Consider the following 461,373-nt stretch of genomic DNA (forward strand, 5'->3'; position numbering starts at 1 on the left):
TAGCAACCGAATCCCAGAACCGGAATCGAGGTGGAACCGCCCTGCTTACCGGTGCAATTGCCAATCACGATCTTCAGCATCCGACGCTCGAAAACCCCGTTGCTTTGGCAGCCGCTGGCGCCTCCCGCCACGCAGGCGGCAACCTTGGCCCGCCAGTCGTTGTAGTCCTGTATTGCCTCGCCGCCCGCCGAGAGGTCGCCGTTGCTCGACGTGACGGCTTTGCCTTTGTATTGCGCCTGGGAGAGTGCATCGTTGTAGGTGATCGCCGGGGTGCCTGAGGCCGTGACCAGATCCGGTGGGTAGTCCGAAGAACTGACCGGGCCGTTGTAGATACCAAAGCGAGTGTTCAAGCCTTGGGAGGTCGGGCCGGCTTTATTGCCTGGCGCAGTCTGGACGTTATCCCCGACATTGCGGCAAACCGAGCCACCGCCGGCCAGGTCTTCACGGACTGCACTGCCGCCTGAGCCGAAATCCAGCAACTGGAAGTTGCCCGGGCCGATGGGTGATGTGTTCCCCGCAGCGGTTTTCAAGACTTCCAGGTCGCCAAATTGATACCCCCAGAAGTTGCCGGCGGCGGGGTTGTATTGAGTGGGATCGCCACAAACCATCAACGGCGCCAGGTCACAAGGCGAGGTCGGACTGGGCCCGGCAGTGGCAATCGCCGCGACTCGCTTGTTACCCAAGCCAGCGCTGCCCATCGTTTGCACGAAGCTCCAGAAAAACCCGCTCAATTGATAGCTGGACACCGACACCCGTACGTACTTGGCATCGGTAGGTCCTGGGTAGGAGAACGGGCCGTAGACGCTGCTGGACAACTCCACCACGGCAAACGCGCCGGGGTTGCCAGCAATCGCCGTTGCCAACTCGGTGTTACCGGCGGCGTTGGCATTCCTGTTGAGCGTGTCCAGGGCCGCCGCGCGGGTGGTGCTAGCCATGTTGATGCCGCCGCTGACCTGGCTCAGGGTCTTGGCACCGCCCAAGGCGGCGGCATCCACCGCATTTTGCAGGCGCGTCTTGTTCAGCAGCATGTGCCCGCCATCCAGGGCCAACGCCGCCATCATGGAAATCGCCACCAGCGCGATCACCATCAGAACACTCACCGCCCCTCCCTGGCGCCGGATATTGGCATTCATCATCGAGCCCTCATCTGCAACATTTGAGGATCGGCATCACCACGGCCCGGGAGAGCCTGGCATGGAGGCGTTATTCAGCGAACATTGATCACGCTGCTTTCAATCCCGCGGATCAGCGTGATCGACCCGCCTTGGGGCTTGGCACTGCGCTGCACCACAGGTTTTGGCGGCGCAGCGGCAGCCACCGCCATGACCGGCGCAGGGGCTGGCGGGGCAACGGCCACGGCCTTTTTCTCCAGGTTCAGCGGGTTGCGCAAGGCCAATTGCAGCTTGCCTTCGGTTTGCGCAGTGACCAGCGCTTCCGCTTCGCTGGCGGACATTTCCAGCGTCACGGCCCGCACCACCACCGGCTGGGTCTTGTCGGTGCCCGCCGTCTGGTCCACCGCCAGCACCCGCAGGTTTTCCAGGATGGTCCGCGACGTGGCGCTGTTGCTGCCGGCGCTGGTGGTCTTGGTTGCCAACACATCGACCCGGTTGCCCGGCAAGAGGAAGCCGCCCACGCCGACCACATCATCCACGCGTACCGATATGGCCCGCTTGTCCGGCGCGATCAGCGAAGCCAGGGTGCTGCCGCCCAAGTGCTCGCTCAGACGCGCGCCTCGCACGATGTCGCCGCGCAGGATGTCGAAGGTGGCAATCTTGCCCACAGCCTGTTCGCTGGAATCGAAGGCATCGTCCGGGATCGTGTCCATGGGCATGCGCACGGTGGTGACTTGCTGGGCCTCGACCATCTGCCCGAAGGGGATTTCCACCGTGGCGACCACCACGCTTCGCAGGTGATCATCGGGGGTCGCGTTGAGTCGCGCGCTCAGCCAGGAGTCAGCCATCCATGCGGCACCAAGGCCCATTACCAGGGAAACGCCTATCAGCGGAAGCGTACGAGAGCTCATGTCGGTATCTCCAGATCAAAGGAAGTCGAGCTGAACGAAGTAGTTGTGCCAGGCCCATTCCAGTTCTTGCGGCAACAGGGGGCCGGAACCGCCCAGGTAACGCTGGCGGTCGAGCGCCATGTTCAACAGGTCACGGGGATGGCAAGGCACCAGCGGCATGCCTTCGCCTGCATACAGCCGCTGCAGGACATAGCGCACCAGCAGCGGATCGTAGGGGATGCCCAGGCGTTCGCACTCCTGGCGCCAGATGCGTTCGTACTCCTCGGGCTTGAGGTAGCCGAACTGCACTTTGTAGCCAATGCGCCGCAGGAAGGCCTCGTCGGCCAACTCGAGGGGATTGAGGTTGGTGGAAAACACCAGCACCAGGTCGAACGGCAGCTCGCAATGTCGGCCGCCCCCCAGGTTGATGAAGTCGCGCTTCTCCTCCATGGGCACGATCCAGCGATTGAGCAATTCGGCCGGGGCCATGCGCTGGCGGCCCATGTCATCGATGATGAACAGCCCGTTGCTGGCCTTGAGCTGCAACGCCGCCTGGTATTGCCGGGTGAACGGGTCGTAGCGCACGTCCAACTGTTCCATGCTCAGCTCGCCGCCGGTGATGACGATCGGACGTTTGCAGCACAGCAGCCGGCGGTCGATGCCTTCGTTGAGCATCAGGTTGTTCGCTTGGCCGTTGTCATCCAGGCGCTGATGCACCTGCGGGTCGTAGATCTCGATCACCGACTCGTTGATGACGATGGCATGGGGCACCCAGATGGCCTCGGCGAACAACCGGATCAATCGGCTGCTGACATAGGTTTTGCCCGTGCCCGCAGGGCCGTAGATCATGATCGCCCGCCCGGAATTCAGGGCGACGCCCAGCTGGTCGAGCATGCCTTGGCTCAGCACCAGGCCGGCCAAGGCCTGGTGCATGTCCTTGGCGGTGATGCGACCATGGTGAATGGTCTGGATCTTGATCAGCGAGCGATAGGTGCTCACCGGGAACGGGGCCGCGCCGATGTAGCCGCTGCGGGCCAGGGCATCGCGGGCCGAACTGCGGCCACGTTCAGTCAAGCCATAACGCAGCGTCTGCACGCCCGTTTGTCCCAACTGGCCCAGCACTTCGACGCGACCGTCCTTGCGCAGGAACGCCAGGACTTCTTCCAGTACCGCGCCGGTCAAGGCCAGGCGCTCCACCAGCCGAGTCATGTCCAGCACACCGGCATCGTGCAGATGCTTGCATACCAACTCACCCAGGAAACTGTCGGTCAGGCCGGTGTCGCGAATGGTGCATGGCTGTGGCGCCAGGCGTTGCACCGCTTCCCGTTCGCTGGGGTAGGCATCGCTATCGTTGATGACGTGCATGACTAGACTCCCCAGCCGCTGGCGACCAGTTGCCAGTAAACGCTGTTCAATGTGCCGATCAGGATCGCAATCGAATAAGGAAAGGGTTTGCCGGCCACTTCATCCGAAGTCGGCGCCAGATAAGACTGGGCGCGCACAATCAGCCAGTAGCGCCCCAGGGTCTGGAGCAGTTGGCCGCGGGCCAGGACGATCAGGAAACCGCATACACCGCCGGCGATCAGGCTGAACAGCGCCGCCCACAGTGCGTAATGAAAAGGCAGAAAGCTGCCGACCATGGCCATCAGCTTGACGTCACCGGCGGCCATGCCACCGACGGCGTACATGGGCAGGAACAGCCCGAAACAGATCAGCATGCCCAGCAGGCTATCGCCCAAGCCGCCGATCCCGTTGGTATAGACCTGGCCGGCCAATCCCAGGGCAAGGCCCAACAGGACCAGTGTGTTGGGAATGCGGTGGCGAAGCAGATCGCTCACCACCGCCACACCCAGCAGTCCTAGCAGCAGTACCGTCGACACCAGCAGTTCCATGGACATGATGCGTCTCCCTAGAGTGGTTTTCGTTAGCAGGCGACGTTGCTATTGACGACCTGGCATAGCGCCCGGATCTTGGTATCGACGGCGCCGCCCAGAAGGACGAATGCCGCCGCCACCAACACCGTGATCAAGCCACCGGCCACCGCGTATTCAACGATGGTCAGGCCGTCTTCATCTTTGGCGAACTTGCTGATCGAAGTACTTATTGTCTGGAGAGTCATGGCATGGACCTCACGCTCGTAAGTAGTACTGCTACGAACTTAAGTTGGAGGGGACAGCGCGAAGTCCATTTGATTTATTCGTTGTACTCACTGCAAAAGAGTCGCAAGCGTTATTCCTTGAGAGTTGCCGTGTCCCCGTCAACGCAAGTGGCTGCTGTCAGCAGGCAACGTTGCCGTTGACCGCCTGGCACAGCGCACGGATCTTGGTGTTCACGGCGCCGCCCAGGAGAACAAACGCGGCGGCCACCAATACGGTGATCAACCCACCAGCCACGGCGTATTCCACAATGGTCAGGCCATCTTCATCTTTGGCGAACTTCAGTACCGAAGCCTTGATTGTTTGAAGAGTCATTTCGCACACCTCATCGGGGTTGTTTTCTCAAGGGGCAGTACATTGCGAACTGCCTGATGCAACCCTAGTCAGCAGGTGGTGATAGCCGTTAGGAGGATTTTGCACATCGCTAGGATTTTTTTGCGGGGGCGAGAACGGCTGCGAGGTCGGAAAACCCATCCGTGCCGCAGCGCAAACGGGCGCTCGCCAGCATTGCGTGGCAAGGGATGACGCTAAAAGATCGAATTTTTATAAAAATTTATTCGGCGAAGTGATAGCACAGTGACAATACTGCTAGCTAAAGGGCAGAAAGAACCTGTGAGTAGTCGTCCTATGGCGTCAATCCCGACTGAAAAGCCGAAGCTGTTATGGTTCGATCTGACTCATGATCGGTCCACCCAGGAACTCGTCGCCCAGTTCCAGGACGCGTGCGACTGCACGCTGGCAAAAAACGCCATGCTGCCCAGCGGGGAACAGGTCGACATGATCTGCATCCACTTCGATCGCCCGGACACCCCAGGCCTGCGGCGCCTGCTGGAGATCAAGCGAACCGTTCCCACCATCCCCATCACCATGTTCACCGTGCAGCACTCCGAAGAACTGGCGGTATGGGCCATGCGCTCCAGCGTCTGGGAATACATGGTGTTGCCCCTGTCTGTCGCCGAGAGAAAGCGCTACCTGACGGCCGTGATGCAACTGTGCGAGCTGCGCCGCACTGCCAATGGTCGGGGAAAGACCTCGCAGATCGATCACTCCCCAACCCTGCCCGACAGCATCCGCCTGACCGCAGGACACCAGAAGCACCAGGCCCTCAGCCACATCATGCTGTACATCGACCAGCATTTTCGCGAAAGCATCGATCAGCGCGATCTGGCCAAGCGCTGTGGCATGACGACGTTTCGCTTCAGCCGGGTGTTCAAGGAAGCCAATGGGCTCGGCTTCACCGACTACGTGCTGAACAAACGCATGAGCTTTGCCAAGGAACTGCTCGACAACAGCCAGATGCCCATCACCAGTATCGGTTATGAAGCAGGCTTCAAGGACCCATCCTACTTCGCCCGCGCCTTCAAGCAATACGCCAATTGCACCCCCAGCGAATACCGTCTCGCGTACCAGATGCGCAGTGCAAGTCCTGCTGCGCCGCCTCCGGATGAGGCGGCCCTTGAAGCGATTGAAAACCTGGTGCATAGCCTTGAGGGATAAAAGGGGCCCTCACTTCCTTTAGTTCCATTGTGCCCGCGCACTTGTATCCAAATAATAAAATTCGCACCCGCCAGATTAGAAAAAACAATACATCCCCCATATTTACGGCGCCTGGGCCGCCAAGCTGAAACAACATGAATCATCATGTCGTTATCGGTAATTCTTTTTAGACTGAAACCAACTCTGCCAGCCTTGCATAATGCCGGCCGTTTCCAAATGGATTAACAGGTTTCGTCCGTGGACCGCTCCAGGTACAGCGGAGCGAGTTCTCTAGTTGGCATGTTTTATCCAAAAATCAAATAGAGCGCTGATGTATATATGAAGGCAATCAGTTTAGTGAGCGCGCAAAAGTTGAGCTTGGTGAGTCTCGACGAATTCAAAACGCTGCCCGCCGATGGTGTAGAAATAGAAATCGTCCTGTCCGGCATCTGCGGAACAGATTTGGCGGTATTGTCAGGGCGCGAAGAAGGACAGGTGGGAATCGTTCGTGGTCACGAAGCGGTCGGCGTCGTTGTCAATGTAGGAACAGATGTTACCCGCACGCGTAAAGGTATGCGCGTGGTTGTAGACCCCAATGAATATTGCGGCAATTGTGCGTACTGCAACTCAGCCAAAACCCATCTATGCAGTGGTGGTTCAAATGCGGGCCTGAACATCGCCGGGGTCAACAAGCACGGTACATTTGCAGAGCGATTTATCACACACGAGCGTTTTGTACACGGCATCCCGGACGACATGAGCTGGGAAACAGCCGTCTTGATTGAACCCGTAGCGTGCATCTTGAACAACATCGAGCAGGCGTCCATCAAGGCGGGAGATCGGGTGCTGCTTCTGGGATCGGGCCCAATGAGCCTGGTCGCACAAATACTCTTGCGCGGCATGGGCGTCCATACCCGTGCGACCGATTTGAACACCTTTCGAATTGAATTCGGGCACTCCTTGGGTTTGGACATCATTCATCCCCGGGACCTTGAGTGCCTTGGGCCAAACCAAGAAAAATTTGATGTCGTCATCGATACCGTGGGTAATCAGCTCGAAACCGCCGCCAGTAGAGTCAGCCGAGGCGGCAGGATTGTCCTGTTCGGATTTAACGGGGACTACAAATACTCGCTCCCTGCAAAGCATTTTCTGGTCAATGCCATCAGCATCATTGCCGCGGGCGAATACAACCAGCACTTTCCCCTGGCGCTGCGTATTGCCCATGGGCTTCCAGAACTTGGAAAACTGGTCACCCATCTCTATCCCCTGGAAGCGTATTCAGCAGTCTTTGACAGTTTGTTGAATGATCCTTGCGCCCCCACGATAAAAAGCGTCTTCACACCCAATCCCAAGCACCTGTCACGCTAAAACTCACAAGTACTCCAAGTGGACTCGCCTTATGAAAGTTACTGTATTTAGTCAGATCTCCATTGACGGCAAACTGACGCTCGGCAATGAAGCATCGAGCAAACCGCTTTTCCAGCACTTCGACGATGAGGACATGCGTTTTATTCACAAATTCCGTGGGGAAGTCGATGCGATCATGGTCGGGCGCAACACGATTATCACCGACGATCCCCAATTGACCAATCGCTACGGGAGTGGTCGCAACCCGGTTCGCATCATTCCGACGACATCGCTGAACTTTCCAGCGTCGGCAAAAATTCTAAGTTCTCCCGAGCGAACGATCATCGCGACCACAGAACAGGCTCGTGACCACGAGATGATCGAGCAAATCCGCGCCCATGGTAAAGAGGTACTTTTTGCGGGCAGCGCACGCGTCGATTTCAAACAGCTTTTCCCGATGCTGGAAGCCCGCGGAATAAATCACATCATGGTCGAGGGTGGCGGCCAACTGAATTGGCAGGTATTCAACCTCGACTTGGTCGACGAAATCATGCTCATGCAACTCCCCATCATTATTGGTGGAGCGGACACCACTACGCTAATAGATGGCGAAGGCTTTCAAGATATTGAAATGACCAAATCATTCAAGCTGCATGAATTTGAAGCACGCTCGAACTATAACTTTCTGCATTTCAAGCGCGCCCCTAAACAGCAGAGCGCACATTGATGCGGGCTATTCAAGGCTTCATTTTTGATATGGATGGCGTTCTGGTTGACAGTGAGCCCGTCTATATGAAACAGGAAAGAGACGCTTATTCGCGTCATGGCGTAGTGCTCGATGAGGCAGAACTGTCACGTTTTGTAGGCACTACGCAGCGTCATATGTGGAGTACCATCAAAACCGAATACGGGCTTGCGGATTCCCTGGACTGCCTTATGACGGAGCATCATCGGCAGTTAATGGAGGTGTTACATTCAACCCCCTTGCCTCCCATGCCAGGGGTGACAGAACTTCTCGATGCATTAAAGAAAGCAGGAATACCCTGTGCAGTCGCCTCCTCTTCACCTCGAGAACTCGTTGAACTGATTTTGCGTAACGCCGGGCTACGAACTTTTTTCAATGAAGTCGTTTGTGGCAATGAGGTTAAGCACAGCAAGCCAGACCCCGAGATTTTTCTCATGGCCGCCAAGCGCTTGGGTATTGCGCCCTCTTCCTGTGTGGTGATTGAAGACTCCGCCCATGGCGTGGCGGCGGCAAAGGCCGCCACCATGTTTTGTATCGGCTTGCTCAACCCCAACTCTGGGCGGCAGAACCTGAGTGCGGCGGATTTATGCGTGCACCAGCACAGTGAAATAAGCCATTGGTTTTCCGGGCGATAAAAAATATGAAAACACTGAACATTTCAGACTGGACTTGGATTAACGTACCCGAGCGATCGACCATCAGCGATCGGGAAATAATTATCCACACTTCGCCCGACACTGACTTCTGGCGAGGCACTTACTATGGCCTGGAGTATGACAATGCACCGGCCATCGTGGTTGCAAGCCAGGAACGCTACTGGACATTGAAAGCCAAGGTATCCTTTTCCTCAGATACCTACTTTGACCAATGCGGCCTTCTTATCTATCAAGATAAAGACAACTGGATGAAAAGCGGCATCGAGTATCAGAAAAACGGTTTTCAACAACTGTTCTCTGTCGTGACCAACAATGGTTTTTCGGACTGGTCCATGGCTGACTTCGATCGTGTCACCCAGACCATGTATTACCGACTGAGCCGAAGAGGCAGTGACTTCCTCCTTGAAAACTCCGTTGACGGGAAACAGTTCTGCATGATGCGGATGTTCCACTTGTTTCATGCAGAAGAACTTGTCCAATTCGGTTTCTTTGCCAGTAGCCCAGGCGATTCATCTTTCGCAGCACATTTCTCAGAGATTGAATGGACTGAAGGCTGTTGGAAAGAGCACGGCGCTCCACGTTTCTAATCTCAAGAGTTCTATACCTGATGCTGTCTGCGCTCCCCCCTAGTCGCCACGCGCTCTACGCTTGTTATGCCGCCATGATGTGTCTGGCCATGGCACTCAATTTTCTGCCGGTCTATCTGACCACGTTCAGTGATGCCTTCGGCCCCTCGTCAGGGCTGACAACGGAGCAACTGGGACGAATTCCCGCAGTCATGTTTCTCAGTTTCATAATCGCCATTTTGATCACCGGGCCATTGGCAGACAGAGGGAACGCCAAGCTGATCATTCTCTCTGGACTGATGACCACTGCAGCAGGCCTGGGCCTTATGGCTTTCGCCCCCTCCTATGCCTTCCTGCTACTGGCCGTTGCCATCATGGGTTTCGGTGCGGGTGTGCTGGATATGATCCTCAGCCCCATTGTCGCAGCCCTACAACCCGAACGCCGGAGTGCCGCCATGAACTGGCTGCATTCGTATTTCTGCATCGGCGCGGTAAGTGCCGTGCTGATCGCAAGCATAGCGTTGAAGTGGGATATTTCCTGGCGCATGGTTGCCCTGGGCTTGATCATTGCCCCGCTTGCAACCTTTCTATTGTTCATGCGATTAACCTTGCCGCCCCTGATACAGGAGCACGTGCAGCGTGAATCCATGCCCACGCTTATCAGGCAGCCCTATTTCATTGCCTGCATGATCGCGATCTTCCTGGGTGGGGCTACGGAAACGGGTCTGTCCCAATGGCTACCCGCCTTTGCTGAACAAGGGCTGGGCTATTCGAAAGAAGTGGGTGGCTTTGCGCTTGCCGGTTTTTCAGTGGGCATGGCCCTCGGGCGCATGGCCGCCGCCTTGCTGCACGAGCGAATACCCGCCGTTTCACTGATGCTGGGCTGCTGTGCCGTTACCGTCGTCCTGTTTTTCGTGATCAGTTTTGCCCCCAACCCCGCAATCGCGCTAACCGCCGCCATCGCCGCAGGCTTCTCAGGGAGTTGCCTGTGGCCAACGATGCTCGCCATTTCGGCAGATGCCTACCCTCAAGGTGGCGCAACCATGTTCTCTGTGCTGACTGCTGCGGGTAATGCCGGGTGCAGTCTGATTCCATGGCTCGTGGGGATTGTTTCAGCGCATTCGAATTTGCACATCGGTTTGTTGACGGTCACTCTCTGCCCCGCCGCCATGATGCTCTTACTCGTATGGATGTCTCGCTGGCCACATAGGCTTGCCCATCCGTCCCGGAATTAGCCATGGCCGGGGAGCGACCTTGTCGATCGACCACTCCCCAACCCTGCCGGACAGGCGCCCCGACTCACGGGGCGAGCTTTCTTCTCTCGATAGGAATGGACAGGACAATGCTGGTACGCGTCTCTCCGTACGCATTGATTTTCGCAATGATGTCCTCGATCTCAGCCATGGATCGGGCGTAGATCCGGATCAGATAGGAATCGTTTCCCGTGATGTGCAGGCACTCGACGACTTCGGGTATGTCGGTGAGTGTCGCGATCAATTTGGCTTTCGCCGGCTTGAGGGTGGTGATGCCGACAACAGCCGATATGCCATACCCCAGCTTGGTTGGATCTAACTGAGCGCAATAGCCCTTGATGACCCCTGAGTCTTCCAGTTTGCGCAACCTGTCATTGGTGGCAGGAATAGAAAGACCCGCGTGCTTGGAAAGCTCTGTGATGGAAATGCGACCACAGTCCTGTACCTTACCCAGGATTTTGACGTCTATACGATCCATGTGCGTTTTCCCCGGTTAAAAGTATAAAATTTAATGAAAAGCCCGCGTTTTTCATTAAAAAAAGCATGCACCAAAATAAAGCATGGCGCTAGTCTATTTCCAGCCTGAAAAACCTGAAAAGAACCGGGCAATCAATAGCCCTGCTCTTTAGCGTGACGCACTCATAATAAAATGTTCTCTCCAGGGATGGTGTTCGCATGGAAGATGAAAAAATAAAGTGTGGAAAAAAGTCATACTCTTTCGCCCATTACATTGGCACGCAAGTCCTAAGTCTTCGCAGCTTCAAGAAGGATCAGGTCCTGATGTACCTGACGGGTGTCTGTTTCTTTTCGCTGGGTGCCAAATGTTTCATCATCAGTCAACTGGGTACCGACCCATTGGACGTCCTGATCATCTCGATCGATAAAATACTTATGCTTGGCATGGGCATCTGCTCGGCGATCGTATCCCTCTTCTTCCTGACATGGTGGATGCTCTGGAACAAAAAATACCCGCCGATAAGTCCCTTCGTTACAACTACGCTGACAGGCCTGTTGATTGACCTCTGGACAGGGTTGGGACTCGGAGAGTATTTGATCGCCAGAATGAATGAGTACACGTTATTGGCGACGGGACTGATCTTGTGCGCCTACTCTTCCGCATTGATCATCATGAGCGGTATTGGCATCAGAATCATGGATCTCGTGGTACTGACCATGGTCTCCAAATGGGGCTGGTCCTTCACCAAAGCCAAAATGATCATTGAAATTGGCATCTTTTCCAGTGGTTGGCTGTTAGGCGGTCCCTTCGGCGTGGGAACGATTGCATTTCTGTTAGTGATCGGCCCGCTTATTCAACCCTTCATGAATATGAATGCCAAGCGCTTTTCACTCAAGAATCATGGATTGATTCGCGCTTCGTCCGCTTACTAATACCTATGAAGATAACTGCCGTCCATGGCGGCTGGATTATTTCGCCTCGACTTTTTTAACCGATGATATCGATAGCAACTTCCGTGATGAGGAGTGAGAGATGGACACTACAAAAAATAAAAACTGGACCTTGGAAAGCAGCCCGGCAAAACTGGAAGAAATCCTTCCAGGGGGCGCCGTCAAGTGTCATCTTTCCCCACGAAACTGTGTCATACAGGAAGGCAAGGTAGGTTTTTGCAAAGTGCGCGGAAACCGAGGCGGCAGACTCGTTACATTGAACTACGGCAAAGGCGTTCATAGCACAGAAGAAACGATTGAAACCGAAGCCGTTTTCCACTTCGCTCCTGGGGAGCGGATCCTGTCCCTGGGCAATATCGGTTGCATGCTCAACTGCGGCTACTGCCACAACTGGAAAACCTCACAAGCCAAGTATGTAACCGACAAGGATGTTTACTACTACACCCCTGAGCAGGTTGTGGAAACCGCACTCAAGCACGGAATACGTGTCATTTCCTGGACGTATAACGATCCCGTTGTCTGGCATGAATTCATCCTCGACACGGCGAAGCTGGCCAAGGAAGCGGGCCTGATCAACCTGTATAAATCGGCGTTTTTTATCAGTGAAGAAGCCATTGATGAGTTATTGCCGGTCATCGATATTTTTTCGATTTCGCTGAAATCCATTTCCCCGGAGTACTACCGCAAGGTCACAACCGGCTGGGTAGAGCCAGTCCTGGCCGGCATCAAGAAAGTCTATGACGCTGGCAAATACGTTGAGGTCAGTACCTTGATGGTGACCGACATCAGCGATGACGAGGAAACGGCCAGGAAAATCAGCCAGTGGGTACTCGATGAACTGGGCCCGAATGTACCGCTGCACTTCGTCAGGTTCCACCCCGACTACAAAATGAGCAACAGCATCCGTACCCCCGTGGACAGGCTGCTCAAGGCACGGGAGGTGGCTCGCAGCATGGGCGTCGAGCATGTCTATCTGGGCAACGTGAATGATGTCGAGGGCACCAATACCAGCTGCAACAACTGTAACGCCCTGCTCGTCACCCGCTACGGTTTGAACGCTGAAATCATCGGGCTGGACAGCAAGGGTTGCTGCTCTCAATGCGGGCACGATGCGCATTTCAAATTACTGGGCGAACACCAAGCCAACATCACTGTCGAGCTGCCAGAGGATGAACTGAGCGCTCACGAGAAGCGAAAGTTCGAGTGGCATGGGGATATCGTGTCGCTGCACGCCCAAGTGCTCAATACCGAAGATTTCGAACAGACCGTCTACCTGCGGCGTAATTATACGGACGGGCACAACAGCGATTGGAAATCACTGACGCTGCGGCCGCATGAAAGCTATCGATTCATTATTGCCAAGGCTCGCATCGATGAAACCGGTCCTGAGGTCTGGCTACCCAAAGGGGTGAATTCGAATCTTCATGAAGTATTCGACAGGGCTCACTTCCCGACAGAGTCGATTGAAGAAATTGGTATTTCGCAAAATGACATTACCCCGACCATTGGTTATGAGGGCAAGCAAAACATGTATGAACAAGTCATCAAACTGGTCAGCCAAGCATGAAAGTGTCGACTGAAATACTTCATATCAAGGTGGATGACCGGGACGCCCGTCCTTCGGTAACGCCCATTTATCAGTGCAGCGCTTTCAGCGCTGACTCGGCCTTCTTCTACTCAAGGAAGGCCAATCCCAATGTGACTGAACTGGAGCAGGTTGTCGCGTCCTTGGAGGGCAGCGAATATGCCCTGGCCTACAGCACCGGGATGAGCGCCATCTACATGGTGTTGGAACTGTTGAAACCGGGTGCTTCGCTGGTCATCAACAAATACATCTATGGCTGCTCTTATAAATTGTTCCAGCGGTATGCGGCCCGCATCGGCGCGCACCTGACGATTCTGGATCTCACCACACAAGAGGGGCTGAAGGCCTTGCCGGCGAACGTCGACATGGTCATTTTCGAAACACCGACCAACCCTTTCCTGAAGGACATTGATATTCATGCGGTCAGCAGGGCCGTCAAGCAAAACAACCCCCAGGCGCTGGTGGTCGTTGACAACACCTGGGCCACGCCGATCTTCCAGAAACCGTTGAACTTTGGCGCCGACATCTCACTGTACAGCGCAACCAAATACTTCTCTGGACACAGCGATGTCATGGGCGGCCTGGTTCTGGTCAACAATCAGACGATTTATAACCGTCTCCTTGAGGGTCGCTTTTATTCGGGCACGATATTAACCCCCAATAGCGCATGGTTGCTGCGCAGAAGCATGCAGACGTTCAACCTGCGCATGGAGAAACACAGCCAGACCACAGCAAGCATGCTCAACTATCTGCGCGAGCTGCCTTTTATTGAGCATGTCTATTACCCACGAATCGATGGCAAACAATTAACCGGTTATGGCGGCATCGTGTTTGTTGATATTCGGCCCGATCTGGTTCCCTTCTACAAAACATTCACCAGCGCGCTCAAATGGTTCGGCACGGGCACGGGAATGGCTTGCGTGACGTCGATGGTCGCCCAGCCCTTCAGTGGCAGCCATGCCTCGATGACGGACCAGGAAAAAGCGGACATGGGCATCGAGAAAGGCCTGGTCCGATTGTGCTTTGGCCTGGAGGACCTGGAAGACCTCAAGGAGGACCTGCTGCAAGCATTCGAAGCCATGGAGCACAAGATCGATCAAGAAAGCTCTGTCGATCCGGCCTAGCGAGTGTTGATCATGAGCAACGGGCCTTCGATGGCTCGTTGCTTTTTTATGGAGAAACGAAAGTGTCCAGCGCATTCGAAAACACGATATTCGAAGACCCCATCCTGAACGTCATCCACCTTCTAAACTCCATCGCCCAAGAAAACCCAGCGGCCATTTCATTGGCCTCCGGTCGCCCTGATGATAAGCAGTGCGACCCTTCGCTCATCGACAGGGGCCTGGCCCGCTATAAACACCACGTTGCCGGCACCGAGCATTCGCTGGCGACGCTGCTTTGCCAATATGGAAAAACCTCTGGAATCATCAATGAAATAATCGCCACCTATTTGCGGGTGGATGAAGGGATAACCGTCTCCAACCCTGAAAGCATTGTGGTGTGCATGGGTTTCCAGGAAGCCTGCACCTTGACGCTCCTGTCCATCTTTGAAGGCGGCGGTGTTTTGTTAGTGCCTGACCCGGTGTTTTCCGGGATCACGGGTATCGCAAAACTGCTGGGCATAAAAATAGTCCCCGTCCCCATGGCGACTTTTCTCGATCCGAGCGCCCTGCGCAAGATCGTTGAAAACCTTGAATCCCGAGGGGAAAAAACCAAAGCACTCTATGCCGTCCCAGACTTCAGCAATCCGACCGCCGACAGCCTTTCCTGCTACGCCAGGAGCGCCATGCTTTCCTTGGCCAGTGAAAAGAACTTTTTCATTCTGGAAGACACGGCCTACCGTTACTTCAGGTACGAAGGTGATGCCATTGCGTCCATGAAGTCCATCGACAGCAGTCGGGTGTTCTTGCTGGGCTCCTTTGCCAAGTCGATTTTTCCGGGCTTGCGCATGGGCTATGTGGTCGCCCCAGAGGGCCCTGGGGTCATGTCCTTCAGCGGCCGATTGTGCAAGGCCAAAAGCTTGATCACCGTCAACACCCCTGCCCTGTGCCAAGCGGTCGTTGCCGGCTTGCTGATCGAGAACGACTACTCGTTGAAAGGGCTGAACCACCCCAGGGTATTGTCTTATACGAAGAAAAGAAACCACATGCTTGAATGCCTTGAGCGGGAATTCCCACTCAAGGTCGGCGCCCAAAGAACGGTCAGCTGGAATCATCCGGCAGGTGGCTTCTTCGTCAATGTGCAACTGCCTTTCGTCTTTGGATACTCTGAAATGCGCGAATGCGCCAAGCTGTTCAAGGTGATTGTATTTCCCACCACCTTGTTTTCGCTGATGAATGAGGCTGCCACCCAGGTCAGGCTGTCGTTCAGCAATGCAACAACCTCAGAAATCACCCAAGCGATAAGCCGTTTCAAGGCATACGTCGAGTTCAGGCTGCAATAAAACGTCCTACGGATACCAAGGCTTATACATCGCTCGGCGAGGGATAAGCCTTGTGACTCTCCCGATTCAGGTTCCTGTGGCCAACATGACGCCGGTGGCCACCTGGTAGGCCCCGAGGATGGTGATGGTTGCCCCTGAAAGATAGTTGATCAACCTTAGCTTTGATTGAGCAATCCGCGCCTTGAAAATGGAGGAGAACCCGCTCAACCCCAACCACCAGGCAGCCGAGCCGAGGAATATACCTGCCACCATCGGCAGCACGGAGTACTGGCTGCCCTGATCACTGGCCATGCCGTCACTCAACGCGGCAAATATCGCGATGAACGACAAGATGGTCATGGGGTTCGACAGGGTCAGGAACAGCGTGGTCGAGTAGGCCTTGAACATATTGGCCCGCTCACCCGCCATGGCGGTCGCGCCACCTTTCGACCGTATTGTTTGATAGCCGATGTAGGCGAGGAACAGCCCACCAACGATACACAACCAAGGTTTAAAACTGATGAGCGTCGCAATGATGGCCGTGATACCCAGGGCGCCGATGAATCCATAGATCGAATCGGCGGTGGCCGCCCCCAATCCCGTCGCGAAACCGGCTCGCCATCCAAGCATGAGACTTCTCTGTATGCACAACAGCCCAATGGGTCCCACGGGGGCTGCAATGCAAAGCCCAATGACCATCGATTTAACAAAAATCAGCATAAGTGCACCTCCAGAATGGGTACTGGAAGGTTAGGAGAAGCGCTTTTTTTTAGGAATGAACTATTAATCTTCCTAAAGGTTTTGCCTTAAGTTTTGTATGAAGTACTCGCGCTTTACCTTCATTATTAAGGAAAAGCACCACAGCCCCCCTCAGACAGCGAAAATCACTGGCTAAAGGCACGTGAGCGCGGAAATGGCTTTTTCACGCGCATAAAAAAACGCCGCTCGATGAGCGGCGTTTTTTTGAATTTGGAGCGGGAAACGAGACTCGAACTCGCGACCCCGACCTTGGCAAGGTCGTGCTCTACCAACTGAGCTATTCCCGCAAATGGCGTCCCCTAGGGGACTCGAACCCCTGTTACCGCCGTGAAAGGGCGGTGTCCTAGGCCACTAGACGAAGGGGACACGCTGCCCGGAACACATGGTGTGTGTTCCAGTGCCCAGATCCGCCTCCGAAGAGTTGGTTCTGGTTTCACTCAGCTTTGCCCGAAAGCAACGCTGTTTAAAATTGGAGCGGGAAACGAGACTCGAACTCGCGACCCCGACCTTGGCAAGGTCGTGCTCTACCAACTGAGCTATTCCCGCATTGGCGTCCCCTAGGGGACTCGAACCCCTGTTACCGCCGTGAAAGGGCGGTGTCCTAGGCCACTAGACGAAGGGGACACACGTACAACATTCACTGCTTACAGCGTTTGGCTGAGTGCTTTACGCTGTAAGTGGCGCGCATTCTATGGATGGATTGAAGGGTCGTCAACCCCCAGATATAAATTTATTTAAATCAATGACTTCGCCCTGTTTAAGGGACGTATCCGGACATTTTGCTTGTCTAGTCTCTGGCGCCTATATTCTGTCACCCGCCGGGGCGCTATAGTCGCGCCCGGCAAATGATGGCAATGTGCACCCACCCGGTTGTGCTTCCTATAAACAGCACGACGCCCGTCTAATCGCGTCGCTCGGGCCTATGCGCTTAAAAGCCAAGCCACTACACTCATGACATGCGTACCCTAATAAAGAGGTCTTACCGGTGACACCACTCATGATCACCCTGCTCGTCGTAGCCGGGATCGCCCTGTTGATCGCCATTGGCTACATGAACCACGTGGTGGAGAACAACAAGCTGGAAAAGGCCCGCACCAAGGTAGAACTCAACGACCGGATGCGTCGCTGCGGCGAACTCACCGAAACCTTCCCCGGGCAGTTGATGACGCCGGCCCTGAAGTTGTTGATGACGCGCCTTGAGATGAATGTCTGCCAGCGCCTGCTGAACCTGGATAAAACCAATTCCGCAGTCAAGGCACGCCTGGACGAGCTGAGTGCACTGGCCGCCCAGGGTGAATCGATCCCGGTGAACAATCCGCCGGCGCCGATCCAGACCGAAGCCAAGGCCAAGGACGTACGTTTCCTGCTCGAGGCCTTGCACGGCCAGATCACCCGCGCCGCCCAGGATGGTTTCCTGCCGCCTAACGAAGCCAAGCGCTGGATTCGCGAAGTCCGACATATCCTGGTGCTGCTGCACATCGAGTTCTTCAACAACCTCGGCCAGCAAGCCCTGCAGCAAGAACAGCCTGGACAGGCCCGCCTGGCCTTCGAGCGCGGCGTGCAGTACCTGCGCAAGCAACAGGAACCCCAGGTCTACGCCGAACAACTGGCCTACCTGGAGAAACTCCTGGCCCGCGCCAATGCCCAGGTCCTGGCCAGCACCCAGCCGGTCGAAGGCGAGGTCAACCAGTTGACCGAAGGTTTGAAGGACGACGAAATAAACGACGAGTGGAAGAAGAAAAAGGTCTACGACTGAGGTTGGAGGGCCGGATCGGGTTCCCTTGTGGCGAGGGAGCTTGCTCCCGCTGGGCCGGTCCGACGCTTCGGGCGCGCTAGCCCTTTAGTGATGGGGGCTTCGCCCCCAAACGGGAGCAAGCTCCCTCGCCACGGCTTACAACTTGAAATGCCCCACCATCCCCTTGAGCTCAACCCCCAACTGCGCCAGCTCAATGCTGGAAGCGGCATTGCCGCGCATCGCCAGGGAGGATTGATCGGCACTGGCGCGTATGCTGGTGACACTGCGATTGATCTCTTCGGCCACCGAACTCTGCTGCTCGGCCGCCGCCGCGATCTGTTGGTTCATCTGCTGGATCAACGACACCGCTGCCGCAATACTGCCCAAGGCGCTTTCGGTCTGCAGTGCATCACTGACGGCCATTTTCACCAACTCGCCACTGCTCTGGATCTGCTGCACGGAAGCCTGGGCCGCTGAGCGCAAGGCGCTCACCAGTCGCTCGATTTCCTCGGTGGACTGTTGCGTACGCCTGGCCAATGCCCGCACTTCATCGGCCACGACCGCGAAGCCCCTGCCCTGCTCCCCGGCCCGGGCTGCCTCGATAGCGGCATTGAGCGCCAACAGGTTGGTTTGCTCGGCCACGCTCTTGATCACGCTCAGCACCGTACCGATGTTCTGGATCTCGGCACTGAGGCTTTCGATGCTGGAACTGGCCGACGTGGCCGAATCGGCCAATTGCTCGATGCGCACCATGCTCTGACGCACCACCTGCTGACCGCTTTCGACCTTGTCGTCGGCGGTCTGGGCCGCTTGGGCCGCTTCTTCGGCGTTGCGTGCCACGTCATGCACTGTGGCCGTCATCTGGTTCATCGCCGTAGCGACCTGCTCGGTTTCCTCTTTCTGGCTGCTGACTTCCAGGTTGGTCTGTTCAGTCACGGCCGACAGCGATTGGGCCGAATTGGCCAACTGCTCGATACCGGCCTGCAAGCCGCTGACGATACTGCTCAGCCCCGCGCCCATCTGTTGCATCGCCTGCATCAACTGACCAATTTCGTCCCGGCGCGTCACTTCGACCGTGGCGCTCAAGTCGCCCGCCGCAATCCGCTGGGCAACACGAATGACACTGCGCAACGGCGTCACGATCAGCCGGGTGATGACCCACGCCGCGATCAATCCCACCAGCAACGCCAAGGCCGACGAACCGATGATCAGCAGCGAGTTTTTCTTCAGTTCGGCCTGCATGGCATGGTCTTCGGCACTGAAGGCCTGGTCCACCCGCTCCACCACCTGGGCGGCGCGCTCGTGCAGTTGCTGGTAGACGACTTTTTCCTTTGCCAACAGACCGGTGTATTCGGCCAGTTGATCATTGAAACCGCCAATATGCCCGGCCACTTCATTCAGAACGGTCTGGTAACCCGGGTCCTTGACGGTGGTCTTGAGCGCTTCGGCCAGTTTCATCGCCTGCTCGGCCTGCTCGATGCTGCCTTGCCCGGCGCCCTCGACATTGCCCTTGCGGCTCTGATCCAAGCGGACCCGCGCTTCATTCATGGCTTGCAACATCAACCGCGACACTTCGCTGACCTGGTTGGCCTGCTCGATGAACTCGGCCCCCTCCTTGCCTTCGGTGTCTTTCAAGGTATAGGCGCCGTCATCCGCCAGCCCGGCCTGCAACACGTCCAGGTTATTGGCGACGCTGGACACCGACCAACTGGCCATTTCCAGCGCCAGGTCCTTGCTCTGGCTCAATCCGACAAATTCGTCGAACGCCTTGCGATACGCGGCCAGCGCCTGCTCCACGTCGTTCATCACTGGTACGTTGGCAGCCGACTGCACCTTGAGTTCGTTCGCCTGGGCCACCAGCCCATCGACACCCTGGCGCAGGGCGTCGGCGGTCTTGGGGTCGGAACGCGAGGCGTATTCCTGCTCCAGCAGCCGGACCTTGAGCAATCCGCTGTTGAGGGACGACATCTGTTTCAGGCCGTCGAATCGATAACTGATGGTCTGCAGGGACCAGACACCGATGGCCGCGACCACGGCGGTCAGCAGCAACACCAGGACAAACCCGATACCCAGTTTCTTTGCCATACCCAGGTTGGCAAAACGTCCTTGCACGGCCGAAATCATTGCGCTCAGTCCTCTGCCAGTGTGTGTTGATCGCAGATTCGCAACGAGACGCCCTGCAACACAAGATGCTGGCGTCGGAATAATGGCAAAAAGCTACAGCCGCGTCGTTTTCAGGACACTCGAGGTCGATCCAGAGCCGTGGCCCGAAAGAATGCCTGCGCTCTGGGGTCCCGGGCATAGGCCACGTTGATCCGTAGCCAGTCGCTGTCGGCGCCCGAAGGGCTGAACGCTGTACGCGAAGACAGCTGCACGCCGAACCGCTTGGCCAGGCGCTGCACTCCAGCGTAGTCACACAATGGCGGTCTTGCCCAGATGAAAAGCCCACCGGCCGGTTTGCCAAAGACCTCCCAGTCGGCGTCCTCCAATACCTGCAACAACACCCCCATATCGGCGCCCAGGCGCTGGCGCTGGCGTTGGACCAGCTTGCGATAGGCCCCATTGGCCAGGAGGCAGGCAAGGACCGACTCACAGAACCGCGACCCACCCATGCTGGTAATGCCCTTGACCTCGCTCAGCCGCGCGATGATGGATGGCCCGGCCACCACGAAACCGACGCGCAACGAGCTGCTCAGGGTTTTCGAGAAACTGCCCACGTAGACCACATCGGGATCCAGCGCCGCCAGCCGGGTCCGTGCCGAGCTCTGGAAGTCGCCATAAGCATCGTCTTCGATCACCAGCACGGCGTGTTCCTTCGTCAGTTGCAGCAGCCGTTGAGCGACGGCCGGAGCCAGGCTGCTACCGGTCGGGTTATGGCAGGCACTGTTGACGAACAACGCAGCAGGCCGGTGCATCGCCAGCAGGTCTTGCAGCGCATCGACGTCCGGGCCGCGCGGAGTCCTGGGCAGTTCGATCATGTCGATCTTGTGCAGCTTGAGCAGGTCGAACAGGTTTGAATAGCCGGGACTCTCCACCACCACACAGGAGCCTGGCGGCAACAGTGTCCGTACGATGAGGTCCAACCCATGGGTCGCCCCGGTGGTGGTCAGGATCAGGTTTTTATCGGCCTCGATACTGAATTGTTTCAGACGCCTGGACAGTTGCTCGCGCAGGGCGGGCAGCCCCAACGGCGTGCTGTAGTTGAACAACCCCGCCATGTCGGTACGGGTGACCTGACGGATCGCATAACCCAGGTCATCACTTTCACGCCAGCTCTCGGGCAGCCCGCCACACCCCAACTTCAATTCCCGTTGCGCGCTTTCGCCCCCATCGGCAAGCGCATCTCGCTGTCGATTCTGGTCAGTGGGCTCGTGCACGGGGGAAAGGGGTGGTGCGACAAAGAAGCTGGAACCATGGCGGGACGCCAACAGGCCTTGGGCGACCAGGCGTTCGCACGCTTCATTGACGCTGGACTGGCTGAGCAGGTTCTGCCGCGCCAGTTGGCGGACGGATGGCAGTCGAGTCCCCGGTTGCACCGCATCCTGTCGGATCCAGCCCGCCAGCCCGTCGACAATTTGCTGCACGACGGGCACCAGGGCCTGTCGGTCGATTCTCAATTCCATGAGTAACCAAGCTCCTAAGCGTTTGTTTTATTTCCGGAAACAGTTAAGCACAGGCCGCCGCCAGACGATGTAAGACAACAACATCAAAACCGCTGATTCTCACTCTTTGAAACACATTGATGGTCCCTTCCAAGAACTTTTGCGCCGCCCAAGAAAAAGCCCGCAACCAGTGCGGGCTATTTCCTACAGTCTTGGCAGACCGTCCTCAGAAAGCCGTAACCCCGCCGTCCACCGCCAGGGAATGCCCTGTGGTGAACGCTGCACCATCACTGCACAAATACAACACAGCGCTGGCGATTTCCTCGACTTTGCCAATACGCCCCACCGGGTGCATGGCATTGGCGAACTCGCCTTTTTTCGGGTCCGCCTCATAGGCACGACGGAACATGTCGGTGTCGATCACCGCCGGGCAGACCGCATTCACGCGGATTTTCTTCTTTGCGTACTCGATGGCGGCCGATTTGGTCAGGCCGATCACGGCATGCTTGGACGCTGCATAGATACTCATCTTCGGCGCGGCACCCAGGCCAGCCACCGAGGCCGTATTGACGATCGCGCCGCCGCCCTGGGCGAGCAATAGCGGCAACTGGTACTTCATGCACAGCCAGACGCCCTTCACATTGACCCCCATGATCGCGTCGAACTCATCAAGGGTACCGTCGGCCAACTTGCCCTTCTCGATCTCGATCCCGGCGTTATTGAAGGCATAATCCAGGCGACCGTAGGTATTGATCACCTCGTTCATCAGATGCTGTACGTCGCTTTCCAACGTCACGTTGCAGCGCACGAATACTGCCTCGCCGCCCGCCTCCCGAATCGACTGCGCCGTGCCCTCGCCGCCCGCCACGTCCAGGTCAGCCACCACCACTTTCAGGCCCTCGGCCGCGAACGCCAGGGCAGTGGCGCGGCCAATGCCTGCGGCTGCGCCCGTGACCACGGCGACTTGTCCGGAAAACGTCATGCTCATTGTCTGTTCCTCGAAGAATGCGGGGGATGCCGACAGTCTAGTCACAGGTCTCGAGGACGCGGCAGCACTATCCAATTGCCGTTTGAGCATTCATGGGCGCCAGTGATAAGGCCCTGGGGCGAACTATCACCGGCTTGGATCGAACTGCATTCGCTGGATCAGCAAACCTTGCGGCAAACGCTTCGAAGGTCTATCAACAAGACTCCATTCATCTTGAGTGCCAGCCATGACTGCCCAGACCAATCGCCAGTTCCTGCTCGCCAAACGCCCGGTAGGCGCGGCGACCCGTGAGACTTTCACCTATCGACAAGTCCCGGTCGGCGAGCCGGCAGCCGGCCAGATCCTGGTAAAGAACGAATACCTGTCCCTGGATCCGGCCATGCGCGGCTGGATGAACGAGGGCAAGTCCTACATCCCGCCGGTCGGCATCGGTGAAGTGATGCGGGCATTGGGTGTCGGCCAGGTGATCGCCTCGAACAACCCTGGGTTCGCGGTCGGGGACTACGTCAACGGTGCGTTGGGCGTGCAGGATTATTTCCTCGGCGAGCCAAGAGGTTTCTACAAGGTCGATCCGAAACTGGCGCCGCTGCCACGTTATTTGTCCGCGCTGGGCATGACCGGCATGACCGCCTATTTCGCCCTGCTGGACGTCGGCGCGCCCAAGGCCGGCGAGACCGTGGTGCTGTCGGGTGCCGCCGGGGCGGTGGGGAGCATTGCCGGGCAGATCGCCAAGATCAAAGGCTGTCGTGTGGTGGGCATCGCTGGCGGAGCCGATAAATGCAAGTTCCTGATCGATGAGCTGGGCTTCGACGGCGTCATCGACTACAAGAACGAAGACGTCCACGCCGGCCTCAAGCGCGAATGCCCCAAAGGCGTGGATGTGTATTTCGACAACGTCGGGGGCGACATCCTCGACGCCGTGCTCAGCCGTTTGAACCTCAAGGCCCGCGTGGTGATTTGCGGCGCCATCAGCCAGTACAACAACACGGAAGCGGTGAAGGGCCCCGCCAACTACCTGTCGCTGCTGGTCAATCGGGCGCGCATGGAAGGTTTCGTGGTCATGGACTACGCCGCGCAGTTCGCCGCCGCCGGGCAGGAAATGGCCGGCTGGATGGCCAAGGGGCAGCTCAAAAGCAAGGAAGACATCGTCGAAGGGCTGGAAACGTTCCCCGAGACACTGACCAAATTGTTCAGTGGGGAGAATTTCGGGAAACTGGTACTTAAGGTCTAGTCACAAAACACCTGTGGGAGCGGGCTTGCTCGCTCCCACAAGGGATCTTCAGGGTTTACTCAGGCCAGCTCGGCCACGACCGCCGCCAACGCCTTGGCCGGATCGGCCGCCTGGCTGATCGGACGGCCGATCACCAGGTAATCGGACCCAGCGTCCAATGCCTGGCGCGGAGTCAGGATACGACGCTGGTCGTCCTGGGCGCTGCCCGCCGGGCGAATCCCCGGGGTCACCAGTTGCAGCGACGGATGGGCCGCTTTCAAGGCGCTGGCTTCCAGGGCCGAACAGACCAAGCCGTCCAGGCCGGCCTTCTGCGCCAGCGCCGCCAGCCGCAGCACCTGCTCCTGAGGCTCGATGTCCAGGCCGATCCCGGCCAGGTCCTCGCGCTCCATGCTGGTCAGCACGGTCACGCCGATCAGCAACGGTTTCGGCCCACTGCGCTGGTCCAGCACTTCACGGCAGGCTGCCATCATGCGCAGGCCGCCGGAGCAATGCACGTTGACCATCCACACGCCCATCTCCGCGGCAGCCTTGACGGCCATGGCGGTGGTGTTGGGGATATCGTGGAATTTCAGGTCCAGGAACACTTCGAAACCCTTGTCACGCAAGGTCCCGACGATTTCCGAAGCGCAACTGGTGAACAGTTCCTTGCCGACTTTGACCCGGCAGAGCTTGGGGTCCAACTGGTCGGCCAACTTCAGGGCGGCGTCACGGGTAGGGAAATCCAGGGCGACGATAATGGGCGTCTGGCAGGCGGACATGAGCGGGCTCTCAGGCAAGTCGAAATCGGCGCGCATTGTAGCGGAACCAGCGCCCGTGCGGGACCCGATAATCGGTAAATCATCATCGCGTCCAGAGCAGCATGGACGATACCGGCCTTTGTGTCTAAGCCGATACATTCATGACATGCGCGCAACACGCCGACACGCTACCGTCTGGCGCCGCAACCCGTCCTTTCAGCGCTTCACGCCCTGCGGCGCGAAGCCTATGCTGAAGCCTCAACCTCGCCGCCTTCTTTGCGGTTGGCAGCTTACCTGGCAGATGATGCATCCATGCAGAACACCCCTGTTGCAAATTCTGACGATCAAAAAGTGCCCGACGATGACAAGCGCTGGAGTACCCGCGCGCTGATCGTCGATGACGATGTGCCGATCCGCGAGCTGCTGATCGATTACCTGGCCCGCTTCAGCATACGGGCCAGCGGCGTGAGCGATGGCGCCGCGATGCGCCAGGTGATGCAGGCCGAGCACTTCGACGTGATCGTGCTAGACCTGATGCTACCGGGGGAAGACGGTCTGCAACTGTGCCGCTGGCTGCGTGCAGAATCGGACATCCCGATCCTGATGCTCACCGCTCGCTGCGAGCCCACCGACCGCATCATTGGCCTGGAACTGGGCGCCGATGACTACATGGCCAAGCCGTTCGAACCCAGGGAACTGGTGGCGCGTATCCAGACCATCCTGCGCCGGGTGCGCGACGACCGTACCGAGCAGCGGGCCAATATCCGTTTCGACAACTGGCGGCTCAACAGCGTGCTGCGCCAACTGATCTCCGCCGACGGGCTGGTGGTGCCGCTGTCCAACGCCGAGTTCCGCCTGCTGTGGGTCTTCATCGAACGGCCGCGCCGGGTGCTCAGCCGCGAACAACTGCTGGACGCGGCTCGCGGGCGCTCCATCGAGGCCTTCGACCGCAGCATCGACCTGCTTGTATCGCGCCTGCGCCAGAAGCTGGGCGACGACCCCAAGGCCCCCCAACTGATCAAGACCGTGCGTGGTGAAGGCTACTTGTTCGACGCCCGGGACATCGGTTGATGCGACTGCGCCTGGACTCCCTGTTCGGCCGCCTGTTTGGCGTGCTCCTGCTGGCGATTGTCCTGGCGCACCTGTTGGCCTTTGCCTGGTTTTTCCATTACGACCAGCCACCACCCGGGCCGCCACCTGGCATGAACCAACAAGGCGAAGCCCCTCCGCGATATGGCCCGCCCCCCAACCGTCCACCACGTCCCTGGTTCGGTGGCCCGGTGGTGCCGTTGACCTTTCAATTCGTGTTCCTGATCGTCGCGGCCTGGTACGGCGCCAAACTCCTGACCCGACCAATCCAGCGCCTGAGCGAGGCGGCCGAGCGCCTGAGCGAAAACCTCGACAGCCCGCCGCTGGATGAAAACGGGCCCCGTGAGGCGCGTCAGGCGGCGCATACGTTCAACCTGATGCAGAAGCGGATCCGCGAGCAAGTGCAGCAACGTTCGCGCATGCTCGGCGCCGTGTCCCATGATCTGCGCACGCCGCTTTCGCGGCTCAAGTTGCGCCTTGAGCAGATCGATGACGTCAAGCTGCAAAGCCAGATGCGCCAGGACCTGGACGACATGATCGGCATGCTCGATGCCACCCTCACCTACTTGCACGAACAGCGCACCAGTGAAGAGCTGCAATGGATGGATGTGCAGGCCTTGGCGGAATCGTTGAGCGAAAACGCCCAGGACCGGGGCGCCGATGTGCACGTCAGCGGCAGCTGCGCCCCCCTGCGAGTACAACCGATGGCGCTGCGCTCGTGCCTCAACAATCTCATCGACAATGCCCTGCGCTACGCCGGCCATGCAGAGATTACCCTGGAGGACCAGCCTCAACGGGTTCTGATCCGGGTCATCGACCACGGTCCCGGTATTGCCGCAGACAAACGCGAAGCCGTGTTCGAGCCCTTCTATCGCCTGGAAGGCTCGCGCAACCGAAATTCCGGCGGTGTTGGCCTGGGCATGACCATCGCCCGGGAAGCCGCCGAACGCCTGGACGGACAATTGACCCTGGAAGAGACGCCAGGGGGTGGGTTGACGGCGGTGATCAGCCTGCCTCGTACGTGAGAACACACCTATCACCTGTGGGAGCGTCGATCTGAAGGTTTTGTACAGCCACCGGTACAAACTCCACATACCCACGACAACTACCCCGCCGAGGCTGCATAAGCCGGTGCACCCACCGGCTATCCCAGCCCAAGGAGAGCGCCCATGATTGGTAGCGTCAGCAGTTACTCGACCTATACCAGCACCAGCAGTACCGCAACCAGCAGTGCCCGCAGCCAGCAGTTTCAAAAGGAACTGCTGAGCAAGCTCGACAGTGACGGCGACGGTTCGGTCAATCAGGAAGAGTTGAGCACCGCCCTGTCGCAAAAAAGCGACGATGGCATCCTGGTCAGCCTGAGCGACAATTTCGGCGACCTGGACAGTGACGGCAGCGGTGACCTGAGCGGCGAGGAAATGGCCGCAATGGCGCCGCCACCTCCGCCGCCACGAGACCAGGCGCCAAATACCGAACTGGCTGATGCGCTGCTCAGCGTCCTGGACACCGACGGTGATGGTGTGGTCAGCAGCGATGAGTTGAGCAACGGCCTGGCCAGCACGGACAGCGATGCCGACAGCCAGCAAGTGTTCTCGGCCTTGGACAAGAACGAGGACGGCACTGTCAGCCTTGACGAACTCGCCGCCAGCCTTGCGCCACCGCCACCACCGCAACAGACCTCCAGTGAAGAGCTGTTCAGCCAGCTCGATGCCGATGGCGACGCCACCGTCACCGCCAGCGAACTGAGCAGCGCCTTGCAGGCCAGCAACGGTACGTCCACGAGCACCGACACCAGCGCGATGCTGATGGAAGCACTCGACAGCGACAGCAGCGGTGGTGTCAGCAGCGACGAATTCAACAGCGCCTTGCAGGCCGGTCGCCGCAGCGACAGCTCCACCGAACAGGCCAATGTCAGCGAAGCGTTGAACAGAATGATCGCCAACCTCAGCCGGCAATACTCGCTGGATAACGTCGCCACCGTGGGTAAACACCTGAACGTGGCAACCTGATTCACCGGCAAGCCTGGATTGAAACTCACTTGTGGCGAGGGGATTTATCCCCTCGCCACAAAGGTTTGTGCTTGCCTCTGGGGTGGGTTACCGCGCCTGGCTTTTGCTCCAGTCCGTCAACAGGCTGTACGCCACCGCCAGCAAGGTCGGACCAATGAACAGGCCGATGAAGCCGAAGGCGATCAACCCGCCGAACACCCCCAACAGCACGATGACCAAGGGCAGGTTTCCGCCACGGCTGATCAGGTAGGGTTTGAGCACGTTGTCCACGCCACTGATGATGAACGTGCCCCAGATGCCGAGGAACACCGCCATCCCGTACTCCCCCTTCCACGCCAGCCACGCCGTGGCGGGGATCCAGACCAGGGGTGGCCCCATGGGGATCAGGCTCAGGAGGAAGGTGACGATACCCAGTACCAGCGCGCCCGGCACCCCGGCGATCAAGAAGCCGATCAGCGCCAGCACGGCCTGGGCCGCCGCCGTGCCAATCACACCGTTGACCACCCGCTGCACCGTACCGGCCACCAGTTCGATGTAGTAACCGGCACGGTCGCCGATCAGGCGCTCCAGCAAGCCGTGGACAAACACCGCCAGGCGCGGGCCGTCGCGATAGAAGAAGAACACGAACACGATGCTCAGGGTCAGTTCGAGCATGCCGCCGCCAATCTGCGCGCTGCGGGCCAGCAGCCAATTGCCGACCTGGCCCAGGTACGGCTTGATGGACACCATCATCGCCGCACCCTGCTGGTCGATGCTGTTCCAGATGCCTACCAGTCGCCCGCCTACCAACGGCACGCCGGCCAGCCAGTCGGGGGCTTCAGGCAAGCCGTCGACCTGCACGTCCTTGATGAACGCCGTGGCATCGCGTACATGGTCGGCCAGGTTGAACCCCAACCACACCAGCGGCACCGCCACCAGCAGCATCCAGCCCACCGTCAGCAACGCCGCCGCCAGGGATTCGCGGCCATTGACCCAGCGAGTCAGCAGGCGCATCAGCGGCCAACTGGCGAAAGCCAGCACCGCGCCCCAGAACAGCGCCGACCAGAACGGCGCCATGACCCAGAGGCTTGCGCCGAACAACACCAGTAGCAGGATCTGCACCAACAGCCGATCGTTATTGAGCATGTAGGGTCTCGAAAAAATGAACAGGACCGAAGCAACGCGGTGAAACCCGCTGCCCCGAGACAGCTTAGCGCAGCAACTCCAGGTGCAATCCCGCCGCTTCGCCGCTAGCGGTCTCCATCCGCGCCGCCCGGACACCCTGGCCCGCCAGAGCCTCGAGCCAGGCCTCGGCCCTGGGGCCGGCAATAGTGACCCGCAGGCCCGTGTCCAGGTTCAGCGCCCGGGACAACAGGCGCAACCAGGTGTCGTCGGGTTCACCGGCAAGACGCGGCAAGTCCAGGACTCCAGTGTCCTTGAGCTGGCGCAGCAGCGTGGCCGACGTCGGCAGCAGGTCCCCCAGCGCCGCGTTCGCCTCGAACTGCTCGACATGCAGGTAGGCCTTGCGATTGCCGCGGGTGATGGCATACAGCGCAATCAGCGTGTTGTCCGCCGGCGGCGCCAGGCGCAGCAACAAGAAGGCCTGGCCACTGTCGGCGCCATAGAGTTTGGCATTACCGAAGACGTCGTTGGCCCACAAGCTGCTTTCGCCGCAATCGCGGGCCTGGCACCAGAACAACAGCTCGGCCCCCTGTTTCTGCAGCGCTTCACGCGCCGCGGTAAAGGCCTGGGTAGCGGAATGCTCCGGCGGCAGTTCGTACGTGACCGAGGTGACATTGCCACGGGCATCGACCTGCCCGTCGAAACGCAGCTGACCGCTGATCTTGCGGATCGAGCCCATGGGGTAGACGCGTTCCAGGTCGCTGGTTTGCCGATAATCGACAATCTGCGCGTCGGGCATGCGCGGCACGCGCTCCAGGTCGCGGCTGCCCGGCACATCGACGGCGAACGACGCCGGGCTGAGGCAGGCCAGCACCAGCAGGACGAGTGAATGAACGGATACTTTCATTGGATCGGCTTGGCCTGGGACGCTTGGACGCAACGGGCGTCGTCGATGCAGCGCGAGGCTGCTAAACAGAGGTCTGTCATGGTTGTCTCCCTTTCAACCCGCTCAGCCTCGACAGTTGCCCGGCGCAAGTCAAGGAACGGTGAAGAACCGATTGAAACAGTCTGCTACAAGCGCGGCACCGGCCTCGTCGTTCAGGTGCAAATGATGACCGCCGGGCAACTGCTCATGACTGAAGGGTAGACGCTCCAGCAACTCCGGGTGCTGGGCCAGCATGCCATCGGCCGCCACCACCAGATGCGCCGGACAAGCGACCCGCGCCACGAATGCCATGGCCTGTTCATCGGTCAGGCGCAGGGGCGATGGCAGGGTCAGGCGGTTGTCGGTGCGCCAGGTATAGCCCCCGGGCACCGGCATCAGGCCGCGTTGGGCCAGTAATTCGGCGGCCTCGCGGCTGACCGCCACCAGCCCCTTCATCCGCGCCTCGATGGCCCGGTCGAGGGTTTTGTAGACCGGCTTGCGTTTTTGCTGCAAATCCAGCTGCGCCTGCAGGGCCATGCCCATGCGTTCGGCGGCGTTATCGCCTTTGGCTGTAGGAGGAATCACCCCGTCGATCAAGCCCAGGTGCGTCACCCGTTCCGGCAGGGAACCGGCCAGCACCAGCGACACAATGGCGCCCATGGAATGCCCCAACAGGGCGAAACGCTTCAAGCCCAGTTGTTCGGCGACTTGCAGCACATCATGGGCATAGTCCCAGAGGGCATAGCCGGCACCGGCTGGTCGATGCCCGGAGTGACCGTGGCCGGCCATGTCCAGGGCAATCACTCGCAGGCCCTCGAGCCTGGGCGCCAGGCGGGCGAAGCTGTTGGCGTTGTCCAGCCAACCGTGCAGGGCAATCACCGGCAGCCCGGCTTCCGGGCCGAACAAGTGGGCCGCCAGCTCGATGTGAGGCAGGCTCAGGCGGACTTCCTCGACCACACTCATGCGCTGCGCCCTTCCCAACGCTGGAACAGGTTCTTGAGCAGGTTGGCCGTGTCCTGTGGACGTTCGAGGGGGAACATATGGCCGCCGGGCATGCTCAGGGACTCACCATGGGGCATGCGCCCCACCGAACGGGTGTGATGACGCATCACCACGCGACTCTGCCGGCCGCGCACCACTGCCAGCGGCACCTTGAGCTTGCGGGGTCGCCCGGGACTGGTGTGCGGCACGCCGCGGTAGATACTGATTTCAGTGGCGGGGTCAAAGCGCAGCCGCAATCGGTCGCCGACTTGTTGCAAGCCGTGTTGCAGGTAGGCGTCGAAGCATTCCGGGTCAAAACCGCGGAACAGGGTCTTGCCGGCAAAATACTCTCGGGCCGACGCCAGGTCAGCGAACTCCTCACGCCGCCCCAGGGTCCGGCCAGCCGGGGTCAGGCGGTCGATGAAACCCAGGCGCTTGGCGGCCAGGATCACCCACTGGTCGGTACGGGTCAGCACCGGCGAATCGAGCATGACCACGCCGCGATACAGCTGTGGGCAACGCAACGCCGCGTGCAGGTGCAGCACACCACCCAGGGAATGCCCGACGCCCCATACCGGCGCCGGTTGCTGTTCCAGGTGATGGATCAGTTCATCCACCAGGTTGTGCCAGTTATCGTCCACCGGGAAACGCGGGTCATGCCCGTGCAACTCCAGATGCGCGACCTGGTACTGCGGCGCCAGGGCAGCGAACAGCTTGCCGTAGGTGGCCGAAGGAAAACCATTGGCGTGGGTGAAAAATATCTGTTGCGACATGACAGCCGATCCATTGGGGGAACTGGGGCAGATTGTCCGCAGAACCCGACGGCACGGCAATGACCGTAACTGACAGGAATGATGACAGTCGGGGTTGGGCTATGGGGCTATCAAGCTGTGAGCACTGCCCCATGTGGCGAGGAGACTTGTGGGAGCAAGGCTTGCCCGCGATGCAGACGCTGGGGTGGATCAGGTGTTGCGCGTCGACTCCATCGCGGGCAAGCCTTGCTCCCACAGAAAATCCCCTCACCACAGGATTGCATCCCACTAGAGCATCAACGCGCCGGCGGTTGCTCGCCCAGCGGCACCACCGCCATGGTCAGGCGCGACACACAGTTGACCTTGCCCTCGTCATTGACCAGGCGGATGTCCCAGACCTGGGTGGTGCGGCCCAGATGAACCATCCGGGCCGTGGCGGTCACCCGTCCGCTGCGCACGCCGCGCAGATGGTTGGCATTGATTTCCAGGCCCACGCAGTAGAACTTGCTGGCATCGACACAGAGATAGGCGGCCATGGACCCGACCGTTTCGGCCAGCACCACCGAAGCACCGCCATGCAGCAGGCCGAACGGCTGGTGGGTGCGCTGATCGACCACCATGCTGGCGGTCAGGGATTCGTCGTCGAAAGACTCGAAACGAATGTCCAGCACCTCGCTGATGGTGTTTCTACCGGCGGCGTTCAGTTGCTCGATGTTGGGGGTGGTGCGCCACAGACTCATCGTTGCCCTTCCTGTGTGATTGTTGTTTTGCCCAGTGCTGCAATCGACCGGTTCAGGGATACCTGATCCCTTTGAGCCTCATCGTTCCGGCCAGCGGCATGTCGCCTTCCAGCTCAGCCAGCCCGGCGGTTTGCACTTGCTCGGGGTGTTGCAGGTGGCCGTGTTGCAGAAAGCCCAGCAGGCTGCCCACCAAAGGGTTATGACTGACCAGCAGCACATTGTCCTGGTCCTCGAGGCGCTCCAGGACTTTTTGCGGCCGGGTGTCCGGCGTGAGCCAGTTCACCGTGATCAGCTCAGGCTGAAAACCCAGCGCTTCGCGCACCAGTTGTGCGGTCTGCTGGGCGCGCAAATAGGGGCTGGCGTAAATGGCGGTCAGCGGCTGGCCGATCAAATGCGCGGCACTGCGCAACACTTCCTCGCGACCGTGAGCCGTCAGGGCCCGCTCCGGATCGGGACGGGCACCGTACGGCTCAGCCTCACCATGGCGCAATACCCACAATTTCATAGCTTCGGTTCCTCGTCCCGAACGGGATGCGGAGCCGGTGCCACGGTGTGAGGGGCTTCGCCTTCAGGCGTGCGCGGAGTCGGCCAGTCCGCGAACGGCCAGGGTTTCTGGTCGCTGTGGAAAGTGCCGAAACGGCCGATCTGGGCCAGGAACTGGCTCAGGCTGTCGCCGAAATTCATCAGGCTGGCACTGGGCGCGCCGTAGATCAGCCGATAGATCAATTGCACCAGCACCACGGCACCGAGGATGAATTGCGCCACCTGCCAGACCAGCAGATAAATCACCATCCACAGCACACGCAGCAGGATGGATTCGTATTGGGGTTGCCCTTGCGGATCGTTCATGGCTCGCTCCTGCTTGCGATCAATAGCGGTTCAATTGAAACCGCTGGTGGAAATGAAATCGACGTCGGTCTTCGGTTCGCCACGCATCAACAACTCGATCACCTGTTCAAGCGTGCGCCCTTCGAACAGAATCGCGTGCAGCCCGGCGACCAGCGGCATGTACACTCCCGCCTCCTGGGATTTTGCCTTGAGCACCTTGAGGGTGTTGACCCCTTCGGCCACCTCCCCCAGGCGCGACACGGCCTCATCGAGACTCAAGCCTTGGCCGAGGGCAAAACCGACCTGGTAATTGCGACTCTTGGGCGAGGAACAGGTGACGATCAGGTCGCCCACGCCGGCCAGTCCCAGGAAGGTCATCGGATTGGCGCCCTGGCTGACGGCGAAACGGGTCATTTCCGCCAGCGCACGGGTGATCAGCATGCTCTTGGTGTTCTCGCCCATGCCCAGCGCCACCGCCATGCCGGCAATGATCGCATAGACGTTCTTCAACGCCCCTCCCAGTTCCACACCGAAACGGTCGGCACTGGCGTAGACCCGAAAGGTGCGGCCATGCAAGGCGGCCTGGACCCGTTGGCACAGCTCTTCATCTTCACTGGCGACCACCGTGGCGGTCAGGGCGTGCTCGGCGATTTCCCGTGCCAGGTTCGGCCCGGAGATCACACCGATCCGGGCCTTGGGTGCGATTTCTTCGAGAATCTCGCTCATCAGCTTGAAGGTCTGGGCTTCGATGCCCTTGGTCAGGCTCACCAACAGCTTGCCGCTCAAGCGCTCGGCATAGGGCGCCAGTACCGAACGCAAGGCGCTGGACGGCAAGGCGACGAAGAACAGGTCGCTACCCTCCAGGGTTGCCTGCAAGTCAGTCACCGGTTCCACTTCCGGGCGGATCTTGATGCCCTTCAGGTAACGCGGGTTCTCGCGGTTGACCCGGATGGCCTCGGCCTGCTCCGGGTCACGCATCCACTGGCGCACCGGGTGACCATTCTCGGCCAGCAGGTTAGCCACGGCGGTACCGAAACTTCCGCCCCCCAGGACCGCAATCGGGCGCTGTTCAGTCATATGCAATCCGTTCATCCATACCAAGTGGCAATGCGGGGCATTATACGGAGCGGCCAGATCGCGACCAGCCCCGGCAACAATTACCGCCAGCTGTAGGAAGCTGACCATCAATTCCTAGGAAAATGCTGTCAACGTGAATGGAAAAGTCGTTCAGCTCGGTTAACATGCCCGCCATCCTCCCATTATCAAAGGCTGTGCCGTGTCCGTTGGCCCCTCCCGTCCAGGTTCGTCCCTGTTATTGGCACTGATCATCAGCCCGCCAGTGCTAGGCGACGACTTGTTCGTGGACAGCCAGCCCCTGCCCCAGGTGCTGACGGCCACGCGCCTGAAGCAATCGCCAGCGGCGGTGCCGGGCAGCATGACCGTGCTCGACAGCGAGTTGATCAAGGCCAGCGGCGCCCGCGATATCAGCGAACTGCTGCGCCTGGTGCCGGGCATGATGGTCGGCAACATCAGCGGCAACCAGGCCACCGTGAACTACCACGGCACCAACGCCAGCGAAGCCCGCCGCATGCAGGTGCTGATCGATGGCCGCTCGGTGTATCGCGCCGGGTTGGCAACGGTAGACTGGAGCGACATCCCGGTGGCCATGGAAGACATCGAGCGGATCGAAGTCTTTCGCGGGCCCAACACCGTCAGCTACGGCGCCAACGCACTGATGGCAGTGGTCAACATCATCACCCGCGCCCCCGCCGACAGCCACGGCACCCGGCTGAAAATCACCCGGGGCCAACGCGGCATCAGCGACTGGTACGCCAGCCAGGGCAGCGGCTGGGAAGGCGGCGACCTGCGGCTGTCGCTGTCCGGCCAGGAAGACGATGGCTTTGACAGCGACCGCAACGGCGCCGATTACCGCGACAGTCGTCGCCTGAACCGCTTCAACCTGGCCGTCAGCCAGACCCTGGACGAACGACAGAGCATCGACTGGCAATTGAACGCCAAGGACGGGACCAACCAGCGGCCCTATACCTACCGCCCCGTGTTTGCCGGGATTACCGCTGCCGGGGATAACTCCGACGTCATCGCCAAGGACTACGCCGGCTCGCTGCGCTGGAACCTCGACCTGGACCCCGACCACAGCGTTTATGTACAAGGCTCGATTCAACACTGGGATCGCCAGCAGACCTGGCGCGCCTGCGATGCCGAGGTGTCCTTCAGCCCGCAACTGACCGACCTGTGGCAACTCAACCCCTACTATGCCGAGAAGCTGGCGCGCAATATCCCCAGCTACATCAACAGCGGCGCGCCAGCCGGCACGCCACAGGAACAGGCGTTGGCCAATCAGGTGCTCGACCAGTGGCGCAACGGCGCCTCGCAAACCCTGTGCGGCGATATCGACCAGAGCGCCCGGGAATCGCGTTACGACCTGGAGATCCAGGACACCCTGAGCCTGTCCGACAGCCTGCGCCTGGTCACTGGGGCCAACTATCGCTACGACCGGGCCGACTCGGAGACGTACTTCAACGGCACCCTGGACGACACCACCTGGCGCCTGTTCGGCCAGCTCGAATGGCGGGCCACCGAGCATTGGCTGTTGCAGGGCGGCGCGATGTTCGAAGACACCCGCCTGACCGGCAGCTCGCTGACTCCACGGGTCGCGGTCAACTACCTGATCACCCCGCGCCACGGCCTGCGGGCGGTGTACTCCGAAGCTGTGCGCTCCCCGGACATGTTCGAGAACAACGTCAACTGGAGCTATCAGGTCACCAACCTGCAACCCGCCGCCTTCGGCCAGAACAGTGCCCGTTACTTCGTCCGGACGCGCGGCCCGGGCAACCTGGAACAAGAGCACATGCGCTCCCGGGAACTGGGCTACAACGGTTATTTCGTGGACCTGGGGCTGGCGATTGACGTGAAACTGTTTCATGACGAAATCACCGGCATGATCAGCGAGCCGCTGCGCAACAATCAGTACATCGCCAGCAACGCCAACCAATCCCAGTTTTCCGGGGCCGAAACCCAGTTCGACTGGCGTGTGACCAGCGCCGACCGTCTGCGCCTGACCTACGCCTATGTCGATGCCCAGGCCAGCAACCCCCTCGACGAGCAACTGACCGCCCGCAACAGCGGCTCGGCCGGTTGGCTACGGGACTGGGGCCAGGGCTGGAACAGCGCGCTGTTCTATTACGGCGCCGACGCCCTGAACGGCTATCGCTTCGAACGGGTGGACACCCGCCTCGCCCGGCGTATCCCCCTGGGCAAGGCCAGCCTGGAATTGGCGGGGGTCCTGCAACAACGCCTGGACAACCAGCCCACCACCTTCAGCGACAACCGCTACGACTCCCGCCATGTCGTGTACTTCAGCGCGGAGTTGTCGTTCTAGATGTCTCGGCATCCACTCCGCAAGTCGCCATTTCATGGCCGCCTGACGCTGGCGCTATGCCTGGTGTTTACTGCGTGGCTGGCGCCCATCCAGGCTAGGGCGGCCGAAGTCCTGTTGACCGGTGCCGCGGACAGCCCCGGCGTGCAGTCTTTCACCCAGGCCCTGAAAGCCCTGCGCCCCGAAGACAGCGTGCGGTTTACCCCGCTGGCCAATCTGCCGGCACCAGACAAGTTGCCGGGCAATGTCCGCCTGGTCCTGCTTGACCTGCCCAGCCTCGACTGGCGCCTGCAAGACGCCCGGGGACCGGCCACCCTGGTATTGCGTATCAGCCGCCAGCAAGCCCGCGACCGCCTGGGCGAGACGACGCCGGCTCACCTGAGCCTGCTGTGGAGCGATCCACCGATGGCGCGGCAATTACGGCTGATCCGCACCATCCTGCCGCAAGTGCGACGCGTCGGCGTGCTTTACGACACCCACAGCGAATTCCTGCTCAAGGACATCCAACAAGCCGCGGCACCACTGGGCCTGGCCATCGTCAGCGAACGCTGGGACGACACCAACGACAGCCGCCCCCTGCACAACCTGCTGGGCCAGAGCGACGTGCTGTTGGGCCTCGACGACCCCGACTTGTACAACCCCAAGACCGTAAAGAACCTGCTGCTCAGCAGCTATGCCCGGCAACGCGCCCTGATCGGGCCCAGCGCCGCCTTCGTCAAGGCCGGCAGCCTGGCCAGTACCTACAGCGACCAACAAGACTGGCTGGCGATTCTCGACGAGTTGCTCGACCGCCCCGCCACGACCTGGCCGCGCACGCTGTATCCAGACCGCTTCAAAGTCCTGGGCAACCGGCAGGTCTCCCGCTCACTGGGGATCGAACCGATTGACGCCGAATCCGTCGCGGCAACGTTGGCCGAAGGAGAACACCGACCATGACCTTGCGTCGCCGTTGGGACATCAACACCCGTACCCAGCTCATCGCCCTCGGCCCGGCGTTGCTGCTGACCGTGCTGCTGATCAGCTTCTTTACCTTCGTGCGGATCCAGGACTTGCGCCAGGAACTCAATCACACCGGGCAACTGATCGCCAACCAACTGGCTCCCGCCACGGAGTACGGGGTGATTTCCGGCAACAACGAAGTCCTGGAAAGCCTGCTCACCGCGACCCTGGCGACCCCACACGTGCGCTTCCTGGAGGTCCAGGACAGTACCGACAAAGTCTTGGTGTACGTCGAACAACCCGAACAAACCCGCAGCCGCGCCCAGCAGATCGAAGTCTTCCAGGCCCCGGTGCGCCTGCAGCGCATTGCCCTGAACAATGATTTCCTGCAGGGCAACAGCACATCCGTCGAGGCGTCCGGCGAAGACTACCTGGGCCGCGTGATCGTCGGCATGTCCAGCGACGCCTTCAGTCAGCGACAGCAGGAGATCCTGTTCAAGGCCGCGATCCTGGCGCTGTTCGCCCTGTTGTTCACCTTCCTGGTGGCGCGTCGGCTGGCAACCAACCTGTCACGGCCGATCCGCGACATCGGCAATGCGGTCAAGGCCATCCAGCAAGGCGACTACAGCACCCCACTGCCCATCGTCGATGACGCCGAACTGGGGGCCTTGTCGCGGCACATCAACAACCTGGCCGGCGGTCTGGAGCAAGCCAGCCGCGAACAGCACCAGGCCATGGCTCAACTGATCAAGACCCGCGAAGAGGCCGAAAAAGCCAACAGCGCAAAGTCCGAGTTCCTGGCGATGATGAGCCATGAACTGCGCACGCCCATGAACGGCGTACTGGGCATGCTGCAACTGCTGGAAACCACCCGCATGACCGACGAGCAGCACGAGTACACGGCGCTGGCGTCAGAATCCACCGAACACCTGCTGAAGGTGATCAACGACATCCTCGACTTCTCGCGCATCGAACGCTCGGCCCTGGAACTGGAGCACATCCCGTTCAACCTGGCGGAGCTGGTGGGCAGTTGCGCGCAGTCTTTTCAGCACAGCGCCGCGCAGCGCAAGCTGGGCCTGGACTTGCTGGTCCCGGACGACATGCAGGCCCTGCAGGTCCAGGGCGATCCGACGCGGATACGGCAGATTCTGGTGAACCTGATCGGCAACGCCCTGAAATTCACCGAGCAAGGCCGCGTCACCGTGCAATGCCAATGGCAAGCCCTGGACCACGAACTGCTGTGGTTCACCTGCACGGTGCGCGACAGTGGCATCGGTATCCCGGCCGAGAGCCTGGAGCGCATGTTCGATGCCTTCCAGCAGGCCGACAGTTCGATCTCCCGGCGCTACGGCGGCACTGGCCTGGGCCTGCCGATCGCCCGTACCCTGGCCGAACGCATGGGCGGCACACTGCGGGCCCAGAGCGAAGAAGGTCGGGGCTCGGTGTTCACCCTCGAGATCCCGCTGGCCCTGTCGCGCCAGACGCCAACGCCCCTGGCGCCGCGACTGGCCGTCGGCAGCGGCGACGGCGAAGGCCGCAACGTGTTGCTGGTGGAGGACAATCCGGTCAATCAGACGGTGATCGAAGCCATGCTGCGCAGCCTGGGCTTCACCGTCAGTGTCGCCACCGACGGCGCCCAGGCGGTACGCAGCGCCGAAAGCCTGATTTTCGAGGCGATCCTCATGGATTGCCGGCTGCCCATCATCGATGGCTACGAAGCCACGCGGCAGATCCGTCAGTTGCCGGGCTGCGGCGAGGTGCCCATCATCGCCCTGACGGCCAACGCGTTGCAGGGCGACCGCGAAGCCTGCCTCGCGGCGGGCATGAACGATTACCTGGCCAAGCCGTTCAAAAGGATCGATCTGCAGCAGATTCTGCAGCGCTGGGTGAACTAGAACAGGTCACTGGACCATCTGTGACTGGCGTGAAAGGCGAAAGTGCGGCAGTCTTAGGCACCCGAACAAGCCTCGATTGGGGCTTGAATAAAAATTTCAGTGCACAGGTGTACATTCATTTCCCGTGTGCTGTGACTTTCACTACAACGCAATAGTCTATGAGTAGGCTGTCGATTCGAGGCATGAACGCTTCGATCGGCCGGGAAGATTTGCCCCACCCTGCCGCACGGGACTATTGAGGAGCTCGCATGACCAAACAAAACGCCTTTACCCGGGAAGATCTGCTGCGCTGCAGTCGCGGTGAGCTGTTCGGCCCAGGTAACGCGCAACTGCCCGCCCCGAACATGCTGATGGTGGATCGCATCACCCATATCAGCGAAGAGGGTGGCAAGTACGGCAAAGGTGAATTGGTCGCCGAGCTGGATATCACTCCGGACCTGTGGTTCTTCGCCTGCCACTTCGAAGGTGATCCGGTCATGCCGGGCTGCCTGGGCCTGGATGCCATGTGGCAATTGGTCGGTTTCTTCCTCGGCTGGCAAGGCCTGCCGGGTCGCGGTCGCGCCCTGGGCTCGGGCGAAGTGAAGTTCTTTGGTCAGGTCCTGCCGACCGCCAAGAAAATCACCTATAACATTCATATCAAACGCGTCCTCAAGGGCAAGCTGAACATGGCCATTGCCGATGGTTCGGTTGCCGTGGACGGTCGCGAGATCTACACCGCCGAAGGCCTCCGGGTCGGCGTTTTCACCTCCACTGACAACTTCTAAGGGTTATCCGCATGCGCCGCGTCGTTATCACTGGTCTGGGCATCGTTTCGTGCCTGGGCAATGACAAAGAGACCGTCTCCGCTAACCTGCGTGCAAGTCGCCCTGGCATCCGGTTCAACCCGGAATATGCTGAAATGGGTCTGCGTAGCCAGGTTTCCGGCTCCATTGACCTTCCCCTCGAAGAGCTGATCGATCGCAAGATCTACCGTTTCGTCGGCCATGCGGCGGCTTACGCCTACCTGGCCATGAAGGACGCCATCGCTGATTCCGGCCTGACCGAAGAGCAGGTTTCCAACCCGCGTACCGGCCTGATCGCCGGCTCCGGTGGCGCCTCCACCTTGAACCAGATGGAAGCGCTGGACATCCTGCGCGAAAAAGGCGTCAAGCGCGTCGGCCCATACCGCGTCACGCGGACCATGAGCAGCACGGTTTCCGCCTGCCTGGCCACGCCGTTCAAGATCAAGGGCCTGAACTACTCCATCGCCTCTGCCTGTGCCACCAGTGCCCATTGCATCGGTACCGCCATGGAACAGATCCAGATGGGCAAGCAGGACATCGTGTTCGCCGGCGGCGGTGAAGAAGAACATTGGAGCCAGTCGTTCCTGTTCGACGCCATGGGTGCCCTGTCCAGCAAGCGCAACGACACGCCGGAAAAAGCTTCCCGTGCCTACGATGCCGACCGTGATGGCTTCGTCATCGCTGGCGGCGGCGGCATGGTCGTGGTCGAGGAGCTGGAACACGCCCTGGCCCGTGGCGCGAAAATCTACGCGGAAATCGTCGGCTACGGCGCCACTTCCGACGGCTACGACATGGTCGCACCAAGCGGTGAAGGCGCCGTGCGTTGCATGCAGATGGCCATGTCCACCGTCGATGCACCGATCGACTACCTCAACACCCATGGCACCTCAACTCCGGTCGGCGACGTCGCGGAAATGAAAGGTGTGCGCGAAGTGTTCGGCGACAAGGCCCCGGCCATCAGCTCCACCAAGAGCCTGTCGGGTCACTCCCTGGGCGCCGCCGGCGTTCACGAAGCGATCTACTGCATGCTGATGATGGAAGGCAACTTCATGGCCGGTTCGGCCAACATCGATGAGCTGGATCCGGAAGTGGCCGACCTGCCAATCCTGACCAAGACTCGCGAAAACGCCACAATCAATACCGTGATGAGCAACAGCTTCGGCTTCGGTGGCACCAACGCCACCCTGGTACTGAAGCGCTGGCAGGGCAAGTAAGCCCCGCCGCTAACGCCACACAGAAAAACGCCCCGACTGGTTCGGGGCGTTTTTTTGCCTGGCAAATACACCTGGGTTCATTTGTGGGAGCGAGCCTGCTCGCGATAGCGGTATGTCAGTCGACATTTCTGAGACTGTCCCACCGCCATCGCGAGCAGGCTCGCTCCCACAGTTTTTGATCTGTGGTGGATGGATTCAGCGCACGACAAACCGCTGCTGCGTCAGCAGCCGATCCCCCTGGAACACCATGAACCGCCACTCCCCCGGTACCACTTCGTGGCTTTCGGTGAACTCGTAGGCCATCACATCCTGCGGCGCGCCAGGCACCAGTTTCTGGATGACTTCGAATTTATCGTGACGCACGCCATCGGGAGTGCGGATGCCGGGGGTGAAGTACAACAGGGTCAACGGCTGGTCATCGGCGACCTTGCCGGTCAACTGGTAGCGCATGCCGAACTTGGTGCCCAGCTTCGCCGGCACGCTTTCGGTCTGGCGGATCTGTTCGTTGCTGCGCCGCAGGACCCGCTCTCCCGATTGCAGCTCGGCTTGCGGCCCTTCGAAGACGCCGTATTCCACCGGACCTTCGACACGGACTTCGGCCTGTGCCAGACCGCAGGTCAACAACAGCGCGACCAGTGCGCTTGAACGGGTGAGGTGCATAGTGCGCTCCTTGATTGAGATGAGCGCGAGGGTATGACGCGGGCGTGACAGGCTGATGACACAACGGTGTTGACCCGCACACCAACACTCCTTTGTGGCGAGGGGATTTATCCCCGTTGGGCGCGAAGCGCCCCAATTGCCTGACATATCGCGGTGCATGGGCTGGAGGCTGCTGCGCAGCCTGACGGGGATAAATCCCCTCGCCACAATGTCTTTCCTATCTCGGGACAGCGCGAGGCAACACCGCCAGGAAATTATCCCGCGCCACCTTGTGCGCCACCACTTCGGGAAGGGCATCCAGGAACGGATCGAAGCTGCGCAATTCCTTACCCAGCTTGTCGAAACGCCCGACCACATCCGACCCCACCATGAAGCGCTCGGGAAAGCGCTCCACCAGCTTTACCCATTCGTCCCGGGGCTTGCCCGCCTCGTCCAGCAAGTACGGCGTGAGCACGCTCCAGGACAGGTCTATGTACAAATTGGGGTAGGCCTCGAGCATGCGACTCAGGGTCGGCAACAGAAAATCCAGGCGGGTCTGGTGGCGATGGATTTCCATGCTGGTGCCGGCGTGGGCCCAGATAAAGCGTGTGTGTGGGTGATTGCGCAGCGGCTCCTCGATTTCTGCCAGGTACAACGGGTTTTTCTCGCGCTTGGAAGTGATGTTGGAATGCAGCATCACCGGCAGGTCGTTCTCGGCCGCCAGGTGATAGATCCGCGTCATGGCTTCGTTGTTGGCCCGCGGGGTGTCGCCCGAGGTGAGCGCCGTGAGGTCATCATGGCGAGTGAATACCTCGCCGATGCCTTGCCACAATCCTGGGTAGAGATCGAGCATGCGTTGGATGTGGGCGGCGGAGTTCTTGTCGTTGGGATTGAAGCCCGACAGGAACGGATGAAAGTGCTGGCGTTGCTCGGCGGTCAGCTTGCTCACCGCGGCGGCGACAATCACGTCAGTGGCGCTGTACCAATAGGCATCCGCGTCGTCACCGGCGTAATAACGAGGACGCTTGGGCTCGTCCTCATGCCATTTCTTGGCCACCGGAACACCGGAAATCATCACATGCTCGATACGATTGTCCGCCATCGCCTGGAGCAGCTTGGGCATGCCGGCGGTTTCCTGAAAGAAATCGACGTAATGCAGATGCGCATCGCTGTAGGCATATTCGCGGGCCACGGCACCGCTACTCGAAACGACCAGCAACCAGGCGAAGATCAAACGGGTCAAGGGCATGGGGGTCTCCAAAAGCCATGAACAGCGTAGACCCCAACCGTCCCGCCGGGGTTCAAGGCGCCTCTGCCGCGTCTGCCGGCGGCGGGTTATGCTTGGTGCAACCGTTGTTCAACCTGGAAGACAACATGACCACGCCCCTGACCGTTCACCCCCGCGCCGAAGACGTCGAAGGCCAGCCGATTCTTCGTCCGCTACCCTCCGCCAAGTGCCGCAGTGTCGGGCCTTTCGTGTTTTTCGATCACATGCTGCAAACCACCTATCCGGCCGGCAGAGGCATGAACATCCGCCAGCATCCCCACATCGGCCTGTCCACCCTCACCTACCTGTTCGCGGGCAAACTCCAGCACAAGGACAGCCTCGGTTCCGACCAGGTGGTGGAGGCTGGCGATGTCAGCTGGATGACCGCCGGCAGCGCCATTGCCCATGTCGAGCGTACGCCCGAATCGCTGCTGAACAGCGCTTTCATCATGCATGGGTTGCAAGTCTGGCTGGCCTCGCCCAAGTCCCACGAAGAGGGCCCGGGGCACTACAGTCATCACCCGGCACACAGCCTGCCAGTCAGCGAGAACCTGGGGGTCAGCATCCGCATGATCGCCGGGTCAGGCTTTTGCCTGGAATCACCGGTACCGGTGCTGTCGCCTACGTTGTATGCCGAATTGAACCTGCAAACTGCGACGTCGCTGCTGATTCCCACCGAACATGAAGAGCGGGCGCTGTATGTACTCAGCGGTGAAGCACGGCTTGAAGGTGAACCGGTGGAACCCCATTCGCTGGTGGTCCTGCCGGTCGGCGAAGAGATGACGCTGTTTGCTGACAGCGACTGCCATGCCGTGCTGTTCGGCGGCTCGCCATTGGATGGGCCGCGACGGATCAACTGGAACTTCGTCTCCAGCGACCCGGCCCGGATCGATGAGGCCCGCCGGCGCTGGGCGGCCGGGGACTGGCCGACTGTGCCGGGGGAAAGCGAGCGGATCGAGTTGCCCTAGAACGGGTGCCATTGAACCTGTGGGAGCCGAGCTTGCTCGCGATGGCGGTGTGTCAGTCGGTATCAATACCGATTGATACACCGCCATCGCGAGCAAGCTCGGCTCCCACAGGGTTCTGCTTCAACCCAACCTCAGTCTTTGAACACCTCATCCAACAAGTTATGCATCGACCGGAACGCACGCCCGGCGACCTTGGCGTCGTACATCATCTTGCCCGGCACATTGGCCTGCGGGTCGGTGAACGAATGCACCGCGCCACCGTAGCTCAGCAGTTGCCAATCCACACCAGCGGCGTTCATTTCGTCTTCGAAGGCTGGCAGTTGCTCTTTCGGCACCAGCGGGTCGGAGGCGCCATGCATCACTAACACCGCGCCCTTGATGTTCTGCGCATCGGCCGGATTCGGTGTATCGAGGGTACCGTGGAATGAAACCGCAGCTTTGAGCGGCGCACCGCTGCGAGCCAGCTCCAGGGCACAGCAGCCACCGAAGCAGAAACCGAACGTAGCGAGTTTCGACGCATCGACCTCCGCTTCGCCCTGATTCAGCAATTGCTCGAGCGCCGCCTGCATGCGCTGGCGCAACAACGCCCGGTCATTCTTGAGCGGCATCATCGCTGCCCCGGCCTCATCGGCATTGCTCGGGCGTACATCCTGGCCGTACAAATCGGCGATCAACACGACATAGCCGTTAGCGGCTACCGACTTGGCGATCTCCTCGGCCCCCGCCCCTACGCCCATCCAATTGGGCGCCATCAGCAACCCCGGGCGCGAACCCTGCTGGCTGACGTCGAAGGCCAGGCGACCTTCATAATTTTGACCATCGATCTGATAGACCAGCGAACGAACCGTAACCTGACTCATGACGGACTCCTCTTGAACGGAACACCAGAAATGAAAAAACCCGCCGAAGCGGGTTTTTCCTGCACTTGCTTAAGCTGACAGTTCAACCAACAGCTTGTTCAGGCGACGCACATACGCCGCAGGGTCCTTCAGGCTGTCGCCAGCTGCCAGGGCCGCCTGGTCGAACAGGATGTGCGACAGATCGCCGAAACGCTCTTCGCTCTGCTCGTTGTCGAGTTTTTCCACCAGCGGGTGGGCTGGGTTGAATTCGAAGATCGGCTTGGAGTCCGGGACCTTCTGGCCGCTGGCTTCGAGGATCTGGCGCATCTGCAGGCCGAGGTCTTGCTCACCGATGGCCAGGATCGCCGGTGAGTCAGTCAGGCGGTGCGAGACACGCACTTCGCTGACCGCGTCGCCCAGGGCCGTCTTGATTCGCTCGACCAGACCTTCCTTGCTCTTGGCGACTTCTTCGGCGGCTTTCTTGTCCTCTTCCGAATCCAGGTTGCCGAGGTCCAGGTCACCACGGGCCACATCGACGAAGCTCTTGCCGTCGAACTCGTTGAGATAGCTCATCAGCCACTCGTCGATGCGGTCGGTCAGCAGCAGCACTTCGATGCCTTTCTTGCGGAAGACTTCCAGGTGCGGGCTGTTCTTGACCTGTGCATAAGTTTCACCGGTCAGGTAGTAGATCTTGTCCTGGCCTTCCTTGGCGCGGGCCAGGTAATCGGCCAGGCCAACGATCTGCTCGCCATCGTCACCCTGGGTCGAGGCAAAGCGCAGCAGGCCGGCGATCTTCTCTTTGTTGGCGAAGTCCTCGGCCGGGCCTTCCTTCATCACCTGGCCGAAGTTTTTCCAAAAGCTCTTGTACTGCTCGGGCTCGTTCTTCGCCAGCTTTTCCAGCATGTCCAGCACGCGCTTGGTCAGCGCCGACTTCATGGAGTCGATGATCGGGTCTTTCTGCAGGATTTCCCGCGAAACGTTCAGGGACAGGTCGTTGGAATCGACCACACCCTTGATGAAGCGCAGGTACAGCGGCAGGAACGATTCGGCCTGGTCCATCACGAACACACGCTGCACGTACAGCTTCAGCCCGCGTGGCGCTTCGCGCTGGTACAGGTCGAACGGCGCACGGGCCGGCACGTACAACAGCGAGTTGTATTCCAGCTTGCCTTCGACCTTGTTATGGCTCCAGCTCAGCGGGTTCTCGTAGTCGTGGGCGATGTGCTTGTAGAACTCCTGGTATTCCTCGTCCTTCACTTCAGTGCGCGGACGGGTCCACAGAGCACTGGCGCGGTTGACGGTTTCCCACTCCACTTCCGGTTTTTCTTCACCTTCGGCAGCGGCGACTTCCTTCGGCAGCTCGATCGGCAGCGCGATGTGGTCGGAGTACTTCTTGATGATGTTGCGCAGGCGCCAGCCATCGGCGAACTCGTCTTCACCGGACTTGAGGTGCAGCACGATGCGGGTACCGCGATCAGCCTTGTCGATGGTAGCGACTTCGAACTCGCCTTCGCCCTTGGACGACCAGTGCACGCCTTCGCTCGCAGCGAGGCCGGCACGGCGGCTGAACACTTCGACCTGGTCGGCCACGATGAACGCGGAATAGAAACCGACGCCGAACTGACCGATCAGGTGGGAATCTTTCTTCTGGTCGCCGGACAGGTTCTTCATGAAATCGGCGGTGCCAGACTTGGCGATGGTGCCCAGGTGCGTGATCACCTCTTCGCGGCTCATGCCGATGCCGTTGTCTTCGAGGGTGACGGTTTTTGCGTCCTTGTCGAAGCTCACACGGATTTTCAGCTCAGCGCCGCCTTCCAGCAGTTCAGGCTTGGAAAGGGCTTCGAAACGTAATTTGTCGACAGCGTCAGAGGCGTTCGAAATCAGCTCGCGAAGGAAAATTTCCTTATTCGAATACAGCGAGTGAATCATCAGGTGCAGCAGCTGCTTCACCTCGGTCTGGAAGCCCAGGGTTTCCTTTTGAGTTTCCACGCTCATGGTCATCAAACTCCAAGTGGATGGTGGTGTCCGCCTCGCTGAGATTGGCGGCGGGATGTCCACAAGGTGGGGGCAAAGGGGATGATTTCAAGGGCGCGCGGGTTTTGAAGGTTCCTGGATCTTGAAATGCGCCCGGGCGGTGGCGATGGGTTCGGCCTCGACGTCTTGCCAGGCGGTGATCGCGACGTTGGCGACCCGCCGACCCTGGCGCCAGACCTGGCATTTGGCGTAGGTGTCGCGAAACTGCCCGGTGCGTAGGTAATCCAGGGAAAAGTCGATGATTTTCGGCACGCCCGGTGCGCCGGTGGCGATCAACAGATGCACCGCAGCCGCCAGTTCCATGAAACCAGCAATGACCCCACCGTGGATGGCCGGCAGTAAAGGGTTACCAATGTTGTCCTTGTTGGCCGGCAAACGAAATACCAAATCGTCGCCCTGGCGCGTGCAGTCGACGCCGATGAGTTGGGCATAGGGGATCGAGGCGAGCAGCAGTGCGTAGTCGCCCTGCTCACAGGCGCGGCGTAGTTGTTCCTGGGTGGTATCGGTCATGGCTGGCCCACGGCGGTCATCGGACTGGCTTTTCCCATGCCCCTGGCATGCTGGCCCAGGCGCATGAACGTGCCCACCACATGGGCGATGGGTTGCTCGGGGTCGTCCTGATAGGCGAAACCGCGGGTGAAGATCACGTCCGGGGTCACCCGATAGCACTGGGCGAAGCCGTAGACGTCCTTGTGGGGTTCGGCGGCGTGCATGTAGTCGATGCGTAGGTCGAGGGTGGGGCAGACTTCGAATTGTGGCAGCACACACAAGGTCGACATGCCGCACGCGCTGTCCATCAATGAAGTCAACGCGCCACCATGGATGATGCCCGTCAGGGGATTGCCAACGATTTGCGGGCTGAACGGCAGGATGAGCGTCAGCCCATCACGACTGGCGCTGTGCAACTTCAAGCCCAACACCTGGCAATGCCGCAGGGCGGATAAAAAGCGCGTGGCACGCTCAAAAATGGGATCTTCAGCCATGTCCATCAATGCCCTTGTTTGTTTATAGGCCTGGCAACAGGCGTGTCCGCTAAAGTTCCGCGACCGTGCAAAGTTATATATCTGTAGCAAAAGAGGAACTTAACCTGAGGGGGGTCGCTCAAAAGGCCAGTAGTTATTTCCATAAGGAGAAACACCCCATGCGTAAGACTTTTGCTATTGCCTTGATGTTGGCCGCCTCCCTCGGTCTCGCTGCCTGCGATAAAAAATCCGAGGACAAGGCTCAAGATGCCGCAAAACACGCCGAGCAAGCTCAGCAAGACATGAACAAAGCACAGGATAAAGTGAACGACGCGGCAAAAGAAAACGCCGATGCCGCCAAAGCTCAGGCTGAATCGAACGAAGCAGCTGCGAAAGAAGCCCCTGCTACCGCGCCTAAAACCAACTAATACGGTTTTAGCAGTAAAAGAAAACCCGCCTGGTGCGGGTTTTCTTTTGCCTGGGATTTGGAGACGCCTGTCACGCCGCGTCCTTGACGACCTCGGGCGCTGGCGCTTCCGTGGGGGTATAGACCATCACATCCAGCACATCAGAATGAAATTCGCGCTGATACAGCACGAACACCACGCCAGCACTCATCAACATGAATAACCAGGGGCTGACGAACCACGCCAACATGGTCATGCCGAAGTAATAGGAACGCAGGCCGAAGTTGAACTGGTTGGCGGCCATGGAAATGACCCGCGCCGCCCTGAGTGCAAACGCCTTGCGCTCCTGCTCCGAGACATGACGCTCGCCGATCATCGGCGCCGAACCCACCAACACCGCTGCGAAGTTGTATTGGCGCATGCACCAACTGAACGTGAAGAACGCATATACGAACACCAATGCCAGGCAGAGCAACTTGACCTCCGCCATGCCCTGGGAAGCCTGTTGCACCATGGGTATGTCGGCCAACAACGACACCGCCCGATCAGACGCCCCGAGCACCGTCAGGATACCGGCCAGGATGATCAGCGTGCTGGAGGCGAAGAATGAGGCATTGCGTTCGAGATTGCCGATCACGCTGGCATCGGCGATACGATTCTCACGCAACAGCATGCGGCGCATCCAGTCCTCGCGGTACAGGTGCATCACACTGGCCAGGCAGGCCGTGTCGCGCGCCTTCCAGGTGGCGTAACGGGTGTAGCCCGCCCAGCAGATGATGAACCAGGCGGCGGCAAGCAGATGGATCAGGTTGGCTTGGATGAATGACATTCGATTTCCTGTGACGAAACAAACTCTGCGGCAATAATATCAGCGAACCCTGTGGGAGCGAGCCTGCTCGCGATAGCGATATAACTTTCACTTCTATATCGACAGTTCCGACGCTATCGCGAGCAGGCTCGCTCCCACAGTCCACGAAAAAAGACACCGCACCCAAAAAAAAATGCCCCGTATCGATTGATACGGGGCATTTCGGTTGTAGCCGGTGAATCTGCCTGAAGCTGCTTAAGCCAGTGCTTCGCTGCGCTTGCCCAGCAGACGATCACACACCACCGCGACCGCCAGGGTCATCACCGAAGGCACCAGCCAGGCCAGGCCTTGTTCGCTCAGCGGCAGGTGGGCCAGTTGCGTCGGCATCCAGTCCGCCAGCCCGGCGCCCTTGAGCGCATCGATCAGGCCAAACAGGAACGACACCAGCATCACTGGGCCAACGATGCGCCCCTGCTCGTGCCAGAAGTCCTTGCAGAAGCTCAGGGCCACCAGGGCGATGCACGGCGGGTAGATCGCGGTCAGGACCGGGATCGAGAAAGCAATCAGCTTGGTCAGGCCCAGGTTGGACACCAACAGCGAGAACGCCGCCAGGATCACCACCAGCGTCTTGTAGGACAGCGGCAGCACGCGGCTGAAGTACTCGGCGCAGGCGCAGGTCAGGCCGACTGCGGTCACCAGGCACGCCAGGGAGATCAGCACTGCCAGGAAACCGCTGCCCAGGCTGCCGAACGTGTGTTGCACGTAGGCATGCAGCACAGCAGCGCCGTTGGTCGCGCCCACTGCCACTTCATGGCTGCCCGAACCCAGGCGGAACAGGCTGACGTAGACCAGTGCCAGGCCCACCCCGGCGATCAGCCCGGCAATGATGGCGTATCGGGTGATCAGGGCCGGCGACTCGACGCCCCGGGAGCGGATCGCGTTGACGATAACGATGCCGAACACCAGCGCACCGAGGGTATCCATGGTCAGGTAACCATTGATGAACCCCTGGGAAAACGGCGCCGCAACGTACTCGGGAGTTGCCACGCCGATATCGCCAGCTGGCAAGGCAAACGCCGCGATCCCCAGCACGGCCAGGGCGATGATCTTCAATGGCGCGAGGAAACGGCCAACGGTGTCCAGCAGGCGGCCCGGGTAGAGCGAGATGAAGAACACCAGGAGGAAATACGCTGCACTGTAGAGCAACAGCGCCAGCGGGCTTTCACCGGTCAACGGTGCGAGGCCGACTTCGAACGAAACGGTGGCGGTACGCGGCGTGGCGAACAGCGGGCCGACAGCCAGGTAGCACACCGCTGCCAACAAGCCGCCGGCGACCTTGCCGATGGGGCTGCTCAAGGCATCCATCGCGCCACCGACCTTGGCCAGTGCGACGACGGTGATGACCGGCAGGCCGACCGCCGTGATCAAAAAGCCCAGCGCCGCCATCCAGACATGAGGCCCGGATTGCAAACCGACGATAGGCGGGAAGATGATGTTGCCGGCCCCGACGAACAGGGCAAATGTCATGAAACCAAGTGCCAGGATGTCCTGGCCTTTCAACACTTTCATTAAGGAAACCACACTACTGAATCGGAATTTAGAGAGGGATTTCCCTTATGGGTGAGGGAAATGCTGTCGATCCGTATAAGACCGACCCGTTTAGCGCGTCGCTTCCTTGTGGGCAGCAGTCGCAAAAATGGCTGCTAGCCTAACGAATTTGGCGATAAAACGCACTGTAAAGGGGCGAAGTATCCGATGTGCGACATTCGTGTGTCGCGTTTACGTATCTATTTTCCTGCGAAGCCCCTGTGGCAAGGGGATTTATCTGTGGGAGCAAGGCTTGCCCGCGATGCAGGCGACTCAGTTCTATCAGTCAGATCACGTCGATGCCATCGCGGGCAAGCCTTGCTCCCACAAAGCCTTGCTCCCACAGTGCCAGAAACGACAAAGGCCACCCGAAGGTGGCCTTTGTTGCTGGAACGAAAAGGTCAGCCGAAGCTTACTTCTTCATTTCCCAGCCTGTCAGCTCGGCCAGGGCCTTGCCGATGTCTGCCAGCGAACGCACGGTTTTCACGCCTGCGTCTTGCAGTGCAGCGAACTTCTCGTCTGCAGTGCCTTTGCCGCCAGAGATGATTGCGCCAGCATGGCCCATGCGCTTGCCCGGAGGAGCAGTCACACCAGCGATGTAGGAAACAACCGGCTTGGTCACGTTGGCCTTGATGTAGGCAGCAGCTTCTTCTTCAGCGGAACCGCCGATCTCACCGATCATGACGATCGCTTCGGTCTTCGGGTCTTCCTGGAACAGCTTCAGGATGTCGATGAAGTTCGAACCTGGGATCGGGTCACCACCGATGCCGACGCAAGTCGACTGACCAAAACCGGCGTCAGTGGTCTGCTTCACGGCTTCGTAAGTCAGGGTGCCGGAACGGGAAACGATACCGACCTTGCCTGGCAAGTGAATGTGACCTGGCATGATGCCGATCTTGCATTCGCCTGGAGTGATCACGCCTGGGCAGTTAGGGCCGATCAGGGTGATACCCAGCTCGTCGCACTTGACCTTGGCTTCCAGCATGTCGATGGTCGGGATGCCTTCGGTGATGCAAACGATCAGCTTGATGCCGCCGAACGCTGCTTCAAGGATGGAATCCTTGCAGAAAGGAGCTGGAACGTAGATCACGCTGGCGGTGGCGCCAGTGGCAGCTACAGCGTCTTTCACGGTGTTGAACACTGGCAGGCCCAGGTGCTCGGTGCCGCCTTTGCCCGGAGTTACGCCGCCAACCATCTTGGTGCCGTATTCCAGGGCTTGCTGGGTGTGGAAACTACCTTGCGAACCGGTAATACCCTGGCAGATAACCTTGGTGTCTTTATTGATCAGGACGCTCATTATTTGCCCTCCGCAGCTTTGACAACTTGTTGAGCAGCGTCGGTCAGGCTGGTAGCAGCGATGATGTTCAAACCGCTTTCTGCCAGTACTTTAGCGCCCAGCTCAGCGTTGTTGCCTTCGAGGCGAACAACAACCGGGATTTTCACGCCGACTTCTTTCACGGCGCCGATGATGCCTTCGGCAATCATGTCGCAACGAACGATGCCGCCGAAGATGTTGACCAGTACTGCAGCGACGTTGGTGTCGGACAGGATGATCTTGAACGCTTCGGTTACGCGTTCCTTGGTAGCACCACCGCCCACATCGAGGAAGTTGGCTGGCTTGCCGCCATGCAGGTTGACGATGTCCATGGTACCCATGGCCAGGCCGGCACCGTTGACCATGCAGCCGATGTTACCTTCCAGGGCCACGTAGTTCAGTTCGAACTTGGCAGCGTGCGCTTCGCGCGGATCGTCCTGCGACGGATCGTGGAAAGTCTTCAGCTTAGGCTGACGGTACATGGCGTTGGCGTCGATGTTGATCTTGGCATCGAGGCAGTGCAGGTCGCCGTCGGCCTTGATCACCAGCGGGTTCACTTCCAGCAGCGCCAGGTCGTGGTCCTGGAACAGCTTGGCCAGACCTACGAAGATCTTGGCGAATTGAGTGACCTGCTTGCCTTCCAGGCCCAGCTGGAATGCCAGCTCGCGACCCTGGAATGGCTGTGCGCCAACCAGTGGGTCGATGGTGGCCTTGAGGATTTTCTCAGGGGTGTCGTGAGCGATTTTCTCGATGTCCACGCCACCTTCGGTGGAAGCCATGAACACGATGCGGCGGCTCGAACGGTCAACGACCGCGCCCAGGTACAGCTCTTTAGCGATATCAGTGCACGATTCAACCAGGATCTTGGTGACTGGCTGACCGTTGGCGTCAGTCTGGTAAGTCACCAGACGCTTGCCCAGCCACTGCTGTGCGAAGGCTTTGGCGTCTTCTTTGCTGCGAACCAGCTTTACGCCGCCCGCTTTACCGCGACCACCGGCGTGAACCTGGGCTTTGACAACCCATTCGCTGCCGCCGATTTTGTCGCAAGCTTCTGCTGCCGCTTCCGGGGTGTCTACCGCGTAACCGGTGGATACTGGCAGGCCGTACTCAGCGAACAGCTGCTTACCCTGATACTCGTGAAGATTCATGCTTATTACCGTCTTCGTTAGGTACTGCGCATTCGGTGCTGCACCGTTCTGGTGCCGCACCACCTGTGACTGCTGCTTGCGTAGCTTTCCGGTCAACCGGTTCGGCTACGCAAGGCTGCGTCCAGCGGATATTCCGCGGTGAGTCTTGCTCGCAAGGCTCACGACGGGCCATACCGCCGTGGTTTCTTATTGTCTATTAACGCTTTTTGCGGTTGGCCACGTGGATGGCGCCGCCATTTACGGCCAGGGCCGCTTCGTGCAAGGCTTCAGACAGGGTCGGATGGGAGAAGACCATCATGCCCAGGTCTTCAGCGCTGGTGCCGAATTCCATACCGATCGCGCCTTGCTGTACCAGCTCGGCAGCGCTTGGGCCAATGACGTGAACGCCCAACACGCGGTCCGTCTTGGCATCGGCGATCACTTTGACGAAACCACCGGTATCGTTGGCTGCCATGGCACGGCCACTGGCGGCGAACGGGAAGGTGCCGACGTTAACTTCAACGCCTTCGGCTTTCAAGGCCTGCTCGGTTTTACCGACCCATGCGATTTCCGGGTGGGTGTAGATGACCGATGGGATCAGGTCGTAGTTCATCTGGGCTTTGTGGCCCTTGATGCGCTCGACGACCATGATGCCTTCTTCGGACGCCTTGTGCGCCAGCATCATGCCGCGTACCACGTCACCGATGGCGAAGACGCCTGGTACGGTGGTGGCGCATTGATCGTCAACCTGGATGAAACCGCGCTCGTCGATTTCCACGCCGCTATCGGCAGCCAGCAGATCGGTGGTCACCGGGCGACGGCCGACCGCAACGATCAGCTTGTCGAAGGTGATGGTCTGTTCGCCGTTGCTGTCGGTGTAGTTCACCAGGACTTCTTCACCGTTGACCTTGGAACCGGTCACGCGAGCGCCCAGCTTGATGTCCAGGCCTTGCTTGGTCAGGGTCTTCAGCGCTTCCTTGGAAACCGCGGTGTCAGCGGCCATCAGGAAGGTGTCGAGGGCTTCGAGCACGGTCACTTGTGCGCCCAGGCGCGACCAGACCGAACCCAGCTCCAGGCCGATCACGCCAGCGCCGATCACGCCCAGGCGTTTTGGCACGGACTGGAATTCCAGGGCGCCGGTGGAGTCGACGATCACGTTCTGATCGACTGGAGCCGGTGGAATGTCGATCGGACGCGAGCCAGGTGCCAGGATCACGTTCTCGGCTTCGATCACTTCAACCGAACCGTCTGGCTTGGTCACTTCGACTTTCTTGCCCAGCAACAGCTTGCCGTGGCCCTGGATCGAGGTCACGCCGTTGGCCTTGAACAGGGTGGCAACACCGCTGGTCAGGTTCTTGACGATACCAGCCTTGCGGCCAACCATCGCTGCGACGTCCATCTTGACTTCGCCGGTGGAGATACCGTGGACGTTGAAGCTTTCTTTCGCTTCCTTGTACTTCCAGGAGCTGTCCAGCAGCGCCTTGGATGGAATGCAACCGACGTTCAGGCAAGTACCGCCCAGGGCCAGCTTGCCCTCGCCATCGGTGTATTTCTCGATGCAGGCAGTGGTAAGGCCAAGTTGCGCGGCCTTGATGGCCGCTACGTAGCCGCCAGGGCCCGCACCAATCACTACCACGTCGAATTTCTGAGTCATGAGTCATTCCTTTTCGAATCAAACCGGACGGTCACTTGTGGTGACCGTCGTGGGGACGAAACCGGTTGTTTCAGCAAGAGGCCGGTCAACCGACCGGCCCTCGCGGCGAAATCAGATATCCAGCAGCAGACGAGCCGGATCTTCAAGCAGGTTCTTGATGGTTACCAGGAAAGTCACGGCTTCTTTACCGTCGATCAGGCGGTGATCGTAGGACAGTGCCAGGTACATCATCGGACGAATCACGACCTGACCGTTGATCGCCATCGGACGTTGCAGAATGTTGTGCATGCCCAGGATAGCCGCTTGCGGCGGGTTGACGATCGGGGTCGACATCATCGAACCGAATGTACCACCGTTGGTGATGGTGAACGTACCGCCGGTCATCTCTTCGATGGACAGCTTGCCGTCACGGGCCTTCTTGCCGAAGGTGGCGATGCCGCCTTCGATTTCGGCCAGGCTCATCAGCTCGGCGTTACGCAGTACCGGGACCACCAGGCCACGGTCGCTGGAAACCGCAACACCGATGTCGGCGTAGCCGTGGTAGACGATGTCGGAACCGTCGATCGACGCGTTGACGGCCGGGAAACGTTTCAGCGCTTCGGTGGCAGCCTTGACGAAGAACGACATGAAGCCCAGGCGTACGCCGTTGTGGGACTTCTCGAACAGATCCTTGTACTTCGAACGCAGGGCCATGACTTCGGTCATGTCGACTTCGTTGAAAGTGGTCAGCATCGCCATGTTCGACTGGGCTTCGACCAGACGCTCGGCAACCTTGGCCCGCAGGCGGGTCATCGGAACGCGTTTTTCAACACGATCACCGGCAGCGAACACCGGCGCGGCAGCAGCAGGCGCGGCTGGCTTGGCGGGTGCGGCGGCTGGAGCGGCTTTCTTGGCGGCAACGGCGGCAACCACGTCTTCCTTGGTCACACGACCACCCTTGCCAGTACCGGCAACGGAAGCGATGTTGATGCCGTTCTCTTCGGCGATCTTGCGCGCAGCAGGCGCAGCGACTGGATCGTCTTCGCCGTCGGCAGCTGGAGCAGCGGCCTGGGCGGCAGCCGGTGCAGCGGCGGCGGCAGGAGCGGCGGCGGCAGCGCCGCCTTCTTCGATCGAGCCCAGGACCTGGTTCGACAGAACGGTAGCGCCCTCCTCGGCAACGATTGCGCCCAGCACGCCGTCAGCTTCGGCCAATACTTCCAGCACGACCTTGTCGGTCTCGATGTCGACGATCAGGTCGTCACGCTTGACGGCCTCGCCTGGTTTCTTGTGCCAGGTGGCAACGGTGCCATCGGCAACCGATTCCGGGAATGACGGGGCTTTGATTTCGATAGCCATTATCTGTGGGTCCTTAAAATTCGGTTTCAGTCAGCGCGAAGGCGTTAAACAGTGAAAGCATCTTGCAGCAGTTTTTCCTGCTGCTCGGCGTGCATCGACGCATAACCACACGCAGGTGCAGCGGAAGCATCACGGCCAGCATATTCAAGGCCCAGGGCCTTGTTATGGTTGCCAATGCTGCGACGCAGATGATGCTGGCTGCTGTACCACGCGCCCTGGTTCATCGGTTCTTCCTGACACCACACCACGTGGGTGAGGTTGGTGTAAGGCGCGATGGCCTCCATCAGGTCTTCTTCCGGGAACGGGTAAAGCTGCTCGATACGCACGATGGCGATGTCTTCGCGGCCTTCGGCACGACGTTTTTCCAGCAGGTCGTAGTAGACCTTGCCGCTGCACAGGATCAGGCGAGTCACCTTCGCCGCGTCCAGGGTGTCGATTTCCGAAATGACGGTCTGGAAGGAGCCTTCGGCCAGATCTTCGAGCGTGGAGATCGCCAGTTTGTGACGCAGCAGCGACTTCGGTGTCAGCACGATCAACGGCTTGCGCAGCGGACGGATGACCTGACGACGCAGCAGGTGGTAGATCTGTGCCGGGGTGGTCGGTACGCAGACCTGGACGTTGTGCTCGGCGCACAGTTGCAGGTAACGCTCCAGACGTGCCGAAGAGTGCTCCGGCCCCTGCCCTTCATAACCGTGTGGCAACAGCATGGTCAGACCGCAGAGACGGCCCCACTTGTGCTCGCCGCTGGTGATGAACTGGTCGACAACCACCTGGGCGCCGTTGGCGAAGTCGCCGAACTGGGCTTCCCAGATCACCAGCGCATTCGGCTCGGTGGTGGAATAGCCATATTCGAACGCCAGGACGGCTTCTTCGGACAGCAGCGAATCGTACAGGTCGAAACGGGGCTGGCCTTTGTACAGGTGTTGCAGCGGGATGTAGGTGCTGGCGTCTTTCTGGTTGTGCAGCGCCGCGTGGCGGTGCGAGAAAGTACCGCGACCTACGTCCTGGCCGGTGATGCGAATCGGGTGACCTTCGAACGCCAGGGTCGCGTACGCCATGGTTTCGGCGTAACCCCAGTTGATCGGCAGGCCGCCGGCTTGCATCTTCTGCCGGTCTTCGTAGATTTTCGCGACCTGGCGCTGAACCACGAAGCCTTCCGGGATTTCCAGCAGCTTGGCGGACAGTTCCTGCAGGGTCTTGAGGTCGAAACGGGTGTCGTGACGCGCGGTCCAGGCATGGCCCAGATAAGGACGCCAGTCCACGAACAGCTCTTTGTTCGGCTCTTTGACCAGGCTTTTTACAACGTGCAGGCCGTTATCCAGGGCATTGCGATATTCATCGACTTTTTCCTGGACGCGCTCGGCATCCAGCACGCCGCCTTGGGTCAGGCGCTCGGCATACAGTTCACGGGTGGTGCGCTGCTTGGCGATCTGCTGGTACATCAACGGCTGGGTGCCGCTTGGCTCGTCGGCCTCGTTGTGGCCGCGACGACGGTAGCAGACCAGGTCGATCACCACGTCGCGCTTGTACTGCATGCGGTAGTCGATGGCCAACTGAGTCACGAACAGCACGGCTTCCGGGTCATCGCCATTCACATGGAGAATCGGCGCCTGGATCATTTTCGCGACGTCGGTTGCGTACTCGGTGGAACGCGAGTCCAGCGGGTTGCTGATGGTGAAGCCGACCTGGTTGTTGATCACGATGTGCACGGTGCCGCCGGTCTTGAAACCGCGGGTCTGCGACATCTGGAAGGTTTCCATGACCACGCCTTGACCGGCGAATGCCGCGTCACCGTGGATGGAGATCGGCAGCACCTTCTCGCCAGTCGGGTCGTTGCGACGATCCTGACGGGCACGGACCGACCCCTCGACCACCGGGGAAACGATTTCCAGGTGGGACGGGTTGAATGCCATGGCCAGGTGGACTTCACCGCCGGTGGTCATCACGTTGGACGAGAAGCCCTGGTGGTACTTGACGTCACCGGAGCCCAGCTCGACCTTCTTCTTGCCTTCGAACTCGTCGAACAGCTCGCGCGGGTTCTTGCCGAAGGTGTTGACCAGCACGTTCAGACGGCCACGGTGGGCCATGCCGATGACGACTTCCTTGGTGCCGTAGGAACCGGAACGCTGGATCAGCTCGTCGAGCATCGGAATCAGGCTTTCGCCGCCTTCCAGGCCGAAACGCTTGGTGCCCGGGTATTTGGTGCCCAGGTATTTCTCCAGGCCTTCACCGGCAGTGACGCGCTCGAGCAAGTGGCTCTTGATCTCGGCGGAGTACGTCGGACGGCCACGAACGCTTTCCAGACGCTGCTGGAACCACTGGCGCTGCTCGGAATCGGTGATGTGCGTAAATTCAGCGCCGATGGTGCGGCAATATGTCTGCTGCAACGCTTCGTGAATTTCGCGTAGGCTCGCTTCCTCTTTGCCGATGAACAGGTCGCCGGCACGGAAGGTCGTATCAAGGTCGGCATTGGTCAAGCCGTAGTGAGTGATCGACAGGTCTGCAGGTGCAGGACGCTGCCACAGCCCCAGCGGGTCGAGCTGGGCTGCCTGGTGGCCTCGCATCCGGTAGGCCTGGATCAGTCGCAGCACTTCAACTTGCTTCTTCTCGTGCTCGGAGCTCACGCTGCCGGCAGACACCGGTTGAGCGCGGCGCTGGTTCTTTGCCAGCAGCACGAAATGATCGCGAATCGTCGAGTGCGAAACATCAGTGGCAGAGTTACCGTCAGCCGGCAACTTCTGAAAGTAGGTGCGCCATTCTTCTGGCACAGCGTTAGGGTCGTGCAGGTAGAGCTCGTAGAGCTCTTCCACATAGGCAGCGTTACCACCGGAGAGGTGGGCACTGTTCCACATGCGCTGCATCACGCTTTCTTGCATGCTTGGTCACCCTCGATTAGGGGAACACCACCGGCGAAAACACCGAGCAAACTTGCAGAAGTCCGAGTGCAGCGACTAAAACAAGCCACTTAGGATCACGCTGATAGTCCGGGTACCAGCCCGGATGCCCCTGCTTGTCTCATTTCTTCAAAATAAGAACCGCCGCTTTGTGAGCGGCTGTTCTGGTTATAGCCAAGACGTGGGTTGAAGCCCACGCCCTGGCCTTTACGGGTACAGCGGTTCTACGGGTACAGCAGCTGAATCACACGCCGCTTTGCAGCAACATGTTACGTACGTGACCGATGGCCTTAGTCGGGTTCAGGCCTTTCGGGCAGACGTTGACGCAGTTCATGATCCCGCGGCAGCGGAATACGCTGAACGGGTCATCCAGTGCAGCCAGACGCTCGGACGTCTTGGTGTCACGGCTGTCTGCCAGGAAGCGGTACGCTTGCAGCAGGGCGGCCGGGCCCAGGAACTTGTCCGGGTTCCACCAGAAGGATGGGCACGAGGTCGAGCAGCAGGCGCACAGGATGCACTCGTACAGACCGTCGAGCTTCTCACGCTCTTCCGGAGACTGCAGACGCTCGATGGCCGGAGCCGGCGTGTCATTCTGCAGGTATGGCTTCACCTTCTCGTATTGCTTGTAGAAGATGCTCATATCGACGACCAGGTCACGGATAACCGGCAAACCTGGCAGCGGACGAACGATCAGCTTGTTGCCCTTGACCACGGCGGACAGCGGCGTGATGCAGGCCAGGCCGTTCTTGCCGTTGATGTTCATGCCGTCGGAGCCGCAAACGCCCTCGCGGCAAGAGCGACGATAGGAAAAACCTTCGTCCTGTTCCTTGATCAGGGCCAGCACGTCCAGCACCATCAGGTCCTTACCACCGGTATCGACCTGGAAATCCTGCATGAACGGCGCAGCGTCCTGATCAGGGTTGTAGCGATAAACACTGACTTGCAACATGGCGGCCACCCTTAATAAGTCCGAATCTTAGGTTCAAAAGTCGGAACAGTCTTCGGCGAGAAGTTCACGGCACGCTTGGAGACGCGTTTTTCACCCGGGAAGTACAAGGTGTGGCACAGCCAGTTTTCGTCGTCACGATCTTCGAAGTCTTCACGGGCGTGAGCGCCGCGGGACTCTTTACGTACTTCGGCAGCGATGGCGGTAGCTTCAGCCACTTCCAGCAGGTTCTGCAGTTCCAGCGCTTCGATACGGGCAGTGTTGAACGCCTGCGACTTATCGTTGATCTTCACGTTGGCGATTCGTTCACGCAATTGTGCCAGCTGGGCAATACCCTTCTGCATGTATTCGCCGGTACGGAATACACCGAAGTAGTTCTGCATGCAGTTTTGCAACTCGCGACGCAGGGTCGCCACGTCTTCGCCTTCGGTACGCTCGTTCAGGGCGGACAGACGCGCCAGGGCCGCTTCGATGTTGGCGTCGGTGGCGTCGTCGTACTCGATACCGTCGGACAGCGCCTTCTCCAGGTGCAGGCCGGCAGCGCGGCCGAAGACCACCAGGTCGAGCAGCGAGTTGCCGCCCAGGCGGTTGGCACCGTGAACCGATACGCACGCCACTTCACCCACTGCGAACAGGCCAGGGATGATTTCGTCGACGCCTTCGGCGTTCTGGGTGATCGCCTGGCCGTGGATGTTGGTGGCAACGCCGCCCATCATATAGTGGCAGGTTGGAACCACTGGAACCGGCGCAACGACTGGGTCGACGTGAGCGAAGGTCTTGGACAGCTCGCAGATACCTGGCAGGCGGCTGTGCAGCACTTCCTCGCCCAGGTGGTCGAGCTTGAGCATCACGTGGTCGCCGTTCGGGCCACAGCCGTTGCCGGCGATGATCTCTTTAACCATCGAACGAGCCACGACGTCGCGACCGGCAAGGTCCTTGGCGTTCGGAGCATAACGCTCCATGAAACGCTCGCCGTGCTTGTTGATCAGGTAACCACCTTCACCACGGCAACCTTCGGTCACCAGTACACCGGCGCCGGCGATGCCGGTCGGGTGGAACTGCCACATTTCGATGTCTTGCACCGGAACGCCAGCACGCAGGGCCATGCCGACGCCGTCACCGGTGTTGATCAGGGCGTTGGTGGTGGAAGCGTAGATACGGCCAGCACCGCCGGTCGCCAGCACGGTGGCCTTGGCGCGGATGTAGGTGGTTTCGCCGGTTTCAATGCAGATCGCAATCACGCCGACGAAGGCGCCGTCCTGGTTTTTCACCAGGTCAACGGCGTAGTACTCGTTCAGGAACGTGGTACCGGCCTTCAGGTTGCCCTGATAAAGGGTGTGCAGCAGTGCGTGACCGGTACGGTCGGACGCCGCGCAAGTACGCGCAGCCTGGCCGCCCTTGCCGTAGTCCTTGGACTGACCACCGAACGGACGCTGGTAGATGCGGCCGGTTTCGGTACGTGAGAACGGCAGGCCCATGTGGTCCAGCTCGAACACCGCGGCCGGGCCTTCCTGACACATGTATTCGATAGCGTCCTGGTCACCGATGTAGTCGGAACCCTTGACGGTATCGTACATGTGCCAGCGCCAGTCATCGTTCGGATCGGCCGAAGCAATGGCGCAGGTAATGCCGCCCTGGGCGGATACAGTGTGCGAACGGGTCGGGAAAACCTTGGTGATCACGGCAGTCTTGTGACCGCCCTGTGCCAGTTGCAGCGCTGCGCGCATGCCGGCACCGCCACCACCAATGATGATGGCGTCGAAAGAAATCGTTGGAATGTTAGCCATGGATCAGATACCCCAGAGAATCTGCACACCCCAGACGAAGTAAGCGAACATCGCAACGCCGCATACTGCCTGGAAGAGGAAACGTACGGCAGTCGCCGATTTGCCGAACGCCATTGGCGTCAGGTAGTCGGTCGCGATGGTCCACATGCCGACCCAGGCGTGAGCGCCCAGTGCGACGAGTGCCAGCAGACTGAAGATACGCATCCAGTTGTTTGCGAACAGTTCATGCCATTGGGCATAGCCCAGGCCAGGGTTTGCCACGACATATCCGATCAGGAAAATGAAGTAAGCCGCGAGAACGACCGCAGACACACGCTGGGCCATCCAGTCATAGAGGCCCGAACGCGAAAGGTTCGTGACGTTGGTTACCATATCCAGACTCCTGCCAGAACGATCAGCACCGCAGACACGGCGATAATGATTTTCGAGCCCAGCTTGCCGCCTTCCAGCGTCTCACCGATGCCCATGTCCATGATCAAGTGGCGCACACCGGCGACCAAGTGATACAGCAAGGCGGACAGGATGCCCCAAATCACTAGCTTGGCTAGCGGACTGGTCAGACACGCTTTCACCTGACCGAAGCCTTCTTCCGAATCGAGCGACTTGTCCAATGCATAAAGCATGATGGCCAGGCTGACGAAGAGGATGACACCGGAAATACGGTGAAGAATGGACGTGTAAGCAGTGACTGGGAGTTTGATGGTCCTTAGGTCTAGGTTTACAGGTCGTTGGCTTTTCACGGCTTTTTTTTCACACTGAAGAGCCCCTAACAATCAGGGCAAAGTTGTTGGGGCGCGCACTGGTCAGGTACTCACCACCCAGGGAGTGACGACCCCCAAGAAAGCAGGCCCAAAAGCCCCTGGCGGTCGGTGGCCGAGTATAGACAGTTAGGCTACTAATGACAACGCGTTCACCTTCCCCTAATAGCGCATTGCACATATGCGGCAAAAGGCGTAAACGGCAGGCAATTTCGCGGAAAAAGTCCGGTTAAAGCCTTCTGGAGCAAGACTTTAGGCAAATTGACATTCGGATTTATCTCACTATAGTGGTGCGGGCCCTGCGTGGGGGGTCTGTCTGATGATTTCAAGCATTAATAGGAGGCCACATGGCTGACAAAAAAGCGCAGTTGATCATCGAGGGCGCAGCCCCCGTCGAGCTGCCCATTTTAACCGGCACCGTTGGTCCCGATGTAATCGACGTACGGGGCCTGACGGCCACGGGCCGTTTCACCTTTGACCCAGGTTTCATGTCGACCGCCTCGTGCGAGTCGAAAATCACCTACATCGACGGCGACAACGGCATCCTGCTGCACCGCGGCTACCCGATCGAGCAACTGGCTGAAAAATCGGACTACCTGGAAACCTGCTACCTGCTGCTCAACGGCGAGCTGCCAACCGCAGAGCAAAAGGCCCAGTTCGTCAGCACCGTGAAGAACCACACCATGGTTCACGAGCAGTTGAAGACCTTCTTCAACGGCTTCCGTCGCGATGCCCACCCGATGGCCGTCATGTGCGGCGTTGTCGGCGCCCTCTCGGCCTTCTACCACGACTCCCTGGACATCAATAACCCCCAGCATCGCGAAATCTCCGCGATCCGCCTGGTGGCGAAGATGCCAACCCTGGCAGCCATGGTCTACAAGTACTCCATGGGCCAACCCATGATGTACCCGCGCAACGACCTGACCTATGCAGAGAACTTCCTGCATATGATGTTCAACACCCCGTGCGAGATCAAACCGATCAGCCCGGTACTCGCCAAGGCCATGGACCGGATCTTCATCCTCCATGCCGACCACGAGCAGAACGCCTCCACGTCCACCGTGCGCCTGGCCGGCTCCTCGGGTGCCAACCCGTTCGCCTGTATCGCCGCCGGTATCGCCGCACTCTGGGGCCCTGCCCACGGCGGTGCCAACGAAGCGGTACTGACCATGCTCGATGAAATCGGCGATGTCTCGAACATCGACAAGTTCATCGCCAAGGCCAAGGACAAGAACGATCCGTTCAAGCTGATGGGCTTCGGTCACCGGGTCTACAAGAACCGCGACCCGCGCGCCACCGTCATGAAGCAGACCTGCGACGAAGTGCTCAAGGAACTGGGGATCACCAACGATCCGCAACTCGAACTGGCCATGCGCCTGGAAGAGATCGCCCTGACCGACCCGTACTTCATCGAGCGCTCGCTGTACCCGAACGTCGACTTCTACTCGGGGATCATCCTCAAGGCGATCGGCATTCCAACCAGCATGTTCACCGTGATCTTCGCCCTGGCGCGGACCGTGGGCTGGATCTCCCACTGGAAGGAAATGCTCTCCAGCCCGTACAAGATCGGCCGCCCACGCCAGTTGTACACCGGCTACGAGTCGCGTGACATCACCAAGCTGGAAGACCGCAAGTAAGACCTGCCTTGCAATAAGGTCCCAAGCTGCACCAAAACAGCCCCTGCTTCTTATATAAGAGCAGGGGCTGTTTTGTTTGTGCCCTCCTTATCTGATCCAGAATCTGCTGTGACAGACCCGGCGCATCGCGAGCAGGCTCGCTCCCACACTGGAATGCACCCCCCTTGTGGGAGCGAGCCTGCTCGCGATGGCGTCATCACTCACACCACTGTTATCGCACACAAAAAAATACCCCAGCCTCTCGACCGGGGTATTTCTTCAAGCACTTACCACTACATCAATGGTTAACCGCCCCGCTCGCCCCCAAACCAGTCTGCGAACGCACGAACTGCGGGAAGAACAGCGCCCGCTCGTTTGCACCTTCAGCCGATTTGTCGGTGATGGAGAAGAACCAGATGCCGACGAAGGCAATCGCCATGGAGAACAGCGCCGGGTATTCATACGGGAAGATCGCCTTCTCGTGACCCATGATCTGCACCCAGATGGTCGGACCGAGCACCATCAGGCCCACGGCACTGACCAGGCCCAGCCAGCCACCAATCATGGCGCCACGGGTGGTCAGTTTCTTCCAGTACATCGAAAGCAGCAGTACCGGGAAGTTGCAGCTCGCCGCGATGGAGAACGCCAGGCCCACCATGAACGCGATGTTCTGCTTCTCGAACAGGATACCCAGGCCGATCGCCAGCACCGCCAGGGCGATGGTGGTGATTTTCGACACACGAATCTCTTCTTTCTCGTTGGCCTTGCCTTTCTTGATCACGCTGGCATACAGGTCATGGGACACCGCCGAGGCACCGGCCAGGGTCAGGCCCGCTACCACCGCCAGGATGGTGGCGAACGCTACGGCCGAAATGAAGCCCAGGAAGATACTGCCGCCCACGGCGTTGGCCAGGTGCACCGCCGCCATGTTGTTACCACCGAGCAAGGCACCTGCCGCGTCCTTGAAAGCCGGGTTGGTGCTGACCAGCAGGATCGCGCCGAAGCCGATGATGAAGGTCAGGATGTAGAAGTAGCCGATGAAACCAGTGGCATACAGTACGCTCTTGCGCGCTTCCTTGGCATCGCTCACGGTGAAGAAGCGCATCAGGATGTGTGGCAGGCCGGCGGTACCGAACATCAGTGCCAGGCCCAGGGAGAAGGCCGAGATCGGATCCTTCACCAAACCGCCAGGGCTCATGATCGCCTCGCCTTTAGGGTGCACCTTGACCGCTTCGGCAAACAGCATGTTGAAGTCGAAGTTGACGTGCTTCATGACCATCAACGCCATGAACGAAGCACCCGACAGCAACAGCACCGCCTTGATGATCTGTACCCAGGTGGTGGCCAGCATGCCGCCGAACAGCACGTAGAGGCACATCAGGACACCCACCAGGATCACCGCGACGTGGTAGTCCAGGCCGAACAGCAGCTGGATCAGCTTGCCGGCACCGACCATTTGCGCGATCAGGTAGAACGCCACCACCACCAGCGAGCCGCAGGCGGACAGACTGCGGATCTGGGTTTGCCCCAGGCGATAGGACGCCACATCGGCAAAGGTGTACTTGCCCAGGTTACGCAGGCGCTCGGCGATCAGGAACAGAATGATCGGCCAGCCCACCAAAAAGCCGATGGAGTAGATCAGGCCATCGTAGCCAGAGGTAAACACCAGGGCGGAAATACCCAGGAAGGACGCTGCCGACATGTAGTCGCCCGCGATTGCCAGGCCGTTCTGGAAGCCGGTGATCTTGCCGCCGGCCGCATAGTAGTCGGCCGCCGAGTTGTTTTTCTTGGATGCCCAGTAGGTGATGTATAAAGTCGCGCCGACGAAGGCCACGAACATCAGGATAGCCGCGACGTTGAGGGGTTGTTTCTGCACGGCACCGGTCAGGGCTTCAGCCGCCCAGGCGCCCGGAGCGAACGCTGCGATGCTCAATAGAGCCAGTAGACGCCGGATCATTGCTGAGCCTCCTTGAGAATCGCATTGTTCAGGTCGTCGAACTCGCCGTTGGCGCGCCGCACGTAAATACCGGTCAGGATGAAGGCCGAGACAATCAGACCGACACCGATGGGAATGCCCCAGGTAATGGTGGACTCAGGCGTGATCTTGGCCCCGAGAATGTGTGGCCCGTAGGCGATCAGAAGAATGAAGCCGGAATACAGCCCAAGCATGATCGCCGAGAGAATCCAGGCGAACTTTTCCCTTTTTCTCACCAGCTCCTTGAAGCGCGGGCTGTTTTGAATCGAGAGGTAAATGCTGTCGTTCATTGTTTTTATCCTCGCAGCACAGATTTAATTGGAACGACTCTACTCTATGCGGCTCAAGGCGAGGTTCCAGACGACCTTAGTATTAGAACGACATGACGGTTTTGCCAGTTTTCCGCAAACTTTAGCTACGCCCTCCTCAAGTGGGAGCGAGCCTGCTCGCGATTGCAGTAGCACATTCAGCATAGATGCAAGCAGATGCACCGCTATCGCGAGCAGGCTCGCTCCCACAAGGGATTTGCATGCACTTGAGAATTTCGGGCACAAAAAAACCGCATGACACACGCTCATGCGGTTTTCGGAACAGTCAGACCAGGTCGATTACTTGATCCACTCCGCCACGCGATCCGGGTGCTTGGCGACCCAGTCCTTGGCAGCGGCTTCCGGCTTGGCGCCTTCCTGGATCGCCAGCATGACTTCGCCGATCTCGTCTTTCGACGCCCACTGGAATTTCTTCAGGAACGCAGCCACTTCCGGGGCCTTGGTATCCAGCTCCTTGCTGCCGATGCTGTTTACAGTCTCAGCCGCGCCGTAGACGCCTTTCGGGTCTTCCAGGAAGCGCAGTTTCCACTTGGCGAACATCCAGTGCGGCACCCAACCGGTGACGGCGATGGATTCGTTTTTCTTCTCGGCACGGGTCAGCTCGGCGATCATGCCGGCGCCGGAACTGGCCTTGAGTTGATAACCGGTCAGGTCGTAATCCTTGATCGCCTGTTCGGTCTTGAGCATCACGCCTGAACCGGCGTCGATGCCGACGATGCGCTTCTTGAAGGAATCGTCGGTCTTGAGATCCTCGAGCGACTTGGCCTTGACGTACTCCGGCACGATCAGGCCGATTTTCGCGTCCTTGAAGTTGGGGCCGTAATCGACCACGTTGTCTTTGTTCTTGGTCCAATAGTCGCCGTGAGTCACCGGCAGCCAGGCCGAGAGCATCGCGTCGAGCTTGCCGGTGGCCACGCCTTGCCACATGATCCCGGTCGCGACCGCTTGCAGTTTCACGTCATAACCAAGTTTCTGCTTGATCACTTCGGCGGCCACGTGGGTGGTCGCGACGCTGTCGGACCAGCCGTCAACGTAACCGATGCTCAGGGTTTTGGTTTCGGCGCTGGCCAGGGTGGAGCTGATCGCCAGTACCAGTGCGGCACCTGCGCCCAAGAGTCGTCGCATCTTCATCGTTACTTCCCCGAAAGTGCTGCGCCCGGCGGATGCCGAGCGACGTCAACGTATTGTTATGGTGCTCAGCGCCCCCATCACGCTCACCTGCAAACCGGCCCGCACGCCAGTGGAGTACTGACTCGTTGATCATCAACCTGCGCCGATCCGGAACCTGCTCTGCCTGCGACGTCGAAACAACGAGAAACGACATCAGAACGCCATCCCCCCCTTTGTTCCAGGCATTAGCACCAGCGCCACACGAAAGATTTTGCGGTCAAATCCGGCAAACGCCAGATAACTAGCCGCCACCACGCCCGACCGTGTATCGTCCCGCTACTATCGCACCCCGTCCGCGCCTGTTTTGTGCCCGTCATGGCACTTGGCTCTGCTTCGGTGGTCATAGCCTGCGAACCTCATTCGGCACCTTCCTCTAAGGGATTCAGTCATGCTCCGTTCCTTGCGCTTCGCTGCCCTTCTCGGCGGCCTTATCCTGAGTGCGTCCGCGCTGGCGGCAGATATTGACGCCGCCAGCTATGGCTACCCCTTGACCAACCCGTTCGAGGCGACCATCGCCACCACGCCGCCGGACCTGCGTCCGGAGCTGCCGCTGATCGAAGACATCAACCAGGCCGACCACAGCCTGACCCTGCGCCCGGAACGCGAGTTCATCCTGCCGGACAACTTCTGGCCGGTGAAAAGCCTCACCTACCGCATGGCCACCCAGGACAAGCCCGCGCCGCTGATTTTCCTGATCGCCGGCACCGGTGCGCGCTTTGACAGTAGCATCAATGAATACCTCAAGCGCCTCTACTACAAGGCCGGCTACCACGTCGTGCAGTTGTCATCGCCCACCAGCTTCGACTTCATGAGTGCCGCTTCGCGCTTCGCCACGCCAGGCATTTCCAAGGAAGACGCCGAGGACATGTACCGGGTGATGCAAGCCGTGCGCGCGCAAAACCCCAAGCTGCCCGTGACCGAGTATTACCTCACCGGCTACAGCCTCGGCGGCCTGGATGCGGCCTTCGTCGCCCACCTGGACGAAACCCGGCGCAGCTTCAATTTCAAGAAAGTGCTGTTGCTCAACCCACCGGTGAACCTCTACACCTCGATCACCAACCTGGACAAACTGGTCCAGACCGAGGTCAAGGGCATCAACAGCACCACGACCTTCTATGAACTGGTGCTGAACAAGCTGACCCGCTACTTCCAGCAAAAGGGCTACATCGACCTCAACGACGCCCTGCTTTATGACTTCCAGCAGTCCAAGCAGCACCTGAGCAACGAACAGATGGCGATGTTGATTGGCACCTCGTTCCGTTTCTCGGCGGCCGACATCGCGTTCACCTCGGACCTGATCAATCGTCGCGGCCTGATCATCCCGCCCAAGTTCCCGATTACCGAAAGCACCAGCCTGACGCCGTTCCTCAAGCGCGCGCTGCAATGCGATTTCGACTGTTACCTCACCGAGCAGGTGATCCCCATGTGGCGCGCGCGCACCGACGGCGGCAGCCTGCTGCAACTGGTCGACCAGGTCAGCCTGTACGCGCTGAAGGATTACCTGCACGACAGCCCGAAGATTTCCGTCATGCACAATGCCGACGACGTCATTCTTGGCCCGGGCGACCTGGGCTTCCTACGCAAGACCTTTGGCGATCGCCTGACGGTTTATCCACTGGGCGGCCACTGCGGCAACCTTAACTACCGCGTCAACAGCGACGCCATGCTGGAGTTTTTCCGTGGCTAAATACCTGCTGCTTATCGCCGCGTTAATGAGTGCGGGCATGGTCCATGCCGACAACAGCAAGGCCAATGCGCCTGTGGTGGTGGATTCGGACGGTTTCAAGGAACCGCTGACCAAGCTCAAGTTCAACCCGGGACTGGACCAGCGCGAGTTCGAGCGCTCCACGCTCAACGCCCTGAACGTCTATGACCCGCTGGAGTCCTGGAACCGTCGGGTCTATCACTTCAACTACCGCTTCGACCAGTGGGTATTCCTGCCCGTGGTCGACGGCTACCGCTACGTCACGCCCAGCTTCGTGCGCACCGGGGTGAGCAACTTCTTCAATAACCTGGGGGACGTGCCGAACCTGATGAACAGCCTGCTGCAATTCAAGGGCAAGCGTTCGATGGAAACCACCGCGCGACTGTTGCTCAACACCACCGTCGGCATTGCCGGCCTGTGGGACCCGGCCACCGCCATGGGCCTGCCGCGCCAGAGCGAAGACTTCGGCCAGACCCTGGGCTTCTACGGTGTGCCCGGCGGCGCGTACTTCGTGCTGCCGATCTTCGGCCCTTCGAACCTGCGCGACACCTCAGGCCTGCTGGTGGACTATACGGCCGAATCAGCGATCAACTTCCTGAACGTCTCCGAAGTCAGCGGCAACCACCCGGAACTCCTGCTCCTGCGTGGCGTGGACAAGCGCTACCAGACCAGCTTCCGCTATGGGCAACTGAACTCGCCGTTCGAGTATGAAAAGGTGCGCTACGTGTACACCGAATCGCGCAAACTGCAGATTGCCGAATAACTTCTGGCTACCCCAAAACCCACTGTGGGAGCGAGCCTGCTCGCGATAGCGATCTGTCAGCCGACATGAAGCTGACTGTCAGGCCCTCATCGCGAGCAGGCTCGCTCCCACAATGGTTATGTATTGCCCGATTCAGCCTTTCAGCGCCTTCCAGACTTTGCCAACCGCCAGCACACCCACCAACACGGCTGCCCCCGCGACAATCCCCGCCACCGCATTCAATAACATCGGCACGATAAACCCGGCACCGCCGGCGCTGGCCGTCACGCCTTCGATCCAGTGATGCACCACTGGCACGCCATGGGTGAGGATGCCGCCGCCCACCAGGAACATCGCCGCCGTGCCGATCACCGACAGGCTTTTCATCATGTAGGGCGCGGCGCGCAAGATGGCACCGCCGATGTTTTTAGCGACTTGTCCGGGCTTCTGCGTCAGCCAGAGCCCCAGGTCATCGAGCTTGACGATCCCGGCCACCAGGCCATAGACGCCAACGGTCATGACGATGGCGATGCCCGACAGCACGATCACCTGCTGGGTCAGTGCGGCATCGGCAACGGTGCCAAGGGTGATGGCGATGATTTCCGCCGACAGGATGAAGTCGGTGCGTACGGCGCCCTTGATCTTGTCCTTTTCAAAAGCCACCAGATCGACCGCCGGATCCGCCACCGCCTCGACCAGTTGCGCGTGTTCGGCCTGGTCTTCGGCCGGGCTGTGGAGGAACTTGTGGGCCAGCTTTTCGAACCCTTCGAAACACAGGTAGGCGCCGCCCACCATCAACAGTGGCGTCACCAACCAAGGGACGAAGGCACTGATCGCCAGCGCCGACGGCACCAGGATCAACTTGTTGATGAACGATCCCTTGGCCACCGCCCAGACCACCGGCAGCTCCCGCTCGGCACGCACACCAGAGACTTGCTGGGCATTGAGCGCCAGGTCATCGCCCAGCACGCCGGCGGTTTTCTTGGCGGCCATCTTGGTCATCAACGCTACGTCGTCGAGCACGGTGGCGATATCGTCGATCAGTACCAGCAAACTGCTTCCGGCCATGGAGGGGCTCCTTGAACAATAATGCTGCGCAGCATACCGCGAGCAGCGCCCCCATAGGGCATTCTTGAGCGCCGCGCGAGGCCGGTGCTACCATGCGCCACCGCCAGAATAGGCAAGGAACCCCTGGGTTTATGAGCACGATCCGCGAGCGCAACAAAGAATTGATCCTGCGTGCCGCCAGCGAAGAATTTGCCGACAAGGGCTTCGCCGCGACCAAGACCAGCGACATCGCGGCCAAGGCAGGCCTGCCCAAACCCAACGTCTACTACTATTTCAAATCCAAGGAAAACCTCTACCGCGAGGTCCTGGAAAGCATCATCGAGCCGATTCTCCAGGCTTCGACACCGTTCAATGCCGACGGCGTGCCCGGTGAAGTGCTGAGCCATTACATCCGCTCCAAGATCCGCATCTCCCGCGACCTGCCCTTCGCCTCGAAAGTCTTCGCCAGCGAGATCATGCACGGCGCCCCGCACCTGAGCCCCGACCTGGTGGAACAACTCAACGCCCAGGCCCGGCACAACATCGATTGCATCCAGACCTGGATCGACCGCGGCCAGATCGCCCCCATCGACCCCAACCACCTGATGTTCAGCATCTGGGCCGCCACCCAGACCTATGCCGATTTCGACTGGCAGATCAGCGCCGTGACCGGCAAGGCCAAGCTCGATGAAGCGGATTACGAAGCGGCGGCGCAGACGATTATCCGGTTGGTGTTGAAGGGGTGTGAGGTGGATCGCTAGGCTCAGGACCGAGTAGCCGCCATCGCGAGCAGGCTCGCTCCCACAGGGTTCTGCTGTGAATGTAGATTCTGCGAGCAACCTAAATCCCTTGTGGGAGCGAGCCTGCTCGCGATAGCGGTAACTCGATTTCATGTCAAAGCCAAATGGCATCCCACAGCGGATAATCGCCAAGTCGCTTCACCAGGCCAGCCCGCAATGGGTTAGCGACGACATAGCGAGCCATTATTATCAACTCGTCCTCCCGCCGCAGGGCCCGGTCATGAAATCCTTGCTGCCAAAGGCTGACTTTATTACCCAGGCGCAGATTTACAGCTTTGGTACTCAATGATTTGGTCCTTTGCATCAACTCACTCAAAGATCCCCTGCGCAATTCGATCAACCAATGGAAATGATCAGGCATGACCACCCAGGCCAATGAGTCGGCCCAGCCTTGTTCCTGAGCTTTTCGAAATTGCTCAACGACCAATCTACCCAGGACAACGTCCTTAAAAACTGGTACGCGGCCAGATGTGTTGGTGGTCAGTAAATAAACCCGACTGGATTCGGCGTAGCGACCGAGGCGCAGTTTATGTGAAGCAGGTGAACCAGGCATTCCTTGCCCCTTTAATGATTGACTCATGAAGAAGGCTAGATCTGTGAATGCCTGGATAGGAGGCAAACTTTTTAGCTTGATGTGTCTGCTAGATGGCCATCGCGAGCAGGCTCGCTCCCACAGTGTGGATTTGCGGCGTTTGCAGAATCTGTGCCCAACTCCACCCTCTGTGGGAGCGAGCCTGCTCACGATAGCGAACGATCAACCACCGCAAATCAAATAGTAACCCCCACATCCGCCCTCAACAGCAGCGCCTCCACGGCCCTGACCGCCACCTGCTCATCCACATCCGAAACATCCCCACTGACACCAATCGCCCCCAGCACCCTCCCATCCTGATCCCTGATCAACACCCCACCCGGGGCCGGTACGACGCTGCCCTGCCCCAACCCATTCAACGCGGCAAAGAACGCCGGGCGTTGCTGGGCGTCCTGGGCGAGCAGGCGCGAGCCTTTGCCCAGGGCGATGGCGCCCCAGGCCTTGCCGATGGCGATTTGTGGGCGCAGCAGGCTGGCGCCGTCTTCGCGTTGCAAGGCAACCAGGTGCCCGCCGCTGTCCAGGACCGCGACGGTCAAGGGTGCGGCGCTGATTTCACGACCCGCGGCAAGGGCCTGCCCCGCCAGGTTGACGGCAATTTCCAAGGTTAGAACGCTCATGGGTGCTGTCCTTCTTTTGTTATGGGAGAGCCTTGCTGGCTTCACTTTCAGCAAAACCGAACACAACAAATAGAACACAACATCACATATTTTTGTATACAATAATTTTCTCAATTTCCATCAAGTGATGAAATACCGCAGCAAAACCTAGGTTCAGACGAATGAAACAGGCGCTTGAGGAAATGGATTGACCTACGCCGTTTGCCGTGAATACACTCTACGCAAAGCCACTTGTATACAATTACAAAACGTAAGAGGCACAAAACTATGAGCAAAATGAGAGCAATCGAAGCCGCCGTCCTGGTGATGCGCCGTGAAGGCGTGGACACCGCCTTCGGCATCCCGGGTGCTGCAATCAACCCGCTGTACTCGGCCTTGCAGAAGGTGGGTGGCATCGATCACGTCCTCGCTCGCCACGTTGAAGGTGCCTCGCACATGGCCGAGGGTTACACCCGGACCAAGGCTGGCAACATCGGCGTATGCATTGGCACCTCGGGGCCGGCCGGCACCGACATGGTGACCGGGCTCTACAGCGCTTCGGCCGATTCGATCCCGATCCTGTGCATCACCGGGCAAGCACCCCGCGCCCGCATGCACAAGGAAGACTTCCAGGCCGTGGATATCACCAGCATCGTCAAGCCGGTGACCAAGTGGGCGACCACCGTGCTGGAGCCGGGCCAAGTGCCGTACGCGTTTCAGAAAGCCTTCTATGAAATGCGTTCCGGCCGGCCGGGCCCGGTGCTGATCGACCTGCCGTTCGATGTGCAGATGGCCGAGATCGAATTCGACATCGACGCCTACCAACCGCTGCCCCTGGCCAAACCCGCGGCCAACCGCGTGCAGATCGAGAAAGCCCTGGCGATGCTCAATCAGGCTGAGCGGCCATTGCTGGTGGCCGGCGGCGGCATCATCAATGCCGATGCCAGCGAGCTGCTGGTGGAGTTCGCCGAGTTGACCGGCATCCCCGTCATCCCTACCTTGATGGGCTGGGGCACCATTCCCGACGATCATCCGCAGATGGTCGGCATGGTCGGCCTGCAAACCTCCCACCGCTACGGCAACGCCACCTTGCTCAAATCGGACCTGGTGCTGGGCGTCGGCAACCGCTGGGCCAACCGTCATACCGGTTCGGTGGACGTCTACACCGAAGGCCGCACGTTCATTCACGTGGACATCGAGCCGACCCAGATCGGCCGCGTATTCACGCCCGACCTGGGCATCGTTTCCGACGCCGCCTCGGCCCTGACGGTGTTCATCGAAGTGGCCCGCGAGTGGCAAGCCGCCGGCAAACTGAAAAACCGCAGCGCCTGGCTGCAAGACTGCCAGCAACGCAAGGCCAGCCTGCAGCGCAAGACCCACTTCGACAACGTGCCGGTCAAGCCACAGCGTGTGTATGAAGAAATGAACCAGGTGTTCGGCAAGGACACCTGCTACGTCAGCACCATCGGCCTGTCACAGATCGCCGGGGCGCAATTCCTCCATGTCTATAAGCCACGGCACTGGATCAACTGCGGCCAGGCCGGCCCGTTGGGCTGGACCATTCCGGCCGCGCTGGGGGTGGTCAAGGCCGACCCCAGTCGCAAGGTCGTCGCGCTGTCGGGTGACTATGATTTCCAGTTCATGATCGAAGAGCTGGCGGTGGGAGCGCAGTTCAAGCTGCCTTACATCCACGTCGTGGTAAATAACTCCTACCTGGGCCTGATTCGCCAGGCCCAACGCGGGTTCGACATGGACTACTGTGTGCAACTGTCCTTCGACAACCTCAACGCCCCGGAACTCAACGGCTATGGCGTGGACCACATCGCCGTGGCCGAAGGCCTGGGGTGCAAGGCGCTGCGGGTGTTCGAACCGGCCGGTATCCAACCGGCCCTGCGCCAGGCCCAGGCGATGATCGAGGAGTTCAAGGTGCCGGTGATCGTCGAGATCATCCTGGAGCGGGTCACCAATATTTCCATGGGCACCGAGATCAACGCTGTCAATGAGTTTGAAGACCTGGCGCTGGTGGGTAACGATGCGCCGACGGCCATTTCGTTGCTCGATTGAGCGCAGATGCCCTCCTGTGGGAGCGAGCTTGCTCGCGATAGCGGTGGGTCAGTGCCGGTGATGTTGGCTGTACCGCCGTCATCGCGAGCAGGCTCGCTCCCACAAAGGGCCTTGAAAATATTTAAAGGAGATCACCATGCCGCGTTTCGCCGCCAACCTGTCCATGCTGTTCACCGAGCAGGATTTCCTCGCCCGTTTCGAAGCCGCCGCCAAGGCCGGTTTCACGGGCGTCGAATACCTGTTCCCTTACGACTACAGCTCCGCCGAACTCAAGGCCTTGCTCGATGCCAACGGCCTGGCCCAAGTACTGTTCAACCTGCCAGCCGGCGACTGGGCCAAGGGCGAGCGCGGTATTGCCTGCCTGCCGGACCGGGTCGAGGAATTCCGCGCCGGTGTCGACCTGGCGATTGCCTACGCCCAGGTGCTGGGCAACACCCAAGTCAACTGCTTGTCGGGAATTCGTCCGCAGAACTGCTCTGAAACCCTGGTGGAGAAAACCTTCGTCGCCAACTTGAAGTACGCCGCCGAGAAGCTGCAAGCCAAGGGCATCAAGCTGGTCATGGAAGCCATCAACACCCGCGACATTCCCGGTTTCTATCTGAACAACACCGCCCAGGCCCTGGCGATTCGCGAGCAAGTGGGCAGCGCCAACCTGTTCCTGCAATACGACATCTACCACATGCAAATCATGGAGGGAGACCTGGCCCGTACCCTGGAAAGCAACCTGGCGGCGATCAACCACGTGCAACTGGCGGATAACCCCGGTCGCAACGAGCCGGGCACGGGCGAGATCAACTACCGCTTCCTGTTCGAACACCTGGACCGCATCGGCTACCAGGGTTGGGTCGGCTGCGAATACAAGCCGCTGACCAGCACCGAAGCGGGATTGGGCTGGTTGAAAACCTTGTGAGAGCGAGCCTGCTCGCGATAGCGGTAGTCCAGCCAGCATCTTTGTTGAATGTAGAACCGCCATCGCGAGCAGGCTCGCTCCCACAAAAAAACTGTCTCCCATTTGCTTGAAGCAATACAAAAACAAGAGGATTTCCCCATGGCTAAAATCGGATTCATCGGCACCGGCATCATGGGCCACCCCATGGCCTTGAACCTGCAAAAGGCCGGGCACAGCCTGTTCCTGTCCCAGCACCACGACGCGGCCCCGGCCGATCTGCTGGCCAGCGGCGCGGTGGCGTTGGCCAACCCGAAGGAAGTGGCCCAGGAAGCCGAGTTCATCATCGTCATGGTCCCGGACACCCCGCAGGTCGATGACGTGCTGTTCCGCGCCGATGGCGTGGCGGCTGGCGTGGGAGCGGGCAAGATCGTGATCGACATGAGTTCGATCTCCCCCACCGCCACCAAGGCATTCGCGGCGAAGATCAATGAAAAAGGCGCCCAGTACCTCGACGCCCCGGTGTCCGGCGGTGAAGTCGGGGCCAAGGCTGCGACCCTGAGCATCATGGTCGGTGGCGACAGCGCCGCTTTCGAGCGCGCTCTGCCGCTGTTCCAGGCCATGGGCAAGAACATCACCCTGGTGGGCGGTAACGGCGACGGCCAGACCGCCAAAGTGGCGAATCAGATCATCGTCGCCCTGAACATCCAGGCCGTGGCCGAAGCCCTGTTGTTCGCCGCGAAAAACGGCGCCGACCCCGCCAAAGTCCGTGAAGCCCTGATGGGCGGCTTCGCTTCGTCGAAGATCCTCGAAGTGCATGGCGAGCGCATGATCAAGGGTACCTTCGACCCGGGCTTCCGCATCAGCCTGCACCAGAAGGACCTGAACCTGGCCCTGCAAGGCGCCAGGGAACTGAACATCAACCTGCCCAACACCGCCAATGCCCAGCAAGTGTTCAGCACCTGCGCGGCCATCGGTGGCAGCAACTGGGATCACTCGGCGTTGATCAAGGGGCTGGAACATATGGCCAGTTTCTCCATTCGCGATAACTGACATACCCCATAACCCTGTGGGAGCGAGCCTGCTCGCGATAGCGGACTTTCAGTCGACATCGATGTTGGATGTCAGATCCTCATCGCGAGCAGGCTCGCTCCCACAGGTCATGCGTCACTCAGCCAATAATAAGAATCGGGAGCCCGCCATGTCGGTCGATCCGCAACAATTGCTGCGCGAGCTGTTTGCCACAGCCATCGACGCGGCCCATCCGCAGCACGTCCTTGAACGCTATCTGCCAACCGATCGCAGCGGTCGGGTGATCGTCATCGGCGCCGGCAAGGCGGCCGCCGCCATGGCCCAAGTGGTCGAGCGCTGCTGGCAGGGCGAAGTCTCTGGCCTGGTGGTGACCCGCTACGGCCATGGCGCGCCCTGCCAGAAAATCGAAGTCGTGGAGGCCGCCCACCCGGTGCCTGATGCCGCTGGCCTGGCCGTGGCCCAGCGGGTACTGGACATGGTGAGCAACCTCAGCGAAAACGATCGCGTCATCTTCCTGCTGTCTGGCGGCGGTTCTGCCCTGCTCGCCTTGCCCGCCGAAGGCATCACCCTGGCCGACAAACAATCGATCAATAAAGCCTTGCTCAAGTCCGGTGCGACCATCGGCGAGATGAATTGCGTGCGCAAGCATCTCTCGGCGATCAAGGGCGGACGCCTGGGCAAGGCTTGCTGGCCGGCGACGGTCTACACCTACGCAATCTCCGACGTACCGGGGGACCTCGCCACGGTCATCGCCTCCGGCCCCACCGTGGCCGATCCGAGCACATCGGTCGAAGCCCTGGCGATCCTCAAGCGCTACCACATCGATGTGCCGGCCTCGGTGCGCCACTGGTTGCAAAGCCCCGAATCGGAAACCGTCAAACCCGGCGACCCAAGCCTGGCCCGCAGCCACTTCCAATTGATCGCCCGTCCCCAGCAATCGCTGGAAGCGGCGGCGGTAAAGGCGCGCCAGGCTGGTTTCAGCCCATTGATCCTCGGCGACCTGGAAGGTGAATCCCGGGAAGTGGCGAAAGTCCACGCTGGCATCGCCCGGCAGATCGCCTTGCATGGCCAGCCACTGGCGGCGCCGTGCGTGATCCTCTCCGGTGGCGAAACCACCGTCACCGTGCGCGGCAATGGCCGTGGCGGACGCAACGCCGAATTCCTGCTGAGCCTGACCGACAGCCTCAAGGGCCACCCTGGCATCTACGCGCTGGCCGGCGACACGGACGGCATCGATGGTTCCGAAGACAACGCCGGCGCCCTCATGACCCCGGACAGCTATCGCCGCGCCGCCGAACTGGGCCTGAGCGCCAGCGACGAGCTGGATAACAACAATGGCTACGGCTACTTCGCCGCCCTGGATGGGTTGATCGTCACTGAACCGACCCGCACCAACGTCAACGACTTTCGCGCCATCCTGATCCTCGAGGAGCCCAACCATGACGCCTGATAAAAAGGTCAAGATCCTCGCGACCCTCGGCCCCGCCACCCGTGGCATCGATGACATCCGCGAGCTGGTACAGGCTGGCGTGAACATCTTCCGTCTGAACTTCAGCCACGGCGAGCATACCGACCACGCCCAGCGCTACCAGTGGATTCGTGACGTCGAGAAGCAGCTCAATTACCCGCTGGGTATTCTCATGGACCTGCAAGGCCCGAAGCTGCGGGTTGGCCGATTCGCCGACGGCAAGGTCCTGCTGCAACGCGGCCAGGCCCTGCGCCTGGACCTGGACCCGACGCCCGGTGATCAACACCGGGTCAACCTGCCTCACCCGGAAATCATCGCGGCCCTGGAGCCCGGCATGGACCTGCTGCTGGACGACGGTAAGTTGCGCCTGCGCGTGACTGCCAGGCACGCCGACGCCATCGATACCGAAGTGCTCAATGGCGGTGAGTTGTCCGACCGCAAAGGTGTGAACGTGCCCCAGGCCGTGCTCGACCTGAGCCCGCTGACGGCCAAGGACCGGCGTGACTTGAATTTCGGCCTGGAACTGGGCGTGGACTGGGTAGCGCTGTCGTTCGTGCAGCGCCCCGAGGACATCCGCGAAGCCCGGGCGCTGATCGGCGACAAGGCGTTCCTGATGGCGAAGATCGAGAAGCCATCGGCGGTGACCCAACTGCGGGAAATCGCCGAATTGAGCGACGCAATCATGGTGGCTCGCGGAGACTTGGGCGTCGAGGTGCCGGCCGAGAGCGTGCCGCAGATCCAGAAGAACATCATCGGCACCTGTCGCGCCCTCGGCAAACCGGTAGTGGTGGCGACCCAGATGCTCGAATCGATGCGTTTCTCCCCGGCACCCACCCGTGCGGAAGTCACCGACGTAGCCAACGCCGTGGCCGAAGGGGCCGATGCGGTGATGCTATCGGCGGAAACCGCTTCAGGCGATTACCCACTCGAAGCCGTGCAGATGATGAGCAAGATCATCCGCCAGGTGGAAAGCGGTCCCGACTACCAGTCTCAACTGGACGTCAGCCGGCCGAAAGCCGAAGCCACGGTGTCGGATGCCATCAGCTGCGCGATCCGGCGCATCAGCAGCATCCTGCCGGTGGCGGTGCTGGTGAACTACAGCGAGTCCGGCAGTTCCAGCCTGCGCGCGGCACGGGAACGGCCGACGGTGCCGATCCTCAACCTCACGCCGAACCTGCAGGCCGCCCGCCGCCTGACCGTGGCCTGGGGCGTGCACTCGGTGGTCAATGATCGGCTGCGGCAGGTCGATGAGGTGTGTTCCACCGCTCTGGAAATTGCCCAGGCCCAGGGCATGGCCCAGCGTGGCGATACCTTGCTGATCACAGCGGGCGTACCGTTCGGGCAGCCGGGGTCGACCAATTCGTTGCGCATTGAGACGTTGCTCTAGCGCCTGTACTGGCCACATCGCGAGCAGGCTCGCTCCCACAGGAGGTTTTGTGATCGCCGCAAATCCAGTGCGTGGGAGCGAGCCTGCTCGCGATGAGGGCAACTCGGTCCATCAGACATATCCGCCATGCCCCATACCCACTGCCCCGACTGGGCCACCGCCCTGCTCAACGGTTTCAGCCAGATCTTCCTCCAGCGCCATCCGCTGTGCGGCCTGCTGTGCCTGCTGGCGATTCTGCTCACTGCACCCGCCCTGGTCGGTGGCGCGTTGCTGGGTGGGGTGGCCGGGTTGCTCACGGCCCAGCGACGCGGTTACGCCAAGGCTGACCGGCAAGCCGGCCTGTTCAGCTACAACGGCATCCTGCTGGGCTTGTTGCTGAGTCTTGTATTGCCCTGGTCCGTGCTGTTACCACCGCTGATCATTGCCGCAGGCGGTCTCGGCGCAATGCTGACCCAGCAATGGCTCAAGCGCACCCGAGGCCCTCAGTGCCTGCCCGCCTACACCGCGCCCTTTGTAGGGTTGGCTTGGCTGCTGATGGGCTTCACCCTGCCGCCGTCCCCCGGCACCTCGATTGAAATGACGATACCCAACCTGCTGGCCGCTCATTTGAGCGGGCTGGGCCAAGTCATGTTTCTCGGCCACCCTGCCGCCGGTGCACTGATTGTGGTGGGCCTGCTACTGGCCGACCGTCGCGCCGCCGGTTGGGCATTGTTCGGTTCCGCCGCCGGCCTTGCCTGCGCATTGTTACAGCATGAGAACCCAACCGCCCTTTCCGGCCTGGGCGGTTACAACCCGGCGTTGGTGGCGCTGGCCCTCAGCCAACAACGCCGCCCATGGCTGCCGCTGATGGGCATCCTCCTGGCGGTTTTGCTCACGCCAGGCTTTATCGCCCTCGATCTGCCGCCCCTGACCGCACCGTTCATCCTCGCCTGCTGGTTGATCCAGGCCACCGGCCGAGCGTGGCGCCAGGCCAGCCTCGACAGCGCGCCTTGCGCTCTGCGGGGCAATCGCCCTAGGCTTCGCTGATTCCGATTCAGGCGAAGATTATGCAAAGCAGCGACAACTGGCGTGAACGCCTCTACGTGATCATCTTCCAGACCGACACCGTGGCCGGCCGACGCTTCGACAGCACCCTGCTGTTGATCATCCTCGCCAGCCTGGTGATCGTGATGCTCGACAGCATCGACAGCGTGCACAAAAACTATGCGGCCCTGCTGGCCGGTATCGAGTGGGGCTTCACCTTCATCTTCATCGTCGAATACGGCCTGCGCCTGTACTGCTCGCCCAAGCCGTTGCGCTATGCCTTCAGTTTCTATGGCCTGGTGGATCTGCTGGCGATCGTGCCGGGGATCCTGGCGCTGTACTACAGCGATGCCCAATACCTGCTGATCATTCGGATCATCCGCATGCTGCGGATTTTCCGCGTGCTCAAGCTCAGTCCTTACCTCAAGCAAGCCAACTACCTGATGGCGGCGCTGCGGGGCAGCAAACAGAAAATCATTGTATTCCTGGTCAGCGTCTCGACCCTGGTGACCGTCTTCGGCACGCTGATGTATGTGATCGAAGGGCCTGAGCACGGTTTCACCAGCATTCCCAAGGGCATCTATTGGGCTATCGTGACACTGACCACCGTAGGCTTCGGCGACATCGTGCCCAAGACGCCACTGGGCCAGGTGGTGTCATCCCTGGTGATGATCACCGGTTACTCGATCATCGCCGTGCCAACGGGTATTTTCACGGCTGAACTGGCCACGGCCATGCGCGGTGACCAGCTCAAGCACGATTGCCCGGTGTGCAGCAAAAACAACCACGAACACGGTGCCGCTTTCTGCTCCCGCTGTGGCAATGCGTTGTTTAAGAAATTGGAATAAGCAAAGCACTTTTTAATGCTTGATGGCCTATTAGCTTGCCGCTAGTGTGCTGGCTAATTGCCCGGAACCCCTTTCAAATAAAAAGGAATTCGCAGTGAAGAACTTCTTTGGCGCCTCCCTTCTCGCCGCTGGCCTGGCCTTTGGCAACCTGGCTCACGCCGCCCCGACCCTGCTCAACGTTTCCTACGACGTGATGCGTGATTTCTACAAGGACTACAACACCGCCTTCCAGAAACATTGGCAAGCCGAGCACAACGAAAACATCACCGTGCAGATGTCATTCGGCGGTTCCAGCAAGCAGGCGCGCTCGGTGATCGACGGGCTGCCGGCGGACGTCATCACCATGAACATGGCCACCGACATCAACGCCCTGGCGGACAACGGCAAACTGGTGCCCGAAAACTGGGTCACCCGCCTGCCGAACAACAGCGCGCCGTTCACCTCGGCCACCGTATTCATCGTGCGCAAAGGCAACCCGAAAGCACTGAAAGATTGGCCTGACCTGCTCAAGGACGGTGTGCAGGTGATCGTGCCCAACCCGAAAACCTCCGGCAACGGTCGCTACACCTACCTGTCGGCCTGGGGCTACGTGCTCAAGAATGGCGGTGACGAGAACAAGGCCAAGGCCTTCGTCGGTAAGCTGTTCAAGCAGGCGCCGGTGCTCGACACCGGCGGTCGCGCCGCCACCACCACCTTCATGACCAACCAGATCGGCGATGTGCTGGTGACCTTTGAAAACGAAGCCGAGATGATCGCCCGCGAATTTGGCCGCGACCAGTTCGAAGTCATCTATCCGAGCGTTTCTGCCGAAGCCGAGCCACCGGTGAGCGTGGTCGATAAAGTGGTCGAGAAGAAAGGTTCTCGCGAGGCCGCCGAGGCCTACCTCAAGTACCTGTGGTCGCCCGAAGGCCAGGAAATCGCCGCCGCCAACTACCTGCGTCCACGGGACCCGGCGGTACTGGCCAAATACACCGACCGCTTCCCGAAAGTGGACTTCCTGTCCGTGGAAAAAACCTTCGGCGACTGGCGCACGGTGCAGAAGACTCACTTCAATGACGGTGGGATTTTCGACCAGATCTACAGCGGGCAGTGAGGCACTGATCGCATAGGGTTGCCAGAGAGCTTTTGTGGCGAGGGAGCTTGCTCCCGCTGGGTGGCGAAGCCGCCCTGAAAAACGATGAGCGCTTCGCACTCAAGCGGGAGCAAGCTCCCTCGCCACATAAAGCACTCATCACAGCAACCATCATCAACCACAGGCATGTCTGATATCAGCCACAAAGCTCTGTTCCAGAGCGGCACAACTCTTTAGCCTCACGTCATCTTTCCTGTTCTGACGAGATTGCCATGAGTGCCCACCCCGCCACCCTGACCCGAGGCATGGTCCTGCTGTTCGCCTTCTGCTGCGGAGCCATCGTCGCCAACATCTACTACGCCCAACCGATCATCGAACTGATCGCGCCGGATGTCGGCCTGAGCAGCACCATGGCCAGCCTGATCGTCTCGTTGACCCAGATCGGTTATGCCTTGGGCCTGTTTTTCCTGGTGCCGCTGGGGGACTTGCTGGAGAACCGCCGGCTGATGATCCTCACCACGCTGGTGGCGATTGCCAGCCTGTTGGGGGCGGCGTTCACTGACCAGCCGAATGTATTCTTGCTGGTCTCCCTGCTGGTGGGGTTCAGTTCAGTGTCGGTGCAAGTCCTGATTCCGTTGGCCGCGCACCTGGCGCCGGAAGAATCCCGGGGCCGGGTCGTCGGTGGGATCATGGGCGGCCTGCTGCTGGGGATCCTGTTGGCGCGGCCGATCTCCAGCGTCGTGGCCGATCACTTCGGCTGGCGGACCATGTTCATCATCGCCGCCGCGTTGATGGCCGCGATCAGCATCGTCCTGGCACTGACCGTGCCCAAGCGCCAACCCGACCATAGCGCCACTTATGGCCAACTGCTGGGCTCGCTCGGCACCCTGCTGCGCCAACAACCGTTGTTGCGGCAACGGGCTTTCTACCAAGCCTGCATGTTCGCCACGTTCAGCCTGTTCTGGACCGCCGTGCCGCTGGAACTGTCACGCGTCCATGGCCTGTCCCAGACTGAAATCGCCCTGTTCGCCCTGGTCGGTGCCATAGGCGCCATCGCCGCGCCCATCGCCGGTCGCCTGGCGGATGCCGGCCATACCCGCATTGCCTCGCTACTGGCGATGCTGTTCGCCAGCCTGAGCTTCCTGCCAGCGTTCATCCATCCGCTCTACAGCGTGATTGGCCTGGCGGTGACCGGGGTGGTCCTGGATTTTTGTGTGCAGATGAACATGGTCCTGGGCCAGCGCACCATCTACGCACTCGATGCCAAGAGCCGCAGCCGCCTGAATGCGCTGTACATGACCAGTATCTTCGTCGGTGGCGCCTTCGGCTCATCGATTGCCAGTGCGGTGTACGAACACGGCGGCTGGTTGTGGGTGGTGATCGTCGGCAGCGCCTTCCCGCTGTTGGCCTTGCTACGTTTCTTGAGCGCCTCGCAGAAACCTTCCCTGGCAACGGCCTGAATACCCACGCATAAAAAATGCCCGGTCGTTCGAAGCGACCGGGCATTGTTGTGGAGCGGTCAAATCCGCACGTTGCCACGCGGCCCGGCAATCGCCCAGATGATCAGGCCCAGCACTGGCAACAGCAGGATCAGCAGCACCCAGAGGATTTTCATCCCGGTTTCCGCGCCGCTCTTGAGTACATTGATGATCGCCCAGATATCGAGCGCCAGGATAATCAGGCCGACCAGGCCGTTGAAGGTGGAACCCATGGTGTCGCTCCCAAATGGTGATAGGCACCCTTAGGATAGCGGGCCCCAGGCAAGGGTTCCGTTTTATTGCTTCAGACGTGGACCGCGATCTTGAGGGCTTCCAGGGACGGCGCGGCGGCGATGCCGACTTCGGCACACAGTTGCAGTACCCGCGGCACGTCGTTGCCGTAGACCAGCACCATTTGCAATTCATCGTCGAGCAACTGGCTGAAGTTCATCAGCACGTAGCCGCCGTTTTCCTTGTTCAGGCTGCTCATCTGGATCTGGATACGGTTGAGCGCGGTCAAGGCTTCGGTTTTCGCCAGTTGCTTGGGCTTGAGATTGAACGCCACGCCGGGGCCGAACGAGGCGACGATCTGTTCGAACAGGTCCACGTAGGTGTCGGCCTGGAACAGCACGGTGTCCGGCAGGCTGCCCACTACCACCCACTCACCCAACGGGATAGGGAAGGTGTCGTCGTAGTTGATATCGGGGTTGGCCGCCAGGAAAGCTGTCGGATCGGCGTAGGCCTGGGCCGCTTCGTCGGCGATTCGCTCGATGTCAGCCTCGCCAAGGCAGCCGGAGCTGATTTTAGCGATGAGTTCGATGAGGGCGGCTTTCATGAGGGTGAATCCTGTGGCGAAGGGTGTTTTGAGGGCGGGCAGGATAACGCATTCGCATGCGAATTAGGATTGGAGAAGGACCTGTGGCGAACGAGCATTTTGTGGGAGCAAGGCTTGCCCGCGATGAAAACAACACGGTCTCTCTGGAGCCCAGTGCCTTTATCGCGAGCAAGCTTTGCTCCCACAGCCTATCAGCCCAACAACTTTTCCAACTGCGCCGTGGTGTCCACCGCCCCCATGGTCCTGGCCGCATCCAGGGCCGAGACGCCGTTGGCGTCCTTGGCTTTCGGATCAGCGCCTTTGCCGATCAGGTAGTCGACGATTTCCACCCGGTTGAACATCGCCGCCATCATCAGTGCGGTACGGCCATCGAAGGAGGCGCCTTCCACCTGCGCGCCGCCGTCCACCAGCGCCGAAACCACTGCCAGGTCGCCCTTGAACGCCGCACCGGCAATCGGGCTCTGGCCGTTGTCGTTGCGGATTTCCGGATCGGCCTTGTGCTCCAGCAGCACCTTCACCGTTTCCACATGCCCGTGGTAAGCGGCCAGCATCAAAAGGGTGTCACCCTTGTGGTTACGCAGGTTGGGCGGCAGGCCCTTGCTCAGCAGCGCGGCCATCATGGCTGCATCGCCCTGGCGTGCGACGTTGAACACCTGTTCGGCAAACTCCGCAGCCTCTTCCGGGGTCATCTGGCGGCTTGTATCGGACATGGGAAACTCCACTCGGGTCTTCGCAAAACGGCTAGTTTCCCGAGGGACCCGGGCGCTGTCATCCCTTTTTTCACTGTGCCCGCCATAGCCAGAATCAATAACGCAGTTGTCCGTCCCGGATCCGGGTCGCCAGTTGCCGATCCACCCGCACATAAGTATCGGTGCCCGGCAGCCAGGCATAGACCGGTTCATCCCCGGTGACGCATGGGTCGAACGCTTCGGCCTTGAGGCGGGTCTTCTGGTACTTGAAGGTGCCGGTGGTGTCCATTTTCACCTTGATGCGCAGGAACAGCGGCACGGCATAGGCGGGCAACTTGCATTGCAAGAACTGCAACAGCTCGCTGAAATCCAGGGTCGCCAGGGATTCGGACGGAGTGATCGCCGCCATGCCGGCACGGCCATTGGTGCCGTTGATCTCCACGCCGTAGGCCACCGCCTCGGCTACCTGGGGATGTTGCAGCAACACATTTTCGACTTCCGTAGTGGAGACGTTTTCGCCCTTCCAACGATAGGTATCACCGAGGCGATCAACGAACTGCCCATGCCCGAAGCCAATGTTACGCAACAGGTCGCCTGTGTTGAAATAACGGTCGCCCGGCGCAAAGACATCCCGGCAGATGGTTTTTTCGGTCAAGGCCTGCTCGGTGTAGCCGTCCAGCGGCGCCTTTTCGTCGATCCGCGCCAGCAGCAGGCCCGGTTGGCCCCTGGGCACTTTTTGCATACGACCCTGCAGGTTGCGCAACGGCAGGCCACTGTCATGATCGTACTGCACCAGTTCCCAGCCCATCAGGGAAAAGCCGACGGTGTTGTCGAAATTCAGGATGTTGGTAAAGCCGATATTGCCGTCGCTGGCCGCATACAGCTCGCAGATGTGGTCGATGCCGAAACGTGTCTTGAAGGTCGACCAGGCCCCGGGCCGCAGGCCGTTGCCGATCATTTTCTTCACACCGTGATGGCGGTCATCGGCAGCGACAGGCTGATCGATCAGGTAGCGGCACAACTCACCGACATAACCCAGCGTGGTCGCCCGGTAACGACGTACGTCGCTCCAGAACCGGCTGGCGCTGAACTTGCGCCGGATCGCAAATCCCGATGCACCACAGATCGCCGCGCCCCAGCACACGCACAGGCCCGTGGCGTGATACAGCGGCAAGGTGCAATACACGACATCGGCGGGTTGCATGTCCAGGGCGATCAGACCGAAGCTGGTGGCCGTGCGCATCCAGCGGCCATGGCGAAACACCCCGGCCTTGGGCAGCCCGGTGGTGCCCGAGGTGTAGAGATAAAAGCACGGGTCGTTACAGAAAACCTGCCGGCTGCACGCGGGGTTATCACCTGGGTAACCCTCGCATCCAGCCATCAGGTCGATAAAACCGGACGGGACGTCGGCACTGTCCTGATCCGCGACCCACCAGGTCCTGGCGCTCGATAACGCCGTTCGCTCTCGCACATCGTTGAAAGCCGCAACCCGTTCATCCCCGACCACTATCGCGACCGGATTGACCAAGGCCAGGCTGTGCACCAGCGCATCGCCGGTTTGCGAGGTATTGAGCATGGCACTGACCGCACCCACCTTCGCCATCGCCAACACGCTGATCAACAGCTGTGGCCGGTTCTCGATGAATATCGCCACGCAGTCGCCCTTGCCGATGCCCTGGGCCAACAGGTAATGGGCGATGCTATTGGCCTGGGCGTTGACCTGTGCATAACTCAACACTGTATCGCCGCACAGCAGCGCCGGGCCGTGGGGATTGCGTTGGGTGGCCTGTTCGAAACACCAGCCCAGGCCACAAGGCTGGGTCGGGTCCTGGACGTTGGCCTGCTTCATGCCTTTGACGATCCGGGGGACGGCTTTGGCGATGACTGGCAGCTTGCGCAGCATCATGCCCCAGGTAATAGCGTCGCTGGGTGTACGACTCATGGTGATCTTCCCCGTTCGACCTCGTGGGTCTCGGTTCTTGTTATGGGCTGGCGGTGATTTTGGCTCGAAAGTACGCCCGCGATTGCGACGCTGTACACGCGGTTTTTGCAATGTTTTGTATCCGCTGGCCGAGACAGGCGAAGCGTGAGCGCCGGAAAACGATTTGGTTCCAAAAATCCTTGCCCGACCACGCAAAATGCAGGATGCACGATGGCTATTCATGCAAGTTGCACGAAAGCGAAAATCCAACAAAAACGTAACTTATTGTTTTTAAATGGTTTTTTAGATAAGAAAATGCTGGCATAGACAGTGCAACCATCCCTCCACGGTTTGCCATACCATGGAGCAGTCAACTATGAACATGATTCAAGAAAAGTTTGCATCCCTGTTTTCCAACTACGAAGTGACCACTCAGCCCCGCCCGGATGGCGGCATTCTGCTGACCTTGCGTAATAGCGACGGCAAGCTGTTCAAACGCACGATTTCCTATGCTCAATTGCATGCCGGGGATCAGTTGTCCTGGGCGATCAGCGCGATTCGTCGTGACCTGGCTGAACAGGCCAGCGAGTTGCCACAGATCACGCTGTTGCAGAGCCAGCATCGGTTTGCGCTGCCGACTTACCACAGCGCTTGAGTCTGCTGGAAAATCCGCTTTGCTGTTCACATAGAAAAAAGGCGCTTCTCTCAGAAATAGGAAGCGCCGTTTTTTTGGGGTGTTTCTTTTGGGGCCAAACGCGGATCAATCCTCCAATCGAGGAAACCGGCAAGCAATATCATCCCCAGTGAGCTCAGCAACCAACCCCTGCGGATCACCAGACAAACGGATCGTAACGAAATGCGGCCGCTCCCCCCCGTCAAACCAATGCCGCGTACCAGCAGGCACCGTTATCAGGTCGTTCCTCTCACACAAAACCGCGTAGACATAATCGCCGATGTGCAGGTTAAACAAACCACGACCGGTGACGAAAAACCGTACTTCGTCCTGGCTATGGCGGTACTCATCAAGCACCCCCGCTTGTTCCGGGTGATCGCTGCTGACACTGACCACATCGACCGCTACGTACCCCCGCTCAGTCATCAACCCATCGATCTGAATCTGGTAAGCCGCAATGAGGTCTTCCTCGCGGGCACCAGGCTGGATTTTCGCCGCCGCTTCCCAACGGGCAAAGTGAATGCCTTGTTCGATCAGTGTCGCGGCGATGTCTTCGAAGTGGGTCAACACCTTGTTCGGGATATCGGGGCTCGAAACGTGATAGACGGCGAGGCTGCTCATGACAATGGCTCCAGCAAATTAACGGTTCGAAGGCTCATGGCCGATCCTCTTGCATACGTGTGGCGATGATAACCGCTGCGGCGAAGGCCGCGAGGCTGGCGAGGCTGAAGGTCCAACTGGCGCCCAGGGCGTTCCAACTGTAGCCGGAGTACAACGCGCCCAAGGCCCCGCCCGTGCCCGCCAGCGCCGCGTACAGCGCCTGCCCCTGGCCTTGCTGGCGAGGGCCAAAGCTGCGTTGCACGAAATGGATGGCGGCGGCGTGAAAGCTGCCGAAGGTCGCCGCGTGCAGCACTTGCGCGAATAACAACACCCAGAGGAATTCGGCCAGCGAGCCCAACAACAGCCAGCGCAACGCCGCCAGCAGGAAACTCGCCAGCAATACCCTGCGCACGGAAAATCGCGCCAGGATCCGACTCATCAGCAGGAAGACCAGAACTTCCGCCACCACACCGACCGCCCACAGCATGCCGATCAAGCCGCGACTGTAGCCCAGGTGTTCGAGGTGCAACGTCAGAAAGGTGTAATACGGCCCGTGGCTCACCTGCATCAGGCCCACGCAGATGTAGAACGCCAGTACGCCAGGGTTGCGCAGTTGCCGCAGGAAGCCTTCCCCCGCGACTCGCGCCCCCTGCAATGGCTGGGCGTTGGGCACCCAGAAGCTGGCGAGGATGATGCCGGCCATGATCAACACCAGCGCCACCGGGTAGATGTCCAGGCTCAGCCATTCGAACAACCGACCAAGCAGGACCACGGTGATGATGAAACCGATGGAGCCCCACAGGCGGATCTGGCTGTAGCGCGACGCCTGGCCGCTCAAATGGGCCAGGGTAATGACTTCGAACTGCGGCAACACCGCGTGCCAGAAGAATGCATGCAGCGCCATGACCATCGCCAGCCAAGCGTAGCTTTTATCGATGAAGACCAGCGAGAAGGTCAACAGCGTACAGATCGCACCAAAGCGCACGATCGCCAGGCGTCGGCCAGTGTAATCCCCCAGCCAGCCCCAGATGTTCGGCGCCACACAACGCATCAGCATCGGGATGGCCACCAGCTCGCCGATGCGCGCTGCGTTGAACCCCAGGTGATCGAAATACAGCGCCAGGAATGGCGCCGTCGAACCGAGCAGGGCGAAATAGAACAGATAAAAACTGGAGAGCCGCCAGTACGGCAGTGCCGCCATGGTCGTCAGGCCACGGCGGTCGGCAGGCCAGCCATCAAAGCTGACCCAGCACCGGGGTGCCGACCCGCACATCGGCGTTCTGGCCGCGATGACGCAGCAGGTGATCCATCAGCACGATCGCCATCATCGCCTCGGCGATGGGCGTGGCACGGATGCCGACGCACGGGTCGTGACGGCCCTTGGTGATGACGTCCACCGGGTTGCCATGAATATCGATGGAGCGGCCCGGCGTGGTGATGCTGGAGGTCGGCTTCAGGGCCAGGTGAGCAACGATTGGCTGGCCCGAGGAAATGCCACCGAGGATGCCGCCGGCATTGTTGCTCAGGAAACCTTGCGGAGTCAGTTCGTCACGGTGCTCGGTGCCGCGCTGGGCGACACAGGCGAAACCGGCGCCGATCTCCACGCCCTTCACCGCGTTGATGCTCATCAGCGCATGGGCCAGTTCGGCGTCGAGACGGTCGAAGATCGGCTCGCCGAGGCCAGGCATCACGCCTTCGGCGACCACGGTGATCTTCGCGCCGACCGAGTCCTGGTCCCGGCGCAACTGGTCCATGTAGGCCTCGAGCTCCGGGACCTTGTCTGGATCAGGGCAGAAAAAGGCGTTCTGTTCTACCGAGTCCCAGGTCTTGAACGGGATTTCGATGGGCCCCAACTGGCTCATGTAGCCACGAATGACGATGCCCTGGCTGGCCAGGTACTTCTTGGCAATCGCCCCGGCCGCCACGCGCATGGCGGTTTCCCGGGCCGAGCTGCGACCGCCGCCACGGTAGTCGCGCTCACCGTATTTGTGGTGGTAGGTGTAGTCGGCGTGGGCCGGGCGGAACAGGTCCTTGATGGCCGAGTAGTCCTTGGACTTCTGGTCGGTGTTGCGGATCAACAGGCCGATGGCGCAGCCGGTGGTGCGCCCTTCGAACACACCAGACAGGATTTCGACTTCATCGGCTTCCTGGCGCTGGGTGGTATGGCGACTGGTGCCGGGCTTGCGCCGGTCCAGGTCGCGTTGCAGGTCGTCCAGGGAAATCTCCAGGCCCGGCGGGCAGCCGTCGACAATGGCGACCAACGCCGGGCCATGGCTTTCGCCCGCGGTGGTGACAGTGAACAGCTTGCCGTAGGTATTGCCGGACATGCAGGGTGCTCCGTGAAAAACGCTGAGAGACTCAACCTTGGATTCGTAGTGGGCGCCAGTATACGCAGGCTCCCCGCGTAGTTCATCCTCGAACCTTATCGGCGGCCGCCAGTCCAACCGGCACCTTCGCAACTAATGGCGTGATGATGTTAAAGCTGCTTGCCTTAAGCCTTACCTTGTTAACCGGCCTGTTTTGCGGCCTGGCCCAGGCCACGGTGCTGCAACGCCCGATCAGCCTCGACACGGGCAGTGGTGAACTTTTCGGCTCGTTGTTGCTGCCAAAGTCCGACACGCCAGTGCCGGTCGTGCTGATCATTTCGGGGTCCGGCCCTACGGATCGCGACGGCAACAACCCCGAGGGCGGGCGCAACGACAGCCTCAAGCGCCTGGCCTGGGTCCTGGCCAGGCATAACATTGCCAGTGTGCGCTACGACAAACGCGGTGTGGCCGCCAGCCTCGCGGCGACACCGGACGAGCGCAACCTGAGCGTCGAGGCCTATGTGGCCGACGCCGTAGCCTGGAGCCACAAGCTCGCCGCCGATCCGCGCCTGGGCCCGGTGATTTTGCTGGGCCACAGTGAAGGCGCGTTGATCGCCAGCCTTGCCGCGCCCCAGGCCAACGCAGCGGCGGTGATTTCGCTGTCCGGCAGCGCCCGGCCAATCGACCAGGTGCTGCGTCAACAACTGAGCAACCGCCTGCCACCGCCCCTGATGCTGCGCAGCAACGAACTACTCGACAGCCTCAAGGCCGGTCGAGTCGACGACAACGTGCCGGCGCAACTGCAGGTCATTTTCCGCCCCAGTGTGCAGCCGTACCTGATCTCGCTGTTCCGCCAGGACCCGGCCCGTGCCTTCGCGGCGCTGAAGATGCCGGCCCTGATCATCCAGGGCAGCAACGACATCCAGGTCAGCATCGATGACGCCAAGCAGTTGAAAGCCGCCAAGCCCGACGCCGAACTGGCACTGATCGACGGCATGAACCACGTGATGCGCATCGTGCCCAACGACGTGAAGCGGCAACTGGCTTCCTACAAGGACCCGAACCTGCCCCTGGCGGCCGAGCTCGGTGCACGGATTCTGCGTTTTATTGACGCGTTAGCCGCCCGTTGAGCGGTTTTAGTGGCAACTAGCCCTCCAGTCCTTTAAAAAACGGCCGATAGCACTGTGTCGGATAGCGCAATGGCTACCGACCAGCCGGCCTGGACAGGACTTTGCCGTTATGACTGAAACTCAAACTTCCCCCGACACCGCCGCCGAAGCCCCCGCCTCGTCTGCGGTGGAGTTGCCGTGGGCCGACGTGCACACCGAGCATCACAAGATGCTCCGCCTGGCCCCGCTCAAGACCGACCGCGCCACCGGTGTGCGGCCGCTGCGGTTTGTCGAGTTCAGCTATGTCGAGCGCCACAGCAAGGAGCGCAGCCTGCTGCGCATGAGCATCCAACTGCCGAACCAGCGCGTGCGCAAAGAACAGAATCACCTGGACGTCTGGGCCGACCACGTCGAAAAACGTTTGTTTTTTTCCCCGGACAATCTGCAAGTCGAGCCGTTTAACCGTGGCATCGGCCGCTTCCTCGCGGCCCAGGGCATTACCTGGGCCAAGAAACGCTGGTCGGCCTACCAGGTAGACGGTACCGACCTGGATAACAAGGACGCCCTGAACGAAGACACTCGCCTGCGCCGCGACCGTTTTCTCAAGGCCCAAGGCTTCGAAGTGGCCTACGCCGACGCCCAGCACCTCAAGGGCAGCGTCAAGCCAACCCACGTTGGCGATCTGCTGGGGGACTGGAACACCGAGAAGCTGCAGTTCGTGGAAATCCTTGAAGCCGCGCAGATGCTGCAACAAGCCGAGCAGAACCTGGCGGAACAGGAAGTCAAACTCAAGCAGCAAGAAGAAAAGGTCAACAAGTTCAAGCGTGAAGACACCGGCCTGCGCTTCACCATCACCTGCCTGGTGGCTTTCGCCATGTTCCAGGCGGGGTTGCTGATCTGGATTGCGACGCGGCACTGATTGCCGCTGCAAGTTGCCTGACACATACCTGTGGCGAGGGGATTTATCCCCGCAGGGGTGCGAAGCGCCCCTAAAACCAGATATCTACGGAGTATCAGGATACTTGTAGGGGGCTGCTGCGCAGCCCAGCGGGGATAAATCCCCTCGCCACAAGGACAGCTCCGTCAGGCCTATCGGATCACACTCGCGAAGCAAACACCGCCTGGTGCTGGCGGCACTGCTCGGCACTGAGCATGAACACACCATGACCACCGCGCTCGAAGTCGAGCCAGGCGAAATCGACTTCCGGGTACAACGCTTCGACGTGCACCTGGCTGTTGCCCACCTCGACAATCAACAGCCCCTTCTCGGTCAGATGATCGGCCGCCTCGGCCAGCATTCGGCGAACCAGGTTCAAGCCGTCATCGCCACAGGCCAGGCCCAGCTCCGGCTCATGCTGGTACTCCGGCGGCATGTCGGCGAAATCTTCCGCGTCGACGTAGGGCGGGTTCGACACGATCAGGTCGAAACGTTGCCCCGGCAATCCCTCGAAACCATCGCCCTGGACGGTGAACACGCGCTCGTCGACACCATGCCGCTCGATGTTCTGGTTGGCCACTTCCAGCGCTTCGAACGACAGGTCGGCCAGCACCACTTCGGCCTCCGGGAACTCATAGGCACAGGCAATGCCGATGCAACCGGAACCGGTGCACAGGTCGAGAATCCGTGCAGGCTCCTGGCCCAACCAAGGCTCGAAACGCTTTTCGATCAGTTCGCCGATAGGCGAGCGCGGAATCAGCACCCGTTCGTCGACGATAAAAGACATCCCGCAGAACCAGGCCTCACCCAGCAGGTAGGCCGCCGGGATGCGCTCGGCAATGCGTCGGCGCAGCAAACGCTGCACATGGACCAGCTCTTCGTCTTCAAGGCGGCAGTCCAGGTAGCTGTCGGCAATTTCCCATGGCAGGTGCAATGCGCCCAACACCAGTTGCCGGGCTTCGTCCCACGCGTTATCGGTGCCATGACCGAAAAACAGATCCTCCCCATGGAAACGACTGACGGCCCAACGGATATGGTCGCGCAGGGTACGGAGACGGGAAGTGATCACGGCGGCAAACTCCAGAAAAATCGACGGGCGAGTCTATCAGCCAAACGCGGTGCTGCCCAAACACGCGCCGATGACGAACGAAAATACCCGAAGCAATCGTAGGAATTATCCGTTTTTTGATTCACCTATTGAACAAGACGGGCATCTTGACAAGGCTGTAGGCCAGCAACGGCGGCCCTTGCGATGGAAGCGATTCACAGAACCGCTCAGCCAGAGGACAATGTCGCAAAAGCCCCACTCGAAGGAGCCCCAGAATGTCCGTTCCAAAAACGATGTTTCAACTCAGCGGCCGTGGTTATGCGGCGGCCAATCTGAGTCAAGCGACCCTGATCATCATCGATGCCCAGAAAGAATACCTCGCAGGTCCCCTGGCCCTGAGCGGCATGGATGCAGCCGTCGCGAACATCAAGCAATTGCTCGGTGCGGCCCGTGCAGCCGGTCGACCGATCGTGCATGTGCGCCACCTGGGCACCCATGGCGGGCTGTTCGATCCACAAGGCGAACGCGGGGAGTTCATTCCCGGCCTCGAACCCCAGGGTGACGAAACCGTGGTCGAAAAGTTGCTGCCCAGCGCCTTCCACGGCACCGAACTGAAAAAGCGCCTGGAAGACTTCGGCCCCCTGGACCTGATCGTGTGCGGGTTCATGAGCCATTCCAGCGTCAGCACCACTGTGCGCGCCGCCAAGAACCTGGGCTTTCGCTGCACCCTGGTGGAAGACGCCTGCGCCACCCGCGACCTGCCATACAAGGGCGGCGTCCTCAGCGCCGAGCACGTACAACAGACCGAAATGGCGATCATGGCCGACAACTTCGCCACCCTGGCCCTGACCCGCGACTTCATCTGATGCGCCTTGATGAGCGGCCCGCCCTGCCGCTCATCCGCAAAAGCCTCTCATTTGCCGCAATTGCCCTACCTTCAGGAACAACCCGAATATCTTCCGGTCGAAGGGCCGATACCCATTGAGGAAGGTCGGAATGAAGTTATCCGATGGTTTTGACGCACGTCGCTTGCGGCCCAAGGGCCCGAGCAACTGGCGGTTTCGTTTCGGCGCGGCGATCGCTGCGCTCCTGGCAACACTCGGTGTATTACTGGCCATGGCCGGTGCGGCCAGCCTGCTGGGCCGTCCCCCCGCACTGGGCGAGTTGAATGCCACCCCGCTGGGTTCGGCGATCATCCTGGCTGTCGGTCTTGTCGTATTGCTGTTGGGCGTCTGGCTCTGGCGCCGTTGCCGCCGTCGCGCCCGCCAATCCCTGGAGCTGGCCATGGCTCCGCACCTGATGAAAAAGCACGACTGACCCACCATCCGACGTTTTGTCGCGCCTGATCCCGCCAGAGTTGGGTAAACTGGCCGGCCTTCGCGGAGGCTGACATGCAAGACGACGACTTTTCCCTGTTCAAAAGTGCGATCCAGGGCGTAAAACCGATCAAGCACGACCGTGCCGAGACCGGCAAGCCCAAGGCTGATCGCGCACAGATCGCCAAGCTGCGCCAGGCCGCCACCGTACGCACCGACGCCACGACCGTGGACGGTTTGTCCGATCAGTTCGTGATCGACGTCGGCCCGGAAGACGAGTTGATGTGGGCGCGCGACGGCGTCCAGGAAAGCCAGATGCGCAAGCTGAAGGTCGGCCAGATCCCCTTCGAAGGCAGCCTCGACCTGCACGGCATGAGCGTCGAAAAAGCCCGGGAAACCCTCTGGGCATTCCTGGCCGAAGCCACCAGATTCGAAATCCGCTGCGTGCGCGTCACCCACGGCAAAGCCGTGCGCCTGGACGGCAAGCGGCCCATGATCAAGAGCCACGTCAATACCTGGTTGCGCCAGCACCCGCAAGTGCTGGGATTTACCTCTTGCCAGGCGAAACACGGCGGTGCCGGGGCGGTGTACGTGATGCTCAAGCGCACCATGATGGAAGGTCGCGACGAGTAGCCCGCGATTGCCGAGCTTGCAGCGCCGTGTCCGCCACCGTACCCTTGCCCTTTGCGTAAAATCCCACAGGTAGTTTCATGTCTCTGGAACAGAATTACACCGCGATTCTCGGCCAACTGGGCGAGGACGTTTCCCGCGAGGGCCTGCTCGACACGCCCAAGCGTGCTGCCAAGGCCATGCAGTACCTCTGCCGCGGTTATGAACAGACCCTGGAAGAAGTCACCAACGGTGCCTTGTTCAGCTCCGATAACAGCGAGATGGTGCTGGTCAAGGACATCGAGTTGTACTCGCTGTGCGAGCATCATCTGTTGCCTTTCATCGGCAAGGCCCATGTGGCCTATATCCCGAGCGGCAAGGTGCTGGGGCTGTCGAAAGTCGCGCGCATCGTCGATATGTATGCCCGTCGCCTGCAGATCCAGGAAAACCTCAGCCGCCAGATCGCCGACGCGGTCCAGCAAGTGACCGGCGCCCTGGGCGTGGCGGTGGTGATCGAGGCCAAGCACATGTGCATGATGATGCGCGGTGTGGAAAAGCAGAATTCCTCGATGATCACCTCGGTGATGCTCGGCGAGTTCCGGGAAAACGCCGCGACCCGCAGCGAATTCCTCAGCCTCATCAAGTAATCCGTGGCGTTTAAAAAACCGGCATGCATCGCCGGTTTTTTTTCGCCCGGGAAAAATCAGGTAAGCTGCGCGCCCTCTTCTTCCCTGCCGCGAGGCTTAATACCGTGATTGTCAAAGCGCTTCGAGTTGGCCTGGGCCAGCTCATCATCTTCATCGACTTCATCACCCGCCCCGGCAAGAAACAGCGCCCGGCCGAGGCCCAGGCGCAGGTCGACCAGGCCGCCCGCAGCCTGACGCTCTATCAATTCCACGCCTGCCCGTTCTGCGTGAAGACCCGCCGCACCCTGCGCCGCCTCAACGTGCCGGTGGCCCTGCGCGATGCGAAAAACAACGAGCAGGATCGTCAGACACTGCTGGAACAAGGCGGCAGGATCAAGGTGCCGTGCCTGCGTATCGAAGAGAATGGCCAGACCTCCTGGATGTATGAGTCCAAGGTGATCATTGATTATTTGGATAAGCGGTTTTCTGCGGTCTGATAATTGTGGTGTGTTTGCGGCCCCCTATCGCGAGCAGGCTCGCTCCCACAATGAAACTGTAGGTAACTGGAGAGCCCTGTGGGAGCGAGCCTGCTCGCGATGGGGCCCGCCCAGTCACCGCATGACTCAAGCTGCTTTCACCGCCAAAGCCCCCCGCACTACCCCCGCCAACCGCTTGAGCCCTTCATCCAACCGCGCCGGATCAATGTGGCTGAAATTCAAGCGCAAGTGCCCCGGATGCTTGTCCGGCTCCGGAAAGAACGGCTCCCCCGGCATGAACGCAACATCGGCCGCCAGCGCGGCGGCGAGCAAGGTGCGGGTGTCCAGCGGTTGTTTGAGAGTCAGCCAGAAAAACAATCCGCCCTGGGGCACGTTCCAATCCGCGATGTCGGAAAAATGCTTTTGCAGCGCAGCCTGGAAGCGGTCGCGACGGTCGCGGTAGAAATCCCGCAGCTCACTCAAATGAAGACGGTACTGCTCGGTGCCGATCCATTGCAGCGCCTGCCATTGACCGATGCGATTGGTGTGCAGGTCCGCCGACTGCTTGAGCCGCAGCAGGTGCGGGAACAGATCCGCACTGGCGATCAAATAACCCACCCGCAGCCCCGGCAACAGGGTTTTCGACACGGTGCCGGTGTAGATCCAACTGGCCTTCTTCAAGCGACTGGCAATCGGCGTGGCGCTGCTGCCATCGAAGGTCAGTTCGCGGTAGGGTTCGTCCTCGATCAGGGTCACGCCGAACTCATCCAGCAAGGCCGCCACCGCGTCGCGCTTGGCCTCGCTGTAGCGCACCGCCGAAGGGTTCTGGAAGGTCGGAATCAGGTAGATGAACGCCGGCCGATGCCGCTCCAGGCGAGCCCGCAATTGCTTCAGGTCCGGGCCGTCGGCTTCCAGGGGCACGGTGATGCAGTCGGCGCCGAACAGCTGGAAAATCTGCAACGCCGCCAGATAAGTCGGCGCTTCGAGCATCACTTCGGTACCCACGTCGATGTGCAGCTTGGCCGCCAGGTCGAGGGTTTGCTGGGAACCGCTGACCACCAGCACCTGGCTCGCCTCGCAGGCCAGGCCTAAGGAACGTGCCTGAGCCGCCAAGGCTTCGCGCAGGGCCGGTTCACCTTCACTCATGCCGTACTGGCCCATGGACAATGGCATGGCCGCCCACTCCACTTTCGGCAGCATGGCCTCGGCCGGCAGGCCGCCGGCGAACGACATCACTTCCGGGCGCTGCGCCGCCGCGAGGATTTCTCGAATCAAAGAACTTTTGAGGCGCGAGACACGTTCGGAAAAAGCCATGGGATCACCTGTAGCGGGTCACTGGAAAAATGAGTCAAACTTGTTGACCGAAATTACTCCGACCTCTCTGGATACGTCAACATGATTGACCTTAAAAACCCGACTTCCCAACAAATGGCCATGGAAGCGTTTTTCTTCGGTTACCAGGCGTTCACCGCCAAGGCCGATGAAATGCTCGAGCGTCGTGGGTTGAGTCGGGTCCACCAGCGCATCGTTTTTTTCATCGCCCGCTATCCCTCGTTGAGCGTAAAGGAGTTGCTGGCCCTGCTCGGAGTGAGCAAACAGGCGCTGAACATGCCGTTGCGGCAGTTGATGGAAATGCACCTGGTGAACAGCGTCGCGTCCGAGACTGACAAGCGTAAGCGCCTGTTGGAACTGACGGCCGAAGGCGAGCGCTTCGAGCAGGCGTTGCGGCGTGAGCAGGTGAAATTGCTGGAGCGGGTGTTTGCCGAGGCTGGGGAGGCGGCGGTGGATGGGTGGTTGGCGGTGAACCTGGCTCTGGGGAAGAGTCCTGTGCCTATTGACTGAGTTTTCCGCAAGATTTGTGGCGCCAGGGCTATTGCTATCGCGGGCAAGCCTTGCTCCCACAATCGAACTCATTGGGCACCGCATCCCTCTGTGGGAGCAAAGCTTGCTCGCGATAGCGTCCGCATGGGCGATATATCCCTATCGCCAGACATTTCGTCGACAACACAGAAAACATTATTTGCTTTATTTGTATACAAAAGCATAATTCGCTTCGTGCGAGTTCCTGACCAAAAGGTCAACATACTTCGCCAGCCTTACCTGCCTCAGCGCATCGCAGCCACCCCAGGGTGTGTGCGGTGCTGGAAATAACAATAAGACTCTTGAGGAGTACTCGCTGTGGAAAGCCGCAAACCCGAAGCCCAGACGCTGGACCTTTCGCCGCCACTACGCAGTGGCTGGCTGGAACGCCTCTTCAAACTCAGCTTGCACGGCACCACGGTGAAGACCGAGCTGATTGCCGGCCTGACGACCTTCATCACCATGGCCTACATCATCTTCGTCAACCCCAACATCATGGCCGACGCCGGCATCGATCACGGCGCGGCATTCGTCGCCACTTGCATCGCCGCTGCCCTGGGTTGCCTGTTGATGGGCCTGTACGCCAACTGGCCGGTGGGCCTGGCGCCGGGCATGGGCCTGAACGCCTTCTTCACCTACACCGTGGTCGGCACCATGGGCTACAACTGGGAAACCGCATTGGGTGCAGTGTTTATTTCCGGTGTGCTGTTCATGATCCTGACCTTGTCCCGGGTGCGGGAGTGGCTGCTCAACAGCATTCCGGTGAGCCTGCGGTTCGCCATGGGCGCAGGGGTCGGGTTGTTCCTCGGGCTGATCGGCCTGAAAACCGCCGGGATCATCGTCGACAGCCCCGCCACGCTGATCAAGCTCGGCTCGTTGCGCGAACCCGGTCCGCTGCTCGCCGCCGTGTGCTTCCTGATGATCGCCGTGCTCAGTTATCACCGGGTATTCGGCGCGATCCTCATCAGCATCATCGCCGTGACCCTGGCCGGTTGGGGCCTGGGGCTGGTGCAGTACAACGGCATCATGTCCACACCGCCGAGCCTGGCACCGACCTGGATGGCGATGGACGTCGTTGGCGTGTTCAACGTCAGCATGATCAGCGTGGTGCTGGCCTTCCTGTTCGTGCACATGTTCGACACCGCCGGCACGCTGATGGGCGTCGCCCAGCGCGCGGGCCTGGTGAAAGCCGATGGCAGGATCGAGAATCTCTCCCGTGCCTTGAAAGCCGACAGCGCCTCCAGCGTTTTCGGTGCCATGGTTGGCGTGCCGCCAGTGACCAGCTACGTGGAAAGCGCCGCCGGTGTGGCCGCCGGTGGCCGCACGGGGCTTACCGCCGTGACGGTTGGTGTGCTATTTATTGCCGCGATGTTCTTCGCGCCGCTGGCCGGGATGATCCCGGCCTACGCCACCGCCGGGGCCTTGATCTACGTCGCCATGCTGATGATGGGCGGCATGGCCCACATCGAATGGGACGAGGCGACCGACAGCATCCCGGCCATCGTCACGGCCATCATGATGCCCCTGACGTTCTCGGTCGCCGACGGCATTGCCCTGGGTTTCATCACCTATGTGGTGCTCAAGGCCGGCACTGGCAAACGCAAGGAAATCTCCGTCAGCCTGTGGGTGCTCTGCGCGATCTTCATCGCCAAGTTCATCTTCTTGTAAGCGATACCGTAACCCCCGCCTCACCCATTGGGTGAGGCTTTTGTCCATCAGGAGCAAAGCAATGAATCTGGAAACCTGGCTGTTGTTCAGCGGCGCCGCCTTGGTGGTGATCCTTATCCCCGGCCCGTTGTCGCTGTTGATGATCGGCAACAGCCTGAACTACGGCCTGCGCCGCTCGTACCCGGCGTTCCTCGGCGGAGTGATCGCCTCGATTTGCCTGCTGAGTGCCTCGGCGCTGGGGCTCGGTGCGTTGTTGCTGGCGTCGGAGCAGTTGTTCAGCGCCCTGAAGATCGTCGGTGCGCTGTACCTGTTCTACCTGGCCTGGCAGAGCTGGCAGCAATCGCGCCAACCTGCCCAAGGCGCTGAAGTGCCCCAGGCCGCCGCCGTTCCACGTTTTCGCGCCTTGTTCGGCCGGGCATTCGTGCTGGGCGCCAGCAACCCGAAGGACATCCTGTTCTTCGCCGCTTTCCTGCCGCAGTTCTTGAGCGCCGAGCAAGCGTTCCTGCCACAACTGTTGATCATGATCGCCACCTGGACTGTACTCGACCTGCTCTGCAAGCTGGCCTACGGCCTCGGCGCCCACGGTGCGGCGCGGTATTTGCGTACGGGCAAAGGCCAGAGTTGGTTCAACCGCATCAGTGCAGGATTATTTGGCGGTGCTGGCGCAGCCTCCTTACTGTCGACCCATTGAGGCGCGTTATTTTTTTAATCACTTCATCTCTTAAGGTTCAAGGCCCTCGCAAAACGTCGCAACAACCAATTGATATACACCTCTCAGAAAAATACTTTACATAGAAGGCCATTCATTATCGTTGAACAAGGAAGTTCACAATGGCCAAGGTGTTTCACCTCGACTCCGTTTCTCACGACACTGGCGTAGTTATTACCGATCTAGGCTTGCAGGCCAATGAACATGACGTCGAGACGCTCGACTTCCGGGCCGGCGATGAAACGCCGATCGACCCGCAACACAGACAAAGACAGGCCCAACTCGAAGTTGTAGATAAACTTTATGGCCCGCTACACATCGGCTCCGTGACAGTGACCCGTTCAGCCTTGGACGCCTTGGGTGCAATCACCGATGGACAGCCTCTGAATGGCGACAATACTTTTTTCCGCAGCCCCCATCGCGTTTTCGTGGACACCTTGCAGTTCAACCCGGTTGATATCCAAGCCTGTATAAACCGCACCGTTGACGCGAACGACTATCGGCTGCCAACGCTACTGTTCGAAATCGCCAGCCAGCGCCCACCCACCGCGCGCCCTTTGTTGCGGGAGATTCCAGATATACCGGCTGAACCCGGCGATTATCGAGGCTCGCTTGAAAGGCTTTTAAACGCCGCTCAAAAACTGAATACCTCTGTGCTCACACAACGAACCTTGAGTTGGGTGAATAAAACCAAGAGTAATCTCCTCATCCCAACGGGCCTCGGACTCCAGGCCTTCGGCATCTACAGCGGCTTACGCGGTTTGCAAGACGCCATCCGGAACAAGGACGCCTATCAGTCCGTCTTCAACGGGGCCAGCGTAACGGCCGAGCTGGCTTCAATTGGCCTCGAGGCCGCGATAACCAGGCAAGCCATGCAGATGCTCACGGCCGGCCAGAGCGCCCTCGGGAGTTTCGCCAAGACCTCATTCGCCTTGAGGCTAGGGCGCGCAAGTGGCTTGATCGCCAGCGTGCTGACGCTTCCCTTCGATATCATCGCCGCCGTTGATTCGCTCAAGGCCGCCGCCAATGGCCGTGACGCCACGGACCATTACGTCAACGCGGCATTGAGTATCACCAGCGCGGCCATGACCGTGACCATCGGCGTAGCGGCGCTGGCAGGGTTTACTTCAGCCGGTCCGGTGGGCCTTGCCGCAGGACTCATCCTGGCGGTGGGTTCGCAGATCTGGGGCGCGATTCGTGAAGTCGACGAGATCGACGACTACATAGAACTCACCGTCCATGAGCGCCTGCGTACAGGGTGGTTCGCCTTCTGGATGATCAGCCCTGATGACGATATTCAGCAGCGCTACACCACCGCCAAGACCACCGCTGAACATACCCGGCAACTTCGGGCCACTGCCTTGAAATTACTGCAAGGCACATTAAGAGACAGCACCGAAGCCATCGTAAACGGCAAGTTCAATGTCGAACTGGAAGCGGTGACGTACAACACCTGGAATTGGTGGACCGGTGAACGATACCAGGCGACTCGAGTCCGTCCCACGATCAAAGACAGCGACGACACTATTGACGCGCGCGACGGTGTCACTGTCGATACGCCCGGTGCAGTCCTTGGCACCTCGGCGGAACACAAGGGTATCCATTGGCATATCGGTGGAGGAAACGACACCATCTCGGGCGTTGAAAAAAAACCGAACGTCTTCCATTACGGCGCAGGCGTTAAAAAACTGACTGGAGGTGAGAAAGATGATGTTTTCATTTTCGAAGGTTCGCCGCAGACGCTCCGCACAAACCCGCCCTTGCCACCCAATCGGTTAGTGGGCGGAAAAGGCAATGACACGATCATTTTATCCGGCCGAACCAAAGGTCCCCAGGAACAACTCGGCTACCACGTCGATCTGGAAGCCGGGCACCTGTCCATCATCATTCAAGAGCAAGCGAAGGTGCACTATCCCCATGCAGTCCTGGAAAGCATCGAGCATGTAGAGATACAGGAGGGCAGGACCAACGTCATCAGGGGCACCGCCGGCTCGAACATCATTAAATCCCGCGGCAATGATTCAATCGAGGCCGGGGCAGGCGATGACCAGATTTTCCTTCTAGGTGCCGACAACCGCGACGCAGACGGTGGGCCGGGCAATGATGTCTATGCCATCGCCCATAAACCGGGCAGCGTATCGATCAGCGAGGACGGCATCGGCAATAGCGTGATTGCCCTGGACTGGAGGGCCGACCTGATCGAAGGCTGGAAGATCGAAGGGGACAACCTCGTCGTGACCTCGGGCTTTGACGCAGATGACTGGCAACTGCGGGAAGTGATCATCAAGAAGGCCTACCGACCCGTCGACAACAAGCGGCACATTCGAAACAACAAACTGACCTTCGTGACAAAGGATGGCTATCACTTGGTGCCCGACCTGCCCGATACGATCGAACAGAGCCTGCCCCTCGACATCGAAGCGGTCATCACCCAACAAGGAACACCGCGCAGCCCGATTATCTTGAACAACCAGAAAACGCACCGGGTCGCACATGACAAGGACACCAGTTATTACCTGTCACGCCTTACCGCGTCGACGACGCTTCAGGTCATACAACGCAGCGACTTCACCACCACGGTGCATCTGGATTATGCCAGCGCCGAACTGACGCGGATCGAAGCCCATTACAATGTCCAAGTCACCCACGACGATGATGATTGGAACACCGTAAAGTATGGGGAATGCGGCCTGACCTTATACTTCGGCGCGCATCAAGTTGCCCTGAAGAACCTGGCCAGCTCCGATGAGCGTTACACCGCACAGAATACCCGCACCAAGCGACGTGCATTTTCCGCCCTGGGTTCGAACCACCTCGTTACGCTCATCATGAATGACGGTGTGTCCTACCGCCTCGTCCAACCGACACCCGACTATGGCCTTCTACTGGACGAGACATTCATTGGCCAATCGTCGGTGGGCTGGAAAACCGACGTGTCATTGCCCCTCACGGCGACCAGAAAGAAATATATGCATCTTGCCCCCTCGGACAAGAGCCCTTATTACATGCGCAATCGAGCCACCTGCGCGCAGCTCACCTCCCCCTCGGAACAAACCGGTATTGAAGTTTTGATCGGCGAAGGCGCGACCTACCTCGTGCATCTAAGCCCGGACATGACGCTACGACTATCCACACCCGGTGCCCTGGCCGGGGCCAAGCCCCGATTGCCGAATGCCTCGATATGGGAGCTCGACGCCACGCACTTGGGGACGGTCGAGATCAATCTTTCTGCCAACCTGTTGCAGATAGGCACAACGATTATTCATCTCCCCACCTATGAGGCTGAAGACCTTGTCGACAAGATACGGGTCATCACTGCCCAAGGCATCGTGTATGCGGTCGATACCTTATTCGAACGGGTTTATGTAGAGGCGCTCGACGCTCGGTATTTCACTTTCCCCCTCGATCCCTCGGCGGCATGGCCCAGCGAACTGTCCGCTCTTGCCACCAGAGATTTGAAAGTACTGAATATCGCGCTCAAGGATGGCGCTCGCGGCGGTCTGAGCTACAGCCTTGAAACACGCAAATGGACCCTGGAGACCGATAAGACTCGCCCCATCGAAAGCCAGGATCTTCGAAAAACAAATCTTTGCGATCACCACCTCAACTTCTACCGGGATCTGGCGAGCGAAGGCCTTGGTCAAAACCCACCGACGGACGATGGCGCACTTCGCGTGCTGCGGGAAAAGTGCGTGGCACTGGCGGAAAGCCTCACGCTGGGCAATTCGAAATTCCTCTCGCAAACCCTGACGCTCAGCCTCGCGTTCGGGATGACCGCCCCTCAATTAAGCAGACTTCTTTCGTTGTATGGGTCCCTCCCAACCCTGTTTACAAGCCCCCCTATACATATGTAGTGCACGGGCTTGAGCAGTTTCAAGGAACATCCTCAAGCCGGTGACCTGTCGATGCGTAGAACGCAAGGCAGGGCATTGCTTCACGATGAATGAATGAGTCATTCATCACTCTCCAAACCTGAAGGAACAGGAATCCCAATGAGCCCAAGACGAAACACCCGCCCCAACCTTCCAACTTCGTCCCCCGACACGCCCCACAGCAGTCGCGATGCGTCACTGGAAACAGTGCCCAGAAGCCCCTCCCGAGGAGAAGGAACCGACCAGGCGCCCGTCACGTCGCCCGGACGACAACCTGAAGCCACCGAACCCCAGTCTCCCACCATCCAGTTCGCCGAAATCACCTCGCAGACGCCCATCCAGGAGTTCACCACGGCAGTGTCGCTGGACCATTATCATCTTTCACCCGAACTGGTCCCCCTGTTATCGGAGCCCGACGCAACCTCCGGCATCCGCACGTTCAGGACACGCACCTATGTGCAATTGTCGGAAGGCGGCACGGTGCTATTGGGTCGCGATGCCGACCAGAATTACCGGGCCCGGCTAGGCACTGAACTCATCGCCTCCGGACCACGCCTCGAACAAGTGGAAGGCAGTCTCCTGTGGCGACGCGTTCCGGACGATGCCACGGCGCAAGGCAACGATCCCCAACCCACCTCTTCGCGCCGAAGGCCGTCGGACGATGAGCCTGCGCAGGAGGTTGCCCCCAAGCGCGCGAACACCGCAACCGCCCCCTTCAAGCAACACTGGGAACTGCTGCCGTATCCACCGGCAGGGACCGCCTTCATCACGGTAGAGGGTACCCACTACAAGGTGCTGACACGCAGCGACGCACGGGAATATCCGATCACCTATATCCAGGCCCCGGACCATCCACACTATGAATTCGAGACGCTGGAGATAGTGCTCAAGAGTACCCCCGACGAGCAACCCCGAGGCGCCATGCGCCTGTCGCCCGACAATCGCTGGGAAATCGATCCCAGGCTTCCCTTCGACAAACCATTGACGGATTACGTCAAGGCAGCCTTTCCTGAATTATCTGCCAGGACGGCGGAGAACATCGCCAGGAAGCAATTCGAACTCGCGAACGATTCGTTGGTTGCCGACGCCGCGGGGTTGACTGCGCTCCGGCAGATTTATAGCAGTTGGCAAACGGGCACGCCGTCATTGCATCCACAATGGTCCGATCCGTTGTTGATGCTACCCATTACCCCGACATTACCTCCCACCACAGGCAACTCCCGCTCGATCCAACTGCCGAGTACGGTGTCGATGAGATCCCTGGATCGCCTGGACTTCGATCCCCAGCAGTTCCAGCAGCAATGGGACTACGTAGCCTCGTCTTACTCGCCCACAGACATCAAGCGTTTCATGGCCGACGTCCTGACTCGTAATGGCTATACCGTCCTCGAACCCAGCACCTTCAACAGTTTTGCCGCCCTGGTATTCAGTCGAAGAGGCCATGATTATCTGTTTTTCATTAGCCTGCATCGCACCAAGGGTCAGAAGATTTATCTGCCATCGCACACCGATCCGAACACGGCCAGCGTCAGCCTGGACCTGCAGGTCGGAGCAACTGCCGCGAAAGCCGTCAGGAGGGCCCATGAAAGGGGCGAGATCATCTGGCTCAAAGGCGGCTGCCAGATCCGGGCCGGCTACCCGGACACGGTTTTCATCATCCGGGATAACAATTCCAGGCTGTGAGCGGCGAGATAAAAAAGCCCGCAGTGTGAGCGGGCGAAAAACCAAAGAAGCGCCATGCGCAGTCGCTTCCAGGACAAGGCAGCTGCTTGGGGGTCAACTGCCTCGATAGGTGGAATAGGCGTAAGGCGAAATCAACAAGGGCACATGGTAGTGCTCCTGCTCGGCTGAAATGCCGAAGCGCAGCACCACCACGTCCAGGAACGCCGGATCGGGCAGTTGCACGCCACGGGCGCGGTAGTAATCGCCGGCGTGGAATTGCAATTGATAGACTCCCGAACGGTAGTCATCCCCTTGCAACAGCGGCGCGTCGCAACGGCCGTCGCTGTTGGTCAGCGCGCTGGCGACCAGTTGCAGTTGCGAACCTTCCACACGGTACAACTCGACCTTGATCGAGCTGCCCGGGCAGCCATGTGCGGCATCCAAAACGTGAGTAGTCAAACGTCCCATTGATTGTGCGCGCCTCGCTGCAGTGCAGTCCGACACGACGCCTCCTGAATCAGTTGAAAGACAGGCCGCACCGTTTCGGAGCACGAAACGCCACGGCGATGAACGAATTAAGACACTTTAAAAGAAAATTGTACACAATAAAAAACCGATATTTTGCCTATGCCTGTTCCGACCCTGGTTCCTGCCCAATCTCAAGTCGAACCAACGAATACGCTATTCTTACCCCTATTAATTGACCAGATGGGCAGGTTTCTTGCAGTGTAGACAAACCAGGGGCGGCAGTGAAAAATGCAAAAAACCGGGCTTACAAATCGCACATAAAGTTGTATACAATCACCCCATCGTCGTGACGCCAGCCTGTGCCCCATCGCCAGGAGCGCCACCCACATGGTTCGAACAAGAAGGAAGACTGCAGTGAGCGCTGACTACCCACGCGACCTGATCGGTTACGGCAGTAACCCTCCCCACCCCCAGTGGCCGGGCAATGCCCGCATCGCCCTGTCCTTCGTGCTCAACTATGAAGAAGGCGGCGAGCGCAACATCCTGCATGGCGACAAGGAGTCCGAAGCATTCCTTTCGGAGATGGTCGCGGCGCAACCGTTGCAAGGCGAGCGCAACATGAGCATGGAATCGCTGTATGAGTATGGCAGCCGCGCCGGGGTCTGGCGGATCCTCAAGCTGTTCAAGGAATTCGACATTCCGCTGACCATTTTCGCCGTGGCCATGGCCGCCCAGCGCCATCCGGACGTGATTCGCGCCATGGTCGCCGCCGGTCACGAAATCTGCAGTCACGGCTATCGCTGGATCGACTATCAATACATGGATGAGGCCCAGGAACGCGAGCACATGCTCGAAGCGATCCGCATCCTCACCGAGATCAGCGGCGAACGTCCGCTGGGCTGGTACACCGGCCGCACCGGCCCCAACACTCGTCGGCTGGTGATGGAGGAAGGCGGTTTTCTCTATGACAGCGACACCTACGACGACGACCTGCCCTACTGGGAACCGAACACCCCCAACGGCAAGCCGCACCTGGTGATTCCCTACACCCTGGACACCAACGACATGCGCTTCACCCAGGTGCAGGGTTTCAACAAGGGCGACGACTTCTTCCAATACCTCAAGGATGCCTTCGACGTACTGTATGCCGAAGGTACCGAGGCGCCGAAGATGCTCTCCATCGGCCTGCACTGCCGCCTGATCGGCCGTCCTGCGCGCCTTGCCGCCCTCAAGCGTTTCCTCGAATACGCCAAGAGCCATGAGCAGGTCTGGTTCAGTCGTCGCGTCGACATCGCCCGACACTGGCAAAAGACCCATCCGTATCCGGGAGCTTCAAACCCAGGAGCTTCGAAATGACCGCCTTCCAGACCCTCAAGCCGTCCACCTTGAGCCGCGAAGCGTTCGTCAAAGCCTTCGCCGATATCTACGAACATTCGCCATGGGTGGCCGAAAAGGCCTTCGACCTGGGCCAGGACTCGTCCATTGACCAGATCGAAACCCTGCACCAGCGCATGAGCGACATCCTGTTGAGCGCCGATCACGCCAGCCAACTGGCGCTGATCAACGCTCACCCGGACCTGGCCGGCAAAGCCGCCGTCCAGGGCCAACTGACCGAAGCCAGCACGAACGAACAGGCTGGCGCCGGTATCCACCAATGCTCGAGCGATGAGTTTCAACGCTTCACCGAGCTGAACGAGGCCTATAAGGCCAAGTTCAAGTTTCCCTTCATCATGGCGGTAAAAGGCAGCAACCGGCATCAGATCCTCGCGGCGTTCGAAACGCGCATCCATCACTCGGTAGACACCGAATTCAAATGCGCGCTGGCAGAGATCAACAAGATCGCGTTGTTCCGACTACTGACCCTTTAGCGAGCAGCCCTGAGACCCAGGCCCTGCAAGCATCCCCAGCCACTCATTAAAGGCAGACAAGAAGAATGAAAGCTTACGCCGTACCTTTCGAGAAGTTCGTCAACCTGGCCGACGCCCGCCTCGGCACCAAGATCATTTCGGTCACCGATGACTGGTTCGCCGACGCCAACCGTTTGTTCCAACCGACCCCGGCCGTATGGAAGGAGGGCGTGTTCGATGACAACGGCAAATGGATGGACGGCTGGGAGTCGCGCCGCAAGCGCTTCGAAGGCTACGACAGCGCGGTGATCCGCCTGGGCGTGGCGGGGTCGATCAAAGGCGTGGACATCGACACCTCATTCTTCACCGGCAACTACCCACCGTCGGCCTCCCTGGAAGCCTGCTTCCTGACCGAGGGCGAGCCGGACGAAAACACCCAGTGGACTGAAGTGCTGTCGGCGGTAGAGCTGCAAGGCAACAGCCACCACTACCATGAGATCAGCAACGACCAGGCCTTCAGTCACCTGCGCTTCAACATCTACCCCGATGGCGGCGTGGCCCGGCTGCGGGTCTACGGCATTCCGTACCGCGACTGGTCGGCCGTGGGCGACAACGAACAGATCGACCTGGCTGCGGCCCTTAACGGTGGTCGTGCCCTGGCCTGCTCCGACGAGCACTTCGGCCGCATGAGCAACATCCTCAACCCGGGTCGTGGCGTGAACATGGGCGACGGCTGGGAAACCGCCCGGCGTCGCACCCCGGGCAATGATTGGGTGATCGTCGCCCTGGGTCATGCCGGCGAGGTCGAGAAAGTCATCGTCGACACCCTGCACTTCAAGGGCAACTACCCCGACAGCTGCTCGATCCAGGGCGCGTTCGTCAAGGGCGGCACCGACAGCCAGATCGAAACCCAGTCGCTGTTCTGGCGCGAACTGCTGCCGAGCCAGAAACTGGAGATGCACGCCGAACACACCTTCGCCGAGCAGATCAAAGCCCTGGGGCCGATCACCCACATCCGCTTGAATGTGTTTCCGGATGGCGGGGTGAGTCGCCTGCGGGTGCTCGGCAAGGTCTCAAAATAAGCAGTGAGGCCAATCGCGAGCAGGCTCGCTCCCACAGGAGTACGCGGTCAAATGTGGGAGCGAGCCTGCTCGCGATAGCAATCGAACAAACAACTCAGAATTTTGGATAAGAAGACCAGCATGCGCACACTCAAGATCGAACCGTTGACCAAAGAAGCCTTCGCCCCGTTCGGTGACGTGATCGAAACCGACGGCAGCGATCACTTCATGATCAACAACGGTTCGACCATGCGTTTCCATCGCCTGGCGACGGTGGAAACCGCCACGCCGGACGACAAGGCGATCATCAGCATCTTCCGCGCCGACGCGCTGGACATGCCGCTGACCGTGCGCATGCTGGAGCGCCATCCGCTGGGCAGCCAGGCCTTCATTCCGCTGCTCGGCAACCCCTTTCTGATCGTGGTCGCGCCACTTGGCGATGCACCTGTATCAGGCTTGGTCCGCGCCTTCGTCACCAACGGCAGGCAGGGCATTAATTACCATCGCGGCGTCTGGCACCACCCGGTGCTGACGATCGAAAAGCGGGATGACTTCCTGGTGGTTGATCGCAGTGGCACAGGCAATAACTGCGATGAGCATTTCTTCAAAGAGGATGAGCTATTGATCCTCGCCCCCCACCAATAAGAGAAGGTCCGATCACGCGAATACAAGCGTGACGGGCGAGAGGTAAAGACTGTGGAAGCACATATGCTGGAATGGCTGAACCTGAGCGTGCGCTGGGTTCATATGATCACTGGCGTGGCCTGGATCGGCGCGTCGTTCTACTTCGTCTGGCTGGAAAACAACCTCAATCGCGTCAATCCCAGGAGCGGCCTGGCCGGCGACCTGTGGGCCATCCACGGTGGCGGTATCTACCACCTGGAAAAATACAAACTCGCACCACCGTCCATGCCGGACAACCTGCACTGGTTCAAGTGGGAAGCCTACTTCACCTGGATGTCGGGCATCGCGCTGCTGTGCGTGGTGTTCTACTGGAACCCGACCGTCTACCTGCTGGCCCCCGGCAGCGGCTTGAGCGGCCCCGAGGGCGTTGCCCTGGGCATCGGCTCGTTGTTCGTCGGCTGGTTCGTCTATTCCTTTCTCTGCGACTCGGCCCTGGGCAAGCGCCCTGCCCTGCTCGGCCTGATCCTGTTCGTGCTGCTGATCGCCGCGGCCTATGGGTTCAGCAAAGTGTTCAGCGGTCGCGGTGCCTACCTGCACGTGGGTGCGGTCATCGGCACAATCATGGTCGGCAACGTGTTCCGCATCATCATGCCGGCCCAGCGCGCACTGGTAGCCGCCATCGCCGAGAACCGCACGCCCGATCCTGCATTGCCGGCCAAGGGCTTATTGCGTTCGCGCCACAACAACTACTTCACCTTGCCGGTGCTGTTCATCATGATCAGCAACCACTTCCCGAGCACCTACGGCAGCCAGTACAACTGGCTGATCCTGGCCGGGATCGCCGTGGCGGCGGTGTTGGTGCGCCATTACTTCAACACCCGCCATGACAGCAACCGATTTGCCTGGACGTTGCCGGTCGGTGCCCTGGCGATGATCTGCCTGGCGTATGTCACCGGTCCCAAGCCCATGCCCAGCACACCGGAGGTGGCCAAGGCACCCGGCGTGATCGAGTACCAACCGCTACCGGAAACGGCAGTGGGTGGCGGCACTAAACCGGCGACGGCACCCGCCGCACCGGCAGCGGCGCCCGCTCAGGCCGCCAACGCCCAGGGCCCTTCGTTCGAGAAGGTCCACAGTGTGATCCAGGAACGCTGTTCGGTCTGCCACTCGGCCAAGCCCACCAGCCCGTTGTTCAGTGCGGCGCCGGGTGGGGTGATGTTCGATACCCCGCAGCAGATCCAGCAGCAAGCCGCGCGCATCCAGGCCCAGGCCGTGACCAGCCAGATCATGCCGCTGGGTAACATCACCCAGATGACCCAGCAGGAACGCGATCTGATCGGCGCGTGGATCAACCAAGGCGCGCGGACCAACTGAGCCGCGCCCCAAATTCGCCGCGAATGCGCCGTTGCAGGGCACTTGAGCCCATCAGGGCAAGCCCGTATCCTGCGCGGCCGTTCGCATCCGGGTGCCGTAGAAAAATCATCGGATCCTGACCGACACGCCAACTTATCCCGGCATCGCGGGGGATATCGGGCGACCCTGGAAAACACCTTTTCGACTTTTCCAAATAGCTGGACGAGCTTTTTACGGCCTTGGCTCAGCTCTTGCTATCAGCACCTGCCACAAGCGAAAAGCTGACCGAACGGATGTTTTTATCCGTGGAAAAAAGCGCCACACCAGAGCGCTGACCTGAAAAAAAAAAGCGGTATCACTTACCTTTGGGAGCAACCGAATGAACCACACGTGTACCAGCCTGATACTCGCAGGATCCTTGTTGGTCGCGGGCCAAGCGATGGCCGACGACCTGTTCCAGTGGCAGAACAACAGCCTGACCTACCTGTACGGCAAGGATTTCCAGGTCAACCCGCGCATCCAGCAGACCGTGACCTTCGAACACGCCGATGCCTGGAAGTACGGGGACAATTTCTTCTTCCTCGATCGGATCTTCTACAACGGCCAGGACGACAGCCAGTCCGGTCCGAACACCTACTACGGTGAGTTCAGCCCGCGCCTGTCGTTCGGCAAGATCTTCGACCAGAAGCTGGAACTGGGCCCGATCAAGGATGTGCTGCTGGCCATGACTTATGAGTTCGGCGAAGGCGACAACGAGTCCTACTTGATCGGCCCGGGCTTCGACCTGGCGATCCCCGGCTTCGACTACTTCCAGCTGAACTTCTACAACCGCCAGACCGAAGGCCCACGCGCCGGCGACAACGTCTGGCAGATCACCCCGGTCTGGGCCTACACCGTACCGGTGGGTTCATCGGACATCCTGATCGACGGTTTCATCGACTGGGTGGTGGACAACGACAGCAACTCCAAAGGCACCTACCACGCCAACCTGCACATCAACCCGCAGATCAAGTATGACCTGGGCAAGGCGTTGAAGCTCGGCGCCAAGCAGTTGTATGTGGGCGTGGAGTATGACTATTGGAAGAACAAGTACGGGATCGAAGACAGCGATGGCTTCAAGACCAACCAGAGCAATACCAGCTTCTTGCTGAAGTATCACTTCTGATCTGTTTCATTGGGATTTAAAAGCGTCCGCACAGCTTTTGTGGGAGCGGGCTTGCTCGCGAAAGCGGACTGTCAGCCAACATCGATGTTGAATGTTCAGTCGCCTTCGCGAGCAAGCCCGCTCCCACACTGGTTTGTGTGTTGGGCTCAGTTCAGCGTCCACCGCAAGCCCCCTGTGGGAGCGAGCCTGCTCGCGATAGCGGCGGACCTGCTTGCATCGCTTCAGGACAACCCCAAGAACCGACTCAGTTCCTCACGCTGCGCCAACGCATCCTGACGCCCCAGCTCGATCAGCTCGCTGCAATACCCCGCCTCGAACAACAGATAACTCAGCACTCCCGCGCCGCTGGTCTTGGTCGCGCCCGGCCCGCGCAAGAATACCCGCAACGCGCGGGGCAGCTCCTGACGATGGCGAGCAGCGATTTCATCGATCGGCTGGCTGGGTGAAATCACCAGCACCTCCACCGGTGCCGCGCCGAGGGCATGGGCCGGCACATCATCGGGCAGCAGGTGACTGAACCCGTTCAGGCGCTCGAGCAACTCGATGTCGCTTTCCAGGCTATCAATGAACGTGCTGTTGAGCATATGGCCACCGATCTGCGCCAGGGTCGGTTGCAGGCCGGTGTAGCTGCGCTCTGTGGGATCCTGCCCGCCGGCACCACGGGGGTTGCCACTGACACCGATCACCAGCACGCGATTGGCCCCCAGGTGCAAGGCCGGGCTGATGGGCGCCGATTGCCGCACCGCGCCATCACCGAAGTATTGCGGGCCGATCCTGACCGGCGCGAACAACAAAGGGATCGCCGAGCTGGCCAGCAGGTGCTCCACCGACAGCTGCGTCGGCACACCGATACGCCGGTGGCGTAGCCAGGCATCGATGGTCCCGCGTCCCTGGTAGAACGTGACGGCCTGGCCGGACTCATAACCGAACGCCGTCACCGCCACCGCTCGCAATTGCCGTTCGACGATGGCCTGCTCGATGCCCGAGGCGTGGAATTGGGCCTGGAGCAGTTCGCGCAGCGGCGAACTGTCGATCAGCGCCACCGGCAACTTGGCCCCCAGGCCCAGCAGGCTGTGGGTGATGAAACGCATTGACTGGGCCAGCACGCCGCGCCAGTCGCTGCGCATCACCTGATGGCTGCGCACCGCTTGCCAGAACGCCGTCAGTCGCTCGATGGCGCTCTTGAAGTCCATCGCCCCGCTCGCCAGGCTGACTGCGTTGATCGCCCCGGCCGAGGTGCCGACGATCACCGGGAATGGGTTGTCCGCACCGTCTGGCAACAACTCGGCAATCGCCGCCAACACGCCCACTTGATATGCCGCCCGAGCCCCGCCGCCGGAAAGAATCAAACCTGTAACCGGTTCAGCTGGGGTCATCGCAATGCTCCGTGCTCAAGGTGCTGCAAAAAAATGGCGGACTGCCGGGTCAACCGCGCTTGTCGTACAGCTTCGGCTCACCCGGCGGACGGCTCTTGAAGCGCCGGTGGGCCCAGAGGTATTGCTCGGGGCAATCACTCACCGAGCGCTCCACCCATTGATTGATGCGGATGCAATCGGCTTCCTCGGTCTCGCCCGGGAAATTGTCCAGCGGTGCCTGGATCACCAGACGATAACCGCTGCCATCGGCCAGGCGCTCCTGAACGAAGGGCACCACCAGCGCCTTGCCCAGGCGGGCGAACTTGCTGGTGGCGGTGACCGTTGCGGCCTGGATGCCGAACAGCGGCACGAACACGCTTTGCTTGGCGCCGTAATCCTGGTCCGGCGCATACCAGATCGCCCGGCCGGCCCGCAGCAGCTTGAGCATACCGCGCACGTCGTCACGCTCCACCGCCAGGGAATCGAGGTTATGCCGCTCGCGGCCCCGGCGCTGAATGTAGTCGAACAGTGGGTTCTTGTGCTCGCGGTACATGCCATCGATGGTGTGCTGCTGGCCGAGCAAGGCCGCGCCGATTTCCAGCGTGGTGAAATGCAGCGCCATCAGGATCACGCCCGAGCCCTCGCGCTGGGCCTGCTTGAGATGCTCCAACCCCTCGACATGGGCCAGTTTCGCCAGACGCGAACGCGACCACCACCAGCTCATGGCCATTTCGAAAAAGGCTATGCCGGTGGAGGCAAAGTTTTCCTTGAGCAGACGCTTGCGCTCGGCGGCGGACTTTTGCGGGAAACACAGTTCCAGGTTGCGACGGGCGATGCGCCGTCGGTCGCCGGCCACCCGGTACATCAGCGCGCCCAGCGCACGACCGATGCGCAGCAGCAACGGATAAGGCAACTGAACGATCAACCACAATAGCCCCAGGCCGCACCACAGCAGCCAGAAACGTGGATGAAAAAAAGCAGCTCGAAAACGCGGGCGATCCATTACAGCTTCCATTAGGACATGGGCCGCGCATTCTACATTGTTCGACCCGGGTTGCGGCTGGCGGACGATCTCGTTATAAGTCTCGGCACTTTTAGTGACAAGCCGTTGTACGCCGACCATGAGCCAAACCGAACCGCTAGACCAAGATCCCGTGTTCCAGCTGAAGGGCAGCATGCTCGCCATTACGGTGCTGGAGCTGGCCCGCAACGACCTGGAAAGCCTTGACCGGCAACTGGCGGCGAAAGTCGCCCAGGCCCCGAATTTCTTCAGCAACGCCCCGCTGGTACTGGCCCTGGACAAGTTGCCGGCTGGCGAAGGCTCGGTGGACCTGCCGGGCCTGATGCGCGTTTGCCGCCAGCACGGCCTGCGTACCCTGGCGATCCGCGCCAGCCGCATCGAAGACATTGCCGCCGCCATCGCCGTGGACATTCCGGTGCTGCCGCCATCCGGCGCCAGGGAACGTGTCCTGGAACTGAACCCGGTCGAAGCGAAGAAAACCCCGGAAAAACCACCCGAGCCCACCATCAAGCCAACGCGTGTCATCACCTCGCCAGTGCGCGGCGGGCAGCAGATTTATGCCCAGGGTGGCGATCTGGTCGTAGTGTCCTCGGTCAGCCCGGGGGCGGAACTTCTGGCCGATGGCAACATCCATGTATACGGCCCGATGCGCGGTCGTGCGCTGGCCGGCGTCAAGGGTGATACCAAAGCCAGGATTTTCTGTCAGCAATTGAGCGCTGAGCTGGTTTCCATCGCCGGGCAGTACAAGGTTTCCGAGGATTTGCGTCGCGACCCGTTGTGGGGAGCCGGCGTGCAGATCAGCCTGTCGGGCGACGTGTTGAACATCATTCGGCTTTAACGGATACTGCCGCATTTTCCAAGCATCTCTAAAACGAGCGAAAACGGCTTAAACGACGTAGGAAAAAGGATCAGGCAGTGTTTACCGGAGGTAGACCCTACCCGACATCCGATTCCAGCCAAGCCTGTCCAATTGCAGCAGTTTTCCAGAGATGTTTTTCAGGGGCTGACAAAGTCCTTTTTCCTTAGGGGTGAAACACCTTGGCCAAGATTCTCGTGGTTACATCCGGCAAGGGTGGTGTGGGTAAGACCACCACCAGCGCCGCTATCGGTACCGGCCTCGCTCTGCGCGGCCACAAGACAGTCATCGTCGACTTCGACGTCGGCTTGCGTAACCTCGACCTGATCATGGGTTGCGAGCGTCGCGTGGTCTATGACTTCGTCAACGTGGTCAACGGTGAAGCGAACCTGCAACAAGCCCTGATCAAGGACAAGCGCCTTGAGAACCTCTACGTGCTGGCCGCCAGTCAGACCCGCGACAAAGACGCGCTGACCCAGGAAGGCGTGGAAAAGGTGCTGATGCAGCTCAAGGAGGACTTCGAGTTCGTGGTCTGCGACTCCCCGGCCGGTATCGAGAAAGGTGCCCACCTGGCCATGTACTTCGCCGACGAAGCGATTGTCGTGACCAACCCGGAAGTCTCGTCGGTCCGTGACTCCGACCGCATGCTGGGCCTGCTGGCGAGCAAATCCCGGCGCGCCGAGAAGGGCGAAGAGCCGATCAAGGAACACTTGCTGTTGACCCGCTACAACCCGCAACGGGTCAGCGATGGCGAAATGCTCGGCGTCGAAGACGTCAAGGAAATCCTCGCCGTTACCCTGCTGGGTGTCATTCCGGAATCCCAAGCGGTACTCAAGGCTTCCAACTCCGGCGTACCGGTGATTCTCGACGACCAGAGCGATGCCGGCCAGGCGTACAGCGATGCCGTCGATCGCCTGCTGGGCAAGACCGTGGAGCATCGTTTCCTCGATGTAACGAAGAAAGGTTTCTTCGAGCGCCTGTTTGGAGGTAGGTAATGAACCTTTTTGACTTCTTTCGTGCCAACAAAAAGCCCAGTACCGCCTCGGTCGCGAAAGAGCGTCTACAGATCATCGTGGCGCACGAACGCGGCCAACGCAGCACCCCCGACTACCTGCCGGCCTTGCAGAAGGAACTGGTGGAAGTGATCCGCAAGTACGTCAACATCGGCAGCGATGACGTGCATGTGGCACTGGAAAGCCAGGGCAGCTGCTCGATCCTGGAACTCAACATCACCCTGCCGGATCGCTGATCGCTCCGGCTGGAGCCACGGCGGCTCGGGTCCCGAAGTCCTTCCCCCTGTGGGAGCAAAGCTTGCTCGCGATAGCCTCAACCGGATCTAACAGGCAGACCGTGTTGTTTATATCGCGAGCAAGCTTTGCTCCCACAGGATTAGGAAAAAGGGCCCGAGCCGCCGTTGGCGTTTGTAACGAGACTGTTTTCAATGCCCCTGTCCAACATCCGCATCATTCATCAGGACGCCGCTGTCCTGGTGGTCGACAAGCCGACCCTGCTCCTCTCCGTGCCCGGCCGGGCCGACGACAACAAAGACTGCCTGATCACCCGCCTGCAGGAAAACGGCTATCCGGAAGCGCGAATCGTGCACCGACTGGACTGGGAAACCTCCGGCATCATCCTGTTGGCTCGTGACCCGGATACTCATCGCGAACTGTCCCGGCAGTTTCATGATCGCGAAACCGAAAAGGCCTACACGGCGTTGTGCTGGGGCCAACCGGAACTGGACAGCGGCACCATCGACCTGCCCTTGCGCTACGACCCGCCGACCAAACCCCGGCATGTGGTGGACCATGAGCACGGCAAACACGCCCTGACCTTCTGGCGCGTGCTGGAACGTTGCGGCGACTGGTGCCGGGTCGAACTCACGCCGATTACCGGGCGCTCGCACCAATTGCGCGTGCACATGCTGTCCATCGGTCACCCGCTGCTGGGTGACGGGCTCTATGCCCACCCGCAGGCCCTCGCCGCCTGGCCACGCCTGTGCCTGCACGCCAGCATGCTGAGCTTCACCCATCCGCAAAGCGGCGAGCGCCTGCGCTTCGAGTGCCCGGCACCGTTCTAATTCCGATAAAGGCTTGGCATGCAGGTTATTGATTCTCAGGAAACACCCGTCAAAAAAGTTCGTCACCAACTGCTGTACCTGATCTACGGCGACAAGGACGCTTATCGCCACGAGGCTAAATTCAGCATCCTGACCGCCCTGGCCCGCGGCAATCCGTCGACCCTGCCCAGCATCAGGATCCTGACCGACCGGCCTGAGGATTATCAGGGCTGGCCGGTCGAGACCCTCGCGCTGAGCCCGCAATTGCTGACCGAGTGGCAAGGCAATAATGGTTACATTCACCGGCGCAAGGCCTGCGCCATCGCGGCCGGCCTGACGCTGGCGGAAAAAACCCTGTTCGTCGACACCGACACGCTGTTCCTCGCCGATCCCGAACTGCTGTTCAAGCAAATCCAGCCAGGGCAGTACCTGATGGACAGCTTCGAATACAACTGGGACTACGTGTGTGAGCGCGAGGATTACCGCAGGCTGGGGGCTTGCCTGGGCGCCCACGGCGTGACTCGGGAAAACAGTTTCAAGCTCTATAACAGCGGGCTGTGCGGGGTGACTGATCGCGATGCTTCGTTGCTGGCCGAGGCCATCGGGCTGATCGATGAATGGACCGAAGGCGGCTTCGACATCCACACTATCGAACAGATCGCGATTTCGTTCGCCATGCGCAACCAGACCATTAACGAAACCAACCAACACGTCTATCACTACTTCGCCGAGAAACGCTTCTTCCACACCATGCAGGCACATTTCTTTGCCCAGCACGGCGAGGCGTTCAGCGCGCAGTTGCTCGAGCGCTGCCATGACGTTCCGCGTACCCGGCCTTTTCCGTCGGCCTGGCGGCGGCTGAAGATCAAATGGAAATTGCGCCACCAGCGCGGCGCCTTGCACAGGATCGGTCGCGACCTGCTGTATGGCAGCGCGGCGCCGGAACATCCTTACTACAAGCTGTGTCGACACCATTGGTGGGACTCGGCCTCGCGGGAGATTCTTCGCCTGGACCCGCAGAGCCGGCAACAACTGTTCGGCCAACTGGAACACTGGCCGCAGCACCTGCCAGAACCGTCCAAGGCGCAGGACAAGTCCCTGATCATGGCGCATTTGCGCAAGCGGATCATGGCCTCGGGCTGATCGATACCGAGGTCGTAGAACGATCCGCGACGGGGGATTGGGTCTGCAATGCAGGCTGGCGATGGGGTAAACTGCCGCCCATTGCTGTCTGGAGTTACTTATGCGCGCAGAGTTGAACCAGGGCCTGATCGACTTCCTCAAGGCCTCCCCCACCCCGTTCCATGCCACTGCCACCCTTGCCCAGCGCCTGGAAGCGGCGGGTTATCAGCGTCTTGACGAGCGCGAGACCTGGGCCACCGAAGCCAACGGTCGTTATTACGTCACCCGCAACGACTCCTCTATCATCGCCTTCAAGCTGGGCCGCCATTCACCGCTGCACGACGGTATCCGTCTGGTCGGCGCTCACACCGACAGCCCCTGCCTGCGGGTCAAGCCCCAGCCGGAACTGCAACGCCACGGGTTCTGGCAACTGGGCGTGGAGGTCTACGGCGGTGCACTGCTGGCGCCATGGTTCGACCGCGACCTGTCCCTGGCCGGGCGCGTGACCTTCCGCCGCGACGGCAAGGTCGAAAGCCAGTTGATCGATTTCAAGGCACCGATCGCCACGATTCCGAACCTGGCCATCCACCTCAATCGCGAAGCCAACCAGGGCTGGGCGATCAACCCGCAGAATGAGTTGCCACCGATCCTCGCCCAATTCGCCGGGGACGAGCGCGTTGATTTCCGTGCCGTGCTCACCGACCAACTGGCCCGCGAGCACGGCCTGAACGCCGATGTGGTACTCGATTACGAGTTGAGCTTCTACGACACGCAAAGCGCTGCGGTCATTGGCCTGCACGGCGATTTCATTGCCGGTGCGCGCCTGGACAACCTGCTGTCGTGCTACGCCGGCCTGCAAGCCTTGCTGAACGCCGAAACCGAAGAAACCTGCGTACTGGTGTGCAACGATCACGAGGAGGTCGGCTCGTGCTCGGCCTGTGGCGCCGATGGCCCGATGCTGGAGCAGACCTTGCGTCGCCTGCTGCCGGAAGGTGAAGAGTTCGTACGGGCCATTCAGAAATCCCTGCTGGTTTCGGCGGACAACGCCCACGGCGTGCACCCCAACTATGCCGACAAGCACGACGCCAACCACGGCCCCAAACTCAACGCCGGGCCGGTGATCAAGGTCAACAGCAACCAACGCTACGCCACCAACAGCGAAACCGCCGGGTTCTTCCGCCACCTGTGCATGGCTGAAGAAGTGCCGGTGCAGAGCTTCGTGGTGCGCAGCGACATGGGCTGCGGCTCGACCATCGGCCCGATCACCGCCAGCCAGCTGGGCGTGCGCACCGTGGACATCGGCCTGCCGACCTTCGCCATGCATTCGATCCGCGAACTGTGCGGCAGCCATGACCTGGCGCACCTGGTGAAGGTGCTGAGCGCGTTCTACGCGTCTCGCGAGCTGCCGTAACCTGCTTGCACCAAAGGTATGCGGGACACTTGTGGCGAGGGGATTTATCCCCGCTGGGTTGCGCAGCAACCCCCTGCTTCCTACCGGATAATCACGGTGCTTGATGGATTCTGGGGCTGCTTCGCAGCCCAGCGGGGATAAATCCCCTCGCCACAACAGTGCTTGCCTCTGGATCGTGGGAGGTCGTGACATACATCATCACACCCCGGCCAAACCCCAACTAGACTGACCTTATCCTCCCCGACAAGGCTGTCGCCATGATCTCGATGTCTTCGTTCAACGCCATGCTGGTGCCCATCATTGCCGGCATGATCCTGCTGGCCATTGGCTTCAACTTCCGTGACAAAGGCGTCGGGGTCTTTGCCATGTGGATCGGCATGTTGCTGATCCTCGCCACGGTGGTGATCAAGATCCTGAGCAAGCTCAACGAGTCACTCTGAGCCTGTCTCAGGCGCCCGGCGATTGTTCCGGCACAGATTGCTCCGGCACATCCACACCGACATGGATCGCATCGTGTCGCCAGAACTCCAGGTCACAATCGATCAGCCGCTGGTGCTGGTCATAGTTGACCCGTGCAATCCGAAGCCCGGGGCTGCCCACCGAAACCTTCAACGCCGCAGCCGCTTCCGGCTGTAGAGAGGTGGGCACGATTTCAAACTTCACCCGACCGTAATGCAGGTCGTAATGACGGGCATACAGCTCGGTGATGGACTGGTTGAGATCAAACCCGAGGATGTCCGGAAAATACTGCGGGTTGAGGTAGTGCTCGACGTACAGCACCAGCCGCTCGTCGATACGCCGCACGCGGCAGATCTGGATCACACTGGACAGCGCCGGCAACTGCAACCAGGCACACACCGCCGCCGAGGCCGGTTGCAGACGCGCAGAAATCACTTGGGTAGAAGGCACACGCCCCTGGGCCGCGACCATGGCGTGGAAATGGCTGCGCTGCATCAGGTTGTAGGCCAGGCGGGGTGGTGAGACGAACCAGCCGCGGCGCTCCTCCCGATAAATCTGTCCCTGGGCTTCGAGCTGCAACAACGCCTCGCGCACGGTAATCCGTGTGGTCCCGAACAATTCACTGAGCTTGCGCTCGGCCGGCAACTTGCTGCCGGGCGCCAGCAACCCGTGGTCGAGCTGCTCTTGCAAGACCTGTCCGATGGCTGTCACCGCTTTGGTTGCATCGATGCGCATCAACGTTACCTATCTGGACTAGACCAGCACTGTTTCGGGGCGAGATCGCTTGTCCATCGATCCGCTTCTTGGTCCAGCAAGCCTAGGCACTGCATATGACTGACAGATGACAGAGCCGCCGAACGGTCGTCCTGCAAGCGTGCAAATTAACGGCCAAGTCCTTGCAGATCAGCTGTTTATCCATGGTCTACGCTTAATTCGCAGCCAACCTCCACGAGCCTGGCCTTTCCCGGGACATCCGGCACCGACATCAAAATGTCACAGGGCTCGCCTACATTGGCTCAGGTATTGCTGACCTAGACCAACACAACCGCAATCGCAGCGTTGAAAACGCCCATAGGAGCTTCGGATGAAACAGCTTTTCCTGGCATCACTGTTAGGCTCGACCATTGCCATGTGCACCGCCGCCATGGCCGCTGACACCGATCTGAAAACGTTGGAAGCCGCTGCGAAAGCGGAAGGCGCCGTGAACAGCGTCGGCATGCCCGATGACTGGGCAAACTGGAAAGGCACCTGGGACGACCTGGCCAAGATCTATGGCTTGAAACACATCGACACCGACATGAGCTCGGCCCAGGAAATCGCCAAGTTCGCCGCCGAGAAAGACAACGCCAGCGCCGACATCGGCGACGTCGGCGCGGCTTTCGGCCCGATCGCAGTCAAGCAAGGCGTGGTCCAGCCCTACAAGCCAAGCACCTGGGAACAGGTTCCAGCCTGGGCCAAGGACAAGGATGGCAACTGGGCATTGGCCTACACCGGCACCATCGCTTTCATCATCAACAAGAAACTGCTGCACGGTTCCGAAGCACCGACCAAATGGGCTGACCTGAAAACCGGCAAGTACAAAGTCTCCATCGGTGACGTGAGCACCGCCGCCCAGGCCGCCAACGGCGTACTGGCCGCGGCCTTGGCCAACGGCGGCGATGAGAAGAACCTCCAGCCGGCGCTGTTGATGTTCGCCGAGATCGCCAAGCAAGGGCGCCTGTCCATGGCCAACCCGACCATCGCCACCATGGAAAAAGGTGAAGTGGAAGTCGGCGTGGTCTGGGACTTCAACGGCCTGAGCTACAAGGCCAAGATGGCCAACCCGGATGATTACGTCGTGTTGATCCCGTCCGACGGCTCGGTCATCTCCGGCTACACCACCATCATCAACAAATACGCCAAGCACCCGAACGCCGCGAAGCTGGCCCGCGAATACATCTTCAGCGACGCCGGCCAGATCAACCTGGCCAAGGGCAACGCCCGTCCGATCCGCGCCGAGCACCTGAAACTGCCGGAAGAGGTCCAGGCCAAGCTGCTGCCGAACGAGCAGTACAAGGGCGTGACCCCGATCAAGGATGCGGATGCGTGGGAGAAGACCTCCAAGGCTCTGCCGCAGAAATGGCAGGAAGAAGTGATCATCAATATGCAGTGAGGCACTAGCTCCCGCTCGGATATCCACAGAGGATCCAAATAGTGGGAGCAAGCACTGTGGGAGCAAAGCTTGCTCGCGATAAACGATGACACGGTCTCACAGTTGCACCGTGTCGCCAGCATCGCGAGCAAGCTTTGCTCCCACTGGCCTGCTCCCGCATTGACCGAGGGGAATCCGAGTTTCCTGGTATCTGTCCGGAGTCCCGCTACCCATGAAGCACAACGTCATCCTGGTGGTGCTCGACGGCCTCAACTACGAAGTCGCCCGGCATGCCATGGGGCATTTGCAGGCTTACGTCGGCGCAGGACGCGCGGCCCTCTACAAACTGGAATGTGAGTTGCCCGCCCTGTCCCGCCCGCTCTACGAATGCATCCTCACCGGCGTCGTGCCCATCGACAGCGGGATCGTGCACAACAACGTCTCGCGCCTGTCGAACCAGCGCAGCATTTTCCACTACGCCACCCAGGCCGGCCTGAGCACGGCGGCCGCGGCGTATCACTGGGTCAGCGAGCTCTACAACGTTTCGCCCTTCGTGGCCGGACGTGATCGTCACACCGACAATCCCGACTTGCCGATTCAATACGGACATTTCTATTGGAATGACCACTACCCCGATTCCCACTTGTTCGCCGATGCTGATCACCTGCGCCAGCGCTACCTGCCGAACTTTTTGCTGGTGCACCCGATGAACATCGACGATGCCGGCCACAAGCACGGCCTCGACACCCCGCAATACCGCAACAGCGCGCGCTCGGCCGACATCAACCTGGCGGTCTACCTGCAGGCCTGGCTCGACGCCGGCTACCAGGTGCTGGTGACCTCCGACCACGGCATGAACAACGACCGCTCCCACAACGGCCTGCTGGCCGAAGAACGGGAAGTGCCGCTGTTTGTCCTCGGTGACGGCTTCAGCCTCGACCTCGCAGCCGCGCCCCGGCAGACCGAACTGTGCGGCACCATCTGCCAGTTGCTCGGCGTTGCCCACGACAAACCCTATTGCCAGGAGTTACTCAAGTGAACGCCATGACGCGCGGCAAATGGCTGGCAGCGTTGTGCCTGGTGCCCTTCGCGATTTTCTTCATCGTATTCCAGATCGCTCCGTTGCTCTGGGTGCTGGTCAACAGCCTGGAATCGGAAGAGTTCGGTTGGGGGCTGGCCAACTTCAGCAAGATCTTCAGTTCCAAGTTCTACCTGCAGGCGATCCAGCACAGCCTGGAGATCAGCTTCTGGTCAAGCGTGTTCGGTATCGTCATCGCGGTGCTCGGCAGCTATTCCCTGCGCCGGGTGGATTCGCGGTTGCGCAACTTCGTCAACGCCTTCGCCAACATGACCAGCAACTTCGCCGGCGTGCCCCTGGCCTTCGCCTTCATCATCTTGCTGGGCTTCAACGGCAGCATCACCATCATGCTCAAGCAGGCGGGAATCATCGAGGATTTCAACCTGTACTCGAAAACCGGGCTGATCATTCTCTACACCTACTTCCAGATCCCCCTGGGCGTGCTGTTGCTCTATCCGGCCTTCGACGCATTGCGCGAAGACTGGCGCGAATCCGCCGAACTGCTGGGTGCCAGCGGCTGGCAGTTCTGGCGGCACATCGGCTTGCCGGTGCTGACCCCGGCGCTGCTGGGCACATTCGTGATCCTGCTGGCCAACGCCCTCGGCGCCTATGCCACGGTCTATGCGCTGACCACGGGTAACTTCAACGTCTTGCCGATTCGCATCGCCGCCATGGTCTCCGGTGACATCTCCCTCGACCCGAACCTGGCCAGTGCCCTGGCCGTGGTGCTGGTGGCGCTGATGACCCTGGTGACCATCGTCCATCAGTTGCTGCTCAAGAGGAGCTACCATGTCTCGCGCTGAACCGGGCTCCGTCGGGCTCTATCATCGAGTGGTGGTGTACCTGCTGTTCGCCATCCTGCTGCTGCCCCTGGCCGGCACGCTCGTCTACTCCATCGCCAGCAGTTGGTCGGCCACCGTGCTGCCCAGCGGTTTCACCTTCAAATGGTATGTGCAGTTGTGGAGCGATCCGCGCTTTCTCCACGCCTTCGGTCAATCGCTGATCGTCTGCGTCGGTGCGCTGGTGCTCTCGGTGGTGTTGATCCTGCCGCTGCTGTTCGTGGTGCATTACCACTTCCCCAAACTCGACGCGCTGATGAACATCCTCATCCTGCTGCCCTTCGCAGTGCCGCCGGTGGTGTCGTCGGTGGGGCTGCTACAACTCTATGGCTCCGGGCCATTGGCGATGGTGGGCACGCCGTGGATCCTGATCGGCTGCTACTTCACCGTCGCCCTGCCGTTCATGTACCGGGCGATCACCAACAACCTGCAAGCGATCAACCTGCGCGACCTGATGGACGCCGCCCAACTGCTTGGCGCCAGCACCTTCCAGGCGGCATTCCTGGTGGTGCTGCCCAACCTGCGCAAGGGCCTGATGGTGGCGTTGCTGCTGTCCTTCTCGTTCCTGTTCGGTGAGTTCGTGTTTGCCAACATCCTCGTCGGCACCCGCTATGAAACCCTGCAGGTGTACCTGAACAACATGCGCAACAGCAGCGGCCACTTCACCAGTGCCCTGGTGATTTCCTACTTCTTCTTCGTACTGGTCCTGACCTGGGCGGCCAACATCTTGAACAAGGACAAAAGCCAATGAGCTACGTCAGCGTCCAACACCTGCAAAAAAGCTACGCCGGCACCCCGGTGTTCAGCGACATCAACTGCGAAATCGGCAAGGGCGAATTCGTCACCCTCCTCGGCCCTTCCGGTTGTGGCAAGTCCACGCTGTTGCGCTGCATTGCCGGCCTGACTGCGGTGGATGCCGGCCAGATCATCCTGGACGGGCAAGACATCGTCCCATTGAGCCCGCAGAAACGCGGGATCGGCATGGTCTTCCAGAGCTATGCCTTGTTCCCCAACATGACCGTGGAGCAGAACGTCGCCTTCGGCCTGCGCATGCAAAAAGTCGACGCCTCGGAGAGCCACAAACGGGTGCTGGAGATCCTGCGCCTGGTGGAGCTGCATGATTTTGCCGCCCGCTATCCCCATCAGCTCTCCGGCGGCCAATGCCAGCGCGTGGCCCTGGCCCGCTCCCTGGTCACCCGTCCGCGTCTGTTGCTGCTGGACGAGCCGCTGTCGGCCCTGGATGCGCGGATTCGCAAGCACCTGCGCGAACAGATCCGACAGATCCAGCGTGAGTTGGGCCTGACCACGATCTTCGTCACGCACGACCAAGAAGAAGCCCTGACCATGTCTGACCGGATTTTCCTGATGAACCAGGGAAAGATCGTACAGAGCGGCGATGCCGAAACCCTTTACACTGCGCCAGTCGATGTCTTTGCCGCCGGCTTCATCGGCAACTACAACCTGCTGGACGCCGACAGCGCCAGCCGGTTGCTGCAGCGCCCGGTGAACAGTCGGATCGCCATCCGCCCGGAAGCCATCGAGCTGAGCCGCGACGGCCAGGCCGATGCGCTGATCCGCAGCCACAGCCTGCTGGGCAACGTGATTCGCTACCGGGTCGAGGCCCGTGGCGTGGAGCTGGTGGTGGATGTGCTCAATCGCTCGGCCGCCGACCTGCACCCCGATGGCGCACGCCTGTCACTTTCCATCGATCCGTCAGCGTTGTGTGAGGTAGCCTGATGGCTTCGTTGATTTTGAAGAGAGAAACATTCTGATGGCCCTGGCAATTTTTGATCTGGACGAAACCCTGATCCACGGCGACTGCGCCACCCTCTGGAGCGAACAGATGGGACGCCTGGGATGGGTCGATCCCGAGTCGTTCATGCAGCGCAACAACGCGCTGATGGACGCCTACAGCCACGGCAAGCTGAGCATGGAAGAGTACATGGACTTCAGCCTGGAACCGATGATCGGCCGTACCCCGGAGGAAATCGAGCACCTGGTAGAGCCTTGGGTGGAAGACTTCATCGAACCGATCATCTTCAGCGACGCCACCAAGACCATCGCCGAACACCGCAAGGCCGGCGACCGGATCCTGGTGATCTCGGCCTCGGGCACGCACCTGGTCAAGCCGATTGCCGAACGCCTGGGCATCGACGAAATCCTGGCGATCAACCTTGAAGTGACCCATGGGGTGTACAGCGGCAAGACCGTAGGCACCCTGACCTACCGCGAAGGCAAGATCGCGCGGCTGCTGGATTGGCTGGATGCCGAGGAAGAGAACCTGGAAGGCGCGAGTTTCTATTCCGACTCACGCAATGACCTGCCGCTGTTGCAACGGGTGGACTTCCCCCACGTGGTCAACCCGGACCCGGTGTTGAAGGCCCATGCCGAACTGGCCGGGTGGCCAATCCATACCTGGAAATAAAACCCGACCCTGTGGGAGCGAGCCTGCTCGCGATGGCGGTGGATCAACCGGCATTGATCTAGCTGACACACCGCAATCGCGAGCAAGCTCAGCTCCCACAGGTTCAGCCCCTAGCCCAGCAACAGCCACAGACTCCAGCCAAGCAACAACAAACCGCAGATACGGCTGAGCCAGAGTCCCTGCGGCAGGTTTTTCTCCAGCAGGATGAAGGCACCGATCACGGCAACCCAGAGCAGATTCATCACGCCGACCACGAACAACAGGCCCATCAGGGCCCAGCAGCAGCCCAGGCAGTAAGCGCCATGGGCCAGGCCCATGCGCCAGCCGCCGCGTACGTCGGGGCGCCAGTAGCTGAGAAGAAAATGCAGCGGCCCGCGACAATGCTCAAGGCAGACCGCCTTGCTCGGCAGCCACTGATAGACGCCTGCGACCAGCAGCAGGCCGGCGCCCAACGCGGTACTGCTGACGCGCATCCCCGGACTGAGCAGAGTGAGCTGCTCAAGCGCCCATTGCAGCGCCGTGGCGCCCAGGGCGAAGCCAGCCCAGACCAAGCCATAAGCGCCGCAGAACAGCAGCAGAGCCAGGTGTCGCTGTGGTGCCGGCATGCGCTTGCGCAGCATCTGCTGGTAGATCAGCAGCATGGGCAGGGCACTGGGCAGCATCATGCCGATCATCATCACCAACCACATGGCGAACATCAGCAGCGCATCGGTCAGGCTCCAGGGCATGAGCATGCCGGCCATTGCCGCATCGGCCATGCCGCCCGGCGCACTCATGTCACGGGCCATGTGCAGCAGCACCAACCAAGCCAGGGCGGTCAACCCAAGCAGGCAGAACAGAAACAGCCACTGCTCGCCTGTCAGTCGCCTGCTCTGGGCCGCCACCTGAGGGGCTGCCATCTTTACGGCTCTATGCCATGGCCGGTGAAGTGCACGTGGGCGAGGTGGCTATGACTGTCCTGGGATTGCAGCTTGAGGGCTGAATGCGTCTGGTAACTGCCGCTGGCGACTTCAGCCTCAAGGAACTCGAAGCCATTGGGCAGGGACAGGCGTACTCGATGAGGTGAACCGTCGATCGGGCTGCGGATCGGCTCGCCGCTGGCCTGCAGCACGCCAGGAATGTCCAGGTGCGCCAAGCGCTGGTCGACATCGATGGATAAAGTGATGGGCACGAACAGCGGCTCGAATGCTTCAGTCATGGTGCTGCTGAACACCTGGAACACGTTGGCCCCGGGGTCGCTTTCCAAACCGGAGAGGATGGTCAGCAGGGCCTGGCGTTGCGCCTCGTCGGCGCGTTCATCGATGAACACCTGACAACTGCCGTTACCCTCATGGATAGCGCCCGGCCAAGCGAAAGTGGCGGCCCAGCACAAGCCTCCCAGTGTCACCTTATTGAAATACCCGTGTTCCACTCGCATCGACGCCACCGCCTGGCAGTGGCCATGGGTCGGCGGCGCATCGAATTGACAGGGGCAGCCCCAATTGCAGTTGCAGGCAACGAATTCGACGCCCTGCATGCGCCATTCGGCGATGGCCATGATCGACCTCTTCACCTGGCTGGTGAAATGAAAGTTGCGGTTACCCCATCCCCTCCATTAATTAACGCTAGCAGGGCGCGCGCATCGGATACGGGCTGCCGACCGAAGGTCAGCTTGCCCGCGGGCGCCGGTCAAAGGTTCAAGCCACCGTCGTAGGATGAGGGGACCAGTCATGTCGGCGCCGACATGCAAGTATTCCTGCAAATAAACAAACCTGTGGGAGCGAACTTGCTCGCGATGGCGGTATGTCAGCCAACATCAATGCTGACCGCATCCGACGCCATCACGAACAGGCTCGCTCCCACAGATTCGGCGTTTCCGAGATCGTCAACGCCTCTCACTAGAACCCGCAATACACCTGCATCGCGTTCAGGGCCGTATCATCCCCACTGCCTTGATCGGGCTCCACCCGGGTCCGAAATCCCTTCACTTTCTTGGCCCCGGTGCCATCGAGGCAGCTATAGAACCCGGTCCATTCCCCCCACGCGTTGGGTGGGTCGCCAACCAAAATCTGCGAACCGCAATTCATTTTGATATTGCCGGCCGCGGTATCGTCCTTCGAGCCCTTTTCCTTGTCCCTACCTTGAAACCGTTCCACCTGGATGGCAAATCCTATGACGGGATGCTCGCGACAAACATGGTCCTTACCCCAGCTTCCCCACTTCCCTTCAAGGCTTTGAATGTACGTTGCCTGTCCCGTGGGGCCGCTCTTGCAGATAAGCTGGATCGCATTCAAGGCAGTGTCGTCACCATTGCCCTGATAGGGCTCACTTTTGAGCCGAAAGCCCCAGACATACTGGCCCGCAGGGCAGGAAGCAGCCGCCCCCCAAATACCCCATTGTCCCTGTTCGGAAGTGTCTGAAGGTACTTGTGCTTGAGCAGCCTCAACAACTGTTAATAAAAGTGCAAAAACCAGCGCATGCAGGATGACGTGATCAAACATAACAGCGCCCTACTTGAATTTTGAAAAGGCTTTTGCCAGATCCAGAATGGCCTTTTCGTCTTGCCTGTCCATATCACCGTCACCATCGACGTCGGTTTTGACATTGACGGTATCGTAGGGGCCGTTCTTTTTTGAAGCAGAGACAAAGGTCGCAAACTGCAGTTTTTTGCCCTTATAGATTTCCAAGACCACTTCGGGCGATCGATCGCCGTCAATGTACTCTTGGGACATGCGCAGTTCTTTCGTAGCCATCACAACACCTCTTCTGTTAGCGGACACTAATCAGAGAGACATCTATTACTCTCGAACCCACTCTAGGGTGCCTTTCTTCGTGGTGTCTACTGTCAGACTTGACAGGGTGTATGCCTATCTAGCCCTTTGAAAATTGACGCAGGGTGCGGGCCAGGAGACACCACAACCCCTGTGGGAGCGAGCTTGCTCGCGATAGCGTTGGATCAGCCAGCATTGATTTAGCTGACACACTGCCAACGCGAGCAAGCTCGCACACAGGTTCTTGCGCGACGCCCGGATTAGCTCAGGCTCTCATCGATCACCAGTACCAACTTCCCCGATACCTTGTTGGTCGCCAGTTCCGCGAACGCCGCTTCGGCATCCTTGATCGCGAAGACCTTCGCCAGTTGCGGGCTCAGGCGTTTGTCGGCAAACAACGGCCACACCTGTTGCCCCAGCTCGCTGATCAGGTCGGCCTTGAACTGATCGTTACGACTGCGCAAGGTCGAGCCGAGCAATTGGATACGTTTGCCCAGCACCTGCGCCAGATCCAGTTGTGCCTCGCGCCCGCCCATCAGGCCAATGAGAACCCAGCGCCCGTCAACTGACAAAAGTTTCACGTTGAGTGGGGCGTAGTTGGCGCCCACAGGATCGAGGATCACGTCGAAGGGGCCGAGGTCGTTCAAACTCTCCAGGCCATCGGTGCGCACCACGCCGCCCTGGGCCCCCAGCGCTTGGCAATAACTCAGGCGATCAGCTGAGCCGACACTGACCCAACATGGGTTACCGAACGCCTTGCATAGCTGGATGGCAGCCGAGCCGACGCCGCTGGCCCCGGCGTGCAGCAGCACTTTCTCACCCGGCTTGAGCGCAGCCAGCTGGAACAGGTTCAACCACGCGGTGCTGTAGACCTCAGGCAGCGCGGCGGCTTCAGCCAATGACAGGCCCTCCGGGACTGGCAGCACATGCCGGCCATCGACCACCACTTCCTCAGCCATCCCACCGCCAGCGAGCAAGGCGCAAACGCGGTCGCCCACCTGCCAGGACGAACCCGGCCCAACCTCGCTGATCACCCCGGAACATTCCAGCCCCAGCACCTGGCTGGCACCGGGTGGCGGCGGATAAAGCCCGGCTTTTTGCAACAAATCGGCCCGATTCAGGCCGGCGGCCGCCACACGAATGCGAACTTGCCCGACATCACACGCCGGACTTGGCTCATCTGCCCATACCACTTGGCCTTCAACGCCTTGCAATGCTTTCACGGTGCCTCCATAGTGAGTCTCGACTGGGCCCGCTGCTTCAACGCCGGGCTTTCTTGCATTATGCGCCCGGGCCACATGGAACCGGCGACTTCAAAGACGGCCTAATATGCGTTATCAATTGTCCCTGCGTCGAATCAGCATGAAGCACCTGTTCCCCAGCACCGCCCTCGCGCTTGTCATTGGCCTTGGCCTGTTGCCGCTGTCGAGCGATACGTTCGCAGCCAACAGCTGGGACAAGCTTCAGCCCGATCGGGACGAGGTGATTGCCAGCCTTAACGTCGTCGAGTTGCTCAAGCGCCATCACTACAGCAAGCCGCCGCTCGATGACGCGCGTTCGGTCATCATCTATGACAGCTACCTGAAGCTGCTCGATCCGTCGCGCAGTTACTTCCTGGCCAGCGACATCGCTGAATTCGACAAGTGGAAGACCCAGTTCGACGACTTCCTCAAGAGCGGCGACCTCAACGCCGGGTTCACCATCTACAAGCGCTACCTGGACCGCGTGAAGGCGCGTCTGGACTACGCCATTGCCGAGCTGAACAAAGGCGTCGACAAAATCGACTTCAATACCAAGGAAACCTTGCTGGTCGATCGCAAGGACGCCCCTTGGCTCAAAAGCACCGCCGAACTCGATGACCTGTGGCGCAAACGCGTCAAGGACGAGGTGCTGCGCATGAAGATCGCCGGCAAGGATCCCAAGCAGATCCAGGAAACCCTGACCAAGCGCTACAAGAACCAATTGGCGCGCCTGGACCAGACCCGCGCCGAAGACATCTTCCAGGCGTACATCAACACCTTCGCCATGTCCTACGACCCGCACACCAATTATCTGTCGCCGGATAACGCGGAAAACTTCGACATCAACATGAGCCTGTCCCTGGAAGGCATCGGTGCGGTGCTGCAGAGCGACAACGACCAGGTGAAAATCGTGCGCCTGGTCCCGGCGGGCCCTGCGGACAAGACCAAACAGGTCAGCCCGGCGGACAAGATCATCGGCGTCGCCCAAGGCAACAAGGAGATGGTCGATGTGGTCGGCTGGCGCCTGGACGAAGTGGTCAAGCTGATCCGTGGCCCGAAAGGCTCGGTGGTGCGCCTGGAAGTCATCCCGGCCAGCAATGCGCCGAACGACCAGACCAGCAAGGTCGTGTCCATCACCCGTGAAGCGGTGAAGCTGGAAGAACAGGCGGCGAAGAAATCGGTCCTCAACCTCAAGCAGGACGGCAAGGACTACAAGCTCGGCATCATTGAGATCCCGGCTTTCTACCTGGACTTCAAGGCCTTCCGCGCTGGCGATCCGGACTACAAGAGCACCACCCGCGACGTCAAGAAACTGCTGACCGAACTGCAGAAGGAAAAGGTCGACGGCGTGGTCATCGACTTGCGCAACAACGGCGGCGGCTCCCTGCAGGAAGCCACCGAGCTGACCAGCCTGTTCATCGACAAGGGCCCGACCGTGCTCGTGCGTAACGCCGATGGCCGGGTGGATGTGCTGGAAGATGAAAACCCGGGCGCGTTCTACAAGGGGCCGATGGCCTTGCTGGTCAATCGCCTCTCGGCTTCGGCCTCGGAGATTTTCGCCGGTGCCATGCAGGACTACCACCGTGCGTTGATCATCGGCGGCCAGACCTTCGGCAAAGGCACCGTGCAGACCATCCAGCCGCTCAACCATGGCGAGCTGAAATTGACCCTGGCGAAGTTCTACCGGGTTTCCGGCCAGAGCACCCAGCACCAGGGCGTGCTGCCTGATATCGATTACCCGTCGATCATCGACACCAAGGAAATCGGTGAAAGCGCCCTGCCCGAAGCCATGCCGTGGGACACCATCCGGCCGGCGATCAAACCAGCCGTAGACCCGTTCAAACCGTTCCTGGCGCAACTCAAGTCCGACCATGACGCGCGCTCGTCCCAAGACGCGGAATTCGTGTTCATCCGCGACAAGCTGGCCCTGGCGCAGAAGTTGATGATGGAGAAAACCGTCACCCTCAACGAAGCCGACCGTCGCGCGCAGCATGCCGACATCGAAGCCAAGCAACTGGCGATGGAAAACCTGCGTCGCAAGGCCAAGGGCGAAGAACCGCTCAAAGAGCTGAAGAAAGAGGACGAAGACCTGATCACCGAGCCGGAAAAAACCAAGCCGGAAGACGATGCCTACCTGAGCGAGACCGGGCGGATCCTGCTGGATTACCTGAAACTCAACACGGCGATCGCCAAGCACTAAGGTGATGGCCATTTAATGGTGATGCTCGTCGGAGTGTCATCAAACTGACATCAGTCTGTCGTGAAATACAGGACTGGGTGCCGCGCACCCGGTCCTTTTTTTATCGCCAGAGATTGCCATGACCACGACAGAACAGCTGAGTGCCTTGAGTTCGATCCTGGCTCAAAGCGGTTTGCACAGCCTGTTCCAACCGATCATCTGCCTTTCCGAACGGCGCATCGTGGGCTATGAAGCCTTGACCCGCGGCCCCTCCAACAGCCCATTGCACTCCCCCATCGCACTGCTCTCGGTGGCGCGTCAGGCCGGTCGCCTCAGCGAACTGGAACTGGCCTGCCGTCGCAGTGCTTGCCAGCGCTTCAATGAACAAAAGCTGCCGGGCAAGCTGTTCCTCAACGTCTCGCCCGAGTCCCTGCTGGAGTCCGCGCACCAAACGGGGCGTACGCTGCAACTGCTGCAGGACTTTGGCATTGCGCCCAATCAGGTCGTGATCGAACTGACCGAACAAACCCCCATCGATGACTTCCAACTCCTGCAAACCGCCCTGCACCACTACCGGGCCATGGGCTTCTCGATTGCCCTGGACGACCTTGGCGCCGGTTATTCGAGCCTGCGGCTATGGTCTGAATTGCGGCCCGATTATGTGAAGATCGACCGGCATTTCATCGACGGCATCCATCAGGATGCCCTCAAGCGCGAATTCGTGGGCTCGATCCTGAAAATCGCCCGGGCCTCCCGGGCCCAGGTGATCGCCGAGGGCATAGAACTGCCGGAGGAACTGACGGTGCTGATCGAAATGGGCGTCGACCTGGTCCAGGGGTATCTACTGGCCCGCCCCCAGGAACACCCTTCGCGCGATGCCAGGGCGCTGATGCCCAAGCAGGACAGCGGTGTGGCGTCGCTGAACGATGAGCTCAACGACCTCAGCGCGCTACTCAACGAACAGCCCGCAGTGGCCCATAACACGCCGACAGCCACCGTGCTGGAGGCGTTCCGGCGCCAGGCCAACCTCAACTCCCTGGCGGTGCTGGACAATCAGAACCAGCCCTGCGGCATCGTCCATCGCCATTCACTCTCGGACGCCTTGCTCAAGCCCTTCGCCACCGACCTGTTCGCCCGCAAACCCATCAGTCGGCTGATGAGCGATGACTTCCTGGCGGTGGAACTGAACCAGTCGCTGCAACAAGTCAGCCGCCTGATCACCAGCCGCGCCCGACAACGCATCGAAGAAGACTTCATCATCACCCTCAACGGCGGCTACCTGGGCCTGGGCCGGGTAATCGATGTGCTCAAGCTCATCACCGAACTGAAAATCCAACAAGCCCGCTACGCCAACCCACTGACCCTGCTGCCGGGCAACGTCCCGATCCAGCAATGCCTCACGCGGCTGCTGCAACAACGGCAGGAATCGGTGATCTGCTACGTGGACATCGACAGCTTCAAACCCTTCAACGACATCTACGGCTATGGCCGCGGCGACGAAGTCCTGCTGTGCCTGGCCCAATGCCTGAACGAACGCATCGACCCCAGCCGCGACTTCGTCGGCCACATCGGCGGCGACGACTTCCTCCTGGTCCTCGGCCCGGAAGACTGGCGCAAGCGCCTGGACCAGCTACTCAGCGACTTCCAGACCCACTGCCGCCGCTTCTACCGCCCCGAGCATCTGGAGGCGGGGTGCTTCACTGCGTTGAATCGACAGGGCATTCGGCAGGAATTTGCGTTGTTGTCGCTGTCGATTGGGGTCGTGCATCTGCGTTCCGAGGCCTGTGGTGAGTTGGATGCCAGCCAGCTGGCGGAACTGGCTTCGCAGGCCAAGCATCATGCCAAGGATATTTTGGGGGGGAGTGTGTATTTGGTGGATGGGGTGGCTGAGCGGGAGGTTGTGGTGGAGTTGGGGGTGTCGGTGTAAACACCTGTGGCGAGGGAGCTTGCTCCCGCTGGGCTGCGCAGCAACCCCAAAACCGCTTATCTAGACGATTTTAGAAGTTCAAGCCGATATCACCACACCGAAGGATCCTCCATAGCGGCCCTCGAAATGTCAGTTCTCCAAATATCATTCGCCACATTAAAAATTTCCTCAAAAAAGCTACGTGGCGTATCAATTTCCGATGCAGACCAAGGCGAAGGGGATGGCTCACCCGCCTCGTAGTCATATTCAAATGCAGAAGAAAAATCGTAATTTTTATCTATCAATGCATTCTCCAACTTTTTGACAAGTAAAAACTTATGCCTATATGACAAGTACTCATATTCCTTGACAATATATTTTTTTATTATTTCCACCCGATCCACCCTGCTATTTGGATCAAGTCTCAACAACTCATCTCTGAATTCGGGATCACTATACTCAGTCTCAAGTCCCGCCAAAAACATGTCAACGGTGGGCTCGTATGGCAGCTCAGTGAATGGAGCTTTCAACATAACTGACTCCTCATACATTCATCAGTCAATTGGAAATGCAGTAAAAGGTCTATCCACCTGTTTCTTATCAAATTTAATCTCTGCCCCTTTCATATTTTCATTCAGTATTGGATTTTGACTATCCCTTCTATTGGGCTTATAACCACGACCTGCGCCTGGCAACTCTATCCTAAGAATAGGATTTCCCGCTCTATCGAAGCCCGTGTGGGCGGGTAACCCTCTGGCCTTTCTTGTTAAAGCCTCGTTTAGAGCATGCAGTTGCATCCTCCAACTTCTAAACTGAGAGCTTTTATTTAACCTACCCAGAGCCCCGCTTATTGGATCTGTTCCGTCTATTGCTCGTTGCCTAAGCACGACATCGGGAATGTGGGGCCCATGTTTGTCTATGGTGTGCATATCGTATTTTTCCTCCATTTCCACGACTCGTCGCCTAGCGTTTTCTTCAGAAAGCTCCTGAATTCTGACCCGCCGTTGCTCCGCCGTCATCGGCAGCGCCGGCTCCCCCTCATCCACCCCAACCTTAGCCGCCGGATCCTGATCCCCAACCGTCGGCCGACACCCACCCTTCCCCGGACAATCCACCAACCCCAACGGATCCACCCACCCCGTCGGGTTCAGGGTGTACCGATACCCATTGAGCCCACCCGCCAGTTTGCTCGGGTCGGGCGTGAGGTAGCGGCCGGTCTCGGGATTGTAGTAGCGGTGGCGGTTGTAGTGCAGGCCGCTTTCCGGGTCGAAGTACTGGCCCTGGAAACGCAAAGGTTGCTCAAGCTGTTCGCCGCCGCCGTGCTTGAGTTCGGTGAGTTTGCCGTAGCCGTTGTAGCGCGCCGACCAGACGATCTGTCCGCTGTAACTGGTCAGTTCCTGGGGCGTGCCCAGGTGGTCGAGGTGGTAGTAGAACGGGCAGGCGTTCAGGCCTTCGCCGTCGAGCATCGCCAGCGGGCGGAAGGTGCCTGGTTCGTAGACGTAGCTGCGGTGGTGGCGCGGGCTGTTTTCGGCGACCAACTGATCGCCCTGCCAGAAAAACTCCGTGGTCAGGCCGTCCACGGTTTTGCTGATGCGTCGGCCGAAGGCGTCGTAGCGGTAGGACGTTTCGCGGCCGTCCGCCGTGGTGACGCCGATCAGGCGGTGCTGGCTGTCGTAGCGGTAGGCGCTGACCAGGGCCTGGTCGCGGCGCTCGCGAATCAGGTTGCCGAAGGCGTCGTAGTCGTAGTGGCGGTCGCCCTCCCTCAACAGGCGGTTGCCCTTGAGGGTGGTCGGGCCGGGGCGGTCCTGCATCATCAGGTTGCCGGCCGGGTCATGGCAGAAGTGTTCCGGCGGCTCGCTGTGGGAAAAGTCGATGCGGGTCAGGCGATCCAGCGGGTCGTACTGGTAGCAACGCCGGCTGCGGTTGTCGGAAAGGGTCTGCAGGTTGCCCCGGGGGCTGTAGGCGTAATCGCGCCAGAACAGTTGCTGCTGTTGGCTCTGCCACACGGTCTGGGCCTTGAGGCGGCCCTGTTCGTCGTACGCGTAGTCGCTGAGCAGCCGGCCCTGCTGGCGTTGCCGTTCGCGACCGCCGTCAAAGCGGTGTTCGGTCAAGCGCGAGCCGTTGAGGTCGATGGCGGTCAGCGCGCCACCGGGGGCATGGTGGTAGTCGAGCTGGCTGTCGTCCGGCAAGCGCAGGTGATTGAGGCGCCCGCAAGCGTCGTAGCGATAACGCAGGGTGCCCCAGCCCTGATGCTCGCCGACCAGCCGGTCCTGGGCGTCGTACTCGAAGGCCAGCGGACGATCGCTGCCGTCGTTGACGTGGACCAACCGGCCCAGTTCGTCGTAGCGGTACTCGATGGCCTGGCCGTCGGGCAAGGTCTTGACCCGCAACCGCCCGGCCGCGTCACGCTGGTAGCGGGTGACCCACTGCGAACCGTCCTCGCCGTGTTCGGTTTTCTCCCGCAAGTGGCCGTTGAGGTCGTAAGCGTAGGTGGTGCGTTGGCCGTCGAAGCCGACTTGTTGTCGGATCAAGCCGTTGGGCGTGTAGTCCAGCTGATATTTTTCGCCGGATTCGTTTTCGATCTCGGTCAGCAGCAGCCGCGCCGAGTCGTAGCGGTATTTCAGTTCGCTGCCATCGGGGTTCAGGCGACGGCTGACCAGGTGCAGGTCGTCGGCGTATTCGTAGCGGGTGAGGCGGCCCTGTTCATCGCGCTCGGCGGTGACCTTGCCGTAGGCGTTGTAGCTCCAGGTCCGGGTGGCGCCGCTGGGCAAGGTCACTTGCAGCAGTCGGCCGACGGCGTCCCATCGGTAGTGCGTGAGGGCGCCGTGTTCGTCCTTGCGGCTGAGCAAACGCCCCAGGGCGTCGTAGGAAAAACACCGACGCCCGCCATCGGGCAGGATCTCTTCGGTCAGTTGGCCCAGGCGACTCCAGGCGAACCGATGCTCGCCGCCGTCCGGGCCGTACCTCGCCAGCAGTTGCCCGTGGCCGTCGTAGGCGTATTCCGTGCGCCGGCCATCCGGATCGATGCTCACGATCACATCGCCCCGGGCATTGCGCCGGTAGGTCCACACGGCCTGGCCACGGGAACGCGCATGCAGGAAACCGTTGCGGTATTCGTAGGACGTCGGCACTTCGTCCGCCGGCATCAGCGCCACCAGCCGTCCGACGTCGTCGTAGCGGTACTCGCAGACCGCTCCCAGCGGATCCTGCTCGGCGATCAGCCGGCCCTGTTCGTCATAGGTCTTGAGGTGCTCGCCGCCGTCGGGCTCGACCTTGCGCACCAGCCGCGCCCGCTCGTCATGGACGTACACTTCCTGGCTGCCATCCAGGTGCCGGACCGTGACGCTGCCGTCCTCGCCCCAGGTGTAGCGGCTGTCCATCTGCGCAAACGAGGCCCAATGCCGGACGCAGCGGGAGGCCGGCCCGAGGCCTTGCCATTCCCAGTAGAAACTCGCCCCGCCGGCCAGTTGCCGCTGGAGGATGACGTGTCGGTCGTCGTAGTCGTAGCGTTCGCTTTCGCCGGCGGCATTGGTCGCTTCGATCAGTCGGAAACGTCCGTCGTAGCGGTAGGTCACCAGCGTCTGCTCGGTCCGCCAGGCTTCGTCGAGGGTGATGGCCGGGTGGAAGCTCTGGTAGTCGACGGCGATCAGGTGGCGCTGCGCGTAACGCAGGCGCAGGGCGCGCCCGGCGCCGTTGTCCAGGCGGCTGATGTCGCCATGGATGTTGCGCTGGACCGTCAGGCGGTTGTCGTGGCGGTCGCTGAGGGCGACCAGGTGGCCGTCGCGAAAGTGCAGGAACGCGGCGTCCGCACCGGCTTGGGCAACGATCAGTTCGTCCGACTCGGTACCGAGGTAGATCGCCGCCCGGGCCAGGCTGTTGTGGATCGCCGGACGCTGGGCGTTGGGCAGTGGAAAGGTGGTGCGCCGGTTTTCCTGGTCGACCCAGATGACCTGCTCGCCGTCGAGCTCCAGGCGATGGGCCAGGGCATGGCTCCAGCCACGCCCGAGCCCGACGTCCAGGTCGGCGGCGCTGGTGCGGTACAAACGGGTGAAGACGAACGGCAAGCGGCCATCGAGGGTACCGTCGTCGAGGGTCAGCAGTTCTTCGCCGGTGACCATCGACACCGGGCAGCCGCTGGTCTGGGTCTGGGCCGCGGTATCGGCGCTGTCGCCATTGGGGTTTTTCGATTGGGTTGGGGCGTCGTCGTGGGGTTCGTGTTTTTTCAAAGTGGTGTTGCGTTGTGCATCCCAGCGCAACTGCATCCGACCTTTCTTGACCCCCGCCGCAATACCTCGGGCCGCCACCGTTTTGTAGCGATCCACGTAGGTCATGAAGCCGTTGACCACCGCGAAGATCCCACGGATGAAACGCTGCATGGCACCCAGCAGGTGCACGCCCACATTTCCCAGGCGCATCGACAGATAAGCGATACCAGCCCCCGCCCCGGTGAAGGTCAGGACTACGCCGATCAACAGATCGATCAACAACTGCACCGTCACCCTCGACAAGGCTTCGGCCGTTTCGCCTGCGACCTCACTGGGCGGCAGCATGTCCAGCCAGAGACTGGCGGTACGCACCAACAGGCATAAAGCCGCTTCGTCGCTGGCCAGCAGTTGCAGCTTGGCCATCACCTGCGGCGTTTTTTCCGCCAGCTCTTCTAGCTGCCTGGCGCTTTCGCCCAACCGCTCAACGAACTGACCAGGGTCCTTGAGGATGTCCGAGAGCAAGCTGATGCTGTCCCACACACTTTCAATCGCCGCCCAACTACCGGCGAGCAACCCGTTCCCCACCGCAGCCGCCGACGTTGCCAAGGACTGCTGCGCCCATCGCGGCTTGAAGCCTTGCCATTCGCCGCGCAGCCAGTCCGTCAGATCGCGGGTCACGCCATCGTAGGAAGAAAACAGTTGCTCGATGTGCTGGGGAGATACCTCGCCCTGAACGTGTACCCGATAGGACTTGCCCGCCTCGCCCTGGAAGGTCCCCAGCCCCTGGGCATCGAGGGTGACTGGCGTGACCTTGCCGCTGTCCACGTCCACCACATCCACCACGATGTCGCCCAGCGGGATGTCGTACACCGACTCGAACTTGCTTTCGATCGTCATCGTCCCGCCGTGAGGACACTGAACAACCGTGGAGAGGAAATCATCGTCACCGGTGCTGACAGCGGTGGTGCTGTCGCCGAAGCGGATCACCCGCTCCATGCCCATCAGCGAGGGCAAGTCGGCGGCATGACTGGCCCGGTCCGCCGCTCGGCTGTACCAGCGTGTGAGTTGTTCGCGATAGACCGACAGAGTGTCGTTGAAGCTGTCGAGTTCCTGCTCGATACGGCTCACCTGATCCATCAGGACGGGGCTCGCTCAAGGGCTGGCAGGAAAAAACGGTCGAACATGGGCAAACGTCTCGCAGCGCTCAAGGAGCGCGAGATTTTGCCGGGGATGAGTGGAGAGTTAAGTCAGGGGAAGGAGATAGAGCGCGTAGGGCGATTCGCTAAATTAGTCTGATTTGCACACGAATAGCCTGTGGATAACCCTAGAGATCCTGATCTTCAAGTGATTTGAGCTTGATCTCGGCCAATGGATGCCCGGCTTTCGCCGCCAAGGTCCACCAACGTGCCGCTTCAACCGGGTCTGGCGTCTTGCTGGCTGTACCGGCCAGGCTGATCACGCCAACCTGGTAGGCCGCCTTGCCATCCCCAGCCAATGCCGCCAGCCGCAGCAGGCGAATCCCTTCTTCACGGGCACCCAGCCCTTGGCCGCGAAACGTGAGGATGTGCCCATAGAAGCTTTGCGCACCGACGTCGCCCAGGTTCGCCATGCGGGAAAACTGGCCCTCGAGCCAGGCCCAGCCACGCGGCTGGCGGACGAACCAGGACCAATGAAACAACCGACGCGCCAGCCAGTAACCGCCCCGCGCCTTGAGTCGCCAGAGCATTCAGGCCTCCGCCGACTCGGGGTACTCGTATTCAAAAACCCGAACCACTTCCGAAGCGTGCCAGGAGGCTGCGGCCACGCCATCGGAAGGCCCGGAAAAGCGGCCCAGGCGCTCAACGCACTCAAAGAACCCGGTTCGCGGCAAACGACTGGCGCCCTGGCTGATCACCAATGAACTGCGCAACGGCTGTTCCGCCCGGGCGTCCAGCGCAGCCAGGTGTTCAAGGGCCGCAGTCAAGGTCTGCATGGCCGGGCTGGGCAGTTGCAAGCGCTCCAGCAACGCTCGGTAAGTCAACAAATGGCGCTGGCGACGCGCCTGGTCCAATTCACCCAACAACCCATCCCAATGCTGCCGACTGATGCGTACGCTCACGATTCTTCCCTCCAACCCGGCACCGTCAACTCCCAGGCCAGACTGCGCCGAATCGCGGCATCGGGCTGACGCTCGCCGCTCTCGATCAAGGCCAGATAAGACGGGCTGATACCTACCGTGCGGGCCAGCGCCTCAATGGCGATGCCCTTCCCTTCGCGCAAACTGCGTAATTGATCCAGGCCAGGGAGAACCTGGCCGGGTGCCGCCGCGTGACGGACTGTCGCCTCGCGCGGCGGTGCTTGATCGATGCCTGCTGCCTTCAACAAAGACTGGTACTGATCCCACGGCAAAACCGCGTACTCGGGCTCTCCGTCACGTGTGATTATTTGAATATCCATGTCTACCCCGTAGGACAACAACACTTAGCGAGTCAGCCTTTTTCCTTGGAAGTGTAATCCTAATACCGGCTAAGGTCGCGGTGCGATGAATTCTCAGGGGCAATTGCTAGCGAATCAGGTCTTTTTCTGGCTTTGGAGTTGTTCCGGGGTATCGGGAAGCCTTTCGACCTGGGCCAGCTTCTCGGGGGATTGTCGATAGCGCCAGGCGCGGAAAGCCTCGAGTTCAACGTCGAGGGTTTTCATGACCCATGCCAGCACCGCGATATCGTCGAACATGCCAAACATCGGCAAGATATCCGGAATCGCGTCCAGGGGACTGAGGAAGTACATGAGCCCTGCCACCACCGACAACATCGACTTGGCACTGACAGCGCGGTATTCGCCCCGCCAGTAGGCCAGGCACAGGGCCTGCAGCAGACGCAGGTCCTCCTTGAGTTTGCCCAACCGCCCGCCCTCCCGGGCACCTTTGCTGGCGACGGCAAACAGCAATGTCGGCAATCGACCGCGGGCCAGCAGGCGGCCTGCCAAGGGCAGAAATCGCGCAAAATTCCACGGGGCCTTCATTTTTTCTCCCACTGAAATGTTATCCACACAAATTGTGGATAACCTTGTGAACAGAGCTGCATTTCCGCGCTGAAGCCCCCGTTTCATAAGGCCCCGGCTTAGATCGGGCGTTTTTTACTCACATAAAAAAACCCAATATTTCATTGACTTGACCGGCTGACTGCGTCTAGCCCAGCGCCTGTATTGCCTATGACTGTAGCCTGCATCGTGCGTTCGGTTTTTTTGCCATTTGCCGCAGCCCAGATGCGACAACGCCCCGCATAAGCGAGGCGTTGTCGTTATAGCAGACGCGATTACTTGGCTGCGTCTTCTTTGGCCGGATCCTTGATCGCCAGCAGTTCCAGGTCGAACACCAGGACCGAATTGGCCGGAATAGCCGGGCTCGGGCTCTGGGCGCCGTAGGCCAGGTCGCTCGGGATGTACAGCTTGTACTTCTCGCCGACGTGCATCAGTTGCAGGCCTTCGACCCAACCCGGGATCACGCCGCTGACCGGCAGGTCAATCGGGCTGCCACGTTCAACGGAGCTGTCGAATACGGTGCCGTTGGTCAGCTTGCCGGTGTAGTGAACAGTCACGACGTCAGTCGGCTTAGGCTGTGGACCGTCGGCTTTCTTGACCACTTCGTACTGCAGGCCGGAAGCGGTGGTGGTGACACCGGCTTTCTTGCCGTTTTCTTCAAGGAACTTCTTGCCGGCAGCAGCCGACTCTTCGCTCATCTTGGCCATGCGCTCTTCGGCACGCTTTTGCAGTGCGGCAAAGGCTTCGACCAGTTCTTCGTCCTTGAGCTTCTGTTCTTTCTTGCCGACGGCATCTTCGATGCCCTGGGCGACCGCTTTGGAGTCCAGGTCGTCCATACCTTCCTGAGCCAGGCTCTTGCCCATGTTCAGGCCAATACCGTAGGAAGCTTTCTGCGCCGGGGTCTTCAGCTCTACGCTGGTCTGCGAGTCGCAACCCGCGAGTACCAGGCCAACCAGGGCCACCGCCGCCGCCAACCGATGCTGTTTCATGCTATTTCCTTGTTCATGCGCCTAAAGGGCAATCGAATAAAGCCGCGAGCTTATCAGGCGGCCACGACCAATGGCTACCGGCATGTGAGCCGCAAAGTAACGATAAGTTCAGGCCTGCAAACGCTTTTTAACCCTGTACGAATGAAGCATCTGTCATCTGCGACGTACAGGGACAAATTGCCGCTCCCCTACAGGCCAGGGGTAATGGCCACTTGCCCGCCGCGCGGCACTGAGGCATAAGGACATATCAAAAAAACAAGGACGTTACCGTGCGCCTTCTCTCTCGCATTCTCTTGCTGCTTCTCGCGCTGCTGATCGTCGTCGTGGCCGTAGTGCTTTATTACGTCGCCAATCCTCGCTTGCCGTTCTATACGCCCGTCGAACAGGTGCATTACCTGGATCAATGGAGCGCCGCCGAGCGCCAGACGTATTACTTCACCCCCCAGGGCACCCAGGTCAAAGGCCTGCGCTACGACTGGTTCACCGCCCTCGAATTGCCATTCTCGCAACAACGCTTCGCTTCGCCCGAGTACCTGGCGCGCTTTGGCTTCCTGGTCGATCCGGCGCAGAAAGCCTCGCCTGACAATCCCGGCAATTTGCCGGTAGGGTTTGCACGGCACCAGAATCCGGGCAGCAGCGAGCAGTTCCTGGATATCACCTGCGCGGCGTGTCATACCGGCGAATTGCGCTTCAAAGGCCAGGCGATACGGATCGATGGCGGCTCGGCTCAGCATGTGCTGCCTTCCAGTGTTCCTACATTACGCGGTGGCAGTTTCGGACAGGCATTGGTCGCCAGTCTGGCATCTACCTACTACAACCCATGGAAATTCGAGCGCTTCGCCCGCCAGGTGCTGGGCAAGGACTACGATGCCCGCCACGAGGAATTGCGCAAGGCGTTCAAGGTCTCCCTGGACACGTTCCTGCGGGTGGCCTGGAACGATACCCATCGCGGCCTCTACCCCACCGAAGAGGGCCCGGGCCGTACCGACGCCTTCGGCCGCATCGCCAATGCCAGCTTCGGTGATGCCATTTCGGCAGAGAACTACCGTGTCGCCAACGCACCGGTGGATTACCCGCAACTATGGGACATATGGACGTTCGACTGGGTGCAGTGGAACGGATCAGCCCAGCAACCGATGGCCCGCAACGTCGGTGAAGCGCTGGGGGTTGGCGCCACGCTGAGTTTCTTCGACGCCCAAGGCAAACCGCTGCAAGGCGATGCGCGCTACCCCTCCAGCGTGCGTGTGCGCGACTTGAACAAGATCGAGGAAACCCTGCAACTGCTCAAGCCCCCGGTGTGGCCGGAAGCGCTGCTGGGTGCAATCGATAAACCGTTGGCGGCCAAGGGCCGGGCCCTGTTCAGCGAAAACTGCGCCGGCTGCCATGTGCCCAAAGTGGTCCAGGGGCCCGACAGGCCGGTGCAACAACTGCATATGCTGCCGATACAAGTGATCGGTACCGACCCGGGCACCGCCAACAACATCGCTGACCACCGCTTCGACCTGACCAGCCTGCAATGGGATCCGGCCGAGCTGGCGAAGCTGGAAGTGCAACTGCACCCGACCCCGACGGAGCCACTGGACCTGAGCCAACTCTCGGTCGCCAAAGGCCTGGCCTACGTCACGGCATTCGTGGAAAACCGCGCCTACCGCGATGCCGGCGTCACCCCCGCCGAGCGCCCGGCCCTGGACGGTTTCGGCCTGCCCATCGGTGTACGCGAATTGCGCGCCTACAAGGCCCGGCCGTTGGCGGGTGTCTGGGCCACGCCACCGTTCCTGCACAACGGCTCGGTGCCGACGATCTATCAATTGCTGTCGCCTCAGGACGAACGCGCAATCACTTTCTATAAAGGCAACTTCGAATACGACCCACGCCACCTGGGCTATCGCACCGAAGCCTTTACCAACGGTTTCCTCTTCGATACCCGGATTACCGGCAATCACAACAGCGGCCATGAATTCCGCGCGGGCGAGCGAGGCAATGGCGTCATTGGCCGCTTGCTGCAACCGCAGGAACGCTGGGCCTTGCTGGAGTATTTGAAGGTGCTGGGCGGGCCGTTGGAGTCGCAACTGTAATGATGAACCCCACAGGTAAAAGGATGTTGGCATGTTGATCACCCTCTGGCTGCGCCTCGGCGCCTTTTTGGGCAAGACGCTCCTGTGGCTGCTGGGCATCGGGTTGCTCTGCTGGGCCTTGTCCTCGGCCTGGTTCACCTGGCAACACCGCGGGCCGGTCTCGGACAAGGAGCAGATTGCACCCGGCGAAACCGCCATGACCCAGGACATCATTCAGACCGCTATTCGCATCGTCGACCAGCACCGTGAAGGCACGCGCTACCTGCGTGACGCCCATGCCAAGGCCCACGGCTGTGTCATGGCCGAAGTCCAGGTGCCGAACGACCTGCCGGCCCCCTTGCGCCAGGGAGTCTTTGCCGAACCGGGGAAGACCTGGCAAGCGACGATTCGCCTGTCCAACGGCAACGCCTATCCGCAGTTCGACAGCCTGCGCGATGCCCGTGGGATGGCGATCAAGCTGCTGGATGTGCCCGGCAAACAGCTGCTGGCGGATCGGCAATCACACGGCGAGCAGGACTTCGTGATGTTCAATCATCCGAACTTCTTCGTCAGTGACGTCGCTGAATATCGCCAGAATGTGGCCGCACAGGCTGACGGGAAGAAGGCGATGGCTTTCTTTCCGAGCCTGGACCCGCGCACCTGGCAGATCCGCCATCTGTTCATCGCCCTGGCGACACTCTCGCCGCCTCCGGCCAGCCCGACCCAGACCACTTACTTCTCGGTGTCGCCCTACAAGTTTGGTGAGGCCAATGCCAAGTTTCGCGTAGCACCGGACCCGGATAGCTGCCCGGCCTATACGCTGCCCGCACAAAACCAGGACCTGCCGAATTTCTTGCGTAGCGCGCTGAACCAGCAGTTATCCACAGACCGGGTGCCGGCATGTTTTGTCTTGCAGATCCAGCGCCAGGATCCGAGCAAGTACATGCCGATCGAAGACACCAGTATTGAATGGCAGGAAAGTGACGCACCGTTCGAGACCGTGGCCCACATCAAGGTGCCGGCCCAGGATTTCGACACACCCAAGCTGAACCTGGCCTGCGACAACCAGTCGTTCAACCCCTGGTTCGGCATCGAGGCCCATCGCCCCATTGGCGGTATCAACCGCTTGCGTAAAGCGGTGTATGAGGCGGTCAGCGATTACCGTCACAGCCGTAACGCTGAGCAATAGCGGCAGGCAAATGCCAGACAGCAAAAAGCCCGCTCAATGAGCGGGCTTTTTGTGGATACCTGGCCTTCAGCGTTCCAGGTGACCGAATATGGCGCAGCGGACGGGACTCGAACCCGCGACCCCCGGCGTGACAGGCCGGTATTCTAACCGACTGAACTACCGCTGCGCGTAACATTGAAAGTTTGGTGGGTGATGACGGGATCGAACCGCCGACATTCTGCTTGTAAGGCAGACGCTCTCCCAGCTGAGCTAATCACCCTTCACTTTCGATGCGGGGCGCATTCTCTCACATTTTTTTTATAACGTGCTGATTTAATTAGCAAATTCAGCAAAAAACATGAGCAACGCACACCGCAGGAACTGCAAACAGCAAAAAGCCCGCGTTAGCGGGCTTTCTGTGGTGACCTGGCGTTCAGTGTTCCAGATAACCGAATATGGCGCAGCGGACGGGACTCGAACCCGCGACCCCCGGCGTGACAGGCCGGTATTCTAACCGACTGAACTACCGCTGCGCGTAACACGTTGAACGAATGGTGGGTGATGACGGGATCGAACCGCCGACATTCTGCTTGTAAGGCAGACGCTCTCCCAGCTGAGCTAATCACCCTTCGCTTTCGGTGTGGCGCGCATTCTACGGAGCACTCTTTAAGCTGGCAAGCACTTTTTAAATTAATTTTTTCAGGCCTTCCAAAGGCTTAGCGAAGGGTTGGCCTATGGCGCCGCGAAGAGAATAATGCCCCCCTTTGTATAAAGGAGAGACTCACCCCATGTGGTTCAAAAACCTGCTTATCTATCGCCTGACCCAAGATCTGCCTTTTGATGCCGAGGCGTTGGAAACTGCACTGGCCAGCAAACTGGCGCGTCCATGTGCAAGCCAGGAGTTGACCACTTACGGTTTCGTCGCGCCGTTTGGCAAAGGCGAAGACGCGCCGCTGGTGCACGTCAGCCAGGATTTCCTGCTGATCGCCGCGCGCAAGGAAGAACGCATCTTGCCAGGCAGCGTCGTACGCGATGCCTTGAAGGAAAAGGTCGAAGAGATCGAAGCCGAGCAAATGCGCAAGGTCTATAAAAAGGAACGGGACCAGCTCAAGGATGAAATCATCCAGGCGTTCCTGCCGCGTGCGTTCATCCGTCGCTCGTCCACCTTCGCCGCCATCGCGCCGAAACAGGGCCTGATCCTGGTGAACTCGGCCAGCCCGAAACGCGCCGAAGACCTGCTCTCGACCCTGCGCGAAGTCATCGGCTCGCTGCCGGTCCGCCCGCTGACGGTCAAGATGGCCCCCACCGCGACCATGACCGACTGGGTCAAGACCCAGAAAGCCGCAGATGATTTCTTCGTGCTGGATGAATGCGAACTGCGCGACACCCACGAAGACGGTGGCATCGTGCGCTGCAAGCGCCAGGACCTGACCAGCGACGAAATCCAGCTGCACTTGAACACCGGCAAAGTGGTGACACAACTGTCGTTGGCCTGGCAGGACAAGCTGTCCTTCGTGCTCGATGACAAGATGGTGGTCAAGCGCCTGAAGTTCGAAGACCTGCTGCAAGACCAGGCGGAGCAGGACGGTGGCGACGAGGCCCTTGGCCAACTGGACGCCAGTTTCACCCTGATGATGCTGACGTTTGGCGAGTTCCTGCCGGCGCTGGTTGAGGCGTTGGGTGGGGAAGAGATTCCGCAGGGGATCTAAAGGCTGTTGAGCTCTAGTGTGGGAGCGGGCTTGCTCGCGAAGGCGGTGTGTCAGCTAACAAATATGCCGGCTGGCACACCGCCTTCGCGAGCAAGCCCGCTCCCACATTGGTTTTGTGGTGCTACTTAAATAATAAGGATCAGGTCATGCGCGCATTGGCTGCATTGAGTCGCTTCGTCGGCAATACCTTCGCTTACTGGGTACTGATTTTCGCCGTCGTGGCGTTTGTGCAGCCGGCCTGGTTCATTGGTCTGAAAAGCGCCATCGTGCCGCTGCTCGGGCTGGTGATGTTCGGCATGGGCCTGACCCTCAAGCTCGATGACTTCGCCGAAGTCGCGCGTCATCCCTGGCGCGTGGCCCTGGGCGTCGTCGCGCATTTCGTGATCATGCCCGGTGTGGCGTGGTTGCTCTGCCAGGTGTTCCACCTGCCGCCGGAAATCGCCGTCGGCGTCATTCTCGTGGGCTGCTGCCCAAGCGGCACCTCGTCGAATGTCATGACCTGGCTGGCTCGGGGTGACTTGGCTCTGTCGGTGGCCATCGCCGCCGTCACCACCCTGCTCGCTCCACTGCTGACCCCGGCGCTGATCTGGTTGCTCGCCTCGGCCTGGTTGCCGGTGTCGTTCATGGAGCTGTTCTGGTCGATCCTGCAAGTGGTGCTGCTGCCGATCGTATTGGGCGTGGTGGCGCAACGGCTGCTAGGGGACAAGGTACGGCATGCGGTGGAGGTGTTGCCGCTGGTGTCGGTGGTGAGCATCGTCATCATCGTCACCGCCGTAGTGGCCGCCAGCCAGGCGAAAATTGCCGAATCGGGCCTGCTGATCATGGCCGTGGTGATGCTGCACAACAGCTTCGGCTTTTTGCTCGGTTATTTCACCGGGCACTTGTTCAAGCTGCCGCTGGCCCAACGTAAATCCCTGGCCCTGGAAGTGGGCATGCAGAACTCCGGCCTCGGCGCGGCGTTGGCCAGTGCACACTTTTCGCCGCTGGCGGCGGTACCCAGCGCGCTGTTCAGCGTCTGGCACAATATTTCCGGGGCGCTGCTCTCGACGTATTTCCGGCGCATGAGTGAAAAACAGGACCGCGAAACCCTCGCCGCCCGGCAGGCAGCCGACTGAAGCAGACTTGATCGAGTGGTCAGTAATTGGCACTATCCATCCAGCGCGGGGACGACCCCGCCACTCGATCAGGCTCCCGATCGAGTGCCTAATCCGGGGACGACCCCATCCATCGATGGAGGTATGTGATGTCCTGGATCATTCTGTTTTTTGCCGGCCTGTTCGAAGTCGGCTGGGCGGTCGGCCTGAAGTACACCGACGGTTTCAGCCGCCCTCTTCCCACTGCACTGACAATCACCGCCATGGCGATCAGCCTCGGCCTACTGGGCCTGGCGATGAAGGAATTGCCATTGGGTACGGCCTATGCGATCTGGACCGGGGTCGGTGCCGTGGGTACGGTGATCGCCGGGATCATTTTGTTTGGTGAGTCGATGGCGCTGGTTCGCCTGGCCAGCGTGGCGTTGATCGTTGCAGGATTGATCGGGCTCAAGGTCAGCGCCTGAATGCTCCTACTGAAGCAAAATCTGTGGGAGCAAAGCTTGCTCGCGATGGCGTCCTTTAGATTGCCATCGCGGGCAAGCCTTGCTCCCACAGGTCTTTACTCCCACAGTTTTTCGTTCTAGCGGACAGTACCGCGCAACTCCCCCACCAACGCCTGCAACTGCGAAGGCGTCGCCGTCTCGACCGCCACCGCCGAACCCGCTACCAACGTCACCCGCGACCAGAACCGGCGAAACAGCCCCTTGGCCGGGTCGCGACTGAAGAAACTGCCCCACAAGCCCTGTAGCGCCAGGGGAATCACCGGCACCGGGGTCTCCTGGAGAATGCGCGTCAGTCCGCTCTTGAACTCATTGATCTCACCGTCACCGGTCAATTTTCCTTCAGGGAAAATGCAGACCAACTCACCGTCCTTCAGGTATTGGGCGATTCGCTTGAAGGCTTTTTCGTAGATATGAATGTCTTCCTGACGCCCGGCAATCGGAATCGTCCCGGCTGTGCGGAAGATGAAATTCAACACCGGCAGGTTGTAGATCTTGTAGTACATCACGAAACGAATCGGCCGACGCACTGCACCACCAATCAGCAAGGCATCGACGAAGGACACGTGGTTGCAGACCAGCAACGCAGCGCCTTCATCGGGAATCGCCTCCAGGTTGCGATGTTCCACACGGTACATGGAATGGCTCAGCAGCCAGATCATGAAGCGCATGCTGAACTCGGGGACGATCTTGAAGATGTAGGCGTTGACGCCGATGTTGAGCAACGACACCACCAGGAACAACTGGGGGATCGACAACTTCGCCAGGCTCAGCAACACGATGGAGACGATGGCCGAGATCACCATGAACAACGCGTTGAGAATGTTGTTGGCGGCAATCACCCGCGCCCGCTCGTTCTCGACAGTGCGCGACTGGATCAGCGCGTACAGCGGCACGATATAGAAACCGCCGAAGACACCCAGGCCAAGAATGTCGATCAACACCAGCCAGGCGTGACCGAAGCCGAGCACTTCAAGCCAGCCGTGGCCCTCGACGCTGTCGGGAATCCCGCCGGAGTGCCACCACAACAACAGGCCGAACACCGTCAGCCCGAACGAGCCGAACGGCACCAGGCCGATCTCGACTTTGCGCCCGGAAAGCTTCTCGCAGAGCATCGAACCCAAGGCGATCCCCACCGAAAACACGGTCAGGATCAAGGTCACCACGGTTTCATCACCGTGCATCCACTCTTTGGCATAGGCCGGAATCTGCGTCAGGTAGATCGCGCCGACGAACCAGAACCAGGAGTTGCCGACAATCGAACGGGATACCGCAGGGGTCTGTCCCAAGCCCAGTTTCAGGGTGGCCCAGGATTGGCTGAAGATGTTCCAGTTCAGGCGCATTTGCGGCGAAGCCGCCGCCGCGCGCGGAATACCGCGACTGGCCAGATAACCGAGCACGGCGATGCCGACGATCGCGGCGGACACCACGGGAGCGTAATGTGCCGAGGACATCATGATCCCCGCGCCGATGGTGCCCGCGAGGATCGCCAGGAACGTGCCCATCTCCACCAGGCCGTTGCCGCCGACCAGTTCATCCTCGCGCAAGGCCTGCGGCAGGATCGAATATTTCACCGGGCCGAACAGCGCCGAATGCGTGCCCATGGCAAACAGCGCCACCAGCATCAACGACAAATGGTCGAACAGAAAACCCACCGCGCCCACCGCCATGATGACGATTTCGCCGAGCTTGATCAGACGAATCAATGCGTCCTTGGCGAATTTTTCCCCGAACTGCCCCGCCAGCGCCGAGAACAGAAAGAACGGCAGGATGAACAGCAATGCGCAGAGGTTGACCCAGATCGAACGGTCGCCGTCGATGGTCAACTTGTAGAGGATGGCGAGAATCAACGACTGCTTGAAAATGTTGTCGTTGAACGCGCCCAAGGACTGCGTGATGAAGAACGGCAGGAAACGCCGCGTGCGAAGCAAGGTGAACTGCGAAGGGTGACTCATCTTCCATGTTCCTGAGTGGCGTGGACGCTTATTGGAATGAACGTTTTTCGATCCAGGCCACACATTACCTGTCTTTAGCGATTATTTCGCCAGCCCCGCAATGCACGGCGATACAAACAACTCGCCGTGCCAGGCGCCCAAGACCGTACGCCGCCCAACGATCAGCCACATCACCACCAGCATCGCCACCAGTACGCAACCGAGCACGCGGAAAAACGCCAGGCCGAGCAAGTCCGCCAGCTTCAGCGTGGTCAGCGCATACACACCCAAGGGAAAGGTAAAGCCCCACCAGCCAAGGTTGAAGGGAATGCCGGTCCGTAGATAACGCGCAGTAATCAACAGCGCCATCAACATCCACCACAACCCCAGGCCCCACAGCGTAATGCCAGCCACCAAGCCTAGCCCGGCGGCAATTTCGCCCACGCCGGGAAAGCCATTGGCGGCAAAAATCAGCGGAGCGTCGCTGCCTAACAGCAACATGCCCAGGGCGCCGGTGCCAATCGGGCCTAGGGCCAGCCAACTCGAGGCGGCCATGTTTTCGTGGGGCAGTTTGTGCAGGGCCATGCGCAACAGCAAGATCGTCAGAATGCTGAATGCTACCGGTAGGGAAAAGGCCCAGAGCACGTAGCTGGTCACCAACATGACCAGTTGCCCATGAGTATCGGCCAGGTGCGGGGCCAACAGCCCACCGCTGGCGGCGGCGACTTCGGCGGCCACCACTGGCAACAGCCACACGGCGGTCATCTGGTCGATGCGGTGTTCCTGGCGGGTAAACATCAGGAACGGAATCAGCACACCGCAGGCCACGGACATGGCCACGTCGAGCCACCATAACGCCTCGGCCAACGGCAGCACACCGTCGCCCCAACGCGGCAGCCCAAATACCAGAAAGCCATTGATGATCGTCGCCAGCCCCATGGGAATGGTGCCGAAAAACATCGAAACCGTTGAGTGGCCGAAAACCCGTCGCGCCTCGTCGAAGAACAACACCCAACGGGCCGCATACAAACCGGTGAACACCACGAACAACAGGATATTGAACAACCACAAACCTTCACCCAACAGGTGCAGGCCCGATACATTTCCGGGCCACTGCGCCAAGGCCAACGCCAGCACACCGGTACCCATGACCACGGCGAACCAGTTGGGTGTGAATTGGCGAATGGCCTCCAGCGGCCTGGGCAAATGGCTCAAGGGACGAAACCGGCGCTTGGCGGTGCAACATGTCATGGCGAACTCCTGTCCTCGGATGAGGTGGAGCCATGCTAGAGCCGAATCGAATATCTATATAACGGGTAATTTTTGTATGTGTTATCTGTTTTACAGATAACACTCAAACACTGCCCTCGGTCTCGATCACCAGGATTCGCGCCTCTCCCAGCGGCTTGGCGACGTGCTCGGTGCCCACTGACGCGTAGAAAATATCCCCGGCGTCCAGCACGGTATCTTTTTCTATACCACCCTCCCGATAGCACATCTGCACTTGCCCATCGAGCACCACGAAGACTTCCTGACCGTCATTGATGTGCCATTTGTACGGCTGATCAGTCCAGTGCAGGCGCGTGGTGATGCCGTTCATGTTGGCGATATCCAGCGCTGCCCAGGCGCGTTCGCCGGTGAAGGATTTGCTGCGGATAATTTTCAAAGGGATCGCCCGGAAAAATGCTGAGACGCCAAGACTAACCCACTGCCAGCGGCGCCTGCACTCACGGCTTCAAGGCCGAACACCCTCGCCTGCCGGCTTTACCGACTGACGCGATAACCCCAGCAACGCAGCGGCCGACAGCACGATCAGCACCGCGCCATAACCATCGGTCGTCGGGATCAACCCGAACACCCGCGTCAGATTCCCGGCCAGCAACGATGGCAGGCTGAACGCCAGGTAGCTGAGGACATAAAACGCCGACATCAAACCGGCCCGCTCGTGGGGCAAGGCCAGCGGCATGATGCTGCGCAACGCCCCCAGGAACCCGGCGCCGAAACCGCTGCCGGTCACCAGCGTGCCAATGAAGAACAACGGCAAACTGCCGCCGTGTACCGCGACCAGCACCAGCGCCAGGCCGATCACCAACAGGCTCGCGGACAGGCGCAGCAACTTGTCGGCTTCCTGGTTGCGCAGCGTATAGATGGACAACGCGCCGGTGAGCGTCAACACCGCCACCAGTGCACCGCCGATCAGGTTGGATGTCGACCCGGTCGCGGCCCGCACCAGGGAAGGCGCCAAGGACAAATAGAAACCGCCCACCGCCCAGGCCGCCAGGTTCAGCGGCAGTATCAGCCACAAGGCCCGCCGCGCCTGGACCGGCACATGCAAGGTCGGACGCAGCGACTGCCAGGCACCGGGTTGCGGGCTGACGCTCTCCGCCAGACGCCAGATATAAAGGGCCTGAATCAGGAACAGCCCCAGCAGAATCCAGTAAGTCAGTTGCAGCGGCAGCGGCGCGAACTCCGCCAACAGGCCGCAGCCCAACGCCCCGCACGCCATGCCCAACAAGGGCGCGACGCTGGTAATCAGCGGGCCTTGTCGGCGGTCGAAGTCCAGCAACGCAGCGCCCAGCACGCTGGTGGCCATGCCCGTGGCGAAGCCCTGGATCAAGCGGGCGCCGATCAGCCAGGCGACACTGTCCGCATTGATGAACAGCAACATCGCCAGCATATTGAGCAACAGCGCCACGAAGATCACCGGCTTGCGCCCCAGGTAATCCGACAGCGAGCCCACGGTCAGCAAGGCCGCCAACAAACTGAATGCGTAGACACCGAAAATCAGCGTCAGGATCGCCGGGGAAAATTGCAACTGTTCCTGATAGAGGTGATACAACGGCGTCGGCGCGCTGGACGCGGCGAGAAAACCGAGCAAGGTGATCGCCAGGAAGATCAGGCTGGCGCGGGTCGAAGCTGGACGGGACATGGGCACGCTCCACAAGAACATTCGCAAAAGCTAATTTTTTGCTTTTGCGGAGTGTGCTACCGACGTGTGCTTAAAGCAAATTCTTTGTGTTAAGGTCCGATGCATGGCTATTAAAGAAGGTTTACGCCCCGGCGGTCGAAGCGCCCGGGTCCAGGAATCGATTCATTCGGCGGTCCGCGCCCTGCTGCAAGAGCAGGACCGCGCCACCCTGACCGTGCCGCAAATCGCTGCACGCGCCGGGGTGACGCCGTCCACCATCTATCGGCGCTGGGGCGATTTGCCGGCGCTGCTGGCCGACGTCGCCATCGCCCGCATGCGCCCCGACAGCGAACCGGTCAACACCGGCAGCCTGCGCGGCGACCTACGCGCCTGGGCCGAGCAGTACCTGGACGAAATGAGTTCCGAGCCCGGTCGCAACATGATGCGCGACATCCAGGCCTGCGCCACCCCGGGGCATTGCGTGGGCATCCTCAGTACCCAGTTGCAGATCATCCTGGATCGCTACCCAGATGCGCCGAACCCTGGCGTCGAGCGGTTGATCAATGTGGTAGTGGCGCCGACGGTGTTTCGCATCCTCTTCGCCACCGCGCCGTTGGCGGTCGAGGAGTTGTATCGGTTGGTGGATATCGCGTTGGGTCAGTAAGGCCGCCATCGCGAGCAGGCTCGCTCCCACATTTGATTGGGGGTGAACACAAAATTTATATTCGCCTGAGACCCAGTGTGGGAGCGGGCTTGCTCGCGAAGGCGGTGGCACATTCAACATTGATGCAAGCTGACCCAGCGCTTTCGCGAGCAAGCCCGCTCCCACAAGGGACCTGAGGTGAATACAAATCCATGGTTCACCCCCAATCAAATGTGGGAGCGAGCCTGCTCGCGATGAGGCCCGCCAGAACACCCTATAACCCAATGCTGATCGCAACCCGCGACTCCCCGCCACGCCTCGACCTTGGTCGACACTGACGAACCCGGGCCGGCGTGCGAGACTGTCCTGCCGGGCCCAGGTCCCGGTGTCTTTGTCCGGGAGTTTCCATGTCGTTGTCCAGCGGGCTGATCGCCATTGTCGCCCTGGCCTATATGGCCATCATGTTCGCCATCGCCTTCTACGGTGACCGGCGCAGCACGCCGCTGCCGCCACGCATGCGCGCCTGGGTCTACAGCCTGTCGCTGGCGGTGTACTGCACCAGCTGGACGTTCTTCGGTGCAGTCGGCCAGGCCGCCGAACAGCTCTGGTCCTTCCTGCCGATCTACCTCGGGCCGATCCTGCTATTGGTGCTGGCTCCGTGGGTCCTGCAGAAGATGGTGATGATCAGCAAGCAGGAGAACATCACCTCCATTGCCGACTTCATCGCCGCCCGCTATGGCAAGTCCCAGTCCCTGGCAGTAGTGGTCGCGCTGATCTGTCTGGTCGGTGTGTTGCCGTACATTGCCTTGCAGCTCAAGGGCATCGTGCTCGGGGTAAACCTGCTGATCGGTGCCGGGGCCGATGCCATGGGCACCCGTGCCCAGGACACCGCGCTGATCGTCTCGCTGATTCTGGCGCTGTTCACCATCGTGTTCGGTACGCGCAACCTGGACGCCACCGAGCACCATCGCGGCATGGTGCTGGCGATTGCCTTCGAATCCCTGGTCAAGCTGTTCGCCTTCCTGGCGGTCGGTGCGTTCGTGACGTTCGGTCTTTACGACGGCTTCGACGACCTGTTCAACCAGGCGATGCTCGCCCCACGCCTGGAGCAATACTGGAAAGAAACCATCAACTGGCCGTCCATGGTGGTGCAGACCGGGGTGGCGATGATGGCAATCATCTGCTTGCCACGGCAGTTCCATGTGACCGTGGTAGAGAACATCGAGCCCCAGGACCTGCGCCTGGCCAAATGGGTATTCCCTGCCTACCTGGCCCTGGCCGCGCTGTTCGTGGTGCCCATCGCCCTCGCCGGGCAAATGATGCTGCCCAGTTCCGTGCTACCGGACTCGTTCGTCATCAGCCTGCCGCTGGCCCAGGCCCATCCGGCCCTGGCAGTGCTGGCGTTCATTGGTGGCGCCTCGGCGGCGACCGGCATGGTGATCGTCGCCAGCGTGGCCCTGTCCACCATGGTTTCCAACGACATGCTGTTGCCCTGGCTGCTGCGCCACAACAACGCCGAACGGCCTTTCGAAGTGTTCCGCCAATGGATGCTCTCGGTGCGACGGGTGAGCATCGTGGTGATCCTGTTGCTGGCCTATGTCAGCTACCGCCTGCTGGGTTCGACGGCGAGCCTGGCGACCATCGGCCAGATCGCCTTCGCCGCCGTGACCCAGCTGGCCCCTGCCATGCTCGGCGCGCTGTACTGGAAACAGGCCAACCGCCGCGGCGTGTTCGCCGGCCTCGCCACAGGGATTTTCCTGTGGTTCTACACCTTGGTGCTGCCGATAGCCGCCCACAGCCTGGGCTGGTCGCTGAGCAGCTTCCCGGGCCTGGCCTGGTTGCACGGCAACCCATTGAACTTGCCGATTACGCCACTGACCCAAGGGGTGGTCCTGTCCCTGGCCGGCAACTTCACCGTGTTTGCCTGGATCTCCGTGCTGTCGCGCACACGCGTTTCGGAACATTGGCAGGCCGGACGCTTCATCGGCCAGGAAATCAGCGCCCGCCCCAACCCCCGTTCAATGCTGGCGGTACACATCGAAGACCTGTTGCAACTGGCCGCGCGCTTCGTCGGCGAAGAACGGGCGCGGCAGAGTTTCATCCGTTTTGCCTACCGCCAGGGCAAAGGCTTCAACCCGACCCAGAACGCCGACAGCGAATGGATCGCCCACACCGAACGCCTGCTGGCCGGTGTACTTGGGGCTTCTTCGACAAGAGCTGTGGTAAAAGCCGCCATTGAAGGTCGGGAGATGCAGCTTGAAGACGTCGTCCGGATCGCCGACGAAGCGTCGGAAGTGCTGCAGTTCAACCGCGCCTTGCTGCAAGGTGCCATCGAGAACATCACCCAGGGCATCAGCGTGGTCGATCAGTCCCTCAGACTGGTGGCGTGGAACCGTCGCTACCTGGAGCTGTTCAAGTATCCGGACGGCTTGATCAGTGTTGGCCGGCCCATTGCCGACATCATTCGCTACAACGCCGAACGTGGCCTCTGCGGCCCTGGCGAAGCGGAAGTCCACGTCGCCCGACGCCTGCACTGGATGCGCCAGGGCCGCGCCCACACCTCCGAGCGGCTGTTCCCCAATGGCCGAGTCATCGAGCTGATCGGCAACCCGATGCCTGGCGGCGGTTTCGTCATGAGTTTCACCGACATCACCGCTTTCCGTGAGGCCGCGCAAGCGCTGACCGAAGCTAACGAGGGGCTGGAGCAACGGGTGGCCGAACGCACCCGGGAATTGTCCCAACTGAACCTGGCCCTGACCGAAGCCAAGAGCACCGCCGAAGCGGCCTATCAATCCAAGACGCGGTTCCTGGCCGCGGTCAGCCACGACCTGATGCAACCGCTCAACGCCGCGCGCCTGTTCTCCGCCGCGCTGTCCCACCAGTGCAACGACTTGCCGGACGAAGCCCGACAACTGGTGCAGCACCTGGACAGCTCACTGCGCTCCGCCGAAGACCTGATCAGCGACCTGCTGGACATTTCCCGCCTGGAAAACGGCAAGATCAACCCGGACCGCAAGCCCTTCGTCCTCAACGAACTGTTCGATATCCTCGGCGCCGAATTCACCGCCCTGGCCCAGGAACAGGGCCTGAAATTCCGCGTGCGCGGTTCGCACCTGCGGGTGGACAGCGACATCAAGCTGCTGCGCCGGGTCTTGCAGAACTTCCTCACCAACGCCTTCCGCTACGCCAAGGGGCCGGTGCTGCTGGGGGTACGTCGGCGCAACGGCGAATTGTGCCTGGAAGTCTGGGATCGCGGGCCGGGCATCGCCGAGGACAAGCTGCAGGTGATTTTCGAAGAGTTCAAGCGCCTGGACAGCCACCAGACCCGTGCCGAAAAAGGCCTGGGCCTGGGTCTGGCAATCGCCGACGGGCTATGCCGCGTGCTGGGCCATACCTTGCGCGTACGCTCCTGGCCAGGGCGCGGCAGCGTGTTCAGCGTCAGCGTTCCCCTGGCCCATACGCAGGCCGCGGTACCCAGCGTGGTCGCCGAACCCAGCGGCCATTTGCCAAGCGGCGCGCAGGTACTGTGCGTCGATAACGAAGACAGCATCCTGATCGGCATGAACAGCCTGCTGACACGCTGGGGTTGCCAGGTGTGGACGGCGCGCAACCGGGAAGAATGCGAGCGTTGGCTGGCCCAGGGTGGCCGGCCACAACTGGCACTGGTGGATTTTCATCTGGACGACGGCGAGACCGGCACCGAGCTGATGGCCTGGTTGCGCACACGCATGGGGGAGCCGGTGCCGGGGGTGGTGATCAGTGCCGATGGCCGGCCGGAAACGGTGGCCCAGGTGCATGCGGCGGGCCTGGATTACCTGGCCAAGCCGGTGAAGCCAGCGGCGTTGCGGGCGTTGCTGAGTCGGCATTTGCCGTTGTAGGCACCACACCGTGATCCTGGGAACATAGTGGCCTCTGTGGCGAGGGAGCTTGCTCCCGCTGGGCTGCGCAGCGGCCCCCTTTTTCGTGAGTGCTGCGCACTCAAGCGGGAGCAAGCTCCCTCGCCACAGGGGTTTGCTTCAGCCTTGGGTTTTGCTTCAGCCTTAGGGCTTGCTTCAGTCTTGAGAAGGTTCGGCTTCTTCGGACAACTCGGGCAACCCGTCCGCCCCCGTCATCGCTCGCTCGAGCAACTCCGCCGGCAAGCTCTTGCTGGCCCGGGCGCCGAGCAGTTTGAGCTGTTCACTACGGCTGATCAGGTTGCCGCGCCCTTCTGTCAGTTTATTGCGTGCCGCGCTGTAGGCTTTGTCCAACTGCTGCAAACGACTGCCGATCTCGTCCAGGTCCTGGATAAACAAGACGAATTTGTCATACAGCCACCCGGCCCGCTCGGCGATTTCCCGGGCGTTCTGGCTCTGGCGCTCCTGTTTCCACAAGCTGTCGATCACCCGCAAGGTCGCCAGCAAAGTGGTCGGGCTGACGATCACGATATTGCGGTCGAAGGCTTCCTGGAACAGGTTCGGCTCGGCTTGCAGGGCGGCGGAAAACGCCGCTTCGATGGGCACGAACAACAGCACGAAATCCAGGCTGTGCAGGCCATCCAGGCGTTTATAGTCTTTGCCGGCCAGGCCTTTGACATGGGCGCGCAATGACGCCACATGTTGCTTGAGGGCGTGTTGACCGATGGCGTCGTCCTCGGCGGCCACGTACTGCTGATAGGCCGTGAGACTGACCTTGGAATCGACCACCACTTGCTTGTCGCCCGGCAGATAAATCAACACGTCCGGCTGGAAACGCTCGCCGTCCGGGCCCTTGAGGCTGACCTGGGTCTGATACTCGCGGCCCTTCTCCAGGCCTGCATGTTCGAGTACCCGCTCCAGGATCAGCTCGCCCCAGTTGCCTTGGGTCTTCTGGCCCTTGAGCGCCCGGGTGAGGTTGGTCGCCTCGTCGCTCAAGCGCAGGTTCAGTTGTTGCAAGCGCTCCAGTTCCTTGCCCAGGGAGAAACGTTCCCGGGCCTCGGCCTGATAACTTTCTTCGACGCGTTTTTCGAAGGACTGGATGCGTTCCTTCAGCGGATCGAGCAACTGGCCCAGGCGCTGCTGGCTGGTTTCGGCGAAACGCTGCTCACGTTCGTCGAAGATCTTCCCGGCAAGCTCGGCGAACTGTGCCCGCAACTCGTCTCGCGAACCTTGCAGGTCATCCAGGCGTTGCTGGTGGCTTTCCTGCTGCTCGCGCAGTTCGGCATGCAACGACGCCGCCTGGGCATCGAGCCGCCGCAGTTCCGCTTCCTTGTTGGCGCGTTCGAGGTTCCAGGCGTGGGCCGCATCCCGGGCATTGTCGCGTTCGATCTGCAACAACTCGACTTCACGACAGGCCGCGGCAAGCTCGGCTTGCTTGGCGGCGTTGGCCTGGCTCAGGTCACTGATCTCGTCGCGACAGGCATCGAGCTGGGCGTTGAGGCCATCGTGGGCCATGTGGGCAGTAGCCAGGCGCTCTTCCAGCAGGGCCAGCTCGGTCTGCGCGACACTGGCCTGACGTTGCAGGTGCCAGGCCAGTGCCAGCAACGGCAGCGCAGCGCCTGCCAGGCCAAGCAACAGGCTGGTCAAATCCATAGCCATGACAATTCCTGCCGATCAAATAAAGCCCGAAGGTTAACCAAGCGGCTGGGGGTTGCCCAGCGCAGTCTGCGTTTTCAGTCTTGGATTTCACCGAGGGCCCGCCGAGCACGATCATCACCGGCCCGCGCGGCCTGGCGCAGCAGGTCGTGGCCGATGCGTCGATCCCGGGCGTTGCCGCACTCACGGCACATCAACTGCCCGAGGCGACTTTGCGCAGCCACCACGCCTTCACGGGCCGGTTGCTTGAGTAGACGGCCGGCCAAGTGCTTCACGCTGGGGCTGTCCCCCAGTCGCGGGCTGTCGAGTAGCCACTCAGCCAGCCGCATCGAAATTCGCTTGGGTGGGGTAACACGAGGGGGTACGGAGGTAACAGGATTTGATACTGAGCGAAACTTCATAAAACACTGTGGGACAGATCGGAAGGCGCGCCACTCTACTCCTTTTTTCGTACGGGTAAAGCCGAAAAAAACCAGCACGCCCGTGCTAGAGCAAGCGCTTGGGACAATCCACAGAAGCTGTGGATAACTCAGTGGACAACCCACCCTGAACCCGCGCAAAGCCCTGTGGAACGGGGCCTGCGCTCAAACTGACGATTTTTTCACCAGTAAAAAAAAGCGATGTTTTTCATTGACTTAAATTTTGGATACAGGCACCCACCCCGGATTGTTTCGACATGACAGTACAGTGACAAGTGGTGTAGCGAGTGTGCACAAGTAACAGCCGAACTGGTTATAACGCTGCAATTTTTTGGCGCATCTGGCGGTAAAACCTGGGGATAACCTGAGGCCTCGCGCGCGGCGTCGCTGGCACGGGCGCATCTGCGCGCACTTGAATCCTGTGCTATAGATCGCTCACTCCCCCTGGTTTATCGCGCTATTTGAATATTTTTTAACCAACGCCCTTCCCTTCATGGGTTCAATACGTTAGTATCCGCAGCGTTAGTACCAAGCTGAAAGTCAATTCCGGGTCGAACACATCTCCACGGTCAGCCATCCTTCAAAGGACGCCTCATCGAAAAAAGAGACCGACCCCCTCGATGGTTTCCAGGTAAATCTTGCGCCAACACAGCCTTTGATCGAACGCAAAGGGTGTTGCCAGGCTCATTACTCTGACCGAACCAACCTGCAAAATTGATCAGGATCTTCACCCCGGGCCCAGAACCTTTGCCCTCGCTGTGTTGCCTGCCCTCCTAAGTACCTACCTGCCAGCCCAAGCGCGCACTCTATATAGCGCTCAAACTGGCTGCTTTGTTCCAGTCGGGTTCTTCGTTCGACCAATGGTGGTCGACGTTACTGGAACGTTTTAACGTTGCACGGTTCTTAACCGTGTCATTTGTAGGAACACCCATAACATGTCCAATCAAATCCATGCACAGGATGCTATCCGCACCCTAACCAACGCTTTTGCCCCGATGAACTGCCTGATCATGGCCGCTCGCAAAGGCTGCTTCAGCTTCACCCTGGTCAACGAACACGGCATCGCCCGTCACAGCGAACGCCTCTACCCCGATCAGTACTCCAGCGCTGAACCGCTGCAGGCCGTGATCGAGCGTACTCGCCAGGCACTGGTTGCCTGAGACGCCAGAAAGGCTGAAACCCCAAAGGCCCCGCCCAGAAAGCGGGGCTTTTTATTGCCCGGAATTTCTCGATCGAGCGAAACGGCGTAAGCACCAAGGGATATAACAGTTATAACCGTTCGTTGAAGATGTTTTAAAAACAGTCCTTTACAGCGCAAATATGACACTACACTTCAAGTCAAGCGGCATGATCCGCTTCCGGCGGGGCCTGGACCGATCCACCGCTGCCAAGGCCACACTCTTCAGGCTCCGCCCCTTTCACGCTTCGAGGGTTTTATGGGTATCGCAGCCAGCGAACTGTGTCGATATGTGATCCGCCCGACGCTCCTCTACCTTGAGCGCCACAGCGCAACGGCGGAATCCTTGTTACTGGGCATTGCCGCCAGCCAGTCTGCCCTGGGCTCAGCCCTGCATGATCGACGCGGGCATGGCCTGTATCGCATTACCGAACCCCGACACCAGGCACTCTGGGACCATTACCTGGCGCTGGACCCGGAACGTGCCAGCCTGGTACGTGGCCTGGCCAGCCAGCACGCCTTTCTCAGCGGCCCGCACCTGGAACTGACCGTCAACCTGCGCTACGCCACCGCCATTGCCTGGCTGTTGGTGGAGGAACAGAACACCCCGCTTCCCGAAACCGATGACCTGCTGGGCATGGCCCGCATCTGGCGCCAGACCTTTCACCCCCAAGGGCGCCTGCGAGATTTCACCTGCGCCTGGCAAAGCTGTGTTTCGCCTCTGAACCAAGTCGCTTGCTGACGGGAAATTTGGAAAGTTCCTACAACGGTCGCGAATCTGGTCGGATTGTCCTACAAAACCGCTCTAAATCAAGCCATCCAGGCTATAGCGCTTGAACGAAAATGTTGGTAATTTTCGCCCCGGTGATCACCAGGAGTTCTAACAATGAAAAAAATGATGCTCAAAACCACCCTTGGCCTTGCCGTTACCTTGGCATCCACTCAACTTTTCGCCAGTGGCTTTGCCTTGAACGAACAAAGCATCAGTGGCATGGGCACTGGTTTCGCTGGTCGTTCTTCTGTTGCCGATGATGCAAGCACCGTATTTGGCAACCCTGCCGGCATGTCGCGCCTCAAGCGCCAGCAAGTCACCGGTGGCTTCGCCGCCATTGATGCCTCCACCGATATCGACGATGCCAGCGGCACCCAGTCCGGCACCAACAAGGGCGACATGGTCCCGCTCACTGGCGTTCCGATGGGTTATTACGTCAAGCCCATCGATGATCAATGGGCATTCGGCCTGGGTGTCTACGCACCGTTTGGCTTGATCACCGATTATGAAAACGGCTTCCAGGGACGGAGTTTCGGCAGCAAGAGCGAAGTGAAAGTCGTCACGTTCCAGCCAACCGTCAGCTATGCCTTCAACGACAAGGTATCGATCGGTTTCGGCCCGACCATCAACCGTCTTTCCGGCTCCCTGGAATCGGATCTGGGCGTACCAGGCCTGCCTGAGGCCGGCGTGGAGATCAAGGGTGACGACATTGGATACGGCTACAACATTGGTGTGCTAGTCCAGGCAACCGACACCACTCGTGTCGGCCTGACCTACCATTCCAAGGTCAAGTACAAACTTGAAGGCCACACCGAAGTCAACCCAGGTGCAGGCACTCCTCCTGCCGTACTGAGTGGCGCACGCTACGACGCTTCGCTGGACATCACCACGCCTGAGTCGGTGGACTTTTCGGTCACCCAGCAAATCAATGATGCCTGGACCGTCTACGCCGGCAGCACCTGGACTCGCTGGAGCCGTCTGAAAGAAATCACCGTGGAAAACGAAGGAACCAGCACTGGCGGCGGTTTTGTGAACCCAGCTCTCGGCACCATCACCGAAGAGCAAAACTGGCACGACACCTGGGCCTACGCCATCGGTACCTCCTACCAGTTGAACAAGCAGTGGGTGCTGCGTACCGGCCTGTCCTTCGACCAGGCGCCGACCAACAACCAGGACCGTTCGCCACGCATCCCGACCGGCGACCGGACCATCTTCAGCCTGGGCGCCGGCTGGAGCCCAACCGACGACCTGACCATCGACGTGGCTTATTCCTACCTCAAGGAAGAAAAAGTCAACGTCAGTGGCAGCAATGCCCTCGGCCAGTCCTACAACGCCAAATACGAAAACAGCGCCAACGGTTTCGGTGTCGGTGCGACTTACCGCTTCTGATGTTTCACGGCGAACCTGAACCCCTCGCCACCTGAAGCAAAAAAGCCCCGCTCTCTGCAAAGAGGCGGGGCTTTTTCGTGGCAGGATCAGGGTCTGGAGGCGATGGCTGCTTCTACCGCCTTGATGAAATCGGGATCGTCAGGCTTGATCCGGCTGGAAAAACTGCCAACGACCTTGCCCTGGCGGTCCACCACATACTTGTAGAAATTCCATTTCGGCGCACCGGCTTGTTCCGCCAGGTGCTTGAACAGCGGTATCGCATCCGCACCCCGCACGGGCTGTGGCTCGGTCATGGTGAAGGTCACGCCGTAATTGACGTAGCAGACCTTGGCGGTTTCAGCGCCATCCTTGGACTCCTGTTTGAAATCGTTGGACGGCACGCCGAGCACTTGCAAGCCTTCGCCCTTGTAGCGCTGGTTCAACGCTTCGAGGCCTTTGAACTGCGGGGCGAACCCACAGAAGCTGGCGGTGTTGACCACCACCAGTGGCTTGCCGGCAAAGCGCTGGCACAAATCGATGGTTTCCTTGGCCCGCAGCTTGGGCAACGAACCCTCCAGCAACGGCGGGCAATCGGCGGCCCATACGTGCCCGGTCACAATCAGCAACAGGGCGGGAACAGCAAGCCAGCGCATCAGCATGTCGGTTTTCCTTAAAAGCATGTCAGACCACGACGTTACTCGCAGCGTCCGATGCCGTCCATTGCTCAACACGTACCCATGCCCAGTTGCATCAAGGCCAACCCGCCCTGATGCCAGCCCCACCATGCGAACGCCAACAGCAGGCCGACGCCGGCAGCGATCAGCCACGGGGCGATGCGACTCATGCCGCACCAACCTGGACTTGCAGGCGCGCCACCGGCCGTTCACGCACCGGCCAGTTCAACGCCGCCGCCAGCAGGCTGAGCAGGATCGACACCTGCCAGATCAAGTCGTAGCTGCCGGTGCGGTCATACACCACCCCGCCCAACCAACCACCGAGGAACGAGCCCAGCTGGTGGAACAGGAACACGATCCCACCCAACATCGACAGGTTTCGTACACCAAACAGGGTCGCGACCGTACCGTTGGTCAACGGCACGGTCGACAGCCACAACAAGCCCATCGCCACGCCAAACAGATACGCCGTCGTGGTCGTCACTGGCAGCCACAGGAACAAGCCGATCACCACCGCCCGCAACAGGTACAACCCGGTCAACAGGCGCGGCTTGGACATGCGTCCGCCCAGCCAGCCAGCGGTGTAAGTGCCGAAGATATTGAACAACCCGACCAGGGCCAGCACGGTGGTGCCGACGCCGGCGGCCAGGTGTTGGTCCACCAGATACGCTGGTAAATGCACGCCAATGAACACCACCTGGAAACCGCAGACAAAAAAGCCCACCGCCAGCAACCAGAACCCGGAATGGCTGCACGCCTCGCGTAAGGCTTCAGCCAGGGTTTGTTCGTGACCGACCACCGGCAACGGTGCATCCTTGAGCATGCTCACCAAAGGCACGATCAACGCCACCAGCAGCCCCAGCGCCAACAACGCCGCCGACCAACCGAGCCAGCCGATCAACCCCAGCGTACCGGGCAGCATGGCGAACTGGCCGAAAGAACCGGCGGCACTGGCGATGCCCATGCCCATGCTGCGTTTTTCCGGCGGCACGGCCCGTCCGACCACACCCAGAATCACCGAGAAGGACGTGCCTGACAGGCCGATACCAATCAAAAGGCCCGCACTCAACGACAACGACCATGGCGAGTCCGCCATGCCCATGAACACCAGGCCGACGGCATAGAGAACACCGCCGATCAGCACTACTTTTGCCGCACCGAAGCGGTCGGCCAGCGCGCCAGTGAAAGGCTGCGCCAGGCCCCAGATCAGGTTCTGCAAGGCGATGGCAAAGGCGAATACCTCACGGCCCCAGCCGAACTCGGCACTCATGGGCGCCAGGAACAGGCCGAAGCCATGCCGCACGCCCAGGGACAACGCCAGGATCAGCGCGCTGCCCACCAGGACCCAACCACAGGTACGCCACATCGATGTCATTCTTATTCTCCGCTCGCGGGTATATACCCGCTTGTTATCGAACGAACCGGCGTCACGCCAGTTCATCCAGCAAGGCCAGCAACGCTGTACGCTTCTCGGCGCCCAGCTTATCGATCAACCGTTGTTGCGCCGCTTCCCAGGCCGGCAACGCTGCCGCCAACCGAGCATGCCCGGCCTCGGTGAGTTCGACGATGCGGTTGCGCAAGTCTTCACCTTCGGCCAGCGCCACCAATCCCTCACCTTCCAGCACCCGCAGGTTACGCCCCAGGGTGCTGCGGTCCAGGCCCATGGCCTCGGCCAGGGAGGAAATACTCGGTTGGTCCAGGCGCGCCAGGTTGCTCAGCAAAGAATACTGGGCAACGTTGATCCCGAAGCCGTCGAGGGCGCCGTCGTAATACCTGCTGACGCCACGGGCGGCACGACGCAGGTTGATGCATAAACATTGGGAAGGAAGCATGGTGCGTGTATATACCCGTGATTAAGGGAATGCAAATTTAAATGGAGAAACACAAAACCTGTGGCGAGGGGATTTATCCCCGTTGGGCTGCGTAGCAGCCCCAAAATAGGGTTGGATACAGTCAACCTGATACACCGAGATGCCTGGTTTTAGGGCTGCTGCGCAGCCCAACGGGGATAAATCCCCTCGCCACAATGAATCAACCAAGCCCTAAAAAATCAAAAATATCAATAACTTCAGCCTGACAGGCTTCGCCACCATTCATCACTCAGCGTCTACCACCTGTAATGTCTGACAGGTTTCAGCTGACTTGAATCGGGCTATAACGAACCCGTGCCTCCAGCCCTGCCTCAGGGTCCGAAGAAGGGCCGTGCGAATCACGCCATCAAGCAGTAGGAAAATTTCGCCGCCCCCACGCCATCAATGATGATGAATGGGAGATTTTTCATGTACCACGCCACCGTAGTTCCTGGACATCCGTCACCCTACCAGACCCGCTACCACTCCACAGAAAGCAAACAGCCTCCCGCCGTCCGGCTGACAAACCGGGAAAAGGAATTCCTGCAGTGGAGCGAGGCAGGCAAGTCTTCCTGGGAAATTGCCGTGATCGTTGATTGCAGCGAGGCCAACGTCAATTATCACTTCAATAACATTCGCCGAAAATTTGGGGTCAGTTCGCGTCATCTGGCGGGGAAGATTGCCCGTGAGCAGGGGTTGATCTGAGTGCTTTGAAACCAACAGCCGAGAAAAGCGCACCGCCATGGACAAGTTGGGGGCTTGGTCATGACGGTGGGTTGGGGGTGTTTGCTTGGGTGAGTGGGTTGGGGTGAAGTAAGGTGTAGCGGAAGCAGACATTGATTTCAATGAGATCCGAAACTGGAAAGCGATAACGCAGTTAATCGCTTTCCAGTTAAACAACAGTTTTTATTCGACTGAGGCTCTACCTCTAACGTAGATGATCGAATTTTCCACCCCTTTTCTTCATCCGAACCTGCGCGACCGTTTGGCGGATATAAACACCATACTTCTTATCATAGCCCGCTATAAGTTCAGTTGTTACTAATGGAGACCCATGAGCTGTTACACCAACTTGATTTCCCGGCTCACTAAGTTTTAGAGCTGCTGCATATCTTTCAGGATATTTTGCTCGTCTATATTCTATCCACAGTTGCCGATTTCTAGCCTTTTCAGCTGGCGTCAGATTCGGACGCGCTGGCAGGCTATCGCTTTTTACCTTTGTGCGATTAGCTGACACAGAGCCTATAGCGTCCCTTCTGGGCGGAACTTCGGTGCTACGTGGAATTTCTGTATGCAGGCGCACGGGTTCAGGTTCCACGACCGATAGTAGTTCTTCACTTTCTTTATACAGAGGGTTCATCGCTGTTCTTGAAGATGACGGTTCTGGAACCAAACTCCGATAAGTACCCACAGTCTGTACATTGAGATTCTTGGTGGCTTTATCAGCTGAAGACTTTGATCCAAATCCAAGAAACTTTCTTAAAAAACTAAAAACCCCATGCCCCGTCGGATCCGTAAAACCAATCGGATCCCCCAGGCAATACGCATACGCATTCAATCCCCCCTCCCCAAACGGACTCCAACTGTCCGGGCTATGAAACCTCATCAACAACGGATTGAACGCCCGATAACCATTACCCAGTAAATACCACCCCGTCTCATCCCTGACTTCACCGTTGTAGCCCGGACGTGAAGCCACCGGCTGCGTCGCATCGCGATAGCCGTGGGCGGTATAGGCGATGGCACTCACCTCCCCCCCATCGACCTCCCTCAGCACACTCCCGCTATAGTCACTCGCCAGCAGTAAAGACTTTGGGCTCGCGCCTTCCTGCCGCTCCGCGAGCGTCACGCCATCGGCCGATACGTAAGTCCGGCTCTGCGCGGCGCCGACTGAATTGACCGGGGTTCCATTGCGATAAAACTGTTGCTCGCGGTCGCTATCGCTGCCGCTGGCCGACAACTGATCGCCGCCGTCGTACCCATAGAACCGGCTGCCATCGGAACCAGGTCCGCTCACCTCGACCAAACGGGACAGCAAGTCATAGGACAAGGTCCGACCTTCTTCGTCCTTGATCAGGTTGCCGTTGGCATCGTATTCAAGCTCGATGTTCGGATAGTCGGCATGGGAGTTGGTGACCCGTGTCAGTTGGGCCGGGTCCGGGTTGTTGTATTCAAAACGCGCCGTATTGCTTTCGGTGGTTTGACCCTTGATGAAAGTAGTACGCACTTCTTCGTGATTATCCAGCGCATCGAAGAAGAACAGTTGCCGCGTCATGGGGTTGCCCAAAGGGTCCACTGGCGCCTGTGGTCCTTCACAGCGGTATTCTTCGAGCCGACCGCGAAGTTCGTAGCGATAGTTCTCGTTGCGAAGCAAAGTGTCGCCCTGGCTCGCCCCTTCACTCAACTCGCGCTGTTCGATCTGGTCCAGGCCATTCCAGACCTGTTTCAACCATGAGGTGCTGCCGTTGAGATTGAAGGTACGCAGTGTTTCACGCCCCTGCGCATCGTATTCAAGATCGATCACCACATAGTCGTTCGCGCCGTCCACCGTCGCGATACGCTCCGTCAGCCCCTGGGCGTTATAGGTAAAGTCACTTTTGATATAACTTTCGGAGCCCTCGACACCCAGTTGGGTATAGGCCAACCGGCCATTGGTTCGATCGTATTCAAACGACTGAACCTGCCCCGTCACGTCATGGTAACGAATCAACCGCCCGAGCCGACTATGGACATAAGCCATCTCATACGGCTCCGCGACATTCGTCACCGTGCGTACTTCAGACTTTATCTCGCCCTGCACGTCATAAGTCCGTGCCAGTTCGATGTCGATCTCCGATGAACTGGTGAGCTGTGCATTCTGAGGATCGTACTCATAGACGGCTTTGATCGGCGTCGGTACTGCTTGCAAACGGCCGATGGTTGCTTCGCCCGCAACGGCGTTGCGGGTTAGCGGTTCATCCGTCAGCTCATAGGCATATTCATAATGAATCACATCGCCGCTGGGCTGGATGACGCGATTGGCCTTGCTGTAGCTGGTGTCGTACTCATGCCGGGTGACCCGCCCTCCGGTCGTTGACTGAGTGAGACGCTCCAGGCTGTCGAACGCCTGTGTGCCCAGCTCTGTCGCCCCGACCTTGATCAACGTCGGCAGATCGCCGCGGCTGTGGCCCGCGTATTCACGAACCACCTTGTCCATCGTCGGCAACGTGGTTTCCAGCATGCGGTCGAACACATCGTAGGTGTAGGACGTCTCATGGCCGGCTGCATTTTTCTCCCGTGCAGTGCGGCCCAGGCCGTCATAGAGGTAGCTATGCAGGCTGACGGAGTTTTCCGCAAGATCGAAACGCTGGACGCTCACCGGTTTTTCAAGGCGGTTGTTGGTCGTGACGGTCTTGCCCATGCCTTCGGTCCACTGTGTGGTGGTAAAGGCGATAGGATCCTCCACGGTGTGTTGCGTGACACCTGCCGGGTCGGTGCTGCTGGACTGTTGCCCCCAATCGTCAAAGGTAAACGTGGTTTTCAGGGGAAGGGCTTCGAGTTCCAGCCAGTCGATTTCCTGCTCTTGGGTCAATTGCCCCAACGCGTTGTAGGTCGCCTGGTAGATGTCTCGATAAGTACCATTGGAGAAATCGGCATCCTGCTGTTCCTCCCGCACGGCCCTGTTCAAGCCATCGAACCAGGTACGGGTCTTGATCTTCTTGACGTTTTCAACTTCCTGAAATGCCTGCCCGGCTACGGCCCCATCGTCTGTCGGGCGCACGAGCCGATAGGTATAGGTACGCGTCGCGGCGTAGTCGGGGTCGTCGGGCGCGACGGTTTCCGTCAAGACCCGCAGCAGAGCGTCATAGGTGTTGCGAATCTTGATGTCCTTGTCTTGGGTCAACAAGGGTTCGCCGTTGAGCAGCGAGCGCTCGGCGCTGACAACCTTGACCAGGCCGTCGTGGCCGGTAAAGGTCTCGGTCGTTTCGAACACCGTTTCGCCGAGGAGCACTTCCTTGACCTGGCTGATCTTATTGATTTCAGCCTTTTCCTCATCCGTTTTGATGCGGTACGCGTACCCCGTCGTAGAGACATATGGACGGTCCGCCGCCGCCATCGTGACGGTCTTCAGTTTCTCCAACCCATGCCTTAAGGGATCATCGATCACATCGAAGTATTCAGTGCTCGTGGTTTCCAGCAACACTTCGGTCTGACCGACCATCTCGTGCAAACTTTCCTCGGACGTGACCACCGACGGCTTGTTGATATCACTGCCATCCAATGCCGGTAGCTCCACGTAGCTGTACCGAGTCCGCAATGTCGGCGCCCCCGCTTGCAGGTCCGGCACTAATTCCGGATCCGTTGCCGGCGTGACCGTGGTGTGCTCGACGTGCCTGACGAACCCGTAGGGATCTGCCGGGCACTTGCCGGGAACCTCGCCAGCCGGGTAGTAGGACGTCGCCTCCGTAACGCCACTGGGCTGAACGCTCAAGGTCTGATTGCCATGGATGTCGTATTCGCTTAGCTCGACGTCTTCGCGCCATTGACGCGCATCGTCCGTCAACTCCCAGCGGGTAATCGCCTTTTTCGGCAACTGACACTGGCGAGGCTGGTTATCGAACGACAACGTATCGTCATCGTCCGCATAATAACGGGTCGTTTGTATCTGCTGATGCGTGCCCTGCAGGGTCGTTTCCGAAACCAGCAAGTGGAAGCGGTTGAAGCGGCGTGTCACGCTGCGCACCACGTCGTTCCCGACCATCAGTTTTTCAGTGGACTCATACTCGTAGCGATCGAGGACTTTATAAAGATTGTCCAGGTTATCATCCGTCCAGTTAGTGACATTCGGGTAGCCGAGGAAATTATGCTCATCGGCGCCATAGGTGTACTTCACCGTGATGGTTCGTTGGCCGCCACCGGGCTCGGTAATGTGATCGGTCACCCTGGGCAACTTGCGGCGCTCGTTGCCGCTGCCGGGGAAGCCATGGCCCTCATCGTTGTACAGAACGGTTTCATGGGCACCCAGGGGCGTCCAGACCGCGCTGATGCAATCGAAGTTTTTCTGGGGGCTGTAGACGAAGCGCCAACCTGCATTTTCCGTGGTCGGCAAGGTAACCCTGTCGACACGTCCTGCCTTCATGTTCAGGACCACCGCGGCCAACGGTACGCCGTTGACGGGCGTGAAACCCAGGGTGACGGCCTCGGTGATCAGGTTGCGGGTGATCTGGAACAGCAGGCCGTGACGGTCGCGAATGGTACTGAGCATCGGCGCATCACCGAACGTTGTGTATTCCAAGGTGATTTCGTGCCCTTGCGGGGAATACATTTTCACCGGCACCGCCACCTGCGGGCTGGGCCCCTTGAGCTCCAATAGTTCGACAAGGCCGGATTTGTGAACGATCTTGAACTGGTCGTCGTCGCCAGGCAGTTCGCCAGGCAGTTTGTAGAACTGGAAGTCCTCGATCTTTTGCTCTTTCATTTTCATACGATGGGCAACGCCTTCGTATGGACCGGTCACTTTGAATGTTTGCCCTGAATACACCGAGACCACCTGGTTAATTGGGCTGTACTGGCTCAGTGCAAGGTTCCAGCCCTTGCCAAAACCACTGTCAATTGTGTTCAGGGGGTTGTAATTGAGCGTTAATGGCACGGACGGACCACGCAGGTCATTGCTGAAGAGTTCCGGTAACGACAATGACACCGTATAAAAACCCGTTCGAGGGTCTACCCCCGTCTGAACAAAACTCATGAAGTTAAAGGCATTGGAATGCACAGCGGTGGACGCAGTCATGGTCAACCTCACGAACAAGACAATATGAATAAATACATGCAATGCGACCGTCGCCGCATTGCATGTAAACCACTTACTGAAATTGCAGCGTACTTCGATCGGTTTTCTCTATCCTTCCGAGCGGGCACACTTGATTGCCTGTAGTGGCTTGTCACTCGTCAAGATGATCCACGTACAATCGATTACGATCCGATGCAGGAAAACCAATGGCGAGCTTGTGATGGTTACCTTCATCGTCGGTTAAATAAACCTTCAGCTTTTCAAACCTAAGAGGGTGTAACTTGACCCGCTGATCCTGTCGAATTCCATCGGAATGTTCACAGCGAAACACGCCAATTCTGAACTTACCTTCGTCCAGGGAGTTTCCTGGTTCCATCTCGGTCTTGACCGGAATACCAAGGTTCTCAACCAACAGCGGCTCATAACGCATGATGTTCCCATCATTGGGTTTCAATGGATCGTTGTAGCCATAGCCGGTATAACTGAACATGGTTTCATTGGGGGCAGGGCTCTCCCATTGCACGATCGATCGCAACCCTCGCACCTCCGCCGTCAGGAAATCGACACCGATTTGACCATCACGGCGATAAGTCAACGCCCAGTAGTCCGTCGTCTTCAAGAACCAGTCGAAGTCATAATCACTGTCCGGATCACTTCCGCCGCCTCCATCCACACGCTTACGCGTCAATTTGTAGTTATCGATGTCGGGGGTTGGCGCAGGGACAGGGGTCAGCGTAATGATCCCGTCAGGATTTCCCGGGTTCGGCTCCATGTCCGAGCGCCAGGGGTTCCCCAACGCATCGTCAAACTGCGCATAAAACTGAGTAGGTTGGGTGGAGCGAGTCACCATGAATACATCGACCCTGTTGGGTAATGGTGCACGCTTGTCAGGTTCCGTTTGCGTATCACGAGGGGCCGAACCCGGGAACGGTTTAAAACGGTTGGCAATGGTCGTCTGCGCCCAAAGCCTATGGGTTTCCGGCGTGTCATCTTCTTCGATGCCCTCTTGCAGAGCCGGTATCTCGGGTACAATTTGTAGCGATCGGACGTAGACCATCCTCAGTGAGGCTTCTTCATCGTGAGTCAGCTTGTCGCCATTGGTTTCAATAATCGCTTGCAATGGCAATTGTTGAAACCCGTTGCCGAACACTTGCTCGGAACGCAATGGCACCAACTTAAAACTGGTGAGGCCCGTCCAACCGGCTTCCTCAATGTGGGAGGCCAGTTTTATGATGCTGAACCCCGCATACAAGAGCATGCCCGAGGCGGAAATCTCGCACCTGACGATGTCGTAGGGCCGACGAGGCGTCGCCGGGGCGGTGTAGATACCATCATCGCTGACCGTCCCGTCTCCAATCACCCGCCAGGTGCGCTCAATAGTCGCCGGAGCACCTGACTTCTCGGTTAACGTAACCGTCGCAGAGCGCCCCACATTGGCAGCATACCGTGGCTCTATCTCAAGCGTAGGTGCTGCCCTGGTCAGCACTACCGCGGCCTCGACCGTCTCGCCCGTGTCATCCTCGACGGTAATAGTGTCCACGACGGTGAACTCGGGCAGCGCAAGCAACTCGACGGTCGACGGCGGTGTATAGATGGCCGTATTGCCTGTAGCAGAAAGCGTTCCGTATGTGGGCTGTCTCCAGGTCAGCGTCGCCCCCCTCAGTGCTGTCGCGACGAAGGTCACGGTCTTCGCTTCCCCCTCGATGCGCCCTACGACCCCTGGAGAAATAGCCATCGACTGGGTGGTCACCAGCAACAACGCCTGGACTTCATGTTTTAGCCGCGTCTGCGGATCTACGTAGGAGGCCGTGACGATATTGCGCACCAGGTCCCGGCCTAGATTGGCGGCGGCAACGGGTTGATATAGCCCGGAGGTCGGATTGATCGAGCCCGCCGATGTATTCGAGTTGAGACTCTTGACGCTCCAAGTGACGTTCGTCGCCGTACCATTGAGGTAGGCCTTGTATTCAACCGCAGCGCTGCCGGCTTTCATCACGTGCACCGCGGGCTCGATGACCAGCGACGTCCTGGTTGGAGCCAGGCTGCCGAATATCACCAGGTCAGCGGGTTGACGGCGTGTATGTTCCACGAAGGTATTTTTCTGCCCCGGAAACAACAGGCTGTGAATCAGCTCCAATTTGTCGTCGTCGGATCGATCGACGTATTCCTGAGCCAATACGATGGTTGCCGAATAGTCCTGGTCACTGTCATCGGGAATCAGGTAGGGGAAACGTTCCGGGGACGGAATATCCCCGCCATGGGCGCTGCCTCGCAGCTTGACCATCACCACCACGGCGCCGTCGCTGGCATTTTTTGCCCCCGCCACCGCGGCCCCGGGCGCCCGCTGGGTCAGCACAATGAAGTTGGTCGGGGTCAAGTCACTGCCACCCTTGAGGTCGAGGATGCCCAGCACATACACCTGCCGCTCGGGCGGCAATTCCTTGAACCGCTGGTCAAAGTACTCGCCCAATTTGTCCTGGCTCTCTTTGTGCCCCGAGAGATTGCAGGAAAACTTTGTCCCTTTGGACAAATCCAGCGTCACCCTGCCCAGGCGATCGACCACACCCACCACCAATGAAAGGTCCAGTTCCACCGTCAGCGTGTAGCCATGAGCTTCGGTAATGTCGAACTCATACAACAAGCCACGGGTCTTTTCATGAACGCTGAAATTTCCGCCCAGAATACTCAAGGTCAACTTTGCCCGGGAGGTGTCCAGCCGTGCGGGTTCGAACGACAGTAACGGCTTGCCCAGCAGGATATTCTTCATGACCCCATATTCGGTTCTGGTGGCATTGAGGTCCATCGTGCCGGAGAACACCGGTAGATAGTTGGAGCCATCGTATTTATCCAGCCATTGTTGCTGGAGTACCCGATTGAGCCGTTCACGGTTGAAGACACAGACCGCTCCCCAGCCCCAGGTAATCGAGCCTTCTTTCATTTGTTCAACGATGTCGGCAATGGAGTTAGTGGCCATTTTTATCGTCCTCGGCAAGTGAAGCGACATGATCCAAGGACTCCTTGGCCTTATGGCGGACATCAGGGTCTTGGCTGACTTTTTCGATACTTTCGTAGACGCCTTCCAACAAAGCGTGAAGTTCATCCATGGCGGAAGTCTGCGACTCCTCCGGTGGCGGCTTCAATGGAAGAGGGGCGAGGGGGAAGGATTGAATCGTGAACCCCTCGAACGGCATACCCATCAGGTCAAGTACCACCTTGATAAAGACGAACTGACTGTTGGTCGTTTCGCTTTTCGTAAAAACTGCTGTACTTGTATCGGTCGAAACAAATGATCCGGCATCGGCGGGTACACACTCCCATACCAGCTGTACTGTCGACGGTGTGCCATTGAACCTGCCAGTCAATTTCACTTGATTGGCCGACATTCCTTGAAAGTCTGTTGCGATCTCCAGTATCGACAGTCTATGTGTGACTACAATCAAGGATTTCTGGGTTTGACCGGTACTGGTATTCTCCACCTGCACTTCATCTAGGGTAAAAGAGGGCCCGTCCTGTTTGACCGGAGCACGATAGGTATTTTCGCCATTCTCATCAGCCGTCGCATCAATGCTGCCGCCACCGATCACCGACCACCTCAAGGCCCCCCTCATGCTATGGGCCGAGAATTTACGGGTTTCTACGGCGGCATCAGACGCATTGCAAACTTCGATCAGCGGGTTCAATGTGATTGCCCTGGCCACTACCGTGACCAGCGCCCTGCTGATATGACGATCATTGCCGGTGCCGGGCCCGGTTGCGATGACCTTGACCCGCTTGTAAGTCCCATGGATATCCGCCAAGGCAGGGGCGGTATAGGCACCTGTCGTTGGATTGATGTCTCCTGCTCCCGCGGCGTTGCCGTCAAGATCCTCGACACTCCACTTGACCCCTGTTATTCCAGCGGGTTCTGTCTTGAACGTGTGGGTCCCGCCGTGAGTCAGCATGACTTCTACAGGGTCGATTGAAAACGTGGTCAGCCGTGGGCTGATAGAGCCGAATAGCGCCATTTCTCCTGTAAGGTGCAAAGACTTGAGTTGTACTGCGTCTTCGCTGTTAAAAAAAAGCGTGTGCAGCACAAAAATATCGATAGCCTCAAGCCCGTTGAACAGTGTCATCGACACGTTCGCGACGTTTTCACCCACCCGATACTTGAAGTTGTCAGACTTCATGAAATCTCGCACATCCTGCGGAAACGCCTCGAGCCCAGCATCGGACACATTCAAATACGTCTGGTACTCTTTCATTCTTACTTGAAGCCGACGCGAGGTTGAATCGATCGAAAAGCTATAGGTCGCACTAAAACCGAGCCCCATGGAAAAGGTGTTTTCTCCATTCAGATAGAACTTCATCTGGCCTAATCTGTCCTCACCCCCCATGCCCACCTCAAAGTAGGGCTCACCACCTTCGGTGTAATAAAGCGTCATGGTGAGCAAATTGTCAGCATCTATATAAATCGGCAGCTTATAACCGAAGAAAGTTAAGTACCTGCTGCCTACGACAACTTGAAACTCAGGAATTTCCAAGAAACCTTCAGTGCCTTCTTTGACCTTTACTCTATAAGTGAAACCTTTGTTATTTGTCTCACCCACAAACTGAGCAGTGGGTGAGTTAAACGCCCTAGCCGTGCCTTTACCGATAATGCCGTGCATGAAAAAGTGACTGCCAAATATCATCATTGCATCAAGATCAGACCGATCACTAGGCAGGGGGTATAACCAGTCCTCGCCCGGTGTTCCACCCAACTGTTCGTTATCCATGGCGATACGTACTTCAACGGCACCACTGCCGAAGTTCGCAGCCCCACGCGACGCCGCACCCTCTTCCATTACCGTGCGCAGCTTGAATCTCTGGGGTTTTATGAATGCTTGTGTGGTAGTTGCCAGCATTCCCAGGGAAAACGTCCGCTTTACCGGGTCGGCCTCCCTAAACTTGCGTTTGAAGAAAGACCCGGCCATGCGGCGCTGATGCTGGATCCGGTCGCCCTTCACTTCCCAGATATAGCGCTGGGAACGAGGATCGCCCAGGTCCAGCACTACCTCGCCATCATCCCTGACGGTGCCCTGGATGTCTTTGAGTTCTACCCTGTCGCCCACCAGTGTCGGATGATCCAGCGGGTCATAAGAGCTGATTCTGCTTATTCGAGCGAAGCCGAGCACGTCATCCAGCGATATGTTTTTACCCCCGAGGACCGCCATGCTCATATTGACTTCGGCCGAGTCCAGATCAGGGTTGTTCTCGAAACTCAAGCGTGGCGCATCGGTGACGTAGTCAATCAACCAACTCCACGTGGTCTCCGATGAGCCGTAGGACTCGCTGATCGGAGGCATTACTGAATGCTTGTCATGTTTCTCGATGTATTCCTGCAGCAATAGCTGATTGCACTTGCCCCGATCATAAGCCACCAACGCACTCCACTCAGTGGTACGCGGTTTGAGGGCGGCCCATTGCAGATATTGGGCAAGGGTTCTTCGCGGTGCGGCCATGATGTGTATCCTCTTCTCAGGATATGAAAGGGCTTGCCGATCGCAACGGATGAATAGGCAAGTTATACGGACACGTTGCGTCAGCGCCGGCAGTTGAAGAGCGCGTTGTTTGTTGGGACAACATTTCCGGAGCGGGCTTTGACGCCAGAGACGCAAGGGGTATAGGAAGAATGGTGAAACCGTCGAACTGCATCCCCCCTAAATCAATCCGCACGGTAATGAGTGCAAACTGACTGTTGGTCGTTTGACCGGCAGTGAAAACACCTGTGTTTTGATCAAGCGTTCCGGCATCTTCGGGTATACAGGCCCATATCGGTGGTTCCGGTGGAATGACGCCGCCTAGTTTGCAGATCAGTTTCACTTGGTTAGCGGGCATCCCGTCAAAATCGGTAGATATAACGAGGGCCGAAACAAAATTCTTGAGTACCATCAAGGTTGTTTGCTCTTGATGGGTCGTTGTATCGGTCACGATTATTTTATCGAGCGTAAATGAAGGTTCGGGCGCTGCGTGCTTCAGCGGCGCGTAGTACGTATTCTCACCATGTTCATCAGCCATCTCGTCAATACGGCCGCCGCCCTCGACACGCCATCTCAAGGCACCACTCATGCTATGGGCCGAAAGCTTACGACTTTCTTCGGGTTTCCCAGCTTCGGAACCATTGCACACCGCTATCAGCGGATTGAGGGTGATCGCCCGGGCCACTATTGTGACCAGCGCCTTGCTGACATGGCGGTCATTGCCAGTACCGGGCCCGGTCGCAATGACCTTGACTCGTTTATAAGTGCCTTGGATATCCGTCAAGGCAGGCGCGGTGTATTGGCCGGTGCTTCCATTCATCCGGCCAACGCCCTCGGTGTTGCCATCAAGATCTTCCACACGCCACGTGACGCCTGGCGTCGGCGGCACTGTCTCGAACGGGAGGGCCTGGCCGTGGGTCAACATGACTTGTACGGGTTCTATGGCGAACGTAGTCAAACGAGGGCTGATGGCGCCAAACAAAATCATTTCGCCTGTCAGGTCGACAGCCTTGTGGTGGACCGCATTCTCGGCGTTGAAATAAAGCGTGTTCAGGGTGAACAGATCGATCTCGTCAAGGCCGTTGAATATCTCCATGGCTTTGACCGCTACGAGATTTCCCAGGCTCGTTGCAAACGCCTCACTCCTCACATAGGTGGTTACGCTCAGGGGCAGCAAGAGATGAGGGATAAAATCCACATAGGTGTTAAACGACTTCAACTTGACGGCAAGACGCTGCGATGTCTGATCAAGTGAAAAACCATAAATGGAACTCAAGCCAAAACCCAATCGACAGCCATAGCCAATCCCATTCACTTTGCACACGATCGGGCTATTTGAGTTTACCGCCCCCATACCCACTTCCAGGCGTGGCACACCGTCCGGGCCACGGTACAAGCTCATCGTGAGCCGATGGTCCTGGTTGATATAGATCGGAATTTTATAATCGAGGAACGTCAATGTTTTGCCATTGACACTGACCTCTAACGGCGGAATCTCCAGGTACCCTCCACTCACCTGCCTGACACCTAGCCACTCGACGAAACCTTTAGCGTCCGTTCTGCTGTCGAACCGAGCCGCCGGCACATTGAATGCCCGTGCAGTGCCCTTGCCGATGACGCCGTGCATGAAAAAGTGAGTCCCCAATATCGTCAGCGCGTCGATGTCAGGTCGGTCACTGGGAAAGGGGTATAACCAGTCCTCTCCCGGCGTCCCGCCCTGCTGTTCATCATCCATCGCGATGCGCATTTCAATGGCGCCATTGCCGTAGTTCTGGGTCCCACGGGAAGCCGCGCCCTCTTCCATGATCGCGCGAAGCTTGAACGATTGAGGCCTCATGAACGCCTGGTTGGTCTGCGCCAAGGTCCCCAGGGAAAACGTCCGCCGAGCCTGCTCGGCCTCGCTGAACTTACGTTTGAAGAAGGCTCCTGCCGCCAGGTGCTCATGTTCGAGACCATCGCCTGTCACTGCCCAGTTGTAGCCCTGATAATCAGGATCGCCCAGGTCCAGCAACACCTCACAGTCCTCGGTGACACTGCCCTGAATGTCCTTGAGTTCTACCCCCTCGGCCTGCAGTGTCGGGTGATCCAAAGGGTCGAAAGAGCTGATGCTATTGACTCGAGCGAAGCCGTCCGCATCGTCCAGCGATATGTTCTTGCCCCCGACAATCGCCATGCTCATGTTGACTTCGGCTTTCTGGCCGTCGGGGTCATTTTCAAAGCTCAGCCGTGGCGCGTCGGTGACGTAATCGAGCAACCAGTGCCAGGTGTATTCCGATGAGCCGTAGGCTTCATTGATAGGTGGCATCAGCGAATGCTGGTCATGTTTTTCGATGTATTTCTGTAACAGCAGCTGGTTACATTTATTTCGGTCATAAGCCACCAGCGCACTCCACCCGCTGGTCCGTGGTTTGAGTGCGGCCCATTGCAAATACTCTGCAAGCGTTTTCCGGGGCGCGGCCATGATGCTTATTCCCTTGCTATGCAACGGAGTGGGTTAAATCGACTTCAAGTCGCCAATGTAAAATTGGCGGGCAAATAGACGGTTTCCGCACCCTGCTCATAAGTAATGGTGACTTGCACATTGATGCTTCCAAGTTTCAAAGGCCGGAAGGCGGGCTCTGCAATCGCGGTCGCTATTGACCTGTTCGCGGCTTCGCCAGGCGTCACCGAATGATTTTCAAAAATAGGAACCGTCCGGGGCAAATCATCGTTGCCTTTACCATTGATGACCGCATTGACGATCTGGCCTGCCCGGATATAAGGCCAGCCAGGCAGGGTGAATAGCTCACCGCCCGAACCAATTCGACTGATATGAATGGTCCCGTTGGTCTGCTGGGCTTGAGCCGACTGAATGGTCGGATAACGGGTCTTCTCGATCGGCAGTACACGCACCGTAAAAACTTGCGACGAGACCGGCCCGGGATCGCCGTCCTGCAAGACGGTGTAATAAACCGGGACTGCCCTGCCCAGGTTCGCGGGAATGTGTTCTGGCGGGATGTTGTACGTGCGCCCCCCCGGGGTCACGGGTGCCAGTGCGATATGTTTACCGCTGGTGCCGTAACCGTCCCAATACACTTTGACTTCGTCATCGGGCCCATAGTTGGCTTGCGGGTCTATATCGATGGTCACGCCGGAGGCGCTCAAGAGCAGGACATCCAATACGCCCTCGCCCGGGACCGGATCATCCGGATCGGGGCGGGCGTTCTGGACGATGACCATCGGCAGGTTCAACGGTGTACGCACGTTGGCCTGGTACGGCGTGGCCGAGAGCGCCGCACCGGCCCTGGCGTATTCATAACGCAAATCGATCCCGGCGCCCTGACTGGCGCCGACCCATTCGGCATCGAGCATGAAACTGAAAAAGCCCTTGTCCAGGGTCGATGCGTCGACCCTGGCCCGCAGAACGATCGGCGCCACGCCAGCGGTCGACGAAGTGGCATGGCAGAGCAATTCGTCACCGTCGCTCATGCTGGGATAAGCCTCGACGCGCAACGGCAAACCGTCGGGAAACAACAGCGGGTTGATCGTGCCACCCTCATGCCCCACGACCGTCAACGCCGGCAACATCGCCGAGCTCGGGGCCACGAGTTGAAAGGTTTGCGCAGCGGAGAACGTGACCGCCAGTTCGGTGCCGACGTATTGGATGCCGTAGTGCAATTCAATGGAGCCATCCTCAACCCGTAGCAGATCGGAGCGGTTGAGAAACAGGCCCAGGGGTTTGCCCGGCTGCCCCTCCTGGATCACGGTCGGGTACGCCAGGGCCGGGGTGTATTCGCTGCCGTCGGGGTAGAACCTGCGGCAATGCAAGGTGACCGTATCGCCCACCGCCATCGCCTGGTACGGCACCATCCACGGCGTGATGATCGAGTCGGCTCTCTCCAGGTCGAGGTGAAGGTCATGGGCTTCTCTGATCTGCACCACCGGCAGTGGATTGGGCTGCGTCCGGATCGTCATGGTCCAGGGTTCCTTATGCTTGAAAGTGCTTTAGCACTTGAATACAGCTCAAGCGGCGCCGCAAAAGCGCTCGCCGTAAGCGTGCCCCTATAGGTTTACGCTCGAAGCCAAGGCTTTGGAACTATCAGAACTGTTAGGTTTACCGGCGTGTTTTTTCTGTTAGATTTTTATGAAATCGACATTTTTATGCGTGGCGAGAACAGACAATATATCAGCCGTCGAATACGAAAGGATATTCAGCATGAACAACCTCAAAAAGTTGTTAATCCCTCTTTCACTTGGCTTAATACTTTCAAGCTGTACTACGAAAGAGTCTATCGATGTCCAGGAGAATACCCAGGCAGACTCAAAAGACCCCACAGGTTATATTTTGGTCCGTGAAAGAGACGTATCCGTTGAGTGCAGCATTCCAGCGACCGTAGGTGATCATGCGATTGATAGAAGAGGCTGTACAAATGACCAAGCGTATACCGTCCGCTTTGTCAATGTACCGTCGGCGCTCAACATCACTTTTTTCGACGATAAAAAAAATGATTACTGCTTAGATAATGAAGGCTGGGAGATAGAAGTCCGCACAACCAAACAGCCTACTACAACAGATTATATAAACATAGAAGCAATGGCCAGCATTCCCAATAACGCCATAATAGAACCCGGCTTAATGAAAATTAGATACCGTGCTGACGGTACAATTCATGGTCACCTTTCGTGTGTACGCGTTGAAAATAACAAATAGACATAACGCATAAACAGAGATTCGATTATGGCCACCACCACCGCCGTCCACTCCAACGCGTTCAACTTCCTCAGCTTCGTACAATCCGGAGTCGACGCGCGCACCGGCCAATACACGGTTTCCTTATCTCTACCCGAAGTAAAAACCTGTGAACTCAGCGGCCCGATAGTCCCCCTGACACTCAACTTCAACCCCCTCAACACGGTCGATGTCGGTTTTGGCCTGGGTTGGGAAATGGGCCTGACGCAATATGCGCCCGGTAATAATCAGATCATCTCGTTGCATTCAGGCGAAACGTTCAAAGTGACGGGGTCCTACCCCGGTTTTACCAATCGTCTGCGGATGAAAGAGCAGAAAATAGAGAACTTCCGCTTGTTCACCCTGCCCGACAATGACAATCAATTCAAAGTCGTGCACAAGTCGGGGCTGGTGGAAATACTGGAGCTCAAAGGCGCCAGTCCGCAAGTAGCGGTACCGGTCAATATGTATTCGCCACAAGGGCATGAAGTCACCCTCGAGTACGACTCCTTCAATGGCAAGCCCATGCTCAGCACCATTCGCGACAATACCGGTGCGGTGCTGCGGGTCACCCGCGACACGTCCAAGAAGACCGTTACGTTTGCGCTGGGCATCGTCAACGGCACACCTTCGGCGCAGGTGGTCATGGACCTCATCGATGATCGCGTCGAACGGATCACCCTACCGACCACCGAAGGCGCCGGCTGGCGCTTCGAGTACCGCACGGAAAAAACCCTGCGCTGCATCAGCGAGGTCTGGACGCCTTTGGGTGCCCACGAAACCATCCGGTATAACGACGAGGGCCATGGTTTGCCCGGCAGCGGCAACACACAACGCAAGCTGCCCAGGGTAACCGACCACACCACCGACCCCGGCGGCGGTAACCCGCCGATTACCGTGAAATATAGTTACGGCGCCGACGGCCATAACTTCCTGGGCTATGGCAGTTCCATCGACTGGGATGACAAGGGCCTGGACAACCTCTTCAAAGTCCTCGAACCGTATACCTACACCACCACTGAAAGCCTGATGGAAGGAAACGAGACAGTGCGCAGCATCACCCGCACCTACAATCGCTTCCACTTGCAGACCCAGGAAATCATCACCCAGGGTAACCACCAAAAAACCATACGGACCCGCTATTACGCCGATGACGACGACAAGCTGTCCTTCGACAACCAGCCACGGCAATGCCAACTGCCCCGGCAAACATCGACGCTGTGGGCGCTCAGCGATGACCCGCGCTTCTGGCGCCTGGACAAGGAAATCAGCGAATACGACATCCATGGCAACCAGACGCTGCGCATAGAGCCCACCGGCCTTACCGAGACAATCACCTACTATCCCGCCGACGGTGTCGAAGGCTTTTGCCCGGCGGACCCGTACGGCTTTGTGCGGCATGTCCGGGAGAAGACAGTAACGCCGTCCAGCGACCCCGAGCGCATCCCGGACCTCGAACCCGGCGCATCGGCCAAGCGCACCCGGTTTCGCTATGAGACATTGCCGGCCATCAGCGGCAGCGCGATTACGCTGCCTTGGGTATGCGTGGTGGAAGAGCGCCTGTATGAATTGACCGATACGCCGGTTTCGTCCTCCACTTTCGAGCCGAAAGAGACGACAGAGCGACAACTTTCACTCACTGTCTTTGACTATATCAATGCCCCCGCCACCCCGTTGACCCATGGCCGGCGCGCGCGGCAAGCCATCACGATGGGCGATGACGCAGGCCCCACCTCGGTCATCGATTACAGCTACACGAAGAACCCCACCAACCAATCCTTACGCACCGTGCAACAGTTCTCATCGGATGTCGACAATGCCGAGCGCACGGTGATCGACGAACGCTCGATGCTCAACGGCGAACCTTTGCTGGTCACCGAAAACGGCATTGAACGCAGCTACCGTTACGACGCCTTGAACCGGGTACTGAGCGAAACCCAGGCGCCTAATAGCGACTACCCGGGAACGCGTCGCTACAGCTACCGGCTGATACGTCCGGCCGATGCGGGACAGGCCCCGATCACCACCCAGGCTTACCAGCAAATGGAGGACGTCAAGGGGGTTCGGGTACGCACGCATTTTGACGGGATAAGCCGGGCCGTACGCGAAGAGATGGAAGACCCCGACCACTCCGGCGGCAGCTACCGGGATATCTACACCGCGAAATACAACGCCAAGGGTTTTCTGGTGGAGGAAACGGAAATCGATTGGCTGGAAACCATAGACCTTGCCTTGAAGACGACCTACACCTACGACCTGTGGGGACTACAGGACAGCATCACCCGGCCTGATGGGGTAAAGGAGTGGACACTCAACAACCCGATCGCCTTTACCACCGAAGAATGGATCGAAGGCACCGCGCGCACCCGGACCGTCACCAATCGTTTCGAAAAAACCGTCAGCGTGGAACAGGTCGGTGTGGATGGGCGACGCATCAGTCAAATAGCGTTCAAGTACGATGGGCTGGGCAATTGCACACAGGAGATTGACGAACTCGGCCAGGTCACGCGCTATCGCTACGATGCGTTCGCGCGTTTGTGCAGCACCACCCTGCCCGACCTGACCACCGTGCATAACACCTACGCCGAGCACAGCCAGGCTGAGCTGCGCACCTCGATCGATGTGGAGCCGGGCAATATCCAACTGCCTACTCGCCACCTCGGCGAACAACGGTTCGATGGCCTGGATCGGCTGGTAGGTCTCAAAGTGGGCCCAAGGGACGAGCAACTGGTGTACGAGGCCGGCCATTTCCAGCCCAAACACCGCATCACCCCCGCCGGCAACCAGATCGACTATCAATACAAGCGCGGCTTGAGCGAAAAACCGACACGCATCACCGCCCCCGACGACGAGTCCACTTTCGAAGTCGACCTACTGGACGCCCGGCTCGACAGCTCGAAAAACAACCAGGGCGAATATCACTTTTCCTATGATGAAGCGGGACGCCTGACCAGTGAAACCTGGACCGATGTTGTCGACAACAAAACCTACCGCACGCGCTACAGCACCTCGCTCAAAGGCCGTCGCTTGAGCCGTACCGATATCGGCAACCATAAGACCCTGATGGATTACGACCGACGCAATGGGCGGTTGCTCAGCATTGAACAAGGCCAGTTGCACGCGGCCTTCGACTACGACGCGATCGGTCGTGTGTACCGCACCACCAGTAAAGACAAGGCGACCAACAACACCCTGACCACCACCTTGGAATTCGACGAAGTGGGGCGCGAAACCTTGCGCACCCTGGTGCTGCTGGATGCACAAAATCAACCGATCGAAGCCGAACGCTCCATCGAATTGACCTACCTGGCCGACAGCAACGTGAAGACCCGGCACCTGCGGGTAGGCGGCGCCACCGCCCTGCTGGAAACCTACAGTTATGATCTGCGCGGGCGCCTGGAGCGCTATCGGTGCTCGGGCACCGACCTGCCCAAGGACCGTTACGGCAATGCCATTGTCAGTCAATATTTCGAATTCGATGCACTGGACAACGTCACCTATACGCGAACGGTTTTCAGCGATGGCAGCCTGGACATCGCGCATTTCACCTTTGCCGAAGACGATCCTTGCCAACTGCTCGGCACCAGCCACAGTCATCTGGACTACCAACAGCTGGAAAGCCGCTTCAGTTACGACCCCGACGGCAACCTGGAACACGACGAGACCGGTCTACGGCTGCGCTATGACAGCCAGGGGCGCCTGGTGCAAGTCACGACGCCGACGGGGCAGTCGGTGACGGCGTACCGCTACGACCCCCATGACAACTTGCAAGCCGTCCAGCCACAAGGCGACACCCAAACCCTGCGCTTCTATCAGGGAACACGGGTCACCGACACCGTGCACGACGACCATCACATTCAGTTTCTCTACCATGAGGGGCACCCCCTGGGGCAGCAAACCCCCAGCGACGACGGGCAGACCCTGTTGCTGCTGACCGACGCCAAGCGGTCGGTGATCGGCGAGAACCAGGGCAGCGATGTGCGCAGCGTGGTTTACGGGGCCTATGGCGAACGTGACGAAAACAATGGACTGCAAAGCCTGCTGGCTTTCAACGGTGAAGCGATTGAGAGCACGGGGTGGTACTTGTTGGGTAAGGGGTATCGGGTCTACAACCCTAGTTTGATGCGTTTCCATAGCCCGGATTCCCTGAGTCCTTTCGGGTCTGGCGGGCTTAACTGCTACATGTATTGCGCGGGTAATCCGATTGCTTTTAGCGACCCGAGCGGACATCAAGCGCAGGGGCAAATCATTCATAACCCTTGGTTCAATGCAGGTGCGGGTGTGTTCGCCATGATCCTGGGTATTGCCATATCGGTCATGACACTTGATCCAGCGCCTCTTATCGCAGCCGTTGCGGAAGTGGTCGGGATGTCGGCGCAAGCGGCGACATTGGCGACCGTGGCCGTAAGCACCACTATCAACTCTGCGGCGCCTGCCGTTTTTTGGGGGTCGATGGGTGCATCGTTGGGGGCGGATGCTGGAGCCATGTTTTTTCAGAACGAAGACCTTAAAGGCGCCGCTATGTGGACTGGGATAGCTCTCGGTGCGCTGGCGATGCCTAAGGTCAAGATTCCGACGGCCAAGTTTCCGATGCCCAAGGGACCTACGGTGGAAATTCCGAAGGCGCAACTTCTGGAAAAACCATCTGGGCTTCCTGAAGCCCGAAAACCGATGAGAAGAAGGCTTATCTGGGAAGAAAGATACCCAGATCCAGACCCCGCGTTCCACGGTCGAAGGGAAAAAAGGGGTCTACCAGACTCCGGTCCTCGAAAAAGATTAAAACCTATGGGCTCAAGCGTTAGTCAGAAGAACACCAACATATCTCTCAAAAAAGACAATCGTCCTTCGATAAAAGACCTGGTGAATGAGGACAAGGCCCGTCTACAGGATAATGTCGTGACTGAGGGCCCGCAGTTTTTCGCGCAAAGGCAAGCTCGTACGCCACAAGAGTTGGAGGGGGTCCATCGTCTCCGGCCCAAGACTGAGAAGCCTGAAGCCTAGAGCGTACAGCAGGCTCCCCTCAAGTTGCCTGGCCCTCCCCTGCCAAGCCCCCAAAACAAACGCTCACAATCCCACCCGGAAAGTGAGCGTTTTCTCATATCCCCCGCCCCCACCTAGAATCCGCCTCCGGGACAGCGCCCATCGGCGCTGTCCCGGGAGCGTTGAACTTCACGATCACCTTGAAAAACTGTAGGAGCGAGCTTGCTCGCGATGATGTCGGTACATCCAACATCACCGGCACAGAAAGACCGCCATCGCGAGCAAGCTCGCTCCCACAGGAGGGTTAGGCTGCATGTGAGGCTGTGATCACCTCGCAAAATGGTGATGCTCGTATTGGCGAGTCCAACCAAAATACCTACCACAACGAGGACCCGCACTCACTCAATCAGCGTCGGCGTCAAATGGTCGAACCGCGTCCATCTCGCACCGCCATCGAAGCTGACTTGGGTCTCAACCGTAAACTTCTGATTAACCACAAGAGACGACATAAAGGCCCTCGGCAACCTGACACGTATCCCGGCCGTCACCTCTGCCGGTTGAACCCGGTGCTGATTCAACACGATTTGGCTCACCGTTTGATTCTGGGCATTCTTGCCCGACACCGTAATGGTCACCAGGCACGCGTCGCTGATAAAGGCCCATGCCCGTTGATAAACAGGCACCCCCGCGTCGGTAATACTCCCTTTGGAGACAGGGTCGGTAAAAGGGGATTCAAGCTGAGGTACGTGGAATCGGTGCGAGGGGTATGTGCTGATCGCCACCGTCAGTGTCCTGGACTGTTTGTTCGAGGAGTCCGCCAGGACCAGGTCGTAATAAACCGGTACACGCTTGTCGAACATCGCCGCGATATTGCCAGGGGGGATGCGCACTTCTTTTGTGCCCCAGGGCACGGGGACAGCGATAGCACCCGCCGTACCTGGCTCACCGAACTGCATGTGGACGACATCGTCATTGTAATAGACGGCATCGTCAGGGATTTTCGCCGTGGCACCGGCTACCACGTTTTGTGGGTTCAGGTCGGCATACTCCGCGGGGCTGCCTTCGGCCTCGGTGATCCACGGATGAGGCACGAAATGCGGCGCACGCACCACCGAGACCAAGAACGACACGGGTGTCGATTCGTCTGACTTATTACCTGCCCGATCAAACACATGATAGGAAATCACCCGCGTACCATCGCCCACCCTACGTATAAGCGCTTCGTCGAAATCGAGCCGTATGGGGTCTTCGTAATTATTCCGGTCGAGGTCCTTGAATACCTCTTCATGCTGGCCATTATTTTCATTGAGCCATTGAGCGACGATCTTGTCGCCGGGGGCGGGCTCCAGATAAGGGGGGACCGTCACGGTAACGATCCCGCCATGCTCGTTGAGGTACTGTTCGGAGAGACCGTTCTGGATGATGTCCGGGTCTATCAGCAGTTCGCTCGAAAAGGCCAGGACCGGAGGGGTTTTATCGATGGTAACCGTAAACGGAAATGATCGCGCCGGTACGTCCACAAAGTTGGTCATGATAAAGCTGAACGTATGCGTCCCGGACGGTAAATTGTCAGCACTGATCGGGACGTAGTAATCGTCCGGATCCATAGGCAGGTCCCACACCCGGGAGCCGATGATATTGCGCTCGTCATCATCCAGAAAAACATCGACCCGCTCGGTCCAGGGACCGCCCGGTAGATCGTCGTCGTACCAAGGCTTGAGCTTAACCCTCAGCGGGTTGTCCGGGTCGCTCCAGGCCGAACGGTGTAGCAGGTTACGCTCGCCGCCAGGAATATCCGCCAGCGGTTCGGGCTCGGTCCAGGGGGCGGTCATTGTGGGGTCAAGCCGGATGGGCTGGGTCGATGACATTTTTCATGTTCTCCGTCGCTGAATATCAGCCCCCAAGCCACCGCCTGGAGGGGCAAGATCCTGATGAACACTCGAATGCCGCAAAGGGCGAATGCCGGAATTGAATCCGGCATGCCTGTCCCCTCAGCCGGCGCTACCAGAGATAGCGCACGCCCACATTGGCACCCCACGGTTGTTCGATCTTATTGCCGTTGCTGTAGTCGAAATCGGCATGAACCGAGACCTTGTCGGTCAGGGTCATGGCCACACCGGCCCCCAGCTCGCCGCGGGAACCCGACAGGTCGTTGTTGAACGTGTGGTCGTTGACCTTCACCTTGTTGCCGTTGGCAAACTCATGCACGAAAGCGCCACGAATATAGGGCTGCACGACCTTGTCGTCCCAGGTGAAGTTGCGCCCGGCGGTCGCCCCTGCCTTGGCCAGCAGGGAGTGCGTTCGACTGCCTTCGGCGGAAAGCCCGTTGTCCAGGTCATAGTCTTTGCCCTGGATGATCACACCGGACAGCTGTGTGAACGGTTCAATGAAGTAATCATCCGCCAGCTTGATGTGCCGGCCGAACTCCAGGGAGCCACCGACACCATGGCTGTCGTAGTTGCCCTTGGTTTTCCTGCCGTCGCTCAGTTGCACGTCGGACTCGTTCTGGAAACGGTTGAACTTGAGCACGCCGTCGAAGTAGTAGCCGCTCTGCTCATCCAGCCAGGTGGTGTAGGCGCCCAGGTAGTAGCTGTCGATGGTTGCGCTGGTGCCACGGCTCATGTCCAGGTCGGACTTGCTGTAGCCACCCAGCACACCGACCAACCATTGGCCATCGCCCACCGGCAACGGCGCGTCCGCACCGAACGACAAGCCCTGTTGGACTTGTTTATAGGCGACGCCGGAACTGGCATCGACATTGAACTTGTTACCGTAGGCGCGAATCCAGCCACCGGCCTTGCCGTGATCGGTGCGCACTTCGCCCATGCGGCTACGCAGGGTGCTGAGTTCACCGAGCCAGGCAGTCGGTGCGGCATTGAACAGGGCAATGACCGAGCGGGTGCCCGGGCTGATCACTCGTGAGGCGGTATTGAGGTACCAGTCGTTGCTGCCCTGTTGGATCAGGTCGTACGAAAAAGCCCCCAGGTCCACTTCGCCACCGGCCAGGGTGAACGTCGCGTCGCCGCCGCCGATATGGACCACCGGGATGGCGCCCGCACTTCCAGGCTCCGAACCGCTGGAATCAATGGCGATGGTGTGATTTCCGGTGGCTGTGCCGTTGACGGTCAGGGTGTCGACCTGGCCAGTTCTGAAATCGGTGTGCATATAGAACGTGCCGCCACTGCCCGACAACGTCTCTACGTTCAGTTTGAAGAATTCACCGGGGTTGCCGAACTGGATAGCGCCGCCATTCATGACCAGATTCTCGACCTCGCCATCACCGACCATCACCCAACGGGCATCGTTGTTGATGCCCAGGTCCCGTACGTTCTGCAGGTTCCCGGTCAGGGTCGCGGCGTTTTCCAGTAGCACATTGGCGGTGCTGGTGTCGTCCGCGACGATATCGCCGACCAGTGTGCTGCCGCTGACATTCAAATTGCCCACGGCGCTATTGCGCACATCCATCAGGATGCCGTTGCTGGCCGACAGCGTGGAGCCGTTGGCCACTGAGATATTGGCGGTGATCGTCCCCAGGCCAAAGGTATCGACGACAATTGCCGAGCCGTCGAGGCCTTCGACATGGGTACCGTCCAGGTTCAGCGTAGCGGGCGTGGTCATGCCTGCATCCACACCGATGTCGATCCCGTTCCGGGTCCCGGTAATCGTACTGTCGGTGGCGGTGGCGGTACCGCCAAACAGTCGCAGGCCGGCAGCATTGGCGCCAGTGCCCATGACGGTGGTTCGCAACAGCGTCACTTCGCTCAAGGCCGAGACGGAAACACCGGTCGTCCCACCGATGATGGTACTGTCGCTCACTGTCGCGGTAGAACCTTGGGTGCCCGCCGCGTCACGACTCACCGCCAGGCCAACCCGGTCGCTGGTGATGTGACTGTTACCGATGTTCGCCCGACCGACGCTCAACAGAACGCCATTGGCGCTCGTTGCCTGCACGGTGGTGCTGTTGAGGTTCAAGGTTGAATTGTTGACGGTGATATCGCGAGTCTGGGCGCCATCGGCATTCAATGTCGACTCGCCGTTCAACACGTAATTATCGGATGCGGTGGTGCTATCGATGTCCACGACCTCACCAGGGTTCAGGACCCTTGCGTACGCCACCTCAGCGACCAGCAACAAAGGCGGGATAGACAACAATTTCAACGCTCGGAACAACGGATGCAGCGAAAACGATTTAGGCGAGGACATACAGGCACCCTGTGACGATTGGATACAGAAGGCCGCGCAGGCTACAGAACGTCGACTCCACGGTATGTAGGACTTTTCTGAACTCGCCCGCATAAACGATGAAGCAAACCATAGGAAAGAGCTTGGTCCTCCTGCTGCCAGTCACCCTGGGATCCGACCTGTGGGAGCGGGCTTGCTCGCGAAGGCGGCGGTACAGTCAACATTTTTGTCGCTTGACATACCGCCTTCGCGAGCAAGCCCGCTCCCACAGGATTTCGGATACGAACGAGTGTTACCTGTCTAACTGCATGCTCAAGGATTCGGCCCCGGCGGAACGTTGCAGCTACCCTCGCCCTGGGACAACGCCACCCTGGTATTGGTAGGCGTGGGTGTATACGATTTTCCCGTTATCGTGTAGCTCACTTCGCCCTTGCCTATCGGGAGAGGGTTCGTCCAGGTAGGCAGGACATGCACATCGTAGGGTTCGATGAGCCAGACAATTCCGTTATCCACCTGCTCTTTCGTGATATTGCTGAACGTCGCAATTTTTCTGGCGGTGGGCACCTCCACCGGGCTGTTAAAGTTTGTGTAGGCCTTCCATTCCACTACGACCTCGTCACCTACCTGCAAATAGCGGCTTGGCGGGATAAGGTACTCGATGCCGAAGGTGGTGTTACCCGCATTCCAGCGCAATGATAGACAGGTCACGAAGTTGTTAACGATGTGTTGAGGTATGGCCTCCGGCAACGCTTGAACCAGGAAATCAATCTTGACCGAAGTGCGTTGTTTAGGCTCTTGCGGGTTTGCATGAGCCGCATTGGTCAACACGTACCAGACTGGCATGGCATCGCTGGGGCCTTCGTCACGGATGACGTCCCAATCGAGATCAATCTCGATGTCGTCCCCCACATTGTCATTGGCAGTATCAATCACACGGGGGTTACCGATGGGGGCGCCGTTCCACATGACTTGATACGTGTCGCCATTGACCAGTGGCGCGACCAGTTCGATCGTGGCCTTGATCTCCCCGTCCTCGTCGCTTTCCTCCAACTCATTGTCAACGCCCGACTCGCCCACCACCGTGACCACCTTCAGCCCGCCATTACCAGGTTCCGGGTCCGGATTGACCGGGCCTGCGCCGGAAAAGTTGCATCGGACGGTGGCCACCTCCGAGCCAAAAGGTTCTACACCCCGCAGCACCGTGTAGGAGACTGGCGTATCCACCGCGCCAGTCGTGGTGCTGCCGTATTCGGCCCAGAGGACCGACCAAGGCACGGGGATGTTGATCCCGCCCGATGGATTGCTACCCACAGGCGTACCCGGCGTGATCTCCCGAGTCTTCCATTTGACCACCACAGTATCGGTTTCTTTGCCCCTGGTGACATGGGGCACATTGACAAGCACATTCCCGTCGACAATGTCCGAACGCAGCAGCTCGCCGCCCGTAGCATCCGCCGCCGTGGGCTCATCCAAGGGCGGGAGCGGCAACGGGTCGAGGGCAACCGACATGAGTTCATACTTGGACAACGGGCTGATATTGCCGGCCTTGTCGATCAGGACGTAGCCGCCGCAGCACATGCCATCCCCGGCGGCAATGAACTTGTCTTTGGGAATACGCACGGTTCTGGTGCCATTCGGGTCAATGGGTTCCGGGCCGATCAGGTCGACATCCTCGGGACGTTCAGGCAGCTCTCCCTTTATCCAGCCGTAGGCGATTTTCACATCCGTCTGGTCACCCGTCCAAGGTGGGATGGTCGCTTCAAGGTAATCATTCGCGCCAAACGATGCATCGGTGATGGGCGGCACGGCGGTGAAGATCATTCGTTCCGGTATGCGCCCACCATCGGGCGGAGTCTTATCGATGTGGATAAGCGTTCGTCCAGACGCATCAGGGGTACCAACGTAGTTCTCGTGTTGGTATCGGAGGTCGAAAGGTCCTTCGTGCTCCGAATCGAGCAAGAAACTACTGGGAATACGGAAAACCAGCGGCACCCAAGTATCGCCGCCCGTAAAAGAGTGTTCTTCAAACAGTTCCCATTCATCACTGTCCGCTCGCGCCCACTGCAGCCGAAAATACTCCGTCATTCCAGCCGGTATCGGACCACCCCCCCAAGTCGTGATCGTTGTCGTTAGACCGGTATCAAGATCTGCCCTGCGAATAAGCCCCACTGGCAACCCTGGTAGCGGAGGCGGTTGCACAACCGGGTCCTGAACCTCAAACGGTTCAGCCCCGCCGGATTCGGTTTCATTCGAGGTGCGCTGCTCTTTTTCATTTGAACCAGCCATGTTGTCGCTCTCCGTATTCATACCAAGAAACCATGGCTATCCATGGCGTTTCAGTCGAAAAGCAGACCGATTATTAGCGGGCACTGCCTGACCCCTCCCGTCGTTCTGCACGTGGGAGAAGTAAGCGCTTATTTCAAATACTGCGAAACTGTCAGAGTTGACAGGTGTTTGTTTGCACAGTGACCTGGATGATCTTGATCAGATCAACACCATCCCCACCAATACCGCCATTTCAAGCAATTCCAACAAGGCCCCAGCGGTATCCCCGGTACAGCCCCCCAACCGACGCAACATCATCTGGCGCAAGCCAACAAACACTGCCAAGGCAACCAGCAACGCCCAAATGCCGGCCCAACCCGCCACCAACACGCCCCCCAGCGCACACACCAGCAACACCCACCACCCCGCGCGCCGCGGCAGATGATCGGCAAGTGCCTGGCCCAACCCGCTGGCACGCACATAAGGCGTGGTCAAGAACAGCCCAAGCAACGCGGCACGCCCCAGCACTGGCACGATGATCAAGACCAACGCTTGCCCCTGCTCGATCAACGCCAGCAGCGCGGTGAACTTGAGCAGCAACACCAACACCAAAGTGATCACCGCAATCGGCCCGCTGCGCGGATCCTTCATGATCAGCAGCGTGCGTTCGCGATCGCCAAAACCGCCCAACCAGGCATCAGCGCTGTCGGCCAGGCCATCCAGGTGCAGGCCGCCGCTGAGCAACACCCATGCGCTCAGCAACAGTGCCGCGTGCAGCAGCGACGGTGTGCCTGCCAGCAAGGCATCGAGCAACCACAGCAAAAGACCGAACAACAGCCCCACCAGCGGATAGAACAGCAACGAACGACCCAGTTGCTCAGGCTCGGGCATGCCCGGCAAGCGCACTGGCAGGCTGCTGAGAAATTGCAGGGCGATCCAGAATGGCAGCATCTTCAGCCAACCTCTGTCAGCACGGCGTCGGACGACACGTGTAGAGAAAACAACGCGCCGTGGCTGACTTCGACGTTGAGCAATTGTTCGCGAGGTAGGCCCCGGGCTTGGGCCAGCAGCAAGCGCATCACGCCGCCATGGCTGATCAGCAAGATGCGTTGCCCCGCGTAGGCCGCGTGCAGGCGTTCGACCGCCGCCAGTACGCGGTTGGAGAACGCCAGCACTGGCTCGCCGTCGGGCGGCGTGAAGCTGTAGGGATCGGCCCAGAAGCGGCTCAAGGCTTCGGCGTCGGTGTCCATCAACGCCGCCACGCTGCGGCCTTCCCAGGCGCCGAAATGCAGTTCTTGCAGGTCTTTGTCCAAGTGCAGCGGCAGGCCGAGGCGGGCACCGAGCTGGTCAGCGAAGCGAGCGCAACGCTGCAACGGTGAACTGACCAATCGATCCCACGGCCCGCCCTGCTCCACCGCTGCGTGCATCTGCTCCCAGCCCTTGGCGGTCAAGGCGTCGTCGAGGCTGCCGCGCAAGCCGCCGCCCAGTTCGGTTTCGCCGTGACGCAGCAGGTCCAGGCGCAAGGTCATGCCGGACGATCCGCCACGGCCGCTTCGGCAAACGTCGCCATCTGCCCGTGCAGATCACAGGCCAGGCGCAACAGCGGCACCGCCAACGCCGCGCCACTGCCCTCGCCCAGGCGCAGGCCGAGCTCCAGCAGCGGTTCGGCGCCGAGGGTTTCCAGCACGTGGCGATGGCCCGGCTCGGCGCCGCGATGGGCGAACAGCAGCCACGGCCGACACGCGGGATTGAGCCGTACCGCCACCAGGGCCGCGACGCTGCAGATGAAACCGTCCACCAGCACCGCAACGCCCTGTTGGGCGCAGGCCAGGTACGCACCGACCAACGCGGCGATTTCAAAACCACCGAGGTTGAACAAGGTCTGCAACGGGTCGTTGCGCTGGGCAGCGTGCAGCGCCAGGGCACGTTCGATGACCTGGGCCTTGCGGCTGACACCCGCTGCGTCCAACCCCGTGCCCGGCCCGACCAGTTGCGCCACCGGGCAATCGAGCAAGGCGCAGGCCAGGGCGCTGGCGGCGGTGGTGTTGCCGATGCCCATCTCGCCGCCGATGAACAATTGCGCCCCAGTGGCGACGGCACGGGTCACGCTGTCGCGTCCGGCTTGCAAAGCTTGTTCGCCCTGGGACGCGGTCATGGCCGGGCCCTGGAGGAAATTCGCCGTGCCAGGGCCGACATTCAGATGGCGCACACCGGGCAGGTCGAGCGAAGGTGTCACGGTGCCCAGGTCTACTACTTCCAGGGACGCGCCCAGTTGCCGCGCCAGGACGCTGATGGCCGCGCCACCGCTGACGAAGTTGAGCAGCATCTGCCCGGTAACTTCCTGGGGATAGGCCGACACGCCTTCAGCCACCACACCGTGGTCACCGGCAAAAATCGCGATCCACAGCCGATCCAGGCTCGGCTTGACCTGCCCTTGCAGGCCCGCCAGTTGCACCGCCACCGATTCCAGTCGGCCCAATGAACCGGCGGGTTTGGTCAGCTGTTGCTGACGGGCCGTGGCCTGCTCCAAAGCCTGGGTATCGAGGGGCTTGCATGGGTCCAGCCACCAGCGGTGATTCATAACGCAGTACCTTTGAGGGTCAGGGGCAGGCCGGCGACGGTCAGCACGACGCGCTGACAACGTTCGGCCAAGGCTTGATGCAGCCAACCGGCTTCATCGACGTAACGGCGAGTCAACTCGCCCAGCGGCACGACACCCATTCCGGTCTCGTTGCTGACAAAAATGATTTCACCGGGCAGCGCGGCCAAGCAGTCCAGCAGTGCTTGGCGTTCGGTAATCAGTTGTTCGGGATCGTCGAGCATCAGCAGGTTGGTCAGCCATAGGGTCAGGCAGTCCACCAGCAGGCATTGTCCGGGAGCGGCGTTTTCCCGCAGCACGCGGGCCAGGGCCAAGGGTTCTTCCACCAGGGCCCATTCGGCCGGACGGCGGGCGCGGTGCTGGGCGACCCGTGCGTTCATCTCGCCGTCCAGGGGTTGGCTGGTGGCGATGTAGGTCACTGGCAGTCGAGTGTCCGTGGCGAGCTTTTCCGCCAGGCGACTCTTGCCGGAGCGGGCGCCGCCGAGGATGAGTTGCAGCATGTTTTTTACCTTTCAAATAGGCGGTGTTGCTGACGACCCCATCGCGAGCAGGCTCGCTCCCACAGTTGATCTAGGGTGTACATGAATTCTGTGGTCATCCGAGATCCAATGTGGGAGCGAGCCTGCTCGCGATGACGCCGGTACAGCCACCTCAAATCCCACAGAGTTCACGCAACACCCCAATATCCAAATGCCGCTCCACCAGATCCGCCAACCGCTCGATGTCCCGCTCGCGCAAGCCGTGGTAGTCCACCGTTTGCACATCCTGCAACCCGGCCCAACGCAACAACGCGCTGCTGGCCTGGGGCGACTCGAACAGCCCGTGCAGGTAGGTGCCGAAAATCTGCCCGTCGAGGCTCTGGGCGCCGTCGCAACGACCGTCGTCCAGATGCACCGCCGGGTTTTCCAGGGCCGGGCCGCTGGTTACGCCGGCATGAATCTCATAGCCACTGACTTCGGCCTCTTCCAACGCCAACCGCCCGCGCACATTGCGCAATTGCTTCTCGTGTTCCAGGGTCGTTTCGAAAGCCAGCAAACCCAACCCGGCACTGGAACCCGCCGCCCCTTCCAGCCCCAACGGGTCGTGGACCTGCTGGCCAAGCATCTGCAAGCCGCCGCAGATGCCCAGCAATTTGCCGCCGTAGCGCAGGTGGCGATTGATCGCCGTTTCCCAACCGTTGGCGCGCAGGTAGGCCAGGTCGCTGCGCACGCTTTTCGAACCGGGCAGGATGATCAGGTCGGCCGGCGGGATGGTTTGGCCGGGGCCTATGAATTGCAGGTCGACCTGGGGGTGCAGGCGCAGCGGATCGAAATCGGTGTGGTTGCTGATGCGCGGCAGCACCGGCACCACCACCTTGAGCACTTGCTCGGCCTTGTCGGCCTGGCGTTGGTCGAGGCCGTCCTCGGCTTCCAGGTGCAGGTCCATCACGTAGGGCAACACACCGATCACCGGTTTGCCGGTGCGCGCCTCCAACCAGTCCAGACCCGGTTGCAGCAAAGCGATGTCGCCGCGAAAGCGATTGATGATGAAGCCCTTGACCCGCGCCTGCTCGCTGACGGAAAGCAACTCCAGTGTACCGACCAGATGGGCGAACACCCCGCCGCGATTGATATCAGCGATCAGCAGCACCGGGCAGTCCACCGCCTCGGCAAAACCCATGTTGGCGATGTCACCGGCGCGCAGATTGATCTCCGCTGGCGAGCCGGCGCCCTCCACCATCACCACCGGATACGCGGCGCTCAAACGTGCGTGGGAGGCGAGCACGGCTTGCATCGCGGTGGCTTTGTAATCGTGATAGGCCACGGCGTTCATGGTGGTGACGGCGCGGCCATGGATGATCACCTGGGCGCCGGTGTCGCTGTTGGGCTTGAGCAACACCGGATTCATGTCGGTGTGCGGTTCGAGCCCGGCGGCCTGGGCCTGCACGGCTTGGGCGCGACCGATTTCGCCGCCGTCGGCGGTCACGGCGCTGTTGAGGGCCATGTTCTGCGGCTTGAACGGCACCACGCTCACACCCTGGCGCCTGACCCAGCGGCACAGCGCCGTAACCAAGGTACTTTTGCCAGCATCGGAGGTGGTGCCCTGCACCATCACTGTGGTCATTGAACGTCCTTGGCGTAGGCCTCGAAGGCCTGTTCGAGGCGCAGGAATTCGCTGTCGTCAGCCGGCAGTCCGAAGCGCAGGCTGCCGGTACTGGTGAACAACCGCAGGAGAATGCCGCGATGGGCCATGAAATCGTGAAGCCCCTCGGCGTGCTCGGTGACCAGCCACTGGAACAATCCGCAGCCGCCCTGAGGCTTGAAACCGTGATGCTCGAGCACCAGCGCCAGGCGTTGGCTGGTGGCTTCGCAGCGTTGGCGTTGACGGGCGTGGGCGTCGCTGTCCAGCAAGCACGCCTGGCCCAAGACCCGGGTCGGCCCGCTGACGGCCCATGGCCCGACCTGTTCGGCGAGCAACTTGAGCAAGCGGCGCTCGGCCAAGACAAACCCCAGGCGCACCCCGGCCAGGCCAAAGAACTTGCCAAACGAACGCAGCACGATCAACCCGACCAGATGGGTGTGCGCCGCCAGGCTCAGCGCCGGTGTGATGTCCATGAAGGCTTCATCCACCACCAGCCAGCCACCGCGCTGGGCCAGGCGGGCATGCCAGTCCAGCAAGCGCTCGGGCGCAAGGCTCAGGCCCGTGGGATTGTTCGGATTGACCACCACCAGCACATCGAGGCTGTCGATGAAGAAATCCACCTCCGACGCCAACACTTCGCGCACGATGTAGCCACTGCGGCGCCAGGCTTCGGCATGTTCGGCGTAACACGGCGAAAGCACACCGACCTTGCCGGCCCGACGCAAACGCGGCAACAACTGAATAGCCATCTGCGAACCGGCCACCGGCAGCACATCCAACGCACCGTAGTAATCGCAGGCGGCCTGTTCCAAACCGTCATCGGTTTCCGGCAGGCGTGCCCAGGCCCGCAGGGGAATCGCCGGGACCTCGAACGGCCAGGGCGCCAGGCCGCTGGACAGGTCGAGCCAATCCGCCTCGGCAATGCCGTATTGCCGGGCCGCGTTGCGCAGGCGTCCACCGTGTTCAAGCATAAAACTCAGCTCCCAGGCAGAGAATCAGCAACCACAACCATACCCCGCGCTGGACCAATTGCCAGCCGCGATCGATGGAGTCGGCACTCGCCGGCAGGCCTTCGCCCAAGGGCGGACGTTGGTGCAGTTCGCCGTGATAAACCGCCGCCCCGCCCAGCTCGACGCCCAGCGCGCCGGCACCCGCGGCCATCACCGGCCCGGCGTTGGGGCTGTCCCAGGTTGGGCCTTGGGTGCGCCAGCACTTGAGCGCCAGGCGGGTCTTGCCGAGCAGCGCGTAGGTCAACGCCACCAGGCGCGCCGGGATGTAGTTGAGCACGTCGTCGATCTTCGCCGCCGCCCATCCAAAGCGTTCGAAGCGTTCATTGCGATAGCCCCACATGGCGTCGAGGGTATTGCTCAAGCGGTACAGCACCACGCCGGGCGCGCCAGCCACGGCGAACCAGAACAGCGCGGCGAACACCGCGTCGCTGCCGTTTTCCAGCACCGATTCGGTGGCGGCGCGGGCCACGGCGGTCTCGTCCAACTCGCGCGTCTCGCGACTGACCAGATAGCCGACTCGCAGGCGCGCCTCGTCCAGATCACCACTGCGCAGCGCCCGCGCCACCGGCTCGACATGTTCGCCAAGGCTGCGCAGGCCGAGGGCACAGTACAACGCCAGGATCTCCACCAGCCAACCCACCACAGGCGCCCAGGACAGGGCCGTGGCCAGCAGGGTCAGCGGCACCACGGCGATGATCCACGCCGTCACCCCGTGGCTGCGCCAGCCGCGCCCGCCGGAATTGAAGCGTTGTTCGATGCGATCGGCAAAGCCACCGAAGGCCACCAACGGATGCCAGCGCCGGGGCTCGCCCAACAGCGCATCCAGCGCCACCGCGGCGGCACTGAGCAACGCCACACTCATGGGCTCACTCCCCAACGGTTTTCATACAGCAGTTCATTGAGCGGACGCGGTTGCGCCCACCCTTCCAGGGCGAGCATCGGTGCCGGATAAAAACCCTCAACCGGGCCCAGGCAGAGGATCGCCAGCGGCTTGGCCCCGGCAGGCAGGCCCAACAGGTCAGCCAGGGCCTGGGGTTCGAACAACGACACCCAGCCCATCCCCAGCCCTTCGGCGCGAGAGGCCAGCCACAGATTCTGGATCGCGCAGGACAGCGAGGCCAGGTCCATTTCCGGCAAGGTCCGGCGACCGAAGATGTGCCGCTCGCGATCATCCATCAACGCCGCCACCAGCACTTCGGCGCAATCGTCGATGCCTTCGACCTTGAGCTTCATGAACTCATCGCTGCGCTCGCCCAGAGCCTCGGCGGTGCGGACGCGTTCCTGCTCCACCAGTTGGCGGATCTGCCCACGCAAGGCGCGGTCGCTGATGCGAATGAATCGCCATGGTTGCATCAGGCCGACGCTGGGGGCCTGGTGCGCGGCTTCCAGCAGACGGCGCAGCAAGGCCGGTTCGACCGTGCCGCCGGTGAAGTGGCGCATGTCACGACGTTCGGCGATGGCGCGGTAAATGGCGTCGCGTTCGGCCTGGGAGAATGCGGTGTCTGTCATGGCCTCTTCGCGAGCAAGCCCGCTCCCACACTGGCTAGCGCAGCACTTGAGATCACACAATCCCCTGTGGGAGCGAGCCTGCTCGCGATAGCGGTCTCAGGATCAGGCGCAAACAACCCGGCAATCGCCCGCGGATTCGACGGAAAATAAAAATGCACATAGGAAGCCGTCATCCGCCCCTGCCGGAATACCGCCTCCGCTCCTCGCCCGCCATTGGGGCTATGCCCACGGGCAATCGGTTCAACCTCGGTGCTGGTCAGGGAGTGATGATAGGTGTGCCCACGCAGGTTGCCTTCCGGCAAATCCACCGATTGCAGCGCCAGGGCCGCCAGGCGCTTCTGCATCTGCGCATCGCCGGCCAGCAAACCCAGCAGTTCGGCGCGCACGCCGTCGACATCGGTCAATGAATCGAGCAGGTACAACATGCCGCCACATTCGGCGAGCAACGGTTTACCGGCGGCATGGTGAGCACGGATCGCGGCCAGCATCGCCGTGTTCCGAGCCAGCGCGACGTGGTGCAGTTCCGGATAACCGCCGGGCAGATACAGGCTGTCCGCCTCCGGCAGTTGAGTGTCATGGATCGGCGAAAAGAAGCTCAACTGCGCGCCCATGGCCCGCAGCAGATCGAGGCTCGCGCCGTAGGTGAAGGCAAACGCTTCGTCCCGGGCCACGGCGATGCGTACCCCAGCGAGCCACGGCTCAACAGCGATCACCTCGGGCGCGGCGAATGCCACCGCTGGCGGCAGCGCTACTTCGCAACTGCCGGCCAAGGCCTCGGCCGCCGCGTCGAGGCGCAGGTCGAGGTCATTCAATTCACGGGCCTGGACCAGGCCGAGATGACGGCTGGGCAATTCGATGCCGGTTTCCCGGGACAACGCGCCGTACCAGCGCAGGCCTTCGGTCAGGCTGCCTTCGAGCAATTGTGCGTGGCGCAGGGTGCCGACGCGGTTGGCCAATACTCCGGCGAATGGCAAGTCCGGCTGATAACGCGCCAGGCCCAGGGCCAGGGCGCCGAAAGTCTGGGCCATGGCCGTGCCGTCGATCACCGCCAGCACCGGCACGCCAAAATGCCGCGCCAGGTCAGCGCTGGACGGGGTACCGTCGAACAGCCCCATCACCCCTTCGATCAGGATCAGGTCTGCTTCAGCGGCGGCCTCCCACAACAGCCGACGGCTCTCCTGCTCGCCGACCATCCACATGTCCAATTGATAGACCGGCGCACCGCTGGCCCGCTCCAGGATCATCGGGTCGAGGAAGTCCGGGCCGCACTTGAAGACGCGCACCTTGCGTCCCTGGTTGCGATGCAACCGGGCCAGCGCCGCGGTGACGGTGGTCTTGCCTTGTCCCGAGGCCGGAGCGGCGATCAGCACTGCCGGGCAGTGGCGAGCATCACTCACAGTTCGACGCCTTTCTGCGCCTTGATGCCCGCCTGGAACGCGTGCTTGATCATGCCCATTTCGGTCACGGTGTCGGCCAGCTCGATCATCTCCGGCTTGGCGCCGCGACCGGTCACCACCACATGCTGCATCGGCGGACGGGCCTGCAGATCGCTCAACACCTGATCGAGGTCGAGGTAACCGTGCTTGAGGGCGATATTGAGTTCATCGAGCACCACCAGGCCAATGGACGGATCGCTGAGCAATTGCCGCGATACGGCCCAGGCAGCTTCAGCGGCGGCGATGTCGCGCTGGCGGTCCTGGGTTTCCCAGGTAAACCCTTCGCCCATCACATGAAAACGTACCTGCTCCGGGAACCGGCGGAAAAACAGCTCTTCACCGGTGCTGTTGCGCCCCTTGATGAACTGCACCACCCCACATTGCATGCCGTGCCCCATGGACCGTGCGAGCATGCCGAACGCCGAGCTGCTCTTGCCCTTGCCGTTGCCGGTCAGCACCAGCAGCAGGCCGCATTCGTTCGGCGAGTTGGCGATGCGCTCGTCGATCACGGCTTTCTTGCGCAGCATGCGCGCCAGGTGGCGTTCGTCGCGATCAGGGGTGTCGGTCATGGGAGCTCTCCGTTGGGATTGGATAACGGCGGGCGGGCACAAAAAAAGACGGCAACAAGCCTGGCATCGCCCACCGTGATGCCGTTGGATGAATCAGGCCGGTCTCCGGGCTCATGAGCGGCGCAATGCCCGGCTGTGCGCCTTCCCATGTCTGTGCGACACAGTGGCTTTAGCGCAGCCTTGACTCATTTACCGTTGCGGGGGCAGCGCCGGGTTCGTGTGCACTCACCGGCTTCCCTGTTTCACTCTATCGACCGGGGTCATAGAGCACCTGAAACAAGCGGCGAAGGTTAGAGGGTTGGGGGTGGAGCGTCAATTAAAGCCGCCATGGGCCATGCACCAAACATTGGCCCCGATCAATAAAATGACGCCAATCTTGTGCCACGCTACGGCAAGTGATATCAAATAGGCATCATGACCCGATATCACAAGAACAAGAGGGCAAAAACATGCAAGGCATGCTCATCAGCAATCCAAAGCTGGAATTCCTGCGCCCGGTGCTGGAACGCTGGTTTGATTGTATCGACCGCTACAACGCCGTGCGCGGCGATAACGACACCCCGTACTGGTTCGATGAACGGGCCAACCTTGGCCTGTTGTCGGCTGCCGCCTGGATGGCCGAGATGGTCACGCTGCAGAGCGCGCCGACCCGCAAGCAGAATGAAGAAGGCGAACGCAACGTCAGCGCCGATCTGTTCATCGCCGGCGCCGATGAACGCGCCTTTATCCAAGCCACCCAACGCTGGCCCAAGGTCACCAACCTGAACCTGACCCAGCCGCTGCTGGAAGTCACCAGCGATGCCAAGCGCATCAGCTACGCCAGCGACCTGAAGCTGGGCTGCCTGTTCGTCTCACCACAAAAGGCCCAGCAAAGCGCCACGCCGGAAGAACTGCAGGACATGATCGACGACCTGCAGAAGGAAAACACCTGCGCCGTGGCCTGGTACTTCCCTTACGCCTATCGCAAGTTGCGCAACGAAGCCGGTCACTACCATCCTGGCATTGCGGTGCTGTTCAAACAGGCCCACGGCTGATTCATCCCGCACAAGAAGCTGTGGGAGCAAGCTCCCACAGTGAATCTTCAGCAGACATAAAACTCATATACACCCCGCCCCTCCTGTGGGAGCGAGCTTGCTCGCGAAGAGGCCAGCACATCCAACATCTTCGCCGGCTGTGGCGCCGCTATCGCGAGCAAGCTCGCTCCCACACTGGATTTTCAGCATGCACAAAATCCAGATACTACCTCGCTGACAGGCCTACCCACGGTTGAACCATCGCGCGTCTACGCTCCTCTATGAATAACTACATGCATTCATAGGGAAGCCAGCATGCTCAAGCCACCCCATCTCCTGATCGTCGCCCTCGCCGCCGGGCTTGTCGCTTGCGGCGAGTCTTCCACCTTGCAAGTGTCCGATGGCACCGGGCCTGCGCCGAAACTGCCCGAACCGAACAAGACTCTCGTCCCGACCGTCAACATCGCCGAAGCCATCGGCTGGCCCGAAGGCGCCAAGCCAACCCCAGCCCAGGGCCTGCAAGTGGGCGCGTTCGCTGAAGGGCTGGACCATCCGCGCTGGCTGTATGTGTTGCCCAACGGTGATGTGCTGGTGGCCGAAACCAACGCTCCGCCCAAGCCGGACGACGCCAAGGGCATCCGTGGCTGGGTGATGAAAAAGGTCATGGGCCGCGCCGGCGCCGGAGTGCCAAGCCCCAATCGCATCACACTGTTGCGCGATGCCAATCACGACGGCATCGCCGAAACCCGCACGGTGTTCCTGGAAAACCTCAACTCGCCGTTCGGCATGACCCTGGTGGGCAATGACCTGTACGTGGCCGATACCGACCGGCTGATCCGCTTCCCCTACAAGGACGGCGATACGCAAATCAAGGCCCAGCCGACCAAGGTCGTCGACCTGCCCGGGGGCACGCTCAACCACCACTGGACCAAGAACGTGATTGCCAGCCGCGATGGCAGCAAGTTGTACGTCACCACGGGCTCGAACAGCAACGTCGCGGAAAATGGCATGGAGGCCGAAGAGGGTCGCGCGGCCATTTGGGAAGTGGACCGTGCCAGCGGCAATCACCGGATCTTCGCCTCGGGCCTGCGCAACCCCAACGGCCTGGCCTGGGAGCCCCGCAGCGGCGCGCTGTGGACGGCGGTGAACGAGCGGGATGAGATCGGCAGCGACCTGGTGCCGGACTACATCACGTCGGTCAAGGACGGCGCATTCTATGGCTGGCCCTACAGCTACTACGGGCAGCACGTCGATACCCGGGTCGAACCGCAGAACCCGACGCTGGTGGCCAAGGCCATCGCCCCGGACTACGCCGTCGGCCCCCACACCGCCTCACTGGGCCTGACCTTCGCCGAGGGCAGCACCTTGCCCGCACCGTTTACCGAAGGGGCTTTCATCGGCCAGCATGGCTCCTGGAACCGTAAGCCCCACAGTGGTTATAAAGTGATTTTTGTACCGTTCAACGGCGGCAAGCCGGTAGGGCAACCGGTGGATGTGTTGACCGGTTTCCTGAATGCCGACGAAAAAGCCCAGGGCCGGCCAGTGGGCGTGGTGATCGATAAGCAGGGCGGGTTGTTGGTGGCGGATGATGTGGGGAACAAGATTTGGCGGGTGTCAGGTAAATAAGGTCGACACACCCTTGTGAGCGCCGCCCGAACTGTGGGAGCAAGGCTTGCCGCGATGGAAGCGATGCGGTCTGTCAGAGATCGAGGCGCCTGTTTCGCGAGCAAGCTTTGCTCCCACAGATCAGGGCAACAAAACAACAACTCAGGGATTGCGCGCCAGATGCTCCGGCTGCAACACACGCTTGGCACCCAGGTAGGCCTTCTGCCAATAAGCCTTGGACAGGCTGTCGAGCTTGACCGTACCGCCAGTGGCCGGCGCGTGGACGAACCGCCCCTCACCGACATAGATCCCGGCGTGGCTGACCTGTGAACCGCCGTTGGTGGCGAAGAAAACCAGGTCACCGCTCTGCAACGCATCCTTACCCACTTCAGGCGCCCGCATGCTGATCATTTCCCGCGTGGAACGTGGCAGGGCAATACCGGCGGCGTCGCGGTACACATAGCCAATCAGACCACTGCAATCGAAGCCTGAATCCGGCGTGTTGCCACCCCAACGATAAGGCGTCCCCACCAGGCCCAGCGCCCGGAACAGCACGTCTTCGGCGGCTGGGGAAAAGGATTGCGTGGGAGCAAACACCACCGGTGCCCGCACAACAGGTGCTGGCGGCGGGGTACGGCTGGCGCACGCACTGAGCAGTGCGGCGCAAAAGATAAGTGCGAGGCGGGCCGACGTCGACATATGCAGAACAATCCTGATCTGGATGCGGCTTTTCTGCCGTGGGCATGAAAACGAATCCGCCTGCGTAGTACGCAGGCGGATTGCCATCAATCAATGATCAAGGATTCTAGCGACTATGTGGCAAACTTCAAGTAAGACTTTAAGTTTGCCTTACAAACTGTGTGCTTACTTGCGAGCAGTCATCACAGTCGGTGCCATGGCGAGGGCGCGCTTGGCTTCGATGAAGGTCTTGCTCCAGTAGCTGTCGCCCAGGCTGTCGATCCGCACGCCACCGCTGCGGCGGCTGCTGGAATGGATGAACTGGTTGTCACCCAGGTAGATACCGGCGTGACTGACGCGGCCACGACGACCGTTGGTGCTGAAGAACAGCAGGTCACCGGGCTCCAACTGGTTGCGTGCTACCAGTGGGGCGTTCACGTTGATCATTTCACGGGTGGAGCGCGGCAGGTTCATGCCGGCTTCTTCGCGGAACAGGTAACCGATGAAACCGCTGCAATCGAAGCCGGCTTCAGAGGTCCCGCCAAAACGGTAGCGAGTACCGATCAACGACATGCCGCGTTCCAGGATGCTGTCGGCCAGTACTGGAAGCTGGTAAGGCTTGCTGCCGGCGAAGGCTGCGAGCTCTTTGTCGGAGGCCATTTCTTCCTGGAACGCAACGGAGGAAGACTGGGCGGTAACGGAGTTCTTGACCTGTGGTTGTTGCTCTTGCTGGGACACTGGGGAGTGGGCAGCGCAACCGAACAACAGGGTAACGAGTGCGAGAGGCACGAGGGGTGCGAAGCGATTTAGCATGGGCACGACCGTGGCTGAAGTAGTAAAGATGGCGAGACTATGCCTTCTATCAACCTCATTTGCAAATTCAATCGATGCAAATGTGACTTCTCGGTTTTACGTTTACATCTAAGCGCTTAAGCCCATTTTGAATCTCACGAGGCCTGCAACCCAGCAGGGCCGCGGGTTTCGCCGTGTCCAAAGCAGGCTAAGAGCCACTAGTTGGAAAGGTTCTACCAACCCAAGGTTTCTTTCAAAAAAGGAATAGTCAGCTTGCGCTGGGCCTGGAGTGAGGCCTGGTCGAGGCGTTCGAGCAGCTCGAACAATGCACTCATGCTGCGGGTGCCACGGGTGAGGATGAAATGCCCGACTTCGTCGGTCAGGTGCAGGCCACGTCGGGAAGCGCGCAACTGCAAGGCACGGAGCTTGTCTTCGTCGGACAGCGGGCGCATCTGGAAAATCAGCGCCAGGGTGAGACGGGACTTGAGGTCCGCCAGCTTCACTGGCAGCTCCCGCGGTGACGTCGATGCGGCGATCAGCAAGCGTCGACCACTGTCACGCAACCGATTGAACAGATGAAACAGCGCCTCTTCCCAATCAGCCTTGCCGGCCACGGCCTGGAGATCGTCCAGGCAAACCAGTTCGTACTGTTCCAGGTTGTCGAGGATTTCCACGCCGCGATCGAGCAACTCGGCCAACGGCAGGTACACCGCAGGTTCGCCCAATTGCTCGAAGCGCAGGCAAGCCGCCTGCAACAAGTGCGTGCGCCCTACCCCATCCTTGCCCCACAGGTAAATCAGGCTCTCGGTCCAGCCGGCGTCGGCTTCGCAAAGCCGCTCGACATAGCCGAGTGCAGCGGCATTGGCGCCTGGGTAGTAGTTGATAAAGGTGGCGTCATCACGCAGACGCACACCTAGGGGCAGCTGAATCGGTTTCATGCTGACTGAACAGTTCCCAAGGAACCGTTAGTGGCCTCTGTGTAAAGTGCGCAAAGTTTATACCCGTGACGCGGACCGCACAATGCGCCGGACCACGAGCAAAATCAAAGGTTTGCAGCGGCAAGGGCGCGGAGCGTCAGTTTCCCTGACACCCCACCCATCATTTGCCCTACAGGTCAGGGTCTTCGGCGCCGCTGTAGATGTCCGAATCCTTGTACAGATCGTGCATATGACGCACCAGCACCATGATCACCGCCGCCACCGGCAACGCCAGCAGGATCCCGGTAAAGCCGAACAACTCGCCCCCTGCCAGGATTGCGAAGATCACAGCCACGGGATGCAGGCCAATGCGGTCGCCCACCAACAGCGGCGTCAGCACCATGCCCTCCAGGGCCTGCCCGACCATGAACACTGCCACGATACCCACCATCGGGTACAAGTCGCCGCCGAACTGGAACAACCCGGCGATCAATGCCGCGCCAATCCCGATCACAAAGCCCATGTACGGCACGATGGCCGCCAGCCCGGCGATCAAGCCGATCAACAGTCCCAGTTCCAACCCGACCAACATCAACCCAGCCGCATAGATGAAACCCAGGGCCACCATCACCAGCAGTTGTCCGCGCACGAACGCCCCCAGCACTTCGTGGCATTCGCCGGTCAGGGTCATGATGCGTTCTTCGCGATGACGTGGCAGCAGGCTGCGGATCTTGGCCATCATCAGATCCCAATCCCGCAGCAGGTAGAAAGCCACCACGGGAATCAGCACCAGGTTCGCCAGCCAGCCAATCAACGCCAGGCTCGAAGCCGTGGCCTGGCTCAACACCACGCCGACTATGTCGGTGGTCTGGCCCATGTGCTCGCTGATGGCGGCCTTGACCTTGTCGAACTTCCAGAAACCGTCCGACAACCCCAGTTTCGACTGCACCCACGGCACCGCGCTGTGCTGCAACCAATCGAGCATCTGCGGCGCCAATTCGTACAGGCGCAGCAGTTGCTTGGCGAGCATTGGTATCAGCACCAGCAATAGCGCGACCACGATCAAAGTGAACAACGCAAAGACCGTCACCACACCCCAGGTCCGCGACAGGCCGAGTTTTTCCAGGCGATCCACCACCGGGTCAAACAGATAGGCCAACAACAGCGCAACCAGGAACGGCGTGAGGATCGGATGCAGCAGATAGATAAACGCGAACAGCAGGGCGACCCCACCCAACCAGAACCAACGCCGCGTATCGCCCATGAACCACTCCTAGCTATATAAAGAAAGAAAACCTACCAACGGAACCGCAAATTGGCTGCCGGCGCAGGCGCAGGCGCTGCAACCGGGACCGAACCATCGGCGGCTGGCGGCGCCACAGGCACTGGCGCGACGGCCTCGCCGGGTGGAATTTCCTGCAGTTTGGCCAGGGCCAACTGCGCCTTCAGCTGTTCGGCACTGCCGTTGACCCGATAGACGATCCGGTCCCCTTCAACCCGCTGCAACTGCCCACCGAACGGCTCGAGCAAACGCCCTAGCGCCGCGTAACGCTCCAGGTTCATGCCCTGCACTTCCAGCAATTGCTCGGTGGCCACGCCCGGCTTGGCGACGAAACGCGGCGCCAGACGCTGACTCACCGCGAGCATGACCGCATCGGCCAGGGCCGCAGGATCGGCACCCTGGGCTGTGCCCTGCTCGCGCTGGTCCCCCAGCCACAGGCGCCAGGTGCCATGCCACTGACCACCTTCTTCCTTGGCGTGGACCGCCAGCAAGGCGTCCGTCGCGTAGCGTTCCGAGGCATCGCGCAACGGCGCCGGGTCGCTGCCTTCCAGGTTTGGCGCGGTGGCGACGATCTGCTCGCTCAGGTCAGCCAACGGCAGGTGCAACGCCAGGCCCCGATGCTGGGCGGCACGTCGCAGCGGCGCGGCGCTGGCCTGGCCATCGCCCACCAGGCTGGAACCCTCGGCCGAGTCATTCAGCCACCAACCCAGGATCGATGGCCGGTTCGCGCTCCACAGCGACAACCCTGCCGAGCGCAAGGCCCGATCAGTGCTCGCCGGGTCGAAGTCGACCTTGAGGCTTTCCGGCGGGCCAGCATCGTAGCCATATTGAAGAATGATCTGCTGCGGATCCTGGCGAATCGCTGCCAGGCCTGGGTTCTGGGCCGCCTTGGCATCGCCGGTCAGGCGCAGCACCAGCGTATCCAAGGCGCGCAGGGTCGCCTGGTTGCGCTCCTCCGGCGTCTGGCTGGTGACCGGTTCGAACACCTGATAGAGGCCGTTGAGGGTTTCGGCATGGCTCGCCAGGCTGATCAGCGACAGGCAGCCCACGGACAAGAACTTGAACAAACGCATGGAAGATTCCCGGACATAACGGCTGGAACAGGCCGTGTGAAGAAGATTGAGCATGGCTGTGACCACAGCACCCGGCAAAACATTCACACGCCCGGTGGAAGTTTCGCACTGTCATCACCATAACCGGTTACCGCTACACCTTATACAGACGCGCTACACAGTACCAATATAAGAAATATCGGTTTTTTTCCGTGGATATGTCCCTGCCCGTCGGCGCGAGGATGGCCGCTGCCCCTCAAGCCTGATAAAATCGCGCGCCTTCGCAGACCGGCAATGGCTGGGCATCCGGAATAATTCGTACAACGGTTATTCAATGGCCCCGGCGGTCGGTCGTTACCCAGAAATCCCCCCTAAAGGCCTGGATCATGAGCAAGCAACCCTCCCTGAGCTACAAGGACGCCGGTGTAGACATCGACGCCGGTGAAGCATTGGTCGAACGCATCAAGAGCGTCGCCAAGCGCACTGCGCGTCCGGAAGTCATGGGCGGCCTGGGCGGTTTCGGCGCCCTCTGCGAGATCCCGGCCGGCTACAAGCAACCGGTGCTGGTCTCGGGCACCGACGGCGTCGGCACCAAGCTGCGCCTGGCGCTGAACCTGAACAAGCACGACAGCATCGGCATCGACCTGGTGGCCATGTGCGTGAACGACCTGGTGGTCTGCGGCGCCGAGCCGCTGTTCTTCCTCGATTACTACGCCACCGGCAAACTGAATGTCGACACCGCTGCCCAGGTTGTCACCGGCATCGGCGCCGGCTGCGAACTGTCCGGCTGCTCCCTGGTCGGCGGCGAAACCGCTGAAATGCCTGGCATGTACGAAGGCGAAGACTACGACCTGGCCGGCTTCTGCGTCGGCGTCGTGGAGAAGGCCGAGATCATCGACGGCTCGAAAGTCGCCACCGGCGATGCCTTGCTCGCCCTGCCGTCCTCCGGCCCGCATTCCAACGGCTACTCGCTGATCCGCAAGATCATCGAAGTCTCCGGTGCCGACATCGTAAACACCCAGCTCGACGGCAAGCCACTGGCCGACCTGCTGATGGCCCCGACCCGCATCTACGTCAAGCCGCTGCTCAAGCTGATCAAGGACACCGGTGCCGTCAAGGCCATGGCCCACATCACCGGCGGCGGCCTGCTGGACAACATCCCGCGCGTGCTGCCAAAAGGCGCCCAGGCTGTGGTCGACGTGGCAAGCTGGACCCGCCCGGCGGTGTTCGACTGGCTGCAAGAAAAAGGCAACGTCGATGAAACCGAAATGCACCGCGTGCTGAACTGCGGCGTGGGCATGGTCATCTGCGTGGCCCAGGAGCACGTCGAGACGGCCCTGAACGTACTGCGTGAAGCCGGCGAGCAGCCTTGGGTCATCGGCCAGATCGCCGCCGCCGCCGAAGGCGCTGCCCAGGTCGAGCTGAAAAACCTTAAGGCGCACTGATGTCCGCAACCTGTGACGTGGTGGTGCTGCTGTCCGGCACCGGCAGTAACTTGCAGGCCCTGATCGACAGCACACGGACCGGCGACAGCCCGGTCCGTATCCGCGCGGTGATTTCCAACCGCGCCGACGCCTACGGCCTGCAACGCGCCAAGGATGCGGGGATCGACACCCGCGTCCTCGATCACAAGGCGTTCGAGGGCCGCGAAGCCTTCGACGCCGCGCTGATCGAACAGATCGACACCTTCAATCCGCAACTGGTGGTCCTCGCCGGTTTCATGCGCATCCTCAGCGCCGGCTTCGTGCGTCACTACCAGGGCCGCCTGTTCAATATCCATCCCTCGCTGCTGCCCAAATACAAAGGGTTACACACTCACCAGCGGGCGCTGGAGGCCGGAGACACTGAGCACGGCTGCTCGGTGCACTTTGTCACCGAGGAACTCGATGGCGGACCACTGGTCGTACAGGCAGTAATACCGGTAGAGTTGCACGACACGCCGCAAAGCCTGGCGCAACGGGTTCACGCCCGCGAGCACCAGATCTACCCGATGGCCGTGCGTTGGTTTGCCGAAGGACGGCTGACCCTCGACGATCGCGGTGCCTCACTGGACGGCCAGTTACTCGCCGCCAGCGGCCATTTGATTCGATACTAGGAGATTTTATGCGTCGCGCCCTGCTCTTCGCTTGCGCTCTGCTGGCCTTGCCCCTGGCACAGGCAGCAGAACTTCAACCGTTCTCCGCCAGCTATACCGCCGACTGGAAACAGTTGCCCATGAGCGGCACCGCCGAGCGTAGCCTGACCAAGGAAGCCAACGGCACCTGGAAGCTGAGCTTCAAGGCGTCGATGATGATCGCCAGCCTGACCGAAGAAAGCACCCTGACCCTGGACAAGGACACCCTGCTGCCACAGTCCTACCATTTCGAACGCGGTGGCCTGGGCAAAGCCAAGAAGGCCGACCTGGATTTCGACTGGAACACCAAGATGGTCACCGGCACCGATCGCGGCGATGCGGTCAAGCTGCCGCTCAACCGTGGCATGGTCGATAAATCCACTTACCAGTTGGCCCTGCAGCACGACGTGGCGGTCGGCAAGAAAAGCATGAGCTATCAGGTCGTCGATGACGGCGAAGTCGATACCTATGACTTCCGCGTGCTGGGCTCGGAAAAAGTCGACACCAAGGCCGGCCAGATCGACGCAATCAAAGTCGAGCGCGTGCGCGACCCGACACAAAGCAAACGCATCACCGTGCTCTGGTTCGCCAAGGACTGGGATTACCTGCTGGTGCGCCTGCAACAGGTCGAGACCGACGGCAAGGAGTACAACATCATGCTCCTGGACGGTACGGTCAATGGCAAGGCTGTGAAAGGCAGCTGATTGAAGCCAACACCAAGAAGCCCCGCACATGCGGGGCTTCTTTTTGCCTGGATTTCATGACCACCACACAAACCTGTGGGAAATAGACCTGTGGGAGCGAGCCTGCTCGCGATGGCGTCGCATCAGCCAACCTCACTATTGACTGACACACCACCATCGCGAGCAAGCTCGCTCCCACAGGTTTGGCTCCCAAGGAACAAGTGGGGCAGCCTGCAACATGAAATCTTCTTCATGAAAGCCCCCCTGCGACCGAATGCCGCGCACCGCCTGGCCTGCAGGATGGCTGCGATTTCCATGAAAACTTCTTAACGCGCCGACGCATTTACTTAGCACGCTATCCAAATCTATAACAAAGTCCTGCACACGCCTTGCTGCAGATAACAGAGATTGGAGCTTGCAAGATGACTGTGAAAGTAACTGAACGCGATGACGCCCATATGTCCCACGAAGGCATTGCCGCCGGTATCCGGATCTGGGATGTGCATCAACAGGATTTGCTGGTGGGGATGTTCCACTCCGAGACCGATGCTCATAACTACAAGGCTGAGCTGGAGCGCGAGGAAAGGTTGCGCTCGCGGGAAATGGCAGAATCCTGAACGACAGAACCCCCATGAACCTGTGGGAGCAAAGCTTGCTCGCGATAGCACTGTGTCAGACAGAAAGATATTGCCTGATACTCAGCTATCGCGAGCAAGCTTTGCTCCCACAGTTTTCCTAGAGATCTCTGCAGATGTTCCAGGTTTTGCGTTTAGCTTGCTGTCCGGCTTACCACATCAAATCATCCGGAATCTGATACGCCGCGTACGGATCATCCGCATCCACTTCTTCGGTCTGCGTATTGAGCTGAACGATGCGCTTGGGGTCGCGCTCCTGAATCTTCAGGGCCGCTTCACGCGGGATCACTTCGTAGCCGCCGGCATGGTGGACGATCGCCAGCGAGCCGCTGCTCAGCTTGTTGCGCATCAAGGTGTTGACCGAGATGCGCTTGACCTTCTTGTCGTCGACGAAGTTGTAATAGTCCTCGGTGGTCAGCTTCGGCAGGCGCGAGACTTCGATCAATTGCTTGATCTGCGCGGCCCGGGCCTTCTGCTCGGCCTTTTCCTGCTGCTGGCGATTGAGCTCCTGGTCGCGCTTGACCTTCTCGGCCATGGCTTCCTGGGCCGCGCGCTGCTGGGAATCATCCAGTTCTATCTGGCCTTTATGGGCCAGGCGCTGCTGCTTCTGTTTCTCTTTGCCGACCTGCTTGGCCTGCTTTTGGTTGACCAGTCCTGCTTTGAGCAACTGGTCGCGAAGGGAAAGGCTCATGGTGCTTACTCACTTAGGCAACGGCCTCAGCCACAGCTGGGCAAATTCTTTTCCTGACGTTTGGCTTCGCCCCACAAGGCGTCCAACTCTTCGAGGGTGCAATCTTCCATGGGACGGTGGGTGTCGCGCAATGCCTGTTCGATAAATCGGAAACGGCGTTCGAATTTCCCGTTGGCGCCACGCAGGGCCGTTTCCGGATCGACTTTCAGATGGCGGGCCAGGTTCACCACGCTGAACAGCAGGTCGCCGATCTCATCACCGATGGCCACCGGATCGTTATCGGCCATGGCTTCGAGGACTTCATCCAGTTCTTCCCGGACCTTGTCGAGCACCGGCAACGGACCTGGCCAGTCGAAACCGACCTGGCCGGCACGCTTTTGCAGCTTCGCCGAACGGGACAACGCCGGCAAGGCCGCAGGCACATCGTCGAGCAACGACAACTGCTCCGGCGCCGAGGCCTTCTCGGCCCGCTCCTCTGCCTTGATTTCTTCCCAGCGCTGCTTGACCTGTTCTTCGCTCAGGCGCGGGATGTCCACGGGCGCATACAGGTCACCGGTAGGAAACACATGGGGATGGCGACGGATCAGCTTGCGGGTGATGCTGTCGACCACGCCGGCGAATTCGAAGCGGTTTTCTTCCCGGGCCAACTGGCTGTAATACACCACCTGGAACAGCAGGTCGCCCAACTCGCCCTGCAAATGATCGAAATCGCCACGCTCGATGGCATCGGCCACTTCGTAGGCTTCTTCCAGGGTATGGGGGACGATGGTCGCGTAGGTTTGCTGGATGTCCCACGGGCAGCCGTACTGCGGGTCTCGCAGGCGGTTCATCAGGTGGAGCAGGTCTTCAAGGCTGTACATCAATCCATCCCATTACAAAAAAGCCCTGTGGGAAATAATTCAATGAGAGCACGCCTGTGGGAGCAGATCTGTGGGAGCAAAGCTTGCTCGCGATAACGGTGAGTCAGTCTCCAGATGGGCTGGGGGCCACTACCACAACCGCGAGCAAGCTTTGCTCCCACAGGCTTTGCTCCCACAAGCTCGCTCCCACATTTTTGGACTGCGCTTAACCCGGCGTCCGATTCCGCCGGGTCTCGATGATGTTCGGCAACTGGGAAATCCGCCCCAGCAACCGCCCCAGCGCATCCAGCCCCGGAATCTCGATGGTCAGGGACATCAGCGCGGTGTTGTCTTCCTTGTTGGAGCGGGTGTTGACCGCCAGCACGTTGATCCGCTCGTTCAGCAACACCTGGGAGATGTCACGCAGCAGGCCGGAGCGGTCGTAGGCGCGGATGACGATGTCCACCGGGTAGGTGAGCACCGGCACCGGGCCCCAGCTGACCTGGATGATCCGTTCCGGCTCGCGACCGGCCAGTTGCAGCACCGAGGCACAGTCCTGGCGGTGAATGCTCACGCCACGGCCCTGGGTGATGTAGCCGACGATCGCATCCCCCGGCAATGGCTGGCAGCAGCCCGCCATCTGGGTCATCAGGTTGCCCACGCCCTGGATCTGGATATCGCCGCGCTTGCCCGGTTTGTAGCCAGTGGCCTTGCGCGGAATCAGCTCCAGTTGTTCGTTGCCACGCTCTGGCTCCACCAGCTGCTGGGCCAGGTTGACCAACTGCGCCAGGCGCAGATCGCCAGCACCTAGGGCGGCAAACATGTCCTCGGCGGTTTTCATGTTGGCTTTTTCGGCCAACTTGTCGAAGTCCACCTGGGGCAGGCCCAGGCGACCGAGTTCACGCTCGAGCAGGGTCTTGCCGGCGGCGACGTTCTGGTCGCGGGCCTGCAACTTGAACCAGTGGACGATCTTCGCCCGCGCCCGCGATGTGGTGATGTAGCCCAGGTTCGGGTTCAGCCAGTCACGGCTCGGCGTGCCGTGCTTGCTGGTGATGATCTCGACCTGCTCACCGGTCTGCAGGCTGTAGTTGAGCGGCACGATCCGCCCGTTGATCTTGGCGCCACGGCAGTTGTGGCCGATCTCGGTGTGGACCCGGTAGGCGAAGTCCAGCGGTGTCGCGCCCTTGGGCAGGTCGATGGCGTGGCCGTCGGGGGTGAAGATATAGACCCGGTCCGGCTCGATGTCGACGCGCAGCTGTTCGGCCAGGCCACCGATATCGCCCAGCTCTTCATGCCATTCGAGCACCTGGCGCAGCCAGGAGATTTTCTCTTCGTAGTGGTTGGACCCGGACTTGACGTCGGTGCCCTTGTATTTCCAGTGGGCGCAGACGCCCAGCTCGGCTTCCTCGTGCATGGCATGGGTGCGGATCTGCACTTCCAGTACCTTGCCCTCGGGGCCGATCACTGCAGTGTGCAACGAGCGATAGCCGTTTTCCTTAGGGTTGGCGATGTAGTCGTCGAACTCCTTGGGAATGTGCCGCCACAAGGTGTGGACGATCCCCAGCGCGGTGTAGCAGTCGCGCATTTCCGGGACCAGTACGCGAACGGCGCGAACGTCGTAGATCTGGCTGAATTCCAGGCCTTTGCGCTGCATTTTTCGCCAGATCGAGTAGATGTGCTTGGCCCGGCCGCTGATGTCGGCTTCCACGCCGGTGGCCTGCAACTCTTCGCGCAACTGGGTCATCACATCGGTGATGAAGCGCTCGCGATCCAGGCGCCGCTCATGCAACAGCTTGGCGATCTGCTTGTACTGGTCGGGCTCCAGGTAGCGGAAGGACAGGTCCTCCAACTCCCACTTGATGTGACCGATGCCGAGACGGTGGGCCAGGGGGGCATAGATGTCGAACACCTCCCGGGCGACGCGATTGCGCTTTTCGTCATCGGCGGACTTCACGGCGCGGATCGCACAGGTGCGCTCGGCCAGCTTGATCAGCGCGACGCGCACGTCGTCGACCATTGCCACCAACATCTTGCGCAGGTTTTCCACCTGGCCCTGGGTGCCCAGCACCATGGACTGGCGCGGACTGAGGCTGGCACTGATAGCGGCCATGCGCAGCACGCCGTCGATCAGCTTGGCGACCACCGTGCCGAAACGTTGGCTGACCACCGGTAGCTGGATCTGACCTTCACGCACCCCGCGGTACAGCACCGCCGCTACCAGGGAGTCCTGGTCGAGCTTGAGGTCAGCGAGAATTTCGGCGATCTCCAGGCCCGTCTGGAAACTCGAGGTGCCTTCAGACCACAGGTTCTTCGCCGCGTTATGTTGCTGCTCCGCCTCGCGAGCAAACTCGCAGGCGGCCTTCAAGGCTTCGCGATCCAGTGCCATGTCGACGCTGACCGCATGATCGAGCCAAGCCTCGAGATTGATACTGCCGTCGGTGTTGATCGGCTGGTGTGCTCTCACCTGTACCATCTTTACTTACCTTCCCTACGACGCAGATTCAATGCGTCAACTTCGCTGACCTTCATGCCCGTGTTTGCGCCCAGGGCTGTGGCGGGTTGGCACGAACGGGTCAGTCGGACAAGCCATCCTGGCTCGCTTCAAATAACGCCATGGCCTCGACATGCGCCGTTTGAGGAAACATATCGAGAATCCCGGCACGTTTTAACCGGTAGCCCTGCTTGATCAGTTCGACCGTATCCCGGGCCAAAGTTGCCGGGTTGCACGATACATAAACCAACCGTTTGGCACCCAGGGACGACAGCTTGCGCACCACCTCGAAAGCACCGTCACGGGGTGGGTCCAAGAGTACCGCAGAAAAGCCTTCGCCGATCCATTCGGCATCTGCCAGAGGCTGGGATAAATCGGCCTGAAAAAAGGCAGTGTTATGCAAATTGTTGCTGACGGCATTGGCCGCCGCACGCTCCACCATGGTCTGCACGCCTTCGACGGCCACCACCTGGCGCACGCTTTTGGCCAACGGCAAGGCAAAGTTGCCCAGGCCGCAAAACAGATCCAGCACTCGCTCCTCGGCGTGCGGCGCGAGCCATTGTAGCGCCTGGGCGATCATTGCCTCGTTGACCGCAGCGTTCACCTGGATGAAATCCCCAGGCCGGTAAGCCAGCTCCAGGCCCCAGGTTTCCAGGCGATAACCCAAGGCTCGCCCTGGATCGACCGGTTGCGGCTCGCCTTCACCATGCAGCCACAACTGCGCCTCATGAAACCCACAGAAGTCCTTGAGGATCGTCAGGTCGGCCTCCGACAGCGGTGCCATATGGCGCAGCAGTACCGCGAGGGACGAACCGGCGAACAACTCCACATGCCCCAGCGCCTGGGGTTTGCTCAAGCGTCTGAGCATCTCCGGCAAGCGGCTCATGATCGGCTGCAAGGGCTGTACCAGCACCGGGCAATCGCCGATGGCAACGATGTCCTGACTGCCGGCGGCACGGAAACCGACTTCGAGTTTTTTCGCTTTCTGGTCCCAACGCACCGCCACCCGGGCGCGACGTCGGTAACCGAATTCCGACCCGCTCAATGGCGCGGCCCATTCATCCGGTTCCACCCCGGCCACGCGAGACAACTGCTCGGCGAGCATGCGCTGTTTCAGGGCGAGTTGTTCGGCATGGGGCAAATGTTGGACGCTGCAACCGCCGCAACGACCGGCATGGATGCACGGCGCCGAGCGACGCAGTTCACTGGACAGGAACACCCGCTCGGTACGCGCCTCGACCACCTTGCCATGGGCCCCGAGCACCCGCGCCTCGACCTCCTCACCGGCCAGGGCGCCGATGACAAACCAGGTACGCCCGTCGACAAAGGCAATGCCCCGGCCATCATTGGCCAGGCGCTCGATGGTCAGGCGCTGTTTTTTACCGGTGGGCACTTGCGGGGCCCGGCTTCCGCCGCTGGGCTGGAAGCGCAAGCCTCTTTCTTGCTTGGCCATCAGTTGGGCGCGTCGAAAATGCCGGTCGACAAATAACGGTCGCCACGGTCGCAGATGATCGCGACGATCACCGCATTCTCCACTTCCTTGGACAGGCGCAGCATGCCCGCCACGGCACCGCCGGAAGACACGCCGCAGAAGATACCTTCTTCACGCGCCAGGCGACGGGTCACGTCCTCCGCTTCGCTCTGGGCCATGTCGATGATGCGGTCCACGCGCTCGGCCTGGTAGATCTTCGGCAGATACTCCTCGGGCCAGCGACGAATGCCCGGGATCGCCGAGCCTTCCATCGGCTGCAGGCCAATGATCTGCACGTTCGGGTTCTGTTCTTTCAGGTAGCGCGAGGTGCCCATGATGGTACCGGTGGTGCCCATCGAGCTGACGAAATGAGTGATGGTGCCGTCGGTCTGGCGCCAGATCTCAGGGCCGGTGGTGGTGTAGTGGGCCTCGGGATTGTCGCCGTTGGCAAACTGATCCAGCACCTTGCCACGCCCCTCGGCCTGCATGCGCTCGGCCAGGTCCCGGGCACCTTCCATGCCCTCCTCCTGAGTCACCAGGATCAACTCGGCGCCGTAGGCCGTCATCGCCGCCTTGCGCTCGGCGCTGGAGTTGTCGGGCATGATCAGGATCATCTTGTAGCCCTTGATCGCCGCCGCCATCGCCAGGGCGATGCCGGTGTTGCCGGAGGTCGCCTCGATCAGCGTATCGCCGGGCCGGATCTGCCCGCGCAACTCGCCACGGGTAATCATCGACAGCGCCGGCCGGTCCTTGACCGAACCCGCCGGGTTATTCCCTTCGAGCTTGAGCAAAAGCGTATTGCTGGTCACGCCAGGCAGGCGCTGCAAACGGACCAGCGGGGTGTTGCCGACGCAATCGGCGATGGTTGGGTACTGCAGAGTCATGGCGTATTCGCAATCCGGACTGCGGGGGCGCCTATCATACCGGCAAACCTGGCGAGGCCATATCACGCAAAGTGTGGTCGTTATGGCTTGTGGGAATAAGCGAGCAAAAAGCTAAGCCCGCTACTATGTGGGAGTAATCCTTTCCCTACAGAGCCAAGAACCCATATCGTCCATACGTACCTTCTGTAAGCACTGTCTGTCAGCATTCCTCCTGCCTGCTTGTGGGCTCGTTCCTTTTACATGGATGAGCAAACATTCAAGGCTATGTGGCTTTGCACCGTGTTCTTACAGTTATACCGCTAAACGTACAAGCAGGATGCAAAGCAATAACGATGGTGAACGCTTGGTGGGAACAAAGAGATCCGCAGCCCGGCGCCCGGCAGGCTTGCGGAAGGCGCTTGCGCTACCTATTGGAAGAATACGACATCGCCCCTTCGGCTTTCGCCGAGGTGCTGGGTGTTAGCCCTCAATGCTTGACGAATTGGAGCGCGCGGGGTGTACCACGGTCGCGAATGGAGCAATTGGCACGTTTGCTATGTGTCAGTGAAGTGTGGCTGATGACTGGGGAAGGCGAACGGACACGTGACGTACATCGAGAGGTAAAACAGGATAAAACAGGTTCGTGGGGTTGAGCCTGGAGAGTAACTTCGACGAAAGCCCCCCTTTAACTTACGTCGCTTGTCGGGAAAGCACGAATTGATACAGACATCCCTGCTGCAATCAATGGCTAGCTGGGTGCCCCTGCGCCAAGGCATGTGAAATTAACTCATAAGCCTTTGGAGTTGTTTCATAAGCGCCCCATGAATCCCGCGTTCTCTCGATCCCTTTCTGGAGCCCATTCGACATAATTCGACTCAACATCAAAGTCAAAAGCCTATCTCTACCCCGAAAACCGTCAACTTCCGAAAACCCATGGACGCTTTGGGTGCGCTGGTCGAACTGAGCGTTGGTCGCCGTAGTTGATCGGAAGAAGAACCGAATATTCAGCGATACTCCCGAAGGCGCCACGGTGAGCACCCAATCAAAGAGACGGCCAGAGACCCTATACGTGTCTGTGTCAAGCACTCGCGCGGTTGCCACAAACATCGCCAGCTGAAAACTACGAAGTCCTGTCGTCTTGGAACTGCAGACGTCGGTCGTATGGCCAAACGCTCTGTCCACGTTTTGACTAGATGACGGTTGTGGAACGCTTACGTTTTTGAGACCGCTTCGCGCCCCGGTGAGAGCAAGCTCCCTGTCCTTAGGGCCCACGCTCGATGAGCTATGGGGCGTTACCTGACCCAAAGCAACCACAAGACGACAGGAACGTATCCGAACAGGGATAAGGTATAAGACGCAACCAACCTGCCGCGTCCTCCATATTCGCTCCATCTAACTGTCATACCCGCCACTTTCTGTAGTACCTCTTACCCAGCAAGGGAAGTTATTTCCCTGAACCACATAAAATTCTGTAGGAATACGATTTTTTAACGGATATTTCCCGCGACCAATCGAGAAACCCATGAACTAGCGAACTCTCAAATACATTGATAACATTATTATCAAGCAACTCAGCGCTCAATCCCAATCAGAGAACAGCCAATTGAAGAGAGTCAATAAAGACCTAACAAAACGAGAACATGAAGTCTTACAACTACTTCTGCTAGGTGAAACAAACAAAAAAATAGCCTTAATACTCGGCATTAGCGATTTCACGGTACGAGAACACGTCTCCTCAATTTTACAAAAAAAGGGGGTAAATTCCAGAGGAAAGCTATTGTCGGAAAAACTCAACAGAGATTAAAAACATCGCACACTGTACAAGCTCGCACCACTTCCCGATAACATGGACATCACGCCCACCTCAAAACAAAACCAAGCCACTGTAACAACAGGACCAGACATCACACACAAAAAAACGAACCAAAAAAAAATACAAACTATACTGTTTATCGAGAAAATTTTATCCATTCGGTCACCACGACTTTAATTAATTTAAGTTTACACCCAAAGCCAATAAAATCTCCATCCAAATGAGTCCACATTACATAACCGAGGCATCAACGCCCCCCTTCATCAACGACATCCCATATACCAGCATAAAAAGCAATTGCCTTAAGCACTTCCGGATTTTGCACGTTAAATCTCGACAAACACTTTACCGAATACAAATCCTGACCAGTTTGCTTTAGAACATAAAAACCACTGGCAATATCAAACCAAATCTCTAATGACCGGCTGACCCAATATGGAACTCTAACACCATCCTCATTGTAGAATTGAAGACATGCCACACCTACAACGTCCTCAACCAAACGGCCAACCCTATTAGTAGAGTCGTTACCACTACCAACAACGTCATCAATACTTCCTTCAAGTCCAGTTAGAGCGACATCAACATGATTAACCCTGACAACATTTATTGCCATGCCAACCACCAAATTTCTAAAACTCACTCCAACCGAGCGCGCCTTACAACATAAAAAATCAAAGAAATTACCGTATGCTATAACCAGCGCTTTTAGCAAAGTCGGCTCTACATTTAACGCTATAAAATCCGGCTCCACACCAAGCACCTTTCCTCTTAATAGTGCTGCATACAATCGAAAACCCCAACATTCATAGCCTTTCCAACCGGTTTCATTTGTAACAAACCTCATTGAAAGATCATCAAAAACCAGCAACTCTTTGACAACCGCAGCGAACTCGATAAAAACACCACTATCAAGTACATGATTCAGCAAAACAGCCGGAAAACCCATGCGCATCGCACAATGCAAGTTAAATTGACGATCATACTCCCCCAGAAATTCATCTACCGAACTCTCCGCAATTTCATTTGCATCATCCAAACCAACAACTTTATATTTACTCAAGTAATAGCATATATTCCGAATGCTTTCGATAGCCGGAATATGCTCCCCAACAAATCGTTCATAGTCATCCCTATCAACTGGAATTAAATCAGAAAAAATTCGCACACTACTAAAGTCTATCCACGCCCCATCCAGAGTTAAGTTTGATGGAGTTACATTGAAATGAATTATTTGCTTCACCCTCGCAGCAGCAAATTGTCTCGCATAACGTTTTGCAAGCTCACGAAGACCTAAATATAGTCGCTCATGCAAGGATCCTGATAAACAACCTCCATGGTCCAAGGGTAAAAACTCAACGAGCTTACTTACCGCCAAACGAACACGCTTGGCGTCATTACTCAATGCACCTACATGCCTCTCCCTAAAATATATCGCACTAATAAAATGTGCCGGACGCACCGTAGGCATTCTAACTAACAGCCCACGAAGATAGGTTTTATTTTCACACTCAAACTTCAGCCCTGTATCTATGACAGCAACAGACCTAGCTGCTCCGTAGGGAAGTGCTATATTTATAATCTCCGACCAGACAGTTTCATAGATCGCAGAATTAAGGCTCATCAAGCCATTTCCATCAGCAAAAACAGCATCTTTCGCCACTAATTGGTTAGGTCCAATTCCTTTCAATTGAAAATCACCGTCAAATCCACAGCGACCACCTCCTCCATTTCTTAAAATTCCATCACCACCATATCTTTCGGCAAAAAAAATTTTGCTGCGCCGCTCCTCTTTTTTCCCCGCCCCACCTCCCACAACATAGCTGTACCTAGAAAGGGCGTCCGCTTCGACTAGGTCAAGTTTTAGACCCTTATTAAAGAAGACGATGGAGGTACCTTCTATTTTCTCTGCTTTGAAACTCACAAAGACCTCATGCAGATCCGATAATTTTTTCATAGATCGCTCATTCACCAATCGCCGTTCCGAACAGCACATATGGCTCAACAATATCGACCACAATTAATGATTTGTACCCTACACATGTAGGGATGACCTCAACGAACATCCATGCAAACCTTCAATACCGAAGTGGACGTAACTGGATAACCCAAACCGTCCTCGTAACCTAACACCTGTTAACTGCCACAGGATCACATATGAAAACCCCGGCCAAACTATATACCTACTGCCGAAGTGATTACTCATCAAACAGGGCAAAACTCATTGGCTTTGCCTGCATAATAATTTGCACGAGTAGTAACTATTCACTTTTTGAAATCATGACTTTGCGGCTCTGGATAGCTCCAGCAATAGACCACAAACAGATTTTATTTTTTTTCGACAAAAATGACTCACCCATTGGGTATGTAACTTGGGCGCATTTAGCCCCAGACAGCGAAACTAGACTACTGAAAGATCCAAATTTTTTACTTCATGCATCCGAATGGAATGAAGGAGGTAGAACTTGGATTATTGACTTTTGCTTTCCCTTGGGGCGTACAGCAGAAGCAATCAAACCTCTAAAAAAGCATCTGCACTCGCTTGGAATAGACAGGGTGCTTTGGGGGCGCCGGAATAGTGATAATTCAATCAGAAGGGTAGGAAGCCGTGCCATCTCTATTAGGAAATACGCAACGCTTTCGATAAACTTTAAGTAACAATCAGAAACCATTGATCGCCATCTGCTCCATACCGCCAAATCTTAAGCAGGAGAGAACCTCCAGCTCATGCACACCTATTATAAACATGTGAAAATTTTAACAGTTTTTCGTAGGGCCCAGTAAAAATTACCACCCCTCTTTGCGGGGTATATGTTATAGCTTCTGACTTGCAATAAAAAAAGAAACTGAAGAGCTTTTTTGACAAATACACATTAACTTTTTTCTCTGAATAACCAATAGACAGCATCGCGTACTGCAACAAATCTAGATCCACATCAGAATCTATTTTAAGCTCGGAAAATGCTTCATCATAATACATTTTTTTGGTAGTAATCACCAAATACCCTATCAGTCCGCTCAACACCTCCCAACCAAAAAATCCGTTAATCAGGGATATTCTATTCATAACAGCAAACACCAGCGTCATCAACACAGAGGTCATTGTAGCTTTTTCAATCAAAGCGAACATCTTTAAAAGGTCAGTCGACAATTGCTCTTTAAGCTTCAACCTCTTCAATCTTATCCCAGTCATGCCTCAATCTCTTGCGCTCTTTTTATATTCAATCTACTAGACATACTCGTAATTATTCACAGCACATCTAGTAGACAACCTAATTGTTAACTACTCCTACCTCCGGGCACTTGGGGGAAAAAAGAAGCCCCATGGAAAGCACTTGGATTCCAAGAGTCAGCAGCGTTCTTCACAGCATTGTAAGTCCCCTCCCCTGCCAAGGCTCCAAGGCCACTCCCAACGGCCGCGCCTGGCGTGCCAAGCCCCACTCTTCCTCCAATTGCTGCGCCCGCTGCCGCGCCCAAAGTGGCTCCAGCATTTCCGAAAAATGTGGAACCCGAGTCACCTGAGCCGCCTCCAGATACTAGTGATAGTTCAATACACGATAACTTTCTCATGGCAATTTTTCCTCTTTCCTACCTAAGCGGCATAGTGATTACTTTCTTACTTCATCCACATTATTGAATAATGTGACAAAGTTCAGTTCACGATAGCGGACAAAATCGATGATTTGTACCCTACACATGTAGGGGTGCCCCAAACGGGCATCCATGGAAATCTTTACTGCCTCGCCGCGATGCGGCTGCCTTTTCCAAGGGCTCCGAAATGCAATTATTGTCGGCAAGGAATGCTCACATTGACCCAAAATACGTCGCTATTCAGAACAGAGGCTCTAGAAACCCCGCAGATGCAGTGGTTAGGCAGCATCTTGCTGATTCGTCCAGTCTCGTTCACCTTCTTCACAGTCTTCGCCACACTCCTTGCATCAATCGTAATTATTTTTTTTATATGGGGAAGCTATACCAAGCGAAGCACCATAGCTGGGCAGCTACTGCCATCCTCAGGACAAATTAAAGTTTATGCTCCACAACAAGGACGGGTGCTTGAAAGCTTTATTCATGAGGGGCAATACGTTAAGAGGGGCACTCTACTTCTCACATTGTCCAGTGAGCACTATGGCGAAAATGCCGACCCAGTTCAGGAAAGTATCAGCAACAACCTCAAGCAGAGAAAATTGTCCTTACTTGATGAACACAAAAAAATAAAGATACTGCAGACTGATGAAAGAAAAAGCCTCACAACCCACTTAAGCAGCTTAAAAAATGAGTTGGAGATCTTAGCCGGACAAATTTTCAGTCAACAACAGTTGGTTGCCTTGGCTTCCAATGCCACCAGTCGCTATTCGGGACTAATGGAAAAGGGATATATAGCCATGGATCAGCTACAGCAGCGCCAGGCAGAGCTACTCAATTATCAGCAGAAATTAAATGCCCTTGAACGAGATCGCTCCTCACTGCGACAACAGATAGCCGAGCGCCATAACGAACTTTCTGGCTTATCCGCTCGACATGAGAATCAACTTGCCATCGTTCATAGAGCGCTATCGGAAATTGACCGAGAGCTCATCGAGAGTGAGGCGCGACGTATATTAGTTATCAAGGCTCCGCAAGAAGGTGTAGTAACTACAATTTTCGCGGAACCCGGACAGACGACAGGCACAGCCAGATCTCTTTTAAGTATTGTTCCAAATAATTCCTTATTGCAGGCCGAACTTTATTCTCCGAGTAAATCCATCGGTTTCATCCGGGTGGGCGACAAAGTACGCATTCGCTATCAACCCTATCCCTATCAAAAATTCGGGCAACATAACGGCACAGTCAAATCCATCTCCAGGACCTCGGTTTCTGCCGTGGAGCTTGCAAACGCGGTCGGAGAAATCCCCGGGATTGGCCTGGACGGCGAACGCTATTACCGAATACGCGTCGGGCTGGACCAACAGCATGTCTTGGCCTATGGCGAACAACGGCCATTGCAAACCGGTATGTTACTTGAAGCGGACATCATGCAAGAGACTCGCCATCTTTATGAATGGGTACTTGAGCCTCTTTATAGCTTGACGGGCAGGTTTTAGGAGCAACTCCGTTGAATTATACGAATGCAATCTCACTCCATTGGAGGCGCCAGCTTCCACTATTACTGCAAACCGAAGCCACTGAATGCGGCCTGGCATGTTTAGCCATGATACTCGGTTATCATAGACATAATTCAAGCCTGTATGAACTCCGAAATAGATTCCAAACCTCATTAAAAGGCATGACATTAAAGCACATCATTCAAATAGCCGATCAATTGAGGCTAGGAACACGAGCCATCAGGCTCGACATGAAAGACCTGTCACAACTTAAACTGCCCTGTATTCTTCACTGGAACTTTAATCACTTTGTAGTCTTGAAGTCCGTACATCAAAGTCATCTTGTGTTACACGATCCAGCGCGAGGTATTCGACATATATCACTCACCGAGAGCAGTGAATTTTTTACTGGAATAGCCCTAGAACTATGGCCAGAATTTGATTTTGAAGAGAAGAAAAAAGAGCCAAGCATCAAGCTTTCCAAAATGCTTGGAAAAACGGCAGGCCTGTATCGATCGGTATTACAAGTACTTCTATTGGCGGTCGCGTTGGAAATATTTTCTCTCGTCAGTCCGTTTTTTCTCCAGTGGACGATCGACAATGTCCTTGTCAGTGAGGATAGCGAGTTGCTAAAAACCCTTGTATTAGGTTTTGGGTTATTAATGCTAATGCAACAGGGAGTAACAGCCATTCGTGCCTGGGTGTTGATTCACATGAATACAATGATTAGTGTGCAATGGTGTGCCAATGTATTCAGTCATCTTTTGAGATTGCCTATTCATTTTTTTGAAAGACGACATCTGGCGGATGTCGTATCGCGTTTTGGCGCGATGGACCATATCCAACGGACACTTACCTCCACGTTTTTTTCCAGTATCCTTGATGGCCTGATGAGTACCGCTACATTAGCGCTGATGTTTACGTACAGCCCCGCTCTAACTTTTATTTCTCTCATCGCCATGGTGCTTTATATATTAGGCCGCTGCATCTGGCACGCCCCTTTCCGCAGGGCAACGGAAGAACAGATAATCCATGCTGCGCGTCAGGAGAGCCACTTTTTGGAAACCGTCAGGGGAATTCGGTCGATAAAGCTATTCCGGCGACCCGATGAACGACGCTCCACTTGGTTAGGCCTGTTGATCGAGCAAATTAATGCAGATATTCGATCTCAAAAAATGCAACTTCTGTATGCACAACTTAACGGTTTACTTTTCGGCATTGAAAACTTGCTTGCAGTGTGGCTTGGCGCCAGCATGGTAATAAGTGGACATTTCAGTGTGGGTGTATTAATGGCCTTCACCGCCTATAAGACACAATTCGCCAGTAGGGTATCTAGCCTGGTAGACCATTTTTTTGAATTACACATGCTCCAACTCCATGGTGAGCGCTTGGCCGATATTGTTCTTCATCCGCCAGAGAATAGCCACGGAGAAATTAATTTAGCCATACCCCACACACGCAGCGCAGATATTGAAATAAGAAACTTGATGTACCGCTACTCCGACCAAGAACCTTACGTTATTGACAAAGTGAATTTATATATAGCTGAGGGTGAATCGATAGCCATCACAGGAGCGTCTGGTGCCGGGAAAAGCACATTGATCAACTTGATGCTAGGGATTCTCCCTGCCAGCGAAGGGCAAATCAGAATTGCCGGAATGGAAGTGAGAGACATTGGCGTTAACACCCTCCGAGACATGGTCGGCACGGTGATGCAGGATGATATCTTGTTTGCCGGATCACTGGCGGAAAACATTTCTTTTTTCGACCAGAATGCTGATATGTCCTGGATAATGCAATGTGCAAAAATGGCCGCGATACATAGTAGTATCCAATCAATGCCTATGGGATACAGCACATTGGTTGGGGACATGGGGACGGTGCTCTCAGGCGGACAGAAACAACGCGTACTCTTGGCTCGTGCGCTTTATAAAAGAGCCAGAATTTTATTCCTTGACGAAGCCACCAGCCATCTTGACCTACAGTGTGAGCAATTAGTCAACGATGCCATACGCTCACTCAAAATAACCCGAATAATTGTCGCACATCGGCCTGAGACTATCGCGTCGGCGGACCGGGTTTTCATATTGGAATCAGGCAAATTAGAACCTTCCCCCATCCACGCGCATGTGGATGCGATTAAATGATGGGCTATTCCGCCTGTACGCTGTCCATACTTGTCTGGGGCATAACGTTATCAGCTATAGGTGCTGAGCTTGTTGCACCTAGCCACGTTACATCAGCCTCTTCAAAGACAACCTCGGGTCGGCCGTGCGCCCTTGGAAGTATCCCAACAAAACTGTCTCTACAGGAGACCATAGAGCGAATACTTTGCAATGACCCAAAAACACGCTCGGCTTGGGCGCATGCAAAAGCGCAAGCCGCTCAAATCGGAGTCAGTCGCTCTTCATATTTTCCGAAGCTCACTGGCAGCATCGGTATGTCTACGGGACGGACCGTTACTGATTATGAGCAGCGAAGTGAGCTTTCCAGCGAAGGAAACCAACGGCAGATTTCCAATAGATTGCATTTCAGCTGGATATTGTTCGATTTTGGGCAGAGGGAAGCCGAGCTACGAAGATCCACGCAACTCTTAATAGCTGCTAACGCCAACCAAGACGCCGTACTGCAAAAATCTTTCGCTTCCGCAGCAGAGCTTTACTATGGCGCTCTTGCTGCTCAGCGCAGTTTGGTCATCTCATCAAAAGTTACATCGTTTGCAGCAGAAAATCTCGATGCCGCAGAAGCCATGTATCACTCTGGAGTCGCAGCACTTTCTGATTTATTGCAAGCTAAGGCAGCCTATTCCCAAGCCCGTCTGAATCAGATTCGCGATGCGGGGGCGCTTCACAATGCCACTGGGATGCTTGCACTGCGCATGGGACTCTCTCCTGAGACACCATTCGAATTGGAGGGCGATCTTACGTCGTTACCCGATACGCGATTCATCAAGACAATTGACGAGCTATTTCAACAAGCCCAAGATCATCCTGCCTTGGTAGCCGTTAGAGCGCGGATCAAAGCCACTGAAGCGAAGCTTGACGAGAGTCGCGCCGCTGGAAAACCGACCCTTTCATTGACGGCCGATATTTCCCATGCCCGAATTAGCCAATCCCAAATGCTTAACGGCGACAGGCGTGACCGAGATAGAGCCATCGGCCTGCAATTAAATATTCCACTGTTCGATGGTTTCAGCCGAAAGTATCAGATACGCGGTGATCTTGCGCGTCTTGAGGCAAGCAAGGAAGAGCTTCTGGAGGAACAACTGAGGTTATCGCTTGAACTTTGGGAAAATTACCAAACCCTTGGCAGTGAACTTCAGCGACTGAACCATACCAACAAGTTGATCACCCAATCACAGCAATCCCTCGAGGTCGTGCAAGGTCGCTATCGATCCGGGGTGGGTAGCGTGATTGAGTTATTGAGTGCTTTAAACACCTACGCAAGTGCTGAAAATCAACATATTAGCGCCTTGACTACCTGGCACATCACACGATTACGCTTTTCTGAAAATTTGGGACTGCTTGGTTTTTGGAACCCATACTAAACAGCAATTTATCAGCCGCGCCAAACCACCAACCTCACATTCAACCGTTCCCGCTTCCTGCCGCTCTGCGCCCACAGCCGCCCTCCCTGACGTTCCACCGCATTGCTCAGCCCCAACCCGAAACCACCATTCGCCGGGCGGAAGCCATCAAGGCGGGTGAACCGATCGAAGATGCGGTTGAATTCCTGGTCTGCCAGCGAATACCTACCAAGCGATTGCAGGTTGCGCTGCAACAACCCTCCGGTCGATCCGATGCACGGCGAACATGAATTTTACGAAGATCGCCCGCCCGCAAATCGCTACACTGCGCAGGTATTGCGTGCCGGATGCGCGCAAAGCTCAATCAGACCGCTGGATGCAGGAGACAAGTGTGCTCAAGAAACTGGGAATCAAAGGCCGCGTGCTGTTGCTGACCCTGTTGCCGACCAGCCTGATGGCGCTGGTCCTGGGCGGCTATTTCACCTGGATGCAGCAATCGGACCTGCACGCCCAATTGCTGCAACGTGGCGAGATGATCGCCGAACAGCTCGCGCCGCTGGTCGCCCCGGCCATGAGCCGCCAGGACACCGATCTGCTGGAACGCATCGCCACCCAGTCCCTGGAGCAAGCGGACGTACGCGCCGTGACCCTGCTCGCTCCCGACCGCACGCCCCTGGCCCACGCCGGCCCGACGATGCTCAACCGGGCGCCGGAAGGGAACAGTGCGCAGTTGCAGCAACGCACCGGCAACGATGCCACGCGGTATCTGCTGCCGGTCTTCGGCAAGCACCGCAACCTGGCGGGCGAACTGATTCCTGAAGAAGCCGACCGCCTGCTGGGCTGGGTCGAGCTGGAGTTGTCTCACAGCGGCATGTTGCTAAGCGGTTATCGCAGTATGTTCGCCAGCCTGCTGTTGATCGCCGTTTGCCTGGGCCTGACCGCGCTGCTGGCCCTGCGCATGGGCCGCACGATCAACCGCCCGCTGGGCCAGATCAAGCACGCCGTGGCGCAACTCAAGGACGGCCATCTGGAAACCCGCCTGCCACCGCTGGGCAGCCAGGAGCTCGATGAACTGGCCTCTGGCATCAATCGCATGGCCGGGACCTTGCAGAACGCCCAGGAAGAATTGCAGCACAGCATCGACCAGGCCACCGAAGACGTGCGCCAGAACCTGGAAACCATCGAAATCCAGAACATCGAGCTGGACCTGGCCCGCAAGGAGGCTCTGGAAGCGAGCCGGATCAAATCCGAATTCCTGGCGAACATGAGCCATGAAATCCGCACGCCGCTCAACGGCATCCTCGGCTTTACCCACCTGTTACAGAAAAGCGAACTGACCCCGCGCCAGCTCGACTACCTGGGCACCATCGAGAAATCCGCCGACAGCCTGCTGGGGATCATCAACGAGATCCTCGACTTTTCGAAGATCGAGGCCGGCAAGCTGGTGCTCGACAACATTCCGTTCAACCTGCGGGACCTGTTGCAGGACACCCTGACCATCCTCGCCCCCGCGGCCCACGCCAAACAACTGGAACTGGTGAGCCTGGTGTACCGGGACACACCGCTGTCGCTGGTGGGTGATCCACTGCGCCTCAAGCAGATCCTGACCAACCTGGTGAGCAACGCCATCAAGTTCACCCGCGAGGGCACCATCGTCGCCCGGGCCATGCTCGAGGACGAACACGAAGACAGCGTGCAGTTGCGCATCAGCATCCAGGACACCGGCATCGGCCTGTCCAACCAGGACGTGCGGGCGCTGTTCCAGGCGTTCAGCCAGGCCGACAACTCGCTGTCGCGGCAACCGGGTGGCACTGGGCTGGGCCTGGTGATTTCCAAGCGCCTGGTGGAACAGATGGGCGGTGAGATCGGCGTCGACAGCACACCGGGCGAAGGCTCGGAATTCTGGATCAGCCTGCGCCTGCCCAAGACCCGTGACGATGCCGAGGACCTGCCTGGCCCGCCGTTGCTGGGCCGGCGCGTGGCGGTGCTGGAGAATCATGAACTGGCCCGCCAGGCCTTGCAGCACCAGCTCGAAGACTGTGGCTTGCAAGTGACGCCGTTCAATACCCTGGAGAGCCTGACCAACGGCATCACCGTCGCCCACCAGACTGATCAGGCCATCGATCTGGCCGTGCTGGGCATCACCAGTAACGACATGCCGCCGGAGCGCCTCAACCAGCATATCTGGGACCTTGAACACCTGGGCTGCAAAGTGCTCGTGCTGTGCCCCACTACCGAACAGACCCTGTACCACCTCTCGGTGCCCAACCCCCACAGCCAGTTGCAGGCCAAGCCGGCCTGCACCCGCAAGTTGCGCCGCTCGCTTTCCGATCTGGTCAACCCGCGACCAACCCGCAGCGAACCCCACGAACCGGTGGCCAGCCGCGCGCCCAAAGTGCTGTGCGTGGATGACAATCCGGCCAACCTGCTGCTGGTGCAGACCCTGCTCGAAGACATGGGCGCCAAGGTGCTCGCGGTGGAAAGCGGCTACGCGGCGGTCAAGGCCGTGCAGAAAGAAACCTTCGACCTGGTCTTGATGGACGTGCAGATGCCTGGCATGGACGGTCGCCAGAGCACCGAGGCGATCCGCCAGTGGGAAAGCGAGCGGCATTGCACGCCGCTGCCGATCGTCGCCCTCACCGCCCACGCCATGGCCAACGAAAAGCGTGCCCTGCTGCAAAGCGGCATGGATGACTACCTGACCAAACCCATCAGCGAACGGCAACTGGCCCAGGTGGTGCTCAAATGGACCGGCCTGGCCCTGCGCAACCAATCACCGGAGCGCAGCGGCGACGCCCAGGGCGGCAGCGAACTGCTGGTGCTCGATCACGAGGAAGGCCTGCGCCTGGCCGCCGGCAAGGCCGACCTGGCGGCGGACATGCTGGCGATGTTGCTGGCGTCCCTGGAAGCCGATCGCGAAGCGATCCGCCAGGCCAGCGAGGCCAACGATCACAACGCCCTGATCGAGCGGGTCCACCGCCTGCACGGCGCCACCCGCTACTGTGGCGTGCCGCAGTTGCGTGCGGCCTGCCAGCGCAGCGAAACCCTGCTCAAGCAACAGGACCCCAAGGCTGCCGCGGCCCTGGAAGAATTGGAGCGTGCCATCAATCGCCTGGCGAGCGAAGCGCGTATCAGTGCCTGATCCAGGGCAATACCCTTGGAACCGGAATCGCTGAAAATCCATGCTCCTACCCGGACTGTAGGGCTTGTTTTTTACCAGGAGGCCGCCATGCGCGTGATTTTTTTCAGCAGCCAGACCTACGACCGCGACAGTTTCACCAAGGCCCCGACGCCTGCGGGCCTTCAATTGCAATTCCAGCCCGCCCGCCTGAACCTCGACACCGTGGCCCTGGCCGAACGCCATGAAGTGGTGTGCGCCTTCATCAACGATGACCTCAGCGCCCCGGTGCTGGAGCGGCTGGCCGAAGGTGGCACGCGGCTGATCGCCCTGCGCTCGGCCGGCTACAACCATGTCGACCTGCTCGCCGCCAAGCGCCTGGGCTTGAGCATCGTCCGGGTACCAGCCTACTCGCCCCATGCCGTGGCCGAACATGCCGTGGCGTTGATCATGGCCCTCAATCGCTGCCTGCACCGTGCCTACAACCGCACCCGGGACGGCAACTTCAGCCTTCATGGGCTGACCGGTTTCGACCTGGTGGGCAAGACCGTCGGTGTGATCGGTACCGGGCAGATCGGTGCTACGTTCGCGCGGATCATGGCCGGCTTCGGCTGCCAGTTGCTAGCCTACGACCCCTATCCCAACCCACAGGTCGAAGCCCTGGGGGCTCGCTACTTGCCCTTGGCCGATCTGCTGGCACAAGCGCAGATCATCAGCCTGCACTGCCCGCTGAACGAACAGAGCCGGCACCTGATCAATGCCGATTCATTGGCGGCCATGCAACGCGGCGCGATGTTGATCAACACCGGGCGTGGCGGCCTGGTGGACACGCCGGCCCTGATCGAGGCCTTGAAAAGCGGCCAGCTCGGCTATTTGGGCTTGGATGTCTATGAAGAAGAGGCGCAGTTGTTCTTCAAGGACCGTTCCGACCTGCCCTTGCAGGACGACGTGCTGGCACGGCTGCTGACCTTCCCCAACGTGATCGTCACCGCTCACCAGGCGTTCCTGACCCATGAAGCGCTGGCGGCGATTGCCATGACGACCCTGGACAACATCGCCGCCTGGGCGAAAGGCGCGCCACAAAATCTGGTGGATAGCTGACCCCGCTCTATCAGCCAACACATACCTCCTGTGGGAGCAGGCTCGCTCCCACAGTGGATTTCGTCGCCTGACCAGCATCCGAACTGTCCCAAGCCATGCCCCGTGCTAGCATATCGCGCCTATTTGGAGGACCCATGGCCGAACACGATTTCCGCTACACCCTGATGAACCCGCAGCACACCTTGACCGAAGTCCGCGCCTTGGCGCCGGGCCGTTACCAGGTCACCGGCAACGGCGGTTCGATCCAGGCCAACGATGTGTTGCTCGTCACGCTCAAGGGCAGCAAGGACTTGTCCATGCGCCTGACCGTGGACACCGTTCGGCACCTGCTCAAGCCCATGGGCCAATGGACCGCCATGACCACCGGCCCGGTATTCGGCGAACTGGCGATCCATACCTGGCAGGTCAACTGTGACGCTTGCGCCAAGGAACTGAGCTTCGAATTCGCCGTCGATGCCAAGCTCGGCGTCAAGGCCGAGAAACCGGCCGCCACCGCGCGAATCGCCGAACTGGGCTGGACCACCGTCGGTGAAAAACACCTGTGCCCGAAATGCCGGGAAGCCGCCTGATGAAACGTTTGGCCCTGTGCGCGTCGATCGGCCTGAGCCTGATGGGGTGTGCCGCTGAACCTGTGCAACTGCAACACAACCGCAGCTACATCCTGGAATGGATCGGCGAACGGCCATTGATGGACTACAGCCACCTGACCATCACCCTTGGGGATGACGGTCGCGCCTATGGCAACGGCGGCTGCAACCACTGGTTCGCGCCCTATACCCTGGAAGGCCACCGTTTGAGCTTCGGCAAGATCGGCAGCACGCGCAAGCTCTGTGCCCCAGCCCTGATGGAACAAGAAGCGCGCTTTTTGCAGGCGCTGGAAAAAGTCGAACGCTGGGACATCTCGCCCATCGAGCAAGTGCGCTTCTGGCCGGCCCAGGGCAAGCCGCTGCGGTGGTGGCTGGAAGAAGGCTGAGGCCTGGAAGGCGAAAAAACTGAATCTGGAATGGGTCCCTGTGGCGAGGGGATTTATCCCCGCTGGGCTGCGAAGCGGCCCCTGCTTCCCGTCTGACACACCGCAGTAGCAAATAGATCTGGGGCCGCTTCGCGACCCAGCGGGGATAAATCCCCTCGCCACAAGGTATCCCACCTGTCATAGCAGGGCTATTTGAACGCTTGCAACGCCTCCAGCTTGGCCATCACCCCCGCCGCCGTCTGCTCCCCCAGCAACTGCTCGCGCACCTTGCCCTGGTTATCGATGATGTAAGTCACCGGCAGCCCTTCGCTGCGAGGAAGATCGAATATCTCGGCCGGATCCCGGGCCAACACCGTGAAGCGAATCCCCATCTTGTCGCTGGCGCTCTTGAGTTCTTCGCCCTGCACCTGGTCGAAATTGACCCCGAACACACCGACGTTGCGGCCCTTGAGCTGTTCGGCCAAGGCATTGAATTCCGGGATTTCGGTGCGGCACGGTGCGCACCATTCCGCCCAGTAGTTAAGTACCACCCACTGTTTGTCCAGCCGCTGCGAGGCGATGGCCTGACCGTTCTGGTCCACCCCGTAGTCGTTCCCGCAGCCGGCGAGCAATAAGCTGCCCATGAAGATCAATGCCGCCGTCAATCGCCTTGTCATGTACCAATCCTTGTCTGAATGTGAACGCTGCTGCGACCCGTCGCCTCTCTAAGGTGCTAGGGACTTCGCGGCACAGTAGAATAGCCGCCACCTTACGCAAGATGCGACCCGCTCATGACCGATCTGACGCTTTATCACAACCCGCGCTGCTCCAAATCCCGCGGTGCGCTGGAACTGTTGGAGGCCCGTGGCCTGACGCCCACCGTGGTCCGCTACCTGGAAACCCCGCTCGACGCTGCGCAATTGGAGCGTCTGCTGGGCAAGCTCGGCATCACAGCACGGCAACTGCTGCGCACCGGCGAGGACGAATACAAAGACTTGAACCTGGCCGACGAAAGCCTGAGCCAGGCCCAGTTGATCGCGGCCATTGCCGCTCACCCGAAACTCATGGAACGACCGATTCTTGAAGCCGGGGAAAAGGCCGTGATTGGCCGTCCGCCGGAGAAGATCCTGGAGATCCTGCCGTGACCACACCGTACATCCTGGTGTTGTATTACAGCCGCAGCGGCTCCACCAACGAAATGGCCCGGCAGATCGCCCGAGGTGTCGAACAGGCCGGCCTGGAAGCCAGGTTGCGTACGGTGCCGGCGATTTCTACCGAGTGCGAAGCGGTGGCTCCGGACATCCCCGAGCAAGGCCCGCTCTACGCCAGCCTCGATGACTTGAAGAATTGCGCCGGCCTGGCCCTGGGCAGCCCGACCCGTTTCGGCAACATGGCCGCGCCGCTCAAGTACTTTCTCGACGGCACCAGCAACCTGTGGCTGACCGGCGCCCTGGTGGGCAAACCGGCCGGAGTATTCACCTCCACCGCCAGCCTGCACGGCGGCCAGGAAACCACGTTGCTGTCGATGATGCTGCCGCTGCTGCACCACGGCATGCTGATCACCGGCCTGCCCTACAGCGAATCGGCCCTGATCGACACCCAGGGCGGCGGCACACCTTACGGCCCGAGCCATCACGCCGGGGCCGACGGTAAAAGCGGCTTGAACGAACATGAGGTCGCGCTGTGCCGGGCCCTGGGTTCGCGCCTGGCGAAAACCGCCCTGCTGCTGGAGAACGGCCGTGGCTAAGAAGCCGAAGATCCTGCCTCCTATCCAGTGGCTGGAACCGCGCGTACGCATCGCCCGGACCCTCAGCCTGCTGTGCTTTTTCGGCCTGGTGGGGTTGCTCAGCGGGTACTACCTGCTGGTTGCCGACCTGCACGGCGCGCGGCCCTGGGTGATTTTGCTGATCGAACTGGTGCCACTGTTGATCCTGGCGCCAGGTATGCTCACTGGCAGCGCCCGCGGGCATTCGTGGATGTGCTTTGTGGTGAACCTGTATTTCATCAAGGGCGCGTTGGCGGTCTATGACCCCAACCGGCAGCTGTTCGGCGCGCTGGAAATGGCGGCAAGCGTGGCGGTGTTCTGCTCGGCGTTGTTGTATGTGCGGTGGCGGTTTCAGTTGAATCGACGACTCGCGGGCGAAGGCGATATTTCCGTCGCCTGAAAATTGCTATCGCGAGCAGGCTCGCTCCCACAGAGGTGTTGTGAACGCCACAGATCCAGTGTGGGGCGAGTCTGCTCGCGATGCGATCTCAATGATTCACGGTATACGCCAGCATCATCGAAATCTGGCTCATCGGCCGTCCCCCACTCTCTTCATGCCACTGGTTGAAGGCGTTCTGCACTGTCGCCAGGTCGCGCAGGCTGGTGGGGACTTTGTCGATGATGTCCTGGGCATTGAGCGCCGCCACCACGTCATAGCTGGGCACGAAGGTGTCCTTGCCCATCATGCGCAGGAAGCGCGGTGCCGATAGGCCACCCAACTGATGGCCATGCTTTTTCAGATAGGTCCACAGGCCGACGATATCGGTCACCGGCCAGTCGGCTACCAGCGCGCCGAAGCTGCCCTTTTCATGGGCCACGTCCAATATCAGTTGCGCGTTACGCGGCACGCTCTTGAGCTTGCCCAGGTGGCGAATGATCCGTGCGTCCTGCATCAGCCGCTCCAGGTGCTCGGCGCTCATCAGCACGACTTTTTCCGGATCGAACTTGAAGAACACCTCTTCGAAGGCCGGCCACTTGGCGTCCACCAGGCTGTGCTTGAGCCCGGCACGGAAGACCCGCAGCGCCATGGTCGAGAGGTAGCGGTCGTCGCTGATCTTGCGCAGTTGCGCCGGGGTCTTGGGAACCGGCAGGTGAGCTTCCAGTTCAGCCGCCGAACCGAAGCGGTTCAGACAATACTCGTGTAACCACTTGTAATCGCGCATGCCCTCTCCCTGAAATGAAAACGGCGCCCGCGAGCGCCGTGAATAAAGCCCTTGCCCTCGTCAGAGGTTCACCACATTGACGAACCGCGGCGTGGCGTTTTCGTCGATGCGCAGGTTGGTGAAGTCGAACAGGTTGCGGTCCGCCAGTTGCGATGGGATGACATTCTGCAAGCCGCGGAAAATGCTCTCGGTACGGCCCGGGGTCTTGCGCTCCCATTCTTGAAGCATCTCCTTGACCACCTGGCGTTGCAGGTTTTCCTGGGAGCCGCAGAGGTTGCAGGGGATGATCGGGAACTGCTTGAAATCCGAATAGGCCTGGATGTCTTTCTCGCTGCAATAGGCCAGCGGGCGGATCACCACATTGCGCCCGTCATCGGCGCGCAGCTTGGGCGGCATGGCCTTGAGCGAGCCGTTGTAGAACATGTTCAAAAAGAACGTTTCGACGATGTCGTCACGGTGGTGACCCAGGGCCATCTTGGTCGCACCGATCTCGTCGGCGAAGGTGTAGAGCGTGCCGCGCCGCAGGCGTGAGCACAGCGAGCAGGTGGTCTTGCCTTCGGGAATCAGTTCCTTGACCACCGAATAGGTGTCTTTCTCGACGATGTGGTACTCCACGCCCAGCGACTCGAGGTAGGCAGGCAGCACATGCTCGGGGAAACCGGGTTGTTTCTGGTCCATGTTCACCGCGACGATGTCGAACTTGATCGGCGCAACCTTCTGCAGATGCATCAGCACATCGAGCAAGGTGTAGCTGTCCTTGCCACCGGACAGGCAGACCATGACCTTGTCGCCGTCCTCGATCATGTTGAAATCGGCGACCGCCTCACCGGCCTGGCGGCGCAGGCGCTTTTGCAGTTTGTTCTGGTTGACCGTAAGAGTGCCCATGACGCGAAATCCGTGAGGTGTGACGAAAGGCCGGCATTTTACGCAAAAATCCGCCGTCGGCGAAGGGTTGATGCACCACTGTTGTGGTCAAGATTGTGGGAGCAAAGCTTGCTCGCGAAACAGACGCCTCGGTTTCTGAAAGACCGCATCGCTTCCATCGCAAGCAAGCCTTGCTCCCACAATCGCCTCGCCACAAAGTGAATTTCGTTGCCAAGTCATGTACAGACCCATCGGCGATTAACACCATCGCCTACAGCGCGATTTGCTCTAAGCCCCCCATCCCCCTCGCGGCGACTCCTTTCTATACTGCGACATAAGGTCGCACACACTTACAGACCTTTACTTACCCGGCCATTTGGCCCGTAGGCGCTCCGTTGGGGGGCGATGGCAATAACAAAGGAGTGACTGACTATGATCCATCATGTCGTGGGGCTCTTTACCCACCCTGATCAAGAATGGAAAGAAATCCGTGGCGATCAGGAGGAAAGCATCAGCCACATGTACCTCACCCACACGCTGATCCTGGCGGCTATTCCCGCCGTGTCGGCGTTCATCGGTACCACACAGGTAGGATGGGTCATCGGCAATCGCCCACCGGTCATGCTCACCCAGGAAAGCGCGCTGTGGATGACCATCATGTCGTACCTGGCCATGTTGGGCGGTGTGGCAGTGATGGGGGCTTTCATCCATTGGATGGCCCGCACCTATGATGCCAATCCGAGCCTGGCCCGTTGCGTTGCGTTCGCCACCTACACCGCAACACCTTTGTTCATCGGCGGCCTGGCGGCGCTCTACCCGCACATGTGGCTGGGGATGATCGTCGGCACGGCGGCGATCTGCTACACGGTCTACCTGCTGTATGTGGGCCTGCCAACGTTCATGAACATTCCCCAGGACGAAGGTTTCCTGTTTTCCAGTTCGGTGCTCGCCGTCGGCCTGGTAGTGCTGGTGGCAATCATGGCGTTCACGGTCATCGTCTGGGGGCTGGGCGTCGGCCCGGTGTATACCAACTGAATGATTGAAGCTCTCCAATAAGAAGCAGGATCTGCCAACACAGGCCGCCGCAAGGCGGCCTTCCTGTGTTTGCGAGGGTGGAAACGACCACTGGGCGCCTGAACGATTCGCAACGGCCGACGCTTGCGGCATACTCGGATTTCTGGAGACCCGTAAAGCATGCTCGAGCAACTCAATACCCGCGTCGAAGAGTGTTACCAACAAGCCGAATCCTTTTTCAAACGTCCTTTCAAACGCCCGGTGGTCAGCCTCAAGTTGCGTGGCCAGAAGGCCGGTGTCGCGCACCTGCATGAGAATCTGCTGCGCTTCAATCCACAGTTGTACCGGGAAAACGCCGAAGACTTCCTCAAGCAGACCGTCGCTCACGAAGTCGCGCACCTGATCGCCCACCAACTGTTTGGCGAGCGCATCCAGCCCCATGGCGAAGAATGGCAACTGATCATGCGCGGGGTGTACGAACTGCCGCCCAACCGTTGCCACACCTACGAAATCAAACGCCGCAGCGTGACCCGCTACATCTACAAATGCCCCTGCGACGGCAGTGACTTCCCGTTTTCGGCCCAGCGCCACAGCCTGGTGCGCCAGGGACGGCGATATTTGTGTCGTAGTTGTCGACAGACCTTGGTGTTCAGTGGAGAGACGCGGGTCGAATAGCAATTTTTTGTAGAGTTTCGACTGGCCCTATCGCGAGCAGGCTCGCTCCCACAGGGGGATTTGCGTCGTACATGGATCCACTGTGGGAGCGAGCCTGCTCGCGAAGGGCACTTGAAAGCACTACAAAATCACCTGGGCACTGCGCAATTGAGCAATCCGCTCAACACTGAACCCCAACTCTCCCAACACCTGATCTGTATGCACCCCCAGCCCCGCGCCAATATGCCGAGGCTCGGGCAACCCTTCGGAAAATTTCAGCGGACAGGCCATCTGCGCCTGGCTCGAACCATCGCCACGGGGCACCTGTGTCACCAGCTCCCGAGCCTGTAACTGCGGATGCCTGATGGTTTCCTCAAGACTCAGCACCGGTTCGACACAGGCATCGATCCCGGCGAACAAGCTGCAAAGCTCGGCGAAATCATGCTTCTCGAACTCGGCTTGCAGTGCCTGCTTGAGCATGCGCTGTTGCTCGGGTTGAGGCGACAGCCCCTGGGCCGCCAACTCCGGTCGCCCCAAAGCCCCGCACAGCGCCTGCATGAAGGCCGGTTCCAGGCTGCCCACCGACATCCAGCGACCATCGCGGGTGCGGTAATAGTCGTAGAAACTGCCGCCGTTGAGCATCTGGTTTTCCCAACCCGGTTCCACCCCACAGGCCAGGTAACCGGCACCGGCCATGGCGTTCAGGCTGAATACACAGTCGGTCATGCTCACATCCAGGTGCTGGCCCTGCCCGGTCTGCTGACGGGCAATCACCGCCGCCAACAGCCCGATCACCCCGTGTAGCGAACCGCCAGCAATGTCCGCCGCCTGGATCCCCAGCGGCAGTGGGCCGCTGTCGGCGCGGCCGGTATGACTGGCCAGCCCCGCCAAGGCCAGGTAGTTGATGTCGTGCCCGGCGCGGTCCTTATAGGGGCCGGTCTGGCCATAGCCGGTGATCGACACATAGATCAACCGTGGGTTGATCGCCTTCAAGGCCTCATACCCCAGGCCCAGTCGCTCCATCACGCCAGGGCGGAACTGCTCCAGCAGGATGTCGTAGTCCGCCAGCAACTGCGTGACCACCTCCAACGCTTGCGGTTGCTTGAGGTCCAGGGCCAGGCTGCGCTTGTTGCGGTTGAGGTAGGCGTGGCTGGCCGATACGCCCCGGTCATGGGGCGGTAGTACCCGCAAAAGGTCCTGGCGGGTCGGCGACTCGATGCGCAACACCTCGGCTCCCATGTCCGCCAGCAACAGCGAGGCGAACGGGCCGGGCAGCAGGGTCGAGAAGTCCAGAACCTTGAGCGATGCCAGTGGACCTTGCATGAGCGATCTCCGAGGGGTGATGGTGAAAGACTAGGCAGGGGTTGGCGGTGGGGCAATTACCGCAGGTGTCACATCGAATGACGATTGTGCTCATGGCTGGCACAGATCCGTGTGGCGACGCTGGGCTGTGGGAGCAAAGCTTGCTCGCGAAACAGGCGCCTCAATCCTGAAAGACCGCATCGCCTTCATCGCGGGCAAGCCTTGCTCCCACAGAGTGTGGGATAAATCCCCTTGGCACAAAAGCACACTTATCTTGCGAACTCAGGCGCAATAAAAAACCCGCCGAAGCGGGTTTTTCATTGCAGCCTGTAGCTTACTTCACAGCGCCTGGAGCAGAGGACTCTGCCGCTGCAATCTGCGCCGCCGCAATCTGCTCGTCATCTTCACGGACGTCGGAGATACCGCGACCGCCGGAAGCCAGTTCGGTCTGCAGTTGGTTCTCGTCCAGCTCCTTGACCCACTTGGCAACCACGATCGTGGCAACGGCGTTGCCCACCAGGTTGGTCAGGGCGCGGGCTTCGGACATGAAGCGGTCGATACCCAGGATCAGTGCAAGGCCGGCCACCGGCAAGGTGCCCACGGCCGACAGGGTGGCCGCCAGTACGATGAAACCGCTACCGGTCACGCCAGCAGCACCTTTGGACGACAGCAGCAGCACCAGCAGCAGGGTGATCTGGTGAGTCAGGTCCATTGGGGTGTCGGTGGCCTGGGCGATGAACACCGCAGCCATGGTCAGGTAGATCGAAGTACCGTCGAGGTTGAACGAGTAGCCAGTCGGGATGACCAGGCCTACGACCGACTTCTTGGCACCCAGGCGCTCCATCTTGATCAGCATGCGTGGCAGGGCCGATTCCGACGAGGAAGTACCCAGCACGATCAGCAGTTCTTCACGGATGTAGCGGATCAGCTTGACCACGCTGAAGCCGTGGGCGCGGCAGATGGCGCCCAGCACCACCAGCACGAACACCACGCAGGTGATGTAGAAGCAGATCATCAGCTGGCCCAGTTGCACCAGCGAACCGACACCGTAGGCACCGATGGTGAAGGCCATGGCACCGAACGCACCGATAGGCGCCAGCTTCATGATCATGTTGATGATGATGAACATCACGTGGGCGAAGCGATCGATGAAGTCCAGCACCGGCTTGCCGTAGGCACCCAGGCGATGCAGGGCGAAACCGAAGAGCACCGAGAACATCAACACTTGCAGGATGTCGCCGTTGGCGAACGCACCCACGATGGTGTTCGGGATCACGTTGAGGATGAAGGCGACGATGCTCTGGTCTTTACCGGCCGAGATGAAACCGGCGATCTTGCTGGTGTCCAGGGTTGCCACGTCGATGTGCATGCCGACGCCCGGCTGTACGACGTTGACCACGACCAGGCCGATCAGCAGGGCGATGGTGGAGACGATTTCGAAGTACAGCAGCGCATAGCCGCCAGTCTTGCCCACCGATTTCATGTTCTGCATGCCGCCGATGCCGCTGACGACGGTACAGAAGATGATGGGGGCGATGACCATTTTGATCAGTTTGATGAACCCGTCGCCGAATGGCTTGAGGGCAACACCGGTCTGCGGGTAGAAGTGGCCGAGCAAAATACCGATGGCAATGGCTACGATCACCTGGAAATACAGGGATTTGTACAGTGGCTGACGAGTCGTCATGGCAAACCTTCCTCAAGAGTCCCGCATGACGACATCCACCTGTCATCAACGGCACCTCAATTGCGAACCCTCCTGCACTGGAGGGATTTGTTTTTTGTCGGCTGCACGCGGCAGACCTACCTAACCCTTCGCAAAGCGCGTGCCATTTTTGCGAAACCCCCTACATCCGGTATAGCAGACGGGTTAGCGGATTCCACAGGGATTAAACGTGACGTGTAAGGTGGCGGATTTCCGCCTACAAGCCGTTTCGCATTCCGGGATTTGGCGGATATCCGCCTTGTTCAGCCCTCCCCCCCTGCTACCATCGCCCGCTTAACGGACGGATTTCAGCCATGCGCCAACGCACGATCGCCAGCCACTTCGCCCGCGCCGCCCTGGGCGGTGCGCGTCGGCAAGGCTTCGACTATTTTCCCCTGCTGCAACAGCTGGGCATCAGCCCTGAGCTGTTGGATGAGCCGCGGGCGCGGATTGCGCCCGAGCAATTCGCCCGCCTGTTGCAGGCTCTGTGGCTGGCACTGGGGGACGAATACCTGGGATTCGGCCGGGCGGCGAGTAAACCCGGGACGTTTGCCATGATGTGTCACGCGTTGATTCACTGTCGGACCCTGGGCAAGGCTCTTCAGCGTGGCTTGCTGTTCTACAGCCTGTTCCCCGACGCCCCGAGCCTGACGCTGGAAACCGAAGGCGAGCGAGTGCGACTGATGCTGGACGATTCGACGCTCTGGGACCCCGATCACTTCCTGACTGAAAGCCTGCTGGTGGTCTGGCATCGCCTCGCCAGTTGGCTGATCGGCCAGCGGATCGGCCTGGAACAGGCGACCTTCGGCTATACCAAACCCGCCCACGGCGCCGAATACGACTTATTGTTTCCCTGTCCGCTGGTGTTCGACGCCCGCAGCAGCAGCCTGTTGTTCCATAGTCGCTACCTGGAAATGCCGCTGCTGCAGGACGAACGTACCCTCAAGCATTTCCTCGAGCGCTCCCCCGCCGACCTGCTGTCGCGTCCGGACGACGGCCACAGCCTGAGCAGCCAACTGCGCCGCCTGCTCAGCCGCGACACGGCACGCTGGCCCGACCTGGACACCGTCGCCGCCCATCTGCACCTCAGCCCGCAGACCTTGCGCCGGCACTTGCGGGAGGAAGGCACCAGCTTCCAGGAACTCAAGGATCAGTTGCGGCGGGATATCGCCATCTATCACCTGGGACGCGCGGACCTGTCGTTGCAGCAGATCGCCGAGCAATTGGGTTTCTCCGAACCGTCGGCGTTTCACCGGGCATTCAAGAAGTGGACGGGGCTGACACCGGGGGCTTACAGGGAGTTGGAGAACTGAGTGGACATCCAACTTCTGTGGTGTATCTACCGGCCCTTGTGGCGAGGGAGCTTGCTCCCGTTCGAGTGCGCAGCGCTCGCAAATTTTTGGGGCCGCTTCGCAGCCCAGCGGGAGCAAGCTCCCTCGCCACAGGGGCCCGCCGACACAGCGAAATATTCCAGTCAAACCACCGGAAAATGAATCCGGAACGCCGCCCCGCCCAGCTCTGAATCCCCCAAAGTCAACTTGGCGCCGTAGCTGTCGATGATGTCCTTGACCACCGCCAGGCCAATGCCCTGCCCCGGATGCTGGCGATCCAGCCGCTCACCACGCTGGAGAATCCGCGCCCGTTGATCCGGTGGCACGCCCGGCCCGTCGTCCTCGACACTCAACTCCATGCCACCGAGGGTCTGGTGCACGCTCACGCGTACCTCGCCCAGGCATAGCCGATAGGCGTTCTCCAACAGGTTGCCGAGCATCTCCAGCAAGGCGCCCTGTTCGATTGGCACCTGACACTGCTCAGGCAGATCGAAACTGACATTGACCCGTTTGTCGCGATAGACCTTGTCCAAGGTATCGCACAGGCTTTGCAGCACCGGGCGCAAGCGCACCTGATGGCGCACCAGCCCGCTTTTGCGCAGGCTGGCGCGCTGCAACTGATAGCCGATCTGCTGGCTCATGCGCTCGATCTGGCTCTGCAACACCCAGGCCTGCCCACGATCCTCGGGACGCCGGGCCATGTCTTCGCTGACACCCTGCAATACCGCCAGCGGGGTTTTCAGGCTGTGGGCCAGGTCATCGAGAGAGTCGCGGTAACGGCTGCGCTGCTCCCGTTCGCTGTAGAGCAGGCGGTTGAGGGAACCGGTCAGGCGCAACAGCTCCCGAGGGTGCTCGGTACTGAGGCTTTCCCGGGCTCCGCTTTCGATCTCGTCCAGCTCCTGACTCAGCCGTCGTAGCGCCCGCAGGCCCCAGGTCAAGCCGATCCACAGCAGCGCCAGCAGCACCACCAAGGCAGCGCCGAAGCCCAGGTAGAGATTGTCCCGCAAGCCTTGCAGGGTCACCTCGTAATCGCGCACCGGTTGCAGGGTGACGATGCTGAACGCCGCGTTCTGGCCGCCGAGCAGCTTGATCTCGACGTCATAGACAAAAAACTCCTGGCCGTCGTTCTCGCGAATGCGCGCGAACTGATTGCCCTGGCCGTCATAACGCGGCGTGTAATTGATGTTTTCTTCCTGGGTGGCCTTGGAGCGCCACACCAGCCGCCCCTCGCGATCATAGATGTAGCCCAGCAGGCGGGCGTCAGCGAGGTTGAAGCGCTCATCGGGCAGTTGCGTCGGCATCTTCAAGCGGTTGTTTTCCACCCGGGCGGCGGAAATCAGCGTGGTCACGTCCGAGGCCAGGCGTTGCTCGATGGACTCCTGCAACGCCAGGCTGAACGCGCCTTGCATGGCCGGCAACAGTGCCAGCATGAACAGCACTGCCAAGGTCATGGCAGCCAGCATCAACCGCAGCCGAAGCGAACGAATCACTGGCAGCGCTCGTTGAACAGGTAGCCCAGGCCGCGCACGGTGTCGATGGGTTTGAAGCCGGCGGGGGCTTCCAGCTTGCGGCGCAGGCGCCCGACCAGCACTTCGATGACATTGGGATCGCGCTCATCGTCATCGGGATAAAGCTGTTCCATCAAGCGATCCTTGGCGACCACCTGCTGGTGATGACGCATCAGGTATTCAAGGATTCGGTATTCGTAGGCGGTCAGCGCCAGCGGCTCGTCGCCCAGGGACGCCTGCTTGCGATTGAGGTCGAGCAACAGCGGGCCAGCCACGATGGTCGACTGGGTGAAGCCGCTGGAGCGACGCAGCAGGGCATTCAGGCGGGCCTCCAGCTCTTCGAACTGGAACGGCTTGACCACGTAGTCATCGGCGCCGGCGGCCAGGCCTTCGACCTTGTCCTGCCAGTTGCCGCGGGCGGTCAGGATCAGGATCGGAAACGTCTTGTCCTGGGAGCGCAGCCGGCGGATCAGCTCCAGCCCGCTGATGCCCGGCAGGCCCAGGTCGATCACCGCCAGGTCATGGTTGAATTCGCGGACCTGGTACAAGGCCTCTTCGGCATTGGCCACGGCCTGCACCACATGGCCGCTGTCGCTAAGACGGGTTTGCAGGTGATGACGCAACAGCGCTTCGTCTTCGACGACCAGTAATTTCATGGAGCCTCTCCACAGGCAAAATCAAACAATCCAGCACCACGCACCTCAACGAAAGGCGCCGGATCGTCTTCGACCGATCCGGCTGGATACGCTCACCATCGACCGCTTAGAACGTGTAGTTGGCGGACAGGTACGTCTGGGCGCTGCTGGTCAGGTCCAGCGAGCCGACCTTGTCGCCACCGTGCGGGCTCATCTCGGTGCTGGCGTTGCTGCGCAGGTAACGGTAACCCAGTTCAACCGAGGTGTTTTGCGAAATTTGTTGCAGGACGCCCCCTTGCAGGCCCACCGCGTAGCCGATGTCGCTGTCGCGGCTGTAGCCGGGAGAGTCCTGGGTCAGCTTGGTCAGGCCCGCCGTGCCGCCGCCGAACAGTTTGGTGCTGCTGGTGACCGGATAGAACACATCGTAGCTGCCCAGCAGGTTTTCCTGGCGCAACTTGATGCCGTTGTGGGTGCCCGAGACGTTGTCGTAGGTGGCGTAGTAGCGGCCCTGGTCGTTTTGCTTGCCCAGTCGCAGGCCATACGTGGTGTCCTTGCCGATGACGCCGTCGGCGTTGGGGTTGTTCAGGGCGCTGTCCAAGGCGTTGGATTTCTTGACTTTGTCGCTGGTCTGGCCAAGGGTCAGGCTGGCGAAGTTGTCATCGGCGTGGGCCATGGCAGTGGCACCCAGCACGGTGAAAGCCAACAGCAGTTTTTTCATAGCAGTCATGATCAAGTTCCTTTGCAACGTGGGTGGTGTGTGAAGTCGCTGTCACGTTAACCAGCGGTCCCTGAACACCCCTTGAACGTTCTCTGAACCTGCGCTGAATGAATCGGCTAATCTGAGCGAACCATTTTTTAAGGAGATCCATCATGCGCAGGCTGCTTGCAGTTGTACTTCTGGCCTTTAGCGGTGCGAGCCTCGCCGCCATCCAGACCCAGGAAATCCCCTACACCAGCGCCGACGGCACCAAGCTGATCGGTTATTACGCCTATGACGACGCCGTCAAAGGCCCGCGCCCAGGTGTGGTAGTGGTGCATGAATGGTGGGGGCTCAACGACTACGCCAAGCGCCGCGCCCGTGACCTCGCGGGCCTGGGCTACAGCGCCCTGGCCATCGACATGTACGGCGACGGCAAGAACACCGAGCATCCCAAGGACGCCATGGCCTTCATGCAAGCGGCGCTCAAGGACAGCAAGGCGGCCAGCGCCCGTTTCCAGGCCGGATTGGACCTGCTGAAGAAACAGCCCCAGACCGATCCGGACAAACTCGCCGCCATCGGCTACTGCTTCGGAGGCAAGGTAGTACTCGATGCAGCGCGCCAAGGCGTGCCGCTGGCCGGCGTAGTGAGCTTCCACGGTGCGCTGGTGACCAACACCCCGGCAACGCCGGGCAGCGTCAAGGCCAAGGTGCTGGTCGAGCATGGAGCCCTGGACAGCATGGTCACCCAGGACAACGTCACTGCGTTCAAGAGCGAGATGGACAAGGCCGGTGCCGACTATAAATTCGTCAGCCTCGAAGGCGCCAAGCACGGCTTCAGCAACCCCGACGCCGACCGGTTGAGCCACGGCGAACATGGCGGACCGGACATCGGCTACAACAAAGAAGCCGATGAGAAGTCGTGGGCGGATATGCAGAAATTCTTCAAGAAAATCTTCTGACACATCTCCCTGTGGCGAGGGGATTGTGGGAGCAAAGCTTGCTCGCGACCCAGGCGACTCGATTTCTGGAAGACCACATCGCCTTCATCGCGGGCAAGCCTTGCTCCCACGGCAAGCTCCCTCGCCACAAAAGCCAGCCATGCCCCACATAAACACCACGCCACTACCCAGCCTCCCGGCAACCCGGCAAAATGCCCGGCATGAAGACACTCCCCCCCCTGCCCGCCTGTTGCTCGCCCCTGGATGAACACTGGCTATTGCCCGACGCCCTGCCCGATACGGTGCTGCTGAGCACCCGCTTCGACCCGTTGTTGCTGGTGGGCGCCGACTTCCCTAACAGTGCCATCGAGCCACCGGCAAGCATCCAGCGCTCGGTAGCCAAGCGCCAGGCAGAATTCCTGGCCGGGCGGATCTGCGCCCGGGCGGCTTTGCAGAGGCTCGACGGTCAAACCTGCGTGCCGGCCATCGGCGAAGACCGTGCCCCGGTGTGGCCAGCTCACGTCAGTGGTTCGATCACCCACAGCACTGGCCGTGCAGCGGCAATCGTCGCGAGAAAAGAACACTGGCAGGGGCTGGGCATGGACGTGGAGAACCTGCTCGACCCCGAGCGCGCCGAACGCCTGGCCGGTGAAATCCTCACATCGCCAGAGTTGCAGCGTATGGCCCAGCTCACGCGCGATGACCGGGCCTTGCTGGTGACCCTGACCTTTTCAGTGAAGGAAAGCCTGTTCAAGGCGCTGTATCCCATCGTCAGGCAGCGCTTTTATTTCGAGCATGCCGAAGTGCTGGACTGGACACACGATGGGCAGGTGCGGCTGCGCTTGCTGACGGACCTGTCGGCCGAGTGGCGTCATGGCAGTGAGCTGCAGGCGCAGTTTGGGGTGAAGGATGGGCAGCTGCTGAGTCTGGTAGGGATCAAGGCCTGAGGCTTGTGGTGTTTGGGAGGGCCTCATCGCGAGCAGGCTCGCTCCCACATTGGCATGCGTACACCTGTGGGAGCGAGCTTGCTCGCGATGGGGTCGCCACATCTCTCAAGACCTGTCCTGATGCCTCGGCCAACTCAAGCTGAAACAGGCCCCGCCCAGGCTCTTGCTCTTGCCGATCAGCGCCCGACCATCGTGCCAGTGGATGATTCGCCGCACGATCGACAGCCCCAGCCCATGGCCGCCCGAAGCCCGGGCGCGGCTGTCGTCCAGGCGCAGGAAGGGTTTGAAGATCCGTTCCCAGGCCGCTTCCGGCACGCCGGGCCCGTCGTCTTCCACGTCCACCCGACAGCGCAACTGGCCCACCTGGTAACTGACGGTGACCCGGGAATTGGCGTGGCGCATGGCATTGCCCACCAGGTTCTGCAGGGCGCGATGCAGGAAGCGCGGTTCGGCCTCGACCCAGGCGCCGTCGCAATCGGCGGCCGACAGGCATAGACCGCGCTCGACCGTGATTCCGGCCCGCAACGGCCCCAGCTCATCGATCACTTGATTGACCAGCGCGTCCAGATCCACCCGTTGGAAATTCAAGGCCGGTGAGCCTTGTTCCAGGCGCGCGTAGGTGAGCATTTCGTCCACCAGCCGATCCAGGTCCTCGATGTCGTGGTCCATGCCCGCCAGGTACTTGTCCCGGGCCTGGGGCGTGGTGGCGCTGCCGAGCATTTCCAGGCCGAAGCGCAGGCGCGCCACCGGTGTGCGCAATTCGTGGGACACCGCGCGCACCAGCTCCCGCTGAATCGCCAACAGTTGCTGCAAGTGCTCGGCCATGCCGTTGAAGGCCGCGGCCAGTCGCCCGACCGAATCGGCACCGCGGGCCGGCACCCGGGTTTCCAGGCTGCCCTGGGCGATCTGGGTGGCGGCTGACTCCAGGCCACGCAAGCGCCGCTCCAGTTGACGCACCAACAGGTAGACGATCAACCCGATCAGGCTCAACCCCAGCGCCGCGATCAGCACCAGCCATTGCGGCGGATAAGGGTTCATCTGGTACAGCGGACCGATCTCCAGCACCCATGGCGTGCCGACCATGCCGGCGAATACCCGGATGGAGTCGCCGCCCTTGCCCAGGGCCATCACCGTATCGCCCTCGGACACCCGACGGCGCTGGTCTTCGTCCATGTCCGCCTGTACGACGGTCATCAGTCGCAAGTCGAAACCGAAGCCTTTTTCCTCCTTGAGTTGCGCGAGCCGTTCGGGCTGCTCACCCACCGGGTAGCGCACCAATTCGTCGGCCAGCAGGTAAATAGTCGCACGGGCCAGTTGTTCGCTTATCTGCTGGACCTCCCCCACCAGCATCAGTTGCTCGCCATCGCTGACCAGCCGATAGACCTTCGCCGCATGCGGCCCGGTCTGTTCCACCAAGGCCTGGCCGCGCAATACGCGAGTGCGCTGCCCGAGATCGAGGTCGGTCTGGGCGAAGGTCTGCAACGCCAGGGGGATGCCCAGCAGGCGCTCCCACACCGCCAAGGCTCGCCGCCGTTCGGTGTCGTTCATCGGCCGCAGGTTGTCAGCCATCAGCGAAAACGTGCCGTGGGCCAGGCGCTCGCGGTATTGCTCACTACGGGTCTGGTTGAGCAAGTGCAGGGCCAGTACGCCGAGCACCGCCACCAGCACCAGTGCCGCGCACATGCCGCCATAAATGCGCAGGAAGATCGAATTCACGGCGCCAGGTCTACGCAAGCTTCAGGAACGAACAGGTAGCCTTTGCTGCGGATGGTCTTGATCAGCCGTGGATGGTCCGGGTCGTCGCCGATCTTGGGGCGGATGCGCGAAATGCGCACATCGATGGAACGGTCCTGGCCGTCATACCCGATGCCGCGCAGGGCAGTGAAGATTTCTTCCCGGGACAGGATGCGCCCGGCATTGGACACCAACAGCCACAGCAGGTCGAATTCAGCGCTGGTCAGCTCGATACCGTTGCCCTGCAACCAGGCCTCGCGCAGGGCATCGTCGACCACCAGTGGGCCGAACTGCAGGCGTCGCTGCTTTTGCGCGGCGCTCGGCTCCGGCTCACTGCGCCGTAGCAAGGCCTGGATGCGCGCCAACAGCAAGCGCGGGCGCACCGGCTTGCAGACGTAATCATCGGCGCCCAGGTCCAGGCCCTGGATCTGATCGGTGTCGTCGCTACGAGCTGTGAGCATCAGGATCGGCCCATCATACTGCTCGCGCACCTTGCGACAGATGCTCAGGCCGTCTTCGCCGGGCAGCATCAGGTCGAGGACCACCAGGTCCGGCTGCTCGGCGATGATCCGCGCGGCCGCCACCGCGCCATCACCTTCGATGGCGACACGCAGTCCGTTGCTTTCGAGGTATTCCCGGGTCAGCTCGGCCAGACGCTGGTCATCCTCGACGATCAATATCTGCCAGGCTTCTTGTTCCACTGGGGGCCCCTCTTGCTGCGAATATAAAAGGAAGGATCAGCATCGCCCCTTGTGGCGAGGGGATTTATCCCCGCTGGGTCGCGAAGCGGCCCCCTGCGTTCTGTCTGACCCGCACGGTCGCCAATTCTGGGCCGCTTCGCCGCCCAACGGGGATAAATCCCCTCGCCACAAGGGACCGCTTCGGATACAGCTCCTCCCGTCTTTTTGTCATGTTAAAGGAGGATAAACACCCTCATGCACGGGCCGATTGTATAAACGTCACCTGCACAGAAAACAAGCGGACAAATGTGTTTCGATCGGGTGGGTTTTATGTGGTAACGTCCGCGCCCGCAAAAACCACCGGGCTGTTTTCTGATCGTCGAAACCGATGAAAAAAGGTCCACTCCAGCTAGGTCGCGGCCTACAGAGCAGTTCCAGGTTTCTCACACAAATTACGCACAGGCTTATCCACAGGTAGTACGTTGCATACCCCCCGAAAACGCATTATCTTGTAGCCCGCCGCGTAAAAAACCCTACATGTAGGGTTTCAGGCCAAAAACCAAACACAAGTCGGACAGAGAATTCAAGCGCTTTTCTTGCTTCTGTCCAGCTGAAACACCGTATTTCCCCAAGCCCAGACCGCCCCTGCGGATGGCAGCTGTTTCAAGGTCGAAAACGACCGAAACGGTACGGGTGTTGCAGTCAATTGCTGCCACCCCGACAACCCGGTTTCGAGCCCTGCTCGCAACCTGAGAACTTCGGATGGAAGCGGCATTAAACGCCTGCTTCCTACTGTCCCGAAGTTGTTATGCCCGGCGCCAGTCGGTTGTAGTGCTTCAGGACGGAACGGTGGGCACCGTGATGGTGCCCAAACAAACATAAAGAACGTGGAGACACCCATGCACACCGACACAACTCGCGAGAACCCGCAGGGCACCGCGCCGCTGGCCGCCGATTCGAGCCCGGATCTGTCCGCCACCGCGCCGGGCCAATTGCGTGTGATCAAGCGTAACGGCACTGTCGTTCCTTACACCGATGACAAGATCACCGTCGCCATCACCAAAGCGTTTCTCGCAGTTGAAGGCGGCACCGCTGCCGCTTCGTCGCGAATCCACGATACCGTGGCCCGCCTGACCGAACAGGTCACCGCGACCTTCAAGCGTCGCATGCCTTCGGGCGGCACCATCCACATCGAAGAAATCCAGGACCAGGTCGAACTGGCCCTGATGCGTGCCGGCGAGCAGAAAGTGGCCCGCGACTACGTGATCTACCGTGACTCCCGCGCCAAGGAACGTGCTACCCGCTCCCCAGCCGACGCACCGGTCCAGGCTCACCCGTCCATCCGTATCGCCCGCGCCGACGGCAGCCTGGCGCCGCTGGACATGGGCCGCCTGAACACCATCGTCACCGAGGCCTGCGAAGGCCTGGAAGAAGTCGATGGCGACCTGATCCAGCGCGAAACCCTGAAAAACCTCTATGACGGCGTCGCCCTCAAGGACGTCAACACCGCTCTGGTGATGACCGCCCGGACCCTGGTGGAACGCGAGCCGAACTACTCCTTCGTGACCGCTCGCCTGCTGATGGACACCCTGCGTGCCGAAGGCCTGAGCTTCCTGGAAGTCGCCGAAAGCGCGACCCACCACGAAATGGTCGACCTGTACGCCAAGGCGTTGCCGGCCTACGTCGCCAAGGGCATCGAGTTCGAATTGCTGAACCCGGTGCTGGCCGAATTCGACCTGGAAAAGCTCGGCAAGGCCATCAACCACGAACGCGACCAGCAGTTCACCTACCTGGGCCTGCAAACCCTGTACGACCGCTACTTCATCCACAAGGATGGCGTGCGTTTCGAACTGCCGCAGATCTTCTTCATGCGCGTGGCCATGGGCCTGGCGATCGAAGAAAAACAGCGTGAAGACCGCGCCATCGAGTTCTACAACCTGTTGTCGTCCTTCGACTACATGGCCTCGACTCCAACCCTGTTCAACGCCGGCACCCTGCGTCCACAGTTGTCGAGCTGCTACCTGACCACCGTTCCGGATGACCTGTCGGGCATCTACGGCGCCATCCACGACAACGCCATGCTGTCGAAATTCGCTGGCGGCCTGGGCAACGACTGGACCCCGGTTCGCGCATTGGGCTCGTACATCAAGGGCACCAACGGCAAATCCCAGGGCGTCGTGCCGTTCCTCAAAGTGGTCAACGACACCGCAGTCGCGGTCAACCAGGGCGGCAAGCGCAAGGGCGCGGTCTGTGCCTACCTGGAAACCTGGCACATGGACATCGAAGAGTTCATCGAGCTGCGCAAGAACACCGGTGATGACCGTCGTCGTACCCACGACATGAACACCGCCAACTGGATCCCTGACCTGTTCATGAAGCGTGTCTTCGACGACGGCAAGTGGACCCTGTTCTCGCCATCCGAAGTGCCGGACCTGCACGACCTGACCGGCAAGGCTTTCGAAGAGCGCTACGAGTACTACGAAGCCCTGACCGAGTACAACAAGATCAAGCTGTTCAAAGTCGTCCAGGCCAAAGACCTGTGGCGCAAGATGCTGTCGATGCTGTTCGAGACCGGCCACCCATGGCTGACCTTCAAGGACCCGTGCAACCTGCGCAGCCCGCAACAGCACGTGGGCGTGGTCCACAGCTCGAACCTGTGCACCGAGATCACCCTGAACACCAACAAGGATGAGATCGCGGTCTGCAACCTGGGCTCGATCAACCTGCCGAACCACATCGTCGACGGCAAGCTGGACACCGCCAAGCTGCAACGCACCGTGAACACCGCCGTGCGCATGCTCGACAACGTGATCGACATCAACTACTACTCGGTGCCGCAAGCGAAGAACTCCAACTTCAAGCACCGTCCGGTCGGCCTGGGCATCATGGGCTTCCAGGACGCGCTGTACCTGCAGCACATCCCGTACGGTTCGGACGCTGCCGTCGAGTTCGCCGACAAGTCCATGGAAGCGGTCAGCTACTACGCGATCCAGGCTTCCTGCGACCTGGCCGACGAGCGCGGCGCCTACGAGACGTTCCAGGGTTCGCTGTGGTCCAAGGGCATCCTGCCGCTGGACTCGCAACAGATCCTGATCGCCCAACGTGGCCAGAAGTACATCGATGTGGACCTGAACGAATCCCTGGACTGGGCACCGGTTCGCGCCCGTGTGCAGAAAGGCATCCGTAACTCCAACATCATGGCCATCGCTCCGACCGCGACCATCGCCAACATCACCGGTGTGTCGCAGTCGATCGAACCGACCTACCAGAACCTGTATGTGAAATCGAACCTGTCGGGCGAATTCACCGTGATCAACCCGTACCTGGTTCGCGACCTCAAGGCTCGCGGCCTGTGGGACTCGGTGATGATCAACGACCTGAAGTACTACGACGGTTCGGTGCAACAGATCGAGCGCATCCCGCAAGAGCTCAAAGCGCTCTACGCCACCGCGTTCGAAGTGGACACCAAGTGGATCGTCGACGCCGCCAGCCGTCGCCAGAAGTGGATCGACCAGGCTCAGTCGCTGAACCTGTACATCGCCGGCGCTTCGGGCAAGAAGCTGGACGTGACCTACCGCATGGCCTGGTACCGTGGCCTGAAAACCACCTACTACCTCCGTGCCCTGGCCGCCACCAGCACCGAGAAGTCGACCATCAACACCGGCAAGCTGAACGCTGTTTCCAGCGGCGGCAACCACGGTGACGATTCTGTCCTGGCGGCTCCAGCGGGACCAGCGCCAGTGCCAAAGGCCTGCGCGATCGACGAGCCGGATTGCGAAGCTTGCCAATAAGCTGAGCGAGCGGGCGTGTAAAAGCGCCCGCTGAAGAAGCCCCCGATAGACCGCTGGTTTATCGGGGGTTTTCTTTTGCCTGGAGGAAATCAGCGCCTGACCCGGCGCTCATCGCGAGCAGGCTCGCTCCCACAAAGGTCAGGCGATACACATCACTACTGTGGGAGCGGGCTTGCTCGCGAAGGCGTTGGCACATTCAACATTGCCGCAAGCAGACCCACCGCTTTCGCGAGCAAACCCGCTCCCACATTGGAATGCGCCCACCTGTTGTGAGCCTGCTCGCGATGAGGCCGGTACAAGCGCAAAAAAAATCGCCGCACACAAAAAAGCCCCTCTTGCGAGGGGCTCCTTGTGCAGCTTCAAGCAACCGTCGACATCAAGCCATCTGAATGATGGTCTGCATGATGGTGCTCTGGGTGGAGATGGTCTTGGCGTTCGCCTGGTAGTTGCTCTGGGCCTTGATCAACTCGACCAGTTCGTTGGTCAGGTTGACGTTGGACTCTTCCAGGGAGTTGGAGACGATCGAACCCAGGGTGCCGGTTTGCGGAGCATCGTAGCCCGGGATGCCCGAGGCGAAGGTTTCTTTCCAACTGGTGCCGCCTACCGGCTGCAAACCTTGCTCGTTGGTGAAGCTGGCAAGCGCGAGCTGGCCGATCGGCTTCGTCTGGTTGTTGCTGAAGTTGGCCAGCAATACACCACTGCCGTCGATGGTCAGGTTGGTGATCTGGCCAGTGGCGTAACCGTTCTGGGTCGGAATCGAGCGCGCGGTATCGGCGTTGTACTGGCTGGTGTTGCCCATGGAAATCGTGATAGTGGGTGCACTCGCGGCGCCGTTGGCGGCCCATACGCCGTTGGTCACGGTGCCAGGTACCCAGCCAGTCAACACCAGGTCGCTGTTGATGGTCGGCGTAGTGGCAGGCGGCACTGGCGGCGTGCTGACCTGAGTCAGCTTGCCGCTCGAATCAAAGCTCATGGTCGAAGGAATGGGAGCGTTCGCACCGGTCGTGGTCGGCGCGGTGCCGTTCAGGTTACGACCATCGATCAAGGTATAGACGTTCCAGGTGTTGCCGGCAGTCTTGACCATGTACTGGTCCATGGAGTGCTGGTTGCCCTGGGTGTCATAGACCGGAGTAGTGAACTGCTTGGTGAACGTGGCCGTATCGGCCGGATTGAACGCCGCGGTGATCGCCGTCGCCGTCGAGTTCAGGTTGATCGTCGAGGAAACCAGGCTGGTGGCCGTCGGCGGCAGGTTGGAGGTGTCGATGCGCAGGTCGGTCAGGATGCCGTTCTGGATCTTGCCGTTGGCATCCACGCCATAGCCCTGCAGGCGCGCAGTACCATCGCTATTGGTAATGTAGCCTTCCTTGTCGGTCTTGAAAGTACCGGCACGGGTGTAGCTCAGGGAGCCATCGTTGCTCAGGACAAAGAAGCCCTGGCCCTGGATACCCATGTCCAGCACGTTGCCGGTGTTGTTCACGTCACCCTGGCCGAACTGCTGGGAGACGTTGGCCAGGCGCACGCCGTTGCCGACGGTCTTGCTGCCCGAGCCCAGCTTGGTGGCCGAATAGACATCTTCGAATTCCGCGCGGGACGATTTGAAACCGGTGGTCGCCACGTTGGCGATGTTGTTACCGGTCACGTCCAGCTGTTTGTTGGCTGCATAGAGACCGCTAAGGCCGATGTTGAAAGACATTTTCCACTCCTTTTGCCGGGTTAGTCGGCTCTACATACCAATAGTTTGGACTTTGGACAGGGCAATGCTGCCCAGCCCGGCCAGGTTGAGCATCAGCTCACCGCCCGTCTGGCTGATCGTCACGCTGCTGACCGTGGCCGGCAGGTTGGTGATCAGCGACGTGGCCTTGCCGTCGATGGTGGTCGAGGCCGCGAAGGTGTAGGTGCCCGATTCGACCGTCGTGCCCGCGTCGTTCTTGCCATCCCAGATGAAGGCGGAGTTGCCGGCCTTCTGGCTACCCAGGTCAATGGTGCGAACGGTCTTGCCGTCCTTGTCCACGATCTTGACGGCAACGGAGGACACCGATGTCGGGACTACTACAGTGCCGTTGAGGCTCTTGGAGGTATCGACCACGGCCTTGTCGCCGGGGGCGATGACCGAGCGTCCGACCAGGGACGAAGCCTGCAAGGCCTGGGACGAGTTGTAGTTGCCGGCGATGCCGCTCACGGTCTCGTTGAGGGTGGTGATGCCCTCCAGGCTGCTGAACTGTGCCAGTTGGGCAACGAACTCGCCGTTATCCTGTGGCTCCAGCGGGTTCTGGTTTTTCAGCTGGGTAACCAGCAACTGCAAGAACGCATCCTTGCCCAGCTCCTGGTTGCCGCTCGCTGCCTTTGTCGCACTCCCCAGGCCATCGGTGGTGGTGCTGGTCTTGACCGAGGAGTTGGCCAGAATCTCGTTGAGGCTCAAACCACTTGTTGTACTGGTAACGCTCATGTGACTCGCCCCTTATCACTGACCGAGGGTCAGGACCTTCTGCATCATGGTTTTGGCGGTGTTCATCATTTCGGCGTTGGTCTGGAACGAACGACTGGCGGAAATCATGTCGGCCATTTCTTCGACGACGTTGACGTTCGGGTAGTAGACGTAACCCTTGGCGTCCGCAGCCGGATGGTTGGGCTCATAACGGGCTTCGAGGTTGCTCTGGTCTTCGACCACGCCAAGCACCTGTACGCCCTGACCGGCCGCGTCCTGTTCCTGGAACAGCGAGTCGCTGCCACCGGACTGGCCGCCCTGGAACATGGTGGCGAATACCGGGTGGCGAGCGCGGTAGGTCTGGTCGATGCTCGACGAAACGGTCTCGGCGTTGGCGATGTTACTGGCGACGGTGTTCAGGCGAGTGGTCTGGGCACTCATGGCACTGCCGGCAATGTTGAATACGCTAGCAATCGACATGGCTTACTCTCCGCGCAGGGCCGATACCAGCCCTTTGAACTTGCTGTTGAGCAGGGTGAAGCTGGCCTGGAAGTTCACGGAGTTTTCCGCGTAGTTGGACTGTTCCAGTTGAGCGTCCACGGTGTTCTGGTCGATCGAAGGCTGCATCGGCGTGCGATACATCAGCGATTCGTCGCCATTGCCCAGGCCTTCGGCCTCGATATGACGGCTGTTGGTCATGTTCAGGGCGAAATGGCCGTTCTTGGTCTTCTCGTTCTGCTCGGCGAGCACTTTGGAGAAGTCCAGGTCCCGAGCCTTGTAGTTCGGGGTATCGGCGTTGGCGATGTTATTGGCCAGGACTTCGGCACGCTGGGCGCGGAAGCTCAGGGCCTGTTCGTGGATACCGAGCGCTTTATCGAAGCTGATGCTCATGTCGGAAACCTTTGGGTGACCAGAATGTACGTACGACGGCTAAAGCAAGCGTCGTGCCATTTCCAAAAACCCCATAAACCGGGGCTTTGCGGACACCGGCAAGGCGGCAATGCCAGAAAAGCGGCAACTGGTTTCCGCTGGCTGCCGCTTTTCTGCCGCTTCTGCAGGATGGATGCGTTCCATTGTGGGAGCGAGCCTGCTCGCGATAGCGGTGTGTCAGTCCACATCAATGTCGCCTGGAATACCGCATCGCGAGCAGGCTCGCTCCCACAGGAAGCTGTAGTGAATTGGAAAAAACTGGCACAAAAAAAACGGGAGCCCCAAGGGACTCCCGTTTTTTTGACAACCTGAACGAATCACTTCGCCTGGTAGATGATCCCCGGGCTGCACTGGACCATCTGGTAATGATCCGGCAAACCGTTCAACGCCTCGGAGGCGCCAAGGAACAGGTAGCCGCCCGGCTTGAGCGTGCCGTGGATGCGCAGCAGGATGTCCTTCTTCACTTCGGCGGAGAAATAGATCAACACGTTGCGGCAAAACACGATGTCGAACTTGCCCAGGCTGGCGTAGCTGTCCAGCAGGTTGAACGAGCGGAATTCCACCCGGCTCTTGATCGGCGCCTTGACCACCCATTTGCCCGGCCCTTTCGGGTCGAAGTAGCGTTGCAGGCGATCCGGCGACAGGCCCCGGCCGATGGCCAGGCTGTCGTACTCGCCGGTCTTGCAGTTATTGAGCATGGTCCCGGACAGGTCAGTGGCGACGATCTGCACGCCGCCTTTCAACTGGCCGAGGTTGGACCGTTCGAACTCATCGATGGTCATCGACAACGAATAGGGTTCCTGTCCCGACGAGCAGGCCGCCGACCAGATTCGCAGGCGTTGGCCCGGGCTGGCCTTGATGGCCGCCGGCAGCACCTTATTCTTCAACACCTCGAACGGATAGGTGTCACGAAACCACAAGGTTTCGTTGGTGGTCATCGCGTCCACTACCATCTCGCGCAAGCCACTGCGCGGCTGGCTCTGGATACGCTGCACCAGTTCGCCCAATGACTTGAGGCCCTGTTGTTCCATCAATTTATTGAGACGGCTCGACACCAGGTATTGCTTGTTTTCACCAAGCAAGATGCCACAGGCTTTTTCCAGGAAGACCCGGAACTGTTCGAAATCCAAATTACCCGTAGACAAGATACCGCCTCTTTCATCGCGTTGACTTGCCGGGCGCACAACGCGCCCGACCTTTGCTTACTCTGCTGCCTTGATCCGATCGACTACCCGGGAAGCCAGGTCATCGGGCCGGAATTTCGCCAGGAAATCGTCGGCACCGACCTTCTTGACCATCGCCTGGTTGAAAACACCGGACAACGAAGTATGCAAGATGATATGCAGCTTTTGCATACGTGGGTCGCTGCGGATTTCCGACGTCAGGGTATACCCGTCCATCTCCGGCATCTCGATGTCGGAGATCATCATCAGGAATTCTTCCTCGGGCTTCTTGCCCTCGTCGACCAGCGCGCGCAGATAATCCAGCGCCTGACGCCCATCGTTCAACGCCACTACCTCGACACCGACCGTTTGTAGACAGCGGGTCACCTGCTTACGTGCCACCGAAGAATCATCGACGGTCAATACCCGCAGCGAAATCGCCTTGTGCTGGGTCTCGGCGTCCACCACACCCGCGGAAATAGCCTCCGGAGTGGGAGCCACTTCAGCGAGGATCTTCTCCACGTCGATGATTTCCACCAACTGGTTATCGACCCGGGTCACTGCCGTCAGGTAGTGATCGCGACCAGTACCCTTGGGCGGTGGATGGATCTCCTCCCAGTTCATGTTAACGATGCGTTCCACCGAGCGCACCAGGAAACCCTGGGTCTTGGTGTTGTACTCGGTGATGATCACAAACGGATTGCTCTGGTCCAGCAACCGACCGGAACCGGTCGCCATCGCCAGGTCGAGGATCGGGATGGTCGCTCCCCGGATATTGGCCACCCCGCACACAACGGGACTGGACTTGGGCATCAACGTCAGCTTGGGGCATTGCAGCACCTCGCGGACCTTGAAGACGTTGATCCCATACATTTGCTGGCCGTCGAGACGGAACAACAACAGCTCCAGGCGATTTTGACCGACCAGCTGAGTGCGCTGGTTTACCGAATCCATTACTCCCGCCATGCCCTGACTCCTACATAACGCTAATGTGTCCGACGCGCATTCATCACTAAACGGCACGGGGCTTGCTATTGAACCGGCATGAACGCACAAACGACATTTTCTCGACGCCTGACCACTCACTGCCGCCATTGGCTCGGTGCACTGCTGGCTGTCTGCCTGTTCACTTCGGGCGGTCCTGCCCTTGCTGCTGTTCCGGTTACCTTGCCTGATCTCCTTATCGGCGTCACTCAGGGCTTTCTTGAATTCACCGTAGAAGACTATCTGGCTACCAGTCAAACCGAAGGGCGATACGAAATCGAAGTCAACCAGCTCGACCCGCGCCTGCGCATGCCGATGTGCGACAAGGAATTGACTGCTTCGCTGGAGAGTCCGGCCAGGCCCCTGGGCCGCGTCACGGTGAAGGTTCGTTGCGACAGCGCCGCGCCCTGGACGGTGTTCGTGCCGGCTCAAGTGCGCCTGTTTCGAGAAATTGTCACGACCACTCGTCCGCTCAAGCGGGCCGGGATTGTCGAGCCCCAGGACGTGATGTTGCGCGAACGGGACATCAGCCAGATCACCCAAGGTTTCCTGACCTCCGTTGACCAGGCCATCGGGCAGAAACTTGTCCGACCAATGGTCGCCGATCAGGTCGTGACGCTGGTGCACCTGGAGCAGGCCGAAGTGGTCCGCAAGGGCGACCAGGTGGTCATCACCGCCCGCAGTGGCTCCCTGGCCGTGCGGATGCCCGGCGAGGCCCTGTCCAACGGCGGCATGCGTGAACAGATACGGGTAAAAAACCTCAACTCCCAACGCGTGATCAAGGCGCAAGTGATGGCCCCAGGCCAAGTGGAAGTGGCGATGTAGTGATCCGGTAAAGGAGGTAGAAAGCTGGCGCTTGATCCCGGTGTTCCCTAGACTGTGCCTTACGCAAAGGCAAGCGCAGACGTGCGCATGCTCATTGAATAAATGAGCCTAAAGTTTTTTTGGGGATGGCCGAAAACATGGCAAGCGTCCAAATACCCAGAGGTTTTTTACCATGGTCATCGATTTCAATCGTTTAAACAGCTCTTCACCGTTGACAGGCACTACGCGTACCAGCGCGACCAAGGAAACCGCCGAAGCCGGTAAATCCGCGCCGCTGCCTACAGCAGCCGAACAGGTCAGCAACGGGGAGTCGGTACACCTCAGCAATGAGGCTCAGCAGTTGCAGAAGGTCACTGACAAGCTGCGCGATCAACCTGTCGTCGACAAGGCCCGCGTGGCCGAGTTGAAAGCAGCCATCGCTGATGGCAGCTACAAAGTCGACAGCAACCGCGTAGCCAGCAAACTGCTCAACTTCGAAGCCCAGCGCTAGGCCGCCCCGCCTGCGCCAGGCTTTTGGACGCTTAAGACCCAAGGCCAGCCATGCACGATACTAATTTATTGCAACTGATCATCGACGACTTTGTTCCAGCGCAACAATTGCTGGAATTGTTGCAGGCCGAATCCGTGGCACTGCACGGTCGCGACATGCCTCTGCTGGAGAACATCCTGGCGCAGAAACAGGCATTGATCATCTTGCTTGACCAGCATGGCCGCAAACGCAGCGAGATCCTCGCCAGCCTCAACTTGCCCGCCAGTCATGACGGCCTTGAGCAATTGGCCAGCCAGTCGACGATCGGCGACCAGTTGCTGTCCCAGAGTAAAGTGCTCAACGACCTGCTCGCCCAATGCCAGGCGACCAACGCCCGCAACGGCCAGTCGATCCAGATGCAGCAGGCCGCCACCGCCAACCAATTGCGCATCCTGAACGGTGGCGAGATCCCGACGCTGTATGACGCTAGCGGCTCGACGGCCAGAATGGTCAAGCACCGCCCGCTCAGCCAGGCATGAAACGAACAATGCCTTCGCTCTATCAACGCGCGATACATGCTGGCAAAATGCTGGCTATTCGTAGTCGTATTTTGCCTGGAGATTGACCCACCGTGTTCAATGCCTCAAACGCGGATGATGCTCCGCAGCCACCCAAGGTCCTCACCACGCCCCTGGAAATCTCCGGCAACCTGCGGATGCTGCAAGATAGCCACGACCCGCTGATCATTACGTTCCATGAACGCACCCAGCGCTTCCAGAGCTATCTGGTCAACGTCGATCGCGAGACCAACTCCATCGCCCTGGATGAAATGATCCCCCGGGATGGCGAGCGTTTCCTGCTGGCCGGCGAGCCGTTTCGTGTCGAGGGTTTTCATGATGGCGTGCGCATCGCATGGGATGGCAAGGGTCCACTGACCATTGACGAATCCAGCGACGGTCGCTGCTATCGCGGTGCCCTGCCCGACGAAGTGGTCTATCACCAACGCCGCAACGCCTTCCGCGCCGCCCTGAAACTGGCGCAACTGGTGAGCGTTGAACTGGGCGGCGACAAGCTCAAGTCACCCGTGGACGGCAAGCTGCTGGACATCTCCGCCACCGGTTGCAAATTGCGTTTCGACGGCGACATCACCGAACGGCTGCAATTGGGCCAGGTGTATGAGCGCTTCATCGCAGCCCTGCCGTTTGGCAACATGACCGCGCCAGTCGAGCTGCGTTACCTGCATTTCGAAGAAAGGATCAACACCACGTTCGCCGGCGTACGCTTCCACAACATCAGTGGCCTGGTGCAACGGCAGGTCGAGCGGTTCGTCTACCAGCTCCAGCGTGAAGCGCGGCGCTTCGATAAAGACGACCTCTGATCGTCGAGCCATAAAAAACGGGCAGTCCCTTGCGGTGACTGCCCGTTTTTTTTATGCCTGCTTCAAGGCCTGGCCTGGGTAAAGCTGGGTGTCTCCGGTTCGTCAGACGCCGCTTCGGCTTCAGTAGCCGGCTCTGCGACCGGCTCAGGCTCCACGTCCGGATTGGCCGGCGTCTGCATCTGCTCCTGCACCACCTGCTCATCCACCCGGGGATCGAGGCACGCCACCAAAGGCGAACTCGACATACTGTCCGGCATCGCCACGTGATGCAGCGGCGCGTCATCGACCTGATGCAGGTTGGTCACCGCTTTCGGCCGGATCCGCCATACCAGCACCAAGGCGAAGAAAGCGAAAAAGCCGTACAGCATCTGGCTGCCGAACATCTTCATCAGCACGCCGGCCACCAGCGGCCCGATGCTGGCACCAATGCCATAGGTCACCAGCAACATGGCCGTCAGCGACACCCGGCGATCCCCTTCGACGTGGTCGTTGGAAAAGGCCACTGCCAACGGGTACAGGCAAAACTGAACCAGCGAACAGCAGAAGCCCGCCACAAACAACACTTCCAGCGGCACCTTCGGCAGGATCGCCAGCGGCAGTGCGCAGATCGCCAGGAACAGCGCAAAACAGCGAATCAGCATCGCCCGGTCATAACGGTCGGACAGCCACCCCAGCGGCCACTGCACCAGCAGCCCGGCGAAGATGCAGCTACCCATGAACAGGCCGACCTGCTCGGTCGTCAGGCCCTGCTGGGACGCGTACAGCGGCGCCAGGCCATAGAACGAGCCAACGATCAGCCCCGACCCCAGTACCGTGCTCAACGACTGGGGGACACGCTTGATGAAGAAACGCGGCTCCATCGGCGCCGGACGCAGCGGGGCCGGGTGAATCCGCCGGGTCAGCGCCACCGGCACCAGGCACAGGGCGAAACACAGCGCCACCAGCATCAGCAGCTCCAGGCCCAGGGCCGGGTGCATGACCAGGATCAACTGACCCAGCACCAAGCCCAGGTACGAGGCGATCATATAGCCGCTGAACACCACTCCCCGTTGCTTGGCATCGGCCTGTTCGTTGAGCCAGCTCTCGATGACCATGTATTGGCACATCATCCCGAGGCCGACGATCATCCGCAGCACGATCCAGGCCGGCAGCCAGTTCACCAGGCCATGGCCCAGCACTGCCGCGCCGACGATCCCGGCGCAGGCCGAATAAGCGCGAATGTGCCCGACGCGGGCGATCAGCCGATGGCCGATCTTGCCACCCAGCACCAGGCCGAAATAGTTGGCGGCCATCAGCGCACCGACCCAGAGGCTGTCCACATGGTCGGCGGCCAGGCGCAAGGCCAGGTAAGTACTCAAGAGGCCCGAGCCGATCAACATCATCAGCGAGGCGAAATAAAGCGCTCGAAAAGGTTTCCAGATTTGGCGCATCGGCGTTCCGAGCGGCTCCTTGAGGTGAGTAAGGGCTATCTATTGAAGATAGCCCGAATGCGGCGGTTCTTTATGCCTGGGCCGCTAGGACACGTCGCTCCCAGGGCGTGATTTCATCGAAGAAGCTGGTCAGCTCCAGGGTCTTGGAAGCGATGTAGCCTTCGATGAACTCCGTGCCGAACAGTTCCTTCGCCAGATGACTACGCTTCAGACGCTCCAAGGCAGCATGCAAGGTACATGGCAGCGACAGATTATCCGGCACTTCGAATTCACCCTGGATCGCCGCGCTCGGCTCCAGGCGATGTTCAATCCCGTATAACCCGGCAGCCAGGCTGGCGGCAATCGCCAGGTAGGGGTTGGCATCGGCCCCCGGCAAGCGGTTCTCGACCCGCCGGGCCACCGGCGAACTGGCCGGAATCCGCAAGCCGGCCGAACGATTGTCATGGGACCAACAGGCATTGTTCGGTGACGCGAACGGGTGGCACAGGCGCTGATAGGAATTCACGTTCGGCGCGAACAAGGCGGTGAAATCCGCCAGGCACGCCTGTTGCCCACCAATGAAATGCCGGAAAGTGGCCGTCGGTTCGCCCGCCTCGTCGCTGAAGACGTTACGGCCGCTGCCTGCCTCGACAACGCTTTGGTGGATATGCATCGAACTGCCCGGCGTGTGAGCCAGCGGCTTGGCCATGCAAACCACGGTCAGGCCGTGCTTGAGGGCCACTTCCTTGAGCAGGTGCTTGAACAGGAACGTCTGGTCGGCCAGCAACAAAGGGTCGCCGTGCAGCAGATTGATCTCGAACTGGCTCACGCCCATTTCATGCATGAAGGTGTCGCGAGGCAAGCCCAGCGCCGCCATGCATTCATAGACTTCACTGAAGAACGGGCGCAGGCCATTGTTGGAGCTGATGCTGAACGCCGACTGGCCGTCCTCGCGACGCCCATCCAGGCCCAGCGGCGGCTGGAACGGCTGGGTCGGGTCAGGATTGGGGGCGAACACGAAGAACTCCAGCTCGGTCGCCACCACCGGTGCCAGGCCCAGGGCTGCATAACGAGCGACAACGGCCTTGAGCTGGCCGCGCGTGGAGAGTCGGGAGCTTTCACCGGTCAGTTCGTCGGCATCGCAAATCGCCAGCGCACGAGGCTGTTGGCTCCACGGCAGGCGGTGGATCTGTTTCGGGTCCGCCACCAGCGCCAGGTCACCATCATCGCTGCCGTAGAAACGCGACGGTGGGTAACCGCCCATGATGCATTGCAGCAGCACGCCTCGCGCCAGTTGCAACCGCCGACCTTCGAGGAAACCTTCGGCGGTCATCACCTTGCCCCGCGGCACGCCATTCAAATCCGGCGTAACGCATTCAATCTCATCAATGCCCGTCAGTCGCTGCGCGAGTGAACGCTGGCCATCGGTCGTCATGACGCAATCCTTGTTATGTGCGAGCCGCGAACGGCAACCCGTACAAAATAGGCTTCGGCTGTTCGGAATATCAAGCACCCGGTAAGAATAAACACCGAACCTTGGAATACATTGCGGGAGCGGGCTTGCTCGCGAAAGCGGTGGGTCAGTAAAACATTTGCAAGCTGACACACCGTCTTCGCGAGCAAGCCCGCTCCCACAGGTTTTATGTGGTGGCAGCGCTATTTATGCAGGGCACGCTCAGGGCAAGTAAAGCCGGAACACCCCACCGCCCAACACCCCGCCATTGGCAATCTCGGTGCGCCCGCTCACGCCGCCACGCTGGTGCAGGCCGGCAATCCGCGCAGCAAAGTACAAGCCCAACCCGGTGCTGCCGCTGCTGTGGTTGATGCCCTGCACATACTCGGCCTGACGCTCGATCATCTCTGGTGGGTAACCTTCGCCGTCGTCATTGATGGTCAGCACCAGTTGCCCGGCCTCATCACTCACGCTGATCAGCAGCGTCTGGCGCGCATGACGAATAGCGTTGTTGATGCAGTTGTCGAGCACCGAAGCCACCAGCTCGCGGTCGAAAAAGCCCAGGGGGCTGAGCGGGTCGACCTCGTAGGTGACCATGATCCCCCGGCTGCGGAATACATCCTGATGGCCGGCCAGTTGCGCCTCGATGAAATCGTCCAGCTCATGATAGGCCGGGTGTAGCGGCAACTGGTTGACGCCGAGCTTGTACAGCCCCAGCAACTGCACCATAAGGCCATTGAGATGGGCGAACTCGAACTCGATGACGCCCTGCTCCGAGGTCTGTCGCTCGACATCGGGCAAGCGCTCGAGCCATTGCGTATGCGCCTGCATGAGCAAGGTCAGGGAGTTTTTCATGTCGTGCACGGTAGACGCGATCACCGTGGAAAAATCGAGTGCCTGTTCGCTGTCATTCATCGCCAAATGCCTTGCTTCGCAGTTTTTGATAACGCGCAAAACGCGCATCGGTGTCGGGCATCATGCCCACCAGTTTCAGGCAGGCGCGGCACTCCAGCAGCAGCTCCGACTCCACACTGGTGTCGGTGCCATGCAGCAGCGATTGCGCCATGTTCAGGGCAATACTGATGTTCTTCGGTTGCATCTTCAGGGCCCGGCGGAACAGCTCCCGTGCCTCCGGCAACGCGCCGGTCTTGTAGACCCGCACGCCTTCGCGGTTGAGCTCGGCGGCGGCATTGCCCTGATTGAGGATGTTCGGGTCGTCGGTCAGCTTGGCGATGCCTTGCATTACCGTCGGGTCATCACCGTAGATTTCCGCGCAGTTCTTGAGCATCGATTCGCCGGCGCTGGTCTGTCCGAGCATTTGCAACTGCTTGGCCACCAGCAACGCGGCCTCGGCACTCATGAACTGCTCCATGCCATCGAGACGCTGCAAAGCCTGTTCGGTGAGTTTCTCGGCGGTCTCGGCATCGTTGAGCAACAGGCTGGTGGCTTTCATCAGCCGCGCCCGCACCTGCAGACCCGGGTCGTTGAGGTTCTCCTTCGCCACGGCGCTGAGGGTGGTGTTGATCTCCAGCCGCGTCCGGGTGTCGAGACCTTTTTCGCTGCCCTTGCTGATCAGCGCATGGGCCAGGCCGAGGTTGCTTTCCGGGTCCTTGAAGCGCGACTGCGCGCCCTGCCCGACCGCCTGGCGATAGGCCTTGGACGCCGTGTCGTAGTCTTCGTTGGTCATCGCCAGCTTGCCCAGCAACGATTGACGACGCACCGCCAGCGGCGACAGGCGCACCGCCTCTTCCAGCACCTGCTGCGCCTGCTTGGTGTCACCTTCGGCCACCAACACCTCAGCCATGCCGTCGTACAACGCCGGCATCATCGGAAAGACTTTCAGGGCCTTTTCATAAACGGCCTTGGCCTGCCCCACCTGGCCGCGCTTGAACATCAACTTGCCCAGCCCCGCGTAGGCCCACGGCAACGGGCGATCCGCGAGGATGGAGTTGTACAGTCGCTCCAGGGCTTCGTTCTGATTCAGGTCGCGCAACGCATCGGCGCGATAACGCAGGCACAACGGCCCGTAGCGCGGGTCCTGCTTGCACAGGGCGATGCAGGCATTGAGCACTTCCATCGGCTTGCCACGATCCAGGGCCTGCAGGATCGGCTTGAGCAGGGTCTTGCGCTGCTCGAGCCGTTCCAGCCGCTGGGCCAGGCCAGAGCGGTTGAAGGGCTTGGTCAGGTACGCATCGGGCTCATGCTCCAGGGCACTGAGCACCATCGCCTGGCTCGTCTCGGCGGTCACCATGAGGAAGACGCTTTCATGGCTGATCAACTTCTCGACCATCAGGTCTTCGAGCACCTGCTGGCCATTCTTGCGCCCATCGCCCAGGTGATAGTCCTGCAAGATGAAGTCATAACGCTTCTGCGAACACATGCGCAGCGCCACTTCACCGGTGTCGGCGGTGTCCACGTCCTTGACGCCCAGCTCACGCAGCATGGAGCGGATCGAACTGCGAAAATCCGAGAAATCATCGACGATCAGAAAACTTTTTTGGTGGTACGCCAGCATCGAGGATGTCCAGGCAAGTAAGAAAATAACCCAATGGCATAACAACGAAACGCCGTGTCACAGCCCCGAGGCGCGCAGATGATAGCCACCAGCCAGCAACGTTCAAGGGATTTCAGCAACCGCTTGGCCTGGCTGTGCCGTGACGCACATTGCGAGCCGAAACGCTGGAGAAAACCGGGCTCATCGGGTTATCGGCAGGAGGTGGCGTTCCGTTAAGGGGAAGGTGGGGGAGAAACCGCGCGCGGACGACTTGCCAGGCACAGAGCCGCGACAAACAAAGAATCTGTGGCGAGGGGATTTATCCCCGCTGGGTCGCGAAGCGGCCCCCAATCTGCGCTTGTGGTGTATCAGTTTGATCCGTTGCCGTTTTGGGCTGTTTCGCAGCCCAACGGGGATAAATCCCCTCGCCACAATGGGTGATGTAAAACCTCCCTCTTCGACTCAGTCTCTTGCCTCGCAGCGAACGTACTGGCTCCCGCTAATCAACAAACAACTTCACCCTCGCCATTCACACCTTCGAATAACATCCCTGTAAGACCCGCACGCTCCAGCCGAAGCTTCACATCCTCGCTCACTATCAACGCCCCCAAATGCTTCTTGACACGAAAAATATGTTTTCCCTGAACCTTGGCAGGATCAATGACGAGGTTCAGAAAAACACTGTATTCGCCAGCTCGATCAGGTCGTACGGGGTCATTGACCTCATATTTTTTGAAGGCGGACCGTGATTCGTCCACGCAATCCAATTGGGTCTCGACAATCATTACGTAGTGACAAACGTGAGCTTGCTCCCCCGCAACCGTCACTGGCTCAAGCACGACATTCATATACGGTTCATCAACGTCGGGAATTCCCACCAATGCATCCCTGGCCTTTTCGCTCAGGACCGGCACAGAGGCATATCCAGCCAGGGAAAAATCCAGATTCACGCCTTTCTCGCGAACCTCAAGGGCATAGGTACACGGCTCCATGTACTCAGAAGGGGGATCGATGAAGAGCCAGTTGTTGCAGTGTTTTATATCGCCCAAATACCAGCGTTCTGGAAACTGCACATCTTCTCGCAACAGGTAATACTTCATTTCAGCTCGCCGCATGTCATTACTTAACTGAAAGAAAGGGCTGTAGGCCTGCTCGAAACCGCTAATGTCGCCTCAACAACTTCGCCCAAAAACCAACCTTACTCTCCACCGCCAACGCAGCAGGCAGTTCAAGTTCCTGCCTCGCCGGATGCGTACTCGGGCCGTTGGGCCTCAATAAGTCCCCAGGGTAATGCTCAAGCCCCAAGCACTGTGAGTCGTCCATATCGAAAGCCTTGACCGCCACCACGGCCTCTACGCACCAACGACCGAAATAGGCGCCGCCGTCGAAGTTTTCATCGCCGTAGGTGTACCAATAGGGATGTTTATAATTGACCGCCTGTGGATCAGAGCCGGTTTTCGCTCCCGTACGTATTTCCTGATACCAGTGACTGACGAAAGCCTCCAGCTTTGAGGCTTGCGCATCCACCGGTACATCGACTGCCGCCAGCAATCGTCCATAGGGTTTAGGGTAAAGGAGAACGGGCCCTACTGTGCGCGCTGGACTGCGACTCGCGATGATCCGGTCGAGCAGCACATCCTCCCCTTCGTTGCCGATAAGGACCAGCAGCCTTTGCCATTGATCATCTGGTATTTCCAGTGCCAACCCCAAGCCGACCAACCAGAAGCAGACAATGTAATGATCGTAGTTGACGCGCCAGCTGTGACGGGTGAGTTGCTGCTCCGGAGTCCAGACTTACGCACCGAGACGCTCAGCCTCCTCCCAGGCATCGAGTAATCCAGGGAAATAACGCGACAGGTCGGCAATAGGACATCCGGCAGAGTAGCGACTTAGCATCTGGTGCCAGTGTTTCTGCGCAATGATGAAAACGTACTGCGGCGCGTAATCGGGATCGCCAGCAGGTTTAGCGGCGGTTTCAAGCGCATCGACGATGCTCTGATCACTATACTCAACCCATTCCGACCAGTAGCGGGAGTCTCCTAGCGGTGCCCGAATCACCTATGTTTCCTCCCGAAATTTAACATCCTGGAATTTGCCTGTATTTAAGCTGGGAGCCGTGCGCCTATACCTAAAGCCCGAAGAAACGCTCGTAGGCCGTCTCCACCCGAACAGCAAGCTGATCAGAAATGATGACCAGGTTTTCTAGCGCAGCTGTCTCTGCCGATAGCAAAGGGCTCGAAACAGCTGGAACAGTCAAACCTAGTTGCTGCCGGACCTGGAAAATCGCGTGAATCTCTAGAGGCAACAAATCGAAAGGCGCATATTTGAATTCAGGGTCCCAGGCGCCACCGTTGTCTTCAGCGTTGGATAAGTGATACCGACATAGCTCTTCCAGTGCATGAGCAAGCCCTTGCTCATTTGTCCATTCGTCTATCACGTTTTGATAAACCCCCAGATCCATCGACTTGATCTCTGGAAGCGTATCTCCTTGCGAATAGACTGAATAAAGCCAGAGCATGAAAGGTTCGAATTGACGCTGTTTAAGATAGCTGGAATCGACGGCGCCATTGATGGTCAGCATTCCGGCCAGCACATCGGCTACGGACGCAGCCAGATCACGACGATCAACCGCTATCAACCCAGCCAGCAAGCATCCGGCAATGCTCAATTGGTTAGTCAAATTGGGGACAGTTTTGACGCCTTGAAGAAAACTCGTTTTGGAGAAAGCCTTCGCTTTGAGCATCAGCGCCCAATAACGGTACATCATCGAGCGCGAGACCTGCTCCCAGCCAGAAGCATCTCTGTCACTTATAGCGACTTCGCCATGAATGCCGTAATAGGTCGCCAGCATCCCCAACGAATCAGCCACGTTGTCCAATCCGCTTAATGAGTCGCTGGCAAGATCCTCATCAATAAAGTCAAGCTCTTGAGCCGTCAGGCCCTCCGACTGGGAAAGCCAACGCCGGTGCTGATCAAGTCGAACAACGATTTCATCCATTCAGGTGCGCTCCTTTGACGTCAGTACGGACGCCCTTCCGCTTACCATGCTCACTCAGGAACGCATCTGACGAAGGATCGTTAAGTGAACCTCTAAATTACACTTAACCAAATGATCCAGCGAAGCCGTCCCTCCAACAAACAATACCGGCTCAAAGCCATAGACCTCACTCTCGTCAAGCGCACCCCACTTTTCTAGCGCTCGATCAAATAAAAACTCACCTTGATTATCCTCCAGATCATAGCGTTCCTTATCAGACATAGCGAAAAACGTCTGGATGGCTAGGTCCGGATCTTTATTAGGTACTTTCAGCTTATTCATCAACGCAACGATAGAGCCCGTCGAACATGAAACAACAATCTTCCGATTGTATTTCTCACCCCAAGCATACAGCGTTCCAAAAGCACTCTGGGCAATGACGTGATAATTATCTATCTGCGAAAATTCAGTACCGGCTAACCACATATCGAGTAGGTGTTTGTAATCGTCTGGGTCCACCGTCCAGAAAAGTCCATTGGCATACCCACACCAACCTTCTTTCTGCCAATAGGTGAGCAACGCGTCCGGTAGTACCCCCCGATATTTCGCAATATGGAAACCAAGCGCCTGCCGATGTGATGTTGCTTCACCCATTACACGGATGAAACACTCAAAGTCTTCGTCTCGCACGGTGTGCCCCCGTAGTTCAACACCAAGTTTTATCTACTGACCTGTCCACCTTGCTCCTAGTTAGCCACTAAGAACTCACTTTCGGTGAGAGCACACCTTCCTCCAGCCCGCCAAAATCCAAAATAGGATTCTAAATCAATATCAAACTTAAACAAAGGCCGCCCAATATACCAAGCAAGATAATAGTCCGCAGCCAACCCGTAGAGCGTCTCTAACAACGCATAAACCTGCTCACTCTCAGAAACTCTACTTTCTCTGATTGCATCCCCGATCTCATCAAACAACCAGTGATGAGGAATATCTTGCTGGAGCGCACCTTGCATATATTGCGCATCAACAAAAAGCACTTGAGCATTATGACAAATCTCGAAAATTTCGGAATCGCCAAGCACACCACATACCCTTTCTTGCTCCTTTAACCACTCCCCACCTAACTGAATCAACTGGCTTTTCTCCGCTCTATATTTAGGCAAGAGATAAAGAGAGCTATCCATCTCTCCAGCGGCGAGAACGCGCCCGGCTCTCAGGACCAACTCTTCTGAAAAAGGAAAGTAGCTAAATATACATTTAAGCTCCTCCGCGCTACTGTGTACCTTTAACAAACCTTGAAAATGAGCCTTATCAAAAAATGCCTTGCCCTCGCAAAAGGCGCACCATTCCGACAACAAAGAGTTCATGCCTAACTTCTTCCAACTTTTGGCAGAGGCAGCAATAAGTCCCCGCAGACGTAGCCTTCACTCTTCATCCCAAAACTCCCCTGGTGGTGCATATTCACTATTTTTCAATATAGCACACCAACCAAAACTCCTATAAAACACCTCAAGATCAATTATTTCATAAACTCCACTCCCAACGGCCTTCAAGGTAATCAAACCAGAAGCATGGTGCGTGTACTGACCGCCCGCCCCAGCGACAGCTCTTAACTCCAACTCTTTCCGATCCCACTCCGACACTACTCCCGACGATCCAGGGACAGTTTCCGCAAAAAAAATCTCAAACTCTTTAGCTATCTTGCATACACAAGGAATACGCTCCTGTCGGAGCAGCTCATCCGTAGCCAAATTTTTGGGAAAGTCAATTCTCAACCTCACCACAAAACTCTCCGTGAAAAATGGGGCAGCTTACCTAATAATCGAGCAATTAAATAATTTGCCCCCAGAGTATTGACGGAGACATTAGGGCATTTCGCCCTGTATTACTCCCCTTCTATCCACGCCTATTTGATCCAACTAGCGAGGCTTGGCCACACTTCATTAGAGGTGCCATCATGCGACCAGTAACTCACTGAACCATCCTCAAGAAGACAATAGTAGTTTCCGTCCCTAACCTCCATGCAACTCATTCATTGCACTTGTAGCCAAAAGAAAAAGAGGACAGAAAAAAGGGTGATGTCAGGCTTCATCCCCCTCGACTGATCAACACAAAACGCGTTCACTCACGACGCCCCAACAATTTCGACCAAAAACCCACCTTATTCTCCACAGCCACCGCAACAGGCGGTTCAACTTCCTGCCTCGCCGAATGTGTACTCGGACCATTGGGCCTCAATAAGTCCCCTGGGTAATGCTCAAGCCCCAAGCACTGTGAGTCGTCCATATCGAAAGCCTTGACCGCCGCCACGGCCTCCACGCACCAACGACCAAAATAAGCGCCGCCTTCGAAGTTTTCATCGCCATAGGTGTACCAATAGGGATGTCTGTAACTGACGGCCTGAGGATCAGAGCCGGACTTGGCACCGGTACGCACTTCCGTGTACCAATGTTTGACGAATGCACTCAACAGCATTGCTTGCGAATCCTCCGCAGCATCTACCGCCGTCAGCAACCGAGCGTAGGGTTTCGGGTAAAGAAGCCCTGAACCTATGCTGCGTTCTGGGCTGCGACTCGCGATTATTCGGTCGAGTAGCACGTCCTCGCCTTCGTTACCGATCAACGCCAACAACCGCTTCCACTGGTCATCTGGGATATCCAGCGCCAATCCCAACCCCACCAGCCAGAAGCAGGTGATGTAATGGTCGTAGTTGACACGCCAGCTGTGGCGGGTGAATTGCTGCTCCTGAGTCCAGACCGTCGCGCCGAGGCGCTCGGCCTCCTCCCAAGCATCAAGCAGTCCGGGGAAGTAACGCGAAAGGTCCGCTATCGGATCTCCAGCAGAATACCTGCGCAGGATTTGATGCCAATGCTTTTGGGCAGTCTCGAAAGCGTACTGGGGGGCGTAGTCAGGCGCCCCCACTGGTTCCCGAAGGGCCTTTTGAGATTTATCGATATAACCATCGTTGTTGTGGCTGACCTTGCTCCAATAATCAGAGCTGCCAAGCGGTGCGCGGATCATTTACCTACTCCCTATAAGCTTGGATGTTGCGACGGGGTCTGCAACAAATTTCCCTCCCTTGTCCAGCACCCCGACGGAGACATTACCAAATGGATCGGTATGGACTAGCCATTTCTCTACTCGACCTGCAAGCAAGGCACTGCGGATGCTTTCCGCCTTATCTGCATCACCGCCCACAGACTCAAGAATGCGATTGTAATTAGTGGTTGTCCCCGTCATCCAATCATCACTCATCTGCAAACCGTCTTTAGTCGGTTTCAACTTGGATGAGCCGAATTTGTACTCCACTATCAGGTAATCGACGCCCGGCTTGTCAACCTTGTACAAGTCATCAATACCGGTTTGGCCAATATCCGGTGCCCGGCCAATTTTCTCGGCGCTCGGCACCAGTGACTTGATCCGCTCACCGCCCATGACATCGCCGATGATGCTCTTCTGTGCGTTGGTGAGCGCCCGGAAATCCATCAGCGGGGTGCCGTTGGGGTTGAACTGCCCACCACGGGCGACCAGCTTATCGAACTTGGCCAAGCCGGCCATCGCCTCAAGCCCTTCCGTCCCCACCTTGATCCCGGCTTTCGCCAACGCCACGCCACCCTTGGCCGCCCCACCAACCCCCGTGGCAATACTGCCAACCTGCCAAACCAGCTCGCCAATGTCCTGCCCCAATTGCACGGCGCGATCATCCCCGCCGTTTTCCAGGGCATCTTTAACACGGTCGAGTTTGGCGTTGAGTTCGTTGACCACACCGTCGCCGAATTGCTTGCGGGCCTCGGGGTCGTTGATCAGTGCTTTCAGGCCGTTGATCCCGTCCACCGGATGGAGGAGGAATTGCGCCAAACCCTCGACGTCGCCCCAACCCGCCTGCACCAGGCCTTTGCCCACGCCGAAGCGGGTCAGTACATCTTGTTTCTGGTTGATGTACGCCCATTTGGCGATCACTTTCGCCTTGGCCCCGAGACCGTCGGCCTCGCTGTACTCCTTCTCGGCCTGGACCAACTGCTGGGTCGCCAGCCAGTTGTTGTCCACCGCGGCACCGGCGGCGCTGTTGGCAGTGGCCGGGTCGAGCGAGGAGCTGGTGGCGGCCAGCCCGGTGACGATGCTGACGATCAGGTTACGCTTGGCTTCGCGCTGGGATTCGCTTTCATCGGGGCTGGCTTCGGAGAACAGGCCGGTGAGCAGGCTCGACGCCGCCGCGCCTGCCGCGCCGCTGCCACAGCTCTGGCTGCTGGCGGCGGCACCCGCGCAAGCGACAATGCCGTGCAGGGCAGCGTGCAGCGGTGAACCTTCGGTGAGTTTACCGTTCGCCACCAGGTCGCCGATGTAGCCGGCGCCCTGCTGTTGCAGGTAATTGACCACCAGCCCCTGGACGAAGGCGCTGTTGCCGCCACTGATATTGCCGCTGGCCGCGCCGACCAGGGCGGTGGTGATCTGCCGGTAGGTGCCGCCCGCGCCCCACTTGTCGGCGATGCCGCGGGCTTCTGCATTCAGCCGCTGGGAATTGTTGAGCAAGGCCAGACGCTGGACGTCGGTCAGGTCGGCGTTCGGGTCAAGTGCCTTGGCACGGTCAGCCTCGGCCTGTTTGCGCTTGAGGTCGACTTCCTTGGCCTTGTTGGCGAGCAAGGTGCTGGCTTCGTTGGAGAACGCCCCGACGATCTCGAAACCGGCACGGATTTCGTCTTCGTCGAAGATCGGCTTGAGGGTGTTGCTGGTGTCGCGGTCGCTGGAGACATCGCGATTGAGGCTGGCGACGGTTTGCTCGCCATTCTTGCCGGTGCGTTTCTGTTGTTCGGCGTCGTTGCTGATGACGATGGTGCCGCCACTGATGCCGCTGCGGGTGACGCTGCTGGCATCGTCGCTGGCACTGATGGCGATCGGCATCGTGGCGCTGAGGTCGTTGTCGTTCTTCGGCAAGTCGGTGCCAGGAGTCTGCGTGCCGCCGCTGGTGGCGTTGCCCTGCTGGTCCTTGCCGACTTCGCGATAACCGCCACCGACGCTGACGGTGCTGGCGTCGTACTCGGCCTTGTTCTTGATGTCGCGGCTGGTGAGGCTGGCTGTGACCAGACGATTTTTGCCATCCTGCACGGCCTTGTCGCTGCTGGCGATGACAGCGCCGACCAGGTCGGTGTTGCCCCCCACGCGGATGTCGAACCCATCGTCGCCGGCCTTGATGCCCGATTGCTCGATCACGCTGGCGTAGTTGGAATCGATGTCCGTGGCGCCGAAGCTGCCGCTGACGCCGTTGACTGAACTCATGCCGTAGCAGAACGGCGGAATGCACAGGCTGATGCCAACGCCCAGGTTCTTCTCATCGACCACGTAGGTGTTGGTGTCTTGCAGGCTTTCAATGTTCAGGTCACCGCCGATATCGGCCAGTACCTGCTTGCCGCTCGCCACCGCGCCTCTGAGGTTCGTGTCACCGCCGGAGGACAGCAGCAACTGGTTGCCCGCCTGGACATGGGTATTGGTATGGGTGAGTCCATCGCCATCCGCCTGGCCACGACTGCCGGATGCACCCAGGTCCAGGGTGAAGCCGTTACGGGCACCGAGGGAGAAGCCGATGCCGATGCTCGCGCTGCTGCCTTTGCTGTCGGTCTCCTGCTTGTCGATATTGCGGGCGGCGAGCAGGTTGATGTCACCGTCCGCCAGCAGGCTGGCGTTGCGTCCGGCCTTGATATCGCTGCCTTGTACGGTGATGTTGCTGGCGGCTCCAGCGCCCGTGGCACGCAGGCGGACGTCGTTGCCGGCGGTCATGGTCGAGCCGGCCGCGCTGTCGCTGGTGTAGGTGGTGGTGCTTTCGTTCTTCTTGGTGCCCAGCGACAGGCTGATGTTGATCCCGCCCGCCGCGCCCGGGTCCATCGCCACGGCGGTGGCGGCATTATTGGCGGCCATCACCGCAGTGGCGGCGGCCAGGGCCTTCATGCGCCCGTCGTCGGTTTTCTCCGACGCCCGTTTCATTTGCTGGGATGTCTGGATCGCGCTGATCACCGGGTTGGTCACGGTGAGGGTGAACCCGGTCTGCTTGAACAGCGTCTCGCGCTCGCGCTCGCGGGTGTTGCGCGCCTCGACGACGTCGATGGTCTGCGCCGTGACGTCGATGTTGCCTTGGGGCGCCGACACCTGGCTGCCCACCTGGCGATAGCCCTTGCCGGCTTCGATCAGCACATCGCCAGCGGTCGAACCGACGGTGCTGGCCACGGCCGTATGCTCGGTGGTGAGGTCCTTGACGCTCTGTTGCTGGGTGCCCAGGGTGACGGCAATGCCACCGCCGCTGAACAGGCCGCTTTTCTTCACGGACTTGTCGTGGCGTTCGCTGCTGCTGTCAGTGTCCGCTTCGATGTTGACGTTGTTGTCCGCCACCAGGACAGTCTGGGTCGTGGACACCACGTTGCTGCCCTTGAGGTTGATGTCACGACCGGCCTGCACATAGGTCTGCTCGCCGCTCAGGGTGGAGCCTTCGGCCGAGGTCTGGCTGATCGTGTCACGGGTGGTGGTGGTCTTGCTGGAGAACATCCCGTTGCTGCCTTTGACCTTGTGCGCTTCATCGGCGAACTGGTAGTTCTGGCCGGCGGTCAGGTTGACGTCGCGCTTGGCCTCGGCAAACACCGCGCCTTGCTCGCTGGTGACACGGCCGGCGCGGGCGTTGAGGTCCTGGCCCGCGCTCAAGCGCACGTCGCCCTGTCCTTGGATCAGGGAGCCGACTTCGGTCTGGCTGGCGTCCTTGCGCCAGTTGCTGCTGTTCCAGGTCAGCGCTTGCTGGTGCGCTTCGCCGACGGTGGCCAGGTTGATGTTGTTGCCCGCCTCCAGCAACGTGCTGCCACCTTTGCCAGCGTTGACCACCTGGGCACCGGTGAGGTTGAGGTCGTTGCCGGCACTGACCCCCATCGTGCCCTGGGCACCGCTGACGAACAGCCCGGCCACCCGCGACAGGTTGGTGCGGGTGCCTTGGGCGCTGCTGCTGTCACGGCTGCTGGAGATGACGTTGATGTCCTGCCCGGCCTTGACCGACAGGCTGTCCACGGCACCGATCAGGCCGCCGAGGTTGTTGAGGTTTTCCCGCGCGGTGAGCGATGCCTTGTCGGCCTGGATGCGCCCACCGAGGTTTTCGATGTTCTGCGCGGTGATCGCCATGACGCTGCGCCCGGCCAGGCTGCCACTGTTGACCAGGTCGCCGGCGATGTTCAGGTTCAACTGTTGCCCGGCAATCAAGGCGCCGGAGCCATTGAGGTCGCCTTCCTGGACCCGCACGTACACTTGCGGCACCAGTACATTGCGGGTGTCACCGTTGGCCAGGGTGACCTGCTTCTGGACCAGCCAGACGATGTCACTGGTCAACTGGGCCATCTGCGCAGAGGTCAGGGCCACGCCGGGGACCAGTTGCCATTGGCTGGCGACGGTCACGGCGTTGTCGATCAGGGCGCGGTACTGCACTTCGTCATTGGCATAGCCATCGAGGAAACGTCTGCCGGTGAGTTGCGCGATCTGTTCGCGAATCAATTTCTGTTCGTAGAAGCCGTCGCCCAAACGTTGTTGCGTCAGTGCCGGATCGACTTGCAGGCGCTGCAACATGTAGTCCGAAGACAGCCAGGTGCGATAGCTGGCAAAGCGCGGGTCGGTTTCGATCAGGTAGCGGCTGGTGGTCTGGGGACTGGTGGTGAACAGGCTGTTGTTCGGCAATGCCAGGGATGGCCCGCCGCTGCGAATCTGCTCGGCCACACCTTTGCTGTTCAGGGTAGTCTGGGCCGCGACCTGAACGATGGGCGTCACTTCATAGGTCCTGCCAACCGGGGCGCTGACCGTGCCTGTGGCGGCTATCTGCTCGCTGACACCCTGTGTGGCGCGGGCGCCGATCTGGGTGCCCGTCCCATTGCCGGCGGCGTTCTGGGCGAACACGGTCGGTTGCAGGGTAATGTCCTGGATCAAGGGTGCGGGCGTGTAGGCGGTGACGGCCGTTCCCTGACGGTCCCGGCCCTTGCGCTGGATGCGATAGAAATTCGTAGCGGTGCCGCTGTCGGTGGTGGTGCGCTGGCCGGTCAATTCAGTGTTGGTCAGGCTGGCAATGTTGGCCTGCAACAACCCACCGGCAATGATGCGGCTCTTGTCATTGAGCACATCGCCTGCATTGATCTGCATGGTCCCGCCAGAAAGGATCTGCGCCGGTGCCGAGGTGGCGATCTGGGTTTCCTGCACTACGCGGGTGTAGTCGTAGCGATTCCAGTTGTCTTTCCGGCCCTCTGGAGTGTTGAGGTAATAGACCTCATCGTGGCGCAGGGAAATCTGGTCGCCCTGGTAGCGGTTCGGAGAACCGCTGAGCTGGAATTCCTGCAAGGCCGTGCGGCTGACTTCCACCTGTTGGGTGCTGAAGTGTTCGTTGGTGTTGCGCACGCTTTGCACATCGAGCGACAGGTTGCCGAGGGCCTCGATGGTCGCGCTGGCGTTGGTCAGCAGTTGAGCACGGTCCTGGGCCTTGTCAGTGGCGCTCAGCGCACCGCCGATGGCGAGGTCGCCGGCACTGAAGATCAGTGCCTGTTCGCGGTTGTCCAGGGTGCCGGTGCCAACGTCCAGCGTCTCGCGGGCGGCGATGGTCGCGGCGATGCCGTTCTCATCGCGGTTGCTCAGTGCCGAGGTGGCGATCGCCAATCGATCACCGTACAGACGCCCCGTGCCCAGGTTGTTGAGCGACGACGCTTGCACGCGCACCTGCTGGCCGTCGATCAGGCCACGGTTGGTCAGGCTGTCGTTGACGGTCAGGCGCACCTGGCCGGCGCTGATCTCGCCATTGGCGGCGTTGTCCAGCGTTTGCGAGTGAACTTGCAACAGGCCGCCCGCCAGCAGTTTTCCGCTGTTGTTGAAAGCCCCATCGGTGCTCAGGTCAACCTTGTTATTGGCCTGGATCTGTCCACTCAGGTCCAGGCCACTTTGCAGGCTGAACGTCAGGTCGCCCAGGCTCAGGGCCCGACCGGTGCCCGCGTAATAAGCGGCATTGAGGGACAACAGGCTGCCGGCGAGCAGGGTCCCGTCGAGGTTGTGCACGGCCTGGCGACGTTGCGTCGGATCACGATCGGTGATGGTCAGGCCTTTCCCTGCGGAAATCAGGCCGCCCTGGTTATCCAGCAACTGGCTGACACCGATGGACAAACCTTCGTCGGCGCGCACGGCACCAGCCTGATTGCCGAAGGTGTTGAGCGCCAGGCTCATGGCGCGGCCTTCGAGGCCTTGGTTGGTACCTTGGGTGGCGCTGTTGTCGAGCACGCCGGCATTCACGCCCAGCGTCCCCGCGCTGCGCACCAGTCCACCCTGGTTGTTGAGCGTCTCACCCAGTACCAACTGGACATCGCCGAGACCTTGCAACTGACCGCCGCGGTTATCCACTCGGGCGCCTTCGACCCACACGGTCTTCTCGCCAATGATCTGGCCACCGCTGCCGTTACCAAGGTAGCTGGTCTTGAGCACCAGGGCACCCTTGGCGCCGAGGAACCCCGTACTGTTGTTGAAGTTGGCACTGTGGATTTCGACGGCGTCCTGACCGCTGATGCCTTGGGTGGTGCCCGACTGGAGGTTGTTCAGCGCCTGGCTGCCAGTGTCGATGAACAGCTTGCCCTTGGCCTGGATCAGGCCCGCCGCGTTGCGCAATTCACCGCTGCGCAGGTCGAGGGTCGCACCGGCATTCAGCGTGCCCTGGCTGTTGTCCACCAGCATGCCGTGGCTGTCCAGGTCCAGGGCCTGGCCACTGATCACCCCGCTCTGGTTATTCAGGCCCTGGGCCGATAGATCGATATCGCCCAGCGCTTCAAGGCGCCCGCCGCTATTGTTCAATGCATCGGCCGAGACGTTGACCAGCAACCCGGACTTCACCGAACCCAGCACACCGTTGGTGTTGTTCAATTGGCCGGCGATGATCTCCATGCGCTGGGTGGCGGCGAGCGTGCCGCCGATATTGTTCAAGCGGTCAAACTCTGCGTGCAGCTCACCGCCAGCACTCACGGTGCCTTGAGTGTTATCCAGCAGCTCGCCGCTGACCCTTGTCGTACCGCTGGCGGCCAGCGTCCCGCCGCCGTTGTTGACTTCGTTGTCGGCAGTGACGGTCAACGCCCCGTTATCGGTGGCGAGGACTTTACCGCCCTGGTTGTTCAACGTACCAACCTTCAGGACCACCGCCCCGGGGCTACTGACTTGCCCGGCCTGGTTATCAAAACGTTCACGGGCGGTGACCTGCATTGGCTGCGCGCCAGTCTGGAGAATGCGTCCGCGCTGGTTGGACAAGGTCGTGGTGTCGAGCGTGATCTGTTGACCTTGGGTCAAGCCATCATCAACCACCACCTCACCGGCCTTGACGCTCAACTTGCCATTGCTCGCCAAGGTGCCTTTGCTGCCGGCCAACTGGTTGGCCTGGATGTCCAGGGTGCCTTTGCCAGCGTGCTCGACCTTGCCCTCGCCGTTGTCGAGACGATTGGCGCCAAGCTTCACGTTGCCAGCGTTGGAGGCAATCCGCCCACTGCTGTTGTCGAGCGTGGCGACGGCTGTGATCGACGTATCGGCGGTGCCCGTCTGCACCAACTCACCGCCGGTATTGGAAACATCCCGCGCGCTCAATTGCAGGTTGCCGGCGCTGACTTTGGCCGCATCGGTGCGCAGGGTCTTGGCCGCTTTTGCGGTCAGCACCTGGGTCGCATCGACTTGGCTACCACTGAGATTGGCATCGCCGACGCTGGCCGTCAGAGTGACGTTGCGGCCCTGGGTCTGGCTGTCGCTCAGATCCAGGTCAGCGGCACCGATACCGACATCGCCGCCAGCAAGATTCTGACCTTGCGCCTTGACCGTGGTGGCCCGCAGCGCAAGGTTGCCGCTGCTACCCAGTTTGCCGTCCACCCCGACGCCGGCCGCCAGGCTCGAGGTCTTGGTGCTGCGAATGGTCTTGGCGGTCAGCGTCGTATTGTTCTGGCTGGCAACGGTGCCGCTGTTGTCGATGTCACCGGCGCTGTCGAGCCTCAGGTCGCCCTTGGCGTAGAGCGTGCCGCTGTTGTCAACGCTGGTGGCATTGATTCGGGTCGCTGTTGCGCTGCTGATAGCGCCCTGGTTTTGCAGTTTGCCGTCAGCACTGATTACCACCTCACCGGCCATGGCGCCGATCTGCCCGGCGTTGCGCACACCGACGCCGGATTCGGTGCCCACCAGCATGATCTTGCCTGCATACATGCCGCCCAATTTGGCAACGTCGATGGCAACGGTGGGTTTTTCCCCATCGGCGGCTGGCAGCGGCGTGGCCTGGGTGTTGTCGGCATTGACCTGATTGCGTCCGGCGGTGACCTTCAAGTCGTTGGCCCACACCCCGGCGTTGACCTGCACCGAGCGGGCGATCAGATCCGTGTAGTCGCTCTCACGGGCATCCAGGCCTTTGCCTTCGATGTTGATAGTGCCGCCCTGCACGGTGTAGCCGGTGATGCGACCGTTCTCCAACTGCGCCCGGCCAGTACTGAGGGTGGCCCGGTCGGCGTTGATGAAGCCGCAACCGTTGCACGTGATGCCGGACGGGTTGGCGATCACCACTTCGGCGCGCTGGCCGGCCACTTCGACGTAACCGCGCAATTGACTGGGATTGCTGGCGTTGACTTCGTTAAGGATGACCCGCGCACTGCCATTGCCCAACATCGGGTTGCCTTCGATCCAGCCGCCCAGTTTCGTCTGGCTATTGCCGGTGCCGTTGTTGAGGATCACGCCACGGCTATCGACATCGAACTGGTTGTAGGTGTTGCGCGAGACACCGCCGGCGCTAGGGGCCTGGATATTGACCTGCGGCGTACCGTTGGCGCTTTGTATCACGGTGGGTCGCTGGCCGGCTGGAGCCCCCGGGTCGGCGACGATGGTTCCAGCCCAGGCCGGTGCCACGCTCAAGGACACCAGACCAATCGCCGTCATCAAGGCAAAGCGCAACGCCCCGAGCGTCGCCGTACAAGCCGATGCGCCCGTCGACGGACCGGAGCGGGTCCCCGGCGCCTTGACCTGGCTGGTGACGTTCTCGGCCACGACCATCAGCAGTCCACGGGCCTTGTTGAAAACGATTCTGTACAGATGCTTGTTCATAGCAATTCCATTTGCGGAGCCAGCCCGCACGAGCAGTGGTTGGAGTTACGCTTCGATTGCCAGTGGGTGGGCGGCAAACCAGGCCTGGGCCTGCTCGGGAATGACCCCGATCCCTTGGAATGTCTTGACCCGCAGGCCGCGCTCATCGCCTCGGTGGTAGAGGGCACGGGCGCAGCGATCGATGAAAAGATGACGTTGCAACAAACGACTCAATACCGCTGTGTGGCCAAAAGGGGCAACCCAGTCGTTGAGCCAGAGACGCTCGCCGCTGTTCCAGTCGTCCTGCGTCAGCGCCAGCGGCGACTGGCGCAGGTAACGTCGCTCTGCCGCCTCGTCGAGGTTGAGCCAGGACAGGTAGAACACCGGCTTGCCGTGTTCAGAGCCGAGCACGAACTGGCGATGCTTGAGCGCCGGCAACAGCAGCGTCGGCAAGGTGTGCAACGGCGCATCGCGATGGGCCTTGGAGTGCATCCACAACCAGGTGGCGGAACCGAATACCGCGGCCTCGCTCCAGGGTTCATCGATCAGGCCAGGGGCGATAATGTCTAGCGTCTCGAATTGCATGGGATCACCTCAGAATGACCAGATGACGGTGAAGGCGCTGGTCACGTTGGCCGTCTCGAAACCATCGGGTTTCTTCAACGGCGTACCCACCGACCAGTCATAGGACAGGCCCTTGTAACCGCCGCGTATACCCACCACGGCTCCTGCCAGGCGCTGGCCGATCAGGAACTCACTGGCCTGGCCGCTGACTTCGCCATAGTCGATACCGGTGTAGAGCTCCTGGCCGGTTTGCCCCAGGGACAGGCCGATTTCGTTGCGCAGGGTCCAGCCACGGTCGGCGGAAAGAATGTTTTCACCATCGAAGCCCCGCACGCTGTAGCGCCCGCCAATGGAGAAACGATCCTGGGGCACCAGCGGCGTACGGTTCCATTGCGCGCGCCAGCCGCCGATGTAGCGCAGTCGCTGATCGCCGACCTGGAACGGCACCTGTAACTGGGCGTCGGCGGTGATGATCTGCGAGCGTGACGTGCCGGCATCAAAATCTTCCTCGGGGGCCTTGAGCGAGTCATGGGCACCCGTGCCACGACGATAGGCGACGCCCAGGTCAAGAATCGAAGCGCCTATGAACTCCCGATGGTCCAGCCCCAATTGCCAGCCGGCCATGCGCCGTTTCTGGTTGCCGATTTCGGTGTCGTCGATGAAATTCTCCGACGAGCGCGTCCACAGGCTGCCCCAGGCGGTGGTCTTGCGTACGGCGTCGCGGTAAAGCAGACGGGACAGACGCAACTCGTTGTTGCGACTCTCGCCTCGGTATTGATAGGTCTGGTTGGCGCCAGCGACAGATTGTTCATAGTTGTATTCGCTGCTGGTGAACCCCAACTGCCAGTAGCCGAACGGCAACGAATAATGCAGGGTGCTGCCATCGGAGCCGCGGTGCCCCGACTCGCCACCGCCCAGGTCATGGTTGACGCTGGCGTAGAACAAATCGTTGAGCGACAGCAGGTTGTCCAAGGACAGCGACACGTTGCCCTGGTATTTCCCCGTGGTCTTGCTGCCCGAGTTGTCCACCGACAGGCTCACACGGGCGGGGAACCGCTGGCTCCAGGCGATCACCACGTCGCTCTCACCGGGTTTGGCGTCGGCGGCACGGGCCGGGGCGATCTTGATATCGGCCTCGGCGGTGGGCACACGCTTGAAGTTTTCCAGCGCCTGCTCGATGTCGCGCAAGTTGAGCAGATCGCCAGGATTGGCCGGCATCGCGTTCCAGGCATTGGCGCGGGAACTGGTGCCCTCCTCGAAACGAATCTCGCGAATGCGCCCGGGCATCAAGGTCAAGACCAGGACCCCGCTGTTCAAGTCCTGGGCTTCGGCGAGCACGCGAGTGGTGACGTAGCCGGCCTCGATGATCGCGTTCTGCATGCGCTTCATCGTCAGGTTGATCCCTTCGCCACCGAGACAACGACCGATGGCGGGATCATCCTTGGGATTGGCGGCGCGCAACGCCCACTGGAATTTTTCCGACGCCTCGCCGATCAGGCGGATGTCATTGATGGCAAAGCAGGGACTTTCCTTGGCGGGCAAGCGATCGGCGCCCTCATCCACGGGTGCTGCCTGCAGGCGCACGTCGGGCCGGGACTCCAACTGATCGCGCAAAACCCGTTCTCGCTCTTGCTGGCGCAGCAGTTCTTCTTCAGGCCCGGCCGCCTGTGCCGCACTCCACGCGCCCGTCATCCATGCCGCCATCAACAGCAGCGCGAGGCGCTTGGCGTTTTGGGCAGATGAACGGGTTCTGTCAACGCGGCGAGAGGCGCTGCTCGGTTTACGCGATCGGCAGGGTGCGGCTGGGCGCATGTCACATCCTTGTGGCCTGAATCAAAAAACACAATGAGTCAGGCCCACCGGACGCGGCATTGGCGCTGACACAGATAAAAAAGAGGTACGGATTCCGTCGAAAACGAAGGAAAAGTCCTACAACGTACCGAGACGGTCAGATAGCAAAGGGGGGAGAAAGTTTCGCATTACCGAAATATCCTCGATACAAATGGCTAGAAATGGGCAATCGGTCACAGCTAAGGGGGAGAAATGGCGGTGCCTGGACTGAACATCGCGCTCAGGCCTAGGTTGATCGTGCGGTAGATAGGGATGCAAACCGGAAAAGTCAGCGATGATTTCGCTAACCCACTGTTTATAATGGTGTCCCAGGGCAGGTTCGAACTGCCAACCTTCCCCTTAGGAGGGGGATGCTCTATCCAATTGAGCTACTGAGACACGAATTGACCACAAGAGACGCGGTGCGTAGGACGGCGTGCATGTTAACGACCTACCCTGCGTTTGTCATGTCGCCCATGGCTTTTTAAGTGTAGGCAAATGGTACTCCCTGTAAGGCTGACCGTCCGTGAACGCCAAGTTTGGCCGCCATTCATCTGTCCTGGCTCACTTATCCTAGTAAATCGGCCATTTGCCACTATCCTGTACAAGACAGGGACGGCACGCGTTTTTGTCCATTTCCGTTATCCGCCAGACGGTATGGCACATAGACACAATCCGACGGTCACAGATGCGGACCTGTTGATTTTTACCAACCAGTCCGCATTTTTTGATGAAGGGTACTGGCATAACGCCTTTACCCGGATCAGAATTTGTCACAGAATTGGCGCCAATGATCTGGCAATTTTGAGGCATGATGCGGGCCTCTTAACAATTCAGGTTGAACATTTGGCAATGGAGCTTGTCCTATCGACATCCTGCGGCCAATCCCGAGAACCGCTCCCCTGAACTAACCGGTTAAATATATGCGCCCATTGAAACAGGCAATTTATTCCAGCCGTACGGCTGACAAATTCGTCGTACGTCTGCCAGACGGAATGCGGGAACGCATTGCCGAAGTGGCTCGCAATCATCACCGCAGCATGAACTCTGAAATCATCGCGCGCCTTGAGCAAAGCCTTATTCAGGAAGGCGCGTTGGGTGAAGAGTTGAGCATGCGCCTGGACAGCCCGGAGCTGTCGTTGCATGAGCGTGAGCTGCTTCAACGCTTCCGACAACTCTCCCATCGCCAGCAGAACGCCCTTGTTTCGCTGATAGCCCATGACGTGGAAATGGCCGCAGACGCGACCTGATCACACAGAAAACACTCAAGCCAGCCTTGTGCTGGCTTTTTTTTGCCTGGGGTTTGGCCCATACCTTCATTTCTAGCGCTCATCAGAGTCACTCCCCACCCACACTGCTGCCGATAGATGGCAGCGGTGCTAAATTGATCCGCTAAAAGCACGGGCTGGGAGGCCTGTATGGCAGGTCACGCATTCAAGGTAAGAAGAATTGCAGGGCTGGGCGTGGAAATCGTCGAGGCCGATTCGGATCGAACATTTGTCCGGCACATGCACGAACATTTCGGCATTGGCTTGCTTTTGCGTGGGGCGCAACGCTCTGCCAGCGGCCGAGGCCCTGTGCAAGCGATTGCTGGCGAGCTTATATCGGTCAATCCGGCCGAAGTGCACGACGGAGCCCCCATTGGAGAAGGAACGCGCCGCTGGCAGATGCTGTATTTCGACCCGCTGCTCATTACCCAAGCATTCAAGGATATGACGGACGATGGGGGTATATGCGCCCACGAGTTCGCTTATCCGGTACTGAAAAGCCGGCGTGCGGCCGAATTATTCCGCACCTTGTACCGAACAATCGCCCAAGCCGAAGAGTTTGGCGACCAAATGAAGATAGATGAAACGCTTTCGCTTCTGCTCGAACATTTACTGGATCAACCCGTGCCGATATCGCCGACGCCAGGTATCGCGGCAAACCGTGCGAAAACCATGATCGACGACGACCCGCAGTCGCCTATGTCGCTTGCGTTGCTGGCCAAGGAAGCAGACCTAAGCCGCTTTCAACTCGTGCGCGCCTTCACCCGCCTGACCGGACTCCCCCCTCACGCCTATCTACTGCAACGACGTATCCAGCGCGCACGGCAGTTGATCGCTGCGGGCATGTCGCTGGCCGATGCGTCCCTTGCCAGCGGTTTCGCAGATCAGAGCCATATGACTCGATGCTTCGTGCGCAGCTTTGGATTTTCACCAGGTATGTACGCCCGGCAAAGCCACTAGCAATTTCGTTCAAGACACCCCTCGCCATCGCAGACAGGCTGGAGACTTCATGACTCCAAGAGCAGCGTCGCATGGACCTCGAATTTTTTGCCACATCCCTGATCATGGCCGCTTCGCCTGGCACTGGCGTAGTCTATACGGTAGCGGCCGGCCTGGCCCGAGGCTGGCGCGCGAGCGTGGTAGCCGCATTCAGTTGCACCCTGGGGGTCGTGCCCCACATGCTGGCAGCCATCACGGGCCTCGCCGCACTGCTGCACGCCAGCCCATTGGCCTTCGAGATCATCAAGTATCTTGGCGTCACTTATCTGCTGTGGATGGCATGGAGCACGCTCCAGAGCCATGGAGCCTTGCACATTGACCCAAACAAAACGCCGCCCTCGAATGGCGCGGTGATTTGTTCGGGCATCCTGCTCAATCTGCTGAATCCAAAGCTGTCGATTTTCTTCCTCGCTTTTCTACCGCAATTCCTCACGCCAGGAGAGACGAATGCCACGTGGCGCATGCTGCAACTGAGCTTCATTTTCATGGCAATCACCTTTGCCATCTTCGTCATCTATGGCGTGTTCTGCGCATCGATGCGCCACCATGTTCTGGAGCGTCCATCCGTGTTGCAGTGGATGCGCCGCATCTTCTCGTCAGCCTTTGTGTTGCTGGCTGCACGACTGGCATTGATGCATTGAGACGCAGAAAATTCCGCGCAATAAAAAACCCGCCAAACAGGCGGGTTTCTGAATGAACGACTCAGAGCAGGAAAATCGTCGCCAACCCCAGGAAAATGAAGAACCCACCACTGTCCGTCATGGCGGTGATCATTACACTGGCGCCCATGGCAGGGTCACGCCCCATGCGGGCCAGGGTCATGGGAATCAACACCCCCATCAATGCCGCCAACAACAGGTTGAGCGTCATTGCGGCGGTCATGACCACGCCCAGCGACCAGCTACCATAAAGCAGGTAAGCCACTACACCGATCACGCCCCCCCAGATCACACCATTGATCAGGGCGACCACCAGTTCCTTGCGCATCAATCGCGACGTATTGCCGGTACTGACCTGGTCCAGCGCCATGGCGCGGACGATCATGGTGATGGTCTGGTTGCCGGAGTTGCCGCCAATACCGGCGACGATGGGCATCAGCGCCGCCAGCGCCACCAGTTTCTCGATGGAGCCCTCGAACAGGCCAATGACCCGAGAGGCAACAAAGGCTGTAATCAGGTTGATCGCCAACCAGGCCCAGCGGTTACGCAGGGATTTCCAGACCGAGGCGAAGATATCTTCTTCTTCGCGCAGACCGGCCATGTTGAGGACTTCGCTTTCACTTTCCTCACGAATCAAGTCGACCATTTCATCGATGGTCAGACGGCCGATCAGCTTGCCGTTCTTGTCGACCACCGGTGCCGAAATCAAGTCATAACGTTCGAACGCCTGGGCTGCATCGTAGGCATCTTCGTCCGGGTGAAAACTCACCGGATCGCTGGCCATGACCTCAGCCACCTGCTTTTCCGGGTCATTGACGAGCAGACGCTTGATGGGCAGCACACCCTTGAGCACGCCGTCGTAGTCGACCACGAAAAGCTTGTCGGTATGGCCGGGCAGCTCCTTGAGGCGCCGCAGGTAGCGCAAGACCACTTCAAGGCTGACATCCTCGCGGATCGTCACCATCTCGAAGTCCATCAGCGCACCGACCTGCTCCTCGTCATAGGACAACGCCGAGCGCACACGCTCACGTTGCTGGCCGTCGAGGGCTTCCATCAGTTCGTGGACAACGTCCCGTGGCAGTTCGGGCGCAAGGTCGGCGAGCTCGTCGGCGTCCATTTCCTTGGCCGCCGCCAGCAACTCGTGATCATCCATGTCGGCGATCAGGGTTTCCCGAACCGAGTCCGACACTTCGAGCAGGATGTCACCGTCGCGATCGGCCTTGACCAACTGCCAGACCGTCAGACGCTCTTCCAGTGGCAAGGCTTCAAGAATGTAGGCAACGTCGGCGGAGTGAAGATCATCGAGCTTGCGTTGCAACTCGACGAGATTCTGCCGGTGGACCAGGTTCTCGACCCGATCATGATGCGGACCTTCCTGGCGATGCGTCAGGTCTTCGACGACCCGCTGGCGCTGCAGCAGCTCAACGACTTGAGCGAGACGATCCTGAAGGCTTTCCTGCGTTTTTTTTACTTCTACTTGGGTCATAGGCGAACTCCACTCCCAGCAGTGGAGCACGCCGGAAGGATCAATCAGTTAATTCATGATTGGCAAAACTAGATATTGAGTAACTACTGGGTAAGTCCATGGAGATATTCCAAAGCCCCGGCGGGGCTGACGGGCGCAATCATACACCGCTTGATGCTGTCTTGACGCTGTAAAACGTTAAAAAATCATGGCAAGAACAAGCGCTTGCGAGACAAACCTGAACATAGGCTGAACCTGTCCCTTTACGACGACTTATCCGGAAAAGAAAACACACGCTCCGGCACAAATGCAGCGACTACCCTTCTCTTCTGCACCGTCAAGGAGGACGACCGGATGCACCTCAACCACTACCTGTTCCTGCTCGCCTGCCTACCCTGCCTGCCGTTGTGGGCTGCCGGGCAGACCGTGCATCGCTGCGAAAATATCGCAGGGCACGTTACATTCACGACCCTGAGCTGCGGCGCGGGGGAAGCCCTGTCACTACAACAGATCCATCCGTATCGCCCAGGTTCGACCGAACCGACGATCGAGGCGATGCTGCCCGAAGCGGAGCGTGGGCAAACATCCAGCAACAAAACCACCCGCAGGGAACCGACCGTCGTTGGCCAGTTCCAGGACCACTGCGGGAACCTCATCGACGCCAGGCAACGCCGCGATGCCATCCTCGACCGACGAATCATCGCCGGTATGAGCCAACAGGACGTAGAGAGCGCCCTGGGCAAGCCAGACTCAATCAAGATTCGCAATTCGAGCACACGGTACACCTACAAGGCGAAGAAAGGTCGCAGCGCAGAGGTCGTGTTTGATGAGAGCGGATGTGTGAAAGGCAAATCGTAGACAGCAAAAAGCCCGCGTTAAACGCGGGCTTTTTGGTATATGGTGCACTCGACAGGATTCGAACCTGTGACCGCTCGGTTCGTAGCCGAGTACTCTATCCAGCTGAGCTACGAGTGCAAGTTGTGGTTTTATACCAGATCACAACTGGTTGAAGCCAAGTTATTTGCATTGCTGCAAAAAACTCTTAAATGGTGCACTCGACAGGATTCGAACCTGTGACCGCTCGGTTCGTAGCCGAGTACTCTATCCAGCTGAGCTACGAGTGCATTTGTTGCCGCGCATTATAGGTCGTCAATTCCTTTTGTAAAGCGCTTTTTTCAGTAATTTCAATCACTTACCGATCAAGCCAGGTTTTGACGCACTAAACGAATAATGGCGGAGAACGGGGGATTCGAACCCCCGACACCCTTTTGAGGTGTACTCCCTTAGCAGGGGAGCGCCTTCGGCCACTCGGCCAGCTCTCCGCAACACGGGGCGTATATTAACCACCTTCATCCCCGTTTGCAAACATAAAAATCGATAAAAATTAATGGCTTGGTTCGTCGTCCTTCTCTTTCTTGATACGCAGGTAAATTTCCTCGCGGTGTACAGCAACCTCTTTCGGGGCGTTGACGCCGATACGCACTTGGTTTCCTTTGACGCCGAGCACGGTCACGGTGATTTCGCCATCGCCAATAATCAGGCTTTCTGCACACCGACGGGTCAGAATCAGCATACTTTTCTCCTCACGCAATTCACTTAAGGGACAACAGTCTGCAAAAAAAGAGGCATTGGACCTACAACCGAAACGGTCGAAGCCTACAGGCCTAGTATTGACCAGCGCGGGCAAAAGAACAGTTTTGGGACGCGCTATTCAGAAAAACAAAGGGCGCGGTCCAGCCGCGCCCTCAAGACAACGCTTTACTCGCCCTGTCGGGCGGCTGCGTCGAGTTCGAAAGCCGTGTGCAGGGCACGCACGGCCAGTTCCAGGTACTTCTCTTCGATCACCACGGAAACCTTGATTTCCGAGGTAGAGATCATCTGGATGTTGATGCTTTCCTTGGCCAGGGATTCGAACATACGGCTGGCCACGCCTGCGTGGGAGCGCATGCCGACACCAACGATCGAAACCTTGGCGATCTTGGTATCGCCCACCACTTCCCGGGCACCGATCTCGCCAGCGGTTTTTTTCAGGATCGCTTCGGCAGACTGGTAGTCGTTGCGGTGCACGGTGAAGGTAAAGTCAGTGGTGTTATCGTGCGCGACGTTCTGCACGATCATGTCGACTTCGATGTTCGCGGCACTGATCGGGCCGAGAATCTTGAACGCCACGCCGGGGGTGTCTGGCACGCCACGGATGGTCAGCTTGGCTTCATCGCGGTTGAAAGCGATGCCGGAAATGATCGGCTGTTCCATGGATTCCTCTTCATCGATAGTAATGAGGGTGCCCGGACCCTCTTTGAAGCTGTGCAGAACGCGCAGCGGAACGTTGTACTTGCCAGCGAATTCGACCGCCCGGATCTGCAGCACCTTGGAACCGAGACTGGCCATTTCCAGCATCTCTTCGAAGGTGATCTTGTCCAGGCGCTGAGCCACAGGCACTACCCGCGGGTCAGTGGTGTAGACACCATCCACATCGGTGTAGATCTGGCATTCGTCGGCCTTGAGGGCCGCCGCCAGTGCCACGCCAGTGGTATCGGAACCGCCACGGCCAAGGGTGGTGATGTTGCCGTGCTCGTCCACGCCCTGGAAACCGGCGACGACCACTACACGGCCAGCCTTCAGGTCGCTGCGAATCTTCTGGTCGTCGATCTGCAGAATACGCGCTTTGTTGTGCGCGCTGTCCGTCAGGATACGCACCTGGTTGCCGGTGTAGGACACCGCCGGCACGCCACGCTTGATCAGCGCCATGGCCAGCAAGGCGATGGTCACCTGCTCGCCGGTGGAAACGATCACGTCCAGCTCACGCGGGACCGGTTGCTGGTCGCCGCTGATTTGCTTGGCCAGATCGATCAGACGGTTGGTCTCGCCGCTCATTGCCGACAGCACAACCACCAGGTCATCGCCCGCATCACGGAATTTCTTAACCTTGTCGGCGACCTGTTCGATTCTCTCGACACTGCCGACCGAGGTGCCTCCAAATTTCTGTACGATCAAAGCCATTTCAAAGCCGCCTCTGCCCATGAAGGGCGCCCAATAATCACTCAACAGCGATCAGGCTCGTGACTAGACCACGAGCCCGCAGCGCTGCCTTAAATACCCTGCTCTACGAATGCAACGGTCTGGGCCAGTGCCGCGTCCAGTGCGCCGACGTCGGTACCACCGCCTTGCGCCATGTCCGGGCGACCGCCGCCCTTGCCGCCCACTGCCGCAGCGGCTTGCTTCATCAAATCACCGGCTTTGAGTTGGCCAGTCAGGTCTTTGGTCACGCCTGCGACGAGAACGACCTTTTCCTCATGGACACTGCCGAGCAGGATCACTGCGCGGCCGAGTTTGTTTTTCAGCTGATCGACCAGCGCCAACAGCGCCTTGCCATCCTGGCCATCCAGACGCACGGCCAGTACTTTCACGCCCTTGACGTCCACGGCCTGGGCCGACAGATCGTCGCCCGCGGCGCTGGCAGCCTTGGCCTGCAACTGCTCGAGTTGCTTTTCCAGCAAGCGGTTGCGCTCCAGCACGGCCGACAGCTTGTCGATCAGGTTGTCACGACTGCCCTTGATCAGGGTTGCCGCTTCCTTGAGTTGTTCTTCGGCCGCGTTGAGGTACGCCAGGGCCGCAGCGCCGGTAACCGCCTCGATCCGGCGCACGCCGGAGGCCACGCCACCTTCGCTGATGATTTTCATCAGGCCGATGTCGCCGGTCCGGTTGGCGTGGATGCCGCCGCACAGCTCGACCGAGAAGTCGCCCATGCTCAGCACACGCACGCTGTCGCCGTACTTCTCGCCGAACAATGCCATGGCGCCCTTGCGCTTGGCGGTCTCGATGTCGGTTTCTTCGGTTTCCACCGGAGAGTTCTTGCGAATCTCGGCGTTGACGATGTCTTCCAGCGCCTTGAGTTGCTCAGGCTTGATGGCCTCGAAATGGCTGAAGTCAAAGCGCAGGCGCTGACTGTCCACCAACGAACCCTTCTGCTGGACATGCTCGCCCAGCACCTGGCGCAACGCTGCGTGCAGCAAGTGCGTGGCGGAGTGGTTCAGCGACGTGGCATGACGAACGTCGGCATCGACATGAGCGGCCACCGGCGCCGCGATCATCAGGCTGCCGGAAGCCAGCACGCCGTGGTGCAGGAACGCGCCGCCGGTCTTGGTGGTGTCACGCACGTCGAAACGCGAGTTACCGGCCTGCAAGTAACCGCTGTCGCCGATCTGGCCGCCGGACTCGGCGTAGAACGGGGTCTTGTCCAGCACGATCACGCCTTCCTGGCCTTCGCTCAGGATATCGACCGACTGCCCGTCCTTATAGATGGCAACGATCTTGGCCGAGCCGGTGGTACCGGCATAACCGGTGAACTCGGTGGCCACGTCAACCTTGACCAGGCTGTTGTAGTCCATGCCGAAAGAGCTGGCGGAACGCGCGCGGACCCGCTGGGCTTCCATCTCGCGTTCGAAGCCTTCCTCGTCGAGGGTCAGGTTGCGTTCGCGGGCGATGTCACCGGTCAGGTCCATCGGGAAACCGTAGGTGTCGTACAGCTTGAACACCACATCGCCCGGAACCACGTTGCCCTTGAGTTCGGCCAGGTCCTGCTCGAGGATCTTCAGGCCTTGCTCCAGGGTCTTGGCGAATTGTTCTTCTTCAGCCTTGAGTACGCGCTCGATGTGCGCCTGCTGGGACTTGAGCTCGGGGAAGGCGTCGCCCATCTCGGCCGCCAGTGCCGCAACGATCTGATAGAAGAAGCTGCCCTTGGCGCCCAGTTTGTTGCCGTGACGGCAGGCGCGACGGATGATCCGGCGCAGCACATAGCCGCGACCTTCGTTGGACGGCAGAACACCGTCGGCAATCAGGAAACCGCAGGAACGGATGTGGTCGGCCACCACTTTCAGCGAAGCCTGGTTGTCGTTGGTGCAACCGATGGCCTTGGCCGACGCGCTCAGCAGGCTCTGGAACAGGTCGATTTCATAGTTGGAATGAACGTGCTGCAACACCGCACTGATCCGCTCCAGGCCCATGCCGGTGTCGACCGACGGCGCTGGCAGCGGATGCAACACGCCATCGGCGGTGCGGTTGAACTGCATGAACACGTTGTTCCAGATCTCGATGTAGCGGTCGCCATCTTCTTCCGGCGAGCCGGGCGGGCCGCCCCAGATGTCGGCGCCGTGATCGTAGAAAATCTCCGTGCAAGGGCCGCATGGGCCGGTGTCGCCCATGGTCCAGAAGTTGTCGGAGGCGTACGGCGCGCCCTTGTTATCGCCAATGCGCACCATGCGCTCAGCCGGGACACCGACCTCTTTGGTCCAGATGTCATAGGCTTCGTCGTCGGTGGCGTAGACCGTTACCCAGAGCTTCTCCTTGGGCAGGTTCAGCCACTTGTCGGAGGTCAGGAAGGTCCAGGCGAAGGTGATGGCGTCGCGCTTGAAATAGTCACCGAAGCTGAAGTTACCCAGCATTTCGAAGAAAGTGTGGTGACGTGCGGTATAGCCGACGTTTTCCAGGTCGTTGTGCTTGCCGCCGGCACGCACGCATTTCTGGCTGCTTACCGCACGGGTATAGGCACGTTTTTCCTGGCCCAGGAAGCAGTCCTTGAACTGGTTCATCCCCGCGTTGGTGAACAGCAGGGTCGGGTCGTTGCCCGGAATCAAAGAGCTGGAGGCTACTCGGGTGTGGCCTTGCTCTTCGAAGAAGCGAAGGAAGGCTTCACGGATTTCTGCGCTTTTCATTAGGTTCTTCCACGGAGGCTGCGGCCAAAGGCCTGTGCAAAACGTCAACAGACGAAGCAACGGCAAAGGGCCGCATTATATCGGCCCTGCGCGTGGGGTACAGCGTGTTTATGCGATAGAAACTGTCAATTGGCCCGGTTGACGGGTCAGTGGCGGGAAAATTCGACGAAAGTGGCGACCACCTGGTCGATTTGCGCCGCGCTCACGTCCATGTGCGTCACCATTCGCAAGCGTGGTGCCGCGCTGAGCTTGACGCCCCGTTCATCGGCAAATGCCTTGATCGCCTCGGCCCGCTCGCCCATTTGCACGTAGACCATGTTGGTCTGCACCGGCTCGACCTGGTAACCCGCCGCACGCAAGCCCTCGGCGAGCCGCTGGGCATTGGCGTGGTCATCGGCCAGGCGCTGGACCTGATGCTCCAGGGCATACAGCCCCGCCGCCGCGAGAATCCCGGCCTGGCGCATACCGCCGCCCACCATTTTACGCAGACGGCGCGCCTTGCCGATCAACTCGACGCTGCCGCACAGGACCGAGCCCACTGGCGCGCCGAGGCCTTTGGACAGGCACACCGATACTGAATCGAAGTACTGCGTGATCTGCCGGGCATCGACATTCAACTTGACCGCCGCGTTGTACAGCCGCGCGCCGTCCAGGTGCAGGGCCAGGCCATGCTCCCGGGTGAACTGCCGGGCCCGGGCCAGGTATTCCAGCGGCAGGACCTTGCCCTGCATGGTGTTTTCCAGGGCCAACAGACGGGTGCGGGCAAAGTGGAAGTCATCAGGCTTGATCGCCGCGGCGACTTGCGCCAGGTCCAGGGAGCCGTCCGCTTGTACCTCGAGGGGTTGAGGCTGGATCGAACCGAGTACCGCCGCACCACCCCCTTCGTACTTATAGGTGTGGGCCTGCTGGCCGACGATGTATTCATCGCCACGTTCGCAGTGGGCCATCAACCCCAACAGGTTGCTCATGGTGCCCGTAGGCACGAACAGCGCGGCGGCGAACCCCAGGCGCGCGGCCAGTTCGGCTTCGAGGCGATTGACGGTCGGGTCTTCGCCATACACATCGTCGCCGGTCGGCGCACTGGCCATGGCATCGAGCATGCCGGCGGTAGGTTGGGTGACCGTGTCGCTGCGAAGATCGATAACACTCATGAATCTGGCCTCGGTTGCTGGTGGGGGAATTCCCTTTCGAAGGGCAATTACTGCGGGCATGGCGAGGAATAATCAAGTCTGGTCGACGGAAAGGGCAACAACCTCCTTGTGTGCGAGCCGTGGGAGCAAAGCTTGCTCGCGATAGCGGTGGGTCAGTCGATATCAATACTGCCTGACCCGACGCCATCGCGAGCAAGCTTTGCTCCCACGGCTCGCTCCCACAGGGGGTTATGTGTTAAAAATCCTCCGCTGCCACAAACCATGGCGGCAAAACGTTCTCAGGGCGGGGTGCAATTCCCCACCGGCGGTAATTGCACGCAACGTGCATAGCCCGCGAGCGCTTGGCGATACACGGTTTTACGGTGTAGCGACAAGGTCAGCAGACCCGGTGTGATTCCGGGGCCGACGGTCATAGTCCGGATGAAGAGAGAACGGGATTGGCACCCAAGGGCCGACTGCGACTGTCTTGTACGCGGCGTACCCTCGAATCCCCTTCGATTCATGACGCCCTGTTTTTCACACAAACAGGAACCAGAACATGCAACCCACTGCAATCGATAGCAAAAGCAAAAGTCATCCAGGTGAGCGCGTCGCGTTCATCCAGGCCTGCTGGCACAAGGAAATCGTCGACCAGAGCCGTAAAGGCTTCGTCGCTGAAATGATCAACCAGGGTTATCAGGAAAGCGATATCGACTTCTTCGAAGTCGGCGGCGCCTTCGAGATCCCGCTGCACGCCAAGCTGCTGGCCAAGTCAGGCCGTTACGCCGGCATCGTCGCCGCCGGCCTGGTGGTGGATGGCGGCATCTACCGCCACGAGTTCGTCGCCCAATCGGTGATCAGCGGCCTGATGCAGGTCCAGCTGGAAACCGAAGTGCCGGTATTCTCGGTCGTGCTTACGCCGCATCACTTCCATGCTGGGGAAGAGCATCAGAAATTCTTCTTCGAGCATTTCGTGCACAAGGGCCAGGAAGCAGCAAAGACCTGTGCCGATACGTTGCACAAGACCCGGGTGTTGCGGCGCAGTGAACAGCGGGCGGTAGCGGTCTAAGGCTGGACGCAGATCCAAATGTGGGAGCGAGCCTGCTCGCGATGACGGAGTGTCAGTCGCTATAGATGTCGGCTGATATACCGCTATCGCGAGCAGGCTCGCTCCCACAGGGGTCTTGGGTCAGTTTGAAACTGAGTCAAGCCAGGTTTTCATCTGTCGCCGGCACAATCAGGATTCCCGCCCGCAAGCCATTCTTGACCTTGGGGTTGGGGAAGATGATCCGCGCGCCCTCTTCTTCGATCACCCAGCGCGTCTGGGCGATGTCCTCGGCTAGCACATAGCCTTTGCCCAGTTCCGAAAAGTTCTCGATGTCCGCCGGTAGGTTCAGGCGGAAACTGTCGCTGTGCTTGATGATTTCCCGGGCCACGCTGAACAGCTGCAAGCCATCGAGCCCTTCATCCAGCTCCGGCTCGTTGCCCTCGATGATCTGTTGCAGGCGGGTTTCCAACAGGCTGACGTTGACGCCGTCGTTTTGCCCGAATGGCCGGGCCTTGCCCAGTTCCAGGGTAAAAGACTCGGCGCCGAGCTGATCGTAGGTGTAGGCACTGAACACGATGGACGGCTTGTTCTGCAGCAACACCGCCTCCATGCCCGCGGCACGCAGGCGAGCCAATTCACGGCGTGAGTGCTGGCGACCGTCCTTCCACGGGTACAAGGCGAACTGCTCGATCTTCGAACCGCGAATGGCCGTATGCAGGTCGTAGTGCAGGCGACTGCGTTCTGGCCGACTGAAGAAACTCGCAGCCAGCCGCTCCAGTTCACAAGCCCGTAGCGCTTCAGGTCCACCGCTCAGCTCATGGCGACCATTGAACAATCGGTTGACGTCTTGTTCGACAAAGCGCTCACCGCGCCGGATGGCCTCGGGGTTGCCGAACAGGAACAGAATGCGTGCCCGTGGCTTCAGGTCGCCACGAGCAATGTCATGCAGCAAGCGGTCGAGCAATTCGATCGGCGCGGTTTCGTTGCCGTGGATACCGGCCGACAGCAGCAGGTCCAGGCCGTTATCCCGGGCTTCGGGCGGCTTGACCTCCAGCGCGCCCTCGCTCAACCAGCGCATCCGTACGCCTTCGACAGTCAGTTGAGTCTTCTCCGCCGGTTCACGGCCGGCGAGGGTCAGTTCAAGCAGTTTGCCGAGGGCGAGCATAGCGCGGTTTCCTTAATGGTCGTGGCCGCAATCCGGGCCATGGACATGGTCATCGTCGCCGACGTCCGCCGGTTCCATTTCCAGTTGCAGGCTGACCAGGTTGGTCGCCAATGGACGCAACAACAGGTTGGCGTATTCCTCGTCCCCTTCCTCGACGTCCACGCCGATCAGCAACTGGCCGCGACCGTCCTGCTGGATCCACAACTCCTTGCCTTGCCACATTACCGCGACGCGGGTGCAGGAGGTTTCCAGTTGGGTGCCGTCGGTGTCTTCAAGGATCAGCTGCAGGGTATCGCTCATGTCTTTACGTTCTCGTCTGGGGATAAGGCAACGCGCCCTGCTTTGACTGTAGTCAGGTCACGCGCGCTTTCAATTGATCTGGAAAGGATAAACCGCGCCAAGTTTAAGGATTTGTGTCAGTTCATCCAGCGCCGCACGGCATTCGAGCAGCAACTGCGGGTCTGCCAGGTCGTTTTCGGTCATGCGGTCGCGGTAGTGCCGCTCGACCCATTGGGTCAGCGAATCGTACAACGGCGCGGTCATGATAACCCCTGGGTTGACGGCTGCCAGCTCGGTTTCATTGAGGGCCACGCGCAACCGCAGGCAGGCTGGGCCGCCGCCGTTCTGCATGCTTTGCTTGAGATCGAAGACTTTCACCTCGCGAATCACCCCGCCAGTGCCCGTCAGGCCTTGCAGATACTGCCAGACGCGTTCGTTGCTGCGGCATTCTTCCGGCACGATCAACAGCATCGAACCGTCGGGACGCGACAGCAGCTGGCTATTGAACAGGTAGGAACGCACGGCGTCATCGACCGTCACCGCTGAACGCGGTACACACACCGACTGAAATTTCCCACCGACCTTGGCGAGTTTGCTGCTCAATTCGGCCAGCATCTTGTCGGTCTCGAGAAACGCGTCCTCGTGATAGAACAGAACTTCGCCATTGCCCACCGCGATCACGTCGTTGTGGAATACACCCTGGTCGATCACCGATGGATTCTGTTGGGCGTACACCACGCCCTCCTCCCTCAGCCCGTGCAGGCGGGCAACGGCCTGGGAAGCTTCCAGGGTCTGGCGCGCCGGGTATTTCTGCGGCGCGGGATAGCGGGTATCAAAGGCACTGCGACCGAACACGAAGAATTCGACACCGGCCTCGCCGTAGGCGCGGCAGAAACGGGTGTGGTTGGCCGCGCCTTCGTCACCGAACTGCGCCACCGCCGGCAACGCGGCGTGATGGGCGAAGTGCTGCTGATTGGCAAACATCGCCCCCAGCACGCGACTGGTGGTCGGGTGTTCGATGCTGCGGTGGTACTTGCAGTTCAAGTTGGCGGCGGTGAAATGCACACGACCGTCAGCGGTGTCGGCGCTCGGGCTGACCGTGGCGGCGTTGGCCACCCACATGCTGGAGGCCGAGCAACTGGCAACCAGCAGCGGCATCGCTTCTTTCGCGGCCTGCTGGATGACCTGGGCATCGCTGCCGGCAAAGCCCAAGCGGCGCAAGGCCGCCACGTCCGGGCGCTCCTGCGGCGCCAGCACACCTTGCTGGAAACCCATGTCCATCAGCGCTTTCATTTTCGCCAGGCCCTGCAACGCCGCTTCCTTGGGGTTGGAGGACTGCTGGCTGTTGCTCTGGGACGCGACGTTGCCGTACGAGAGCCCGCCGTAGTTATGGGTCGGCCCCACTAGACCGTCAAAGTTGACTTCATAGGATTTCATCAGCGAGGCTCCACGAGAATCTGTTTTTTTATAGGCATCAAGTCACAACCGCGTCGCGGCTATCGCGAGCAGGCTCGCTCCCACAGGGTCTTGCACTGTCCTTGTGGGAGCGAGCCTGCTCGCGATCGGGGTTTACACCATTCTCACGCCGGGGGTCAGGGCAGCCGGCATGGCAAGGCTCGGGGTTTCCAGGGACGCCACCGGGTAGGCGCAATAATCGGCTGCGTAGTAAGCACTGGCGCGATGGTTGCCCGAAGCGCCGACACCGCCGAACGGTGCGCTACTGGCCGCACCCGTCAGCTGTTTGTTCCAGTTGACGATACCGGCACGGCTTTGCAGCCAGAACTGCTGGTAACGCTCCTGGGAATCGGACAGCAAGCCGGCGGCCAAGCCATATTGCGTATTGTTGGCCTCGGTGATTGCCGCGGCGAAATCCTTGTAGCGGATCACTTGCAACAACGGCCCGAACAGTTCTTCATCAGGTCGCTCGGCCACTGCCGTCACGTCCAGGATACCCGGCGTCAGCAATGCAGCCTGGGCCTGCGGCTGGGTCATGCTCAACAGGGGCACGGCGCCCTTGCCCAGCAAATGGTTTTGCGCATCCATCAGCGCCTTCGCCGCGCCCAGGGAAATCACCGAGCCCATGAACGGCGCTGGCTGCTGGTCAAAGGCCCCCACTTCGATGGTCGAGCTGACCGCCACCAGGCGCGCCAGCAAGGCATCGCCCCAGGCGCCTTCCGGCACCAGCAGGCGGCGCGCACAGGTGCAACGCTGCCCGGCGGAAATGAAAGCGGACTGGATAATGGTGTAGACCGCCGCATCGACGTCCGCCACCTCATCCACCACCAGTGGATTGTTACCGCCCATTTCCAGCGCGAGGATCTTGTCCGGGCGCCCGGAAAATTGTTGGTGCAACAGATTGCCGGTACGGCTGGAGCCGGTGAAAAACAGCCCATCGATGCCCGGATTGGCCGCCAGGGCGATGCCGGTTTCCCGGGCGCCTTGCAGCAGGTTCAGCACGCCCGCCGGCAGCCCGGCCTCGACCCAGCACTTGACCGTCAGCTCGGCGACTTTCGGCGTCAGCTCGCTCGGCTTGAACAATACGCTGTTGCCGGCCAGCAGGGCTGGCACGATGTGGCCGTTGGGCAAATGGCCGGGGAAGTTGTAGGGGCCGAACACCGCTACCACGCCGTGAGGCTTGTGGCGCAACACGGCGGTGGCGTCGCCCAGCGGGCCGCTCTTCTCGCCAGTCCGCTCACGGTAGCTTTGCACCGAAATGGCGACTTTGTTGACCATGCTGGTCACTTCGGTCGCCGCTTCCCACAACGGTTTGCCAGTTTCTTCACCGATGCAATGGGCCAGTTCGTCAGCGTGTTTTTTCAGGCTCGCGGCAAAGGCTTCCAGCACCTGGATGCGCTCGTCCAAAGTACGTCGTGCCCAGTCCGGGAACGCCTGGCGCGCGGCCTGCACCGCCGACTCCACTTGAGCCGCCGTGGCGCCGTTGCCCGACCACAACACCTGTTGAGTCACCGGGTTCAACGACTCAAAGAGGTCGCCCTGACCTTCCAGCCAGCTTCCTGCGATATACAGCGACTTCATCATTTCGACTCCCGGGCAGCAGACAACGCGACGGCACGCACCTGATCGCCGGCGTTGAGTTGAAGACGTTTGGCGGTCAGCGGATCGACCACCAGCGTACCAGCGGCCAAGCGCGCCGGTGCGGCGGTGATGCGGCAGTCTTCGCGCTTGCGGTTATGGATGAGGAACGGCGTGGCGTCATCGCCCGGCGTGCCGATGGCCAGGACCAGCGCCTGGCTGTCGCGAATCGCGCGGATCTTGCCGGTTTCACACTCCACCGCTGGGCCGGCGTCGAAGATGTCGACGTACCCCTGGTAACTGAAACCTTCGCTCTTGAGCATCGACAGCGCAGGCTCGGTGTCAGGGTGAACCTGGCCGATCACGGCCCGGGCATCTTCGGACAAGAAACAGGTGTACAGCGGGAACTTGGGCATCAGCTCGGCGATGAACGCCTTGTTGCCCACGCCGGTCAGGTAATCGGCCTGGCTGAATTCCATCTTGAAGAAGTGCCGGCCCAGGCTTTCCCAGAACGGCGAACGACCGTTGTCGTCGGACATGCCACGCATCTCGGCGATGATCTTGTTGCCGAACAGTTGTGGGAACTCAGCAATGAACAGCAGCCGCGCCTTGGCCAGCATCCGACCATTGAGGCCACTGCGGAAATCGGCATGGAGGAACAACGAGCACAGCTCGGAATTGCCAGTCAGGTCGTTGGCCAGGAACAGGGTCGGGATTTCCCGATAGATGTTCAATTCCTGGGACGCGCTGACCGTCAGGCCTACCCTGAAGTTGTACCAGGGCTCACGCAGCCCCACGGCACCGGCGATGGCGGAAATACCGACCACGCGACCGTCATCGTCTTCGAGCACGAACAGGTAGTCCGCGTCACCGCGCCCGGCTTCGCCGCGAAAGGTCTTCTCGGCCCAGCCGACCCGATGGGCCAGGCGTTCTTCATTGGCCGGCAAGGTGGTCAGGCCGGTGCCAGTGCTGCGGGCCAGGGCGATCAGAGCGGGTAAATCGCTGCTGCGTACGGGACGAACGATCATGCTATCTCCTCAAACGGGTCGCTCACGCCACCCGCGAAACTCAGCCGTAAGGCGTTAAACCGCTACCAGGCGCACGCTGGCACCCTCGCCAACGCCCAGGGCTTCGGCCGCTTCCATGTCCAGGGTCACCGGCTTGCCCGGCGCGTAGTCGAGCTCCAGTAATACGGCGCGGTAATCCTGCAACTGGGCGTTGGCCACCAGGTATTGCCGGCCCGCCCCCTTGACCGGCTCACCGAGCTTGACCGGCACCACGCGGCTCTGGGCAATCGAGCGGATCCCCGAGACACGGGCATGCAGGGTCGGGCCACCGTCGAAGATGTCGATGTAGTGATCGGTTTCGAAACCCTCGCGCATCAGGATGTCGAAGGTGATCTGCGCCCGCGGATGGACCTGGCCCATGGCTTCCTGGGCCGCGTCCGGCAACAGCGGCACGTAGATCGGGTAATGGGGCATCAGCTCGGCGAGGAAGGTGCGGCTTTTCAGCCCGCACAAACGCTCGGCGGCGGCATAGTTCAGGTCGAAGAAGTTGCGACCGATGGCGTCCCAGAACGGCGAGTCGCCATTCTCATCGCTGTAGCCGACGATCTCGGTCACCACCGAATCGGCAAACCGTTCCGGATGACTGGCGACGAACAGCAGGCGCCCGCGGGAGTTGAGTTCCGACCATGGCGAACCGACCAACTCCGGCACCACATAGAAGCTGGTCAGCAGGCTGTTACCGGTCAGGTCGTGGCACTGGGAGAGCACGTGGATCTTGTTGTGGATCTTCAGCTCACGGGAGGCGTGGACGAAGGTCTCGTTGCGAAAGCTGTAGAACGGTTCGGAATAACCGGCCGAAGCAACGATAGCCGAACAGCCCGCCAGCTTGCCGGTCGCGGTGTCTTCAAGCACAAAGAAATAGCTCTCTTCGCCGTTGAAGCTGACTTCGGCGGCAAACGAGGCTTCGCTTGCGGCGATCTTGTCGCTCAGGCGTTCCACGTCATCCGGCAAGGAAGTGACACCGATCGGACTGTCCGCAGCCAGACGCTGTACCTCGCCCAGATCAGCCATTTGCGCGGGGCGCATCACCAGCATGGTGTCACTCCTTAACTTGAAATAAAGGGTTCGACCGTTGGGTCGACAAAGAGAAAAAATACCGGACCTGCCTCCCTATTGACTCAAAAGTGGGAGCAGGTTTGTGGGAGCAAAGCTTGCTCGCGATGCAGGCAATGAGTTCTACCTGCAAGGCCGAGGCGATCCGTCGCGAGCAAGCTTTGCTCTCACAAAAGCCCGGCTCCACATTGGAGCCGGTACAGTCTGTAAACAATCAGGCTTGCGTCAGCTTCGCCGCAGCCCGCTCGAAACGGTCCAGACCAGCATCGATATCGGCGTCTTCCACCACCAGGCTCGGGGCGAAGCGAATCACGTCCGGGCCGGCTTGCAGGATCATCAGGCCTTCCTGTTCGGCGGCGTTGAAAATGTCCTTGGCCTTGCCCTTCCAGGCATCGTTCAACACGCAGCCGATCAACAGGCCCAGGCCACGCACTTGGGTGAACAGGCCGTATTTCGCGCCGATCTGCTCCAGGCGCGTCTTGAACTTGTCGTGCTTGGCCTTGACGCCGGCGAGCACTTCAGGGGTATTGACCACATCGATCACCGCTTCGGCTACCGCGCAGGCCAGCGGGTTGCCGCCATACGTCGTGCCGTGAGTGCCGACGACCAAGTGCTTGGCCAGTGCTTCGGTGGTGAGCATCGCCGCGATCGGGAAACCACCGCCCAGGCTCTTGGCACTGGTGAGGATGTCCGGGATCACGCCGTAGTGCATGTAGGCGAACAGCTCGCCAGTGCGGCCCATGCCGGTCTGCACTTCGTCGAAGACCAGCAGCGCGTCGTGCGCATCGCACAGGTCACGAGCACCTTGCAGATAAGCCAGTTCAGCCGGCAGCACACCGCCCTCGCCCTGGATCGGTTCCAGAACCACGGCGCAGGTCTTGTCCGAAACAGCCGCTTTCAAAGCGGCCAGGTCGTTGTAAGGAACGTGGGTGATGCCAGTAATTTTAGGACCGAAACCGTCGGAGTACTTCGACTGTCCGCCGACGTTGACGGTAAACAGGGTCCGACCGTGGAAGCTGTTGAGCGCGGCGATGATTTCGTACTTCTCGCTGCCGAAACGATCGAACGCGACACGACGGGCCAGCTTGAAGGCGGCCTCGTTGGCTTCGGCGCCGGAGTTGCAGAAGAACGCGCGCTCGGCAAAGGTTGCGTCGACCAGTTTATGGGCCAGGCGCAGGGCCGGCTCATTGGTGAAGACATTGGACACGTGCCACAGCTTGTTGGCCTGTTCGGTCAGTGCGCCGACCAGTGCCGGGTGGGCATGGCCCAGTACGTTGACTGCGATACCGCCAGCAAAGTCGATCAACTCGCGACCGGACTGATCCCATACGCGGGAACCGGCACCACGCACAGGTATGAAGGCAGCAGGTGCATAGTTGGGAACCATAACCTGGTCGAAATCGGCGCGTTGTACCGCGGCTTGCTCAACGGACATCGGAGTCTCCTGATGAGGAACACCCGCCTGGAACTGGCGGGCTTGGTAAGGATTGTAAGGACAGTTTTCAGCCCGGCCTTGCCGCCAAGCGACAACTTCTTATAGCGCCAACCCACGTTTTTCGCGGGTTTACGGCAATGCGACAAATAGCGTCGCAAAGGCGCAGTTTAAACGTTGGCAGCGGATTTGAGGCGCCCGCCTCGAGATTTGATTCAGACGCTTCCCCCTTGCCAGGCACAACACTTGTGGCGAGGGGATTTATCTGTGGGAGCAAAGCTTGCTCGCGATGAACGATAACTCGGTTAGCCTGCACAAACGTGGCGCCTGCATCGCGGGCAAGCCTTGCTCCCACAGACCCACTCACCACAAGGCGGCTGTGTCAACCCTAGCCCCGCTCGGACGGCACCGACGACAGTTCGAACGGGCTGCTGCTGCGCCGCTGGTTCCGATCTTCCCGGGGCGTGGCGCCGAAGAAGTTGCGGTAGGCGCTGGAGAAATGCGGCCCTGAAGAGAACCCGCAGGACAGGCCGATCTGGATGATGGACTTGCTGGTCTGCATCAGCATCTGCCGGGCCTTGTTCAGGCGCAGCTCCAGGTAGTACTGGCTTGGCACGCGGTTGAGGTATTGCTTGAAGATCCGCTCCAGTTGTCGACGGGACACGCACACATGCTGGGCGATTTCGTCGGTGGTCAGCGGCTCTTCGATGTTGGCTTCCATCAGCAACACGGCCTGGGTGAGCTTCGGATGGCTGGAGCCGAGACGATTCTGTAGCGGGATGCGCTGGCGCTCGCCGCCCTCGCGGATGCGCTCGACCACCAACTCTTCGGACACCGCGCCGGCCAGTTCCGCGCCATGATCGCGAGCCAACACCGCCAGCAACAGGTCCAGCACCGACATGCCGCCGCAAGCGCTCAGACGATCGCGGTCCCAGTCGAACAGATGACTGGTGGCAATGACCTTGGGGAAGCGCTCGGAGAAGTCATCCTGCCAGCGCCAGTGCACGGCGGCACGGTAACCGTCGAGCAAACCCAACTGAGCCAAGGGATAGACACCCGCGGACAAACCACCGATCACACAACCGGCGCGCACCAGTTGCTTGAGGGCACTGCTCAGGGGCGAGGCCAGCGCGGTCGGCGGCTCATCGGCCAGCAGGAACAGCTTCTGGAAACCCTCGAGCTTGCCGGCCCAGGGCTCGCCCGGCAGTTGCCAGGCGCCGTCGACCGGCGGCTCGGCCTGCAAGAACGACAATTCGTAGACCACGTCCGGATGCACCCGCTGCGCGACACGCAAGGCCTCCTCGGCCAGCGCCAGCGTCAAGGCTTTAGTGCTGGGCCAAATCAGGAAACCTATTCGATGGGCAGTCATGGCGGGCAATCCGAAGCGAAAACAGTGTTAAAGCCAAAAGCGGCTGCAACCAAATTAGACCATCTGGCGCGCGGTGCGCAGCATGACCCAAATCAGGTGCGTAACGGGAGCGATTACTTGAGGCTGCCCGAAAGAAATTGTTGCAAGCGCTCCGATTGCGGATTGACCAGCACTTCGCGCGGGTTGCCGCTTTCTTCGACGAGACCTTTGTGCAGGAATACCAACTGGTTCGACACTTCACGGGCAAAACCCATTTCGTGGGTCACCACCACCATGGTCCGGCCTTCCAGGGCCAGGGCCTGCATCACTTTGAGCACGTCGCCCACCAGTTCCGGGTCGAGGGCCGAGGTCGGCTCGTCGAACAGCATCACCTCTGGCTCCACCGCCAGCGCACGGGCAATCGCCACGCGCTGCTGTTCGCCGCCGGACATATGGCCCGGATAAGCGTCCTTGCGATGCGCCACGCCAACCTTGTTCAGGTAATACTCAGCTTTTTCGCGAGCCTCGGCCTTGGCCACGCCCAACACATGCACCGGCGCTTCCATGATGTTTTCCAGCGCGGTCATGTGGGACCACAGGTTGAAATGCTGGAACACCATCGATAGTCGCGAACGCATGCGCTGCAACTGCTTGGCGTCCGCAGCCTTCAAGGCGCCGTCCTTGCCGGCCACCAGCTTCAGCTCTTCGTTGTTGAGCAGAATCTTGCCGGCGTGGGGTTGCTCAAGCAGGTTGATACAGCGCAGGAAGGTACTTTTGCCGGAACCACTGGAACCGATGATGCTGATCACATCGCCGGCGGCGGCTTTCAGGGACACGCCCTTGAGCACTTCGTGACTGCCATAGCGTTTATGCAGGTCTTGGACTTCAAGCTTGTACATGCGGTCGGTTCTCACAAAACGTCAGTCGTTGAGCAGTCGATCGGATCGATGCGTTATCAGTGCTTGCGCGGGGCCAGGTAACCCAGCCAGCGGCGTTCGGCCAGTTTGAACAGGCGCACCAGGATGAAGGTCAGGCACAGGTAGAAAACGCCGGCCGTGATGTAAGCCTCGAACGGCAAGTAGTACTGCGCATTCACCGTGCGCGCGGCACCGGTGATGTCGATCAGGGTCACGATGGACGCCAGGCTGGTGGTCTGCAACATCATGATCACTTCGTTGCTGTATTGCGGCAGCGCCCGACGCAAGGCCGACGGCAGCAGGATCCGGCGATACAGCTTGTAGCGCGACATGCCCATGGCCTTGGCCGCTTCGATCTCACCGTTAGGCGTGGCCCGCAGGCTGCCGGCGATGATTTCGGCGGTGTAGGCGCTGGTGTTGATGGCAAAGGCCAGGCACGCACAGAAGGTCGCGCTGGACAGCCACGGCCAGAGGAAGCTTTCACGCACGATCGCGAACTGCGCCAACCCGTAATAGATCAGGAACAGCTGCACCAGCATCGGCGTGCCGCGAATCACGTAGGTGTAGAGCCACGCCGTCATGTTGACGAGCGGCTGCTTCGAGACGCGCATCAGCCCCAGGGGCAGCGCCGCCAACAGACCGAAGAACAGCGACAGCGCCAACAGCTTCAAGGTGGTCAGCAGGCCACTGAAGTACAGCGGCAAGGCTTCATAGATGACGTTGTAGTCGAAGATCATAGATCAGCCGCCCTTACGCCTACCGAGTAGCGCTTCTCGAGGTGACGCAATGCCAGCAACGAGACACTGGTAATCACCAGGTACATCGCCGCCACTGCGAGGAAGAAGGTGAAAGGCTCGCGAGTGGCATCCGCCGCCTGCTTGGCCTTGAACATCATGTCTTGCAGGCCCACCACGGAAATCAGCGCGGTGGCCTTGGTCAATACCAACCAGTTGTTGGTGAAGCCCGGGATCGCCAGGCGAATCATCTGCGGCACCAGCACCCGGAAGAACACCTGGAACCCGTTCATGCCGTACGCCATGCCCGCCTCGGCCTGGCCCTTGGGGATCGCCATGAATGCACCGCGAAAGGTTTCCGACAGGTAGGCACCGAAGATGAAGCCCAGGGTGCCGATACCGGCCGCCAGCGGGTTCAGGTCGATGTAGTCGTCATAGCCGAGCATCGGCGCCAAGCGATTGAGCAAGTCCTGACCACCGTAGAAAATCAGCAGGATCAGCACCAGGTCAGGAATACCGCGAATGACCGTGGCATACAGGTCGCCCAGCCACGCCAGCCAGCGCACCGGAGAGAGGCGCAATGCGACCCCGATCAGCCCCAGGACAATGGCCAGGGCCATGGACGACAAGGCGAGCTGAAGCGTCAACCATGCGCCATCGAGGATGACAGCCCCGTAGCCTTTCAACATGATTCAGGTCCTCGAAAGTGGGATGAAAAAATGGCGCAAACCGCAGAAATCCTGTTGCTTGCGCCATTTCGCACGAGTGGCGGGACGTCGTTACTTGCCGTAGATGTCGAAAGCGAAGTACTTGTCCTGGATTTGCTTGTATTTGCCGTTCTCGCGGATGGCGGTGATCGCGCCATTGATCTTGTCTTTCAGCGCATCGCCCTTGCGAACCGCGATTCCAATACCGTCGCCGAAGTATTTCTCATCGGTGAAGGCCGGGCCGACGAACGCAAAGCCTTTGCCGGCGTCGGTTTTCAGGAAACCGTCATCCAACAGCGTGGCATCTGCCACGGTACCGTCGAGACGGCCGGCAGCCACATCCAGGTAGATCTCGTTCTGCGAACCGTACGGCTTGATCTCGGCACCCAGCGGGGCCAGGACTTCACGGGCGAAACGCTCGTGGATCGAACCGCGCTGTACGCCAATGTTCTTGCCCTTGAGCTCGGCCAGGTTGTCGCCGACCTGGGTGCCAGCCTTCATCACCAGACGGGCCGGGGTGTTGTAGTACTTGTTGGTGAAATCAACGGACTTCTTGCGGTCTTCAGTAATCGACATGGACGACAGGATCGCATCGATCTTGCGCACCTTGAGCGCCGGGATCAGACCGTCGAACTCTTGCTCGACCCACACGCACTTGACCTTCATCTCTTCGCACAGCGCGTTGCCGATGTCGTAGTCGAAACCGACGATACTGCCATCCGGAGCTTTCGAGGCGAACGGAGGGTAAGCCGCTTCGATACCAATCTTCAGGGGCTTCTCATCAGCGAAGGTAGGCAGGGACAGCACGGACAGTGCCAGGGCGCCAAGCAGCACAAGTTTCTTCATCTTGGAACTCCATCGGTAAAGGGCGAAAACGGCAGAGTGAGCAACAGCCCAATATGCGAATGGTGGAACGAACTTTGGTGCTGCGTCCTAGGAAGCTCACGTTTTATTCAACGCGAGCCACGACGAGCGAGTGATCGGCATTCTAACGACAGGCCCGAAGCCGATATTTCTTCAATGCGACAACAAATTACAGAAGCACCGAGAAAGCGGCTCAAGCTCATTGACAGCCTCGCAAATTCATGCAAGAGCAAAAGAAGGGAAACCGATCTATGCTGCAAATAGCGGGCCCATTATTCGCAAACCCTTCTAATCCGGCAAGCACAGCGTGTCGGCTTATTTTCCGAGGCACCTGGAACCGCCCTGTAACGGGGCTTCACGTTTCACATCGCCCCGTTGTGGCGCCTTTGGTTACACATTTCGAAACACCGGTAACGTTCAGACAGCTCTTACTTTAAACGCCGATATTTATTCATCCTCCGACCCCGTGGCGAGGGAGCTTGCTCCCGCTGGGCTTCGAAGCAGCCCCAAAGCCAGGCAGCGCGGTCGTTCAGTCATACCGCGTTGGCCGGTTTACGACTGCTGCGCAGCCGAGCGGGAGCAAGCTCCCTCGCCACAAAGGCACCACACTTCAAGCCCTCCTAGCGCTAGCGACCATAAAAAAGCCCCACCCGGCAAATACCGGGCGGGGCTTTTCGGTGTTACTGGCGACCGTCAGGCCACGTTCATGGTCTTGTGCGTCTCGATCAGATGCGCCACCACGCCCGGATCGGCCAGGGTGGAAATATCACCCAAGCCGTCGTACTCCGCCGTGGCGATCTTGCGCAGGATGCGGCGCATGATCTTGCCGGAACGGGTTTTCGGCAGCCCCGGGGCCCACTGGATAACGTCCGGCGAAGCAATCGGACCGATCTCCTTGCGCACCCAGTTCTTCAGTTCCAGGCGCAGGGCTTCGCTGGTTTCCTCGCCAGCATTGAGGGTCACGTAGACATAGATCCCCTGCCCCTTGATGTCGTGCGGCACACCCACCACCGCCGCTTCGGCGACTTTCGGGTGGGCGACCATGGCGCTTTCGATCTCGGCCGTCCCCATGCGGTGGCCGGACACGTTGAGCACGTCATCCACCCGCCCGGTGATCCAGTAGTAGCCATCCTCGTCACGACGCGCACCGTCACCGGTAAAGTACATGCCGCTGAAGGTCTTGAAGTAGGTGTCGACAAAACGGTCGTGGTCGCCGTACAGCGTACGTGCCTGGCCTGGCCACGAATCGAGGATGACCAGGTTGCCTTCGGCCGGGCCTTCGATCAGGTTGCCGAGGTTGTCCACCAGCGCCGGCACCACACCGAAGAACGGACGCGTGGCCGAGCCTGGTTTCAACGCCGTGGCGCCCGGCAGTGGGCTGATCAGCACGCCACCGGTTTCGGTCTGCCACCAAGTGTCGACGATCGGGCAACGTTCCTTGCCGACATTCTTGTAGTACCAGTCCCAGGCTTCCGGATTGATCGGCTCGCCCACTGAGCCCAACAGGCGCAGGCTGCTGCCATCGGCGCCTTCGACAGCGGCGGTGCCCGAGGCCATCATCGCGCGGATGGCGGTCGGCGCGGTGTAGAGGATGCTGACCTTATGCTTGTCGACGACCTTGGCCACCCGAGTGATATCCGGGTAGTTCGGCACGCCTTCGAACAGCAGCGTGGTCGCGCCATTGGCCAGCGGGCCGTAGACGATATAGCTGTGGCCGGTGACCCAACCGACGTCGGCGGTGCACCAGTAGACTTCGCCCGGCTTGTAGTCGAACACTCGCTCATGGGTCAGCGCCGCGTACAGCAAATAGCCGGCCGTGGTGTGCTGCACCCCCTTGGGCTTGCCGGTGGAACCGGAGGTGTAGAGGATGAACAGCGCTTCTTCAGCGCCCATTTCCTTCGGCGCGCAAACGGTGCCGGCCACTTTCATCAGGTCTTCGTACCAGATGTCGCGGTGCTGGTTCCACTTGATGTTGCCAGCGGTGCGCTTGCACACAATGACTTTCTGGATGCTGCTGGTTTCCGGGTTGGTCAATGCGTCATCGACGTTGGCCTTGAGTGGAATCTTCTTGCCGGCGCGAATACCTTCGTCGGCAGTGATGACTACTTTGGATTTGCAGTCGATGATCCGGCCGGCCAGCGCTTCAGGCGAGAAACCGCCGAACACCACCGAGTGGATCGCACCAATCCGGGCACAGGCCAGCATGGCGACCACGGCTTCAGGGATCATCGGCATGTAGATCGTCACCACGTCGCCGCGATGCACGTCCTGGCCACGCAAAGCGTTGGCGAACTTGCAGACTTCTTCATGCAGCTCGCGATAGGTAATGTTGCGGCTCTCGGACGGGTCATCGCCCTCCCAGATAATCGCAACCTGATCACCGCGCTCGGCCAGATGACGGTCGAGGCAGTTGTAGGAAACGTTCAAGGTGCCGTCGGCGAACCACTTGATGTCGACATGGTGATCATCGAAGGACGTCTGCTTCACCGTGGTGAAAGGCTTGATCCAATCGAGGCGCTTGGCCTGCTCACGCCAGAAGCCGTCCGGGTTGACGACCGACTGCTGGTACATAGCCTTGTAGGTCGCCTCGTCAGTCAGCGTATTAGCCGCAACCTCGGGGCGAACGGGATACACAGAAGCCGCACTCATCTTTCTTACCTCGGAGACATAGTTGTTTTTGTATGGTCCCGTTGTAGCCCGGGGCGGGCCTATAGAACCATTCGACGATGGTAGTAACAAGTCCCTACAAAATGTCGGTACTAACGTGCAAGGCTCTGCCTGCGGGGGTTTTCCTGTGTGGGAGCGAGCCTGCTCGCGATGGCGGCGGCAAATCCAACATAGATGCAACAGACAACACCCGCCACCTGCAGCGATTATTACCAGATCAACCAACAGTGTTTATCAAAACCCGGTCTTTTTGCGATCACCCCCTCCCCCTAAAATCCATCTCGCCAACCGGCAAACACGATTAACGCAACACAGCCCCCACGAAGGCCGTTAATCCAACTTCCAAAACTTGCTCCACACGCAACCCCAAAAAGGTTGCGTGACCCCACTCGACCTCAAGAAAGGTGAATTAGATGAAAGCTTTATGGGTTCTGGTCCTCGGCAGCCTTTGCGCCACCGCGATGGCAGACGAGGCCCCGACCGACGTCGCACAGCAAAAACCGGCCATTGAGGAGTACACCTACTCCACCCACCTGGACATCGCCAAAGTCATCTCCATGAGCGAAATCCCCAATGTCTGCGAAGTGGTCCCGGCGAAAATGGAATACGACGACTCCAAGGGCCAGCGCCACATCCTGCGCTACAGCGTCATGGGCAACGGTTGCTCCAACGGCTGATCAATCTTTGAACGAATCAGGAGCAACCACCATGAAAGCCCCACTGATCCTCGCCTTGACCCTATCCGTACTGGCCACCAACACCTTCGCTGCCGACGGGTTCGATCGCACCGGTTCAGCCGCCGCGATCAGTCGGTACGACGTGGCGGATTCCGCCATCATCGCGACTGACGACTACACCACCACGACACCAACCACTGTCGCCTCAGATGGCAGCGATCACACCGGTTCCGCCCATACCGATTGATCATTACTGGCATTTTCCATGGCCCGATTTCGATCGGGCCTGGTTGTGTCTGCAACCGCCGAAAACCCTCCACAAACACAACATGTAGTGTAAAACCGCAAAAAACGCTCGTTTTTTGATCAAAAAAAACCGCCATCCGATCCATGCAAAAAAAATCTTCGGCGGCCAAAGCCTTGTAAACACTCGCTCCCAAGCGGGTATGCCCTTCGCTGTCCCTTCTGTGAGCCATTTCGCCGCAGCACGTAGGCAAAAAAGTCCTTATAATGCCGCCTCAAACGGGCCTGCAATATTCCCTTACAGGGAATCAAGCCAGCCTGAAGCCCACGCCAGGACCAATTCACCTCCTTGCGTTCACCGCCGCTTCAGAATGACCCGTACATTTTTCTGTTTATTGCCTGCGTCAGCTGCTGCAACAAACGATTTTTCAAGATCCACCGCGGCCAGTAGGCCTTCATCGGGCATCTGGCCCTCACGCAGGAGACGACACGTCATGCTGAGCTGGGACGAATTCGACAAAGAAGACGGCGAAGTCGCTGTCAAAGGCGCCAACGCCGGCCACGCTTCTGAAGCCAACATGGACCGCCTCGACAGCGCCGGCGGTGCCGCCGCCCTCGAAGCCCGGGCCGTGACGGCCAGCGACTCGGCCGCGATCATTCGCGCCAAGGCCGCCCTCGACAAACTCGACGTCGCCGAAGGCCTCGCTGAACTCGAAGGCGCCTCCGCCCGTGTCGCCGTCGATGAAAAACGCATGATCAACTGCCGCGCCGACCTCAACCAGCTCGTGCCGTTCAAATACGACTGGGCCTGGCAGAAGTACCTGGACGGCTGCGCAAACCACTGGATGCCGCAAGAAGTCAACATGACCGCCGACATCGCCCTCTGGAAAAACCCGGAAGGCCTGACCGACGACGAGCGCCGCATCGTGATGCGCAACCTGGGCTTCTTCTCCACCGCCGACTCCCTGGTTGCCAACAACCTGGTCCTGGCCGTGTACCGCCTGATCACCAACCCGGAATGCCGCCAGTACATCCTGCGCCAGGCTTTCGAAGAGGCGATCCACACCCACGCCTACCAGTACTGCATCGAATCGCTGGCCATGGATGAAGGCGAGATCTTCAACATGTACCACGAGATCCCATCGGTCGCGAAAAAAGCCGCCTGGGGCCTGAAATACACCCGTTCGATCTCCGATCCGAAGTTCGAAACCGGCACCCCGGAAACCGACAAAGAACTGCTGCGCAACCTGATCGCCTACTACTGCGTCCTGGAAGGCATCTTCTTCTACTGCGGCTTCACCCAGATCCTGTCCATGGGCCGCCGCAACAAAATGACCGGCGTCGCCGAGCAGTTCCAATACATCCTGCGCGACGAATCCATGCACCTGAACTTCGGCATCGACGTGATCAACCAGATCAAAATCGAAAACCCGCACTTGTGGGATGCCGAGATGAAGGAAGAAGCGACCCAGATGATCCTGCAAGGGACTCAACTGGAGATCGAATACGCCCGCGACACCATGCCTCGCGGCGTGCTGGGCATGAACGCGGCGATGATGGAAGACTATCTGAAGTTCATCGCTAACCGTCGCCTGTCGCAGATTGGTCTGAAGGAAGAGTACCCAGGGACGACTAACCCGTTCCCTTGGATGAGCGAGATCATGGACTTGAAGAAAGAGAAGAACTTCTTTGAGACTCGGGTGATTGAGTATCAGACGGGTGGGGCTTTGAGCTGGGATTGATACCTGAGCTCATAACGATTTGACGATGGTTACCTGCGTCGAAACGTAAATAAAAGCCCCGATCCGATCGGGGCTTTTTATTGGGTCGAGATTATTCGATATGGGTGACTTGTGGGTTATCTCAGGGCCCAGCGGGAGCAAGCTCCCTCGCCACCAGTCGGGGCCAGGCTGATGGTTGTGTTGTGTCATTGGGAATCGCGAGCAGGCTCGCTCCCACAGGGTTTGTGGTGGATTCAAACAAGGGGTGCAGCCCGCCGCGCCCTTCGGTATTAATACACTTCCTCTCACGGACCCGAGCCCCGATGAAATTCGACACCGCCTACTGCCTCAGCCTCGATGCCAAGCTTTCGATCTATGACGTTCGGGATCTGAATTTCGACGAGACCATGGCCTTCGATTCAGCCAAGGAGCGCTTTCAGTGCCCCAACGATGCCTGCCGGGCGGCGTTTGATGAGGACAATCGGCTAACGACATTCAACGCCAAGAACGTCAATTACATCCGCACGCCGCATTTCAAGAATCAGCCAACGACCCAGCATATCGAGGGCTGCCCTTATGTCAGTCCGAAAACGCCGGGGTTGGGTGCGGAGAGTGGCGAAGCGGAATCGGATGACGACCGTGAGGAACATTTTCCGTCGGAGCTGTTGCTGACTCGGCGTCAGTACGTGCGTAAACCGCTCAATCAGTTGAAGGACGTCGAAGCGAATCAGCCTACGTCGCCCAATCTATCGTCCCACGGTGATGACACTCGTTCCGCCCATGATTCGACACCCGACAAGACCAGCGTCTTCGCCCATCCAGTGGAGTGTTTCGTCTCGAACTTCGATAACAAGGACCTGCTCAAGCGCATGCCGCTGAAGATTGGCGAGCACACGGCGCCCTATGCCTCGTTCTTCAAGAAGATCGATTACCTGCTGGACAACAAGGGATTGATTTACTGGGGCAAGATCAAGGAGATCAAGGATTACACCCAGAGCTTTCGCATCGACTTCGAAGCCAAGGTCTGGTTCAAGCAACCGGACGAGGCGAAGAAGAAGCCTTACTCGGTCAACGTTTACCTGAGCAAGAAGCTGATCGACAACTACCGCAAGCGCAAAGCGTTTCTGGAAGAGATCAAGCATGCTGTCGACAGTAATGCGCCGTTGTATTGCTTCTTTTATGGCGTGACGCCGGAGTTGAAACAGGTGCCGAGCAAGAAAAACCCCGAACAGACATTCGGGGTGTTCAGCGCCAACATCGAGAACCTGGATCACTTCATTATTCGAGAAGCGCCGGGGTTGGCTGAGGGCTAGTCACTCATCCTGGGGCAATTGAAGTTTGACCGCACCGGGGTGTTGTTTTACGACAGCATACGGCAGCACCGACCAGCCTGGGTCATCACAGACGCGTTGCGCGCGGGCGAAGAACGGTCCCAGGTACAAACCTTTTTCGGTGAAGTACCAATTGGAATAGCCCCAGACGCCCTCATCGGTGTAGTCGCAGCTGTCCTCATCCGTTGGTTTCAGCATCTCGTCGGGGTACAGCGTGGTGAATTGCCTGATCAGCCATGGCGCGAATACTTCGCGTTGGTAAGTGTATCGCACCCTGCTCTCTTCATCGGTCAAAGGGGCATCACCCGCGTCGTCGTGGCCGGCGTGCAGCGGTGGCTTGTCTGTGCCAACCCAGAGCACGTCTTCCAGCGACAGAGTGTGGCCGGTGTGCGCGTCGAGCGTGAGCGGCGAATTGCCAAAATCCGGGTGGACGCCGCCGCAGTAATAGCTGGTGGAAATGTTCAGGCTGATCACATCGGGCGATAGGTATTTGGGCGCGACGCCTTGGTCGAACTCGGCATTATCGGCCCCCTGCAACAAACAACCGTAGTAGCTGATGACTTCGGTCCAGAGGCGCCCCAACAATTGCCGATTGACCCGCTGCAGCTCATCTTTCGAGTAGCCGGACTCGACGCTGAACATGGAAATACCGGATTGTGGCTCCGTCCACCATTGCAAGTCATGGCCCATGAAAGATTCTTTCTTGCCCGGTTTGAGTTTCAAGCCTTGCAGACGGAGATACTCATAAGGGTCACTTTTTTGCAGCTCGGCGATAGCGGGGGGAAGATCGGCCCCAGGAGCCGGGAGCCTGGCTTCGGTCACCTGCACGGGCAGAACTTTGCCCTTGGGGCTTTTCCATTCACCCTGCCAGCCGTTGGCCGTTTTTTGCAACGTCAGGGTTGGCAGTGATTGGCCGTCGTCGTAACGGGTACCGCCCTCGACCAGCGTCAGGGTCTTTTCTTGCAGCGAACCGCTCAACCCCAAGTCACGATGGTATTTCTCATAGAAATAGCGACCGATGACTTCGTCCTCTTGAGCGGTGTTGAGTCCCAGCACAATCGGCATCTTGCCCAAGGTTCCGGTAAAGACGCGGCTGCTTCCTTCGGCACTGGCTGTCGAACAGAGCGCGAGCAGGCACGTGGCGCTGGATGCGAGGAGTAACAGTCCTTTGAACATGGAATCTTCCTGGAAAGAAGCGAGTGCTCGCTTGGGAAAAGAGTGGCGCGGAGTATGGCGAATCTGAACTCCGGAATCGATATTTCACTCCTTATCATGGGATTTCAAACAACGCCGCGTAGCGAGTTACTGTACCGATATGCCCAGCATCACGACCACTAGCAACCCGAGATAGACCCAAGCGTGAAGTCGATCCGGTATGCGCCCGATCCAAGGTGTAGCAAAGCGAATCCCCACTAACGATCCTATCGTCAAAACCGCGAACGCCTGCAAATCCAGATACCCGACAAGCCAGGGCCCCAAATCCCTGGTAACCCCCGCCATGGCCATGTAAGTCAGCGTTCCGGCCACCGCGACCGGCAAACTCAATGGGTTCGCCATAGATGTTGCCTGGGACATACTCAGCCCACGACGACGCAGCAACGGCACAGTCATGACGCTACCTCCTACGCCCAAAAACGTAGCAATGGCGCCGATGACGACTCCACCTCCCCATACTTCTGCCCTGCCCAATGGACGTGGGGCTACAGCGTCAGAGTGTGTAAGAAAACCGCGTCTGAACAGGCAGTCCAGAATCGTGATTCCCAGATAAACGATGAAACCATAGCGAATCACTTCGCCGCTCGCCCAAATCGCTGCCACGGCTCCAACGACTGCGCCCAGGCCGATATAGCCGGCCAACGGCCAAAGGTAGCGGCGAAGGAGGTTACCGGCGCGGTGATGCTTTGCGGTGGCGATCAGCCCGTTGACCACCATCACGCAGGTGGAGGTGGCCACAGCAATGTGCATCGCCGATTGGCCGATGGGGTCGTCAACACCGTGGCTAGCTGTAAGCATGCGATACATCAAGGGCACCACGACGAAGCCACCACCGAAACCAAACAGCACCGCCGTCACGCCACTCAGGCAACCGAAGCACGCGAGCAATACATAGAACATCGAGGCGAATCCATGAAAAGGGAGGCGCCCACGATAGGTAAGCGAAGCCTGGCCTGCTGTAGCAAACCAGCCAATAATGTTCGCATTTACGCCAATCACGAATGGCTCATCGATGCGCAACACCTCGATCGATTTATTGGATGCGACACCCAGGGCTGTCGTCGCCATCGGCACCGATTATCCCCACGGACATTTATTGTCGCTGCACCACCATCGCCGGGCGCAGTTACTGTATGGCGCCACTGGCGTGATGCAGGTCAGCACCGAGGACGGCAATTGGGTGGTGCCGCCGCAACGGGCGGTGTGGATTCCGCCAGGGGTGGCCCATGAAGTGCTGATGCTGGGCGTCAGCACCCGCAGTCTGTACATCGAGCCGGCGGCGGTGACGGCCATGGATGCCCGCTGCCAGGTCATCAATGTGTCGCCCCTGATGCGCCAGCTGCTGTTGGAAGCCGTGGAGCTTGCGCCGGACTACGACGAGGCTGGACGCGATGGTGTGTTGATCGACCTGCTCCTGCACGAACTGCTGCGCAGCGCACATCTGCCGCTGCACCTGCCACTGCCCAAGGATTCACGCCTGCTCGGCCTGTGCCAAGCGTTCCTCAAGCATCCCGATGCCCATGCCTCGCCCGTGGGATGGGCGGCGCAATTGCATATCAGCCTGCGGTCGTTCAATCGCCTGTTCAGCCGGCAAACCACGCTGACTTTCAGCCAGTGGCGGCAGCAAGCGTGTGTCATGGCGGCGTTGGCCCGCCTGGCCGAAGGTGATGCGGTGACGCGAATAGCCCTTGATCTGGGCTACGACAGCCCCGCTGCGTTCTCCACCATGTTCCGTCGGGTCCTGGGCCACGCCCCGAGTGCCTGGTTAGAAAAGACCACTGGTCACCGATCAAGAAAATGAGATTGATCCGGGCTCAAAACAACTGTACAAAAACACAGTATTTTTGAATCCACAGCTTTGGAGAACTCCCATGGCCTCTCTCGCAATCAAAACCACTCTGGAACGCATCGCTGTCTATCAATTCACCCCCGCTCACAGCGCACAGGCCCGAGCCATGCTGGGCTGGAGTGTCGAGGAGCTGTCCCGCCAATCCGGTGTCTCGGTCCAGGCTATCCGCCGCTTCGAGGCCGGCGGCGAGTTGCTCGACGTGACCCGCCTGGCCCTGGCCTTCCGGCTGGAAGCCGAAGGCCTGGTGTTCTTCCCCGGGTTCGCACCGGGGCGCGGCATGAATATCAAGGGCGCGACGCCGGATCCCATGGGACGACCCGATTACGCAATGATTGAATAGCGCAGGCTCCGCGTGCGCTATGCGATACCGGCCTGGTCCTGATACGCCGAGGGCTCCACGTCCAGCCACCAGGCCCGGCCACGTTGCGGCTGCGTCAGGGTGAATGCCTCGCCCATTTGCGGCGTGGTGATGCAGACGTTGCGCTCCCAGGCCAGGGCCAGGATGCGGTCGAAGGGTTCGTACCAGGCATGCATCGCCAGGTCGAACGTGCCGTTGTGGATCGGCAGCAACCAACGGCCCTTGAGATCGATATGAGCCTGCAGTGTCTGCTCCGGTTGCATGTGCACATGGGGCCAATCGACGTTGTAGGCGCCGGTTTCCATCAGCGTCAGGTCAAAGGGCCCGTATTGCGCGCCGATGCGTTTGAAACCGTCGAAATAGCCGGTATCGCCGCTGAAGAAAATTCGGCTGGCGCCGTCGATCATCACCCACGAGGCCCACAAGGTGCTGTTGCTATCGAACAGGCCGCGTCCGGAAAAGTGCTGGGACGGCGTAGCGATGAACTCGATACCGTCCACCTCGGTACCTTGCCACCAGTCCAACTGCTGCACCTTGTCGGCGTCGATGCCCCATTTGATCAGGGTGTCACCCACGCCAAGAGGCGTCAGGAAGTGGCGAGTCTTGGTCGCCAGCTTGAGGATGGCCTGATGATCGAGGTGGTCGTAATGATCATGGGAAAGGATCACTGCTTCGATCGGCGGCAGCTCTTCAAGGCTGATGGGCGGCTGATGAAAACGCTTGGGGCCGACCCATTGCACGGGCGAGGCGCGTTCGGAAAAAACCGGGTCAGTCAGCCAGAATTTGTCCCGCAGCTTGAGCAGAACAGTGGAATGGCCGAGGCGCCAGACGCTGTTGTTAGGCGCGGCCAACAGCGCGGCGCGCGTCAACGGTTGAACCTCGATGGCGCCCGCAGGCCGGGTGGTGCGCGGCTTGTGGAAGATCATGTTCCAGATGATGCGTAGGGTGGTACCAAAGCCTTCCCGAGGAGTGAAGGCGTGGTTGCGATACTTGCCCTGTTCCTGCCGGGATGAAGGGAAGGCAGACGGGCTGTCGGTGGAAAAAGAGGGAATGGTCATGGTGCGATAACTCCAAGGACGTCGTCGCGATTGCGCTTCGCCGTTGTGGGACGCTGGATGGCCGTTGCATGCACGCTCAGCCGTCTGACTCAAAACTACACCACTCGGTGTAGTTTCTAGATTGCATGAATCCCGGGAGCAAGTAAACTTCCGAGTGTAATTTCTATCACCTCAACCGACGAATTGCCCATGACCGCACCGCAGCGCCTTACCGAGCGAAAACGCGAAGCCATCCTCCAGGCCGCGATTGCTGAATTCCGTAGCAGCGGTTTCGAGATCACCAGCATGGACAAGATCGCGGCGACGGCCGGCGTATCGAAGCGCACGGTGTACAACCACTTCCCGAGCAAGGAGGAGTTATTTGCCGAGATTCTGAATCGGTTATGGAACAGCATTACCGCAGAACAGGACATGCCCTACAGCCCGCAAAAGCCGCTACGGGATCAGCTCCAAACGTTGCTGCAAGCCAAACTGCACATGCTCGCAGACGAGAACTTCCTCGACCTGGCTCGCATCGCCATTGCCGCAACCATTCATTCTCCCGAGCGAGCCCAAGACATGGTTGCGCGCATGGGGCAGCGTGAGGAAGGCTTGACTGCCTGGATTCGCCTGGCCCAGGCCGATGGCCGCTTGAAGCCCGTGGAACCGGCATTTGCCGCCCAACAAATGCATGGGCTACTCAAGACGTTCGCCTTTTGGCCGCAGGTTTCGATGGGACAACCAAGCCTGACCCTGGATGAGCAGACCCAGGTGATCGAGTCGGCCCTCGACATGTTCCTGAGCCGTTACCAAGCCTGATCAGCCAATGGAGGACTACTGCATCGATGGGTTGTGCATGACCTTCTGATGCAGTTCGGTAGTCAAGCTGTCGATACGCTCGGTCAATGCCTTGGTCATTTCCGTCAGGCGGGTGTTCTGTTCCAACAATTCGAGCAACTGCGCCGTATTCTGCGCGGCCTGGGCCTGGCGCTCGCTGTTGGCGATGGCCAAGGCTTCGCGATGTTGCGCATCGGCTTCCGCCTGGGCTTTGTCCCGAGCGGCCTGGCGGGTCTGCGCCAGCAAAATCAGCGGCGCGGCGTAGGCCGACTGCAGGCTGAACGCCAGGTTCAGCAAGATGAACGGGTAAGCATCGAAATGAACGACGCCCAACAGGTTCAGGCTGACCCATATCAGCACGATCAAGGTTTGCGCGCCGAGGAACGTCGGAGTCCCGAAAAAACGCGCGAACGCCTCCGCTCTCAACGCAAAGCGATCATTGCCAAAGGTCGGCGCCAGATGAGCGTGAGGGCGATGAAAACGCAAGTGGTCAACGGGTTCGGAGTGGGCGGGTTGGGAAGACTTCGTCATCGTGATGTTCTCTGCCAAGGGCTGGTGCTCAACGCACTATAACCGTTGGGGGACCGTCATCCAGAGTCATGCGCACCCTGCCCCGTTGAAAGTCAGCGCCAGCGCAGATTGCGCCCCAGCTCATCGAACAAGGTCACCACCGAACGCAAGGCCCGGCAGTCCGGACGAGTCAGGAGCCACAGGGCCGTGTCATACCCCTCCAGCGGTTCGCCAAGGGGCCTCAGGCCCTGGCGTTCATCGATCAGAAAGTCCGGCAGCGCCGCAACGCCCAAGCCGGCTCGCACCAGCTCGGTGACCGAAAGCATGCTGTTGCAGCGATAAGCAGGCACCACGCCGGGTAGCGATTGGCGGCGCCAGGCCACGGTGGGGTGATCGGGAAGGAAGTCGTCCGGCGCGATCCAGGTCATGGAGGCCAAATCATCCGGACTCGCCGAGCGCAGGTACGTGGCGCCGACACATACCCGGTAAGTCACGCGCCCCAGATTTCGCCCAACCAGGTGTTCCGGCGGCGTACGGGTCAAACGCAACGCAATGTCGGCATCACGGCGGCTCAGGTTGGCGAAGTCGTTCGAGGTGCTCAGCTCAAGGGTCAATGCCGGGTAGTCGGGCATGAACCTCGCCAACGCCGGCAGCAGCAATGCTTGCAGGACCGAGTCGGTGCACGTCAGTCGTACCGTGCCGCTGACGACCTCGCCCCCCTGCTCCACACCGATCCGCGCTGCCTCCAAAGCCTGCTCCGCGCGCTCGGCCTGCTCAGCCAATGCTTGGGCCAGGCTCGTGGGCAGGTATCCAGAACGACTTTTTTCGAACAAGGGTTGGCCCAGGGCCGCCTCGAGTCGGCGTACCGAGCGGAATACCGTGGACACATCCACCTGGAGCAATCGTGCTGCCCGAGCCAGCGAACCGCCACGGACCAGCGCGAGGATCAGGGACAGATCCGGGTAGTCCAGACGATAGTGCGTTGATGCATTGAACACTTGGATAAACGCCAATATTGATTGCGTGAACGCCAATCTATAGTGGCGACCAGCAATCAACAAGCGGCGAACATCCCATGGAAAACCAGCGTTCTTTACACATCGCTCTGGTCGGCGACTATGACCCACAGATAACGGCCCATCGGGCGATCCCCCGCGCCCTTGAGCTCATCGCCAGGCAAACCGGACAAGAGAGTAGCTGCCAGTGGTTGGCAACCGACGCCATCGCCGACAACAACGTTCTGGATGACTTCGATGGCGTCTGGTGCGTGCCCGGCAGTCCTTACCGAAGCGAAGACGGCGCCTTGCACGCGATTCGTTTTGCTCGGGAACAGCGTCGCCCTTTCCTGGGCACCTGCGGCGGCTTTCAGCATGCCTTGCTGGAATACGCCCGTAACGTGATGGGCTGGGCCGATGCCGCCCATGGCGAAACCGCTCCCGAGGCTGAGCGGGCCCTGTTGACGCCGCTGAGCTGCGCCTTGGTCGAAACCATCGACAGCCTCCAGCTCGAAGTGGGTTCCTTGATCGCCAGGGCCTATGGTCGCCAGACGGTTTTCGAGGGCTATCACTGCCGCTTCGGGGTCAATCCGGATTTTGAAAAGGATTTGCTGAACCAGCGCCTGCACGCCGTTGCCCGGGATTCGGCCGGCGATCTGCGGGCCGTGGAATTGCGTGACCATCCATTCTTTGTCGCTACGCTATTTCAGCCGGAACGCGCTGCGCTGGAGGGTCGTGTGCCGCCGTTGGTTGCTGCGTTTGTGGAGGCCTGCGCGAGGACAAGGCCATGAGCGCAGCTTGCATTGATGTTGACTGTGACGCCGCCATCGCGAGCAAGCTCGGCTCCCACATGGATATGAGGTGGACGCAGATCCTGTGTCCCCCCGATCCCTTGTGGGAGCGGGCTTGCTCGCGATAGCGGTGGATCAGCTTGCATCAATACTGAATGTGCCGACGTCTTCGCGAGCAAGCCCACTCCCACACTGAATCTCGGGTGTTCACAGAGCCTTCCTTCACCACAAATCCCCTGTGGGAGCTGAGCTTGCTCGCGATAGCGGTGGATCAGCTTGCATCAATACTGAATGTGCCGACGTCTTCGCGAGCAAGCCCGCTCCCACACTGAATCTCGGGTGTTCACAGATCCTGCCTTCACCACAAATCCCCTGTGGGAGCTGAGCTTGCTCGCGATAGCGGTGGGTCAGTTTGGATCAATACTGAATGTGCCGCCGCCATCGCGGGCAAGCCTTGCTCCCACAGTGTCTTTGTTCAACTCAAGATCGGGGTTCAGCCTTCCACCAACTGCCGCACCGCCACGATTTCCGGCAGGTCGCTGCGGGCCATGTACACCCGTAAAGGTTCGGTGAGGTTGATGCGGTCGTCGATGTTCTGGTCCAGCAACAACTGGATGCGCTCGCGCTTGAGGGCCATGGTGCCGTCTGCCACCTCAGCCCAGACAAACTCGCTGGCGGGAATGATGCCGTCGTCGGCCACGTCCATGCCAAAGGCGTCTTCGCTGAAACGTACGATGTAGTGGCCGGTCTTGCGGTTCAGACCGACAAACCCCTTGAGCTGGTCGGCGGCCTGGCAGATGAATGTCGAAGTGGTGCGCATGGTAAACCTCATGGATGCGTCCCTCGGGACGTCTGATCGATGGTTTACACGCAGGGCAAGTGAACGATGGTTTCGGGTTTCCCTCTGCCGGGGAAACTGGTGCTGCCAAGGGTACTGCAAAGCATCCTGGAAATGCGTGGGAAAATTCTGCTTTGCACACGTTTATGTCGGTATGGCGATAGCGCCGACAGCGTTCAGTTGCTAAAAGATAGGTTTTTGCACACACCCACGAAAGGATTTCGAGCATGCCTGTCACTTTTACCCGCAGCGCCTTGGTGCTGAGCCTGTTGCTCGGCTTCGGCCAGACACAAGCCTCCGAGGCCCCGCCCCCCAAGGCGCTGGCAGCCCTCCAGGGCATTCCGCACCCGGCGGTCATCGCCCACCGTGGTGCCTCGTTCGATGCGCCGGAATCCACTGCCGCCGCCTACAAACTGGCCCGCGACCTGGGCGCCGACTACCTGGAACTGGACCTGCAACGCAGCAAGGACGGTGTGTTGTTCGTCCTGCATGACGACAGCCTGCTGCGCACCACGGATGTCGCGGCCAAGTTTCCCGAACGCAAGGACAGCACCGCCAACCAGTTCACCATGACGGAACTCAAGACTCTCGATGCCGGCAGCTGGTTCAACACCGCTTACCCGGACCGTGCCCGCCCTTCATTCGCCGGCCTGAAAATCCTCACCCTGGATGAAGTGATCGACATCGCCGAGGGCAACCCGCTGCACAAACCAGGGCTGTACATCGAGACCAAGGAGCCGAAGCTGTTCCCCGGCATCGAACGTGATCTGAAGGACAAATTGCAGGACCGCGGCTGGCTGAGCCCGGCCGGGTCGAAACTGGCCAAACGCGCCACCGGGGTCGGCCAGGGCAAGGGCAAGGTGGTCTTGCAGACCTTTGAAAAGAGCAGCCTCGAACTGCTGCACAAAGAGATGCCGAAAGTGCCGAAGATCCTGCTGTTGTGGGTGGGCGAAGGCAACATCGAGCCCAAGTCCAAGGTGCCTTTTGCCCAATCCGGTGAAACGGACAAGGCGGTCTATTACGCCAAGCAGGAACCCAAGGACAAGGCCGAATTCGAAAAGTGGGTCCAGTACGCCAAGGCTCAGGGTGCGATAGGCACCGGACCGTCCGCCGCCTTGACCCACGGCGGTAGCCAGAGTTACTCGGACCTGGTGCAACCGTGGATGAACCAGTACACCCATGACCAGGGTCTGCTGGTGCATGTCTACACCGTGGATGAAGCGGTGGACTTCAAGAAAGTCATGGATGCCGGCGTCGATGGCATCTTCACCAACCGCGCCAGTGAACTGCTCAACTACTTCAAGCGCCCCGAGACTGGCAGCGTCGCGCAGTTACTGGAAAAGAACGGCTACTGAACCCGAACACGCCTATGGGGGAGGACTTTGCCCCATAGGCCCCCACTCGGCACTTCAGAAGTTTTTTCGAATTAAGGGTGAATTAAGTTGCCACAGATAATCTGGCACCACTTAAACGACTCCCCCCTTAATGACACCAAGGAAAGAACTTATGAAAACTTTGACTGCCCTGTTCACCGCTGCCGCCCTGACCCTCACCGCTGGCCTGGCCCAGGCCGATGTACGCATCGACCAGATCCCACAACTGGTCAAGGAAGGCAAGATCAAGTCCCTTGAATCGATGAACGAAGAAGCCCTGAAGTTGCACCCGGGCGCGACCATCACCGACACCGACCTGGACAATCATTTCAACGGTTATGAGTATGAAGTCGAATTGAAAACCGCCGACGGTAAAGAATTCGACGTGGACTTTGATGCCACGACCGGCAAGGTCTTGAGCAACAAGCAAGACACTTGATCCATCAGTAGAAAAGAGCCGCGTAACCTTGGGGTTGCGCGGCTCTTTTGCGTTTATCGATAACTAACGCGAACTACCGTCAGGCACTCAACCGTGCCGTCACTTCATTCAACTGCCCCGACAAGCCATGCAGATCCCGACTGGCGGCTTCGGTGCGTTGCACATTGTCCAGGTTAGTGCTGGCTATGCAGGTGATTTCAGTCAGGTTGCGCGAAATGTCTTCGGCCACGGAAGTCTGCTCCTCGGCAGCGGTGGCGATCTGGCGGTTCATGTCGCGAATGGCTTCGACTGCCTGGGTGATGCGCTCGAGCATCGCACCGGCCTGGGTCACTTGCTCCACGCTTTCTTCGCTGCGGGACTGTCCACTCTCAATGGCGTGGGCCGCGTCCACCGCACCGGTTTGTACAGTCTGGATGATCTGGTTGATCTCGATGATCGACGACGCAGTGCGCTGGGCCAGGCTACGCACCTCATCGGCAACCACCGCGAAACCGCGTCCCGCCTCCCCGGCCCGCGCCGCTTCAATGGCAGCGTTGAGGGCCAGCAGGTTGGTCTGCTCGGCAATCCCGCGGATCACTTCCAGCACCTTGCCGATACGCCCGCTGTCGGTTTCCAACTGACGGATGACCGTGGCCGTGTTGGCGATCTCGCCGCGCATCCGGGTGATGGTGTGGATGGTCCCTTGCATGACCTTTTCGCCCTGTTGCGCCGATTGATCGGCATCATCGGCCGCCCGCGCCGCGTCGGCGGCATGGCGGGCCACTTCCTGGGCCGTGGCGGACATTTCGTTCATCGCCGTCGCTACCTGATCGGTGCGTTCGAATTGCTCGCTGGTGCCCTGGCTCATCAGGCTGGCGATGGCATTGAGCTCACCGCTGGCACTGTCCAGTTCCGTGGCACTGCGTTGCAGGCGGGTAAAGGTTTCAGCCAGGAAATCACGCAGTGTGTTGGCCGCTACCGCCAGATTGCCCAGTTCGTCCTGACGGTTGCTCGTCACACGCTCGGCGAAACGCCCATGACTGAGTCGGGTCACGTATTCGATCAGGTTACGGATCGGTTGAACCAGGTTGCGATTGACCAACCACAGGCTGAACAACCCAATCAACATGCCCGACACCAGCATGATCACCGTGCCGAGCATGATCGTGCGATCGGCATCGGCGCTGATCAGCATCGATTGCTCGGTGCCCAACTTGCGCAGCTCCACCACCAGCGCACTCATTTGCTCACTGGCCGCACGGTCCACGCCCTTGACCGCCGCATCGCCCGCCGCTGGATCGCCACCGGAGGCGACAAAGGCATCACGGCCCTTTTGGTAGGCCGCGCCCAACTGACGATGCTCATCGCGCAGAGCCTCGATACGGGTCTTGATGGGCGCCGGCACACCTGCACGCCCGATCAATTCGCCGAGGATGCCTTGGACATCACGCTGACGCTCCTCAAACTGCTTCCAGTATTTATCCAGATCCGCCGGCTGCTTGCCGCGCAGCAGAACGTTTTTCCATTCCTGCACCTGCACCTTGAACTGCAGGTTGGCCTCATCGATCAACTGCGAGGCACGCAACGGCCCCTCGATCAGGTTGTGATAGTTCTGGACGCCATTGGAAAGGAAATGAAAGGACGCCAGGGCGATCAGCAACATCGCCAACAGGCTGCCGCTCAACAAGGCGAGAATCTGGGCTCTGAGGGATTTCTGTAGAAACATGGGAGGCAATCTCTAAGCGAAAAGAACAGGAACGACGTCCCGACCTCCATGTCCGCAACACACCGCGTCGCAACCCGAATACCGGGATATGTACACACCATCGGCCCGCCTGAAGGCATTCTTGAGCCCTGGCGACTGCCGGTAGTGCCAGCCCTTCGCGGCGCCCATAGAACTGTCACAAAACCATCAAGAAAGCTTGCGATGATGGCACTTAAGTGAACCTGCAGCCGCGACAGGCACTTCCCGCCAGCGAGACTTCATGAACCACAGCATCGATCAAAGCCACCGCGATCCGGACCTGTTCGGCCTGCTTTACGGGTTTCGTTTCCACCCCGGCGAGCGTGGGCAGGAGATAGATTCGGCCCAGGCCCTACGGAGCCTGCAACACCCGCAAGACACCGACGAGTTCCTCTGGCTGCACCTGAACCTGGCTCATGCCGCGTGCGAGCGTTGGATGAAAAATCACCTGGCCCTGCCTCAGGAGTTTTTCGAAGCCTTGCACGAAGGTTCACGCTCGACCCGCATCGAACACGTCGACTCGGCGTTGCTGGCCGTGGTGAACGACGTCGTGTTCAACCTCAGCAACATGGTGTCCTCGGATGTCTCCACATTGTGGGTGTGCGTGCACAGTCGGTTGATCGTCAGCGCGCGCTTGCAGCCCCTGCACTCGGTCGACAAGCTGCGCTCGTCGGTCAAGGCCGGCGAGTGCTTTCGCTCGCCAGTGGAATTACTCGTGCACTTGCTGCGCGACCAGGGCGAAGTGCTGACCCAGATCGTGCGCAAGACCAGCCTCAGCGTCGACCTGGTCGAAGATCAGTTGCTGTCCTCGCGGCTGTCCACCAACCGCGCCGAGCTGGGCAGCAACCGCCGGGTACTGGTGCGCCTGCAACGCCTGCTGGCCCTGGAGCCGGGTTCGTTGCTGCGCCTGCTCAACCGCCCGCCGCAATGGTTGCAGAAAGAAGACGTCAAGGAGTTGCGCAAATCCACCGAGGAATTCGCCCTGATCATCAACGACCTCACCGCGCTGGGCGAACGGATCAAGCTGTTGCAGGAAGAAATTGCCGCCAACCTCAACGAACAAAGCAACCGCACCCTGTTCACCCTGACGGTGGTCACGGTGTTGGCGTTGCCCATCAACATCATTGCCGGTTTCTTTGGCATGAACGTCGGTGGCGTGCCGCTGGCCGGCGATCCTGAAGGCTTCTGGATCCTGGTGGCGCTGGTGGTCACCTTCACGCTGATTGCCGGCCGATGGGCATTTCGCAAGCGCCGCGACTATTGAGCATGACCTGTCCAGACAACCCCTTTTGTCGGCACACCAGGATTTAAAAGTCTTTTTGTCATTTCTCCTGGGGTATCCTGCCCAGGCTTTTTAAAAGCGCGGATCTACCAGATCTATCAACAGACTTTGCGAGGAGCGCGATATGCACGAGATCCCTAATCTCCCCTTCCCAAGCCTGCACGACACTGAGCAGACGACCACGCTACAAGCCGGGGGGCAACCAGACGCCCAGCAACCCGAGCCGAAAGAAGCCACTGAACGCCGCCAGGCCGACAGCGAAGACTGATTCACCCGCACCACCAGACCGTGTGGAAAGCGCTAATATGCGCTTTCCACACTGCCTGAATCCCGAGCCCCCGCACCATGACCGATGACACCCCGACCTTCAGCGAAGCCCAGGCCAGCGTACTGATCGGCACCGCCGAGAAAATGGTCGAGATCTGGACACGCCTTTCTCCCGAGAAACAAGCTGCCCTGCTGGCTCGTTTCGGCACCGAAGAAAACGCCCTCGCCGCACTGGTCACCACGCACCTGGTCGCCGGACAAAACGATCGCTGAGCAACCATTGGGCAAATAGTTTTACTTTTCCAAGACCAGCCACCACGCTCGCCGTTATCATAAGCAGCCTATCTATCCTGCTGCTCCGTGGACCTTTTCCTCATGTCAGATTCCCAGCGCCCCCTGGCGGTCACGCTGCAAGTCGTCTCCATCGTCCTGTTCACATTCATTGGCTACCTGAACATCGGTATTCCCCTGGCCGTGCTACCTGGATATGTCCACGGCGAGCTGGGTTTCGGCGCGGTGATCGCCGGGCTGGTGATCAGCGTGCAGTACCTGGCCACCCTGCTCAGCCGTCCTTATGCAGGAAAGATCATCGACAACCTGGGGAGCAAGCGTGCGGTCATGTTCGGCCTCGCCGGCTGCGGTCTGAGCGGTGTGTTCATGCTGGTGTCTGCCTGGACGCCCCATCTGCCAGTGTTCAGCCTGATCAGCCTGTTGATCGGTCGCCTGGTGCTGGGCAGCGCGGAAAGCCTGGTGGGCTCGGGTTCGATTGGCTGGGGCATTGGCCGGGTCGGCGCGGCGAATACCGCGAAGGTGATTTCCTGGAACGGCATCGCCAGCTATGGCGCGCTGGCGATTGGCGCCCCACTGGGAGTGTGGCTGGTCAATCGCCTGGGGCTGTGGAGCATGGGCGTCAGCATTATCTTGTTGGGCTTGCTGGGCCTGGCACTGGCCTGGCGCAAAACCGCCGCGCCCATCGTCGTAGGCGAGCGCCTGCCGTTCATGCACGTGCTGGGACGCGTCCTGCCCCACGGCTGTGGCCTGGCCCTGGGCTCCATCGGGTTTGGCACCATCGCCACGTTCATCACCCTGTATTACGCAACGCAGCACTGGGACAACGCGGTGCTGTGCCTGAGCCTGTTCGGCGCCAGCTTCATCGGCGCGCGTTTGCTCTTTGGCAACCTGATCAACCGCCTGGGCGGCTTTCGCGTGGCGATTGCCTGCCTGTCGGTGGAAACCCTGGGGTTGTTGCTGCTGTGGCTCGCTCCGGATGCCCATTGGGCCTTGGCGGGCGCGGCGTTGAGCGGCTTCGGTTTTTCCCTGGTGTTTCCGGCGCTGGGCGTGGAAGCGGTCAACCTGGTGCCGGCCTCCAGCCGTGGCGCGGCGGTGGGCGCTTATTCGCTGTTCATTGACTTGTCGTTGGGGATCACCGGGCCATTGGCCGGCGCGATTGCAGCAGGTTTTGGCTTTGCCTCGATCTTCTTGTTCGCCGCACTGGCGGCCCTGGGTGGCCTGGCATTGAGCATCTACCTGTACCGACAGGCGCCAAAGCATCGCCAGGAGCGGGAAAGAAACTAGAAATCCACTTTGCCGCGCCCGGCCTTGATCGAACCGCGCTTGGTCTTGGATTCCAGGCGACGCTTTTTCGAACCCAGGGTCGGCTTGGTCGGGCGGCGTTTCTTTTCGACCTTGGTGGCGCTGAGGATCAGTTCGACCAGGCGCTCCAGGGCATCGGCCCGGTTCTGTTCCTGCGTGCGATATTGCTGTGCCTTGATGATCAGCACACCGTCGCTGGTGATGCGGCTGTCGCGCAGGGCCAGCAGCCGCTCCTTGTAGAATTCAGGCAGCGACGAGGCCGGAATGTCGAAGCGCAAGTGCACGGCGCTGGAAACCTTGTTGACGTTCTGCCCACCTGCACCCTGGGCACGGATGGCCGTCAGCTCGATCTCGGCGTCGGGGATGTGCACGGTGTTGGAAATCGCCAGCATGGAAAGCGTCCGGTATCAGGCCCCACAGGATACAGCGAATCCCCCGGACAACACCTTCCCCTAAAACAACAAACCCGGCGCTCGGCCGGGTTTGTTGTTTTAGGGAATCGCTTACTTGGCGGCAGCCGCCACAGCCAGTTCATGCCGGGCACTGCGCTTGTTCTTGATGACGTAGCACCCCCACATGAACACCACCCACACCGGAATCGCATAGACCGAAATCTGGATGCCGGGGATCAGCAACATTACGCCGAGGATGAACACCACGAACGCCAGGCAAATGAAGTTGCCGTACGGATACCACAGCGCCTTGAACAGCGGTGTCTGACGGGTCTGGTTCATGTGCTGGCGGAACTTGAAGTGCGAGTAGCTGATCATCGCCCAGTTGATCACCAGGGTCGCGACCACCAGCGACATCAGCAGCTCCAGCGCATGTTGCGGGATCAGGTAGTTCAGCAACACCGCCACCAGCGTCACGGCCGCCGAGGCGAGGATCGAACGCACTGGCACGCCGCGCTTGTCGATCTTGGCCAAGGCCTTGGGCGCATCGCCCTGCTCGGCCATGCCCAGCAGCATGCGGCTGTTGCAATAGGTGCCGCTGTTGTACACCGACAGCGCGGCGGTCAGCACGACGAAGTTGAGGATGTGCGCGGCGGTGTTGCTGCCCAGCATCGAGAACACCTGCACGAACGGGCTGCCGCTGTAGGCATCGCCGGAAGCGTTGAGGGTGGTCAGCAGGCTGTCCCAAGGGGTCAGGGACAGCAGCACCACGAGTGCACCGATGTAGAAAATCAGGATCCGGTAGATCACCTGGTTGATGGCCTTGGGGATCACGGTTTTCGGCTTATCGGCCTCGGCGGCGGTGAAACCGAGCATTTCCAGGCCACCGAAGGAGAACATGATGATCGCCATGGCCATCACCAACCCGCTCACGCCGTTGGGGAAGAATCCACCGTGGGACCACAGGTTGGTCACCGACGCTTGCGGGCCGCCATGGCCACTGACCAACAGGTAGCTGCCTAGGGCAATCATGCCGACAATCGCCACGACCTTGATGATCGCGAACCAGAACTCGGCCTCGCCGAAGACTTTGACGTTGGCCAGGTTGATGGCGTTGATCAGGATGAAAAACGCGGCTGCCGAAGCCCAGGTCGGGATCTCCGGAGCCCAATAATGGATGTACTTGCCGACCGCGGTCAGCTCGGACATGCCCACCAGGATGTAGAGGATCCAGCAGTTCCAACCCGACAGGAACCCGGCGAAACCGCCCCAATATTTGTGGGCAAAATGGCTGAAGGAACCGGCCACCGGCTCTTCAACGATCATTTCACCCAACTGGCGCATGATCATGAAGGCGATGAAACCGCAGATGGCGTAGCCAAGGATCATCGACGGGCCGGCTGATTTCAGAACCCCCGCCGAGCCGAGGAACAGGCCGGTGCCGATCGCGCCGCCGAGGGCGATCAGTTGAATGTGGCGATTTTTCAGGCCGCGCTTCAGCTCGCCTGAATGCGTATTTTCTACAACGGTCATGCGTCACCTATTTGTTTTTATCTGTGACGAAATCGAACCCGACACGCTCGTGGCGTGGCGGAGTGAACAAGGCGGATAACCTTGAAAATGCGTGGGTACGCGAAGGGTCACAGTAAAACGCGGCGCATTGTACACCGCTGCCCCACCGCGACCAGACACCCGCGCACCCCGTACATCAGGTCTGCCGCGCATCTGACCCGTCCCGCCGGTTTGAAACAAGCGCTGCGAAGTGTCGGAAAACCCGTCAAACCGACCTCTTCGGCAGCTTTTTCTTACAGCGCAGCCAAACACCGGTACAGGCCGGCTTGATAGGCAAAAATCGTCAATATTTCTTTACAAACCGTAACGTAAATTTTCCATGTAGGAATTTTCTGTAAGCTGACTGCAAATTGACGGTAGCTAGCTACCTAAGCAAAAAACTACACAGCCAACTGTTTTTGAATGAGTAATTTCTTCCGCGAAAATGGAATAAAAAGTTCAAACGAAAAAAATAAAATTATTTTTTTGCAATCCAAAAAACCCTCGACTAGGTTTTCAGCGACTTGCCAAGGCATCGTGCCGACAAGTTCTGCGGTGCCGTTGCCGGCCTGTTTACACTCGCCGAATCGGCCCGTTGATTTCCGTAAAAGTCATCTAGGAGATTCACTATGCAAGCACTGGACAAAGACTTGGAAACCGAACTGCAACTGGACGAATGGTTTGAAGCCCCTACCCATGAAGCCGCCGTTGAAATGATGCAAGCCGACGCTGTCGTTCCGTTCGGCACGGCGATGTGGCCTCTGTAGGCACTGCCCGGCGGAGGCGATCCGGCCGGTCGACTCCGCCACTTTTTGCCGGTTGTCAGGGAAGTTAATGAACTTGTCAGGGAAGAATAAGCATGGACACACAACAAGCCATCTCACATTTCCTTTACTACCTCGAACACCATCCCGCACTGGCCGGCATCCAGCCCGCCAAGGTGCTGCTCGGCCATACGGCTGACTACGAAGCGCTGACCGGCGCCATCGCCGAACAGGCTGGCAGCTGTTCGCCCTTCCGGTTCAGTGCCATGCGCCTGGACCTTGAATCCACGGAACGCCTGTCCAAGGCCATTGCCGACAGCGATCTGTATATTTTCTTCTACGACTCCTCCACCCTGCCCAACCCTCGACCCGACGGCCCGGACTTTGTCCGCGCACTGCAAGGCGTGATGGCCGAAAACTGGAAGAAATCGCTGCTGTTCAAGGATTACGGCGACTATTTCTACGACACTTTCAGCGTGATTCCCCAGCGTATCGCCGGGCTCAACAGTCACCTGATCCGGCGCATGTCCCAAGCGACGACCCTGAGCTTCCAGGATGACCACGGTTCGTATTTCGACACAGCCCTGGGCAGCGTGAAGAAATGGACCGACATCAACGGCCTCGGCAACTACGACCTGGCCCCCGGCGAAATCGCCACCCACAGCGACACCATCAATGGCCGGGTGAAATTCGTCGGCACATTCCTGAGCACCATCCCGTTCGCACGCAAATACGGTGTGCTGCAATCGCCGCTGGAGCTGTGGATCGAAGACTCCACCATCCAGAAAATCGCCACCGACGTTCCGGGTTTGGAGCACGACTTCAACAAGTACCTGGACGCCAATCCATCCAACCGTCGCATCGAAGAACTGGGAATCGGCACCAACGAAGGGGTCAAGAGCCTGTACGCCCGCAATGCCGGCTTCGAGGAGCGCCATTGCGGCCTGCACCTGGGGCTCGGTGGCGGGGCCAAGGGTAGCCATCACCTGGATCTGATTTTCGAGGGAGGCGTGTTGGCCCTGGATAATGAGCCGATGTTTGATGGGCGGTTTGTGTTGTAGGCTAGTTTAATGGTGGTGCTACTGACGCCATCGCGAGCAGGCTCGCTCCAACAGTTGATCTTCAGTGAATGGGGATACGAGCTCGGCGCCGTCTCATTGTGGGAGCGAGCCTGCTCGCGATGGCGGACTTATTAATACCGCATCACTAAAAGTCAGGTAAAAAAACGGCAACCCAATGGTTGCCGTTTTTTCTTGCCGCGTGCAGCTAGAAACTTACCGCTGCCTCACTCAGGCTTGCGACGCCCAAACCCCGGACGTTGCCCCGAACCCGCCGGTGCCCCGCGGCGCTTGCCCGATGGCGCGTCGCGGTCGACCAGGACGATACCCGGGCGCTTTTTCGGCGCCGGCTTGGCCGGGCGCTTGGTGTCGGCCGGGCGATCGGCCACTGGCGTACCACGACCGGCTGGAGCACCGCGACCTTCACCGCGTTCAGTCCGGCCATTGGCCGGGCGTGGCGTGCGCGGGCCGCGTTCGCCGTCCTGACGTGGCGCCGGCTTGCGGGCCGGGCGTTCACCTTCGATCTGCGGCTCGCGGGAAGGACGCGGGCCGGTCGGCGCACCTTCAGCAGCCGGACGCAGCGTACGCACGCGCTCGGTCTTGCCCATCGGACGCGAAGACTTACGCTGCATCCGCTCCAGCTTGTCCTTGCTCTTGGCGGTCATCTGCGGCATCGCCACCGGCTTGAGGCCCACTTCGGCGGCCAGGATGTCGACTTCGTACTGGCTCATTTCACGCCAGCGGCCCATCGGCAGGTCGGAGTTGAGGAACACCGGGCCGAAACGCACGCGCTTCAAACGGCTGACCACCAACCCCTGGGATTCCCACAGGCGACGCACTTCACGGTTACGGCCTTCCATCACCACGCAGTGGTACCAGTGGTTGAAACCTTCACCGCCGGGCGCCTGCTTGATGTCGGTGAAACGCGCCGGGCCATCTTCCAGCACGACGCCGGCCTTGAGGCGCTCGATCATCTCGTCGTCGACTTCGCCACGTACGCGCACGGCGTATTCGCGGTCCATCTCGTAGGATGGGTGCATCAAACGGTTGGCCAGCTCACCGTCGGTGGTGAACATCAGCAAACCGGTGGTGTTGATGTCCAGGCGACCGATGTTGATCCAGCGGCCTTCTTTCGGACGTGGCATCTTGTCGAACACGGTCGGACGGCCTTCCGGGTCGTCACGGGTGCAGATCTCGCCGTCGGGCTTGTTGTACATGATCACGCGGCGCACCGTTTCGGCGGCCTCTTCACGCTTGATCACCTTGCCATCGATGGTGATGGCATCGTGCATGTCGACACGCAGGCCCAAGGTGGCATCTTTGCCGTTGACCTTGATCCGGCCCTGGGTGATCCAGGCTTCCACGTCGCGGCGCGAACCGACGCCGATACGGGCGAGGACTTTTTGCAGCTTCTCGCCTGCTGGGCCGATTTCCTGGCTGTCGTTCTGGTCTTGGTCTTTCATTCTGGGCACCTCCCGGTGTGGTCGGGCCAGGCACGCGGCCTGACACTTTGAAAACGGGTCTTCGACGAAGGGATCGCCAAAGGGTCGCGAATCATACGCTCGTTGCGGCGATTGCGCATCAAAGACTAGTTGATCGACGCGCGCTTAGCGTTTTTCCGCCGACCGGTGGCTTCCCGTTTGGTGGGGACTTAATGAAGCCCCCTGTGGGAGCCGAGCTTGCTCGCGATGGCGGCGGGTCAGCCTGCATTGATGCTGAATGTTACTCCGTCATCGCGAGCAAGCTCAGCTCCCACAGGAGACGGAGGTGGATCAGCCAGCGTTTCCAAACCAGTTGAATCAGTCGTCGAACTGGCGCCGTTCGTTTTCGATCGCTTCAGCCAGGGCGCGAGCTTCGGCCTCTTCGTCGCTCAGTTCGGGTTCCGGCGGCTGGAGGGCGGCGACAGCGGCCAGCAGTTTTTCCCGAGCTTCGGCAACGCCGAGGATGTCTTCTTCCGGTTCTGGCTCTGGTGCAGGCCCCACCGGGCTATCGGGCTCCGCCAACTCATCCGACTCGCCCTCGAGGCCAGGACCTTCACGCAGCAAGTCGTCGAAATCGGTCTTGAGCCCCTCCTCCATGGTGTCCAGCTCCAGCAACAACGAGTGGAAACTGGTCTCTTCCTTGGGCTCCTCCGGCTCCGCACTGGCGTCGGCCAGCTCCTGTAGGCCCTGGGGTACCGGGACGTCGTCGAACTCCAGCATCGGTTCGGGCTCCAGCTCCCGCAGTTCGGCCAGCGGCGGCAAGTCGTCCAGGTTCTTCAGGTTGAAGTGGTCGAGAAAAGCCTTGGTGGTGGCGAACATCGCCGGTTTGCCCGGTACATCACGATAGCCGACGACGCGGATCCACTCGCGCTCCAGCAGCGTCTTGACGATATGACTGTTGACCGCCACGCCCCGCACATCTTCGATCTCGCCCCGAGTGATCGGCTGGCGATAGGCAATCAATGCCATGGTTTCAAGCATGGCGCGAGAATAACGCTGCGGCCGTTCTTCCCACAGGCGCCCGACCCAGGGCGCGAACTTCTCGCGGATCTGCAGGCGATAACCGGACGCCACTTCCTTGAGCTCGAAAGCCCGCCCCTCGCAGGATTTACCCAAGAGTGTCAGGGCTTTCTTGAACACGGCCGGATCAGGCCGCTCGCCTTCTTCGAAGAGTTCGAACAGCTTTTCCATCGATTGCGGCTTTCCCGAGGCCAACAGGAAAGCTTCAAGCAAGGGGGCCAGCTCGCGGGGTTCAGTCAGATTCATTGATTTGCTCGTTATTCGGCTCGTGCCCGCACGTGGATCGCTGCGAACGGCTCATTCTGCACCAGCTCGACCAAGGATTCCTTGACCAATTCCAGGACCGCCATAAACGTCACCACCACCCCCAAGCGCCCTTCCTCGGCGGTGAACAACTCGACGAACGGCACGAAGCCGCCACCCTTGAGCCGCTCCAGCACATCGCTCATGCGCTCGCGGGTGGACAGCGCTTCACGGCTGACCTGATGACTTTCAAACATATCGCCCCGGCGCAGGACCTCGGCCATGGACATCAGCAACTCTTCCAGGCTCACATCCGGCAGCAACTTGCGCGCCCGCGCCTCGGGGGCATCGAGCTTGGGCACCACCACATCGCGCCCGACCCGGTTCAAACCATCAAGGCCTTCGGCGGCGACCTTGAAGCGCTCGTACTCCTGCAAGCGACGGATCAGCTCGGCGCGCGGGTCGTCTTCTTCCGCTTCGACCTCGGCCGAACGTGGCAGCAGCATCCGCGACTTGATCTCGGCCAGCATGGCCGCCATCACCAGGTACTCCGCCGCCAGTTCCAGGCGCACCGACTGCATCAACTCGACGTAGCCCATGTACTGGCGGGTGATTTCCGCCACGGGGATGTCGAGGATATTGATGTTCTGTTTGCGGATCAGGTACAGCAGCAGGTCGAGCGGGCCCTCGAAGGCTTCGAGGAACACTTCCAGCGCATCCGGCGGAATGTACAGGTCCAGGGGCATTTCCATGACCGCCTGGCCGTAGACCATGGCGAACGGCAGCTCCTGCTGCGCGCCGGCCTGGCTGTCTGCACTGTCCACGACGGTTTCCACGGCGGACATTCAGGCCTCGACCATGAACGGCGTCGGATCGCCACAACCAACGCGCACCACCTGGGGCTCGCCATCGGCCAGGTTGATCACCGTGGACGCCGACATGCCGCCGAAACCACCGTCGATGATCAGGTCCACCTGGTGCTCGAGTATCTGGCGCATCTCATAGGGATCGGTCAACGGCTCGGTCTCACCGGGCATTATCAACGTCACGCTCATCAGCGGCTCGCCCAGCTCCGCCAGCAGCGCCAGGGCGATGGGATGGCTCGGCACCCGCAGGCCGATGGTGCGCTTTTTCGGGTGCAGCAACAGCCGCGGGACTTCCCGGGTGGCGTTGAGAATGAAGGTATACGGCCCTGGCAAATGGGCCTTGAGCAGGCGGAAGGTGCCGGTGTCGATCTTGGCGAACAGGCCCAACTGCGACAGGTCGCTGCAGATCAGCGCGAAGTTGTGCTTGTCGTCCAGTTGACGCAGGCGTCTTACTCGCTCCACGGCATTCTTGTCACCGATCTGGCAACCAATGGCGTAGGCGGAATCGGTGGGATAGATCACCACCCCCCCGCCACGGATGATTTCCACAGCCTGTTTGATCAGGCGCGCTTGCGGGTTTTCCGGATGAATCTGGAAAAATTGACTCACGTGTTCTACCTGTTCAGACGGCGGCGGTAACGGGATCATGTTTGAATCTACACCATAGTGGTGGCAGATCTTCCGGCAACGGGCGGTATTCGCCAATCTCGGACCAGCCCCCAGGGCCATGGAAATCACTGCCGGCGGTGACCAGCAGACCGAACTCACGGGCCAGGATCGCCAGGCTGCCGACCTGCTCGGCAGGCTGATGGCCGTTGACCACCTCGATGGCATGGCCCCCTGCTTGAATATAGTCGGCGACCAGGCGACGGCGCTTGCTGCGGGTGAAATCATAGTGCCAAGGATGTGCCAGGCTGACCCAGGCGCCAGCGGCCCGCAGGGTCTCGACGGTTTCTTCCAGGGTCGGCCAGTGCTGCTTGACGTCCCCCAGCTTGCCGGCGCCCAACCATTTGCGGAACGCTTCGGCGCGATCCTTGACGAAGCCTTCGCGCACCATCCAGTCGGCAAAGTGTGGTCGGGCCGGTGCGTTGCCGCTGTCACCCAGTTCCTGCTGGATCTGCCGGGCACCGTCCAACGCACCGGGCATGCCCTTGAGGGCCAGCTTGCGGCTGATCTCCTCGGAACGCAGCCAGCGCCCGTCGCGCAGTTGTGCGATGGCCTGGACCAACGCTGGCGCATTCACATCGAAACCGTAGCCCAGCACATGGATGGTCGCCCCACCCCAGGTGCAGGACAGCTCGACCCCATTGACCAGCTGCATGCCCAGCGCCGTGGCGGCGCCGCGGGCCTCGTCGAGGCCTTCGAGGGTGTCGTGATCGGTCAGGGCCAGGACTCGCACGCCGTGCTCGAACGCCCGCGCCACCAGAACCGCAGGCGCCAGGGCGCCATCGGAGGCCGTGCTATGGCAGTGCAAATCAACATTCACGAGAGTTTGTTACCTCAAATCAGCTGGCCCTATCGCGGCCAAGGATGTTTGTTATTATGCCGCCACATCCTGCTTCTGGCTGCCACTGTGAAACAATTCATCGACTTCATCCCGCTCCTGCTGTTTTTCATCGTCTACAAACTTGATCCCCGGGCCGTCGACTTCGCCGGTCATTCCTTGACTGTAGGCGGTATTTACAGCGCCACCGCGGTGCTGATCATCAGTTCCCTGGTGGTCTACGGTGCATTGTTCGTATCCCAGCGCAAACTGGAGAAGAGCCAGTGGCTGACGCTGATCGCCTGCCTTGTATTCGGCAGCCTGACCCTGGCCTTCCACAGCGAAACCTTCCTCAAATGGAAAGCTCCGGTGGTCAACTGGCTGTTCGCCCTGGCCTTTATCGGCAGCCACTTCGTCGGTGACCGCCTGCTGATCAAGCGCATCATGGGCCATGCCGTGAGCCTGCCGGACCTGATCTGGACCCGGCTGAACATCGCCTGGATCGCTTTTTTCCTGTTCTGCGGCGCTGCCAACCTGTTCGTGGCGTTCACGTTCCAGGACTACTGGGTCGACTTCAAGGTCTTCGGTAGCCTGGGCATGACGCTGTTGTTCCTGATTGGCCAGGGTATCTACCTGTCCCGTCACCTGCACGATGCAGACCCCACCACGCCAAAAACCGAGGACTGACATGCTCTACGCAATCATTGCTACCGACGTCGCCAACTCCCTGGAAAAACGCCAGGCCGCTCGTCCCGCGCACTTGGAGCGCCTGCAAAAACTCCAGGCCGAAGGCCGCGTCGTGCTGGCCGGCCCGCACCCGGCGGTGGACAGCAATGACCCGGGCGCCGCAGGTTTCAGTGGCAGCCTGATGGTAGTCGAGTTCGACTCCCTGGCTGCGGCACAAGCCTGGGCCGAGGCCGACCCGTTCGTTGCGGCCGGCGTCTACGCCAATGTCGTGGTCAAGCCATTCAAGCAGTCCATGCCGTAACCCCCCTGACGCGATGAGCCTTCGCGGCTCATTGCGCTCAATTGCTCATTTTTCTCGTTTGCCTGCCGACAACCTGTCCAATCTCGATTGGAATTCAGGAGTTGCAATGCGCAAAGGTCCGTTGTGCCTGTTATTGGTCACATTGGCGGTCGGGGCACCCGCCCATGGCGAGGAGAGCACCGATGCCAATCATTCGACCCCCTTGTCCCTGAGCGCCGGCGGCCAGATCGCCGAACTGCAGCAACGCTTGAAAGACAGCGAACGCCAGCGCGAAGAACTGAGCAAACAATTGCAAAGCGCCGACAGCGAACGCGAGAGCGCATTGCTGGCCCGGCTGCGCCAGGAGAACCAGCGCCTGAAGCTGCAACTCAAGGAAGCCCAGGCAAGCCCCCTGCCTCGCCTGTTGACCGATCAACAGCAATGGTTTGTCATTGGCGCCGGGGTAGCGCTATTGGCCCTGCTCTGCGGTATCTTTGCCAGCGGTGGACGTAGACAACGTCGGCAATGGCTAAATTGAGTGAGTCATGAGCGAGCTGTTACTGATAGACGATGACCAGGAGCTGTGCGAGCTCCTCGTAAGTTGGTTGAGCCAGGAAGGTTTTCAGGTTCGCGCCTGCCACGACGGCCAGAGTGCCCGCAAGGCCCTGGCCGAAACCGCCCCGGCGGCGGTGGTATTGGATGTGATGCTGCCCGACGGCAGCGGCCTGGAACTGCTCAAGCAGCTGCGCAACGATCACCCGGAGCTGCCGGTGCTGATGCTCTCGGCCCGTGGCGAACCGCTGGACCGCATCCTTGGCCTCGAACTGGGGGCCGACGATTACCTGGCCAAACCCTGCGACCCACGAGAACTGACCGCCCGCCTGCGCGCCGTGCTACGCCGCAGCCACCCGGCGGCGGTGTCCAGCCAGATCGAACTGGGTGACCTGACCTTCAGCCCGGTGCGTGGTGTGGTCAGCATCGATGAACAGGAACAGACCCTCACCGTGTCCGAAAGCCGCCTGCTCGAAGCGTTGCTCAAGCAGCCGGGCGAACCCCTGGACAAGCAGGAACTGGCGCAGATCGCCCTGGGCCGCAAGCTGACCCTGTACGACCGCAGCCTCGACATGCACGTGAGCAACCTGCGCAAGAAAATCGGCCCCCACCCCGACGGCCGCCCGCGCATCGTGGCCCTGCGTAGCCGTGGCTATTACTACAGCCTCTAGAGATTGTGGCTGCTATTACAGCCCTAGAGGCTGTGAGCACTGTTACAGCCCGTAGAGGCTTTTGTGGCGAGGGAGCTTGCTCCCGCTCGGTTGCGCAGCAACCGCAAAAGCTTGGGGCCGCTGCGCAGCCCAGCGGGAGCAAGCTCCCTCGCCACAGGGTGTTGTGTCCCCCTGCAGATTTGTCAGCTCCACACCAAACCGTCTTTACCCAAGCTTTACCCACCCCTGACCGCCGCTGACCTTGATCTCCGTAATCTGCACACATCCGGAACTGACCGGGAATGAGACAAGGAGATACCCCATGCGCAAGACCCTTATCGCTCTGATGTTCGCTGCCGCCCTGCCCACCGTCGCCATGGCCATGCCTGGAGACGCCGGCCCGATGGGTCCGATGGATGGCCCGCGTCACGGCGGCATGATGCACGACAAAGGTCCGTTCAGCGAACTGAACCTGAGCCGTGAACAACGCCAGCAGATCCGCCAGATCATGGGCGAACAGCGCCACGAACGCCGCGAGTTGGTAGAGAAATACCTGGCCAAACTGTCACCAGCCGACCAGAAAGCCATGCAAGATGAAATGGAAGCGCGGCACCAGAAAGTCGACGCCCAGATCCGCAGCTTGCTCAAGCCTGAACAGCAAAAAGAGTTCGACGCGATCCAGAAGAAGCAAGCCGAGCGTCGCGCCGAGTGGGCCGAGTTCAAGGCCTGGAAAGCGCAACAGCCGCAAAAAGCGCAATAATGCACTGAAGCTCCCCAGCCCAACGGCGGATCGCCGTTGGGCTTTCTTTGTTTTCGAGGATTGACCGTGCGTTCATTGTTCTGGCGCATCCTGGCCAGTTTCTGGCTGGCCATCGCCCTGGTTGCAGGACTTTCGATCCTGATGGGCCACATGTTGAACCAGGACGCCTGGATCCTCAGCCGCCACCCGGGCCTCAATACCCTGCCCGAAGAGTGGACACAAACCTACGAAAGCCAGGGCGAGGACGCGGCACAGGACATCCTGCAACAGCGCAAGCGCCAGTATCACATCGATGTCCAGGTGTTCAACGAAAGCGGCGACCCGGTGGTACGCGGCACCTTCCCCCATCGCGCCGCGGCCTTCGAAGCTCGACAGAATGACAACGACCGACGCCTGCCCTGGCGGCGACTGACCGACGAATTCACCAGCGCCAAAACCGGCGACACTTACCTGTTCATCTACCGCATTCCCCATCCCGAACTGGACGCCTGGCACCGCGACAGCCTGCTCTGGCCCCTCAGTGCACTGGGGATCGCGCTGGTGGTACTGACCCTGTTCAGTCTGCTGGTGACGCTCTCCATCACTCGCCCGCTGAGCCGTCTGCGCGGCGCGGTGCATGACCTGGGCCAAGCCGCCTATCAGCAGAACAGCCTCGCCAAGCTGGCCAATCGGCGGGACGAGTTCGGCGTACTGGCCACCGACTTCAACCGCATGGGCGCACGCCTGCAAAGCTTGATCGGGAGCCAACGGCAACTGTTGCGAGACGTGTCCCACGAACTGCGCTCCCCCCTGGCCCGGCTGCGCATTGCCCTGGCATTGGCTGAGCGGGCCAGCCCCGAGGAGCGCGAAAAACTCTGGCCGCGCCTGACCCGCGAATGCGATCGCCTCGAAGCGCTGATCAGCGAAATCCTGGTATTGGCCCGGGTCGATGCCGATAACGCCAGCGCCGAAGAGGTGGAACTCAACGGCTTGCTGGTTACCCTGCAAAAAGATGCGCAACTGGCTTCACCGGAACAAACCGTGCACCTCGAAACCGAGGCAGACCTGACCCTCAAGGGCTGGCCGACCATGATCGAGCGAGCGGTGGACAACCTGCTGCGCAACGCCCAGCGCTTCAATCCCGCCGGGCAACCCATCGAGATGCGCGCGCTGCGCCAGGGCGAACGGATCCTGATCAGCGTGCGCGACCACGGCCCTGGCGTGGAGGCCGAGCACCTGGGGCAATTGGGTGAACCGTTCTTCCGCGCCCCCGGCCAGACCGCCGCCGGCCATGGCCTGGGCCTGGCGATCGCCCGCCGTGCCGCCGAACGTCATGGCGGCGCGCTGGTGCTGGACAATCATTCCCAAGGCGGTTTCATTGCGACACTGGAGTTGCCGTTGGTACCGGGAGCGGTTGTCCAGCCATAACTCCGCAGATGAAAGCCAGTCCCACTGTGGGAGCAAAGCTTGCTCGCGAAACAGGCGCCTCAATTTCTGATAGACCGCATCACCTTCATCGCGGGCAAGCCTTGCTCCCACATAGCGGTATAACTTTGCTCGTCACAACGGATCCTTGAGTGAGCAGTACTTTCCTCTCTCACATCGAAGCGGCTCTCCAACCAACCAAACGATAATTCCTCTTATTCAAACAGCCCCGCCCTGTTAGACTTTGCGCCCTCGTTTTCACTCATTTCCCAGGTCGCCCGATGCCGTCGTTGCCTCTTCGTTTATGTGCACTGTTCATGGCCCTGGGCCTGAGTGCCTGCGATGATGCCCCGCGTTTTACCCAGGCCGAACCGGGTGAAGCCCGTTCCGGTGGCGCCGCGACGGTACGCAAGAGCGATCAGAACGCCTTCTCCCTGCCCTCGGCCAACCTGCCGCCCTCACGACGCGTGGACTTCAGCGTCGGCAACAGTTTCTTCCGCAGCCCCTGGGTGATCGCCCCCTCGACCACCACCGCCCGGGACGGCCTCGGGCCCTTGTTCAACACCAACGCCTGCCAGAACTGCCATATCAAGGACGGCCGCGGCCACCCGCCAGCGCCGGACGCGACCAGCGCGGTATCGATGCTGGTACGCCTGTCGATTCCCGATGCGCCGCCTTACGCCAAGCTCATCGAACAATTGGGCGTGGTGCCGGAACCGGTCTACGGTGGGCAGTTGCAGGACATGTCCGTGCCCGGCGTCGCCCCCGAAGGCAAGGTGCGGGTCGATTACACGCCGGTCCCGGTGCGCTTCAAGGACGGCACCGTCGTGGAGCTGCGCAAGCCGAACCTGCGGATCACCCAACTGGCCTATGGGCCAATGCACCCGGACACGCGTTTTTCCGCCCGCGTCGCCCCGCCGATGATCGGCCTGGGGTTGCTCGAGGCCATTCCCGACGAAGCCATCCTGGCCAACGCCGAGGCCCAGGCGCGGGAGAAAAACGGCGTCGCCGGCCGCCCCAACCAGGTCTGGGACGATGCCCAGCAAAAAACCGTACTGGGGCGTTTCGGCTGGAAGGCCGGCCAGCCCAATCTCAACCAACAGAACGTCCACGCGTTCTCCGGCGACATGGGCCTGACCACCAGCCTGCGACCGTTCGACGATTGCACCGAGAGCCAAGTCGACTGCAAGCGGGCGCCCAGCGGCAACGGCCCGGACGGCGAACCGGAAGTGAGCGACAACATCCTGCGACTGGTGCTGTTCTATAGCCGCAACCTCGCCGTACCGGCACGCCGCGAGGTGAACTCGCCCCAGGTGCTGGCGGGCAAGAATCTGTTTTTCCAGGCCGGCTGCCAGTCTTGCCACACACCCAAATACACCACCGCCGCCAACGCCGCCGAACCGGAGCTGGCCAACCAGGTCATCCGCCCCTACACCGACCTGCTGCTGCACGACATGGGCGAAGGCCTGGCCGACAACCGCAGCGAATTCAAGGCCAGCGGCCGTGACTGGCGAACCCCGCCGCTGTGGGGCATCGGCTTGACCGAAACCGTCAACGGCCACACCCAGTTCCTGCATGACGGTCGTGCCCGTGACTTGCTCGAAGCCGTGCTATGGCATGGCGGCGAAGCACAAGCGGCGCAGCGCCAGGTTTTATCGTTCAATGCCGAGCAGCGCGCCGCGTTGCTGGCCTTTCTGAATTCCCTTTAAACGCCTTTTCCAGAAGTGGGAGCACGACATGTTCCGTCCCAAGCTGTTGTTCACCAGCCTCGCCGCCATCGCCCTTGGCGCCTGTTCGCCCCAGGATCCGCAAGCCGTCACCTCGGCAGCCATCGCCAAGCAAGTGATCCTGCCGACCTACAGCCGTTGGGTCGATGCCGACCGGCAACTGGCGAGCAGCGCCCTGGCGTTCTGCCAAGGCAAGGAAAACCTGGAAACTGCCCGCGCAGACTTCCTTAAGGCGCAAAAAGCCTGGGCCGAGCTGCAACCGCTGCTGATCGGTCCGCTGGCCGAGGGCAACCGCGCCTGGCAGGTGCAGTTCTGGCCGGACAAGAAAAACCTGGTGGGCCGCCAGGTCGAGCAACTGGTCAACAGCGAGCCACAGATCGACGCCGCCGGCCTGGCCAAGTCCAGCGTCGTGGTCCAGGGCCTCTCGGCCTATGAATACCTGCTGTTCGACGCCAAGATCGACATGGCCGACAGTGCGCAAAAAGCCAAGTACTGCCCACTGCTCACCGCCATCGGCGAACGCCAGAAACAACTGGCCGAAGAGATCCTGTCGCGCTGGAACACCAACGACGGCATGCTCGCCCAGATGAGCAAGTTCCCCAACCAGCGCTACGCCGATTCTCACGAGGCCATCGCCGACCTGCTGCGTGTGCAGGTCACCGCCCTGGACACGCTGAAGAAGAAGCTCGGCACGCCGATGGGCCGCCAGAGCAAAGGCGTACCCCAACCGTTCCAGGCCGATGCCTGGCGCAGCCAGTCGTCGTTGCAAGGCCTGGAGGCCAGCCTGAGCGCGGCCAGGACCGTCTGGGCCGGCGTGGACAACAAGGGCCTGCGCGGCCTGCTGCCAAGCGACCAGAAGCCACTGGCCGACAAGATCGATGCCGCCTACGATGCCTCGTTGAAATTGTTCGCCAGCAGCCAGCGCTCGTTGACCGAAATGCTCAACGACGATGCCGGGCGCCAGCAACTCAACGATTTGTATGACAGCCTCAACGTCGTCCATCGCCTGCACGAAGGCGAACTGGCCAAGGCGCTGGGCATTCAACTGGGCTTCAACGCCAACGACGGTGACTGATCATGTTTCGACGTCAGGTCCTGGCACTGGGCAGCTTGCTGCTCGGCGCCGTTACCCTGGGCGGCTGGACGCTGTTCAAGCAAAAGGACAAGAGTCCGCTACTGCTTTCGGCACGGGACGATGGCGACGGCAAGCACTACGCCGTCGGCTATCGACTGGACGGCACGCGGGTGTTCGCCACCCAGGTCGGCCAGCGTTGCCATGACATCATCAACCATCCGACACTGCCGATTGCGCTGTTCGTCGCCCGTCGTCCAGGCACCGAAAGCTATCTGATCGATCTGCGCGACGGGTCGCTGCTGCAAACCATCACCTCGTTGCCGAACCGGCATTTCTATGGCCACGCGGTGATCCACAAAAGCGGCGAGTGGCTGTATGCGACCGAGAACGACACCACCGACCCGGGACGCGGGCTGTTGGGCGTATACCGTTTCGAAGGCGAGCGACTGGTACACAGCGGCGAGATCTCCACCCATGGCATCGGTCCTCACCAGGTGTCATGGATGCCCGATGGCGAAACGCTGGTGATCGCCAACGGCGGCATTCGCACCGAGGCCGAAAGCCGGGTCGAAATGAACCTCGACGCCATGGAGCCGAGCCTGGTGCTGATGCAACGCGATGGCACCCTGCTGAGCAAGGAAACCCTCGCCCAGTCGATGAACAGCGTGCGCCACCTGGGCATAGCCAGCGACGGCACCATCGTCTCCGGCCAGCAGTTCATGGGCGCTGCCCACGAGTCGTCGGAACTGGTGGCGATCAAGCGGCCGGGCCAACCGTTCCAGGCGTTCCCGGTGCCTGAAGAGCAATTGCAGGCCATGGGGCACTACACCGCCAGCGTCGCCGTGCACAGCGACTTGCGCCTGGTGGCCCTGACCGCCCCTCGTGGCAACCGCTTCTTCATCTGGGACCTGGACAGTGGCGACGTACGCCTGGACGCACCGCTGCCGGACTGCGCCGGCGTAGGCGCGGTGGCCGATGGTTTCGTCGTGACGTCGGGCCAAGGACGCTGCCGCTATTACGATTGCCGACAGACACAACTGGTTGCAAAACCACTGGATCTACCGGCAGGGCTCTGGGACAACCATTTGCATCTGGCCTGAGCCAGGGAGCGAAGCGCATCGGCGCCGAGCTCCCTGATTTTTCGGAAAAATCCCACGCATTGCCAGCCCGCCAGCATCTGGAATACCCCGCACACTCGGAGTAATGTGCCCGCCTATCTGTATTTTCCCTCAGCTCTTTTCCAAGGAAGTGGAACATGCTGCGACGCCGCATGCTGATCATGTTGGGTGTTGTCCTGCTGGTGGTGCTGTTGCTCGCCGGCTACAAGGCCTTCTCCGTCTACCAGCAGATCCAGATGTTTTCTGCCCCCAAACCACCGGTCAGCGTTGCCGTAGCCACGGCCGCCCAGCAACCCTGGGAGGCTCGCCTGCCCACCGTTGGCAGCCTCAAGGCGCTGCAAGGCGTGGACCTGAGCCTGGAAACTGCCGGGACCGTGCAGAAGGTGCAATTCCAGTCCGGGCAGAAGGTCAAGGCCGGCCAGCCACTCCTGCAACTGGACAGCGACGTCGAAAGCGCCCTGCTGGAAACCGCCGAGGCCGACCTTGGCCTGTCGCAACTGGATTTCGGTCGCGGCCGACAACTGGTGGGCAGCCAGGCGATCTCCAAGGGCGAGTTCGACCGGCTCTCGGCGCAACTGAAAAAAAACCAGGCCACGGTCAATCAACTCAAGGCGTCACTGGCCAAGAAACACATCCTGGCGCCGTTCAGCGGCACCATCGGCATTCGCCAGGTGGACGTCGGCGACTACCTGGCCAGCGGCACGGTGATCGCCACCCTGCAAGACCTCAGCAGCCTTTATGTGGACTTCTACGTCCCTGAGCAAACCGTGCCCAGGCTCGCCGTTGCCCAACCGGTCAACGTCAGCGTCTCGGCCTATCCCGGGCAGAACTTCGTCGGCACCATCAGCGCGATCAACCCCAAGGTCGAGGACAGCACCCGCAACGTATTGGTGCGCGCCACCCTGGCCAACCCCGACGGCAAGCTGCTGCCCGGCATGTTCGCCAACCTGCAGGTGATCCTGCCGGAGGTGGCCGCCGGAATCGTCGTGCCGGAAAGCGCCGTGACCTACACCCTCTACGGCAACTCCATGTACGTGGTAAGCCAGAAGAAAGCCGCCGACGGCAATATCGAGAAAGACGACAAGGGCCAGCCGGTCCTGATCGCCGAACGGCGCTTCGTTGAAACCGGCGAACGACGTGACGGCCAAGTGCTGGTTTCCAAAGGCGTGCAGAGTGGCGAACAAGTCGTGATCGCCGGCCAGATCAAACTCGACAACGGTACGCCCATCGCCATCAGCGACGACAAGACCCTGACCGAACAGAACAGCCCGCCGCGCGCGGACTGATCAAGGAACCCTCATGGCTTTTACCGATCCATTCATCCGCCGTCCGGTGCTCGCCACCGTGGTCAGCCTGTTGATCGTGCTGCTGGGCTTCCAGGCCTGGAGCAAGTTGCCCTTGCGCCAGTATCCGCAAATGGAGAACGCCCTGATCACGGTGACCACCGCCTACCCCGGGGCCAACGCCGAAACCATCCAGGGCTACATTACCCAGCCGATGCAGCAAAGCCTGGCCAGCGCCGAGGGCATCGACTACATGACCTCGGTCAGTCGCCAGAATTTCTCGGTGATTTCGGTCTACGCCCGTATCGGCTCCAACAGCGACCGGCTCTTTACCGAACTGCTGGCCAAGGCCAACGAGGTCAAGAACCAGTTGCCCCAGGACGCCGAGGACCCCGTTCTCAGCCGCGAGGCCGCCGACGCCTCGGCACTGATGTACATCAGCTTCTTCAGCAAGGAACTGAACAACCCGCAGATCACCGACTACCTGTCACGGGTGGTCCAGCCCAAACTGGCGACGCTGCCGGGCATGGCCGAGGCGGAGATCCTCGGCAACCAGGTCTTCGCCATGCGCCTGTGGCTGGACCCGGTCAAGCTCGCCGGCTTCGGCCTGACCGCCGCCGACGTGACCAATGCCGTGCGCCAGCACAACTTCCTCTCCGCTGCCGGTGAAGTGAAAGGCGAGTATGTGGTCACCAGCATCAACGCCAATACCGAACTCAAGTCCGCCGAGGCCTTCGCCGCGATCCCGCTCAAGACCGACGGCGACAGCCGCGTGTTGCTGCGAGACGTGGCCCGCGTGGAAATGGGCGCCGAGAACTACGACACCATCAGTTCCTTTGGTGGCACGCCTTCGGTGTACATCGGGATCAAGGCCACGCCCGGCGCGAACCCGCTGGATGTGATCAAGGAAGTGCGCAAGATCATGCCGGACATGGAGGCCCAGCTCCCGACCAACCTCAAGGCCGAGATCGCCTACGACGCCACCCTGTTCATCCAGGCCTCCATCGACGAAGTGGTGAAAACCCTGTTCGAGGCGGTGCTGATCGTCATCGTCGTGGTGTTCCTGTTCCTCGGGGCCCTGCGTTCGGTGGTCATCCCGGTGGTGACCATCCCGCTGTCGATGATCGGCGTGATGTTCTTCATGCAGTTGATGGGCTACTCGATGAACCTCCTGACACTGCTGGCCATGGTGCTCGCCATCGGCCTGGTGGTGGACGACGCCATCGTGGTGGTGGAGAACATTCACCGGCACATCGAGGAAGGCAAGACCCCGTTCGACGCCGCGATAGAAGGTGCCCGGGAAATTGCCATGCCGGTGGTCTCGATGACCATCACCCTGGCGGCGGTGTATGCACCGATCGGCCTGCTCCAGGGCCTGACGGGCGCTTTGTTCAAGGAGTTCGCATTGACCCTGGCCGGGGCGGTGGTGATCTCCGGGATCGTCGCCCTGACCCTGTCGCCGATGATGTGCGCCATGCTCCTGCGCCACGATGAGAACCCCTCGGGTCTGGCTCATCGGCTGGACACGGTCTTCGAACGCTTGAAGAGCCGTTACCAGCGCATGCTTCACGGCACTCTCAACACCCGGCCGGTGGTGCTGGTGTTCGCGGTGATCGTCCTGCTGCTGATTCCGGTGCTGATCATGTTCACCAAGTCCGAACTGGCCCCCGACGAGGACCAGGGCATCATTTTCATGATGGCCAACGCCCCGCAGCCAACCAACCTCGACTACCTGAACACGTACACCGATCACTTCATTACCATCTTCAAGGAGTTCCCGGAGTACTACTCCTCGTTCCAGATCAATGGCTACAACGGCGTGCAATCGGGCATCGGCGGCTTCCTGCTCAAGCCCTGGAACGAACGCAGCCGCACCCAGATGGAAATCCTGCCAGAGGTCCAGGCCAAGCTGGAAAGCGTGCCTGGCTTGCAGATCTTCGGTTTCAACCTGCCTTCGCTGCCAGGCACCGGCGAAGGCTTGCCGTTCGCGTTCGTCATCAACTCGCCGAAGGACTACGCGACGCTGCTGGAGATTGCCGACCGGGTCAAAAAGCGTGCATTGGAGTCCGGCAAGTTCGCCTTCATGGACATTGACCTTGCGTTCGACAAGCCAGAAGTCGTGGTGGATATCGATCGCGCCAAGGCTGCCCAGATGGGCGTTTCGATGCAGGACCTGGGTGGCACCCTGGCGACACTGTTGGGTGAAGCCGAGATCAACCGCTTCACCCTCGAGGGGCGCAGCTACAAGGTCATTGCCCAGGTCGAGCGTCCTTTCCGGGACAACCCGGATTGGTTGAACAACTACTACGTGAAAAATGCCAAGGGTGAATCGCTACCGCTGTCGACCCTGATCAAGGTCAGCGACCGGGCGCGACCGCGACAACTGAACCAGTTCCAGCAACTCAATGCGGTGACGATTTCAGGCTTCCCCATCGTGAGCATGGGCGAGGCCATCGAGACCGTCCGCCAGATCGCCCGGGAGGAGGCCCCGGTAGGGTTCGCCTTCGATTACGCCGGGGCTTCGCGCCAATTCGTACAGGAGGGCAGCGCGTTGTGGGTGACCTTTGCCCTGGCCCTGGCAATCATCTTCCTGGTGCTGGCCGCGCAGTTCGAAAGCTTCCGGGACCCGCTGGTGATCCTGGTGACAGTGCCACTGTCGATTTGCGGCGCCTTGATTCCGCTGTTCCTCGGCTGGTCGAGCATGAACATCTACACCCAGGTGGGCCTGGTGACGCTGATTGGCCTGATCAGCAAGCACGGGATCCTGATCGTCGAATTCGCCAACCAGCTGCGCAGGGAGCAGAACCTGACGCCGCGCGAAGCCGTGGAACAAGCCGCGTCGATTCGTCTGCGACCGGTGCTGATGACCACTGCGGCAATGGTGTTCGGCATGGTGCCGCTGATCCTCGCCACGGGCGCCGGGGCTGTGAGCCGTTTCGACATCGGTACGGTGATCGCTACCGGGATGTCGATTGGCACCCTGTTCACGCTGTTCGTGTTGCCCTGCGTCTACACGCTGCTGGCCAAGCCGGACAAGGCCTGAAGTGGACACCTGTGGCGAGGGATACTGTGGGAGCAAGGCTTGCCCGCGATGAAGGTGATGCGGTCTTCCAGGAATCGGGGCGGGCGTTTCGCGAGCAAGCTTTGCTCCCACAATCCAACGGGGACAAATCCTCTCGCCACAATGGTTTTTCTGCAGTCAGAAAATAAAGGCCTCGCACAAGCGAGGCCTTTATTTTGGCTTCATGTCTCTCAACTTTGCGGCCTCATCCCCTGGGAAAGGCTGAACATGAACAGCAGCAGATCATTGTCCGGTCGGATCGCCTCGCTGGCCTTTGCCACGCGCGGCAAAGGGCAATGCGCATCAGCATTCGAAGCACTGAGGATCTGCGAGCGTGGCTGTTCCCACACAGCCACCGCCATCGATGCAACTGCCAGGGCTCCGACTAAAAACAAACCTCTAGCAATTTCTAGTTTCATCGCTATAAACCTTTGATAGCGCTGCCAAACGCCGCCTCATAAAAGTAGACGAGTTTTTTCCAATCGGCATCGCTGAACGACGAATGGCGCCGCAGCTGCTTGAGGTCATGGGACGCGGCACGCTGGGCGGTCAGGCGCTGGCGACACTTTTCAAAATCGAGCAAAGCCACTTCGGCCTTGGCCGCCTCACCTTCTCCGGTCACGCGCACAAAGACGTGCTTGATGTAGATACAGCCATGTTGCCAACGCCCCTTGTGCATGCGGGCCAGGTTTTGCGCCAGTGCCAGGAGGATTTGATCATGCACCGCTTCGCCATGACGCTCGCGACCACCTGCGGCATACCAGTGCTCGATCTCTTCAAACCCTTCCAGCGCTTGGGTCACTAGCAGCGCGCGCCACTTGTGAATCGGGTCCCGCTGGGCGCCACAGAAAATGAGTTTGGGGACACGGACACCCAGACGGGTCAACGCCAGGAGTGCGTCTTGCTCCCGCAGCACGGTCGGTCTACCGAACGGGTGCAGCCAACTGCGATAAATATGGCCGGTCTGACGCTTGGCATAAAGCAGCTTGCCGTCCTTGCTCTTGATTCGTTGCACACCGCTTTCACCGCCGCGACGCACATTGGGTTCTTCCACCCATTCACCCTGCTGACTCCAGAAATGTTCGAAGTCGTCGAGCAGAATCGTTGATGTCCCTGCTACCTGTACACCCATGCCCTTACCTCTTGCGTAATACATAAACTCGCCACATGGCATAGAGCGGTAGAAAATCCAGTCGTTCCTGAATGCGAAACCCTGCCTGCCGAAACTCATCCTCTACTGTAGCAACCGGTAACACAAATCGATTCTGGTAGCCTTTTTGCCCACGAGTACGTTCCTGCCGCTTGCGTTTCCAGGCCTTGAAATTGCCATCGACCCATAATGAAACGATCACGCTATCACGGGTAACGCGCTCGAATTCCTTAAGAATCGCCAGTCGATGCGCGGGTTCACCGATGTGGTGCAGCAGGCGCATGCAAAAAATGCTGTCAACGGCGCTATCAGGTAAAGCAATGTCGAACGCAGAAGTGTGCAAGGGTTGTACCCGTTTCACCACATCGGCCGGTTGAGACTCCAATGCGGTCTTGAGCATGGCTTCGGAATTGTCCGCGCCGATGATGACCCGATTCGGTTTTTCGGCCAACAAGGGCCAGAAACGCCCGGCACCGCACGGCAGGTCCAACACCAAGCCCGGGTCGCCCACGAGCGCTAACGCACGCCGGGCCAGTTGTTGATCTCTCAGGTTGGAGAGACGGCGACTCACACCGCTGCGATGCTTGTGAAAATATTTTCGAGCATGCTTCTCGTCGTACTTTTCGGAAAAATCGAGCTTGATGGGTTTGGACATTGAGGGGGGACTCCATTTCTGATCACCCCACCTTATGAATCGGTTTGTCATCTATTTGTGAAAACAACGTCATGTAAACACCGCAAATATTTACAAGATTTTTCCAAGCCAAGCACTCACCCCTGCGCAGTCAAGGCCACTTCGAAATGGCAACCGTTGGGTTCCATCGTGCTGAGGCTTACCGTCCAACCCTGGTTCTCACAAATCCGTTGCACCAGTGACAGCCCCAAGCCAAGCCCCTCGCCGCGTTTTTCGTTGCCGCGTACAAACGGCTCGAACATCGCCTCGCGCTTCTCCTCCGGGATGCCCACACCGCTGTCCTCGACCACGAATCCGGTGGAGGTCAACGAGAGGCGGATGAAACCCTGGTCGGTGTAGTGCAAGGCGTTTCGCAGCAGGTTACCCATGACGGCGGTCAGGAAGGTGGCGTTATACAGGGTGTCGAGGGTTTGCCCCGGCTCGAAGATCAGCGTCAAGCCTTTGGATTCGATGGGACCACGCCACACCCCGAGGAGGTTTTCAGCCACTTGGGCAAGGGCCAGTCGAGGTGACATGCCGTTGTCTTCACGCTCTGCCCTGGCGAGCATCAAGAAGGTTTGCACCAGCTCACGCATTTCTTCACTGGCCCGGTTAATGCGCTCGACCTGTGTGCGGCCGCGCTGATCCAGGGCCGGGTTTTCCAGCAGCAGTTCGCAGGAGGTCGCCAGGACCATCAACGGCGTGCGCAACTCGTGGCTTACGTCGCTGGTGAACAACCGCTCGCGCGTCAAGGCTTGGCGCAACCGCCCCAGTGTCGCGTCGAACGCCACGGCCAGTTCGCCCACTTCATCGGCGGCGTAATCCGGCGCCAGCGGCGGGGCGAGGCCGAGGAGCTGATCGCGATGACGCACTTGCCGGGCCAGGCGAACCACCGGCGCCATCACCCGGCGTGCCAGGACCCAGCCCAGAAATACCGCCAGTGCCAGGCTGAGCACAAAGCCCACCAGCACCACGGCGAACAACACCCGTTCGCGCTCTTCGAAGTCGCTCTGGTCTTGCAGCAACACGTAGTGCCGACCGTCCACGATCTCGACCATGGCGTGATACGACAACTGTTCGCGAAACACCTCGTGGAAACCACGCTCCAGATGCCGAAGGTCCTTGGGCAACTCGAAGTCGCCCGGGCCGCCGCTGAAATAAAACAACTGGTCGGGTTCCGGGCGATGGTTCCAGTCCGAGACGCTGTCCATCAGCAGCAGGCGTTGCAGATCGCCCCCAAGCCCGGCGGAAATCAGCTTTTCCTCCACCAGGTGGACCGTCGCCACGATGCCCATGGCGAATGCCCCGGCCACCAACGCGCTCATCAGCGCAAAAGCGATGATGATCCGTTGGGCAAGGCTCTGCTTAAACTCCATCTCGGCCCTCGGCCAAGCGATAACCCACGCCGTGCACGGTGTGCAACAGCGGCTTGTCGAACGGTTTGTCGATCACCTGGCGCAGTTGGTGGACATGGCTGCGCAGACTGTCGCTGTCCGGGCAATCATCGCCCCACAGCGCTTCCTCGAGGATTTCCCGGCGCAGCACGTGGGGGCTTTTCTGCATCAATACCGCCAGCAGCTTCAGGCCTACGGGGTTGAGCTTGAGCAGCTTGCCTTCACGGGTCACTTCGAGGGTGTCGAGGTCGTAACTCAGGTCGCCCACCTGCAAGGCACGCCGACCACCGCCCTGGGCACGACGCATGACGGCTTCGATCCGCGCGGCCAGTTCCGACAAGGCGAAAGGCTTGATCAAGTAATCGTCGGCACCGGATTTGAAGCCCTGCAGACGATCGTCCAACTGATCCCGGGCGGTGAGCATGATCACCGGCGTATCGAGCCGGGCGTCTTCGCGCAGGCGCTTGCACAGGGTATAGCCGTCGATGCCTGGCAGCATGATGTCGAGCACGATCAAGTCGTAGTGTTCGGTAGCAGCCAGGTGCAACCCCGACAATCCGTCCTGGGCACAATCGACGGTATAGCCCTTGAGCCCCAGGTAATCGGCCAGATTGGCCAGGATGTCGCGGTTGTCTTCAACCAATAGAATTCGCATGGGCATCTCCTGCGTATACGGTTAACGGCCATCTTGGCCCGCGCAGCTTACGGCCAATGCCGATTCAGGGCTAGGGCTGGAGGCTGCGGAAAATCGACACCTACCACCCATCAGTTTTTTATAGTTTTTTCACTATCGATTCACACCCTGACTACAGTGAAGGAGCAACACTCTCGCGCTATCGGATTGATATATAAGGAAAGTAGTAAATGGACTTTATCAAAGCAGCGCCCATGCGCTTTCTGCTGTTGATCACCAGCGCCTGGCTGGTGGTGTTTCTCCTGACCCGAACCTTTCTACTGCTCACTCACTTGGATGAGGCTGGAGGTGTCGCGTTTTCCGTGTTTGGCACCGGCTTGCTGTATGACCTAGGGTTTCTTGCCTATGCAATTTTGCCGATGGGGCTGTATTTGCTGCTTTGCCCTCCGGCCCTATGGCGTCGTCGCGGTCACCGCTGGTTTCTTCGGGGGCTGCTGACAGTCAGCGTATTCGTCATGTTGTTCACCGCCGTCGCCGAATGGCTGTTCTGGGATGAATTCGGCGTGCGTTTCAACTTCATCGCTGTCGACTACTTGGTCTATTCCGATGAAGTGCTGAACAACGTGCTGGAATCGTACCCAATCGGCACCCTGCTGACGATTCTCGCGGTACTGGCCGTGGGATTGAGCCTGGCTTTGGGCAAACCGTTCAATGCAGCGCTGGCCGCGCCATTGCCACCCTTGCGCGGGCGCCTGCTCAGTGCATCAGGCCTGCTGGCTGTCGCGGCCCTGAGCTTGCAATTGCTCAGCCAGGATGCGCCACGCGCTCAGGGCGGCAATGCCTATCGGAACGAACTGGCGAGCAACGGCCCGTATCAGTTCTTCGCGGCGTTTCGTAACAACGAACTGGACTATGAACAGTTCTACAGCCACTTGGCCCCGGCCACCGTCGCCCAGCAGATACGTGCCGAACTGAGCGAGCCCCATGCGCGCTTCATCGGTGAGGATCCGCAGGATATCCGCCGAATGATCGACAACCCCGGCACCGCCCGTACACCGAACATCGTGCTGGTGACCATCGAAAGCCTCAGCGCCAAATACCTGGGCAGCAATGGTGACCAACGCAACTTGACACCCAATCTGGACGCCTTGCGCCAACAGAGCCTGTACTTCAATAATTTCTACGCTACGGGCACCCGCACCGACCGAGGCCTGGAAGCCATCACCCTGGCTATTCCGCCTACCCCGGGACGCTCGATCGTCAAGCGCATTGGCCGGGAAAGCGGCTTCGCCAGCCTTGGCCAGCAATTGAACGCAGTCGGCTACGACAGTGTGTTTGTGTACGGCGGGCGCGGTTACTTCGATAACATGAACGCGTTTTTCAGCGGCAATGGCTATCGGGTCGTCGATCAAAGCAGCGTCGATGAATCCGAGATCCACTTCAAGAATGCATGGGGCATGGCCGACGAGGATCTGTACACACAGACGTTGAAACTGGCCGATAGCAATTACGCCAGGCAACAGCCATTCTTATTGCAGTTGATGACCACGTCCAATCACCGTCCCTACACCTATCCGGATAATCGGATCGACATCAAGTCCGGCAATGGCCGTGATGGGGCAGTGAAATACACCGATTACGCCATTGGTCAGTTTCTGGAACAGGCACGGCAAAAACCGTGGTTCGATAACACGATCTTCGTTTTCGTGGCCGACCATACCGCCGGCAGCGCCGGCAAGGAAGACCTACCGATCAGCAATTATCAGATCCCGCTGTTCATCTACGCGCCGAAGCTGATCGAGCCGCGGGAAAGCGGCCAGTTGGCCAGCCAGATCGATCTCGCACCCACCTTGCTCGGTTTGCTGAACATGGATTACCAGTCGACGTTCTTCGGTCGCAATCTGCTACAGGACAACCCGTTGCCGCCCCGCGTCGTCGTAGGCAATTATCAACATCTGGGCCTGTTCGACGGCAAGGATCTGGCAATCCTCAGTCCACGCCAAGGCCTGCGACGGCATGACGATGCGCTGACCGAAAGTCGCGAATCCCGGGCAGATAACACAGACCCTCTGATCAGTCGCGCCATTACGTATTACCAAACCGCCAGTTATGGCTTCAAGCAACAGCTGCTTGGCTGGAGAACACCCAAGGAGGGTGTCGAGCAAGTCAGCGAACGTTAATCGAACTGCCCCAGGCTGATGCCCTGGGGCGCTTTCTTGGTTCAGGATCTGTCATGTCATCAAGCGTTCTACGCCCTACCCCTCGCCCGCTGAACTTCTGGTTGTGCCTCGCCATTCCCGCCGTTGCGGCAATTACGCTGGTTTTGTTGGAGTGGACCGATCTGGACATGGATTTGGCCCGATTGTTCTATGACCCGGCCATCGGCGACTTCATCGGGCGCCACAGCTACTTTCTGGAAAACATCCTCCATGACCGGGCAAAACAAGTCGTCATCGCCTTTTCCGTCCTGGCGATCCTCGGGTTTATCAGTTCGTTTTTCGTCGCCCGGCTCAAGCCATTCAAACGCGAACTGGGTTGCCTGGTGCTGTCCCTGGCCCTGGCCACATCCTTCGTCACACCGATGAAAGCGGTGACGGCGGTGCAATGCCCCTGGAGTTTGAAGGAGTTCGGAGGCAAGGAAACCTACAGTGAGCTGCTAAGCCCACGCCCGGCCACGGACAAACCCGGCCGATGCTGGCCCGGCGGTCATGCCGCCACCGGGTTCACCTTGTTTGCGCTGTTTTTCGTGCTGCGCGACCGCCGCCCACGCCTGGCCCGCCAGGCCCTGGTACTCGCCTTCACGCTGGGAACGGTGTTTTCCCTGGGGCGGATGATGCAAGGGGCGCATTTCTTTTCCCACAACGTGTGGACAGCGGTGTTCTGTTGGCTGATTTGCCTGGGGTGTTACTACTACATCCTGTACCGACCGGCCTCTACATCTGAGCGTGTGGCCGTCACTCATCCCGTCAATGCCTGAAAGCCCCCGGACAAACCCTGTGGGAGCAAAGCTTGCTCGCGATTGCGAGGGCAGCGTCAGCATCCTGGCAAGCTGACCCACTGCGATCGCGAGCAAGCTTTGCTCCCACAGAGACAGATGGGTGCAGCTTCAAGCCTGAGATAAATCCAAGGCAATAAAAAACCCCGCTTGCTTTCGCAGGCGGGGCTTTTCGCTACAGGGGTAAGGCTGGCTTACATCATGCCGCCCATGCCACCCATGCCGCCCATGTCTGGCATGCCGCCGCCAGCTGGAGCGTCTTCCTTGATTTCAGCGATCATCGCCTCGGTGGTGATCATCAGGCTGGCAATCGACGAAGCCGCTTGCAGAGCCGAACGAGTCACTTTGGCTGGGTCCAGGATACCCATTTCGATCATGTCGCCGTATTCGCCGGTAGCAGCGTTGTAACCGTAGTTACCCGAACCCTGCTTGACCTTGTCGACCACAACGCTTGGCTCGTCGCCGGAGTTGGCAACGATCTGGCGCAGAGGAGCTTCTACAGCGCGACGCAGCAACTGGATGCCCACGTTCTGGTCATCGTTGTCGCCTTTGAGTTCGCTGATGGCTTGCAGGGCACGAACCAGTGCCACGCCGCCGCCAGGTACCACGCCTTCTTCAACGGCTGCACGGGTGGCGTGCAGGGCGTCTTCAACGCGGGCTTTCTTCTCTTTCATTTCAACTTCGGAACCGGCGCCAACCTTGATCACTGCAACGCCGCCGGACAGCTTGGCCAGGCGCTCTTGCAGTTTTTCACGGTCGTAGTCGGACGAAGTCTCGGCCACTTGTGCGCGGATCTGAGTAACGCGAGCCTGGATATCAGCCTCGACGCCGGCACCGTCGATCACGGTGGTGTTTTCCTTGGACAGGATCACGCGCTTGGCGTTACCCAGGTGCTCCAGGGTGGTGCTTTCCAGGCTCAGGCCGATCTCTTCGGAGATAACGGTACCGCCGGTCAGTACGGCGATGTCCTGCAGCATGGCCTTGCGACGATCGCCGAAGCCTGGAGCCTTGACGGCTGCGACTTTAACGATGCCACGCATGTTGTTCACAACCAGAGTCGCCAAGGCTTCGCCTTCGACGTCTTCGGCCACGATCAGCAGTGGGCGGCCGGCTTTGGCAACGGCTTCCAGCACTGGCAGCATTTCGCGGATGTTCGAGATCTTCTTGTCGACCAGCAGGATCAGCGGGCCGTCGAGCTCGGCGGTCATGGTGTCCGGCTTGTTGACGAAGTACGGGGACAGGTAGCCACGGTCGAACTGCATGCCTTCTACAACCGACAGTTCGTTTTCCAGGCCCGAGCCTTCTTCAACGGTGATCACGCCTTCTTTACCGACTTTTTCCATGGCTTCGGCAATGATGTCGCCGATGGAGCTGTCGGAGTTGGCGGAGATGGTGCCGACCTGGGCGATTGCCTTGGTGTCAGCGCACGGCTTGGACAGGCCTTTGAGTTCCTTGACAATGGCGATGGTCGCCTTGTCGATGCCGCGCTTGAGGTCCATCGGGTTCATGCCGGCAGCGACGGCTTTCAGGCCTTCGTTGACGATCGATTGAGCCAGGACGGTAGCGGTGGTGGTGCCGTCACCGGCGTCGTCGTTGGCACGGGAGGCAACGTCCTTGACCAGTTGCGCGCCCATGTTTTCGAAGCGGTCCTTGAGCTCGATTTCCTTGGCTACGGAAACGCCGTCCTTGGTGATGGTCGGAGCGCCGAAGCTCTTCTCGATGATCACGTTACGGCCTTTCGGGCCCAGGGTCGCTTTTACTGCGTCAGCCAGGACGTTGACACCGGCGAGCATTTTCTTGCGGGCGGAATCGCCGAATTTAACTTCTTTAGCAGCCATGATCGATATTCCTTAAATACTTTGTAGTCGCGGAAAAATGAGCGGGGAATCAGCCTTCGATAACAGCGAGGATTTCGCTCTCGCCGATAACCAGCAGGTCTTCGCCATCAACTTTCACAGTGTTGCTACCGGAGTAAGGGCCGAAAACAACCTTGTCACCCACTTTCACGGACAGCGCACGTACTTCACCGTTTTCCAGTGCTTTGCCTGGGCCTACAGCGAGGACTTCACCCTGGTTTGGCTTTTCAGCAGCCGAACCTGGCAGGACGATACCGCCAGCGGTTTTCTTTTCTTCTTCGCTGCGACGGACGACGACGCGGTCATGCAGAGGACGAAGCTTCATTGTCGATCTCTCCTAATTGTGGTTTTCATCGGCCGGTGTAGTCCCGGCGGGTTTAACAAAGCCGGCAGAGCCGGGTGCGGTTCGTCAGTCGAACCGCGGAAGTCTGTCCGGTGTCACCACCGGAAACCTTGCGGTGACCGTTACATAAGGGCGTACAAGTGGATTACAAGGGCGGGGGGAGAAATTTTTTTACTTCGCGCAGCCAAAACGAACACGGCGCCCGAAGGCGCCGTATCGAGGGTTTTACTTGGAATCCCGGTGTTCGAACTCGCCTTCGATCACATTGGGCTCGCGCCCTACAGGCTGGCGCGGGGCCGGACCACCACGGGGTTGCAGGTCATCGGCAAAGGCCCGCTGACGCATCGCCTGCTCTTCGGCGCGCTGACGCATTTTATTGGCCAGCATCCGACGGGTGAATGGCAACAGCATGACCAGGCCCACTACGTCGCTGATAAAGCCTGGCAGGATCAACAGGCCGCCACCCAAGGCCAGCATCAGGCCTTCGAGCATGGTCTGGGCTGGCAGCTCGCCACGGTTCAGGCTTTCACGAGCCCGCAACGCTGTGGCGAGGCCGGCAATGCGCAGCACGAACACGCCGAGCATCGAGCCGAGAATGACCAGCAGCAGCGCCGGGAAAAACCCGATCGCACCGCTGACCTTGACGAATACGAACAGCTCCAACACCGGGAACAGCAGAAAGAGCAACAAAAAAGGGCGCATCAAATGGTTCCTCAACGCAAGAATGCCTTGCTATGAAAACCTAAATGACGTCGTTCTTTCGTGAATTCAAGCGTCGACTTGTGCATTTTTCGGCCATTGCTCGGCGTGAGCCAGATAAACCAAGGCTTCGCGCACTTGTGTCGGCGTGTTGCAAGGCGTCGCAAACGCCAGCCAATGCAGGCCCTGGCCGATACGCAGGTGCATGCCTTCGCTGTCGATGCCTACCAATTGCGCCGGTTCGCTTTTCGGCAGGCCGGCCAACTCCACGTAATGGGCGATGGCCTTGGCGTGATCGGCGTTCATGTGCTCAATCATGCTGGCTTCGGCTTTGCCGGCGAAGGGATTGGCCAGGGTGAGCTGGTCGATCCAGTGGATGGCACCAAAGCCGCCGATGTAGCGATGGCGCACCGGGTCGAGCACCCAGAAATCGAAATCATGGGCCTTGTGGTAGTTCTGCGAGTCAGGGAAATAGCGGTAATAACGCTCGGCGGCAGCCTCGATGGCGGCACTGTCTTCGAGTTTCCGGGCCTCGGCCAGATAGGTCAGGCGCCCCACGGCCTGCACATCCTCGGCACCGCGCTCGCCTACCAGCATCGAACACTTGGGGTCTTTTTGCAGATTGTGCGTGTGCTGGGCGATGCGGCTGATCAGGATCAGGGGCCGGCCTTGTTCGTCCAGGCAATAGGGCACGACGGAACCGAACGGAAAGCCGGGCATGGATTTGGAATGAGTGGCGAGCACTCCACGGTATTCCTTGAGCAGCAGTTCCCGGGCATTCTTGGCAGCTTCAACGCTCAATTTATGACTCCTTTTATGAAATCCGTCTAGAAAACGGTCAGGCGACTGGAGTAATGTTCCGGTACGCCTATGGGACAGTTCTCGTGTGCAGCCGGGCTACACCGTCGCAAATCGAGAGGCCTCCCAAAAGGTCCCCTTCACCGCTGCGCCATCTGGACATGAGAATGCAACTCACCGACAAAGTAATCATTATCACCGGCGGTTGCCAGGGTTTGGGCCGCTCCATGGCCGAGTATCTGGCGGGGAAAGGCGCGAAACTCGCCTTGGTGGACCTCAACCAGGAAAAACTCGACCAGGCCGTTGCCGCCTGCACAGCCAAGGGTGTCGAGGCGCGTGCCTACCTGTGCAACGTCGCCAATGAAGAACAAGTGACCGACATGGTCGCTCGGGTAGCCGAGGATTTCGGCGCGATCCACGGCCTGATCAACAACGCCGGGATCCTGCGCGACGGCCTGCTGCTCAAGGTCAAGGACGGCGAAATGACCAAGATGAGCCTGGCCCAGTGGCAAGCCGTGATCGACGTCAACCTGACCGGTGTATTCCTGTGCACCCGTGAAGTGGCGGCGAAAATGGTAGAGCTGAAAAACAGTGGCGCCATCATCAATATCTCGTCGATTTCCCGCGCCGGCAATGTCGGCCAGACCAACTACTCGGCCGCCAAGGCCGGCGTGGCCGCCGCCACCGTGACCTGGGCCAAGGAGCTGGCACGCTACGGCATCCGTGTCGCCGGCATCGCACCGGGCTTCATTGAAACCGAGATGACCCTGGGCATGAAGCCCGAAGCCCTGGAAAAAATGACCTCGGGGATTCCGCTCAAGCGCATGGGCAAGCCCGAGGAGATTGCTCATTCGGCGGCGTACATCTTCGAGAACGACTATTACACCGGTCGGATCCTGGAGATGGATGGCGGGTTGCGGATCTAAGAACCTGCACACAATCAATGTGGGAGATTCTATGTTGCAGGGGAACCCTGCAACCGTGAATTTGGTTGGTATTCGCTCTGATTTTTCATCAGGGCGAATGCTACCCGACACAACTTGCGGGCGAGGATAACCAAGGCCTGAGTTCTGGCCAGGCCTCGTGCCAAGAAGGCCTCATAGTAAGGTTTCCAGGCAGGAGACCGACAGGCCGCCATCGCGGCGTTGTGCGCCAGGCGTCGTAGCTCCCCGTCCCCTTTTTTGCTCAAGTGACGAGGACTGTGCTTCTTCCCTGAATCTTTTGGACGCAAATCCATCCCCAAGAAAGCAATGAATGCATCGCCACTGACAAAGTGACCGCGCATGAATGCGGTCGCCAAGCCAATGGCCGTCAGTTCACCAATCCCTTCGATGGCTTTGCAGCGGTTGATGTTTTCAGTGATCCCTGCCGCTTGGCTGGCCTCACGCATTAGTTTCTGAATGGCCTGATCGGACTCTTTGAAGACCTCCAACTGCCGGGCCAAGATGTCCTTCAGACACGGTTCGTTCGAAAAACTCAGCACGATACTGACGCGGGCCTTGATGAGTGCCGCACGTTTTCTAAGCAGGTTTTTTAACACTTTGTAGGCTTCTGGAGGTGGGCTCCAGATACGCAGCCTTGCTTGCTCGTTCGTTAGATACCGAGCCAGCAAACGCGCATCACAAGGATCAGTTTTAGCCCGCAGCCCAATACTTTCACGGTAATGGGCCACCCGATAAGGATCCACAACGTAAACATGAAACCCCATTCCATGGGCCAGCTCAGCTGTGTCCAGGTGATAAAAGCTGGTGGCTTCCAGCGCAATCGAGCTTTGGGCTGGTAGCGTTTTGAGCCACCGGCCAAGAGCTTCGCGGTGGTTGGCGATGGCTTGAGTGATTTTCAGGTCTTCGCGGTAAACGACGATTTCGGCCTTCGCTACATCGATACCAATAACCGTTGGTGAGTTAAGGATTGTCATGACGAATCCTCGGAGCTAGGGTTTAGGTGCTTGTCGGGGTCTACCTTTGCGCTGGCTTGCCTCTATCGTCGGTTTTACCGATGAATTCCTTATCGGCGCTTTAGGTAGAAAGGGCGGAACGAGAAGTCTCCCACGGTCCGTACTGGCTAGAGTCGGAATCGAGCTTTTAGTCCCGCCCACCCCTTCAAGTCTAAACATACAAGCGAGCCTGCTCGCGATCGCGTCAGGTCAGTCAGCCTTGATGTGGCTGATATACCGCTATCGCGAGCAGGCTCGCTCCCACAAGGGATTGCATTTCAAAGGAGCAGCCTGGTTAGCTGCTCAAATTGCTGTGCAGCATCAATCGTCGCTGACAGTGATGTTCGGCATCGCCTGTGATGCGGCCTCTTGCAACACGATCCGCGCGCCCACATGGCGGGCCAGCTCCTGATAGACCATGGCGATCTGGCTGTCCGGCTCGGCGATGACCGTGGGCTTGCCGCCGTCGGCCTGTTCGCGGATCAGCATCGACAACGGCAGCGAGGCCAGCAGTTCGACGCCGTACTGGCTCGCCAGTTTTTCCCCGCCACCTTCGCCGAACAGATGCTCGGCATGCCCGCAGTTCGAGCAGATGTGCACGGCCATGTTTTCCACCACGCCCAGCACCGGGATGTTCACTTTGCGGAACATTTCCACGCCCTTGCGCGCGTCCAGCAGGGCCAGGTCTTGAGGGGTGGTGACGATCACCGCCCCGGCCACCGGGACTTTCTGCGCCAGCGTCAGCTGGATATCGCCAGTGCCTGGCGGCATGTCGATCACCAGGTAATCCAGGTCACCCCAGGCGGTTTGCGTCACCAGTTGCAGCAGGGCACCGGAAACCATCGGCCCGCGCCAGACCATCGGCGTGTTGTCGTCGGTCAGGAAGGCCATGGACATGACTTCCACGCCATGGGACTGGATCGGCACGAACCACTTCTGGTCCTTGACCTGGGGCCGGGTGCCCTCGACCACGCCGAACATGATGCCCTGGCTCGGGCCGTAGATGTCCGCGTCGAGAATCCCGACCTTGGCCCCTTCACGGGCCAGGGCCAGGGCCAGGTTGGCTGCGGTGGTGGACTTGCCCACGCCGCCCTTGCCCGAGGCCACGGCGATGACATTCTTGACGTTCGCCAGCCCCGGTACCTGCGCCTGGGCCTTGTGAGCAGCGATCACGCTGGTGATGTCGACTTTGGCGCTGGCTACACCGTCCAGGGACTCGATCGCCATTTGCAGCATTTGCGCCCAACCGCTCTTGAACAGATCGGCGGCGTAGCCGATTTCCAGCTGGACGCTGACGCGATCGCCCTGAATGTCGATGGTGCGCACGCATCCGGCGCTGACCGGGTCCTGATTCAGGTAGGGGTCGGTGTACTGGCGAAGAACGGCTTCCACCGCTGCGCGATTGACGGCGCTCATGGGCAACTCCGATAGCAAGACTTGAAAACAGGCCGCTATCCTACGCCGCGCATGCTGTTGTGGCGACCCGATTACCGCGGTGCGAACACCTTTTGTGGCGAGGGGATTTATCCCCGCTGGGTTGCGAAGCGCCCCCAAAACCTGGCGCTTCGGTGAATCAGACTGGTCAGGTTCGAATGTTTTGGGACTGCTGCGCAGTCCAGCGGGGATAAATCCCCTCGCCACAGGTTGTGTCTATACCGCTCCCAACAACGCATCCGGAAACAGGCCAGTGGGGTGAAATATATTTCCCGGCGCTTTATAGTGGCCGACCTCCGTTTCATCAAGTAGCCGAGCCCCATGTCCGAGCCACGCAAGATCCTCGTCACCAGCGCCCTGCCCTATGCCAATGGTTCGATTCACCTCGGCCATATGCTGGAATACATCCAGACCGATATGTGGGTGCGCTTCCAGAAGCATCGCGGCAACCAATGCATTTATGTCTGCGCCGACGACGCCCACGGTTCGGCCATCATGCTGCGCGCGGAAAAGGAAGGCATCACCCCGGAACAACTGATCGCCAACGTCCAGGCTGAACACAGCGCCGACTTTGCCGAGTTCCTGGTGGATTTCGACAACTTCCACTCCACCCACGCCGAAGAAAACCGCGAGCTGTCGAGCCAGATCTACCTGAAGCTGCGTGACGCCGGGCACATTGCCACCCGTTCGATCACCCAGTATTTCGACCCGGAAAAGAAAATGTTCCTGGCCGACCGCTTCATCAAGGGCACCTGCCCGAAATGCGGCACCGAGGACCAGTACGGCGACAACTGCGAAAAATGTGGCGCCACCTACGCTCCGACCGACCTGAAGGACCCGAAATCGGCGATTTCCGGGGCCACACCGGTGCTCAAGGACTCCCAGCATTTCTTCTTCAAGCTGCCGGACTTCCAGCAGATGCTGCAAGCCTGGACCCGCAGCGGCACCCTGCAGGACGCCGTGGCCAACAAGATCGCCGAATGGCTCGACGCCGGCCTGCAACAGTGGGACATCTCCCGCGATGCGCCGTACTTCGGTTTCGAGATCCCCGACGAGCCCGGCAAGTATTTCTACGTGTGGCTGGACGCACCGATCGGCTACATGGCGAGTTTCAAGAACCTCTGCAACCGCACGCCGGAGCTGGACTTCGATGCGTTCTGGGGCAAGGACTCCACCGCCGAGCTGTACCACTTCATCGGCAAGGACATCGTCAACTTCCATGCGCTGTTCTGGCCCGCCATGCTCGAAGGCGCGGGCTTCCGTAAACCGACCGGCATCAATGTCCACGGCTACCTGACCGTCAACGGCCAGAAAATGTCCAAGTCCCGCGGCACCTTCATCAAGGCCCGGACCTACCTGGACCACCTGTCGCCGGAATACCTGCGCTACTACTACGCGGCCAAGCTCGGCCGTGGCGTCGATGACCTGGACCTGAACCTCGAAGACTTCGTGCAGAAGGTCAACTCCGACCTGGTAGGCAAGGTAGTCAACATTGCCAGCCGTTGCGCCGGTTTTATCCACAAAGGCAACGCCGGTGTCCTGGTTGCGGGCAATGCCGCGCCGGAGTTGACCGACGCCTTCCTCGCCGCCGCGCCAAGCATCGCCGAAGCCTATGAGAGCCGCGACTTTGCCCGCGCCATGCGCGAAATCATGGCCCTGGCCGATCGCGCCAATGCCTGGATCGCCGACAAGGCGCCCTGGTCGCTGGCCAAGCAGGAAGGCAAGCAGGACGAAGTCCAGGCGATCTGCGCCCTGGGCATCAACCTGTTCCGCCAGCTGGTGATTTTCCTCAAGCCGGTGCTGCCGCTGCTGGCCGCCGATGCCGAGGCGTTCCTCAACGTCGCGCCGCTGACCTGGAACGATCACCAGACGCTGCTGAGCAACCATCAGCTGAACGAGTTCAAGCCGTTGATGACTCGCATCGACGCCACCAAGGTGCAAGCCATGACCGACGCCTCCAAGGAAGACCTGGCCGCCAGCCAGACCGATACCGGCGCGCCGGCCGGGAACGGCGAACTGGCCAAGGACCCGCTGTCGCCGGAAATCGACTTCGACGCCTTCGCTGCCGTTGACCTGCGCGTGGCGCTGATCGTCAAGGCCGAGGCCGTCGAAGGCGCCGACAAGCTGTTGCGCCTGACCCTGGACATTGGCGATGAGCAACGCAACGTGTTCTCCGGCATCAAGAGTGCCTACCCGGACCCCGCCAAGCTTGAAGGCCGCTTGACGATGATGATCGCCAACCTCAAGCCACGCAAAATGCGCTTCGGTATCTCCGAAGGCATGGTGATGGCGGCAGGCCCCGGTGGTGAGGAAATCTACCTGTTGAGCCCCGACAGCGGCGCCAAGCCGGGCCAGCGGATCAAGTAACGCGACCGCTTGTTGCACCGATCCCACAGTCGCTTCGCAGGCGGCTGTGGGATTTTCATATCTGGCCCGCCCTCCCGGCGTGCCGGATAATGCCTAATCTTGTAACAGGCCCTTTGTTGCCAACACGCCCATGACCGAAATCGTCCTCACGCTGTTCAGCGCTGCCCTGATCAACAACCTCGTGTTGCATTGGCCGCTGGGCGTCGATCCGCTGCTGGCGGCCAATGGTCGAAAGCAGGTGCACGCCTTGGGCCTGGCGACGGCGTTCCTGATGCTGATGGTTGGCGCCTTGGGCTATCTGCTGGACCACTGGCTGCTGGTCCCGGCAAACCTGACATCGCTGCGCCTGTTTGCCTGGTTGTCCTTGAGCGTGCTGTTGATCGGCCCATTGCTGCACTGGCTGGCGCGCTGGCTGCCGGCATTGCCGTTCGAGGGGCTGTGGCCGCTGTTGCTCGCAAATGCCGGTATCCTCGGCCTCACGCTACTCAACAGCCAGGATGATCGGGGCCTGGGCCATGCCATCGCCACGAGCCTGGGCGCCGGGCTGGGATTCTGGCTGGTGCTGAGCCTGTTCGATGATTTGCGCCAACGCGTCTTCAATAACGATATTCCCCTGCCCTTTCGGGGCCTGCCGATTCAGTTGATCAGCGCCGGACTGATGGCGGTGGCCTTTCTCGGATTGCGCGGGCTGGTCAAAACATGAGCCTGATTCAACGTATCGACGCCTTGCTGCCGCAGACTCAGTGCGGCAAGTGCGGCCATCCCGGGTGCAAGCCCTACGCCGAAGGCATCGCCCAGGGTGAGCCGATCAACAAATGCCCGCCCGGTGGACGCGAAACCATCGCCGCCCTGGCCGAGCTGATGAAAGTGCCAGTATTGGAACTGGACACCAGCCGCGGCAGTGCCCCGGCGCAGATTGCCTTTATCCGCGAAGCCGAATGCATCGGTTGTACCAAGTGCATCCAGGCCTGCCCGGTGGACGCGATTGTCGGCGCGGCGAAGCTGATGCACACCGTCCTCATCGACGAATGCACCGGCTGCGATCTTTGCGTGGCGCCCTGTCCGGTCGATTGCATTGAAATGCGTCCTCTGCCGACGGCGACCCTGCCGATCGTCGGCGGCCTGGCCTTCAGCGCCGCAGAGCAACAGGCGCGAACCGCCAAGCGCAACCACGCCCGGCGCCGCTTCGAACAGCGCAATACGCGCCTACGCCGCGAAGAAGAACAGCGCCAGGCCGAACGCCTGGCTCGCAACCAACGCGCAGCCCAGACTCAACCCCAGGAACAGGGCCAGGCACTCGACCCCGTACAAGCCGCACTGGAGCGCGTGCGCGCGCAAAAAGCCGCCACCGCCGATGCTGCCTTGAAAAAAGCCAAGGTCGACCTGGCCATGAGCCGGGCGCAATTGAACAAATCCTTGAAAGCGTTCGGCCATCCGCCAACCTTCGAGCAACAGTCGCAACTGATCGTGCTGCAACGCCAGTTCGAAGCAGCCGAGCAGGCCCTGAGCCAACTGGAAAACGCCACCCCCTCGACCGCTCCAGCTCCTGCACCGGCGAACAGCGCCGAGCTGAAGCGAGCCAAGATCCAACTGGCGATGCGCCGCGCCGAACTCAGCAAGGCCCGGGCGGCTACGGTATCGGATGAACAACTGCGGGCATTGGAACAAGCGGTGAAGGATGCCGAACGCCAGGTGGACGCCCATGCCGCTTCCTGAGCCCGTGGATGAACGGCTGCGCCAAGCGATGACGCGTGTGTTGCTGGCGACACTGCCCGGCCTGCTGGCATTGCTGTGGTTCCATGGCTGGGGCGTGCTGCTCAACCTGCTGTTGTCCGGTCTCACTGCGCTGGCAGTCGAAGCGTTGGTACTGCGTTTACGGGGCAGACCCTTCAAACCTGAGCTGAACGATGGCAGCGCGCTGGTTAGCGCCACACTGCTGGCCCTGGCCTTGCCGGCCTATTGCCCCTGGTGGCTGACCGTGACTGCGGCCGCCTGCGCCTTGCTGTTCGGCAAGCACCTGTGGGGCGGCGTCGGCAGCAACCCGTTCAACCCGGCGATGCTTGGGTACGCCGTGGTGTTGGTGGCGTTTCCCTCCCATATGAGCCAATGGCCGGCGCTCCATGCCATGGGCCTGCTTGAAGGCTTGCAGCAGGTATTCGGCACTCACCCGACGCCCGATGCCTGGGCCGGAGCAACCGCGCTGGACAGCCTGCGGACCAACACGAGCCTGACCATCGATGAACTGTTCGCCAACGATCCGGCCTTCGGGCGTTTCGGTGGCAGTGGTGTCGAATGGATCAACCTGGCCTTCCTGGCGGGCGGTCTGTTTCTGCTGCAACAGCGGGTGTTCAGTTGGCATGCCCCGGTGGGCATGCTGGCGAGCCTGTCCATCGTCAGCCTGTTGTGCTGGAACGGTTCGGGTTCCGACTCCCATGGCTCGCCGCTGTTTCACCTGTTCACCGGCGCAACCATGCTCGGCGCGTTTTTTATCGCGACCGAACCGGTCTCGGGGGCCAAGGCCCCTCTCGCTCGCCTGCTGTTTGGCGCAGGTATGGGGTTGCTGGTCTATCTGATCCGTACCTGGGCTGGTTACCCGGACGGCGTGGCGTTCGCGGTGTTGCTGATGAACCTCGGAGTACCGGCACTGGACCGGTTTGCCGAAGCGCGACAACGGCGGCCACTGACATGAATAATCGCGGCGGCGTGGCAATCCTGATCCTGGTGATCGGCCTGGGCGTTGGTGCCACTTACCTCACTCACCTCGGCACGGCCGGGCGCATCGAGGCCCAGCGGCAAGCGTTGGCGAACAGAACTTTGCTCGAGGTGCTGCCCACTGACCGCTATGACAACCAGCCGTTGGCGCACCCCATTGTCCCAGCCTCGGTGACCTTGGCTCACAGCACGCTGCTGGGCGGCTACCTGGCGACCCGCAGCGGCCAGCCCAGCGCCGTGCTGCTACGTAGCCAGGCGCAGGGCTATGAAGGCAGCATCGAATTGCTGATCGCCATCGATCCTCAGGGCCGGTTGCTGGGCGTCAAGACCCTGCGCCAATCCGAAACACGCGGGTTGGGCGCGGCGATTGCCGGTTGGCCGAACGCCTGGCTGCAGACTTTCACCGGTAAATCACGTCAGGCGCCTGACGACAGCGGCTGGGCCTTGAAAAAGGACCAGGGGCAGTTCGATCAACTGGCAGGCGCGACAGTGACATCCCGGGCGGTCCTGCAGGCTGTGCACGATGCGCTGCGTTACTTCGACGAGCACAAGGCTCAGTTGACGGGGGTGGCGGCGAATGAATAAACCATGGGGGCTGACACACGGCCTGCTGCTCGTCCCATTGATCGGCGCGAGTCATTCGCTGGTCGGCGCGCTGGGGTTGTGGCTGGCCTGGGCCTTGATTCTCTTCAGCCATGGTTTGACGATGGGGCTTGTCCGGCAGCGCCTGACAACCCGTCAACGGCTGCTCGCCTCCATCGTGCTGGCCGCGACCCTGACCACCTGCACGGGCTTTATCGTCCAAGCCTGGGCGCTGGAACTGTACCGTCCGTTGAGCCTTTACGTTGGCTGGATCGCCCTGAGCTGCGTGGCGCTGGAGCATGAGGGATTCTTCGTTGAGTCTCGCTGGCTTGGGCGCCTGAGGCTGGTTGGGCTGTTCGGTCTCTTGATGATCAGCCTGGGCGCCGTGCGTGGGCTGATCGGCAGCAGCCTTCCCCTGGCCTTGCTCGCCCCAGGCGGGTTCATTCTGCTTGGGCTGCTGTTGGCGGCCCGACAGGCTTGGACGGCTGACACTCCCCCTTCAACTATCGAGGAAACGCCGCGCCCATGAACGCCGCAAAACGCCTGGAAATATTTCGTCGCTTTCACGAGGACAACCCGGAACCAAAGACCGAACTGGCCTATTCCTCGCCGTTCGAGTTGCTGATCGCGGTCATCCTCTCGGCCCAGTCCACCGACGTCGGCGTCAACAAAGCCACGGCCAAACTTTTCCCGGTGGCCAATACGCCAGAGGCGATCTATGCCCTGGGCGTCGAGGGACTGTCCGAGTACATCAAGACCATCGGGCTATTCAACAGCAAGGCCAAAAACGTAATCGAGACCTGCCGCCTGTTGATCGAGCGCCACGCCAGTGAGGTCCCACAGACCCGTGAAGCGCTGGAAGCCCTTCCGGGCGTGGGCCGCAAAACCGCCAACGTCGTACTCAACACCGCGTTTCGGCAGTTGACCATGGCGGTCGACACCCACATTTTCCGTGTCAGCAACCGCACCGGGCTGGCCCCCGGCAAAAACGTGGTGGAGGTCGAGAAGAAATTGATGAAATTCGTCCCCAAGGAATTCCTGCTGGACTCCCATCACTGGCTCATCCTTCACGGACGCTACGTCTGCCTAGCGCGCAAGCCCCGCTGTGGCAGCTGTCGAATCGAAGACTTATGCGAATACAAGCACAAGACCTCCGACGATTGAGGCGCTATTGATTTTATCGATCAACCGATTGAAAAAATCTTTTTTACCCGCCCGTGGTTTATCGATATAAGGAGCGCCAATGGCAGTCTTAGCCTGGAGTCGAACCCATGAGTACTGGCAAAGAACAACTGGATGTAGAAGACGAATTCATCGCCGTTGAGGCCGACGACGTTGAACCTGTGGTCGTGGAAGTGGCGAAAACCAACCTGAGCAAGCGCCGCACCATTGATAACCTGCTGGAAGAGCGCCGTCTGCAGAAGCAACTGGCCGATTACGACTTTGACCTCTGACACGTAAAAGCCTCCCTGATGGAGGCTTTTTACTGAGTACGCGTGACCCGAAAACTCACACCAACCCATTACGCTGCGCCAGTTCGATCAGGTCGACCAGGGAACGGGCATTGAGCTTCAACAATAAGCGTGTCTTGTAGGTACTGACGGTCTTGTTGCTCAAGAACATTCCATCGGCGATCTCCTTGTTGGTCTTACCGCGCGCCAGTTGTTGCAAGACCATCATTTCCCGCCCCGATAATCGGTCGACCATATCCGACTCACTGGCATTGCCCAGACTCGACCGTACCGTATGCAAGGCCTGGTTGGGGAAGTAACTGTAACCGGACAGTACTGCCTTGATTGCACTCAGTAACTCAGTAAGATCCTGTTGCTTGCATACATACCCGGCCGCCCCCGTCTGCATGCAGCGCATCGAAAAATGTCCCGGTGCCTGGGAAGTCAGCACCAGCACCTTCATCGATGAAGGAATAGCCGCCAGACGGGCAATGACCTCCAATCCGTCCAGCTTGGGAATACCGATATCGAGAATGACGATATCGGGCATAAGTTCGCGAGCAAGTTGTAACGCATCGACGCCATTATCGGTTTCGGCAACGACTTCATAACCATGACGCTCCATCAGCAAACGTACAGCAAGACGAATGACGGGATGATCATCCACGATCAGCACTTTATTCATGGGCAAATCCAACTTCGCTGTTCGAATTTTTAGAGCACGCACAATAGCCTAGTCATTTCTACCTTGGCATGCCGCCCCCCCCTGAACGCTCGCACCGAGAGACAGAACCTACAAGCTATACAGAAAAATCCTACAAATTCTCCAGGAAAAAATGTGTCGTGAATTTTTCTACAGAGAAGAATGGACCTTTCTTAACAATCCGGTAACCCTGTGAACAATTCGCTCTTTTACTGTGACGCCCACCGACAGGCAGCCCATTAAAAAGCTTTTCAATCATAAAGAGTAACTGAATTATTTACTGTTAAAACTGCCTATCGCTCACTTCAGTAAGAAAAATTCATATATAAAATAGCTTGGCATCCGACATCCATCATCGGCAGCCGCTGCGATTGCGCCTATATCTTAATAACCACTTTCCAGCCTATTCACCGAGCATAAATATTCCATGAGCATTAACCATGAACAAACCTTCGAAGACCATAACCAACCCTATGACCCTCATCGCCATATTCGCAACTTTGTCCGAAACTTCCGCGGCGATTTCCTTGCCATTCCTGGATGACCAGGATCGTGAGTATTACCTCTGGTTCCTGATCAGCTTCCCTTTTTATCTATTGCTGCTTTTTTTCATAACGCTCAACTTCAATTATCGCTCCCTGTATTCACCCTCGGATTTTCGCAAGAACAAGCACTTTTTAAAGACCATGGTTGACTCGCCCTGCCGGCATAAACGACTGCTACGTCGGGCGGATAAAATCAAAGAGCTGCTAAAACGCCTTCATCGACGCAGGCGCGAACCAGCCTCCCCTTGTCTCCTATGCGGCCAATCGGAACGCCTGAGCGAGACCTGTCGATCAAGACATTTGAAGCACACCCGCATCGTCGTATACGTCATCTACAGCAACGCAGACCCGGCAGCCCACGGGCAGGATGAATGAACGATCAAGGGCCGCGCAGCAGCAAAGCCCGCACACGCAAAAAAGGGGCAAAAAAAACGGCCTGCTCATGGCAGGCCGCTTTTTCATCTCGCCAGGGTCAGAACAGCTTGCGACCCTTATTCGCCGCGATGCGCATGCGCAGGGCGTTGAGCTTGATGAAGCCGGCCGCGTCGGCCTGGTTGTAGGCACCGCCGTCTTCTTCGAAGGTCGCGATGTTGGCATCGAACAGCGAGTCGTCGGACTTGCGCCCGGTCACGATCACGTTGCCCTTGTACAACTTCAGGCGCACGACACCGTTCACGTTGGTCTGGGAGGCGTCGATCATCTGTTGCAGCATCAGACGCTCAGGGCTCCACCAGTAGCCGGTGTAGATCAGGCTGGCATACTTGGGCATCAACTCGTCTTTGAGGTGAGCCACTTCGCGGTCCAGGGTGATCGATTCGATCGCCCGGTGGGCGCGCAGCATGATGGTGCCGCCGGGAGTTTCGTAGCAGCCACGGGACTTCATGCCCACATAGCGGTTCTCGACGATGTCCAGGCGACCGATGCCGTGTTCGCCACCGATGCGGTTCAGGGTCGCCAGCACGGTGGCCGGGCTCATCTCAACGCCGTCCAGTGCGACGATATCGCCGTTGCGATAGGTCAGCTCCAGGTACTGCGGGGTATCGGGGGCCTTCTCCGGGGAGACGGTCCAGCGCCACATGTCTTCTTCGTGCTCGGTCCAGGTGTCTTCCAGCACGCCGCCTTCATAGGAGATGTGCAGCAGGTTGGCGTCCATCGAGTACGGGGATTTCTTCTTGCCGTGGCGCTCGATCGGAATCGCGTGCTTCTCGGCGTAGTCCATCAGTTTTTCACGGGACAGCAAGTCCCACTCACGCCATGGGGCAATGACTTTAACGCCAGGCTTGAGGGCATAGGCACCCAGCTCGAAACGCACCTGGTCGTTGCCCTTGCCGGTGGCGCCATGGGAAATGGCGTCGGCGCCGGTTTCGTTGGCGATTTCGATCAGGCGCTTGGCGATCAACGGACGGGCGATGGAGGTACCCAGCAGGTACTCACCTTCGTAAACGGTATTGGCGCGGAACATCGGGAACACGAAGTCGCGGACGAACTCTTCGCGCAGGTCATCGATGTAGATCTCTTTGACGCCCATGGCCTGGGCCTTGGCGCGTGCAGGCTCGACTTCCTCGCCCTGTCCCAGGTCAGCGGTGAAGGTCACCACTTCGCAGTTATAAGTGTCCTGCAGCCACTTGAGGATCACCGAAGTGTCCAGGCCGCCGGAATACGCCAGAACGACCTTGTTTACGTCCGCCATGCCATCACTCCACGGGTTGTACGGAAAGCCGGGAAGTCTAACGTCCAGCGCGGATAATTTACAGAGGCGCGACAGCTTATGACGACGAAGCGACAGATTATGTCGAGAGCGCGACGGTCAAAATCGAATCAGGACGTGCGCGCAGTCGCCGGAGCGGGCGCCTTGGCTGGTGCGGCGACCGGCGCCGGAACCTTGGCGGGTGCCGCAGGAGCCGCCGGCTGCGCCGCCGGGGCCTGGGGTGCCGGTACTTCAGTCGGCGCCACACGCTCCAGGCGCACGACCACGCGACGATTCTTGGCGCGGTTGGCGGCGTTGGTATTGGGTACCAGGGGATAACGCTCGCCGTGGAAGCGCAGGGTAATCTGCGATTCCTGGAAGCCATTGGCCTTGAAGAAATCCTGAACTGCCAGGGCGCGGCGGCGCGACAGCTCACGGTTGGTCAGGCGATTGCCGCTGTTGTCGGAGTGGCCGTCAAGCTCTACATGATTAACGCTTGGATCAGCCTTGATGAAGTCGAGCATTACCTGCAACTGTGCCTTGGCATGGGCATCGAGTTCGACTTCTTCGCCGGGGAAGCCGATCTGGGTCTGCTTCACCTGCTCGAAATTCTTTGGCAACAGTTTCGCCACGCAACCTTGATAGTCATTGAAAGCCTTGCTGAAACGCACCGGCAGCAGGCGCACTTCCGAGACCCGTCCGTCCTCGGTGTTGCGGCGCACCACGGGGCTGCGACCTTCCATCAGGCCACTGATCAACCGGCCGGCCTGGACCTGGGAGCTGTTGAACAGCACATCGCCGCTGCCGATCCTGACCGAACCCAGGTTGATATCGCCTCGCCCCGGTTGCCACGGCGCGGCGGCCGCCAGCAAGGTTGCCGAACCGCCGCCAAGCATCGGGTTGTAGGTCTTGAGGCGGAACGTGGCCTGCTCGCCCGCCCGACGCACGAACTCGCCGCTGCCGAAATCGGTGATCGGCTGGCTCAGCCGGCACTCGAACTTGTCGCCTTCGACCGTCCACTCAATGCTCTCCAGACGGGTCTGGAAAGTGAGCGCCATGGCGGGAAGGCTGGCAAACACACTGAGCAAGGCTAGATAACGCTGGCGCACGGGAGGCTCCACTGACTTTTATACAAAGATCGACGCATGCCTGGGGCATGACGCCTGTCCGGGGCACTGCACGGATTCGTGGCACACCTGTAGGAGCTATCGGTAAGTTGCGGCAGAACTTGATAGCGGGTGCCTGAATCGGTCTTTTCCGGTAGCATTCCCCAGAGTTTGACCCGCCTGGAAGCCCCCCAATGTCTGACCGCCTGACCCTGCTGCGTCCCGACGACTGGCATATTCATCTTCGCGATGGTGCTGTGTTGACCCATACCGTCGCCGATGTCGCGCGCACCTTCGGGCGCGCAATCATCATGCCGAACCTGGTTCCGCCCGTGCGCAACGCCGCCGAGGCCGACGGCTATCGCCAGCGCATCCTCGACGCACGCCCGGCTGGCAGCCGCTTCGAACCGCTGATGGTGCTGTACCTCACCGACCGCACCCAGCCCGAAGAGATTCGCGACGCCAAGGCCAGCGGCTTCGTCCACGCCGCCAAGCTGTACCCTGCCGGCGCGACCACCAACTCCGATTCCGGCGTCACCAGCATCGACAAGATCTTCCCGGCGCTGGAGGCCATGGCCGAAGTCGGCATGCCGTTGTTGATCCACGGTGAAGTCACCCGGGGCGACGTCGACGTGTTCGACCGCGAGAAAATCTTCATCGACGAGCACATGCGCCGCGTCGTGGAGCGCTTCCCGACCCTCAAGGTGGTGTTCGAACACATCACCACCGGCGATGCCGTGCAGTTCGTCAACGAGGCTCCGGCCAACGTTGGCGCGACCATTACTGCCCATCACCTGCTGTACAACCGCAACCACATGCTGGTGGGCGGGATCCGGCCGCACTTCTATTGCCTGCCGATCCTCAAGCGCAATACCCACCAGGAAGCCTTGCTCGACGCCGCCACCAGCGGCAGCACCAAGTTTTTCCTCGGCACCGACTCGGCGCCCCACGCCCGTCACGCCAAGGAAGCGGCCTGCGGTTGCGCCGGCTGCTACACCGCCTATGCCGCCATCGAGATGTATGCCGAGGCGTTCGAACAGCGCAATGCGCTGGACAAACTCGAAGGCTTCGCCAGCCTGCATGGCCCGCGTTTCTATGGCCTGCCGGTGAACACCGACAGTATTACCCTGGTCCGCGACGAATGGACCGCCCCCGCCAGCCTGCCTTTCGGCGAGCTGACTGTCATCCCGCTGCGCGCCGGTGAAAAACTGCGCTGGCGCCTGCTGGAGGAAAACGCGTGAGTGAAGATCATTTCGACGACGAACTGGACGGCAATGGTGGTTCGGGCGGCGCCCGTCATCCCATGGCAGCCCGCTTCCGGGGTTATCTGCCGGTCGTCGTCGATGTAGAAACCGGCGGTTTCAACTCCGCCACCGACGCCTTGCTGGAAATCGCCGCGACCACCATTGGCATGGACGAAAAAGGCTTCGTGTTCCCTGACCACACCTATTTCTTCCGTGTCGAACCGTTCGAAGGCGCCAACATCGAAGCGGCGGCCCTGGAGTTTACCGGGATCAAGCTCGATCACCCGCTGCGCATGGCGGTCAGCGAAGAAACGGCCCTGACCGACATCTTCCGTGGCGTGCGCAAGGCGCTGAAGGCCAACGGTTGCAAGCGAGCGATCCTGGTCGGCCACAACAGCAGCTTCGACCTGGGCTTCCTCAACGCCGCTGTCGCGCGCCTGGACATGAAGCGCAACCCGTTCCACCCGTTCTCCAGCTTCGACACCGCGACCCTGGCTGGCCTGGCATACGGCCAGACCGTCCTGGCCAAGGCGTGCCAGGCGGCCGACATCGATTTCGATGGCCGCGAGGCCCACTCGGCCCGCTACGACACCGAGAAGACGGCGGAGCTGTTCTGCGGCATCGTCAATCGCTGGAAGCAGATGGGTGGTTGGCAGGATTTCGACGACTGACATCGCCCCATAGCTCTGTGTTCAGCCGATAATTTGGCTTGAAACACCCATAAAAAAACCGGCCCTACCAAGGGCCGGTTTTTTTATGCCTAAAGCAATTACAGCTTGTCGCTGTGCTCGCCCAGGTAAGCGGCAACGCCTTCAGGCGAAGCGGTCATGCCCTTGTCGCCTTTTTTCCAGTTGGCCGGGCACACTTCGCCGTGCTCTTCGTGGAATTGCAGCGCGTCGACCAGACGGATCAGCTCTTCCATGTTACGGCCCAGCGGCAGGTCGTTGATGATCTGCGAACGGACAACACCTTTGTCGTCAATCAGGAACGCGCCACGGAAAGCCACGCCACCTTCGGACTCAACGTCGTAGGCCTTGGCGATTTCGTGCTTCATGTCGGCAGCCATGGTGTATTTCACCTGGCCGATACCGCCATTGTTGATCGGGGTGTTGCGCCAGGCGTTGTGGGTGAAGTGCGAGTCGATCGAAACGGCAACCACTTCAACGTTGCGGGCCTTGAAGTCGTCCATGCGGTGATCCAGTGCGATCAGTTCGGACGGGCAGACGAAGGTGAAGTCCAGCGGATAGAAGAACACCAGGCCGTATTTGCCTTTGATGGCCGAGGACAGGGTGAAGCTGTCGACGATTTCGCCGTTGCCGAGCACGGCTGGAACGGTAAAGTCTGGGGCTTGTTTGCCTACGAGTACGCTCATTGGATATCTCCTGATGTAATAGCGTGAAAACAAGGTCCGGGCCAGCCTGCCACCCTCAGGCGACAGCCCTGTGACACGAACCCGCTTGCAAGGGCCGACCATCATACACCGCGAATTTGGGCTGTCTTCAACGGTTTTTCGGCGGTATTGAAAAATCGCTGTAGCATTTCATGACACGTCACTGGCCGGGGTACAAACCGTTCGTCAGCCAGGCGTCGCTCTGGCAAAAGGTTTTCAGAAACCACTTTGACAATCATTCTCGTTAACATTAAGATCCGTCTCAATTGAGTCACAACCAGCGACGGTTCTAACTTATGTATGTATGCCTCTGCACTGGCGTCACCGACGGACAAATCCGCGAAGCGATCTACGAAGGTTGCTGCAGCTATCGCGAAGTCCGTCAGGCCACCGGCGTAGCCAGCCAATGCGGTAAATGTGCGTGCCTGGCCAAGGAAGTGGTTCGCGAAACCCTCGCCAAGGTGCAAACGGCACAGGCCTCGATCCCCTACCCGGTAGAATTTACCGCCGCGTAAAAAACAGTTTTCAAGGAACCGGACTCAATGTCCGGTTTTTTTATGCCTGTAAATCAATTGCTTAGCGTCCAGACGCGGAACACAAACATTCTTATTCCGATTAATTTTCATTTATTATTCAATAACTTAGGTTTGACACCCGTAAATGTGCGGCTCAAACTCTGCCCTATATACAGCTATTACAGGGCAGGTCTCATCATGAAAGGCGACATTACAGTCATCCAGCATCTCAACAAGATCCTCGGCAATGAGCTGGTCGCGATCAACCAGTACTTCCTGCATGCGCGCATGTACGAGGATTGGGGCCTGAACAAGCTGGGCAAGCACGAGTACCACGAATCCATCGACGAGATGAAACACGCGGACAAACTGATCAAGCGCATCCTGTTCCTCGAAGGCCTGCCGAACGTCCAGGATCTGGGCAAGTTGCACATCGGCGAACACACCCGGGAAATGCTGGAGTGCGACCTGCGTATCGAGCGCACCGGCCACGCCGACCTGAAGGCCGCCATCGCCCATTGCGAAAGCGTTGGCGATTTCGGTAGCCGTGAACTGCTGGAAGATATCCTCGAATCCGAGGAAGAGCACATCGACTGGCTGGAAACCCAGCTGGGCCTGATCGACAAAGTCGGTCTTGAGAATTACCTGCAATCGCAGATGGGTGAAGAGTAAGCTTCCCCGCTAGCCAGGCATTAAAAAGCCCCGCCCTCTTTCGAGAGGCGGGGCTTTTTATTGCCTGGATTCCAGGCCTACCCAAAACCACTGTGGGAGCGAGCCTGCTCGCGATAGCGGTGGTTCAGGTAAAAAACTGCTGACTGACATACCGCTATCGCGAGCAGGCTCGCTCCCACAAGGTTTCGTGTTCATCACAACCGGTGTGGTGAACCGACTTCCATGGATCAGGCTTCGGTCTTGTTCGCCGCCGCTTTTTCTACCGCTTCCTTGATCGTGGCTTGCAACGAGCCATCAGCGGCCATCTCGGTCATGATGTCGCTACCGCCGATCAGCTCACCGCCAACCCACAGTTGTGGGAAGGTTGGCCAGTTGGCGTACTTGGGCAGGTTGGCGCGGATTTCCGGGTTCTGCAGGATGTCCACGTAGGCAAACTTCTCGCCACACGCCATCACAGCCTGAGCGGCCTTGGCCGAGAAACCGCACTGTGGCGCGTTCGGCGAGCCTTTCATGTAAAGCAGGATGGTGTTGTTGGCAATCTGGTCTTTAATCGTTTCGATGATATCCATGGAGCACCTCGGCTTAAAACTTTGCGACGTAAGTTGTCGACACGGTGACGCATTGTAACGGAAAGCCGAACGTGCTCCAGAGACAATTTTACGCAGCCGCCACCTTCACCGGTACACCGTTGAGCGCCGCGTTGCCGGACAACTCATCGAGCTGGCAATCATCAGTCAGGTCATTGGCGCTGGAGCCTGGCTGTGCGCTGGCAATGGTCATCTGCACGCCCGGCCGGGCATGGCCCCAGCCGTGAGGCAGGCTGACCACACCTTTCATCATGTCCAGGCTGCCCAGCACCTCGACTTCGATGGCCCCCACTCGCGAACTGACCGTCACGCGCTGCCCGTCGGCAAGGCCGCGAGAGGCGAGGTCATCCGGGTGCATCAGCAATTGATGACGCGGCTTGCCCTTCACCAGTCGATGGAAGTTATGCATCCAGGAGTTGTTGCTGCGCACATGGCGGCGGCCAATCATCAGCAACTCATCCGGTTCTGGCGCCTGCAACGCGGCAAAGCGTGCAAGGTCGGCGAGAATCACCGCCGGCGCGGCCTGCACCCGCTGGTTTTCGGTTTTCAAGCGCGGGGCCAGGTTAGGCTTGAGTGCGCCAAGATCGATGCCATGGGGATGGTCGAACAGGGTCGCCAGGGACAACTTGTGCGGCGAGGCGTCGCCATACGCCCCGTTGCGCAGGCCAAAATCGATCATCTGCGCCGGCGGCATGGTCGGCTTGAGCTCCTTGCCGGTCCGGGCAGCAAAGGCCTTGGCCAGGCCGACAAAGATTTCCCAGTCGTGCAGCGCCCCCTCGGGCTTGGGCAGGATGGCCCGGTTGAAACGGGTCACGTTGCGCACCGCGAACAGGTTGAACGTGGTGTCGTAATGATCGTTTTCCAGGGCCGAGGTCGAGGGCAGGATCAGATCGGCGTAGCGCGTGGTTTCGTTGACGTACAAATCGACGCTGACCATGAACTCCAACCCGTCCAGGGCCTGCTCCAGTTGCCGCCCGTTGGGGGTGGACAGCACCGGGTTGCCGGCCACAGTGACCAACGCACGGATCTGGCCCTCGCCCTCGGTGAGCATTTCCTCGGCCAGGGCCGATACCGGCAACTCCCCCGCATATTCGGGGCGCCCGGACACCCGGCTCTGCCAACGATTGAAATGCCCGCCCGAAGTGGTGGCCACCAGATCCACCGCCGGCTCGGTGCACAGCGCCCCGCCCACCCGATCGAGATTGCCGGTGACCAGGTTGATCACCTGGATCAACCAATGGCACAACGTACCGAACGCTTGGGTCGAAACCCCCATCCGCCCGTAACACACCGCTGACGGCGCGGCGGCGAAGTCCCGCGCCAACTGGCGGATCTGCGCTGCCGGCACCGCACAGAGCGGGCTCATCGCTTCAGCCGTAAAAGTAGCGACAGCCTCACGCACCTCGTCCAGACCATCCACAGGCAAATGGCTGTCACGGGTCAGGCCTTCGCTGAACAATGTATTGAGCAAGCCAAACAGCAGCGCGGCATCGCCGCCAGGGCGGACGAAGACATGCTGGTTGGCAATGGCCGCCGTTTCGCTGCGGCGCGGATCGACCACCACCACTTTGCCGCCACGGGCCTGGATCGCCTTGAGGCGCTTTTCCACGTCCGGCACGGTCATGATGCTGCCGTTTGAGGCCAGCGGATTGCCGCCCAGGATCAACATGAAGTCCGTGTGATCGATGTCCGGAATCGGTAGCAACAGGCCATGGCCGTACATCAGGTGACTGGTCAGGTGATGGGGCAGTTGATCCACCGAGGTCGCCGAGAAACGGCTGCGGGTTTTCAACAGGCCCAGGAAATAGTTGCTGTGGGTCATCAACCCATAGTTATGCACACTGGGGTTGCCCTGATAGACCGCCACCGCGTTCTGGCCGTGGCGCGCCTGGATATCCGCCAGACGTTCGGCCACCAACGCGAAGGCATCGTCCCAGGCGATGGGGTGCCATTCATTGCCGATGCGCTGCATGGGCTGGCGCAGCCGATCCGGATCGTTCTGGATATCTTGCAGGGCCACGGCCTTGGGACAGATGTGACCCCGGCTGAAGGTGTCCAGCGCATCGCCCTTGATCGAAGTGATCGCCAGGCCCTGGCCGTCGGTCTCGGTGGTTTCGAGGGTCAAGCCACAGATGGCTTCACACAGATGGCACGCACGGTGGTGGAGAGTCTTGGTCATGGCCAGTCTCTGTTTTATTCGTGGCGGGCGCTTTCGGCCGCGGGAACAAAACTATGGCGCGTGATTCCCGGCAGCGCCAGCGACGTTCGTCCTGTGAATTGCCGGGCATCAGGCCAACCGATGACATGGCGTCAAGGCTGGTCGGGAGGCGGCGCCAGCAGTTGGATTTCTTCGACGGTTTCCACCTGCTCCTGGGCGATGGGCACACCTGTCAGCTCGCCGATCAGCCGCCAATGCTCGTCGAGCCCGTTACTGATAGTGGCCATGCGATCGATCATTCGACGACCCGCGGCCTTGGTCACCTCATCGTCGCTGCGCAGCAATTCGAATGACATCGAGGTCACCGAAGCCGTCAGGTGCGTCAGCGAGCGTGCAGTCAGCCCCAGCAATTCCATCAATTGTTGCTCTTTCGAATCCATTTCGGGCTCCTGTGCCGCTGTGGTTCATTTATAACCCAGGCCTTTGCATTAGGAAATGTTTCACAACCAGCGGCAGACAGGCGAAAGATGGGATGCCACGGCGCAAACCGCCCCTCATCCATGGCGCGCCCGCCGTGCTTGATTGCCAAGCCGAGCAACGCCAGTGTACAAATGGGTCGCTGCTGTCAGGAAACCGGCCACAAATTCGCCATCGCAGTCTTGCGATGGCCTCGCTGAAATCCCCAAAAACCGTAGCCCTATTGGTAAGACGCGACATTTAATTATAAGATCGCGCCTTCCCCTATTTCGTCGCCCCGTGCGGCTTTTGCCGCAGGTCTCGCCCGTTTTTTGAATAAACAAGGCTTTGAGCATCTGCGGTCAGTTACAAAAAGGTAGTCAATCATGAGCGCAAGGCACTTTCTCTCCCTGATGGATTTCACGCCCGATGAGTTGCTCGGTGTGATCCGTCGAGGCGTGGAGCTCAAGGACCTGCGTAACCGCGGCGTACTGTTCGAGCCCTTGAAAAACCGTGTGTTGGGGATGATCTTCGAGAAATCATCGACCCGCACGCGCATCTCTTTCGAAGCCGGCATGATCCAACTGGGCGGCCAGGCGATCTTCCTGTCGCCGCGCGACACCCAGCTGGGCCGTGGCGAACCCATCAGCGATTGCGCCATCGTCATGTCGAGCATGTTGGACGCGATGATGATCCGTACCTTTGCCCACAGCACCCTGACCGAGTTCGCGGCCCACTCCCGCGTACCCGTCATCAATGGCCTGTCCGATGACCTGCACCCCTGCCAGTTACTGGCCGACATGCAGACCTTCCTCGAACACCGTGGCTCGATCCAGGGCAAGACCGTGGCCTGGATCGGCGACGGCAACAACATGTGCAACAGCTATATAGAAGCGGCGCTTCAATTCGACTTCCAGCTGCGCATTGCCTGCCCTGAAGGTTATGACCCCAATGCCGAGCTGCTCGCCAAGGCCGCGGACCGGGTGTCCATCGTCCGCGATCCGAAACAGGCCGTGGCCGGCGCGCATCTGGTAAGCACCGACGTCTGGACCTCCATGGGCCAGGAAGAGGAAACCGCCAAGCGCCTCAAGCTGTTCGCACCACTCCAGGTCAACCGGGCATTGCTCGACCTGGCGGATGCCGACGTGTTGTTCATGCACTGCCTGCCAGCCCACCGTGGCGAGGAAATCAGCGTCGACCTGCTGGATGATCCACGCTCGGTGGCATGGGACCAGGCAGAGAATCGCCTCCATGCGCAAAAGGCCCTGCTCGAGTTCCTGGTCGAGCCGGCGTATCACCACGCATGAGCCACCCCCTGCTGCTGAACTTGCACAACCTGGCCTGCGGTTATCAAGACCAACGGGTGGTCCAGAACCTCAACTTGCACCTCAATACCGGTGATATCGGTTGCCTGCTCGGTTCGTCCGGGTGCGGCAAGACCACGACGTTGCGCGCCATCGCCGGCTTCGAACCGGTGCACGAGGGTGAAATCCAACTGGCCGGGGAAACCATTTCCCGCGCCGGCTTCACCCTCGCCCCGGAGAAACGCCGCATCGGCATGGTGTTCCAGGACTACGCCCTGTTTCCCCACCTGAGCGTGGCCGAGAACATCGCCTTTGGCATTCGCAAACATCCGGACAAGGATCGTGTCGTCGAAGAATTGCTGGAACTGGTCAACCTCAAGCACCTGGGCAAGCGTTTTCCCCATGAACTTTCCGGTGGCCAGCAACAGCGCGTGGCCCTGGCCCGCGCGCTGGCACCAGCACCACAGCTGCTGTTGCTCGATGAACCGTTTTCCAATCTCGATGGCGAGCTGCGCCGCAAGCTCAGCCATGAAGTGCGGGACATTCTCAAGGCCCGCGGCACCAGCGCGATCCTGGTCACCCACGACCAGGAAGAAGCCTTCGCCGTGAGTGACCATGTCGGAGTGTTCAAGGAAGGTCGACTGGAGCAGTGGGACACGCCCTACAACCTGTATCACGAACCACTGACACCGTTCGTCGCCAGTTTCATTGGCCAGGGCTACTTCATTCGCGGCCGACTCGAGAGCCCGGAATCGGTGCAGACCGAGCTGGGCATCCTGCGTGGCAACCGTGCCTATACCTGGCCCATCGGCGGTGCGGTGGATGTGTTGCTGCGCCCGGACGATATCGTCTACGCACCGGACAGCCCGCTCACCGCCAAAATCGTCGGCAAGACTTTCCTGGGTGCGTCAACCTTGTATCGCCTGCAATTACCGACAGGCGCGCAATTGGAATCGATCTTCCCCAGCCATGCCGACCATCAGGTCGAGGCCAGTGTGGGCATCCGCGTCGCGGCTGAACACCTGGTGTTGTTCCAGGCCTCGGGCAGCACGGCGGCGCATCTACCACCGGTGGAAAGCGGCGTGCGGCGTCACAGCACCTCCAGCTAAAACCTGAAGAAATGCAAAATTCTGTGTGAGCGAGCCTGCTCGCGATGACGTAGGCACATTCAGCATCGATGCAAGCTGAGCCGCCGCCATCGCGAGCAGGCTCGCTCCCACATTCGATCTCATTGGCTGGAGTGCAGAGTCAACCCAGCATCAACGTTCCACTGGCCACCAACGTCGCATTCCCGCCAATCTTCACCCGCTCACCTTCCAGCCGGCAAAACAAAGCCCCACCCCTGGCCGAGCACTGATAAGCCGTCAGCCCGTGCTTACCCAAACGCTTGGACCAGTATGGAATCAGGCTGCAGTGGGTCGAACCCGTCACCGGGTCTTCGTTGATGCCAATCGCCGGGGCAAAGTAGCGCGAGACAAAATCATGCTTGCTCCCCGGCGCAGTCACGATAGCCCCGGGCCAAGGCAGTTTTGCCAAGGCCACCATGTCCGGCTTGCAATCGAGCACCGCTTGCTCCGATTCCAGCACCACGAACAGTTCGTTGGAACTCAGCACATCCACCGCTTCGACGCCCAAGGCACTCTGCACGGCCAGGGAGGCGCCCAATTCGGCAGGCACGATGGCCGGAAAATCCAGCCACAGCCGATCACCCTCACGCGTCACGCTCAACGAACCGGACCGGCAGATGAAATCCAGGCGCTCGACCGTTTCGTGATAGACCTCGAACAGCACATAAGCGCTGGCCAACGTGGCGTGCCCACACAGCGGCACTTCGGTGGTGGGCGTGAACCAACGAATATGCCAATGCTGGCCTTCACGCACCAGAAACGCGGTTTCAGCCAGGTTGTGTTCGGCGGCGATCTTCTGCATCAAGTCGTCGGCCAGCCAGCCGTCGAGCCGATAGACCATCGCCGGGTTACCGCCGAACGGCCGATCACTGAACGCATCGACCTGATGAAACGCAAGCTGCATGGCACTTCTCCTTTTTTATGCGCCAGCATGCGACGCAGCGGCACGGCTTATCCAGTGACAGATCAGCAGAATTTTCACCCTACAGCCTGGGGATAGAAGATCTGACGCCAAGCTTAGCCTTTCACACCCTTGTGGCGAGGGCACTTGTTTGCGCCTGGCTGCGCAGCAGGCACCGACTCTATTCAAGCACGCCCGATATCAGCGAATGCCGCCCCGGTGTGCTCCTTCAATACCGAAGGCGCCAACTCGACTTCCAACCCGCGCCTCCCCGCACTGACAAACATAGTGGCGAGCGGCTGTGCGGAGCTGTCGATAAAAGTGCGCAGGCGCTTCTTCTGCCCCAGCGGACTGATACCGCCGAGCAGATAACCGGTCGAACGCTGCGCGGCGGCCGGGTCGGCCATTTCGACTTTCTTCACCCCGGCGGCATGGGCCAGGCCTTTCAAATCCAGGGTCCCGGCCACTGGCACCACCGCCACCAGCAATTCACCTTTTTCGCTTGCCGCCAACAACGTCTTGAACACTTGCGCCGGATCCAGGCCGAGCTTTTCCGCCGCTTCCAAGCCGTACGACGCGGCCTTGGGATCGTGCTCATAACTGTGGATGCGATGTTCGGCGCGCACTTTCTTAAGCAAATCCAACGCGGGTGTCATGACCGCTCCTGACAAGGAAATCAAAAAAGAGTGGCCGGATTCTAAGCCATCGCCCACGAAAAGGCTTGGCACACCGCGACCGTCACGGTGACACGCCGCTGGCGGGTAAGTCATTCACGCCGCGAATAGTTGAAATGTGACCGATGGTTCACTTTCGACCTTTGACACCAGCGTTTCTTGTCTATATTTTTTCGAAACTGAAAGTAATATCGCAGGTCTCAAGCAGCAACCCGAGATCAGGATGGGGATCCTGCCTCGGCGCGGAATGCGCAATCGAGCTTTGTCGAAGGCGCAGCAAAACAACAAAAAACCGAGGTTTGAATGACAATTGCTTTACAACAGCCGTCCCTGTCCAGCCAATGCCTGGCCGAATTCCTGGGCACTGCCCTGCTGATCTTTTTCGGCACCGGCTGCGTCGCAGCGCTCAAGGTCGCGGGTGCGAGTTTCGGCCTGTGGGAAATCAGCATCATCTGGGGCGTCGGCGTCAGCATGGCGATCTATCTGAGCGCCGGCATTTCCGGCGCCCATCTCAACCCCGCGGTCAGCATTGCCCTGTGCATTTTCACTGACTTCGAGAAGCGCAAACTGCCTCTCTACATGGTTTCCCAAGTGGCCGGCGCTTTTTGCGGCGCCCTTTTGGTCTACACGCTGTACAGCAATCTATTCTTCGATTTCGAACAGTCCCGCCACATGATTCGCGGCACCGAAGCGAGCCTCGAACTGGCCTCGGTGTTTTCCACCTACCCGCACGCAGCGCTGTCCACCGGCCAAGCCTTTCTCGTGGAAGTGATCATCACGACCATCCTGATGGGGGTAATCATGTCCCTGACCGATGACAACAATGGCCTGCCCCGTGGCCCATTGGCGCCGCTGCTGATCGGCCTGCTGATCGCGGTGATCGGCAGCTCCATGGGACCACTGACAGGCTTTGCGATGAACCCGGCGCGGGACTTCGGTCCTAAACTGATGACTTTCTTCGCCGGCTGGGGTGAAATTTCCCTCACGGGTGGACGCGACATCCCGTATTTCCTGGTTCCGATTTTTGCACCGATCGTGGGTGCGTGCCTCGGTGCCGCGGCCTATCGCGGCTTGATTGCCCGCCACCTGCCCAGCGCCATAACTGCTACAAAGGATGCAACACCTTCCATTGACGGTAAGCCCAGAACGTCCTGAATACAGTGGGCGCATGCTCCTGCCCTTCAAGCGTGCGCCATGGTCTCTCCCTTTTTTTACGTCCCAAGGCAATCGACATGACCGACATACAGAACAAGAACTACATCATTGCCCTCGACCAGGGTACGACCAGCTCGCGCGCGATCATTTTCGACCGTGACGCCAACGTGGTCTGCACCGCCCAGCGCGAATTCGCCCAGCATTATCCGCAGGCCGGCTGGGTCGAACACGACCCGATGGAAATCTTCGCTACCCAGAGCGCGGTCATGGTCGAAGCCCTGGCCCAGGCTGGCCTGCACCATGACCAGGTGGCCGCCATCGGTATCACCAACCAGCGCGAGACGACGGTCGTCTGGGACAAGACCACCGGCCGGCCGATCTACAACGCCATCGTCTGGCAATGCCGCCGCAGTACCGAAATCTGCCAACAGCTCAAGCGCGACGGCCACGAGCAATACATCAGCGAAACCACCGGCCTGGTCACCGACCCATACTTCTCCGGCACCAAGCTCAAATGGATCCTGGACAACGTCGAAGGCAGCCGCGAGCGTGCGCGCAACGGAGAACTGCTGTTCGGCACCGTCGACAGCTGGCTGATCTGGAAATTCACCGGCGGCAAGGTCCACGTCACCGACTACACCAACGCCTCGCGCACCATGCTCTTCAACATTCACTCACTGGAGTGGGACGCGAAGATGCTCGACATCCTCGACATCCCCCGCGAAATGCTCCCGGAAGTGAAATCGTCCTCGGAGATTTACGGCCGCACCAAAAGCGGCATCGCTATTGGCGGCATCGCTGGTGACCAGCAGGCCGCTCTTTTCGGCCAGATGTGCGTGGAGCCGGGCCAAGCGAAAAACACCTACGGCACCGGCTGCTTCCTGCTGATGAACACCGGCGAAAAAGCCGTCAAATCCAATCACGGCATGCTCACCACCATCGCCTGCGGCCCGCGCGGCGAAGTGGCCTATGCCTTGGAAGGCGCGGTATTCAATGGCGGCTCCACGGTCCAATGGCTGCGCGATGAACTGAAGATCATCAACGACGCGCTGGATACCGAATACTTTGCCAACAAGGTCAAGGACAGCAACGGCGTGTACCTGGTGCCCGCCTTCACCGGCCTCGGCGCGCCGTATTGGGACCCTTATGCCCGCGGCGCGTTGTTTGGCCTGACCCGCGGCGTACGGGTCGATCACATCATTCGCGCGGCACTGGAGTCGATTGCCTACCAGACCCGCGACGTACTCGACGCCATGCAGCAGGATTCGGGTGAACGCCTCAGGGCCCTGCGCGTCGACGGCGGCGCGGTGGCGAACAACTTCCTGATGCAATTCCAGGCCGACATCCTGGGCACCCAGGTCGAGCGGCCGAAAATGCGTGAAACCACGGCCTTGGGTGCTGCCTACCTGGCCGGCCTGGCATGTGGCTTCTGGGGCAGCCTGGAAGAACTGCGCGGCAAAGCGGTGATCGAGCGCGAATTCGAACCGCAACTGGACGAACAGGCGAAGGAAAAACTCTACGCCGGCTGGCAGAAGGCGGTCAGTCGCACCCGTGATTGGGAGCCCCATGAAGACGCTGAATAAAACCCGATGAGGTTCTGAAACTGGTCGGGAGTGGATTCCTGCGGCATCATGGGCAAATTTTGTACGGCAGCCCAAAGGAAGCCCCATGAATCTGCCTCCCCGCCAGCAGCAAATTCTCGAACTGGTCCGCGAACGCGGCTATGTCAGCATCGAGGAAATGGCGCAGCTATTCGTCGTTACCCCGCAAACCATCCGCCGTGATATCAACCAACTGGCGGAAGTGAACCTGCTGCGCCGCTACCACGGCGGCGCCGCCTACGACTCAAGCGTGGAAAACACCGCCTACGCCATGCGCGCCGATCAGATGCGCGATGAAAAGCAACGCATCGCCGAAGCCATCGCCGCCCAGATCCCCGATCATGCCTCGCTGTTCATCAACATCGGTACCACCACCGAATCCATCGCCCGTGCGCTGCTTAATCACAACCATCTGAAAGTCATCACCAATAACCTGCACGTGGCTTCGATCCTCAGTGCCAAGGACGACTTCGAAGTCCTGATCGCCGGCGGCAACGTACGGCGTGACGGCGGCGTGGTGGGCCAGGCCAGCGTCGACTTCATCAACCAGTTCAAGGTCGACTTCGCCCTGGTGGGCATCAGCGGGATCGATGAAGACGGCAGCCTGCTGGACTTCGACTATCAGGAAGTACGAGTCTCCCAAGCCATCATCGCCAACGCCCGGCAAGTTATATTGGCCGCGGACTCCAGCAAATTCGGGCGTAACGCCATGGTCCGCTTGGGCCCCATCAGCCTGATCGATTGCTTGGTGACCGACCAGCAACCGGTGCCGGCTTTGGCGCAATTGCTGAGCCAACACAAGATTCGGCTGGAGGTGGTCTGACGACCTCCTCAATACCCTGTGGCAAGGGTGCTGTGGGAGCATGGCTTGCCCGCGATGAAGGCGACACAGTTTCTACATAGAACGAGGCGCCTGTTTCGCGAGGAAGCTTTTTTCCACAAATCCCTCTCGCCACAAAAGCGTGCCCAGGCACCTTCCCCCTTCCTTCCATGTTCGAAAATTTTCCTTTCAGCTTCTCTTGATCAGTATTTTCAATCGAAGTTGACTGGCTGTTGCCGTCTTTATGGGCTAGTATTTTCGCAAATGAACATTTATGTTCGAATTCAAATATTACGAAAAGAGCCCGAGGCCAGCCGATGCCCACTTCTACCTTGCCTACGCCCCCTCTCGCCGAGATCTACGACATCGCCGTCATTGGCGGTGGTATCAACGGCGTGGGGATTGCCGCGGACGCTGCCGGTCGCGGTCTTTCGGTGTTCCTTTGCGAAAAGGACGACCTGGCCAGCCACACCTCATCGGCCAGCAGCAAGCTGATCCACGGCGGTCTGCGCTACCTCGAACATTATGAATTTCGCCTGGTGCGTGAAGCGCTGGCCGAGCGCGAAGTGCTGCTGGCCAAGGCTCCGCATATCGTCAAGCAAATGCGCTTCGTGCTGCCTCACCGTCCGCACCTGCGTCCGGCGTGGATGATTCGCGCAGGCCTGTTTCTCTACGATCACCTGGGCAAACGCGAACAGCTCGCTGGCTCCAAGAGTTTGAAATTCGGTGCCGACAGTGCGCTGAAAAGTGAGATCACCAAAGGTTTCGAATACTCCGACTGCTGGGTCGACGACGCGCGGCTGGTGGTGCTCAACGCCATGGCCGCCCGGGAAAAAGGTGCGCATGTCCACACCCGCACCCGCTGCGTGAACGCCCGCCGCAGCAAAGGCCTGTGGCACTTGCACCTGGAGCGCGCCGACGGCAGCCTGTTTTCGATCCGCGCCAAGGCACTGGTCAACGCCGCCGGCCCGTGGGTCGCCAAGTTCATTCGCGATGACCTGAAGCTGGAATCGCCCTACGGCATCCGCCTGATCCAGGGCAGCCACCTGATCGTGCCGAAACTCTACGAAGGCGAGCATGCGCATATTCTTCAAAACGAAGACCAGCGCATCGTATTCACCATTCCGTACCTGAACCAGTTCACCTTGATCGGCACGACTGATCGCGAATACACCGGTGACCCGGCCAAAGTGGCGATCACCGAAGGCGAAACCGATTACCTGCTGAAGGTGGTCAACGCCCACTTCAAGAAACAGATCAGCCGCGACGATATCCTGCACAGCTATTCCGGCGTGCGTCCGCTGTGCAACGACGAATCCGACAACCCATCGGCCGTGACCCGGGACTACACCCTGGCACTGTCGGGTGGCGGTGAAGAGGCCCCCTTGTTGTCGGTATTCGGTGGCAAGCTGACCACCTACCGCAAACTGGCCGAATCGGCGATGGCGCAACTGAGCCCCTATTTCACGCAAATGCGTCCGAGCTGGACCGCCGTGGAAGCCCTCCCCGGCGGCGAAAACATGACCACCCCGCAGGCACTGTGCTCGGCGATCCGCGACAAGTTCGACTGGTTGCCAACCGAGATTGCCCGCCGCTGGGCCACCACCTACGGTAGCCGCACCTGGCGCATGCTCGAAGGCGTGCACAACCTGGGCGACCTGGGCGAACACATCGGCGCCGGCCTCTATACCCGCGAAGTCGATTATCTGTGCAGCGACGAGTGGGCCGTCGATGCCCAGGACATCCTGTGGCGCCGCAGCAAACTGGGCTTGTTCACCACCTCGGTCGAGCAGGAAAAGCTGCAACAGTATCTGGACAAGGTCGAGCACAACCGTCGCAAGATCGAAGCGGCCTGAACAATAGACCGCGATACCAAAAGCCCCTGAATCCTGCGATTCAGGGGCTTTTTGCTCTCTGGCATACATCACTTATCCCTTGTGGGAGCGAGCCTGCTCGCGATAGCGGTATGTCAGCCCCTTAGATGTAGATGCTAATGCCTCATCGCGAGCAGGCTCGCTCCCACAGTGGTTTGATGTTGGGTGCCAGAGCCATTCGGTTTTCCGAACACGACCCGTCAGTCAGTTCGGCTAACCGGATGAAGCAGCCCGCATGAAACCTGAAACAAAACATTAATTACCAAATAAAACAACAAGTTAAAAAGACCGTCCTGGCCTGGCACGAGTCATGCTCTACACTCCTGGAGACGAATGCCTGTTCGCCAACACAACAGGAGCTACCAGGCACTTCGAAGTACTCAGGGCCGACGAACCGGCCGAAATAAAAAAAACAATGTCGAGGAAACATCGATGCGTATCGTTCCCCATCTCCTGGGCGCAGCCATTGCTGCCGCTCTGATCAGCACTCCGGTTTTCGCAGCCGAACTGACCGGCACACTGAAAAAGATCAAAGAGTCCGGCGTTATCACGCTTGGCCATCGCGACGCTTCCATTCCGTTCTCCTACATCGCAGACGCTTCCGGCAAGCCTGTCGGCTACTCCCACGACATCCAGCTCAAAGTCGTCGAAGCGATCAAGAAAGACCTGGACCTGCCCAACCTGCAGGTCAAGTACAACCTGGTCACCTCGCAAACCCGTATCCCGCTGGTGCAAAACGGCACCGTGGACCTGGAATGCGGCTCCACCACCAACAACGTCGAGCGTCAGCAGCAGGTTGACTTCTCCGTTGGCATCTTCGAGATCGGCACCAAGCTGCTGTCCAAGAAAGATTCCAAGTACAAGGATTTCGACGACCTCAAGGGCAAGAACGTCGTAACCACCGCCGGCACCACGTCCGAGCGCCTGCTCAAGGCGATGAACGCCGACAAGCAGATGGGCATGAACGTCATCTCCGCCAAGGACCATGGCGAATCCTTCCAGATGCTGGAATCGGGCCGTGCCGTCGCGTTCATGATGGACGACGCCCTGCTGGCTGGCGAAGCCGCCAAGGCCAAGAAAGCCGATGACTGGGCCGTGACCGGTACGCCACAGTCCTACGAAATCTACGGCTGCATGATGCGCAAGGGCGACGAGCCGTTCAAAAAAGCTGTCGATGACGCCATCAAGGCGACCTACGCTTCGGGCGAGATCAACAAGATCTACGAGAAGTGGTTCATGCAACCTATCCCGCCAAAAGGCCTGAACCTGAACTTCCCGATGAGCGAAGAGCTCAAGAAATTGATCGCCAACCCGACCGACAAAGCGGCTGACGACAAGAAGTCCTGATTTCTGACTAACCTTATCTCCTGAAGGGGCCCGGCCCTTTCAGGGGATGGTCACTCCCTGCTGGCAAATCTGGAAACACTCGAACCGGTGGCTGTCGAGCCGATCGCGTGTGCCTGGCCTCCAAGCCGGGCGGGAACGGAGTTTCCCCAGGCGGGCACTTGTACATCGAACGATCTGAGGGGAGACCCTAATGAATTACAACTGGGACTGGGGCGTGTTCTTCAAGTCCACCGGCGTGGGCAGCGAGACCTATCTCGACTGGTACGTGGCCGGCCTGGGCTGGACCATCGCCATCGCCGTCGTGGCCTGGATCATTGCCCTGCTGCTGGGCTCGATTCTGGGTGTGATGCGTACCGTGCCGAACCGGCTGGTGTCGGGTATCGCCACGTGCTACGTGGAGCTTTTCCGTAACGTGCCGCTGTTGGTTCAGCTGTTCATCTGGTACTTCCTGGTGCCGGACCTGCTGCCCGCCGATATGCAGGAGTGGTACAAACAGGACCTGAACCCGACCACCTCGGCCTACCTGAGCGTCGTCGTGTGCCTGGGCCTGTTCACCGCCGCCCGGGTCTGCGAACAGGTGCGTACCGGCATCCAGGCGCTGCCGCGCGGCCAGGAATCCGCCGCCCGCGCCATGGGCTTCAAGCTGCCGCAGATCTACTGGAACGTGCTGCTGCCCCAGGCCTACCGGATCATCATTCCGCCGCTTACCTCGGAATTCCTCAACGTCTTCAAGAACTCCTCCGTGGCCTCGCTGATCGGCCTCATGGAACTGCTCGCGCAGACCAAGCAGACCGCCGAGTTCTCCGCCAACCTGTTCGAAGCCTTTACCCTGGCGACGCTGATCTATTTCACCTTGAACATGAGCCTGATGCTGCTCATGCGCATGGTCGAGAAGAAAGTCGCGGTGCCCGGCCTGATCTCCGTGGGGGGTAAATAATGGAATTCGACTTCACTGGCATCATCCCGGCCATTCCCGGTTTGTGGAACGGCATGGTGATGACCCTCAAGCTGATGGCCCTGGGCGTCGTCGGCGGGATCATTCTGGGGACGATCCTGGCGTTGATGCGCCTGTCCCACAACAAGCTGGTCTCCAATATCGCGGGCGCCTACGTCAACTATTTCCGCTCGATTCCGCTGCTGCTGGTCATCACCTGGTTCTACCTGGCGGTGCCGTTCGTGCTGCGCTGGATCACCGGCGAAGACACGCCCATCGGCGCGTTCGGCTCCTGCGTCGTGGCATTCATGATGTTCGAGGCGGCGTACTTCTGCGAAATCGTCCGGGCCGGCGTGCAGTCGATCCCCAAGGGCCAGATGGGTGCCGCCCAGGCGCTGGGGATGAATTACGGCCAGACCATGCGCCTGATCATCCTGCCCCAGGCGTTTCGCAAGATGACCCCGCTGCTGCTGCAACAGAGCATCATCCTGTTTCAGGACACCTCGCTGGTCTACACGGTCGGCCTGGTGGACTTCCTCAATGCTTCGCGGGCCAATGGCGACATCATCGGCCGCTCCAATGAGTTCCTGATCATCGCAGGTCTCGTGTACTTCACAATCAGCTTTGCCGCCTCGCTGCTGGTCAAGCGTCTGCAAAAAAGGTTCGCCGTATGATCTCTATCAAGAACATCAACAAGTGGTATGGGGACTTCCAGGTACTGACCAATTGCAGCACCGAGGTCAGCAAGGGTGAGGTTGTGGTGGTGTGCGGGCCATCGGGCTCGGGCAAATCCACGCTGATCAAATGCGTGAACGCCCTGGAACCGTTCCAGAAAGGCGACATCGTGGTCGATGGCACGTCCATCGCCGACCCGAAGACCAACCTGCCGAAACTGCGTTCGCGGGTGGGCATGGTGTTCCAGCATTTCGAACTGTTCCCGCACCTGACCATCACCGAAAACCTGACCATCGCGCAGATCAAGGTGTTGGGGCGCAGCAAGGAAGAAGCCACCAAGAAAGGCCTGCAACTGCTTGAGCGAGTCGGTCTCTCGGCCCACGCCCACAAGCACCCGGGCCAACTCTCCGGCGGCCAGCAACAGCGCGTGGCGATTGCCCGTGCGCTGGCGATGGACCCGGTGGTGATGCTGTTCGACGAACCGACCTCGGCCCTTGACCCGGAAATGGTCAACGAAGTGCTCGACGTGATGGTGCAACTGGCTCACGAAGGCATGACCATGATGTGCGTGACCCACGAAATGGGCTTCGCCCGCAAAGTGGCGAACCGGGTGATCTTCATGGACCAGGGCCAGATCATCGAAGACTGCAAGAAAGAAGAGTTCTTCGGCGACATCAGCGCCCGCTCCGAACGCGCGCAGCATTTCCTTGAGAAAATCCTGCAGCACTAAAAGCACGTTTGCGCAAAACCCTGTAGGAGCGAGCCTGCTCGCGATGACGCCGGCACAGTCAACATCAATGTTGAATGTAAGTCCGCTATCGCGAGCAGGCTCGCTCCCACAAGGGGATCGATGTCGGCATAAGGATTTGTGTTGTGGTTGACCCAAGGCATCTGTGATGAAATGCGACCCCACCCTCTATCGCGCCGCGCCGCCATCACTCGCCGTGAAACCCCGCCTGATTCGCCACCTGTTCCTGCCGCCCCTGGTCATTGCACTGATGATCGGCCTGGGTTACCTCGGCTTCTGGATCAGCGAACACTATGGCGTACGTGGCCTCGCCGAGAATGGCGAGCGCCAGTTGGAGCTGCATGCTCGTGCGGTCGAGAGCGAGATCAGCAAGTACACCTACCTGCCCAGCCTGCTGGAGCTTGAATCGAGCGTCTCGCAACTGCTCGACGACCCTACGCCCGAACATCGCAAGACCGTCAACGAATACCTCGAAGGCCTGAACCGCCGCAGCCGCAGCCGAGCTATCTACGTGATGGACACCACCGGCCGGGTGATGGCCACCAGCAACTGGCGCGACGTCGACAGTTACCTGGGCGAGGACCTGTCGTTTCGCGCCTATTTCCAGAACGCCGTACGCGGCCAGCCGGGGCGGTTCTACGGCATCGGCAGCACCAATGGCGAACCCGGCTATTACCTGGCCCATGGCCTGGAACAACAAGGCAAGATCATCGGCGTAGCCGTGGTCAAGGTGCGCCTCGAAGCCATGGAAGAGCGCTGGCAACGAGCACGGCTGGAGGCCTTCGTCAGTGATGAGAACGGCATCATCATCCTGTCCAGCGACCCGGCGCGACGGCTCAAGTCGGTGCGGCCCCTGAGTGACGACACCAAGGAACGCCTGGCCCGAAGCCTGCAATATTACTGGTTTCCGCTCAATGAACTGGTGCCCCTGGCCCGGGAACGCCTGGCCGAAGGCATGGAGAAACTGACCTTCCCGGCCAACAGCGAACTGGTGTCCGACGAGCGCGCCATCAGCTATTTGTCGCAGACCCGGCCCTTGAGCGATACCCCGTGGAATTTCACTCTGCTCACCCCTCTCGAAGACCTGCGGCGCCAGGCGATCAACCAAGGCATCCTGGTGGCCGTGGCGTTCGCCTTGGTGGCGTTCTTGCTGATCGCCTGGAATGAACGGCGCAAGGTCATCGCCACCCGCCTCGCCGCCCGGGAAGCCTTGCAGGAGGCCAACAACCAACTTGAACGTCGGATTACCGAACGCACCACCGACCTGCGTGCCAGCAACGAACGACTCAAGGGCCAGATCCGCGAGCGGCGCCAGGCCGAAGAGACGTTGCGCCGAGCCCAGGACGAACTGGTCCAGGCCGGCAAACTGGCGGCCATCGGCCAGATGTCCACCAGCATTGCCCATGAACTCAACCAGCCGCTGGCGGCGCTGCGCACCTTGTCCGGCAATACCGTGCGCTTCCTGGAGCGCGGTCAGTTGGACATCGCCAGCACCAACCTCAATACCATCAACGATTTGATCGACCGCATGGGCCGGATCACCGCCAGCCTGCGCGCCTTCGCCCGGCGCGGCGATGACCAGGGCCGGGCGAGCCTGGGCAAGGCCGTCGAGGCGGCGCTGCAACTGCTGGCCGGGCGCCTGGAAAGCCTGGACATCCAAATCCACAGCGGCTTCGATGACGTCCAATTGCAAATCGACCAGACCCGCCTGGAGCAGATCCTGGTGAACCTGATCGGCAATGCCCTGGACGCCATGCAGACGCAACCCGAGCCGAAACTGTGGCTCGAAGGCCAGGCCGCCGATGGCAAATATCGCCTGCGGGTGCGGGACAATGGCCACGGCATCGATCCAGAGGCCCGCAAGCATTTGTTCGAACCGTTCTTCACCACCAAACCTGGCGAACAGGGGCTGGGCCTGGGCCTGACGCTCTCGGCGAGCCTGGCCGCCGCTGCTGGCGGGCACCTGGGCGTCGAGTATCCGCTTGAACGTGGCACCACATTTGTCCTCAGTTTACCGTTGGTAAGCCTTTCACCTGCCGAGCCGCTATGAACCACGACCTGAGCGTACTGATCGTCGAAGACGACCCCCACGTCCTGCTGGGCTGCCAGCAGGCCCTGAGCCTGGAAGACATTCCCTGCATCGGCGTGGGCAGCGCCGAAGAGGCCCTGGAGCGCGTCGACGATAACTTTGCCGGCATCGTCATCAGCGACATTCGCCTGCCGGGCATCGACGGCCTGGAGCTGCTGACCCGCCTCAAGGCGCGGGACCGCAGCCTGCCGGTGGTGCTGATCACCGGCCACGGCGACATCTCCATGGCCGTGGGCGCCATGCAAAAAGGCGCCTATGACTTCATGGAGAAACCCTTCTCTCCGGAACGCCTGGTGGACGTCGCTCGCCGCGCCCTGGAGCAGCGCAGCCTGGCCCGAGAGGTGTCATCGCTGCGTCGGCAATTGGCCGAGCGCGACTCCCTGGAAGGCCGGATCATTGGCCGCTCGCCGGCCATGCAGCACCTGCGGGCGCTGATCGCCAACGTCGCCGACACCTCGGCCAACGTGCTGATCGAAGGCGAAACCGGCACCGGCAAGGAACTGGTCGCCCGCTGCCTGCATGACTTCAGCCGCCGCCACGACAAACAGTTCGTCGCGCTGAACTGCGGCGGTCTGCCGGAGAACCTGTTCGAAAGCGAGATTTTCGGCCACGAAGCCAATGCCTTCACCGGCGCCGGCAAACGCCGGATCGGCAAGATCGAGCACGCCGACGGTGGCACGCTGTTTCTCGACGAAGTGGAAAGCATGCCCCTGCCCTTGCAGATCAAGTTGCTGCGCGTGTTGCAGGAACGCACCCTCGAGCGCCTGGGTTCGAACCAGAGCGTGGCCGTGGATTGCCGGGTGATCGCCGCCACCAAGTCCGACCTGGACGAAATGGGCCGGAATGGGCAGTTTCGCAGCGACCTGTATTACCGCCTAAACGTAGTGACCCTGGAACTGCCGCCCCTGCGCGAGCGGCGCGAAGACATCCTGCAACTGTTCGAACACTTCCTCCAACAGTCGTCCCTGCGCTTCGACCGTACGGTGCCGGAGCTGGACAACCAGACCCTGTCGAACCTGATGAGCCACGACTGGCCGGGCAACGTGCGTGAACTGCGCAACGTCGCCGAGCGTTATGCCCTGGGCCTGCCGGCGTTCAAGAGGTCCGGCGCCAGTGGCGCCAGCCAGGGCCTGGCCTTTGCCGAAGCAGTGGAAGCCTTCGAGCGCAACCTGCTGGTGGACGCCCTGCAACGCAGCGGTGGCAACCTGACCCAGGCCAGCCAGGAACTGGGCATGGCCAAGACCACGCTGTTCGACAAAGTCAAAAAATATGGCCTGAGCCATTAACCTAACGGTGAACGTGTGGACCTGATTTTCAAGGCGGCGCTGGGTGCGGCCGTGGTGGTCATTCTGGCGATGCTGGCCAAGACCAGGAACTATTACATCGCCGGGTTGGTGCCGCTGTTCCCGACCTTTGCCCTGATCGCCCACTACATCGTCGGCAAGGGCCGCTCGGTGGACGACCTGAAGACCACCATTGTGTTCGGCATGTGGTCGATCATTCCGTATTTCGTCTATCTCGCAACGCTGTACGTGATGGTCGACCGCATGCGCCTCGAAGCCTCATTGGCCGTCGCCGCCGTCGCCTGGCTGATGGCGGCGACGGTGCTGGTCACCGTTTGGGTGCGGGTTCACGGCTGATGCCTGTGGCTCAATAACCGACAGTAAACCGCGTGCGCGAAAACTGTGGCGTTTCCACTTCATCGATCAGCGCGATGGCGTAATCGGCAAAGCTGATCCAACTGCGCCCGGCATCGTCGAACAGCAGGTGGTCCTTGCCGAGGCGGAATTGGCCGGTGCGTGCGGTTTCGACGAATTCCGCCGAAGGCGAAAGAAAGGTCCAATCCAGATCCTGTTCCTGGCGCAGTACATCCAGGAACAACGCACCGGCGCTGGCTTCTGCCAGGTATTCCTCCGGGAAGCCATCGCTGTCGATCACACGAGTGCCGTCCGGCAGCAGCAACGAGCCGGCCCCGCCGACCACCAGCAAACGCTTGACCCCGGCGGCCTTCACCGGCGCGATGAGCTTGTCGGCCGGTACGCTGGCAAAGTGAGCGGCACTGATCACCACATCATGCCCGGTGATCGCTGCGATCAACGCCTCGCTGTCCAATACGTCCAGTTGCTTGCTGACCACCCCGGCCCTTTCGCCGATTTTCGCGGTATTGCGAGCAATGGCCGTCACGCTGTGGCCTCGGCGCAGGGCCTCTTCCAACAGTTGGCTACCGGCACGCCCGGTGGCGCCGATGATTGCGATTTTGCTCATGATGTTCTCCATTGATTAACGATGTTTGAAATACATGCTCTTGTGGCGAGGGGATTTATCCCCGCTGGACTGCGAAGCAGTCCCAATGCGTCATATGCGATAGACCTGATGTAGCCCGGTCAGCCTTTTTTGGGGCTGCTTCGCAACCCAGCGGGGATAAATCCCCTCGCCACAACGGTGTTAGGTCTCACCACTTCATCTCCCCCTTCGCCACCTTGGCACTGAGCTCCAGGGAACTGTCCTCACCCAGGCTCGGGTAGCGTTGCTTCAGGGCGGCGATCAGCGCAGCGGAATCCTTGGCCTTGGCGGTTTCTTCATCGAAGGCCTTGATGTAACCGGCGGTGAAGCGCACCGGGACGAGGGAACGGGTGCTTTCACCCAGGTAGTGGCCCGGGATCACGGTGTCCGGTTGCAGCTTTTCAATGCCTGCCAGCGTCGTCAGCCAATCCTTATGGGACTGTGGCGTCTGGGTGTCGGCCATCCAGACATGAATGTTCTCGGCCACCACCACGCCGCCAACCACCGCCTTGATCGATGGAATCCACACGAAACTTCGGTCCGGCTGCGGGCCATCGAGACCGACGATCTGCAAGCGCTGGCCTTCCAGGGTGAGGCTGTCGCCCTTGAGTACCTGTGGCACGACAGCCTTGGCCGGTGCATCGGCCTTCAGGATCGGCCCCCAATATTTCAGCTTGCCGTCGACGGTTTGCTTGATGTGCTCGACGGTCGGCGCGGACGCCAGCACCTTGGCCTCAGGGAACGCGGCGGTGAGGGTTTCCAGACCAAAATAGTAGTCTGGATCGCCGTGGCTGATGTAGATAGTGGTCAGTCGTTTACCACTGGCGCGAATTTTTTCCACGACTTGGGCCGCCTGGGACTTGCCGAACTGGGCATCCACCAGGATCGCTTCTTTCTCACCGCTGACCAGTACCGAGGTCACCGGGAAGATCGCCGCCGCGCCAGGGTTGTAGACATCCAGCGTCAAGCCGGCTGCCCAGCTGTGGGCAGCGAATGCCATCGATGCAGTCGCCAGCAGCAGGTGCTTGAATGGGGTGAATACGGTCATGCTTGCTCCATTGTCCAAAGCCCGGAAGGGCATGAGACGGAGCTTAGTGACCCGGTTCATTTCGAAAAATGCGATGATCCAACATAGTTTGTTTCTGAAATCGGGCAAATCATGGATCGTCTACAAGCAATGCGGGTATTCGTCACGGTGGTGGACCTGGGCAGCCAGTCGGCGGCCGCTGACCACCTGGACCTGTCGCGGCCGGTGGTATCGCGGTACCTGGCGGAGCTGGAAGACTGGGTCGGCGCCCGGCTGATGCATCGCACCACCCGCAAGCTGAGCCTGACCGCCGCCGGCCTGGAAACCCTGCCACGTTGCCGACAGATGCTGGAGCTGTGCGGTGACATGCAAGCGGCGGTCAGCACCCCGGACGACGCGCCACGAGGCATGCTGCGCATCAGTGCCAGCACCTCGTTCGGCCAGGCCCAACTGGCCAGTGCAATGGCCGAATACGTCAAGCGCTACCCTGGAGTGAGCGTCGACCTGCAGATGCTCGACCGCACCGTGAACCTGGTGGACGAGCGCATCGACCTGGCGATCCGCATGAGCAACGACCTGGACCCGAATCTGATCGCCCGCCGCCTCACGGTCTGCCGTTCGGTGATCTGTGCCTCGCCCGGTTACCTGCGCGACCACCCGACACCGCAGCGGGTCGAGGAGTTGAGTCGGCACAACTGCCTGACCCACTCCTACGTCGGCAAGAGCCTGTGGCATTTCGAGCAGGACGGCGAGCAGGTTTCGGTGCCGGTGCAGGGCAACATCAGCGCCAACGAGGCCAGCACGCTGCTGCGGGCCACCATGGCCGGTGCCGGCGTGGCGATGCTGCCCAGCTATCAGGCCGGCGCCCACATCAAGAACGGCGAACTGATCCGCCTGCTGGCCCACGCCGAACCCCGTCGGATGAACATGTACGCGGTGTATGCGTCACGCAAGCACATGCCCTCGGCGCTGCGTAGCCTGCTGGATTTTTTGGTGCTCAAGTTTCCCGAGAAGCCGGAGTGGGATGTTGGGTTGTAACCGATATTTGCCACAATGCCCCCCCCTGTGGGAGCGAGCCTGCTCGCGATAGCGGTGTCTCAATCAATAAAAGGGTGACCGAACCTCCGCTATCGCGAGCAGGCTCGCTCCCACATCAGGGAATCTGTTATGGCCCCAAGCTTTGCGCCAGGATTTCACCAATAGCCCGCCCCAAGGCATACTTGCCACCCTCCGCAGTCCAGAACCCAAAACCGCCCCATGCGTATCCACGTCAGTTTCATCGACCGCGTCGGCATCACCCAGGAAGTCCTGGCCCTGCTCGGTGGGCGCAATCTCAATCTGGATGCGGTGGAGATGGTGCCGCCCAACGTCTACATCGACGCCCCGACCCTCAGCCCGCAAGTGCTCGACGAACTGCGCGAGGCGCTGTTCAGCGTGCAAGGCGTGCAGGCGGTCACCGTGGTGGACATCCTGCCCGGACAACGTCGACACTTGCAGCTCGATGCCCTGCTCGCCGCCATGACCGACCCGGTGCTGGCCCTGGACAGCGCTGGCAACATATTGCTGGCCAACCCGGCGCTGATCGCCCTGTACGGGCGCGAACCGGCCGGGGAAAGCGTCGCCGAGCTGTTCGGGGACGAGGCCCTGTTGGGCGCCCTGCTGGAGAATGGTTTCCGCCTGCCACTGCGGGAAATCACCCTCAACGGCCAGACCTTTCTGCTCGATGCCACGCCCATCACCGACGCTGGCGCTTTGCTGACGCTTTATCAGCCCAACCGCATCGGCGAACGCTTGTCGGCGCTGCACCACGACCACGCCGAGGGCTTCGACGCGCTGTTGGGCGAATCCCCGGCGATCCGCACCCTCAAGACCCGGGCCCAGCGGGTCGCGGCCCTGGATGCACCGCTGCTGATCCAGGGCGAAACCGGCACTGGCAAGGAACTGGTGGCCCGGGCCTGCCACGCCATCAGCGCCCGTCACAGCGCGCCGTTCCTGGCCCTGAACTGCGCGGCGTTGCCGGAGAACCTGGCCGAAAGCGAACTGTTCGGCTACGCCCCCGGCGCCTTCACCGGCGCGCAACGGGGCGGCAAGCCAGGGCTGATGGAGCTGGCGAACCAGGGCACGGTGTTTCTCGATGAAATCGGCGAGATGTCGCCGTACCTGCAAGCCAAGCTGCTGCGCTTCCTGAACGATGGCAGCTTCCGTCGGGTCGGCGGCGACCGGGAGATCAAGGTCAACGTGCGCATCCTCAGCGCCACCCATCGCAACCTGGAGAAAATGGTCAGCGAAGGCTCGTTTCGCGAGGACTTGTTCTATCGGCTGAACGTGCTCAATGTCGAAGTCCCGCCGCTGCGTGAACGCGGCCAGGACATCCTGCTGCTGGCGCGTTACTTCATGCAACAGGCCTGCGCGCAGATCCAGCGCCCGGTCTGCCGCCTGGCCCCAGGCACTTACCCGGCGCTGCTGGGCAACCGCTGGCCGGGTAACGTGCGGCAATTGCAGAACGTGATCTTCCGCGCCGCCGCCATCTGCGAAAGCAGCCTGGTGGATATCGGCGACCTGGACATTGCCGGCACCTCCGTGGCGCGCCAGGGCGATGTGGAAGTCGAAAGCCTGGAGCAGGCCGTGGAAAGCTTCGAGAAGCACCTGCTCGAAAGCCTCTACGTCAACTACCCCTCCACCCGCCAACTCGCCAGCCGCCTGCAAACCTCCCACACTGCGATTGCCCATCGGCTGCGCAAGTACGGCATTTCCAACAAGCCATAAGCCCACCCACCCCATTCCTATGGGAGCGAGCCCGCTCGCGATAGCGGAGTATCAGCCAGCATCAATGTTGGCTGACACCCGCTATCGCGAGCAGGCTCGCTCCCACATTTGGCCAGCGGCATATTTGAAACCGAGCCAAAAACGACCTCCACCTGTACTGAAAGCGCTACAGCGGAACGATATCGCTACAGCCGCTGCCAAACAGCGCAAACTAAGGCTTTGATCCCACAACGATTTTTTCCAGGCGCTCAGCTGTAGCGATTTCGCTACAGTCAAGTCGATCCGGGCCTCAACGAAACGACTCAACTCATTGATCTATAAGCCATTATCAACATTGGCCGCATTCTTGCTATGGGTATTGCCATTCGGCCGGGCCAAGTCCCGTGCCTTCTTCGCGTCCACCAGACGAATCTGGCCCCAGGAGTTTCCATGAGCGAGTTGCGTTTCACTGAAGATCACGAATGGCTGCGCACCGAAGCCGACGGCAGCGTTACCGTCGGTATTACCGCGTTTGCGCAGAACGCCTTGGGCGATGTGGTCTATGTTCAGTTACCGGAACTGCAAAGCTACGACAAGGGTGCCGAAGCCTCCACCGTGGAATCGGTGAAAGCGGCCAGCGGCGTCTACATGCCATTGGACGGTGAAGTGCTCGAAGTGAACCCGGCCCTTGAAAGCAATCCGGAACTGGTCAACGAAGATCCGCTGGGCGAAGGCTGGTTTTTCCGCTTCAAGCCCGCCGACGCCGCTCAAGTTGGCCAACTGCTGGACCAGGACGCCTACGACCGTCTGATCAAAGCCAACGCCGAAGCCTGAGGAGCGCAACATGACCGTTAATCTCGGCACCGCCAACGAATTCATCGCCCGCCACATCGGCCCGCGTGCCAGCGACGAGCAAGCCATGCTCGAGCGCCTGGGCTACGACTCCCTGGAAGCCCTGAGCGCCAGCGTCATCCCGGAAAGCATCAAGGGCACCAGCGTGCTGGACATGGGCGACGGCCAGAGCGAAGCCGACGCACTGGCCTCGATAAAAGCCATTGCCGCCAAGAACCAGCTGTTCAAGACCTACATCGGCCAGGGCTACTACAACTGCCACACCCCGGCGCCGATCCTGCGCAACCTGCTGGAAAACCCGGCCTGGTACACCGCCTACACCCCGTACCAGCCAGAAATCTCCCAGGGCCGTCTCGAAGCGCTGTTGAACTTCCAGACCCTGATCAGCGACCTCACTGGCCTGCCGATCGCCAACGCTTCCTTGCTCGACGAAGCCACCGCCGCCGCCGAAGCCATGACCTTCTGCAAGCGCCTGAGCAAGAACAAGGGCAGCAACGCCTTCTTCGCCTCCGTACACAGCCATCCACAAACCCTCGACGTGCTGCGCACCCGTGCCGAGCCCCTGGGCATCGACGTGGTGGTGGGCGATGAGCGCGAACTGAGCGATGTCAGCGGTTTCTTCGGCGCGCTGCTGCAATACCCGGCCAGTAACGGCGACCTGTTCGACTACCGCGAACTGACCGAGCGCTTCCACGCCGCCAACGCCCTGGTGGCCGTTGCTGCTGACCTGCTAGCCCTGACCCTGTTGACCCCACCCGGTGAGTTCGGTGCCGACGTCGCCATCGGCAGCGCCCAGCGCTTCGGCGTACCACTGGGCTTCGGTGGCCCGCACGCGGCGTATTTCTCCACCAAGGACGCCTTCAAACGCGACATGCCGGGCCGTCTTGTCGGTGTTTCCGTGGACCGTTTCGGCAAGCCGGCCCTGCGCCTGGCGATGCAGACCCGCGAGCAACACATCCGCCGCGAGAAAGCCACGAGCAACATCTGCACCGCCCAGGTGCTGCTGGCCAACATCGCCAGCATGTACGCCGTGTACCACGGGCCCAAGGGCCTGGTGCAAATTGCCAACCGCATCCATCACCTGACCGCGATCCTCGCCAAGGGCCTGGGCGCGCTGGGGCTGAGCGTCGAGCAAGAAAGCTTCTTCGACACCCTGACCTTGCACACTGGCGCGCAAACCGCCGCCCTGCACGACAAGGCCCGCGCCCAACGCATCAACCTGCGCGTGGTGGACGCACAACGCCTGGGCCTGTCCCTGGACGAGACCACCAGCCAGGCTGACGTCGAAGCGCTGTGGAACCTGTTGGCCGACGGCAAGCCGCTGCCGGACTTCGCCGCACTGGCCGCCAGTGTGCAAAGCCGTATCCCGGCCGAACTGGTGCGCCAGTCGGCGATCCTCAGCCACCCGGTGTTCAATCGCTACCACTCCGAAACCGAGCTGATGCGCTACCTGCGCAAGCTCGCCGACAAGGACCTGGCCCTGGATCGCACCATGATCCCGCTGGGTTCCTGCACCATGAAACTCAACGCCGCCAGCGAAATGATCCCGGTGACCTGGGCCGAGTTCGGCGCCCTGCACCCGTTCGCTCCAGCCGAGCAAAGCGCCGGCTACCAGCAACTGACCGACGAGCTGGAAGCCATGCTCTGCGCCGCCACCGGCTATGACGCGGTGTCGCTGCAGCCCAACGCTGGTTCCCAGGGCGAATACGCCGGTTTGCTGGCGATCCGCGCCTATCACCAGAGCCGTGGCGAAGAACGTCGCGACATCTGCCTGATCCCGTCCTCGGCCCACGGCACCAACCCGGCCACCGCGAACATGGCCGGCATGCGCGTGGTCGTGACCGCCTGCGATGCCCGCGGCAACGTCGACATCGAAGACCTGCGGGCCAAGGCAATCGAGCACCGCGAACACCTCGCGGCGCTGATGATCACCTACCCGTCCACCCACGGTGTGTTCGAAGAAGGCATCCGCGAAATCTGCGGCATCATCCATGACAACGGCGGCCAGGTGTACATCGACGGTGCCAACATGAACGCCATGGTCGGCCTCTGCGCCCCGGGCAAGTTCGGCGGCGACGTGTCGCACCTGAACCTGCACAAGACCTTCTGCATCCCCCATGGCGGTGGCGGCCCGGGCGTTGGCCCGATTGGCGTCAAATCGCACCTGGCACCGTTCCTGCCGGGTCATGCCAACATGACGCGCAAGGAAGGCGCGGTGTGCGCGGCGCCGTTCGGCAGCGCGAGCATCCTGCCGATCACCTGGATGTACATCCGCATGATGGGTGGCGCGGGTCTCAAGCGTGCCTCGCAACTGGCGATCCTCAACGCCAACTACATCGCCCGACGCCTGGAAGAGCATTACCCGGTGCTCTACTCCGGCAGCAACGGCCTGGTCGCCCACGAATGCATCCTCGACCTGCGCCCGCTCAAGGACAGCAGCGGCATCAGCGTCGATGACGTGGCCAAGCGCCTGATCGACTTCGGTTTCCACGCCCCGACCATGTCGTTCCCGGTGGCCGGCACGCTGATGATCGAGCCGACCGAAAGCGAATCCAAGGAAGAACTGGACCGCTTCTGCGAGGCCATGATCTGCATCCGCGAAGAAATCCGCGCGGTGGAAAACGGCAGCCTGGACAAAGACGACAACCCGCTGAAAAACGCCCCGCACACTGCAGCGGAAATCGTCGGCGAGTGGACCCACCCTTACACCCGCGAACAGGCGGTGTACCCAGTGGCGTCGTTGGTCGATGGCAAATACTGGCCGCCGGTGGGCCGGGTCGACAACGTGTTCGGCGACCGCAACCTGGTTTGCGCCTGCCCGTCGATCGAAAGCTACGCTTGACCTGAATGGAGGGCGATCTACCAGCCCTCCAAATCTCCTGTGGGAGCGAGCCTGCTCGCGATAGCGGCGTAACAGCCAATAGATGTTGCCTGACAATCCGCTATCGCGAGCAGGCTCGCTCCCACAGGATCCATGTCAGACCTTAAACCGTCGATCCTCATAAAAAGAAACCGGAGAAACACCATGTCGTTAAGCGTGTTCGACCTGTTCAAGATCGGCATCGGCCCTTCCAGCTCCCATACGGTCGGCCCGATGCGTGCCGCCGCCCGTTTCGCCGAAGGGTTGCGTCGTGATGACCTGCTCAATGTCACCACCAGCGTCAAAGTCGAGCTCTACGGCTCGCTCGGCGCCACCGGCAAGGGTCACGGCAGTGACAAGGCCGTGCTGCTGGGCCTGGAAGGTGAACACCCCGATACCGTGGACACCGAGACCGTCGACAGTCGCCTGCAAGCGATTCGCAGCAGCGGTCGGCTGAACCTGCTCGGCGAGCACTCCATCGAATTCAATGAAAAACAGCACCTGGCGATGATCCGCAAGCCGCTGGCCTTTCACCCCAATGGCATGATCTTCCGCGCCTTCGATGCCGCAGGCCTGCAAGTGCGCAGCCGCGAGTACTACTCGGTGGGTGGCGGTTTTGTCGTCGACGAAGGCGCGGCCGGCGCCGACCGTATCGTCGAAGACGCCACGCCCCTGACCTTCCCGTTCAAGAGCGCCAAGGACCTGCTGGGCCATTGCACCACCTATGGCTTGTCCATCAGCCAGGTGATGCTGACCAACGAAAGCGCCTGGCGCCCCGAAGCCGAAACCCGCGCTGGCCTGCTGAAGATCTGGCAGGTCATGCAAGATTGCGTGGCGGCGGGCTGTCGCAACGAAGGGATTCTGCCGGGCGGGCTGAAGGTCAAGCGCCGGGCCGCGGCGCTGCATCGCCAATTGTGCAAGAACCCCGAAGCCGCCCTGCGCGACCCGCTGTCGGTACTGGACTGGGTCAACCTGTACGCCTTGGCAGTCAACGAAGAAAACGCCTATGGCGGGCGCGTTGTCACCGCCCCTACCAATGGGGCGGCAGGCATCATCCCGGCAGTGCTGCATTACTACATGCGCTTTATCCCTGGTGCCAGCGAAGATGGCGTGGTGCGGTTCCTGCTGACCGCCGCCGCCATCGGCATCCTGTACAAGGAAAACGCCTCCATCTCCGGTGCCGAAGTCGGCTGCCAGGGTGAAGTCGGCGTGGCCTGCTCCATGGCCGCCGGAGCCCTGTGCGAAGTGCTCGGTGGCAGCGTGCAGCAAGTGGAAAACGCCGCCGAGATCGGCATGGAACACAACCTCGGCCTGACCTGCGACCCGATCGGCGGCCTGGTGCAGGTGCCGTGCATCGAACGCAACGCCATGGGCTCGGTGAAAGCCATCAACGCGGTGCGCATGGCCATGCGCGGCGATGGGCATCACTTCGTCTCCCTCGACAAAGTCATCCGCACCATGCGCCAGACGGGCGCCGACATGAAAAGCAAATACAAGGAGACCGCCCGCGGCGGTCTGGCGGTCAACATCATCGAATGCTGACGCGCACTTGCCTGCCCTCTACATTTTTCCAGGAGCTGATATGTCCACCGAACAACTGCTGAAAACCCCGCTGCATGCGCTGCACCTCGAACTCGGCGCCCGCATGGTGCCGTTCGCCGGGTACGACATGCCGGTGCAATACCCACTGGGCGTGATGAAGGAACACCAGCACACTCGCGATCAGGCCGGGCTGTTCGACGTGTCCCACATGGGCCAGATCCGCCTCATTGGCGCAGGTGCCGCCAAGGCCTTGGAAACCCTGGTGCCGGTGGACATCATCGACCTGCCAGTGGGCATGCAGCGCTACGCCATGTTCACCAACGACAACGGCGGCATCCTCGACGACCTGATGGTCGCCAACCTGGGCAACGACGAACTGTTCCTGGTGGTCAACGCCGCCTGCAAGGACCAGGACCTGGCCCACCTGCGGGCCCACATTGGTGCGCAGTGCGACATCGAGCCGCTGTTCGAAGCCCGGGCCCTGCTCGCCCTGCAAGGCCCGGCAGCCGTCACCGTGCTCGCCCGCCTGGCACCTGAGGTGGCGAAAATGACCTTCATGCAGTTCCAGCGCGTCACACTGCTGGGCGTGGATTGCTTCGTCAGTCGTTCTGGCTACACCGGTGAAGACGGTTTCGAAATCTCGGTACCCGCCACCGACGCGGAAAAACTCGCCCGCGCCCTGCTGGCCGAACCGGAAGTCGCGGCCATCGGCCTCGGCGCCCGCGACTCCCTGCGACTGGAAGCCGGCCTGTGTCTTTATGGCCATGACATGAACACCGAGACGACGCCGGTCGAAGCCAGCCTGCTGTGGGCGATCTCCAAGGTCCGCCGCGCCGATGGCGCCCGGGCCGGTGGTTTCCCCGGGGCTGAAACCGTGTTCGCCCAACAACAGGGCGGCGTGAAGCGCAAACGCGTGGGCCTGCTGCCCCAGGAACGCACACCCGTGCGCGAAGGTGCAGAGATCGTCAACGAGGCGGGCGAGATTATCGGTACGGTGTGCAGCGGCGGTTTCGGCCCGACCCTGGGCGGGCCGTTGGCAATGGGTTACCTGGACAGCGCCTATGTCGCACTGGATACGCCAGTCTGGGCCATCGTGCGTGGGAAAAAAGTGCCTTTGCTTGTAAGCAAAATGCCATTTGTTCCACAACGCTACTACCGCGGTTGATTGACTGTTTCTATAAGTAACGCGATTGCGTTATACGTGCACTAATGTGTAACGCAACCGCCATAAAAAGGTGCATATCTTTTAGGCACTCAACAGCGCTTATAACGGCGGCAAACAATTGAACTAGCCTATCGAATAAGCGCCCCCGACGGGGCATGTAAATGCCTGCAAGCTGAGTAAATACGGGCTTCCCCGGGGGGTTGTTTTTTCATTCGTAGTTGGCGTAGAGTTTGGTCACTGTGTTTGCATGGGTCGCTTGGAATCGTGACCTGGGCAGTAGCTTATGAAGTTCGCTACATCCCGTTCGACGTCTCTTACTTTCCTGCAACCCAGCCCCAGTACTCTTTCATGCGAAAGAGGCTGTCATCAATTTTAGCGTCAAAGGAAATAAGAAAATGTCTCAACGTCAGAGCGGTACCGTCAAGTGGTTCAACGACGAGAAGGGTTTTGGTTTTATCACGCCTGAAAGCGGTCCGGATCTGTTCGTGCATTTCCGCGCCATCCAGGGCAACGGCTTCAAGAGCCTGAAAGAAGGCCAGAAGGTCACTTTCGTTGCCGTCCAAGGCCAGAAAGGCATGCAGGCTGACGAAGTTATCGCCGAAGCCTGAAGCTTTCCCACACGAAAAAGCCCCTGATTGATATCAGGGGCTTTTTTATGGGCGTAAATCCGTAAAATGGCTTCTTTTTCTGTCCGAGGCCACCATGCCGAAACACCTGCTCACTCCCCAGGGGGACTTTCCTCCCGCCGGCCTGGGTCGTCGCCTGGCTGCGATGTTTTATGACTTCCTGCTGTGCACGGCGCTGCTGATCGTCACCAGCGGCGCCTACAAGATGATCCAGATGGCGATCATCGGCGAAGAAAAAATGCGCGCCCTGACCGAAGCCGGGGCACTGGACGGTGACCCGCTGCTGTCCACTGTGCTGCTGTTCGTGTTGTTCGGTTTTTTCGCCAAGTTCTGGACCCACAACGGCCAGACCCTGGGCATGCAGGTGTGGTGCATCCGTGTACAGAACGCCGATGGCACAGCCATCAGCCTGTGGCAGGCGCTGTTGCGGTTCGTGGTGTCGATTGCGTCATTGCTGCTGGTGGGGCTGGGCTTCATCTGGGCGCTGTTCGACAAGCGCAAACGCAGCTGGCATGACATCTACTCGGAAACGCAGTTGGTGCGGATTCCCAAGAAGACCAAGTGATACCGTCAAAGCAGGTAAGCGGATTACATTGTGGCGAGGGGATTTATCCCCGTTGGGGCGCGTAGCGGCCCCATTTGTTCATTCTGACACTCCGCGGTGTCAGGTTTTAGGGCCGCTTCGCAGCCCTGCGGGGATAAATCCCCTCGCCACAGAAAGCCCTACGCGCCTGAAAATCTTATTCAGCCTCAAGCATTCCCCGCCAGCTTCATCCGCGCCGCCTGGGTAAAGTCCAGCATGCGCTTGAGCGGGCGAATGGCCTGGGGAATCAAAGCCGGGTCGACGAATATCTCATTGGCGCCTTCCTGCAGGCTCTTGAGCGTGCGCTCCAGGGTGTTCATCGCCATCCACGGGCAGTGTGCGCAACTGCGGCACGCCGCGCCGTTGCCAGCGGTAGGAGCCTCGATGAAGACCTTGTCCGGGCACAGCTGCTGCATCTTGTAGAAGATACCCCGGTCGGTGGCGACGATCAGCGTCTTGTTCGGCAGAGTCTGGGCCGCGGCGATCAACTGGCTGGTGGAGCCCACGGCATCGGCCAGTTCAATCACCGATGTCGGCGACTCCGGGTGCACCAGGATCGCGGCATCCGGGTACAGCGCCTTCATGTCCTCCAACTGCTTGGACTTGAACTCTTCGTGGACGATACAGGCACCGTCCCAGAGCAGCATGTCGGCACCGGTCTTGCGCTGGATGTAAGTCCCCAGATGCTTGTCCGGGCCCCAGATGATGGTTTCGCCGTTGTCCATCAGGCTCTCGACGATTTCCAGCGCACAACTGGAGGTCACTACCCAGTCGGCCCGGGCTTTGACTGCCGCCGAGGTATTGGCATACACCACCACGGTGCGCTCCGGATGCTGGTCGCAGAACGCCGAGAACTCGTCCACCGGGCAGCCCAGGTCCAGGGAGCAGGTGGCTTCCAGGGTCGGCATCAGCACACGTTTTTCGGGGTTGAGGATCTTGGCGGTCTCGCCCATGAACTTGACCCCCGCCACCACCACGGTCTTGGCCGGGTGAGCATTGCCGAAGCGGGCCATTTCCAGGGAGTCGGACACACAACCACCGGTCTCTTCGGCCAGGGCCTGGATGACCGGGTCGCAATAGAAGTGCGCGACCAGCACTGCGTCCTGAGCCTTGAGCTCGGCAGCGATGGCGGCGCGGTACCAGGCCTCTTGCTCGGCGCTCAGCGGCTTGGGCTGCTTGGCGTCGAGATGGGCCTGGACCAGAAGGCGTTCGGAAATTTGCGTCATGTTCGCAAGACCTGCAAGCGCGTTTAGCGCGAAAGTCGAGTATACACCCGGCTCCGGACCACTCGGGTACCGCCGGGAAAGTGGGTATCAATCAGGCACGGGACAGCGTGAAGCCGGCAAGGCTACAGAATATCCCGCCGTTGCAAAAGATCATTCTGACCTGCGTCCTGGCAGACGCATCAAGGCTATAAGGTCGAACACAAAATCTGTGGCGAGGGGATTTATCCCCGCTGGGCCGCGAAGCGGTCCTAAACCCAATCAGCGCGCTGTATCAGGGCAGTTGCATTCACCTTTTTCCGGGGCTGCTTCGCAGCCCGACGGGGATAAATCCCCTCGCCACAAGTTTTGTATTCACCAAGGCAATGGCTGACTTCTGCCTCTGCCAAGCTGACTGAAATGTAATCACTTGTCGCGCTGGCTTATGTCATCTTCTTTTCAAACCTGCACAGGGAACTGTTCCTGTGCTCGCTGCGAATCGACTGACGGACTTCCATCGATGCAAACAAAAACTTCCCGGCGAACCTTCGTCAAAGGCCTGACCGCCGGCGGCATCCTGGGTGGCCTGGGGTTATGGCGCGCGCCCGTCTGGGCAGTCACCAGCCCCGGCCAGCCCAACGTGCTGACAGGCACCGAATTCGACCTGTTCATCGGCGAAAGCCCGGTCAACTTCACCGGTAGCCCACGCACCGCCCAGACCATCAACGGCGGCATCCCCGGCCCCCTGCTGCGCTGGCGTGAAGGCGACACCGTGACCCTGCGGGTGCGCAACCGCTTGAAGGACACCACCTCCATCCACTGGCACGGTATTTTGCTGCCGGCCAACATGGATGGCGTTCCGGGACTGAGCTTCAAAGGCATCGAACCCGACGGCATGTACGTGTATCAGTTCAAGGTCCGACAGAACGGCACCTACTGGTACCACAGCCATTCCGGTTTCCAGGAACAGTCCGGGGTCTACGGCCCGCTGGTGATTGACGCCAGGGAACCCGAGCCTTTCCAGTACGAACGCGATTACGTCGTGATGCTCACCGACTGGACCGATGAAGAGCCCGGCGACATCCTTCGCAAGCTCAAGAAACAGTCGGACTACTACAACTACAACAAGCGCACCGTCGGCGACTTCATAGACGATGTGGGCAAGAACGGCTGGGCCAGCACCGTGGCCGATCGCAAGATGTGGGCCGAGATGAAGATGAATCCCACTGACCTGGCCGACGTCAGCGGCGCCACCTACACCTACCTCATGAACGGACAGGCGCCGGACATGAACTGGACCGGCCTGTTCAAGCCAGGCGAACGTCTTCGCCTGCGCTTTATCAACGGCTCGTCCATGAGCTATTTCGATGTGCGCATTCCCGGCTTGAAGATGACGGTGGTGGCGTCTGACGGCCAATACGTCAAACCGGTGAGCGTCGATGAGTTCCGGATCGCCGTGGCCGAGACCTATGACGTCATCATCGAACCGACCCAAGAGGCCTACACCCTGTTCGCCCAGTCCATGGACCGCACCGGGTACGCCCGTGGCACCCTCGCGGCCAGGGCCGGGCTGTCAGCGCCAGTGCCGCCACTGGACCCGCGGCCATTGGTGACCATGGACGACATGGGCATGGGAGGCATGGACCACGGCAGCATGGGGCAAATGAGTGGCATGGACCATGGATCGATGCAGGGCATGGCGGGGATGGACGACAGCCCGATGCAAGGCATGGATCACAGCCAGATGCAGGGTATGGGTGACATGGCCGGTATGGATCACGGTGCCATGCAGGGCATGGACGGCATGCTCTCGCACCCCGACACCGAGAAAGACAACCCCCTGGTGGACATGCAGGCCATGAGCGTCAAGCCCAAGCTCGACGACCCGGGCATGGGGCTGCGCAACAACGGCCGCAAAGTGCTGACCTACTCAGACCTGCGCAGCACTTTTCCCGACCCCGACGGCCGCGAGCCTGGCCGCACGATCGAGCTGCACCTGACCGGGCACATGGAGAAATTCGTCTGGTCGTTCAACGGCGTGAAGTTTGCCGACGCCGCACCGCTGCTGCTCAAGTACGGCGAACGACTGCGCATCGTGTTGATCAACGACACCATGATGACCCACCCCATCCACCTGCACGGCATGTGGAGCGACCTGGAGGATGAGAACGGCCAGTTCATGGTCCGCAAGCACACCATCGACGTGCCACCGGGCTCCCGGCGCAGCTACCGGGTCACCGCCGATGCCCTCGGGCGCTGGGCGTATCACTGCCATCTGCTGTTTCACATGGAGATGGGGATGTTTCGTGAAGTTCGGGTGCAGGAATGAGGAAGCGACCATGACCATGATTGTGAAGTACCCCGCCCTGCCCATGGCCATCCTTGCCCTTGGCAGCAGCATCTCGGCCTGGGCAGCGAGCAACGACATGCCGGGCATGGATCACAGCCAGATGCCGGGAATGGACCATAGCCAGATGCAAGGCATGGACTCGATGCAGGGCATGGAGTCCATGCAATCGGCCCCTGCCACCAGTCGCACGCCGATCCCGGAACTGACCGCCGCCGACCGCGCCGCCGTCTACGAGGATCACGGCGGACACGCGGTACATGACAGCGCCATCAACTCGTTCTTTCTCATCGACCAACTGGAGTGGCAGGACGCCGACGATGGCAGCGCCCTGAGTTGGGATGCCTCGGGCTGGATCGGCGGTGACATCGACCGTCTGTGGCTGCGTTCCGAAGGCGAACGCCTCAACGGCAAGACTGAAGAAGCCGAGCTCCAGGCCTTGTGGGGCCACGCCATCAGTCCCTGGTGGGACGTGGTGGCCGGCGTGCGCCAGGACTTCAAGCCAGGCGATCCGCAAACCTGGGCCGCCCTGGGCGTGCAAGGCATGGCGCTGTACAACTTCGAAGCCGAGGCCACCGCGTTCATCGGTGAAGGCGGCCAGAGCGCGGCGCGCCTGGAAGGCGACTACGACATCTTGCTGACCAATCGGTTGATCCTTCAGCCCACCGCCGAGGTCAACTTCTATGGCAAGAACGATCCCGCCCGAGGCATCGGCTCAGGGTTGTCAGACAGCGAACTCGGCGTGCGGCTGCGTTATGAAATACGCCGCGAATTCGCGCCCTACATTGGCGTCACCTGGAACCGCGTCTACGGCAACACCGCCGATTACGCCCGGGAAGAAGGCGAAGACCGCAGCGAGGCACGCCTGGTACTGGGCCTGCGCATGTGGTTCTGACCCGCTGACCTTTTTCACTAAAAACTAAAAACCGAGCTGTAGGAGTCCTTGCATGTCACTCATCAAAAACGCTGTCGTTGCCGTCGCCTTGTCCACTGGCCTGTTGCTCAGTGGCCTGGCCCAGGCCCATCCGAAACTGCTGTCCTCCACCCCCGCCGAAGGCGCCGATGGGGCGGCGCCGGCAAAAATAGAACTGCACTTCTCCGAGAACCTGATGACCAAACTCTCCGGTGCCAAGCTGATGATGACCGAGATGCCCGGCATGGCGGCCCATGCGCCGATGCCCATGCCAGCCAAGGTCTCCGGCAGCGATGACCCGAAAACCATGGTCATTACCCCGAATACGCCTCTCACCGCTGGCACCTATCAGGTCCAGTGGCGCGCGGTATCGTCCGACACTCACCCGATCACCGGCAACGTCACGTTCAAGGTGAAGTGAGTTGATGAGCGATTCGATCAACATTGTGCTGCGCTTTGCCCTGTACCTGGATTTGATGTTGCTGTTCGGCCTGGCCGCGTTCGGTCTTTATAGCCTGCGAGGCCAGGAGCGGGTGTCGGGCGCGCAGTTGCCTTTCGCGCCGCTGCTGGCGACCACGGCGGTGCTGGGTGGGTTGCTCTCCCTCGCCGCCATGGTGTGCATGACCTGGGCCATGAGCGGCGTTTCGGACTGGATCGAGCTGTGGCCGCACATTGAAATGATGATATGGGAGACCGACGTCGGCTTGAGTTGGACCCTGCGCATGGTGGCGCTGCTGCTGGCCGGTTTCGCCGTGACGCTCAATAAACGCTGGCCGACCGCCAGCCTGGGCCTGGTCCTGCTGGGCGGAGCCGTGGCTTTGGCGACGCTGGCCTGGGCAGGGCACGGTGCGATGGACGAAGGCGCACGCCGCAGTTGGCACTTCATCACCGACTTCCTGCACCTATGGGCGGCGGGTGGCTGGGTCGGCGCCTTGGCCGCGTTCGCCCTGCTGCTTCGCCAGTCCGAGCCTCGGTTGGCGGTACTGGCCCGGACATTGACCGGGTTTGAAACCGCCGGGGCGGTGATCGTGGTGGTCATCAGCGTGACAGGGGTGATCAATTACCTGTTCATCGTCGGCCCAAGTATCACGGGGCTACTCGACAGCACCTATGGTCAGTTGCTGGCGCTCAAACTCACCTTGTTCGCGGTCATGCTGGTGTTCGCCGCGCTGAACCGTTTTCACCTGAGCCCACTCCTGGAGAACGCCCGACAGACCGGTGAGCACCGGGTCGCGGTGAATGCCCTGCGGCGCAGCATGATCCTGGAGTTCTCTGTGGCAGTGGTCATTCTCGGCTTGGTGGCGTGGTTGGGAACGCTGAGCCCGGAGATGGAATAACCGAGGGCGGTATTTAATTTTTCAATACCACCAGCCAGTTTTCAGTTTGCCGCCGCAAGACGCCCAGGCCTAAATGGGGCCTTGTCCAACCAAGGCCCTGTCATGGAAAACGTTCGAACCTCAAGCACCCACGCCGCCTGGCTGCTGGTCAGCATCGTGTTGGTGGCGCTGAACCTACGGCCCTCGATGGCGGCGGTCGGACCGCTGCTGTCCGCCATTCGCGGCGAGGTCCCTCTGAATTTCAGCACCGCCTCGCTGTTGACCATGTTGCCCGTCATGTCGATGGGCCTGGCAATGTTCCTGGGCATGCGCATCGCCCTGCGCATCGGTGAACACCGCACCATTGTGCTGTCGCTGTTGATCATTGGGCTCGCCACGGCGTCGCGCTTGTATCTGGACAGCGCTGCCGGACTGATTGCCAGTGCGATCGTGGCCGGCCTCGGGATCGCCTTGATCCAGGCCGTGATGCCGGCACTGATCAAGTCGCGCTTCGCCGACAACGTCTCGCTGCTCATGGGCTTGTACGTCACGTCCATCATGGGCGGTGCGGCGATTGCCGCTTCGTTTTCACCTTTTGTCCTGGCACAAACCGGTAGCTGGCGCCTCGGCCTGGCAATCTGGGCATTGCTGGCGCTGATCGCCCTCGGCAGCTGGTACGGCCAACGCTCGAGCATCACCTCCTTGCCCGAAGCAGCGTCCCGGCAGCACGAAACGTTTTCCAGCAACGCGCGGGCCTGGCTGCTGGCGATTTTCTTTGGCCTGGGCACCGCCTCCTACACTTGCGTGCTGGCATGGCTGGCGCCGTACTACGTGGAAAAGGGCTGGAGCGAACAGCACGCGGGCCTGCTGCTGGGATTGCTTACGGCAATGGAAGTGTTGTCCGGCCTGGTCGTTCCGGCAATAGCCAACCGCAGCCGGGATAAACGCCTGGTCCTGGGCGTCCTGCTGGCCCTGATCATCGGCGGCTTCTGCGGCCTGATCCTCAGCCCGGAACACTTCAGCCTGCTCTGGCCCTGCCTGCTGGGACTGGGTATCGGCGGCCTGTTCCCCATGAGCCTGATCGTGTCCCTCGACCACCTGGACAACCCACGCCGGGCCGGCGGTCTTACGGCGTTCGTGCAGGGTGTGGGCTATCTCATCGCCGGGCTCTCGCCTTTGATTGCCGGGATGATCCGCGATCAATTGGGCAGTTTCGAGTGGGCCTGGTGGTCGCTCACGGCGATCATGGCGTTGATGATGGTGATGGTATTGCGGTTTGACCCAAAGGGTTATGGGCGACACATCCGCTAACGCTGCTACTTTGTCCCGGTAAAAAAACGACCGCTGAGCTCTCTCAAGGCCCGGGCTTTCTCCTCGATATCGTTCGACAAGCGCAGTTGCAAGGGATCTTCGTCAACAACGGAAGTGGCCGCCGTGTAGGACAGCAGGTAACTGGAAAGGCCACTCTTCCAGGCGAGGATGCCGATCGCCTTGGTCAGCTCGTTCAGGTTCAGCGGCAGCGCATCCTCAATGGTGAACAAACCGATACCGTAATTGGGGTCGAACAACACCAGCTTGTCCCCGCCTCGGATGATGTAGCCGATATGATTGGTCAGCCATTTGGAATTTTTCAGGTAGGACGCATAACCCAGCACTGGAAACCATCCCGATAAGCTCAGGAGAACTTTGCAACCTCGCGCTTCATATTCGGGTTTATGCAGGTCACCGCAGACGTCGCGGGTTTTCTGATATCGGCCCAGGACGGCCTGCAGCGTTTCGGCCGTGTTGAGGCTGGAATTGATCTTCAGCAACGCCGCCTTGGCTCTTACAAAAGCGACATGTTCGACCCAATGCCCAAAATCGGGTTGGCCTTCCACGTCATAGGCACCCACGGCAGCGCCGACCATGGCGGTTACCCCGGCGCACCATCCGCCCTTGATATCAGCCTTGATATCCTTGACCTGATCGAAGGGAGCAAACTGGGTAATTCGCAGCTTCATGTCGAATCCTCCTTGATCGAACCTCGCGCACTTTATGAACGAGATGCGCGCTGCGCTTGAACAGGGAGCGGGCTTCAACAGTCTAGGAGCTGAGACCATTTTTTCCAGGTTAATGGCGTAGTCCCCCAAGGACTGCCATGACACCGGCCAGATTCGGGATTCGTCCGGCCACTTTCTCGCAGGCAAAAAAAAATCCGGAAATCCTCACTTTCGTGGGCCTTCCAGACTTTTAAAACTGCAAAAAATGGTGGGTCGTGTGGGATTCGAACCTACGACCAATTGGTTAAAAGCCAACTGCTCTACCAACTGAGCTAACGACCCGCTGTGTGGTGGCGCGTATAATACTGATTTCTAAGGACTATTCAACACTTAATTTGAAATAAATCAAAAATAACGAGTTGGATCGCTTACACCCGCGGCCGCGAAGCCTTCCGCACGCAGGCGGCAGCTGTCGCACTTGCCGCAAGCACGGCCCTGATCGTCGGCCTGGTAGCAGGAAACAGTGAGCCCGTAGTCCACGCCAAGCTTCACACCGGCCTTGACGATGTCGGCCTTGCTGAGATTCTGCAGCGGCGCCTGGATGCGAAAGCCCTGCCCTTCCACGCCGGCCTTGGTCGCCAGGTTGGCCATGCGCTCGAAGGCTTCGACGAACTCCGGACGGCAATCCGGGTAACCGGAATAATCCACGGCATTGACGCCAATGAAAATGTCACGGGCACCCAGCACTTCGGCCCAGCCCAATGCCAATGACAGGAACACGGTGTTGCGCGCCGGCACATACGTCACCGGAATACCTTCGCCAGGCGCCTCGGGCACGTCGATGGAACTGTCGGTCAAGGCCGAGCCGCCGATGCCATTGAGGTTCAGGCCGATCACTTTGTGCTCCACCACACCCTGGTCCCGGGCAACTCGTTCGGCGGCGTGCAGTTCAGCTCGGTGGCGCTGGCCATAGTCGAAACTCATGGTGTAGCAGCGGTAACCCTCGGCACGGGCCATGGCCACGACAGTGGCCGAATCCAGGCCACCGGACAGCAGGATGACCGCACGTTTTTCCGCAATGTTCGAATCAGTCATATCAGCGCCCCGGCTCGTCGTTCCAAAGATATTTATGCAGCTGCAATTGCAGGCGCACCGGCAGGTTATCCGCCACCACCCAGTCCGCCAGCTCCCGGGCGCTCAAATCGTGATGGCTCGGCGACAACAACACTTCGCCGGCCCGCTGGTCGAGTCCGTACTGGATCAGCTTGGACACGGCCCAGTCGTAATCTTCCCGCGAACAGATCACGAACTTGACCTGATCGTTGGGTGTCAGCAGTTCGATATTCTCGTAACGGTTGCGGTGCGCTTCCTTGGAGCCTGGAGTCTTCAGGTCCACGACGCGACTGACGCGCGGGTCGACGGCCGAGATATCCAGGGCGCCGCTGGTCTCCAGCGAAACCTCGTAACCGGCATCACACAACTGCTTGAGCAAAGGGATGGCGTTGGGTTGCGCCAATGGCTCACCGCCCGTAACGCAGACATAACGCGGACGATAACTGGCCACTTGTTCCAGGATATCGTCGAGGGTTCGCAAGGTGCCGCCGCTGAAAGCGTAGGCGCTGTCACAGTATTGGCAACGCAACGGGCAACCGGTGAGGCGCACAAATACCGTGGGCAGCCCAGCCGTGCGCGTTTCACCCTGCAACGAGTAAAAAACTTCGGTGATTCTCAATGTGTCTTGCATAGTCGCCACGGGCGTAACAGCTAAACAGGCTGTCCGCCTCCGTCAGGCACTTCAAGGAACCCCGCCAACGCGCAGATCCCAAAAAGCGTGTTTCATAAAAAGGGCGTGAATTCTAACGAAAAAACCCGCGACAGGCGCGGGTTTCTTCAAAAACAGGTCAAGCTGGCTTACATGCGTTGCAGATCACGCTGGGCCAACTGGGCAGCCGACGTACCCGGATATTGGGCCACCACCTGCTGCAGAATGCCTTTCACCTTGTCGGTATGACCAAGGCGGCGCTCTACGTCAGCCAGCTTGTACAGCGAATCCGGCACCTTGGCGTGCTTGGGATACAACTGCGAAACCTTGGCGAACGCCTGGCCAGCGCCTTGCAGGTCGCCCTTGGCCAGGTTCACTTCGCCCAGCCAATATTGGGCATTGCCCGCGTACTGGCTGTTTGGGTATTTGCGCAGGAAAGCGGCAAAGGCCTGGCTGGCCTTGTCGAAATCCTTGGCCTTGATCAGGTCGAAGGCAGCGTCGTAATAGAGCTTTTCCTTCGCCGGATCAGCGGGCTCGCCACCGGCGGCAGGTGCTGCTGGAGCAGCAGCCCCCGCGCCAGCGCCAGCGCCAGCGGCTGCACCGGGGGCGTTCAAGTCGCCACCGGCAGGAGAATTCTCGGGAGTCGCGGCAGGTGCAACGCCGGATCCTATGCGCCGATCAAGATCCTGGTATCGCTCCAGGTTTTCCTGCTTCATGCGCGAAATATCATTTTGCAGTTCTTCGATCACACCTTGTTGGCGCGATATCTGATCCTGCATTTGCTGCAGTTGGTTGAACAGCTGGCCCTGTGCCGAGACAGGGGCCGAAACCCCTCCCCCGGCATAGGCGCCGTTCGTACCGTAACCTGCAGGCGGATAACTGCTCCCGCTATTGTTATAGCCGGCATCGTTATCGACCACAGGAACCGCAGCCCACGCCGCAAGCGGCGCGAGGCTGAGAGCCAGAACAGTTACAGCACGACGGCACGTTCGCATGACGAATTACTTACGCAGTTCGACGCGACGGTTTTGAGCCCAGGACTGCTCGTCGTTGCCGGTAGCAACTGGACGCTCTTCGCCGTAGGAAACCAGTTCCAGCTGAGCTGGGGAAACACCTTGCAGTACCAGGTAGCGTTGAACGGCTTTCGCACGACGCTCGCCCAGTGCCATGTTGTACTCACGAGTACCACGTTCGTCGGTGTTGCCTTCCAGAACAACGCGAGCGCCGTTTGCTTTCAGGTCCTTGGCGTGAACGTCCAGAGCGCGCATGGCTTCTGGCTTCAGGTCCGAGCTGTCGTATTCGAAGTAGAAGGTGGTGATTGCGCGCAGAGCAGCTTCTTCGCTCAGGGAGCCGTCAACTGCACCAGTGTTAGCGCCGTAACCAGCGTTTGGATCAACAGCGCCTTCACCGGCATTGTCGCCGCCTTTGGACGAGCAACCTACAGCTACAGCCATGGCCAGAGCCAGCGCAGCAAATTTACCAAACTTCAGCATTTCCATCGTGAAACTCCTAATGAACCCCAGTGTGTTAAGTAAAACGTATAGCGCCGCGTCAGTTCAGGTAAGGGGACCAGGACGGTTCTCTGACTTCGCCTTGAGCGGTAGGAAGCGGGAGCCTCACGCGTCCATTAATGGACACGAGCATCAAGACTCCCCGGCCCTGCTGGCGGGTGGCGTAGATTACCATGGTGCCGTTGGGCGCAACAGTAGGTGACTCGTCCAGAGTGCTATCAGTGAGGATTTTTACACTTCCGCGCTGCAAATCCTGGGCCGCCACCTTGAAATTAGTGAAACCGTCCTGGCGATGGATCATCACCAGGGTCTTTTCGTCCGCCGACAGTTTAGGGTTGGCGTTGTAGTTACCCACGAACGTCACGCGTTCGGCACCGCCACCACCAGCACTGGTCTTGTAGATCTGCGGCTTGCCGCCACGGTCGGAGGTAAAGTAGATGGTCGAGCCATCCTTGCCCCAGAACGGTTCGGTGTTGATGCCCGGGCCATTGGTGACGCGGGAGATCGAACGCGAAGCCAGGTTCATCACGTAGACGTCCGGATTACCGTCCTTGGACAGCACGAACGCCAGGCGCGAGCCGTCCGGCGACCAGGCTGGCGCGCCGTTCAGGCCTTCGAAGTTGGTGATCTGCTCGCGGCGACCGGTGTCGATGTGCTGCATGAAGATACGTGGACGCTTCTGCTCGAACGAGACATAGGCGATGCGCTTGCCATCTGGAGCGAAACGCGGCGACAGGATCGGCTCGCGCGATTGAAGCAGGGTCACCGCACGGGCGCCGTCATAGTCGGAGCGCTGCAGGGTGTAGCGGGTGTTGTTCTCGGAGAAGCGCTCGGCCGTCACGTAGAGCATGCGGGTAGAGAATGCGCCCTTGATGCCGGTGAGTTTCTCGAACGACTGGTCGGAGATGTAGTGCGCCATGTCGCGCAACTGATCGACGCTGCCCGACACGCTGCCGGTCAGCACTTGCTGCTCGGTGGCGACGTTGAACAGGGCGTACTGCACCTGCAGGCGACCGCCGGCCGGAACGATGCTGCCGACCATGATGTACTGGGCGCCCAGGGCCTTCCAGTCACGGTAGATGACTTCGCTGGCCTGGGTCGGCAGGCTGATCATGTTCTGCTTGGGGATCGGCGCGTAGTAACCCGAGTTGCGCAGGTCGTTGCCGATGATCTCCGCCATGTCATCCGGCAGGACGCTACCGCCCTGCCAGCCGAACGGTACGACGGCGATCGGGGTCGCCCGGTCGCTGCCGCTGGTGACCAGGATGTTCTTTTCCTCTGCTACCGCTATCCCTGCCAGGCAGCAGATAACGACAAGCATTCCTCGAAGAAGGTTTCTCACAAGGCTAGATCCTCAGGTGTGAATGTCATCTTGAATGAACGATAGGGAGCGAAGTCGCTCGGTTTCATTCCTTGCATTTCCGTCAATCGCCCAATGTTCTTGACCGCTGCGACCGCCGAAGCGTCGAACGGACCGTCACCACTGGACTTGGCGACGCTGACCGAGGTAACCGTACCGTCGGGCAACATGCCGATTTGCAATACTACCGTCATGCCTTTGCGCGCCGAAGGTGGACGAGCCCAGCCTTCTGCCGCTCGTGCGCGAATCAAATCATCGAAACTGCCGGCGACTTCATCGCCCTGCTCGTCAGCCAATGCCTGCTGGCGCTCCGGCGTGTCGGAAAGCAAATCTGCCAAGGCCTGGGCCTTTTTGTCTTCGGCGGATTTACGCGCTGCGTCCTGGGCCTTTTTCTTGGCGGCGTCGGCGGCGGCTTTCTTCTTCGCGTCTTCGGCGACTTTCTTTTTCGCCTCTTCAGCTTCAGCTTTCTTCTTGGCGTCTTCGGCCGCTTTTTTCTTCGCGTCCTCGACGATCTTTTTCTTCGCTTCTTCAGCGGCCGCTTTCTTGGCCTCTTCTTCAGCGGCTTTCTTGGCTTCTTCTTCGGCTTTCTTCTTGGCTATATCAGCCAATTGTTTCTCTTCTGCCTTTTTCGCCTCGGCGGCTTTCTTGGCGTCATCGGCTTTCTTGGCTTCGTCAGCCTTTTTCGCCTCTTCCGCTTTCTTCGCCTCATCGGCCTTCTTGGCTTCCTCGGCCTTTTGAGCCGCTTCCTCTTTCTTTTGTTCCGCTGCCTTTATCGCTTCCTGCTCGACCTTCTTCTGTTCCATCTGCTCGACTTCTGTCTGGCGCGCGGCGGACTTCTTCGCCTCACCCGCAAGCTTCTGGTTCGTCTGGGTCGTAGCCTGGCTTTTCGATTTGAGCTGGTACAACGTCGCCTGCACGATCGGCTTGGCCGGCGGCAGCTCCGGAGTCATGGCAAAACTGACGAACAGCATGCCGAACACCAGCACATGCAGGCCGATTGCCAGGACACTGGGCCAGAAGTAGCTTTCCGAGGCGGACGGCTCTCGCTGTTGCTGCATCAGGGCGCCTCAGTGATCAAGCCAACGTTACCGACCCCGGCTTTCTGCAAACCGCCCATGGCGCCCATCACCGCACCGTAGTCGACGGTCTTGTCGCCGCGAATGAAAACCTGGGTGCGCTTGCCGGCATCGTTGCCGACACGAATGATCTTGGTCACCGCATCAGTCATCTGCGGCAAGGTCATGGCGCGGTCCTGCTGCTTCTCGGTATCGACTTCGCTGCCAAGGTTCCAGTAGTAGGTCTTGTCAGCCTTGATCGAAATGGTCAGTACCTGGGTGTTGTTGTCCTGCGGCAAGGCTTCGCTGGAAACCTTGGGCAGATCGACCTTCACGCCCTGATTGAGCATCGGCGCGGTCACCATGAAGATGACCAGCAGCACCAACATCACGTCGATGTAGGGCACCACGTTCATCTCGGCAACCGGCTTGCGCTTTTTTCGGGCTCGAGCGATTAAAGCCATTGGGAAATACCTGCTTATTCTTCGCTGGTGTGCACTTTGCGGTGCAGGATCGCCTGGAATTCATCGGCGAAGGTGTAGTAACGGCCGGTCAGCATTTCGCTGCGGGCAGCGAAGCGGTTGTAGGCGATAACGGCCGGGATGGCCGCGAACAGGCCGATGGCGGTGGCGATCAGTGCCTCGGCGATGCCCGGGGCCACGGTGGCCAGGGTCGCTTGCTGGGCGGAAGCCAGGCCACGGAAGGAGTTCATGATCCCCCACACGGTACCGAACAGACCGATGTACGGGCTGACCGAACCGACGGTGGCGAGGAACGACAGGCCCTGCTCGAGCTTTTCTTCTTCGCGGGAAATGGCCACGCGCATGGCACGGGCCACGCCTTCCATCACCGCTTCAGGATCGACGCCCGGCTGCTGGCGCAAGCGGGAGAACTCCTTGAAGCCGGCACGGAAGATCTGCTCGACGCCTGAATCCGGGTCCGGGTTGCTGCCGGCCTGGCGATAGAGCTTGGACAGGTCGATACCGGACCAGAAGCGCTCTTCGAAGCTCTCCAGGGCACGGCGACCGGCGCGCAGCATGTTGCTGCGCTGAAAGATCATGATCCATGAGGTCACCGATGCGGCTACCAGGGTCAGCATTACCAGTTGCACCACGACGCTGGCATTGCTGACCAGGCTCCACATGGAGGAATGGTCGACGACGTTAGCTTCCACGCTTTATCTCCTGCTCTGAGTGTGTACCCGCGCCGCTCACGCCGGCAAAGGCCGCACGTAGAGCTTCGGGAATGGCCCGGGGTTTCAAACTATGGGTGCGCACACAGGCCACCAAAAACTGCCCTTCACAGAGCAGCACGTTATCCGTAGCCCGCCTGACCTGCTGCTTGAAGCGCAGGCTGACACGGTTCAATTCGATGACATCGGCACTTACCACCAGTTCGTCGTCCAGTCGCGCCGGCGCGTGGTAGCGCGCTTCGCTGGAATGCACGACGAATAACAGGTCCTCCCCTGCCAGCGCGGATTGGGCGAAACCCAGTTCCCGCAGCCGTTCGGTTCGAGCCCGTTCCATAAACTTGAGGTAATTGACGTAGTAGACGATGCCGCCAGCATCGGTGTCCTCGTAATAAACGCGACAGCGATGTGCGAACGACTCCAGCCCGTTTTGCGCGCGCATACTCTAGTGCTTACTCCTCAGGTTGCCAATCGGCCAGGCAACTGTTTTTTCATTCTCGAACGCATTGACGCTCCAGGCGTCGTCTGGGACAGCACGAACCGGAAAAAAGTCGGCGTACAGAGCTCGTTCAATCGTCCACGGCATCGAGGAATTCGTCTACCACCGGCATCTCGCCCATTCGTGTCGGGATGTTTAAGCCAAAATGCAGATAAGCATGACGGGTCACCACGCGCCCACGAGGGGTACGCATAATGTAGCCCTGCTGGATCAGGTACGGCTCCAGCACATCTTCAATGGTGTGGCGTTCTTCGCTGATGGCCGCCGCCAGGCTGTCCACGCCTACCGGGCCACCGTCGAACTTCTCGATCATGGTCAGCAGCAGGCGCCGGTCCTGGTGATCGAAGCCACGCTCGTCGATGTCCAGCAGGTTCAACGCCAGGTCGGCAATCGGCTTGGTGATGTGGCCCTTGGCCCGGACTTCGGCAAAATCCCGGACCCGACGCAACAGCCGGTTGGCGATCCGCGGCGTTCCCCGGGCACGCCGGGCGATTTCATAGGCACCGTCCGGGTCCAGCGGCAGCCCGAGGATACCCGCCGAGCGGCTGACAATCGTCGCCAGATCGGCGTTGCTATAGAACTCCAGGCGCTGGACGATACCGAAACGGTCGCGCAACGGATTGGTCAGCATGCCGGCACGGGTGGTGGCACCCACCAGGGTGAAAGGCGGCAGGTCGAGCTTGATGGAGCGCGCGGCCGGCCCCTCGCCAATCATGATGTCGAGCTGGAAATCTTCCATGGCCGGGTACAGCACTTCCTCGACGATGGGCGACAGCCGATGGATTTCGTCGATGAACAGCACGTCATGGGGTTCGAGATTGGTCAGCAGCGCCGCCAGGTCACCCGGCCGTTCAAGGACCGGGCCGGACGTGCTCTTGATCGACACCCCCATTTCCTGGGCAATGATGTTGGCCAGGGTGGTCTTGCCCAGGCCCGGCGGGCCGAAGATCAAGGTGTGGTCCAGGGACTCGCTGCGCCCCCGGGCCGCCTGGATGAACAGCTCCATCTGTTCGCGCACAGTCGGTTGACCGATGTAATCGGCCAGGCTGACAGGACGAATCGCGCGGTCCTGGATTTCCTCGCGGTCACGGGGGGCGCCCGTGGCGGCGATCAGACGGTCAGCTTCAATCACTTAAATCATTCCCTTCAGGGCACGACGAATCATGTCTTCCGTACTCAGGCCTTTTTCCTTGATGGCGGAAATCGCCTTGCTGGCTTCCTGCGGCTTGTAACCCAGGGAGATCAGTGCGGTGACCGCATCGTTTTCGGCGCTGACCGCAGGCATAGGCGCGTCCGGCTGGTTCGGCACCAGGGCGAACATCGCCGGCACGGCCTCCCAGGCCTTGAAGCGATCCTTGAGTTCAACCAGCAGGCGCTCGGCGGTTTTCTTGCCCACACCCGGCACCTTGGTCAAGGCCGAGGTGTCCTGGGACTGCACGCACCGCACCAGTTCGTCGACTTCCAGGCTCGACATCAAGGCCAGGGCCAGTTTCGGGCCGACGCCATTGAGACGGATCAGCTCGCGAAAGAAATCCCGCTCGCGCTTGCCGACGAAGCCATAGAGTAACTGCGCATCCTCGCGCACGACCAAATGGGTGTGCAGGGTCAGTGGCTCGCCGACCGACGGCAAGCGATACAGCGTGGTCATGGGCACTTCAAGCTCATAGCCCAGGCCGTTTACATCCAGAATCAGGTGCGGCGGCTGTTTTTCAGCCAGGGTGCCGCGCAAGCGTCCAATCACGTTTCAGATCCTTGGGTGCTGGCCAGCCCGCAGGCTGGCGAATATCAACACGAGCATAAAGGCCGACGACACAGGCACAACTTACTCGGGTTCATGAATGAAGCGCTGATGCTATCAGAGACGCAGGCGCCCGCCACGACTGCGTGCGGCTCCCAGGCCGTGAGGCAACAGACTGGAACGGGTATGGGCATGGCAAATGGCGATGGCCAGGGCGTCGGAGGCATCGATCTGCGGCTTGCTGACCAGCTTCAGCAGATGCATGACCATCATTTGCACCTGTTCCTTGTTCGCCGCCCCTGTTCCAACGACCGCCTGCTTGACCTGGGTCGCGGTGTATTCGGCAATCTCCAGGGCTTCCTCGGCACCGGCCACGATTGCCGCGCCCCGGGCCTGCCCCAGCTTCAAGGCCGAGTCGGCGTTGCGCGCCATGAAGACCTTTTCGATGCCCATGGTGACTGGGCCGTAGGTCTGGATAACCTCACGCACGCCGCGATAAACAATCTGCAGGCGCTCGTGCAGCTCACCCGCACCGGTGCGGATGCAGCCAGACGCCACATACACGCAGCCGCGCCCGGTGTCGCGAACCACGCCGTAGCCGGTGATGCGCGAACCGGGGTCGATGCCAAGGATTAAAGTCATAGCGCCTGCGAAAGGTAATGCGGTTGCAAGAGGATACAGCTCATCAAAGGCTTGCAGTGAATCCGTGGCAAGGGAGCTTGCTCCCGCTGGGCTGCGCAGCAGACCTTTTTTGGGAGCGCTTCGCACTCCAGCGGGAGCAAGCTCCCTCGCCACGATGATTTCAAACCAAACCTTAAGTGAGCAGCATTACACCTATCAGCCCAGCTGTTCAGCCACCGACTCCGGAATATCGGCGTTGGAATAAACGTTCTGCACATCGTCCAGGTCTTCAAGCATATCGATCAGCTTGAGCACCTTCTCGGCACCTTCCAGGTCCAGCTCGGCGCTGGTGGTCGGTTGCATGACGATTTCCGCGTCGGCCGGCTTGAACCCAGCCGCTTCCAGGGCATTACGTACGGCGTAGAAGCTGGCGAACGAAGTGAACACGTCGAACGAACCGTCTTCATGACTGACCACATCATCGGCGTCGGCCTCCAGGGCCGCCTCCGTCAGGGCATCTTCGTCGAGGCCCGGCGCGAAGCTGATCTGCCCCTTGCGCTCGAACAGATAGGCCACCGAGCCATCGGTACCCAGGTTGCCGCCGCATTTGCTGAAGGCGTGACGCACAGCGGCCGCAGTACGGTTGCGGTTGTCGGTCATGCATTCGACCATCACCGCCACGCCGCCTGGGCCATAACCTTCGTAGGTCAGCTCTTCAACGTTGTCGGCCTCGGTCGCACCGGCGCCACGGGCGATCGCACGGTCGATGATGTCGCGGCTCATGTTCGCACCCAGCGCCTTGTCCAGGGCCAGGCGCAAGCGCGGGTTGGAACCCGGATCGCCGCCACCCTGGCGGGCCGCGACCGTCAGCTCACGGATCCACTTGGTGAAGATCTTGCCTCTCTTGGCATCCTGACGTTCTTTGCGGTGCTTGATATTCGCCCACTTGGAATGACCTGCCATAACTCGCTCCGGTTTCTCTTTGGAACATTGCCCGCCTCTGCGCGTACGCAGTGGCCGACAATCAGAAATATCGACCCCAATGAAAAGGCGCATCCGAAGATGCGCCCTCTCAGGTGCCAGCCTTACTCAGCCTTTGGCTGTTCACGCAGACGGATGTGCAACTCGCGCAGCGCCTTGGCATCCACTACACCCGGCGCCTGGGTCATGACATCGGCCGCGCTCTGGGTTTTCGGGAATGCGATCACTTCACGGATCGACTGGGCGCCGGTCATCAGCATCACCAGGCGGTCCAGGCCGAAGGCCAGGCCACCGTGGGGCGGCGCACCGTACTTCAGCGCATCGAGCAGGAAGCCGAACTTCTCTTCCTGCTCAGCTTCGCTGATGCCCAGCAGGCGGAACACTGCCTGTTGCATTTCCTTGCGATGGATGCGGATCGAACCGCCACCCAACTCAGTGCCGTTCAGGACCATGTCGTAGGCGCGCGACAGAGCGGTAGCCGGGTTGGCCTCCAACTCTTGCGGCGAGCACTTCGGCGCGGTGAACGGGTGGTGCAGCGCGGAGAAGCTGCCGTCGTCGTTTTCTTCGAACATCGGGAAGTCAACGACCCACATCGGCGCCCACTCGCAGGTCAGCAGCTTCAGGTCGTGACCCAGCTTGATACGCAGCGCGCCCAGGGCTTCGCTGACGATCTTGGCCTTGTCGGCACCGAAGAACACGATGTCACCGTCAACCGCACCCACACGATCGAGGATCACATTGAGGTTGGCTTCAGGGATGTTCTTCACGATTGGCGATTGCAGGCCATCCACACCGGCGGCGCGCTCGTTGACCTTGATGTACGCCAGGCCCTTGGCACCGTAGATGCCGACGAACTTGGTGTAGTCGTCGATCTGCTTGCGCGGCATGCTGGCGCCGCCTGGAACACGCAGGGCCGCGATACGGCATTTCGGGTCGTTGGCCGGGCCGCTGAACACTTTGAACTCGACATCCTTGAGCTGATCGGCCACGTCCACCAGTTCCAGCGGGTTACGCAGGTCCGGCTTGTCGGAACCGTAGCGGCGCATGGCCTCTTCGAAGGTCATGTGCGGGAACTCGCCGAATTCCAGGCCCAGCACTTCCTTGAACAGGTTGCGGATCATGCCTTCGGTCAGGCCCATGATGTCTTTTTCGTCGAGGAAGCTGGTCTCGATGTCGATCTGAGTGAACTCAGGCTGACGGTCGGCACGCAGGTCCTCGTCGCGGAAGCACTTGGCGATCTGGTAGTAGCGATCGAACCCGGCCACCATCAGCAGTTGCTTGAACAACTGTGGCGATTGCGGCAAGGCAAAGAAGCTGCCGGGGTGGGTACGGCTCGGCACCAGGTAGTCGCGGGCGCCTTCCGGCGTGGCGCGGGTCAGGATCGGCGTCTCGACGTCGAGGAAGCCGTTCTCGTCCAGGTAGCGGCGGATGCTGGTGGTCATGCGCGAACGCAGACGCAGCTTCTCGGCCATTTCCGGGCGACGCAGGTCGATGAAGCGGTAGCGCAGGCGGGTTTCTTCGCCTACATCGGAGTATTCGTTGAGTGGGAACGGCGGGGTTTCCGCTTCGTTGAGTACTTCCAGCTCGTAGCCCAGCACTTCGATCATGCCAGACGCCATGTTGGCGTTGCTGGCGCCGGCCGGGCGCAGGCGCACCTTGCCGGTGATCTTGACCACGTATTCGCTGCGCACGCGGTCGGCGACGGCGAAGGTTTCAGCGCGATCCGGATCGAACACCACCTGGGCCAGGCCTTCACGATCACGGATATCGAGGAAAATCACCCCGCCATGGTCACGGCGACGATGGACCCATCCGCAAAGAGTAACTTCCTGACCTTCCAGGCTTTCGTTCAGTTGGCCGCAATAATGGCTGCGCATCATGGTAGTGGTTTCACTTCTCGTAATTCGAAATTCGGTTGGAGGCCCTGCCCGTGCAAGAACTCGCGCGTGTTCAACTCAATCAGCTTTGTCGCCACCGGCCAGGTTTTTCTTGGCGCCGGTCTTGAAGTCGGTTTCGTACCAGCCCGTGCCACCGAGGCGGAAACCAGGCATGGACAGCATCTTTTTCAGTTCCGGCGCCTGGCAGGCAGGGCAGTCGACCAGCGGTGCCGCGCTGATCTTTTGAATGGCTTCCATCTGATGACCACAGGAAGCACATTGATAGTCGTACATCGGCATGGGGTTGTCTCGGCGATCAGGTTACTCGCGCAAAGGCTGGGCTTTGCGGCAAAGAGCGGGATTATATCCATTAAATGCGGCCTGTGCAGCCGTAAGCGCACAGGCCGTTTGCGGTCCGGCCCAGCCATCAACCGGGCAGGTACCCCGTCAATGATTGCCCGCGACCTCCAACGCGGTGTCCTTCAAACTGTGCACCACGCAAACCACACGCACCAGCGCGCTGAAATTGCGCACGCCGCCATGGCGCAGGTGCACCTCCCTGTCCACATGGGACAGCAACGCACTGATGGAACAGCTGTTGAGCTGGGCCATGTCGCCGAGGATATCCCAATAGACCTGCTCCAGCCGCAGACAGGTGGCGAACCCGTTCAGACGAATGGATCGGGCCAGGGGACGGGCCAACTGCATATCGAATCCCCTGACGAATGGATCGACGCTGATGGACTGCAATCGTCCATGCACACCCTCCCCCGGTTCTTTTCCTTGAATCATACCGTTGACACTCCTTTGCCATACGAGCCTTTCAGTTGGGACAACCCATCTGTGGCTCTATGGAAGCTCAACGGCATGGCCAGTTCCAGACGACTTTATGACCATGGACGTAGGACAAGCCAACAGCAGGCAGGCGACGAATTACGCCGTCCTACACGCCACGGGCAGGGAATACTGCCCACACCGCGTCATCACCTGCCTGGGGTTTATTAGCCCTCCAGCAGCGCGCGCAACATCCACGCGGTCTTTTCGTGAACCTGCATGCGCTGGGTCAGCAGGTCGGCGGTGGGCTCATCACTGACCTTGTCCAATAAAGGAAAGATGCCGCGGGCCGTACGCGTCACCGCTTCCTGGCCCTCGACCAGTTGCCGGATCATGTCTTCGGCGCCAGGCACGCCTTCCTCTTCCTTGATGGAAGACAAGCGCGCGTACACCGAGTAGGCACCCGGGGCCGGAAAGCCCAGGGCGCGGATTCGCTCGGCGATCAGGTCCACCGCCAGGGCCAGCTCGTTGTATTGCTCCTCGAACATCAGGTGCAGCGTCCGAAACATCGGCCCCGTGACGTTCCAGTGGAAATTGTGGGTCTTGAGATACAGCACATAGGTGTCCGACAGCAGGCGCGAAAGCCCGTCGACGATGGATTTGCGGTCTTCTTCACTGATACCGATATCAATTGCCATGTTGGTTGATCTCCTGACGGTGATGAATTCGACAACGCCCCAAACTCTAGTGGTTTTGGCCGCCTATGGCCTGCGACAGATCGCCAGCCCTCCTGAACCGACAAGCAGGGACAGCGGGCGGTTCCGCCCCCCCGGGGAATTCAACGCCGTTTGCCTGGCACCTTCAAGCACCTGCGGTCTTTCCTGGCCGACGAACAGCGCGGTACGCGCCCGTAACGAGTTTGAGAAGCCCGGGTCTTTGCTGTTAAATAGGCAGTGTGTCGCTACGCTTATTTTCCCGGGCGTAACGCATAGGCTGATTCGGGTACGTGTCCAACGCCTCTCATTGCTTCGAAGCGAACCGCCCCCGACCAGCTCTTCCTTGTGATCTGTCTTAACCGTGAGCCAATCAAAATGTTGAAAATCGTCCACTTGCTAATGGGCGCAGCTGCCCTGCTGCTGTCCTTCATCCCTAGCCTGGGTTCCGAAGCCACACCTTACCTGCAACACCCCGACGCACTGTACCTGGCCTTCTTCGGCCTGCTCAACCTGACCCTCGCACCGGTTATCCCTTACTGGAACAAAGGTCCACGTCATCAACTGCAAAACCTGGTCAGCGCCCTGCTGGTGCTGGCCGTTGCCCTGCAAACCCTGGCCCTGCTGGCGCCTATGCCGGAAATCGGCGGTCAACCAGCCATTCTGTTCAGCCTGGGCGCAGCACTGCTCGCCGTGGCACTGCACCTGGCCGTCAGCTTCTACAAGAAGTCCTCGCCGGCCGCCGCAGCGCAGAACTACGACATGTCCAACCGCGATACCGGTACGGTGAAGTGGTTCAACACCTCCAAAGGGTTCGGCTTCATCTCCCGCGACTCCGGCGATGACATTTTCGTGCATTTCCGGGCCATTCGTGGCGAAGGCCATCGCGTCCTGGTGGAAGGCCAGCGCGTGGAGTTCTCCGTCATGAACCGTGACAAGGGCCTGCAGGCCGAAGATGTGATCGCCGCGCTGCCGCGCCGCTGATCCAAGCGTAAAAAAACCGCGATGCAGCCTGGCTGCTCGCGGTTTTTTATTGCCTGCCAATCGGCCAGGTCAGTAATGAGGGGGCGGCGCCTCTTCTTCGAAAGACTCGAACTGCCCGGCCATTTCTTCCTGACGCTTGAGCAACGCCGCCATTTGCAGCTGCAAACGCTCGACAATTCGCTGTTGCTCCACCAGCACGTCATTCAACGCCTGGATGGTGTCATCCTGAAAGGCCAGGCGGCTTTCCAGATCGGTTACTCGTTCTTCGAGGTTCATGGTTCAGCCCTCCAGAAACTTGAAATCATCGGCCAGGGCCACGCGCAAGCGCTCACGAATGGCAATCACCTGCTCTTCATTATAAGGCTGGGCCGGGTGCTTGCCCCAGACCGGCGCAGGCCAGGCGGCATCATCACGCTTGCGCACGATGACATGCATATGCAATTGACTGACGACGTTACCCAAGGTTGCAACGTTCATCTTGTCGGCATCGAACGAATCCTTGAGGGTTTCGGCCAATGCCGTGGTTTCTTTCCACAACTGCAATTGATCGGCGTCATCCAATTGAAACAATTCACTGATATTTTCTCGCCGCGGTACGAGGATGAACCACGGGTAGTTGGAGTCATTGGACAAGAGCAACCGGCACAACGGGAAATCGCCGATGGGCAATGTGTCTTGTTGCAGTCGTGGATCTAAGGCAAACACCGCGCGTACTCCTCGTTATTGATTCTGCCCGGCGCAACGACCCGCAGGCCTGCATCGGACACAGGCTAACAGCATAACCCCGAACATCGGATCGATCACTGCGTAGCGTCCCGATGGCGTCCTTCGAATGATTTTTTTCAACACACTGGCATCAACCTGTGCAAGCGGGCGCACCAACACAGCGCAAGCGGTGAGACCCGGTCCTGACAGGACCGTGCCAGGGCTGAGACAAAGCAGCGACTCTGTATGATTTTCGTACAGCTTGAAAATTTTTTGCACCAAAACAGCACAGTGCGTCTACGCTCAGTGCACAAAGTATCCGTGATTTACTCACTGGGTAGGGTGAACCGGTAACGTTTTGGGTTGTCTCGCGGCGTTTGTCGATGCCAAACACGAGAGCCGCACGGCAGTCAACCCTATTTAAAACAAGGCCTTTGGAGCCCGGTTTCATGAGGTTTCACCACGGCAAGCGCTAAAATGTGAAAAAAATGTAAACGAAATTCGGGTTTGAGCATGCTTGTTGCATTCATCCCCGTATCGCCTGAAAGGCCTCGCCGGAAGCGGGACCTTGCAGACAAACAAATTAAAGTGGCAAGGCTGCCCTCAGGAGCTTCAAGCGCGGTAATGACGGACTCTTTACACCGATGCCGGAAAAGAAAAACAACATTAAAGTTGTGAATACGGTTGCGTCGGATCAGCTGAAATGCGACATGGATCGAGCCATTGGCGACATGGTCGTAAAGAAGCTGAAAGGTTACATGGGCAAGTATCGCCAATAGGGTCGGCGTGATATAAGTTTGCGCCGACACAAAAAGAAAGAGCCGCCCAGATAATAAAACAGGTGGGACGGCAGTACTCTTCTAAAACCAAAGGAGCAAATCACGATGCGCGTGATGAAGTGGAGCATGATCGCACTGGCCGTTGCAGCAGCAGCCAGTACTCAAATGGCCTCGGCCGCACCTTTCGTAAGTGACCAGGCTGAAGCTAAAGGTTTTGTTGAAGACGCCAGCGCTAAACTGTTGCTGCGCAACTACTACTTCAACCGTGACCGGAAAGACGGTTCGAATGACCAGAAAGATTGGACCCAAGGCCTCTGGGGCAACTTCAACTCCGGTTACACTCAAGGTACCGTAGGCGTCGGCATTGACGCATTCGGTTACCTGGCTCTCAAGCTGGACGGTGGTGACGGTACCGGCGGCACCGGCAACATGAGCCGCGATGCCGATCTCGACGGCGATAACGATGCCGATGGCCACGTCAACGACAGCCAAGGCAAAGCCGGCGCAGCCATCAAGTTCCGCGTCTCCAAGACCGAGCTGAAAATCGGCGACCAACAGCCAAGCACTGCTCCAGTGTTCGCTGTAGGTGGTTCCCGCGTCCTGCCTCAAACTGCCAGCGGTTTCCAACTGCAGAGCAGCGAAGTCAAAGACCTGGACCTCGAAGCCGGTCACTTCTACTCGGGTACCAGCCAGGATCGCAACGCCCGTAATGGCGGCCTGTTCGCAACCTATGCTGGCGTAGAAGCCAACACTATCGACTACGCTGGCGGCAAATATGCCTTCAGCGACAACCTGAGCGCATCGATCTACGGCGCCCAGCTGGAAGACATCTGGAACCAGTACTACGGCAACCTGAACTACACCATCCCAATGGGTGGCGATCAGTCGCTGAACCTGGACGGTAACATCTACCGCACTACTGACACCGGTAGCTCCAAGGCCGGCGACATCAGCAACACCGCGTACTCTCTGGCAGCTGCTTTCTCGTTCTTGAAGGCACACACCATCACCGTTGCCTTCCAGAAAATCAACGGCGACACTCCGTTCGACTACATCGGTGTGGGTACTAACAACCGCGGCGGCGACTCGATCTTCCTCGCCAACTCCATCCAGTACTCTGACTTCAACGGCCCAGGCGAGAAATCTGCCCAGATCCGTTACGATCTGAAAATGGCTGAGTACGGCGTTCCAGGTCTGAGCTTCATGACCCGTTACGTAAAAGGTTGGGACATCGACGGCACCAACCTGTCTGCCAACAGCGCGTATCGTGATAGCCTGGGCAACCCTCTGTACGGTTCCGATGGCAAGCACAACGAAACCAACTTCGAAGCCAAGTACGTTGTTCAGTCTGGCCCGGCCAAAGATCTTTCCTTCCGTGTTCGTCAAGCCTGGCACTACGCTAACGCTGACGAAGGTGAAGGCGACGTCAAAGAGTTCCGCCTGATCGTCGACTACCCGATTTCGGTTCTGTAATTGCCGAAAGTCAGTTTGCGGTAATCAAAAAAAGGCCCATCTTCGGATGGGCCTTTTTTATTGGATCAACTTTTTACGCAAGCCCTGACCTAAAGGTCAAACAACAACCGTTCGAACATTACGCCGAGGTCGATTCCTGAACTACCCGAATCACTCGTTGTGGAAACGGAATATCAATCCCCGCATCCTTCAAACGATCCCGCGCCTGCTCATTGAGCATGAACATTACGTTCCAGTAGTCCGCGGTCTTGACCCAAATGCGCAGCGACACCGTGATGGAACTGTCACCCAAGGTGGAAATCACCGCTTCAGGTGCCGGATCAGTCAGCACGCGCTCATCCTTGGCCAATTCCAGCAACACCTCCCGGGCCTTTTGCAAGTCGGCCTGGTAATCCACGCCTACATCGAACACGACCTTGCGGGTCGGCTGGCGATTGGTGTTGGTGATGATGCCGTTCGACAGATTGCCGTTCGGCACAATGACGGTCTTGTTGTCACCGGTACGCAATACCGTATGGAAGATCTGGATGCTGTCGACCGTACCGGCCACTCCCTGGGCTTCGATCCAGTCACCGATACGGAACGGGCGGAACAGCAGGATCAGCACGCCGCCGGCGAAGTTCGCCAGGCTGCCTTGCAAGGCCAGGCCAATCGCCAGGCCGGCCGCACCGATGGCCGCGACGAACGAAGTGGTTTCCACACCGATCATCGAGGCGACACTGACGATCAGCAATATCTTCAGGATGATGTTGGCCAGGGTACTGATAAACCCTTGCAGTGCCAGGTCGGCGTTACGCAAGGCCAGCAACGCACCCAGCTTCTGCGTCACCTTGTTGATCAACCACCAGCCGATGGCCAGGGTGATAACCGCCAGCAGCACACGGCTGCCATATTCCATGATCATGGGGATCCAGGTCTGGGAAGCCTTGACCAGGTTGTCCACTTCAGCGTTCAAGTCCATCTACCTCTCCTTATTCCTGTTACCGCGAAAAAGACCAATCGAAACACATTGTGGCGAGGGGATTTATCCCCGCCGGGCTGCGTAGCAGCCCTGAAACCAGACAACTCGTTGGATCAGACAAATTGAGGTGACTGTTCTGGGACTGCTACGCAGCCCAGCGGGGATAAATCCCCTCGCCACGCCTATACACAACAAATGTGGGTCAATCGCGGAAGTTATTGAACTGCAGTGGCATGCCGAATTCCTTGCCACGCAGTGCCGCGATGGCTTCCTGCAAGTCGTCACGCTTCTTGCCCGTAACGCGCACCTGCTCGCCCTGGATGGCGGCTTGCACCTTGAGCTTGGCATCTTTGATGTGAGCGACGATTTTCTTCGCCAACTCCTTGTCGATGCCTTCCTTGAGTACGGCTTCCTGCTTCATCAGCTTGCCCGAGGCGTAGGCGTCCTTGACCTCAAGGCACTGCACGTCGATCTTGCGCTTGACCAGCGCCAGTTTGAGGATTTCGATCATCGCCTCCAGCTGGAACTCGGCCTCGGCGGTCAGGTTCACGGTCAGGTCCTTTTCCTTGAACTCGAAACTGCCCTTACCCTTGAGGTCATAACGACGGTCGAGTTCCTTGACGGCGTTTTCAACCGCGTTGGTGACTTCGTGTTTGTCCAGTTCGGATACCACGTCGAATGACGGCATGTAGTGTTCTCCAAATAAAAAGGCGCGCCAGTGACAACGGCGCGCGCTTGGCTTGTGGTTAAAATCGGGCTCATTATAACGGCTCTTTTCCTGCCGACACTGCGAGCCCTCAGATGCCTGCGCCAATCCGAGTAAAAAACTGATGTCCACCACCTGGCATGTCCTGGGCGCCGGCAGTCTCGGCACATTGTGGGCCACGCGCCTGGCCCGGGCCGGGTTGCCGGTACGGCTGGTGCTGCGCAACGACGCCCGCTTGCAGGCGTACCGAAACGCCGGTGGCCTGACGCTGGTGGAACAGGGACAGGCGCAGTGTTACCCGATACCAGGTGAAACGGCGGACAGCCCGGAGCCGATCAAGCGCCTGCTGCTGGCCTGCAAGGCCTACGACGCGGAAGCGGCCGTGAGCTCGGTGGCCCATCGCCTGGGCGACGAATCGGAACTGATCCTGTTGCAGAATGGCCTCGGCAGCCAGGACGCAGTGGCCAATTGTATGCCCCAGGCCCGGTGCATCAGCGCCTCCAGCACCGAAGGCGCGTTCCGCGACGGTGACTGGCGCGTGGTATTCGCCGGCCACGGCTACACCTGGCTCGGCGACCCTGCCCATCCAGTGGCGCCGTTCTGGCTGGACGACCTGGCCGCCGCCGGCATTCCCCACGCATGGAGCGCCGACATACTCACCCGGCTCTGGCGCAAACTGGCGCTCAACTGTGCAATCAATCCGCTGACCGTGCTGCACCACTGCAAGAACGGCGGCTTGCAGGAACACCGCTGCGAAGTGGCGACCCTGTGCGCGGAGCTCACGGACCTGCTCGAACGTTGCGGCCAGCCCGCGGCAGCCGAAGACTTGCAGCCGGAAGTCGAACGGGTGATCCAGGCCACCGCCGCCAACTACTCATCGATGTACCAGGACGTCAGCAATCGGCGTCGCACCGAAATCAGCTACCTGCTCGGTTACGCCTGCAAGGTCGCCCAACGCCACGAGCTGACCGTGCCGCACCTGGAACAACTGCGCCAGCGACTGATTGTCCACTTGCACAACCTCGGATTGCCCAGCGACTGAGCAGCGGCTACGCTGGCCCTCGTGTTCCTTCTAAGCGACGAGTCTGATGCCATTGCGCCAGCGCCTTGAAAACCTCCCGGTCGGCCAGAAACTGCTGGCCGCTCTGTTGGTGTTGTTGACCACTGTCCTGTTGGTGGCCAACCTGACCTTTATCAGCGCCGCCTACTACATATCCCAGGAAAGCATGGCGCCCCAGGCCCTGCAGACCATTGGCCGGCTGGTGGCCAACCCGAGCCTGATCTCCGACGCCCTGCAATCGCCGCAAAGTGCCCAGCGCCTGCTCGATGAGCTCAACAGCTACGCACCGCTACGGGCGGCGGCGCTGTACGACGGCCAAGGTGAACGCCTGGCCCAACTGCAACAAGGCGAAAAGCTCAAGCTGCCGGAGCATTACCGCAATATACAAGCCTGGCAGGCGAACGAATTTCGCAGCAACCAGGTCATCACCCTGCCCCGTCCCGGCACGCTGCCGGGCCATCTGTTACTGGTGGCCAGCAGCGAACTGCCAACCGCGTTCTACACCGGCACCCTGACCGCCAGCCTCGGCATCCTGATTTTCAGCGTATTGCTGTGGCTGATCATTGCCCAGCAGATCAAACGCCTGATCACCCAGCCGATTCATCAACTCGAAGAACTCTCGCGCCAGGTCACTCGCGAGGAGAACTATTCCCTGCGCGCCGCACGCGGTAATCACGATGAGATCGGCAGCCTGGCCGAGGCGTTCAACACCATGTTGTCGCGGATCGAAGCCCGCGAGCAGCAACTCAAGCGCGCGCGAGACGACTCCCAGGCCGCCTACGACCAGGCCCAGGGCCTGGCGGAAGAAACCCGCCATACCAATCGCAAGCTGGAACTGGAAGTCCAGGTGCGCAGCAAGATCGAGAAAAAACTCACGGGCTTTCAGAATTACCTCAACAGCATCATCGACTCCATGCCGTCAGCGCTGATCGCCCTCGACGAACAGCTCTACGTCACCCAATGGAACCAGGAGGCCAGCGCCCTCTCCGGCACGCGTCTGGACGAGGCCCTGAACCAGCCGATCTTCCTCGCCTTCGAACCGCTCAAGCCATACCTGCCCCAGCTCAAGCAGACTGTCGAGCAACATACGGTCGCCAAGATCGAGCGCGTCACCTGGACCAAGGACGACGAAGCCCGGCATTACGCCCTCACGTTCTACCCACTGATGGGCGGCGCCGGGCGGGGCGTGGTGATCCGCATCGATGACATTACCCAACGCCTGTCGCTGGAAGAAATGATGGTGCAATCGGAGAAAATGCTCTCGGTCGGCGGCCTCGCGGCGGGCATGGCCCACGAGATCAACAACCCTTTGGGCGCCATCCTGCATAACGTACAAAATATCCGTCGACGCCTGTCGCCGGAATTGCCGAAGAACCTTGAACAGGCCGAGCAATTGGGTATCGAGTTGCAGGAGGTCAATCGCTATCTCCAGGGTCGGGAGATCCCGCAGTTGCTCGACGGCATCCAGCAGGCCGGTGCCCGGGCCGCGAAAATCGTCACCCACATGCTCAGCTTCAGCCGCCGCAGCACACGGCAGATGGCGCCCTGTGACCTACCGGCGCTGATCGACCAGGCGGTGGAAATCGCCGGTAACGACTTCGACCTGGCGATCGGCTTCGACTTCAAGGGCCAGGCGATCATCCGTCAGTTCGATCCGAACCTGGGCCCGGTGCCCGGCACCGCCAACGAGCTGGAACAGGTGCTGCTCAACCTGCTGAAAAACGCCGCCCAGGCGATCCACCAACGCCAGGACGACAGCGAACCGGGGCGCATTATCCTGCGCACGCGGTTGAATCCGCCGTGGGCGGAAATCCAGGTCGAGGACAACGGCATCGGCATGAGCGAGAACGTGCGCAAGCGCACCTTCGAGCCATTCTTCACCACCAAGGAGATCGGCCAGGGCACGGGCCTTGGGTTGTCGGTCTCGTACTTCATCATCACCAATAACCACAAGGGCCAGATGGAAGTGCAGTCGGCGCCGGGCCAAGGCACCTGCTTCACCTTGCGCCTGCCCCTGGCGGGCACCTCGATGGTGGCGCAGGAAAACAAACAACTGGAGCGCTGAGCATGGGCTTTCGCCTGTCGAAGATTTACACCCGCACCGGCGACAAAGGTGAAACCGGGTTGGGCGATGGTCGCCGCGTGGCAAAGGACCACCCACGGGTCGAGGCCATCGGTGAAGTGGATACGCTGAACAGTCAGCTAGGGTTGTTGCTGGCCGGGCTCGCCGCTGAAACGGCCCGGTACCCGGGCCTGAAGGAGGTCAGCGATGTGCTGGTGCCTTGCCAGCATCGACTGTTCGACTTGGGTGGCGAACTGGCGATGCCGGCGTACCAGGCGTTGAACGCGGCGGAAATCGAGCGGCTGGAAGCGGCGATCGATGTGTGGAACGAGGAACTGGGCCCCCTGGAAAACTTCATCCTGCCCGGTGGCTCGACGTTGATAGCCCAGGCCCACGTCTGCCGCAGCCTGGCCCGCAGCGCCGAGCGCCGTTGCCAGCACTTGAACGCCGTGGAGCCACTGGCCGGGCCGGGGTTGGCCTATATCAATCGGTTGTCGGACTTGTTGTTCGTCGCGGCGCGGGTGATTGCCCGGCGCCAGGGAGTGGCGGAGGTGTTGTGGGAGGCGGCGGTCAAGCCTGGGAGCTGAATGAGTCGCCTGTCAGGGCCCCATCGCGAGCAGGCTCGCTCCCACACTGGCTCTGCGGAGTTCCCCCCTGTGGGAGCGAGCCTGCTCGCGATGAGGCCTGCCCATTCACCACAGAATCAAGCCCCAGGCCAAAACGCCCGAATCCCCGCCACACCCTGCGCCCCGGCTTCCCAGGCTTTTTGCCGTTCGCCAGGCCCTACCCCACCCAACAGATAGACCGGCTTGTTGAAACCCTCGATCAACCGAGCGGCTTCTGCCCATCCCAAGGGCTGGGCATCAGGGTGAGTCTGGGTCGGTTGCACCGGCGAGAGCGTCACGAAATCCACGTCCATCTGCTGCGCCAAAGCCAATTCCTCGGCGTTATGACAGGAGGCCGCCAGCCAGCGATCCTTGCCGAACGGTCGACCGGCCGCTGCATGCTTGCGCAATTGTGCTGCGGTGATATGCCAACCTGCGGAGGGAAAGTCCCCCAGCCATTCGAACGGCCCCTTGAGCATCAGTTGGGCCTTGCCGGCGCACAACCCCGCCGCATCCACCGCCAGGTCGCGGTATTGCGGGTCGTAGCCGTTGGGGGCACGTAGCTGGACCAACTTGATCCCGCCAGCGATCGCCTTCTGCATGCCGCGCAGCAAGGCCGGCGTCTCCAGGCCATCAGGGGTAATCAGGTATTCACCCGGTAAACGAGCCGCCGCGACAATCGGCTGATTGGCCGCTGGAAACTCATGGTTCGGCAGGTCGCGGGCCGTCACCCAGGCCAACGGCTGCCCTTCGGCACCGTGGGGCTCGCCGGTGAACGCCGAGACTTCCCAGACATCCAGCAACACCTGTTTGTCCGGGTAATCGTGGCGCACCTTGATCAACGGCCGGGCGGCATCGACGACAATGCCCAGCTCCTCATGAAGCTCACGGGCCAGGGCGGTTTCGACGGACTCATCGGCCTCGACCTTGCCACCAGGAAATTCCCACAGGCCGCCCTGGTGCTGGGTGTCGGCCCGTCGGGCGATCAGGATTTTGCCGACGGCATCGCGAATGACCGCCGCCGCCACATGAACTCGTTTCACCGCGCAGTTTCCTCCAGGCCAGCCTGTTGCCACGCCTTGAACGCCGGCCATTGATAAAGGGTTTCGACGTAGGCCGCATCGACCTTCGACAGGGCCACCTGATAAGTGCGCAAGCGCACGGCAACAGGGGCAAAAAACGCATCGGCCAGGCTGACGCGACCAAACAGGTAGGGGCCGGTTTCGGTCGCCGCGTCACGGCATTCGGCCCACAGCGCCAGCAGCCGCTCGATTTCCGCCTGGACGTCAGCCGGCACGGGCGACAATGGCGCATCGCGCAACAGGTCAAACGGCATGTTGCTGCGGATAGCGAAAAAACCGCTGTGCATTTGCGCACAGGCCGAGCGTGCCTGAGCCCGGGCGGCGACATCCTTGGGCCAGAGACCGGCATCCGGAAACTGCTCGGCCAGGTATTCGGCAATCGCCAAGGAATCGGCGATCACGCCAAATTCAGTCTTGAGCAACGGGACCTTGGCCGTGGCCGAATACTTGAGCAGTTTCTCACGGGTATCGGGTTGGTCGAGCCTGACCAGCTCTTCGGTGTACTTCGCGCCGGTCAATGCCAGGGCGAGCGCGCCGCGCATGGACCAGGAGGATAGATCTTTATCGCCGATGATCAGGTGCAGGCTCATGTGGATTCCTTTCTTATGGTTCTGGGGTGTCTGTACTGGCACCATCGCGAGCAGGCTCGCTCCCACAGGTAGATTGGTGGTGTGAACACTTTCTATGTCACCCAACAATTCCCCTGTGGGAGCGAGCCTGCTCGCGATAGGAGCGACTCAGACCCGAGCGTATTAAGTCCGGTACTCAGCGTTGATCTTCACATACTCGTGGGACAGGTCGGTAGTCCAGATCGTTTCGCTGCAAGCACCACGCCCCAGCTCGATACGGATGGTGATCTCTTCCTGTTGCATCACCGCCGCCCCCTGGGCTTCGGTATAGGTCGCAGCGCGAGCACCCTGGCTGGCGATACAGACTTCACCGAGGAACACGTCGATCTTGCTCACGTCCAGCTCCGGCACGCCGGCACGGCCAACGGCGGCGAGGATCCGGCCCCAGTTCGGGTCAGAGGCGAACAGCGCGGTCTTGATCAGCGGCGAGTGGGCCACGGTGTAGCCGACATCCAGGCATTCCTGGTGATTGCCACCACCATTGACCTGCACGGTCACGAACTTGGTCGCGCCTTCGCCGTCACGCACGATGGCCTGGGCCACTTCCATGCACACTTCGAACACTGCCTGCTTCAGGGCGGCGAACAGCGGCCCACTGGCCTCGGTGATCTCCGGCAGGTTGGCCTTGCCGGTGGCGATCAGCATGCAGCAGTCGTTGGTGGAGGTGTCGCCGTCGATGGTGATGCGGTTGAACGACTTGTTGGCGCCGTCGAGCATCAGGTCTTGCAGCACCTGCCGGGAAACCTTGGCGTCGGTGGCGATGTAGCCGAGCATGGTCGCCATGTTCGGGCGGATCATGCCGGCGCCTTTGCTGATGCCGGTGACGGTGACGGTCACGCCGTCGTGCTGGAACTGACGACTCGCGCCCTTGGGCAGGGTGTCGGTGGTCATGATGCCAGTGGCGGCCGCGGCCCAGTTGTTTTCCGACAGGTCATCGAGCGCCGCCTGCAGCGCGCCCTCGATCTTCTCGACCGGCAGCGGTTCGCCGATCACGCCGGTGGAATACGGCAGCACCTGGCTGGCATCGACGCCGGTCAGCTCCGCCAGCTTGGCGCAGGTGCGCTCGGCGGCGGCCAGGCCTGGCGCGCCGGTGCCGGCGTTGGCGTTACCGGTGTTGGTCAGCAAGTAACGCACCGGCCCCTGTACGCGCTGCTTGGCCAGGATGACCGGAGCTGCGCAAAAGGCGTTGAGGGTGAACACCCCAGCGACCGTCGAACCTTCGGCGCAACGCATGACCACGACGTCCTTGCGCCCGGGGCGCTTGATGCCCGCCGAAGCGATACCGAGTTCAAAACCGGCAACCGGGTGCAACGTTGGCAACGGACCAAGACCAACAGCCATGAATGCGCTCCTAAATTAGATGTATATCGACGCCGTCCTCATCGAAACGGCGAATCAAATGGCAAAACGCCGCGACGGCTGGAAGCCGGTCGCGGCGCGGGTGGTTCAGCGTTGAAACGGGTTTATTGGATCTGCCCGTGGCAATGCTTGTATTTCTTGCCCGAACCGCAGTAGCACAGTTCGTTACGGCCCAGCTTCTGCTCGTTGCGCACCGGCGCGGTGGCCAGGGCGACATCGACATCGACACCCTCTTCGGCGACCACTTCCAGGCCCGGGGCTTCGGCGTGTTCGAACTGCATGCGCGCAGCCAGGGCTTCGGCTTCCTGGCGCAGGCGAGCTTCTTCTTCGGCCGGGTCTTCGCGGCGAACCTGAACGTGGGACAGCACGCGGATCGAATCGCGCTTGATCGAATCGAGCAATTCGGAGAACAGCGTGTAGGACTCGCGCTTGTACTCCTGCTTCGGGTTCTTCTGGGCATAACCGCGCAAATGGATACCATGACGCAGGTGGTCCATGGTCGACAGGTGGTCTTTCCACAAGTCGTCCAGTACGCGCAATACAATCTGCTTCTCGAAGGAGCGCAGCGCTTCTTCGCCGGCCTGGTCTTCTTTCTCGTTGTACGCGGCGATCAATTCGGCCAGCAGCTTCTCGCGCAGGGTTTCTTCGTACAGGTGATCGTCTTCGTCGAGCCACTGCTGGATCGGCAATGCCACGCCGAAATCGCTCTGCAAGGCGGCTTCCAGGCCGGCGACATCCCACTGTTCCGGCAGCGACTGCGGCGGGATATGGGCGCTGACGGTGGCGTTGAGCACGTCCTGGCGGAAGTCGGCGATGGTTTCGCCAATGTTGTCGGCGGCCAACAAACTGTTACGCATGTGATAGATCACTTTACGCTGTTCGTTGTTGACGTCGTCGAACTCGAGCAATTGCTTGCGGATATCGAAGTTGCGGCCCTCGACCTTGCGCTGGGCCTTCTCGATGGCGTTGGTCACCATACGGTGCTCGATCGCCTCGCCTGGCTGCATGCCCAGGGCCTTCATGAAGTTCTTCACCCGGTCAGAGGCGAAGATGCGCATCAGGCTGTCTTCCAGGGACAGGTAGAAGCGGCTGGAACCGGCGTCACCCTGGCGACCGGCACGGCCACGCAGCTGGTTGTCGATACGCCGCGATTCGTGACGCTCGGAAGCGATTACCTGCAAGCCACCGGACTCCAGTACCTGCTGGTGACGCTTCTGCCAATCGGCCTTGATCTGCGCGATCTGCTCGGGGGTCGGGTTTTCCAGGCTGGCGACTTCCACTTCCCAGTTGCCGCCCAGCAGGATATCGGTACCACGACCGGCCATGTTGGTGGCGATGGTCAGCGCACCCGGGCGACCGGCCTGGGCGATGATCTCGGCTTCCTTCTCGTGGAACTTGGCGTTGAGGACCTTGTGCTCGATGCCTTCCTTGTTGAGCAAGGCGGACATGTGCTCGGAGGTCTCGATGGTGGCGGTACCCACCAGGATCGGCCGGCCCTGGGCCATGCCTTCCTTGATGTCGTTGATGATCGCCGCGTACTTCTCTTCGGCGGTCAGGAACACCAGGTCGTTGTAGTCTTTACGAGCCAGCGGCTTGTTCGGTGGAATCACCACCACTTGCAGGCCGTAGATCTGGTGGAATTCGAACGCTTCGGTGTCAGCGGTACCGGTCATGCCGGACAGCTTGTTGTACAGACGGAAGTAGTTCTGGAAGGTGGTGGAAGCCAGGGTCTGGCTCTCGGCCTGGATGTTCAGGTTTTCCTTGGCTTCGATGGCCTGGTGCAGGCCTTCGGACAAGCGACGACCCGGCATGGTACGGCCGGTGTGTTCGTCCACCAGCACGACCTGGCCGTCCTGAACGATGTATTCGACGTTGCGATGGAACAGCTTGTGGGCGCGCAGGCCAGCGTAGACGTGGGTCAGCAGGCCCAGGTTATGGGCCGAGTAGAGGCTCTCGCCTTCGGCCAGCAAGCCGACGCGGGTGAGCATTTCCTCGATGAACTGGTGACCGGCCTCGTTGAGCTCGACCTGGCGGGTCTTCTCGTCGATGGTGTAGTGCCCCGGCTGGGTCACTTCGCCTTCGACTTCCTCGACGTGCAACTTGAGCTGCGGGATCAGCTTGTTGATCTCGATGTACAGCTTGGAGCTGTCCTCGGCCTGACCGGAAATGATCAGCGGGGTGCGGGCTTCGTCGATGAGGATGGAGTCGACTTCGTCGATCACGGCAAAGTTGAGTTCACGCTGGAATTTTTCTTCCATGCTGAACGCCATGTTGTCGCGCAGGTAGTCGAAACCGAATTCGTTGTTGGTGCCGTAGGTAATGTCGGCAGCGTAGGCGGCGCGCTTCTCTTCCGGCGGCTGGAACGGCGTGACGACGCCGACGGTCAGGCCGAGGAATTCGTAGAGCGGGCGCATCCAGTTGGCGTCGCGGCGGGCCAGGTAGTCGTTGACCGTCACCACGTGCACGCCCTTGCCGGACAGTGCATTGAGGTACACGCCCAGGGTCGCCACGAGGGTCTTGCCCTCACCGGTACGCATTTCGGCGATCTTGCCTTCGTGCAAGGTCATGCCACCAATCAACTGAACGTCGAAGTGGCGCATGCCCATGATCCGCTTGCCGGCTTCACGGGCAACCGCAAAGGCTTCGGGCAGGATCTGGTCAAGGGTTTCCCCCTTGGCGATGCGGTCCTTGAATTCGGCAGTCTTGGCGCGTAACTGATCGTCCGAAAGGGCCACCATTTGCTCTTCGAAGGCATTGACAGTCTGTACCGTCTTGAGCATGCGCTTGATTTCACGCTCGTTCTTGCTTCCAAAAAGTTTCTTTAACAAAGGCGCAAACATATCGGCAGGATCTTCCACACTAAAGGGATGGAGGGCGGCCCCGTGAGTCGCCCGTGCAGCCCTCATGGCCGCATGCGAACGAGCATTCTACCCGGAAACGATGGAGAGGAAAGTGGCGTTATTCCACGATGCTGGCACAGCGCTGTGACGGGGCCTCCCTAAAATAAGGGCTTTTGCACGAACTTCAACCCACAAAGCGCAGAAGTTACTCATTGATTGTGCAGCCAAAAGCCGCAGGGCGAGAGGGTCGAGGCGCATCCGGCGCTTTCTGCTACCATGGCGCCTCTGTCACTTGCGGTATTCATTCATGGCCTTTCGCCCTCTTCCAGCCAAGGCGCCCGCCGTTCTGCTGCGCGAAGCCAAGCCGCTGAAAGCCATCTTTGGCCACGCCAGACGCCTGGGTCACTTGCAGCGCCTGCTGGACAGCCAGTTGCAGCCGGCCGCCCGCGAGCATTGCCACGTGGCGTCCTGGCGCGAAGGCAGCTTGCTGCTGATCGTCACCGACGGCCACTGGGCCACCCGCCTGCGCTACCAGCAAAAACGCCTGCTGCGCCAATTGCAGGCATTCGAAGAGTTCGCCAACCTGACGCGAATCCTGTTCAAGGTCCAGCCGCCCACCGTCCAGGTCGGCGCCAAGGGGCATACGCTGGATTTGTCCACCGATGCCGCCGCGACCATTCAGGCCACGGCGGACGGCATCACCGACCCCAACCTGCGAGCGGCGCTGGAGCGATTGGCGGCCCATGCGCGGCCCAAGGGCTGAGATTTTCGTCGCCTGTTCAATCGCTATCGCGAGCAGGCTCGCTCCCACAGTGGTTCTTCAGTGAACACTAAATTTGTGTACCACACAGATCCCTTGTGGGAGCGAGCCTGCTCGCGAAAGCGGTGCGCCAGCGGATGAAGATGTTGCCTGTGCCGACGCCTTCGCGAGCAAGCCCGCTCCCACAAGGGATCTGCGGCGGACACAAATTTTGTGTCTGACACAAATCCCCTGTGGGAGCGGGCTTGCTCGCGAAGGGGGCTACTCGGTCTTGACTACCGGCGCTTGCTGCCCCCCAGCAACGACCCCATCAATCCGCGCACCAACTGCCGGCCCAGTTGATTGGCCGCCTGGCGCATCGCCGATTTAAGCGCCTGGCCGGCCGCCGTGCCAAGGAACTCCCCGGCCTTTTCCGTGAAGCTCGGCTCTTCGGCCGTCGGCTTGCCCGGGGCCACTTCGGCCTGCGGCTCCAGCCCCTTGCGCCCCATCAGCACTTCATAGGCCGATTCGCGATCAATAGGTTTGTCATAACGCCCTTGCAACGGCGAGCTGGCGATCAGCCCGGCGCGTTCGGCCTCGCTCAGCGGCCCGATGCGCGACTGCGGTGGCGCGACCAGCACGCGCTGGACCATTTCCGGCGTACCTTTTTCCTGCAAGGTGCCCACCAGGGCTTCACCGATGCCCAGCTCAGTGAGCACCGCCAGGGCATCGAATTGCGGATTCGGCCGGAAACCGTCCGCCACCGCCCGCAACGACTTCTGCTCCTTGGCGGTAAAGGCCCGCAAGCCATGCTGGATACGCAACCCCAACTGCGCCAACACGTCGTCTGGTAGATCCCCCGGCGACTGGGTCACGAAATACACCCCAACGCCTTTGGAACGGATCAGCCGTACCACTTGCTCCAAACGTTCCTGCAACGCCTTGGGGGTGCCGGCAAACAGCAAGTGCGCTTCATCGAAGAACAGCGCCAACAGCGGCTTGTCCGCATCACCGCGCTCGGGCAACTGCTCGAACAGCTCGGCCAGCAGCCACAGCAGGAACGTCGCGTAGACCTTCGGCGCTTCATGGACCAGGCGGCTGGCGTCCAGCAAGTGGATGCGACCGCGGCCATCGCTGGCCGGTTGCAGGATGTCTTCCAATTGCAGGGCTGGCTCGCCGAACAACGCGTCCGCGCCCTGCTGTTCCAGGGTGGACAAGCGTCGCAACAAGGCCTGGCTGGAGCCGGTGGTCATCAGGGCCGCGTCGTCCCCCAGCAACTCGGGGTTGTCCTTGAGGTGATTGAGCAGCGCCTTGAGGTCCTTGAGGTCGAGCAGCAACAGGCCTTCGCGGTCGGCCACCTTGAACGCCGCGTAGAGTGCCGACTGCTGGCTGTCCGTCAGTTCCAGCAGGCTACCGATCAACAACGGGCCCATTTCACTCAGGGTGGTGCGCAGCGGATGACCGGACTGGCCGTGGATATCCCACAAGGTCACCGGATAAGCCTGAGGTTGGTGATTGAGCCAAGGCATGCCGGCGATGCGCTCGGCGATTTTGCCCTGGGGATTGCCGGCAGCGCCGAGGCCACACAGGTCACCTTTGATATCCGCGGCGAACACCGCCACGCCGGCATCGCTGAACATTTCGGCCAGGCGCTGCAAGGTGACGGTCTTGCCGGTACCGGTGGCACCCGCCACCAGACCATGACGGTTCGCCAGGCGCATGGCCTGGGCGATGGGCTGGCCACTGAGGTCGGCGCCAATAATAAGTTGCGATGAGTCAGGCATATGGTCACCCGTGGTGTTTGCGATATGACGCCATTTTGCACGCTTATATAAAAGCATGCCTGGCGCATCAAGGCCCTGGCACTGGAAATAAAAACCGCATTTGACCGCACTCATGTGGCGAGGGAGCTTGCTCCCGCTGGGCTGCGAAGCGGCCCCAAAATCTTGGGAGCGCTTCGCACTCCAGCGGGAGCAAGCTCCCTCGCCACATATTCATTGGCATAGCCACTACGTCACCACAACCCCAACCGAACATCTATTCTTACTAAAGGTCAACACAGGAGAACACAGACCGGAGGGACGTTCATCGTGCACATAGCGGACATCACCATGTTCTACGCCCCCGCCAGCGGAGGCGTGCGCACTTATCTGGATGCCAAGCACCGACGCCTGGGCGATCGGCCCGGGATTCGCCACAGCCTGCTGATCCCCGGCGCGCATTTGAGCGAGCACGATGGGATCTACAAGGTTCCGGCCCCCGCCCTGCCTTTCGGCAAGGGCTATCGTTTCCCACTTCGCCTGGCCCCCTGGCGCAATGTCCTGCGTGATCTGCAGCCGGATCTGATTGAAGTCGGCGACCCCTACCTCACCGCATGGGCGGCCCTGGACGCACGGCGTCAGCTCGACGTGCCCGTTATCGGCTTTTATCACTCCGACCTGCCACTGTTGGTGAGCAATCGCATGGGCAACTGGTTCACCCCCAACATCGAAGCCTATGTCAGCAAGTTGTACGGCAATTTCGACCGGGTCCTGGCACCCAGCCAGGTCATGGCCGACAAACTGACCGGGTTGGGGGTCAAGAACGTCTACGTGCAACCGCTGGGCGTCGACCTGCAGACCTTCAACCCGGCCGCCCGCGACCCGGAGCTGCGGGCTGAGCTGGGTATCGCCGAAGACACGCGCCTGCTGATTTTCGCCGGTCGTGGCTCCAAGGAAAAAAACCTGCCGGTGCTGCTCAAGTGCATGAAGCGCCTGGGCGAACGCTATCACCTGTTGTTGGTGGGCTCGTCGATGCCCGCCGTGGTGCCGGACAACGTCACGGTGATCGATGAGTTCTGCCCGGCGCCGCAAGTCGCCCGGCTCATGGCCAGCGCCGACGCCCTGTTGCACGCTGGCGACCAGGAGACTTTCGGCCTGGTGATCCTCGAAGCCATGGCCAGCGGTATTCCCGTGGTGGCGGTGGCGGCCGGGGCCTTCACCGAAATCGTCCATGAAGACTGCGGGCTGCTGTGCACGCCCAACAACCCGCAGGCCATGGCCAACGCCGTGCGGCAGCTTTTCTCCGAAGGTTGCCAACGCCGTGGGGTTCTGGCGCGTCAGCATGTGGAGCGCCGTTACGCCTGGGACTCCGTGGTCAACAGCTTGCTGGGGCATTACTACGCCGTGCTCGGCGAACAGATGCCGCTGCTGGCCAATGGTTGAGGCGAGGTCCGTGTCGATGAATCAACCGCCCAGCGTGCTATTGGTGCTGCACGACGTAGCACCGCAAACCTGGCCCGACTACCAGCCCTTCGTCGAGGCCGTTGATGCCCTCGGCCAAGTGCCAATGACCTGGCTGGTGGTGCCGGACTTTCACCGCACCAATGACCTGGAGGCTCACCCCGGCTTTCGGCGCCTGCTCGACAGCCGGGTCGAGCGCGGCGACGAACTGGTGTTGCATGGCTACTACCATTGCGACGACGGCCCTGTCGCCCTTCATCCCAAGGACTGGTTCATGCGCCGGGTCTATACCCATGAGGGGGAGTTCTACCATCTGTCCGAGGCGCAGGCCCTCGCCCGCCTGCGCGCCGGTATCCAAACCTTCGAGCGCTACCACTGGCCGCTGGAAGGTTTCGTCGCCCCGGCCTGGCTGATGAGCGAAGGTACGCGCCAGGCCTTGCGTCAGTTACCGCTGAGCTACACCAGCGACACCCAACACCTTTATCGCTTGCCCGATTTCACCGCCATCGACGCGCCGGGGCTGGTTTGGAGTGCCCGCAGCGCCTGGCGCCGTGGCCTGTCGAAAGTCATCAGCGACCAGCGTGAACAACGCTGGCGCCAGGCACCGGTAATTCGCCTGGGCCTGCACCCGGTGGACATGCGCCACACGTTTTCCCGGGACTATTGGCTGCGCACCCTCGAACGCCTGCTCAACGACGGCCGCGTGCCGATGACCAAGCTCGACTGGCTGGCGACCCAGGGGCTGCGGGCCCGCAGCGCCGCATGAAACGGCTGATCTGGCTGGGCGCCGCGCTGCTCACGGCGCTGCTGGTTCCGCTGCTGGTGGGCGGCGGGGAAATGTGGTCGCGGGTGCAGCGTTTTCCCTTGTCGCTGCTGCTGGCCATGCTCGGCATGATCGTGCTGTGCTGGGGCTTGAACTCCGTGCGCTTGCGCCTGTTGCTAGGCGAACATCGTGGTCGCATCAGCGGACTGAAAAGCGTCGGCGTGGTGATGTCCACCGAGTTCGCCATGTGCGCGACGCCCGGAGGCAGTGGCGGCCCGCTGACGCTGATGGCCCTGCTGGCGCGCAACGGCGTGCGCCCGGCCCATGGCAGCGCGGTGTTTGCCATGGATCAGTTGAGCGACTTGCTGTTCTTCCTCTGCGCCCTGGTGGGCATTCTGTTTTACGCGCTGTTCCAGAACCTCAGCCAGCGCATGGAATGGATGCTGGTGTTGAGCGCGATTTCATTGTTCGGCGGGCTGTTCGGCTGCGTACTGGTGGCCCGTTATCACCGCAAGCTGATTCTGCTGGGCGCTCGATTGCTGCGTCACTTGCGTGTGAAGCCCCTCACCCGCCGACGCTGGGCACGCAAGATCCTGAGCTTTCTGGCGGCGTTCACCGACACC

General features: G+C 59.9%; 412 protein-coding genes, 13 tRNA genes, 4 pseudogenes and 2 riboswitches (2 of these 431 cut by a window edge). Of the genes and pseudogenes, 193 read left to right on the forward strand and 236 right to left on the reverse strand.

Annotated elements, in window-relative coordinates:
- From PBDP_RS21305 to PBDP_RS21330, 6 genes are all read right to left on the reverse strand, one after another.
- Nucleotides 1–1,136, reverse strand: partial view of a TadE/TadG family type IV pilus assembly protein gene (locus PBDP_RS21305; protein WP_109754417.1) — the 5' portion only. It extends 181 nt beyond the left edge of the window; only the first 1,136 of its 1,317 coding nucleotides appear in the window; it begins with the start codon at nt 1,134–1,136; its stop codon lies beyond the left edge, outside the window.
- 71 nt (nt 1,137–1,207) lie between these two features.
- Complete coding sequence (gene cpaB, locus PBDP_RS21310; RefSeq protein WP_109754418.1) at nt 1,208–2,023, reverse strand: Flp pilus assembly protein CpaB; 816 nt, start codon at nt 2,021–2,023, stop codon at nt 1,208–1,210.
- Nucleotides 2,024–2,038: 15 nt separating this feature from the next.
- Nucleotides 2,039–3,367, reverse strand: a complete 1,329-nt coding sequence (locus tag PBDP_RS21315) for a DUF8689 domain-containing protein (RefSeq protein WP_109754419.1) — start codon at nt 3,365–3,367, stop codon at nt 2,039–2,041.
- A 2-nt stretch (nt 3,368–3,369) separates the two neighbouring features.
- A complete protein-coding gene (locus PBDP_RS21320; protein ID WP_212801283.1) occupies nt 3,370–3,900 on the reverse strand; it encodes an A24 family peptidase in 531 nt (176 codons plus the stop codon).
- Between the two features lie 26 nt (nt 3,901–3,926).
- Complete coding sequence (locus PBDP_RS21325) at nt 3,927–4,121, reverse strand: Flp family type IVb pilin (RefSeq protein ID WP_109754421.1); 195 nt, start codon at nt 4,119–4,121, stop codon at nt 3,927–3,929.
- A 157-nt stretch (nt 4,122–4,278) separates the two neighbouring features.
- Complete coding sequence (locus PBDP_RS21330; protein ID WP_008070254.1) at nt 4,279–4,473, reverse strand: Flp family type IVb pilin; 195 nt, start codon at nt 4,471–4,473, stop codon at nt 4,279–4,281.
- Nucleotides 4,474–4,785: 312 nt separating this feature from the next.
- Here PBDP_RS21330 and PBDP_RS21335 point away from each other — a divergent pair, with 312 nt between their 5' ends.
- The 6 genes from PBDP_RS21335 to PBDP_RS21360 all read left to right on the forward strand — a co-directional run bounded on the left by PBDP_RS21335 (nt 4,786) and on the right by PBDP_RS21360 (nt 10,183).
- Nucleotides 4,786–5,655, forward strand: coding sequence for a response regulator transcription factor (locus tag PBDP_RS21335; RefSeq protein WP_109754422.1), 870 nt, complete (start codon nt 4,786–4,788; stop codon nt 5,653–5,655).
- A 318-nt stretch (nt 5,656–5,973) separates the two neighbouring features.
- Nucleotides 5,974–7,002, forward strand: coding sequence for a zinc-dependent alcohol dehydrogenase (locus tag PBDP_RS21340; RefSeq protein WP_109754423.1), 1,029 nt, complete (start codon nt 5,974–5,976; stop codon nt 7,000–7,002).
- A gap of 31 nt (nt 7,003–7,033) precedes the next feature.
- A complete protein-coding gene (locus PBDP_RS21345) occupies nt 7,034–7,708 on the forward strand; it encodes a dihydrofolate reductase family protein (protein ID WP_109754424.1) in 675 nt (224 codons plus the stop codon).
- Nucleotides 7,708–8,361 (forward strand): HAD family hydrolase, encoded by a 654-nt coding sequence (locus PBDP_RS21350; protein ID WP_109754425.1) that lies wholly within the window; start codon nt 7,708–7,710, stop codon nt 8,359–8,361. The genes PBDP_RS21345 and PBDP_RS21350 overlap by 1 nt, the downstream gene beginning before the upstream one ends.
- A 5-nt stretch (nt 8,362–8,366) precedes the next feature.
- Nucleotides 8,367–8,969: a DUF1349 domain-containing protein gene (locus tag PBDP_RS21355; RefSeq protein WP_109754426.1), complete on the forward strand. Its 603-nt coding sequence runs from the start codon at nt 8,367–8,369 to the stop codon at nt 8,967–8,969.
- Between the two features lie 77 nt (nt 8,970–9,046).
- Entirely contained in the window at nt 9,047–10,183 is a 1,137-nt protein-coding gene (locus PBDP_RS21360) for an MFS transporter (RefSeq protein WP_269154701.1), read from the forward strand.
- 64 nt (nt 10,184–10,247) lie between these two features.
- Here the strand turns inward: PBDP_RS21360 and PBDP_RS21365 are convergent, their stop codons facing one another.
- The gene (locus PBDP_RS21365; RefSeq protein ID WP_060741195.1) at nt 10,248–10,679 is read right to left on the reverse strand and encodes an Lrp/AsnC family transcriptional regulator; all 432 of its coding nucleotides are present in this window, start codon (nt 10,677–10,679) and stop codon (nt 10,248–10,250) included.
- Between the two features lie 197 nt (nt 10,680–10,876).
- Between PBDP_RS21365 and PBDP_RS21370 the strand changes: the two genes are divergently transcribed.
- The 4 genes from PBDP_RS21370 to PBDP_RS21385 all read left to right on the forward strand — a co-directional run bounded on the left by PBDP_RS21370 (nt 10,877) and on the right by PBDP_RS21385 (nt 15,636).
- Nucleotides 10,877–11,590 carry a YczE/YyaS/YitT family protein gene (locus PBDP_RS21370; protein ID WP_109754428.1) on the forward strand — a complete coding sequence of 238 codons (714 nt, stop codon included), beginning with the start codon at nt 10,877–10,879 and terminating at the stop codon, nt 11,588–11,590.
- Nucleotides 11,591–11,690: 100 nt separating this feature from the next.
- A complete protein-coding gene (amrS, locus tag PBDP_RS21375) occupies nt 11,691–13,175 on the forward strand; it encodes an AmmeMemoRadiSam system radical SAM enzyme (protein ID WP_109754429.1) in 1,485 nt (494 codons plus the stop codon).
- Nucleotides 13,172–14,317 carry a trans-sulfuration enzyme family protein gene (locus tag PBDP_RS21380; RefSeq protein WP_116833168.1) on the forward strand — a complete coding sequence of 382 codons (1,146 nt, stop codon included), beginning with the start codon at nt 13,172–13,174 and terminating at the stop codon, nt 14,315–14,317. The genes amrS and PBDP_RS21380 overlap by 4 nt, the downstream gene beginning before the upstream one ends.
- A gap of 62 nt (nt 14,318–14,379) precedes the next feature.
- Nucleotides 14,380–15,636, forward strand: a complete 1,257-nt coding sequence (locus PBDP_RS21385; protein WP_109754431.1) for an aminotransferase-like domain-containing protein — start codon at nt 14,380–14,382, stop codon at nt 15,634–15,636.
- Nucleotides 15,637–15,702: 66 nt separating this feature from the next.
- Here the strand turns inward: PBDP_RS21385 and PBDP_RS21390 are convergent, their stop codons facing one another.
- The 5 genes from PBDP_RS21390 to PBDP_RS21410 form a co-directional block, all read right to left on the reverse strand.
- Complete coding sequence (locus PBDP_RS21390; protein ID WP_109754432.1) at nt 15,703–16,335, reverse strand: LysE family translocator; 633 nt, start codon at nt 16,333–16,335, stop codon at nt 15,703–15,705.
- Nucleotides 16,336–16,585: 250 nt separating this feature from the next.
- A tRNA-Gly gene (locus tag PBDP_RS21395) sits at nt 16,586–16,661 on the reverse strand.
- A 3-nt stretch (nt 16,662–16,664) separates the two neighbouring features.
- Nucleotides 16,665–16,740, reverse strand: a tRNA-Glu gene (locus PBDP_RS21400).
- Nucleotides 16,741–16,844: 104 nt separating this feature from the next.
- Nucleotides 16,845–16,920, reverse strand: a tRNA-Gly gene (locus tag PBDP_RS21405).
- A gap of 2 nt (nt 16,921–16,922) precedes the next feature.
- Nucleotides 16,923–16,998, reverse strand: a tRNA-Glu gene (locus PBDP_RS21410).
- Between the two features lie 373 nt (nt 16,999–17,371).
- Between PBDP_RS21410 and PBDP_RS21415 the strand changes: the two genes are divergently transcribed.
- Nucleotides 17,372–18,130: a hypothetical protein gene (locus PBDP_RS21415; RefSeq protein WP_109754433.1), complete on the forward strand. Its 759-nt coding sequence runs from the start codon at nt 17,372–17,374 to the stop codon at nt 18,128–18,130.
- A 135-nt stretch (nt 18,131–18,265) separates the two neighbouring features.
- Here the strand turns inward: PBDP_RS21415 and PBDP_RS30400 are convergent, their stop codons facing one another.
- The 4 genes and pseudogenes from PBDP_RS30400 to PBDP_RS21430 all read right to left on the reverse strand — a co-directional run bounded on the left by PBDP_RS30400 (nt 18,266) and on the right by PBDP_RS21430 (nt 22,699).
- Complete coding sequence (locus PBDP_RS30400) at nt 18,266–19,147, reverse strand: methyl-accepting chemotaxis protein (RefSeq protein WP_371128556.1); 882 nt, start codon at nt 19,145–19,147, stop codon at nt 18,266–18,268.
- A gap of 27 nt (nt 19,148–19,174) precedes the next feature.
- Nucleotides 19,175–20,233 (reverse strand): annotated as a pseudogene (locus PBDP_RS30405) (HAMP domain-containing protein); the annotation flags it as partial.
- A gap of 110 nt (nt 20,234–20,343) precedes the next feature.
- Complete coding sequence (locus PBDP_RS21425; protein ID WP_212801285.1) at nt 20,344–21,732, reverse strand: aminotransferase-like domain-containing protein; 1,389 nt, start codon at nt 21,730–21,732, stop codon at nt 20,344–20,346.
- Between the two features lie 205 nt (nt 21,733–21,937).
- Nucleotides 21,938–22,699 (reverse strand): SDR family oxidoreductase, encoded by a 762-nt coding sequence (locus tag PBDP_RS21430; RefSeq protein WP_109754436.1) that lies wholly within the window; start codon nt 22,697–22,699, stop codon nt 21,938–21,940.
- A gap of 226 nt (nt 22,700–22,925) precedes the next feature.
- Between PBDP_RS21430 and PBDP_RS21435 the strand changes: the two genes are divergently transcribed.
- Entirely contained in the window at nt 22,926–23,930 is a 1,005-nt protein-coding gene (locus tag PBDP_RS21435; protein ID WP_163857329.1) for an NADP-dependent oxidoreductase, read from the forward strand.
- Between the two features lie 59 nt (nt 23,931–23,989).
- On the opposite strand, the gene pyrF is transcribed toward PBDP_RS21435, so the two are convergent.
- Nucleotides 23,990–24,688 carry an orotidine-5'-phosphate decarboxylase gene (pyrF, locus tag PBDP_RS21440; RefSeq protein WP_160893102.1) on the reverse strand — a complete coding sequence of 233 codons (699 nt, stop codon included), beginning with the start codon at nt 24,686–24,688 and terminating at the stop codon, nt 23,990–23,992.
- Between the two features lie 291 nt (nt 24,689–24,979).
- Here pyrF and PBDP_RS21445 point away from each other — a divergent pair, with 291 nt between their 5' ends.
- From PBDP_RS21445 to xopAW, 3 genes are all read left to right on the forward strand, one after another.
- Nucleotides 24,980–25,738 carry a response regulator gene (locus PBDP_RS21445; RefSeq protein ID WP_109754438.1) on the forward strand — a complete coding sequence of 253 codons (759 nt, stop codon included), beginning with the start codon at nt 24,980–24,982 and terminating at the stop codon, nt 25,736–25,738.
- Nucleotides 25,738–26,781: a sensor histidine kinase gene (locus PBDP_RS21450; protein WP_163857326.1), complete on the forward strand. Its 1,044-nt coding sequence runs from the start codon at nt 25,738–25,740 to the stop codon at nt 26,779–26,781. Before PBDP_RS21445 ends, PBDP_RS21450 begins: the two co-directional genes overlap by 1 nt.
- Nucleotides 26,782–26,925: 144 nt before the next feature.
- Nucleotides 26,926–27,765: a XopAW family type III secretion system calcium-binding effector gene (gene xopAW / locus PBDP_RS21455; protein ID WP_116833174.1), complete on the forward strand. Its 840-nt coding sequence runs from the start codon at nt 26,926–26,928 to the stop codon at nt 27,763–27,765.
- Nucleotides 27,766–27,852: 87 nt separating this feature from the next.
- Here the strand turns inward: xopAW and PBDP_RS21460 are convergent, their stop codons facing one another.
- The 8 genes from PBDP_RS21460 to PBDP_RS21495 all read right to left on the reverse strand — a co-directional run bounded on the left by PBDP_RS21460 (nt 27,853) and on the right by PBDP_RS21495 (nt 34,169).
- Entirely contained in the window at nt 27,853–28,890 is a 1,038-nt protein-coding gene (locus PBDP_RS21460; protein ID WP_109754441.1) for an AI-2E family transporter, read from the reverse strand.
- A gap of 64 nt (nt 28,891–28,954) precedes the next feature.
- Nucleotides 28,955–29,773, reverse strand: a complete 819-nt coding sequence (locus tag PBDP_RS21465) for a DUF4892 domain-containing protein (protein WP_116833175.1) — start codon at nt 29,771–29,773, stop codon at nt 28,955–28,957.
- Between the two features lie 129 nt (nt 29,774–29,902).
- Entirely contained in the window at nt 29,903–30,754 is an 852-nt protein-coding gene (locus PBDP_RS21470) for an alpha/beta hydrolase (RefSeq protein WP_116833176.1), read from the reverse strand.
- Nucleotides 30,751–31,545, reverse strand: coding sequence for an alpha/beta fold hydrolase (locus PBDP_RS21475; protein WP_109754444.1), 795 nt, complete (start codon nt 31,543–31,545; stop codon nt 30,751–30,753). The genes PBDP_RS21470 and PBDP_RS21475 overlap by 4 nt, the downstream gene beginning before the upstream one ends.
- A gap of 275 nt (nt 31,546–31,820) precedes the next feature.
- On the reverse strand, nt 31,821–32,264 hold the full coding sequence (locus PBDP_RS21480; RefSeq protein ID WP_024617123.1) for a hotdog fold thioesterase: 444 nt from the start codon (nt 32,262–32,264) through the stop codon (nt 31,821–31,823).
- 52 nt (nt 32,265–32,316) lie between these two features.
- Nucleotides 32,317–32,769, reverse strand: a complete 453-nt coding sequence (gene sixA, locus PBDP_RS21485) for a phosphohistidine phosphatase SixA (protein ID WP_109754445.1) — start codon at nt 32,767–32,769, stop codon at nt 32,317–32,319.
- Complete coding sequence (locus tag PBDP_RS21490) at nt 32,766–33,113, reverse strand: DUF4389 domain-containing protein (RefSeq protein WP_109754446.1); 348 nt, start codon at nt 33,111–33,113, stop codon at nt 32,766–32,768. Before PBDP_RS21490 ends, sixA begins: the two co-directional genes overlap by 4 nt.
- 30 nt (nt 33,114–33,143) lie before the next feature.
- A complete protein-coding gene (locus tag PBDP_RS21495; RefSeq protein ID WP_109754447.1) occupies nt 33,144–34,169 on the reverse strand; it encodes an NAD(P)H-dependent glycerol-3-phosphate dehydrogenase in 1,026 nt (341 codons plus the stop codon).
- A gap of 199 nt (nt 34,170–34,368) precedes the next feature.
- Here PBDP_RS21495 and PBDP_RS21500 point away from each other — a divergent pair, with 199 nt between their 5' ends.
- From PBDP_RS21500 to fabB, 5 genes are all read left to right on the forward strand, one after another.
- Entirely contained in the window at nt 34,369–36,492 is a 2,124-nt protein-coding gene (locus tag PBDP_RS21500; RefSeq protein WP_212801286.1) for a TonB-dependent receptor plug domain-containing protein, read from the forward strand.
- The gene (locus PBDP_RS21505) at nt 36,493–37,425 is read left to right on the forward strand and encodes an ABC transporter substrate-binding protein (RefSeq protein WP_212801287.1); all 933 of its coding nucleotides are present in this window, start codon (nt 36,493–36,495) and stop codon (nt 37,423–37,425) included.
- Nucleotides 37,422–39,323, forward strand: a complete 1,902-nt coding sequence (locus tag PBDP_RS21510) for an ATP-binding protein (protein ID WP_109754450.1) — start codon at nt 37,422–37,424, stop codon at nt 39,321–39,323. The genes PBDP_RS21505 and PBDP_RS21510 overlap by 4 nt, the downstream gene beginning before the upstream one ends.
- 248 nt (nt 39,324–39,571) lie before the next feature.
- Nucleotides 39,572–40,087: a 3-hydroxyacyl-[acyl-carrier-protein] dehydratase FabA gene (gene fabA / locus PBDP_RS21515; RefSeq protein ID WP_003204400.1), complete on the forward strand. Its 516-nt coding sequence runs from the start codon at nt 39,572–39,574 to the stop codon at nt 40,085–40,087.
- An 11-nt stretch (nt 40,088–40,098) separates the two neighbouring features.
- On the forward strand, nt 40,099–41,319 hold the full coding sequence (gene fabB / locus PBDP_RS21520; RefSeq protein ID WP_109754451.1) for a beta-ketoacyl-ACP synthase I: 1,221 nt from the start codon (nt 40,099–40,101) through the stop codon (nt 41,317–41,319).
- 195 nt (nt 41,320–41,514) lie between these two features.
- Here fabB and PBDP_RS21525 read toward each other — a convergent pair whose 3' ends face one another.
- On the reverse strand, nt 41,515–41,979 hold the full coding sequence (locus PBDP_RS21525; RefSeq protein ID WP_212801288.1) for a DUF3859 domain-containing protein: 465 nt from the start codon (nt 41,977–41,979) through the stop codon (nt 41,515–41,517).
- Between the two features lie 217 nt (nt 41,980–42,196).
- Nucleotides 42,197–43,207, reverse strand: a complete 1,011-nt coding sequence (locus tag PBDP_RS21530; protein ID WP_212801289.1) for an amidohydrolase family protein — start codon at nt 43,205–43,207, stop codon at nt 42,197–42,199.
- A gap of 125 nt (nt 43,208–43,332) precedes the next feature.
- Between PBDP_RS21530 and PBDP_RS21535 the strand changes: the two genes are divergently transcribed.
- The gene (locus tag PBDP_RS21535; RefSeq protein WP_212802530.1) at nt 43,333–44,193 is read left to right on the forward strand and encodes a pirin family protein; all 861 of its coding nucleotides are present in this window, start codon (nt 43,333–43,335) and stop codon (nt 44,191–44,193) included.
- 131 nt (nt 44,194–44,324) lie between these two features.
- Here PBDP_RS21535 and PBDP_RS21540 read toward each other — a convergent pair whose 3' ends face one another.
- From PBDP_RS21540 to PBDP_RS21555, 4 genes are all read right to left on the reverse strand, one after another.
- The gene (locus PBDP_RS21540) at nt 44,325–45,053 is read right to left on the reverse strand and encodes a dienelactone hydrolase family protein (protein ID WP_116833181.1); all 729 of its coding nucleotides are present in this window, start codon (nt 45,051–45,053) and stop codon (nt 44,325–44,327) included.
- Between the two features lie 69 nt (nt 45,054–45,122).
- Nucleotides 45,123–47,027: a molecular chaperone HtpG gene (gene htpG / locus PBDP_RS21545; protein WP_109754455.1), complete on the reverse strand. Its 1,905-nt coding sequence runs from the start codon at nt 47,025–47,027 to the stop codon at nt 45,123–45,125.
- An 87-nt stretch (nt 47,028–47,114) separates the two neighbouring features.
- Nucleotides 47,115–47,576 (reverse strand): PaaI family thioesterase, encoded by a 462-nt coding sequence (locus PBDP_RS21550; RefSeq protein ID WP_109754456.1) that lies wholly within the window; start codon nt 47,574–47,576, stop codon nt 47,115–47,117.
- Nucleotides 47,573–48,049, reverse strand: a complete 477-nt coding sequence (locus PBDP_RS21555; protein WP_092171195.1) for a PaaI family thioesterase — start codon at nt 48,047–48,049, stop codon at nt 47,573–47,575. Before PBDP_RS21555 ends, PBDP_RS21550 begins: the two co-directional genes overlap by 4 nt.
- 158 nt (nt 48,050–48,207) lie before the next feature.
- Here PBDP_RS21555 and PBDP_RS21560 point away from each other — a divergent pair, with 158 nt between their 5' ends.
- Nucleotides 48,208–48,456, forward strand: coding sequence for a hypothetical protein (locus PBDP_RS21560; protein ID WP_109754457.1), 249 nt, complete (start codon nt 48,208–48,210; stop codon nt 48,454–48,456).
- 70 nt (nt 48,457–48,526) lie between these two features.
- Here PBDP_RS21560 and PBDP_RS21565 read toward each other — a convergent pair whose 3' ends face one another.
- The 11 genes from PBDP_RS21565 to sdhC all read right to left on the reverse strand — a co-directional run bounded on the left by PBDP_RS21565 (nt 48,527) and on the right by sdhC (nt 62,628).
- Nucleotides 48,527–49,264: a DUF599 domain-containing protein gene (locus PBDP_RS21565; protein WP_109754458.1), complete on the reverse strand. Its 738-nt coding sequence runs from the start codon at nt 49,262–49,264 to the stop codon at nt 48,527–48,529.
- Nucleotides 49,265–49,498: 234 nt separating this feature from the next.
- On the reverse strand, nt 49,499–50,812 hold the full coding sequence (gene brnQ, locus PBDP_RS21570; protein ID WP_116833182.1) for a branched-chain amino acid transport system II carrier protein: 1,314 nt from the start codon (nt 50,810–50,812) through the stop codon (nt 49,499–49,501).
- 430 nt (nt 50,813–51,242) lie between these two features.
- Complete coding sequence (gene sucD, locus PBDP_RS21575) at nt 51,243–52,127, reverse strand: succinate--CoA ligase subunit alpha (protein ID WP_014339581.1); 885 nt, start codon at nt 52,125–52,127, stop codon at nt 51,243–51,245.
- Complete coding sequence (gene sucC / locus PBDP_RS21580) at nt 52,127–53,293, reverse strand: ADP-forming succinate--CoA ligase subunit beta (protein ID WP_003179235.1); 1,167 nt, start codon at nt 53,291–53,293, stop codon at nt 52,127–52,129. Before sucC ends, sucD begins: the two co-directional genes overlap by 1 nt.
- Before the next feature lie 196 nt (nt 53,294–53,489).
- The gene (gene lpdA, locus PBDP_RS21585; RefSeq protein WP_109754460.1) at nt 53,490–54,926 is read right to left on the reverse strand and encodes a dihydrolipoyl dehydrogenase; all 1,437 of its coding nucleotides are present in this window, start codon (nt 54,924–54,926) and stop codon (nt 53,490–53,492) included.
- Nucleotides 54,927–55,037: 111 nt separating this feature from the next.
- Nucleotides 55,038–56,261, reverse strand: coding sequence for a 2-oxoglutarate dehydrogenase complex dihydrolipoyllysine-residue succinyltransferase (gene odhB, locus PBDP_RS21590; RefSeq protein WP_092201798.1), 1,224 nt, complete (start codon nt 56,259–56,261; stop codon nt 55,038–55,040).
- Between the two features lie 44 nt (nt 56,262–56,305).
- Nucleotides 56,306–59,137 (reverse strand): 2-oxoglutarate dehydrogenase E1 component, encoded by a 2,832-nt coding sequence (locus PBDP_RS21595; RefSeq protein WP_109754461.1) that lies wholly within the window; start codon nt 59,135–59,137, stop codon nt 56,306–56,308.
- 262 nt (nt 59,138–59,399) lie between these two features.
- Complete coding sequence (locus tag PBDP_RS21600; RefSeq protein ID WP_018610098.1) at nt 59,400–60,104, reverse strand: succinate dehydrogenase iron-sulfur subunit; 705 nt, start codon at nt 60,102–60,104, stop codon at nt 59,400–59,402.
- 11 nt (nt 60,105–60,115) lie between these two features.
- Nucleotides 60,116–61,888 (reverse strand): succinate dehydrogenase flavoprotein subunit, encoded by a 1,773-nt coding sequence (gene sdhA, locus PBDP_RS21605; RefSeq protein ID WP_116833183.1) that lies wholly within the window; start codon nt 61,886–61,888, stop codon nt 60,116–60,118.
- Between the two features lie 3 nt (nt 61,889–61,891).
- The gene (gene sdhD / locus PBDP_RS21610) at nt 61,892–62,260 is read right to left on the reverse strand and encodes a succinate dehydrogenase, hydrophobic membrane anchor protein (protein WP_003204438.1); all 369 of its coding nucleotides are present in this window, start codon (nt 62,258–62,260) and stop codon (nt 61,892–61,894) included.
- Nucleotides 62,254–62,628, reverse strand: coding sequence for a succinate dehydrogenase, cytochrome b556 subunit (gene sdhC, locus PBDP_RS21615; RefSeq protein WP_003179220.1), 375 nt, complete (start codon nt 62,626–62,628; stop codon nt 62,254–62,256). Before sdhC ends, sdhD begins: the two co-directional genes overlap by 7 nt.
- Nucleotides 62,629–62,993: 365 nt before the next feature.
- Between sdhC and gltA the strand changes: the two genes are divergently transcribed.
- Nucleotides 62,994–64,283, forward strand: a complete 1,290-nt coding sequence (gene gltA, locus PBDP_RS21620; RefSeq protein ID WP_092224685.1) for a citrate synthase — start codon at nt 62,994–62,996, stop codon at nt 64,281–64,283.
- 277 nt (nt 64,284–64,560) lie between these two features.
- On the opposite strand, the gene PBDP_RS21625 is transcribed toward gltA, so the two are convergent.
- The 3 genes from PBDP_RS21625 to PBDP_RS21635 form a co-directional block, all read right to left on the reverse strand.
- The gene (locus tag PBDP_RS21625) at nt 64,561–66,219 is read right to left on the reverse strand and encodes a cation acetate symporter (protein ID WP_116833184.1); all 1,659 of its coding nucleotides are present in this window, start codon (nt 66,217–66,219) and stop codon (nt 64,561–64,563) included.
- Complete coding sequence (locus PBDP_RS21630; RefSeq protein ID WP_060741155.1) at nt 66,216–66,527, reverse strand: DUF485 domain-containing protein; 312 nt, start codon at nt 66,525–66,527, stop codon at nt 66,216–66,218. The genes PBDP_RS21625 and PBDP_RS21630 overlap by 4 nt, the downstream gene beginning before the upstream one ends.
- Before the next feature lie 318 nt (nt 66,528–66,845).
- Nucleotides 66,846–67,697 (reverse strand): glycine betaine ABC transporter substrate-binding protein, encoded by an 852-nt coding sequence (locus PBDP_RS21635; protein WP_109754464.1) that lies wholly within the window; start codon nt 67,695–67,697, stop codon nt 66,846–66,848.
- A gap of 427 nt (nt 67,698–68,124) precedes the next feature.
- Between PBDP_RS21635 and mlaY the strand changes: the two genes are divergently transcribed.
- Nucleotides 68,125–69,423 (forward strand): lipid asymmetry maintenance lipase MlaY, encoded by a 1,299-nt coding sequence (mlaY, locus tag PBDP_RS21640; RefSeq protein ID WP_109754465.1) that lies wholly within the window; start codon nt 68,125–68,127, stop codon nt 69,421–69,423.
- Entirely contained in the window at nt 69,416–70,204 is a 789-nt protein-coding gene (locus PBDP_RS21645) for an MlaA family lipoprotein (RefSeq protein WP_109754466.1), read from the forward strand. The genes mlaY and PBDP_RS21645 overlap by 8 nt, the downstream gene beginning before the upstream one ends.
- Before the next feature lie 132 nt (nt 70,205–70,336).
- Here the strand turns inward: PBDP_RS21645 and PBDP_RS21650 are convergent, their stop codons facing one another.
- Nucleotides 70,337–71,251: a DUF808 domain-containing protein gene (locus PBDP_RS21650; protein WP_109754467.1), complete on the reverse strand. Its 915-nt coding sequence runs from the start codon at nt 71,249–71,251 to the stop codon at nt 70,337–70,339.
- A 131-nt stretch (nt 71,252–71,382) separates the two neighbouring features.
- Here PBDP_RS21650 and PBDP_RS21655 point away from each other — a divergent pair, with 131 nt between their 5' ends.
- On the forward strand, nt 71,383–71,991 hold the full coding sequence (locus PBDP_RS21655; RefSeq protein WP_046065644.1) for a TetR/AcrR family transcriptional regulator: 609 nt from the start codon (nt 71,383–71,385) through the stop codon (nt 71,989–71,991).
- 133 nt (nt 71,992–72,124) lie between these two features.
- Here the strand turns inward: PBDP_RS21655 and PBDP_RS21660 are convergent, their stop codons facing one another.
- Complete coding sequence (locus tag PBDP_RS21660; protein ID WP_176689637.1) at nt 72,125–72,583, reverse strand: REP-associated tyrosine transposase; 459 nt, start codon at nt 72,581–72,583, stop codon at nt 72,125–72,127.
- Between the two features lie 215 nt (nt 72,584–72,798).
- Nucleotides 72,799–73,239, reverse strand: a complete 441-nt coding sequence (locus PBDP_RS21665) for a GlcG/HbpS family heme-binding protein (protein ID WP_212801290.1) — start codon at nt 73,237–73,239, stop codon at nt 72,799–72,801.
- 267 nt (nt 73,240–73,506) lie between these two features.
- On the opposite strand from PBDP_RS21665, the gene gcl reads away from it, so the two are divergent.
- From gcl to PBDP_RS21710, 9 genes are all read left to right on the forward strand, one after another.
- The gene (gcl, locus tag PBDP_RS21670) at nt 73,507–75,282 is read left to right on the forward strand and encodes a glyoxylate carboligase (RefSeq protein ID WP_212801291.1); all 1,776 of its coding nucleotides are present in this window, start codon (nt 73,507–73,509) and stop codon (nt 75,280–75,282) included.
- Nucleotides 75,283–75,418: 136 nt separating this feature from the next.
- Nucleotides 75,419–76,192, forward strand: a complete 774-nt coding sequence (hyi, locus tag PBDP_RS21675; protein ID WP_116833189.1) for a hydroxypyruvate isomerase — start codon at nt 75,419–75,421, stop codon at nt 76,190–76,192.
- A 138-nt stretch (nt 76,193–76,330) separates the two neighbouring features.
- On the forward strand, nt 76,331–77,221 hold the full coding sequence (locus tag PBDP_RS21680; protein ID WP_212801292.1) for a 2-hydroxy-3-oxopropionate reductase: 891 nt from the start codon (nt 76,331–76,333) through the stop codon (nt 77,219–77,221).
- 148 nt (nt 77,222–77,369) lie between these two features.
- Nucleotides 77,370–78,650 carry a glycerate kinase type-2 family protein gene (locus PBDP_RS21685; RefSeq protein ID WP_212801293.1) on the forward strand — a complete coding sequence of 427 codons (1,281 nt, stop codon included), beginning with the start codon at nt 77,370–77,372 and terminating at the stop codon, nt 78,648–78,650.
- On the forward strand, nt 78,640–80,055 hold the full coding sequence (pyk, locus tag PBDP_RS21690) for a pyruvate kinase (RefSeq protein WP_212801294.1): 1,416 nt from the start codon (nt 78,640–78,642) through the stop codon (nt 80,053–80,055). Before PBDP_RS21685 ends, pyk begins: the two co-directional genes overlap by 11 nt.
- A gap of 126 nt (nt 80,056–80,181) precedes the next feature.
- Entirely contained in the window at nt 80,182–81,081 is a 900-nt protein-coding gene (locus PBDP_RS21695; protein ID WP_212801295.1) for an urea transporter, read from the forward strand.
- 20 nt (nt 81,082–81,101) lie between these two features.
- Entirely contained in the window at nt 81,102–81,926 is an 825-nt protein-coding gene (locus PBDP_RS21700; RefSeq protein ID WP_109754475.1) for an ion transporter, read from the forward strand.
- A 94-nt stretch (nt 81,927–82,020) separates the two neighbouring features.
- Nucleotides 82,021–83,019 carry a sulfate ABC transporter substrate-binding protein gene (locus PBDP_RS21705; protein ID WP_109754476.1) on the forward strand — a complete coding sequence of 333 codons (999 nt, stop codon included), beginning with the start codon at nt 82,021–82,023 and terminating at the stop codon, nt 83,017–83,019.
- A gap of 251 nt (nt 83,020–83,270) precedes the next feature.
- Entirely contained in the window at nt 83,271–84,458 is a 1,188-nt protein-coding gene (locus PBDP_RS21710) for an MFS transporter (RefSeq protein WP_109754477.1), read from the forward strand.
- A gap of 59 nt (nt 84,459–84,517) precedes the next feature.
- On the opposite strand, the gene PBDP_RS21715 is transcribed toward PBDP_RS21710, so the two are convergent.
- The 4 genes from PBDP_RS21715 to PBDP_RS21730 form a co-directional block, all read right to left on the reverse strand.
- Complete coding sequence (locus tag PBDP_RS21715) at nt 84,518–84,709, reverse strand: PLDc N-terminal domain-containing protein (protein WP_003204476.1); 192 nt, start codon at nt 84,707–84,709, stop codon at nt 84,518–84,520.
- 71 nt (nt 84,710–84,780) lie between these two features.
- On the reverse strand, nt 84,781–85,311 hold the full coding sequence (locus tag PBDP_RS21720; protein WP_109754478.1) for a hypothetical protein: 531 nt from the start codon (nt 85,309–85,311) through the stop codon (nt 84,781–84,783).
- A gap of 191 nt (nt 85,312–85,502) precedes the next feature.
- Nucleotides 85,503–86,021, reverse strand: a complete 519-nt coding sequence (locus tag PBDP_RS21725) for an ankyrin repeat domain-containing protein (RefSeq protein WP_109754479.1) — start codon at nt 86,019–86,021, stop codon at nt 85,503–85,505.
- 94 nt (nt 86,022–86,115) lie between these two features.
- A complete protein-coding gene (locus PBDP_RS21730; protein WP_212801296.1) occupies nt 86,116–87,942 on the reverse strand; it encodes a long-chain-acyl-CoA synthetase in 1,827 nt (608 codons plus the stop codon).
- Nucleotides 87,943–88,297: 355 nt separating this feature from the next.
- Between PBDP_RS21730 and PBDP_RS21735 the strand changes: the two genes are divergently transcribed.
- A complete protein-coding gene (locus tag PBDP_RS21735; RefSeq protein WP_003204481.1) occupies nt 88,298–88,576 on the forward strand; it encodes a DUF3509 domain-containing protein in 279 nt (92 codons plus the stop codon).
- A 105-nt stretch (nt 88,577–88,681) separates the two neighbouring features.
- Here PBDP_RS21735 and PBDP_RS21740 read toward each other — a convergent pair whose 3' ends face one another.
- Genes PBDP_RS21740 through aroC form a run of 3 tightly spaced genes read right to left on the reverse strand, consistent with a single transcriptional unit; the run spans nt 88,682 to nt 91,521 of the window.
- Nucleotides 88,682–89,215 carry an acireductone dioxygenase gene (locus tag PBDP_RS21740; protein ID WP_212801297.1) on the reverse strand — a complete coding sequence of 178 codons (534 nt, stop codon included), beginning with the start codon at nt 89,213–89,215 and terminating at the stop codon, nt 88,682–88,684.
- Between the two features lie 34 nt (nt 89,216–89,249).
- The gene (locus tag PBDP_RS21745; protein ID WP_212801298.1) at nt 89,250–90,395 is read right to left on the reverse strand and encodes an MFS transporter; all 1,146 of its coding nucleotides are present in this window, start codon (nt 90,393–90,395) and stop codon (nt 89,250–89,252) included.
- A gap of 34 nt (nt 90,396–90,429) precedes the next feature.
- The gene (gene aroC, locus PBDP_RS21750) at nt 90,430–91,521 is read right to left on the reverse strand and encodes a chorismate synthase (protein WP_109754482.1); all 1,092 of its coding nucleotides are present in this window, start codon (nt 91,519–91,521) and stop codon (nt 90,430–90,432) included.
- A 143-nt stretch (nt 91,522–91,664) separates the two neighbouring features.
- On the opposite strand from aroC, the gene PBDP_RS21755 reads away from it, so the two are divergent.
- The gene (locus tag PBDP_RS21755; protein ID WP_109754483.1) at nt 91,665–92,630 is read left to right on the forward strand and encodes an alpha/beta hydrolase; all 966 of its coding nucleotides are present in this window, start codon (nt 91,665–91,667) and stop codon (nt 92,628–92,630) included.
- Nucleotides 92,631–92,739: 109 nt separating this feature from the next.
- Nucleotides 92,740–93,528, forward strand: a complete 789-nt coding sequence (locus tag PBDP_RS21760) for a hypothetical protein (RefSeq protein WP_109754484.1) — start codon at nt 92,740–92,742, stop codon at nt 93,526–93,528.
- A gap of 178 nt (nt 93,529–93,706) precedes the next feature.
- Here PBDP_RS21760 and prmB read toward each other — a convergent pair whose 3' ends face one another.
- Nucleotides 93,707–94,615, reverse strand: a complete 909-nt coding sequence (gene prmB / locus PBDP_RS21765) for a 50S ribosomal protein L3 N(5)-glutamine methyltransferase (protein WP_109754485.1) — start codon at nt 94,613–94,615, stop codon at nt 93,707–93,709.
- Nucleotides 94,616–94,869: 254 nt separating this feature from the next.
- On the opposite strand from prmB, the gene PBDP_RS21770 reads away from it, so the two are divergent.
- The 5 genes from PBDP_RS21770 to PBDP_RS21790 all read left to right on the forward strand — a co-directional run bounded on the left by PBDP_RS21770 (nt 94,870) and on the right by PBDP_RS21790 (nt 97,642).
- Nucleotides 94,870–95,460, forward strand: coding sequence for a cysteine hydrolase family protein (locus tag PBDP_RS21770; RefSeq protein ID WP_014339619.1), 591 nt, complete (start codon nt 94,870–94,872; stop codon nt 95,458–95,460).
- Nucleotides 95,461–95,590: 130 nt separating this feature from the next.
- Nucleotides 95,591–95,911, forward strand: a complete 321-nt coding sequence (locus PBDP_RS21775) for a hypothetical protein (RefSeq protein ID WP_109754486.1) — start codon at nt 95,591–95,593, stop codon at nt 95,909–95,911.
- Between the two features lie 74 nt (nt 95,912–95,985).
- The gene (locus tag PBDP_RS21780) at nt 95,986–96,543 is read left to right on the forward strand and encodes a Smr/MutS family protein (RefSeq protein WP_053146321.1); all 558 of its coding nucleotides are present in this window, start codon (nt 95,986–95,988) and stop codon (nt 96,541–96,543) included.
- A 77-nt stretch (nt 96,544–96,620) separates the two neighbouring features.
- Nucleotides 96,621–97,166, forward strand: a complete 546-nt coding sequence (gene folE, locus PBDP_RS21785; protein ID WP_003204506.1) for a GTP cyclohydrolase I FolE — start codon at nt 96,621–96,623, stop codon at nt 97,164–97,166.
- A gap of 104 nt (nt 97,167–97,270) precedes the next feature.
- Entirely contained in the window at nt 97,271–97,642 is a 372-nt protein-coding gene (locus PBDP_RS21790) for a glutathione S-transferase N-terminal domain-containing protein (RefSeq protein WP_109754533.1), read from the forward strand.
- A gap of 126 nt (nt 97,643–97,768) precedes the next feature.
- Here the strand turns inward: PBDP_RS21790 and PBDP_RS21795 are convergent, their stop codons facing one another.
- A complete protein-coding gene (locus PBDP_RS21795) occupies nt 97,769–98,935 on the reverse strand; it encodes an aminotransferase-like domain-containing protein (RefSeq protein WP_109754487.1) in 1,167 nt (388 codons plus the stop codon).
- An 81-nt stretch (nt 98,936–99,016) separates the two neighbouring features.
- Here PBDP_RS21795 and PBDP_RS21800 point away from each other — a divergent pair, with 81 nt between their 5' ends.
- The 5 genes from PBDP_RS21800 to PBDP_RS21820 all read left to right on the forward strand — a co-directional run bounded on the left by PBDP_RS21800 (nt 99,017) and on the right by PBDP_RS21820 (nt 107,413).
- A complete protein-coding gene (locus PBDP_RS21800; protein ID WP_109754488.1) occupies nt 99,017–99,463 on the forward strand; it encodes a MarR family winged helix-turn-helix transcriptional regulator in 447 nt (148 codons plus the stop codon).
- A 336-nt stretch (nt 99,464–99,799) separates the two neighbouring features.
- On the forward strand, nt 99,800–101,149 hold the full coding sequence (locus PBDP_RS21805) for an NCS2 family permease (protein WP_176689285.1): 1,350 nt from the start codon (nt 99,800–99,802) through the stop codon (nt 101,147–101,149).
- A gap of 61 nt (nt 101,150–101,210) precedes the next feature.
- Entirely contained in the window at nt 101,211–101,840 is a 630-nt protein-coding gene (locus tag PBDP_RS21810; protein WP_109754490.1) for a LysE family translocator, read from the forward strand.
- Between the two features lie 140 nt (nt 101,841–101,980).
- Nucleotides 101,981–105,712 (forward strand): calcium-binding protein, encoded by a 3,732-nt coding sequence (locus tag PBDP_RS21815; RefSeq protein ID WP_212801299.1) that lies wholly within the window; start codon nt 101,981–101,983, stop codon nt 105,710–105,712.
- Nucleotides 105,713–105,805: 93 nt separating this feature from the next.
- Nucleotides 105,806–107,413, forward strand: a complete 1,608-nt coding sequence (locus PBDP_RS21820; protein WP_212801300.1) for a hypothetical protein — start codon at nt 105,806–105,808, stop codon at nt 107,411–107,413.
- A gap of 93 nt (nt 107,414–107,506) precedes the next feature.
- On the opposite strand, the gene uraH is transcribed toward PBDP_RS21820, so the two are convergent.
- A complete protein-coding gene (uraH, locus tag PBDP_RS21825; RefSeq protein ID WP_109754493.1) occupies nt 107,507–107,860 on the reverse strand; it encodes a hydroxyisourate hydrolase in 354 nt (117 codons plus the stop codon).
- Nucleotides 107,861–108,274: 414 nt separating this feature from the next.
- On the opposite strand from uraH, the gene puuE reads away from it, so the two are divergent.
- The 6 genes from puuE (at nt 108,275) to PBDP_RS21855 (ending at nt 113,910) form a co-directional block, all read left to right on the forward strand.
- Nucleotides 108,275–109,216, forward strand: a complete 942-nt coding sequence (gene puuE, locus PBDP_RS21830; RefSeq protein WP_109754495.1) for an allantoinase PuuE — start codon at nt 108,275–108,277, stop codon at nt 109,214–109,216.
- A complete protein-coding gene (gene uraD, locus PBDP_RS21835; RefSeq protein WP_116833203.1) occupies nt 109,213–109,728 on the forward strand; it encodes a 2-oxo-4-hydroxy-4-carboxy-5-ureidoimidazoline decarboxylase in 516 nt (171 codons plus the stop codon). The genes puuE and uraD overlap by 4 nt, the downstream gene beginning before the upstream one ends.
- A 65-nt stretch (nt 109,729–109,793) precedes the next feature.
- Nucleotides 109,794–110,789: an allantoicase gene (gene alc, locus PBDP_RS21840; protein WP_003204527.1), complete on the forward strand. Its 996-nt coding sequence runs from the start codon at nt 109,794–109,796 to the stop codon at nt 110,787–110,789.
- 120 nt (nt 110,790–110,909) lie between these two features.
- Complete coding sequence (locus PBDP_RS21845) at nt 110,910–111,413, forward strand: ureidoglycolate lyase (RefSeq protein WP_018612495.1); 504 nt, start codon at nt 110,910–110,912, stop codon at nt 111,411–111,413.
- Between the two features lie 51 nt (nt 111,414–111,464).
- Complete coding sequence (locus tag PBDP_RS21850) at nt 111,465–112,766, forward strand: urate hydroxylase PuuD (RefSeq protein ID WP_116833205.1); 1,302 nt, start codon at nt 111,465–111,467, stop codon at nt 112,764–112,766.
- A 358-nt stretch (nt 112,767–113,124) separates the two neighbouring features.
- A complete protein-coding gene (locus PBDP_RS21855) occupies nt 113,125–113,910 on the forward strand; it encodes an outer membrane protein OmpK (protein ID WP_109754499.1) in 786 nt (261 codons plus the stop codon).
- Between the two features lie 221 nt (nt 113,911–114,131).
- Here the strand turns inward: PBDP_RS21855 and PBDP_RS21860 are convergent, their stop codons facing one another.
- Both PBDP_RS21860 and PBDP_RS21865 read right to left on the reverse strand, forming a co-directional pair.
- On the reverse strand, nt 114,132–115,286 hold the full coding sequence (locus tag PBDP_RS21860; RefSeq protein WP_109754500.1) for a patatin-like phospholipase family protein: 1,155 nt from the start codon (nt 115,284–115,286) through the stop codon (nt 114,132–114,134).
- A gap of 49 nt (nt 115,287–115,335) precedes the next feature.
- Nucleotides 115,336–116,268, reverse strand: coding sequence for a lipid A biosynthesis lauroyl acyltransferase (locus PBDP_RS21865; RefSeq protein WP_109754501.1), 933 nt, complete (start codon nt 116,266–116,268; stop codon nt 115,336–115,338).
- Between the two features lie 118 nt (nt 116,269–116,386).
- Here PBDP_RS21865 and minC point away from each other — a divergent pair, with 118 nt between their 5' ends.
- From minC to PBDP_RS21900, 7 genes are all read left to right on the forward strand, one after another.
- Nucleotides 116,387–117,124, forward strand: a complete 738-nt coding sequence (gene minC, locus PBDP_RS21870) for a septum site-determining protein MinC (RefSeq protein ID WP_109754502.1) — start codon at nt 116,387–116,389, stop codon at nt 117,122–117,124.
- 200 nt (nt 117,125–117,324) lie between these two features.
- Nucleotides 117,325–118,137 carry a septum site-determining protein MinD gene (gene minD / locus PBDP_RS21875; protein ID WP_003179114.1) on the forward strand — a complete coding sequence of 271 codons (813 nt, stop codon included), beginning with the start codon at nt 117,325–117,327 and terminating at the stop codon, nt 118,135–118,137.
- Entirely contained in the window at nt 118,137–118,391 is a 255-nt protein-coding gene (minE, locus tag PBDP_RS21880; protein ID WP_003179111.1) for a cell division topological specificity factor MinE, read from the forward strand. Before minD ends, minE begins: the two co-directional genes overlap by 1 nt.
- A gap of 192 nt (nt 118,392–118,583) precedes the next feature.
- Nucleotides 118,584–119,219: an RluA family pseudouridine synthase gene (locus PBDP_RS21885; protein ID WP_109754504.1), complete on the forward strand. Its 636-nt coding sequence runs from the start codon at nt 118,584–118,586 to the stop codon at nt 119,217–119,219.
- A gap of 18 nt (nt 119,220–119,237) precedes the next feature.
- Nucleotides 119,238–120,341 (forward strand): hypothetical protein, encoded by a 1,104-nt coding sequence (locus PBDP_RS21890; RefSeq protein ID WP_212801301.1) that lies wholly within the window; start codon nt 119,238–119,240, stop codon nt 120,339–120,341.
- Nucleotides 120,342–120,441: 100 nt separating this feature from the next.
- A complete protein-coding gene (locus PBDP_RS21895) occupies nt 120,442–121,731 on the forward strand; it encodes a M18 family aminopeptidase (RefSeq protein ID WP_109754506.1) in 1,290 nt (429 codons plus the stop codon).
- Nucleotides 121,732–121,988: 257 nt separating this feature from the next.
- Complete coding sequence (locus PBDP_RS21900; protein WP_057452462.1) at nt 121,989–122,171, forward strand: hypothetical protein; 183 nt, start codon at nt 121,989–121,991, stop codon at nt 122,169–122,171.
- 7 nt (nt 122,172–122,178) lie between these two features.
- Here the strand turns inward: PBDP_RS21900 and PBDP_RS21905 are convergent, their stop codons facing one another.
- Nucleotides 122,179–122,925: a UTRA domain-containing protein gene (locus tag PBDP_RS21905; protein ID WP_109754507.1), complete on the reverse strand. Its 747-nt coding sequence runs from the start codon at nt 122,923–122,925 to the stop codon at nt 122,179–122,181.
- 349 nt (nt 122,926–123,274) lie between these two features.
- Here PBDP_RS21905 and PBDP_RS21910 point away from each other — a divergent pair, with 349 nt between their 5' ends.
- The 6 genes from PBDP_RS21910 (at nt 123,275) to PBDP_RS21935 (ending at nt 128,663) form a co-directional block, all read left to right on the forward strand.
- Nucleotides 123,275–124,342, forward strand: a complete 1,068-nt coding sequence (locus PBDP_RS21910; RefSeq protein WP_109754508.1) for an ABC transporter substrate-binding protein — start codon at nt 123,275–123,277, stop codon at nt 124,340–124,342.
- Between the two features lie 211 nt (nt 124,343–124,553).
- Nucleotides 124,554–125,360: an alkaline phosphatase family protein gene (locus PBDP_RS21915; RefSeq protein WP_109754509.1), complete on the forward strand. Its 807-nt coding sequence runs from the start codon at nt 124,554–124,556 to the stop codon at nt 125,358–125,360.
- 5 nt (nt 125,361–125,365) lie between these two features.
- On the forward strand, nt 125,366–126,202 hold the full coding sequence (locus PBDP_RS21920) for an ABC transporter permease (protein WP_162893916.1): 837 nt from the start codon (nt 125,366–125,368) through the stop codon (nt 126,200–126,202).
- Nucleotides 126,189–126,989 carry an ABC transporter permease gene (locus tag PBDP_RS21925; protein WP_116833208.1) on the forward strand — a complete coding sequence of 267 codons (801 nt, stop codon included), beginning with the start codon at nt 126,189–126,191 and terminating at the stop codon, nt 126,987–126,989. Before PBDP_RS21920 ends, PBDP_RS21925 begins: the two co-directional genes overlap by 14 nt.
- Nucleotides 126,986–127,975, forward strand: a complete 990-nt coding sequence (locus PBDP_RS21930; RefSeq protein ID WP_212801302.1) for an ABC transporter ATP-binding protein — start codon at nt 126,986–126,988, stop codon at nt 127,973–127,975. Before PBDP_RS21925 ends, PBDP_RS21930 begins: the two co-directional genes overlap by 4 nt.
- 34 nt (nt 127,976–128,009) lie before the next feature.
- Complete coding sequence (locus tag PBDP_RS21935) at nt 128,010–128,663, forward strand: HAD family hydrolase (RefSeq protein WP_109754513.1); 654 nt, start codon at nt 128,010–128,012, stop codon at nt 128,661–128,663.
- 110 nt (nt 128,664–128,773) lie between these two features.
- On the opposite strand, the gene PBDP_RS21940 is transcribed toward PBDP_RS21935, so the two are convergent.
- From PBDP_RS21940 to PBDP_RS21960, 5 genes are all read right to left on the reverse strand, one after another.
- Nucleotides 128,774–129,562 (reverse strand): DUF2182 domain-containing protein, encoded by a 789-nt coding sequence (locus tag PBDP_RS21940; RefSeq protein ID WP_212801303.1) that lies wholly within the window; start codon nt 129,560–129,562, stop codon nt 128,774–128,776.
- A 2-nt stretch (nt 129,563–129,564) separates the two neighbouring features.
- Nucleotides 129,565–130,200 (reverse strand): DUF1326 domain-containing protein, encoded by a 636-nt coding sequence (locus PBDP_RS21945; protein WP_116833210.1) that lies wholly within the window; start codon nt 130,198–130,200, stop codon nt 129,565–129,567.
- A 340-nt stretch (nt 130,201–130,540) separates the two neighbouring features.
- Entirely contained in the window at nt 130,541–131,143 is a 603-nt protein-coding gene (locus tag PBDP_RS21950; protein WP_109754516.1) for a hypothetical protein, read from the reverse strand.
- Nucleotides 131,144–131,152: 9 nt separating this feature from the next.
- Nucleotides 131,153–131,395, reverse strand: a complete 243-nt coding sequence (locus PBDP_RS21955; protein ID WP_109754517.1) for a hypothetical protein — start codon at nt 131,393–131,395, stop codon at nt 131,153–131,155.
- A 278-nt stretch (nt 131,396–131,673) separates the two neighbouring features.
- On the reverse strand, nt 131,674–132,636 hold the full coding sequence (locus PBDP_RS21960) for a zinc-binding dehydrogenase (protein ID WP_109754518.1): 963 nt from the start codon (nt 132,634–132,636) through the stop codon (nt 131,674–131,676).
- Nucleotides 132,637–132,775: 139 nt separating this feature from the next.
- Here PBDP_RS21960 and PBDP_RS21965 point away from each other — a divergent pair, with 139 nt between their 5' ends.
- Nucleotides 132,776–134,854: a carboxy terminal-processing peptidase gene (locus PBDP_RS21965; RefSeq protein ID WP_162893917.1), complete on the forward strand. Its 2,079-nt coding sequence runs from the start codon at nt 132,776–132,778 to the stop codon at nt 134,852–134,854.
- Nucleotides 134,855–134,972: 118 nt separating this feature from the next.
- Nucleotides 134,973–136,760: a bifunctional diguanylate cyclase/phosphodiesterase gene (locus PBDP_RS21970; protein WP_109754520.1), complete on the forward strand. Its 1,788-nt coding sequence runs from the start codon at nt 134,973–134,975 to the stop codon at nt 136,758–136,760.
- Between the two features lie 89 nt (nt 136,761–136,849).
- Here PBDP_RS21970 and PBDP_RS21975 read toward each other — a convergent pair whose 3' ends face one another.
- From PBDP_RS21975 to bamJ, 7 genes are all read right to left on the reverse strand, one after another.
- On the reverse strand, nt 136,850–137,272 hold the full coding sequence (locus tag PBDP_RS21975) for a hypothetical protein (RefSeq protein ID WP_212801304.1): 423 nt from the start codon (nt 137,270–137,272) through the stop codon (nt 136,850–136,852).
- Between the two features lie 21 nt (nt 137,273–137,293).
- Nucleotides 137,294–142,081 carry an RHS repeat-associated core domain-containing protein gene (locus tag PBDP_RS21980; protein ID WP_212801305.1) on the reverse strand — a complete coding sequence of 1,596 codons (4,788 nt, stop codon included), beginning with the start codon at nt 142,079–142,081 and terminating at the stop codon, nt 137,294–137,296.
- A 187-nt stretch (nt 142,082–142,268) separates the two neighbouring features.
- Entirely contained in the window at nt 142,269–142,670 is a 402-nt protein-coding gene (locus PBDP_RS21985) for an SEL1-like repeat protein (RefSeq protein ID WP_109754011.1), read from the reverse strand.
- Nucleotides 142,671–143,042: a hypothetical protein gene (locus PBDP_RS21990; RefSeq protein WP_003179080.1), complete on the reverse strand. Its 372-nt coding sequence runs from the start codon at nt 143,040–143,042 to the stop codon at nt 142,671–142,673.
- Nucleotides 143,039–143,380 (reverse strand): helix-turn-helix domain-containing protein, encoded by a 342-nt coding sequence (locus PBDP_RS21995; RefSeq protein ID WP_003204574.1) that lies wholly within the window; start codon nt 143,378–143,380, stop codon nt 143,039–143,041. Before PBDP_RS21995 ends, PBDP_RS21990 begins: the two co-directional genes overlap by 4 nt.
- Nucleotides 143,381–143,494: 114 nt before the next feature.
- A complete protein-coding gene (locus tag PBDP_RS22000) occupies nt 143,495–143,944 on the reverse strand; it encodes a YkvA family protein (protein ID WP_109754010.1) in 450 nt (149 codons plus the stop codon).
- A 293-nt stretch (nt 143,945–144,237) separates the two neighbouring features.
- Nucleotides 144,238–144,951 carry a BamJ family beta-barrel-assembly machinery protein gene (gene bamJ / locus PBDP_RS22005; RefSeq protein WP_003204577.1) on the reverse strand — a complete coding sequence of 238 codons (714 nt, stop codon included), beginning with the start codon at nt 144,949–144,951 and terminating at the stop codon, nt 144,238–144,240.
- Nucleotides 144,952–145,220: 269 nt separating this feature from the next.
- Here bamJ and PBDP_RS22010 point away from each other — a divergent pair, with 269 nt between their 5' ends.
- Nucleotides 145,221–147,026, forward strand: coding sequence for a di-heme-cytochrome C peroxidase (locus PBDP_RS22010; RefSeq protein WP_116833216.1), 1,806 nt, complete (start codon nt 145,221–145,223; stop codon nt 147,024–147,026).
- A 31-nt stretch (nt 147,027–147,057) separates the two neighbouring features.
- Entirely contained in the window at nt 147,058–148,194 is a 1,137-nt protein-coding gene (locus PBDP_RS22015) for a catalase family protein (protein ID WP_212801306.1), read from the forward strand.
- 89 nt (nt 148,195–148,283) lie between these two features.
- Here the strand turns inward: PBDP_RS22015 and PBDP_RS22020 are convergent.
- The 4 genes from PBDP_RS22020 to PBDP_RS22035 all read right to left on the reverse strand — a co-directional run bounded on the left by PBDP_RS22020 (nt 148,284) and on the right by PBDP_RS22035 (nt 148,801).
- Nucleotides 148,284–148,360 (reverse strand) — tRNA-Asp (locus tag PBDP_RS22020).
- Nucleotides 148,361–148,377: 17 nt separating this feature from the next.
- Nucleotides 148,378–148,453 (reverse strand) — tRNA-Val (locus tag PBDP_RS22025).
- A gap of 176 nt (nt 148,454–148,629) precedes the next feature.
- A tRNA-Asp gene (locus PBDP_RS22030) sits at nt 148,630–148,706 on the reverse strand.
- A 19-nt stretch (nt 148,707–148,725) separates the two neighbouring features.
- Nucleotides 148,726–148,801 (reverse strand) — tRNA-Val (locus PBDP_RS22035).
- Between the two features lie 160 nt (nt 148,802–148,961).
- Between PBDP_RS22035 and rdgC the strand changes: the two genes are divergently transcribed.
- From rdgC to sugE, 3 genes are all read left to right on the forward strand, one after another.
- Nucleotides 148,962–149,882, forward strand: a complete 921-nt coding sequence (gene rdgC, locus PBDP_RS22040) for a recombination-associated protein RdgC (protein ID WP_014339706.1) — start codon at nt 148,962–148,964, stop codon at nt 149,880–149,882.
- A 146-nt stretch (nt 149,883–150,028) separates the two neighbouring features.
- Nucleotides 150,029–150,997, forward strand: a complete 969-nt coding sequence (locus PBDP_RS22045) for a bile acid:sodium symporter family protein (RefSeq protein WP_212801307.1) — start codon at nt 150,029–150,031, stop codon at nt 150,995–150,997.
- 128 nt (nt 150,998–151,125) lie between these two features.
- Entirely contained in the window at nt 151,126–151,440 is a 315-nt protein-coding gene (sugE, locus tag PBDP_RS22050) for a quaternary ammonium compound efflux SMR transporter SugE (protein WP_212801308.1), read from the forward strand.
- 116 nt (nt 151,441–151,556) lie between these two features.
- Here sugE and PBDP_RS22055 read toward each other — a convergent pair whose 3' ends face one another.
- From PBDP_RS22055 to PBDP_RS22070, 4 genes are all read right to left on the reverse strand, one after another.
- The gene (locus PBDP_RS22055) at nt 151,557–153,431 is read right to left on the reverse strand and encodes an MFS transporter (protein ID WP_212801309.1); all 1,875 of its coding nucleotides are present in this window, start codon (nt 153,429–153,431) and stop codon (nt 151,557–151,559) included.
- A gap of 81 nt (nt 153,432–153,512) precedes the next feature.
- Complete coding sequence (locus tag PBDP_RS22060) at nt 153,513–154,661, reverse strand: TDT family transporter (protein WP_212801310.1); 1,149 nt, start codon at nt 154,659–154,661, stop codon at nt 153,513–153,515.
- Between the two features lie 103 nt (nt 154,662–154,764).
- Nucleotides 154,765–155,076 carry a cupin domain-containing protein gene (locus PBDP_RS22065; protein WP_212801311.1) on the reverse strand — a complete coding sequence of 104 codons (312 nt, stop codon included), beginning with the start codon at nt 155,074–155,076 and terminating at the stop codon, nt 154,765–154,767.
- A gap of 69 nt (nt 155,077–155,145) precedes the next feature.
- Entirely contained in the window at nt 155,146–156,339 is a 1,194-nt protein-coding gene (locus PBDP_RS22070; RefSeq protein WP_109754003.1) for an MFS transporter, read from the reverse strand.
- 103 nt (nt 156,340–156,442) lie between these two features.
- Between PBDP_RS22070 and PBDP_RS22075 the strand changes: the two genes are divergently transcribed.
- Complete coding sequence (locus PBDP_RS22075; protein WP_109754002.1) at nt 156,443–156,982, forward strand: TetR/AcrR family transcriptional regulator; 540 nt, start codon at nt 156,443–156,445, stop codon at nt 156,980–156,982.
- Nucleotides 156,983–157,368: 386 nt separating this feature from the next.
- Nucleotides 157,369–160,839, forward strand: a complete 3,471-nt coding sequence (locus tag PBDP_RS22080; protein WP_212801312.1) for a hybrid sensor histidine kinase/response regulator — start codon at nt 157,369–157,371, stop codon at nt 160,837–160,839.
- 174 nt (nt 160,840–161,013) lie between these two features.
- Here the strand turns inward: PBDP_RS22080 and PBDP_RS22085 are convergent, their stop codons facing one another.
- A complete protein-coding gene (locus tag PBDP_RS22085; RefSeq protein ID WP_163858969.1) occupies nt 161,014–162,399 on the reverse strand; it encodes a DNA recombination protein RmuC in 1,386 nt (461 codons plus the stop codon).
- A gap of 188 nt (nt 162,400–162,587) precedes the next feature.
- The gene (locus PBDP_RS22090) at nt 162,588–162,911 is read right to left on the reverse strand and encodes an SEL1-like repeat protein (protein ID WP_109753999.1); all 324 of its coding nucleotides are present in this window, start codon (nt 162,909–162,911) and stop codon (nt 162,588–162,590) included.
- Between the two features lie 953 nt (nt 162,912–163,864).
- Here PBDP_RS22090 and PBDP_RS22095 point away from each other — a divergent pair.
- The 3 genes from PBDP_RS22095 to PBDP_RS22105 all read left to right on the forward strand — a co-directional run bounded on the left by PBDP_RS22095 (nt 163,865) and on the right by PBDP_RS22105 (nt 166,267).
- The gene (locus PBDP_RS22095) at nt 163,865–164,089 is read left to right on the forward strand and encodes a hypothetical protein (RefSeq protein WP_053124246.1); all 225 of its coding nucleotides are present in this window, start codon (nt 163,865–163,867) and stop codon (nt 164,087–164,089) included.
- Between the two features lie 276 nt (nt 164,090–164,365).
- Complete coding sequence (locus PBDP_RS22100) at nt 164,366–164,848, forward strand: hypothetical protein (protein WP_109753998.1); 483 nt, start codon at nt 164,366–164,368, stop codon at nt 164,846–164,848.
- 144 nt (nt 164,849–164,992) lie between these two features.
- On the forward strand, nt 164,993–166,267 hold the full coding sequence (locus PBDP_RS22105; RefSeq protein ID WP_163857212.1) for an OmpP1/FadL family transporter: 1,275 nt from the start codon (nt 164,993–164,995) through the stop codon (nt 166,265–166,267).
- An 86-nt stretch (nt 166,268–166,353) separates the two neighbouring features.
- Here PBDP_RS22105 and PBDP_RS22110 read toward each other — a convergent pair whose 3' ends face one another.
- From PBDP_RS22110 to PBDP_RS22120, 3 genes are all read right to left on the reverse strand, one after another.
- Nucleotides 166,354–166,905 (reverse strand): glutathione peroxidase, encoded by a 552-nt coding sequence (locus PBDP_RS22110; RefSeq protein ID WP_212801313.1) that lies wholly within the window; start codon nt 166,903–166,905, stop codon nt 166,354–166,356.
- A gap of 181 nt (nt 166,906–167,086) precedes the next feature.
- Nucleotides 167,087–168,295 (reverse strand): MFS transporter, encoded by a 1,209-nt coding sequence (locus PBDP_RS22115; protein ID WP_116833226.1) that lies wholly within the window; start codon nt 168,293–168,295, stop codon nt 167,087–167,089.
- 52 nt (nt 168,296–168,347) lie between these two features.
- Nucleotides 168,348–168,752, reverse strand: a complete 405-nt coding sequence (locus PBDP_RS22120) for a MarR family winged helix-turn-helix transcriptional regulator (RefSeq protein ID WP_003179032.1) — start codon at nt 168,750–168,752, stop codon at nt 168,348–168,350.
- A gap of 447 nt (nt 168,753–169,199) precedes the next feature.
- On the opposite strand from PBDP_RS22120, the gene PBDP_RS22125 reads away from it, so the two are divergent.
- Entirely contained in the window at nt 169,200–169,475 is a 276-nt protein-coding gene (locus PBDP_RS22125; protein WP_116834267.1) for a helix-turn-helix transcriptional regulator, read from the forward strand.
- 223 nt (nt 169,476–169,698) lie between these two features.
- On the opposite strand, the gene PBDP_RS22130 is transcribed toward PBDP_RS22125, so the two are convergent.
- From PBDP_RS22130 to PBDP_RS22150, 5 genes are all read right to left on the reverse strand, one after another.
- Entirely contained in the window at nt 169,699–174,540 is a 4,842-nt protein-coding gene (locus PBDP_RS22130) for an RHS repeat-associated core domain-containing protein (RefSeq protein ID WP_212801314.1), read from the reverse strand.
- 151 nt (nt 174,541–174,691) lie between these two features.
- The gene (locus tag PBDP_RS22135; RefSeq protein ID WP_212801315.1) at nt 174,692–177,514 is read right to left on the reverse strand and encodes a hypothetical protein; all 2,823 of its coding nucleotides are present in this window, start codon (nt 177,512–177,514) and stop codon (nt 174,692–174,694) included.
- A complete protein-coding gene (locus PBDP_RS22140; protein WP_212801316.1) occupies nt 177,504–180,020 on the reverse strand; it encodes a hypothetical protein in 2,517 nt (838 codons plus the stop codon). Before PBDP_RS22140 ends, PBDP_RS22135 begins: the two co-directional genes overlap by 11 nt.
- 16 nt (nt 180,021–180,036) lie before the next feature.
- Nucleotides 180,037–182,499 carry a hypothetical protein gene (locus tag PBDP_RS22145; protein WP_212801317.1) on the reverse strand — a complete coding sequence of 821 codons (2,463 nt, stop codon included), beginning with the start codon at nt 182,497–182,499 and terminating at the stop codon, nt 180,037–180,039.
- Nucleotides 182,500–182,543: 44 nt separating this feature from the next.
- Nucleotides 182,544–183,992, reverse strand: coding sequence for a hypothetical protein (locus tag PBDP_RS22150; protein ID WP_212801318.1), 1,449 nt, complete (start codon nt 183,990–183,992; stop codon nt 182,544–182,546).
- Nucleotides 183,993–184,233: 241 nt separating this feature from the next.
- Between PBDP_RS22150 and PBDP_RS22155 the strand changes: the two genes are divergently transcribed.
- On the forward strand, nt 184,234–184,728 hold the full coding sequence (locus PBDP_RS22155; protein WP_162893860.1) for a hypothetical protein: 495 nt from the start codon (nt 184,234–184,236) through the stop codon (nt 184,726–184,728).
- Between the two features lie 27 nt (nt 184,729–184,755).
- A complete protein-coding gene (locus tag PBDP_RS22160) occupies nt 184,756–189,747 on the forward strand; it encodes an RHS repeat domain-containing protein (protein WP_212801319.1) in 4,992 nt (1,663 codons plus the stop codon).
- Nucleotides 189,748–190,124: 377 nt separating this feature from the next.
- Here the strand turns inward: PBDP_RS22160 and PBDP_RS22165 are convergent, their stop codons facing one another.
- The 13 genes from PBDP_RS22165 to cobO form a co-directional block, all read right to left on the reverse strand.
- Nucleotides 190,125–191,594 carry an Ig-like domain-containing protein gene (locus PBDP_RS22165; RefSeq protein ID WP_212801320.1) on the reverse strand — a complete coding sequence of 490 codons (1,470 nt, stop codon included), beginning with the start codon at nt 191,592–191,594 and terminating at the stop codon, nt 190,125–190,127.
- Nucleotides 191,595–191,727: 133 nt separating this feature from the next.
- Nucleotides 191,728–193,929 carry an autotransporter outer membrane beta-barrel domain-containing protein gene (locus PBDP_RS22170; protein ID WP_212801321.1) on the reverse strand — a complete coding sequence of 734 codons (2,202 nt, stop codon included), beginning with the start codon at nt 193,927–193,929 and terminating at the stop codon, nt 191,728–191,730.
- Nucleotides 193,930–194,220: 291 nt separating this feature from the next.
- Nucleotides 194,221–196,215: a hypothetical protein gene (locus PBDP_RS22175; protein ID WP_240337703.1), complete on the reverse strand. Its 1,995-nt coding sequence runs from the start codon at nt 196,213–196,215 to the stop codon at nt 194,221–194,223.
- Between the two features lie 177 nt (nt 196,216–196,392).
- A complete protein-coding gene (locus tag PBDP_RS22180) occupies nt 196,393–197,124 on the reverse strand; it encodes an adenosylcobinamide-GDP ribazoletransferase (RefSeq protein ID WP_212801322.1) in 732 nt (243 codons plus the stop codon).
- 2 nt (nt 197,125–197,126) lie between these two features.
- The gene (gene cobC / locus PBDP_RS22185) at nt 197,127–197,702 is read right to left on the reverse strand and encodes an alpha-ribazole phosphatase family protein (RefSeq protein ID WP_212801323.1); all 576 of its coding nucleotides are present in this window, start codon (nt 197,700–197,702) and stop codon (nt 197,127–197,129) included.
- On the reverse strand, nt 197,699–198,754 hold the full coding sequence (gene cobT / locus PBDP_RS22190) for a nicotinate-nucleotide--dimethylbenzimidazole phosphoribosyltransferase (protein WP_212801324.1): 1,056 nt from the start codon (nt 198,752–198,754) through the stop codon (nt 197,699–197,701). The genes cobC and cobT overlap by 4 nt, the downstream gene beginning before the upstream one ends.
- Entirely contained in the window at nt 198,751–199,272 is a 522-nt protein-coding gene (gene cobU, locus PBDP_RS22195; RefSeq protein WP_212801325.1) for a bifunctional adenosylcobinamide kinase/adenosylcobinamide-phosphate guanylyltransferase, read from the reverse strand. Before cobU ends, cobT begins: the two co-directional genes overlap by 4 nt.
- 151 nt (nt 199,273–199,423) lie before the next feature.
- Nucleotides 199,424–200,875 carry a cobyric acid synthase gene (locus tag PBDP_RS22200; RefSeq protein WP_212801326.1) on the reverse strand — a complete coding sequence of 484 codons (1,452 nt, stop codon included), beginning with the start codon at nt 200,873–200,875 and terminating at the stop codon, nt 199,424–199,426.
- Nucleotides 200,872–201,864 carry a threonine-phosphate decarboxylase CobD gene (gene cobD, locus PBDP_RS22205; protein WP_109753976.1) on the reverse strand — a complete coding sequence of 331 codons (993 nt, stop codon included), beginning with the start codon at nt 201,862–201,864 and terminating at the stop codon, nt 200,872–200,874. The genes PBDP_RS22200 and cobD overlap by 4 nt, the downstream gene beginning before the upstream one ends.
- Complete coding sequence (cbiB, locus tag PBDP_RS22210; RefSeq protein WP_212801327.1) at nt 201,857–202,765, reverse strand: adenosylcobinamide-phosphate synthase CbiB; 909 nt, start codon at nt 202,763–202,765, stop codon at nt 201,857–201,859. The genes cobD and cbiB overlap by 8 nt, the downstream gene beginning before the upstream one ends.
- Complete coding sequence (gene bluB, locus PBDP_RS22215; protein WP_212801328.1) at nt 202,762–203,412, reverse strand: 5,6-dimethylbenzimidazole synthase; 651 nt, start codon at nt 203,410–203,412, stop codon at nt 202,762–202,764. The genes cbiB and bluB overlap by 4 nt, the downstream gene beginning before the upstream one ends.
- On the reverse strand, nt 203,409–204,809 hold the full coding sequence (locus PBDP_RS22220; RefSeq protein ID WP_212801329.1) for a cobyrinic acid a,c-diamide synthase CobB: 1,401 nt from the start codon (nt 204,807–204,809) through the stop codon (nt 203,409–203,411). Before PBDP_RS22220 ends, bluB begins: the two co-directional genes overlap by 4 nt.
- Nucleotides 204,806–205,417, reverse strand: a complete 612-nt coding sequence (gene cobO, locus PBDP_RS22225) for a cob(I)yrinic acid a,c-diamide adenosyltransferase (protein ID WP_134925410.1) — start codon at nt 205,415–205,417, stop codon at nt 204,806–204,808. Before cobO ends, PBDP_RS22220 begins: the two co-directional genes overlap by 4 nt.
- Nucleotides 205,418–205,496: 79 nt before the next feature.
- A riboswitch (cobalamin riboswitch) is annotated at nt 205,497–205,707 on the reverse strand.
- Between the two features lie 159 nt (nt 205,708–205,866).
- Here cobO and PBDP_RS22230 point away from each other — a divergent pair.
- Both PBDP_RS22230 and PBDP_RS22235 read left to right on the forward strand, forming a co-directional pair.
- Nucleotides 205,867–206,451 (forward strand): hypothetical protein, encoded by a 585-nt coding sequence (locus tag PBDP_RS22230; protein ID WP_109753971.1) that lies wholly within the window; start codon nt 205,867–205,869, stop codon nt 206,449–206,451.
- A 294-nt stretch (nt 206,452–206,745) separates the two neighbouring features.
- Nucleotides 206,746–208,056 carry a PQQ-dependent sugar dehydrogenase gene (locus PBDP_RS22235; RefSeq protein ID WP_212801330.1) on the forward strand — a complete coding sequence of 437 codons (1,311 nt, stop codon included), beginning with the start codon at nt 206,746–206,748 and terminating at the stop codon, nt 208,054–208,056.
- A 141-nt stretch (nt 208,057–208,197) separates the two neighbouring features.
- Here PBDP_RS22235 and PBDP_RS22240 read toward each other — a convergent pair whose 3' ends face one another.
- The 5 genes from PBDP_RS22240 to PBDP_RS22260 all read right to left on the reverse strand — a co-directional run bounded on the left by PBDP_RS22240 (nt 208,198) and on the right by PBDP_RS22260 (nt 212,777).
- The gene (locus tag PBDP_RS22240; RefSeq protein ID WP_212801331.1) at nt 208,198–208,734 is read right to left on the reverse strand and encodes a C40 family peptidase; all 537 of its coding nucleotides are present in this window, start codon (nt 208,732–208,734) and stop codon (nt 208,198–208,200) included.
- Between the two features lie 165 nt (nt 208,735–208,899).
- Complete coding sequence (locus PBDP_RS22245) at nt 208,900–209,526, reverse strand: C40 family peptidase (RefSeq protein WP_109753968.1); 627 nt, start codon at nt 209,524–209,526, stop codon at nt 208,900–208,902.
- Between the two features lie 212 nt (nt 209,527–209,738).
- A complete protein-coding gene (gene hda / locus PBDP_RS22250) occupies nt 209,739–210,443 on the reverse strand; it encodes a DnaA regulatory inactivator Hda (protein WP_003178999.1) in 705 nt (234 codons plus the stop codon).
- Nucleotides 210,444–210,612: 169 nt separating this feature from the next.
- The gene (locus PBDP_RS22255; protein WP_109753967.1) at nt 210,613–211,686 is read right to left on the reverse strand and encodes an AI-2E family transporter; all 1,074 of its coding nucleotides are present in this window, start codon (nt 211,684–211,686) and stop codon (nt 210,613–210,615) included.
- Between the two features lie 32 nt (nt 211,687–211,718).
- Nucleotides 211,719–212,777: a DUF2066 domain-containing protein gene (locus PBDP_RS22260; protein WP_212801332.1), complete on the reverse strand. Its 1,059-nt coding sequence runs from the start codon at nt 212,775–212,777 to the stop codon at nt 211,719–211,721.
- Between the two features lie 365 nt (nt 212,778–213,142).
- Between PBDP_RS22260 and purM the strand changes: the two genes are divergently transcribed.
- From purM to PBDP_RS22280, 4 genes are all read left to right on the forward strand, one after another.
- Nucleotides 213,143–214,201 carry a phosphoribosylformylglycinamidine cyclo-ligase gene (gene purM / locus PBDP_RS22265; protein WP_109753965.1) on the forward strand — a complete coding sequence of 353 codons (1,059 nt, stop codon included), beginning with the start codon at nt 213,143–213,145 and terminating at the stop codon, nt 214,199–214,201.
- The gene (purN, locus tag PBDP_RS22270; RefSeq protein WP_003204660.1) at nt 214,201–214,851 is read left to right on the forward strand and encodes a phosphoribosylglycinamide formyltransferase; all 651 of its coding nucleotides are present in this window, start codon (nt 214,201–214,203) and stop codon (nt 214,849–214,851) included. The genes purM and purN overlap by 1 nt, the downstream gene beginning before the upstream one ends.
- 8 nt (nt 214,852–214,859) lie before the next feature.
- Complete coding sequence (locus PBDP_RS22275; protein ID WP_109753964.1) at nt 214,860–215,573, forward strand: DUF3108 domain-containing protein; 714 nt, start codon at nt 214,860–214,862, stop codon at nt 215,571–215,573.
- Between the two features lie 401 nt (nt 215,574–215,974).
- Nucleotides 215,975–216,169, forward strand: coding sequence for a hypothetical protein (locus PBDP_RS22280; protein ID WP_109753963.1), 195 nt, complete (start codon nt 215,975–215,977; stop codon nt 216,167–216,169).
- 169 nt (nt 216,170–216,338) lie between these two features.
- On the opposite strand, the gene PBDP_RS22285 is transcribed toward PBDP_RS22280, so the two are convergent.
- From PBDP_RS22285 to cysM, 5 genes are all read right to left on the reverse strand, one after another.
- A complete protein-coding gene (locus PBDP_RS22285; protein ID WP_030142404.1) occupies nt 216,339–216,878 on the reverse strand; it encodes a DUF2058 domain-containing protein in 540 nt (179 codons plus the stop codon).
- Between the two features lie 26 nt (nt 216,879–216,904).
- Entirely contained in the window at nt 216,905–217,738 is an 834-nt protein-coding gene (mazG, locus tag PBDP_RS22290; RefSeq protein WP_212801333.1) for a nucleoside triphosphate pyrophosphohydrolase, read from the reverse strand.
- Between the two features lie 205 nt (nt 217,739–217,943).
- On the reverse strand, nt 217,944–220,190 hold the full coding sequence (gene relA / locus PBDP_RS22295; protein WP_212801334.1) for a GTP diphosphokinase: 2,247 nt from the start codon (nt 220,188–220,190) through the stop codon (nt 217,944–217,946).
- Between the two features lie 100 nt (nt 220,191–220,290).
- Nucleotides 220,291–221,661: a 23S rRNA (uracil(1939)-C(5))-methyltransferase RlmD gene (gene rlmD / locus PBDP_RS22300; RefSeq protein WP_212801335.1), complete on the reverse strand. Its 1,371-nt coding sequence runs from the start codon at nt 221,659–221,661 to the stop codon at nt 220,291–220,293.
- On the reverse strand, nt 221,661–222,563 hold the full coding sequence (cysM, locus tag PBDP_RS22305; RefSeq protein WP_109753959.1) for a cysteine synthase CysM: 903 nt from the start codon (nt 222,561–222,563) through the stop codon (nt 221,661–221,663). Before cysM ends, rlmD begins: the two co-directional genes overlap by 1 nt.
- Nucleotides 222,564–224,145: 1,582 nt before the next feature.
- Here cysM and PBDP_RS22310 point away from each other — a divergent pair.
- Nucleotides 224,146–224,346, forward strand: coding sequence for a LuxR C-terminal-related transcriptional regulator (locus PBDP_RS22310; protein ID WP_283246397.1), 201 nt, complete (start codon nt 224,146–224,148; stop codon nt 224,344–224,346).
- A gap of 256 nt (nt 224,347–224,602) precedes the next feature.
- Here PBDP_RS22310 and PBDP_RS22315 read toward each other — a convergent pair whose 3' ends face one another.
- On the reverse strand, nt 224,603–226,312 hold the full coding sequence (locus PBDP_RS22315; RefSeq protein ID WP_212801336.1) for a hypothetical protein: 1,710 nt from the start codon (nt 226,310–226,312) through the stop codon (nt 224,603–224,605).
- Between the two features lie 200 nt (nt 226,313–226,512).
- Here PBDP_RS22315 and PBDP_RS22320 point away from each other — a divergent pair, with 200 nt between their 5' ends.
- The gene (locus PBDP_RS22320) at nt 226,513–227,013 is read left to right on the forward strand and encodes a toxin-activating lysine-acyltransferase (RefSeq protein ID WP_212801337.1); all 501 of its coding nucleotides are present in this window, start codon (nt 226,513–226,515) and stop codon (nt 227,011–227,013) included.
- Between the two features lie 67 nt (nt 227,014–227,080).
- Here the strand turns inward: PBDP_RS22320 and PBDP_RS22325 are convergent, their stop codons facing one another.
- Nucleotides 227,081–227,548 (reverse strand): hypothetical protein, encoded by a 468-nt coding sequence (locus PBDP_RS22325; protein ID WP_212801338.1) that lies wholly within the window; start codon nt 227,546–227,548, stop codon nt 227,081–227,083.
- Nucleotides 227,549–228,215: 667 nt separating this feature from the next.
- Here PBDP_RS22325 and PBDP_RS22330 point away from each other — a divergent pair.
- Genes PBDP_RS22330 through PBDP_RS22340 form a run of 3 tightly spaced genes read left to right on the forward strand, consistent with a single transcriptional unit; the run spans nt 228,216 to nt 232,986 of the window.
- Complete coding sequence (locus tag PBDP_RS22330) at nt 228,216–229,439, forward strand: HlyD family secretion protein (RefSeq protein WP_249411871.1); 1,224 nt, start codon at nt 228,216–228,218, stop codon at nt 229,437–229,439.
- 11 nt (nt 229,440–229,450) lie between these two features.
- Entirely contained in the window at nt 229,451–231,586 is a 2,136-nt protein-coding gene (locus PBDP_RS22335) for a peptidase domain-containing ABC transporter (protein WP_212801340.1), read from the forward strand.
- Entirely contained in the window at nt 231,583–232,986 is a 1,404-nt protein-coding gene (locus PBDP_RS22340; protein ID WP_212801341.1) for a TolC family protein, read from the forward strand. The genes PBDP_RS22335 and PBDP_RS22340 overlap by 4 nt, the downstream gene beginning before the upstream one ends.
- Nucleotides 232,987–232,997: 11 nt before the next feature.
- Here the strand turns inward: PBDP_RS22340 and PBDP_RS22345 are convergent.
- Nucleotides 232,998–233,183, reverse strand: a pseudogene (locus PBDP_RS22345) (ATP-binding protein); the annotation flags it as partial.
- A 173-nt stretch (nt 233,184–233,356) separates the two neighbouring features.
- Here PBDP_RS22345 and PBDP_RS22350 point away from each other — a divergent pair.
- From PBDP_RS22350 to PBDP_RS22365, 4 genes are all read left to right on the forward strand, one after another.
- Nucleotides 233,357–236,107 (forward strand): response regulator, encoded by a 2,751-nt coding sequence (locus PBDP_RS22350; protein WP_109753957.1) that lies wholly within the window; start codon nt 233,357–233,359, stop codon nt 236,105–236,107.
- Between the two features lie 87 nt (nt 236,108–236,194).
- The gene (locus tag PBDP_RS22355) at nt 236,195–237,184 is read left to right on the forward strand and encodes a 2-hydroxyacid dehydrogenase (protein WP_109753956.1); all 990 of its coding nucleotides are present in this window, start codon (nt 236,195–236,197) and stop codon (nt 237,182–237,184) included.
- A 134-nt stretch (nt 237,185–237,318) separates the two neighbouring features.
- On the forward strand, nt 237,319–237,753 hold the full coding sequence (locus PBDP_RS22360; protein WP_053124325.1) for a hypothetical protein: 435 nt from the start codon (nt 237,319–237,321) through the stop codon (nt 237,751–237,753).
- Nucleotides 237,753–238,157 carry an META domain-containing protein gene (locus PBDP_RS22365; RefSeq protein WP_109753954.1) on the forward strand — a complete coding sequence of 135 codons (405 nt, stop codon included), beginning with the start codon at nt 237,753–237,755 and terminating at the stop codon, nt 238,155–238,157. The genes PBDP_RS22360 and PBDP_RS22365 overlap by 1 nt, the downstream gene beginning before the upstream one ends.
- A 188-nt stretch (nt 238,158–238,345) precedes the next feature.
- Here PBDP_RS22365 and PBDP_RS22370 read toward each other — a convergent pair whose 3' ends face one another.
- Nucleotides 238,346–238,813, reverse strand: a complete 468-nt coding sequence (locus tag PBDP_RS22370; protein WP_109753953.1) for a TlpA disulfide reductase family protein — start codon at nt 238,811–238,813, stop codon at nt 238,346–238,348.
- Nucleotides 238,814–238,927: 114 nt separating this feature from the next.
- On the opposite strand from PBDP_RS22370, the gene arsC reads away from it, so the two are divergent.
- From arsC to PBDP_RS22385, 3 genes are read left to right on the forward strand one after another with little or no spacing between them, the layout of a single operon-like run.
- A complete protein-coding gene (gene arsC, locus PBDP_RS22375) occupies nt 238,928–239,281 on the forward strand; it encodes an arsenate reductase (glutaredoxin) (RefSeq protein ID WP_072411837.1) in 354 nt (117 codons plus the stop codon).
- Nucleotides 239,278–239,883: an NAD(P)H:quinone oxidoreductase gene (gene wrbA, locus PBDP_RS22380; RefSeq protein ID WP_109753952.1), complete on the forward strand. Its 606-nt coding sequence runs from the start codon at nt 239,278–239,280 to the stop codon at nt 239,881–239,883. Before arsC ends, wrbA begins: the two co-directional genes overlap by 4 nt.
- On the forward strand, nt 239,876–240,301 hold the full coding sequence (locus PBDP_RS22385) for a DUF2069 domain-containing protein (protein WP_109753951.1): 426 nt from the start codon (nt 239,876–239,878) through the stop codon (nt 240,299–240,301). The genes wrbA and PBDP_RS22385 overlap by 8 nt, the downstream gene beginning before the upstream one ends.
- A gap of 88 nt (nt 240,302–240,389) precedes the next feature.
- Here PBDP_RS22385 and PBDP_RS22390 read toward each other — a convergent pair whose 3' ends face one another.
- Nucleotides 240,390–241,064: a DNA-3-methyladenine glycosylase I gene (locus PBDP_RS22390; RefSeq protein ID WP_109753950.1), complete on the reverse strand. Its 675-nt coding sequence runs from the start codon at nt 241,062–241,064 to the stop codon at nt 240,390–240,392.
- A 60-nt stretch (nt 241,065–241,124) separates the two neighbouring features.
- Complete coding sequence (gene ttcA / locus PBDP_RS22395) at nt 241,125–241,949, reverse strand: tRNA 2-thiocytidine(32) synthetase TtcA (protein ID WP_003204698.1); 825 nt, start codon at nt 241,947–241,949, stop codon at nt 241,125–241,127.
- 411 nt (nt 241,950–242,360) lie between these two features.
- On the opposite strand from ttcA, the gene PBDP_RS22400 reads away from it, so the two are divergent.
- Nucleotides 242,361–242,963 (forward strand): Yip1 family protein, encoded by a 603-nt coding sequence (locus PBDP_RS22400; RefSeq protein ID WP_039591896.1) that lies wholly within the window; start codon nt 242,361–242,363, stop codon nt 242,961–242,963.
- A gap of 159 nt (nt 242,964–243,122) precedes the next feature.
- Nucleotides 243,123–243,617, forward strand: a complete 495-nt coding sequence (locus tag PBDP_RS22405; RefSeq protein WP_109753949.1) for a SprT family zinc-dependent metalloprotease — start codon at nt 243,123–243,125, stop codon at nt 243,615–243,617.
- 120 nt (nt 243,618–243,737) lie between these two features.
- Here the strand turns inward: PBDP_RS22405 and PBDP_RS22410 are convergent, their stop codons facing one another.
- Both PBDP_RS22410 and PBDP_RS22415 read right to left on the reverse strand, forming a co-directional pair.
- Entirely contained in the window at nt 243,738–244,919 is a 1,182-nt protein-coding gene (locus PBDP_RS22410) for a CaiB/BaiF CoA transferase family protein (protein WP_109753948.1), read from the reverse strand.
- Between the two features lie 313 nt (nt 244,920–245,232).
- On the reverse strand, nt 245,233–246,585 hold the full coding sequence (locus PBDP_RS22415) for a dicarboxylate/amino acid:cation symporter (protein ID WP_109753947.1): 1,353 nt from the start codon (nt 246,583–246,585) through the stop codon (nt 245,233–245,235).
- Nucleotides 246,586–246,917: 332 nt separating this feature from the next.
- On the opposite strand from PBDP_RS22415, the gene PBDP_RS22420 reads away from it, so the two are divergent.
- Nucleotides 246,918–247,916 carry an AraC family transcriptional regulator gene (locus tag PBDP_RS22420; protein ID WP_212801343.1) on the forward strand — a complete coding sequence of 333 codons (999 nt, stop codon included), beginning with the start codon at nt 246,918–246,920 and terminating at the stop codon, nt 247,914–247,916.
- A 161-nt stretch (nt 247,917–248,077) separates the two neighbouring features.
- Here the strand turns inward: PBDP_RS22420 and PBDP_RS22425 are convergent, their stop codons facing one another.
- From PBDP_RS22425 to PBDP_RS22435, 3 genes are all read right to left on the reverse strand, one after another.
- On the reverse strand, nt 248,078–249,424 hold the full coding sequence (locus PBDP_RS22425) for an ATP-binding protein (RefSeq protein WP_109753945.1): 1,347 nt from the start codon (nt 249,422–249,424) through the stop codon (nt 248,078–248,080).
- Nucleotides 249,421–250,098 (reverse strand): response regulator, encoded by a 678-nt coding sequence (locus PBDP_RS22430; protein ID WP_109753944.1) that lies wholly within the window; start codon nt 250,096–250,098, stop codon nt 249,421–249,423. Before PBDP_RS22430 ends, PBDP_RS22425 begins: the two co-directional genes overlap by 4 nt.
- A gap of 106 nt (nt 250,099–250,204) precedes the next feature.
- Nucleotides 250,205–250,804, reverse strand: a complete 600-nt coding sequence (locus tag PBDP_RS22435) for a hypothetical protein (protein ID WP_109753943.1) — start codon at nt 250,802–250,804, stop codon at nt 250,205–250,207.
- 143 nt (nt 250,805–250,947) lie between these two features.
- Between PBDP_RS22435 and PBDP_RS22440 the strand changes: the two genes are divergently transcribed.
- Nucleotides 250,948–251,736: a dienelactone hydrolase family protein gene (locus PBDP_RS22440; RefSeq protein WP_116833259.1), complete on the forward strand. Its 789-nt coding sequence runs from the start codon at nt 250,948–250,950 to the stop codon at nt 251,734–251,736.
- A gap of 200 nt (nt 251,737–251,936) precedes the next feature.
- Nucleotides 251,937–252,662 (forward strand): 4'-phosphopantetheinyl transferase family protein, encoded by a 726-nt coding sequence (locus PBDP_RS22445; protein ID WP_212801344.1) that lies wholly within the window; start codon nt 251,937–251,939, stop codon nt 252,660–252,662.
- A 105-nt stretch (nt 252,663–252,767) separates the two neighbouring features.
- On the opposite strand, the gene PBDP_RS22450 is transcribed toward PBDP_RS22445, so the two are convergent.
- Both PBDP_RS22450 and PBDP_RS22455 read right to left on the reverse strand, forming a co-directional pair.
- On the reverse strand, nt 252,768–254,378 hold the full coding sequence (locus tag PBDP_RS22450) for an ATP-binding protein (RefSeq protein WP_109753940.1): 1,611 nt from the start codon (nt 254,376–254,378) through the stop codon (nt 252,768–252,770).
- Nucleotides 254,375–255,097, reverse strand: a complete 723-nt coding sequence (locus tag PBDP_RS22455) for a response regulator (RefSeq protein ID WP_109753939.1) — start codon at nt 255,095–255,097, stop codon at nt 254,375–254,377. The genes PBDP_RS22450 and PBDP_RS22455 overlap by 4 nt, the downstream gene beginning before the upstream one ends.
- Before the next feature lie 878 nt (nt 255,098–255,975).
- Here PBDP_RS22455 and PBDP_RS22460 point away from each other — a divergent pair.
- A complete protein-coding gene (locus PBDP_RS22460) occupies nt 255,976–258,867 on the forward strand; it encodes a ribonucleoside-diphosphate reductase subunit alpha (RefSeq protein WP_109753938.1) in 2,892 nt (963 codons plus the stop codon).
- A 376-nt stretch (nt 258,868–259,243) separates the two neighbouring features.
- Here PBDP_RS22460 and flgE read toward each other — a convergent pair whose 3' ends face one another.
- The 6 genes from flgE to PBDP_RS22490 all read right to left on the reverse strand — a co-directional run bounded on the left by flgE (nt 259,244) and on the right by PBDP_RS22490 (nt 264,351).
- Nucleotides 259,244–260,560 (reverse strand): flagellar hook protein FlgE, encoded by a 1,317-nt coding sequence (gene flgE / locus PBDP_RS22465; RefSeq protein ID WP_109753937.1) that lies wholly within the window; start codon nt 260,558–260,560, stop codon nt 259,244–259,246.
- Nucleotides 260,561–260,590: 30 nt separating this feature from the next.
- Entirely contained in the window at nt 260,591–261,313 is a 723-nt protein-coding gene (flgD, locus tag PBDP_RS22470; protein WP_212801345.1) for a flagellar hook assembly protein FlgD, read from the reverse strand.
- A 15-nt stretch (nt 261,314–261,328) separates the two neighbouring features.
- The gene (flgC, locus tag PBDP_RS22475) at nt 261,329–261,772 is read right to left on the reverse strand and encodes a flagellar basal body rod protein FlgC (protein WP_003204730.1); all 444 of its coding nucleotides are present in this window, start codon (nt 261,770–261,772) and stop codon (nt 261,329–261,331) included.
- Between the two features lie 3 nt (nt 261,773–261,775).
- Nucleotides 261,776–262,183, reverse strand: coding sequence for a flagellar basal body rod protein FlgB (gene flgB, locus PBDP_RS22480; RefSeq protein WP_003204732.1), 408 nt, complete (start codon nt 262,181–262,183; stop codon nt 261,776–261,778).
- Nucleotides 262,184–262,539: 356 nt separating this feature from the next.
- Complete coding sequence (cheR, locus tag PBDP_RS22485) at nt 262,540–263,367, reverse strand: protein-glutamate O-methyltransferase CheR (protein WP_109753935.1); 828 nt, start codon at nt 263,365–263,367, stop codon at nt 262,540–262,542.
- A gap of 57 nt (nt 263,368–263,424) precedes the next feature.
- Nucleotides 263,425–264,351 (reverse strand): chemotaxis protein CheV, encoded by a 927-nt coding sequence (locus tag PBDP_RS22490; protein ID WP_060741036.1) that lies wholly within the window; start codon nt 264,349–264,351, stop codon nt 263,425–263,427.
- A gap of 78 nt (nt 264,352–264,429) precedes the next feature.
- Between PBDP_RS22490 and flgA the strand changes: the two genes are divergently transcribed.
- From flgA to PBDP_RS22510, 4 genes are all read left to right on the forward strand, one after another.
- Nucleotides 264,430–265,194 (forward strand): flagellar basal body P-ring formation chaperone FlgA, encoded by a 765-nt coding sequence (flgA, locus tag PBDP_RS22495; RefSeq protein WP_063324729.1) that lies wholly within the window; start codon nt 264,430–264,432, stop codon nt 265,192–265,194.
- 172 nt (nt 265,195–265,366) lie between these two features.
- Complete coding sequence (gene flgM / locus PBDP_RS22500; protein ID WP_109753934.1) at nt 265,367–265,684, forward strand: flagellar biosynthesis anti-sigma factor FlgM; 318 nt, start codon at nt 265,367–265,369, stop codon at nt 265,682–265,684.
- Between the two features lie 50 nt (nt 265,685–265,734).
- The gene (locus PBDP_RS22505) at nt 265,735–266,202 is read left to right on the forward strand and encodes a flagella synthesis protein FlgN (RefSeq protein WP_109753933.1); all 468 of its coding nucleotides are present in this window, start codon (nt 265,735–265,737) and stop codon (nt 266,200–266,202) included.
- A 92-nt stretch (nt 266,203–266,294) separates the two neighbouring features.
- A complete protein-coding gene (locus PBDP_RS22510) occupies nt 266,295–267,041 on the forward strand; it encodes a flagellar brake protein (RefSeq protein ID WP_109753932.1) in 747 nt (248 codons plus the stop codon).
- 62 nt (nt 267,042–267,103) lie between these two features.
- Here PBDP_RS22510 and PBDP_RS22515 read toward each other — a convergent pair whose 3' ends face one another.
- The 17 genes and pseudogenes from PBDP_RS22515 to PBDP_RS22590 form a co-directional block, all read right to left on the reverse strand.
- Nucleotides 267,104–268,471, reverse strand: a complete 1,368-nt coding sequence (locus tag PBDP_RS22515) for an MFS transporter (protein WP_116833263.1) — start codon at nt 268,469–268,471, stop codon at nt 267,104–267,106.
- Between the two features lie 70 nt (nt 268,472–268,541).
- Nucleotides 268,542–269,783 (reverse strand): glutamine synthetase family protein, encoded by a 1,242-nt coding sequence (locus PBDP_RS22520; protein ID WP_163858966.1) that lies wholly within the window; start codon nt 269,781–269,783, stop codon nt 268,542–268,544.
- A gap of 342 nt (nt 269,784–270,125) precedes the next feature.
- Nucleotides 270,126–270,818 (reverse strand): sensor histidine kinase, encoded by a 693-nt coding sequence (locus PBDP_RS22525; protein ID WP_109753929.1) that lies wholly within the window; start codon nt 270,816–270,818, stop codon nt 270,126–270,128.
- A complete protein-coding gene (locus PBDP_RS22530; RefSeq protein WP_163857127.1) occupies nt 270,811–272,418 on the reverse strand; it encodes a tetratricopeptide repeat-containing response regulator in 1,608 nt (535 codons plus the stop codon). The genes PBDP_RS22525 and PBDP_RS22530 overlap by 8 nt, the downstream gene beginning before the upstream one ends.
- Before the next feature lie 482 nt (nt 272,419–272,900).
- Nucleotides 272,901–273,497 carry an imm11 family protein gene (locus tag PBDP_RS22535; protein ID WP_212801346.1) on the reverse strand — a complete coding sequence of 199 codons (597 nt, stop codon included), beginning with the start codon at nt 273,495–273,497 and terminating at the stop codon, nt 272,901–272,903.
- A 61-nt stretch (nt 273,498–273,558) separates the two neighbouring features.
- Nucleotides 273,559–274,032, reverse strand: coding sequence for a PoNe immunity protein domain-containing protein (locus tag PBDP_RS30000; RefSeq protein WP_280633902.1), 474 nt, complete (start codon nt 274,030–274,032; stop codon nt 273,559–273,561).
- A gap of 42 nt (nt 274,033–274,074) precedes the next feature.
- Nucleotides 274,075–274,455, reverse strand: a pseudogene (locus tag PBDP_RS30010) (PoNe immunity protein domain-containing protein); the annotation flags it as partial.
- 70 nt (nt 274,456–274,525) lie between these two features.
- The gene (locus PBDP_RS22545) at nt 274,526–275,395 is read right to left on the reverse strand and encodes a hypothetical protein (RefSeq protein ID WP_212801347.1); all 870 of its coding nucleotides are present in this window, start codon (nt 275,393–275,395) and stop codon (nt 274,526–274,528) included.
- 54 nt (nt 275,396–275,449) lie between these two features.
- Nucleotides 275,450–276,064 (reverse strand): GAD-like domain-containing protein, encoded by a 615-nt coding sequence (locus PBDP_RS22550; protein ID WP_212801348.1) that lies wholly within the window; start codon nt 276,062–276,064, stop codon nt 275,450–275,452.
- Nucleotides 276,065–276,120: 56 nt separating this feature from the next.
- Nucleotides 276,121–276,741: a hypothetical protein gene (locus tag PBDP_RS22555; RefSeq protein ID WP_134925462.1), complete on the reverse strand. Its 621-nt coding sequence runs from the start codon at nt 276,739–276,741 to the stop codon at nt 276,121–276,123.
- Between the two features lie 57 nt (nt 276,742–276,798).
- Nucleotides 276,799–277,155, reverse strand: a complete 357-nt coding sequence (locus PBDP_RS22560; protein WP_134925463.1) for a hypothetical protein — start codon at nt 277,153–277,155, stop codon at nt 276,799–276,801.
- 125 nt (nt 277,156–277,280) lie between these two features.
- Nucleotides 277,281–277,406: an SMI1/KNR4 family protein gene (locus PBDP_RS22565; RefSeq protein ID WP_349306090.1), complete on the reverse strand. Its 126-nt coding sequence runs from the start codon at nt 277,404–277,406 to the stop codon at nt 277,281–277,283.
- Between the two features lie 89 nt (nt 277,407–277,495).
- A complete protein-coding gene (locus PBDP_RS22570) occupies nt 277,496–278,395 on the reverse strand; it encodes a PoNe immunity protein domain-containing protein (RefSeq protein ID WP_212801349.1) in 900 nt (299 codons plus the stop codon).
- A complete protein-coding gene (locus tag PBDP_RS22575) occupies nt 278,396–287,473 on the reverse strand; it encodes a two-partner secretion domain-containing protein (RefSeq protein WP_212801350.1) in 9,078 nt (3,025 codons plus the stop codon). It lies immediately after the preceding gene.
- Between the two features lie 45 nt (nt 287,474–287,518).
- Nucleotides 287,519–288,037, reverse strand: coding sequence for a toxin-activating lysine-acyltransferase (locus tag PBDP_RS22580; protein ID WP_116833268.1), 519 nt, complete (start codon nt 288,035–288,037; stop codon nt 287,519–287,521).
- Between the two features lie 9 nt (nt 288,038–288,046).
- A complete protein-coding gene (locus PBDP_RS22585; protein WP_212801351.1) occupies nt 288,047–289,708 on the reverse strand; it encodes a ShlB/FhaC/HecB family hemolysin secretion/activation protein in 1,662 nt (553 codons plus the stop codon).
- Between the two features lie 460 nt (nt 289,709–290,168).
- A tRNA-Arg gene (locus PBDP_RS22590) sits at nt 290,169–290,245 on the reverse strand.
- A 524-nt stretch (nt 290,246–290,769) separates the two neighbouring features.
- Between PBDP_RS22590 and PBDP_RS22595 the strand changes: the two genes are divergently transcribed.
- The 3 genes from PBDP_RS22595 (at nt 290,770) to PBDP_RS22605 (ending at nt 292,754) form a co-directional block, all read left to right on the forward strand.
- Nucleotides 290,770–291,096, forward strand: coding sequence for an Arc family DNA-binding protein (locus tag PBDP_RS22595; RefSeq protein ID WP_109753922.1), 327 nt, complete (start codon nt 290,770–290,772; stop codon nt 291,094–291,096).
- A gap of 168 nt (nt 291,097–291,264) precedes the next feature.
- Nucleotides 291,265–292,074, forward strand: coding sequence for an AraC family transcriptional regulator (locus PBDP_RS22600; protein WP_212801352.1), 810 nt, complete (start codon nt 291,265–291,267; stop codon nt 292,072–292,074).
- A gap of 71 nt (nt 292,075–292,145) precedes the next feature.
- Nucleotides 292,146–292,754: a LysE family translocator gene (locus PBDP_RS22605; protein WP_212801353.1), complete on the forward strand. Its 609-nt coding sequence runs from the start codon at nt 292,146–292,148 to the stop codon at nt 292,752–292,754.
- 61 nt (nt 292,755–292,815) lie between these two features.
- Here the strand turns inward: PBDP_RS22605 and mgtE are convergent, their stop codons facing one another.
- Nucleotides 292,816–294,258 (reverse strand): magnesium transporter, encoded by a 1,443-nt coding sequence (mgtE, locus tag PBDP_RS22610; RefSeq protein WP_109753919.1) that lies wholly within the window; start codon nt 294,256–294,258, stop codon nt 292,816–292,818.
- Nucleotides 294,259–294,591: 333 nt separating this feature from the next.
- On the opposite strand from mgtE, the gene PBDP_RS22615 reads away from it, so the two are divergent.
- Nucleotides 294,592–295,095, forward strand: a complete 504-nt coding sequence (locus tag PBDP_RS22615; protein ID WP_212801354.1) for a cell envelope protein SmpA — start codon at nt 294,592–294,594, stop codon at nt 295,093–295,095.
- Nucleotides 295,096–295,135: 40 nt separating this feature from the next.
- Here the strand turns inward: PBDP_RS22615 and PBDP_RS22620 are convergent.
- The 7 genes from PBDP_RS22620 to ltaE all read right to left on the reverse strand — a co-directional run bounded on the left by PBDP_RS22620 (nt 295,136) and on the right by ltaE (nt 301,099).
- Nucleotides 295,136–295,212 (reverse strand) — tRNA-Arg (locus tag PBDP_RS22620).
- Between the two features lie 72 nt (nt 295,213–295,284).
- Nucleotides 295,285–295,361: transfer RNA gene (locus PBDP_RS22625), tRNA-Arg, on the reverse strand.
- 107 nt (nt 295,362–295,468) lie between these two features.
- Nucleotides 295,469–295,559 (reverse strand) — tRNA-Ser (locus PBDP_RS22630).
- A 62-nt stretch (nt 295,560–295,621) separates the two neighbouring features.
- Entirely contained in the window at nt 295,622–295,810 is a 189-nt protein-coding gene (csrA, locus tag PBDP_RS22635) for a carbon storage regulator CsrA (RefSeq protein WP_003178872.1), read from the reverse strand.
- Between the two features lie 185 nt (nt 295,811–295,995).
- Entirely contained in the window at nt 295,996–297,237 is a 1,242-nt protein-coding gene (locus PBDP_RS22640) for an aspartate kinase (RefSeq protein WP_109753917.1), read from the reverse strand.
- Nucleotides 297,238–297,326: 89 nt separating this feature from the next.
- Nucleotides 297,327–299,948: an alanine--tRNA ligase gene (alaS, locus tag PBDP_RS22645; protein ID WP_212801355.1), complete on the reverse strand. Its 2,622-nt coding sequence runs from the start codon at nt 299,946–299,948 to the stop codon at nt 297,327–297,329.
- Nucleotides 299,949–300,094: 146 nt separating this feature from the next.
- Nucleotides 300,095–301,099, reverse strand: coding sequence for a low-specificity L-threonine aldolase (gene ltaE / locus PBDP_RS22650; protein WP_163857107.1), 1,005 nt, complete (start codon nt 301,097–301,099; stop codon nt 300,095–300,097).
- A gap of 270 nt (nt 301,100–301,369) precedes the next feature.
- Nucleotides 301,370–301,536, forward strand: a riboswitch (FMN riboswitch).
- A 101-nt stretch (nt 301,537–301,637) separates the two neighbouring features.
- Here ltaE and PBDP_RS22655 point away from each other — a divergent pair.
- A complete protein-coding gene (locus PBDP_RS22655) occupies nt 301,638–302,147 on the forward strand; it encodes a 6,7-dimethyl-8-ribityllumazine synthase (RefSeq protein WP_109753914.1) in 510 nt (169 codons plus the stop codon).
- Between the two features lie 136 nt (nt 302,148–302,283).
- Here PBDP_RS22655 and astE read toward each other — a convergent pair whose 3' ends face one another.
- From astE to acs, 13 genes are all read right to left on the reverse strand, one after another.
- Nucleotides 302,284–303,291: a succinylglutamate desuccinylase gene (gene astE, locus PBDP_RS22660; protein WP_109753913.1), complete on the reverse strand. Its 1,008-nt coding sequence runs from the start codon at nt 303,289–303,291 to the stop codon at nt 302,284–302,286.
- A 12-nt stretch (nt 303,292–303,303) separates the two neighbouring features.
- Complete coding sequence (locus PBDP_RS22665; RefSeq protein ID WP_003178862.1) at nt 303,304–303,591, reverse strand: hypothetical protein; 288 nt, start codon at nt 303,589–303,591, stop codon at nt 303,304–303,306.
- A 69-nt stretch (nt 303,592–303,660) separates the two neighbouring features.
- The gene (astB, locus tag PBDP_RS22670; protein WP_109753912.1) at nt 303,661–305,007 is read right to left on the reverse strand and encodes an N-succinylarginine dihydrolase; all 1,347 of its coding nucleotides are present in this window, start codon (nt 305,005–305,007) and stop codon (nt 303,661–303,663) included.
- Between the two features lie 132 nt (nt 305,008–305,139).
- Nucleotides 305,140–306,609, reverse strand: a complete 1,470-nt coding sequence (astD, locus tag PBDP_RS22675; RefSeq protein WP_212801356.1) for a succinylglutamate-semialdehyde dehydrogenase — start codon at nt 306,607–306,609, stop codon at nt 305,140–305,142.
- Nucleotides 306,606–307,631, reverse strand: coding sequence for an arginine N-succinyltransferase (gene astA, locus PBDP_RS22680; protein WP_058543460.1), 1,026 nt, complete (start codon nt 307,629–307,631; stop codon nt 306,606–306,608). The genes astD and astA overlap by 4 nt, the downstream gene beginning before the upstream one ends.
- Before the next feature lie 54 nt (nt 307,632–307,685).
- Nucleotides 307,686–308,705 (reverse strand): arginine/ornithine succinyltransferase subunit alpha, encoded by a 1,020-nt coding sequence (gene aruF / locus PBDP_RS22685; protein WP_047228784.1) that lies wholly within the window; start codon nt 308,703–308,705, stop codon nt 307,686–307,688.
- Between the two features lie 232 nt (nt 308,706–308,937).
- Nucleotides 308,938–310,158 (reverse strand): aspartate aminotransferase family protein, encoded by a 1,221-nt coding sequence (locus PBDP_RS22690; protein WP_109753910.1) that lies wholly within the window; start codon nt 310,156–310,158, stop codon nt 308,938–308,940.
- 385 nt (nt 310,159–310,543) lie between these two features.
- The gene (locus PBDP_RS22695; RefSeq protein WP_109753909.1) at nt 310,544–311,524 is read right to left on the reverse strand and encodes a GlxA family transcriptional regulator; all 981 of its coding nucleotides are present in this window, start codon (nt 311,522–311,524) and stop codon (nt 310,544–310,546) included.
- A 113-nt stretch (nt 311,525–311,637) separates the two neighbouring features.
- Nucleotides 311,638–312,402: an ABC transporter ATP-binding protein gene (locus PBDP_RS22700; protein WP_109753908.1), complete on the reverse strand. Its 765-nt coding sequence runs from the start codon at nt 312,400–312,402 to the stop codon at nt 311,638–311,640.
- Nucleotides 312,403–312,458: 56 nt separating this feature from the next.
- Nucleotides 312,459–313,157 carry an ABC transporter permease gene (locus tag PBDP_RS22705; protein WP_109753907.1) on the reverse strand — a complete coding sequence of 233 codons (699 nt, stop codon included), beginning with the start codon at nt 313,155–313,157 and terminating at the stop codon, nt 312,459–312,461.
- Nucleotides 313,154–313,843 (reverse strand): ABC transporter permease, encoded by a 690-nt coding sequence (locus tag PBDP_RS22710; RefSeq protein ID WP_109753906.1) that lies wholly within the window; start codon nt 313,841–313,843, stop codon nt 313,154–313,156. Before PBDP_RS22710 ends, PBDP_RS22705 begins: the two co-directional genes overlap by 4 nt.
- A 90-nt stretch (nt 313,844–313,933) precedes the next feature.
- A complete protein-coding gene (gene aotJ, locus PBDP_RS22715; protein ID WP_109753905.1) occupies nt 313,934–314,707 on the reverse strand; it encodes an L-arginine-binding protein AotJ in 774 nt (257 codons plus the stop codon).
- A gap of 711 nt (nt 314,708–315,418) precedes the next feature.
- On the reverse strand, nt 315,419–317,374 hold the full coding sequence (gene acs / locus PBDP_RS22720; protein WP_109753904.1) for an acetate--CoA ligase: 1,956 nt from the start codon (nt 317,372–317,374) through the stop codon (nt 315,419–315,421).
- Nucleotides 317,375–317,805: 431 nt separating this feature from the next.
- Here acs and PBDP_RS22725 point away from each other — a divergent pair, with 431 nt between their 5' ends.
- From PBDP_RS22725 to PBDP_RS22740, 4 genes are all read left to right on the forward strand, one after another.
- A complete protein-coding gene (locus PBDP_RS22725; RefSeq protein WP_053147209.1) occupies nt 317,806–318,069 on the forward strand; it encodes a DUF2790 domain-containing protein in 264 nt (87 codons plus the stop codon).
- A 31-nt stretch (nt 318,070–318,100) separates the two neighbouring features.
- Nucleotides 318,101–318,316 (forward strand): hypothetical protein, encoded by a 216-nt coding sequence (locus tag PBDP_RS22730; protein WP_109753903.1) that lies wholly within the window; start codon nt 318,101–318,103, stop codon nt 318,314–318,316.
- 490 nt (nt 318,317–318,806) lie between these two features.
- The gene (locus PBDP_RS22735) at nt 318,807–320,054 is read left to right on the forward strand and encodes a ribonucleotide-diphosphate reductase subunit beta (protein WP_024776511.1); all 1,248 of its coding nucleotides are present in this window, start codon (nt 318,807–318,809) and stop codon (nt 320,052–320,054) included.
- A 302-nt stretch (nt 320,055–320,356) separates the two neighbouring features.
- Nucleotides 320,357–321,346: a hypothetical protein gene (locus PBDP_RS22740; protein ID WP_212801357.1), complete on the forward strand. Its 990-nt coding sequence runs from the start codon at nt 320,357–320,359 to the stop codon at nt 321,344–321,346.
- Here PBDP_RS22740 and PBDP_RS22745 read toward each other — a convergent pair whose 3' ends face one another.
- Together PBDP_RS22745 and PBDP_RS22750 are read right to left on the reverse strand one after the other, a co-directional pair.
- Nucleotides 321,347–322,540: a DUF3298 domain-containing protein gene (locus tag PBDP_RS22745; protein ID WP_212801358.1), complete on the reverse strand. Its 1,194-nt coding sequence runs from the start codon at nt 322,538–322,540 to the stop codon at nt 321,347–321,349.
- 126 nt (nt 322,541–322,666) lie between these two features.
- Nucleotides 322,667–323,479, reverse strand: coding sequence for a sulfite exporter TauE/SafE family protein (locus PBDP_RS22750; RefSeq protein WP_116833289.1), 813 nt, complete (start codon nt 323,477–323,479; stop codon nt 322,667–322,669).
- Between the two features lie 112 nt (nt 323,480–323,591).
- Here PBDP_RS22750 and PBDP_RS22755 point away from each other — a divergent pair, with 112 nt between their 5' ends.
- Complete coding sequence (locus tag PBDP_RS22755; RefSeq protein ID WP_212801359.1) at nt 323,592–324,380, forward strand: AraC family transcriptional regulator; 789 nt, start codon at nt 323,592–323,594, stop codon at nt 324,378–324,380.
- 70 nt (nt 324,381–324,450) lie between these two features.
- Complete coding sequence (locus PBDP_RS22760) at nt 324,451–324,768, forward strand: helix-turn-helix domain-containing protein (protein ID WP_060740988.1); 318 nt, start codon at nt 324,451–324,453, stop codon at nt 324,766–324,768.
- Nucleotides 324,769–324,785: 17 nt separating this feature from the next.
- Here PBDP_RS22760 and PBDP_RS22765 read toward each other — a convergent pair whose 3' ends face one another.
- Complete coding sequence (locus PBDP_RS22765; protein WP_116833291.1) at nt 324,786–325,844, reverse strand: MBL fold metallo-hydrolase; 1,059 nt, start codon at nt 325,842–325,844, stop codon at nt 324,786–324,788.
- Between the two features lie 189 nt (nt 325,845–326,033).
- Here PBDP_RS22765 and PBDP_RS22770 point away from each other — a divergent pair, with 189 nt between their 5' ends.
- Nucleotides 326,034–326,642, forward strand: coding sequence for a TetR/AcrR family transcriptional regulator (locus tag PBDP_RS22770; RefSeq protein WP_212801360.1), 609 nt, complete (start codon nt 326,034–326,036; stop codon nt 326,640–326,642).
- A 15-nt stretch (nt 326,643–326,657) separates the two neighbouring features.
- Here the strand turns inward: PBDP_RS22770 and PBDP_RS22775 are convergent, their stop codons facing one another.
- A complete protein-coding gene (locus PBDP_RS22775; RefSeq protein WP_212801361.1) occupies nt 326,658–327,191 on the reverse strand; it encodes a DUF1003 domain-containing protein in 534 nt (177 codons plus the stop codon).
- A 92-nt stretch (nt 327,192–327,283) separates the two neighbouring features.
- Complete coding sequence (locus PBDP_RS22780; protein ID WP_212801362.1) at nt 327,284–328,231, reverse strand: LysR family transcriptional regulator; 948 nt, start codon at nt 328,229–328,231, stop codon at nt 327,284–327,286.
- 14 nt (nt 328,232–328,245) lie between these two features.
- On the opposite strand from PBDP_RS22780, the gene PBDP_RS22785 reads away from it, so the two are divergent.
- Nucleotides 328,246–328,956: a CTP synthase C-terminal region-related (seleno)protein gene (locus tag PBDP_RS22785; RefSeq protein WP_212801363.1), complete on the forward strand. Its 711-nt coding sequence runs from the start codon at nt 328,246–328,248 to the stop codon at nt 328,954–328,956.
- Nucleotides 328,957–329,449: 493 nt separating this feature from the next.
- On the opposite strand, the gene PBDP_RS22790 is transcribed toward PBDP_RS22785, so the two are convergent.
- A complete protein-coding gene (locus PBDP_RS22790) occupies nt 329,450–329,776 on the reverse strand; it encodes a DUF2025 family protein (protein ID WP_212801364.1) in 327 nt (108 codons plus the stop codon).
- Nucleotides 329,777–330,021: 245 nt separating this feature from the next.
- On the opposite strand from PBDP_RS22790, the gene PBDP_RS22795 reads away from it, so the two are divergent.
- On the forward strand, nt 330,022–331,149 hold the full coding sequence (locus PBDP_RS22795; protein ID WP_212801365.1) for a glycerophosphodiester phosphodiesterase: 1,128 nt from the start codon (nt 330,022–330,024) through the stop codon (nt 331,147–331,149).
- Between the two features lie 151 nt (nt 331,150–331,300).
- Nucleotides 331,301–331,606, forward strand: coding sequence for a PepSY domain-containing protein (locus PBDP_RS22800; protein WP_053124450.1), 306 nt, complete (start codon nt 331,301–331,303; stop codon nt 331,604–331,606).
- A 79-nt stretch (nt 331,607–331,685) separates the two neighbouring features.
- Here PBDP_RS22800 and PBDP_RS22805 read toward each other — a convergent pair whose 3' ends face one another.
- Nucleotides 331,686–333,311 (reverse strand): methyl-accepting chemotaxis protein, encoded by a 1,626-nt coding sequence (locus PBDP_RS22805; protein ID WP_109753890.1) that lies wholly within the window; start codon nt 333,309–333,311, stop codon nt 331,686–331,688.
- Between the two features lie 259 nt (nt 333,312–333,570).
- Here PBDP_RS22805 and PBDP_RS22810 point away from each other — a divergent pair, with 259 nt between their 5' ends.
- The 4 genes from PBDP_RS22810 (at nt 333,571) to PBDP_RS22825 (ending at nt 336,453) form a co-directional block, all read left to right on the forward strand.
- Complete coding sequence (locus tag PBDP_RS22810) at nt 333,571–334,593, forward strand: transporter (RefSeq protein ID WP_109753889.1); 1,023 nt, start codon at nt 333,571–333,573, stop codon at nt 334,591–334,593.
- A gap of 142 nt (nt 334,594–334,735) precedes the next feature.
- Nucleotides 334,736–334,879 carry a hypothetical protein gene (locus tag PBDP_RS22815; protein ID WP_162893862.1) on the forward strand — a complete coding sequence of 48 codons (144 nt, stop codon included), beginning with the start codon at nt 334,736–334,738 and terminating at the stop codon, nt 334,877–334,879.
- Nucleotides 334,880–334,956: 77 nt separating this feature from the next.
- A complete protein-coding gene (locus PBDP_RS22820) occupies nt 334,957–335,151 on the forward strand; it encodes a hypothetical protein (RefSeq protein WP_109753888.1) in 195 nt (64 codons plus the stop codon).
- Nucleotides 335,152–335,253: 102 nt separating this feature from the next.
- Nucleotides 335,254–336,453 carry an MFS transporter gene (locus PBDP_RS22825; RefSeq protein WP_109753887.1) on the forward strand — a complete coding sequence of 400 codons (1,200 nt, stop codon included), beginning with the start codon at nt 335,254–335,256 and terminating at the stop codon, nt 336,451–336,453.
- Here the strand turns inward: PBDP_RS22825 and arfB are convergent.
- Both arfB and PBDP_RS22835 read right to left on the reverse strand, forming a co-directional pair.
- The gene (arfB, locus tag PBDP_RS22830) at nt 336,450–336,863 is read right to left on the reverse strand and encodes an alternative ribosome rescue aminoacyl-tRNA hydrolase ArfB (protein WP_025215135.1); all 414 of its coding nucleotides are present in this window, start codon (nt 336,861–336,863) and stop codon (nt 336,450–336,452) included. The genes PBDP_RS22825 and arfB overlap by 4 nt on opposite strands.
- A 111-nt stretch (nt 336,864–336,974) precedes the next feature.
- Nucleotides 336,975–338,396: an amino acid permease gene (locus PBDP_RS22835; RefSeq protein WP_109753886.1), complete on the reverse strand. Its 1,422-nt coding sequence runs from the start codon at nt 338,394–338,396 to the stop codon at nt 336,975–336,977.
- Between the two features lie 647 nt (nt 338,397–339,043).
- Between PBDP_RS22835 and PBDP_RS22840 the strand changes: the two genes are divergently transcribed.
- Both PBDP_RS22840 and PBDP_RS22845 read left to right on the forward strand, forming a co-directional pair.
- Complete coding sequence (locus PBDP_RS22840; RefSeq protein WP_003178782.1) at nt 339,044–339,181, forward strand: hypothetical protein; 138 nt, start codon at nt 339,044–339,046, stop codon at nt 339,179–339,181.
- Between the two features lie 92 nt (nt 339,182–339,273).
- Nucleotides 339,274–340,239 carry a M29 family metallopeptidase gene (locus PBDP_RS22845; RefSeq protein ID WP_212801366.1) on the forward strand — a complete coding sequence of 322 codons (966 nt, stop codon included), beginning with the start codon at nt 339,274–339,276 and terminating at the stop codon, nt 340,237–340,239.
- Nucleotides 340,240–340,463: 224 nt separating this feature from the next.
- Here PBDP_RS22845 and rluB read toward each other — a convergent pair whose 3' ends face one another.
- The 5 genes from rluB to PBDP_RS22870 all read right to left on the reverse strand — a co-directional run bounded on the left by rluB (nt 340,464) and on the right by PBDP_RS22870 (nt 345,332).
- Nucleotides 340,464–341,699, reverse strand: coding sequence for a 23S rRNA pseudouridine(2605) synthase RluB (rluB, locus tag PBDP_RS22850; RefSeq protein ID WP_109753884.1), 1,236 nt, complete (start codon nt 341,697–341,699; stop codon nt 340,464–340,466).
- A 336-nt stretch (nt 341,700–342,035) separates the two neighbouring features.
- Nucleotides 342,036–342,983, reverse strand: a complete 948-nt coding sequence (scpB, locus tag PBDP_RS22855) for an SMC-Scp complex subunit ScpB (RefSeq protein WP_116833301.1) — start codon at nt 342,981–342,983, stop codon at nt 342,036–342,038.
- A gap of 11 nt (nt 342,984–342,994) precedes the next feature.
- A complete protein-coding gene (locus tag PBDP_RS22860) occupies nt 342,995–343,825 on the reverse strand; it encodes a segregation and condensation protein A (protein ID WP_109753882.1) in 831 nt (276 codons plus the stop codon).
- The gene (locus PBDP_RS22865; RefSeq protein WP_109753881.1) at nt 343,826–344,455 is read right to left on the reverse strand and encodes an L-threonylcarbamoyladenylate synthase; all 630 of its coding nucleotides are present in this window, start codon (nt 344,453–344,455) and stop codon (nt 343,826–343,828) included.
- Nucleotides 344,456–344,468: 13 nt separating this feature from the next.
- The gene (locus PBDP_RS22870) at nt 344,469–345,332 is read right to left on the reverse strand and encodes a PHP domain-containing protein (RefSeq protein WP_109753880.1); all 864 of its coding nucleotides are present in this window, start codon (nt 345,330–345,332) and stop codon (nt 344,469–344,471) included.
- A gap of 87 nt (nt 345,333–345,419) precedes the next feature.
- Here PBDP_RS22870 and PBDP_RS22875 point away from each other — a divergent pair, with 87 nt between their 5' ends.
- The 11 genes from PBDP_RS22875 to PBDP_RS22925 all read left to right on the forward strand — a co-directional run bounded on the left by PBDP_RS22875 (nt 345,420) and on the right by PBDP_RS22925 (nt 357,908).
- Nucleotides 345,420–346,016, forward strand: a complete 597-nt coding sequence (locus PBDP_RS22875; RefSeq protein WP_109753879.1) for a septation protein A — start codon at nt 345,420–345,422, stop codon at nt 346,014–346,016.
- 1 nt (nt 346,017) lies between these two features.
- Nucleotides 346,018–346,317, forward strand: a complete 300-nt coding sequence (locus PBDP_RS22880) for a YciI family protein (RefSeq protein WP_109753878.1) — start codon at nt 346,018–346,020, stop codon at nt 346,315–346,317.
- A gap of 106 nt (nt 346,318–346,423) precedes the next feature.
- A complete protein-coding gene (locus tag PBDP_RS22885; RefSeq protein WP_109753877.1) occupies nt 346,424–346,834 on the forward strand; it encodes an SH3 domain-containing protein in 411 nt (136 codons plus the stop codon).
- Between the two features lie 7 nt (nt 346,835–346,841).
- Complete coding sequence (locus PBDP_RS22890) at nt 346,842–347,519, forward strand: response regulator transcription factor (RefSeq protein WP_003178772.1); 678 nt, start codon at nt 346,842–346,844, stop codon at nt 347,517–347,519.
- Between the two features lie 301 nt (nt 347,520–347,820).
- Nucleotides 347,821–348,258 (forward strand): Spy/CpxP family protein refolding chaperone, encoded by a 438-nt coding sequence (locus PBDP_RS22895; protein ID WP_109753875.1) that lies wholly within the window; start codon nt 347,821–347,823, stop codon nt 348,256–348,258.
- A gap of 66 nt (nt 348,259–348,324) precedes the next feature.
- Nucleotides 348,325–349,665, forward strand: coding sequence for a sensor histidine kinase (locus tag PBDP_RS22900; protein WP_109753874.1), 1,341 nt, complete (start codon nt 348,325–348,327; stop codon nt 349,663–349,665).
- A gap of 278 nt (nt 349,666–349,943) precedes the next feature.
- A complete protein-coding gene (locus PBDP_RS22905) occupies nt 349,944–351,371 on the forward strand; it encodes a di-heme oxidoreductase family protein (RefSeq protein ID WP_212801367.1) in 1,428 nt (475 codons plus the stop codon).
- 28 nt (nt 351,372–351,399) lie between these two features.
- Complete coding sequence (locus tag PBDP_RS22910; RefSeq protein WP_116833304.1) at nt 351,400–352,464, forward strand: imelysin family protein; 1,065 nt, start codon at nt 351,400–351,402, stop codon at nt 352,462–352,464.
- 2 nt (nt 352,465–352,466) lie between these two features.
- A complete protein-coding gene (locus tag PBDP_RS22915; protein WP_109753871.1) occupies nt 352,467–353,564 on the forward strand; it encodes a DUF1513 domain-containing protein in 1,098 nt (365 codons plus the stop codon).
- A 155-nt stretch (nt 353,565–353,719) separates the two neighbouring features.
- Nucleotides 353,720–354,868, forward strand: a complete 1,149-nt coding sequence (locus PBDP_RS22920) for an efflux RND transporter periplasmic adaptor subunit (protein ID WP_163857065.1) — start codon at nt 353,720–353,722, stop codon at nt 354,866–354,868.
- Nucleotides 354,869–354,881: 13 nt separating this feature from the next.
- Nucleotides 354,882–357,908, forward strand: a complete 3,027-nt coding sequence (locus PBDP_RS22925) for a multidrug efflux RND transporter permease subunit (protein WP_109753869.1) — start codon at nt 354,882–354,884, stop codon at nt 357,906–357,908.
- Between the two features lie 209 nt (nt 357,909–358,117).
- On the opposite strand, the gene PBDP_RS22930 is transcribed toward PBDP_RS22925, so the two are convergent.
- The 5 genes from PBDP_RS22930 to colR all read right to left on the reverse strand — a co-directional run bounded on the left by PBDP_RS22930 (nt 358,118) and on the right by colR (nt 361,798).
- Complete coding sequence (locus tag PBDP_RS22930) at nt 358,118–358,345, reverse strand: hypothetical protein (protein WP_109753868.1); 228 nt, start codon at nt 358,343–358,345, stop codon at nt 358,118–358,120.
- A 2-nt stretch (nt 358,346–358,347) separates the two neighbouring features.
- Nucleotides 358,348–359,058: a lipopolysaccharide kinase InaA family protein gene (locus PBDP_RS22935; protein WP_109753867.1), complete on the reverse strand. Its 711-nt coding sequence runs from the start codon at nt 359,056–359,058 to the stop codon at nt 358,348–358,350.
- Between the two features lie 4 nt (nt 359,059–359,062).
- Nucleotides 359,063–359,731 carry a class I SAM-dependent methyltransferase gene (locus tag PBDP_RS22940; RefSeq protein WP_212801368.1) on the reverse strand — a complete coding sequence of 223 codons (669 nt, stop codon included), beginning with the start codon at nt 359,729–359,731 and terminating at the stop codon, nt 359,063–359,065.
- Nucleotides 359,732–359,847: 116 nt separating this feature from the next.
- Nucleotides 359,848–361,125, reverse strand: coding sequence for a sensor histidine kinase (locus PBDP_RS22945; protein WP_116833306.1), 1,278 nt, complete (start codon nt 361,123–361,125; stop codon nt 359,848–359,850).
- Nucleotides 361,115–361,798 carry a two-component system response regulator ColR gene (gene colR / locus PBDP_RS22950; RefSeq protein WP_109753864.1) on the reverse strand — a complete coding sequence of 228 codons (684 nt, stop codon included), beginning with the start codon at nt 361,796–361,798 and terminating at the stop codon, nt 361,115–361,117. Before colR ends, PBDP_RS22945 begins: the two co-directional genes overlap by 11 nt.
- Nucleotides 361,799–362,007: 209 nt before the next feature.
- Between colR and PBDP_RS22955 the strand changes: the two genes are divergently transcribed.
- The gene (locus tag PBDP_RS22955; RefSeq protein ID WP_212801369.1) at nt 362,008–363,957 is read left to right on the forward strand and encodes an LTA synthase family protein; all 1,950 of its coding nucleotides are present in this window, start codon (nt 362,008–362,010) and stop codon (nt 363,955–363,957) included.
- 53 nt (nt 363,958–364,010) lie between these two features.
- Entirely contained in the window at nt 364,011–364,754 is a 744-nt protein-coding gene (locus PBDP_RS22960) for a phosphatase PAP2 family protein (protein ID WP_212801370.1), read from the forward strand.
- A 212-nt stretch (nt 364,755–364,966) separates the two neighbouring features.
- On the opposite strand, the gene groL is transcribed toward PBDP_RS22960, so the two are convergent.
- From groL to PBDP_RS22980, 4 genes are all read right to left on the reverse strand, one after another.
- Nucleotides 364,967–366,610, reverse strand: coding sequence for a chaperonin GroEL (gene groL / locus PBDP_RS22965; RefSeq protein WP_109753861.1), 1,644 nt, complete (start codon nt 366,608–366,610; stop codon nt 364,967–364,969).
- Nucleotides 366,611–366,659: 49 nt separating this feature from the next.
- Nucleotides 366,660–366,953 (reverse strand): co-chaperone GroES, encoded by a 294-nt coding sequence (locus PBDP_RS22970; protein WP_003178744.1) that lies wholly within the window; start codon nt 366,951–366,953, stop codon nt 366,660–366,662.
- Nucleotides 366,954–367,196: 243 nt separating this feature from the next.
- The gene (locus PBDP_RS22975) at nt 367,197–367,673 is read right to left on the reverse strand and encodes an FxsA family protein (protein ID WP_109753860.1); all 477 of its coding nucleotides are present in this window, start codon (nt 367,671–367,673) and stop codon (nt 367,197–367,199) included.
- A 66-nt stretch (nt 367,674–367,739) separates the two neighbouring features.
- Nucleotides 367,740–368,471 (reverse strand): HugZ family pyridoxamine 5'-phosphate oxidase, encoded by a 732-nt coding sequence (locus PBDP_RS22980; protein WP_212801371.1) that lies wholly within the window; start codon nt 368,469–368,471, stop codon nt 367,740–367,742.
- Nucleotides 368,472–368,635: 164 nt separating this feature from the next.
- Between PBDP_RS22980 and PBDP_RS22985 the strand changes: the two genes are divergently transcribed.
- The gene (locus PBDP_RS22985; protein WP_109753858.1) at nt 368,636–369,394 is read left to right on the forward strand and encodes an SDR family oxidoreductase; all 759 of its coding nucleotides are present in this window, start codon (nt 368,636–368,638) and stop codon (nt 369,392–369,394) included.
- 29 nt (nt 369,395–369,423) lie between these two features.
- Here the strand turns inward: PBDP_RS22985 and PBDP_RS22990 are convergent, their stop codons facing one another.
- Together PBDP_RS22990 and apbC are read right to left on the reverse strand one after the other, a co-directional pair.
- Nucleotides 369,424–370,386: an IS110 family RNA-guided transposase gene (locus PBDP_RS22990; RefSeq protein WP_116832135.1), complete on the reverse strand. Its 963-nt coding sequence runs from the start codon at nt 370,384–370,386 to the stop codon at nt 369,424–369,426.
- A 339-nt stretch (nt 370,387–370,725) separates the two neighbouring features.
- Nucleotides 370,726–371,820 (reverse strand): iron-sulfur cluster carrier protein ApbC, encoded by a 1,095-nt coding sequence (apbC, locus tag PBDP_RS22995; protein WP_212801372.1) that lies wholly within the window; start codon nt 371,818–371,820, stop codon nt 370,726–370,728.
- Nucleotides 371,821–372,159: 339 nt separating this feature from the next.
- On the opposite strand from apbC, the gene metG reads away from it, so the two are divergent.
- The 8 genes from metG to PBDP_RS23035 all read left to right on the forward strand — a co-directional run bounded on the left by metG (nt 372,160) and on the right by PBDP_RS23035 (nt 378,953).
- Entirely contained in the window at nt 372,160–374,205 is a 2,046-nt protein-coding gene (gene metG / locus PBDP_RS23000) for a methionine--tRNA ligase (protein ID WP_109753856.1), read from the forward strand.
- Nucleotides 374,206–374,335: 130 nt separating this feature from the next.
- Nucleotides 374,336–374,908: an Rnf-Nqr domain containing protein gene (locus tag PBDP_RS23005; protein ID WP_109753855.1), complete on the forward strand. Its 573-nt coding sequence runs from the start codon at nt 374,336–374,338 to the stop codon at nt 374,906–374,908.
- On the forward strand, nt 374,905–375,921 hold the full coding sequence (rsxB, locus tag PBDP_RS23010) for an electron transport complex subunit RsxB (protein ID WP_109753854.1): 1,017 nt from the start codon (nt 374,905–374,907) through the stop codon (nt 375,919–375,921). Before PBDP_RS23005 ends, rsxB begins: the two co-directional genes overlap by 4 nt.
- Nucleotides 375,908–376,894: an RnfABCDGE type electron transport complex subunit D gene (locus tag PBDP_RS23015; RefSeq protein WP_109753853.1), complete on the forward strand. Its 987-nt coding sequence runs from the start codon at nt 375,908–375,910 to the stop codon at nt 376,892–376,894. The genes rsxB and PBDP_RS23015 overlap by 14 nt, the downstream gene beginning before the upstream one ends.
- Entirely contained in the window at nt 376,891–377,502 is a 612-nt protein-coding gene (locus PBDP_RS23020; RefSeq protein WP_109753852.1) for an RnfABCDGE type electron transport complex subunit G, read from the forward strand. The genes PBDP_RS23015 and PBDP_RS23020 overlap by 4 nt, the downstream gene beginning before the upstream one ends.
- A complete protein-coding gene (locus tag PBDP_RS23025; protein ID WP_109753851.1) occupies nt 377,495–378,028 on the forward strand; it encodes an Rnf-Nqr domain containing protein in 534 nt (177 codons plus the stop codon). The genes PBDP_RS23020 and PBDP_RS23025 overlap by 8 nt, the downstream gene beginning before the upstream one ends.
- Nucleotides 378,025–378,663: an endonuclease III gene (gene nth, locus PBDP_RS23030; protein WP_109753850.1), complete on the forward strand. Its 639-nt coding sequence runs from the start codon at nt 378,025–378,027 to the stop codon at nt 378,661–378,663. Before PBDP_RS23025 ends, nth begins: the two co-directional genes overlap by 4 nt.
- Before the next feature lie 107 nt (nt 378,664–378,770).
- Nucleotides 378,771–378,953 (forward strand): PA3496 family putative envelope integrity protein, encoded by a 183-nt coding sequence (locus PBDP_RS23035; protein WP_109753849.1) that lies wholly within the window; start codon nt 378,771–378,773, stop codon nt 378,951–378,953.
- Nucleotides 378,954–379,008: 55 nt separating this feature from the next.
- Here PBDP_RS23035 and PBDP_RS23040 read toward each other — a convergent pair whose 3' ends face one another.
- On the reverse strand, nt 379,009–379,635 hold the full coding sequence (locus PBDP_RS23040) for a response regulator transcription factor (protein ID WP_109753848.1): 627 nt from the start codon (nt 379,633–379,635) through the stop codon (nt 379,009–379,011).
- A gap of 458 nt (nt 379,636–380,093) precedes the next feature.
- On the opposite strand from PBDP_RS23040, the pseudogene PBDP_RS30410 reads away from it, so the two are divergent.
- Nucleotides 380,094–380,342: pseudogene (locus PBDP_RS30410) on the forward strand (hypothetical protein); the annotation flags it as partial.
- Between the two features lie 328 nt (nt 380,343–380,670).
- Here PBDP_RS30410 and PBDP_RS23050 read toward each other — a convergent pair.
- Together PBDP_RS23050 and PBDP_RS23055 are read right to left on the reverse strand one after the other, a co-directional pair.
- Nucleotides 380,671–381,888, reverse strand: a complete 1,218-nt coding sequence (locus tag PBDP_RS23050; RefSeq protein WP_053124536.1) for an argininosuccinate synthase — start codon at nt 381,886–381,888, stop codon at nt 380,671–380,673.
- A gap of 128 nt (nt 381,889–382,016) precedes the next feature.
- Nucleotides 382,017–382,994, reverse strand: a complete 978-nt coding sequence (locus tag PBDP_RS23055; RefSeq protein ID WP_109753846.1) for a flagellar protein MotY — start codon at nt 382,992–382,994, stop codon at nt 382,017–382,019.
- A 191-nt stretch (nt 382,995–383,185) separates the two neighbouring features.
- Between PBDP_RS23055 and pyrC the strand changes: the two genes are divergently transcribed.
- Nucleotides 383,186–384,232 carry a dihydroorotase gene (gene pyrC, locus PBDP_RS23060; RefSeq protein ID WP_109753845.1) on the forward strand — a complete coding sequence of 349 codons (1,047 nt, stop codon included), beginning with the start codon at nt 383,186–383,188 and terminating at the stop codon, nt 384,230–384,232.
- Nucleotides 384,229–384,906: a ribonuclease T gene (gene rnt, locus PBDP_RS23065; protein ID WP_109753844.1), complete on the forward strand. Its 678-nt coding sequence runs from the start codon at nt 384,229–384,231 to the stop codon at nt 384,904–384,906. Before pyrC ends, rnt begins: the two co-directional genes overlap by 4 nt.
- Nucleotides 384,907–385,004: 98 nt before the next feature.
- Here the strand turns inward: rnt and PBDP_RS23070 are convergent, their stop codons facing one another.
- Nucleotides 385,005–385,607, reverse strand: a complete 603-nt coding sequence (locus PBDP_RS23070) for a peroxiredoxin (RefSeq protein WP_003204949.1) — start codon at nt 385,605–385,607, stop codon at nt 385,005–385,007.
- Nucleotides 385,608–385,921: 314 nt separating this feature from the next.
- Here PBDP_RS23070 and PBDP_RS23075 point away from each other — a divergent pair, with 314 nt between their 5' ends.
- Both PBDP_RS23075 and bfr read left to right on the forward strand, forming a co-directional pair.
- Entirely contained in the window at nt 385,922–386,140 is a 219-nt protein-coding gene (locus PBDP_RS23075; protein WP_003178704.1) for a bacterioferritin-associated ferredoxin, read from the forward strand.
- A 198-nt stretch (nt 386,141–386,338) separates the two neighbouring features.
- On the forward strand, nt 386,339–386,812 hold the full coding sequence (gene bfr / locus PBDP_RS23080; RefSeq protein WP_109753843.1) for a bacterioferritin: 474 nt from the start codon (nt 386,339–386,341) through the stop codon (nt 386,810–386,812).
- 227 nt (nt 386,813–387,039) lie between these two features.
- Here bfr and grxD read toward each other — a convergent pair whose 3' ends face one another.
- The 3 genes from grxD to plzR all read right to left on the reverse strand — a co-directional run bounded on the left by grxD (nt 387,040) and on the right by plzR (nt 389,997).
- Entirely contained in the window at nt 387,040–387,381 is a 342-nt protein-coding gene (gene grxD / locus PBDP_RS23085) for a Grx4 family monothiol glutaredoxin (protein ID WP_003204956.1), read from the reverse strand.
- An 88-nt stretch (nt 387,382–387,469) separates the two neighbouring features.
- Nucleotides 387,470–389,578: a molybdopterin oxidoreductase family protein gene (locus tag PBDP_RS23090; protein ID WP_116833312.1), complete on the reverse strand. Its 2,109-nt coding sequence runs from the start codon at nt 389,576–389,578 to the stop codon at nt 387,470–387,472.
- 131 nt (nt 389,579–389,709) lie between these two features.
- The gene (plzR, locus tag PBDP_RS23095; RefSeq protein WP_014339882.1) at nt 389,710–389,997 is read right to left on the reverse strand and encodes a PlzR type 4 pili assembly inhibitor; all 288 of its coding nucleotides are present in this window, start codon (nt 389,995–389,997) and stop codon (nt 389,710–389,712) included.
- 402 nt (nt 389,998–390,399) lie between these two features.
- Here plzR and argF point away from each other — a divergent pair, with 402 nt between their 5' ends.
- Together argF and PBDP_RS23105 are read left to right on the forward strand one after the other, a co-directional pair.
- Complete coding sequence (gene argF / locus PBDP_RS23100; protein ID WP_116833313.1) at nt 390,400–391,320, forward strand: ornithine carbamoyltransferase; 921 nt, start codon at nt 390,400–390,402, stop codon at nt 391,318–391,320.
- Complete coding sequence (locus PBDP_RS23105; protein ID WP_212801373.1) at nt 391,317–392,426, forward strand: ABC transporter ATP-binding protein; 1,110 nt, start codon at nt 391,317–391,319, stop codon at nt 392,424–392,426. Before argF ends, PBDP_RS23105 begins: the two co-directional genes overlap by 4 nt.
- Before the next feature lie 139 nt (nt 392,427–392,565).
- On the opposite strand, the gene PBDP_RS23110 is transcribed toward PBDP_RS23105, so the two are convergent.
- Together PBDP_RS23110 and ybaK are read right to left on the reverse strand one after the other, a co-directional pair.
- Nucleotides 392,566–393,348 carry a PhzF family phenazine biosynthesis protein gene (locus PBDP_RS23110; protein ID WP_109753839.1) on the reverse strand — a complete coding sequence of 261 codons (783 nt, stop codon included), beginning with the start codon at nt 393,346–393,348 and terminating at the stop codon, nt 392,566–392,568.
- Between the two features lie 182 nt (nt 393,349–393,530).
- Nucleotides 393,531–394,001: a Cys-tRNA(Pro) deacylase gene (gene ybaK / locus PBDP_RS23115; protein WP_109753838.1), complete on the reverse strand. Its 471-nt coding sequence runs from the start codon at nt 393,999–394,001 to the stop codon at nt 393,531–393,533.
- A gap of 321 nt (nt 394,002–394,322) precedes the next feature.
- Between ybaK and PBDP_RS23120 the strand changes: the two genes are divergently transcribed.
- The 11 genes from PBDP_RS23120 (at nt 394,323) to PBDP_RS23170 (ending at nt 406,902) form a co-directional block, all read left to right on the forward strand.
- Nucleotides 394,323–395,174 carry an MIP/aquaporin family protein gene (locus PBDP_RS23120; RefSeq protein WP_212801374.1) on the forward strand — a complete coding sequence of 284 codons (852 nt, stop codon included), beginning with the start codon at nt 394,323–394,325 and terminating at the stop codon, nt 395,172–395,174.
- Nucleotides 395,175–395,251: 77 nt separating this feature from the next.
- Entirely contained in the window at nt 395,252–396,757 is a 1,506-nt protein-coding gene (gene glpK, locus PBDP_RS23125; RefSeq protein ID WP_109753836.1) for a glycerol kinase GlpK, read from the forward strand.
- Between the two features lie 85 nt (nt 396,758–396,842).
- On the forward strand, nt 396,843–397,598 hold the full coding sequence (locus PBDP_RS23130; RefSeq protein ID WP_109753835.1) for a DeoR/GlpR family transcriptional regulator: 756 nt from the start codon (nt 396,843–396,845) through the stop codon (nt 397,596–397,598).
- Between the two features lie 314 nt (nt 397,599–397,912).
- On the forward strand, nt 397,913–399,451 hold the full coding sequence (glpD, locus tag PBDP_RS23135) for a glycerol-3-phosphate dehydrogenase (RefSeq protein WP_163857028.1): 1,539 nt from the start codon (nt 397,913–397,915) through the stop codon (nt 399,449–399,451).
- A 450-nt stretch (nt 399,452–399,901) separates the two neighbouring features.
- A complete protein-coding gene (locus PBDP_RS23140; RefSeq protein ID WP_109753833.1) occupies nt 399,902–400,816 on the forward strand; it encodes a glutamate/aspartate ABC transporter substrate-binding protein in 915 nt (304 codons plus the stop codon).
- A gap of 190 nt (nt 400,817–401,006) precedes the next feature.
- On the forward strand, nt 401,007–401,753 hold the full coding sequence (locus PBDP_RS23145) for an amino acid ABC transporter permease (RefSeq protein ID WP_018614191.1): 747 nt from the start codon (nt 401,007–401,009) through the stop codon (nt 401,751–401,753).
- Nucleotides 401,753–402,424 carry an amino acid ABC transporter permease gene (locus tag PBDP_RS23150; protein WP_109753832.1) on the forward strand — a complete coding sequence of 224 codons (672 nt, stop codon included), beginning with the start codon at nt 401,753–401,755 and terminating at the stop codon, nt 402,422–402,424. Before PBDP_RS23145 ends, PBDP_RS23150 begins: the two co-directional genes overlap by 1 nt.
- Entirely contained in the window at nt 402,421–403,155 is a 735-nt protein-coding gene (locus PBDP_RS23155) for an amino acid ABC transporter ATP-binding protein (protein ID WP_003204983.1), read from the forward strand. Before PBDP_RS23150 ends, PBDP_RS23155 begins: the two co-directional genes overlap by 4 nt.
- Nucleotides 403,156–403,321: 166 nt before the next feature.
- Nucleotides 403,322–405,223, forward strand: coding sequence for a two-component sensor histidine kinase AauS (aauS, locus tag PBDP_RS23160; protein WP_212801375.1), 1,902 nt, complete (start codon nt 403,322–403,324; stop codon nt 405,221–405,223).
- Complete coding sequence (aauR, locus tag PBDP_RS23165) at nt 405,220–406,548, forward strand: two-component response regulator AauR (protein ID WP_109753830.1); 1,329 nt, start codon at nt 405,220–405,222, stop codon at nt 406,546–406,548. The genes aauS and aauR overlap by 4 nt, the downstream gene beginning before the upstream one ends.
- A 24-nt stretch (nt 406,549–406,572) precedes the next feature.
- Nucleotides 406,573–406,902: a GlpM family protein gene (locus tag PBDP_RS23170; protein ID WP_162893920.1), complete on the forward strand. Its 330-nt coding sequence runs from the start codon at nt 406,573–406,575 to the stop codon at nt 406,900–406,902.
- Nucleotides 406,903–406,912: 10 nt separating this feature from the next.
- On the opposite strand, the gene PBDP_RS23175 is transcribed toward PBDP_RS23170, so the two are convergent.
- Together PBDP_RS23175 and PBDP_RS23180 are read right to left on the reverse strand one after the other, a co-directional pair.
- Nucleotides 406,913–407,527, reverse strand: a complete 615-nt coding sequence (locus tag PBDP_RS23175) for an NAD(P)-dependent oxidoreductase (RefSeq protein WP_212801376.1) — start codon at nt 407,525–407,527, stop codon at nt 406,913–406,915.
- Between the two features lie 187 nt (nt 407,528–407,714).
- The gene (locus PBDP_RS23180; protein WP_212801377.1) at nt 407,715–408,593 is read right to left on the reverse strand and encodes an MBL fold metallo-hydrolase; all 879 of its coding nucleotides are present in this window, start codon (nt 408,591–408,593) and stop codon (nt 407,715–407,717) included.
- A 111-nt stretch (nt 408,594–408,704) separates the two neighbouring features.
- Here PBDP_RS23180 and PBDP_RS23185 point away from each other — a divergent pair, with 111 nt between their 5' ends.
- The 8 genes from PBDP_RS23185 (at nt 408,705) to PBDP_RS23220 (ending at nt 418,927) form a co-directional block, all read left to right on the forward strand.
- Nucleotides 408,705–409,610 (forward strand): LysR family transcriptional regulator, encoded by a 906-nt coding sequence (locus PBDP_RS23185; RefSeq protein ID WP_109753826.1) that lies wholly within the window; start codon nt 408,705–408,707, stop codon nt 409,608–409,610.
- Between the two features lie 219 nt (nt 409,611–409,829).
- The gene (gene gcsR / locus PBDP_RS23190; RefSeq protein ID WP_212801378.1) at nt 409,830–411,338 is read left to right on the forward strand and encodes a transcriptional regulator GcsR; all 1,509 of its coding nucleotides are present in this window, start codon (nt 409,830–409,832) and stop codon (nt 411,336–411,338) included.
- Nucleotides 411,339–411,767: 429 nt separating this feature from the next.
- Complete coding sequence (gene gcvH / locus PBDP_RS23195) at nt 411,768–412,151, forward strand: glycine cleavage system protein GcvH (protein WP_116833321.1); 384 nt, start codon at nt 411,768–411,770, stop codon at nt 412,149–412,151.
- A 10-nt stretch (nt 412,152–412,161) separates the two neighbouring features.
- Nucleotides 412,162–415,011: an aminomethyl-transferring glycine dehydrogenase gene (gene gcvP / locus PBDP_RS23200; protein WP_212801379.1), complete on the forward strand. Its 2,850-nt coding sequence runs from the start codon at nt 412,162–412,164 to the stop codon at nt 415,009–415,011.
- 183 nt (nt 415,012–415,194) lie between these two features.
- Entirely contained in the window at nt 415,195–416,571 is a 1,377-nt protein-coding gene (locus tag PBDP_RS23205) for an L-serine ammonia-lyase (protein ID WP_212801380.1), read from the forward strand.
- A gap of 40 nt (nt 416,572–416,611) precedes the next feature.
- Nucleotides 416,612–417,736 carry a glycine cleavage system aminomethyltransferase GcvT gene (gene gcvT, locus PBDP_RS23210; RefSeq protein ID WP_116833323.1) on the forward strand — a complete coding sequence of 375 codons (1,125 nt, stop codon included), beginning with the start codon at nt 416,612–416,614 and terminating at the stop codon, nt 417,734–417,736.
- 395 nt (nt 417,737–418,131) lie between these two features.
- Nucleotides 418,132–418,344 carry a cold-shock protein gene (locus PBDP_RS23215; RefSeq protein ID WP_011335634.1) on the forward strand — a complete coding sequence of 71 codons (213 nt, stop codon included), beginning with the start codon at nt 418,132–418,134 and terminating at the stop codon, nt 418,342–418,344.
- Between the two features lie 94 nt (nt 418,345–418,438).
- Nucleotides 418,439–418,927: an RDD family protein gene (locus PBDP_RS23220; RefSeq protein ID WP_109753820.1), complete on the forward strand. Its 489-nt coding sequence runs from the start codon at nt 418,439–418,441 to the stop codon at nt 418,925–418,927.
- 185 nt (nt 418,928–419,112) lie between these two features.
- Here the strand turns inward: PBDP_RS23220 and nadA are convergent, their stop codons facing one another.
- The gene (gene nadA / locus PBDP_RS23225) at nt 419,113–420,171 is read right to left on the reverse strand and encodes a quinolinate synthase NadA (protein WP_109753819.1); all 1,059 of its coding nucleotides are present in this window, start codon (nt 420,169–420,171) and stop codon (nt 419,113–419,115) included.
- 496 nt (nt 420,172–420,667) lie between these two features.
- On the opposite strand from nadA, the gene PBDP_RS23230 reads away from it, so the two are divergent.
- From PBDP_RS23230 to PBDP_RS23250, 5 genes are all read left to right on the forward strand, one after another.
- Complete coding sequence (locus PBDP_RS23230; RefSeq protein ID WP_109753818.1) at nt 420,668–422,476, forward strand: copper resistance system multicopper oxidase; 1,809 nt, start codon at nt 420,668–420,670, stop codon at nt 422,474–422,476.
- A gap of 43 nt (nt 422,477–422,519) precedes the next feature.
- Nucleotides 422,520–423,389, forward strand: a complete 870-nt coding sequence (locus tag PBDP_RS23235) for a copper resistance protein B (RefSeq protein WP_370873830.1) — start codon at nt 422,520–422,522, stop codon at nt 423,387–423,389.
- 52 nt (nt 423,390–423,441) lie between these two features.
- Nucleotides 423,442–423,828 carry a copper homeostasis periplasmic binding protein CopC gene (copC, locus tag PBDP_RS23240; RefSeq protein WP_109753816.1) on the forward strand — a complete coding sequence of 129 codons (387 nt, stop codon included), beginning with the start codon at nt 423,442–423,444 and terminating at the stop codon, nt 423,826–423,828.
- Between the two features lie 4 nt (nt 423,829–423,832).
- The gene (copD, locus tag PBDP_RS23245; protein WP_212801381.1) at nt 423,833–424,744 is read left to right on the forward strand and encodes a copper homeostasis membrane protein CopD; all 912 of its coding nucleotides are present in this window, start codon (nt 423,833–423,835) and stop codon (nt 424,742–424,744) included.
- Between the two features lie 102 nt (nt 424,745–424,846).
- The gene (locus PBDP_RS23250; protein ID WP_212801382.1) at nt 424,847–426,034 is read left to right on the forward strand and encodes a cyanate transporter; all 1,188 of its coding nucleotides are present in this window, start codon (nt 424,847–424,849) and stop codon (nt 426,032–426,034) included.
- A 5-nt stretch (nt 426,035–426,039) separates the two neighbouring features.
- Here the strand turns inward: PBDP_RS23250 and PBDP_RS23255 are convergent, their stop codons facing one another.
- The 19 genes from PBDP_RS23255 to PBDP_RS23345 form a co-directional block, all read right to left on the reverse strand.
- Nucleotides 426,040–426,867, reverse strand: a complete 828-nt coding sequence (locus tag PBDP_RS23255; protein WP_176689216.1) for a hypothetical protein — start codon at nt 426,865–426,867, stop codon at nt 426,040–426,042.
- 101 nt (nt 426,868–426,968) lie between these two features.
- Nucleotides 426,969–427,044, reverse strand: a tRNA-Lys gene (locus PBDP_RS23260).
- Between the two features lie 63 nt (nt 427,045–427,107).
- The gene (queC, locus tag PBDP_RS23265; protein WP_162893921.1) at nt 427,108–427,782 is read right to left on the reverse strand and encodes a 7-cyano-7-deazaguanine synthase QueC; all 675 of its coding nucleotides are present in this window, start codon (nt 427,780–427,782) and stop codon (nt 427,108–427,110) included.
- A gap of 16 nt (nt 427,783–427,798) precedes the next feature.
- A complete protein-coding gene (gene queE / locus PBDP_RS23270) occupies nt 427,799–428,446 on the reverse strand; it encodes a 7-carboxy-7-deazaguanine synthase QueE (RefSeq protein WP_109753811.1) in 648 nt (215 codons plus the stop codon).
- 167 nt (nt 428,447–428,613) lie between these two features.
- Entirely contained in the window at nt 428,614–429,459 is an 846-nt protein-coding gene (gene ybgF / locus PBDP_RS23275; protein WP_212801383.1) for a tol-pal system protein YbgF, read from the reverse strand.
- Between the two features lie 6 nt (nt 429,460–429,465).
- On the reverse strand, nt 429,466–429,963 hold the full coding sequence (gene pal, locus PBDP_RS23280; RefSeq protein WP_003178634.1) for a peptidoglycan-associated lipoprotein Pal: 498 nt from the start codon (nt 429,961–429,963) through the stop codon (nt 429,466–429,468).
- A gap of 52 nt (nt 429,964–430,015) precedes the next feature.
- Nucleotides 430,016–431,317, reverse strand: coding sequence for a Tol-Pal system beta propeller repeat protein TolB (gene tolB, locus PBDP_RS23285; protein ID WP_109753809.1), 1,302 nt, complete (start codon nt 431,315–431,317; stop codon nt 430,016–430,018).
- Nucleotides 431,314–432,393 (reverse strand): cell envelope integrity protein TolA, encoded by a 1,080-nt coding sequence (tolA, locus tag PBDP_RS23290; RefSeq protein WP_109753808.1) that lies wholly within the window; start codon nt 432,391–432,393, stop codon nt 431,314–431,316. Before tolA ends, tolB begins: the two co-directional genes overlap by 4 nt.
- The gene (gene tolR / locus PBDP_RS23295) at nt 432,393–432,845 is read right to left on the reverse strand and encodes a protein TolR (RefSeq protein WP_161798348.1); all 453 of its coding nucleotides are present in this window, start codon (nt 432,843–432,845) and stop codon (nt 432,393–432,395) included. The genes tolA and tolR overlap by 1 nt, the downstream gene beginning before the upstream one ends.
- A 23-nt stretch (nt 432,846–432,868) precedes the next feature.
- Complete coding sequence (gene tolQ / locus PBDP_RS23300) at nt 432,869–433,564, reverse strand: protein TolQ (RefSeq protein ID WP_014339916.1); 696 nt, start codon at nt 433,562–433,564, stop codon at nt 432,869–432,871.
- A complete protein-coding gene (gene ybgC, locus PBDP_RS23305) occupies nt 433,554–434,021 on the reverse strand; it encodes a tol-pal system-associated acyl-CoA thioesterase (RefSeq protein WP_003205037.1) in 468 nt (155 codons plus the stop codon). Before ybgC ends, tolQ begins: the two co-directional genes overlap by 11 nt.
- Before the next feature lie 127 nt (nt 434,022–434,148).
- A complete protein-coding gene (gene ruvB / locus PBDP_RS23310) occupies nt 434,149–435,210 on the reverse strand; it encodes a Holliday junction branch migration DNA helicase RuvB (RefSeq protein ID WP_109753807.1) in 1,062 nt (353 codons plus the stop codon).
- The gene (gene ruvA / locus PBDP_RS23315; protein WP_116833326.1) at nt 435,211–435,819 is read right to left on the reverse strand and encodes a Holliday junction branch migration protein RuvA; all 609 of its coding nucleotides are present in this window, start codon (nt 435,817–435,819) and stop codon (nt 435,211–435,213) included. It lies immediately after the preceding gene.
- 114 nt (nt 435,820–435,933) lie between these two features.
- Nucleotides 435,934–436,458, reverse strand: a complete 525-nt coding sequence (gene ruvC, locus PBDP_RS23320) for a crossover junction endodeoxyribonuclease RuvC (RefSeq protein ID WP_109753806.1) — start codon at nt 436,456–436,458, stop codon at nt 435,934–435,936.
- A 195-nt stretch (nt 436,459–436,653) separates the two neighbouring features.
- Nucleotides 436,654–437,400, reverse strand: coding sequence for a YebC/PmpR family DNA-binding transcriptional regulator (locus PBDP_RS23325; RefSeq protein WP_018614256.1), 747 nt, complete (start codon nt 437,398–437,400; stop codon nt 436,654–436,656).
- A gap of 122 nt (nt 437,401–437,522) precedes the next feature.
- Nucleotides 437,523–439,298 carry an aspartate--tRNA ligase gene (gene aspS / locus PBDP_RS23330; RefSeq protein ID WP_109753805.1) on the reverse strand — a complete coding sequence of 592 codons (1,776 nt, stop codon included), beginning with the start codon at nt 439,296–439,298 and terminating at the stop codon, nt 437,523–437,525.
- A gap of 75 nt (nt 439,299–439,373) precedes the next feature.
- Nucleotides 439,374–439,595 (reverse strand): FmdB family zinc ribbon protein, encoded by a 222-nt coding sequence (locus PBDP_RS23335; RefSeq protein WP_003178589.1) that lies wholly within the window; start codon nt 439,593–439,595, stop codon nt 439,374–439,376.
- A gap of 147 nt (nt 439,596–439,742) precedes the next feature.
- A complete protein-coding gene (locus PBDP_RS23340; RefSeq protein ID WP_163856987.1) occupies nt 439,743–440,087 on the reverse strand; it encodes a ribbon-helix-helix domain-containing protein in 345 nt (114 codons plus the stop codon).
- 209 nt (nt 440,088–440,296) lie between these two features.
- Entirely contained in the window at nt 440,297–440,767 is a 471-nt protein-coding gene (locus PBDP_RS23345) for a Dps family protein (RefSeq protein ID WP_003205047.1), read from the reverse strand.
- A 393-nt stretch (nt 440,768–441,160) separates the two neighbouring features.
- Here PBDP_RS23345 and PBDP_RS30140 point away from each other — a divergent pair, with 393 nt between their 5' ends.
- Nucleotides 441,161–441,766 (forward strand): cold-shock protein, encoded by a 606-nt coding sequence (locus PBDP_RS30140; RefSeq protein ID WP_003205048.1) that lies wholly within the window; start codon nt 441,161–441,163, stop codon nt 441,764–441,766.
- 69 nt (nt 441,767–441,835) lie between these two features.
- On the opposite strand, the gene PBDP_RS23355 is transcribed toward PBDP_RS30140, so the two are convergent.
- Both PBDP_RS23355 and PBDP_RS23360 read right to left on the reverse strand, forming a co-directional pair.
- Nucleotides 441,836–442,042 carry a SlyX family protein gene (locus PBDP_RS23355; protein WP_030140808.1) on the reverse strand — a complete coding sequence of 69 codons (207 nt, stop codon included), beginning with the start codon at nt 442,040–442,042 and terminating at the stop codon, nt 441,836–441,838.
- A gap of 3 nt (nt 442,043–442,045) precedes the next feature.
- Nucleotides 442,046–442,471 carry an HIT domain-containing protein gene (locus PBDP_RS23360; RefSeq protein ID WP_109753803.1) on the reverse strand — a complete coding sequence of 142 codons (426 nt, stop codon included), beginning with the start codon at nt 442,469–442,471 and terminating at the stop codon, nt 442,046–442,048.
- 884 nt (nt 442,472–443,355) lie between these two features.
- Here PBDP_RS23360 and PBDP_RS23365 point away from each other — a divergent pair.
- On the forward strand, nt 443,356–444,723 hold the full coding sequence (locus tag PBDP_RS23365) for an OprD family porin (protein ID WP_212801384.1): 1,368 nt from the start codon (nt 443,356–443,358) through the stop codon (nt 444,721–444,723).
- A 118-nt stretch (nt 444,724–444,841) separates the two neighbouring features.
- Here PBDP_RS23365 and PBDP_RS23370 read toward each other — a convergent pair whose 3' ends face one another.
- Both PBDP_RS23370 and PBDP_RS23375 read right to left on the reverse strand, forming a co-directional pair.
- Complete coding sequence (locus PBDP_RS23370; RefSeq protein WP_109753801.1) at nt 444,842–445,684, reverse strand: mechanosensitive ion channel family protein; 843 nt, start codon at nt 445,682–445,684, stop codon at nt 444,842–444,844.
- Nucleotides 445,685–445,886: 202 nt separating this feature from the next.
- Nucleotides 445,887–446,372 carry a YajQ family cyclic di-GMP-binding protein gene (locus tag PBDP_RS23375; protein ID WP_060740892.1) on the reverse strand — a complete coding sequence of 162 codons (486 nt, stop codon included), beginning with the start codon at nt 446,370–446,372 and terminating at the stop codon, nt 445,887–445,889.
- A gap of 142 nt (nt 446,373–446,514) precedes the next feature.
- Here PBDP_RS23375 and PBDP_RS23380 point away from each other — a divergent pair, with 142 nt between their 5' ends.
- The 3 genes from PBDP_RS23380 to PBDP_RS23390 are packed head-to-tail and all read left to right on the forward strand — an operon-like array spanning nt 446,515 to nt 450,099.
- Nucleotides 446,515–447,432, forward strand: a complete 918-nt coding sequence (locus PBDP_RS23380; RefSeq protein ID WP_116833330.1) for a putative 2-dehydropantoate 2-reductase — start codon at nt 446,515–446,517, stop codon at nt 447,430–447,432.
- Between the two features lie 46 nt (nt 447,433–447,478).
- Nucleotides 447,479–449,515 (forward strand): sensor histidine kinase, encoded by a 2,037-nt coding sequence (locus PBDP_RS23385; RefSeq protein WP_116833331.1) that lies wholly within the window; start codon nt 447,479–447,481, stop codon nt 449,513–449,515.
- A gap of 2 nt (nt 449,516–449,517) precedes the next feature.
- Entirely contained in the window at nt 449,518–450,099 is a 582-nt protein-coding gene (locus PBDP_RS23390) for a cob(I)yrinic acid a,c-diamide adenosyltransferase (protein ID WP_212801385.1), read from the forward strand.
- A gap of 116 nt (nt 450,100–450,215) precedes the next feature.
- Here the strand turns inward: PBDP_RS23390 and PBDP_RS23395 are convergent, their stop codons facing one another.
- The 4 genes from PBDP_RS23395 to secA all read right to left on the reverse strand — a co-directional run bounded on the left by PBDP_RS23395 (nt 450,216) and on the right by secA (nt 456,027).
- The gene (locus tag PBDP_RS23395; protein WP_212801386.1) at nt 450,216–451,160 is read right to left on the reverse strand and encodes a Nudix family hydrolase; all 945 of its coding nucleotides are present in this window, start codon (nt 451,158–451,160) and stop codon (nt 450,216–450,218) included.
- Nucleotides 451,157–451,789 carry a glutathione S-transferase family protein gene (locus tag PBDP_RS23400; protein ID WP_212801387.1) on the reverse strand — a complete coding sequence of 211 codons (633 nt, stop codon included), beginning with the start codon at nt 451,787–451,789 and terminating at the stop codon, nt 451,157–451,159. The genes PBDP_RS23395 and PBDP_RS23400 overlap by 4 nt, the downstream gene beginning before the upstream one ends.
- Before the next feature lie 162 nt (nt 451,790–451,951).
- Nucleotides 451,952–453,169, reverse strand: a complete 1,218-nt coding sequence (gene argJ, locus PBDP_RS23405; protein ID WP_109753795.1) for a bifunctional glutamate N-acetyltransferase/amino-acid acetyltransferase ArgJ — start codon at nt 453,167–453,169, stop codon at nt 451,952–451,954.
- Between the two features lie 122 nt (nt 453,170–453,291).
- Nucleotides 453,292–456,027: a preprotein translocase subunit SecA gene (gene secA / locus PBDP_RS23410; RefSeq protein ID WP_109753794.1), complete on the reverse strand. Its 2,736-nt coding sequence runs from the start codon at nt 456,025–456,027 to the stop codon at nt 453,292–453,294.
- Nucleotides 456,028–456,334: 307 nt separating this feature from the next.
- On the opposite strand from secA, the gene PBDP_RS23415 reads away from it, so the two are divergent.
- Nucleotides 456,335–456,790: a DUF721 domain-containing protein gene (locus PBDP_RS23415; RefSeq protein ID WP_064107032.1), complete on the forward strand. Its 456-nt coding sequence runs from the start codon at nt 456,335–456,337 to the stop codon at nt 456,788–456,790.
- A gap of 272 nt (nt 456,791–457,062) precedes the next feature.
- Here the strand turns inward: PBDP_RS23415 and PBDP_RS23420 are convergent, their stop codons facing one another.
- The gene (locus PBDP_RS23420; protein ID WP_116833334.1) at nt 457,063–458,550 is read right to left on the reverse strand and encodes a helicase HerA-like domain-containing protein; all 1,488 of its coding nucleotides are present in this window, start codon (nt 458,548–458,550) and stop codon (nt 457,063–457,065) included.
- 306 nt (nt 458,551–458,856) lie between these two features.
- Here PBDP_RS23420 and gpgS point away from each other — a divergent pair, with 306 nt between their 5' ends.
- The 3 genes in view from gpgS to gpgF are tightly spaced (at most 16 nt apart) and all read left to right on the forward strand, a layout consistent with a single transcriptional unit that may run on beyond the window.
- Nucleotides 458,857–459,969: an N-acetylglucosaminyl phosphatidylglycerol synthase gene (gene gpgS / locus PBDP_RS23425; protein WP_487375103.1), complete on the forward strand. Its 1,113-nt coding sequence runs from the start codon at nt 458,857–458,859 to the stop codon at nt 459,967–459,969.
- Between the two features lie 16 nt (nt 459,970–459,985).
- Entirely contained in the window at nt 459,986–460,753 is a 768-nt protein-coding gene (gene gpgD / locus PBDP_RS23430) for an N-acetylglucosaminyl phosphatidylglycerol deacetylase (RefSeq protein WP_109753791.1), read from the forward strand.
- Nucleotides 460,750–461,373 carry the 5' portion of a glucosaminyl phosphatidylglycerol flippase gene (gene gpgF / locus PBDP_RS23435; RefSeq protein WP_109753790.1) on the forward strand. Its footprint extends 372 nt past the window's final position, so the window shows 624 of its 996 coding nt (coding positions 1–624); its start codon is at nt 460,750–460,752; its stop codon lies beyond the right edge, outside the window. The genes gpgD and gpgF overlap by 4 nt, the downstream gene beginning before the upstream one ends.

The sequence above is a fragment of the Pseudomonas sp. St290 genome, from assembly GCF_018325805.1.
Taxonomy (GTDB): Bacteria; Pseudomonadota; Gammaproteobacteria; order Pseudomonadales; family Pseudomonadaceae; genus Aquipseudomonas; species Aquipseudomonas bijieensis.

Bases quoted from the DNA above. Each gene is read 5' to 3' on its own strand.
- PBDP_RS21445 (WP_109754438.1), top strand. From the start codon at position 24,980: ATGCAGAACACCCCTGTTGCAAATTCTGACGATCAAAAAGTGCCCGAC.
- PBDP_RS22585 (WP_212801351.1), bottom strand. From the start codon at position 289,708: ATGACGGGCGCGTGGAGTGCGGCACAGGCGGCCGGGCCTGAAGAAGAA.
- PBDP_RS23025 (WP_109753851.1), top strand. From the start codon at position 377,495: ATGAATAAACCATGGGGGCTGACACACGGCCTGCTGCTCGTCCCATTG.
- PBDP_RS21465 (WP_116833175.1), bottom strand. From the start codon at position 29,773: ATGAAAGTATCCGTTCATTCACTCGTCCTGCTGGTGCTGGCCTGCCTC.
- PBDP_RS22070 (WP_109754003.1), bottom strand. From the start codon at position 156,339: ATGTCCCGTCCAGCTTCGACCCGCGCCAGCCTGATCTTCCTGGCGATC.
- PBDP_RS23390 (WP_212801385.1), top strand. From the start codon at position 449,518: ATGGGCTTTCGCCTGTCGAAGATTTACACCCGCACCGGCGACAAAGGT.
- PBDP_RS21800 (WP_109754488.1), top strand. From the start codon at position 99,017: ATGATTGACCTTAAAAACCCGACTTCCCAACAAATGGCCATGGAAGCG.
- PBDP_RS22080 (WP_212801312.1), top strand. From the start codon at position 157,369: ATGTCGTTGTCCAGCGGGCTGATCGCCATTGTCGCCCTGGCCTATATG.
- PBDP_RS22690 (WP_109753910.1), bottom strand. From the start codon at position 310,158: ATGTCCGTTGAGCAAGCCGCGGTACAACGCGCCGATTTCGACCAGGTT.
- PBDP_RS22905 (WP_212801367.1), top strand. From the start codon at position 349,944: ATGCCGTCGTTGCCTCTTCGTTTATGTGCACTGTTCATGGCCCTGGGC.
- PBDP_RS21720 (WP_109754478.1), bottom strand. From the start codon at position 85,311: ATGAAAGCCGCCCTCATCGAACTCATCGCTAAAATCAGCTCCGGCTGC.
- argJ (WP_109753795.1), bottom strand. From the start codon at position 453,169: ATGGCTGTTGGTCTTGGTCCGTTGCCAACGTTGCACCCGGTTGCCGGT.
- rdgC (WP_014339706.1), top strand. From the start codon at position 148,962: ATGTGGTTCAAAAACCTGCTTATCTATCGCCTGACCCAAGATCTGCCT.
- PBDP_RS22490 (WP_060741036.1), bottom strand. From the start codon at position 264,351: ATGGCGGGAGTAATGGATTCGGTAAACCAGCGCACTCAGCTGGTCGGT.
- gltA (WP_092224685.1), top strand. From the start codon at position 62,994: ATGGCTGACAAAAAAGCGCAGTTGATCATCGAGGGCGCAGCCCCCGTC.
- PBDP_RS23050 (WP_053124536.1), bottom strand. From the start codon at position 381,888: ATGGCGGACGTAAACAAGGTCGTTCTGGCGTATTCCGGCGGCCTGGAC.
- PBDP_RS21665 (WP_212801290.1), bottom strand. From the start codon at position 73,239: ATGAGCGTTCTAACCTTGGAAATTGCCGTCAACCTGGCGGGGCAGGCC.
- PBDP_RS21895 (WP_109754506.1), top strand. From the start codon at position 120,442: ATGCGCGCAGAGTTGAACCAGGGCCTGATCGACTTCCTCAAGGCCTCC.
- PBDP_RS21540 (WP_116833181.1), bottom strand. From the start codon at position 45,053: ATGAGTCAGGTTACGGTTCGTTCGCTGGTCTATCAGATCGATGGTCAA.
- astE (WP_109753913.1), bottom strand. From the start codon at position 303,291: ATGCTCGCCCTCGGCAAACTGCTTGAACTGACCCTCGCCGGCCGTGAA.
- PBDP_RS21995 (WP_003204574.1), bottom strand. From the start codon at position 143,380: ATGGATATTCAAATAATCACACGTGACGGAGAGCCCGAGTACGCGGTT.
- PBDP_RS22710 (WP_109753906.1), bottom strand. From the start codon at position 313,843: ATGTTGAAAGGCTACGGGGCTGTCATCCTCGATGGCGCATGGTTGACG.
- PBDP_RS22915 (WP_109753871.1), top strand. From the start codon at position 352,467: ATGTTTCGACGTCAGGTCCTGGCACTGGGCAGCTTGCTGCTCGGCGCC.
- PBDP_RS22740 (WP_212801357.1), top strand. From the start codon at position 320,357: ATGAAATTCGACACCGCCTACTGCCTCAGCCTCGATGCCAAGCTTTCG.
- PBDP_RS22505 (WP_109753933.1), top strand. From the start codon at position 265,735: ATGCACGATACTAATTTATTGCAACTGATCATCGACGACTTTGTTCCA.
- PBDP_RS21820 (WP_212801300.1), top strand. From the start codon at position 105,806: ATGAGTCATTCATCACTCTCCAAACCTGAAGGAACAGGAATCCCAATG.
- PBDP_RS23040 (WP_109753848.1), bottom strand. From the start codon at position 379,635: ATGAATAAAGTGCTGATCGTGGATGATCATCCCGTCATTCGTCTTGCT.
- PBDP_RS22795 (WP_212801365.1), top strand. From the start codon at position 330,022: ATGCCTGTCACTTTTACCCGCAGCGCCTTGGTGCTGAGCCTGTTGCTC.
- PBDP_RS23250 (WP_212801382.1), top strand. From the start codon at position 424,847: ATGGAAAACGTTCGAACCTCAAGCACCCACGCCGCCTGGCTGCTGGTC.
- PBDP_RS22730 (WP_109753903.1), top strand. From the start codon at position 318,101: ATGAAAGCCCCACTGATCCTCGCCTTGACCCTATCCGTACTGGCCACC.
- ruvC (WP_109753806.1), bottom strand. From the start codon at position 436,458: ATGACTTTAATCCTTGGCATCGACCCCGGTTCGCGCATCACCGGCTAC.
- PBDP_RS21435 (WP_163857329.1), top strand. From the start codon at position 22,926: ATGACTGCCCAGACCAATCGCCAGTTCCTGCTCGCCAAACGCCCGGTA.
- PBDP_RS22605 (WP_212801353.1), top strand. From the start codon at position 292,146: ATGGACCTCGAATTTTTTGCCACATCCCTGATCATGGCCGCTTCGCCT.
- PBDP_RS22355 (WP_109753956.1), top strand. From the start codon at position 236,195: ATGCGCGTGATTTTTTTCAGCAGCCAGACCTACGACCGCGACAGTTTC.
- PBDP_RS22520 (WP_163858966.1), bottom strand. From the start codon at position 269,783: ATGACCGCCGAAGGTTTCCTCGAAGGTCGGCGGTTGCAACTGGCGCGA.
- PBDP_RS21715 (WP_003204476.1), bottom strand. From the start codon at position 84,709: ATGGGTTCCACCTTCAACGGCCTGGTCGGCCTGATTATCCTGGCGCTC.
- alc (WP_003204527.1), top strand. From the start codon at position 109,794: ATGAAAGCTTACGCCGTACCTTTCGAGAAGTTCGTCAACCTGGCCGAC.
- PBDP_RS21350 (WP_109754425.1), top strand. From the start codon at position 7,708: ATGCGGGCTATTCAAGGCTTCATTTTTGATATGGATGGCGTTCTGGTT.
- PBDP_RS21365 (WP_060741195.1), bottom strand. From the start codon at position 10,679: ATGGATCGTATAGACGTCAAAATCCTGGGTAAGGTACAGGACTGTGGT.
- sucC (WP_003179235.1), bottom strand. From the start codon at position 53,293: ATGAATCTTCACGAGTATCAGGGTAAGCAGCTGTTCGCTGAGTACGGC.
- PBDP_RS22370 (WP_109753953.1), bottom strand. From the start codon at position 238,813: ATGACAAGGCGATTGACGGCGGCATTGATCTTCATGGGCAGCTTATTG.
- ybgF (WP_212801383.1), bottom strand. From the start codon at position 429,459: ATGCGAACGTGCCGTCGTGCTGTAACTGTTCTGGCTCTCAGCCTCGCG.
- plzR (WP_014339882.1), bottom strand. From the start codon at position 389,997: ATGGATTCGAAAGAGCAACAATTGATGGAATTGCTGGGGCTGACTGCA.
- PBDP_RS22935 (WP_109753867.1), bottom strand. From the start codon at position 359,058: ATGGGTGTACAGGTAGCAGGGACATCAACGATTCTGCTCGACGACTTC.
- PBDP_RS23335 (WP_003178589.1), bottom strand. From the start codon at position 439,595: ATGCCGATGTACGACTATCAATGTGCTTCCTGTGGTCATCAGATGGAA.
- PBDP_RS21780 (WP_053146321.1), top strand. From the start codon at position 95,986: ATGCAAGACGACGACTTTTCCCTGTTCAAAAGTGCGATCCAGGGCGTA.
- PBDP_RS30400 (WP_371128556.1), bottom strand. From the start codon at position 19,147: ATGCAGGCGATGCAACAGATGGGCGCGGGGCTGAGCAGTATCGTCAGC.
- minC (WP_109754502.1), top strand. From the start codon at position 116,387: ATGAGCCAAACCGAACCGCTAGACCAAGATCCCGTGTTCCAGCTGAAG.
- hda (WP_003178999.1), bottom strand. From the start codon at position 210,443: ATGAAACCGATTCAGCTGCCCCTAGGTGTGCGTCTGCGTGATGACGCC.
- PBDP_RS22260 (WP_212801332.1), bottom strand. From the start codon at position 212,777: ATGCGTTTGTTCAAGTTCTTGTCCGTGGGCTGCCTGTCGCTGATCAGC.
- fabA (WP_003204400.1), top strand. From the start codon at position 39,572: ATGACCAAACAAAACGCCTTTACCCGGGAAGATCTGCTGCGCTGCAGT.
- PBDP_RS23120 (WP_212801374.1), top strand. From the start codon at position 394,323: ATGACAATTGCTTTACAACAGCCGTCCCTGTCCAGCCAATGCCTGGCC.
- PBDP_RS21565 (WP_109754458.1), bottom strand. From the start codon at position 49,264: ATGTCATTCATCCAAGCCAACCTGATCCATCTGCTTGCCGCCGCCTGG.
- PBDP_RS21470 (WP_116833176.1), bottom strand. From the start codon at position 30,754: ATGAGTGTGGTCGAGGAAGTCCGCCTGAGCCTGCCTCACATCGAGCTG.
- PBDP_RS22725 (WP_053147209.1), top strand. From the start codon at position 317,806: ATGAAAGCTTTATGGGTTCTGGTCCTCGGCAGCCTTTGCGCCACCGCG.
- glpK (WP_109753836.1), top strand. From the start codon at position 395,252: ATGACCGACATACAGAACAAGAACTACATCATTGCCCTCGACCAGGGT.
- PBDP_RS22745 (WP_212801358.1), bottom strand. From the start codon at position 322,540: ATGTTCAAAGGACTGTTACTCCTCGCATCCAGCGCCACGTGCCTGCTC.
- PBDP_RS21430 (WP_109754436.1), bottom strand. From the start codon at position 22,699: ATGAGCATGACGTTTTCCGGACAAGTCGCCGTGGTCACGGGCGCAGCC.
- htpG (WP_109754455.1), bottom strand. From the start codon at position 47,027: ATGAGCGTGGAAACTCAAAAGGAAACCCTGGGCTTCCAGACCGAGGTG.
- PBDP_RS23075 (WP_003178704.1), top strand. From the start codon at position 385,922: ATGTATGTATGCCTCTGCACTGGCGTCACCGACGGACAAATCCGCGAA.
- minE (WP_003179111.1), top strand. From the start codon at position 118,137: ATGAACCTTTTTGACTTCTTTCGTGCCAACAAAAAGCCCAGTACCGCC.
- sucD (WP_014339581.1), bottom strand. From the start codon at position 52,127: ATGAGCGTCCTGATCAATAAAGACACCAAGGTTATCTGCCAGGGTATT.
- rluB (WP_109753884.1), bottom strand. From the start codon at position 341,699: ATGAAAGACCAAGACCAGAACGACAGCCAGGAAATCGGCCCAGCAGGC.
- PBDP_RS22105 (WP_163857212.1), top strand. From the start codon at position 164,993: ATGAAAAAAATGATGCTCAAAACCACCCTTGGCCTTGCCGTTACCTTG.
- PBDP_RS21330 (WP_008070254.1), bottom strand. From the start codon at position 4,473: ATGACTCTTCAAACAATCAAGGCTTCGGTACTGAAGTTCGCCAAAGAT.
- PBDP_RS22115 (WP_116833226.1), bottom strand. From the start codon at position 168,295: ATGACATCGATGTGGCGTACCTGTGGTTGGGTCCTGGTGGGCAGCGCG.
- PBDP_RS22390 (WP_109753950.1), bottom strand. From the start codon at position 241,064: ATGCGCGATTACAAGTGGTTACACGAGTATTGTCTGAACCGCTTCGGT.
- gcl (WP_212801291.1), top strand. From the start codon at position 73,507: ATGAGCAAAATGAGAGCAATCGAAGCCGCCGTCCTGGTGATGCGCCGT.
- glpD (WP_163857028.1), top strand. From the start codon at position 397,913: ATGCCCACTTCTACCTTGCCTACGCCCCCTCTCGCCGAGATCTACGAC.
- PBDP_RS22245 (WP_109753968.1), bottom strand. From the start codon at position 209,526: ATGCTAAATCGCTTCGCACCCCTCGTGCCTCTCGCACTCGTTACCCTG.
- hyi (WP_116833189.1), top strand. From the start codon at position 75,419: ATGCCGCGTTTCGCCGCCAACCTGTCCATGCTGTTCACCGAGCAGGAT.
- PBDP_RS22180 (WP_212801322.1), bottom strand. From the start codon at position 197,124: ATGCTGCCATTCTGGATCGCCCTGCAATTTCTCAGCAGCCTGCCAGTG.
- PBDP_RS22170 (WP_212801321.1), bottom strand. From the start codon at position 193,929: ATGTCCTCGCCTAAATCGTTTTCGCTGCATCCGTTGTTCCGAGCGTTG.
- gcvT (WP_116833323.1), top strand. From the start codon at position 416,612: ATGTCCACCGAACAACTGCTGAAAACCCCGCTGCATGCGCTGCACCTC.
- rlmD (WP_212801335.1), bottom strand. From the start codon at position 221,661: ATGGCCAAGCAAGAAAGAGGCTTGCGCTTCCAGCCCAGCGGCGGAAGC.
- PBDP_RS22930 (WP_109753868.1), bottom strand. From the start codon at position 358,345: ATGAAACTAGAAATTGCTAGAGGTTTGTTTTTAGTCGGAGCCCTGGCA.
- PBDP_RS21450 (WP_163857326.1), top strand. From the start codon at position 25,738: ATGCGACTGCGCCTGGACTCCCTGTTCGGCCGCCTGTTTGGCGTGCTC.
- aotJ (WP_109753905.1), bottom strand. From the start codon at position 314,707: ATGAAGAAACTTGTGCTGCTTGGCGCCCTGGCACTGTCCGTGCTGTCC.
- PBDP_RS22920 (WP_163857065.1), top strand. From the start codon at position 353,720: ATGCTGCGACGCCGCATGCTGATCATGTTGGGTGTTGTCCTGCTGGTG.
- flgM (WP_109753934.1), top strand. From the start codon at position 265,367: ATGGTCATCGATTTCAATCGTTTAAACAGCTCTTCACCGTTGACAGGC.
- PBDP_RS21775 (WP_109754486.1), top strand. From the start codon at position 95,591: ATGAAGTTATCCGATGGTTTTGACGCACGTCGCTTGCGGCCCAAGGGC.
- PBDP_RS22330 (WP_249411871.1), top strand. From the start codon at position 228,216: ATGCAGTGGTTAGGCAGCATCTTGCTGATTCGTCCAGTCTCGTTCACC.
- PBDP_RS22175 (WP_240337703.1), bottom strand. From the start codon at position 196,215: ATGAATACGGAGAGCGACAACATGGCTGGTTCAAATGAAAAAGAGCAG.
- PBDP_RS22435 (WP_109753943.1), bottom strand. From the start codon at position 250,804: ATGACTGCTATGAAAAAACTGCTGTTGGCTTTCACCGTGCTGGGTGCC.
- PBDP_RS22420 (WP_212801343.1), top strand. From the start codon at position 246,918: ATGCGCCAACGCACGATCGCCAGCCACTTCGCCCGCGCCGCCCTGGGC.
- PBDP_RS23415 (WP_064107032.1), top strand. From the start codon at position 456,335: ATGGCCTTTCGCCCTCTTCCAGCCAAGGCGCCCGCCGTTCTGCTGCGC.
- PBDP_RS22990 (WP_116832135.1), bottom strand. From the start codon at position 370,386: ATGACAATCCTTAACTCACCAACGGTTATTGGTATCGATGTAGCGAAG.
- folE (WP_003204506.1), top strand. From the start codon at position 96,621: ATGTCTCTGGAACAGAATTACACCGCGATTCTCGGCCAACTGGGCGAG.
- PBDP_RS21460 (WP_109754441.1), bottom strand. From the start codon at position 28,890: ATGCTCAATAACGATCGGCTGTTGGTGCAGATCCTGCTACTGGTGTTG.
- PBDP_RS22785 (WP_212801363.1), top strand. From the start codon at position 328,246: ATGGAAAACCAGCGTTCTTTACACATCGCTCTGGTCGGCGACTATGAC.
- PBDP_RS21635 (WP_109754464.1), bottom strand. From the start codon at position 67,697: ATGAAGATGCGACGACTCTTGGGCGCAGGTGCCGCACTGGTACTGGCG.
- PBDP_RS22535 (WP_212801346.1), bottom strand. From the start codon at position 273,497: ATGAAGTATTACCTGTTGCGAGAAGATGTGCAGTTTCCAGAACGCTGG.
- PBDP_RS22100 (WP_109753998.1), top strand. From the start codon at position 164,366: ATGGGTATCGCAGCCAGCGAACTGTGTCGATATGTGATCCGCCCGACG.
- PBDP_RS22835 (WP_109753886.1), bottom strand. From the start codon at position 338,396: ATGACCGTTGTAGAAAATACGCATTCAGGCGAGCTGAAGCGCGGCCTG.
- PBDP_RS21680 (WP_212801292.1), top strand. From the start codon at position 76,331: ATGGCTAAAATCGGATTCATCGGCACCGGCATCATGGGCCACCCCATG.
- relA (WP_212801334.1), bottom strand. From the start codon at position 220,190: ATGGTACAGGTGAGAGCACACCAGCCGATCAACACCGACGGCAGTATC.
- PBDP_RS21810 (WP_109754490.1), top strand. From the start codon at position 101,211: ATGAATCTGGAAACCTGGCTGTTGTTCAGCGGCGCCGCCTTGGTGGTG.
- PBDP_RS22140 (WP_212801316.1), bottom strand. From the start codon at position 180,020: ATGGCCGCACCGCGAAGAACCCTTGCCCAATATCTGCAATGGGCCGCC.
- PBDP_RS21950 (WP_109754516.1), bottom strand. From the start codon at position 131,143: ATGTTTGATCACGTCATCCTGCATGCGCTGGTTTTTGCACTTTTATTA.
- PBDP_RS22150 (WP_212801318.1), bottom strand. From the start codon at position 183,992: ATGACGATCCGGACGCAGCCCAATCCACTGCCGGTGGTGCAGATCAGA.
- PBDP_RS21360 (WP_269154701.1), top strand. From the start codon at position 9,047: ATGTGTCTGGCCATGGCACTCAATTTTCTGCCGGTCTATCTGACCACG.
- PBDP_RS23370 (WP_109753801.1), bottom strand. From the start codon at position 445,684: ATGGACTTGAACGCTGAAGTGGACAACCTGGTCAAGGCTTCCCAGACC.
- PBDP_RS22545 (WP_212801347.1), bottom strand. From the start codon at position 275,395: ATGGATGAAATCGTTGTTCGACTTGATCAGCACCGGCGTTGGCTTTCC.
- PBDP_RS22095 (WP_053124246.1), top strand. From the start codon at position 163,865: ATGTCCAATCAAATCCATGCACAGGATGCTATCCGCACCCTAACCAAC.
- tolA (WP_109753808.1), bottom strand. From the start codon at position 432,393: ATGCAGCAACAGCGAGAGCCGTCCGCCTCGGAAAGCTACTTCTGGCCC.
- PBDP_RS21940 (WP_212801303.1), bottom strand. From the start codon at position 129,562: ATGGCAGCCCCTCAGGTGGCGGCCCAGAGCAGGCGACTGACAGGCGAG.
- argF (WP_116833313.1), top strand. From the start codon at position 390,400: ATGAGCGCAAGGCACTTTCTCTCCCTGATGGATTTCACGCCCGATGAG.
- gcvP (WP_212801379.1), top strand. From the start codon at position 412,162: ATGACCGTTAATCTCGGCACCGCCAACGAATTCATCGCCCGCCACATC.
- PBDP_RS22945 (WP_116833306.1), bottom strand. From the start codon at position 361,125: ATGGAGTTTAAGCAGAGCCTTGCCCAACGGATCATCATCGCTTTTGCG.
- PBDP_RS21700 (WP_109754475.1), top strand. From the start codon at position 81,102: ATGCAAAGCAGCGACAACTGGCGTGAACGCCTCTACGTGATCATCTTC.
- PBDP_RS21930 (WP_212801302.1), top strand. From the start codon at position 126,986: ATGAGCTACGTCAGCGTCCAACACCTGCAAAAAAGCTACGCCGGCACC.
- purM (WP_109753965.1), top strand. From the start codon at position 213,143: ATGAGCAAGCAACCCTCCCTGAGCTACAAGGACGCCGGTGTAGACATC.
- PBDP_RS22090 (WP_109753999.1), bottom strand. From the start codon at position 162,911: ATGAAGTTTCGCTCAGTATCAAATCCTGTTACCTCCGTACCCCCTCGT.
- PBDP_RS22055 (WP_212801309.1), bottom strand. From the start codon at position 153,431: ATGAGTCACCCTTCGCAGTTCACCTTGCTTCGCACGCGGCGTTTCCTG.
- PBDP_RS22860 (WP_109753882.1), bottom strand. From the start codon at position 343,825: ATGTCCGCCGTGGAAACCGTCGTGGACAGTGCAGACAGCCAGGCCGGC.
- PBDP_RS23220 (WP_109753820.1), top strand. From the start codon at position 418,439: ATGCCGAAACACCTGCTCACTCCCCAGGGGGACTTTCCTCCCGCCGGC.
- PBDP_RS21555 (WP_092171195.1), bottom strand. From the start codon at position 48,049: ATGGCTGAAGATCCCATTTTTGAGCGTGCCACGCGCTTTTTATCCGCC.
- PBDP_RS21730 (WP_212801296.1), bottom strand. From the start codon at position 87,942: ATGAGTCGTACACCCAGCGACGCTATTACCTGGGGCATGATGCTGCGC.
- PBDP_RS22445 (WP_212801344.1), top strand. From the start codon at position 251,937: ATGAAGACACTCCCCCCCCTGCCCGCCTGTTGCTCGCCCCTGGATGAA.
- PBDP_RS21415 (WP_109754433.1), top strand. From the start codon at position 17,372: ATGATCACCCTGCTCGTCGTAGCCGGGATCGCCCTGTTGATCGCCATT.
- PBDP_RS21735 (WP_003204481.1), top strand. From the start codon at position 88,298: ATGAACATGATTCAAGAAAAGTTTGCATCCCTGTTTTCCAACTACGAA.
- PBDP_RS22885 (WP_109753877.1), top strand. From the start codon at position 346,424: ATGCGCAAAGGTCCGTTGTGCCTGTTATTGGTCACATTGGCGGTCGGG.
- cysM (WP_109753959.1), bottom strand. From the start codon at position 222,563: ATGACTCTGCAGTACCCAACCATCGCCGATTGCGTCGGCAACACCCCG.
- PBDP_RS23110 (WP_109753839.1), bottom strand. From the start codon at position 393,348: ATGCAGCTTGCGTTTCATCAGGTCGATGCGTTCAGTGATCGGCCGTTC.
- PBDP_RS22200 (WP_212801326.1), bottom strand. From the start codon at position 200,875: ATGACCACAGTGATGGTGCAGGGCACCACCTCCGATGCTGGCAAAAGT.
- PBDP_RS21630 (WP_060741155.1), bottom strand. From the start codon at position 66,527: ATGAACGACAGCATTTACCTCTCGATTCAAAACAGCCCGCGCTTCAAG.
- PBDP_RS23230 (WP_109753818.1), top strand. From the start codon at position 420,668: ATGCAAACAAAAACTTCCCGGCGAACCTTCGTCAAAGGCCTGACCGCC.
- PBDP_RS22820 (WP_109753888.1), top strand. From the start codon at position 334,957: ATGACCGATGACACCCCGACCTTCAGCGAAGCCCAGGCCAGCGTACTG.
- PBDP_RS22790 (WP_212801364.1), bottom strand. From the start codon at position 329,776: ATGCGCACCACTTCGACATTCATCTGCCAGGCCGCCGACCAGCTCAAG.
- sdhD (WP_003204438.1), bottom strand. From the start codon at position 62,260: ATGGTAACCAACGTCACGAACCTTTCGCGTTCGGGCCTCTATGACTGG.
- PBDP_RS22285 (WP_030142404.1), bottom strand. From the start codon at position 216,878: ATGAGCCTTTCCCTTCGCGACCAGTTGCTCAAAGCAGGACTGGTCAAC.
- rsxB (WP_109753854.1), top strand. From the start codon at position 374,905: ATGAGCCTGATTCAACGTATCGACGCCTTGCTGCCGCAGACTCAGTGC.
- PBDP_RS22000 (WP_109754010.1), bottom strand. From the start codon at position 143,944: ATGAAGGCCCCGTGGAATTTTGCGCGATTTCTGCCCTTGGCAGGCCGC.
- PBDP_RS22165 (WP_212801320.1), bottom strand. From the start codon at position 191,594: ATGTCATCGACCCAGCCCATCCGGCTTGACCCCACAATGACCGCCCCC.
- PBDP_RS22750 (WP_116833289.1), bottom strand. From the start codon at position 323,479: ATGTTCTATGTATTGCTCGCGTGCTTCGGTTGCCTGAGTGGCGTGACG.
- PBDP_RS21985 (WP_109754011.1), bottom strand. From the start codon at position 142,670: ATGCTCTGGCGACTCAAGGCGCGGGGCGGTTACTGGCTGGCGCGTCGG.
- PBDP_RS23340 (WP_163856987.1), bottom strand. From the start codon at position 440,087: ATGATTCAAGGAAAAGAACCGGGGGAGGGTGTGCATGGACGATTGCAG.
- PBDP_RS21745 (WP_212801298.1), bottom strand. From the start codon at position 90,395: ATGGCGGCACTGCCGTACTGGCGGCTCTCCAGTTTTTATCTGTTCTAT.
- PBDP_RS21380 (WP_116833168.1), top strand. From the start codon at position 13,172: ATGAAAGTGTCGACTGAAATACTTCATATCAAGGTGGATGACCGGGAC.
- PBDP_RS22415 (WP_109753947.1), bottom strand. From the start codon at position 246,585: ATGACGACTCGTCAGCCACTGTACAAATCCCTGTATTTCCAGGTGATC.
- PBDP_RS21600 (WP_018610098.1), bottom strand. From the start codon at position 60,104: ATGTTGCAAGTCAGTGTTTATCGCTACAACCCTGATCAGGACGCTGCG.
- PBDP_RS21900 (WP_057452462.1), top strand. From the start codon at position 121,989: ATGATCTCGATGTCTTCGTTCAACGCCATGCTGGTGCCCATCATTGCC.
- PBDP_RS22805 (WP_109753890.1), bottom strand. From the start codon at position 333,311: ATGTTTCTACAGAAATCCCTCAGAGCCCAGATTCTCGCCTTGTTGAGC.
- ybaK (WP_109753838.1), bottom strand. From the start codon at position 394,001: ATGACACCCGCGTTGGATTTGCTTAAGAAAGTGCGCGCCGAACATCGC.
- PBDP_RS23400 (WP_212801387.1), bottom strand. From the start codon at position 451,789: ATGAGCCTGCACCTGATCATCGGCGATAAAGATCTATCCTCCTGGTCC.
- groL (WP_109753861.1), bottom strand. From the start codon at position 366,610: ATGGCTGCTAAAGAAGTTAAATTCGGCGATTCCGCCCGCAAGAAAATG.
- mazG (WP_212801333.1), bottom strand. From the start codon at position 217,738: ATGTACAGCCTTGAAGACCTGCTCCACCTGATGAACCGCCTGCGAGAC.
- PBDP_RS22735 (WP_024776511.1), top strand. From the start codon at position 318,807: ATGCTGAGCTGGGACGAATTCGACAAAGAAGACGGCGAAGTCGCTGTC.
- PBDP_RS22595 (WP_109753922.1), top strand. From the start codon at position 290,770: ATGCGCCCATTGAAACAGGCAATTTATTCCAGCCGTACGGCTGACAAA.
- metG (WP_109753856.1), top strand. From the start codon at position 372,160: ATGTCCGAGCCACGCAAGATCCTCGTCACCAGCGCCCTGCCCTATGCC.
- PBDP_RS22840 (WP_003178782.1), top strand. From the start codon at position 339,044: ATGCAAGCACTGGACAAAGACTTGGAAACCGAACTGCAACTGGACGAA.
- PBDP_RS22575 (WP_212801350.1), bottom strand. From the start codon at position 287,473: ATGAACAAGCATCTGTACAGAATCGTTTTCAACAAGGCCCGTGGACTG.
- PBDP_RS21770 (WP_014339619.1), top strand. From the start codon at position 94,870: ATGTCCGTTCCAAAAACGATGTTTCAACTCAGCGGCCGTGGTTATGCG.
- PBDP_RS23015 (WP_109753853.1), top strand. From the start codon at position 375,908: ATGCCGCTTCCTGAGCCCGTGGATGAACGGCTGCGCCAAGCGATGACG.
- aauR (WP_109753830.1), top strand. From the start codon at position 405,220: ATGAACCACGACCTGAGCGTACTGATCGTCGAAGACGACCCCCACGTC.
- PBDP_RS23175 (WP_212801376.1), bottom strand. From the start codon at position 407,527: ATGAGCAAAATCGCAATCATCGGCGCCACCGGGCGTGCCGGTAGCCAA.
- brnQ (WP_116833182.1), bottom strand. From the start codon at position 50,812: ATGAAAGTGTTGAAAGGCCAGGACATCCTGGCACTTGGTTTCATGACA.
- PBDP_RS21655 (WP_046065644.1), top strand. From the start codon at position 71,383: ATGAGCACGATCCGCGAGCGCAACAAAGAATTGATCCTGCGTGCCGCC.
- PBDP_RS22985 (WP_109753858.1), top strand. From the start codon at position 368,636: ATGCAACTCACCGACAAAGTAATCATTATCACCGGCGGTTGCCAGGGT.
- PBDP_RS22765 (WP_116833291.1), bottom strand. From the start codon at position 325,844: ATGACCATTCCCTCTTTTTCCACCGACAGCCCGTCTGCCTTCCCTTCA.
- PBDP_RS23380 (WP_116833330.1), top strand. From the start codon at position 446,515: ATGTCCACCACCTGGCATGTCCTGGGCGCCGGCAGTCTCGGCACATTG.
- PBDP_RS21965 (WP_162893917.1), top strand. From the start codon at position 132,776: ATGAAGCACCTGTTCCCCAGCACCGCCCTCGCGCTTGTCATTGGCCTT.
- arfB (WP_025215135.1), bottom strand. From the start codon at position 336,863: ATGCTGGCGATTTCCAACACCGTGCACATCCCCGACGCCGAGATCGAG.
- PBDP_RS22460 (WP_109753938.1), top strand. From the start codon at position 255,976: ATGCACACCGACACAACTCGCGAGAACCCGCAGGGCACCGCGCCGCTG.
- PBDP_RS23145 (WP_018614191.1), top strand. From the start codon at position 401,007: ATGAATTACAACTGGGACTGGGGCGTGTTCTTCAAGTCCACCGGCGTG.
- PBDP_RS21530 (WP_212801289.1), bottom strand. From the start codon at position 43,207: ATGCCCTTGACCCGTTTGATCTTCGCCTGGTTGCTGGTCGTTTCGAGT.
- flgB (WP_003204732.1), bottom strand. From the start codon at position 262,183: ATGAGCATCAGCTTCGATAAAGCGCTCGGTATCCACGAACAGGCCCTG.
- PBDP_RS21885 (WP_109754504.1), top strand. From the start codon at position 118,584: ATGCCCCTGTCCAACATCCGCATCATTCATCAGGACGCCGCTGTCCTG.
- nth (WP_109753850.1), top strand. From the start codon at position 378,025: ATGAACGCCGCAAAACGCCTGGAAATATTTCGTCGCTTTCACGAGGAC.
- PBDP_RS21560 (WP_109754457.1), top strand. From the start codon at position 48,208: ATGCGTAAGACTTTTGCTATTGCCTTGATGTTGGCCGCCTCCCTCGGT.
- PBDP_RS22800 (WP_053124450.1), top strand. From the start codon at position 331,301: ATGAAAACTTTGACTGCCCTGTTCACCGCTGCCGCCCTGACCCTCACC.
- PBDP_RS23180 (WP_212801377.1), bottom strand. From the start codon at position 408,593: ATGACCGTATTCACCCCATTCAAGCACCTGCTGCTGGCGACTGCATCG.
- purN (WP_003204660.1), top strand. From the start codon at position 214,201: ATGTCCGCAACCTGTGACGTGGTGGTGCTGCTGTCCGGCACCGGCAGT.
- PBDP_RS22325 (WP_212801338.1), bottom strand. From the start codon at position 227,548: ATGACTGGGATAAGATTGAAGAGGTTGAAGCTTAAAGAGCAATTGTCG.
- PBDP_RS21755 (WP_109754483.1), top strand. From the start codon at position 91,665: ATGATGTTAAAGCTGCTTGCCTTAAGCCTTACCTTGTTAACCGGCCTG.
- PBDP_RS22810 (WP_109753889.1), top strand. From the start codon at position 333,571: ATGAACCACAGCATCGATCAAAGCCACCGCGATCCGGACCTGTTCGGC.
- PBDP_RS21475 (WP_109754444.1), bottom strand. From the start codon at position 31,545: ATGTCGCAACAGATATTTTTCACCCACGCCAATGGTTTTCCTTCGGCC.
- PBDP_RS23035 (WP_109753849.1), top strand. From the start codon at position 378,771: ATGAGTACTGGCAAAGAACAACTGGATGTAGAAGACGAATTCATCGCC.
- PBDP_RS23090 (WP_116833312.1), bottom strand. From the start codon at position 389,578: ATGACCAAGACTCTCCACCACCGTGCGTGCCATCTGTGTGAAGCCATC.
- PBDP_RS22130 (WP_212801314.1), bottom strand. From the start codon at position 174,540: ATGACTGCGTCCACCGCTGTGCATTCCAATGCCTTTAACTTCATGAGT.
- PBDP_RS30140 (WP_003205048.1), top strand. From the start codon at position 441,161: ATGTTGAAAATCGTCCACTTGCTAATGGGCGCAGCTGCCCTGCTGCTG.
- PBDP_RS21925 (WP_116833208.1), top strand. From the start codon at position 126,189: ATGTCTCGCGCTGAACCGGGCTCCGTCGGGCTCTATCATCGAGTGGTG.
- PBDP_RS22430 (WP_109753944.1), bottom strand. From the start codon at position 250,098: ATGAAATTACTGGTCGTCGAAGACGAAGCGCTGTTGCGTCATCACCTG.
- aroC (WP_109754482.1), bottom strand. From the start codon at position 91,521: ATGTCCGGCAATACCTACGGCAAGCTGTTCACTGTCACCACCGCGGGC.
- PBDP_RS21650 (WP_109754467.1), bottom strand. From the start codon at position 71,251: ATGGCCGGAAGCAGTTTGCTGGTACTGATCGACGATATCGCCACCGTG.
- PBDP_RS22940 (WP_212801368.1), bottom strand. From the start codon at position 359,731: ATGTCCAAACCCATCAAGCTCGATTTTTCCGAAAAGTACGACGAGAAG.
- PBDP_RS22970 (WP_003178744.1), bottom strand. From the start codon at position 366,953: ATGAAGCTTCGTCCTCTGCATGACCGCGTCGTCGTCCGTCGCAGCGAA.
- PBDP_RS21915 (WP_109754509.1), top strand. From the start codon at position 124,554: ATGAAGCACAACGTCATCCTGGTGGTGCTCGACGGCCTCAACTACGAA.
- PBDP_RS23235 (WP_370873830.1), top strand. From the start codon at position 422,520: ATGGCCATCCTTGCCCTTGGCAGCAGCATCTCGGCCTGGGCAGCGAGC.
- cobO (WP_134925410.1), bottom strand. From the start codon at position 205,417: ATGACCGACACCCCTGATCGCGACGAACGCCACCTGGCGCGCATGCTG.
- PBDP_RS21660 (WP_176689637.1), bottom strand. From the start codon at position 72,583: ATGCCTGGTTCACCTGCTTCACATAAACTGCGCCTCGGTCGCTACGCC.
- PBDP_RS21325 (WP_109754421.1), bottom strand. From the start codon at position 4,121: ATGACTCTCCAGACAATAAGTACTTCGATCAGCAAGTTCGCCAAAGAT.
- PBDP_RS22145 (WP_212801317.1), bottom strand. From the start codon at position 182,499: ATGGCCGCGCCCCGGAAAACGCTTGCAGAGTATTTGCAATGGGCCGCA.
- PBDP_RS22530 (WP_163857127.1), bottom strand. From the start codon at position 272,418: ATGCTGGCGTACCACCAAAAAAGTTTTCTGATCGTCGATGATTTCTCG.
- PBDP_RS21920 (WP_162893916.1), top strand. From the start codon at position 125,366: ATGACGCGCGGCAAATGGCTGGCAGCGTTGTGCCTGGTGCCCTTCGCG.
- PBDP_RS22815 (WP_162893862.1), top strand. From the start codon at position 334,736: ATGCACGAGATCCCTAATCTCCCCTTCCCAAGCCTGCACGACACTGAG.
- apbC (WP_212801372.1), bottom strand. From the start codon at position 371,820: ATGAGCGCCGTCAATCGCGCAGCGGTGGAAGCCGTTCTTCGCCAGTAC.
- queE (WP_109753811.1), bottom strand. From the start codon at position 428,446: ATGCAAGACACATTGAGAATCACCGAAGTTTTTTACTCGTTGCAGGGT.
- PBDP_RS22120 (WP_003179032.1), bottom strand. From the start codon at position 168,752: ATGCTTCCTTCCCAATGTTTATGCATCAACCTGCGTCGTGCCGCCCGT.
- PBDP_RS22240 (WP_212801331.1), bottom strand. From the start codon at position 208,734: ATGTCGACGTCGGCCCGCCTCGCACTTATCTTTTGCGCCGCACTGCTC.
- amrS (WP_109754429.1), top strand. From the start codon at position 11,691: ATGGACACTACAAAAAATAAAAACTGGACCTTGGAAAGCAGCCCGGCA.
- PBDP_RS22160 (WP_212801319.1), top strand. From the start codon at position 184,756: ATGGCCACCACCACCGCCGTCCACTCCAACGCGTTCAACTTCCTCAGC.
- pyk (WP_212801294.1), top strand. From the start codon at position 78,640: ATGACGCCTGATAAAAAGGTCAAGATCCTCGCGACCCTCGGCCCCGCC.
- cobT (WP_212801324.1), bottom strand. From the start codon at position 198,754: ATGAATCACCGCTGGTGGCTGGACCCATGCAAGCCCCTCGATACCCAG.
- PBDP_RS21740 (WP_212801297.1), bottom strand. From the start codon at position 89,215: ATGAGCAGCCTCGCCGTCTATCACGTTTCGAGCCCCGATATCCCGAAC.
- astA (WP_058543460.1), bottom strand. From the start codon at position 307,631: ATGATCGTTCGTCCCGTACGCAGCAGCGATTTACCCGCTCTGATCGCC.
- PBDP_RS21975 (WP_212801304.1), bottom strand. From the start codon at position 137,272: ATGTTGAAAGCTCCATTCACTGAGCTGCCATACGAGCCCACCGTTGAC.
- PBDP_RS22075 (WP_109754002.1), top strand. From the start codon at position 156,443: ATGGCTATTAAAGAAGGTTTACGCCCCGGCGGTCGAAGCGCCCGGGTC.
- flgA (WP_063324729.1), top strand. From the start codon at position 264,430: ATGAACGCACAAACGACATTTTCTCGACGCCTGACCACTCACTGCCGC.
- aauS (WP_212801375.1), top strand. From the start codon at position 403,322: ATGAAATGCGACCCCACCCTCTATCGCGCCGCGCCGCCATCACTCGCC.
- PBDP_RS22360 (WP_053124325.1), top strand. From the start codon at position 237,319: ATGGCCGAACACGATTTCCGCTACACCCTGATGAACCCGCAGCACACC.
- PBDP_RS22410 (WP_109753948.1), bottom strand. From the start codon at position 244,919: ATGCAAGGTCCACTGGCATCGCTCAAGGTTCTGGACTTCTCGACCCTG.
- PBDP_RS22405 (WP_109753949.1), top strand. From the start codon at position 243,123: ATGCTCGAGCAACTCAATACCCGCGTCGAAGAGTGTTACCAACAAGCC.
- PBDP_RS22960 (WP_212801370.1), top strand. From the start codon at position 364,011: ATGTCATCAAGCGTTCTACGCCCTACCCCTCGCCCGCTGAACTTCTGG.
- flgC (WP_003204730.1), bottom strand. From the start codon at position 261,772: ATGTCGATTGCTAGCGTATTCAACATTGCCGGCAGTGCCATGAGTGCC.
- PBDP_RS21490 (WP_109754446.1), bottom strand. From the start codon at position 33,113: ATGAACGATCCGCAAGGGCAACCCCAATACGAATCCATCCTGCTGCGT.
- gcvH (WP_116833321.1), top strand. From the start codon at position 411,768: ATGAGCGAGTTGCGTTTCACTGAAGATCACGAATGGCTGCGCACCGAA.
- gcsR (WP_212801378.1), top strand. From the start codon at position 409,830: ATGCGTATCCACGTCAGTTTCATCGACCGCGTCGGCATCACCCAGGAA.
- PBDP_RS22555 (WP_134925462.1), bottom strand. From the start codon at position 276,741: ATGAACTCTTTGTTGTCGGAATGGTGCGCCTTTTGCGAGGGCAAGGCA.
- PBDP_RS21340 (WP_109754423.1), top strand. From the start codon at position 5,974: ATGAAGGCAATCAGTTTAGTGAGCGCGCAAAAGTTGAGCTTGGTGAGT.
- PBDP_RS22255 (WP_109753967.1), bottom strand. From the start codon at position 211,686: ATGGGCGATACGCGGCGTTGGTTCTGGTTGGGTGGGGTCGCCCTGCTG.
- PBDP_RS21335 (WP_109754422.1), top strand. From the start codon at position 4,786: ATGGCGTCAATCCCGACTGAAAAGCCGAAGCTGTTATGGTTCGATCTG.
- PBDP_RS22230 (WP_109753971.1), top strand. From the start codon at position 205,867: ATGCAAGGCATGCTCATCAGCAATCCAAAGCTGGAATTCCTGCGCCCG.
- secA (WP_109753794.1), bottom strand. From the start codon at position 456,027: ATGTTTGCGCCTTTGTTAAAGAAACTTTTTGGAAGCAAGAACGAGCGT.
- PBDP_RS22155 (WP_162893860.1), top strand. From the start codon at position 184,234: ATGAACAACCTCAAAAAGTTGTTAATCCCTCTTTCACTTGGCTTAATA.
- PBDP_RS22615 (WP_212801354.1), top strand. From the start codon at position 294,592: ATGCACCTCAACCACTACCTGTTCCTGCTCGCCTGCCTACCCTGCCTG.
- PBDP_RS21905 (WP_109754507.1), bottom strand. From the start codon at position 122,925: ATGCGCATCGATGCAACCAAAGCGGTGACAGCCATCGGACAGGTCTTG.
- alaS (WP_212801355.1), bottom strand. From the start codon at position 299,948: ATGAAAAGCGCAGAAATCCGTGAAGCCTTCCTTCGCTTCTTCGAAGAG.
- PBDP_RS22235 (WP_212801330.1), top strand. From the start codon at position 206,746: ATGCTCAAGCCACCCCATCTCCTGATCGTCGCCCTCGCCGCCGGGCTT.
- acs (WP_109753904.1), bottom strand. From the start codon at position 317,374: ATGAGTGCGGCTTCTGTGTATCCCGTTCGCCCCGAGGTTGCGGCTAAT.
- PBDP_RS23355 (WP_030140808.1), bottom strand. From the start codon at position 442,042: ATGAACCTCGAAGAACGAGTAACCGATCTGGAAAGCCGCCTGGCCTTT.
- sixA (WP_109754445.1), bottom strand. From the start codon at position 32,769: ATGAAATTGTGGGTATTGCGCCATGGTGAGGCTGAGCCGTACGGTGCC.
- PBDP_RS22525 (WP_109753929.1), bottom strand. From the start codon at position 270,818: ATGAATGACAGCGAACAGGCACTCGATTTTTCCACGGTGATCGCGTCT.
- copD (WP_212801381.1), top strand. From the start codon at position 423,833: ATGAGCGATTCGATCAACATTGTGCTGCGCTTTGCCCTGTACCTGGAT.
- PBDP_RS22315 (WP_212801336.1), bottom strand. From the start codon at position 226,312: ATGAAAAAATTATCGGATCTGCATGAGGTCTTTGTGAGTTTCAAAGCA.
- PBDP_RS21595 (WP_109754461.1), bottom strand. From the start codon at position 59,137: ATGCAAGAAAGCGTGATGCAGCGCATGTGGAACAGTGCCCACCTCTCC.
- PBDP_RS21425 (WP_212801285.1), bottom strand. From the start codon at position 21,732: ATGGAATTGAGAATCGACCGACAGGCCCTGGTGCCCGTCGTGCAGCAA.
- colR (WP_109753864.1), bottom strand. From the start codon at position 361,798: ATGCGAATTCTATTGGTTGAAGACAACCGCGACATCCTGGCCAATCTG.
- cobU (WP_212801325.1), bottom strand. From the start codon at position 199,272: ATGCTGCAACTCATCCTCGGCGGCGCCCGCTCCGGCAAGAGTCGCCTG.
- mgtE (WP_109753919.1), bottom strand. From the start codon at position 294,258: ATGACCCAAGTAGAAGTAAAAAAAACGCAGGAAAGCCTTCAGGATCGT.
- PBDP_RS21695 (WP_212801295.1), top strand. From the start codon at position 80,182: ATGCCCCATACCCACTGCCCCGACTGGGCCACCGCCCTGCTCAACGGT.
- PBDP_RS22895 (WP_109753875.1), top strand. From the start codon at position 347,821: ATGCGCAAGACCCTTATCGCTCTGATGTTCGCTGCCGCCCTGCCCACC.
- PBDP_RS22700 (WP_109753908.1), bottom strand. From the start codon at position 312,402: ATGTACAAGCTTGAAGTCCAAGACCTGCATAAACGCTATGGCAGTCAC.
- ybgC (WP_003205037.1), bottom strand. From the start codon at position 434,021: ATGCGCGCGCAAAACGGGCTGGAGTCGTTCGCACATCGCTGTCGCGTT.
- pal (WP_003178634.1), bottom strand. From the start codon at position 429,963: ATGGAAATGCTGAAGTTTGGTAAATTTGCTGCGCTGGCTCTGGCCATG.
- PBDP_RS23155 (WP_003204983.1), top strand. From the start codon at position 402,421: ATGATCTCTATCAAGAACATCAACAAGTGGTATGGGGACTTCCAGGTA.
- xopAW (WP_116833174.1), top strand. From the start codon at position 26,926: ATGATTGGTAGCGTCAGCAGTTACTCGACCTATACCAGCACCAGCAGT.
- astD (WP_212801356.1), bottom strand. From the start codon at position 306,609: ATGATGAAGTCGCTGTATATCGCAGGAAGCTGGCTGGAAGGTCAGGGC.
- PBDP_RS21980 (WP_212801305.1), bottom strand. From the start codon at position 142,081: ATGGATCAGGTGAGCCGTATCGAGCAGGAACTCGACAGCTTCAACGAC.
- ttcA (WP_003204698.1), bottom strand. From the start codon at position 241,949: ATGGGCACTCTTACGGTCAACCAGAACAAACTGCAAAAGCGCCTGCGC.
- PBDP_RS22135 (WP_212801315.1), bottom strand. From the start codon at position 177,514: ATGGCCACTAACTCCATTGCCGACATCGTTGAACAAATGAAAGAAGGC.
- PBDP_RS21815 (WP_212801299.1), top strand. From the start codon at position 101,981: ATGGCCAAGGTGTTTCACCTCGACTCCGTTTCTCACGACACTGGCGTA.
- PBDP_RS21370 (WP_109754428.1), top strand. From the start codon at position 10,877: ATGGAAGATGAAAAAATAAAGTGTGGAAAAAAGTCATACTCTTTCGCC.
- cobD (WP_109753976.1), bottom strand. From the start codon at position 201,864: ATGCTTGAACACGGTGGACGCCTGCGCAACGCGGCCCGGCAATACGGC.
- PBDP_RS21865 (WP_109754501.1), bottom strand. From the start codon at position 116,268: ATGGATCGCCCGCGTTTTCGAGCTGCTTTTTTTCATCCACGTTTCTGG.
- PBDP_RS22665 (WP_003178862.1), bottom strand. From the start codon at position 303,591: ATGAGCGATACCCTGCAGCTGATCCTTGAAGACACCGACGGCACCCAA.
- PBDP_RS22015 (WP_212801306.1), top strand. From the start codon at position 147,058: ATGTTGATCACCCTCTGGCTGCGCCTCGGCGCCTTTTTGGGCAAGACG.
- PBDP_RS22655 (WP_109753914.1), top strand. From the start codon at position 301,638: ATGCAACCCACTGCAATCGATAGCAAAAGCAAAAGTCATCCAGGTGAG.
- PBDP_RS23365 (WP_212801384.1), top strand. From the start codon at position 443,356: ATGCGCGTGATGAAGTGGAGCATGATCGCACTGGCCGTTGCAGCAGCA.
- PBDP_RS21855 (WP_109754499.1), top strand. From the start codon at position 113,125: ATGAACCACACGTGTACCAGCCTGATACTCGCAGGATCCTTGTTGGTC.
- PBDP_RS22515 (WP_116833263.1), bottom strand. From the start codon at position 268,471: ATGCGCCAAATCTGGAAACCTTTTCGAGCGCTTTATTTCGCCTCGCTG.
- odhB (WP_092201798.1), bottom strand. From the start codon at position 56,261: ATGGCTATCGAAATCAAAGCCCCGTCATTCCCGGAATCGGTTGCCGAT.
- PBDP_RS23215 (WP_011335634.1), top strand. From the start codon at position 418,132: ATGTCTCAACGTCAGAGCGGTACCGTCAAGTGGTTCAACGACGAGAAG.
- PBDP_RS21955 (WP_109754517.1), bottom strand. From the start codon at position 131,395: ATGGCTACGAAAGAACTGCGCATGTCCCAAGAGTACATTGACGGCGAT.
- scpB (WP_116833301.1), bottom strand. From the start codon at position 342,983: ATGAATCTGACTGAACCCCGCGAGCTGGCCCCCTTGCTTGAAGCTTTC.
- copC (WP_109753816.1), top strand. From the start codon at position 423,442: ATGTCACTCATCAAAAACGCTGTCGTTGCCGTCGCCTTGTCCACTGGC.
- PBDP_RS23130 (WP_109753835.1), top strand. From the start codon at position 396,843: ATGAATCTGCCTCCCCGCCAGCAGCAAATTCTCGAACTGGTCCGCGAA.
- PBDP_RS22600 (WP_212801352.1), top strand. From the start codon at position 291,265: ATGGCAGGTCACGCATTCAAGGTAAGAAGAATTGCAGGGCTGGGCGTG.
- PBDP_RS21495 (WP_109754447.1), bottom strand. From the start codon at position 34,169: ATGACTGAACAGCGCCCGATTGCGGTCCTGGGGGGCGGAAGTTTCGGT.
- PBDP_RS21525 (WP_212801288.1), bottom strand. From the start codon at position 41,979: ATGCACCTCACCCGTTCAAGCGCACTGGTCGCGCTGTTGTTGACCTGC.
- PBDP_RS22320 (WP_212801337.1), top strand. From the start codon at position 226,513: ATGAAAACCCCGGCCAAACTATATACCTACTGCCGAAGTGATTACTCA.
- pyrC (WP_109753845.1), top strand. From the start codon at position 383,186: ATGTCTGACCGCCTGACCCTGCTGCGTCCCGACGACTGGCATATTCAT.
- arsC (WP_072411837.1), top strand. From the start codon at position 238,928: ATGACCGATCTGACGCTTTATCACAACCCGCGCTGCTCCAAATCCCGC.
- PBDP_RS21845 (WP_018612495.1), top strand. From the start codon at position 110,910: ATGCGCACACTCAAGATCGAACCGTTGACCAAAGAAGCCTTCGCCCCG.
- PBDP_RS22365 (WP_109753954.1), top strand. From the start codon at position 237,753: ATGAAACGTTTGGCCCTGTGCGCGTCGATCGGCCTGAGCCTGATGGGG.
- PBDP_RS21355 (WP_109754426.1), top strand. From the start codon at position 8,367: ATGAAAACACTGAACATTTCAGACTGGACTTGGATTAACGTACCCGAG.
- PBDP_RS22760 (WP_060740988.1), top strand. From the start codon at position 324,451: ATGGCCTCTCTCGCAATCAAAACCACTCTGGAACGCATCGCTGTCTAT.
- PBDP_RS23140 (WP_109753833.1), top strand. From the start codon at position 399,902: ATGCGTATCGTTCCCCATCTCCTGGGCGCAGCCATTGCTGCCGCTCTG.
- PBDP_RS21505 (WP_212801287.1), top strand. From the start codon at position 36,493: ATGTCTCGGCATCCACTCCGCAAGTCGCCATTTCATGGCCGCCTGACG.
- PBDP_RS21510 (WP_109754450.1), top strand. From the start codon at position 37,422: ATGACCTTGCGTCGCCGTTGGGACATCAACACCCGTACCCAGCTCATC.
- PBDP_RS22110 (WP_212801313.1), bottom strand. From the start codon at position 166,905: ATGCTGATGCGCTGGCTTGCTGTTCCCGCCCTGTTGCTGATTGTGACC.
- PBDP_RS23070 (WP_003204949.1), bottom strand. From the start codon at position 385,607: ATGAGCGTACTCGTAGGCAAACAAGCCCCAGACTTTACCGTTCCAGCC.
- uraH (WP_109754493.1), bottom strand. From the start codon at position 107,860: ATGGGACGTTTGACTACTCACGTTTTGGATGCCGCACATGGCTGCCCG.
- PBDP_RS21945 (WP_116833210.1), bottom strand. From the start codon at position 130,200: ATGGCCATCGCCGAATGGCGCATGCAGGGCGTCGAATTCGTTGCCTGC.
- fabB (WP_109754451.1), top strand. From the start codon at position 40,099: ATGCGCCGCGTCGTTATCACTGGTCTGGGCATCGTTTCGTGCCTGGGC.
- PBDP_RS22910 (WP_116833304.1), top strand. From the start codon at position 351,400: ATGTTCCGTCCCAAGCTGTTGTTCACCAGCCTCGCCGCCATCGCCCTT.
- PBDP_RS23325 (WP_018614256.1), bottom strand. From the start codon at position 437,400: ATGGCAGGTCATTCCAAGTGGGCGAATATCAAGCACCGCAAAGAACGT.
- PBDP_RS22570 (WP_212801349.1), bottom strand. From the start codon at position 278,395: ATGATCCGCGCACCGCTTGGCAGCTCTGATTATTGGAGCAAGGTCAGC.
- bamJ (WP_003204577.1), bottom strand. From the start codon at position 144,951: ATGAAACAGCATCGGTTGGCGGCGGCGGTGGCCCTGGTTGGCCTGGTA.
- cbiB (WP_212801327.1), bottom strand. From the start codon at position 202,765: ATGAGTGTGGCGTTGCTCAGTGCCGCCGCGGTGGCGCTGGATGCGCTG.
- PBDP_RS22640 (WP_109753917.1), bottom strand. From the start codon at position 297,237: ATGGCTTTGATCGTACAGAAATTTGGAGGCACCTCGGTCGGCAGTGTC.
- mlaY (WP_109754465.1), top strand. From the start codon at position 68,125: ATGCTCCGTTCCTTGCGCTTCGCTGCCCTTCTCGGCGGCCTTATCCTG.
- PBDP_RS22880 (WP_109753878.1), top strand. From the start codon at position 346,018: ATGCTCTACGCAATCATTGCTACCGACGTCGCCAACTCCCTGGAAAAA.
- bluB (WP_212801328.1), bottom strand. From the start codon at position 203,412: ATGACAGACACCGCATTCTCCCAGGCCGAACGCGACGCCATTTACCGC.
- PBDP_RS22955 (WP_212801369.1), top strand. From the start codon at position 362,008: ATGGACTTTATCAAAGCAGCGCCCATGCGCTTTCTGCTGTTGATCACC.
- PBDP_RS22275 (WP_109753964.1), top strand. From the start codon at position 214,860: ATGCGTCGCGCCCTGCTCTTCGCTTGCGCTCTGCTGGCCTTGCCCCTG.
- PBDP_RS22400 (WP_039591896.1), top strand. From the start codon at position 242,361: ATGATCCATCATGTCGTGGGGCTCTTTACCCACCCTGATCAAGAATGG.
- PBDP_RS23205 (WP_212801380.1), top strand. From the start codon at position 415,195: ATGTCGTTAAGCGTGTTCGACCTGTTCAAGATCGGCATCGGCCCTTCC.
- PBDP_RS21320 (WP_212801283.1), bottom strand. From the start codon at position 3,900: ATGTCCATGGAACTGCTGGTGTCGACGGTACTGCTGCTAGGACTGCTG.
- PBDP_RS21535 (WP_212802530.1), top strand. From the start codon at position 43,333: ATGACCACGCCCCTGACCGTTCACCCCCGCGCCGAAGACGTCGAAGGC.
- aspS (WP_109753805.1), bottom strand. From the start codon at position 439,298: ATGATGCGCAGCCATTATTGCGGCCAACTGAACGAAAGCCTGGAAGGT.
- PBDP_RS23375 (WP_060740892.1), bottom strand. From the start codon at position 446,372: ATGCCGTCATTCGACGTGGTATCCGAACTGGACAAACACGAAGTCACC.
- astB (WP_109753912.1), bottom strand. From the start codon at position 305,007: ATGAAATCCTATGAAGTCAACTTTGACGGTCTAGTGGGGCCGACCCAT.
- PBDP_RS22045 (WP_212801307.1), top strand. From the start codon at position 150,029: ATGCGCGCATTGGCTGCATTGAGTCGCTTCGTCGGCAATACCTTCGCT.
- PBDP_RS21935 (WP_109754513.1), top strand. From the start codon at position 128,010: ATGGCCCTGGCAATTTTTGATCTGGACGAAACCCTGATCCACGGCGAC.
- PBDP_RS22695 (WP_109753909.1), bottom strand. From the start codon at position 311,524: ATGACTGCCCATCGAATAGGTTTCCTGATTTGGCCCAGCACTAAAGCC.
- PBDP_RS23005 (WP_109753855.1), top strand. From the start codon at position 374,336: ATGACCGAAATCGTCCTCACGCTGTTCAGCGCTGCCCTGATCAACAAC.
- PBDP_RS21910 (WP_109754508.1), top strand. From the start codon at position 123,275: ATGAAACAGCTTTTCCTGGCATCACTGTTAGGCTCGACCATTGCCATG.
- aruF (WP_047228784.1), bottom strand. From the start codon at position 308,705: ATGCTGGTGATGCGCCCCGCGCAAATGGCTGATCTGGGCGAGGTACAG.
- PBDP_RS21760 (WP_109754484.1), top strand. From the start codon at position 92,740: ATGACTGAAACTCAAACTTCCCCCGACACCGCCGCCGAAGCCCCCGCC.
- PBDP_RS22280 (WP_109753963.1), top strand. From the start codon at position 215,975: ATGACTGTGAAAGTAACTGAACGCGATGACGCCCATATGTCCCACGAA.
- PBDP_RS23105 (WP_212801373.1), top strand. From the start codon at position 391,317: ATGAGCCACCCCCTGCTGCTGAACTTGCACAACCTGGCCTGCGGTTAT.
- sugE (WP_212801308.1), top strand. From the start codon at position 151,126: ATGTCCTGGATCATTCTGTTTTTTGCCGGCCTGTTCGAAGTCGGCTGG.
- ltaE (WP_163857107.1), bottom strand. From the start codon at position 301,099: ATGAGTGTTATCGATCTTCGCAGCGACACGGTCACCCAACCTACCGCC.
- PBDP_RS21795 (WP_109754487.1), bottom strand. From the start codon at position 98,935: ATGGCTTTTTCCGAACGTGTCTCGCGCCTCAAAAGTTCTTTGATTCGA.
- PBDP_RS22890 (WP_003178772.1), top strand. From the start codon at position 346,842: ATGAGCGAGCTGTTACTGATAGACGATGACCAGGAGCTGTGCGAGCTC.
- PBDP_RS23185 (WP_109753826.1), top strand. From the start codon at position 408,705: ATGGATCGTCTACAAGCAATGCGGGTATTCGTCACGGTGGTGGACCTG.
- PBDP_RS23150 (WP_109753832.1), top strand. From the start codon at position 401,753: ATGGAATTCGACTTCACTGGCATCATCCCGGCCATTCCCGGTTTGTGG.
- PBDP_RS22975 (WP_109753860.1), bottom strand. From the start codon at position 367,673: ATGCGCCCTTTTTTGTTGCTCTTTCTGCTGTTCCCGGTGTTGGAGCTG.
- PBDP_RS23345 (WP_003205047.1), bottom strand. From the start codon at position 440,767: ATGGCAATTGATATCGGTATCAGTGAAGAAGACCGCAAATCCATCGTC.
- PBDP_RS22440 (WP_116833259.1), top strand. From the start codon at position 250,948: ATGCGCAGGCTGCTTGCAGTTGTACTTCTGGCCTTTAGCGGTGCGAGC.
- PBDP_RS23020 (WP_109753852.1), top strand. From the start codon at position 376,891: ATGAATAATCGCGGCGGCGTGGCAATCCTGATCCTGGTGATCGGCCTG.
- uraD (WP_116833203.1), top strand. From the start codon at position 109,213: ATGACCGCCTTCCAGACCCTCAAGCCGTCCACCTTGAGCCGCGAAGCG.
- PBDP_RS22775 (WP_212801361.1), bottom strand. From the start codon at position 327,191: ATGACGAAGTCTTCCCAACCCGCCCACTCCGAACCCGTTGACCACTTG.
- PBDP_RS22755 (WP_212801359.1), top strand. From the start codon at position 323,592: ATGCGCAACACCTCGATCGATTTATTGGATGCGACACCCAGGGCTGTC.
- PBDP_RS23420 (WP_116833334.1), bottom strand. From the start codon at position 458,550: ATGCCTGACTCATCGCAACTTATTATTGGCGCCGACCTCAGTGGCCAG.
- PBDP_RS21860 (WP_109754500.1), bottom strand. From the start codon at position 115,286: ATGACCCCAGCTGAACCGGTTACAGGTTTGATTCTTTCCGGCGGCGGG.
- gpgD (WP_109753791.1), top strand. From the start codon at position 459,986: ATGAATCAACCGCCCAGCGTGCTATTGGTGCTGCACGACGTAGCACCG.
- PBDP_RS21890 (WP_212801301.1), top strand. From the start codon at position 119,238: ATGCAGGTTATTGATTCTCAGGAAACACCCGTCAAAAAAGTTCGTCAC.
- PBDP_RS21345 (WP_109754424.1), top strand. From the start codon at position 7,034: ATGAAAGTTACTGTATTTAGTCAGATCTCCATTGACGGCAAACTGACG.
- nadA (WP_109753819.1), bottom strand. From the start codon at position 420,171: ATGACGCAAATTTCCGAACGCCTTCTGGTCCAGGCCCATCTCGACGCC.
- PBDP_RS22770 (WP_212801360.1), top strand. From the start codon at position 326,034: ATGACCGCACCGCAGCGCCTTACCGAGCGAAAACGCGAAGCCATCCTC.
- PBDP_RS22060 (WP_212801310.1), bottom strand. From the start codon at position 154,661: ATGACATGTTGCACCGCCAAGCGCCGGTTTCGTCCCTTGAGCCATTTG.
- PBDP_RS21550 (WP_109754456.1), bottom strand. From the start codon at position 47,576: ATGACCGATACCACCCAGGAACAACTACGCCGCGCCTGTGAGCAGGGC.
- PBDP_RS21625 (WP_116833184.1), bottom strand. From the start codon at position 66,219: ATGATCCGGCGTCTACTGGCTCTATTGAGCATCGCAGCGTTCGCTCCG.
- PBDP_RS21710 (WP_109754477.1), top strand. From the start codon at position 83,271: ATGAGTGCCCACCCCGCCACCCTGACCCGAGGCATGGTCCTGCTGTTC.
- PBDP_RS22925 (WP_109753869.1), top strand. From the start codon at position 354,882: ATGGCTTTTACCGATCCATTCATCCGCCGTCCGGTGCTCGCCACCGTG.
- sdhA (WP_116833183.1), bottom strand. From the start codon at position 61,888: ATGGCTAACATTCCAACGATTTCTTTCGACGCCATCATCATTGGTGGT.
- flgE (WP_109753937.1), bottom strand. From the start codon at position 260,560: ATGTCTTTCAACATCGGCCTTAGCGGTCTCTATGCAGCCAACAAACAG.
- pyrF (WP_160893102.1), bottom strand. From the start codon at position 24,688: ATGTCCGCCTGCCAGACGCCCATTATCGTCGCCCTGGATTTCCCTACC.
- PBDP_RS22705 (WP_109753907.1), bottom strand. From the start codon at position 313,157: ATGATCTTCGACTACAACGTCATCTATGAAGCCTTGCCGCTGTACTTC.
- lpdA (WP_109754460.1), bottom strand. From the start codon at position 54,926: ATGACTCAGAAATTCGACGTGGTAGTGATTGGTGCGGGCCCTGGCGGC.
- PBDP_RS21685 (WP_212801293.1), top strand. From the start codon at position 77,370: ATGTCGGTCGATCCGCAACAATTGCTGCGCGAGCTGTTTGCCACAGCC.
- PBDP_RS22565 (WP_349306090.1), bottom strand. From the start codon at position 277,406: ATGAGTTGCATGGAGGTTAGGGACGGAAACTACTATTGTCTTCTTGAG.
- PBDP_RS22845 (WP_212801366.1), top strand. From the start codon at position 339,274: ATGGACACACAACAAGCCATCTCACATTTCCTTTACTACCTCGAACAC.
- PBDP_RS21970 (WP_109754520.1), top strand. From the start codon at position 134,973: ATGACCACGACAGAACAGCTGAGTGCCTTGAGTTCGATCCTGGCTCAA.
- grxD (WP_003204956.1), bottom strand. From the start codon at position 387,381: ATGGATATCATCGAAACGATTAAAGACCAGATTGCCAACAACACCATC.
- PBDP_RS23385 (WP_116833331.1), top strand. From the start codon at position 447,479: ATGCCATTGCGCCAGCGCCTTGAAAACCTCCCGGTCGGCCAGAAACTG.
- cobC (WP_212801323.1), bottom strand. From the start codon at position 197,702: ATGACCTTGCGCCTGGACCTGCTGCGTCACGGCGAAACCGAACTGGGC.
- PBDP_RS22825 (WP_109753887.1), top strand. From the start codon at position 335,254: ATGTCAGATTCCCAGCGCCCCCTGGCGGTCACGCTGCAAGTCGTCTCC.
- PBDP_RS21315 (WP_109754419.1), bottom strand. From the start codon at position 3,367: ATGCACGTCATCAACGATAGCGATGCCTACCCCAGCGAACGGGAAGCG.
- bfr (WP_109753843.1), top strand. From the start codon at position 386,339: ATGAAAGGCGACATTACAGTCATCCAGCATCTCAACAAGATCCTCGGC.
- flgD (WP_212801345.1), bottom strand. From the start codon at position 261,313: ATGAGCGTTACCAGTACAACAAGTGGTTTGAGCCTCAACGAGATTCTG.
- csrA (WP_003178872.1), bottom strand. From the start codon at position 295,810: ATGCTGATTCTGACCCGTCGGTGTGCAGAAAGCCTGATTATTGGCGAT.
- PBDP_RS21390 (WP_109754432.1), bottom strand. From the start codon at position 16,335: ATGCTGATTTTTGTTAAATCGATGGTCATTGGGCTTTGCATTGCAGCC.
- cpaB (WP_109754418.1), bottom strand. From the start codon at position 2,023: ATGAGCTCTCGTACGCTTCCGCTGATAGGCGTTTCCCTGGTAATGGGC.
- PBDP_RS21480 (WP_024617123.1), bottom strand. From the start codon at position 32,264: ATGAGTCTGTGGCGCACCACCCCCAACATCGAGCAACTGAACGCCGCC.
- PBDP_RS22580 (WP_116833268.1), bottom strand. From the start codon at position 288,037: ATGCAATTCGAGACGCTAGACATTATCGCCCCTGGCCTGATCGATGAA.
- PBDP_RS21725 (WP_109754479.1), bottom strand. From the start codon at position 86,021: ATGTCCGATACAAGCCGCCAGATGACCCCGGAAGAGGCTGCGGAGTTT.
- PBDP_RS22340 (WP_212801341.1), top strand. From the start codon at position 231,583: ATGATGGGCTATTCCGCCTGTACGCTGTCCATACTTGTCTGGGGCATA.
- PBDP_RS22125 (WP_116834267.1), top strand. From the start codon at position 169,200: ATGTACCACGCCACCGTAGTTCCTGGACATCCGTCACCCTACCAGACC.